This is a genomic window from Mycolicibacterium madagascariense, from assembly GCF_010729665.1.
Taxonomy (GTDB): domain Bacteria; phylum Actinomycetota; class Actinomycetes; order Mycobacteriales; family Mycobacteriaceae; genus Mycobacterium; species Mycobacterium madagascariense.
In genome coordinates this window covers 4,283,845-4,740,856 of the sequence record NZ_AP022610.1, presented here as the reverse complement: position 1 = coordinate 4,740,856, position 457,012 = coordinate 4,283,845, and the positions used below count along the sequence as shown (strand labels likewise).

426 protein-coding genes, 3 tRNA genes and 5 pseudogenes (1 of these 434 cut by a window edge) are annotated in these 457,012 nt (G+C 69.5%); 232 read left to right on the top strand and 202 right to left on the bottom strand.

The features are described from left to right. Positions 1-46: 46 nt before the first annotated feature. On the top strand, positions 47-1,582 hold the full coding sequence (locus tag G6N60_RS22365) for an acetyl-CoA acetyltransferase (RefSeq protein ID WP_163741365.1): 1,536 nt from the start codon (positions 47-49) through the stop codon (positions 1,580-1,582). Positions 1,583-1,601: 19 nt separating this feature from the next. Here the strand turns inward: G6N60_RS22365 and G6N60_RS22360 are convergent, their stop codons facing one another. Continuing rightward, positions 1,602-2,450 (bottom strand): LLM class F420-dependent oxidoreductase, encoded by an 849-nt coding sequence (locus tag G6N60_RS22360; RefSeq protein ID WP_163741363.1) that lies wholly within the window; start codon positions 2,448-2,450, stop codon positions 1,602-1,604. A 104-nt stretch (positions 2,451-2,554) separates the two neighbouring features. On the opposite strand from G6N60_RS22360, the gene sfnG reads away from it, so the two are divergent. The 5 genes from sfnG (at position 2,555) to purH (ending at position 8,414) form a co-directional block, all read left to right on the top strand. Beyond that, positions 2,555-3,685 carry a dimethylsulfone monooxygenase SfnG gene (sfnG, locus tag G6N60_RS22355; protein ID WP_163741360.1) on the top strand — a complete coding sequence of 377 codons (1,131 nt, stop codon included), beginning with the start codon at positions 2,555-2,557 and terminating at the stop codon, positions 3,683-3,685. A gap of 102 nt (positions 3,686-3,787) precedes the next feature. Further along, positions 3,788-4,654, top strand: a complete 867-nt coding sequence (locus tag G6N60_RS22350) for a DUF5336 domain-containing protein (RefSeq protein ID WP_163741358.1) — start codon at positions 3,788-3,790, stop codon at positions 4,652-4,654. Positions 4,655-4,715: 61 nt separating this feature from the next. Further along, complete coding sequence (locus G6N60_RS22345; protein ID WP_163741356.1) at positions 4,716-6,188, top strand: cell division protein PerM; 1,473 nt, start codon at positions 4,716-4,718, stop codon at positions 6,186-6,188. Between the two features lie 10 nt (positions 6,189-6,198). Next, positions 6,199-6,834 (top strand): phosphoribosylglycinamide formyltransferase, encoded by a 636-nt coding sequence (gene purN, locus G6N60_RS22340; protein ID WP_163741354.1) that lies wholly within the window; start codon positions 6,199-6,201, stop codon positions 6,832-6,834. Beyond that, a complete protein-coding gene (gene purH, locus G6N60_RS22335; RefSeq protein WP_163741352.1) occupies positions 6,831-8,414 on the top strand; it encodes a bifunctional phosphoribosylaminoimidazolecarboxamide formyltransferase/IMP cyclohydrolase in 1,584 nt (527 codons plus the stop codon). Before purN ends, purH begins: the two co-directional genes overlap by 4 nt. A 31-nt stretch (positions 8,415-8,445) precedes the next feature. Here purH and G6N60_RS22330 read toward each other — a convergent pair whose 3' ends face one another. Next, on the bottom strand, positions 8,446-9,015 hold the full coding sequence (locus tag G6N60_RS22330) for a hypothetical protein (RefSeq protein WP_163741350.1): 570 nt from the start codon (positions 9,013-9,015) through the stop codon (positions 8,446-8,448). A gap of 86 nt (positions 9,016-9,101) precedes the next feature. Between G6N60_RS22330 and modA the strand changes: the two genes are divergently transcribed. The 3 genes from modA to G6N60_RS22315 all read left to right on the top strand — a co-directional run bounded on the left by modA (position 9,102) and on the right by G6N60_RS22315 (position 13,323). Continuing rightward, positions 9,102-9,863, top strand: a complete 762-nt coding sequence (modA, locus tag G6N60_RS22325; protein WP_246240939.1) for a molybdate ABC transporter substrate-binding protein — start codon at positions 9,102-9,104, stop codon at positions 9,861-9,863. Between the two features lie 87 nt (positions 9,864-9,950). Then, complete coding sequence (locus G6N60_RS22320) at positions 9,951-11,354, top strand: sigma 54-interacting transcriptional regulator (RefSeq protein ID WP_163741346.1); 1,404 nt, start codon at positions 9,951-9,953, stop codon at positions 11,352-11,354. Beyond that, the gene (locus G6N60_RS22315; RefSeq protein ID WP_163741344.1) at positions 11,347-13,323 is read left to right on the top strand and encodes a VWA domain-containing protein; all 1,977 of its coding nucleotides are present in this window, start codon (positions 11,347-11,349) and stop codon (positions 13,321-13,323) included. Before G6N60_RS22320 ends, G6N60_RS22315 begins: the two co-directional genes overlap by 8 nt. A 9-nt stretch (positions 13,324-13,332) precedes the next feature. Here G6N60_RS22315 and G6N60_RS22310 read toward each other — a convergent pair whose 3' ends face one another. Further along, complete coding sequence (locus G6N60_RS22310; protein WP_163741341.1) at positions 13,333-13,914, bottom strand: DUF1707 SHOCT-like domain-containing protein; 582 nt, start codon at positions 13,912-13,914, stop codon at positions 13,333-13,335. Positions 13,915-14,085: 171 nt separating this feature from the next. On the opposite strand from G6N60_RS22310, the gene G6N60_RS22305 reads away from it, so the two are divergent. Together G6N60_RS22305 and G6N60_RS22300 are read left to right on the top strand one after the other, a co-directional pair. Beyond that, the gene (locus tag G6N60_RS22305) at positions 14,086-14,667 is read left to right on the top strand and encodes a hypothetical protein (RefSeq protein ID WP_163741339.1); all 582 of its coding nucleotides are present in this window, start codon (positions 14,086-14,088) and stop codon (positions 14,665-14,667) included. After that, positions 14,664-15,587 (top strand): HTTM domain-containing protein, encoded by a 924-nt coding sequence (locus G6N60_RS22300; RefSeq protein ID WP_163741337.1) that lies wholly within the window; start codon positions 14,664-14,666, stop codon positions 15,585-15,587. Before G6N60_RS22305 ends, G6N60_RS22300 begins: the two co-directional genes overlap by 4 nt. A gap of 1 nt (position 15,588) precedes the next feature. Here G6N60_RS22300 and G6N60_RS22295 read toward each other — a convergent pair whose 3' ends face one another. The 6 genes from G6N60_RS22295 to G6N60_RS22270 all read right to left on the bottom strand — a co-directional run bounded on the left by G6N60_RS22295 (position 15,589) and on the right by G6N60_RS22270 (position 24,014). Next, entirely contained in the window at positions 15,589-16,362 is a 774-nt protein-coding gene (locus G6N60_RS22295; RefSeq protein ID WP_163741335.1) for an enoyl-CoA hydratase family protein, read from the bottom strand. A 1-nt stretch (position 16,363) separates the two neighbouring features. Next, positions 16,364-17,521, bottom strand: a complete 1,158-nt coding sequence (locus G6N60_RS22290) for an acyl-CoA dehydrogenase family protein (protein WP_163741333.1) — start codon at positions 17,519-17,521, stop codon at positions 16,364-16,366. Beyond that, positions 17,518-19,497 carry an acetyl/propionyl/methylcrotonyl-CoA carboxylase subunit alpha gene (locus G6N60_RS22285; RefSeq protein ID WP_163741331.1) on the bottom strand — a complete coding sequence of 660 codons (1,980 nt, stop codon included), beginning with the start codon at positions 19,495-19,497 and terminating at the stop codon, positions 17,518-17,520. Before G6N60_RS22285 ends, G6N60_RS22290 begins: the two co-directional genes overlap by 4 nt. Positions 19,498-19,570: 73 nt before the next feature. After that, positions 19,571-21,103: an acyl-CoA carboxylase subunit beta gene (locus G6N60_RS22280; protein WP_276027943.1), complete on the bottom strand. Its 1,533-nt coding sequence runs from the start codon at positions 21,101-21,103 to the stop codon at positions 19,571-19,573. Between the two features lie 56 nt (positions 21,104-21,159). Continuing rightward, a complete protein-coding gene (locus G6N60_RS22275) occupies positions 21,160-22,308 on the bottom strand; it encodes an acyl-CoA dehydrogenase family protein (RefSeq protein WP_163741326.1) in 1,149 nt (382 codons plus the stop codon). Further along, a complete protein-coding gene (locus tag G6N60_RS22270; RefSeq protein WP_163741325.1) occupies positions 22,305-24,014 on the bottom strand; it encodes an acyclic terpene utilization AtuA family protein in 1,710 nt (569 codons plus the stop codon). Before G6N60_RS22270 ends, G6N60_RS22275 begins: the two co-directional genes overlap by 4 nt. 198 nt (positions 24,015-24,212) lie before the next feature. On the opposite strand from G6N60_RS22270, the gene rpmF reads away from it, so the two are divergent. The 10 genes from rpmF (at position 24,213) to G6N60_RS22220 (ending at position 32,508) form a co-directional block, all read left to right on the top strand. Next, the gene (gene rpmF / locus G6N60_RS22265; protein WP_163741324.1) at positions 24,213-24,386 is read left to right on the top strand and encodes a 50S ribosomal protein L32; all 174 of its coding nucleotides are present in this window, start codon (positions 24,213-24,215) and stop codon (positions 24,384-24,386) included. Between the two features lie 68 nt (positions 24,387-24,454). Next, positions 24,455-25,141, top strand: coding sequence for a response regulator transcription factor (locus G6N60_RS22260; protein ID WP_163741323.1), 687 nt, complete (start codon positions 24,455-24,457; stop codon positions 25,139-25,141). Between the two features lie 101 nt (positions 25,142-25,242). Beyond that, entirely contained in the window at positions 25,243-26,652 is a 1,410-nt protein-coding gene (locus tag G6N60_RS22255) for a HAMP domain-containing sensor histidine kinase (protein WP_246241300.1), read from the top strand. Between the two features lie 146 nt (positions 26,653-26,798). After that, the gene (locus G6N60_RS22250; RefSeq protein WP_163741321.1) at positions 26,799-28,175 is read left to right on the top strand and encodes a S1C family serine protease; all 1,377 of its coding nucleotides are present in this window, start codon (positions 26,799-26,801) and stop codon (positions 28,173-28,175) included. Positions 28,176-28,204: 29 nt separating this feature from the next. After that, a complete protein-coding gene (locus tag G6N60_RS22245) occupies positions 28,205-28,744 on the top strand; it encodes a MogA/MoaB family molybdenum cofactor biosynthesis protein (protein ID WP_372510980.1) in 540 nt (179 codons plus the stop codon). A gap of 87 nt (positions 28,745-28,831) precedes the next feature. Further along, positions 28,832-28,999 (top strand): hypothetical protein, encoded by a 168-nt coding sequence (locus G6N60_RS22240; protein WP_163730780.1) that lies wholly within the window; start codon positions 28,832-28,834, stop codon positions 28,997-28,999. Positions 29,000-29,267: 268 nt separating this feature from the next. Continuing rightward, entirely contained in the window at positions 29,268-29,891 is a 624-nt protein-coding gene (locus G6N60_RS22235) for a porin MspA (RefSeq protein WP_163741319.1), read from the top strand. Between the two features lie 236 nt (positions 29,892-30,127). Further along, on the top strand, positions 30,128-30,751 hold the full coding sequence (locus tag G6N60_RS22230) for a porin MspA (RefSeq protein ID WP_163741318.1): 624 nt from the start codon (positions 30,128-30,130) through the stop codon (positions 30,749-30,751). 247 nt (positions 30,752-30,998) lie between these two features. Continuing rightward, positions 30,999-31,625 (top strand): porin MspA, encoded by a 627-nt coding sequence (locus G6N60_RS22225; RefSeq protein ID WP_163741317.1) that lies wholly within the window; start codon positions 30,999-31,001, stop codon positions 31,623-31,625. A 256-nt stretch (positions 31,626-31,881) separates the two neighbouring features. Next, positions 31,882-32,508 (top strand): porin MspA, encoded by a 627-nt coding sequence (locus G6N60_RS22220; protein WP_163741316.1) that lies wholly within the window; start codon positions 31,882-31,884, stop codon positions 32,506-32,508. 59 nt (positions 32,509-32,567) lie between these two features. Here the strand turns inward: G6N60_RS22220 and mscL are convergent, their stop codons facing one another. The 4 genes from mscL to G6N60_RS22200 all read right to left on the bottom strand — a co-directional run bounded on the left by mscL (position 32,568) and on the right by G6N60_RS22200 (position 34,895). Next, entirely contained in the window at positions 32,568-33,014 is a 447-nt protein-coding gene (gene mscL, locus G6N60_RS22215; RefSeq protein WP_163741315.1) for a large-conductance mechanosensitive channel protein MscL, read from the bottom strand. A 104-nt stretch (positions 33,015-33,118) separates the two neighbouring features. Continuing rightward, positions 33,119-33,787, bottom strand: a complete 669-nt coding sequence (locus tag G6N60_RS22210) for an SAF domain-containing protein (protein WP_163741314.1) — start codon at positions 33,785-33,787, stop codon at positions 33,119-33,121. Between the two features lie 61 nt (positions 33,788-33,848). Continuing rightward, positions 33,849-34,226, bottom strand: coding sequence for an FmdB family zinc ribbon protein (locus G6N60_RS22205; RefSeq protein WP_163741313.1), 378 nt, complete (start codon positions 34,224-34,226; stop codon positions 33,849-33,851). A 60-nt stretch (positions 34,227-34,286) separates the two neighbouring features. Beyond that, positions 34,287-34,895 carry a 5-formyltetrahydrofolate cyclo-ligase gene (locus G6N60_RS22200; protein WP_163741312.1) on the bottom strand — a complete coding sequence of 203 codons (609 nt, stop codon included), beginning with the start codon at positions 34,893-34,895 and terminating at the stop codon, positions 34,287-34,289. A 73-nt stretch (positions 34,896-34,968) separates the two neighbouring features. Here G6N60_RS22200 and G6N60_RS22195 point away from each other — a divergent pair, with 73 nt between their 5' ends. The 5 genes from G6N60_RS22195 (at position 34,969) to G6N60_RS22175 (ending at position 39,174) form a co-directional block, all read left to right on the top strand. After that, positions 34,969-35,883, top strand: a complete 915-nt coding sequence (locus G6N60_RS22195; RefSeq protein ID WP_163741310.1) for a UTP--glucose-1-phosphate uridylyltransferase — start codon at positions 34,969-34,971, stop codon at positions 35,881-35,883. A 37-nt stretch (positions 35,884-35,920) separates the two neighbouring features. Next, entirely contained in the window at positions 35,921-37,177 is a 1,257-nt protein-coding gene (glp, locus tag G6N60_RS22190; RefSeq protein WP_163741308.1) for a molybdotransferase-like divisome protein Glp, read from the top strand. Between the two features lie 12 nt (positions 37,178-37,189). Further along, positions 37,190-37,843 (top strand): GNAT family N-acetyltransferase, encoded by a 654-nt coding sequence (locus tag G6N60_RS22185; protein WP_163741306.1) that lies wholly within the window; start codon positions 37,190-37,192, stop codon positions 37,841-37,843. A 133-nt stretch (positions 37,844-37,976) separates the two neighbouring features. Beyond that, on the top strand, positions 37,977-39,047 hold the full coding sequence (sepX, locus tag G6N60_RS22180; RefSeq protein WP_163741303.1) for a divisome protein SepX/GlpR: 1,071 nt from the start codon (positions 37,977-37,979) through the stop codon (positions 39,045-39,047). Between the two features lie 51 nt (positions 39,048-39,098). Next, positions 39,099-39,174 (top strand) — tRNA-Ala (locus G6N60_RS22175). Positions 39,175-39,439: 265 nt separating this feature from the next. On the opposite strand, the gene G6N60_RS22170 is transcribed toward G6N60_RS22175, so the two are convergent. Next, positions 39,440-39,994, bottom strand: a complete 555-nt coding sequence (locus G6N60_RS22170; RefSeq protein ID WP_163744374.1) for a TetR/AcrR family transcriptional regulator — start codon at positions 39,992-39,994, stop codon at positions 39,440-39,442. Between the two features lie 185 nt (positions 39,995-40,179). On the opposite strand from G6N60_RS22170, the gene G6N60_RS22165 reads away from it, so the two are divergent. Beyond that, on the top strand, positions 40,180-40,971 hold the full coding sequence (locus G6N60_RS22165) for a spirocyclase AveC family protein (protein WP_246240936.1): 792 nt from the start codon (positions 40,180-40,182) through the stop codon (positions 40,969-40,971). A gap of 92 nt (positions 40,972-41,063) precedes the next feature. Next, the gene (locus G6N60_RS22160) at positions 41,064-42,320 is read left to right on the top strand and encodes a phosphotransferase (RefSeq protein WP_246240932.1); all 1,257 of its coding nucleotides are present in this window, start codon (positions 41,064-41,066) and stop codon (positions 42,318-42,320) included. A 144-nt stretch (positions 42,321-42,464) separates the two neighbouring features. Here the strand turns inward: G6N60_RS22160 and G6N60_RS22155 are convergent, their stop codons facing one another. Continuing rightward, complete coding sequence (locus G6N60_RS22155) at positions 42,465-42,974, bottom strand: DUF4188 domain-containing protein (RefSeq protein WP_246240930.1); 510 nt, start codon at positions 42,972-42,974, stop codon at positions 42,465-42,467. Positions 42,975-43,216: 242 nt separating this feature from the next. On the opposite strand from G6N60_RS22155, the gene add reads away from it, so the two are divergent. After that, complete coding sequence (add, locus tag G6N60_RS28690) at positions 43,217-44,263, top strand: adenosine deaminase (RefSeq protein ID WP_246240928.1); 1,047 nt, start codon at positions 43,217-43,219, stop codon at positions 44,261-44,263. Positions 44,264-44,375: 112 nt separating this feature from the next. Here add and G6N60_RS28685 read toward each other — a convergent pair. Further along, a pseudogene (locus tag G6N60_RS28685) lies at positions 44,376-44,957 on the bottom strand (EamA family transporter); the annotation flags it as partial. 341 nt (positions 44,958-45,298) lie between these two features. On the opposite strand from G6N60_RS28685, the gene G6N60_RS22140 reads away from it, so the two are divergent. Further along, positions 45,299-46,216, top strand: a complete 918-nt coding sequence (locus G6N60_RS22140; protein ID WP_163741301.1) for a LysR family transcriptional regulator — start codon at positions 45,299-45,301, stop codon at positions 46,214-46,216. Between the two features lie 15 nt (positions 46,217-46,231). On the opposite strand, the gene G6N60_RS22135 is transcribed toward G6N60_RS22140, so the two are convergent. Next, complete coding sequence (locus G6N60_RS22135) at positions 46,232-48,286, bottom strand: APC family permease (RefSeq protein WP_372510974.1); 2,055 nt, start codon at positions 48,284-48,286, stop codon at positions 46,232-46,234. Positions 48,287-48,424: 138 nt separating this feature from the next. Between G6N60_RS22135 and G6N60_RS22130 the strand changes: the two genes are divergently transcribed. The 3 genes from G6N60_RS22130 to G6N60_RS22120 all read left to right on the top strand — a co-directional run bounded on the left by G6N60_RS22130 (position 48,425) and on the right by G6N60_RS22120 (position 50,170). Continuing rightward, complete coding sequence (locus G6N60_RS22130) at positions 48,425-48,802, top strand: hypothetical protein (protein WP_163741297.1); 378 nt, start codon at positions 48,425-48,427, stop codon at positions 48,800-48,802. A 128-nt stretch (positions 48,803-48,930) separates the two neighbouring features. Beyond that, a complete protein-coding gene (locus tag G6N60_RS22125) occupies positions 48,931-49,644 on the top strand; it encodes a VIT1/CCC1 transporter family protein (RefSeq protein ID WP_163741295.1) in 714 nt (237 codons plus the stop codon). A gap of 34 nt (positions 49,645-49,678) precedes the next feature. Continuing rightward, positions 49,679-50,170 (top strand): DUF2231 domain-containing protein, encoded by a 492-nt coding sequence (locus tag G6N60_RS22120; RefSeq protein ID WP_163741293.1) that lies wholly within the window; start codon positions 49,679-49,681, stop codon positions 50,168-50,170. Between the two features lie 38 nt (positions 50,171-50,208). On the opposite strand, the gene G6N60_RS22115 is transcribed toward G6N60_RS22120, so the two are convergent. Beyond that, the gene (locus G6N60_RS22115; RefSeq protein WP_163741291.1) at positions 50,209-51,444 is read right to left on the bottom strand and encodes a COG4705 family protein; all 1,236 of its coding nucleotides are present in this window, start codon (positions 51,442-51,444) and stop codon (positions 50,209-50,211) included. 282 nt (positions 51,445-51,726) lie between these two features. Between G6N60_RS22115 and G6N60_RS22110 the strand changes: the two genes are divergently transcribed. After that, positions 51,727-53,124, top strand: a complete 1,398-nt coding sequence (locus G6N60_RS22110; RefSeq protein WP_163741288.1) for a HAMP domain-containing sensor histidine kinase — start codon at positions 51,727-51,729, stop codon at positions 53,122-53,124. A 3-nt stretch (positions 53,125-53,127) separates the two neighbouring features. On the opposite strand, the gene G6N60_RS22105 is transcribed toward G6N60_RS22110, so the two are convergent. Together G6N60_RS22105 and G6N60_RS22100 are read right to left on the bottom strand one after the other, a co-directional pair. After that, entirely contained in the window at positions 53,128-53,805 is a 678-nt protein-coding gene (locus G6N60_RS22105) for a response regulator transcription factor (RefSeq protein ID WP_163741286.1), read from the bottom strand. A 95-nt stretch (positions 53,806-53,900) separates the two neighbouring features. Further along, positions 53,901-54,182, bottom strand: a complete 282-nt coding sequence (locus tag G6N60_RS22100; protein WP_163741284.1) for a hypothetical protein — start codon at positions 54,180-54,182, stop codon at positions 53,901-53,903. A gap of 268 nt (positions 54,183-54,450) precedes the next feature. On the opposite strand from G6N60_RS22100, the gene G6N60_RS22095 reads away from it, so the two are divergent. Continuing rightward, positions 54,451-55,197 carry a response regulator transcription factor gene (locus tag G6N60_RS22095; RefSeq protein ID WP_246240925.1) on the top strand — a complete coding sequence of 249 codons (747 nt, stop codon included), beginning with the start codon at positions 54,451-54,453 and terminating at the stop codon, positions 55,195-55,197. 8 nt (positions 55,198-55,205) lie between these two features. Here G6N60_RS22095 and G6N60_RS22090 read toward each other — a convergent pair whose 3' ends face one another. The 3 genes from G6N60_RS22090 to G6N60_RS22080 form a co-directional block, all read right to left on the bottom strand. Next, the gene (locus tag G6N60_RS22090; RefSeq protein WP_163741278.1) at positions 55,206-55,625 is read right to left on the bottom strand and encodes a hypothetical protein; all 420 of its coding nucleotides are present in this window, start codon (positions 55,623-55,625) and stop codon (positions 55,206-55,208) included. Between the two features lie 186 nt (positions 55,626-55,811). Continuing rightward, the gene (locus tag G6N60_RS22085) at positions 55,812-56,678 is read right to left on the bottom strand and encodes a formylglycine-generating enzyme family protein (protein WP_163744361.1); all 867 of its coding nucleotides are present in this window, start codon (positions 56,676-56,678) and stop codon (positions 55,812-55,814) included. A gap of 154 nt (positions 56,679-56,832) precedes the next feature. Further along, the gene (locus G6N60_RS22080) at positions 56,833-57,513 is read right to left on the bottom strand and encodes a hypothetical protein (RefSeq protein WP_246240923.1); all 681 of its coding nucleotides are present in this window, start codon (positions 57,511-57,513) and stop codon (positions 56,833-56,835) included. Positions 57,514-57,602: 89 nt separating this feature from the next. On the opposite strand from G6N60_RS22080, the pseudogene G6N60_RS22075 reads away from it, so the two are divergent. The 8 genes and pseudogenes from G6N60_RS22075 to G6N60_RS22040 all read left to right on the top strand — a co-directional run. Beyond that, positions 57,603-58,928: pseudogene (locus G6N60_RS22075) on the top strand (arylsulfatase); the annotation flags it as partial. Positions 58,929-59,130: 202 nt separating this feature from the next. Further along, a complete protein-coding gene (locus G6N60_RS28680) occupies positions 59,131-59,286 on the top strand; it encodes a hypothetical protein (RefSeq protein ID WP_246240920.1) in 156 nt (51 codons plus the stop codon). Next, complete coding sequence (gene kdpF / locus G6N60_RS28675) at positions 59,283-59,372, top strand: K(+)-transporting ATPase subunit F (RefSeq protein WP_163741276.1); 90 nt, start codon at positions 59,283-59,285, stop codon at positions 59,370-59,372. The genes G6N60_RS28680 and kdpF overlap by 4 nt, the downstream gene beginning before the upstream one ends. After that, a complete protein-coding gene (gene kdpA, locus G6N60_RS22060; protein WP_163741274.1) occupies positions 59,372-61,042 on the top strand; it encodes a potassium-transporting ATPase subunit KdpA in 1,671 nt (556 codons plus the stop codon). Before kdpF ends, kdpA begins: the two co-directional genes overlap by 1 nt. A 1-nt stretch (position 61,043) precedes the next feature. After that, on the top strand, positions 61,044-63,197 hold the full coding sequence (gene kdpB, locus G6N60_RS22055) for a potassium-transporting ATPase subunit KdpB (protein ID WP_163741271.1): 2,154 nt from the start codon (positions 61,044-61,046) through the stop codon (positions 63,195-63,197). Positions 63,198-63,199: 2 nt separating this feature from the next. After that, positions 63,200-64,108, top strand: a complete 909-nt coding sequence (locus tag G6N60_RS22050; RefSeq protein ID WP_163741269.1) for a potassium-transporting ATPase subunit C — start codon at positions 63,200-63,202, stop codon at positions 64,106-64,108. Positions 64,109-64,116: 8 nt separating this feature from the next. After that, entirely contained in the window at positions 64,117-66,642 is a 2,526-nt protein-coding gene (locus G6N60_RS22045; RefSeq protein WP_163741267.1) for a DUF4118 domain-containing protein, read from the top strand. After that, the gene (locus tag G6N60_RS22040) at positions 66,639-67,358 is read left to right on the top strand and encodes a response regulator (protein WP_163741265.1); all 720 of its coding nucleotides are present in this window, start codon (positions 66,639-66,641) and stop codon (positions 67,356-67,358) included. Before G6N60_RS22045 ends, G6N60_RS22040 begins: the two co-directional genes overlap by 4 nt. Before the next feature lie 135 nt (positions 67,359-67,493). On the opposite strand, the gene G6N60_RS22035 is transcribed toward G6N60_RS22040, so the two are convergent. Further along, positions 67,494-68,087 carry a DUF6611 family protein gene (locus tag G6N60_RS22035; RefSeq protein WP_163741263.1) on the bottom strand — a complete coding sequence of 198 codons (594 nt, stop codon included), beginning with the start codon at positions 68,085-68,087 and terminating at the stop codon, positions 67,494-67,496. A gap of 84 nt (positions 68,088-68,171) precedes the next feature. Then, on the bottom strand, positions 68,172-68,933 hold the full coding sequence (locus G6N60_RS22030) for a type III PLP-dependent enzyme domain-containing protein (RefSeq protein WP_163741261.1): 762 nt from the start codon (positions 68,931-68,933) through the stop codon (positions 68,172-68,174). A 265-nt stretch (positions 68,934-69,198) separates the two neighbouring features. Here G6N60_RS22030 and G6N60_RS22025 point away from each other — a divergent pair, with 265 nt between their 5' ends. Beyond that, positions 69,199-69,897: a type III PLP-dependent enzyme domain-containing protein gene (locus G6N60_RS22025; protein WP_163741259.1), complete on the top strand. Its 699-nt coding sequence runs from the start codon at positions 69,199-69,201 to the stop codon at positions 69,895-69,897. A gap of 7 nt (positions 69,898-69,904) precedes the next feature. Here the strand turns inward: G6N60_RS22025 and nhaA are convergent, their stop codons facing one another. From nhaA to G6N60_RS22005, 4 genes are all read right to left on the bottom strand, one after another. Next, the gene (gene nhaA / locus G6N60_RS22020) at positions 69,905-71,230 is read right to left on the bottom strand and encodes a Na+/H+ antiporter NhaA (protein ID WP_246240918.1); all 1,326 of its coding nucleotides are present in this window, start codon (positions 71,228-71,230) and stop codon (positions 69,905-69,907) included. Positions 71,231-71,360: 130 nt separating this feature from the next. After that, on the bottom strand, positions 71,361-71,891 hold the full coding sequence (locus tag G6N60_RS22015; RefSeq protein WP_163741256.1) for a DUF302 domain-containing protein: 531 nt from the start codon (positions 71,889-71,891) through the stop codon (positions 71,361-71,363). A 113-nt stretch (positions 71,892-72,004) separates the two neighbouring features. Next, positions 72,005-72,976: a zinc-binding alcohol dehydrogenase family protein gene (locus tag G6N60_RS22010; RefSeq protein WP_163741253.1), complete on the bottom strand. Its 972-nt coding sequence runs from the start codon at positions 72,974-72,976 to the stop codon at positions 72,005-72,007. 78 nt (positions 72,977-73,054) lie between these two features. Beyond that, on the bottom strand, positions 73,055-73,654 hold the full coding sequence (locus tag G6N60_RS22005) for a TetR/AcrR family transcriptional regulator (RefSeq protein WP_163741251.1): 600 nt from the start codon (positions 73,652-73,654) through the stop codon (positions 73,055-73,057). Positions 73,655-73,762: 108 nt separating this feature from the next. Here G6N60_RS22005 and G6N60_RS22000 point away from each other — a divergent pair, with 108 nt between their 5' ends. Further along, the gene (locus G6N60_RS22000) at positions 73,763-74,623 is read left to right on the top strand and encodes an alpha/beta fold hydrolase (RefSeq protein WP_163741249.1); all 861 of its coding nucleotides are present in this window, start codon (positions 73,763-73,765) and stop codon (positions 74,621-74,623) included. A gap of 39 nt (positions 74,624-74,662) precedes the next feature. Here the strand turns inward: G6N60_RS22000 and G6N60_RS21995 are convergent, their stop codons facing one another. After that, on the bottom strand, positions 74,663-75,802 hold the full coding sequence (locus G6N60_RS21995) for a GGDEF domain-containing protein (protein ID WP_163741247.1): 1,140 nt from the start codon (positions 75,800-75,802) through the stop codon (positions 74,663-74,665). A gap of 180 nt (positions 75,803-75,982) precedes the next feature. Here G6N60_RS21995 and G6N60_RS21990 point away from each other — a divergent pair, with 180 nt between their 5' ends. Further along, complete coding sequence (locus tag G6N60_RS21990; RefSeq protein ID WP_163741245.1) at positions 75,983-76,456, top strand: ATP-binding protein; 474 nt, start codon at positions 75,983-75,985, stop codon at positions 76,454-76,456. A 4-nt stretch (positions 76,457-76,460) separates the two neighbouring features. Here the strand turns inward: G6N60_RS21990 and G6N60_RS21985 are convergent, their stop codons facing one another. Next, positions 76,461-76,751 carry a hypothetical protein gene (locus G6N60_RS21985; protein ID WP_163741242.1) on the bottom strand — a complete coding sequence of 97 codons (291 nt, stop codon included), beginning with the start codon at positions 76,749-76,751 and terminating at the stop codon, positions 76,461-76,463. 263 nt (positions 76,752-77,014) lie between these two features. Here G6N60_RS21985 and G6N60_RS21980 point away from each other — a divergent pair, with 263 nt between their 5' ends. The 5 genes from G6N60_RS21980 (at position 77,015) to G6N60_RS21960 (ending at position 82,285) form a co-directional block, all read left to right on the top strand. Then, positions 77,015-78,937, top strand: coding sequence for a putative bifunctional diguanylate cyclase/phosphodiesterase (locus tag G6N60_RS21980; RefSeq protein WP_163741240.1), 1,923 nt, complete (start codon positions 77,015-77,017; stop codon positions 78,935-78,937). 80 nt (positions 78,938-79,017) lie between these two features. Next, on the top strand, positions 79,018-79,659 hold the full coding sequence (locus tag G6N60_RS21975) for a TetR/AcrR family transcriptional regulator (RefSeq protein ID WP_163741238.1): 642 nt from the start codon (positions 79,018-79,020) through the stop codon (positions 79,657-79,659). 72 nt (positions 79,660-79,731) lie between these two features. Further along, positions 79,732-80,400, top strand: coding sequence for a LuxR C-terminal-related transcriptional regulator (locus G6N60_RS21970; protein ID WP_197746958.1), 669 nt, complete (start codon positions 79,732-79,734; stop codon positions 80,398-80,400). Between the two features lie 85 nt (positions 80,401-80,485). Further along, positions 80,486-81,520 (top strand): zinc-dependent alcohol dehydrogenase family protein, encoded by a 1,035-nt coding sequence (locus G6N60_RS21965; RefSeq protein ID WP_163741236.1) that lies wholly within the window; start codon positions 80,486-80,488, stop codon positions 81,518-81,520. A gap of 18 nt (positions 81,521-81,538) precedes the next feature. Next, positions 81,539-82,285 (top strand): class II aldolase/adducin family protein, encoded by a 747-nt coding sequence (locus tag G6N60_RS21960; RefSeq protein WP_163741234.1) that lies wholly within the window; start codon positions 81,539-81,541, stop codon positions 82,283-82,285. A gap of 1 nt (position 82,286) precedes the next feature. Here the strand turns inward: G6N60_RS21960 and G6N60_RS21955 are convergent, their stop codons facing one another. Both G6N60_RS21955 and aceA read right to left on the bottom strand, forming a co-directional pair. Further along, positions 82,287-82,559: a hypothetical protein gene (locus tag G6N60_RS21955; protein ID WP_163741232.1), complete on the bottom strand. Its 273-nt coding sequence runs from the start codon at positions 82,557-82,559 to the stop codon at positions 82,287-82,289. A 66-nt stretch (positions 82,560-82,625) separates the two neighbouring features. Then, a complete protein-coding gene (aceA, locus tag G6N60_RS21950; RefSeq protein WP_163741230.1) occupies positions 82,626-84,926 on the bottom strand; it encodes an isocitrate lyase ICL2 in 2,301 nt (766 codons plus the stop codon). Positions 84,927-85,115: 189 nt separating this feature from the next. Here aceA and G6N60_RS21945 point away from each other — a divergent pair, with 189 nt between their 5' ends. Both G6N60_RS21945 and G6N60_RS21940 read left to right on the top strand, forming a co-directional pair. Continuing rightward, on the top strand, positions 85,116-87,038 hold the full coding sequence (locus tag G6N60_RS21945) for an ArnT family glycosyltransferase (RefSeq protein WP_372510972.1): 1,923 nt from the start codon (positions 85,116-85,118) through the stop codon (positions 87,036-87,038). A 60-nt stretch (positions 87,039-87,098) separates the two neighbouring features. Continuing rightward, a complete protein-coding gene (locus G6N60_RS21940; protein WP_163741228.1) occupies positions 87,099-88,430 on the top strand; it encodes a serine/threonine-protein kinase in 1,332 nt (443 codons plus the stop codon). 4 nt (positions 88,431-88,434) lie between these two features. Here the strand turns inward: G6N60_RS21940 and hutH are convergent, their stop codons facing one another. Beyond that, the gene (hutH, locus tag G6N60_RS21935; protein ID WP_163741226.1) at positions 88,435-89,970 is read right to left on the bottom strand and encodes a histidine ammonia-lyase; all 1,536 of its coding nucleotides are present in this window, start codon (positions 89,968-89,970) and stop codon (positions 88,435-88,437) included. A gap of 317 nt (positions 89,971-90,287) precedes the next feature. Here hutH and G6N60_RS21930 point away from each other — a divergent pair, with 317 nt between their 5' ends. The 4 genes from G6N60_RS21930 to G6N60_RS21915 all read left to right on the top strand — a co-directional run bounded on the left by G6N60_RS21930 (position 90,288) and on the right by G6N60_RS21915 (position 92,674). Continuing rightward, positions 90,288-91,127: a glycoside hydrolase family 16 protein gene (locus G6N60_RS21930; protein WP_163744348.1), complete on the top strand. Its 840-nt coding sequence runs from the start codon at positions 90,288-90,290 to the stop codon at positions 91,125-91,127. 119 nt (positions 91,128-91,246) lie between these two features. Further along, positions 91,247-91,486, top strand: a complete 240-nt coding sequence (locus tag G6N60_RS21925; protein WP_163741223.1) for a hypothetical protein — start codon at positions 91,247-91,249, stop codon at positions 91,484-91,486. Between the two features lie 200 nt (positions 91,487-91,686). Next, a complete protein-coding gene (locus tag G6N60_RS21920; RefSeq protein WP_246240915.1) occupies positions 91,687-92,196 on the top strand; it encodes a MarR family winged helix-turn-helix transcriptional regulator in 510 nt (169 codons plus the stop codon). Between the two features lies 1 nt (position 92,197). Then, the gene (locus G6N60_RS21915) at positions 92,198-92,674 is read left to right on the top strand and encodes a DUF5078 domain-containing protein (RefSeq protein WP_246240913.1); all 477 of its coding nucleotides are present in this window, start codon (positions 92,198-92,200) and stop codon (positions 92,672-92,674) included. Positions 92,675-92,681: 7 nt separating this feature from the next. On the opposite strand, the gene G6N60_RS21910 is transcribed toward G6N60_RS21915, so the two are convergent. After that, positions 92,682-92,948 carry a hypothetical protein gene (locus tag G6N60_RS21910; RefSeq protein ID WP_163741221.1) on the bottom strand — a complete coding sequence of 89 codons (267 nt, stop codon included), beginning with the start codon at positions 92,946-92,948 and terminating at the stop codon, positions 92,682-92,684. 241 nt (positions 92,949-93,189) lie between these two features. On the opposite strand from G6N60_RS21910, the gene G6N60_RS21905 reads away from it, so the two are divergent. Beyond that, the gene (locus G6N60_RS21905; RefSeq protein ID WP_163741218.1) at positions 93,190-94,428 is read left to right on the top strand and encodes a KasA/KasB family beta-ketoacyl-ACP synthase; all 1,239 of its coding nucleotides are present in this window, start codon (positions 93,190-93,192) and stop codon (positions 94,426-94,428) included. 9 nt (positions 94,429-94,437) lie between these two features. Here the strand turns inward: G6N60_RS21905 and G6N60_RS21900 are convergent, their stop codons facing one another. Next, positions 94,438-95,802: a WS/DGAT/MGAT family O-acyltransferase gene (locus G6N60_RS21900; protein ID WP_163741216.1), complete on the bottom strand. Its 1,365-nt coding sequence runs from the start codon at positions 95,800-95,802 to the stop codon at positions 94,438-94,440. A gap of 62 nt (positions 95,803-95,864) precedes the next feature. On the opposite strand from G6N60_RS21900, the gene G6N60_RS21895 reads away from it, so the two are divergent. Further along, the gene (locus tag G6N60_RS21895; protein WP_246240910.1) at positions 95,865-96,455 is read left to right on the top strand and encodes a TetR/AcrR family transcriptional regulator; all 591 of its coding nucleotides are present in this window, start codon (positions 95,865-95,867) and stop codon (positions 96,453-96,455) included. Between the two features lie 7 nt (positions 96,456-96,462). Here the strand turns inward: G6N60_RS21895 and G6N60_RS21890 are convergent, their stop codons facing one another. From G6N60_RS21890 to G6N60_RS21875, 4 genes are all read right to left on the bottom strand, one after another. Beyond that, positions 96,463-96,903: a response regulator gene (locus G6N60_RS21890; RefSeq protein ID WP_163741214.1), complete on the bottom strand. Its 441-nt coding sequence runs from the start codon at positions 96,901-96,903 to the stop codon at positions 96,463-96,465. Then, positions 96,900-98,486 (bottom strand): sensor histidine kinase, encoded by a 1,587-nt coding sequence (locus G6N60_RS21885; protein WP_372510971.1) that lies wholly within the window; start codon positions 98,484-98,486, stop codon positions 96,900-96,902. Before G6N60_RS21885 ends, G6N60_RS21890 begins: the two co-directional genes overlap by 4 nt. Continuing rightward, a complete protein-coding gene (locus G6N60_RS21880; protein ID WP_163744337.1) occupies positions 98,483-99,649 on the bottom strand; it encodes a PP2C family protein-serine/threonine phosphatase in 1,167 nt (388 codons plus the stop codon). The genes G6N60_RS21885 and G6N60_RS21880 overlap by 4 nt, the downstream gene beginning before the upstream one ends. A gap of 200 nt (positions 99,650-99,849) precedes the next feature. Continuing rightward, positions 99,850-100,227 carry an STAS domain-containing protein gene (locus G6N60_RS21875; protein WP_163741212.1) on the bottom strand — a complete coding sequence of 126 codons (378 nt, stop codon included), beginning with the start codon at positions 100,225-100,227 and terminating at the stop codon, positions 99,850-99,852. Positions 100,228-100,507: 280 nt separating this feature from the next. Here G6N60_RS21875 and G6N60_RS21870 point away from each other — a divergent pair, with 280 nt between their 5' ends. Together G6N60_RS21870 and G6N60_RS28670 are read left to right on the top strand one after the other, a co-directional pair. Next, positions 100,508-102,673, top strand: a complete 2,166-nt coding sequence (locus G6N60_RS21870; protein ID WP_246240908.1) for a SpoIIE family protein phosphatase — start codon at positions 100,508-100,510, stop codon at positions 102,671-102,673. Between the two features lie 96 nt (positions 102,674-102,769). Next, positions 102,770-104,602 (top strand): HNH endonuclease signature motif containing protein, encoded by a 1,833-nt coding sequence (locus G6N60_RS28670; protein WP_163741210.1) that lies wholly within the window; start codon positions 102,770-102,772, stop codon positions 104,600-104,602. On the opposite strand, the gene G6N60_RS21860 is transcribed toward G6N60_RS28670, so the two are convergent. Continuing rightward, complete coding sequence (locus tag G6N60_RS21860) at positions 104,591-105,769, bottom strand: SpoIIE family protein phosphatase (protein WP_246240905.1); 1,179 nt, start codon at positions 105,767-105,769, stop codon at positions 104,591-104,593. The two genes, G6N60_RS28670 and G6N60_RS21860, sit on opposite strands and share 12 nt — an antisense overlap. Then, positions 105,766-106,566 (bottom strand): alpha/beta fold hydrolase, encoded by an 801-nt coding sequence (locus G6N60_RS21855; RefSeq protein WP_163741207.1) that lies wholly within the window; start codon positions 106,564-106,566, stop codon positions 105,766-105,768. Before G6N60_RS21855 ends, G6N60_RS21860 begins: the two co-directional genes overlap by 4 nt. A 58-nt stretch (positions 106,567-106,624) precedes the next feature. Between G6N60_RS21855 and G6N60_RS21850 the strand changes: the two genes are divergently transcribed. Next, positions 106,625-106,843, top strand: coding sequence for a hypervirulence associated TUDOR domain-containing protein (locus G6N60_RS21850; RefSeq protein ID WP_163741205.1), 219 nt, complete (start codon positions 106,625-106,627; stop codon positions 106,841-106,843). Between the two features lie 23 nt (positions 106,844-106,866). On the opposite strand, the gene G6N60_RS21845 is transcribed toward G6N60_RS21850, so the two are convergent. After that, on the bottom strand, positions 106,867-107,550 hold the full coding sequence (locus G6N60_RS21845) for an HAD family hydrolase (RefSeq protein ID WP_163741203.1): 684 nt from the start codon (positions 107,548-107,550) through the stop codon (positions 106,867-106,869). 258 nt (positions 107,551-107,808) lie between these two features. On the opposite strand from G6N60_RS21845, the gene G6N60_RS21840 reads away from it, so the two are divergent. The 7 genes from G6N60_RS21840 to G6N60_RS21810 all read left to right on the top strand — a co-directional run bounded on the left by G6N60_RS21840 (position 107,809) and on the right by G6N60_RS21810 (position 112,837). After that, the gene (locus G6N60_RS21840) at positions 107,809-108,687 is read left to right on the top strand and encodes a mechanosensitive ion channel family protein (RefSeq protein WP_246240903.1); all 879 of its coding nucleotides are present in this window, start codon (positions 107,809-107,811) and stop codon (positions 108,685-108,687) included. A gap of 37 nt (positions 108,688-108,724) precedes the next feature. Beyond that, positions 108,725-109,276 carry a type 1 glutamine amidotransferase domain-containing protein gene (locus tag G6N60_RS21835; RefSeq protein WP_163741200.1) on the top strand — a complete coding sequence of 184 codons (552 nt, stop codon included), beginning with the start codon at positions 108,725-108,727 and terminating at the stop codon, positions 109,274-109,276. Positions 109,277-109,331: 55 nt separating this feature from the next. Then, complete coding sequence (locus tag G6N60_RS21830) at positions 109,332-109,652, top strand: hypothetical protein (protein ID WP_372510970.1); 321 nt, start codon at positions 109,332-109,334, stop codon at positions 109,650-109,652. 143 nt (positions 109,653-109,795) lie between these two features. After that, positions 109,796-110,506 carry a glycosyltransferase family 2 protein gene (locus G6N60_RS21825; RefSeq protein ID WP_163741198.1) on the top strand — a complete coding sequence of 237 codons (711 nt, stop codon included), beginning with the start codon at positions 109,796-109,798 and terminating at the stop codon, positions 110,504-110,506. Next, complete coding sequence (locus G6N60_RS21820; protein WP_163741196.1) at positions 110,503-111,459, top strand: acyl-CoA dehydrogenase family protein; 957 nt, start codon at positions 110,503-110,505, stop codon at positions 111,457-111,459. The genes G6N60_RS21825 and G6N60_RS21820 overlap by 4 nt, the downstream gene beginning before the upstream one ends. Continuing rightward, positions 111,456-112,214 carry a PIG-L deacetylase family protein gene (locus G6N60_RS21815; protein ID WP_163741194.1) on the top strand — a complete coding sequence of 253 codons (759 nt, stop codon included), beginning with the start codon at positions 111,456-111,458 and terminating at the stop codon, positions 112,212-112,214. The genes G6N60_RS21820 and G6N60_RS21815 overlap by 4 nt, the downstream gene beginning before the upstream one ends. Further along, a complete protein-coding gene (locus tag G6N60_RS21810; RefSeq protein ID WP_308206232.1) occupies positions 112,214-112,837 on the top strand; it encodes an SAM-dependent methyltransferase in 624 nt (207 codons plus the stop codon). The genes G6N60_RS21815 and G6N60_RS21810 overlap by 1 nt, the downstream gene beginning before the upstream one ends. Here the strand turns inward: G6N60_RS21810 and G6N60_RS21805 are convergent. Beyond that, a complete protein-coding gene (locus tag G6N60_RS21805; protein WP_163741192.1) occupies positions 112,834-113,181 on the bottom strand; it encodes an STAS domain-containing protein in 348 nt (115 codons plus the stop codon). The genes G6N60_RS21810 and G6N60_RS21805 overlap by 4 nt on opposite strands. A gap of 363 nt (positions 113,182-113,544) precedes the next feature. Between G6N60_RS21805 and G6N60_RS21800 the strand changes: the two genes are divergently transcribed. From G6N60_RS21800 to G6N60_RS21780, 5 genes are all read left to right on the top strand, one after another. Continuing rightward, positions 113,545-113,802: a DUF7218 family protein gene (locus tag G6N60_RS21800; protein ID WP_163741190.1), complete on the top strand. Its 258-nt coding sequence runs from the start codon at positions 113,545-113,547 to the stop codon at positions 113,800-113,802. A 96-nt stretch (positions 113,803-113,898) separates the two neighbouring features. Beyond that, complete coding sequence (locus G6N60_RS21795) at positions 113,899-114,336, top strand: hypothetical protein (protein WP_163741187.1); 438 nt, start codon at positions 113,899-113,901, stop codon at positions 114,334-114,336. A 41-nt stretch (positions 114,337-114,377) separates the two neighbouring features. Then, on the top strand, positions 114,378-115,379 hold the full coding sequence (locus tag G6N60_RS21790; RefSeq protein ID WP_163741185.1) for an acetyltransferase Pat: 1,002 nt from the start codon (positions 114,378-114,380) through the stop codon (positions 115,377-115,379). Next, the gene (locus G6N60_RS21785; protein WP_163741183.1) at positions 115,376-116,197 is read left to right on the top strand and encodes a shikimate 5-dehydrogenase; all 822 of its coding nucleotides are present in this window, start codon (positions 115,376-115,378) and stop codon (positions 116,195-116,197) included. The genes G6N60_RS21790 and G6N60_RS21785 overlap by 4 nt, the downstream gene beginning before the upstream one ends. 97 nt (positions 116,198-116,294) lie before the next feature. Next, a complete protein-coding gene (locus G6N60_RS21780; protein ID WP_163741181.1) occupies positions 116,295-116,954 on the top strand; it encodes a DUF5642 family protein in 660 nt (219 codons plus the stop codon). On the opposite strand, the gene G6N60_RS21775 is transcribed toward G6N60_RS21780, so the two are convergent. Together G6N60_RS21775 and soxR are read right to left on the bottom strand one after the other, a co-directional pair. Further along, complete coding sequence (locus G6N60_RS21775) at positions 116,951-117,556, bottom strand: alpha-ketoglutarate-dependent dioxygenase AlkB (protein WP_246240900.1); 606 nt, start codon at positions 117,554-117,556, stop codon at positions 116,951-116,953. The two genes, G6N60_RS21780 and G6N60_RS21775, sit on opposite strands and share 4 nt — an antisense overlap. A 31-nt stretch (positions 117,557-117,587) precedes the next feature. Continuing rightward, entirely contained in the window at positions 117,588-118,019 is a 432-nt protein-coding gene (soxR, locus tag G6N60_RS21770; RefSeq protein WP_163741179.1) for a redox-sensitive transcriptional activator SoxR, read from the bottom strand. 46 nt (positions 118,020-118,065) lie between these two features. Here soxR and arcA point away from each other — a divergent pair, with 46 nt between their 5' ends. Next, on the top strand, positions 118,066-119,271 hold the full coding sequence (gene arcA / locus G6N60_RS21765) for an arginine deiminase (RefSeq protein WP_163741176.1): 1,206 nt from the start codon (positions 118,066-118,068) through the stop codon (positions 119,269-119,271). On the opposite strand, the gene G6N60_RS21760 is transcribed toward arcA, so the two are convergent. Together G6N60_RS21760 and G6N60_RS21755 are read right to left on the bottom strand one after the other, a co-directional pair. Next, a complete protein-coding gene (locus tag G6N60_RS21760) occupies positions 119,268-120,107 on the bottom strand; it encodes a type IV toxin-antitoxin system AbiEi family antitoxin (protein ID WP_163741174.1) in 840 nt (279 codons plus the stop codon). The genes arcA and G6N60_RS21760 overlap by 4 nt on opposite strands. A 467-nt stretch (positions 120,108-120,574) precedes the next feature. Then, entirely contained in the window at positions 120,575-122,050 is a 1,476-nt protein-coding gene (locus G6N60_RS21755; protein ID WP_163744327.1) for a dolichyl-phosphate-mannose--protein mannosyltransferase, read from the bottom strand. A 105-nt stretch (positions 122,051-122,155) separates the two neighbouring features. On the opposite strand from G6N60_RS21755, the gene rsmI reads away from it, so the two are divergent. Then, entirely contained in the window at positions 122,156-122,992 is an 837-nt protein-coding gene (gene rsmI, locus G6N60_RS21750) for a 16S rRNA (cytidine(1402)-2'-O)-methyltransferase (RefSeq protein WP_163741172.1), read from the top strand. Here rsmI and G6N60_RS21745 read toward each other — a convergent pair. From G6N60_RS21745 to metG, 4 genes are all read right to left on the bottom strand, one after another. Continuing rightward, a complete protein-coding gene (locus tag G6N60_RS21745; protein WP_163741170.1) occupies positions 122,948-124,204 on the bottom strand; it encodes an aminodeoxychorismate synthase component I in 1,257 nt (418 codons plus the stop codon). The two genes, rsmI and G6N60_RS21745, sit on opposite strands and share 45 nt — an antisense overlap. Before the next feature lie 13 nt (positions 124,205-124,217). Continuing rightward, complete coding sequence (locus G6N60_RS21740) at positions 124,218-125,111, bottom strand: RNA polymerase sigma-70 factor (protein WP_163741168.1); 894 nt, start codon at positions 125,109-125,111, stop codon at positions 124,218-124,220. Then, positions 125,108-126,304, bottom strand: a complete 1,197-nt coding sequence (locus G6N60_RS21735) for an NAD(P)/FAD-dependent oxidoreductase (protein WP_163741166.1) — start codon at positions 126,302-126,304, stop codon at positions 125,108-125,110. Before G6N60_RS21735 ends, G6N60_RS21740 begins: the two co-directional genes overlap by 4 nt. A 61-nt stretch (positions 126,305-126,365) precedes the next feature. Further along, on the bottom strand, positions 126,366-127,913 hold the full coding sequence (gene metG / locus G6N60_RS21730; protein WP_163741164.1) for a methionine--tRNA ligase: 1,548 nt from the start codon (positions 127,911-127,913) through the stop codon (positions 126,366-126,368). Between the two features lie 26 nt (positions 127,914-127,939). On the opposite strand from metG, the gene G6N60_RS21725 reads away from it, so the two are divergent. The 3 genes from G6N60_RS21725 (at position 127,940) to rsmA (ending at position 130,904) form a co-directional block, all read left to right on the top strand. Beyond that, on the top strand, positions 127,940-128,782 hold the full coding sequence (locus G6N60_RS21725) for a TatD family hydrolase (RefSeq protein ID WP_163741162.1): 843 nt from the start codon (positions 127,940-127,942) through the stop codon (positions 128,780-128,782). A gap of 101 nt (positions 128,783-128,883) precedes the next feature. Then, positions 128,884-130,011: a resuscitation-promoting factor gene (locus G6N60_RS21720; protein WP_163741159.1), complete on the top strand. Its 1,128-nt coding sequence runs from the start codon at positions 128,884-128,886 to the stop codon at positions 130,009-130,011. Further along, positions 130,008-130,904: a 16S rRNA (adenine(1518)-N(6)/adenine(1519)-N(6))-dimethyltransferase RsmA gene (rsmA, locus tag G6N60_RS21715; RefSeq protein WP_163744324.1), complete on the top strand. Its 897-nt coding sequence runs from the start codon at positions 130,008-130,010 to the stop codon at positions 130,902-130,904. The genes G6N60_RS21720 and rsmA overlap by 4 nt, the downstream gene beginning before the upstream one ends. Positions 130,905-130,978: 74 nt before the next feature. Here rsmA and G6N60_RS21710 read toward each other — a convergent pair whose 3' ends face one another. Both G6N60_RS21710 and G6N60_RS21705 read right to left on the bottom strand, forming a co-directional pair. Beyond that, positions 130,979-132,493 carry an amino acid permease gene (locus G6N60_RS21710; RefSeq protein WP_163741156.1) on the bottom strand — a complete coding sequence of 505 codons (1,515 nt, stop codon included), beginning with the start codon at positions 132,491-132,493 and terminating at the stop codon, positions 130,979-130,981. A 76-nt stretch (positions 132,494-132,569) separates the two neighbouring features. Continuing rightward, positions 132,570-133,367 (bottom strand): serine/threonine-protein kinase, encoded by a 798-nt coding sequence (locus G6N60_RS21705; RefSeq protein WP_163741154.1) that lies wholly within the window; start codon positions 133,365-133,367, stop codon positions 132,570-132,572. Positions 133,368-133,572: 205 nt separating this feature from the next. On the opposite strand from G6N60_RS21705, the gene G6N60_RS21700 reads away from it, so the two are divergent. From G6N60_RS21700 to G6N60_RS21680, 5 genes are all read left to right on the top strand, one after another. Continuing rightward, positions 133,573-134,535, top strand: a complete 963-nt coding sequence (locus G6N60_RS21700; protein ID WP_163741152.1) for a 4-(cytidine 5'-diphospho)-2-C-methyl-D-erythritol kinase — start codon at positions 133,573-133,575, stop codon at positions 134,533-134,535. Positions 134,536-134,893: 358 nt separating this feature from the next. After that, on the top strand, positions 134,894-136,528 hold the full coding sequence (locus tag G6N60_RS21695; protein WP_163741150.1) for a fatty acyl-AMP ligase: 1,635 nt from the start codon (positions 134,894-134,896) through the stop codon (positions 136,526-136,528). Positions 136,529-136,629: 101 nt separating this feature from the next. Beyond that, positions 136,630-137,610: an efflux ABC transporter ATPase subunit, DrrA-related gene (locus G6N60_RS21690; RefSeq protein WP_163741148.1), complete on the top strand. Its 981-nt coding sequence runs from the start codon at positions 136,630-136,632 to the stop codon at positions 137,608-137,610. Beyond that, positions 137,607-138,425, top strand: a complete 819-nt coding sequence (locus tag G6N60_RS21685) for an ABC transporter permease (protein WP_163741146.1) — start codon at positions 137,607-137,609, stop codon at positions 138,423-138,425. The genes G6N60_RS21690 and G6N60_RS21685 overlap by 4 nt, the downstream gene beginning before the upstream one ends. Positions 138,426-138,469: 44 nt before the next feature. Continuing rightward, positions 138,470-139,504 (top strand): epoxyqueuosine reductase, encoded by a 1,035-nt coding sequence (locus G6N60_RS21680; protein WP_163741144.1) that lies wholly within the window; start codon positions 138,470-138,472, stop codon positions 139,502-139,504. Positions 139,505-139,577: 73 nt separating this feature from the next. On the opposite strand, the gene pth is transcribed toward G6N60_RS21680, so the two are convergent. The 8 genes from pth to G6N60_RS21640 all read right to left on the bottom strand — a co-directional run bounded on the left by pth (position 139,578) and on the right by G6N60_RS21640 (position 145,933). Continuing rightward, entirely contained in the window at positions 139,578-140,156 is a 579-nt protein-coding gene (gene pth / locus G6N60_RS21675; protein WP_163741142.1) for an aminoacyl-tRNA hydrolase, read from the bottom strand. Between the two features lie 9 nt (positions 140,157-140,165). Further along, positions 140,166-140,834: a 50S ribosomal protein L25/general stress protein Ctc gene (locus G6N60_RS21670; protein ID WP_163741140.1), complete on the bottom strand. Its 669-nt coding sequence runs from the start codon at positions 140,832-140,834 to the stop codon at positions 140,166-140,168. 143 nt (positions 140,835-140,977) lie between these two features. Next, positions 140,978-141,844, bottom strand: a complete 867-nt coding sequence (locus tag G6N60_RS21665; RefSeq protein WP_163741137.1) for an oxidoreductase — start codon at positions 141,842-141,844, stop codon at positions 140,978-140,980. Positions 141,845-141,864: 20 nt separating this feature from the next. Continuing rightward, positions 141,865-142,536 (bottom strand): LpqN/LpqT family lipoprotein, encoded by a 672-nt coding sequence (locus tag G6N60_RS21660; protein ID WP_246240898.1) that lies wholly within the window; start codon positions 142,534-142,536, stop codon positions 141,865-141,867. Further along, positions 142,533-143,213 carry an LpqN/LpqT family lipoprotein gene (locus G6N60_RS21655; protein ID WP_163741135.1) on the bottom strand — a complete coding sequence of 227 codons (681 nt, stop codon included), beginning with the start codon at positions 143,211-143,213 and terminating at the stop codon, positions 142,533-142,535. The genes G6N60_RS21660 and G6N60_RS21655 overlap by 4 nt, the downstream gene beginning before the upstream one ends. A 33-nt stretch (positions 143,214-143,246) precedes the next feature. Continuing rightward, on the bottom strand, positions 143,247-144,227 hold the full coding sequence (locus G6N60_RS21650; RefSeq protein ID WP_163741133.1) for a ribose-phosphate diphosphokinase: 981 nt from the start codon (positions 144,225-144,227) through the stop codon (positions 143,247-143,249). Positions 144,228-144,316: 89 nt separating this feature from the next. Further along, a complete protein-coding gene (glmU, locus tag G6N60_RS21645) occupies positions 144,317-145,765 on the bottom strand; it encodes a bifunctional UDP-N-acetylglucosamine diphosphorylase/glucosamine-1-phosphate N-acetyltransferase GlmU (RefSeq protein WP_163741131.1) in 1,449 nt (482 codons plus the stop codon). Positions 145,766-145,861: 96 nt separating this feature from the next. Next, positions 145,862-145,933: transfer RNA gene (locus tag G6N60_RS21640), tRNA-Gln, on the bottom strand. Positions 145,934-146,022: 89 nt separating this feature from the next. Between G6N60_RS21640 and G6N60_RS21635 the strand changes: the two genes are divergently transcribed. From G6N60_RS21635 to G6N60_RS21625, 3 genes are all read left to right on the top strand, one after another. Next, the gene (locus tag G6N60_RS21635) at positions 146,023-146,619 is read left to right on the top strand and encodes a TetR/AcrR family transcriptional regulator (RefSeq protein WP_246241296.1); all 597 of its coding nucleotides are present in this window, start codon (positions 146,023-146,025) and stop codon (positions 146,617-146,619) included. Positions 146,620-146,706: 87 nt separating this feature from the next. Next, positions 146,707-150,339 (top strand): transcription-repair coupling factor, encoded by a 3,633-nt coding sequence (mfd, locus tag G6N60_RS21630; protein ID WP_163741127.1) that lies wholly within the window; start codon positions 146,707-146,709, stop codon positions 150,337-150,339. Further along, positions 150,336-151,316: a nucleoside triphosphate pyrophosphohydrolase gene (locus tag G6N60_RS21625; RefSeq protein WP_163741125.1), complete on the top strand. Its 981-nt coding sequence runs from the start codon at positions 150,336-150,338 to the stop codon at positions 151,314-151,316. The genes mfd and G6N60_RS21625 overlap by 4 nt, the downstream gene beginning before the upstream one ends. On the opposite strand, the pseudogene efeB reads toward G6N60_RS21625, so the two are convergent. The 3 genes and pseudogenes from efeB to efeU form a co-directional block, all read right to left on the bottom strand. Next, positions 151,289-152,546 (bottom strand): annotated as a pseudogene (efeB, locus tag G6N60_RS21620) (iron uptake transporter deferrochelatase/peroxidase subunit). The gene G6N60_RS21625 and the pseudogene efeB sit on opposite strands and share 28 nt — an antisense overlap. A 52-nt stretch (positions 152,547-152,598) precedes the next feature. After that, positions 152,599-153,789, bottom strand: a complete 1,191-nt coding sequence (efeO, locus tag G6N60_RS21615; RefSeq protein WP_163741123.1) for an iron uptake system protein EfeO — start codon at positions 153,787-153,789, stop codon at positions 152,599-152,601. Continuing rightward, positions 153,786-154,712 (bottom strand): iron uptake transporter permease EfeU, encoded by a 927-nt coding sequence (gene efeU / locus G6N60_RS21610; protein WP_163741121.1) that lies wholly within the window; start codon positions 154,710-154,712, stop codon positions 153,786-153,788. Before efeU ends, efeO begins: the two co-directional genes overlap by 4 nt. Before the next feature lie 239 nt (positions 154,713-154,951). Here efeU and G6N60_RS21605 point away from each other — a divergent pair, with 239 nt between their 5' ends. From G6N60_RS21605 to G6N60_RS21580, 6 genes are all read left to right on the top strand, one after another. Further along, positions 154,952-155,683: a lytic transglycosylase domain-containing protein gene (locus G6N60_RS21605; protein WP_163741119.1), complete on the top strand. Its 732-nt coding sequence runs from the start codon at positions 154,952-154,954 to the stop codon at positions 155,681-155,683. A 101-nt stretch (positions 155,684-155,784) separates the two neighbouring features. Then, the gene (gene eno / locus G6N60_RS21600; RefSeq protein WP_163741117.1) at positions 155,785-157,074 is read left to right on the top strand and encodes a phosphopyruvate hydratase; all 1,290 of its coding nucleotides are present in this window, start codon (positions 155,785-155,787) and stop codon (positions 157,072-157,074) included. Positions 157,075-157,091: 17 nt separating this feature from the next. Continuing rightward, complete coding sequence (locus G6N60_RS21595; RefSeq protein ID WP_163741115.1) at positions 157,092-157,820, top strand: FtsB family cell division protein; 729 nt, start codon at positions 157,092-157,094, stop codon at positions 157,818-157,820. Then, positions 157,813-158,304, top strand: a complete 492-nt coding sequence (locus tag G6N60_RS21590) for a DUF501 domain-containing protein (protein ID WP_163741113.1) — start codon at positions 157,813-157,815, stop codon at positions 158,302-158,304. The genes G6N60_RS21595 and G6N60_RS21590 overlap by 8 nt, the downstream gene beginning before the upstream one ends. Continuing rightward, entirely contained in the window at positions 158,301-159,269 is a 969-nt protein-coding gene (locus tag G6N60_RS21585; protein WP_163741111.1) for a Ppx/GppA phosphatase family protein, read from the top strand. Before G6N60_RS21590 ends, G6N60_RS21585 begins: the two co-directional genes overlap by 4 nt. 88 nt (positions 159,270-159,357) lie before the next feature. Next, positions 159,358-159,642: a hypothetical protein gene (locus tag G6N60_RS21580; protein WP_163741109.1), complete on the top strand. Its 285-nt coding sequence runs from the start codon at positions 159,358-159,360 to the stop codon at positions 159,640-159,642. Positions 159,643-159,664: 22 nt separating this feature from the next. Here G6N60_RS21580 and G6N60_RS21575 read toward each other — a convergent pair whose 3' ends face one another. Beyond that, complete coding sequence (locus G6N60_RS21575; RefSeq protein WP_163741106.1) at positions 159,665-161,536, bottom strand: propionyl-CoA synthetase; 1,872 nt, start codon at positions 161,534-161,536, stop codon at positions 159,665-159,667. 43 nt (positions 161,537-161,579) lie between these two features. Here G6N60_RS21575 and G6N60_RS21570 point away from each other — a divergent pair, with 43 nt between their 5' ends. Next, positions 161,580-162,452, top strand: a complete 873-nt coding sequence (locus G6N60_RS21570) for an alpha/beta fold hydrolase (RefSeq protein WP_163741104.1) — start codon at positions 161,580-161,582, stop codon at positions 162,450-162,452. A gap of 152 nt (positions 162,453-162,604) precedes the next feature. Next, on the top strand, positions 162,605-163,228 hold the full coding sequence (locus G6N60_RS21565; RefSeq protein WP_246240895.1) for a TetR/AcrR family transcriptional regulator: 624 nt from the start codon (positions 162,605-162,607) through the stop codon (positions 163,226-163,228). A 5-nt stretch (positions 163,229-163,233) separates the two neighbouring features. Here G6N60_RS21565 and G6N60_RS21560 read toward each other — a convergent pair whose 3' ends face one another. The 3 genes from G6N60_RS21560 to G6N60_RS21550 all read right to left on the bottom strand — a co-directional run bounded on the left by G6N60_RS21560 (position 163,234) and on the right by G6N60_RS21550 (position 166,795). Then, positions 163,234-163,914, bottom strand: coding sequence for a response regulator (locus G6N60_RS21560; protein ID WP_163741102.1), 681 nt, complete (start codon positions 163,912-163,914; stop codon positions 163,234-163,236). Then, positions 163,911-166,421, bottom strand: a complete 2,511-nt coding sequence (locus G6N60_RS21555; protein ID WP_163741099.1) for a DUF4118 domain-containing protein — start codon at positions 166,419-166,421, stop codon at positions 163,911-163,913. The genes G6N60_RS21560 and G6N60_RS21555 overlap by 4 nt, the downstream gene beginning before the upstream one ends. 218 nt (positions 166,422-166,639) lie before the next feature. Beyond that, positions 166,640-166,795 carry a hypothetical protein gene (locus tag G6N60_RS21550; RefSeq protein ID WP_163741097.1) on the bottom strand — a complete coding sequence of 52 codons (156 nt, stop codon included), beginning with the start codon at positions 166,793-166,795 and terminating at the stop codon, positions 166,640-166,642. Between the two features lie 10 nt (positions 166,796-166,805). Here G6N60_RS21550 and G6N60_RS21545 point away from each other — a divergent pair, with 10 nt between their 5' ends. From G6N60_RS21545 to G6N60_RS21520, 6 genes are all read left to right on the top strand, one after another. Then, complete coding sequence (locus G6N60_RS21545) at positions 166,806-168,176, top strand: PE-PPE domain-containing protein (protein ID WP_163741095.1); 1,371 nt, start codon at positions 166,806-166,808, stop codon at positions 168,174-168,176. A 209-nt stretch (positions 168,177-168,385) separates the two neighbouring features. Next, the gene (locus G6N60_RS21540) at positions 168,386-169,720 is read left to right on the top strand and encodes a sensor domain-containing diguanylate cyclase (RefSeq protein WP_263992189.1); all 1,335 of its coding nucleotides are present in this window, start codon (positions 168,386-168,388) and stop codon (positions 169,718-169,720) included. Between the two features lie 158 nt (positions 169,721-169,878). Beyond that, positions 169,879-169,952 (top strand) — tRNA-Leu (locus G6N60_RS21535). A gap of 244 nt (positions 169,953-170,196) precedes the next feature. After that, positions 170,197-170,487: a DUF3761 domain-containing protein gene (locus tag G6N60_RS21530; protein WP_163741083.1), complete on the top strand. Its 291-nt coding sequence runs from the start codon at positions 170,197-170,199 to the stop codon at positions 170,485-170,487. 32 nt (positions 170,488-170,519) lie between these two features. Next, a complete protein-coding gene (locus G6N60_RS21525) occupies positions 170,520-170,873 on the top strand; it encodes a DUF732 domain-containing protein (RefSeq protein WP_163741081.1) in 354 nt (117 codons plus the stop codon). A 324-nt stretch (positions 170,874-171,197) separates the two neighbouring features. After that, a complete protein-coding gene (locus G6N60_RS21520) occupies positions 171,198-171,668 on the top strand; it encodes a hypothetical protein (RefSeq protein ID WP_163741080.1) in 471 nt (156 codons plus the stop codon). Positions 171,669-171,832: 164 nt separating this feature from the next. On the opposite strand, the gene G6N60_RS21515 is transcribed toward G6N60_RS21520, so the two are convergent. Next, entirely contained in the window at positions 171,833-173,227 is a 1,395-nt protein-coding gene (locus G6N60_RS21515) for a fatty acid desaturase family protein (RefSeq protein ID WP_163741078.1), read from the bottom strand. 13 nt (positions 173,228-173,240) lie between these two features. Next, a complete protein-coding gene (locus G6N60_RS21510) occupies positions 173,241-174,338 on the bottom strand; it encodes a ferredoxin reductase (protein WP_163741076.1) in 1,098 nt (365 codons plus the stop codon). Positions 174,339-174,508: 170 nt separating this feature from the next. Between G6N60_RS21510 and G6N60_RS21505 the strand changes: the two genes are divergently transcribed. Continuing rightward, positions 174,509-175,306, top strand: a complete 798-nt coding sequence (locus G6N60_RS21505; protein ID WP_163741074.1) for a TetR/AcrR family transcriptional regulator — start codon at positions 174,509-174,511, stop codon at positions 175,304-175,306. 78 nt (positions 175,307-175,384) lie between these two features. Here G6N60_RS21505 and G6N60_RS21500 read toward each other — a convergent pair whose 3' ends face one another. From G6N60_RS21500 to G6N60_RS21465, 8 genes are all read right to left on the bottom strand, one after another. Further along, the gene (locus G6N60_RS21500) at positions 175,385-176,362 is read right to left on the bottom strand and encodes an SIS domain-containing protein (RefSeq protein WP_163741072.1); all 978 of its coding nucleotides are present in this window, start codon (positions 176,360-176,362) and stop codon (positions 175,385-175,387) included. Further along, entirely contained in the window at positions 176,359-177,543 is a 1,185-nt protein-coding gene (locus tag G6N60_RS21495) for a glucosamine kinase (protein ID WP_163741070.1), read from the bottom strand. The genes G6N60_RS21500 and G6N60_RS21495 overlap by 4 nt, the downstream gene beginning before the upstream one ends. Then, complete coding sequence (locus G6N60_RS21490) at positions 177,536-178,858, bottom strand: nucleotide disphospho-sugar-binding domain-containing protein (RefSeq protein ID WP_163741067.1); 1,323 nt, start codon at positions 178,856-178,858, stop codon at positions 177,536-177,538. The genes G6N60_RS21495 and G6N60_RS21490 overlap by 8 nt, the downstream gene beginning before the upstream one ends. A gap of 19 nt (positions 178,859-178,877) precedes the next feature. Further along, complete coding sequence (locus G6N60_RS21485; RefSeq protein ID WP_163741065.1) at positions 178,878-180,134, bottom strand: MFS transporter; 1,257 nt, start codon at positions 180,132-180,134, stop codon at positions 178,878-178,880. Positions 180,135-180,183: 49 nt separating this feature from the next. Further along, a complete protein-coding gene (locus G6N60_RS21480) occupies positions 180,184-181,980 on the bottom strand; it encodes a penicillin-binding transpeptidase domain-containing protein (protein WP_163741063.1) in 1,797 nt (598 codons plus the stop codon). Next, a complete protein-coding gene (locus G6N60_RS21475) occupies positions 181,977-182,837 on the bottom strand; it encodes an LLM class F420-dependent oxidoreductase (protein ID WP_163741061.1) in 861 nt (286 codons plus the stop codon). Before G6N60_RS21475 ends, G6N60_RS21480 begins: the two co-directional genes overlap by 4 nt. A gap of 80 nt (positions 182,838-182,917) precedes the next feature. Continuing rightward, positions 182,918-183,199, bottom strand: coding sequence for a hypothetical protein (locus G6N60_RS21470; protein WP_163741059.1), 282 nt, complete (start codon positions 183,197-183,199; stop codon positions 182,918-182,920). Positions 183,200-183,255: 56 nt separating this feature from the next. Further along, positions 183,256-184,029 carry a DUF427 domain-containing protein gene (locus G6N60_RS21465; protein WP_163741057.1) on the bottom strand — a complete coding sequence of 258 codons (774 nt, stop codon included), beginning with the start codon at positions 184,027-184,029 and terminating at the stop codon, positions 183,256-183,258. Between the two features lie 57 nt (positions 184,030-184,086). Between G6N60_RS21465 and G6N60_RS21460 the strand changes: the two genes are divergently transcribed. Together G6N60_RS21460 and G6N60_RS21455 are read left to right on the top strand one after the other, a co-directional pair. After that, the gene (locus G6N60_RS21460) at positions 184,087-184,866 is read left to right on the top strand and encodes an SDR family NAD(P)-dependent oxidoreductase (protein ID WP_163741054.1); all 780 of its coding nucleotides are present in this window, start codon (positions 184,087-184,089) and stop codon (positions 184,864-184,866) included. Between the two features lie 400 nt (positions 184,867-185,266). Next, a complete protein-coding gene (locus G6N60_RS21455; RefSeq protein ID WP_163741052.1) occupies positions 185,267-186,292 on the top strand; it encodes an MmpL3/TtfA transport complex stabilizer in 1,026 nt (341 codons plus the stop codon). 7 nt (positions 186,293-186,299) lie between these two features. Here G6N60_RS21455 and G6N60_RS21450 read toward each other — a convergent pair whose 3' ends face one another. Then, on the bottom strand, positions 186,300-186,989 hold the full coding sequence (locus tag G6N60_RS21450) for a response regulator (protein ID WP_179969723.1): 690 nt from the start codon (positions 186,987-186,989) through the stop codon (positions 186,300-186,302). After that, positions 186,986-188,542 (bottom strand): sensor histidine kinase, encoded by a 1,557-nt coding sequence (locus G6N60_RS21445; RefSeq protein ID WP_163741048.1) that lies wholly within the window; start codon positions 188,540-188,542, stop codon positions 186,986-186,988. Before G6N60_RS21445 ends, G6N60_RS21450 begins: the two co-directional genes overlap by 4 nt. Positions 188,543-188,650: 108 nt before the next feature. Between G6N60_RS21445 and G6N60_RS21440 the strand changes: the two genes are divergently transcribed. Then, positions 188,651-190,024: a cation:dicarboxylate symporter family transporter gene (locus G6N60_RS21440; protein WP_163741046.1), complete on the top strand. Its 1,374-nt coding sequence runs from the start codon at positions 188,651-188,653 to the stop codon at positions 190,022-190,024. A gap of 59 nt (positions 190,025-190,083) precedes the next feature. Here G6N60_RS21440 and G6N60_RS21435 read toward each other — a convergent pair whose 3' ends face one another. Then, entirely contained in the window at positions 190,084-190,392 is a 309-nt protein-coding gene (locus G6N60_RS21435) for a hypothetical protein (RefSeq protein ID WP_163741044.1), read from the bottom strand. A gap of 114 nt (positions 190,393-190,506) precedes the next feature. On the opposite strand from G6N60_RS21435, the gene G6N60_RS21430 reads away from it, so the two are divergent. Then, the gene (locus G6N60_RS21430) at positions 190,507-192,150 is read left to right on the top strand and encodes a long-chain fatty acid--CoA ligase (protein WP_163741041.1); all 1,644 of its coding nucleotides are present in this window, start codon (positions 190,507-190,509) and stop codon (positions 192,148-192,150) included. A 49-nt stretch (positions 192,151-192,199) separates the two neighbouring features. On the opposite strand, the gene G6N60_RS21425 is transcribed toward G6N60_RS21430, so the two are convergent. Beyond that, a complete protein-coding gene (locus G6N60_RS21425; protein ID WP_163741039.1) occupies positions 192,200-193,390 on the bottom strand; it encodes a lipid-transfer protein in 1,191 nt (396 codons plus the stop codon). A gap of 109 nt (positions 193,391-193,499) precedes the next feature. On the opposite strand from G6N60_RS21425, the gene G6N60_RS21420 reads away from it, so the two are divergent. Then, positions 193,500-194,555, top strand: coding sequence for an NAD(P)H-dependent amine dehydrogenase family protein (locus G6N60_RS21420; RefSeq protein ID WP_163741037.1), 1,056 nt, complete (start codon positions 193,500-193,502; stop codon positions 194,553-194,555). A gap of 78 nt (positions 194,556-194,633) precedes the next feature. On the opposite strand, the gene G6N60_RS21415 is transcribed toward G6N60_RS21420, so the two are convergent. Continuing rightward, positions 194,634-195,677 (bottom strand): zinc-binding dehydrogenase, encoded by a 1,044-nt coding sequence (locus G6N60_RS21415; protein ID WP_163741035.1) that lies wholly within the window; start codon positions 195,675-195,677, stop codon positions 194,634-194,636. A gap of 98 nt (positions 195,678-195,775) precedes the next feature. On the opposite strand from G6N60_RS21415, the gene G6N60_RS21410 reads away from it, so the two are divergent. Further along, positions 195,776-196,633 carry a patatin-like phospholipase family protein gene (locus tag G6N60_RS21410; protein WP_179969722.1) on the top strand — a complete coding sequence of 286 codons (858 nt, stop codon included), beginning with the start codon at positions 195,776-195,778 and terminating at the stop codon, positions 196,631-196,633. On the opposite strand, the gene G6N60_RS21405 is transcribed toward G6N60_RS21410, so the two are convergent. Continuing rightward, positions 196,630-197,598 carry a patatin-like phospholipase family protein gene (locus G6N60_RS21405; protein ID WP_163741033.1) on the bottom strand — a complete coding sequence of 323 codons (969 nt, stop codon included), beginning with the start codon at positions 197,596-197,598 and terminating at the stop codon, positions 196,630-196,632. The genes G6N60_RS21410 and G6N60_RS21405 overlap by 4 nt on opposite strands. Before the next feature lie 34 nt (positions 197,599-197,632). Here G6N60_RS21405 and G6N60_RS21400 point away from each other — a divergent pair, with 34 nt between their 5' ends. Continuing rightward, positions 197,633-198,016 carry a VOC family protein gene (locus G6N60_RS21400; RefSeq protein WP_372510967.1) on the top strand — a complete coding sequence of 128 codons (384 nt, stop codon included), beginning with the start codon at positions 197,633-197,635 and terminating at the stop codon, positions 198,014-198,016. A gap of 8 nt (positions 198,017-198,024) precedes the next feature. Here the strand turns inward: G6N60_RS21400 and G6N60_RS21395 are convergent, their stop codons facing one another. Together G6N60_RS21395 and G6N60_RS21390 are read right to left on the bottom strand one after the other, a co-directional pair. Next, the gene (locus tag G6N60_RS21395) at positions 198,025-198,237 is read right to left on the bottom strand and encodes a hypothetical protein (protein WP_163730778.1); all 213 of its coding nucleotides are present in this window, start codon (positions 198,235-198,237) and stop codon (positions 198,025-198,027) included. Between the two features lie 137 nt (positions 198,238-198,374). Further along, the gene (locus G6N60_RS21390) at positions 198,375-198,806 is read right to left on the bottom strand and encodes a lipoprotein LpqV (RefSeq protein WP_163741031.1); all 432 of its coding nucleotides are present in this window, start codon (positions 198,804-198,806) and stop codon (positions 198,375-198,377) included. 121 nt (positions 198,807-198,927) lie between these two features. Between G6N60_RS21390 and G6N60_RS21385 the strand changes: the two genes are divergently transcribed. After that, positions 198,928-199,455, top strand: coding sequence for a cysteine dioxygenase (locus G6N60_RS21385; RefSeq protein ID WP_163741029.1), 528 nt, complete (start codon positions 198,928-198,930; stop codon positions 199,453-199,455). A 4-nt stretch (positions 199,456-199,459) separates the two neighbouring features. After that, a complete protein-coding gene (locus tag G6N60_RS21380; RefSeq protein WP_163741027.1) occupies positions 199,460-199,870 on the top strand; it encodes a rhodanese-like domain-containing protein in 411 nt (136 codons plus the stop codon). Here G6N60_RS21380 and G6N60_RS21375 read toward each other — a convergent pair. The 3 genes from G6N60_RS21375 to G6N60_RS21365 are packed head-to-tail and all read right to left on the bottom strand — an operon-like array spanning position 199,841 to position 203,355. Next, positions 199,841-201,532 (bottom strand): alpha/beta hydrolase, encoded by a 1,692-nt coding sequence (locus tag G6N60_RS21375; RefSeq protein WP_163741025.1) that lies wholly within the window; start codon positions 201,530-201,532, stop codon positions 199,841-199,843. The genes G6N60_RS21380 and G6N60_RS21375 overlap by 30 nt on opposite strands. A gap of 9 nt (positions 201,533-201,541) precedes the next feature. Beyond that, positions 201,542-202,315, bottom strand: a complete 774-nt coding sequence (locus tag G6N60_RS21370; protein ID WP_163741023.1) for an enoyl-CoA hydratase — start codon at positions 202,313-202,315, stop codon at positions 201,542-201,544. Further along, positions 202,312-203,355 carry an enoyl-CoA hydratase/isomerase family protein gene (locus tag G6N60_RS21365; RefSeq protein ID WP_163741022.1) on the bottom strand — a complete coding sequence of 348 codons (1,044 nt, stop codon included), beginning with the start codon at positions 203,353-203,355 and terminating at the stop codon, positions 202,312-202,314. Before G6N60_RS21365 ends, G6N60_RS21370 begins: the two co-directional genes overlap by 4 nt. A 161-nt stretch (positions 203,356-203,516) precedes the next feature. Here G6N60_RS21365 and G6N60_RS21360 point away from each other — a divergent pair, with 161 nt between their 5' ends. Then, on the top strand, positions 203,517-204,368 hold the full coding sequence (locus tag G6N60_RS21360; RefSeq protein WP_163741019.1) for a Bax inhibitor-1/YccA family protein: 852 nt from the start codon (positions 203,517-203,519) through the stop codon (positions 204,366-204,368). A 162-nt stretch (positions 204,369-204,530) separates the two neighbouring features. After that, positions 204,531-205,373 (top strand): type IV toxin-antitoxin system AbiEi family antitoxin, encoded by an 843-nt coding sequence (locus G6N60_RS21355; RefSeq protein ID WP_163741017.1) that lies wholly within the window; start codon positions 204,531-204,533, stop codon positions 205,371-205,373. Between the two features lie 55 nt (positions 205,374-205,428). Here the strand turns inward: G6N60_RS21355 and G6N60_RS21350 are convergent, their stop codons facing one another. Beyond that, a complete protein-coding gene (locus G6N60_RS21350) occupies positions 205,429-206,646 on the bottom strand; it encodes an acetyl-CoA C-acetyltransferase (RefSeq protein ID WP_163741015.1) in 1,218 nt (405 codons plus the stop codon). Positions 206,647-206,699: 53 nt separating this feature from the next. After that, positions 206,700-207,665: an SGNH/GDSL hydrolase family protein gene (locus G6N60_RS21345; protein WP_163741013.1), complete on the bottom strand. Its 966-nt coding sequence runs from the start codon at positions 207,663-207,665 to the stop codon at positions 206,700-206,702. 194 nt (positions 207,666-207,859) lie between these two features. Between G6N60_RS21345 and G6N60_RS21340 the strand changes: the two genes are divergently transcribed. The 6 genes from G6N60_RS21340 to G6N60_RS21315 all read left to right on the top strand — a co-directional run bounded on the left by G6N60_RS21340 (position 207,860) and on the right by G6N60_RS21315 (position 213,161). Further along, the gene (locus G6N60_RS21340; protein WP_163741011.1) at positions 207,860-208,912 is read left to right on the top strand and encodes an alpha/beta hydrolase; all 1,053 of its coding nucleotides are present in this window, start codon (positions 207,860-207,862) and stop codon (positions 208,910-208,912) included. Between the two features lie 29 nt (positions 208,913-208,941). Further along, the gene (locus G6N60_RS21335) at positions 208,942-210,336 is read left to right on the top strand and encodes a cystathionine beta-synthase (protein ID WP_163741010.1); all 1,395 of its coding nucleotides are present in this window, start codon (positions 208,942-208,944) and stop codon (positions 210,334-210,336) included. A 145-nt stretch (positions 210,337-210,481) separates the two neighbouring features. Beyond that, positions 210,482-210,880: a CD225/dispanin family protein gene (locus G6N60_RS21330; RefSeq protein WP_163741008.1), complete on the top strand. Its 399-nt coding sequence runs from the start codon at positions 210,482-210,484 to the stop codon at positions 210,878-210,880. Positions 210,881-210,891: 11 nt separating this feature from the next. Further along, positions 210,892-211,320 carry a DUF2752 domain-containing protein gene (locus tag G6N60_RS21325; protein WP_163741006.1) on the top strand — a complete coding sequence of 143 codons (429 nt, stop codon included), beginning with the start codon at positions 210,892-210,894 and terminating at the stop codon, positions 211,318-211,320. Between the two features lie 48 nt (positions 211,321-211,368). Then, complete coding sequence (locus G6N60_RS21320; RefSeq protein ID WP_163741004.1) at positions 211,369-212,487, top strand: DUF7847 domain-containing protein; 1,119 nt, start codon at positions 211,369-211,371, stop codon at positions 212,485-212,487. Positions 212,488-212,642: 155 nt separating this feature from the next. Beyond that, positions 212,643-213,161 (top strand): Rv1078 family RDD domain-containing protein, encoded by a 519-nt coding sequence (locus G6N60_RS21315; RefSeq protein ID WP_163744314.1) that lies wholly within the window; start codon positions 212,643-212,645, stop codon positions 213,159-213,161. Here the strand turns inward: G6N60_RS21315 and G6N60_RS21310 are convergent. Next, positions 213,145-214,311: an acyl-CoA dehydrogenase family protein gene (locus G6N60_RS21310; protein WP_179969721.1), complete on the bottom strand. Its 1,167-nt coding sequence runs from the start codon at positions 214,309-214,311 to the stop codon at positions 213,145-213,147. The genes G6N60_RS21315 and G6N60_RS21310 overlap by 17 nt on opposite strands. 84 nt (positions 214,312-214,395) lie before the next feature. On the opposite strand from G6N60_RS21310, the gene G6N60_RS21305 reads away from it, so the two are divergent. Then, positions 214,396-215,574, top strand: a complete 1,179-nt coding sequence (locus G6N60_RS21305) for a cystathionine gamma-synthase (RefSeq protein ID WP_163741002.1) — start codon at positions 214,396-214,398, stop codon at positions 215,572-215,574. Here the strand turns inward: G6N60_RS21305 and G6N60_RS21300 are convergent. The 3 genes from G6N60_RS21300 to G6N60_RS21290 form a co-directional block, all read right to left on the bottom strand. Next, positions 215,560-216,210 carry a GOLPH3/VPS74 family protein gene (locus G6N60_RS21300; RefSeq protein WP_163741000.1) on the bottom strand — a complete coding sequence of 217 codons (651 nt, stop codon included), beginning with the start codon at positions 216,208-216,210 and terminating at the stop codon, positions 215,560-215,562. The two genes, G6N60_RS21305 and G6N60_RS21300, sit on opposite strands and share 15 nt — an antisense overlap. Positions 216,211-216,241: 31 nt before the next feature. Continuing rightward, positions 216,242-216,730, bottom strand: coding sequence for a transcription elongation factor GreA (gene greA / locus G6N60_RS21295; RefSeq protein ID WP_163740998.1), 489 nt, complete (start codon positions 216,728-216,730; stop codon positions 216,242-216,244). A 199-nt stretch (positions 216,731-216,929) separates the two neighbouring features. Next, positions 216,930-217,352, bottom strand: coding sequence for a DUF4307 domain-containing protein (locus G6N60_RS21290; protein ID WP_163740996.1), 423 nt, complete (start codon positions 217,350-217,352; stop codon positions 216,930-216,932). Between the two features lie 180 nt (positions 217,353-217,532). Here G6N60_RS21290 and mca point away from each other — a divergent pair, with 180 nt between their 5' ends. From mca to G6N60_RS21275, 3 genes are read left to right on the top strand one after another with little or no spacing between them, the layout of a single operon-like run. Continuing rightward, positions 217,533-218,399 (top strand): mycothiol conjugate amidase Mca, encoded by an 867-nt coding sequence (gene mca, locus G6N60_RS21285; protein ID WP_163740994.1) that lies wholly within the window; start codon positions 217,533-217,535, stop codon positions 218,397-218,399. Then, positions 218,396-218,698 carry a hypothetical protein gene (locus G6N60_RS21280; RefSeq protein WP_163740992.1) on the top strand — a complete coding sequence of 101 codons (303 nt, stop codon included), beginning with the start codon at positions 218,396-218,398 and terminating at the stop codon, positions 218,696-218,698. Before mca ends, G6N60_RS21280 begins: the two co-directional genes overlap by 4 nt. A gap of 10 nt (positions 218,699-218,708) precedes the next feature. Beyond that, positions 218,709-219,071 (top strand): nuclear transport factor 2 family protein, encoded by a 363-nt coding sequence (locus G6N60_RS21275; protein WP_163740990.1) that lies wholly within the window; start codon positions 218,709-218,711, stop codon positions 219,069-219,071. On the opposite strand, the gene trhA is transcribed toward G6N60_RS21275, so the two are convergent. Next, positions 219,072-219,818, bottom strand: coding sequence for a PAQR family membrane homeostasis protein TrhA (gene trhA / locus G6N60_RS21270; protein WP_163740988.1), 747 nt, complete (start codon positions 219,816-219,818; stop codon positions 219,072-219,074). A gap of 56 nt (positions 219,819-219,874) precedes the next feature. On the opposite strand from trhA, the gene G6N60_RS21265 reads away from it, so the two are divergent. From G6N60_RS21265 to G6N60_RS21255, 3 genes are all read left to right on the top strand, one after another. Further along, complete coding sequence (locus G6N60_RS21265) at positions 219,875-220,669, top strand: (2Z,6E)-farnesyl diphosphate synthase (protein WP_163740985.1); 795 nt, start codon at positions 219,875-219,877, stop codon at positions 220,667-220,669. A 21-nt stretch (positions 220,670-220,690) separates the two neighbouring features. Then, positions 220,691-222,049 (top strand): hypothetical protein, encoded by a 1,359-nt coding sequence (locus tag G6N60_RS21260; protein ID WP_163740983.1) that lies wholly within the window; start codon positions 220,691-220,693, stop codon positions 222,047-222,049. 236 nt (positions 222,050-222,285) lie between these two features. Beyond that, the gene (locus tag G6N60_RS21255) at positions 222,286-222,693 is read left to right on the top strand and encodes a hypothetical protein (RefSeq protein ID WP_163740981.1); all 408 of its coding nucleotides are present in this window, start codon (positions 222,286-222,288) and stop codon (positions 222,691-222,693) included. A gap of 103 nt (positions 222,694-222,796) precedes the next feature. Here G6N60_RS21255 and coaA read toward each other — a convergent pair whose 3' ends face one another. Continuing rightward, positions 222,797-223,735, bottom strand: a complete 939-nt coding sequence (coaA, locus tag G6N60_RS21250) for a type I pantothenate kinase (RefSeq protein WP_163740979.1) — start codon at positions 223,733-223,735, stop codon at positions 222,797-222,799. A 30-nt stretch (positions 223,736-223,765) separates the two neighbouring features. Between coaA and G6N60_RS21245 the strand changes: the two genes are divergently transcribed. From G6N60_RS21245 to G6N60_RS21220, 6 genes are all read left to right on the top strand, one after another. Continuing rightward, positions 223,766-224,980, top strand: a complete 1,215-nt coding sequence (locus G6N60_RS21245; RefSeq protein ID WP_246240890.1) for a DUF885 domain-containing protein — start codon at positions 223,766-223,768, stop codon at positions 224,978-224,980. An 85-nt stretch (positions 224,981-225,065) separates the two neighbouring features. Then, a complete protein-coding gene (locus G6N60_RS21240) occupies positions 225,066-226,529 on the top strand; it encodes a glycine hydroxymethyltransferase (RefSeq protein WP_163740976.1) in 1,464 nt (487 codons plus the stop codon). 60 nt (positions 226,530-226,589) lie between these two features. Further along, positions 226,590-227,417, top strand: coding sequence for an acyl-ACP desaturase (locus G6N60_RS21235; protein ID WP_163740974.1), 828 nt, complete (start codon positions 226,590-226,592; stop codon positions 227,415-227,417). A gap of 210 nt (positions 227,418-227,627) precedes the next feature. Beyond that, positions 227,628-228,944 carry an RNA 5'-3' helicase PhoH2 gene (locus tag G6N60_RS21230; protein WP_163744308.1) on the top strand — a complete coding sequence of 439 codons (1,317 nt, stop codon included), beginning with the start codon at positions 227,628-227,630 and terminating at the stop codon, positions 228,942-228,944. Positions 228,945-229,048: 104 nt separating this feature from the next. Next, positions 229,049-229,924 carry a polysaccharide deacetylase family protein gene (locus tag G6N60_RS21225; RefSeq protein WP_163740972.1) on the top strand — a complete coding sequence of 292 codons (876 nt, stop codon included), beginning with the start codon at positions 229,049-229,051 and terminating at the stop codon, positions 229,922-229,924. Between the two features lie 9 nt (positions 229,925-229,933). Beyond that, entirely contained in the window at positions 229,934-231,136 is a 1,203-nt protein-coding gene (locus tag G6N60_RS21220) for a cation:proton antiporter domain-containing protein (protein ID WP_163740970.1), read from the top strand. Here the strand turns inward: G6N60_RS21220 and G6N60_RS21215 are convergent. The 4 genes from G6N60_RS21215 to glpX all read right to left on the bottom strand — a co-directional run bounded on the left by G6N60_RS21215 (position 231,133) and on the right by glpX (position 235,168). Further along, positions 231,133-231,918, bottom strand: a complete 786-nt coding sequence (locus tag G6N60_RS21215; protein ID WP_163740969.1) for an alpha/beta fold hydrolase — start codon at positions 231,916-231,918, stop codon at positions 231,133-231,135. The two genes, G6N60_RS21220 and G6N60_RS21215, sit on opposite strands and share 4 nt — an antisense overlap. Positions 231,919-231,958: 40 nt before the next feature. Beyond that, positions 231,959-232,561, bottom strand: coding sequence for a TetR/AcrR family transcriptional regulator (locus tag G6N60_RS21210; protein WP_163740967.1), 603 nt, complete (start codon positions 232,559-232,561; stop codon positions 231,959-231,961). A 92-nt stretch (positions 232,562-232,653) separates the two neighbouring features. Then, entirely contained in the window at positions 232,654-234,072 is a 1,419-nt protein-coding gene (locus G6N60_RS21205; protein WP_163740965.1) for a class II fumarate hydratase, read from the bottom strand. A 34-nt stretch (positions 234,073-234,106) separates the two neighbouring features. Further along, entirely contained in the window at positions 234,107-235,168 is a 1,062-nt protein-coding gene (glpX, locus tag G6N60_RS21200) for a class II fructose-bisphosphatase (protein WP_163740964.1), read from the bottom strand. Between glpX and G6N60_RS21195 the strand changes: the two genes are divergently transcribed. After that, the gene (locus G6N60_RS21195; RefSeq protein ID WP_163740962.1) at positions 235,167-235,859 is read left to right on the top strand and encodes a DUF4245 domain-containing protein; all 693 of its coding nucleotides are present in this window, start codon (positions 235,167-235,169) and stop codon (positions 235,857-235,859) included. The genes glpX and G6N60_RS21195 overlap by 2 nt on opposite strands. A gap of 9 nt (positions 235,860-235,868) precedes the next feature. Then, positions 235,869-236,699: a dienelactone hydrolase family protein gene (locus G6N60_RS21190; protein WP_163740960.1), complete on the top strand. Its 831-nt coding sequence runs from the start codon at positions 235,869-235,871 to the stop codon at positions 236,697-236,699. 23 nt (positions 236,700-236,722) lie between these two features. On the opposite strand, the gene G6N60_RS21185 is transcribed toward G6N60_RS21190, so the two are convergent. From G6N60_RS21185 to G6N60_RS21145, 9 genes are all read right to left on the bottom strand, one after another. Next, positions 236,723-237,472, bottom strand: a complete 750-nt coding sequence (locus G6N60_RS21185; protein ID WP_163740958.1) for an SDR family NAD(P)-dependent oxidoreductase — start codon at positions 237,470-237,472, stop codon at positions 236,723-236,725. After that, positions 237,469-238,536 carry an NAD-dependent epimerase/dehydratase family protein gene (locus G6N60_RS21180; protein WP_163740955.1) on the bottom strand — a complete coding sequence of 356 codons (1,068 nt, stop codon included), beginning with the start codon at positions 238,534-238,536 and terminating at the stop codon, positions 237,469-237,471. The genes G6N60_RS21185 and G6N60_RS21180 overlap by 4 nt, the downstream gene beginning before the upstream one ends. A 112-nt stretch (positions 238,537-238,648) precedes the next feature. Then, positions 238,649-238,810 carry a hypothetical protein gene (locus tag G6N60_RS21175; RefSeq protein ID WP_163730776.1) on the bottom strand — a complete coding sequence of 54 codons (162 nt, stop codon included), beginning with the start codon at positions 238,808-238,810 and terminating at the stop codon, positions 238,649-238,651. 72 nt (positions 238,811-238,882) lie between these two features. Then, a complete protein-coding gene (locus tag G6N60_RS21170; protein ID WP_163740953.1) occupies positions 238,883-239,794 on the bottom strand; it encodes an HAD family hydrolase in 912 nt (303 codons plus the stop codon). Beyond that, positions 239,795-241,336, bottom strand: a complete 1,542-nt coding sequence (locus G6N60_RS21165) for an arylsulfatase (RefSeq protein WP_163740951.1) — start codon at positions 241,334-241,336, stop codon at positions 239,795-239,797. 88 nt (positions 241,337-241,424) lie between these two features. Further along, a complete protein-coding gene (locus G6N60_RS21160; RefSeq protein WP_163740949.1) occupies positions 241,425-242,507 on the bottom strand; it encodes a 3-beta-hydroxysteroid dehydrogenase in 1,083 nt (360 codons plus the stop codon). Positions 242,508-242,568: 61 nt separating this feature from the next. Beyond that, entirely contained in the window at positions 242,569-242,781 is a 213-nt protein-coding gene (locus G6N60_RS21155; RefSeq protein ID WP_163740947.1) for an exodeoxyribonuclease VII small subunit, read from the bottom strand. Then, positions 242,768-244,036 carry an exodeoxyribonuclease VII large subunit gene (xseA, locus tag G6N60_RS21150; RefSeq protein ID WP_163740945.1) on the bottom strand — a complete coding sequence of 423 codons (1,269 nt, stop codon included), beginning with the start codon at positions 244,034-244,036 and terminating at the stop codon, positions 242,768-242,770. The genes G6N60_RS21155 and xseA overlap by 14 nt, the downstream gene beginning before the upstream one ends. A 7-nt stretch (positions 244,037-244,043) precedes the next feature. Beyond that, positions 244,044-244,613 (bottom strand): lipid droplet-associated protein, encoded by a 570-nt coding sequence (locus G6N60_RS21145; RefSeq protein WP_163740943.1) that lies wholly within the window; start codon positions 244,611-244,613, stop codon positions 244,044-244,046. A gap of 77 nt (positions 244,614-244,690) precedes the next feature. Here G6N60_RS21145 and G6N60_RS21140 point away from each other — a divergent pair, with 77 nt between their 5' ends. Then, positions 244,691-245,695 carry a 4-hydroxy-3-methylbut-2-enyl diphosphate reductase gene (locus G6N60_RS21140; RefSeq protein ID WP_163740940.1) on the top strand — a complete coding sequence of 335 codons (1,005 nt, stop codon included), beginning with the start codon at positions 244,691-244,693 and terminating at the stop codon, positions 245,693-245,695. Here G6N60_RS21140 and G6N60_RS21135 read toward each other — a convergent pair whose 3' ends face one another. Continuing rightward, positions 245,696-246,943: a DUF6542 domain-containing protein gene (locus G6N60_RS21135; RefSeq protein ID WP_163740938.1), complete on the bottom strand. Its 1,248-nt coding sequence runs from the start codon at positions 246,941-246,943 to the stop codon at positions 245,696-245,698. A 95-nt stretch (positions 246,944-247,038) separates the two neighbouring features. On the opposite strand from G6N60_RS21135, the gene ychF reads away from it, so the two are divergent. From ychF to G6N60_RS21120, 3 genes are all read left to right on the top strand, one after another. After that, positions 247,039-248,112: a redox-regulated ATPase YchF gene (ychF, locus tag G6N60_RS21130; RefSeq protein WP_163740936.1), complete on the top strand. Its 1,074-nt coding sequence runs from the start codon at positions 247,039-247,041 to the stop codon at positions 248,110-248,112. A gap of 125 nt (positions 248,113-248,237) precedes the next feature. Beyond that, positions 248,238-248,936, top strand: a complete 699-nt coding sequence (locus G6N60_RS21125) for an NAD(P)-dependent oxidoreductase (protein WP_163740934.1) — start codon at positions 248,238-248,240, stop codon at positions 248,934-248,936. Between the two features lie 58 nt (positions 248,937-248,994). Beyond that, positions 248,995-249,300 carry a hypothetical protein gene (locus G6N60_RS21120; protein ID WP_163740932.1) on the top strand — a complete coding sequence of 102 codons (306 nt, stop codon included), beginning with the start codon at positions 248,995-248,997 and terminating at the stop codon, positions 249,298-249,300. Here the strand turns inward: G6N60_RS21120 and G6N60_RS21115 are convergent. The 5 genes from G6N60_RS21115 to G6N60_RS21095 all read right to left on the bottom strand — a co-directional run bounded on the left by G6N60_RS21115 (position 249,274) and on the right by G6N60_RS21095 (position 253,109). Then, positions 249,274-249,750 (bottom strand): hypothetical protein, encoded by a 477-nt coding sequence (locus G6N60_RS21115; RefSeq protein ID WP_163740930.1) that lies wholly within the window; start codon positions 249,748-249,750, stop codon positions 249,274-249,276. The genes G6N60_RS21120 and G6N60_RS21115 overlap by 27 nt on opposite strands. 85 nt (positions 249,751-249,835) lie before the next feature. Then, positions 249,836-250,177, bottom strand: coding sequence for a hypothetical protein (locus tag G6N60_RS21110; RefSeq protein ID WP_163740928.1), 342 nt, complete (start codon positions 250,175-250,177; stop codon positions 249,836-249,838). A 57-nt stretch (positions 250,178-250,234) separates the two neighbouring features. Next, positions 250,235-250,492, bottom strand: a complete 258-nt coding sequence (locus G6N60_RS21105; protein ID WP_163740926.1) for a hypothetical protein — start codon at positions 250,490-250,492, stop codon at positions 250,235-250,237. Between the two features lie 48 nt (positions 250,493-250,540). Then, positions 250,541-251,299 (bottom strand): adenylate/guanylate cyclase domain-containing protein, encoded by a 759-nt coding sequence (locus G6N60_RS21100; protein ID WP_163744306.1) that lies wholly within the window; start codon positions 251,297-251,299, stop codon positions 250,541-250,543. A 379-nt stretch (positions 251,300-251,678) separates the two neighbouring features. Then, entirely contained in the window at positions 251,679-253,109 is a 1,431-nt protein-coding gene (locus G6N60_RS21095) for a purine-cytosine permease family protein (RefSeq protein WP_163740924.1), read from the bottom strand. A gap of 89 nt (positions 253,110-253,198) precedes the next feature. Here G6N60_RS21095 and G6N60_RS21090 point away from each other — a divergent pair, with 89 nt between their 5' ends. Next, positions 253,199-253,828, top strand: a complete 630-nt coding sequence (locus tag G6N60_RS21090; RefSeq protein WP_163740922.1) for a TetR/AcrR family transcriptional regulator — start codon at positions 253,199-253,201, stop codon at positions 253,826-253,828. Here G6N60_RS21090 and G6N60_RS21085 read toward each other — a convergent pair. Both G6N60_RS21085 and G6N60_RS21080 read right to left on the bottom strand, forming a co-directional pair. Beyond that, positions 253,786-256,686: an aminotransferase gene (locus G6N60_RS21085; protein WP_163740920.1), complete on the bottom strand. Its 2,901-nt coding sequence runs from the start codon at positions 256,684-256,686 to the stop codon at positions 253,786-253,788. The two genes, G6N60_RS21090 and G6N60_RS21085, sit on opposite strands and share 43 nt — an antisense overlap. Before the next feature lie 2 nt (positions 256,687-256,688). Next, positions 256,689-257,546 carry an alpha/beta fold hydrolase gene (locus tag G6N60_RS21080; protein WP_163744303.1) on the bottom strand — a complete coding sequence of 286 codons (858 nt, stop codon included), beginning with the start codon at positions 257,544-257,546 and terminating at the stop codon, positions 256,689-256,691. A gap of 99 nt (positions 257,547-257,645) precedes the next feature. Here G6N60_RS21080 and G6N60_RS21075 point away from each other — a divergent pair, with 99 nt between their 5' ends. Further along, on the top strand, positions 257,646-258,554 hold the full coding sequence (locus G6N60_RS21075) for an alpha/beta fold hydrolase (protein WP_163740916.1): 909 nt from the start codon (positions 257,646-257,648) through the stop codon (positions 258,552-258,554). Here G6N60_RS21075 and G6N60_RS21070 read toward each other — a convergent pair. Continuing rightward, the gene (locus G6N60_RS21070; protein WP_163740913.1) at positions 258,551-259,354 is read right to left on the bottom strand and encodes an SDR family NAD(P)-dependent oxidoreductase; all 804 of its coding nucleotides are present in this window, start codon (positions 259,352-259,354) and stop codon (positions 258,551-258,553) included. The two genes, G6N60_RS21075 and G6N60_RS21070, sit on opposite strands and share 4 nt — an antisense overlap. 24 nt (positions 259,355-259,378) lie before the next feature. Here G6N60_RS21070 and G6N60_RS21065 point away from each other — a divergent pair, with 24 nt between their 5' ends. From G6N60_RS21065 to G6N60_RS21055, 3 genes are all read left to right on the top strand, one after another. Then, positions 259,379-260,644, top strand: a complete 1,266-nt coding sequence (locus G6N60_RS21065; protein WP_163740911.1) for a WS/DGAT domain-containing protein — start codon at positions 259,379-259,381, stop codon at positions 260,642-260,644. 32 nt (positions 260,645-260,676) lie between these two features. After that, a complete protein-coding gene (locus tag G6N60_RS21060; RefSeq protein WP_163740909.1) occupies positions 260,677-261,192 on the top strand; it encodes a DoxX family protein in 516 nt (171 codons plus the stop codon). Between the two features lie 108 nt (positions 261,193-261,300). Continuing rightward, positions 261,301-263,031: a DUF3556 domain-containing protein gene (locus tag G6N60_RS21055; protein ID WP_163740907.1), complete on the top strand. Its 1,731-nt coding sequence runs from the start codon at positions 261,301-261,303 to the stop codon at positions 263,029-263,031. Here G6N60_RS21055 and G6N60_RS21050 read toward each other — a convergent pair. After that, positions 263,021-263,821, bottom strand: a complete 801-nt coding sequence (locus tag G6N60_RS21050) for a FadR/GntR family transcriptional regulator (protein ID WP_163744301.1) — start codon at positions 263,819-263,821, stop codon at positions 263,021-263,023. The genes G6N60_RS21055 and G6N60_RS21050 overlap by 11 nt on opposite strands. A gap of 150 nt (positions 263,822-263,971) precedes the next feature. Here G6N60_RS21050 and G6N60_RS21045 point away from each other — a divergent pair, with 150 nt between their 5' ends. From G6N60_RS21045 to G6N60_RS21035, 3 genes are read left to right on the top strand one after another with little or no spacing between them, the layout of a single operon-like run. Next, on the top strand, positions 263,972-265,117 hold the full coding sequence (locus G6N60_RS21045; protein WP_163740905.1) for a thiolase family protein: 1,146 nt from the start codon (positions 263,972-263,974) through the stop codon (positions 265,115-265,117). Beyond that, complete coding sequence (locus G6N60_RS21040) at positions 265,114-265,911, top strand: crotonase/enoyl-CoA hydratase family protein (RefSeq protein ID WP_163740903.1); 798 nt, start codon at positions 265,114-265,116, stop codon at positions 265,909-265,911. The genes G6N60_RS21045 and G6N60_RS21040 overlap by 4 nt, the downstream gene beginning before the upstream one ends. Before the next feature lie 7 nt (positions 265,912-265,918). Further along, positions 265,919-267,061 carry an acyl-CoA dehydrogenase family protein gene (locus G6N60_RS21035; protein ID WP_163740900.1) on the top strand — a complete coding sequence of 381 codons (1,143 nt, stop codon included), beginning with the start codon at positions 265,919-265,921 and terminating at the stop codon, positions 267,059-267,061. 64 nt (positions 267,062-267,125) lie between these two features. Here the strand turns inward: G6N60_RS21035 and G6N60_RS21030 are convergent, their stop codons facing one another. After that, positions 267,126-267,839 carry a fasciclin domain-containing protein gene (locus G6N60_RS21030; protein WP_163740898.1) on the bottom strand — a complete coding sequence of 238 codons (714 nt, stop codon included), beginning with the start codon at positions 267,837-267,839 and terminating at the stop codon, positions 267,126-267,128. A gap of 377 nt (positions 267,840-268,216) precedes the next feature. Here G6N60_RS21030 and G6N60_RS21025 point away from each other — a divergent pair, with 377 nt between their 5' ends. After that, on the top strand, positions 268,217-269,362 hold the full coding sequence (locus G6N60_RS21025) for an NAD(P)H-binding protein (RefSeq protein ID WP_163740897.1): 1,146 nt from the start codon (positions 268,217-268,219) through the stop codon (positions 269,360-269,362). Next, on the top strand, positions 269,356-270,057 hold the full coding sequence (locus G6N60_RS21020; protein ID WP_163744299.1) for a CPBP family intramembrane glutamic endopeptidase: 702 nt from the start codon (positions 269,356-269,358) through the stop codon (positions 270,055-270,057). Before G6N60_RS21025 ends, G6N60_RS21020 begins: the two co-directional genes overlap by 7 nt. 75 nt (positions 270,058-270,132) lie before the next feature. Here G6N60_RS21020 and G6N60_RS21015 read toward each other — a convergent pair whose 3' ends face one another. Further along, positions 270,133-270,933 carry an enoyl-CoA hydratase gene (locus tag G6N60_RS21015; protein ID WP_163740894.1) on the bottom strand — a complete coding sequence of 267 codons (801 nt, stop codon included), beginning with the start codon at positions 270,931-270,933 and terminating at the stop codon, positions 270,133-270,135. A gap of 105 nt (positions 270,934-271,038) precedes the next feature. Here G6N60_RS21015 and G6N60_RS21010 point away from each other — a divergent pair, with 105 nt between their 5' ends. From G6N60_RS21010 to G6N60_RS21000, 3 genes are read left to right on the top strand one after another with little or no spacing between them, the layout of a single operon-like run. After that, positions 271,039-272,127, top strand: a complete 1,089-nt coding sequence (locus tag G6N60_RS21010; protein ID WP_163740892.1) for a CaiB/BaiF CoA transferase family protein — start codon at positions 271,039-271,041, stop codon at positions 272,125-272,127. A gap of 54 nt (positions 272,128-272,181) precedes the next feature. Then, complete coding sequence (locus tag G6N60_RS21005) at positions 272,182-272,946, top strand: 3-hydroxyacyl-CoA dehydrogenase (RefSeq protein ID WP_163740890.1); 765 nt, start codon at positions 272,182-272,184, stop codon at positions 272,944-272,946. Continuing rightward, positions 272,943-273,944 carry an NAD(P)H-dependent flavin oxidoreductase gene (locus G6N60_RS21000; protein WP_163740888.1) on the top strand — a complete coding sequence of 334 codons (1,002 nt, stop codon included), beginning with the start codon at positions 272,943-272,945 and terminating at the stop codon, positions 273,942-273,944. The genes G6N60_RS21005 and G6N60_RS21000 overlap by 4 nt, the downstream gene beginning before the upstream one ends. A 58-nt stretch (positions 273,945-274,002) precedes the next feature. Here G6N60_RS21000 and G6N60_RS28945 read toward each other — a convergent pair whose 3' ends face one another. Both G6N60_RS28945 and G6N60_RS20995 read right to left on the bottom strand, forming a co-directional pair. After that, positions 274,003-274,125, bottom strand: a complete 123-nt coding sequence (locus G6N60_RS28945; RefSeq protein ID WP_263992487.1) for a hypothetical protein — start codon at positions 274,123-274,125, stop codon at positions 274,003-274,005. Between the two features lie 83 nt (positions 274,126-274,208). Beyond that, entirely contained in the window at positions 274,209-274,751 is a 543-nt protein-coding gene (locus G6N60_RS20995; protein ID WP_163740885.1) for a DoxX family protein, read from the bottom strand. Between the two features lie 89 nt (positions 274,752-274,840). On the opposite strand from G6N60_RS20995, the gene G6N60_RS20990 reads away from it, so the two are divergent. The 3 genes from G6N60_RS20990 to G6N60_RS20980 are packed head-to-tail and all read left to right on the top strand — an operon-like array spanning position 274,841 to position 278,433. Beyond that, entirely contained in the window at positions 274,841-277,123 is a 2,283-nt protein-coding gene (locus G6N60_RS20990) for an MMPL family transporter (protein ID WP_163740883.1), read from the top strand. A 16-nt stretch (positions 277,124-277,139) separates the two neighbouring features. Next, positions 277,140-277,811, top strand: coding sequence for a TetR/AcrR family transcriptional regulator (locus G6N60_RS20985; protein ID WP_163744296.1), 672 nt, complete (start codon positions 277,140-277,142; stop codon positions 277,809-277,811). Then, complete coding sequence (locus G6N60_RS20980) at positions 277,804-278,433, top strand: class I SAM-dependent methyltransferase (RefSeq protein WP_163740880.1); 630 nt, start codon at positions 277,804-277,806, stop codon at positions 278,431-278,433. Before G6N60_RS20985 ends, G6N60_RS20980 begins: the two co-directional genes overlap by 8 nt. A gap of 428 nt (positions 278,434-278,861) precedes the next feature. On the opposite strand, the gene G6N60_RS20975 is transcribed toward G6N60_RS20980, so the two are convergent. The 6 genes from G6N60_RS20975 to G6N60_RS20950 all read right to left on the bottom strand — a co-directional run bounded on the left by G6N60_RS20975 (position 278,862) and on the right by G6N60_RS20950 (position 291,901). Continuing rightward, a complete protein-coding gene (locus G6N60_RS20975; RefSeq protein WP_163740877.1) occupies positions 278,862-282,008 on the bottom strand; it encodes a hypothetical protein in 3,147 nt (1,048 codons plus the stop codon). Between the two features lie 640 nt (positions 282,009-282,648). Beyond that, positions 282,649-284,139, bottom strand: a complete 1,491-nt coding sequence (locus G6N60_RS20970) for a hypothetical protein (protein ID WP_163740875.1) — start codon at positions 284,137-284,139, stop codon at positions 282,649-282,651. 477 nt (positions 284,140-284,616) lie between these two features. After that, positions 284,617-289,404, bottom strand: a complete 4,788-nt coding sequence (locus G6N60_RS20965; protein ID WP_163740873.1) for a hypothetical protein — start codon at positions 289,402-289,404, stop codon at positions 284,617-284,619. Next, entirely contained in the window at positions 289,383-289,526 is a 144-nt protein-coding gene (locus tag G6N60_RS20960; protein WP_163740870.1) for a hypothetical protein, read from the bottom strand. The genes G6N60_RS20965 and G6N60_RS20960 overlap by 22 nt, the downstream gene beginning before the upstream one ends. Before the next feature lie 297 nt (positions 289,527-289,823). Continuing rightward, positions 289,824-290,852, bottom strand: a complete 1,029-nt coding sequence (locus G6N60_RS20955) for a hypothetical protein (RefSeq protein ID WP_163740868.1) — start codon at positions 290,850-290,852, stop codon at positions 289,824-289,826. A 335-nt stretch (positions 290,853-291,187) separates the two neighbouring features. After that, a complete protein-coding gene (locus G6N60_RS20950) occupies positions 291,188-291,901 on the bottom strand; it encodes an NAD-dependent deacylase (protein WP_163740866.1) in 714 nt (237 codons plus the stop codon). 36 nt (positions 291,902-291,937) lie between these two features. Between G6N60_RS20950 and G6N60_RS20945 the strand changes: the two genes are divergently transcribed. Then, a complete protein-coding gene (locus G6N60_RS20945; RefSeq protein WP_163740864.1) occupies positions 291,938-292,303 on the top strand; it encodes an Rv1152 family transcriptional regulator in 366 nt (121 codons plus the stop codon). Here G6N60_RS20945 and G6N60_RS20940 read toward each other — a convergent pair. After that, complete coding sequence (locus G6N60_RS20940; protein ID WP_163740862.1) at positions 292,300-293,121, bottom strand: class I SAM-dependent methyltransferase; 822 nt, start codon at positions 293,119-293,121, stop codon at positions 292,300-292,302. The genes G6N60_RS20945 and G6N60_RS20940 overlap by 4 nt on opposite strands. Continuing rightward, on the bottom strand, positions 293,118-293,630 hold the full coding sequence (locus G6N60_RS20935) for a DUF1697 domain-containing protein (RefSeq protein ID WP_163740860.1): 513 nt from the start codon (positions 293,628-293,630) through the stop codon (positions 293,118-293,120). The genes G6N60_RS20940 and G6N60_RS20935 overlap by 4 nt, the downstream gene beginning before the upstream one ends. A gap of 75 nt (positions 293,631-293,705) precedes the next feature. Here G6N60_RS20935 and G6N60_RS20930 point away from each other — a divergent pair, with 75 nt between their 5' ends. Both G6N60_RS20930 and G6N60_RS20925 read left to right on the top strand, forming a co-directional pair. After that, the gene (locus tag G6N60_RS20930; protein WP_163740858.1) at positions 293,706-294,152 is read left to right on the top strand and encodes a PPOX class F420-dependent oxidoreductase; all 447 of its coding nucleotides are present in this window, start codon (positions 293,706-293,708) and stop codon (positions 294,150-294,152) included. Positions 294,153-294,171: 19 nt separating this feature from the next. Beyond that, entirely contained in the window at positions 294,172-294,342 is a 171-nt protein-coding gene (locus G6N60_RS20925) for a DUF5302 domain-containing protein (RefSeq protein ID WP_163740856.1), read from the top strand. Between the two features lie 6 nt (positions 294,343-294,348). Here the strand turns inward: G6N60_RS20925 and G6N60_RS20920 are convergent, their stop codons facing one another. From G6N60_RS20920 to G6N60_RS20880, 10 genes and pseudogenes are all read right to left on the bottom strand, one after another. Beyond that, positions 294,349-295,617 carry a dihydroxy-acid dehydratase gene (locus G6N60_RS20920; RefSeq protein WP_281355751.1) on the bottom strand — a complete coding sequence of 423 codons (1,269 nt, stop codon included), beginning with the start codon at positions 295,615-295,617 and terminating at the stop codon, positions 294,349-294,351. Positions 295,618-295,700: 83 nt separating this feature from the next. Continuing rightward, positions 295,701-295,928 (bottom strand): annotated as a pseudogene (locus tag G6N60_RS28940) (dihydroxy-acid dehydratase domain-containing protein); the annotation flags it as partial. A 173-nt stretch (positions 295,929-296,101) separates the two neighbouring features. Then, complete coding sequence (locus tag G6N60_RS20915; protein WP_163740854.1) at positions 296,102-297,832, bottom strand: phytoene desaturase family protein; 1,731 nt, start codon at positions 297,830-297,832, stop codon at positions 296,102-296,104. A 1-nt stretch (position 297,833) separates the two neighbouring features. Further along, positions 297,834-298,160: a RedY/HapK family protein gene (locus tag G6N60_RS20910; RefSeq protein WP_163740852.1), complete on the bottom strand. Its 327-nt coding sequence runs from the start codon at positions 298,158-298,160 to the stop codon at positions 297,834-297,836. Position 298,161: 1 nt separating this feature from the next. Continuing rightward, positions 298,162-299,598 carry an aminobutyraldehyde dehydrogenase gene (locus G6N60_RS20905; RefSeq protein WP_163740850.1) on the bottom strand — a complete coding sequence of 479 codons (1,437 nt, stop codon included), beginning with the start codon at positions 299,596-299,598 and terminating at the stop codon, positions 298,162-298,164. A 1-nt stretch (position 299,599) separates the two neighbouring features. Beyond that, entirely contained in the window at positions 299,600-300,121 is a 522-nt protein-coding gene (locus G6N60_RS20900; RefSeq protein WP_163740848.1) for a TetR/AcrR family transcriptional regulator, read from the bottom strand. 149 nt (positions 300,122-300,270) lie between these two features. Then, positions 300,271-301,821: an APC family permease gene (locus tag G6N60_RS20895; protein WP_163740846.1), complete on the bottom strand. Its 1,551-nt coding sequence runs from the start codon at positions 301,819-301,821 to the stop codon at positions 300,271-300,273. A gap of 55 nt (positions 301,822-301,876) precedes the next feature. Beyond that, complete coding sequence (gene dmpG / locus G6N60_RS20890) at positions 301,877-302,881, bottom strand: 4-hydroxy-2-oxovalerate aldolase (RefSeq protein ID WP_163740844.1); 1,005 nt, start codon at positions 302,879-302,881, stop codon at positions 301,877-301,879. Then, positions 302,878-303,849: an acetaldehyde dehydrogenase (acetylating) gene (locus G6N60_RS20885; RefSeq protein WP_163740842.1), complete on the bottom strand. Its 972-nt coding sequence runs from the start codon at positions 303,847-303,849 to the stop codon at positions 302,878-302,880. The genes dmpG and G6N60_RS20885 overlap by 4 nt, the downstream gene beginning before the upstream one ends. A 17-nt stretch (positions 303,850-303,866) precedes the next feature. Continuing rightward, positions 303,867-304,829 (bottom strand): hypothetical protein, encoded by a 963-nt coding sequence (locus G6N60_RS20880; protein WP_163740839.1) that lies wholly within the window; start codon positions 304,827-304,829, stop codon positions 303,867-303,869. Positions 304,830-304,951: 122 nt separating this feature from the next. Between G6N60_RS20880 and G6N60_RS20875 the strand changes: the two genes are divergently transcribed. After that, positions 304,952-305,725, top strand: coding sequence for an IclR family transcriptional regulator (locus tag G6N60_RS20875; RefSeq protein WP_163740837.1), 774 nt, complete (start codon positions 304,952-304,954; stop codon positions 305,723-305,725). Positions 305,726-305,730: 5 nt separating this feature from the next. On the opposite strand, the gene G6N60_RS20870 is transcribed toward G6N60_RS20875, so the two are convergent. Then, positions 305,731-306,930, bottom strand: coding sequence for an MFS transporter (locus G6N60_RS20870; protein ID WP_263992098.1), 1,200 nt, complete (start codon positions 306,928-306,930; stop codon positions 305,731-305,733). A gap of 112 nt (positions 306,931-307,042) precedes the next feature. Here G6N60_RS20870 and G6N60_RS20865 point away from each other — a divergent pair, with 112 nt between their 5' ends. Beyond that, positions 307,043-307,612, top strand: coding sequence for an HhH-GPD-type base excision DNA repair protein (locus tag G6N60_RS20865; protein ID WP_163740835.1), 570 nt, complete (start codon positions 307,043-307,045; stop codon positions 307,610-307,612). A 72-nt stretch (positions 307,613-307,684) separates the two neighbouring features. On the opposite strand, the gene G6N60_RS20860 is transcribed toward G6N60_RS20865, so the two are convergent. Continuing rightward, on the bottom strand, positions 307,685-308,344 hold the full coding sequence (locus tag G6N60_RS20860) for a nitroreductase family protein (protein ID WP_163740833.1): 660 nt from the start codon (positions 308,342-308,344) through the stop codon (positions 307,685-307,687). 30 nt (positions 308,345-308,374) lie between these two features. On the opposite strand from G6N60_RS20860, the gene G6N60_RS20855 reads away from it, so the two are divergent. Beyond that, positions 308,375-308,524: a DUF1059 domain-containing protein gene (locus G6N60_RS20855; protein ID WP_163740831.1), complete on the top strand. Its 150-nt coding sequence runs from the start codon at positions 308,375-308,377 to the stop codon at positions 308,522-308,524. Between the two features lie 27 nt (positions 308,525-308,551). Here the strand turns inward: G6N60_RS20855 and G6N60_RS20850 are convergent, their stop codons facing one another. Then, complete coding sequence (locus tag G6N60_RS20850; RefSeq protein ID WP_163740829.1) at positions 308,552-309,679, bottom strand: Rv1157c family protein; 1,128 nt, start codon at positions 309,677-309,679, stop codon at positions 308,552-308,554. A 45-nt stretch (positions 309,680-309,724) separates the two neighbouring features. Beyond that, positions 309,725-310,297, bottom strand: coding sequence for a hypothetical protein (locus G6N60_RS20845; protein ID WP_407665257.1), 573 nt, complete (start codon positions 310,295-310,297; stop codon positions 309,725-309,727). A gap of 277 nt (positions 310,298-310,574) precedes the next feature. Between G6N60_RS20845 and G6N60_RS20840 the strand changes: the two genes are divergently transcribed. Further along, positions 310,575-311,735, top strand: coding sequence for a mannosyltransferase (locus G6N60_RS20840; protein WP_163740824.1), 1,161 nt, complete (start codon positions 310,575-310,577; stop codon positions 311,733-311,735). On the opposite strand, the gene G6N60_RS20835 is transcribed toward G6N60_RS20840, so the two are convergent. Next, positions 311,683-311,964, bottom strand: coding sequence for a 4a-hydroxytetrahydrobiopterin dehydratase (locus G6N60_RS20835; protein WP_163740822.1), 282 nt, complete (start codon positions 311,962-311,964; stop codon positions 311,683-311,685). The genes G6N60_RS20840 and G6N60_RS20835 overlap by 53 nt on opposite strands. 24 nt (positions 311,965-311,988) lie before the next feature. Between G6N60_RS20835 and G6N60_RS20830 the strand changes: the two genes are divergently transcribed. Further along, positions 311,989-312,381: a (deoxy)nucleoside triphosphate pyrophosphohydrolase gene (locus G6N60_RS20830; RefSeq protein ID WP_163740820.1), complete on the top strand. Its 393-nt coding sequence runs from the start codon at positions 311,989-311,991 to the stop codon at positions 312,379-312,381. Between the two features lie 190 nt (positions 312,382-312,571). Here G6N60_RS20830 and G6N60_RS28170 read toward each other — a convergent pair whose 3' ends face one another. Beyond that, positions 312,572-312,739 carry a hypothetical protein gene (locus G6N60_RS28170; RefSeq protein ID WP_170312573.1) on the bottom strand — a complete coding sequence of 56 codons (168 nt, stop codon included), beginning with the start codon at positions 312,737-312,739 and terminating at the stop codon, positions 312,572-312,574. A gap of 53 nt (positions 312,740-312,792) precedes the next feature. Between G6N60_RS28170 and typA the strand changes: the two genes are divergently transcribed. Both typA and G6N60_RS20820 read left to right on the top strand, forming a co-directional pair. Then, positions 312,793-314,694, top strand: a complete 1,902-nt coding sequence (gene typA, locus G6N60_RS20825; protein WP_163740818.1) for a translational GTPase TypA — start codon at positions 312,793-312,795, stop codon at positions 314,692-314,694. Between the two features lie 35 nt (positions 314,695-314,729). Continuing rightward, positions 314,730-316,733: an ABC transporter family substrate-binding protein gene (locus G6N60_RS20820; RefSeq protein WP_163740816.1), complete on the top strand. Its 2,004-nt coding sequence runs from the start codon at positions 314,730-314,732 to the stop codon at positions 316,731-316,733. Here G6N60_RS20820 and G6N60_RS20815 read toward each other — a convergent pair. Further along, positions 316,730-317,968 carry a chloride channel protein gene (locus tag G6N60_RS20815; RefSeq protein ID WP_163740814.1) on the bottom strand — a complete coding sequence of 413 codons (1,239 nt, stop codon included), beginning with the start codon at positions 317,966-317,968 and terminating at the stop codon, positions 316,730-316,732. The two genes, G6N60_RS20820 and G6N60_RS20815, sit on opposite strands and share 4 nt — an antisense overlap. 22 nt (positions 317,969-317,990) lie before the next feature. On the opposite strand from G6N60_RS20815, the gene mshB reads away from it, so the two are divergent. Genes mshB through G6N60_RS20800 form a run of 3 tightly spaced genes read left to right on the top strand, consistent with a single transcriptional unit; the run spans position 317,991 to position 319,418 of the window. Then, complete coding sequence (mshB, locus tag G6N60_RS20810; protein WP_163740812.1) at positions 317,991-318,869, top strand: N-acetyl-1-D-myo-inositol-2-amino-2-deoxy-alpha-D-glucopyranoside deacetylase; 879 nt, start codon at positions 317,991-317,993, stop codon at positions 318,867-318,869. Between the two features lie 7 nt (positions 318,870-318,876). Further along, positions 318,877-319,032 carry a hypothetical protein gene (locus G6N60_RS20805; RefSeq protein WP_163730774.1) on the top strand — a complete coding sequence of 52 codons (156 nt, stop codon included), beginning with the start codon at positions 318,877-318,879 and terminating at the stop codon, positions 319,030-319,032. Then, positions 318,984-319,418, top strand: coding sequence for a hypothetical protein (locus G6N60_RS20800; RefSeq protein ID WP_163740810.1), 435 nt, complete (start codon positions 318,984-318,986; stop codon positions 319,416-319,418). The genes G6N60_RS20805 and G6N60_RS20800 overlap by 49 nt, the downstream gene beginning before the upstream one ends. 11 nt (positions 319,419-319,429) lie before the next feature. On the opposite strand, the gene G6N60_RS28375 is transcribed toward G6N60_RS20800, so the two are convergent. Both G6N60_RS28375 and G6N60_RS20790 read right to left on the bottom strand, forming a co-directional pair. After that, positions 319,430-321,253, bottom strand: a complete 1,824-nt coding sequence (locus G6N60_RS28375) for an HNH endonuclease signature motif containing protein (RefSeq protein ID WP_163740808.1) — start codon at positions 321,251-321,253, stop codon at positions 319,430-319,432. Positions 321,254-321,344: 91 nt separating this feature from the next. Next, positions 321,345-322,442: a hypothetical protein gene (locus G6N60_RS20790; RefSeq protein WP_163740806.1), complete on the bottom strand. Its 1,098-nt coding sequence runs from the start codon at positions 322,440-322,442 to the stop codon at positions 321,345-321,347. A 163-nt stretch (positions 322,443-322,605) separates the two neighbouring features. On the opposite strand from G6N60_RS20790, the gene G6N60_RS20785 reads away from it, so the two are divergent. From G6N60_RS20785 to G6N60_RS20775, 3 genes are all read left to right on the top strand, one after another. Then, positions 322,606-325,206, top strand: coding sequence for a bifunctional FO biosynthesis protein CofGH (locus tag G6N60_RS20785; protein WP_163740804.1), 2,601 nt, complete (start codon positions 322,606-322,608; stop codon positions 325,204-325,206). Positions 325,207-325,332: 126 nt separating this feature from the next. Further along, complete coding sequence (locus tag G6N60_RS20780) at positions 325,333-326,466, top strand: DmpA family aminopeptidase (protein ID WP_163740802.1); 1,134 nt, start codon at positions 325,333-325,335, stop codon at positions 326,464-326,466. An 81-nt stretch (positions 326,467-326,547) separates the two neighbouring features. Beyond that, complete coding sequence (locus G6N60_RS20775) at positions 326,548-327,096, top strand: YceI family protein (protein ID WP_163740800.1); 549 nt, start codon at positions 326,548-326,550, stop codon at positions 327,094-327,096. Between the two features lie 76 nt (positions 327,097-327,172). Here the strand turns inward: G6N60_RS20775 and G6N60_RS20770 are convergent, their stop codons facing one another. Then, positions 327,173-329,185, bottom strand: coding sequence for an NADPH-dependent 2,4-dienoyl-CoA reductase (locus G6N60_RS20770; protein ID WP_163740798.1), 2,013 nt, complete (start codon positions 329,183-329,185; stop codon positions 327,173-327,175). Then, the gene (locus tag G6N60_RS20765) at positions 329,182-329,739 is read right to left on the bottom strand and encodes a PadR family transcriptional regulator (protein WP_163740797.1); all 558 of its coding nucleotides are present in this window, start codon (positions 329,737-329,739) and stop codon (positions 329,182-329,184) included. Before G6N60_RS20765 ends, G6N60_RS20770 begins: the two co-directional genes overlap by 4 nt. Before the next feature lie 294 nt (positions 329,740-330,033). Here G6N60_RS20765 and fdxA point away from each other — a divergent pair, with 294 nt between their 5' ends. Both fdxA and dapC read left to right on the top strand, forming a co-directional pair. After that, positions 330,034-330,357, top strand: a complete 324-nt coding sequence (gene fdxA, locus G6N60_RS20760; protein WP_163740795.1) for a ferredoxin — start codon at positions 330,034-330,036, stop codon at positions 330,355-330,357. Between the two features lie 15 nt (positions 330,358-330,372). Beyond that, the gene (dapC, locus tag G6N60_RS20755; protein ID WP_163744292.1) at positions 330,373-331,464 is read left to right on the top strand and encodes a succinyldiaminopimelate transaminase; all 1,092 of its coding nucleotides are present in this window, start codon (positions 330,373-330,375) and stop codon (positions 331,462-331,464) included. A gap of 21 nt (positions 331,465-331,485) precedes the next feature. Here dapC and G6N60_RS20750 read toward each other — a convergent pair whose 3' ends face one another. Next, a complete protein-coding gene (locus tag G6N60_RS20750) occupies positions 331,486-333,003 on the bottom strand; it encodes a PucR family transcriptional regulator (protein WP_276028376.1) in 1,518 nt (505 codons plus the stop codon). A 136-nt stretch (positions 333,004-333,139) separates the two neighbouring features. Between G6N60_RS20750 and pruA the strand changes: the two genes are divergently transcribed. The 5 genes from pruA (at position 333,140) to G6N60_RS20725 (ending at position 341,357) form a co-directional block, all read left to right on the top strand. Then, on the top strand, positions 333,140-334,783 hold the full coding sequence (gene pruA / locus G6N60_RS20745; RefSeq protein ID WP_163740790.1) for an L-glutamate gamma-semialdehyde dehydrogenase: 1,644 nt from the start codon (positions 333,140-333,142) through the stop codon (positions 334,781-334,783). Continuing rightward, a complete protein-coding gene (locus G6N60_RS20740; RefSeq protein WP_163740788.1) occupies positions 334,780-335,736 on the top strand; it encodes a proline dehydrogenase family protein in 957 nt (318 codons plus the stop codon). The genes pruA and G6N60_RS20740 overlap by 4 nt, the downstream gene beginning before the upstream one ends. Positions 335,737-335,859: 123 nt before the next feature. After that, on the top strand, positions 335,860-338,586 hold the full coding sequence (locus G6N60_RS20735; RefSeq protein WP_197746957.1) for an MGH1-like glycoside hydrolase domain-containing protein: 2,727 nt from the start codon (positions 335,860-335,862) through the stop codon (positions 338,584-338,586). 414 nt (positions 338,587-339,000) lie between these two features. After that, positions 339,001-340,419, top strand: a complete 1,419-nt coding sequence (locus G6N60_RS20730; protein WP_163740786.1) for a glucose-6-phosphate dehydrogenase — start codon at positions 339,001-339,003, stop codon at positions 340,417-340,419. Beyond that, positions 340,407-341,357, top strand: a complete 951-nt coding sequence (locus G6N60_RS20725) for a hypothetical protein (RefSeq protein WP_163740784.1) — start codon at positions 340,407-340,409, stop codon at positions 341,355-341,357. The genes G6N60_RS20730 and G6N60_RS20725 overlap by 13 nt, the downstream gene beginning before the upstream one ends. On the opposite strand, the gene G6N60_RS20720 is transcribed toward G6N60_RS20725, so the two are convergent. After that, a complete protein-coding gene (locus G6N60_RS20720) occupies positions 341,301-341,888 on the bottom strand; it encodes an NUDIX domain-containing protein (RefSeq protein WP_163740782.1) in 588 nt (195 codons plus the stop codon). The genes G6N60_RS20725 and G6N60_RS20720 overlap by 57 nt on opposite strands. A gap of 39 nt (positions 341,889-341,927) precedes the next feature. Between G6N60_RS20720 and G6N60_RS20715 the strand changes: the two genes are divergently transcribed. Together G6N60_RS20715 and G6N60_RS20710 are read left to right on the top strand one after the other, a co-directional pair. Then, positions 341,928-343,328: an acyl-CoA synthetase gene (locus G6N60_RS20715; protein WP_163740780.1), complete on the top strand. Its 1,401-nt coding sequence runs from the start codon at positions 341,928-341,930 to the stop codon at positions 343,326-343,328. A 171-nt stretch (positions 343,329-343,499) separates the two neighbouring features. Continuing rightward, positions 343,500-344,753 carry a glycoside hydrolase family 27 protein gene (locus tag G6N60_RS20710; protein WP_163740778.1) on the top strand — a complete coding sequence of 418 codons (1,254 nt, stop codon included), beginning with the start codon at positions 343,500-343,502 and terminating at the stop codon, positions 344,751-344,753. A 4-nt stretch (positions 344,754-344,757) separates the two neighbouring features. Here the strand turns inward: G6N60_RS20710 and dapD are convergent, their stop codons facing one another. Then, on the bottom strand, positions 344,758-345,714 hold the full coding sequence (gene dapD / locus G6N60_RS20705; protein WP_163740776.1) for a 2,3,4,5-tetrahydropyridine-2,6-dicarboxylate N-succinyltransferase: 957 nt from the start codon (positions 345,712-345,714) through the stop codon (positions 344,758-344,760). A 24-nt stretch (positions 345,715-345,738) separates the two neighbouring features. Here dapD and dapE point away from each other — a divergent pair, with 24 nt between their 5' ends. Next, the gene (gene dapE / locus G6N60_RS20700) at positions 345,739-346,839 is read left to right on the top strand and encodes a succinyl-diaminopimelate desuccinylase (protein WP_163740774.1); all 1,101 of its coding nucleotides are present in this window, start codon (positions 345,739-345,741) and stop codon (positions 346,837-346,839) included. Between the two features lie 19 nt (positions 346,840-346,858). Here dapE and G6N60_RS28935 read toward each other — a convergent pair whose 3' ends face one another. Together G6N60_RS28935 and G6N60_RS20690 are read right to left on the bottom strand one after the other, a co-directional pair. Beyond that, positions 346,859-347,620 carry an ESX-1 secretion-associated protein gene (locus G6N60_RS28935; RefSeq protein ID WP_163740772.1) on the bottom strand — a complete coding sequence of 254 codons (762 nt, stop codon included), beginning with the start codon at positions 347,618-347,620 and terminating at the stop codon, positions 346,859-346,861. An 85-nt stretch (positions 347,621-347,705) separates the two neighbouring features. Beyond that, positions 347,706-348,959, bottom strand: coding sequence for a tetratricopeptide repeat protein (locus tag G6N60_RS20690; protein ID WP_163740770.1), 1,254 nt, complete (start codon positions 348,957-348,959; stop codon positions 347,706-347,708). A 72-nt stretch (positions 348,960-349,031) separates the two neighbouring features. Between G6N60_RS20690 and G6N60_RS20685 the strand changes: the two genes are divergently transcribed. The 7 genes from G6N60_RS20685 to G6N60_RS20655 all read left to right on the top strand — a co-directional run bounded on the left by G6N60_RS20685 (position 349,032) and on the right by G6N60_RS20655 (position 354,720). Next, positions 349,032-349,625, top strand: a complete 594-nt coding sequence (locus G6N60_RS20685) for a cytokinin riboside 5'-monophosphate phosphoribohydrolase (RefSeq protein WP_246240881.1) — start codon at positions 349,032-349,034, stop codon at positions 349,623-349,625. A gap of 13 nt (positions 349,626-349,638) precedes the next feature. Then, the gene (fadD6, locus tag G6N60_RS20680) at positions 349,639-351,450 is read left to right on the top strand and encodes a long-chain-acyl-CoA synthetase FadD6 (protein WP_163740766.1); all 1,812 of its coding nucleotides are present in this window, start codon (positions 349,639-349,641) and stop codon (positions 351,448-351,450) included. A gap of 93 nt (positions 351,451-351,543) precedes the next feature. Continuing rightward, a complete protein-coding gene (gene folP / locus G6N60_RS20675; protein WP_163740764.1) occupies positions 351,544-352,419 on the top strand; it encodes a dihydropteroate synthase in 876 nt (291 codons plus the stop codon). Beyond that, positions 352,416-353,366, top strand: coding sequence for a glucosyl-3-phosphoglycerate synthase (locus tag G6N60_RS20670; RefSeq protein WP_163740762.1), 951 nt, complete (start codon positions 352,416-352,418; stop codon positions 353,364-353,366). The genes folP and G6N60_RS20670 overlap by 4 nt, the downstream gene beginning before the upstream one ends. 35 nt (positions 353,367-353,401) lie before the next feature. Beyond that, positions 353,402-353,797, top strand: coding sequence for a DivIVA domain-containing protein (locus G6N60_RS20665; RefSeq protein WP_163740760.1), 396 nt, complete (start codon positions 353,402-353,404; stop codon positions 353,795-353,797). Next, positions 353,794-354,399, top strand: a complete 606-nt coding sequence (locus tag G6N60_RS20660; protein WP_163740757.1) for a DNA-3-methyladenine glycosylase I — start codon at positions 353,794-353,796, stop codon at positions 354,397-354,399. The genes G6N60_RS20665 and G6N60_RS20660 overlap by 4 nt, the downstream gene beginning before the upstream one ends. A gap of 153 nt (positions 354,400-354,552) precedes the next feature. Beyond that, the gene (locus G6N60_RS20655) at positions 354,553-354,720 is read left to right on the top strand and encodes a DUF3117 domain-containing protein (protein WP_069392118.1); all 168 of its coding nucleotides are present in this window, start codon (positions 354,553-354,555) and stop codon (positions 354,718-354,720) included. 21 nt (positions 354,721-354,741) lie between these two features. Here the strand turns inward: G6N60_RS20655 and glgA are convergent, their stop codons facing one another. Next, positions 354,742-355,914 (bottom strand): glycogen synthase, encoded by a 1,173-nt coding sequence (gene glgA, locus G6N60_RS20650; RefSeq protein ID WP_179969720.1) that lies wholly within the window; start codon positions 355,912-355,914, stop codon positions 354,742-354,744. A 150-nt stretch (positions 355,915-356,064) separates the two neighbouring features. On the opposite strand from glgA, the gene glgC reads away from it, so the two are divergent. Next, positions 356,065-357,279, top strand: coding sequence for a glucose-1-phosphate adenylyltransferase (gene glgC / locus G6N60_RS20645; protein WP_163740755.1), 1,215 nt, complete (start codon positions 356,065-356,067; stop codon positions 357,277-357,279). Here glgC and G6N60_RS20640 read toward each other — a convergent pair. The 5 genes from G6N60_RS20640 to G6N60_RS20620 form a co-directional block, all read right to left on the bottom strand. Then, on the bottom strand, positions 357,276-357,464 hold the full coding sequence (locus G6N60_RS20640; RefSeq protein WP_163740753.1) for a hypothetical protein: 189 nt from the start codon (positions 357,462-357,464) through the stop codon (positions 357,276-357,278). The two genes, glgC and G6N60_RS20640, sit on opposite strands and share 4 nt — an antisense overlap. A gap of 245 nt (positions 357,465-357,709) precedes the next feature. After that, positions 357,710-359,341 carry an ABC transporter permease gene (locus G6N60_RS20635; RefSeq protein ID WP_163740751.1) on the bottom strand — a complete coding sequence of 544 codons (1,632 nt, stop codon included), beginning with the start codon at positions 359,339-359,341 and terminating at the stop codon, positions 357,710-357,712. Further along, positions 359,338-360,252: an ABC transporter ATP-binding protein gene (locus tag G6N60_RS20630; RefSeq protein WP_163740749.1), complete on the bottom strand. Its 915-nt coding sequence runs from the start codon at positions 360,250-360,252 to the stop codon at positions 359,338-359,340. Before G6N60_RS20630 ends, G6N60_RS20635 begins: the two co-directional genes overlap by 4 nt. Next, the gene (locus G6N60_RS20625; protein WP_163740747.1) at positions 360,249-360,908 is read right to left on the bottom strand and encodes a TetR/AcrR family transcriptional regulator; all 660 of its coding nucleotides are present in this window, start codon (positions 360,906-360,908) and stop codon (positions 360,249-360,251) included. Before G6N60_RS20625 ends, G6N60_RS20630 begins: the two co-directional genes overlap by 4 nt. Before the next feature lie 144 nt (positions 360,909-361,052). Beyond that, positions 361,053-361,721 (bottom strand): O-methyltransferase, encoded by a 669-nt coding sequence (locus G6N60_RS20620; RefSeq protein WP_163740745.1) that lies wholly within the window; start codon positions 361,719-361,721, stop codon positions 361,053-361,055. Between the two features lie 178 nt (positions 361,722-361,899). Here G6N60_RS20620 and sigE point away from each other — a divergent pair, with 178 nt between their 5' ends. The 4 genes from sigE (at position 361,900) to tatB (ending at position 365,224) form a co-directional block, all read left to right on the top strand. Next, positions 361,900-362,706 (top strand): RNA polymerase sigma factor SigE, encoded by an 807-nt coding sequence (sigE, locus tag G6N60_RS20615; RefSeq protein WP_163740742.1) that lies wholly within the window; start codon positions 361,900-361,902, stop codon positions 362,704-362,706. 122 nt (positions 362,707-362,828) lie between these two features. After that, positions 362,829-363,224: an anti-sigma E factor RseA gene (gene rseA / locus G6N60_RS20610; RefSeq protein ID WP_163740740.1), complete on the top strand. Its 396-nt coding sequence runs from the start codon at positions 362,829-362,831 to the stop codon at positions 363,222-363,224. A gap of 66 nt (positions 363,225-363,290) precedes the next feature. After that, entirely contained in the window at positions 363,291-364,793 is a 1,503-nt protein-coding gene (gene htrA, locus G6N60_RS20605; protein ID WP_163740738.1) for a serine protease HtrA, read from the top strand. 2 nt (positions 364,794-364,795) lie between these two features. After that, a complete protein-coding gene (tatB, locus tag G6N60_RS20600; RefSeq protein WP_163740736.1) occupies positions 364,796-365,224 on the top strand; it encodes a Sec-independent protein translocase protein TatB in 429 nt (142 codons plus the stop codon). Here tatB and G6N60_RS20595 read toward each other — a convergent pair. From G6N60_RS20595 to G6N60_RS20580, 4 genes are all read right to left on the bottom strand, one after another. Next, on the bottom strand, positions 365,221-366,378 hold the full coding sequence (locus tag G6N60_RS20595; protein WP_163740734.1) for an Mrp/NBP35 family ATP-binding protein: 1,158 nt from the start codon (positions 366,376-366,378) through the stop codon (positions 365,221-365,223). The two genes, tatB and G6N60_RS20595, sit on opposite strands and share 4 nt — an antisense overlap. A gap of 24 nt (positions 366,379-366,402) precedes the next feature. Further along, positions 366,403-367,824, bottom strand: coding sequence for a lytic transglycosylase domain-containing protein (locus G6N60_RS20590; RefSeq protein ID WP_246240878.1), 1,422 nt, complete (start codon positions 367,822-367,824; stop codon positions 366,403-366,405). A 95-nt stretch (positions 367,825-367,919) separates the two neighbouring features. Continuing rightward, positions 367,920-368,456 carry a DUF1003 domain-containing protein gene (locus G6N60_RS20585; protein ID WP_163740732.1) on the bottom strand — a complete coding sequence of 179 codons (537 nt, stop codon included), beginning with the start codon at positions 368,454-368,456 and terminating at the stop codon, positions 367,920-367,922. After that, positions 368,453-369,778 carry a magnesium transporter MgtE N-terminal domain-containing protein gene (locus tag G6N60_RS20580; RefSeq protein WP_163740730.1) on the bottom strand — a complete coding sequence of 442 codons (1,326 nt, stop codon included), beginning with the start codon at positions 369,776-369,778 and terminating at the stop codon, positions 368,453-368,455. Before G6N60_RS20580 ends, G6N60_RS20585 begins: the two co-directional genes overlap by 4 nt. 25 nt (positions 369,779-369,803) lie before the next feature. On the opposite strand from G6N60_RS20580, the gene G6N60_RS20575 reads away from it, so the two are divergent. Next, a complete protein-coding gene (locus G6N60_RS20575) occupies positions 369,804-370,760 on the top strand; it encodes an HpcH/HpaI aldolase/citrate lyase family protein (protein ID WP_163740728.1) in 957 nt (318 codons plus the stop codon). On the opposite strand, the gene G6N60_RS20570 is transcribed toward G6N60_RS20575, so the two are convergent. Next, complete coding sequence (locus G6N60_RS20570) at positions 370,757-371,296, bottom strand: DUF4190 domain-containing protein (RefSeq protein WP_163740726.1); 540 nt, start codon at positions 371,294-371,296, stop codon at positions 370,757-370,759. The genes G6N60_RS20575 and G6N60_RS20570 overlap by 4 nt on opposite strands. 174 nt (positions 371,297-371,470) lie before the next feature. Here G6N60_RS20570 and G6N60_RS20565 point away from each other — a divergent pair, with 174 nt between their 5' ends. From G6N60_RS20565 to G6N60_RS20540, 6 genes are all read left to right on the top strand, one after another. Continuing rightward, a complete protein-coding gene (locus G6N60_RS20565) occupies positions 371,471-371,983 on the top strand; it encodes a general stress protein (protein WP_163740724.1) in 513 nt (170 codons plus the stop codon). Positions 371,984-372,171: 188 nt separating this feature from the next. Beyond that, a complete protein-coding gene (locus tag G6N60_RS20560; RefSeq protein WP_163740722.1) occupies positions 372,172-373,569 on the top strand; it encodes an ABC transporter substrate-binding protein in 1,398 nt (465 codons plus the stop codon). 101 nt (positions 373,570-373,670) lie between these two features. After that, the gene (locus G6N60_RS20555; RefSeq protein WP_246241290.1) at positions 373,671-374,543 is read left to right on the top strand and encodes a carbohydrate ABC transporter permease; all 873 of its coding nucleotides are present in this window, start codon (positions 373,671-373,673) and stop codon (positions 374,541-374,543) included. After that, entirely contained in the window at positions 374,540-375,376 is an 837-nt protein-coding gene (locus G6N60_RS20550; protein ID WP_163740720.1) for a carbohydrate ABC transporter permease, read from the top strand. The genes G6N60_RS20555 and G6N60_RS20550 overlap by 4 nt, the downstream gene beginning before the upstream one ends. Positions 375,377-375,378: 2 nt before the next feature. After that, positions 375,379-376,551 (top strand): ABC transporter ATP-binding protein, encoded by a 1,173-nt coding sequence (locus G6N60_RS20545; RefSeq protein ID WP_163740718.1) that lies wholly within the window; start codon positions 375,379-375,381, stop codon positions 376,549-376,551. Further along, complete coding sequence (locus tag G6N60_RS20540; protein ID WP_163740716.1) at positions 376,548-377,141, top strand: suppressor of fused domain protein; 594 nt, start codon at positions 376,548-376,550, stop codon at positions 377,139-377,141. Before G6N60_RS20545 ends, G6N60_RS20540 begins: the two co-directional genes overlap by 4 nt. Before the next feature lie 61 nt (positions 377,142-377,202). Here the strand turns inward: G6N60_RS20540 and corA are convergent, their stop codons facing one another. Continuing rightward, positions 377,203-378,306 carry a magnesium/cobalt transporter CorA gene (gene corA, locus G6N60_RS20535; protein ID WP_179969718.1) on the bottom strand — a complete coding sequence of 368 codons (1,104 nt, stop codon included), beginning with the start codon at positions 378,304-378,306 and terminating at the stop codon, positions 377,203-377,205. Between the two features lie 123 nt (positions 378,307-378,429). Between corA and G6N60_RS20530 the strand changes: the two genes are divergently transcribed. Then, complete coding sequence (locus tag G6N60_RS20530) at positions 378,430-379,269, top strand: glycine betaine ABC transporter substrate-binding protein (RefSeq protein WP_163740711.1); 840 nt, start codon at positions 378,430-378,432, stop codon at positions 379,267-379,269. Here the strand turns inward: G6N60_RS20530 and G6N60_RS20525 are convergent. The 4 genes from G6N60_RS20525 to G6N60_RS20510 form a co-directional block, all read right to left on the bottom strand. Continuing rightward, a complete protein-coding gene (locus G6N60_RS20525; RefSeq protein WP_163740709.1) occupies positions 379,266-380,096 on the bottom strand; it encodes an SDR family NAD(P)-dependent oxidoreductase in 831 nt (276 codons plus the stop codon). The two genes, G6N60_RS20530 and G6N60_RS20525, sit on opposite strands and share 4 nt — an antisense overlap. Positions 380,097-380,205: 109 nt before the next feature. Beyond that, positions 380,206-380,637, bottom strand: a complete 432-nt coding sequence (locus G6N60_RS20520) for a VOC family protein (RefSeq protein WP_163740707.1) — start codon at positions 380,635-380,637, stop codon at positions 380,206-380,208. A 110-nt stretch (positions 380,638-380,747) separates the two neighbouring features. After that, complete coding sequence (locus G6N60_RS20515; RefSeq protein ID WP_163740705.1) at positions 380,748-384,536, bottom strand: multifunctional oxoglutarate decarboxylase/oxoglutarate dehydrogenase thiamine pyrophosphate-binding subunit/dihydrolipoyllysine-residue succinyltransferase subunit; 3,789 nt, start codon at positions 384,534-384,536, stop codon at positions 380,748-380,750. A 163-nt stretch (positions 384,537-384,699) separates the two neighbouring features. Further along, entirely contained in the window at positions 384,700-385,455 is a 756-nt protein-coding gene (locus tag G6N60_RS20510) for an HMG-box domain-containing protein (RefSeq protein WP_163740704.1), read from the bottom strand. 150 nt (positions 385,456-385,605) lie between these two features. Between G6N60_RS20510 and G6N60_RS20505 the strand changes: the two genes are divergently transcribed. Both G6N60_RS20505 and G6N60_RS20500 read left to right on the top strand, forming a co-directional pair. Next, the gene (locus G6N60_RS20505; protein WP_163740702.1) at positions 385,606-386,889 is read left to right on the top strand and encodes a multidrug effflux MFS transporter; all 1,284 of its coding nucleotides are present in this window, start codon (positions 385,606-385,608) and stop codon (positions 386,887-386,889) included. 201 nt (positions 386,890-387,090) lie between these two features. Then, positions 387,091-389,190 (top strand): MFS transporter, encoded by a 2,100-nt coding sequence (locus G6N60_RS20500; RefSeq protein WP_246240876.1) that lies wholly within the window; start codon positions 387,091-387,093, stop codon positions 389,188-389,190. Here the strand turns inward: G6N60_RS20500 and G6N60_RS20495 are convergent, their stop codons facing one another. Genes G6N60_RS20495 through G6N60_RS20485 form a run of 3 tightly spaced genes read right to left on the bottom strand, consistent with a single transcriptional unit; the run spans position 389,191 to position 394,547 of the window. After that, positions 389,191-390,549 carry an FAD-binding oxidoreductase gene (locus tag G6N60_RS20495; RefSeq protein WP_163740700.1) on the bottom strand — a complete coding sequence of 453 codons (1,359 nt, stop codon included), beginning with the start codon at positions 390,547-390,549 and terminating at the stop codon, positions 389,191-389,193. It lies immediately after the preceding gene. Continuing rightward, a complete protein-coding gene (locus G6N60_RS20490) occupies positions 390,546-393,956 on the bottom strand; it encodes a TM0106 family RecB-like putative nuclease (protein WP_163740697.1) in 3,411 nt (1,136 codons plus the stop codon). Before G6N60_RS20490 ends, G6N60_RS20495 begins: the two co-directional genes overlap by 4 nt. A 36-nt stretch (positions 393,957-393,992) precedes the next feature. Beyond that, positions 393,993-394,547, bottom strand: a complete 555-nt coding sequence (locus G6N60_RS20485) for an LppP/LprE family lipoprotein (RefSeq protein ID WP_163740695.1) — start codon at positions 394,545-394,547, stop codon at positions 393,993-393,995. A gap of 70 nt (positions 394,548-394,617) precedes the next feature. On the opposite strand from G6N60_RS20485, the gene G6N60_RS20480 reads away from it, so the two are divergent. Continuing rightward, on the top strand, positions 394,618-396,300 hold the full coding sequence (locus G6N60_RS20480) for a DEAD/DEAH box helicase (protein WP_163740693.1): 1,683 nt from the start codon (positions 394,618-394,620) through the stop codon (positions 396,298-396,300). After that, positions 396,297-397,427 (top strand): acyltransferase family protein, encoded by a 1,131-nt coding sequence (locus G6N60_RS20475; RefSeq protein WP_163740690.1) that lies wholly within the window; start codon positions 396,297-396,299, stop codon positions 397,425-397,427. Before G6N60_RS20480 ends, G6N60_RS20475 begins: the two co-directional genes overlap by 4 nt. A 65-nt stretch (positions 397,428-397,492) precedes the next feature. On the opposite strand, the gene G6N60_RS20470 is transcribed toward G6N60_RS20475, so the two are convergent. The 3 genes from G6N60_RS20470 to G6N60_RS20460 all read right to left on the bottom strand — a co-directional run bounded on the left by G6N60_RS20470 (position 397,493) and on the right by G6N60_RS20460 (position 400,140). Then, complete coding sequence (locus tag G6N60_RS20470) at positions 397,493-398,050, bottom strand: TetR/AcrR family transcriptional regulator (RefSeq protein WP_163740688.1); 558 nt, start codon at positions 398,048-398,050, stop codon at positions 397,493-397,495. Further along, on the bottom strand, positions 398,050-399,285 hold the full coding sequence (locus G6N60_RS20465; RefSeq protein ID WP_163740686.1) for a cytochrome P450: 1,236 nt from the start codon (positions 399,283-399,285) through the stop codon (positions 398,050-398,052). Before G6N60_RS20465 ends, G6N60_RS20470 begins: the two co-directional genes overlap by 1 nt. Before the next feature lie 195 nt (positions 399,286-399,480). Beyond that, the gene (locus G6N60_RS20460; RefSeq protein WP_246240873.1) at positions 399,481-400,140 is read right to left on the bottom strand and encodes a TetR/AcrR family transcriptional regulator; all 660 of its coding nucleotides are present in this window, start codon (positions 400,138-400,140) and stop codon (positions 399,481-399,483) included. 202 nt (positions 400,141-400,342) lie between these two features. Between G6N60_RS20460 and G6N60_RS20455 the strand changes: the two genes are divergently transcribed. Both G6N60_RS20455 and G6N60_RS20450 read left to right on the top strand, forming a co-directional pair. Continuing rightward, positions 400,343-400,768, top strand: a complete 426-nt coding sequence (locus tag G6N60_RS20455) for an MmpS family transport accessory protein (RefSeq protein ID WP_163740684.1) — start codon at positions 400,343-400,345, stop codon at positions 400,766-400,768. Continuing rightward, positions 400,765-403,665, top strand: coding sequence for an MMPL/RND family transporter (locus G6N60_RS20450; RefSeq protein WP_163740682.1), 2,901 nt, complete (start codon positions 400,765-400,767; stop codon positions 403,663-403,665). The genes G6N60_RS20455 and G6N60_RS20450 overlap by 4 nt, the downstream gene beginning before the upstream one ends. A gap of 73 nt (positions 403,666-403,738) precedes the next feature. Here the strand turns inward: G6N60_RS20450 and G6N60_RS20445 are convergent, their stop codons facing one another. From G6N60_RS20445 to G6N60_RS20435, 3 genes are read right to left on the bottom strand one after another with little or no spacing between them, the layout of a single operon-like run. Continuing rightward, positions 403,739-405,106: an FAD-binding oxidoreductase gene (locus G6N60_RS20445; RefSeq protein ID WP_163740680.1), complete on the bottom strand. Its 1,368-nt coding sequence runs from the start codon at positions 405,104-405,106 to the stop codon at positions 403,739-403,741. 22 nt (positions 405,107-405,128) lie between these two features. Then, positions 405,129-406,766 carry an L-lactate permease gene (locus tag G6N60_RS20440; protein WP_163740678.1) on the bottom strand — a complete coding sequence of 546 codons (1,638 nt, stop codon included), beginning with the start codon at positions 406,764-406,766 and terminating at the stop codon, positions 405,129-405,131. A gap of 39 nt (positions 406,767-406,805) precedes the next feature. Further along, positions 406,806-408,032: a multidrug efflux MFS transporter Tap gene (locus G6N60_RS20435; protein WP_163740676.1), complete on the bottom strand. Its 1,227-nt coding sequence runs from the start codon at positions 408,030-408,032 to the stop codon at positions 406,806-406,808. A 72-nt stretch (positions 408,033-408,104) separates the two neighbouring features. On the opposite strand from G6N60_RS20435, the gene G6N60_RS20430 reads away from it, so the two are divergent. Then, a complete protein-coding gene (locus G6N60_RS20430) occupies positions 408,105-408,914 on the top strand; it encodes a uracil-DNA glycosylase (RefSeq protein ID WP_163740674.1) in 810 nt (269 codons plus the stop codon). A gap of 96 nt (positions 408,915-409,010) precedes the next feature. Next, positions 409,011-410,054, top strand: coding sequence for an LLM class flavin-dependent oxidoreductase (locus G6N60_RS20425; protein WP_163740672.1), 1,044 nt, complete (start codon positions 409,011-409,013; stop codon positions 410,052-410,054). On the opposite strand, the gene G6N60_RS20420 is transcribed toward G6N60_RS20425, so the two are convergent. Genes G6N60_RS20420 through G6N60_RS20410 form a run of 3 tightly spaced genes read right to left on the bottom strand, consistent with a single transcriptional unit; the run spans position 410,051 to position 411,413 of the window. Next, positions 410,051-410,497 (bottom strand): nitroreductase family deazaflavin-dependent oxidoreductase, encoded by a 447-nt coding sequence (locus G6N60_RS20420; RefSeq protein WP_163740669.1) that lies wholly within the window; start codon positions 410,495-410,497, stop codon positions 410,051-410,053. The two genes, G6N60_RS20425 and G6N60_RS20420, sit on opposite strands and share 4 nt — an antisense overlap. A 4-nt stretch (positions 410,498-410,501) precedes the next feature. Beyond that, positions 410,502-410,924 carry an HIT family protein gene (locus G6N60_RS20415; protein ID WP_163740667.1) on the bottom strand — a complete coding sequence of 141 codons (423 nt, stop codon included), beginning with the start codon at positions 410,922-410,924 and terminating at the stop codon, positions 410,502-410,504. Between the two features lie 21 nt (positions 410,925-410,945). After that, positions 410,946-411,413 (bottom strand): VOC family protein, encoded by a 468-nt coding sequence (locus G6N60_RS20410; RefSeq protein ID WP_163740665.1) that lies wholly within the window; start codon positions 411,411-411,413, stop codon positions 410,946-410,948. On the opposite strand from G6N60_RS20410, the gene G6N60_RS20405 reads away from it, so the two are divergent. From G6N60_RS20405 to G6N60_RS20390, 4 genes are all read left to right on the top strand, one after another. Continuing rightward, positions 411,412-411,555 (top strand): hypothetical protein, encoded by a 144-nt coding sequence (locus G6N60_RS20405; protein ID WP_179969717.1) that lies wholly within the window; start codon positions 411,412-411,414, stop codon positions 411,553-411,555. The two genes, G6N60_RS20410 and G6N60_RS20405, sit on opposite strands and share 2 nt — an antisense overlap. A gap of 9 nt (positions 411,556-411,564) precedes the next feature. Next, a complete protein-coding gene (locus G6N60_RS20400; protein ID WP_163740663.1) occupies positions 411,565-412,380 on the top strand; it encodes an AraC family transcriptional regulator in 816 nt (271 codons plus the stop codon). An 18-nt stretch (positions 412,381-412,398) separates the two neighbouring features. Then, positions 412,399-413,778 carry an amidase gene (locus tag G6N60_RS20395; protein WP_163740661.1) on the top strand — a complete coding sequence of 460 codons (1,380 nt, stop codon included), beginning with the start codon at positions 412,399-412,401 and terminating at the stop codon, positions 413,776-413,778. A 128-nt stretch (positions 413,779-413,906) separates the two neighbouring features. Continuing rightward, positions 413,907-415,025 carry an adenylate/guanylate cyclase domain-containing protein gene (locus G6N60_RS20390; protein WP_246240871.1) on the top strand — a complete coding sequence of 373 codons (1,119 nt, stop codon included), beginning with the start codon at positions 413,907-413,909 and terminating at the stop codon, positions 415,023-415,025. Here G6N60_RS20390 and G6N60_RS20385 read toward each other — a convergent pair. Genes G6N60_RS20385 through G6N60_RS20375 form a run of 3 tightly spaced genes read right to left on the bottom strand, consistent with a single transcriptional unit; the run spans position 415,022 to position 418,964 of the window. Next, on the bottom strand, positions 415,022-417,148 hold the full coding sequence (locus G6N60_RS20385) for a heavy metal translocating P-type ATPase (RefSeq protein ID WP_163740658.1): 2,127 nt from the start codon (positions 417,146-417,148) through the stop codon (positions 415,022-415,024). The genes G6N60_RS20390 and G6N60_RS20385 overlap by 4 nt on opposite strands. Further along, positions 417,145-417,348, bottom strand: a complete 204-nt coding sequence (locus G6N60_RS20380) for a cation transporter (protein ID WP_163740656.1) — start codon at positions 417,346-417,348, stop codon at positions 417,145-417,147. The genes G6N60_RS20385 and G6N60_RS20380 overlap by 4 nt, the downstream gene beginning before the upstream one ends. Before the next feature lie 44 nt (positions 417,349-417,392). Continuing rightward, positions 417,393-418,964 carry a class I adenylate-forming enzyme family protein gene (locus G6N60_RS20375; protein WP_163740654.1) on the bottom strand — a complete coding sequence of 524 codons (1,572 nt, stop codon included), beginning with the start codon at positions 418,962-418,964 and terminating at the stop codon, positions 417,393-417,395. 77 nt (positions 418,965-419,041) lie between these two features. On the opposite strand from G6N60_RS20375, the gene G6N60_RS20370 reads away from it, so the two are divergent. Beyond that, positions 419,042-419,599, top strand: coding sequence for an ATP-binding transcription factor AbmR (locus tag G6N60_RS20370; protein ID WP_163740652.1), 558 nt, complete (start codon positions 419,042-419,044; stop codon positions 419,597-419,599). Between the two features lie 4 nt (positions 419,600-419,603). Here the strand turns inward: G6N60_RS20370 and G6N60_RS20365 are convergent, their stop codons facing one another. The 3 genes from G6N60_RS20365 to G6N60_RS20355 form a co-directional block, all read right to left on the bottom strand. Next, positions 419,604-421,757, bottom strand: coding sequence for a molybdopterin-containing oxidoreductase family protein (locus tag G6N60_RS20365; protein ID WP_163740650.1), 2,154 nt, complete (start codon positions 421,755-421,757; stop codon positions 419,604-419,606). Between the two features lie 118 nt (positions 421,758-421,875). Further along, positions 421,876-423,777 (bottom strand): ABC transporter ATP-binding protein, encoded by a 1,902-nt coding sequence (locus G6N60_RS20360; protein ID WP_179969716.1) that lies wholly within the window; start codon positions 423,775-423,777, stop codon positions 421,876-421,878. Next, the gene (locus G6N60_RS20355) at positions 423,774-425,537 is read right to left on the bottom strand and encodes an ABC transporter ATP-binding protein (RefSeq protein ID WP_163740648.1); all 1,764 of its coding nucleotides are present in this window, start codon (positions 425,535-425,537) and stop codon (positions 423,774-423,776) included. Before G6N60_RS20355 ends, G6N60_RS20360 begins: the two co-directional genes overlap by 4 nt. A gap of 118 nt (positions 425,538-425,655) precedes the next feature. Between G6N60_RS20355 and G6N60_RS20350 the strand changes: the two genes are divergently transcribed. Beyond that, positions 425,656-426,231, top strand: a complete 576-nt coding sequence (locus G6N60_RS20350) for a DUF3558 domain-containing protein (protein WP_372511042.1) — start codon at positions 425,656-425,658, stop codon at positions 426,229-426,231. Beyond that, on the top strand, positions 426,228-426,791 hold the full coding sequence (locus G6N60_RS20345) for a DUF3558 domain-containing protein (RefSeq protein WP_179969715.1): 564 nt from the start codon (positions 426,228-426,230) through the stop codon (positions 426,789-426,791). The genes G6N60_RS20350 and G6N60_RS20345 overlap by 4 nt, the downstream gene beginning before the upstream one ends. Here G6N60_RS20345 and G6N60_RS20340 read toward each other — a convergent pair. Beyond that, positions 426,788-427,294 carry a SixA phosphatase family protein gene (locus tag G6N60_RS20340; protein WP_163740644.1) on the bottom strand — a complete coding sequence of 169 codons (507 nt, stop codon included), beginning with the start codon at positions 427,292-427,294 and terminating at the stop codon, positions 426,788-426,790. The two genes, G6N60_RS20345 and G6N60_RS20340, sit on opposite strands and share 4 nt — an antisense overlap. A gap of 81 nt (positions 427,295-427,375) precedes the next feature. Here G6N60_RS20340 and G6N60_RS20335 point away from each other — a divergent pair, with 81 nt between their 5' ends. Both G6N60_RS20335 and G6N60_RS20330 read left to right on the top strand, forming a co-directional pair. Then, positions 427,376-428,527 (top strand): metallophosphoesterase family protein, encoded by a 1,152-nt coding sequence (locus tag G6N60_RS20335; RefSeq protein ID WP_163740642.1) that lies wholly within the window; start codon positions 427,376-427,378, stop codon positions 428,525-428,527. Further along, positions 428,524-431,142, top strand: a complete 2,619-nt coding sequence (locus tag G6N60_RS20330) for an AAA family ATPase (protein ID WP_163740639.1) — start codon at positions 428,524-428,526, stop codon at positions 431,140-431,142. Before G6N60_RS20335 ends, G6N60_RS20330 begins: the two co-directional genes overlap by 4 nt. On the opposite strand, the gene G6N60_RS20325 is transcribed toward G6N60_RS20330, so the two are convergent. Both G6N60_RS20325 and G6N60_RS20320 read right to left on the bottom strand, forming a co-directional pair. Further along, positions 431,139-432,500, bottom strand: a complete 1,362-nt coding sequence (locus tag G6N60_RS20325) for an LLM class flavin-dependent oxidoreductase (RefSeq protein ID WP_163740637.1) — start codon at positions 432,498-432,500, stop codon at positions 431,139-431,141. The genes G6N60_RS20330 and G6N60_RS20325 overlap by 4 nt on opposite strands. Before the next feature lie 68 nt (positions 432,501-432,568). Continuing rightward, positions 432,569-433,846, bottom strand: a complete 1,278-nt coding sequence (locus G6N60_RS20320) for an acyl-CoA dehydrogenase family protein (protein ID WP_163740635.1) — start codon at positions 433,844-433,846, stop codon at positions 432,569-432,571. A gap of 90 nt (positions 433,847-433,936) precedes the next feature. On the opposite strand from G6N60_RS20320, the gene G6N60_RS20315 reads away from it, so the two are divergent. After that, complete coding sequence (locus tag G6N60_RS20315; RefSeq protein WP_163740633.1) at positions 433,937-435,205, top strand: alpha/beta hydrolase; 1,269 nt, start codon at positions 433,937-433,939, stop codon at positions 435,203-435,205. Here the strand turns inward: G6N60_RS20315 and G6N60_RS20310 are convergent. Genes G6N60_RS20310 through G6N60_RS20295 form a run of 4 tightly spaced genes read right to left on the bottom strand, consistent with a single transcriptional unit; the run spans position 435,195 to position 440,606 of the window. Continuing rightward, complete coding sequence (locus tag G6N60_RS20310) at positions 435,195-436,865, bottom strand: oligopeptide ABC transporter substrate-binding protein OppA (protein WP_163740631.1); 1,671 nt, start codon at positions 436,863-436,865, stop codon at positions 435,195-435,197. The two genes, G6N60_RS20315 and G6N60_RS20310, sit on opposite strands and share 11 nt — an antisense overlap. Before the next feature lie 14 nt (positions 436,866-436,879). Further along, positions 436,880-438,703, bottom strand: coding sequence for an oligopeptide ABC transporter ATP-binding protein OppD (locus tag G6N60_RS20305; RefSeq protein ID WP_163740629.1), 1,824 nt, complete (start codon positions 438,701-438,703; stop codon positions 436,880-436,882). Beyond that, on the bottom strand, positions 438,700-439,632 hold the full coding sequence (locus tag G6N60_RS20300) for an oligopeptide ABC transporter permease OppC (protein WP_163740627.1): 933 nt from the start codon (positions 439,630-439,632) through the stop codon (positions 438,700-438,702). The genes G6N60_RS20305 and G6N60_RS20300 overlap by 4 nt, the downstream gene beginning before the upstream one ends. Continuing rightward, a complete protein-coding gene (locus tag G6N60_RS20295) occupies positions 439,629-440,606 on the bottom strand; it encodes an oligopeptide ABC transporter permease OppB (RefSeq protein ID WP_163740625.1) in 978 nt (325 codons plus the stop codon). Before G6N60_RS20295 ends, G6N60_RS20300 begins: the two co-directional genes overlap by 4 nt. A gap of 197 nt (positions 440,607-440,803) precedes the next feature. Here G6N60_RS20295 and G6N60_RS20290 point away from each other — a divergent pair, with 197 nt between their 5' ends. After that, positions 440,804-441,067 (top strand): hypothetical protein, encoded by a 264-nt coding sequence (locus G6N60_RS20290; protein WP_163740623.1) that lies wholly within the window; start codon positions 440,804-440,806, stop codon positions 441,065-441,067. On the opposite strand, the gene G6N60_RS20285 is transcribed toward G6N60_RS20290, so the two are convergent. Then, entirely contained in the window at positions 441,068-441,523 is a 456-nt protein-coding gene (locus G6N60_RS20285; protein ID WP_197746956.1) for a hypothetical protein, read from the bottom strand. It lies immediately after the preceding gene. 175 nt (positions 441,524-441,698) lie between these two features. Here G6N60_RS20285 and G6N60_RS20280 point away from each other — a divergent pair, with 175 nt between their 5' ends. The 10 genes from G6N60_RS20280 to G6N60_RS20235 all read left to right on the top strand — a co-directional run bounded on the left by G6N60_RS20280 (position 441,699) and on the right by G6N60_RS20235 (position 454,288). Continuing rightward, positions 441,699-442,403 carry a response regulator transcription factor gene (locus tag G6N60_RS20280; protein WP_170312600.1) on the top strand — a complete coding sequence of 235 codons (705 nt, stop codon included), beginning with the start codon at positions 441,699-441,701 and terminating at the stop codon, positions 442,401-442,403. After that, a complete protein-coding gene (locus G6N60_RS20275; protein ID WP_163740619.1) occupies positions 442,400-444,061 on the top strand; it encodes a sensor histidine kinase in 1,662 nt (553 codons plus the stop codon). The genes G6N60_RS20280 and G6N60_RS20275 overlap by 4 nt, the downstream gene beginning before the upstream one ends. 65 nt (positions 444,062-444,126) lie before the next feature. Further along, a complete protein-coding gene (locus G6N60_RS20270; RefSeq protein WP_163744270.1) occupies positions 444,127-445,983 on the top strand; it encodes a glycosyltransferase family 39 protein in 1,857 nt (618 codons plus the stop codon). Positions 445,984-446,038: 55 nt separating this feature from the next. Next, the gene (locus G6N60_RS20265) at positions 446,039-447,304 is read left to right on the top strand and encodes a bifunctional glycosyltransferase family 2/GtrA family protein (protein ID WP_163740616.1); all 1,266 of its coding nucleotides are present in this window, start codon (positions 446,039-446,041) and stop codon (positions 447,302-447,304) included. Between the two features lie 35 nt (positions 447,305-447,339). After that, positions 447,340-449,274 (top strand): glycosyltransferase family 39 protein, encoded by a 1,935-nt coding sequence (locus G6N60_RS20260; protein WP_163744268.1) that lies wholly within the window; start codon positions 447,340-447,342, stop codon positions 449,272-449,274. Positions 449,275-449,433: 159 nt separating this feature from the next. Next, a complete protein-coding gene (cysD, locus tag G6N60_RS20255) occupies positions 449,434-450,357 on the top strand; it encodes a sulfate adenylyltransferase subunit CysD (protein WP_163740614.1) in 924 nt (307 codons plus the stop codon). 63 nt (positions 450,358-450,420) lie between these two features. Beyond that, positions 450,421-452,268 (top strand): sulfate adenylyltransferase subunit CysN, encoded by a 1,848-nt coding sequence (gene cysN, locus G6N60_RS20250; RefSeq protein WP_163740612.1) that lies wholly within the window; start codon positions 450,421-450,423, stop codon positions 452,266-452,268. Continuing rightward, positions 452,265-453,011, top strand: a complete 747-nt coding sequence (locus G6N60_RS20245; protein WP_163740610.1) for a 3'(2'),5'-bisphosphate nucleotidase CysQ — start codon at positions 452,265-452,267, stop codon at positions 453,009-453,011. Before cysN ends, G6N60_RS20245 begins: the two co-directional genes overlap by 4 nt. 10 nt (positions 453,012-453,021) lie before the next feature. Then, positions 453,022-453,618: an isochorismatase family protein gene (locus tag G6N60_RS20240; RefSeq protein ID WP_163740608.1), complete on the top strand. Its 597-nt coding sequence runs from the start codon at positions 453,022-453,024 to the stop codon at positions 453,616-453,618. 10 nt (positions 453,619-453,628) lie between these two features. Then, a complete protein-coding gene (locus G6N60_RS20235; RefSeq protein WP_163740606.1) occupies positions 453,629-454,288 on the top strand; it encodes a pyridoxamine 5'-phosphate oxidase family protein in 660 nt (219 codons plus the stop codon). Here G6N60_RS20235 and G6N60_RS20230 read toward each other — a convergent pair. Then, the gene (locus G6N60_RS20230; RefSeq protein WP_163740604.1) at positions 454,261-455,085 is read right to left on the bottom strand and encodes a nitrilase-related carbon-nitrogen hydrolase; all 825 of its coding nucleotides are present in this window, start codon (positions 455,083-455,085) and stop codon (positions 454,261-454,263) included. The two genes, G6N60_RS20235 and G6N60_RS20230, sit on opposite strands and share 28 nt — an antisense overlap. A 60-nt stretch (positions 455,086-455,145) precedes the next feature. Between G6N60_RS20230 and G6N60_RS20225 the strand changes: the two genes are divergently transcribed. From G6N60_RS20225 to G6N60_RS20215, 3 genes and pseudogenes are all read left to right on the top strand, one after another. Continuing rightward, complete coding sequence (locus G6N60_RS20225; RefSeq protein WP_163744266.1) at positions 455,146-455,616, top strand: Rrf2 family transcriptional regulator; 471 nt, start codon at positions 455,146-455,148, stop codon at positions 455,614-455,616. A gap of 54 nt (positions 455,617-455,670) precedes the next feature. After that, on the top strand, positions 455,671-456,684 hold the full coding sequence (locus G6N60_RS20220) for a nitronate monooxygenase (RefSeq protein ID WP_163740602.1): 1,014 nt from the start codon (positions 455,671-455,673) through the stop codon (positions 456,682-456,684). A 57-nt stretch (positions 456,685-456,741) separates the two neighbouring features. Next, a pseudogene (locus G6N60_RS20215) lies at positions 456,742-457,012 on the top strand (LLM class flavin-dependent oxidoreductase); it runs 532 nt beyond the window's last position.

The following is a 457,012-nucleotide window of genomic DNA, read 5'->3' as shown; positions in this document are numbered from 1 at the left end:
AGACCGGATTGGAACACGTTTCAGTTTTCCGTTAGCCTGACGAACTATGCAGGTCGACCCGCGTACGCCCGTCATCGTCGGAGTGGGGCAGTTCACCGAGCGCATCGACGACCCTGGCTACCGCGGCATGTCCGCGGTGGAGTTGGCCACCGAGGCGACGCGGGCGGCGCTAAGCGACACCGGCGCCGACGTCGCCGCGGTGGCCGAGGCCGTCGAGGTGTTCGCGGGGCTGCGGCAGTTCGAGATCTGCACGCCGTTCGCCGACCCGCCGCTGGGCGCCTCGGACAACTACGTCCGCTCGGTCGCGCAGCGGGTGGGTGCCGACCCGGCGCGGGCGATCCTCGAGCCCATCGGTGGCAATGGTCCGCAGAAGCTGGTGACGGAGTTCGCCAAGCAGATCGCCGCGGGTGACGTCGAGGTGGCGCTGATCCTCGGCTCCGAGCCGGGCTCGACGGCCAAGTACTTCGCGACCCGGGAGGACAAGCCCGACTTCACCGAGCACGTGGGCGGCCAGCTCGAAGATCGCGGGTACGGCTTCGAGCACTACATGAGCGAGTACACCGCCAAGCACGGTCTGACCGGTGCGCCGGTGCAGTACGGCCTGCTGGACAACGCCCGGCGAGCCCGGCTGGGCCTCGGCGTGCTGGAATACCGCACGAAGATGGCCGAACTCTTCTCGCCGTTCTCGAAAGTCGCTGCGAAGAACCCGTTTTCGTCGTCGCAGGTGGAGCGGTCGGTCGAGGAGATCGTCACCGTGACCGACGAGAACCGGATGATCTGCGATCCGTACCCCCGCCTGCTGGTGGCCCGCGACACGGTGAACCAGGGTGCCGCCGCCGTGCTGATGTCCGTCGCCGCCGCGCGTCGCCTCGGCGTCCCCGAGGAGAAGTGGGTCTATCTGCGCGGCCACGCCGACCAGACCGAGCAGGACCTGCTCGACCGCGTCGAGCTCGGCACCAGCGTCTCGGCGAAGAACGCCGTGGCAGAAGCACTTCGGGTCGCCGGCATCGGCATCGACGACGTGAGCACCTTCGACCTGTACAGCTGCTTCCCGTTCCCGGTATTCGCGGTGTGCGACGAGTTTGGGCTGGCTCCCGACGATCCCCGCCGTCTGACGCTGACCGGGGGACTGCCGTACTTCGGCGGCCCCGGAAACAGCTACTCGCTACACGCCATTGCCGAGACCGTCGCCGAGATGCGCTGCGCGCCAGGGGCTTTCGGTCTCGTCGGCGCCAACGGCGGCGTGATGAGCAAGTACTCGGTGGGGGTGTACTCGACCGCGCCGGCGGACTGGGCCGACGACCGGAGCGCGGCGCTGCAGGCCGACGTCGCCGCGCTGCCGAAGGTCGCCGTCACCAGGAACGCCAGGGGCACCGGGGTCGTCGAGACCTATTCCGTGCGGTACGACTGGCCCGTCACGACGGGCGTCGTCATCGGCCGCCTCGACGACGGCAGCCGGTTCATGGCCCTGTCCGAGGACGCCGACCTCGTCCACGAGATGACCGACGGCGATCCGCTCGGCGCCCGAATCGCGGTCGAGCCGGGCGAGGACGGCATCAACCGCGCGACGCTCACGGGATAGCGAGCGGGATAGAGAGCGGTCAGACCAGCGCGGCGAGTTTGCCCGCCAACCGCTCGACGTAGGCGGCGACCTCGGCCTCGGACTTGTCGGGCAGGCCGAACAGCACCTCGGTGACGCCGAGGTCGGCCCACCGCGCGAGCTTGTCGGGGTCGGGCTTGAAGTCCAGGGCGACGATCTGCGGCGCGCCGTCGCGGTCGGCGGCCGCCCAGGTGTCCTGCAGCAGCTTGACCGGCGCGTCGATGTCGACGTCGCGCGGCGTGGTGATCCAGCCGTCGGCGGAGCGGGCGATCCACCTGAAGTTCTTCTCCGTGCCCGCCGCGCCGACGAGGACCGGAATGTGGGCCTGCACGGGCTTGGGCCACGCCCAGGACGGCCCGAACTTCACGAACTCGCCGTCGTACTCCGCTTCCTCCTGCGTCCACAGCGCCCGCATCGCCTCCAGGTATTCGCGCAGCATGGTGCGGCGGCGGGCCGGGGGCACGTTGTGATCGGCGAGTTCGTCGGTGTTCCACCCGAATCCGACGCCGAGGCTGACTCGTCCGCCCGAGAGGTGATCGAGGGTGGCGATGGACTTGGCCAGCGTGATGCAGTCGTGCTCGACGGGCAGGGCAACCGCGGTGGACAGGCGCACCCGCGACGTCACCGCCGCCGCACCGCCCAGGGACACCCACGGGTCGAGGGTGCGCATGTAGCGGTCATCGGGCAGCGATTCGTCGCCGGTGGTGGGATGCGCGGCCTGTCGCTTGATCGGGATGTGGGTGTGCTCGGGCACGTAGAAGGTGGTGAAGCCGTGGTCGTCGGCAAGCGTGGCAGCCGCGGCCGGGGTGATGCCGCGGTCGCTGGTGAAGAGAACGAGCCCGTAGTCCATGACGGAATTAGAACGTGTTCTAGTCACCGCGCGCAAGGTGACGTTGGAATCTGACGGATCGTTACCCGTGACGCGCGCGGCGGCGGTTGGCTAGATGGCTCACCATGACGACCGAACGCATCGCCGACCACGTGAAATTCGCCTACTGGGTGCCCAACGTCAGCGGCGGCCTGGTGACCAGCGACATCGAGCAGCGCACCGACTGGAACTATGAGTACAACCGCAAGCTCGCGCAGACCGCGGAGAACAACGGCTTCGAGTACGCGCTGTCGCAGGTGCGCTACGAGGCCAGCTACGGCGCGGAGTACCAGCATGAGTCGACCAGCTTCAGCCTGGCCCTGCTGCTGGCCACCGAGCGGCTCAAGGTCATCGCCGCCGTGCATCCCGGGCTGTGGCAGCCGGCGGTGCTCGCCAAGCTCGGCGCCACCGCGGACCACCTCTCGGGCGGCCGCTTCGCCGTCAACGTCGTCTCCGGCTGGTTCAAGGACGAGTTCACCCACCTCGGCGAACCGTGGCTCGAGCACGACGAGCGCTACCGCAGGAGTGCGGAGTTCCTCCAGGTCCTGCGCAAGATCTGGACCGAGGACGACGTCGACTTCCGCGGCGACTTCTACCGCATCCACGACTTCACCCTCAAGCCCAAGCCGCTCAACACCCCCGAGCGCCCGAACCCCGAGATCTTCCAGGGTGGCAACTCGACCGCCGCGCGCCGTAACGGCGGCCTCTACTCCGACTGGTACTTCTCCAACGGCAAGGACTTCGACGGCATCACCGAACAGGTGGTCGACGTCCGCGACCATGCCCGCACCGTGGGCCGCGAGGTCAAGGTCGGGCTCAACGGCTTCATCATCGCCAGGGACACCGAGAAGGAGGCGAGGGAGACGCTGCGCGAGATCGTCGCAAAGGCCAATCGCCCGGCCGTCGAGGGCTTCCGCGACGCCGTACAGCAGGCGGGCAACGCGACCGGCGACAAGAAGGGCATGTGGGCCGACTCGTCGTTTGAGGATCTGGTCCAGTACAACGACGGCTTCCGCACGCAGCTGATCGGCACGCCGGAGCAGATCGCCGAGCGCATCGCCGCCTACCGCAAGCGCGGGGTCGACCTCATCCTGGGCGGTTTCCTGCACTTCCAGGAGGAGATCGAATACTTCGGCGCCCGCGTCCTGCCGCTGGTGCGCGAAATCGAGGCGTCCGAGCAGGATTCGCACGATCGGCCGACGCTGGTGTCCGCCTGAGTCGGCCTCTCGTGCTCGTCGCCGACTGCGGGGCGATGCCGATCGACCCGGAAGCAACGTGCGCTAGCGTGGGAGATCGAAACGCCCATCACAGGAGGGTTCATGTCGTATCCATCCGGTCCGACCGGTAACTCCGGATACCCGTCCGGACCACCTGCCCACTACAACGCGCCCACGCAGCAGTTCGGCAACGTGCAGGACGCCGCGCCGGCGGGGCCCAGCAAGGTGCCGTTCTATCTGGACATCGCGATCGTGGTGCTCGGACTCGCCGCGTACCTCACGACGTTCGCGCTCGGCACGGGCACGACCATCGGTCCGGTGGCCGCCGTGCTCGCGGGTCTGCTCGCCGGCGTCGGTCTGGTGCCCAAGCAGAAGAGTCACTTCGGCGTCGTCGCGGTGCTCGCCGTCCTCGGCTTCCTGGTGATCCTGTCCGACGTGATCACCGTCGGCGTGGGCAACGTCGGCTGGCCGTGGTACCTGCTACTGCTCTTCACGTTGCTGCAGGCCGCCGCCGCGGTGGCCGGCCTGCTGCTCGACGCCGGTGTCATCACCGCGCCGGCGCCGAAGCCGAAGTACGACCACAACCCCTATGGGCAGTACGGCCCGCCGAGCCCGTACTACGGCCAGCCCCAGGGCCAGCCCCAGCGCGGCGGCTACCCCCAGCAGCCCTACGGCGGCTACCCCAGTGGCCCGAGCACCGGCGGCTTCGCCGGACAGTCCGCGCCGCAGCCGCCGCAGGGCGGTTCCTCGCAGGGCGGGTCCCCCCAGGGCGGGTCTCAGCACGGTGGCCCCCAGCAGGGCGGCGCCCAGCCGGGCGGTGCGCAGCAGAGCGGTCCGCCGACGCCCCCTACGGGCTTCCCGGCATTCGGTGGACCGCAGGGTTCGAACAGTTCGCAGACGACGCAGTCGTTCGAATCGCAGCAACCGCAACAGCAGCCTGCACCGCAATCCACGCCGCCGCCGTCATAATCTCTAGCGGCACGCACGCGGGCGTGGCGCTGACGAGATGGTGCGAGGAGCGACGCAGCTAGTGGACAACCGGCCAGTCGGCACACGCCAGGCGCGCGATCTCCTCAGGGTCGCGTTCGGGCCGTCGGCCGTGGCGCTGGTGATCATCGCGGCCGTGGTGCTGGTCCAGTTGGTCGTCGCCAACAGCGACATGACCGGGGCGTTCGGCGCGATCGCGAGCATGTGGCTCGGGGTCCACGCGGTGCCGGTGTCGATCAGCGGCGCCGAACTCGGGGTCATGCCCCTGCTCCCGCTCCTGGCGATGGTGTGGGGCACCGCGCGCACCACGGCCGCCGCCACGCGGGCGGGCACGTCGTGGTTCGTGATCCGCTGGATCGTCGCCTCGGCGCTCGGCGGGCCGTTGCTGATCGCGGCGATCGCCCTAGCGGTCATCCACGACGCCTCCTCGGTGCTGACCACGCTGCAGACCCCCAGCGCGTCGCGCGCGTTCGGCTGCGTGCTGGCCGTGCACGCGGCGGGCGCCGCCATCGGCGTCGGCACCCGCGTGGGTCGACGGCTGCGAGCCACGCCGCGCGTGCCCTCGTGGCTGCCCGACGCGGTGCGGGCGGCGTCCGCCGGGGTGCTCGCGCTGTGTGGCCTGTCGGGCGTGATCGCCGCGGGGTCGATGGTCGTGCACTGGGGCGCCATGGACACGCTGTTCGGCATCACGGACTCCGCGTTCGGCGAGCTCAGCCTGACGCTGCTGTCGGTGCTGTACGCGCCGAACGTGATCATCGGGACGGCCGCGGTGGCCGTCGGCTCCAGCGCCCACGTGGGGCTGGCCACGTTCAGCGCGTTCACCGTCCTGGGTGGCGACATCCCGGCGCTGCCGGTGCTGGCCGCGGTGCCACGCCCGCCGCTGGGCCCGATCTGGGTGGCGCTGCTGATCGCGGCTGCCGTCGCGGGCGTCGCGCTGGGGCAGCAGTGTGCGCGGCGCGCCGTTCCGCTGCCGGAGGCGGCGGGCAAGCTGATCGTCGCGGCAGCCCTGGCCGCCGCGGAGATGGCGCTGCTCGGCCTGGCCGGCGGCGGGCGGCTGGGCAACTTCGGCGACGTCGGCGTCGACCAGACCACGTTCGGTCCCGCGGTGTTCGTGTGGTTCGCCGGGATCGGTGCGCTGACCGTCGTGATGAGCGGGGGCATCGGCCGTCGGCGCACGCCCCGGCCCGTCCCCGCCGCGGCTCCGGCGACCCCGCCCGCCGACGACACCGCGCCCATCCCCGCGACGCCGGACGCGCCCGTCGAGGAGCCGGAGATCGTCGCCGAGATCGTCGACGACCACTCGATCTTCGGGACGACGCACGACGAGGACGAAGAGCTCGCCTACGAGCCCCCGTTCGAGGAACCGCGGTACGAGCCTGCCTTCGAGGAGCCCCCGGCGTCCGCGTCGGTGCGGTCACCGGCCAGGGACGTCTTCGACCTCGACGACGACCCGGAGGCGCACTACTTCACCGATGACGACGTAGCCAGCGACGACCCGCGGCGATCAGCCGATTAGGCTGCATCGCGTGCCGAACCAGCCCCCACTCCGCGTGCCGGCCAGCGCGCCGGCGCGGTTGGTGGTGCTGGCGTCGGGGACGGGCTCACTGCTGGAGTCGGTGCTCGCCGCCGCCGTCGGCGACTATCCCGCGCGGGTCGTCGCCGTCGGGACCGACCGTGACTGCCGGGCCCTCGACGTCGCGGCCGCGGCAGCGCTGCCGTCCTACACGGTTCGCCTCGGCGACCATGGCGACCGGCCGTCGTGGGACGCCGCCATCACCGCGGCGACGGCAGCGCACGAACCCGATCTGGTCGTCTCGGCCGGGTTCATGAAGATCCTTGGCCCGCAATTCCTTTCGCGGTTCCTGGGCCGCGTGGTCAACACCCATCCCGCGCTGCTGCCCGCGTTCCCCGGCGCGCACGCGGTACCCGACTCGCTGGCCTACGGCGTGCGGGTGACCGGCTGCACGGTGCACCTCGTCGACGCGGGGATGGACACCGGGCCGATCCTCGCGCAGGAGGCGGTGACGGTTCTCGACGACGACGACGAGGCCTCACTGCACGAACGGATCAAGGTCGTCGAGCGGCGACTGCTGGTGGAAGTGCTTGCCGCGATGGCAACTCGCGGCGTGACGTGGACAGGACGAAAGGCAGCGATCGGATGACGCGGGAGCAGAGCGACCAGGACGGCAGGCGGGCCATCCGGCGCGCGTTGATCAGCGTGTACGACAAGTCCGGGCTGGCCGAGCTGGCGCAGGGGCTGCACGCGGCGGGCGTGGCCATCGTGTCGACCGGTTCCACCGCCAAGACCATTGCGGCCAGCGGTGTTCCGGTCACCCCGGTCGAGGACGTCACGGGCTTCCCCGAGGTGCTCGACGGTCGGGTCAAGACGTTGCACCCGCGGGTGCACGCCGGGCTGCTGGCCGACACCCGCAAGCCCGAGCACCTGACGGCGCTCGAGGAACTCGGCGTGGCGGCGTTCGAACTCGTCGTCGTCAACCTCTACCCGTTCAGCGAGACGGTCGAGTCCGGCGCGAGCGAGGACGAATGCGTCGAGCAGATCGACATCGGCGGCCCGTCGATGGTGCGGGCCGCGGCCAAGAACCATCCCAGCGTCGCGGTGGTCGTCGAACCGCGCGGCTACGACGGCGTGCTCGCGGCCGTGCGCGCCGGCGGCTTCACGCTTGCTGAGCGGAATCGGTTGGCGGCGTTGGCATTTCGGCACACCGCCGAGTACGACGTCGCGGTGGCCACCTGGCTGGGCTCGGTCCTGGAGCCCGAGCAGGGCGACGTCACGCCCCCGGAGTGGTTCGGCGGGACGTGGCAGCGCGCCGCGGTGCTGCGCTACGGGGAGAACCCGCACCAGGAGGCCGCGCTGTACCGCGACGACTCGGCGTGGCCGGGGCTCGCGCAGGCCGAGCAGCTGCACGGCAAGGAGATGTCGTACAACAACTACACCGATGCCGATGCGGCGTGGCGGGCGGCGTTCGACTACGAGCAGACGTGCGTCGCCATCATCAAGCACGCCAACCCCTGTGGCATCGCGGTGTCGTCGGTGTCGGTGGCCGACGCCCACCGCAAGGCCCACGAGTGCGATCCGCTCAGCGCGTTCGGCGGGGTCATCGCGGCCAACACGACCGTCAGCGTCGAGATGGCGGAGACGGTCGCCGACATCTTCACCGAGGTGATCATCGCCCCCGCCTACGAACCCGGCGCCGTCGAGATCCTGGCCCGCAAGAAGAACGTTCGCGTCCTGGTGGCGTCCGAACCCCGGGTCGGCGGACTGGAGTTCCGCCAGGTCAGCGGCGGACTGCTGGTGCAGCAGCGCGACGCGCTCGACGCGCCGGGCGACGACCCCGCGGGCTGGACGCTGGCCACGGGGTCACCGGCCGACGCGGACACCATGGCCGACCTGGTGTTCGCCTGGCGGGCGTGCCGCGCGGTGAAGTCCAACGCCATCGTCGTCGCGAAGGACGGGGCAACCGTGGGCGTGGGGATGGGTCAGGTCAACCGCGTCGATGCCGCCAAGCTGGCGGTCGAGCGGGCCGGTGACCGCGTGCGGGGTGCGGTGGCGTCCTCCGACGCGTTCTTCCCGTTCCCCGACGGTCTCGAGGTGCTGGCGGCCGCGGGGGTCACGGCCATCGTGCATCCGGGTGGCTCGATGCGCGACGACGTCGTGACCGCGGCGGCCGAGCAGGCCGGCATCACGCTATACCTCACGGGCGCACGGCACTTCGCGCACTGAGCGGGCTGCCCACCGAGCGCACCGAACGGGCTCACCCCGCGTGGCGACTCCGCCATCTGGCGCGCACGGTGGGCATCACGAGGACGGCCAGCGCCAGGTTGTAGACGGTGAGCACGGCGTAGAGCATCGTGTCGCGGTTGTCGAAGCCGAGCGCGCCGGGGGTGTGGTGGGCGGCCTCGACGGCGGACACCACGGTCAGCACGCCCCATCCCACCACCGCGAGCGCGGTGTAGCCCGCGGTCGTCCACTGGCCGGGGCAGGCGAGCACAGCGAGGGCCCCGCCCACCAGGAGCAGCCCGCCGTGCGCCGGAGTGACCAGCAAACACAGCACCGGAATGCCCTCGGTGCCGAACCGGAGATTGGCCATCGACCACGCGAGCGCGAAACCGCCGAGGATGCCGAGTACCAGGCCTTCGCTCAGCAGCCCGATCCGACCGACCCGAAAGCGCGAGAAACGGACTCGTCGCTGGCGGGAGGGCGCCGGGGGGAGGGCGACCCCACCCTGGGCAGGCGGTCTCGCCTCGCGTGTCGCGTACCCGTGTCCCAGCACGTGCTCCAGTTTGCGTTCTGAGGTCTTACGGTGGTTGCTGTGCAAGCTCATTGCCAGGTGATCTCAGCGCGGCTCACAGCGACCGCGATTCAGGGGATTCGTACGTTTCGGTAAGGTCACAGGGGATGAACAGGCGTATGACGACCGTTGCCGCGGCGGGTGCCGTCGTGCTGGTGGCGGCGACCGGGTGCGCCACGCGCCAGGAGCCTACCGTTCCCCTGACGGTGTACGCCACGTCGTCGCTGATCAAGACCTTCACGACGATCGGCAAGAAGTTCGAGGCCGACCACCCCGGGTTCTCGGTCCAGTTCGTCTTCTCCGGGTCGTCGGACCTGTCGAGTGCGCTGGCACAGGGCGCCGACGCGGACGTGTTCGCCTCGGGCGACGCCGCCAACATGGCCGTCGTCAGCGACGCGGGCGCGATCTCAGGAGCCCCGGTGCCGTTCGCGAGCAACCGCCTCGTCGTGGCGACCGCCCCCGGCAATCCGCGCAGGCTCGCGTCGCTGGCCGACCTCGCCGCTCCCGGTCTGCGCGTCGCGCTGTGCACCGATCAGAGCGCGTGCGGGACGGCCACCGAAGCGCTCGAACGCGCCAACGGCGTGCACCTGACGCCGGAGGCGGCGTCGTCGACGGCGCGCCACGTGCTGAGCGAGGTGACGTCCGGACGGGCCGACGCGGGTGTCGTCTTCATGCCCGACGCGCTCGCGGCGGGGAACAAGGCCTCGTGGTTCCCGCTGCCCGGGGACGGTGCCGCCGTCACGGCCTGGATCGCGGTAGTCAAGGGCACCACCCACGAGCAGGCCGCCGAGCAGTTCGTCCAGGAGGTCACCAGCGCCGAGGGCGGCCAGATCCTGGCCGACGACGGTTTCAGCCAGCCCCCGAAACGGGCCTCGGGGTAGCCAAACGTCGAAGTGACGTCATATTTCCGATTGCGCTGTAAGCAGGTAGCCGCTGCCCCGCGGCGTCAACAGTCGTAGCTTGGAGTGGTGACTTCATCTTCACCACCTTCACCTGAAACCGCAGATCTGCCCCGCACTCTCGGCGAGCTGCGCGCCTCCGGACACCGAGAGCGGGGCGTCAAGACCGAAATCCGGGAGAACCTGCTGGCGGCGCTCGGGGAGGGGCGCGACGTGTGGACCGGCATCCTCGGGTTCGAGGACACCGTGATCCCCCAACTCGAACGAGCCCTGATCGCCGAGCACGACGTCGTGCTGCTCGGTGAACGCGGTCAGGGCAAGACGCGGCTGCTGCGTTCGCTGACGAACCTGCTCGACGAGTGGACGCCCGTCATCGAGGGTTCCGAACTGCACGAGCATCCCTACACGCCGATCACGCCGGAGTCGATCAGGCGGGCGGCCACGTCCGGTGACGACCTGCCCATCACGTGGTTGCACCGCAGCGAGCGCTACACCGAGAAGCTCGCCACGCCGGACACCAGCGTCGCCGACCTCGTCGGTGACATCGACCCGATCAAGGTGGCCGAGGGACGCAGCCTCGGTGACCCGGAGACGATTGCGTTCGGGCTGATCCCGCGGGCGCACCGGGGCGTCGTCGCGATCAACGAGTTGCCCGACCTCGCCGAGCGCATCCAGGTGTCGATGCTCAACGTGATGGAGGAGCGCGACATCCAGGTCCGCGGCTACACGCTGCGACTGCCGCTGGACGTCCTGGTCGTCGCGAGCGCCAACCCCGAGGACTACACCAACCGCGGCCGCATCATCACCCCGCTCAAGGACCGCTTCGGCGCCGAGATCCGCACGCACTACCCGCTGGCGCTGGCCGCCGAGGTGGGCGTCATCACCCAGGAGGCCCACCTGCCGGCGGCCGTGCCGGAGTACCTGCTGCAGATCCTGGCCCGCTTCGCCCGTTCGCTGCGCGAGTCGCAGTCGGTGGATCAGCGCTCCGGCGTCTCGGCGCGGTTCGCGATCGCCGCGGCCGAGACGGTCGCCGCGGCGGCCAGGCACCGCTCGGCGATCCTCGGCGAGCAGGATCCCGTCGCCCGCGTCGTCGACCTCGGCACCATCATCGACGTCCTGCGCGGCAAGCTGGAGTTCGAGTCCGGCGAGGAGGGCCGCGAGCAGGCCGTGCTGGAGCATCTGCTGCGGCGCGCGACGGCCGACACGGCCCAACGCCTGCTGGGCGGTCTCGACGTCGGCACGCTGGTGACAGCAGTCGAGCAGGGCGCCCCGGTGACCACCGGCGAGCGGGTCTCGGCCAAGGACGTGCTGGCGGCGCTGCCGGACCTGCCGGTCGTCGACGCCATCGCCGAACGGCTCGGCGCCCAGTCCGACGGCGAACGCGCCGCGGCCCTGGAATTGGCGCTGGAGGCCTTGTATCTGGCGAAGCGGATCGACAAGGTGACCGGCGAAGGCGAAACCATCTATGGCTAAGAACGTCTCGCGGTATTCGCGATACTCCGGGGGCCCCGACCCCCTGGCGCCCCCGGTCGATCTGCGCGAGGCACTCGAGCAGATCGGCCAGGACGTCATGGAGGGCAGCTCGCCGCGCCGCGCGCTGGCCGAGCTGATGCGCCGCGGCACCGAGAACATGCGCGGCGCCGACCGGCTGGCCGCCGAGGCCAACCGCAAGCGTCGAGAACTGTTGCAGCGCAACAACCTCGACGGCACTCTGCAGGAGATCAAGAAGCTGCTCGACGAGGCGGTGCTCGCCGAACGCAAGGAGCTGGCGCGCGCGCTCGACGACGACGCGAGGTTCAGCGAGCTCCAGCTGGAGGCGCTGCCACCGTCGCCGGCGAAGGCCGTCTCGGAGCTGTCCGAATACGACTGGCGCAGCGACGAAGCGAGGCAGAAGTACGAGCAGATCAAGGACCTGATGGGTCGCGAGATGCTCGAGCAGCGCTTCGCGGGCATGAAGGACGCGCTGGAGAACGCCACCGACGAGGACCGCCAGCGCGTCAACGACATGCTCGACGACCTCAACGAGCTGCTCGACAAGCACGCCCAGGGCACGGACTCACCGGAGGACTTCCAGGAGTTCATGGCCAAGCACGGCGAGTTCTTCCCGGAGAACCCCAAGAACGTCGACGAGCTGCTGGACTCGCTCGCCAAGCGCGCGGCCGCAGCGCAGCGGTTCCGCAACAGCCTGTCCGCCGACCAGCGCGCCGAGCTGGATGCCTTGGCGCAGCAGGCCTTTGGGTCGCCGTCGCTGCAGAATGCGCTCAACAAGCTCGACGCGCATCTGCAGAGCGCCCGGCCCGGTGAGGACTGGCAGGGCTCGGAGCGCTTCAAGGGCGACAACCCGATGGGCATGGGGGAGGGCGCGCAGGCCATGGCCGACATCGGTGAGCTCGAGCAGCTCGCCGAGCAGCTGAGCCAGAGCTACGCGGGCGCGCAGATGGACGACGTCGACCTCGACATGCTGGCCCGTCAGCTCGGGGACCAGGCCGCCGTCGACGCCCGCACGCTGTCCGAACTCGAACGCGCGCTGATGAATCAGGGCTTCCTGGACCGCGACGCCGACGGGCAGTGGCGGCTCTCGCCGAAGGCCATGCGGCAGCTGGGTCAGATGATCCTGCGCGACGTGGCGCGGCAGCTCTCGGGACGGCACGGCGAACGCGACACCCGCCGTGCGGGTTCTGCCGGTGAGCTCACCGGTGCCACGCGGCCGTGGCAGTTCGGCGACACCGAGCCGTGGAACGTCACGCGCACGTTGACGAATGCCGTTCTGCGCCAAGCGGGTACGGGTGTCGCCGAGCTGCCGATGCGGATCACCGTCGAGGACGTCGAGATCTCCGAGACCGAGCAGCGCACCCAGTCGGCGGTGGCACTGCTCGTGGACACGTCGTTCTCGATGGTGATGGAGAACCGCTGGCTGCCCATGAAGCGGACGGCGCTGGCGCTGCACCAGCTCATCAGCACCCGGTTCCGCTCCGACGACCTCCAGATCATCGCGTTCGGTCGCTACGCGCGCACCGTCAGCGCGGCCGAGCTGACCGGGCTCGAGGGCGTCTACGAGCAGGGCACCAACCTGCACCATGCGCTGGCGCTGGCGTCGCGCCATCTGCGTCGCCACCCCAACGCGCAGCCCGTCGTCCTCGTCGTCACCGACGGAGAGCCCACGGCGCACCTCGAGGACTACGGCGACGGTGACGGCACCCAGGTGTACTTCGACTACCCGCCGCACCCGCGGACCATCGCCCACACCGTGAAGGGCTTCGACGAGATCGCCCGACTCGGCGCGCAGGTGACGATCTTCCGGCTGGGCAGCGACCCGGGTCTGGCGCGGTTCATCGACCAGGTCGCCCGACGGGTCGAGGGCCGCGTCGTGGTGCCCGATCTCGACGGGCTGGGCGCCGCCGTCGTCGGGGACTACCTGCGGACGCGGCGGCGACGGGGCTAGCCGTCGGGCCTACTGCTGGGCCTTGCGCTTCTTGCGCTTGATGCCGACGCTGCCCCACAGCGAGAACCCGCGGATGGTGACGCGCGGCGCACCCGGCGAGCCCTCGTCGGCGTCGCGGTCGAAGGCGCCCATCACGCCGACGCCGCGTACGTCGACGTTCAGTTCCGGGGGCAGCAGGATGGTCTGCCCGCCGCAGATCGAGTACGACGTGATCTCGACGTCGGTCGCGGTGAAGTCCGCGTAGCGCAGGTCGATCACGCCACCGCCGAACAACGCGACCGACGTCAATCGCTTCGGCACGTTCCAGCGACCGCGGCGTTCGAAACCGCTCATGATGGCCAGCAGCAGCGTCGACGGCGCGGGCCTGCCGGGTCCGCTCGCGGGGGCGGTGGTGGCGATGCCGGGGAGGTCGGCGCTCAGGCGGTCGAGCTCGTCGATGGTCTGGGCGGCGTACGCCTTCTTGAGACGGTCCTCGTATTCGCTCATTTCGAGGAGTCCCTGCGCGGCGGCGTCGGTGAGCAACTGGGCCATCTGTATGCGGTCGGTGTCGGCAGCCCTCATGGACCCGAACCGCGATGCTCCATTGCTCATTGAGGTCGAGCCTACGACGAACGCTCAGACATGCAAGGTGCGTCGCCGGGAAGTCACCGTTTCACCGCCCTCGACGCCGTCGCGGCGCACCCCGGCGCGCACCTCGGCGCATCGAAGGGGCCGCGAACTATACTTCGGCGAATTCCGACATCCGAGCGTGAGGCGGTCCCGTTGGCAGCGGTCGTGGGCGAGGAGCGGACGGCCCCGCGTCCCGACGACGCCGCCGAGCCGTCGCCGACCCGGCAGCAGCGGTTCGAGAACTCCCGCGCCGGCCGGGTGGTCATCAGCGTCGTCATCGCCGCGATCCTGTTGCTGAACCTGGTGTGGAATCTGCCGCAGAACTCGCCGATCGCCAAGGGCCTGCACGACCTCACCGACCCGTTGTCCGTGCCCCTCGGGCTCGACCAGTGGTGGGGCATGTTCGCGATTCCCGAGAGCCGGGTCACCTCCGTCGACGTCGATGTGACGATGGCCAACGGCGAGACGCGGATCTGGCACATGCAGCCGGGGGCGCCCGGCGTCGGCTGGTGGTCCCGGTGGACGGGTCTGCGCAACCAGGTGGTGACCAACCCGGTGGTGCGGCCGCAGCTGGCGCACTGGGTCGTCGGCCAGGTCACCAAGCCCGGTGAACGCGCGACCGAGGTCGTCGTGCTGCTGCGCTCGGAGAACCTGTCGAAGCCGGGTGAACCCGCCGCCGGACGCTCCCCGGCCAGCAAGGTGCTCTACCAGGAGACGCTGGCGGCGCCCCGATGAGCACGCTGCGCACGACCCTGGCCGGCCACTGGACCACCTTCTGGTTCGGCCCTCAGCCCGCCTATCCGCTCGGCCTGGTGCGGATGGCGTTCGGCCTGCTCGCGGTGATCTGGACCCTGGCCGCGCTCGACGACGTCCGCCGGGTCTTCGGGACCGGAGGCCCCTCGGCCCGCTACGTCCTGCGCGATTACCAGTGGACCGTCTTCCGAATCTGGACGAGTGACACCGCGCTGCTGATCGGATGGGGCGTGCTGTTGCTGGCGGCCATTGCGCTGATGGTCGGCTGGCATGCGCGGGTGGCGGCGCTGCTGGTGTTCGTGCTGCTGTACTCGTTCGACCGCCGCGGCCTCTACCTCTACAACGCCGGGGACGCGCTGATCGTCATCATCGCGCTGGTCCTGGCGCTCTCGTCGTGCGGCGCCGCGCTGTCGCTGGACCAGCGCCGCAGGACCGGTTCGTTCTGGTCGGCGCAGACGGTGGCGCCGTGGTCGGTCCGGCTGCTGCAGGTGCAGCTCTCGCTGATCTACGTCTTCGCTGCGCAGGCCAAGCTGAGCGACAGGACCTGGGTCGACGGTTCGGCGATGTTCTACGCCTGGCACACCGACGGCAAATGGGCGATGCTGACCGCGCCCGACTGGGTGTCCTCCAGCGCGGTGCTCGTCAACGCGATCTCGTGGGGCGCCGTCCTGATCGAGCTGGCCATCGCCGTGCTGGTGTGGAACCGGCGTTGCCGGCCGTGGGTGCTCGCGGTCGGCGTGGTGATGCACCTGCTGATGATGCTGACGCTCAACGTCGGCCTGTTCAGCCTCGCGATGTACGTGCTGTACCTGGCGTTCGTGCCGTGGGACGTCGTGCGGTCCCTGCCGGAGCGGGCGGCCGACCGGTGGCGCACAGCGCGCCGCCGCGGAGCCCGCACCTAGCTCAGCGGGGTGCGGCCCAGCGCGGCGGTCGCTTCTCCAGGAACGCCACGATCCCCTCGCGGGCCTCCTCGGAGACGAACAGCTCGGCGGACTGCGCGGTCAGCTCCTCGGCATGGGCGTCGAACGCCGCGAGGACCGCCCGGGTCGTCAACGCCTTGGAGGCCGCCAGGCCCTGGGGTGACCCCTTCGCGACGTCCGCCGCCAGCGCCGCCACCGTAGCCTGCACGTCGTCGGCAGCCAGCGTGACGAGCCCGCTGGCGGCGGCCTCGGCGGCGCCGAACTTCTCACCGGTGACGAAGTAGCGGCCCGCCGCCCGCGGGGTCATCTTCGGCAGCAGCGTCAGCGAGATGATCGAGGGCGCCACGCCGATGCGGACCTCGGTCAGCGCGAACGTGCTCGCCGGTCCGGCGACGACGACGTCGCACGCCCCGACCAGTCCGAGCCCGCCGGCCCTGACGTGTCCGTCGATGGCGCCGATGACCGGCACCGGCAACTCGACGATCGCCCTCAGCAACTGCGTCATCTCGCGGGCCCTGGCGACGGCGAGTTCGCCGGGATCGCGGCCGGCGGCCTCGCTCAGGTCGGCGCCCGCGCAGAACGTGCCGCCCGCGTGGCCGAGGACGACGCACCGGACGCCGGGGTCGTTCGCGGCGGTGTCGAAGCCGTCGTGCAGCTGCGCGACCAACGCCGTCGACAGCGCGTTGCGGTTGTGCGGTGAGTCCAGCACCAGCCGCGCGACGCCGTCCTCGGCGGCGTAATGGACCAGCTCTGCCATCTCAGTAGGACCGGGGCAGACCCAGCGACGTCTGCGCGATGAAGTTCAGGATCATCTCGCGGCTCACCGGGGCGATGCGCGCCAGGCGCGACGCCGTCAGCACCGAGGCGATGCCGTACTCCTTGGTCAGCCCGTTGCCGCCGAGGGACTGCACGGCCTGGTCGACGGCCTTCACCGACGCCTCGCCCGCGGCGTACTTCGCCATGTTGGCCGCCTCCGCCGCGCCGAAGTCGTCCCCGCCGTCGTACAGCGTCGCGGCCTTCTGCATCATGAGCTTGGCGAGCTCGATCTCGATGTAGTTCTGCGCCAGCGGATGCGACAGCCCCTGGTGCGCACCGATCGGCGTCTTCCACACCTGTCGGGTCTTGACGTAGTCGGTGGCCTTGTCGATCGCGAAGCGGCCCATGCCCACCGCGCTGGCGGCGCCCATGATGCGCTCGGGGTTGAGGCCGGCGAACAGCTGCGCGATGGCCGCATCCTCGGAGCCGACGAGCGCGTCGGCGGGCAGCCGCACATCGTCGAGGAAGAGCTGGAACTGGTTCTCGGGGCTGACGATCTCCATGTCGATCTTGGTCCACGACATGCCGGGGGTGTCGGTGGGGACGACGAACAGCGCGGGCTTCAGGTTGCCCGTCTTGGCCTCCTCGGTGCGGCCCACGACGAGCACCGCCTGAGCCTGGTCGACACCGGAGATGTAGACCTTCGCACCCGAGAGGATCCAGTCGCTGCCGTCGCGGCGGGCCGTGGTGGTGATGCGGTGGGAGTTGGAGCCCGCATCGGGTTCGGTGATGGCGAACGCCATGGTGATCGAGCCGTCGGCGATGCCGGGCAGCCAGCGCTTCTTCTGGTCGTCGGTGCCGAACTTGGCGATGATGGTGCCGTTGATGGCGGGGGAGACGACCATCAGCAGCAACGCACAGCCCGCGGCCGCCATCTCCTCCATGACCATCGACAGCTCGTACATGCCGGCGCCGCCGCCGCCGTACTCCTCGGGCAGGTTGACGCCGATGAAGCCGAGTTTGCCTGCCTCACTCCACAATTCGGTGGTGTGCTCACCCGCGCGGGCCTTCTCCAGGTAGTAGGCGGGTCCGTAGCTGGCGGCCATGGCGGCCACGGCCTTGCGCAGTTCCTGCTGTTCGTCGGTCTCGGTGAAGCTCATTGGGGATCTCCTTGGGTTTCGATGCGGGCAAGGACGAAGCCGACGTCGACCTGCTGGCCGATGCCGACGTTCAGTTCGGCGAGCACACCGTCGGTCGGTGCGGCGATGGTGTGCTCCATCTTCATGGCCTCCAGCCAGATGAGGGCCTGACCCATGGTGACGTGGTCGCCGACCGACGCGGCGAGCTTGGACACCGCGCCGGGCATCGGCGCCAGCAGCGAGCCCTGCGCGAGCGTCGAGTCGGGGTCGGGGAACCGGGATTCGGCGACGAGCCGCACCGGGCCGAGTGGGCCGTCGACGTAGACCTCGTCGCGGTGGCGGGCGACGTCGAACGTCCGCTCGGCGCCGTCGATGGCGAGGACGACGCGCGTCGGCGTCGCGGACACCAGGCGGACGCCGTCCTGATCGGCGAACTCGACACCGCTGCGGGCGAACCGGTAGCGCACCTCGAGTGCGTGGCCCGCCGCGTCGGTGTACCGCTTGGTCTGGTGTCCCGAGCTCAGGTTGCGCCAACCGCTCGGCAGTCCGCCGAGTACCCTTGCCGCACTGCGGTTCTCGGCAGCGTCGGCCAGTGCTGCGGCGACCGCGGAGTGTGCGGCGGCCGACGGGTCGGCCAGGGGCGCCGCCAGCGTGTCCAGGCCGTGGGTGTCGAAGAACGCGGTGTCGGTGGCGCCGTCGCGGAAGGCGCTGTGCCGCAGCACGTTCACCAGGAGGTCGCGATTGGTCCTGATGCCGTGCAGTCGGGTGCGGGCCAGCGCGTCGGCCAGGATGGCGGCCGCCCGTTCGCGGGTCGGGGCGAACGAGATGACCTTCGCGAGCATCGGGTCGTAGAACACCGATACCACCGAGCCGTCGACGACGCCGGAGTCCAGCCGGACACCGGTCCTGCCCAGCACCCTGAATTCGGTCAGCGCGGTCGGCACGGCGAAGCGGTGCAGGGCACCCGCCTGCGGCTGCCAGTCCTTCGCGGGGTCCTCGGCGTACAGCCGGGCCTCGATCGAATGACCCCGTGCGACGGGCGGTTCCGGGTCGAGGCGGCCGCCGTCGGCGACCAGCAGCTGCAGTTCGACGAGATCGAGCCCGGTGGTCTCCTCGGTGACGGGATGCTCGACCTGCAGCCGGGTGTTCATCTCGAGGAAGAAGAACTCGCCTGCCCCATCCTCCGAGCCGGAGGCCATGAACTCGACGGTGCCCGCCCCGGTGTAGTCGATGGCCTTGGCGGCGAGGCGGGCCGCCTCGAACAGCTTGGCGCGCATGCCGGGCGTGCGTTCGACGAGCGGCGAGGGCGCCTCCTCGATGATCTTCTGGTGGCGGCGCTGAATCGAACACTCGCGTTCGCCGACCGCCCAGACCGTGCCGTGCGCGTCGGCCATCACCTGCACCTCGACGTGGTGACCGCTGGCGAGGTAGCGCTCGCAGAAGACGGTCGGGTCGCCGAACGCCGACTGTGCTTCGCGCCGCGCGGCCTCGACCTGCCCAGGCAGCTCGGCGAGGTCGCGCACGACGCGCATGCCTCGACCGCCGCCGCCCGCGGAGGCCTTGATCAGCACGGGCAGCTGTTCGGGCGTGACCGTCTCGGGGTGGAGTTCGTCGAGTACCGGCACGCCCGCCGCGGACATCATCTTCTTGGCCTCGATCTTGCTGCCCATCGCCTGCACCGCGGCGACCGGCGGCCCGATCCACGTCAGCCCGGCGTCCTGCACCGCGGCCGCGAATTCGGCGTTCTCCGAGAGGAATCCGTAACCGGGATGGATGGCGTCGGCGCCCGAGGTCCGTGCCGCCGCGATGAGCTGGCCCACGTCGAGGTAGGCGTTGCGACCGTCGAGGCGGACCCGGACGTCGGCCTCGGCGACGTGCGGTGCGGCGGCGTCGGGCTCGGTGTACACCGCCACGGTGCCCAGGCCGAGGCGGCGGCACGTGGCGAACACGCGACGGGCGATCTCGCCGCGGTTGGCCACCAGAACGCGGGTGATCACTGTTCTCCTCCTACGATTCGTGTCGTTTGAGGAGCGGCCACCGCGACGAATACTCCACGAATCACTGAGCTACTCACATCCGGAAGACGCCGAAGTTCGACGTCCCCTCGATCGGGCCATTGGCGATGGCGGACAGACACATTCCCAGCACCGTGCGGGTGTCGCGAGGATCGATGACGCCGTCGTCGAACATCCGCCCCGACAGGAACATCGGCAGGGACTCGGCGTCGATCTGCGCCTCGATCGCGGCGCGCAGGGCGGCGTCGGCGTCCTCGTCGACCTGCTGCCCGCGGGCTTCGGCGGCCGCGCGGCTGACGATCGAGATGACGCCCGCGAGTTGCGTGCCACCCATGACCGCGGACTTCGCGCTGGGCCAGGCGAACAGGAAGCGCGGGTCGTAGGCGCGCCCGCACATGCCGTAGTGCCCCGCGCCGTAGGACGCGCCCAACAGCAGCGAGAGGTGTGGCACCGTGGAGTTGGACACGGCGTTGATCATCATCGAGCCGTGCTTGATCATCCCGCCCTCCTCGTACGCCTTGCCGACCATGTAGCCAGTCGTGTTGTGCAGGAACAACAGTGGCGTGTTCGCGCGGTTGGCCAGCTGGATGAACTGGGTGGCCTTCTGCGACTCCTCGCTGAACAGCACGCCGCGGGCGTTGGCCAGGATGCCGATGGGGTAGCCGTGCAGCGTGGCCCAGCCCGTCACCAGCGAGCCACCGTAGAGCGGCTTGAACTCGTCGAACTCCGAACCGTCGACGATCCGGGCGATCACGTCGCGCGGGTCGAACGGAACCCGCAGATCGGCGGGCACGATGCCGATCAACTCCTCGGCGTCGTACAGCGGCTCGGTGACCGGGCGCGGCGTGGGACCCGCCTTGCGCCAGTTCAATCGCGCCACGATGCGGCGGCCGAGGCGGATCGCGTCGGGCTCGTCGTGGGCGAGGTAGTCGGCCAGACCCGAAGTGCGGGCGTGCATCTCGGCACCCCCGAGGGATTCGTCGTCGGACTCCTCACCGGTCGCCATCTTCACCAGGGGCGGCCCGGCGAGGAACACCTTCGAACGCTCCCGGATCATCACGACGTGGTCGGACATGCCCGGCACGTACGCTCCACCGGCGGTGGAGTTGCCGAACACCAGCGCGATCGTGGGGATGCCCGCCGCCGACAGCCGCGTGAGGTCGCGGAACATCTGCCCGCCGGGGATGAAGACCTCCTTCTGCGTCGGCAGGTCGGCCCCACCGGACTCGACGAGCGAGATCACCGGCAGCCGGTTCTCCCGCGCAATCTGGTTGGCGCGCAAGATCTTTCGCAGCGTCCACGGATTGCTGGTGCCGCCCTTGACCGTGGGGTCGTTGGCGACGATCAGGCACTCGACGCCCTCGACCACGCCGATGCCCGTCACGACGCTGGCGCCGACGTGGAAGTCGCTGCCCCACGCCGCCAGCGGGCTCAGCTCGAGGAAGGGCGAGTCGGGGTCGACGAGCAGCTCGATGCGCTCGCGCGGGGTGAGCTTGCCGCGGGCGTGGTGGCGCTCGACGGACTTCGCGCTGCCGCCGGCGAGCGCCTTGGCGTGCTCGGCGTCGAGCTCGGCCAGCTTGGTGGTCATCGCCGCGGCCGCATCGACGAAGGCGGGCGACCGGACGTCGAGCGTCGAGCGCAGCGTCACGACTGGTACCCCAGTGTCTTGGCGGCCAGGCTGGCCAGGATCTCGGTGGTGCCCCCGCCGATGCCGAGGATGCGCATGTCCCGGTAATGGCGTTCGACCTCGGACTCCTGCATGTAGCCCATCCCGCCGAACAGCTGGACCGCCGCATTGGCGACCCACTCGCCGGACTCGACGGCGGTGTTCTTGGCGAAGCACACCTCGGTGATCAGATTGGTGTCACCGGCGAGCTGGCGCTCGACGAGATACCGGGTGTACACCCGCGCGACGTCGACCCGGCGCGCCATCTCCGAGAGCGTGTTCTGCACCTGCTGGCGCGAGATCAGCGGCCGCCCGAAGGTCTCCCGGTTGCGGCACCACTCGACGGTCAGGTCCAGGCAGCGCTGCGCGCTCGAATAGGCTTGTGCCGCAAGGCCGACGCGCTCGCTGACGAACGCGCCCGCTATCTGCAGGAAGCCGGTGTTCTCGACGCCGACGAGGTTGGCGGCGGGCACCCGGACGTCGGTGTAGGACAGTTCGGCGGTGTCCGAGGAACGCCAGCCCATCTTCTCCAGCTTGCGGCTGACCTCGAAACCCGGTGTGCCCTTGTCGACGACGATGAGCGAGACCCCGCCGGCGCCCGGTCCACCGGTGCGGGCCGCGGTGACGACGTAGTCGGCCCGCACGCCGGAGGTGATGTAGGTCTTGGCGCCGTTGAGGACGTAGTCGTCCCCGTCGCGGACGGCCTTGGTGGTGAGGTGTCCGACGTCGGAGCCGCCGCCGGGTTCGGTGATCGCCAGGGAGCCGATCTTGTCCCCGCGCAACGTCGGTCGGACGTACTCCTCGATGAGCCGCTCGTCGCCGGAGGCGATCATGTGCGGCACCGCGATGCCGCACGTGAACAGCGACGCGAACACGCCGCCGGGCGCACCCGACTGGTGCATCTCCTCGCAGATCACCACGGCGTCGGCGCCGTCGCCGCCCCCGCCGCCCACCGACTCGGGCATGCCCGCACCGAGCAGCCCAGCGTCACCGGCCTTGCGGTGCAGCTCGCGCGGGATGTCGCCGGTGCGCTCCCACTCGTTGGCGTGGGGGAGGATCTCGCGTTCGGCGAAGTCCCGCACGGTCTTTCGGAGTTGTTCGCGTTCGGGTGTGGTCCAGATGTTCACGAGAGAAAGGCCTCCGGAATGTCGAGGTAACGGGCGCGCAGCCATTCGCCGAGCCCCTTGGCCTGGGGGTCGAAGCGGGCCTGGTGGGCCACCCCCTTGCCGAGGATGCCCTCGATGACGAAGTTCACGGCGCGCAGATTGGGCAGCACTTGGCGGGTCACGGTCAGCTCGCGGGTCTCCGGGAGCAGGTCGCGCAGCACGTCGACGGTGAGCGTCTCGACCAGCCAGGGCCAGTGGTCCTGATGGCGGACCCATACGCCGACGTTGGCGTCACCGCCCTTGTCGCCGCTGCGCGCACCGGCGATGCGCCCTAGGGGCGCCCGTCGAGTTGGGCTGGGAGACAAGGGTTCCGGCACGGCGGGTTCGGCGACCGGTTCGAGCACCAAGGTGTCGGTGGCGACGGGAATGTCGACCCGCGTGCCGTCGGCGTGGACCGCCACGTGGGGGACGAGCGCGGCGTCGACGTAGCCCGCGGTGAACACCCCGTAGACCTGGCCGTCGCCGGGTGGCGCCGTCGTCGTGAAGCCTGGGTAGCTCGCCAATGCCAATTCGACTGCGGCAGAGGAGAAGTGGCGTCCGACGTTCTTCGGGTCGGGGTCGCGGACCACGCAGCGCAGCAGCGCGCTGGCCGCCTCCTCGGTGTCGGCGTCGGGATGGTCGGTGCGCGCCAGCGTCCACTCCAGCTCGGCGGGCTTGACGGTGAGGCCGGCCTCCAGCTGGCTTCGGACGAGGTCGGCCTTGGCCTCGACGTCGAGTCCGGTCAGCACGAACGTCATGGCGTTGCGAAACCCGCCGATGGCGTTGAGCGAGACCTTGAGCGTCGGTGGCGGCGGCTCGCCGCGCACGCCGCGCAGGCGCACCCGATCGGGTCCGTCGTCGGACAGGACGACGCTGTCGAGCCGCAGCGTGACGTCGGGGTTGGCGTAGCGCGCCCCGCCGATCTCGTAGAGCAGCTGCGCCGTGACGGTGTCGACGCTGACGAGTCCGCCGGTGCCGCGATGCTTGGTGATGACCGACGAGCCGTCGGCGTCGATCTCGGCGATGGGGAAGCCGGGGTGTCCGAGATCGGGCACCTCGGTGAAGAACGCGTAGTTGCCGCCGGTCGCCTGGGTGCCGCACTCGATGACGTGGCCCGCGGCGACGGCGCCGGCGAGGGCGTCGTAGTCGGTGCGCCCCCAGCCGAAGTGGGCGGAGGCCGGGCCGACGATGACCGACGCATCGGTCACGCGACCGGTGACCACGACGTGGGCGCCCGCGTTCAGGCAGTCGACGATGCCCCACGCGCCGAGGTAGGCGTTGGCCGCCAGCGGGGTGCCGAAGCCGAGGTCGGCTGCGCGGCCGACCAGGTCGTCGCCCTCGACGTGCGCGACGTCGACGTGCAGGCCCAGGCGTTCGGCCAGCGCGCGGACGGCATCGGCCAGTCCGGCCGGGTTCAGCCCGCCGGCGTTGGCGACGATCTTGACGCCGTTGTCGAGCGCGGTGCCGAGGCTGGTCTCGAGCTGGGTGAGGAAGGTCTTGGCGTAGCCGCGGTCGGGCGACTTGGCGCGGTCGCGGGCGAGGATCAGCATCGTCAGCTCGGCCAGGTAGTCCCCGGTGAGGTAGTCGAGGTCGCCGCCGGTGATCATCTCGTGCATGGCGGCGTGCCGGTCGCCGTAGAAGCCCGAGCAGTTGCCGATCCGAACTGGTGCCAACTCCCGAACTCCCATCGCCGTCGACGCCCCCAACCAACCGGTAGGTTACCCGTTACCGATGGTCCGGAGTCAAGGGTGCGGCGCCGATCGCCCGGGTGTCCGATGCGCCGGTTTTGGAGGCTGCCCAGCTCACCGGCTATCCTGAGCTGCAATTGCCGACGCCCATGTGCGCGTGGCATCCCACATGCATCGATCGTCGAAGAGGAGTCCACCATGGCTGTGCCGAAGCGGAGAATGTCGCGGTCCAACACCCGCAGCCGGCGGTCGCAGTGGAAGGCCGAGGCCACCGGCCTGGTCAACGTCAACGTGGCCGGTCAGCAGCACAAGGTGCCGCGCCGCCTGCTCAAGGCCGCCCGCCTCGGCCTGATCGACCTCGACCGCCGCTAGCCAACTCCTCGCGGCCTGGGCGGCGCGCCTCTCAGGTCAGTCTCAGACGCGGGGTCGACACTGTGGCTGTGCGAATACTTGTCGTTGACGACGACCGCGCTGTGCGCGAATCCCTGCGCCGTTCGCTCGCCTTCAACGGCTACTCGGTCGAGTTGGCGCAGGACGGGCTCGAAGCCCTCGACCTCATTGCCAGCGACCGTCCCGACGCCCTCGTGCTCGACGTGATGATGCCGCGGCTCGACGGGCTCGAGGTCTGCCGGCAGCTGCGCAGCACCGGCGACGACCTGCCCATCCTCGTCCTCACGGCGCGGGACTCGGTGTCCGAACGCGTCGCGGGTCTCGACGCCGGGGCCGACGACTACCTGCCGAAGCCGTTCGCTCTGGAGGAGCTGCTCGCCAGGATGCGCGCGCTGCTGAGGCGGCGCGTCCTGCCCGAGGACCACGACTCGGCGGCGCTGACGTTCTCCGATCTGAGCCTGGATCCCGTCACGCGCGAGGTCACCAGGGGCGAACGTCAGATCAGCCTGACCCGCACCGAGTTCTCGCTGCTGGAGATGTTGATCGCAAACCCGCGCCGGGTGTTGACCCGCAGCCGCATCCTCGAAGAGGTGTGGGGCTTCGACTTCCCGACGTCGGGCAACGCCCTCGAGGTCTACGTCGGCTACCTGCGCCGCAAGACCGAGGCCGAGGGCGAGCCGCGGCTCATTCACACGGTGCGCGGAGTGGGCTACGTATTGCGCGAGACCCCGCCCTGATGGCATCCGCCAGGACGCCGTTCTGGTGGCGCTCCCGCGAGCGGCGCACGGCCGACGTCACGACCCATGCCGCCAGCTCGGTGTCGCTGCGGTGGCGCGTGATGCTGCTCGCCATGTCGATGGTGGCGATGGTCGTGGTGGTGATGGCGCTCGCCGTCTACGCGGTCGTGTCCCGCGCGCTCTACGACGACATCGACAACCAGCTGCAGATTCGCGGCAGGCTGCTGATCGAGAGCGGCCTGCTCGCCGTCGATCCGGGCAAGGCCATCGAGGGCACGGCGTACTCCGACGTCAACGCCATGTTCGTGGATCCGGGGCGGTCGATCTATACCGCCAATCAGGAGGGGCAGACCCTGCCGCTCGGCGACCCGGAGAAGGACGTCATCCAGGGCTCGCTGCAGATGTCGTTGCGCACGGTCAACTTCCAGCGGGTGCTCGCGGTGCACCTGCCCAGCGGTGACTCGCTGCTGATCTCGAAGAGCCTCGGCCCCACCGCGCAGGTCATCAAGCGCCTCGGGACCATCCTGCTCATCATCGGCGGTCTCGGCATGGCGGTCGCGGCGATCGCGGGTGGCACCGTCGCGCGCACCGGGCTGCGGCCGGTGGCACGGTTGACCGACGCCGCGGAGCGCGTCGCGAGGACCGACGACCTACGCCCCATCCCCGTGCACGGCAGCGACGAGCTGGCCCGCCTCACCGAGGCGTTCAACATGATGCTGCGCGCGCTCGCCGAATCGCGGGAGCGCCAGGCCCGCCTCGTCACCGATGCGGGCCACGAACTGCGCACCCCGCTGACCTCGCTGCGCACCAACGTCGAACTCCTCATGGCGTCGATGGCCCCGGGTGCCCCCTCCATCCCGGAGGAGGAGATGGCCGGACTGCGCACCGACGTCATCGCGCAGATCGAGGAGCTGTCGACGCTCGTCGGCGATCTGGTCGACCTCACCAGAGACGATGCCGGCGTGACGATCTCCGAGCCCGTCGACCTCGCCGACGTCGTCGACCGCAGCCTGGAGCGAGTTCGCCGGCGCCGCAACGACATCGAGTTCGACGTGCAGACCATCCGGTGGCAGGTCTTCGGCGACGACGCCGGGCTGTCGAGGGCGGTGCTCAACCTGCTCGACAACGCCGCCAAGTGGAGCCCACCCGGCGGTCGGGTGGACGTGCGGCTGGCCCAGGTCGACCCGTCGTTCGCCGAGTTGGTGGTGCGGGACCACGGCCCCGGCATCCCGCCCAGCGAGCGGGACCTCGTGTTCGAGCGGTTCTACCGGTCCACCTCGGCGCGCGCGATGTCCGGCTCGGGGCTCGGTCTGGCGATCGTCAAGCAGGTGGTCGTGAAACACGGTGGCACGCTTCGCATCGACGAGACCGTGCCGGGTGGTGACCCGCCGGGCGCGTCGATTCACGTGATCCTGCCGGGCCGGCTGGTCTACGCCGACGGCGTGGGCGCGGCCGCGACACGCACCGGCGCTTCGGTGGACGCGGGGGGCGGTAACCCCGAGAATGGATGACGGGTGGGTTCTGCGAGAAGTCTGGGCATGTCCCGAATGATCTCTAAGTGGATTCTCAGCCCCAAGGGGCACGCTCGGGGAGCGCCTTTCGTTACCCATGACAGACCGACGACGCCGAACACCCGAAGGAAGAGCACACAGTCGCAATGACGAATGATCCGAGGTATTCGCCGCCGCCCCCGCACGGGCATCGGCCAGGTGTTCACCAGGGCGCGGCGCCGGGCTACCCCGGTCAGCACCGCGCGGGTGGCTATCCGCAGCAGTCCTATGACTGGCGCTACGCCACGCAGCCACCGCAGGCCTACCGCGGCCCCCACGATCCATATCGTCCCGTCGATCCGACGCGGATGCTGCCCGGGCAGCCGCCCGTTCCCCAAAGGCGTTCCCGCGCAGGACGTTTGACGGTGGGCGCCCTGGCGATCGCCGTGGTCTCCGCGGGCATCGGCGGCGGCGTCGCCGCGCTCATGGAACCCGGCAGGCCCACGCTCAGCTCCTCGGTCTCGGGCGCCACCCCCGGCGAACCCGCCGCGAACCTGCCGGCCGGCTCCGTCGAACAGGTCGCCGCCAAGGTCGTGCCCAGCGTGGTGAAGCTCGAGACGGACATGGGCAGGCAGTCCGAGGAGGGCTCGGGCATCATCTTGTCGACCGACGGCCTCATCCTGACGAACAACCACGTCGTCGCCGCCGCCAACAGCGCGGCAGGCCCGCCCGGTGGCGCGGGTGCGCCCGGCGTGCCCGGGGCGCCTCCCGCCGCCGGCGCCATGCAGACCAAGGTCACGTTCGCCAACGGCGCGACGACGAGCTTCAAGGTCGTCGGCACCGATCCCAGCAGTGACATCGCGGTCGTCCAGGCCGTCGGCGCCACCGGGCTGGCGCCCATCACGCTCGGCTCGTCGGCGAATCTGCGCGTCGGGCAGGAGGTGGTGGCCGTCGGGTCGCCCCTCGGCTTGGAGGGCACCGTCACCACCGGCATCGTGAGCGCGCTGAACCGGCCGGTGGCCGCGGGCGGCGACGCGCAGAACCAGAACACCGTGCTCGACGCCATTCAGACCGACGCGGCGATCAACCCCGGCAACTCCGGTGGCGCGCTGGTCAACATGAACGGCGAGCTGGTGGGCGTGAACTCCGCGATCGCCACCCTGGGCGGAGACTCCGGCGCGACCCAGAGCGGTTCGATCGGTCTCGGGTTCGCGATTCCGGTGGACCAGGCCAAGCGCATCGCCAACGAGCTGATCCAGAGCGGCACCGCGTCGCATGCCTCGCTCGGCGTGCAGGTCGGCAGCGACGCGAGCGTCGACGGCGCGAAGATCGTCGACGTCACCGCAGGTGGGGCGGCCGCGACGGCCGGACTGCCGAGCGGCGTCGTCGTCACCAAGGTCGACGACCGCGTGATCAACAGTGCGGACGCTCTGGTGGCCGCGGTGCGGTCCAGGGCCCCCGGTGACAAGGTGACGCTCACGTACCTCGACGCGAACGGCAAGCCGCAGACCGTGGACGTCACCCTCGGCAAGGCGCAGCAATGACGGTCGCCTCGGGTCGCCCGGAGCTCAGGATGGCTGCGCCGCCGTCGGCAGCGGGATATACGGTGGCGTTCATGGAACAGCCAGGTGAGTTGGTCGGCCGCGCACTGGTCGTCGTCGTCGACGACCGGACGGCGCACGGAGACGAAGAGGACCACAGCGGTCCGCTGGTCACCGAGTTGTTGGGCGAGGCGGGCTTCGTCGTCGACGGCGTCGTCGTCGTCGCGGCAGACGAGGTCGAGATTCGCAACGCGCTCAACACCGCGGTCATCGGCGGGGTGGACCTGGTGATCTCGGTGGGCGGCACGGGCGTATCGCCGCGGGACGTGACCCCCGAGGCCACCACGACGATCCTCGACCGCGAGCTGCTCGGAATCTCGGAGGCGTTGCGGGCGTCGGGTCTGTCGGCGGGCATCGTCGACGCGGGCGTCTCGCGGGGGCTTGCCGGCATCTCGGGCAGCACGCTCGTCGTCAACATCGCCGGTTCGCGCGGCGCAGTGCGCGACGGGATGGCCACCCTCGGCCCGTTGGCGACCCAGATCATCAGTCAGCTGTCCAGCCTCGAGATCTGAGCCCGTGACGGCGGCGACCGCGCTCGACGCAACGGGGGTCGGGCTCTCGGCGTACCTGTGCGGGCGCTGTGATCTTGATCACAGGCAGTGGCGATCGTGACCGGCCAGGATCGATCGAAGCGGCCCTCGGTGCACGACGTCTTCGGCGACTCGCTACCCGAGACCACCAAAGACGAATGGGATGAGCCCGCCGCCCATCGCGAGTCCGACCGCGAGCAGTGGCTGCGCGACAACGTTCCGCCCCATCACGACTGATCTCATTCCCTCGATTTCCCGCGGCCTGACCCGCCCTGTCGGGTGATCGTCATGCGCGGAGGCTGACGCGCGCCCATCCGACCGCGACGTGCAGTGGCCGCGGTTGCACGCGTTGCCCGTGTCGATGTCGCATCGATACGTTCCTGCCCGTCATGCACGGCACGGCGTGCGAGCGGCAGGTGAGTTTCCCAATTCCCTTGTATGTCTTGCTGTTTCGCCTGCAAACGAACGGGCGACCTGTGGGTTCGCCACGACAGCTAGGGAGATCATGAAGGCAATCAGTCGGGCTTTCGTCACGGTAATCGCGTCGGCCGCAACGCTATTGGCGAGCGCGGGCATCTCGCACGCAGGGCTCGACGACGAGCTCAGCCTGGTCGACGGTCAGGGTCGCACCCTGACGGTGCAACAGTGGGACATCTTCCTCGACGGCGTGTCCCCACTCGACCGCAACCGGCTGACCCGTGAGTGGTTCCACTCCGGTCAGGCGAAGTACACCGTCTCCGGTCCTGGCGCGGAGGACTTCGAGGGCACGTTGATCCTGGGCTACGAGGTCGGCTTCCCCTGGTCGTTGGGGGTGGCCATCGGTTTCAGCTACACCACGCCGAACGTCCTGCTGGACGACGTCACACCCGAGCAGCCCCTGCAGGCCGACACCCCCAACCTGCTCCCGGGCGTGAACTTCAGCGCCGATCTGGGCAATGGGCCTGGCGTGCAAGAGATCTCGACGTTCGAGGTCGACGTGTCCGGCTCGGCCGGCGGCGTCGCGGTGTCCAAGGCGCACGGCACGGTCACCGGCGCGGCCGGTGGGGTGCTGCTGCGTCCGTTCGCCCGACTGGTCGCCTCCACCGGCGACCTCGTCACCACGTACGGCGAACCGTGGAACATGAACTGACGACACTGGTAGACGGGCGCGCCGACCGGTGGGTTCGGGGCGCCCAGGCCACCACGTGCAAGGTCTGCATTTGCACGTGTTGCCTGCCGGAACGCCGCGTCGATAGGTTCCTGCCGTCATAGATGAGCGCAGCGTGAGAACGACATGTGGAACCTCTAATTCCCGTTCGTCTCTTCATGTTTCGAGCGCCGACGAAGCAGGCGGACCACGGGTTCGTCACGACAGCTAGGGAGATCATGAAGGCAATCAGTCGGGTGCTCATCGCGCTCATCGCCTCGGCGTCAGCGCTCTTCGCGAGTGCGGGCACCTCACACGCCGAGCTGGACAACGAGCTGAGCCTGGTCGACGGCCAGGGGCGCACGCTGACGGTGCAGCACTGGGACACCTTCCTCAACGGTGTCTTCCCCCTCGACCGCAACCGGCTGACGCGCGAGTGGTTCCACTCCGGTCGGGCGAAGTACACGGTCGCCGGGCCCGACGCCGACGAGTTCACGGGCACGTTGGAGATGGGGTACCAGATCGGCTTCCCGTGGTCCCTGGGCGTGGGCATCAGCTTCAGCTACACCACGCCCAATCTCCTGCTGGACGACATCACTCCTGCGCAGCCCCTTCAGATCATCACGCCGAACCTGTTCCCCGGCGTGTCCTTCAGCGCCGACCTGGGCAACGGGCCCGGCATCCAGGAGGTCGCGACCTTCTCGGTCGACGTGGAGGGTGCTGAGGGCGGGGTCGCGGTCTCCAACGCTCACGGCACGGTGACCGGTGCGGCCGGCGGTGTGCTGCTGCGTCCGTTCGCCCGACTGATCGCCTCCACCGGTGACGCCGTCACCACCTACGGCGAGCCGTGGAACATGAACTGACTCCCCAGTCCGACCAGCGCAGCCCCCGGCCTTTGGCCGGGGGCTGCCTTTTTATTCCCTACGGGTTGCCTACTCGTTGCCCCCCCTATATGTTTCTGCTGTCAACGATGAGTATTGCGTAAGAACAGCATGTGGGAATTCTAATTCTGCTCACATCATGGTCTTGCGAGGTGTCAGGTTTAGCGGTAGAGCCGGGCACTCACAGAAACCGCGGACATCGCGTCCGTCACGACTAGCTAGGGAGATCATGAAGGCAATCAGTCGGGTGCTGGTCGCGTTGGTCGCGGCCGTCGCGGCTCTGTTCGCGAGCACGGGCACCTCTCACGCAGGGCTGGACAACGAGCTGAGCCTGGTCGACGGCCAGGGTCGCACCCTGACGGTGCAGCAGTGGGACACCTTCCTCAACGGTGTCTTCCCCCTTGACCGCAACCGGCTGACCCGTGAGTGGTTCCACTCCGGTCAGGCGAAGTACACCTGCGCCGGCCCGGGCTGCGACGAGTTCGACGGCACGCTGGAGCTGGGCTACCAGATCGGCTTCCCGTGGTCGCTCGGTGTGGGCATCAACTTCAGCTACACCACCCCCAACCTGCTCGTTGACGACGGTAACGCGACCAACGCGTTCGCCCAGTTCATCACCCCGAACCTGTTTCCCGGCGTGTCCTTCAGCGCCGACCTGGGCAACGGCCCCGGCATCCAGGAGGTCGCCACCTTCTCCGTGGACGTCAAGGGTGCTGCCGGCGGCGTCGCGGTCTCCAACGCCCACGGCACGGTGACCGGTGCGGCCGGCGGCGTGCTGCTGCGTCCGTTCGCCCGCCTCATCGCCTCCACCGGTGACAGCGTCACCACCTACGGCGACCCGTGGAACATGAACTGATTCCCTAGTCCGACGAGAGCAGCCCCCGGCCCCGGCCGGGGGCTGTCTTCGTATGCGGGTTTGCCCTGCTGCGGGAGGGAAACGCCGTTCGGGTTGCCGACTCGAACCCCCCCGGCTATGTTCTGCTGACGACGATGAGCTGTACGTAAGAAACGCATGTGAAGATCCTCATCTCGCGGCCGGGCCCACGGCAGCGGCTCGGTGAGGCAGTCAACCAACGATGAGGCGGACCGTCCGCCGTGGCGACAGGGGGATCATGAAGGCAATCAGTCGGGTGCTGGTCGCGGTGTTCGCGGCCGTCGCAGCGCTGTTCGCGAGCACGGGCACCTCTCACGCCGGGCTGGACAACGAGCTGAGCCTGGTCGACGGGCAAGGGCGCACCCTGACGGTGCAGCAGTGGGACACCTTCCTGAACGGTGTCTTCCCCCTGGACCGCAACCGGCTGACCCGTGAGTGGTTCCACTCCGGTCAGGCGAAGTACACCTGCGCCGGCCCGGGCTGCGACGAGTTCGATGGCACGCTGGAGCTGGGCTACCAGATCGGCTTCCCGTGGTCGCTCGGTGTGGGCATCAACTTCAGCTACACCACCCCGAACATCCTGCTCGACGACGCGACGGCCGCGAACGCCTTCGCACAGATCATCACCCCGAACCTGTTCCCCGGCGTGTCCTTCAGCGCCGACCTGGGCAACGGCCCCGGCATCCAGGAGGTCGCCACCTTCTCCGTGGACGTCAAGGGTCCGGCCGGCGGCGTCGCGGTCTCCAACGCGCACGGCACGGTGACCGGTGCGGCCGGCGGCGTGCTGCTGCGTCCGTTCGCCCGCCTCATCGCCTCCACCGGTGACAGCGTCACCACCTACGGCGACCCGTGGAACATGAACTGATTCCCTAGTCTCACGACAACAGCCCCCGGCCTCGGCCGGGGGCTGTTCTCGTCGTGTACCTACTTGTCGCCGCTGGTGTGCGTGGCGGTGTCCGGGCTGGGGCCCGTGCCTGGTCCGGTGACGGTCTCGACGCTGGCGCCGTCCTTGAGCAGGTTGCGGATCTCGGTGAGCAGGCTGAGCTCGGTGTCCTGGGCCTGCTCGACCTCGCCGCGCTTGCGCAGCCGGTTGTAGGGCACCACGACCAGGAAGTAAACGACCGCCGCCACCAGCACGAAGTTGATGGCCGCAGAGATCAGGACGTTGAGGTCGATGGTCTGGCCGCCGCCGATGTTGATCTTCAGGAGTCCGACGTTGGTGCTGCTGGCGCCGATGCGGCTGGTCAACGGGGTGATGATGCTGTCGGTGAACGTCTTGACGAGCGCGGTGAACGCGGTGCCGATGACGACCGCGACGGACAGATCGACGATGTTGCCGCGGGAGAGGAACTCCTTGAAACCCTTCAGCACGTGCAGAGCCCTTTCGTTGGGTGGGGCTGTTCGGGTGGCCGGCCCCAGGGAGTTCAACGCTAACGCTGGAGGACCCCTGAATGCGCGCTTCTGCGCCGCGGCGCTCAGTGAAAGGTCAGGGTGATCTCCTGCGACAGGGAGGCGCCGGCGACGTCGTTGGCCTGTGCCGCGGGCAGTGCGACGAGCACGACGCCGTCGCGCGCGACGTCCTTAGCCTTGGCCGACACCAGGACCACGACGGCGCCGGTCGCCACCACCCGGGGCCGTCCACCGTCGCCCACGTGCGCCGGTCCGCCGGCCTCGGGGTCCGACACGGTGAGCACGTCGACCACGTCCCCGGGGCGCACCAGGTCCAGCAGGGCGGCGTCGGCGGGATGGATCGGCACGATGCGCGCGTCCGGCCCGGCGGTGGCGTCGGCGAGCCGCGAGCTGAGCACCCGGACGTCGGTCACCACCTCACCCCGGCGGGCAGGCCCCGTCAGCGTCGCCCCGATCAGCCGGCCGACGTCGGCCTGCGCACCATCGGGAACCGTTGTGGCCGAACGGGATTCAAGGTTCAGGTCGGTCGCCGCGAGCGCGTGCCCCGGAGCGAGGTCGCGCGCCGCGACCACCACGTCGACGTGCCCCGCCGAGGGGTCCGGACGCAGTGCGACGACGGCGGCCAGTACGACCAGCGCCCCGGCGGTCGTCCGACGGGCCGCGGCGGTGCGCGTCCAGTCGGGCCGCAGGGCCAGCAGCCGTGCCGCTCGCGAGGGATTCAGGGATTGCGCCACACCGCCACGCTAGGCAGCGCGGGCCCGGTGCGACAGGGGTCGGCCGACGGCCTGTGGACAACTAGGAGCTGGCGGCGCTGCTCGACGACGACGCCGAGCTGGAGGCACTGGAACTCGACGAGGAGCCAGAGGACTTGTCTGCGGACTTCTCGCTCGACTTCGGCTTGTCGGCGGGCTTGGACGACGACGCGTCCGAGGACTTCTCCGAGGAGGACGACGAGGACTCGCTGCTGCTGGAGCCGTTGATGGTGCTCTTGGCGGAGTCGCGGCTGTCATTGCGGTAGAAGCCGCTGCCCTTGAAGACGACACCGACCGAACCGAACAGCTTGCGCAGCCGGCCCGAGCACTTCGGGCACGTCGTGAGGGCATCGTCGGTGAAGGCCTGTACGGCGTCGAAACGGTTGTCGCACTCGGTACATGCGTACGAATAGGTCGGCACCAAAACCTCCGAGGAATGACGAACTGTGTTAGCACTCTAACTGCTCAAGTGCTAGAACCGCTACGTGGGTCGGGCCATTCCCGGCGGTTCCGCGAGCGCGAGGAGGCCGCGGCCCGGTGTCAGCGCGTGCGTCATCGGGACGTCGTGCGGTTCGCCGGGCAAGGCGTCGAACACCTCGTCGTCGCGGAGCATCGCCACCAGCCGCGCGCTCGGGTCCGCCAGGGGAAGTGACCGGTCGTAGAAGCCGGCGCCCCGGCCCAACCGGGTGCCGGACCGGTCGACGGCCAGGGCGGGGACCACGACGAGTGCCACCGCGCCGATCGCCTCGGCCGGTCGCCACGGCGGGGACGGCTCGCGCAGTCCGTGGCCCGCAGCGACGAGTCCGCCCTTGCGGTACTCACCCCACAGCAGTGGCAGCGGGGTGCCGGCGGCGTCCTCGCGCGCGACCGGCAGCAACACGATGGCACCCGCGGACACCAACGCATCCAGCATGGTCGGGGCACCGGGTTCGGACCCGACGGGGAAGTAGGCGCACACGGTGTCACCCGGTCGCACCAGGTCGACGAGGCGTGCGCACAGCGCCTCGGCCTCGGCGGTGCGGACCTCCGCGGCGAGCGCGCGGCGGGCGGCGAGGATGCCGGCCCGCAGTTCGGCCTTGGTTTCCTGCACGGGTTCACCATGTCATGTCGAACATCGCGGGCTTGCCGGGTTGCCAGACGTCGATCACGTTAGGGTGTGAACGATGACGACACGGGCTCTGGTGCCGATTCCACGCACCGCGATCGTTCCGGCCGCGGGCTTGGGGACGCGATTCCTCCCCGCTACCAAGACGGTCCCCAAGGAGTTGCTACCCGTCGTCGACACCCCCGGCATCGAACTGGTGGCCGCCGAAGCGGCCGAGGCAGGCGCCGAACGTCTCGTCATCGTCACCTCCGAGGGCAAGGACGGCGTCGTCGCGCACTTCGTCGAAGACCTCATCCTCGAGGGCACGCTCGAGGCCCGCGGCAAGCATCTGATGCTGGAGAAGGTGCGTCGCGCCCCCGCTCTGATCAAGGTCGAGTCCGTCGTGCAGAGCGAACCGCTGGGGCTCGGGCACGCCGTCAGCTGCGTCGAGTCCACCCTGCAGCCGGACGAGGACGCCGTCGCGGTGCTACTGCCCGACGATCTGGTGTTGCCGACGGGCGTGCTCGAGACCATGTCGAAGGTGCGTGCCAAGCGCGGGGGATCGGTGTTGTGCGCCATCGAGGTGCCTGCCGACGAGATCAGCGCCTACGGCGTGTTCGACGTCGAGGTGGTGCCAGATGCCGCGAACCCGAACGTGCTGCGGGTCAGGGGCATGGTCGAGAAGCCCAAGGCCGAGGACGCGCCGTCGCTGTTTGCCGCCGCGGGTCGCTACGTGTTGGACCGGGCGATCTTCGACGCGTTGCGGCGGGTGCCGCGCGGGGTGGGCGGCGAGATTCAGCTGACCGACGCCATCGCGCTGCTGATCGAGGAGGGCCACCCGGTCCACGTCGTCGTGCACCGCGGGCGCCGACACGACCTGGGAAATCCCGGCGGCTACCTCAAGGCTGCGGTTGACTTTGCCTTGGAGCGTGACGACTACGGGCCGGATCTGCGGCGCTGGCTGGTGGAGCGACTGGGCCTGGGCGCCAACTGACTAGCCTGGGGCTCCGCGACTGAAGAAAGGCGCATGAGTGCGTTCGGTGGAGGAGCAGCAAGCAAGGGTGGCTGCCGCCGCGGTGGCGCCGAGGCCCGTGCGGGTCGCGATCGCCGAAGCGCAGGGGCTGATGTGCGCCGAGGAGGTCGTCACCGAACGGCCGCTACCCGGCTTCGACCAGGCGGCGATCGATGGCTACGCGGTGCGCAGCGTCGACGTCCTCGGGGTCGAGTCCGGTGACGGCGACGAGGGCGGCGGTGGCGACGTCAGTCTTCCCGTCATGGGGGTCATCGAGGCGGGCGCCAAGACGCCGAGCCGACTCCAGCCACGCCAGGCGGCCAGGGTGCAGACGGGCGCGCCGATGCCGACCCTCGCCGACGCCGTGCTCCCGCTGCGCTGGACCGACGGCGGTGATTCCCGGGTGCGCGTGCTGCGCGGTGTGCGATCCGGGGCCTATGTCCGCCGCACCGGCGACGACGTGCAGCCCGGTGACGTGGCCGTGCGATCGGGGACCATCATCGGCGCGGCCCAAGTGGGGTTGCTCGCGGCGGTCGGACGCGAACGGGTGCTGGTGCACCCGCGGCCCCGGCTGTCGGTCATGAGCGTCGGCGGCGAACTCGTCGACGTGTCGAGGACGCCGGGCAACGGGCAGGTCTACGACGTCAACTCCTATGCGCTGGCCGCGGCGGGTCGCGACGCCGGCGCCGAGGTCAACCGCGTCGGCATCGTCGACACCGAGTCCAAGGGTCTGCGCGACGTCGTCGAGGGGCAGATCAACCGCGCCGAGGTCCTGGTGATCGCCGGCGCGGTGGGCGGCACGGCCGCCGAGAGCGTGCGGGCGGTGCTCTCCGAGCTGGGGGACATCGAGGTCGCGCGCATCGCGATGCATCCCGGCTCGGTGCAGGGGTTCGGTCAGCTGGGCCGCGACGGTGTGCCGGTGTTCCTGCTGCCCGCGAATCCGGTGAGTGCGCTGGTGGTGTTCGAGGTGATGGTTCGCCCGCTGATCCGCATGTCGCTGGGCAAACGGCAGCCCCTTCGGCGTGTCGTGCAGGCCCGCACGCTGTCGCCGATCACGTCGGTCGCGGGGCGCAAGGGCTACCTCCGCGGGCAGCTGATGCGCGACCAGGACACCGGCGAATATCTGGTGCAGGCACTCGGCGGCGCGCCCGGCGCGTCGTCGCATCTGCTGGCGACGCTGGCAGAAGCCAACTGCCTGGTCGTGATACCCGGCGAGGCGGAGCAGGTCCGCACCGGCGAGATCGTGGACGTCGCCTTCCTGGCGCAACGCGGCTGACGATCGTCGGACATGAACCTCTGGCGCTCGACCACCATGCACCCGGGTTGGCCGAAGCCCGTGGGTCCGCTGCGGGTGCCCGCGGGTCTGGTGCGGCTGCGGCCGGTGCGGCTGCGCGACGGCGCGGCGTGGAGTCGCATCCGGCTGACCGACCAGGCCCACCTGGAGCCGTGGGAGCCGGTGGCCGACGTGAATTGGCAAGTGCGACACGCGATTTCGTCGTGGCCGACGATCTGCTCCGGGCTTCGCAGCGAGGCGCGCAAGGGTCGCATGCTGCCCTACGCCATCGAGCTGGACGGTGAGTTCTGCGGACAGCTGACCATTGGCAACGTGACCCACGGCGCGCTGCGTTCGGCATGGATCGGCTACTGGGTGGCCAAGGAACACAACGGTGGCGGCGTCGCGACCGGCGCGGTCGCGTTGGGTCTCGACCACGGCTTCGGGCCGGTGGGACTGCACCGCATCGAGGCGACGGTGCGTCCGGAGAACGCGCCGAGTCGAGCCGTGCTGGCGAAGGCGCGCTTCCGCGAGGAGGGTCTGCTTCGGCGCTATCTGGAGGTGGACGGGGCGTGGCGGGACCACCTGCTGGTGGCGATCACCATCGAGGAGCTCACCGGCTCGGCGACGTCTGCGCTGGTCCGCGACGGACGGGCGACATGGGCGTGAACCTGTGACAGATGTGACTCAAGGGACAGATGTGCTTGTAAGAGGTGAATCACAGGTGTGTAATTGACCTCGGCGCGTCGACCCCGGGTGCGCTGGTCACGGACCTAGCCTTACGGGGAAAGGAGCCGGCGACATGCCAAGCATCCCCCAATCCCTTCTGTGGATATCCCTCGTCGTGCTGTGGTTGTTCGTGCTCGTTCCCATGTTGGTGAGCAAGCGCGAAACGGTGCGGCGCACCAGCGACGTGGCCCTGGCCACCCGGGTACTGAACACGCGCAGCGGTGAGCGACTGCTTCGGCGACGCAAGCCCGCGGCCGGTCACGACAGCGACCCGCACTGGCGTCCCACCCACGACGACCTCGACGACGACCTCGACGAGGACGAGCCGGTCGCCGCGCCTGCGAAGACCGTCGTGACGATGGCCCCGGCGAAGGCGCAGACCGAACCCGACTATCTGGACGTCGACATCGTCGAGGAGGACTCGGGGGCCCTGCCCATCGGCGCCTCCGCGCAGGTGACGCTGGACCGCGATCCCGAGCTGCCCCTGGAGTTCGACGAGAACACCAAGGCCTTCTCCGTCGACGACCTGCACGAGGTCGACGAGCCCGCCGACGACGACCACGAGGTCGACGCTCGCGCCGACGACGAGATGACCGACGAGTTCGCTGCCGCCTCGGATGAGGGCACCGACCACGACTACGAGTACGTCGAGGACACCTCGGAGTTCGACGCGGTGCCCGACGTCGACCTGCACGTCGCGGGGACCAAGCCGCACGAGCGTCGTCGCACCTACGAGTCCAAGACCGCCGCCGCCGTCAGCGCACGCAAGTTCCGCTTCCGCAAGCGGATGCTGATGGGGATGGCGGTGCTACTGCTGATCTCCGGCATCGCCGCTTACCTCGTCTCGACGGGGTTCTGGTGGCTGTGCGGGACGGTCGGCGCCGTCACGATCCTCTACCTCGGCTACCTGCGCCGCCAGACGCGCATCGAAGAGCAGGTGCGCCGGCGCCGGGCCCAGCGGATGATGCGGTCCCACCTGGGCGTCGAGAACACCAACGACCCCGACTACGACGTCGTGCCCGCGCGGCTGCGACGCCCCGGGTCGGTGGTGTTGGAGATCGACGACGAGGACCCGATCTTCGAACACCTGGAGTACGCCCCGTTCGCGCGCGACTACGACCTGCCCAGAGCGTCCGGGCAGTAGCGCGGTTTTTCCGGGCGGCACCGGCACTGGTAGCCTGTGCTTCCAGCACCAGGGGCTATAGCGCAGTTGGTAGCGCGTCTCGTTCGCATCGAGAAGGTCAGGGGTTCGATTCCCCTTAGCTCCACCAGATTTGGGCAGGTCAGGGCGTTACGGAAGCCAAGGTCTCAGCAGTCGTCCGCAGTAGATTGGATCGCCGTGTGAGGCGGTCCGCTACATCGTGCACGTCCTCGTCGAGCGGGCCGGCGTAGGTACCGAGAGCCATGGGGTTCGGATGCCCGACCATCCGTTGGACCGCCTTCACGTGTGCACCGACGCTTACCGCCAGGCCGACTGCCGACGCATTCTCCACGCGCGACGGCGTGTCCGTTACGGCAGGCCGGGCTAGTCGGTCGCTAAGGAATTCTCCGGCGCGGCGCGAGCGACGGTGCGAGCAACTGACGTATCACGCCTTCTTCGCCCCCGTCTTCGGGTTTGGCGGGTTCGGCCATCAGGCTGAAATTTACGCGAGTTATCCAGCGCGCCAGGGTTTCTGGCGTGAGGTCGTCGCGTAGTTCCCCGGCTGCTGCTGCGGTGGCAAGCTTTTCGCCTAGCGCGTCCGCTAGTGCCGAGCGCCAAATGGCGGATGCCTCCGCCACCTGGTAGGTGTGGGTGGCTTCGTCATTGGCGATGAGCAGGCGAGCGGTAGGGGAGCGTCGGGCGGCGTCGTTGCCGACGAGGCAGGCGTTGACGAGTCGATCCAGAAACGGCTCATCGGTGCGCCAACACGGCTCGGTTGCCCCGAGGATCTCCTCGAGTGCTCGGACGAAGGCTGCTGCCAGGACGGCGTCCTTGTTCGGGAAGTAGTAGTACACCGTCGAGCGGTGCACGCCTGCCTTGATGGCGATGTCGCTCATCTTGGTGTGACTGGGTCCGCGTTCGGCGTAGCAGGCTTCGGCTGCGACGAGCAGACGCTCACGGGCTTCGTCTTCGTTCCGAGGTAGATCAGCACCCCAAGTGCCATGTCGTGGGCGCTCAGCAAGTCCCGACAATTCGCCTCCATGCTCACGGTTGACAACCTCACGATATGGCCGTAAGTGTAGCGAGTCCGACAAAAGATCATTTTTGTCGGAGCACTGCCACAGGAGGCGCAACGATGCCCACACGGACCGACCTGATCGCGGCTGGCCCACTTCCCCCGTCGGTCGCCCCCTGGTCGATGGAGATCGGCGGCTGGGTCGTCTTCGTCGGCGTGGCGGTTTTCCTGCTCTACCGGTGGCGCAGGAACGACCAGCCCGACACTGCGGCACTGCTGTTCATCGGGTGCTTCACCATGTGGTGGCAGGAGTTCTACGCCGACTGGGGTGCCTACCTGTACTACAACCCCGATCTGACCCTGCTGCCGTGGGGTCCGTCCCCTTACACCACCCCCAACAAACCGGTCTACGTGCTAGCCGGGTACGGCTGGTTCTACGCAGGCGGTTTCGCGGCGGTCCTGACCCTGTTCCGGTGGTTCCGTCGCCGCTATCCGTCCATCAACTACCTTCTCGCCCTTCTGGTTACCGTGGTCATCCCCTTCATGCTGTGGAACTTCCTGACCGCTGACGGCGTGTCCTATGTGACGAACTGGTTCCAGTACATGCAATCCATCGGCCCGACCATCCACACCGACAAGGGCGGACTGCAGTTGATCTACCAAGGTGTTCCGCTGGCGCTCTTCGCCGCCGCAGTGGTCACCAGCCTGGACCGACGCGACGCGACCGGACGCACGTGGTTCGAGAGGGCGCTCGGGGTGCGACCCGCCATCGCCAGCTCGGGGCAGCGCCTCCACCAGATCATCGCCTGGATCATCGGCATGAACGTCCTCTATGCGGTGTTCCTGACACTGCCGCTGGTGATCGCCCGCATCCTGTTCTTTCCCAACAATGTCTGGGTGCCCAACCCATGAACGAAGAGGCAGTCATCTACCGCTGGGTCGCCGACCACCTTGGCGCGCACGTGCAGAGGATCACCCGACAGGCACGATGGCGAGCAGCGTGGTTGGTCGATGCCGAACGCGACGGCATGCCGTTACCGCTGATGGTGCGCGGTGAGCGCGGCGAGGACATCCCCATGCAGTTCCCGCTCCGCCACGAGATGACGCTGCAGAAGACCATGGGCGAGCACGGCATCCCCGTCCCAACCGTCTACGGCTGGATAGACCACCTGCCTGCTTATGTCATGGCCCGCGTCGAAGGACGGCCGGGATTCGACGGCCTGTCCACCGACGAGCGCGATGCGGTGATGCGCGACTACATGGGTACCTTGGCGCGCTTGCATCGCCTCCCGATCGAACCCTTCGAAGCCGCCGGGGTCGAGCGCGCTCGGACGCCCGCGGGGTCGGGGCGCTACGGCATCGACCGGTTCGAACAGGTGTGGCGATACGGCAAGAAAGCCCCGAATCCGTTGGTGGAGTTCGTGCTCGGCTGGCTCAAGCGAAATCCAGTGAACACTCGGGGCCGCGAATCGGTGATCGTGTGGGATTCGGGCCAGATGCACCAGCTCGACGGCCACCTGGTCTCGCTTCTCGACGTCGAGATTGGGCACATCGGCGATCCGATGATGGACCTCGCCGCACCCCGAATGCGAGACACCGTCCTGCATTTCGGCGACTTCGGGGTGCTCTATGACGCCTACGAGCGGGCAGGTGGCTTCCTGGTGGACGTGGACGCCGTGCAACTGCATCACATCGCCTTCACCCTCACCAACGAGCTGGCCTTCCGCAACTCGCTGAACCACCCAGCGCCGGAATCGGACTACATGACCAACCTGCATTGGTGCAGCGAGACCAACCTGCACGCCATCGAAGCACTCGCCGAGCGCCTCGGAGTGGACCTCGCACCGCCCACCATTCCCACGGTGGAGCCATCGCGCGCTGCCACAGCCCACCAACAACTCATCGACATGCTCAGGGGCACCGACATCGCCGACGAGTACGCCAAGTACCGGCTAAGGATCGCCTTCCGGCTTGCACGCTACCTACAACGCGAAGACGACATCGGTGTCGCGTCCACGAACGCCGACCTCGACGACCTCAAGCCGCTACTCGGCCACCGTCCCAGCACCTGGCAGCAAGGCGACGCCGAATTGGAAGCGTTCGTCCTCGCCGACCAGGGCGCGCACGACGAACAACTCTGCGAACTCTTCTACCGCCGACAGATCCGCCACAAGAGCGCCCTTGGCCCGCCTGGATCAGCCATGGCCACTCACCACGCCTGCCAACCCTTTCCGGTCATCGGCAACACAGCCACAACGTGATGCACAACCTCTTGATTTGCCGATTGATGACTCAGCCAAAGCGGTCAACGTCCGCAAACGCCACGTCGTCTCGTCCGCATCGAGAAGGTCAGGGCTCCAACAGATTTCAGCAAGTCGGGGTATTGCCCGGTGGTCGTTCGAGTGTCAGTACGGTTCGACCGCAGGCGTGTCGGGAACCGTGGCATCGAGACGGTGCAGGGCGCGGTTGCCCTTCGAGGTGATGGGCTGCATCGTCGTCGCTCCGGCCAGACCGAACGACGCGGGCATGTTGACGTAGATGGTTTCGTGGCTGCCGCCCAGCACGTACGTCTCGTGGAAGACGCCCACGTCGCCGGTGTCCTTGATGCGTCGGTTGAACTCGCGCCATGCCGGCAGGTGGGCGTGATCCCGCGCCGTTGCGTAGGCGTTGAGGAGCTCGGCGCTGGCCCAGTACTGCACGACGAGTGCGGTTCGCCCGCTGAGGTAGGTGGTGGCCGTGAGTAGGCCCAGCTCGGGTCGGTCTCCCAGTTCCTTGAGCATGCGCGGCATCTGGCGGAACACCGGAAACCACTTTTGCGGCTTCAGGGGTCGGTTCACGCGTATGCCGATGAGGAACACGACCGTTCCCTCGGGTGCGTCAGCGGTCGTCCGTCCGGGCATGAAGTCAATCGACACGGTCTCGCCTCTCGGAGTGGGGTGGGCCTCGAACTCGAGGTGCCCTCACATTCCACCATAGACATGTCAGTAGTGGACGGTCAATACCCATTTTTCGACGGTGGGCGGCCTGAGTGTCCAGTCGTCGTAGACGCAGTCTCGGCCTCTACGCTGTCCATTGAGGCCCACGCGTGGCACGGCCATCCATGATCGCGGATCTGAAATACGTTGTGGGAGTTGACTTTGGCTGACGGGGAGAGCTGTTGACCGGCGAAGGCACGAGGACTCAGGAGTCCGGGGTGTGGGCTCAGCTGCCCAAGGCGGAGCTGCACGTCCATCTCGAGGGCACGTTGGAGCCGGCGATGCTGCTGGAGCTTGCCGAGCGCAACCGCGTCCCGGTGCCCTGGAACTCGATCGAGGACCTCGAGGGCGCCTATCACTTCGAGGGTCTGCCGCACTTCCTGACGTTGCTCTTCCAGGGGGCTCGCGTGCTGCGGCAGCGTCGCGACTTCTACGACCTGACCCATGCCTATCTACGTCGCGCCCACCAGGACGGCGTCCGCCTCGTCGAGATGTTCGTCGGACCGCAGACGTTCCTCGATGCCGACATCCCGCTAGACGCCCAGTTGGGGGGTGTCTTCGACGCGATCGAGGACGCCCGTTCGGGATTCGGCATCGACGCAAAGGTACTGCTCACCGCGCAACGGCATCGCACCGAGGCTGCCGCGCTCGAACTGCTGGACATGGCCAGGCCCTGGTATGACCGCCTGCTCGGGTTCGGACTGGGTGGCGCGGAACGTGGCAATCCGCCCGCCGAGTTCGCCAACTACTACGCCCAATGCCGACGATTGGGTCTGCGCACCACCATTCACGCCGGCGAAGACGGTCCCAGCGACTACGTGAGGGAGGCGCTCGACGTCTGCCACCCCGACCGCATCGATCACGGCGTCGCGGCCGCCGACGACCCCGAATTGATTAAACGCCTTGTCGACGAACGCATTCCATTGACGATGTGCCCACTGTCCAACCTCCGGCTCGGGGTCACGCCCGACCTGCGGCAGCACCCCCTGCGTCGCCTACAGCAGGCGGGGGTTCTCGTCACGGTCAACTCCGACGATCCGCCCTACTTCGGCGGCTACCTCAACGACAACTACCGGGCCATCGCGACGGCGCTGGACCTCACCGACCACGACGTGGCCACACTGGTGGGCAACGGCTTCGCGGCCTCGTTCGCCGAACGGGGTGTCGTCGACGCCGCGTTGGCAGACATCGCCGACGGAACGAGGGGTCACGCGCGGGGGACGTCCTAGCCTCGCGGGGGACCGTCTGCCAAAACCGCCGTCGTCCGACACGAGCCGCGAGACGATCAGCGAGACACCATGATTGTGCCGGCTGTACGCAGACCACGTTGGCCGCGACGATGAGGGCGACGGCCAGGTAGTCCAGCATCCCGAGGGTCTGCCCGAGAACGAGCGCGCCGACGATGGCCGCGATCACGGGGTTGATGCTGGCGAGAATTCCGTAGCGCTGGACGGGGATGCGGCGCAGGGCAAGCACATCGGTGATGAACGGCACGACGGAGGCCAGCACCCCGGCGGTCGCGGCGCACCCGAGCGCGGCAAGCGTCGGGGGATGGGTGATGAACGCCGCCACGCCGACCGGAACGTACAGGAGTGCGGATGCCCCGCAGGCCGCCGCCGATCCGTCGACACCACGAAAGTCTTTGCCCACCAGGCGGTTCAGCACGATGTAGCTCGCCCAGCACCCCGCTGCCAGGAGGCCGAGGCCGAGACCGAGGTAGTCGGTCGTCGGGCTGGGCCGGGTCAGTAGGAGCACGCCGGTTCCGGCGAGCAATCCGCCCCCGAACGTGACGGCGCGATGGCCGCGCGGGGAGGCCGCGGTGAGGGATCCGGCCAGCGCCACGGACAGGGGGCCGAGGAACTCCAGGGTCACGGCCAGGCCGAGACCGATCCGGGCGACCGCGAGGTACAACGCGAGATTCATGACCGCGAACACCGCCGCCAGTGCCGCGACCAACGACCATTGCCGTCGGGTGAACGTGCGGACCCGGGGGCGGCCAAGGGCCAGCAGCGCGACCGCGGCGACCCACTGCCGGACCGCGACGACGCCGACGGGACCGATGGCGGCGAAGGCCAACGCACCCACGGCGGCTCCGGACTGGTTCGACAGTGCGCTGCCCAGCACGAGTGCGCTACCCGCGATGGCGTCAGATCTCGCCGCGACGATCGAGCGCCGGACTTCGGGTTCATCGGTCACGACCTCAGCGTGGCCGAACGACGCGCATACATGAAATGCATGTGCCGCATCATCTATACGCTTGACGCATGACTGTTCAGCTGCATCACCTTCGGTGCTTCGTCGCCATCGTCGAGCACGGCGGCTTCACCGACGCCGCGGCGGAATTGGGGACGTCCCAGCCCGCCGTGTCACGGGGACTTGCGGCCCTGGAGAAGGAGCTGGGTTTGCGACTGCTGCGCCGCACCACCCGCGAGGTCGTGCCCACCCCGGCGGGGCAACGGATCCTGCCCCGGGCGCGACGGCTGCTGGCCGACCTCGACGCACTGGTGCACGATGCGCAGGGGGGCGGCGACAGGCTCCGAATCGGACACGCCTGGGCGGCGGTCGGCAGACACACCGTCGAATTCCAACATCGTTGGGCCACTCGACATCCCGACGTCGAGCTGAGCATGGTCCGCACGAATTCACCGACCGGAGGACTGACCGAGGGGGCGTGCGACATCGCCGTGCTGCGCACGCCGGACGCCGCCGGCTTGACCGACGCCCGGTTCGACGACGCGATCGTGGGGCTCGAATCGCGATACGCCGCGGTGGCCGCCGACGATCCGCTGGCGGCGCGCCGGTCCCTGCGGCTGGCCGATCTCGCCGAGCGCGTCGTCGCGATCGATCCCCGTACCGGCACCACCACGGTCGACCTCTGGCCGGCAGGCAGCAGGCCAAAGGTGCACGAGGTGCACGACGTCGACGACTGGCTCGCAGTGATCGCCTCGGGCCGGGCGGTGGGCGTCACGGCCGAGAGCACGATCACGCAGTATCGACGTCACGGGGTCGCTTTTCGCCGTCTCCGCGGTGCGCCGCCGGTGCCGGTTCGGCTCGTCTGGTGGCGCGACGACCCGCACCCAGCGACCGGCGAGGCCGTCGGCATGCTCGCCGAGCTCTACCGCTCCCCGGCCCGGCCTCGTCGCGCCGTCACACCGTCCGCCGCCGACGTGAAACGCGGCTGAGGATCCGCGCGAGAATCATTGCCGCGGAGCGGTTTTGACCGCATAACCATTCTTCTCGGCCGCCAGGCTCTCCGACTCCGACCGGGTGATGCCGCTGCGGACGTCGCCGGGGGAGTGTTCGATGCGGGTGAGGTCGCGGTGCGCCGTGGACCGCAACTGCCACGGCACGCTGGTGACCATCACGCCCGGCTCGAACAGCAGGCGGCCCTTGAGGCGCAGCGAGCTCTGGTTGTGCAGCACGTTCTCCCACCAGTGGCCGACGACGTACTCCGGGATGTACACGTTGACGACGTCACGGGGACCGTTGCTCAGCATCTGCTTGATGTAACTGAGGACGGGCCGGGTGATCTCGCGGTAGGGCGACTCAATGACCTTCAGGGGGACGTCGACGTCGAGCGTCGACCATTCGGCGAGCAGTGCGCGCGTGTCGGATTCGTCGATGTTGACCGTCAGCGCGGTCAACGTGTCGGGCTTGGTCGCGCGGGCGAACAGCAGCGCACGCTGAGTTGCCTTGTGCCAGCTGGAGACCAGCACGATGGCGTGCACCCGGCTCGGGAGTGCCGCGTCGTCGTCGGGCTCGACGCGCAACTCGGCCCTGGCCGCGGCGTAGTGGCGGTGGATGCCGGCCATCAGCACGCACAGGACGGGGATCGCGATCACCACCAGGTACGCACCGTGGGTGAACTTGGTGACCATCACGACCACCAGCACCACGCCGGTCAGTAGTGCGCCGAACGCGTTGATCAGTCGTGCGCGGTGAACCCTGCGCCGCTCGGCCGCGGTCGTCGTGGCGGCCAGTTCGCGGTTCCAATGCCGCACCATGCCGGTCTGGCACAGCGTGAACGAGGTGAACACACCCACGATGTACAGCTGGATCAAGCGGGTCGTGGACCCGTCGAACGCGACGATCAGGCCACCGGCGATGAGGGCGAGCAGGACGACGCCGTTGGAGAAGGCGAGCCGATCGCCACGGGTGTGCAGCTGCCGGGGTAGGTAGCGGTCCTGCGCGAGAATCGAACTGAGCAAGGGGAATCCGTTGAAGGCGGTATTCGCCGCCAGGATCAGGATCAGCGCGGTGGCGGCCTGTAGGTAGAAGAACATGAAGCTGTCGTTGCCGAAGACGGCGGCCGAGACCTGGGCGATGACGGTCCGCTGCGGGTCGCGGGTGCAGTCCCCTCGAAACCCGATGAGGTCACAGGTGTCCTCGACGACGCGGGTGTGGGAGATCATCGCCAGCGCGGTCACCCCGACGAACATCGTGATCGCCAGGGCGCCCATCGCGCTCATTGTCCGAGCGGCGTTGAGCGACTTGGGCTTTCGAAACGCGGGCACTCCGTTGGAGATGGCCTCGACGCCGGTCAGTGCGGTACAGCCGGAGGAGAACGCGCGCAGCATCAGGAACGCCAACGCCAGCGTGCTGAGCCCGACGTTCTCGGCATGGATGCCGTAGTGGGCACTCTCGGCCTGCGGAACGTCACCGAGGACCGCTCTCGTCAGACCCAGGACGACCATCACCATCACCCCGGCGATGAACGCATAGGTGGGCACGGCGAAGGCCCGACCCGATTCCCGCACCCCCCGCAAATTCATCGCCGTCAGCACCACGACGAACCCGACGTTCACTGCCACGCGGTGCGGATTGAGCTCGGGGATGGCCGAGATGATGTTGTCGACGCCGGCGGCCACGGAGACCGCGACCGTCATCACGTAGTCGACCAGCAGTGCCGCGGCGACCACCAAGCCGGCTCTCGGACCGATGTTACGTGCCACCACCTCGTAGGACCCGCCACCGCTGGGGTAGGCGCGCACCACCTGTCGGTAGGACAGCACCACCACCGCGAGCAGCACCACCACGGCTGCCGCGACCCAGGGCGCCAGGTGCAGGTAGGCGACCCCACCGAGGGTGAGGATCAGCAGGATTTCCTGGGTGGCGTACGCGACCGATGACAGCGGGTCGCTGGCGAAGACCGGGAGGGCGATCCACTTCGGCAGGAGGGTATGCCCCATGGCATCGCTGCGGAAGGGGCGCCCGAGGAACACTCGCTTCAGCACCGACGTCGACGAAGACACAACCAGCGAGCCTAGTTTCGATCTGGGCACCCGGTGGGGGCCGCGGGCGTATGGATTTCGTAAAAGTCTCGTGGGTTGGCATATGGATCGCGTCATCGAACGGCCCGTCTGGGCGGCGCCCTTCTACGGTGTGCCGTTATGCGCGAGGGCAACGACGACGGGGACTGGACGTGGCGTGCCGACACCGAGTCGGTGCGACAGCTGCGCGATCTGGTCGGGCATCGGCACGTCGTGGAGGCGCTCGATGCGCTGTCGAACGGGCCCGGCACCGTCGCTGAGCTGGTCCATCGGGTCGGCTGCGGTCGACGCGGGCTCGCCGCGGCACTACGGACGATCGCTGCGCACGGCCTGGTCGGCACGAACCACCCCGGAAGCTGGGATGCTCCCGCGTCGCGCGACGCGCTGTACGCGCTGACAGATCGGGGTCACACCGTCGTCGCGACGCTGTCTCGGCTATCGGTGTGGACGTTGCTCGTCGAGGGCTCCGACCACGAGGACGGCAACTCCGCCGAGTGACGCGTCGGGACGGCGTGGGATCCGGTGGAACCAGGCGACCGGGCGCGCGGCAGAGGCATGCCTAGGCTCGCTTTGGCAAGGCTATGTTGGCTGTCGCACAACGGCTTTCGTGCGATATCTTCTCGGCTGTGTCCACCCCAGATCATCCCCACGAACCGCACGTGGGTTCGGTGTCGTCTCGGTTGAATTGGCTGCGGGCCGGTGTCTTGGGCGCCAACGACGGGATCGTCTCCACCGCGGGGATCGTCGTCGGGGTGGCGGCCGCGACGGTGCAGAGCAACCCCATCCTGACCGCGGGGATCGCCGGCCTGGTAGCGGGTGCGGTCTCGATGGCCCTGGGGGAGTACGTCTCGGTGAGCACGCAGCGCGACACCGAGCGCGCGCTCTTGAAGAAGGAGCGCGACGAGTTGCGCGACGATCCGGTCGCCGAACTCGACGAGCTCGCCGACATGTACGAAGCCAAGGGCCTTTCGACGACCACCGCCCGAACCGTGGCCGAGGAACTCACCGACAACGATGCCTTCGCCGCTCACGTCGAGGTCGAGTTGGGCATCGACCCTCACGAGTTGACCAACCCGTGGCAGGCCGCACTGTCCTCGGCGTGCTCGTTCACCGTCGGCGCACTGCTGCCGTTGATCGCCATCCTTCTACCGCCCACGGGATGGCGCATTCCCGTCACCGTCGCGACCGTGTTGCTCGCGTTGGTGATCACCGGAGCGCTCTCCGCGCGTCTGGGCGGAGCGCCCTGGGGGCGTGCGGTGGTGCGCAACGTCGTCGGCGGTGGACTGGCCTTGACCGTCACCTACGTCGTCGGCCATCTGGTCGGTGCCGCCATCGCATGACCCGCCCACGACCCTCGGCGCCAAGGAGTTCGACGTGACCGTGCTCAATGGACTACCCGCCCACGCCCTGCTGGTGCACTTCCTGGTCGTGCTGGCCCCGTTGACCGCGGTGCTGGAAGTCATCTGCGCGCTGTGGCCGGCGGGGCGCCGGGGCCATCTGCTGTGGCTCACGGTGGTGCTGGCAGTCCTGACGACGGTGTTGACGCCGGTCACCACCGATGCCGGCGAGTGGCTGTATGACCTGCGGAAGGCCCCCAGTCCGATCCTGCGTGCGCATGCCGAGCTCGGCGACACGATGATCTACTTCTCGGTGGCGTTGCTGATCGTGGCCGTCGCGCTGGTCGCGCTGCGGTTCGTCGAGCGCCGAGCGGAGGGCCGCCATGCGGCCGTTCGCGTCCTGGTCGCGGTGATTGCCGTGGGTGTCGGCATCGCGTCGATCGTGCAGATCTACCGCATCGGCGATGCCGGAGCACAGTCGGTGTGGGGCAACGAGATCGCCCACCTCGAGGGCGCGAGCGGCGGTTAGCGGTCGCCGCGACGCCCGAGGGAGGCGCGGCGGTCCTGCTACGCGAGCGCAGACCGTAGGTCGTCGAGGGCCCGCGTCTCGGTGGCGGGGTCGGGATTGGCGTCACGGATCGAGGTCAGCACGGCGTCGATGCGTCCGTCGATGCCGGTCCAGGTGGTGGCGTCGAGCGCCTGCAGCCTGGGTTGGGCATCGTCCCAGAAGGTTTCGATCCGAGTGGCCCCGGCGCGGGCGGCAGCCTGATCGCCGGCGCGTACGTTCGCCGACATGCCCTCGGCGAGGGTCCGCAACGTCGCGACGTCGGCAGCCGGGAAGTGCGCGCTTGCCTGGCCCGCCGCGATGGGCGTGATCACCGCGGGGCCTTCGGCTCCCGGGGGCGCCGCATGGGGCTGAGCATGGGCCCACGCGAGCAACGCGCCGGCGGCGACGGCGACCACGCCGAAGTAGCCGAGCATGGCCCGCTCGCGGACGGGGTGCACCGCTGGTGGCGCATCGGGTTCGTCGATGACGTCGGCGCGGGTCACCGTGAGGTAGACGACCGTCGCGAGGATCGCCCCGAGGAAGATCACGCTGGTGAGGGCAACCCCGAGACCAAGCCCCTGCTGACTCTTCGAAAACCCAAGCCAATCGCCAAGATTGGCTCCGAGCGGACGGGTCAGGACGTAGGCCAGCCAGAAGGACAGCACGGCGTTGGCGCCGAGTCGCCACCCGGCGACGACGGCGATGATCAGACCCGCGGGCAGCAGGACGGCGACACCCGGGCTCCACCCCGTGAGCTCGAGCGTCCAGTCGCCCGCGGCCGTGCCCAGCGCGAAGGTGACGAGAATGGCCAGCCAGTAGAAGGATTCGCGGGGCCTCGTGGTGATGCCGTGGATGGACAGTGTCCGCTCCCTGACCCACCACACCCCGAAGACCGCCGCGAGGGTTGCGGCGAACACACCGGTGCTGAGGCCCAGCGGAACGCCGAGTTCGTCGGTGAGGATGTCGGTGTAGAGCGTGCCCGTGACGCTGACCACCACGACGGTCAGCCAATAGACGAACGGCGTGTAGCGGCTCAGGGACAGCTGCCAGGCGAGGACGATCGCGAGCACCACGGTGAAGATGGCCGCGGTGACGTCGAGTCCGACGCCAAGAGTCATGTTGATCCAGTCGGCGAAGCTCTCGCCGACGGTGGTGCACAGAATCTTGATGACCCAGAACCACACGGTGATTTCGGGGACCTTGCTCAGCATCGTCCGGGGTACCTCGACCGCCGCGGATCGTCCTGCTCTCGTCATGGTTCGGCAACCTACGGAGACCGGGCTGAGGCCGCGCTGAGAGCGTGCGGCCCCGGCTGACCTCGGCCGTCTCAGCGTGATCTCAGTGCCGGTGCCCCAGTGTCGTGCGATGACCCAGATGCGGGTGGGCTGTGGCGCCGTCGTGGACGCCTGCGGACCACGCGTCGAGCCGTTCGGGCCGATGGCCGAGCGAGTGGCATGATCCGCTCTGTCGCGCTGCCGCCCAGCGCGCCTGCCGTCGACGTGGGGAGAGGTGATGCCGATGGCGCCCGGCGCCCGCCCATGCCGCGTGTGAGCCGACCGTCGACGTGGTTGCTGGCCCGGTATTGGGGCATCTCGGCGCGGTCGGCCTTCGTGTCGGCGAGCGTGGTGCTGGTGGCCTTCGTCGTCGCGGGCCTGGGCTTGGCCCTGCTGCTGTACCGGTCGCTGCTCACCGGGGTCGACGACGCCGCGGCGGCACGTGTCGGTGACGTGGCGGCAGCGTTGCAGAACGACACCGCCGCCGAACTCGACGGCACCCTCGTCGGCACCGATCAACGCATCGTCGCGGTTCAGGTCGTCGATCGAAGGGGACTCGTCGTCAGGCGGTCGGCGTCGGCACCCCAGGTTCCGCTCATCGACCCGGCGAGCATCGGCACCGACCGTCGGATCGGCCTGCCCGACCACGCCTCGCCCGACGGGGACATGCGCATCAGCGGCCAGAGCGTCGACACCCGTGGTGGGCGCTACACGATTCTCGTCGGCGCCGGCAGCGAATCGGTCGAGTCGACCGTGAAGACGGTCCTCGTCCTGCTGGGTGGCGCAGCGCCTCTCGTCGCGATCGTCGCGGGGGCGGTCACCTACCTTCTGGTGGCGCGATCGCTGCGATCGGTCGACGCCATCCGCACCCGCGTGGCCGACATCAGCACCTCCGATCTGGCCGAGCGCGTGCCGGTGCCAGCCCACTTCGACGAGATCTCCGCTTTGGCCGTCACGATGAACGAGATGCTCGCCCGGATCGAGGCGGGGCACGACGCGCAACGACGGTTCGTCGGCGACGCCTCTCACGAACTGCGCAGCCCGGTGCAGGCCATCCTGTCCGCGCTCGACGTCGCCGCCGTACATCCGGAGTTGCTCGACGAGGAACTCGCCAGCTCCACGCTGCGCCCGGAGGCTCAGCGCATGGAGTCCCTGGTCGAGGATCTGCTGCTGCTGGCCCGAGCCGACGAGCGCGGAATCGCGTTGCGGCGCCGCGACGTCGACCTCGACGACGTCGCATCGCAGGAGTTGGGCAGGCTGCTGCGTGAGACCACGCTGATCGTCGACGCGGATCTCGTGCCCACCCGTCTGCTCGGTGACCCCGGTGGGCTGTCGCGGATGCTGCGCAACCTGCTGGACAACGCCGCACGCCACGCGGGCACCCGCGTCGAACTACGGGTGCGTCCACAGGGAGACATGGCCGTACTGACCGTCGGCGACGATGGGCCCGGCGTTCCGGAGTCCGACCGGGCTCGCGTGTTCGACAGGTTCGTGCGACTGGACCCCGATCGCTCCCGCCGCGGAGGTGGCAGCGGACTGGGTCTGGCGATCGTCGCGGAAGTCGTTGCCGCCCATCATGGATCCGTCGCCATCGATGAGCGGGCCGGCGGTGGGGCACTCTTCACGGTGCGCATCCCGCTGGGACGCGTGGCTGGGCCCTGACGGTCAGAATTCTCCGGAGTCCAGCCGGTAGCCCGCCCCCCGAACGGTCTGAATCGTGCTGGTGCCAAAGGGCGTGTCGATCTTGCGGCGTACGTAACCGACGTACACCTCGACCACGTTGTCGGGACCGGCGTAGTGGGCGTCCCACACGTGCTGCAGCATGTCGTTCTTCGTGACGACCGTGTCCTTGTGGCGCATGAGGTATTCCAGGACGCCGTACTCCCGCGGGGTCAGCTCGATCGTCGTGGAATCGCGCGCGACGACCCGACGCGCCGGGTCCAGGGTGAGCGTGCCGGCGGTCAGTACCGCCGGACGTTGGGGAGCGCCGCGCCGAACGAGTGCACGCAAGCGGGCCAATAGCACGATGAAGGCTGCCGGCTTCACGAGATAGTCGTCGGCGCCGAGGTCGAAGGCGTCGGTTTGGTCGTAGTCACCGTCCTTCGCGGTGAGCATCAGTACCGGGGTCCACACTTCCTGCCTGCGCAATCTGCGAAGCACCTCATAGCCGTTGAGGCCGGGCAGCATGATGTCGAGAACGATGACGTCGTAATGGTTTTCGGTGGCCTCCCACAGGCCGTCCACGCCATTGTCGGCGTGCACCACGACGAATCCCTCGGCGCGCAGCCCCATGGTGAGGGTTGCCGCGAACCGCGCCTCGTCCTCGACGATCAAGACCTTCACGACTGTCATCCTTCCCGCATCGGGCGGTGTTCGTCGACGGCGGGACGGCCGCGGCGGCCGCATCGACGCGTGATGCGCCCACCGCAGCCGGCGAACTATCGAGCGGGTGGCGCCGACGGAGCCGCGGGCGGGGCGGGGTCCTGCGTGTCACCCGGTTCCGGGAGATCGGGCCGGCCGGGCACGTCGGGTGCGTCGGCGGCATCGGGAGTGTCGCCCGGTTCCGGGAGATCGGGGAGTCCCGGTACGTCGGGACCGTTCGTCTCGATGGGGCCACGGGGTAGGGGCCCTTGAGTGGAGCTGGCGGCGGCGACGGCGCCCGCGCCGCCGATCAGCACGATCGCTACGGCCGCTGCTGCCGCGACGTGTCGACGTTCCATGGTGGATCTCCTTCCAGGTCACCGCGGGGTGCGGCGCCGTTGGAGGCCAATGTGGCAACGGGCCATTGTGAGGATGCTGAGACCGGTCGACGGCGCGTCCGATCGAGGGACCGGTCTTCTCTCTCAGCGCGGTCAAAGGTGCAGCCGCCGATGATGGCCCGCGTCGTCAGCAGCAGCGAGTCGGGATGCGAGGTGACCAATGTCGACGGATACGCCGTCCGACGACCACGGTGGGACGGGGTCGCGGCCCGGGCGCGGTGGCATTCGGGTGCTGGTCGTCAGTGGCGACGCGGTGATGACCCGCTCGTTGAGCGTCGCCCTCGCATTCGAGGGTTACGAGGTCTGCCATGCCGCCGACGGGTCGGAGGCCCTGCCATGGCTGCTGCACTCTCGAGGCGATGCGATTCTGTTCGACACCGATGCCCCGGAAACCGACGGGGTGGCGCTGATGGGCGATCTGCGATCCCGGGGCATCACGGCCCCGGTCTTGCTCGTGACCGAGTGTGCTGCCCTGCGGGACATCGTCTCTGGGCTGGCTGCCGGCGCCGACGACTACATCGTCAAGCCGTTCGACGTGGAGGAGGTGCTGGCTCGCCTGTGGGCCATTCTCCGCAGGAGCCGCCGGGCCACTGGCGAGAGCGGTGAGCGCCAGACCGGGAGGCTGGAATTCCATGGCCTCGTGGTGGATGAGTCGACACGTGAAGTGTGGGCGGCTGACGAGCCAGTCTCGTTGTCGCCCAAGGAGTTCGACTTACTGCGGTACTTCGTGGCGAACGCCGGGATCGTTTTGACCAAGCGTCAGATCCTGGACCGCGTCTGGTCGGACCGGACGGCGGTCAGCGGCAACGCGGTCGAATCGTGCGTCTCTGCGCTGCGTCGCAAGCTGGATTGCCGGGGGCCTTGCGAACTGCGCACGCTGCGTGGTGTGGGTTACGTCCTGCGCGCAGCCGCGCCGTCACGCCCGACGCGGCGTGCTGCGACCGGGGTGACGGTGCAGACGCCGCGTGCGGGGTGAGTCAGGCGTCAGAGGTGATGAACGATCTTGTGAACGTTCTTCAGCGTGCCCTTGGTGATCTTCTGGACGTTCTTCAGCGTGCCCTTGGTGATCTTCTGGACGTTCTTGGCCGTGCCGCCGGTGATGGACTCGACGTTCTGCGCCGTGCCGCCGGTGATCGACTCGACGTTCTGCGCGCCACCGCCGACGATGCTCTGAACGTTGTTTGCGGTTCCACCGGCCGCGCTTTGCAGGTTGTTGCCGATTCCGCCGAGGATGCTCTGCAGGTTGTCGCCGACGTTTGCTGAGGCAACCCCCGCCGGAACCGCGAAGATCAATCCTCCAGCAACCAATCCTGCGCCGACGATCCGACGTACTCCGCCGGTGGTCGCTGCCCGATGTTGAGCCATGATGTACCCCTTTACGTGGATCAGGTCGAACCGCCTCATGCAGTTCTTACGTGCCCCAGGTTATTCCCACACCGGGGTGGGGCAAACACGTGGCCTCTGTGAGGTTCCTGCGCATCCGATGAAGGTCCAGCAAACGCTTGAGCGGGGAACGCACGGTAAGCCGACCTTTGCCTGAGGGGTCGCAGATGGTTGCTAGCAGTTAACTCGCTCAGGTGGGCCAAACCGTCAGCGCACGACGCAGCGAAAGCCGATGTGGCTCATCCCGGTGTCGACCATCTGGGGACGTCGGGCCGCGGGTCGATAGCGCAGACAGTAACTGTCGGCGCACAGGAAGCTGCCGCCCTTGACGACCCGTCGCGGGATCGCGAACTGGGGCTGTTGGGGGTCATGGGACTGCGCGGCGCAGCAGGCGCCGTGGACACGGTCGGGGCCGTACCAGTCACTGGTCCACTCCCAGACGTTTCCGGCCATGTCGTGGAGCCCGTAGTCGTTGGGAGGAAAGCTCCCGACGGCGGTGGTGCGGCCGTATCCGGTGTCTGGCAGATGGGGGAATTCGCCGTGCCAGTAGTTGGCCAGCCGCGTGCCCGGCGGTTCGGGTTGGTCACCCCAGGTGTAGGTCGCCGCCCGCAGACCGCCGCGGGCGGCGACCTCCCACTCTGCCTCCGTCGGCAGGGCGCGGCCCGCCCAGGTGGCGTAGGCGTCGGCGTCGGCTTGGGCGACGTGGACGACGGGGTGGTCCTCGCGACCGGTGAACGACGAGCGGGGGCCGCGGGGATGGCGCCACGACGCGCCGGGCATCCACCTCCACCAGAGGCTCATGTGCCGCAGGTCCACCGGCCCGGCCGGACGGGTGAACACCATGGATCCCGGTTGCAGATTCTCCGGAGGAGCCCCGGGATAGTCGGCCGGGTCGACCGCGCGCTCGGCGACCGTGACGTATCCCGTCGCGTCGACGAACTCGGCGTACTGCGCGTTCGTGACCTGGTGACGGTCGATCCAGAACCCGGCGACGGTCACCTCGTGGGCCGGGGCCTCCTCGGGATAGTGGTCGTCGGAGCCGACGATCGTCGTCTGGGGCGGCACCCACGCCATCGCGTCCGTCGGGCCGTCACCGGTGGCCGCGGTCTCGCGCCGTGGCCGAGATTGCCGATCCGCCAACGACCCGCCCCCCGTTCGCGCGATGCGCCCGTCCCCGGGCGCCATGGGACACGACGGTACGCCGCGGCCCCGACGGGCGGCGTCGTGTTCAGCGGTGGTCGTCGAGAGCTCCGGAGCGCACCAGGATCAGCACGCTGACGACGAGGACCCAGGCCGGGAATGCGAGCGTCAACCACATCGAGACCTCGCCGGCGACCAGCAGGCCGATCGCGACCGCGTAGCTCGTGCCGACCAGCCACCGGGGCATCAGACCCGTCCTGAGCCAGATCGTCGCCAACGACACCATGAACACGGCCGCCATCCGGACGGCGTAGGTCTTGCAGGTCGACGCCACCATGGCGGTGCCGAAACTGCTGACGGCCGCGCGCGCCGCCGCGTCGGACGCGCCACCGGGCATGGCGAGCAGGCCGGCGGCGATGGCGGTGGAGCAGAACGTCATTGCCAGGAAGAGCAGGCCGCTGCCGACCAGGACCGAGGAGAAGAACCGATCCTCGTACTGGCCCAGGTTGTCGCGCACCACGCCGATGAACCACAGGAAGGTGATGCCGGCGAAGGGCATCAGCTTGGCCGCGATCGAGATGCTGCCCGCCCGCGTCGTCGCCCAGGTCGTCGAATCACCCACGCCCTCAGGCATCTTGAGGCGAATGAGGATGATCGTCGCACCGAAGAGGACCGCGAAGAGAACCCCTGCGACGGCCGCGGCGCGGGGAGTCGTCAGCTGGCGCAGGCCCGGTGCGGAAGCGTGCGCGGCAGTCCTGGGGGTGGCCACGCCGCCATCGTCGCAGAGCGCACCGCGAACCGGTCGGTTCTCGACAAAGTCGAGCGTCGTGACGGCGTTGATCTTGGTTTCGCCGAAAGGGTCGGGCCGCCTTCATCACCGGCCAGAACCCCTACCGCACCGGTTTGACCAAGGTCGGCCTGCCCGGTGCGACGCTGGGTCTGCAGCCCGAGGACCCCACGATCGCCACCGCTCTGAAGACCCGGGGGTACGCCACCGGCCAATTCGGCAAGAACCACCTCGGCGACCGCGACGAGCACCTGCCGACCATGCACGGCTTCGACGAGTTCTTCGGCAACCTCTACCACCTCAACGCCCAGGAGGAACCGGAGAACGCCGACTACCCGAAGGATCCCGAGTTCCTGGAGAAGTTCGGGCCGCGCGGCGTGCTGCACACCTGGGCCAACGGCGACGGCACTCAGCGCATCGAGGACACCGGGCCGCTGACGAAGAAGCGGATGGAGACCTGTGACGAGGAATTCCGCGATGCCGCAATCGATTTCATCAGGCGTCAGCACGACGCAGAGGTGCCGTTCTTCGTCTGGTTCAACTCCACCCACATGCACTTCCGCACCCACCCCAAGCCGGAGAGCGTCGGCCGTTCGGGACGCTGGCAGTCCGAATACCACGACACGATGCTCGACCACGACGACATCGTCGGCGACCTGCTGAACACCCTCGACGAACTCGGCATCGCCGAGGACACCATCGTCATGTACTCCACCGACAACGGTCCCCACATGAACTCCTGGCCGGATGCCGGCATGACGCCCTTCCGCAACGAGAAGAACTCCAATTGGGAAGGGGCGTACCGGGTTCCGGCGCTGGTGCGCTGGCCGGGGCGCATCCCGGCCGGCACCGTGCTCAACGGCATCGTCAGCCACAGCGACTGGTTCGTCACCCTGCTGGCGGCCGCAGGCGAACCCGACATCGCCGGAAAGCTACTCGCCGGAACCGACCTCGGCGGCACGACCTACCGCGTGCACCTCGACGGACACGACCAGCTGCCCTACCTCACCGGCGAGACCGATGCGAGCCCGCGCCAGCACTTCTTCTACGTCTCCGACGACGGGGATCTGACCGGGCTGAGGTACGACAACTGGAAGATCGTCTTCATGGAGCAGCGCAGGGCGGGCACGCTGGCGATCTGGCTCGAACCGTACGTCGAACTCCGCGCCCCCAAGCTGTTCAACCTGCGCACCGACCCCTACGAGCGTGCCGACATCACCTCCAACACCTACTTCGACTGGATGATGGACCGCATCTGGGTGTTCACGCCCGCGCAGGCATTCGTCGCCAACGCCCTGCAGTCGTTCGTCGACTTCCCGCAGCGGCAGAGGTCGGCCAGCTTCAGCATGGACCAGGTGTTGGCGAAACTTCGGGAAGCTCCGTCCCGCAGCAGCTGAAAGCGTTGTGCCACAGGCGATTCGAATAGTCTTGCCCACCGCCCGCGACCGTCCTCCTCGGCCGCGTCGGCGGCGTTCCTGGCGCCGTCGCGGGCCCGATGGACCCCGCGGCGCATGGATTCCGTCAAGGTCGACCGCGGAGTCGTAAAGGAACCGTAAAGGACCGCCGGTGGGGCCGAAACCCGGGTCTAGCTTTCTCTGAGTGACCCGCCGCGAGTGCCGCGACGGGATCTGCGAGTCCGGGCGCCCGCCCGCTCGCGTGAACGGAGTGGACATGTCGGTGTTGCTATACGTCGTGCTGACGGTGGCGATCTTCGCGCTGCTCGGCCTGGTGCAGAAGTTGGTCGAGGGACTGTGAGCATTCAAAACGTGGTCGGCCTTGTGCTGGCCGCCGGACTCGCGGTGTTCATGGTGGCGGCCCTGCTCTTCCCGGAGAGGTTCTAGTGAGTTCCACGACCGCGGGGCTGTCGTTCCTCGCTCTCCTGATCGTCGCGCTGGCGGCGGTCCACGTGCCGCTCGGCGACTACATGTTCCGGGTCTACGACTCCGAGAAGGACTCGCGCGTCGAGCGCATCATCTACCGGCTCATCGGCGCCGACCCCAGGGCCGAGCAGAGCTGGGGCGCCTATGCCCGCAGCGTGCTGGCGTTCTCGGCGATCAGCATCCTGGCGCTGTTCGTGTTCCAGCTGGTGCAGGGCAAGCTGCCGCTGCACCTGCATGACCCCGCCACTCCGATGACGCCGTCGCTGGCGTGGAACACCGCCGTCAGCTTCGTCACCAACACCAACTGGCAGGCTTACTCCGGTGAGTCCACCCAGGGCCATCTGGTGCAGATGGCCGGACTGGCGGTGCAGAACTTCGCCTCCGCGGCCGTCGGCATGGCCGTGGCCGTGGCCCTCGTCCGCGGCTTCGCCCGCCGGCGGACCACCGAGCTCGGCAACTTCTGGGTCGACCTCGTCCGCGGCACGATCCGGATCCTGCTGCCGTTCGCGTTCATCGCGGCGCTCATCCTCGTCGCGGGCGGGGTGATCCAGAACTTCCACCTGCACGACCAGATCGTCACCACGCTGAACGGGACGCAGCAGACCATCACCGGCGGCCCGGTGGCCAGTCAGGAGGCCATCAAGGAGCTCGGCACCAACGGCGGTGGCTTCTACAACGCCAACTCCGCGCACCCCTTCGAGAACCCCACCTCGTGGAGCAACTGGATCGAGATCTTCCTGCTGCTGGTGATCAGCTTCTCGCTGCCGCGCACGTTCGGCCGCATGGTCGACAGCCGCAAGCAGGGGTACGCGATCGTCGCCGTCATGGGTGTGATTGCCACGCTGAGCGTTTCGTGCATGCTGCTCTTTCAGCTGCAGGCGCACGGCACGGTGCCGACGGCGATCGGCTCCGCCATGGAGGGCGTCGAACAACGCTTCGGCGTCGCGGACTCCGCCGTCTTCGCCGACGCGACGACGCTGACGTCCACCGGCGCGGTCGACTCCTTCCACGACTCCTACACCAGCCTTGGCGGCCTCATGACGCTGTTCAACATGCAGCTCGGCGAAGTGGCGCCCGGCGGAACGGGTTCGGGGCTCTACGGCATGCTGATCTTGGCCATCATCACCGTCTTCGTCGCCGGCCTGATGGTGGGTCGCACCCCGGAGTACCTCGGCAAGAAGATCACCCCGCGTGAGATCAAGCTCGCCGCAGCCTATTTCCTCGTCACGCCGCTGATCGTGCTGACCGGCACGGCGGTCGCGATGGCGCTGCCCGACCAGCGCGCCGGGATGCTCAACACCGGTCCGCACGGACTCTCGGAAGTGTTGTACGCGTTCACCTCTGCGGCCAACAACAACGGCTCGGCCTTCGCGGGCATCTCCGTCAACACGACGTGGTACAACACCGCACTCGGGTTGGCGATGGCGTTCGGGCGGTTCCTCCCGATCATCCTGGTGCTCGCACTGGCCGGTTCACTGGCCAGACAGGGCAGCACGCCGGAGTCCATCGGGACGCTCCCCACCCATCGGCCGCAGTTCGTCGGCATGGTCGTCGGGGTGACCGTCATCCTCGTTGCGCTCACGTTCCTGCCCGCCCTCGCACTGGGGCCCCTCGCCGAAGGAATTCACTGACATGTCCACTCCCACCATTCATTCCGCTCCCACCGGGCACCCCGCCCCGAACCCCGGCAGGTCGTCGGTCAAGGGCGGCCTGCTGGACCCCAAGATGCTGTGGCGTTCGGTGCCGGACGCCGTACGCAAGCTGGATCCGCGCACCCTGTGGCGCAACCCGGTGATGTTCGTCGTCGAGGTCGGCGCCGTCTGGTCGACCGTCCTCGCCGTGGTCGAACCCAGCTGGTTCGGCTGGCTGACGGTGATCTGGCTCTGGCTCACCGTGGTGTTCGCGAACCTCGCCGAGGCCGTCGCCGAGGGCCGCGGCAAGGCTCAGGCCGACACGTTGCGCAAGGCCAAGACGGACATGGTCGCCCGCCGCCTGAACGGGTGGTCCGCCGGCGCCGGCGGCACGGAGGAGCAGGTGCCCGCGCCACGGCTGCAGCAGGGCGACTTCGTCGTGGTCGAAGCCGGGCAGACCATCCCCGGTGACGGTGACGTCGTGGAAGGCATTGCCTCGGTGGACGAGTCGGCCATCACCGGTGAATCGGCACCCGTCATCCGCGAGTCCGGCGGAGACCGCTCGGCCGTCACCGGCGGCACGACGGTGCTGTCGGACCGGATCGTCGTGAAGATCACCCAGAAGCCCGGCGAGAGCTTCATCGACCGGATGATCGCCCTCGTCGAGGGCGCCAACCGGCAGAAGACGCCCAACGAGATCGCGCTCAACATCCTGCTCGCCGCGCTGACGATCATCTTCGTCTTCGCCGTCGCGACCCTGCAGCCGTTGGCGATCTTCTCCAAGGCCAACAACCCGGGTGTCCCGGACTCGTTGGCGCTCACCGGCGATGGCGTGACCGGAATCGTGATGGTGGCCCTGCTGGTGTGCCTCATCCCGACCACCATCGGCGCGTTGCTCAGCGCCATCGGCATCGCCGGCATGGACCGCCTGGTGCAGCGCAACGTGCTCGCCATGTCGGGCCGCGCGGTGGAAGCCGCCGGTGACGTCAACGTGCTGCTGCTGGACAAGACCGGCACCATCACGCTCGGCAACCGGCAGGCGTCGGACTTCGTGCCGCTACCGGGCGTCACCCCCGAACGACTCGCCGATGCCGCGCAGCTGTCCAGCCTGGCCGACGAGACGCCCGAGGGCCGGTCGATCGTCGTCTACGCCAAGCAGGAGTACGGCCTGCGGGCCCGCACCCCCGGCGAGCTGGCCGGCGCCGAATGGGTCGAGTTCACCGCGATGACGCGGATGTCCGGTGTCGACCTGGAGGACGGCCACCTATTGCGCAAGGGCGCAACGGCTTCCGTCGCGGAGTGGATCCGCGCCCGCGGCGGGGACGTACCCGGCGCGCTGGCCGACGTCGTCGACGAGATCTCGGCCGCCGGCGGCACACCGCTGGCGGTCGGCGAGGTGCGCAACGGCACGGCGTCGGTGCTCGGCGTCATCCACCTCAAGGACGTCGTCAAGCAGGGCATGCGGGAACGGTTCGACGAGATGCGCAAGATGGGCATCCGCACCGTGATGATCACCGGCGACAACCCGTTGACCGCCAAGGCCATCGCCGACGAGGCCGGGGTCGACGACTTCCTCGCCGAGGCCACACCGGAGGACAAGCTGGCCCTGATCAAGCGGGAACAGGAGGGCGGCAAGCTCGTCGCGATGACCGGTGACGGTACCAACGACGCGCCCGCCCTGGCCCAGGCGGACGTCGGCGTCGCGATGAACACCGGCACGTCGGCGGCCAAGGAGGCCGGCAACATGGTCGACCTCGACTCCGATCCGACGAAGCTGATCGAGATCGTCGAGATCGGCAAGCAGCTGTTGATCACCCGCGGAGCCCTGACCACGTTCTCCATCGCCAACGACATCGCGAAGTACTTCGCGATCATCCCGGCGCTGTTCGTGTCGCTGTTCCCCGGGCTCGACCTGCTCAACGTCATGCGGCTGCACAGCCCGCAGTCGGCCATCCTGTCGGCGGTGATCTTCAACGCCGTCGTCATCGTGGCGCTGATCCCGTTGTCGCTCAAGGGTGTTCGATACACGCCGGCCAGCGCCTCGAAGCTGTTGAGCCGCAACCTCCTGGTCTACGGCCTCGGGGGCATCATCGCCCCGTTCGTCGGCATCAAGCTGATCGACCTCGTCATCCAACTCCTCCCAGGGATGTCCTAAACATGAACGTGCAGAGCCTCATTCGTCAACACCTCGCCGCCGTCCGGGCGCTGCTGGTGCTCACCGCCATCACCGGCATCGCGTATCCGTTGGTCGTCTGGCTGGTCGCCATGCTGCCCGGCCTGCACGACAAGGCCCAGGGGTCCATCGTCGAGGTGGCAGGCAAGCCCGTCGGCAGCACGCTGATCGGCCAGTCCTTCACCGACGCCAACGGCGATCCCATCGCCAAGTACTTCCAGAGCAGGCCCTCGGCCGCAGGCAACGGGTATGACCCGCTGTCCACCAGCGCGAGCAATCTGGGGCCCGAGAGCATCGTCGACACCCCCGCCGATCCGTCTGCGCCCAAGGACTCCAACGGTTTCAAGGCGAGCCTGCTGACCCAGGTGTGCACGCGGAGCGCGGCGGTCGCGAAGGCGGAGGGGGTGAACGCGAGCCGCCCGTTCTGCACCGGCGACGGAATCGGCGCCGTGCTCTCGGTCATCGGGCCGCGCGACGCGAGGGGCAACGTCGAGGCGCCGACCAGGGTGGTCAGCGTCAACGAGCCGTGCACGACGACCACGACGCCGTTCCTGGCCACCTACGACGGCGTGCGGGTCGAGTGCGCGAAGTTCGGCGAGGACTACACGATCGGACAGATCGTCCCCATCCGCGGCGCCGCCCCGAGCGCCCCGGCGGTACCCGCCGACGCGGTGACGGCCAGCGGCAGCGGACTGGACCCGCACATCTCGCCCGCCTACGCCGACATCCAGGTCGACCGGGTCGCCAAGGCCCGCGGTGTCAGCCCGGATCAGATTCGTGCCCTCCTCGCCGCGAACACCGACGGTCGCGATCTGGGCTTCATGGGTGAGCCACGGGTCAACGTGCTCGCGCTCAACCTGGCGCTGGACCAGAAGTACCCGGCGGCGAGCTGATCCGATCGATGACGGTCTCCCAGTATCAGACCAAGCGCGGCGAGCTGCGCATCTACCTGGGTGCCGCCCCGGGCGTCGGGAAGACGTTCGCGATGCTCGGGGAGGCGCACCGGCGGCTCGACCGCGGCACCGATCTGGTGGCGGCGGTGGTGGAGACCCACGGCCGCAAGAAGACCGCCGCGGAACTGACGGGGATTCCGGTCGTCCCGCCGCACTACGTGCACTACCGCGGGAGCCGGTTCGCCGAACTCGACGTCGAGGCGGTGATCGCACGTCGGCCCGAGGTGGTCCTGGTCGACGAGTTGGCCCACACCAATGCTCCCGGCAGCCGAAACGCCAAGCGGTGGCAGGACGTTCACGAGATCCTGGCCGCGGGCATCACCGTCATCACCACGGTCAACGTCCAGCACCTCGAGAGCCTCAACGACGTGGTCGCCCAGATCACCGGTATCGAACAGCGGGAAACCGTCCCCGACGAGGTGGTCCGCGCCGCCGATCAGATCGAGCTGGTCGACATCTCGCCAGAGGCGTTGCGGCGCAGAATGTCTCACGGCAACGTCTACGCCCCGGAGAAGGTCGACGCGGCACTGTCGAACTACTTCCGCCAAGGCAATCTGACGGCCCTGCGCGAACTGGCACTGCTGTGGCTGGCCGACCAGGTCGACGCGGCGCTCGCCAAGTATCGCGCCGACCACGAGATCAACGACACCTGGGAGGCCCGGGAACGCGTCGTCGTCGCGGTGACCGGTGGCGAGGAGTCCGAGACGCTGGTGCGCCGAGCCTCGCGCATCGCGTCGCGGTCCAGCGCCGAACTCATGGTCGTCCACGTCGTGCGGGGAGACGGCCTGGCCGGCGTGTCCGCCCCGCAGATGGGCAAGGTGCGCGAACTCGCCACCAGCCTCGGGGCCACCGTGCACGCAGTCGTCGGGGACGACGTGTCGGCGTCCCTGCTGGACTTCGCGCGCGAGATCAACGCCACTCAGCTGGTTCTCGGCACGTCGCGGCGCTCGCGCTGGGCGCGCATCTTCGACGAGGGCATCGCCGCGGCCACGGTGCAGCACTCGGGCAAGATCGACGTGCACATGGTGACCCACGAGGAAGCCAGCCGCGGGTTCTCCCTCAATTCGATTGCGCCGCAACAACGACGGCTGATGTCGTGGCTCGCCGCGCTCTTCGTGCCGTCCATCATCTGCGCCGTCACCTACGTCTTCCTCGACACCTACCTGGGCATCGGCGGTGAGAGTGCGCTGTTCTTCGTCGGCGTCCTCGTCGTCGCGCTGCTCGGTGGCGTCGCCCCGGCGATCCTGTCCGCGCTGCTGTCGGGACTGCTGCTCAACTACTTCCTCACCAACCCGCGCTTCAGCTTCACCATCGCCGAACCCGACGCCGCCGTGACCGAGGTCGTCCTGCTGGCCATGGCGATCGCCGTGGCGGTCCTCGTCGACCGCGCCGCCAGTCGCACCCGCGAGGCCCGCCGCGCCTCGCAGGAGGCCGAACTGCTGACCCTGTTCGCCGGAGCGGTGCTGCGCGGCGCGGATCTGGACATGCTCCTGGAGCGGGTCCGCGAGACGTACTCGCAGCGCGCCGTCAGCATCCTGCGCAGCGGTACCGGGATCGTCGCCTGCGTCGGCCAAAGCCCCTGCGTCGACGTCGATTCCGCGGACACGGCCATCGAGGTGGGCGACGACGAGTTCTGGATGCTGATGGCGGGCAGGCGGCTCGCGGCCCGGGATCGTCGGGTGCTCGGCGTCGTCGCCCGGCAGGCCGTCGGACTGATCAAGCAGCGCGACCTCACCGAGGAGGCGGGCCGGGCCCATGCCATCGCACAGGCCGACGAACTGCGTCGCTCCCTGCTCTCGGCGGTCAGCCACGACCTGCGCACCCCGCTGGCCGGGGCGAAGGCCGCGGTGTCCAGCCTGCGCGCCGAGGACGTCGGGTTCTCCGCCGAGGACACCGCCGAACTACTGGCCACCATCGAGGAATCCATCGACCAACTCACGGGATTGGTGGGCAACCTGCTGGACTCCTCGCGGCTGGCCGCCGGCGTCGTCACTCCCGACCTGACCCGGGTCTACCTGGAGGAGACGGTGCAGCGCGCGCTCGTCGGCGTCGGCAGGGGTGTCACCGGTCTGCACGAGTCCGGGCTCGGCCGGATCAAGGTCGAAGTCGGTGACGCCGTCGCGATGGCCGACAGCGGACTGCTCGAACGCGTGCTGGGCAACCTGATCGACAACGCGCTGCGGTATGCGCCGAACAGCGTCATCCGCATCAACGCCGCCCGGGTGGGCGATCGCGTGCTGCTCAACGTCGCCGACGAGGGGCCGGGCATCGCCCGCGGTACCGAAGACCAGGTGTTCGCGCCCTTTCAGCGCCTCGGCGACTACGACAACACCACCGGTGTCGGTCTCGGCCTCTCCGTCGCACGGGGTTTCGTCGAGGCGATGGGCGGCACCGTGCACGTCACCGACACCCCGGGCGGAGGCCTGACCGTCGTCATCGACCTCGCCGCACCGGCGGACGAGATCGACGCATGACGCCGATCGACCCCGCCAGGTCGGCCCCGGCCAAGACGAAGGTGCTCGTCGTCGACGACGATGCGCAGATCCTGCGCGCCCTGCGCATCAACCTGTCGGTCCGCGGTTACGACGTCATCACCGCCGCCGACGGCGCCTCGGCGTTGCGCGCGGCCGTCGACCGGCGCCCCGACGTCGTGATCCTCGATCTCGGACTGCCCGACATGTCCGGGCTGCGGGTGCTCGAGGGCCTGCGCGGCTGGATGACCGTGCCGGTGATCGTGCTGTCCGCGCGCACCGATCCCACCCAGAAGGTCGAGGCACTCGACGCCGGCGCAGACGATTACGTCACCAAGCCCTTCAGCATGGACGAGTTCCTGGCTCGGCTGCGGGCGGCGGTCCGGCGCGGCGCAGCCTCGGCCACCGGCGCCGCGGAACCGGTGGTGCACACCGCCGCGTTCAGCGTGGACCTGGCCAACAAGAGCGTCACCCGGGCCGGCGTCAACGTCCATCTGACGCCCACGGAGTGGGGGATGCTCGAGATGCTGGTGCGCAATCCGGGCAAGCTGGTCGGTCAGGAGGACCTCCTCAAGGAGGTGTGGGGGCCCAGCCACGCCAACCAATCTCATTATCTGCGTGTCTATCTCGCGCAGTTGCGGCGCAAGTTGGAGGACGACCCGTCCCATCCGCAGCACCTCATCACCGAGGCGGGCATGGGGTACCGCTTCCAGCAGTGACTCGGCGACCGCCCGGTCCGCGCTGCGCGGTGCTCGCGTCCGCGCGCAGATTGAGCTGCCGGCACACCAGGAGGACGGTCGTGGGGATGGTCAACATGCCCAGGAGCTGAACGACGTTCGACATGGGTGCGATCCTCATCCGTGAGTGGAGGGGTGCGCCGACTGGCCGAGTGCCAGCAGGTCGTAGGCGAGACCCCAGGCGAGTTCGTGGCACGCCGCGGAGATCTTCTGTTCTTGGAGTAGACGATCGGCGTGGGTGAGTCGTTCGGCCACGTCCGCCATCAACGCGATCCGCTCGGCGGAGCGCGGATCGTGGTGTCGGTCCATCAGCACGACCGACAGGGTCCGCACGCGGGTCGCCACGTCACCGGCCCGCAGGCGCACCAGGATGCCCGAGCTCAGCCACAGCGCCGTCGACGCCATCAGACCCGTCCACGGCCCCAGGGCCGTGCACAGGATCGAGAGGCAGGCGGTGAAGGCCACCGCTCCCCAGGTGGGCCAGCTGCGAGCCAGCCGGATGCGGCGCCGCTCGGACGCGGTCACGCCCGGCGGGAAGACCACCAGCCGGTAGTGCCGGAATCCCTGCCGGCTGGCTCCGACGTCGAGTGACCCCCACGCGTACCGACCGTCGAGCACCCGGTGCCGGGCCCGGCTCGACCACGAGGCCGAGCCGTTCCCCTCGTCGGGGGCGTCGACATGCCCCCCGGCAGAGCGATGTTCATCCGTCACATCTCGAGACTGGCACCGCGCCCACCGGGCGGCCACGTTCTGGACGTCATCCATACGCCCGCATCGCCAATCTTGACGCGACCCTTACGGGACGTGCCAAAGCTCTTCGCCGCGAGCGGAAATCGGCACGGGTCGTCCGTCGCACCAGGGTGTGAGGATCAATGCCGGTCGCGGAAACCGGAAGCGGGCGCAGGCATCGTCGAAGGCATCCTCCAGTGCCGCGTCGAAGTCCCGCAGCTCGCTCGGCTCCGCGGTGTCGGAGAGCAGGCGGCCACCCCCGAGGCTGACACGGGTCGTGATGAGGCGGTGCCTGCGGCGGATCCACGCCATGTGGGCGACCATCTCGGCGACGACGTCGACGTAGTCGGGCACGCCCGCGGCGGGGGCCAACCGGGCGTGCAGTCCGACGAGTTCGAGTCGCGTGCACGCGAGGACCGCATCGACGGCATCGGCCTTGACGTCCAGCATGATTCGTTGCCGACGCATCGCGCAGCTGGCGAGCACCTTGACCTGCTCCGAGCAGGCCAGCACGATCCGGCCCACGCCGGCATCGACACCGCGCCGGATCGGGGCGGCGGTCGTGCCGTCGTCCTGCAGGACGATCCGCGATGCGGGAATGCCGAGTGACGTCGCGACGGCGAGTTGATCGAGCGAGCGCACCTCGACCCCGTGGCCGTGCGTGCGCACCGCGGCCGCCATGCCGGTTCGCGCCAGGACGTCGGCGGGGCACACGATCGCCGCCTCGCGAAATACCCTGCGGTACAGCGCAAGCCGGTCATTCGAATGCCCCGGCACCCCGAGACGTGAGGGGGCGGCGGTGGAATGGGGGAGATCGAACGTCGTCATGGGGCACGCTCCTGGCTTGGCCGCGCCAGCGGCGGCTCTGATTCAAGCTCTACGCCTCGTCGCGTCGTGCCTACGGATTCCTGACGATCTGTTGACGGCGATCGCGACGACTTTGACGCGCCCTTGACGCCGCTCTCCGCGTGACCCGACTCCCGCTCTGCCCCTGCGCCATCGGAGTCAACGTCGCGCAAATTTCGGGGCCTGCCGCGTTAGGACTCCGTATGGATGCGGGGGTGTGCCCCGTCGTCGGAGTAGATCTGACGGCATGACTCTTGCCATGGACATCACCGATGCAGACCCTCGATTGCGCAGTTCCTTCGAACTGGTGCGGCGCGGCATCTCCGGCGCCGCCTGCGGCGTACCGGCCGCCGCGCTGACCGACCGCGCCGTCGCGGCCTGGGTCCGCGCACACGGGGTCACGGTCACCGCTCGTGACGACGACGAGCTCGACCTGGTGCAGCGCCGCGGCATCCGGCCCACGCAGATCGTCTTCCGGTGCTCGCCGCATACCGAGTGCCTGCGCCGCGCCGTCCATCTGGGGGTGTTTCGGTTCGTCGTCGCCACGGCGCCGCAGATCGCGCGCCTCGGCAAACTGGCGCATCGGACGACGTACCTCTACCTCGACGAGAGCTCGCCGCTGGTGTTCGGAGATCGGCGGCTGAAGATCATCGGACTGCACGGCGACGTCGACGCCGCCGCGGGGGCCGTGGAATGGGCGTCGACGGCCGAACGGCTGCTGTGCCGAACGGCGCTGCTGAAGACGTGCGGCTCGCCGATCCACCGGATCATGCTGAGCGGCGGATCGGCCGACCTGTGGCTCGACGACCGCGCCCCTCAGCTGTCGGCCATCGTGGGCGCCGTCGACGACGCCCTGCGCGAGGGCTGTGAACGGTGGCAGCTGCCGCGCCCGGCGGTGACCCTGGCCCCGCTGATCGTCGACGGCCCGGCGCCCGCGCGGATCTGAATCAGGTTCAGTCCCGGTGCGACTCGTACACGTCGGGGATGCCGTCGTGGTCGTCGTCCTGGGACTCCTCGGCGCAGACGGCGCGGTAATGCCGGTTGCGGAGGCTCAATACGACCGACGCGAGGACGGCGGCGGCCACCGAACCGGTGAGGACCCCGATCTTGACGTGATCGTCTCGCCCGGAGTCCATGCCGTAGGCCAGATCGCCGATCAGCAGGGAGACGGTGAACCCGATTCCGGCGAGCAGGGCGATACCGAAGACGTCGATCCAGCGCAGCGCCGCATCGAGGCTCGCGCGCGTGGCCGCCGCGAGCAGTCTGGTGGTCGCGAAGACGCCGACGGGTTTGCCGACGACCAGGGCGCAGACGATGCCCAGCGCGATCGGGTCCCCGAGTGCGGTGGTCAAACCGGCGAAGCCACCGACGCTCACTCCGGCGGCGAAGAAGGCGAACACCGGCACCGCGACACCGGCCGAGAGCGGGCGAGTGCGGTGCTCGAAGTGCTCGGCCAGCCCCGGTCCGGCATCGGGTCCGCCCGCGGCGGCACTGCGCAGCACGGGGACGGTGAATCCGAGGAGCACCCCGGCGACGGTGGCGTGGATGCCCGACTGGTGCACCGCCACCCAGGCCAGGAACGCCAGCGGCAGCAGCAGCCACCACGATCGGATGCGGCGCTGCACGCACAGCGCGAACAGCGACAGCGGAACGACGGCGGCGGCGAGGGCGACGACGTCGATGTGGTCGGTGTAGAACACCGCGATGACCGTGATCGCGAGCAGGTCGTCGACGACCGCGAGGGTCAGCAGGAACGTCCGCAGCGCCGAGGGCAGGTGGGTGGAGATGACCGCGAGGACCGCGACGGCGAAGGCGATGTCGGTGGCCGTCGGGATGGCCCAGCCGCGCACCGCCCCGTCGCCGACGTGGGCGGTGAGGGCGACGAAGATCGCTGCGGGGACGATCATTCCGCCGACCGCGGCGGCGATGGGAAGGGCCGCGCGGGCCGGGTCGCGCAGGTCGCCTGCGACGAACTCCCGTTTCAGTTCCAGGCCCACGATGAAGAAGAAGATCGCCAGCAGCCCGTCGGCGGCCCACGTGCGCAGACTCAGATCGAGGTGCAGACCGAGGGCGTCGGTGCCGACGCGCAGGTCACCGAGCGCGGTGTAGGACGCCGACCAGGGTGAGTTCGCCCAGACCAGGGCGACGACGGTGGCGAGCAGGAGCAGTGCCCCGCCGACGGTCTCCTTGCGCAGGATCGCCGAGATGCGCGAGGTCTCGGCCCAGGACCCACGGGCGAACAGGGCGCGCGGTGAGCGGGGCAGGTCGTCGTCCGGCAAGGCACACCTCAGTCGTTGGCAGTCACATCATCACGGACGCCGACGCCCGTGAGCCGACCAGACTTCCCGGCACACCATTGGGGGTTGAGGTTACCCGGTCCCGGCCGCCCCTCGCGCGACGGCCGCCGCGTCAGTCGCCGTCGGTGGGGAAGTGGGCCTCGATTCCCATCGCGTGGAGCAGGCCGCGCACCTTCCCGTCGAGTTCGCGGCCCACGGCGGTGATCCGTGGATCCTCCAGGCTCCCGAACAGCGTGCTCGGCTGGTCGAGGCTCAGCACGGCGTTGCCGTCGTCGTCGGCGTGCACGAGCATGCGCAGCGGCGCGTAGAGCAGGGCCAGCGGGTCGTGCCGGAACATCCGCTCGGCGATCGTGTGATTGCCGATGAGATAGCCGGTGGCGCGGGTCGCAATCCCGGCCGTCGCCATGAGGGGCGCGGCCTCGAGGCTGGAGAAGATCATCAGGCCGTGGGGGGCGTTGCGAGCGACCGCGGCCAGCACCTCGTCCCACGAACCCCCGCGTGCGGCGATGTCGTCGATGGGCCCCCGCTGGAATCGTGGCGCTGCCGATTCCAGTGCGTCGCAGAAGGTTTCGAACGGCACCGACGTCGCGATGTCCAGACGGGTGGCGACGTGGCTGGTCGTCGTGGTCACGGCTTCGGTCATGGTGGCTCCTCGGGTCGTGGGCGGGGCTGGCCGCCCCTGCTGGATATATCTGACTATACCCAGTTGCCGATGGCCGGGGAGGCGCCGACCGGCGAGTGCGTCAGCCGGCCCGCCTACGCGGTCGTGACGACGAGCTTGCCGTGCGCCGTCCCCGATTCCATGGCCGTGTGCGCCGCGACGATCTCGTCGAAGCGGTAGACGTGATCGATCGGCACCGTGGCGCGGCCGGCCGAGACGTCGTCGAGGAACTCCTGCAGAACCGGTGCGGGTAGATCGGCTGCGTCGCCCGCGTAGGCGGTGAGCCGGACGCCGCGCGGCAGGTATTCGATGGGGTAGAAGTCGCGCACCGTCCACTGGTTGGACAGCATGCCCGTGAAGCAGACGACGCCGTGCACCCGGGTCGCGCGCAGGGTGTCGGGAAGTGTTGGCGTGCCGATCAATTCGAGGGCGGCGTCCACCCCGGCGGGAACGATCTCGCGGACGGCCGACGCGACGTGGCCGTCGTCGACGACCACGTGGTCCACGCCGATCGCGCGGAGCGCCGCGGCCTTCGCAGGGTTGCGCGTGGTGGACAGGACCGTCAGGCCGAGGCGCTTGGCGAGCACGGCGGTGGCCATCCCGACCGACGACGTACCGCCGCGGACGAGGATCGTCTGGCCGGCCCGCGCGTCGAGCCCGACGGTCAGCGACCCGTAGGAGGTCTGCAACATCTCGGGGACCGCACCCAGCGTCGCCCAGTCCAGGGTGCTCTCGAAGGCGATCACCTGACCGGCCGGCACGCAGGTGTACTCGGCGTAGCCGCCGTCGAAGGTCCGTCCCATGCCGCCCATCATGGCCACGACCTGCTGACCGACGGAGAATTCGCCGCCCGGGCACGCGGCCACGGTGCCGGTGGCCTCGATGCCGAGCACCCGCGGGAAGGTCACCCCGTCGGCCAGGCCCAGCCTGGTGTGCAGCTCGGAGCGGTTGAGGCCGAACGCTTCGACCGCGATGAGGACCCAACCCGCGGCGGGTTCCGGCGTCGGCAGTTCCCTGATGGTCAGCGACGACGGCGGTCCTGGGGCGTCGAGCACGATGGCGCGCATGGTGGATGCCTTCCATGGAATGGTGTTCTCGCAGCGAGAGTGTATTCCATGGAATGTTCATGTGGCCAGCCCGGCCGGCTACTTGGCGAGCGCCCCCCGGACGAACGTCGCGAGCGCACGCGCCGCGAGCGTGGGCTTCAACGACCGGTTGGCGGCGCGCTGCAGCGCCAGCCCGTGGGACAGGGCGATCTGCGCGACGCCGAATTCGTAAGGGCTGAGGCTGGATTCGATGCCAAGACGGTCGAAGTGCGTCGCGATGAGCTGGCCGAGGCGACGCCGGTACGCCTCGTAGATCTCGGCGAATTCGTCGGCCTTCGTGCCGCCCCGCATCGTGTAGAGCTGGAACTCGGTCGTCAGGAGGCACCAGCTGTCGTCCTCGCCGAGGATGCGGTACCGCCGTTCGATCGCCGGGGCGAGCTCGGCCGCCGAGGCGATCCTGTCGAGCGCGCGGCCGAGGGTTTCGACCTCGGCGTCGAGATGGCGCGCGATCAGGGCGACGAACAGCTCGTCCTTGGATCGGAAGTTCGAGTAGAAGGCTCCGCGCGAATAGCCCGCCTCCTCGGCGATGACGTCGATGGGTGCGGCTTCGAACCCCAGCCGGCAGAACACCCGGCCGGCAGCCTCGATGAGGCGTTCCCGGGTGACCTCGCGCTGCTCGGTCCTGGTCAACCGTGCCACGGTCACGTCCCTCCGCCGTCATCAATGGTTGACACCGAGGGTGGCATGCCTGCATTGTGATACACAAGTGTATCTGAGTGTTGATGTGTATTCGAAGGGGGACGTCCCGTGAGCCGACGGCGAGCCCAGGACTGGATGGACGAGAACGAGACGCTGATCAGTCGTCGCGGCCACCGCATCGCCTACCGTCGACGCGGTCGGGGGCCCACCGTGCTGATGCTGCACGGCTTCCCCACGTGGTCCTACGACTACGCCGACGTGGCGCACGACCTCGCCCGTGACCACGACGTCGTCACCGTCGACTTCCTCGGCTACGGCGCCTCGGACAAGCCAAACCCGTACGGCTACACCGTGTTCGAGTCGGCGGACGTCGTCGAGGACCTGGCCGCGCACCTCGGGCTCGACTCGGTGACGCTCGTCGTCCACGACTACGGCGGCATCGTCGGCCAGGAGCTGATCGATCGGACGCTGCGAGGCGCTGCCGGGTTCGCCATCGATCGGCTCGTCGCAATGAACTTCGGCATCGTCTACAGCGCCTACCGCCCGACGCGGCTGCAACGGCTGCTGGCCCTGCCCGTGCTCGGAGGGCTGATCTCCAGCCGGGTGACCGCGAGCCGGATGCGCAGCGGTCTGGACGCCGTGCGTGGGTCGGCGCTCACCGACGACGAATTCGACGGTCTATGGCACGGCATCTCGCGCGCCGGCGGTCACCGCCTGGCCCATCTGCAAATCGGGTACAACGCCGAACGGGCCCGGCACCACCGCAGGTGGGAGGCGGCGCTCAGCAGCTGGCCGGGGCCGGTCCAGTTGGTGTGGGGGCTCGACGATCCCGTGTCGGGACGTCACGTCCTGCAGCCGGCGATCAACCTGCTGCCGGATGCCGCGGTGGTGAGACTGCCCGGCGTGGGCCACTTTCCGCAGTCCGAGGCGCCGCAGGCGGTGGCCGCCGCGATCCGCGGGGCGACCTAGTCTCGTCGGCGAGGGGCGTCGCGCGGCACCGGTTTCGCGCTATGCGGTCAGGTCGTCGTTGTCCCAGCCCGCGGAGCCGAGTCCCTCCAGGGAGGCCAGGCGCGGGTTGGCCGTCGACCGCGTGCGCTGTCCGCCGTCGCGGCGCGCGGTGTACACGTTCGAGGCGGCGATCGTGACGAGCTCCTCGACGACGTCGTGCGGCGGGTGGCCGACGAGGTCGGCCAGCGGCGTCGCCACCACGCCGATGCTCGCCGTGAGTCGGTAGGGCGCGGTGCGCACGGTCTGTTGCAGACGCTCGGTCAGGACGCTGGTGTCGGTCGTGGTGAACGAGTCCGCGATCAGGAACTCCGACTCTCCGACGTGGGCCAGCACGGCGTCGCGTCGCAGCGTCTCGGTGAGGCGGTGCCCGATCGCCACCCGGGCCTCGTTGCCGCCGGCCTCACCGCGCAGGCCCGTCAGCAGCGAGAAGCTGTCGAGACTGACGACGACGATCGCGAGGAAGCGGTCGTCGTTCCTGTCGCGCGCGGCGATCATGGTGGCCACCCGGTCGGTGAAGGCGTCGCGCGTCAGCAGCCCGGTGAGCGGTTCGAGCTCGGTGTAGTGGACGTCGGTGTTGACCAGCCGGATCATGGTGCGGCACGCGAACGCCACGAACGCGTTGATGAGCGCGAACATGAGGATGCCCGCGACGGTCACACCCGGCTCGAAGCCGCCGAGACGAATGGCGATCGCGACCAGCGTGACGGCGCCGACGAGCCAGGTCACCGACATCAGCCGACCGTCGTGGAACAGTGCCGTGAACGCCGACAGCACGACGTAGGCGCTGGTGCCGGTGAGGCCGATCGCCGGGTTCGTCTGGACCAGGCAGGCGACGGCGATGCACCCGCTGCCGAGCAGGACGCACAGCTGGGATTGCACGCGGGTGGGCCAGCCGGCGCGCAGCCACAGGAACGCCATGGCGACGCAGCACGCCGAGACCCCCAGCGTGAGACCGCGGCCAAGGGCTCCCCTCGGACCTGCCTCGCTCGTCATCAGCAGCAGCGGCAGGACGCCGAGCCCCAGCATGCTCGCGGCGACCAGCCGGCACGTGCCGCGCTGCAGTCCCCTGGCCGCGAGGTACGACGTGATCCAGTAGTAGTGGTCTTCGAAACGAAGCCGGTGCTTCACCGTGGTCAGCATGTGAGCGCCTCGGGGACGAGTAGGTGTGGCGCCCGTGGTGGGCAGTTCTGCATATGACGCCAGGTTGCCCAAGAAATCTAACCGACCGGGCTGGTCAACCGTTAGTGACGGTCGCTGCACACCCCGTCGGCCGAGGCCGCACGGCTCGTCGACGACCCGGGGTGGTCATTCTCCAGCAAGTTGGGTAATCATCGACTCACCATGGTGCTGAACAGCTTTCCCTCTTCCGGTGACTGGGCGAAGACGGGTCGGGCAGACCCGTCGACGGTCACGTACTTTCGTGAGCTCATGGCCCTGTGGCTCGCCGAAGCGGTGCTCACCGACCCCCAGCAACACGCCGACATCGTGCTTGCCACCGATGAGGCGCTCGCCAACTGCGCCGATCACGCCTACCGCGGTACCGCCCCCGGCACGATGACCCTGGCGGTCAGCCACGACGCCGCCCTGGCGCGCGTCACGGTGTGCGTCTTCGACCACGGCTCGTGGCTCGACCCCGGTCCCGACGATCCACGCCGCGGCCGGGGCATCTCGCTCATGCGCGCGCTGAGCGACCACTGCACGATCGAGGGCGGGCCGCGCGGCACCACGGTGTGCCTGCACTTCGAGCGGTGCCCCGCGACCGCCGATCGCTTCCGGGTGTCGGTGGACGCATAGCGGGCTACGGGGTTTCCAGCGGCACCTTCGTCACGCTGTGGACCAGGCGATCGGAGTCCAGCGCGTCGGCGACGCCCCAGCCTGCGGCGATCTCGACGAGACGCGCGTCCGCACCCTCCCGCGAGGTGTGCACCGAGGTGTAGCCGTCGCCCTCGAACTCGACGGACAGGACGTACACGGGATCCGGGTCGGCGACGGCGGTCGCCAACTCCTGCTCCACGATCTCGCTGATCTGGGCGTCGTCGATGTCCGCGACCGGACCGACGTCGTCGGATGGGGTGGTGTCCGTGGTCATGGCGCCTCCTGCGGTTCACCCTACGACGGGGGTGGCGCCGCGGGCCCGACGCGCGGGCGGGCGTTCGATTGCGCAAATCTTTTGGCGGCCTCGCCGGGGCGCCGGGAGTTCGCCGTCGGAGGGTCGAGATGAACGCCGCGGAGCCGACTCGCCATCAAACTCCGACCATGGCGTGTCGTTACCGCGACGTGACGCTAGCCGATCGGCCAGTCTGTGACCCTCATTGTATTTGCAAGGACGTCGAATACAGCTAACGTTGAATCATGTCTGGGCGCCTCGACGAGATGGTCACTGCGGTGGCCGCCGAGTTGATGGGCGGAACGGCCGTGAACGCCGCCGCGGTCAGCGAACGCGTACTGGCCGATCTGACCAAGCGCCTGAGCGTCGACGTCTGCTTCCTGCGCTACAACGACCACGACATCCGTGCCACCCGGCTGATCGCGGAATGGCCGCCGCGGGAACCGGTGCAACCCGACCCGATCGGCCTGGTGTACTTCGCCGACGCCGACCCGATCTTCGCGCGCGCCGAGTACCTCAAGGAGCCCGACGTCCTGCGTCCGGAACCGGCGAACGCCGACTACCAGCGCCGCATCGAGGAGGGCACCGCGGTGCCCGAGACGTCGCTGGCGTGCGTGCCCCTGCTCTCGGGCGATCTGACCACCGGCACGCTGGGGTTCGTGAAGTTCGGGGACCGCGAATGGTTGCCCGAGGAGCTCACCGCACTGCAGGCGGTCGCCACGCTGTTCGCCCAGTTGCAGGCACGCATCACCGCCGAGGAGAAACTGCACTACCTGGCCGAACACGACGATCTGACCGGGCTCGTCAACCGCAGCGCACTGATCGGGCATCTCGACGCCCGGCTCGCGGCGGGCCGTCCCGGACCGGTGGCGGTGCTGTTCTTCGACCTCGACCGGCTCAAGGCGGTCAACGACTACCTCGGCCACGGCGCCGGCGACGCGTTCCTGGTCTCGTTCGCGAACCGGCTGGTGGCCCAGGCCGGTCCCGACGCGATCTGCGCGCGGCTCGGCGGCGACGAGTTCGTCGTCGTCCCGGCCGAGCCGATGACGCTGGAGGAGGCCCACGACTTCGGCCGCCGGATGCGCGTCGACCTGCATTCGCCGGAGGTGATCGCGGGCGAGACGCTCATGCGCACGGTCAGCATCGGCGTCGCGGCGGGCGAGCCCGGCAGCGGCGTCAGCTCCTCGGACCTGCTGCGGCGGGCCGATCAGGCGCTCCTCACCGCCAAGAAGGGCGGCGGCAACAACGCCGCCGCCTTCTCCGTCGACCTCGAGCGGGCCTTCGACCTACGCCACGACGTCGAACTGCACCTCGGCGAGGTCATCCAGCACGATCCGGGTGCGCTCGTCGTGCACTACCTCCCCGAGGTCGACATGCGCACCGGTGAGATCGTGGCGACCGAGGCCCTGGTGCGATGGCAGCACCCGACGCGCGGCCTGCTGCTGCCGGGCGCCTTCATCGGGATCGCCGAGTCGATCAACCTGGCGGGCGAGCTCGGCCGCCTGGTGATGCGGGCCGCGTGCCGCGAGTTCAGCGGCTGGCTCGCCGACGGCATGCCGCCCGACGTCGTGCTCAACGTCAACGTCTCGCCGGTGCAACTGGTCACCGACGGATTCGTCGACACCGTCGCCAGCACGCTCGACGAGTTCGGTCTCGACGGCAGCATGATCTGCCTCGAGATCACCGAGTCGGTGGTCGTGCAGGACGGTGACGCCAGCCGGATCACGCTGAACGGGCTCAAGGACGTGGGCGTCCGCATCGCGATCGACGACTTCGGCACCGGCTACAGCGTGCTGTCGCACCTGAAGAACCTGCCGGTGGACATCCTCAAGATCGACAAGGGCTTCGTCCTGGAGCTGGGCGAGAACGACAGCGACTTCGCGATCGTCCGGGCCACCGTCGCGCTGGCCGATTCGTTCGGCCTCGACGTCGTGGCCGAGGGTGTGGAGACCCCCGCGGCGGCCCTCACGCTGTTGGAGTTGGGCTGCCACCGCGCCCAGGGCTACCTGTTCTCCCGCCCCGTCGACGGGCCGGCCATGCGCCGACTGCTGGCCAATGGTCAACTGCCCCTTGACTTCTCGACCCCGGCGGAGCGGCATCGCGCGCAGCTGAAGGGCGGCAGACGGCGCTGGCTGCCGCGGCGTGTGCTGCGCGCTCCGCACTTCTAGTCACACCTCGGAACGTGAGCTGGCTCACACCACAGCGGCTAGGGATGCCCGAGGCGGGCGTGGCCCGTACCTTCGAGGCGATGACGGTGACACCCGGCCCCGCGGCGAACCGCGCGCGTTCGGTGATCGTCGACGTCACGATGCGCCTGGCCAGCACGCACGACTGGGGACGCGTGGACACGCGCCAGATCGCGGCCGCGGCGGGGGTGTCGCCCACCGACGTCCAGGAGCACTTCCACGACAAGGACGACGCGGTGCTCTCGGTACTGGGCGACATGCTCGCGTCGGCGGTCCGGCACCTACGGGTCGACGGTTTCGACGATCTGCGCCACGCGCTGCACGCGGCGAACGCGGCGATGCTTCAGGACGTCATCGACGGTCGGGCCGCCGTCTCGCCGGAACGGCTGACCGGCATGGCGGCGGCCATCACGGCCAGCCCCCCGCTGCAGAAACGGGCGTCGGAGCTGCGTCGGCAGGTTCTCGGCGGCGCCCTGGCCGCCCGGCTCGGCGTGCCGCCCGACGACGCGCGGGTGCGCAGGGCGGTGGTCGCGTGGTCGGCCGTCGTCGCGGCGTCCTATCACGCCGACCTCGGTCGCTCCCGCGCGAGCGTGGCCGCCCGGTCCACCGACGATCTCGCCGCCCCCGAGCGGATGAGCGAACGTCTCGACACCACGTTCCGCCGGATCCTGGGCCACGTGCCCGGCGAGACCACCGCGGTCTGACCGACCCGACAGTCGAGGTAAAGGACCCTTTGGGGGGGTTCGGCGCAGCCCTTGCGGCGGTACCCTTCGACGGTGTCCCCGCCCGAGAACGGTCCCATCACCGTGGCACTCGTCGATGACTACGACGTGGTGGTCATGGGGGTGGCCAACATGTTCGACCGGTATCGGGACCGCGTGGTCGTCGCCGAACTCGACGCCACGATGGGCGTCAAGGACCCGGTCGACATCGTGCTGTACGACTCGTTCGCCCAACCCGAGTCCGACCACCACGAGATCGGCATCCTGGTCGCCAACCCGTGCGCTCGTCGCGTCGTCGTCTACACCTGGAACTTCCACCCCGACCTGATCGCCAGCGCGAAAGAGCGTGGCGCACATGGGTATTTGTCCAAGACGCTGCCCGCGCGGGACCTCGTCGCCGCGCTGGAGGCGGTGCACGCCGGCGAGACGGTCATCAGCGACCCACCCGCCCGCACGCGCAGCGCGGTGGGTCTGGACTGGCCTGGCCGCGGCGAGGGCCTCAGCGACCGCGAGTCGGAGATCCTGGCTCTCATCACGCAGGGCAAGAGCAACGCCGACGTCGCGCGACTGACCTATCTGAGCCCCAACACGGTGAAGTCCTACATCCGCACCATCTACCGCAAGATCGACGTGGGCAGCCGCACCCAGGCCGTCCTCTGGGGCGTCAGACACGGATTCACCCCCGACCACCATCGCATCGAGCACTGGAAGGGTGGCCCCTAAATCGGACCCGCCCCTCTCCCGATCGCGCCGTCGTCGGGTTGACTGGTGGGGTCACCCCACCGCGAGAGAGATGCGAGGACGGCCCATGCGCGCCACGATCATGTACGGAGCCCACGACGTTCGGATCGAAGACGTTCCCGACGCCACGCTGCGCGAGCCGACGGACGCCCTGGTGCGCATCACGCAGTCCTGCATCTGCGGCAGCGACCTGTGGCCGTACGGTTCGATGCCGCACAGCGACAAGGGCCGCCGCATGGGGCACGAGTTCATCGGCACCGTCGAGGACGTCGGGTCCGACGTCGACGGGCTCGCGAAGGGGGACCTCGTCGTCGCGCCGTTCCTGTGGTGTGACAACACGTGCGACCTGTGCGCCGAGGGATTGCAGAGTTCGTGCCGGCACGGCGGCGGGTGGGGGTCACCCGGCGTCGACGGCGGTCAGGGCGAAGCCGTGCGCGTCCCGCAGGCGCGCGGCACGCTGGTGAAGCTGCCCGTCGCCCCCGACTCCGCGCTGCTGCCGTCCCTGCTGACGCTGTCCGACGTGTTCTGCACCGGCCACCACTGTGCGGTCACCGCCAAGGTCGGCCCGCGCACCACGGTGACGGTCATCGGCGACGGCGCGGTCGGGCTCTCAGCCGTGCTGGCCGCCAAACGCCTTGGCGCCGAACGGATCCTGCTGATGGGTCGCCACCAGGAGCGCACCGATCTGGGGCGTGAGTTCGGCGCCACCGACGTCATCGCCGAGCGCGGCGAGGAGGGCATCGAGCGCGTGCGCGAACTCACCGGCGGGGACGGCACCCACGCCGTCCTCGAATGCGTCGGCACCACGTCCTCCCTGGAGATGGCGTTCGGGGTCGCCCGCGACGGTGGCTTCGTCAGCAGGGTCGGCGTACCCCAGGACGACGACGTGCCGTTCGCCCGCAAGTACTTCATGCGCAACATCACCCTCACCGGAGGCGTCGCACCCGCCCGCGCCTACATCGAGGAGCTGATGCCCGACGTCCTCGACGGCGTCGTCGAACCGGGCCGGGTGTTCGACCGCACGATCGGCATCGAGGAGATCCCCGACGGCTACCGCGCGATGGCCGACCGCGAGGCGCTCAAGGTGCTGATCCGCCCCTGAGTGGCTTAGCGTGGAAGGGTGCACACGACGGAGTTCCTCGACCCCGCGGCCTTCGAGCCGGAGTTCGCCGACCTCGACGAGCTGCGGGCGCACCGCAAACGGCGACTTGCCTTGGCGTACAGGGTCTTCGGCGCGATGGGCTGGGGCTCCCTCGGTGACGGGCACATCTCGGCGCGCGACCCGGAACGGCTCGACTGGTTCTGGCTGGGGCGCTACGGCGTGCCGTTCCGCCACATGACGGTCGACGACCTGGTGCTCGTCGGCCCGGACGGCACGGTGGAGGGCGGCGGTCACATCAACGTCGCCGCGTACTACATCCACGCCCCGGTGCACGAGGCCAATCCCGAGATCGTCTCCGCCGCCCACTGCCACACGCCCTACGGCACCCCGTTCTCGGCGACCGTCACCCGGTTGGAGCCCATCTCGCAGGAGGCGTGCGCGTTCTACGGCGACCACGAGATCTTCGACGACGAGGAGGTCAGCATCGGCTCGGTCGACGGCGGCAAGCGCATCGCCGCGGCGATGGGTGCGGCGCGCGGAGTCGTCCTGCGCAACCACGGTCTGCTGACGGTCGGCGCCACCGTCGACTCGGCGGTCGGGTTCTTCCTGATGATGGAGCGCTGCGCCGAGGTGCAGGTGAAGGCCCGCGACGCGCGGCCGATCAGTGGCGCCGCGGCACAACGCGTCCACGACGAGTTCGACGAGGTCGCGGGGTGGCAGGCGTTCCAGTGGGCGCAGCGCACCTACCTGCTCGACGTCGGGTAGCTCAGTCGTCGAGAGCCGTCGACACCAGGCCGGCCGACTTGGCCGTGTCGATCGCGCGGTCCCAGCTCAGCTCGGCGATGATCACGACGCCGAGCGCCGAGCAGGCGGCCACGATCGACCCCACCCAGTGCACCCAGGCGGGCGCGCCGGACACGTCGCTCAGCAGCATCAGCGACGACGACGCGGCCGCCAGCACCAGCATGGCCACCAGTGCGGTCCGCCGTCGATCGGGACGGGCGCGGTGGTGGGCCCGTTCACTCGAGAAGGCATTCATGCCTCCACCATCCCGGCCCCGGTTAATGCCCACCCAAGGCGAGCGTAGGAGCACGCTGAGAGTTGCTCAGTCCTGCTTGCGAATCAACCGCAGCAGCGCCTCGTGGTCTGGGGCGAGCAACTCGTCGATGCGGGGCTGGTTGACGTCGGCGACGACGATCTCGCCGACGTCCTGGTGGACGTTGCTGAAGATGCCGTGCGACTTCATCTTCTCGGTCTGGTAGACGTTGTCCTCCGTCGGCGTGACGTAGTACACCGCCTCGGCCTTGAACCGGTGCACCAGCCAGAGGTGGACCAGCGTCATCAGGCGCTTCTTGCGCAGCTTCTCGGCGAACGTGTTCTGGTCGCGGACCGTGAGGATGCTGCGGCCGTGGCGGTCCTTGATGGGATCGACCAGGACGTTGGCGAGCAACTCCTCCCCACCGTCCTCACGCGCGCCGTAGATGCCGAGTTCGAGGACCTCGCCGCCCGCGCGCCGGGGGCGCAGTTGCACGCGCAGTGTCTCGTCGAGCTGGTAGTGCTCGCTCCACAGCGCCAGCCACTCCTCGAGCAGCTTCTTCGGCACCTCGGTCTGGACCAGGTGCTGATGCTGCGTCGACCCCTTGCCCATCGACTTGGTGGTCGCGGTGCGGCCCGACGAGGCGGCCAGGGCCGCGTCGCTGCGCGGCCCGCCGACCAGCGTCTGCGGCGTGCGGTACGGCGACTCGACGAGGCGCATCTTGCGCTGCAACCGGGCCAGCGCCAGCATGCCGTCCTGGCGGAGTGCGGTGGCGAACTCCTCGGCGGCGACGCCGTCGATTTGGTGACCGCCGTAGGTCATGAAGTTGAAGACGAAGCCCATCTTGCCGATCTCGGCGGGGAAGGCGCGCATCTCGTCGTCGCTCATGCCCGTGGTGTCCCAGTTGAACGACGGCGACAGGTTGTAGGCCAGCATCTTGTCCGGGTAGACCGCGTGAATGGCGTCGGCGAACTCCTTGGCGTCGGCGAGATCGGCCGTCTTGGTCTCCATCCAGAGGATGTCGGCGAACGCCGCGGCGGCCAGTGACTTCGCGATCGCGTACGGGATGCCGCCGCGCACCTGGTAGTAGCCCTCGGGGGTCTTCGCGCGCTCGCAGTCCCACGGCGCGTCGGCGCCCAACTCGCGGGCCTTCTCGCGGGCGGCGTACAGCGACGCGGTCTTGGCGAACTCGCGCCACTCCGCGGGCGTCATGCCCAGGGGTTCGCCCTCGCTCTCGCGGAAGGCGAGCAGTTCGGCGACCGCCTCGCCGTAGGTCTCCAGACCCGCATCGGCCTGCCACGCGTCGACGAACTGCGACTCGACGTCGTCGAAGAGGTCGTCGACCGACGCGTGCGCGCCGTCCTTCCACCTGGCCGCCGCCTGCGTCACGACGGTGGCGATGCCGTTGCGGTCCAGCCACGCGTCGGCGGTCGCGTACTCGCCGTCGGGGATCGCGTAGAGCAGGTGTCCGCGGATGTCGGTGACGCCCTGCTCGTAGAGGCTGCGCATCATGGCCAGGTAGCACGCCTTGTAGGGCGGGACCTTGAGATTGGTCGCGCCGAGCAGGAACGGCTGGTCGCGCTCGTCGGCGCGGCTGTCGATCAGGTTGGCCGCCTCGGCGTCGGTGCGGGCGACGATGATGCCGGGCACGCGCATGATGTCGAGCTGGAAGCGGGCGGTGTTGAGCCGCTTGATTTGCTCGTCGGACGGCACCAGCACCTTGCCGCCCTGGTGTCCGCACTTCTTGGTGCCGGGGCGCTGGTCCTCGATGTGGTAGCCCGGCACGCCGGCCTCGACGAAACGTCGAATCAGGTTGCGCACGTGGGGATCTCCGCCGTGACCGGTGTCCGCGTCGGCGATGATGAACGGGCGGTAGTCGGTGGCCGGCGTCGCCGCGCGTTGTGCGTCGGTCATCTTCAGGCGCAGGTACTGCTGGTTGCGGTCGGCGGTCAGCAGCGCGCGCACCAGCCCGGCGGCTTCGTCGGGCACCTGGCTCAGGGGGTAGCTGGCCAGGTCGGGGCCGGGGTCCTCGCTGATGGAGCCCTTCGCCGAGGTCGCCCAGCCGCCGAGGTAGATGCCCTCGATGCCCATCCGCTTGATGGTCACGGCCTGGCCGGGTGAGTACGGGCCGAAGGTGGTGATGCTCTTCTTCTGCGAGAACAGCTCGCGCAGGCGGGGGTAGAAGGCGGCGGCCGCCTCGCGCGCGACGGTGTAGTCCGTCGCGATGGTGCCGCGCTGCTCGGCGACCTGCCGCGCGGTGTACAGCCGCACGATTCCCTCGAACCGCGGACCGTCGAAGTACTGCTGGGTCGCGGCGACGTCCTCGTCGAAGGGGGTGCCGGCCTGCACGTCGGGTTCGGTCATCGTCATGGATCTGCGCTCCTCGTCGAGCTCGAGTGTCCTGTGGCACCGAGTCTATGGCGCGCGCAGTGCGCTGAGTTTCGAATCGACATCTCGTCGCAGCAACCTCCGCCGACGTGACCGAGACGTCACCTGGATCCCAGCCGGATCACTGCATCCTCACAGGTTCGCCTACGGTGCGGCTGTCTAACTGGCTCTGTGACGACGACCGTTGAATTGCCCGTTCCGGCCAGTGGGGAGGCGGGGGAGGGGACCCCGTCGCACCGCCTGACCGGGCTGACCCCCGACCGCGTCGCCTTCGGAGTCCTGCTCATCGCGACGCTGGTCATGTACCTGTGGAACATCACCGTCAACGGCATGGGGAACGACTTCTACGCGGCCGCCGCACAGGCCGGCTCGAAGAACTGGGAGGCGTTGCTGTTCGGTTCGCTGGACACGCAGAACTTCATGATGGTCGACAAGCCCCCCGTGTCGCAGTGGGTGATGGGCCTGTCGGGTCAGATCTTCGGCTTCAGCAGTGCGAGCATGCTCGTGCCCGAGGCGCTCATGGCCGTAGCGACGGTGGCGCTGCTCTACGGCGCGGTGCGTCGCATCAGCGGTCCCGGTGCGGCGTTGCTGGCGGGATCGGCGCTGGCCCTGACCCCCGTCGCGGCGCTGATGTTCCGCTTCAACAACCCCGATGCGGTCATGGTGCTGCTGATGATGGCCGCCGCGTACTGCACCGTGCGCGCCCTGGAGCGCGCGAGTACGGCGTGGATCGCCATGGCGGGGGTGGCACTGGGCTTCGCGTTCCTGGCCAAGATGCTCGAGGGCATCATGGTGGCGCCCGCCGTCGGCCTGGTCTACCTGGTGGCGGCGCCGACGTCGGTGCGCAGACGGTTGCTGCAACTGGTGGGCTGCCTCGTCGCGGTGCTGGTGTCGGCGGGCTGGTTCGTAGTGCTGACGCTGGTGTGGCCGGCCTCGGGACGGCCCTACATCGCCGGGTCGACGGACGACAACTTCATGAACCTGGTGCTGGGGTACAACGGGTTTGGTCGCGTGCTCGGCAAGAACAGCCATGCCTTCCAGCTCAACCCCGACGTCGGCAACGCCGCGGGGGTGCAGTTCGACATGGACGGCGGCCACCACGGGTGGGGCGGCTTCGGAGACAGCCCGCAGGGGTTGCCACGGTTGTTCAGCGGCGAGTTCGGGTTCGAGATCAGTTGGCTGCTGCCCGCGGCCCTGATCGCCCTGGTGCTGGTGGTCGTCTGGCGCGGCCGCGCCCCGCGCACCGATCTGGTCCGGGCCGGCGCCCTGCTGTTCGGCCTCTGGATGCTGGTCGACGGGCTGCTGCTCAGCTACATGAAGTCAATGGTCCATCCGTACTACAGCTTCTCGTTCGCACCGGCCATCTGCGGCATGGTCGGGATCGGCGTCGCCGAGGCGTGGCGCCGCCGCGAGACCTGGTTCGGCCGTGCCGGCCTCGCCCTGCTGGTGCTCGCCACCGGGGGCTGGAGCTGGTGGCTGCTGGGCCGCAACGCCGGTTGGTTCCCCGCCCTGCGCTGGGTGATCCTGGCCGTGACGGTGCTGGCGGTCGCCGCCCTGCTGTGGTCGCTGACCGCGGAATCGCGCCGACGGTTCGCGCTGGCCGCGCTGTTGGTCGGGTTGATCGGGGGCGCGCTCGGCACGGCCGCCTACTCGTTCGCGACCATTGGACAGCCCCACGAGGGTGGCGGACCGCGGGTCGGACCACCCCAGGCCGACGGTCACCACGGCGGCTGGGGGCAGGACATCGACAACCCTCAGCTCGACGCCATGCTGCGCGCGACCCACACCGACTTCTCCGCTGCCATCGACCGCTCGAGTCCCGCGTCGACCCTCGAATTGTCCACCAACACAGCGGTCATGGCGATCGGCGGCTTCATCGGCAGTGACCCGGTGCCGACGCTCGCGGAGTTCCAGCAGGACGTCGCGAACCACCGGATCACCTACTACATCGGGCCGCAGTCCGACGAGAAGCGCCCCGGCGGCTTCGACGCGAGGACGGCGCACGACGACATCACCACGTGGGTCGCCGCCCACTTCACTCCGATGACCGTCGGCAAGGACACGGTGTACGACCTGACCGCACCGCGGAAGTAGGGCCGCGGGCTTCTCGACAACGGGGCGACCGGGGCGGTCGTCTCACCTAGGATGCCTCGCATGCCACTGGCCTCCGGGGAGACGTTTGCCGGGTACACCATTGTGCGGTTGCTCGGTGCGGGTGCCATGGGCGAGGTCTACCTAGCCCAGCACCCGCGTCTGCCGCGTCGTGACGCCCTGAAGGTGATGGCGGCCCAGGTCTCGACGGACGCCGAGTATCGCGAGCGGTTCAACCGCGAGGCCCAGAACGCCGCTGCCCTATGGCATCAGAACATCGTCGCCGTGCACGATCGGGGCGAGGACGAGGGCCGGCTGTGGATCGCGATGGACTACGTCGAGGGCACCGACGCCGGACAGTTGCTGACCCAGAAGGAGTACCGTCGCGGCCTGCCGCCCGCCGACGTCGTCCGCATCGTCGCGGCGGTCGCCGACGCGCTGGACTACGCCCATCAGCACCAGCTGCTGCACCGCGACGTCAAGCCCGCCAACATCCTGCTCGCCAACTTCGACTCCGGTGGGTGGCGGGCGCTGCTCGCCGACTTCGGCATCGCCCGGCGGGTCGACGACTCCAGCGGGCTCACCGAGACCAACATGGCCGTCGGCACGGTCGCCTATGCCGCGCCGGAACAGCTGATGGGTCAGACCCTCGACGGGCGTGCCGACCAATATTCGCTTGCGGCAACGGCATTCGAGCTGCTGACCGGCACGCACCTGTACCTGGACCGCAATCCGGCGGTGGTCATCAGCCAGCACGTCAGTGCCCCGCCCCCGGCCATCGCCGACCGCAAGCCCGAGCTGTCGGGCCTGGGCCCGGTGCTCGCCAAGGCGCTCGCGAAGCTGCCGGCCGACCGCTACGACACCTGCACCGCCTTCGCCACCGCGCTGGCCCGCCACCTCGACGGCGGTGACGCCTCCGAGCTCGACGCGACGATGGCGGCGGCCCCCGCGGCGGCGGCCGCCGGACCGTCGCGCCACCGCATGCGGTGGCTGGGGTTGGCCGCGGCGGTCGTCGTCGGACTGCTCCTGGTGGGCGGGGTCATCGCGGGCATCGTCATTGCGCGACACCAGAGTTCGGCCGCCGCGCCGGCGCCGCCACCCGGGCCCGCGGTACCGGTCGTCCTCGTCGGCGCCGACTGCGAGGTCCTCGGGTCCGCCGGCGTCACCGAGACCGGACAGAAGGCCTACTGCGCGCGCCTGCCCCCGTCCAACGAGGTGATGTGGTCGCTGGTCTCGGGCGTGGTGCCCGTACCCACCGACACACCAGGGCCGACGGATCAGGTGTACCCCGCGGGCATCGAGGACCAGGTTCGGGTGTGCGTGCAGCAGACCGGCCGGTCGCGGACTGAATGCCGCGACGACGTCCGGCGCGGAAACCTGTACGGCCCACCGTGATTCGCTAACCCAGCGGGCCGATCACGTCCTCGGCGGCGCGTACCAGTGCGCCGGAGCGCGCCAGCCCCACGGCCGCGGCGATCTCGGGGGCCAGGAAGCGATCGGGACCGGGCCCGGCGACGTGCTCGCGGAGCACCTCGACGACCCGACCGGTGGCCGGTGCCGGGGCCAGCGGTCGCCGCAAGTCCACGCCCCGTGCGGCGGTGAGCACTTCGATCGCCAGCACCGTCGCCAGTCCGTCGACCGCGCGGCGGAGCTTGCGCGCCGCGGACCACCCCATCGCGACGTGGTCCTCCTGCATCGCCGAGGACGGGATCGAGTCGACGCTGGCGGGGTGGGCCAGCCGCTTGAGTTCCGACACGATCCCGGCCTGGGTGTACTGCGCGATCATGTGCCCGCTGTCGACGCCGGGGTCCGCGGCGAGGAACGGCGGCAGTCCATGGCTGCGGTGCACGTCGAGGAAGCGGTCGGTACGGCGTTCGCTGATGCTCGCGAGGTCGGCGACGACGATGGCGAGGAAGTCGAGGACGTAGGCGACCGGCGCGCCATGGAAGTTGCCGTTGGACTCGACCCGCCCGTCGAGGGTGACCACGGGATTGTCGATGACACTTGCCAATTCGCGTTCGGCGACCGCGCGGGCATGCGCGGCGGTGTCGCGGGCGGCACCGGCGACCTGGGGTGCGCAGCGCAGCGAGTAGGCGTCCTGCACCCGGGTGCAGTCCGGGGTGCGGTGGCTGGCGACGATGGCCGATCCGTCGAGCAGCCTCGTCATGTTGGCCGCGGCGACGGCCTGGCCGGGGTGCGGACGCAACTGCTGCAGGTCGGCGGCGAAGACGCGGTCGGTGGCGAGCTGGCCCTCGACGCTCATGGCCGCCGCGACGTCGGCCAGCCGCAGGAGGTCGTCGAGGTCGGTCAGCGCGAGGACGAGGTGGCCCAGCATGCCGTCGGTACCGTTGATCAGCGCCAGCCCCTCCTTCTCGGCCAGGGTGACGGGCTGCAACCCGTGGGCGGCGAGGGCGTCCGCCGACGCGACCAGATCCCCCGCCCGCGTGCGCACGTAGCCCTCGCCCAGCGCCGCGAGCGCGACGTGGGCCAGCGGCGCGAGGTCACCGGAGCAGCCCAGGCTGCCGTACTCGTGCACCACCGGGGTCAGCCCGGCGCAGAGCAGCCCGGCGTAGGCCTGCGCAGTTGCGAGCCGGACCCCGGTGCGCCCACTGGCCAGGGTCGACAGCCGCAGCAGCATCATGGCGCGGATCGCGTCGCGCTCGACCTCGGGACCGGCGCCCGCCGCGTGAGAACGAATCAGGCTGCGCTGCAACTGCGTTCGACTCTCGACCGGGATGTGTCTGGTGGCCAGCGCGCCGAAGCCGGTCGACACCCCGTACACCGGAGTGGGATCGTTCGCCAGCGCGTCGATGGTGGTCCGGCTGGCCTCGATGGCCGCCGCGGCCCGTGCGGAGATCGCGACGGGGGCGTCTCGGCGGGCGACCGCGACGACGTCGGCGAAGCCGACCGGTCCGACGTCCACGGTCACGGTCATGCGGGGACCTCCTCGGTCGGGCTGGGGACGGCTCTCGGTCACCAGGGCGGCTTTCGGTCACCGTAGTCCCGGGCCGACGACGGGGCTCGCGCGTCGCCCGCAGGCCGTCGTCGGGCGGCCATGCCGAACGTGCACCGCCCGTGCCGCCATACCTGCTGCGCGACAACGCCTCTGGCCCACCGCGCCGGTCCCGTGCCCCGCTCGCGTCATCACAAAACCGCAGGTGGGGACGGGTGACCGGGCGACGCCCACGTCGAGACCGGTACCCAATCGCGCGGGATCGCAGGTTCGGGATCTAGGGTGTCGCTGTGCCAGAGATGGATCGTCGCAACCTTCTGTTCATGTCGGGACTCGGCCTGCTCGCCGCCGCCATCCCCGCTCCGCTCGCCGGCGCGCAGCCGCTCGGGGCGCCGACGCCACCGCTGGCACCGCCGCAGCCGCAGGCACAGACCCCCGCGTTCCTCTTCCACGACGAGTTCGACGGGCCGGCCGGTTCGGCCCCCGATCCGTCGAAGTGGGCGATCTCGACGCACCGCGAGCTGATCAAGAACCCGGTGTTCTGGGACCGGCCCGAGAACATGGGCCAGTACCGCGACGACCGCAGGAACGTCTTCCTCGACGGCAAGTCGAACCTGGTGATCCGCGCGACCAGGGAGAACGGCAAGTACTTCGGTGGCAAGCTCACCGGGCTCTGGCGCGGCGGCATCGGGCTCACCTGGGAGGCCAGGGTGAAGTTCAACTGCCTGACCAACGGTTGCTGGCCGGCGTGGTGGCTGTTGAACGACAACCCGGACCGCGGTGGCGAGGTCGACCTCGTCGAGTGGTACGGCAACCAGAACTGGCCGTCGGGGACCACCGTGCACGCCCGGTTGGACGGCACGTCCTTCGCGACGCAGCCCTACGACGTCGACGGCGGCTGGCACGTGTGGCGCGTGACGTGGAACGACAGCGGGATGTACTTCTGGCGGGATTACGTCGAGGGCATGGAGCCCTACTTCCAGGTGCCGGCGAACTCGCTCGACGACTGGCCGTTCAACGACCCCGGCTACCAGCTGGCACCCATGCTCAACCTCGCGGTGGGCGGTTCCGGCGGAGGCGACCCCGCCGGCGGCAACTACCCGGCCGACATGCTGGTCGACTGGGTCCGGGTGTGGTGAGGGCCTGACGCACAGCGTCTCGCCACGGGCCCCACAGGAATAAATCAGCTTCGCGGATGGTCGAAGTCGGTGCAGTACTAGTGCACTTGAGAACGACTTGACGCAGAAGGGGCCACCACATGAGGTCACGCACCACGAGAACGTCCGCCATCGTCGCCGGGGGCGCCATGGTCAGCCTGGGGATCATCGCCGCGACGGTCACGCAGTCCGTGCCCGGCGTCGTCGCCGATTCGACGATGTCGACCGGAACCACCAGCACCGTCGGCCCCGCGCCCACGGCGCCGCCGATCCCGATGGCCGTGCCCAGCATCAAGGGCCCCGCGCCCCTGCCGGTCGAAGAGCAGGGTCTACCCGGCTGATTCAGTTCCATAGGTAGACCTATGTAGCTGGCGAGATCTCCCTCGCGACACTGGCCTCGACGCCCACCGGCGCCGAGGCCGGTGTCGTGTCGTGAATGCCTCGTCCCCACGCACTTTCAGCGAGTTGACAGGAACGGTCCGCCGTGTGAGATCGTCCATCAACTAGCACGTCTACATAAGTATTGTGATATATAACCTGAGTGGAATCTCACCGGTCCGCTGACGGACTCGACCCGATCGGCGACGTGCTCGACGAGGCCATGGACTTGACCGTGCGCCACTTGGCCAGTCGATCCGGTCTCAGCGGAAGCGCCGCGATGCTCCTGAACAGGCTGGTGCACGAGGGGCCGGCGCGGCTCACCACGCTGGCCTGCCTGGAGGGCATCTCCCAGCCGGCGATGACGCAGATGATCCAGCGACTCGAGCGGCAGGGGTGGGTGGAGCGCAGCAGCGACCCCGACGACGGCCGGGCGGCCGTCGTCACGCTGGCCGACCACGGCCGGGCCAAACTCGACGAACGCCGCGACGTCCGCCGCGGACGGCTCGCCGATCTGCTCGAGACGCTCTCGTCGGAGGACGAGTTCTCACTGTCACTGGCGGCGCAGGTCGCGTTGCCGATTCTGCGGCGGCTCAACGCGAATGCCGCGATCATCGATACGACCTGCCTGGAGCAGGAGTCGGCACTAGAGCACGTACCGGGGAGGAACTGACATGACATCTCGACACGCACGGCGCACCCTGCGCCACCTGGGCGCGGTGGCCTTCGGGACCGCTGCCGTCGCCACGGCCCTGGCGTCTCCGGCGTCGGCCGATGCCACCGACGACTTCCCGATCCCGCACCGGATGATCATCACCACCTGCGACACCGAGCAGTACATGGCGGCTGCCCGCGACACCAGCCCGGTGTACTTCGAGCGGTACATGATCGACCGCAGCAACCGCCCCGCCGACGTGCAGCAGCAGGCCTTCGACCGCATCCACTGGTTCTTCTCCCTGGACCCCGTCGCGCGCCGGCAGTACTCCGAGGACACCGCCACCAACGTCTACTACGAGAACGTGGCCACCCACTGGGGCAACTGGGCCAAGCTGTTCTTCAACAACAAGGGCGTCGTCGCCAAGGCCACCGACGTCTGCATGAACTACCCCAAGGGCGACATGTCCATCTGGAACTGGGAGGACACGCCCTAACCGGCGATCAGCGGGGCTCGTCGGGCCGCTTGCGGTACCGCTGGTAGGCGTTGCCGCGGGCGATGCCCAGCGCCGTCCCGATCTCACCCCACTCGACGCCGACGTCGCGTGCCGCATCGACGGCGTCGCGCAACTCCCGATTGGCGCGCGCGACGAGCGCGCGTGACTTCGTCCGCTTTGCGGCGGACACCGCTCGCCCCGCCTTGGAGACCGCGTCGAGCGCGGCCGCGGCCCAGGCGAGCGTGGGGTTTGGGTCCGTATCCGTTGTCGCCATATCTCGCTCCCTGATACTCCGCAAACACTAGCGCGACGGCTGGGACCCCGTCGAATGTTTTCCTACTGAAATAACAGCAGGTGAGAACGGGTGGTCACAGGTGAGCAGACCTCCGCTGCTAGCTGCCAGCAAGCAGAATTGCGGTCGCTGTACGCACTGGCGCAGGTGGCAGTCCGTCCCGGTGTGAGCCCGGGCGACGGCGGACGGGAGAATCGGGCTTCAACTCGAAGGGAGCGCGAAGATGCGCAGCGAATTTCCTGACGTCGTCATCACCGGCTTCGCGACGACCAACGCTCTCGCCACGGACGCCGAAGAGACCTGGTCGGCGTTGCTCGCCGGCCGCAGCGGCATCCGGACGCTGTCGGAGGACCTGATCGAGGCGGTCGACCTGCCGGTGAAGATCGGCGGCCAGCTACTCGAGGAGTTCGACGGCGAGCTCAGCCGCATCGAGCTGCGCAGGCTGTCCTATCTGCAGAAGATGGCGGTGGTCCTGAGCCGGCGGGCCTGGCGCCATGCCGGCTCACCCGACGTCGACACCACGCGGTTGGGGGTGTCGGTGGCCGCCGGGATCGGCAACGGCGAGGAGATGATCCTCGGGTACATCGGGATGCGGGACCGCGGCCTGAAGGCCGTGTCGCCGCTGGCCGTGCAGATGTTCATGCCCAACGGGCCCGCGGCCGCCATTGGTCTGGACCTGGCGGCCAGGGCCGGGGTGACGGCGCCGATGATGGCCGACGCGTCGGGTGCGGGCGCCATCGCTCAGGCGTGGCAGCAGATCGTGTTCGGCGACGCCGACGTGGTCGTCTGCGGCGCCGTCGAATCCCCCATCGAGGGCGTTCCCATCGCGGCCTACTCGCAGATCGACGGCGTGATGTCCACCGACAACGCCGATCCGCAGGGGGCCTGCCGACCCTTCGACCGCGACCGCACCGGAATGGTGCTCGGCGAGGGCGGCGCGCTGCTCGTCATGGAGACCGAGGCGCACGCCACGGCACGCGGCGCCCGCGTGCTGGCCAGGATGCTGTCCGCGACCACCAGCTCCGACGGCTACGACGCCCTGTACTCCGACCCCGACGCCGCCCAGGAGACCCACGCCCTCACGCGCACGCTCGAGTTGGCGGGACTGGAACCCGGCGACGTCGACCTCGTCAACGCCCACGCGGCGGGCACCGTGGCCGGTGACCTCGTCGAGGCGACCGCGCTGCGCCAGTTGTTCGGCAGCCACCGCCCCGCGGTCTATGCCTCGAAGGCGGCCCTGGGCAACACCTTTGGCTCGGCGGGTGCCATCGAGGCGGTACAGACGGTGCAGTCGCTGCGCGACGGGGTCGTGCCGCCGACGCTGAACCTGCACCACCTCGACGAGCGGATCGACCTCGACGTCGTCACCGGGTCGGCTCGGCAGCTCGACGCGCGCCACGCGGTGAGCACGACGTTCGCCTTCGGCGGGCACAACGTGGTGCTCGCGTTCGGCCGGGCCTGACCCGTCCGCTCAGATGCCGACGGCCCGTTCGAGGTCGGTGAGCGAGTCCTCCAGGTGCATCAGCAGGCGTTGCAGGTGGGGCACGCTGCGGCGGCAGCCGACGAGGCCGAAGTCGAGGTTGTCGCCGTTGTTGGTCATCGTGATGTTGAGCGCCTGCCCGTCGAGCGCGATCGATAGCGGATAGTTGCCGTCGAGCCGAGCTCCGTTCCAGTACAACGGTTCTCGCGCGCCCGGCACGTTGGAGATCACGATGTTGAACGGGGGCGGTGCCGAGGACACGAAGCCGGGCACCAGACCCAGCGCGATGCCGGAGACGAGGAACGCCGACAGCGCGAGCGCCTGGGTGCGGGGCAGGTCGGCGAACACCTTCTTGTTGTCGGTCATCGAGGTGCTGATGGCGTCGAGTCGCTTGGCGGGATCGTTCACGTCGGTCGCGAGATTGCACAGGATGGTGCCGACCATGTTCCCGCCGGCGTCCTCCTCGCCCTGCTCGCGCAGGCTCACCGGAACCATTGCCACCAGCGGGGTGTCCGGCAGGGCGTCCTGCTCGATGAGGTAGGCCCGCAGCGCACCCGCACACATCGCCAGTACGACGTCGTTGACGGTGACCCCGGAGGCGGCCTCCTTGACGGCCCGGAACCGCGCCAGTGGCCAGGACTGCGCGGCCGCGCGGCGGGCCCCGCCGATCGGCACGTTGAACATCGTCTTCGGCGCGCGGAAGGGCAGCGTCAGCTGCTGTTCCAGCAGGGCGGCCCGCGCGATCGACAGGGTCGACGGCGCCAGCGCGGCCACCGAACCGACTGCGCCGGTGAGGGATTGGAGCGGCGACCGCGAACCGCCGCGATCCCGCCGGGGCTTGGGTCCGAGCGTCCACGGCACCCGCAGCTCGTGGTCGTCGGGGTCGGTGGACATCGACCGGATCGTCAGCCGCTGAGCCGAGACGCCGTCGAGGAGCGAGTGGTGGATCTTCGTGTACACCGCGAAGCGACCGTCGGCGAGCCCCTCGACGAGGCTGGCCTCCCACAGCGGGCGGTGCCGGTCGAGCAGCGTCCCGTGCAGCCGGGAGACCAGCTCCAGCAGATCGCGCACCCGGCCGGGTCGCGGCAGCGCCGACCGCCGCAGGTGGTAGTCGATGTCGACGTCGTCGTCGAACGCCCACGCCACGTTGGAGATACCGCCCAGCAGGCGGGCGGGGTGCTTGCGGAACGTCGGCTGGAAGTCGTCGTTCTTGGAGATCGTCTCGTACATGTCCCTGATGAAGTCGGGACCGGATCCCTCGGGTGGCTCGAACAGCTGCAATCCGGCCACGTGCATCGGATGCTCACGGGATTCGCCGATGAGGAACATCGAGTCCGTCGGCGAGATCAGCTTCATGGGTGTGACGGTACCCACACAGCTCGTGATTCACCCGTTGATGCCCTCGGTAACCTGACGTGGTGGTATCCGAGGGGGAGCGGGCAGAGGGGCCGTTCGGCACCCTGACGCGTAGCCGCCCGCAGCAGCGCATCCTGGCGGCCGCGCTCGACCTCATCGGCAGCCACGGTGTCAGCGGTACGTCCCTGCAGATGATCGCCGACGCGGTCGGGGTGACCAAGGCCGCCGTGTACCACCAGTACCGGTCGAAGAACGACATCGTCATCGCCGTGACCGAGAACGAGCTGGCCATCCTGCAGGACGCGCTGCTCGCCGCCGAGGCCGACGAACGACCGGAGGAGGCGCGCCGGACGTTGCTGATCCAGCTGATCGATCTGGCCGTCACCCGTCGCCAGTGGGTGGGCACCCTGACCAGCGACCCGGTGATCGTGCGCATCCTCGGGGAGCACCCGCCGTTCCTGCAGTTCATGCGCCGGCTCTACGGCGTCCTGCTCGACCAGCGCGATGACACCAAGGCCAGGGTGTCGGCGGCCATCATGTCGGCGGCCATCGCCGGCTCGGTGGTCAACCCCCTGGTGGCCGACGTCGACGACGACGTGTTGCGCGCCACCCTCATCGAGCTCGTCCCACGCCTGATGGGACTGGACGGCTGACGCCGGGCTAGCCCTGGGGGAGCCGCACCACCTGCACGAAGAACTCGTCGATCTGGCGCACCGCGTTCATGAACTGGTCGAGGTCGACCGGCTTGGTGACGTAGGCGTTGGCGTGCAGCTTGTAACTGCGCAGGATGTCCTCCTCGGCCGAGGAGGTCGTCAGCACGACGACCGGAATGTGGTTCAGGTCGGCGTCGGACTTGATCTGCTCCAGCAGCTGCCTGCCGTCGTACTTGGGCAGGTTCAGGTCGAGCAGGATCAGGTCGGGCCGCGGCGCGTCCTCGAAGCCGTTGCGCCGGTAGAGGAAGTCCAGGCCCTCCTCGCCGTCGTGCGCGACGTGCAGGTTGTTCTTGATCTTGTTGTGCTCGAAGGCTTCCCGGGTGATGAGCTCGTCACCGGGGTCGTCCTCCACGAGGAGCACGTCGATCGGTCGGCCGGCTGGGGTCATTGGGTCGTTCCTTCCATGGCGAACTCGGGAGTGGGGGCGGGCACGAGCTGCGGCAGGGTGAAGCGGAACCGCGTCCCCTCGGTGTAGGACGTGTCGATCCAGACGGCGCCGCCGTGATGTTCGACGATCTTCTTGCACAGCGCGAGGCCGATGCCCGTGCCGCCGTAGCTGTCGCGGCCGTGCAACCGCTGGAAGATGACGAACACCTTGTCGACGAACTCCGGTGCGATCCCAATGCCGTTGTCCGACACCGTGATCAGCCACTGACCGTCGTCGTGCGGTGCGCATTCGATCACGATGCGGGGCGCCACGCCCTCGCGCCGGAACTTGATCGCGTTCCCGAGGAGGTTCTGCCACAGCATGGCGAGCAGGGTGGGGTCCCCCGAGACGGTGGGCAGCGGGTCGGTCGGGCGCACGATGTCGGCGTTCGAATCCTCCACGGCCATGGTGAGATTGGCCAGTGCGGCGTCCAGCGCCGCGTCGAGTTCGACGTCGGTCTGCGCCGAGTTGAGTCGCCCGACGCGGGAGAAGGTCAGCAGGTCGTTGATGAGGATCTGCATGCGCTTGGCGCCGTCGACCGCGAACGCGATGTACTCCACGCCGCGCTCGTCGAGCTGGTCGCCGTAGCGCTTCTCGAGGAGTTGGCAGAAGGACGTCACCTTGCGCAGCGGCTCCTGCAGGTCGTGGGACGCCACGTAGGCGAACTGCTCGAGTTCGGCGTTGGAGCGCCGCAATTCGATGGCCTGCTCGTCCAGTTGCGCGCCCGCCAGGCGGGACGCCTCCAACTCGGCGACGATCCGCTGCCGCATGTTCTCGACGTCGACGGCGATGCCGCGAATGTCCTTGGGGCCCTGCGGAACGATCCGTTCGGAGAAGTCGGACTCGGTGATGCGGCGGCATGACGCGGCCAGTGCCTCCAGCGGTCGGACCACCGCGATGCGCATCACGACCGCCAGGGCGATGGCGGTGGCGAGCAGGGCGACGACGATGCCGATCAGCACGCCGTTGCGCCACAGGCGAATGTCGTGCAGGTTGTTCAGGCCTGCGGTGCGAGCCGCCGCGAGGTGGTCGTTCTGCGAGGCGAAAAGCGTTCGGATGCGGTCGAATTCGACCTTGCCGCGGTCGGCGAGCGCCGCGCTGACGAACGCGGGACGGCCGGGGGTGATGCTGGCGATCAGGGGTTCGGCGAACCGCGTGCGCCAGGAGGCGGCCGCCTGCTCGATGGCGTCGAGGTCGGCGACCAGGTCGGCGCGGCCGTCGGAGTGCGATCGGACCTGAGCGGCCGCCGCGGCCTCGGCGTCGCGGCCCTCGAAGTACGGCGCGAGGAACTGGCGGTCCGCGGAGATCGCATACCCGCGGATCGCGGTCTCCTGGTCCCGCAGCGCCGCCTGCAGCTGGTAGGCCGCCGACCGGGCCGGCTGGATCTGGTCGATCAGGCGGTGCGACACCACGTCGGTCTGGTTCAGCAGCAGCGCGCCCGCGACGCCGGCGCCGAGCACCAGCACACCCATGATGCCCAGCACCAGGGTTTGCCAGCCTTGGACGGTCAGCGGTGAGGAACGCCGCGGTGTCGGCGCGGTCACCGTCGCGTCCTCTCCACCCGGACGACGGCGATGTCGTCGGAGAGCCCGCCGTGCTGCGCGGCCCGCTCCTGCGCGCCGTCGATCAGGGCGTCGACGAACGCGGCCCCCGGCAGGTCGGCGCGCTCCTTGGCCAACTCGAGCAGCCCGTCCTCGCCGAGGCGCTGGTTGCCGACGCCGGAGTGGCCCTCGAACAGGCCGTCGGTGAGCAGCAGCAGACCGTGGCCGATGGGCAACTCGAGCTCGTTGATCGGCCATTCGCCGACGCCGAGCCCGAGGGCGGGTCCGGCGGGTGGTTCGAGCCACTCGACCGAATCGGGGCCGTGCACCAGCATGCCGGGGTGCCCGGCGCGCACCGCGGTGAACCGCAGGTCGTCGGTGGAGATGGCGAGGCTGAGCACGGTCGCGAAGATCCCGCTGCCGGGACTCTCGGCGCGCAGGAGGCGCTCGAGCTGGCGCATGCGTTCGCTGCCGCGCAGCCCGGCGAAGGTCAGGGCGCGCCACCCGATGCGCAGCGCGACGCCGAGGGCGGCCTCGTCGGGTCCGTGCCCCGACACGTCGCCGACCATGACGTGGACGGTCCGGTCCGGGGTTTGCACGAAGTCGTAGAAATCGCCGCCGAGCAACGCGTTCTGGCGGCTCGGACGGTAGGTGGCGACGATGTCGACGCCGGGGTCGCCCAGCAACAGGGGCGACGGCAGCAGGCCGCGTTCCAGCCGCGCGTTCTCCGCGGCCCGCAGCTGACTGGCCCGCAGGTCGGCCGAGGTCAGCTCGGCGCGCTTGCGCTCGATCGCATAGAGCAGCGCCCTGCGCAGCATCTCGGCCTCGACGCGGCCTTTGACCAGGTAGTCCTGCGCTCCGGAGGCCAACGCGGATACGCCGAAGTGTTCGTCGGTCAGGCCGGTGAGCACGACGATCGGGATCGTCGGGTCGCACGCCGCGACGCGGGCGAGGGCGGCGATGCCGTTGGCGTCGGGCAGGTTCAGGTCGAGCAGCACGCAGTCGGGCGCCGACAGCGTCAGCTCGCGCTCGGCGTCGGCGATCGACGCGGCCCACACCATGGTGATCTCGATGTTGGCCTCGGCGACGAGTTCCTCGACGAGCAGGGCGTCGCCGCGGTCGTCCTCGACCAACAGCACCGACAGCGGCCGGGTCTGAGCCCCCATGCCGACGCCGGTCGTCGGATCAAGCCCGTGCAGGGGGACCACCGATCACCTTCTTCACGACGTCATGCACGGCCTGGGCACCATCGACCCACTGCGTGGCGCGAAGGTGCGAGTCCCCCGCGCCGGAGGTGCTGCCGCTGCTTGACAGTGCACCGACCCTACCGGGGCGCACCCGCGAGCGGAGCCAGTGCGCGGACTCGCTAGGCACGCAGGGCGGTGAGCGCGTCGTCCAGCGTGGGGTATAGGGCCAGGAACTCGTCGAGTTTGGTGAGCTGGATGGGGCGCGCCGTGACGGGTCCGGTCGCCACCACCGCGAACTTGCCCGTGCCGCCGACTCTTTCGTGGGTCTCGGCGAGGATGCGCAGGCCGACCGACGCGAGGAACGAGACGTCCGTGAGGTCGACGACGAGCGCCGTGGGCTCCTCCTCGATCAGTTCGGCGAGGAGTTCTTCCAGTGGTGGCGACGTCGCGAGATCCACGACTCCATCCACCAACAGCACGGTGATCCCGTCCCGACGGTCCACCGACGTCGAGATTGCATCGGCTGCTGACAACGGCCATCCCTCCCTCGTGCTCATCCCGACGATGCTCGCCAAGCCTAGTGCTCGACGATTCGCTGGACATTAGCGAGTCGGCGGTGAGCACGTCACCGATCAGGCTAATGTCAAGATCAGTCGTGCGCCCGAAGGTGGCGTTGCGCGAGGTGAGCCACCCTGCGCGGCGGAACGACGAGTGAAGTGAGGACGTGGACTCCGGCTCTGACAGCGACGAGGTTGCGGTTGCGCACGATGCTGAGGGAAAACCCCCGCGCGCGCCGCACGACGTCTCTGTCGGGGCCTGCCCCGGGGGTGCGATCTGATGGGTGACGACTGGTTCGCCAGCTACGCCACGGCGCTGCGCAGCTACCTCGCCGAGGGCGGGCCGGAGCACCTCGCTGCGGCACGCGACCTGGGCCGCAGCGCGGCGCGCGAGGGCATCGGCGTGGCCGACCTGGTGGCCGATCACTTCCGGCGGGTCGGCGATCGCCAGGCGGATGCCCAGCCGTTCCTGCTGGAGACGCTGGCCGCGGTCGATGCCGCCGCGCGGGAACCGGCCCTGCGCTACGAGGCCCAGCGGGCCCGGGCGGACCACTTCGAGAACCGCGACGCCTTTCAGACGGCGCTGGTGAATTCGCTGCAGGAGGGCTTCTTCGTCGTCGACCGGTCGGGCACCATCGTCGAGGTCAACGATGCGTTCGGCACCATCACCGGCTACGGCGCCGAGGGGCTGCCCTATGCGTGGCCCTACCCGTGGCTGACCGACGAGGACGACGCCAGGCGGCGGCTGTCGGCCCTGTTCCGACTGGGGAGCCTGCAGTCCGAGACGCCCATCCGCCATCCCGACGGCCACCTCAGCTGTGCCGAGGTCAGCATCAACTCGGTGACGGCGGGTGGCGGCCAGCGCAACGCCTTCGTCGGCACGATCAGGGACGTGACCGCGGCGCGGGCATCAGCGGCCCGCGAGAGCGCCGTGGTCCGGTTGGCCACCGCAGTGGGCATCGCCACCAGCGTCGCCGAGGTGCTGGACATCCTGCTCGACGAACTGCGGAGCACGATCGACCTCCACGGCGTGACGGCGGTGACGTGGGACAGGACGGGTGGCGCGTCCGTCGTCCAGGTGGCGGGGTCACCCGAGGTGACGTCGTGGCGCGAGCTGGATCCGTTCCTGCGCGACAGGTTCGACGAGGCAAGGGTGTGGCCGCCGCTGTCGGTCAGGGCGATCGGCACGGCCGGGCCCGCGGGTCCGTGGCTCGGCATGATGGCGGTGCTGTCCGGTGGCGCGCCCACGGCGCTGTGGCTGCAGCACGGTGAGCCGCGGTACGTCAGCGAGGACGACCGGCTCCTCATCACCGCGCTCGTCGGACACCTCAGCCTGGCCGTGCAGCACGTCCGGCAGTTCGAGACCGCGCGGGAGGCGTCGCTGACCCTGCAGCGCACGATGATGCCCACGACGAAACCGCCCGTGGGATTCGCCGTCCGGTACGAGCCTGCGGTCTCGCCGCTGGAGATCGGCGGAGACTGGTACGACGTGCTGGCGATCGGCGACCATCGGATCGGCATCATCGTCGGCGATTGCGTCGGAAGCGGTTTGGCGTCCGCCGCGGTGATGGGACAGCTGCGGAGCTCGGCGCGCGTCCTGCTGGTCAACGGCACCGCGCCGGGTCGGCTCCTCGACGAGCTCGACTCGGCGGCAGCGCTGATCGCGGGGGCGTTCTGCACCACCGTGTTCGTCGGCATCATCGACACCCGGACGGGGGAGATGGACTACAGCAGTGCCGGGCACGTGCCCGCGCTGCTGGCCGTACCCGGCGTCGAGCCACAGATGCTGACCGAAGCCACCTCGGTGCCGCTCGCGGTGCGCAAGGCGGGGCCGCGTCCGCAGGAGTCGGTGACGCTGGCGCCCAACTCCACCCTCATGCTCTACACCGACGGCTTGGTCGAACGACGAGAAGACGTGATAGACAACGGCATTCGCCGAGCCGGCGAGGTGCTGGCCGAGACGGTCGAGGAACCGGCGGACGTCGTCGCGGACGCCGTCCTCGACAAGCTTGCGCCGCGGGGTGGTTTCGACGACGACGTCGCGATCGTGGTCTATCGCCGGCCGCCCGCTCCGCTGGAGATCGACGTCGTGGCGACGCCTGATCGCCTCGCCGACATCAGGGATCAGCTCACCAGGTGGCTGCGCGCCACCGGGATCCCCGACGAGCTGGCCGGGGACATCGTGCTCGTCGTCAACGAGGCGTGCACCAACAGCATCGAGCACGGCTACCGCGACGCGGAACCGGGACGGCTGCTGGTGTGCGCCGAGGCCCAGGGGCGCGGAATCTGCATCCACGTCTCGGATTTCGGGTCGTGGAAGCGACCCGCCCCCAACCCGCGGACCCGTGGGCGCGGTGTGCCGCTGATGCGTGCGGTCAGTGGGGACGTCACCTTCGACGGCACGGTGTCCGGGACGAGTGTGACGATGACGTTCGATCTGGGATGACCTATTGCCCACCTCTGAGCGAATCGTGTTGTGCAACTGCGGCTTTGGGTGCTTGGTGAGCGGGGTGGTGTCGGTGGTCGAAGGTATGTTCGAAGGGTGGATGGGGACGGTGACCGTGAGATGCTCGAGCGTTATCTCGCGGCCTCTGACGCCGTGGCCGGCTTGAGCCTGGAGTCCTTCGGCGTCACCGAACTGCTGGGGGCGTTGGGGGAATTGGAGGTCGCCGATCGGCGCCGCGCGGCGTTGATCCACCAGATCCTGGCCCGGTTGTCCCGCGAGGCCAACCCCGTCGCCCTGGGCGGCACGTCGTGGAAGGCGCTGCTGGCGGATCGGCTGAAGATCACCGCTGTCGATGCGCAGCGCCGGCTGGATCACGCCCGTGATTTGGGGCCGCGGGTCTCGCTGATCGGTGAGTCTCAGGAGCCGGTGTTGCCGTTGGTGGCGGCGCTGGTCGCCCAGGGGGCGATCGGGGCCGATCACGTGGTCAGGATTCGGGAGTTCTTCGCCAAGGTGCCGGCCTGGGTGTCGGTGGCCGACCGGGAGGGGTGTGAGGCGTCGCTGGCGTTGCAGGCCCCCGGGTTGACGCCGGAGGAGTTGAAGAAGGTCGCCGACAAGTTGTTGACCTACCTCGATCAGGACGGCCCCGAACCCGACGACACCGATCCGGCGCCGCCGAGTGGGTCCCTGGCGTTGGGTCCGCAACGCGCTGATGGGATGAGTGTGCTCAGCGGGGAACTCGATCCCGAGGCCCGGGCGGTGTGGGAGGCGATCTACGCCAAGTTGGCCGCCCCGGGAATGTGCAACCGCGAAGACCCTCATCCGTGTGTGTCCGGTACCCCGAGCCGGGAGCAGATCGAGGGGGATCATCGGTCGCTGGGGCGGCGTCAGCTCGATGCGATGGTCGCCGTGGGGCGGATGGTGCTGCAATCCGGCACGTTGGGTCAGCACAACGGGTTGCCGGTGACGGTGATCATCAGCACCACCCTGCAGGATCTGGAGGCCGCCGCGGGCCTGCCCCGGACGCCGCCCCCGCCGGCGACACTGTTCGACGAGGAAGTGGGGGGCGGGCCTGCCGCTCAGCCCGAGCTGGACGCTGAACCCGAACCCGCCGCGTCGGACGCCGGGACCGCGGCCAACCCCGATCCTGATCCCGAGCCCGAGCCCGAGCCCGAGCCCGTCGCCGACTCACAGCCCGAGCCCGCGGTCACGCCGCAGCGCGACGACGCTGCCGCCACCACCCCACCTGCCGAGCCCGAGCCCGCGGTGGCCGCCTCGGAGGGTGAGCCCGCAGCCGAGCAAGAACCGACCGCCGCACCGCAGAACGACACAGAACCCGCCGAGGCCGAGCTCGGGTCAGACGCCAACAGCACCCCCGCACCGTCCAAGCCCGCCCCCAAGCCCGCGCCGCCCCAGCCCGCACCGTCCGCGCCAACCCCCACCCCCGCACCACGCCCACCCACCTCTAGGACTGCGGTCACCGCCGGGGGCACCGTGCTCCCCATGCGCGACGTCATCCGCATGGCATCCCACGCCTACCACTACCTGACGGTGTTCGATCGCCACACCAACGAAGTGCTCTACTGCGGGCGCACCAAACGCATCGCCCCACCGGCGCACCGCATCGTGCTCTACGCCCGCGACCGCGGCTGCACCAAACCCGGCTGCACCGTCCCGGCCTATGGCACCCAGGTCCATCACGTCAACGGGTGGGCGAAGAACGGCGGCCTAACCAACGTCAACGAAGAAGTCCTGGCCTGCCCACCCGACAACCGCCTCGCCGAGTACGGCTGGACGGTCACCATCACACCCCAAGGGGTGCAATGGATCCCACCCCCAGAACTCGACACCGGCCAACCCCGGCTCAACTACTACCACCACCCCGAACGCCTCCTCGGCAGACCCGGGGCGGGCGACCCGTCATCGGGCTGAGGGGGCGCCCGGTACGCCGAGGGCGAGCACGGCGGCGTCGTCCTCGACGCCCGCGCCGAGGTCGTCGATGAGGCCGCGCATGGCGCGCACGACGTCGGCAGCACCGCACGGGGCTTGGGCGGCGCCGAACTCCAGCAGCGCCCCGTCGTCGTCGAAGCGCTTGCGGCCCTTGCCCGTTCGCGCCTCGGTGAAGCCGTCGCTGTAGAGCACCAGGGTGTCGCCCGCGGTCAGCGTGAACCGTGCCATCGAGAAGTTGGGCTCCGCGAACAGCCCGACGGCCTGTCCGCCTTCGATGGGCACGTAGGCCGCCGTCCCGTCGGCTCCGAGCAGCAGGGGCGGAGGATGCCCGCCGCTGGCGACCTCGACGTCGAAGGCCTCGCCGCGGCTGCCGATGACGCCGAACAGCACGGTGCAGAACCAACCGCGCTTGGCGTACGCATCCTGCTTCAGCACGCTGTCGAGCGTGTGCAGCACCGTGGCGGGATCCTCGTCGCTGACGGCCGCCGCGCGCAACGTGTACCGGGTCAGCGACGTCAGCGAGGCCGCGGCGACGCCCTTGCCACACACGTCGCCGAGGAAGAAGCCGTACCTGTCCCTCGTCAGCGGGAACAAGTCGTAGAAGTCGCCGCCGACCTCGCCGGCGGTCGGGCTGTGATAGTGGGCGGCGGACTCCAAACCCCGCGGCGGCGAAAGCGAGGGCGGCAGAAGCGAATACTGCAGTGTCTCGGCCAGCGCCAGCGCCCGCCTGCGCTCCTCCTCGGCACGTCGCCGTTCGGCCAGGAGCTCCCGCTCGTAGGAGCGGCGGTCCGCGGCGTCGGTCGCGACGATGCGGATCAGGACGGGCTTTCCGTCGTCCCCAGTCTTCGCGTTCGCCGTGACCAGCACCGGGATGCGTCGCCCGTCGGCGGCGACCAGGTCGAGCGAGATACCGGTGAGCCCGCCCGCGGCGAGAAGCATTGGGGCGAAATGGGTTTCGTAGTGGATGCGGCCGCCCGTGGTCAGCAGCTGCCCGAACGACGTGCCGATCAGCGTCGCCCGCTCGCGCCCGAGCCACGACGCCATCGTGGCGTTGGCCGCTCTGATGACCCCGTTGGGGGCGGTGACGAGGTAACCGCAGGGCGCGTCGTCGAAGGCGTCACCCAGATCGGCTACGTCGCCGCCGGTCACGGCGTCCGTGCGAATTCGGCTATGGCCGCGGCGGTTTCGTCGGGCGCGCTGAGTTGAGGGCAGTGGCCGGTCGCCTCGATGGTGACCAGTCGGGCGCCGGGGATGTGGTCGCGGGTGTAGGCGCCCACCGCCCGGGGAGCCAGGGTGTCGTGGGCGCATTCGAGCACCAGCGTCGGCACGGCAACCCGCCTCAGGTCGTCGCGGTTGTCGGAGAGGAACGTCGTGCGAGCGAACACCCGGGCCATGGCCGGGTCGTTGCGACAGAACGCGTCGGTCAGTTCGTCCTCGAGTTCGGGCCGGTCGGGGGTGCCCATCACCACCGGCGCCATGATCCGCGACCAACCGAGGTAGTTGCTCTCCATCGACTCGAGGAGTTCGTCGACGTCGGCCCGGGAGAAACCGCCGGTGTAGTCGTCGTCATCCAGGTAGCAGGGCGACGGCGTCAGCAGGACGAGCTTGGCGAAGCGGTCGGGCTCCGCCGCCACGGCCAGCACCCCCATCATCGCGCCGACGGAGTGCCCGACGAAGACCACGTCGGTCAGGTCGAGTTGGGTGACGACGTCGAGGACGTCCTCGGCGTAGGACTGCATCGACGAATACCGCTCGGCGTTCCACGCCGCCGGGTCGGACCGGCCGGACCCGACGTGGTCGAACAGCACCACCCGGAATTCGTCCTGCAGCCGCGCCTCGACCAGGCGCCAGAGGTTCTGATCGCAGCCGAAACCGTGCGCCAGCAACAGCGTCGGACCCGTCTCGGGGCCGACGACCCGCACGCTGTTTCGCTCGACGACGTCCACCGTCCCATCCTGCCAGCCCGCATGCTTTCGGCGGCGGGAAGCGGGGTAATACGCGTCCATGGCAAACGATGAATTCACGAAGGGCGACCACGTCGAGTGGGACAGCCACGGCGGTAAGGCTGTCGGACGGGTCGAGGAGAAGATCACCGAGGACACGAAGGCGGCAGGACGCACCGTGCGCGCGTCGAAGGACGACCCGCAGTACCGCGTGGTCAGCGACAAGAGTGGCAACGACGCCGTCCACCGCCCAGATTCGCTTCGCAAACACCAGGATTGAGTCGGCTCGCCCGACGGGTCGACTCAGCGCTGGACGTACTTCGCGGCTAGCGCTCCGATCGGCCCGTCGTGCAGCTGGTCGAGCAGGTCCTGGGCGTTGGAGTACACCGCAACGGCACCCTCGGACAGCAGCAGGTGCCGGTCGATGCCGCCGCTCTCCACGCCGATGCACTCCACCCCGGCCCGCTTGGCCGCCCGCACGTCCCACACTGCATCGCCGACGAACACCGCGCGCTCGGCGGGGACGTCGGCCCGCTTCAGGGCCACCTCGACGATGCCCGGCTGAGGCTTCGCCGTGCCCACGTCGTCGGACGACGTCATCGCCGACACCAGGTCGTCGCGCTGCAGAACCTTGCGCAGCGCGTCGAGCTCGTCCTCGGGCGCCGACGTCGCCAACACGGCCTGCATGCCCATCTCGGCAACCACGTCGAGGAGGCGTAGGGCGCCGGGCAGTGGCCTGAGCAACCCGATCAACTCCATGTAGAACCGCGAGTTGAGCTCCTTGAGCCGGTCGGCCGCGTCGTCGGAAGCGTCGGGCACCAGGGTTTCGACGAGTTTGGACCCATCCATGCCGATCAGACGGTGAATACGCCACGCCTCGACGTCGAAGTCCTCCTCGTCGAACGCCCGCTGCCAGGCATGGACGTGCAGGTAATTGGAGTCGATCAGGGTGCCGTCGATGTCGAACAACACAGCGGGTGCAGTCATGCACGGCGGGGTTCCCCGACCCAGGCCGCACAAACAACGACGGGCCGTACGAATGGCGCGCGTCCAGCCGATTGCCAACGCAGCGGCGTTTGTGCCCCGGCGGGGTCGGGAACGCCTACCGGGGCGCCCGATGCGTTCACGAGACGCCGCTGGCATCAAAAGTATTGCGGCGCAAGGTATTCGATGACAATCAGGGAACGGAGGGCCGTAGCAGTCTGCGACTGTGCGACATCGACAATGACCACTACTTACCACGCAATGGAATTGCGGCAGACCTGGAATGCGCTCTGGGGTTCGTCGTTCGGACACTGGCTGCTCACCAAGGGTCTGCACATCGTGCTGCTGATCGTCGCCACCGTGGTGGCGACGCGGCTGATCCGTCAGCTCGCCGCGCGGATCAGCCGGCGGCTCGCCGAGGGTGACGACGCCGATGCCACGGTGCGATCGGAGAGCGTCAAGCACCGCCAGGCCGTCGCGTCGGTGATCTCGTCGGTGGCGATCGCCGTGCTCTACGTGGTGGTGTCGGTCGATGTGCTCAACGAATTCGGACTGCCCATCGGCTCGCTGGTGGCTCCGGCGGCGGTGCTCGGCGCCGCACTCGGCTTCGGCGCCCAGCGCATCGTGCAGGATCTGCTGAGCGGGTTCTTCATCATCACCGAGAAGCAATACGGCTTCGGCGACTTGGTGCAGCTCACGATCGCCGCCAACAACGACGCGGTGGGCACGGTCGAGGACGTCACGCTGCGGGTGACCAAGGTCAGGACGAGCGACGGTGAGATGTTCACCGTCCCCAACGGTCAGATCGTGAAGTCGCTGAACCTGTCGAAGGACTGGGCGCGCGCCGTCGTCGACATCCCGGTGCCCGTCGCCTCCGATCTCAACCGCGTCAACGAGGTGCTCAAGGGCGTGTCCGAGAAGGCGATGAAGGACGAGATGCTGCCCGGCATCCTGCTCGACAAGCCGTCGCTGATGGGCGTGGAGAGCATCGGCGTCGACGAGGTCAAGCTCAGGATGGTGGCGCGCACGTTGCCCGGCAAGCAGTTCGACGCCGGTCGGCGACTGCGCCAGTTGATCGTGGCCGACCTGGGCCGCCAGGGCATCTCCAGCGCCGCCACCACCTCGGTCGACGCGGCGTGAGATAGCTGAGCAATCCACCAACGAAAGGAGTGACGCCATGAGTGATGACGTCCTGCAGGGCAAGCGGGTGGCGATCCTCGCCACCAACGGCGTGGAACGACGGGAACTAGAGGAGCCGCGCGCCGCGGTGACCGAGGCGGGCGCGCAGACCGAGTTGCTCTCACTGGAGAGCGGCTCGATCGACGCCCGCAACCACGACCTGGAGCCGGCTGGCGAGTTCGCCGTCGATCGCGTCGTGGCCGATGCGCGGGTGGACGAATTCGACGGCCTCCTGATTCCCGGCGGCACCGTGAATGCCGACAAGCTTCGGTTGGACTCCGCGGCCGTCGCCTTCGTCCGCGAGTTCGTCGAGTCGGGCAAGCCGGTGGCCGTCATCTGTCACGCTCCGTGGACGCTCATCGAGGCCGGCGTCGCCAGCGGTCGGACGCTGACCTCCTATCCCAGCCTGCGTACGGACCTCGCCAACGCCGGAGCCACCGCGGTGGACGAGGAGGTCGTCGTCGACGGCAACATCGTCTCCAGCCGGTCCCCGGACGACCTGCCCGCGTTCTGCGCCGCCGTCGTCGAGCAGTTCGGAAAGGCCGGATAGGCCCCCAGATTCGGACGTTTCGGGGGCTGGGCGCCTGGGCACAAGGAGGGGGACCATGGCGGTCACAGCGAACGTTCAGGAGGAATTGGCCGTGAAGAGCACGAGGGTGATGACGGGTATTGCGGCTGGCAGCCTGGCACTCGGTGTCCTGTTGAGCGGGTGCGGCGCGAAGGCGGAGGGCGGCGACACCAGCTGCAAGGACTTCCTCGCCGCCAACGACTCCGACCAGCAGACCGCGGTCACGAAGATGCTCAAGGACGAAAAGGGCAGCGATCCGGCCCAACTCGAGGTCACCGGAACCAAGCTGTCGGTCCAGACCTTCTGCCAGACGTCGGGCAAGCAGGACAGCAAGATCAAGGAAGCGCCTCACCTCTGACCGATGGCGGGCGGGTCGGTTTCGGAGCGACGCCGCCGGGTACGTCTCCCACCTCGACATACGCGCACGACCACGGGGTCCGTGCCGACGACTGAGGAGAGGACGATGGTCTTGCGCCGACGAGTGGGACCAAGGCGGTGACTATGCCGGTGACGTTCGACCGCGCGGTCGTGGTCATCCCCGCCCACGACGAAGCCGACAAGTTGCCGCAGTGCCTCAAGGCCATCGTCACCGCGGCAGCGTGCCTCGACATACCGGTGCTGACCGTCGTCGTGCTGGACGCCTGCACCGACGGGAGTGCCGCGCTCGCCGGACGATTCGGTGCCGACGTGCACTTCGTCGAGGTCGACGCCAAGAACGTCGGTGCCGCCCGCGCGGCGGGTTTCACGTACGCGCGACGCGTGCTCGACGACGACGACTCCCGCGTCTGGTACGCCACGACCGATGCCGACAGTCGGGTCGACCCCGACTGGCTGGTGCGCCAGATGGCGGCCGACGTCGACATGGTGCTCGGCGTCGTCCGCATCACCAACTGGCAGAACCTGTCGGCCGCATCGGTGCGGCGCTACCTGGCCGCGTACCGGGCGAAGTCGGAGCGGCGCGGCGGCGGACACGGTCACGTGCACGGCGCGAACATGGGGTTCCGGGCCGACTCCTATTGGGCCATCGGCGGATTCGCGGCCCTGGCCTCGCGCGAGGACGTCGATCTGGTGCGGCGCTTCGAGCGCGACGGTCGGCGCATCCACCGCGACCCCGAACTGTCGGTCGAGACCTCCGCCCGGCGCGAAGGACGGGCGCCGAAGGGTTTCGCCAACTACCTCAGGGGCGTGGCGCGGCGCGGGGACGTGGCATGACGGCCGACCTGGTGCGCCGCTGGCTCGACGCGGGCGAGCTCGACCTGCCCGCGCCCGGGTCCGGCCGCACGGGCTCGCGGTGGTGGAAGTTGGCCGCGCTCACCGAGAACGACGTCGTCGCAGGGCGGTTGGCGGAGGCGCACGCCGACGCCGTGGCCATCCTCGCCGAACTCGACGGTCCGCCGCCGGGCTTCGGGGAGCTGTGGGGCGTGTGGGCGGCCGAGGCGCCGCAGGCCTTGGTCACCGTCACTGACACGGTGACCGAGGACGGCGCCGGGTCGGCGGTGCTCGACGGGACGAAGGCCTGGTGTTCGGGTGCGGGGATCTGCACCCACGCCCTCGTCACGGCGCGCCGCGAGGACAACGTGCGCGGCCTGTACGCCGTCGACCTGCGTCAGCCGGGGGTGCAGCCACTGGCCGACGACTGGCACAACGTCGGCATGCACGCCTCCGACACCCGGTCGGTCCGGTTCACCGAGGCCGTCGCCATCCCCGTCGGCCGACCCGGCGAATACCTGACGCGGCCGGGGTTCTGGCACGGCGCGATGGGGGTCGCGGCGTGCTGGCTCGGGGGCGCCCGCGGCGTGGCGGCGCCGCTGTACCGTGCGGTGGCCGACGAGCACGAGGGCGCGGTGCGCGACGTCCACGCGCACGCCCACCTCGGAGCCGTCGACGCGGCGCTCGCCGCTGCGGAGGCGATGCTGGTGTCCGCGGCGTGCTACGTCGATGCCGAGCCCCATGGCAAACGCACCGAGCTCATCGCCCGCCGGGTGCGCGCCGTCGTCGAACACGCCGTGGACGAGGCCATCACCCGCACCGGCCGCGCACTCGGCCCCGGCCCCCTGGTGCTCGACGGCAAGCATGCCCAGCGCGTCGCCGACCTCACCATCTACGTCCGTCAGAGTCACGCCGAGCGGGATCTGGCCGCGCTCGGCAAGGCCGCAGCGCGGTGACCGGCGGAAACGGCGCCCGGTTGGCTGCGACGCCAATCGCGGGCGGTGGCACGCCCGCCGCGCTGTGGCGCGACTGGCACCGCGGCCTCCCCGTCCTCGATCTCACCGAGTGCCCGGCCCTCGTCGTCGTCGCACCCCACCCCGACGACGAGACACTGGGTTTCGGAGCGACGGCCTCACTGCTGAAGTCGCGCGGGGTGGACGTCACCGTGGTGTGCGTCAGCGACGGCGGGGGGAGCGTCCCGGGGCTGTCCCGGCTGGAGCGTCGATGGCTGGTCGAGGACCGCCGCACCGAACTGAAGAACGCCACCGCGATCCTCGGGCTCGACGACGCGATCTGCCTCGACCTGCCCGACGGCGGCCTCGCCGACCACGAGGCCGAGCTGAGCGAGCGGCTCGCCGACGTGCTCGGCCAGGGACCCAACGGAACGTGGTGCGCGGCGACGTGGCGAGGCGACGGGCATCCCGACCACGAAGCCGTCGGGCGCAGCGCCGCGACGGCCGCCGAGCGCACCGGGGCCCGGTTGCTCGAATACCCGGTGTGGACGTGGCACTGGGCGCGGCCGGGGGACGAGGCGGTGCCCTGGGCGCGTATGGCAGTGGCCCCGCACGACCACGCCGCCACCGCCCGCAAGCGCCGCGCGGCCGCGGCGTTCGACTCGCAGCTCACGCCCTACGAGCCGGCGCTCGACCCCGTGCTGCCGCCGTTCGTGCTGCAGCGAATCTTCGCCGTGGGCGAGGCGGTCATCCTCTGATGGACCGCCTGCCCGACAGCTACTTCGACGACATGTACGCCGCCGCCGGCGATCCCTGGCAGCTGGCCGAGCGGTGGTACGAGGAGCGCAAGTACGCCCTCACCATGGCGATGCTGCCCGACCGCCGATACCGGCACGCCTTCGAGCCGGGCTGTTCGGTTGGCGTGCTGACCGCGCAGCTACTGCAGCGGTGCGACCGCGTCACCTCCCTGGACGTCTCGCAGGCCGCGCTGGACGCCACCCGCGCCCGCGCGGCCGGTGCCGACGGCCTCGACCTGCGCCTCGGATCGCTCGACGCGGCCTGGCCCGCGGAACCCTTCGACCTCGTCGTGATCTCGGAGGTCGCCTACTACCTGGCGGGTCCCACCCTGCGGGGGGTGTTCGACCGCGAATGCGCGCGGTTGGCGACGGGCACGACCCTGGTCGCCGCCCACTGGCGCCACCCCGTCGCGGACTATCCGCTCAGCGGCGACGAGGCCAACGCGCTGATCGGCGCGACCGAGCACCTCGCGCCACTGGCGCGCTACCTGGACGACGACGTCGTCATCGACGTGCTGGTCAAGGGCGCGGTGGTGTCGGTCGCGGCGCGCGGCGACGTGCCGGGCGCCGGGCTGCGACGCTAGTCCGGCACCAGTCGCAGGTGATTGCGCGGCGGCCGGGTGACGGCGGCGATCGCGTCCTCCATGGTGTCCGCCACGGGCAGGCCGCCGTCGGGATCGCAGATGTGCAGCACCCGATCGGCCTCGGTGCCCGCGAGCAGCACCCAGTTCACGGCGAATCGCGAGCACATCACGTTGATGCGGTGCAGGATCGAAAAGCCTTGAGTGCCAAAGAATTCGAGTGATCTGAGGTCCACGATCAGGCGGCTCGTGGTTTCCATCTCGTTTTCTACGTACGAGCTGAGGGTCAGGGCGTTCGCGGCATCGACCTCACCGGTGACGGTGACGAGGATGATCGACGAGCGCACCCGCGACGTGGTGCAACGGACGCGATCGCGGGATCGAGGTTGCGAGGGAGGGGCGCCAGGGGCTAGGGACATCGTGGTCTCCGAGGTGCAAGGTTCTCGAGGGTGAGACTTACGTCAGAGAATGGGCCCTGTTGCCTAAAGCCGCCGCTCGCAATGCGTGCCGGGCGTCGATGACGTGTTCTGCGGCTGTGACTCAACCTGACTCGAAGCGTAACCCGAATGTGCGGGACGGACAATGCCGTTTTGCCACGTCACCGCGTACGTCGGGGGGTCGCGCCGGATTGGCCGCCCGCGGCAGTATCCGATTGGCCGCCCGCGGCAGTGGGAACCCTCGCAGTCCCAGCATTCACGGAGGTGGTGACGATGCCCAACTCGTCGATCAAGAACGAAGACATGTACGAGGAGCTGCGCAAGCAGGGCAACTCGAAGGAGAAGTCCGCCAGGATCTCCAATGCCGCTGCCGCGCAAGGAAAGTCGGCGGTCGGCAAGAAGGGCGGCAAGGCCGGCTCGTATGAGGACTGGACCGTCGCCGAGCTGAAGAAGCGGGCCAAGGAGCTCGGCCTGTCCGGGTATTCCAAGCTCACGAAGGACGACCTGGTCGCCGAGCTCAGGAACCACTGAGGCGTCGCCGACGGCGTCGGGTTTCCTTGCGGTGGCCGTCGGGTAACCCTGCGGCAGTCGAACGGAAGCGAGGCCGACATGTCATCCAGGCACCACATGCCAGCACGCACGCCGTCCCGCACCACGATCATCTTCGCCACCACGTCGCTGATCGTCGCCGTCATCGCGGTCGTGGCCGCCCTGGCCGCGCACGCGCTCTACGGCGGTGGTGCGACCGCCGAACGCAAGGTCGTCCAGCTGACGCCGGCCGTCGCCCAGCCCATCAGCCAGGAGGGCAGGATCGTCGCGGTGTCGGCCAACTCCGTCACGGCCCGCAGCGACGACGGCTTCGCACGGACCTACGTCGTCGACGCGCAGACCAACGCCATCACCGAGCACGGCAGCATCATCGGCAGCGCGGGTTCCGCGTTCGCCGTGAACGACGAGGTGTCGATCGTCGGCGTCGTGCAGAACGGCACCGCGATCGCCACCGCGGTTGCCGACAAGCAGGTCAGCGATCTCAACGGGCCGCCCATGGACGGTGGCGACGCCTGATCCACGCGGTCGGCCCCGCCCGATGACGTAACGTCGGACCCGTGGCGGGATCCTTGGCCGTCAGCGCCGACGAGCTGGCTGCCCTCGAATTCTTCGCCGGCTGTTCGACCACCTCCCTCGAGCCGCTGGCCGCCCTGCTGCGACCGCTGACCGCCGCACCCGGACAGGTGCTGATGCGCCAGGGCGAACACGCCGACTCCTTCCTCCTCATCGGTTCCGGACGAGCCCGCGTCACGCACGTCGGCGCGGACGGCGACGTCATCGACGTCGAGGTCACGCCCGGCCTCATCGTCGGTGAGATCGCCCTGCTGCGCGACGTCCCCAGGACCGCGACGGTCACCGTCACCGAACGCCTGTCGGGCTGGGTCGGCGGGCGCGAGGCGATCGCCGCGATGCTCGAGGTCCCCGCCATGATGGCGAGGCTGGTCAGGACGGCGCGGCAGCGTCTGGCGACCTACGTCGAGCCCATTCCGGTCGTCGTGCGCGACGGCACGCAGCTCTACCTGCGGCCCGTCCTGCCTGGCGACAACGCGCGCGCCGTCCACGGGCCGGTGCAGTTCTCCAGCGAGACCTATTACCGCCGCTTCCAGACCACGCGCAGGCCGTCGGCGGCGCTGATGGCCTACCTGTTCGAGGTGGACTACCTCGACCACTTCGTCTGGGTGCTCACCGCCGACCGCGCGATCGACGCGCCGATCGTCGCCGACGCCAGGTACGTGCGCGAACCCGGCGGCAGCGTCGCCGAGGTGGCGTTCATCGTCGGCGACGACTACCAGGGCCGCGGAATCGGCACCTTTCTCATGGAGGCGCTCGCGGTCGCCGCGCACGGCGAGGGCATCCGTCGCTTCACGGCGCGGGTGCTGGCGGACAATCTTCCGATGCGAGCGATACTCGACCACTTCGGCGCGACGTGGCAGCGCGACGACCTCGGCGTGGTGACCACCGAATTCGACGTCCCCCACCTGCGGGAGCTCAGCCTGCCCGCCGACTTGTGCCGCGACATCCGGTCCGCGGCCCGCCAGGTGATCCGGGCGCTCGGATGACCCGGCCGCCGCTGAGCAAGGACACCCGGCTGTGCATCTCGCTGGCGGCCCGGCCCAGCAACATCGGGACGCGGTTCCACAATGACCTCTACGAGCAGCTCGGCCTCGACTTCCTCTACAAGGCCTTCACGACGACCGACATCGCGGCCGCGATCGGCGGCGTGCGGGCCCTCGGGATCCGGGGGTGCTCGGTGTCGATGCCGTTCAAGGAGGACGTGATCGCCCTCGTCGACGAGGTGGAACCGTCGGCCCAGGTCATCCACTCGGTGAACACCATCGTCAACGACGACGGCCATCTGCGGGCCTCCAACACCGACTACCTCGCCGTCCAGCGACTGATCGACGAGCACGGTCTCGACCCGTCGGGGCGCGTACTGATCCGCGGCAGCGGCGGCATGGCGAGCGCCGTCGGGGCGGCGTTCCGCGACCACGGCTTCGCGTCGGGAATCATCGTGGCGCGCAACGAGGACAGCGGGCGGGCGCTGGCGCAACGGCTGGGCTACGACTACGCGAGCGAGGTCGGCTCCCTCACCGCGGCAGTGATCGTCAACGTGACGCCGATCGGCATGACCGGCGCGCCGGAGGCCTCCGAGCAGGCGTTCTCCGACGCCACCATCGCGAGCGCGAGCACCGTGTTCGACGTGGTGGCGCTGCCGTCGGAGACGCCGTTGATCACGGCGGCACGGCGCGCGGGCGTGCCGGTCGTCACGGGCGCCGAGGTGATCGCCCTGCAGGCCGCCGAGCAGTTCGAGCGCTACACGGGGGTGCGGCCGACCGCCGAGCAGGTCGCGGAGGCGTCCGCGATCTCGAGGGCCTGAACCACCGCGCGGACGTCCGAGCCGACTCCGACCGAACCCGCCGCCTCGGTGGTGTCGCGCAGACCGGACGTGCCCGCGCGCGGGTAGATTGGCGGCGATGCTCAGGACGTCGATCGCCCTCGCGTGCGCGCTCCTCGCGACGGCGTGTTCGCACAGTCCGCCGCCCGCGGACGCCAAGTCCGACATCTCGGGTGTCCTCGACGTCAAGTCCAGTTTCGGTCCCGGGTTCGCGGTGAGCACCGTCGCACCGACGGGAATCGACCCGCGACTGCTTGCGCCGCAAGCTATTCCGCCGGGCGCCGTATTCGATCCGCCGGCGTGCGCCAAGGACGCGACGGGCCTGGTGGTGCCGCCGGGGATCAAGGGCAACATGGCCGCGACGACGGCCGAGGGCAACGGCAACCGCTTCATCGCGATCGCGATCGAGACGTCGCAGTCGTTGCAGTTCCCCGACCCGGGCGACGCCTGCAAGAAGGTCGCCTTCGCCGGCGGCGGGGTCCGCGGGCTCGTCGAGGTCGTCGACTCGCCCGCGATCGACGGCGTGCACACGCTCGGCACCCACCGCGTGGTGCAGACGAAGGTCGCCGACAAACTCGTCAGCGGCGAGCTCTACGACTACGTCGCCACCTTCGCGACGTACACCGTCATCGTGACGGCCAACCCGCTCGTCGACCCCGGCAAGCCGGTCGCGCCCGTCGACACCCAGCGGGCGCGCGATCTGCTGACCGCGGCCGTGAAGGCGGTGCGCGGCAGCTAGCGCACGTCGCGCGGGCGGAACTGCACGCTGATCCGGGGACCCGTCGGCTTGCTGGTCTTGGGCACGCTGTGTTCCCAGGTCCGCTGACACGACCCGCCCATGACGATCAGATCACCGTGACTCTGCGGTAGCCGTAGCGAACGGCCGCCGGAGCGTGGACGCAGCGCGAGGGTCCGGGTCGCGCCGAGGCTGAGGATCGCCACCATCGTGTCCTCGGTGCTGCTACGGCCGATGGTGTCACCGTGCCACGCGACACTGTCGTTGCCGTCGCGGTAGAGGCAGAGGCCGGCGGTGGTGAACGGCTCGCCCAGCTCGCGGGCGTAGATGTCGTTGAGCCGCACGCGCATTCGGGCGAGCGCTGGGTGCGGGGCCGGGTCGGCGAGCAGGTCGTGGAAGCTGACGAGCCGCGGAACGTCGAGCACCCGGTCATACATCTGGCGCCGCTCGGCCCGCCAGGGGACGTCGGTCCGCAGCGCCTCGAACACGTCGTCGGCGCCGGTCAGCCAGCCGGCGCGGACGTCGATCCACGCCCCGTCGCCCAGCTCCCGTCGCTCGTCATGACCGAAGAGCGCTCCCTGAACTGCCAGACCCGTGTCTGCCACGCCGCCGAGTTTATCGCACAGGCGTTCGAAGCTACAGTCTGGCGGCGCCGGGTCCGCGTTCGGCCAGCACGTCGTCGGGATTGGTGAGGACGCACGTCTTGAGGCTGAGGCAGCCGCAGCCGATGCAGCCCGTGAGGTTGTCGCGCAGTCGCTGCAGGTGCAGGATGCGTTCGTCGAGGTCGGCACGCCAGCCCGCCGACAGCCGGGCCCAGTCCCTGCTGGTCGGGATGCGATCCGACGGCAGTGTCGCGAGAGCGTCCCGGATACGGGCCAGGGGGATGCCCAGGCGCTGCGACATCCGGATGAACGCCACCCGCCGCAGCGTCTCCCTGGCGTAGCGACGTTGGTTGCCGGAGGTGCGACGGCTGACGATCAGGCCTTCCCGCTCGTAGAAGTGCAGCGCCGAGACCGCCACGCCGCTGCGCTGGCTGAGCTCGCCGGGGGTCAGCTCGAGCACGTCCATGACCTCAACCGTAGTTGAGGTGGGCGGAGGCGTTACGGTTCTCTTCATGACTGGGACGACGCTCGGCGCGAACTCGGAGGTCGGACCGCTGCGGGTCGTCATCCTGCATCGCCCCGGGCCGGAACTGCAGCGTCTGACCCCGCGCAACAACGATCGGCTGCTGTTCGACGGGATGCCGTGGGTGGCGCGCGCGCAGGAGGAGCACGACGCGTTCGCCGCGCTGCTGCGTTCGCGTGGCGTCGAGGTGCTGTTGCTCGCCGACCTGCTGACCGAAGCTCTGGCCAGCGGCGCGGCGCGAATGCAGGGCATCGCCGCCGCCGTCGACAGCCGCCGCCTGGGTTTGCCTCTGGCGCAAGAGCTTTCGGCCTATCTGCGTACGCTCGGCGTCCAGGAGCTGGCGCGCATCCTGATGGCGGGCATGACCTTCAACGAGTTGCCCTTCATGGGTGGTGAGCTGTCGCTGGTGCAACGCATGCACCACGACGCGGACTTCGTCATCGATCCGCTGCCCAACCTGCTGTTCACCCGGGACTCGTCGTTCTGGATCGGGCCGCGGGTGGCCATCACGTCGCTGGCGCTGCCCGCCCGCATCCGCGAGACCTCGCTGACCGACCTGATCTACGCCCACCACCCCCGCTTCCTGGGCGTGCGGCGCGCGTACGAGTCGCGGTCGGCGCCCGTCGAGGGTGGTGACGTCCTGTTGCTCGCGCCGGGGGTGGTGGCCGTCGGCGTCGGCGAGCGCACGACCCCCGCGGGCGCGGAGGCCCTGGCGCGCAGCCTGTTCGACGACGGACTCGCCCACACCGTGCTGGCCGTGCCGATCGCCCAGGAGCGGGCGCAGATGCACCTCGACACCGTGTGCACGATGGTCGACGTCGACGCCGTCGTCATGTACCCCAACATCGTGGACTCGTTGTCCGCGTTCACGATTCGCCAGAAGAGCCAGGGCGTCTCGATCACCAGCGCCGCCCCGTTCGTCGACGCGGCGGCCGACGCGATGGGCATCTCCAAGCTGCGCGTCATCGACACCGGCCTCGATCCGGTGACCGCCGAGCGGGAGCAGTGGGACGACGGCAACAACACGCTCGCGCTGGCGCCCGGTGTCGTGGTGGCCCACGAGCGCAACACCGAGACCAACGCGCGACTGGCCGATTCGGGCATCGAGGTGTTGCCGATCTCGGCCTCCGAGCTCGGCACCGGCCGCGGCGGCCCCCGGTGCATGTCGTGTCCGGTGGCACGGGACCCGCTCTAGACCCGACGCGCCCTGCGCCGCCACACCTCGCTGCGCACGCGGCGAGCGATGAGACCCGCGTTGGCCATGCCGACGTAGCCGACCTCCGTCCATCCCGTCCGCGCGACGATCTCGTGATGCACGAGGTCCCCAGCGGCCACGCCCACGCCGGCCTCCAGTGGCGCGAAGTAGCTGACTCCCAATTTGATTCCCTCCCAACCCATTCCGATGCGGGCGACGCGACCGCCGTCCTCGACGAGGATGCCGGTGCTCGGGCGCGGCACCCCGTTCGTGTAAAGCAGCAAGCGCATCCGCGTCTCCTCCGGACACCTCGCTCCGCCGTCCATCAGCCGGAGCGCGACCCGGGCCTGTGGAATGCCCCGCACTCCCCGGTAACGCTGGAGCTGCTGCTCGACCTCGTCCCTGGTGAGACACGCGACGCGGCACAGCACGTCCAGGTGCTCGACGGCCAGCCCGGTGGGTAGGCGCCTACCCAGGTCGAGCGCCGTACGCGCCGGGGACGTCACCCGCAGGCCCTGCCACGTCCGGATCTCGTCGTCGGCGATGCGTTCCTCACGAACGATCACGCCGGGATGCGGTCGGGCGTGCGGACCGATCAATTCGATCGGCGTGCCGGCCTCGATCCCGGTGACGCCCCAGATGGCCGCGGCGGCCCGGCCGGCGACGACGCCCCTGCGCCCCGTCCACAGCCACGCCGCGATGGTCCTGTCCTCCAGCGTCGGCGTCTCGTCCCTCGGGAGGTACACGTTGGGGAGCACGGCGCGGTAGTTCCATCGCAGAGCGCCGCGCGTGAGGGCGCCGGAGCTCAGCGCCTCGGTGCCAAGGAACGGTTCCATGCCGACGATGGTGCGCCGTGGCTCCGACGTCCCACGGGTTTCCTGCCGCCGACCGGCCCGCCCTGTGGATGAACGACCGCCTGGGGATGACGCCCAGCGCTCCCGGGACGGCGCTCCTCGGGCCAGCGCTCCCGGCACAGCGCTCCCGGGACAGCGCTCCCGGGACAGCGCTCCCGGGACGATAGGACGTTTTGGGTGCTACACACGCGCCGCACACCACGGTCGTAGAACGACCGGAAAGTGGCGGATCCACGACCCTCGCGTGCGGAATGTTCCCACGATCCGCCGCGAGGACGGCCCGCGGTGCGCCGTGAAACTGAGCGGGCGATGTGGATGCCGACGCCACGGTCGTGATCTGGGCCGTCGAGCGCTCTGCGACGACCGTGGTGTGCGACGCGCGTGTAGCACCTAAAACGGCATGCGCCCCGGGAGCGGCGGCCGGAAACGCAAGCCCGGACCGGGCGCGGCTACCGCCAGCTGGGCAGCCAGATCTGCATGTTCCAGGTGGACTGCGAGATCGGCAGACCGGTCAGGATCGGATAGAGCCAGGCGAAGTTGGTGATCACCACGGCCACGTAGATGCACACCACCAACAGGCCCAGCGTTCGGCGTTCGGCGTTCTGGCGCGGCGCGTAGAGCACGTCGCCGAGGATGAGCGCGATCATCATGATGAGGAACGGCGCCATCGGTGCGGCGTAGAAGAAGTACATCTGGCGGTCGATGTCGGCGAACCACGGCAGGAACCCGGCGCAGTAACCGGTGAGGGCCACCGCGTAGCGCCAGTCCTTCTTGACGAAAGACCGCCACACCGCCCACGCCAGCACCGGCACGGCGAGGAACCACATCGCGGGCGTCCCCACCAGCATCACGGCCTTGACGCAGGACTGGGCGCCGCACCCCGCGACGTGCTCCTGGTCGATCGCGTAGAGCACCGGCCGCAGCGACATCGGCCACGTCCAGGGCTTGGACTCCCAGGGGTGATGGTTGCCCGCCGCGTTGGTCAGCCCCGCGTGGAACGTGAACGCGCCGTAGGTGAAGTGCCACAGCGAGCGCAGCGAATCGGGGATCAGGCCGCCGCCGGCGAACGCCAGACCCTCCTGGTGGCGGTCGATCGCCGTCTCCGACGCGAACCACGGCGCATACGACGCCAGGTACACGCCGAGGGGGATGAGGCCGAACACGTAGGCCAGCGGTCCGACGTCGCGACGCAGCGTTCCCATCCAGGGCCGCGGCACGCGGTACTGGCGGCGCGCCGCCACGTCGAACGCCAACGTCATCAGGCCGAAGAACAGCACGTAGTAGAGCCCGGACCACTTGACCGCGACCGCGAGCCCCAGCAGGACCCCCGCGCCGAAGCGCCACCAGCGCACACCCAGCCGTGGCCCCCACGGCGTCTGCGCGATGCGCCCCTCGAGCAACGCGCGGTGCATCCGCTCGCGCACGTCGTCGCGGTCGACGATCAGCGCTCCGAAGGCCGCCACCACGAACAGGGTCAGGAAGATGTCCAGCAGGGCAGTCCGGGCGATGACGAAGCTCACGCCGTCGACGATGAGCAGGAGCCCGGCGATGCCGCCGATGAGCGTCGAGCGGGTGATCCGCCGGACGATCCGGGCGACGAGCACCACCAGGATGACGCCGCACACGGCTCCGGAGAACCGCCAGCCCAGCCCGTCGTAGCCGAACATCGCCTCACCGATGGCGAGCAGTTCCTTGCCTGCGGGCGGATGCACCACCAGGCCGTAGCCGGGGTTGTCCTCGACGCCGTGGTTGCCGAGCATCTGCCAGGCCTGCGGCGCGTAGTGCTTCTCGTCGAATATCGGCGTGCCGTCGTCGGTGGGCGACCCGAGGTTCAGGAACCGCGTCAGCGTCGCGAGCGCCATGATGACCGACGTCATGGCCCAGCCCTGCATCCGGTCCAGCGGTCCGAACTCGCCGACGGGCATCAAGGGCCCCGGGCTGATCACCGGGACCGCGGCGGCACCGTCGGTGGCGGCCACGTCGGGCTCGATGGGCGGGGCGGTCACGCTAGCGATCGTATTCTGTTTCTCGTGACGACCGGTCGACTGCTCCTGGCCGCGACGCCGTTGGGCCAGGCCGGAGACGCCTCCGCACGACTCGTCGCGGCGCTTCGGAGCGCGGACGTCGTAGCCGCGGAGGACACCCGGCGCATCCGCACGCTGGCGCAGACACTGGACGTGACGCCGTCGGGCAAAGTGGTCAGCTTCTTCGACCAGAACGAGGCCGCGCGGGTGCCGTGGCTCGTCGAGGAGATCGCGGCGGGCGCGACCGTCCTAGTGGTGAGCGACGCGGGGATGCCGCTGGTCAGCGATCCTGGCTACCGGCTGGTGACGGCGTGCGTCGCGGCCGGGCAGCGGGTGGAGTGCCTGCCGGGGCCGTCGGCCGTGACGACCGCGCTCGCGGTCTCGGGCCTGCCGTGCGACCGGTTCTGCTTCGAGGGTTTCGCGCCGCGCAAGCACGCCGCGCGCCTGACGTGGTTCGGCGCGCTCGCCGCCGAGCCGCGGACGTGGGTGTTCTTCGAGTCGCCCCGCCGGCTCGCCGAATGCCTGCGCGACGCGGCGGCGCGCCTCGGCGCAGATCGCCAGGCCGTCGTGTGCCGCGAGCTGACCAAGACCCACGAGGAGGTGAGGCGCGGGACGCTCGGCGAGCTCGCGGAGTGGGCCGCCGACGGCGTCCTCGGCGAGATCACCGTCGTCGTGGCAGGCGCCGTCGCGCGGGTGGACGTCGACGAGCTGGTCGCCGAGGTCGTCGCCAGGGTCGACGCCGGCGCCGGGGTCAAGGACGCGTGCGCCGAGGTGATCGCCGCGAACCCCGGCGCACCGTCACGTCGTGACCTCTACGACGCGGTCCTGCGCGCGCGGCAGTGAGGAACCCGCGAGGATCGGGGCCGCCTTGTGCAGGCACTCCCGCCACTCGGCGTCGGGATCCGAGTCGGCCGTGATGCCGCCGCCGACGCCGAGCACCGCGTTGCCCGCCGCGTCGAACTCCACGGTGCGGATCGCGACGTTGAGTTCGGTGCCCGCCAGTGGTGACGCCAAACCGACTGTGCCGCAATAGATTCCGCGACGATGGGGTTCCCAGGAGGCCAGCAGCCGACGGGCGCGGCCCTTCGGCGTGCCCGTGACCGAGGCCGGCGGGAAGGTCGCGTCGAGCAGGGTCGACATGGGCACGGCGGGATCGACCCGGGCCGCCACCGTCGAGACCAGATGCCACACGCCGGGCGCGCGGTGCACCCGCAGCAGCTCGGGCACGGTGACCGATCCGGTGACGGCGACCCGGCCGAGGTCGTTGCGGACGAGGTCGACGATCATGACGTTCTCAGCGACGTCCTTGGCCGATGCGAGCAACGCCGAGGGCGGCTCGTCGAGCGGCAGCGTGCCCTTGATCGGGCTCGAGGTGACGACGTCCCCGGTGCGGCGGAGGAACGACTCCGGCGACAACGACGCCACCGCACCCCAGTCGGCCGCCACGAACGCGGCGCGCGCGGGGCCGGTCCGGGTCACGGCGTCGGCGAAGAAGTCGACGGGGGAGCCGGTCACCCGACCGCGGAACTGCGTGCACACGCAGGCCTGGTACACCTCGCCCGCGCCGATGGCGTCCAGGCAGGCCAGCACGCCGGCGCGGTGCGTCTCGCGGTCGGCGTCGTCCCAGTCGACGTGACAGGCCGCTGCGGGCGGCTCGGCTGCGAGCGCTCGCGCGATCCAATCGGGAAGCGGTGCACCAGAAAGGCTTTCGTACCACCAGGCACCGTCGTCGGCCAGGCGCAGCACGTGATCGGTCCAGCCGCCGGCCGCGACGGGGATGCGTGCGCCCCCGCCGAGGCTGCCCCCGTCGGGGTAGGACAGGTACCCGATCCACCCTCCGCCGACGACCCGGCCCGGCGTTCCGGGACCCACGTCGAACACCGCGGTGGGGTCGACGGGGGCGATCGCGACGCTCGGCGCGATCACCGCGCGCGAGCCGAACCAGCTGCCGGTGAGGGCGGCGGGCGAGGGCAGCCCCAGCGTCGCCGTGGCGGCCGCGAGGACGCGCAGCACGTCCGGAGCGCTGCGCGACACGCTGATTCGCTCGACCCGCACGGGCCCTAGCCTGTCACGTGCGGGCTATCTCCCTGGCGACCGTCACCCCACCCAGCTTCTCGGGGTTGCGCATGGCATAGAAGTTCGTGATGAGGCCGTCGGTGATCTCGACGAGGACGATCCCCTCCAGCCGGTCGTCGTCGTAGAGCACCAGCGCGGGAGCGCCGTTGTAGAACCCGGGCTCCAGACGGACGCCCTCGCCGACGAGCCGGGTCAGGCCGACGACCAATCGGGCCACCCGGTCCGCGCCGACGATCGGCCTGCGAGCCGCGCTGGCCTTGCCGTCGCTGTCGGCGGTCCACACGACGTCGGGCGCGAGCATCGCCAGCAGCGGCTCGACCTCACCGGTGGCCGCGGCCGCGAAGAACCGGGCGGTGAGCTCGTGGGACCGCACGGGGTCGACGGGCTCGAACCGCCTGCGCCGCGCCTGCACGTGCGCCCGCGCGCGGTGGGCCATCTGACGGACCGCGGCCACGGACTTGCCGAGCGTCGCGGCGATGTCGTCGTGCCCGAAGCCGAACACCTCGCGTAGCACGAACACCGCCCGCTCGTCGGGGCCGAGCGTTTCGAGGACGACCATCATGGCCATCGACACCGACTCCGCGAGCACCACGTCCGAGGACGGGTCGCCGCCGTCGAGCAGGAGCGGCTCGGGCAGCCACGGCCCGACGTAGTCCTCGCGCCTGCGGGCGGCCGACCGCAGGGCGTTGAGCGCCTGGCGGGTGACGAGTTGGGCGAGATAGGCCTTGGTGTCGCGCACGCGGGTCAGGTCGACCTGCGCCCACCGCAGGTAGCTCTCCTGCAGTACGTCGTCGGATTCGGTTGCGCTGCCGAGTATTTCGTAGGCGATGGTGAACAGCAGCGGTCGCAGGGCGGTGAACCGCTCGGCGTGCTCGTCGGTGCTCATCGCGCGGGCGCGCTCTCGACGGCCGCCAGGCTATTGGCCCGCTTGCCGCCCTTGAGCCAGACGTAGGAGCCGGGCGTGCGGGCCTCTCGGGCGAGGAACGCGATCGTGCCCCTGCACACCAGTTCCTTGACCGCCGCGGCGGCGCGCCCGCCGAGGTACACCGGCATGACTCGATCGTCGAGATGCGCCAGCTGGACGACGGCACCCCGGCGGCCCAGGCTGACGCACTGCCCGGTGAACGCCTGCTCGACCGTCGCGGGTGGCGTGCCCGCGATGCGGCTGAGCACCGTGTTGGCCGCCTGTGCGCCGAGGGGCATGGCCGCCTGGCAGCTCATCCGCAGCGGCTGACCCGACGGCGTCGCGGCGTCGCCCGCCGCGACGACGAATGGGCTGTCCACGCTCGTCAGCGTCTCATCCGTCAGCAACCGCCCGACGGCGTCGGTCGTCAGACCGCTGCGGGCCGCGAGGTCGGGCACGTCGAAACCGGCCGTCCAGATGGTGATGGCGCTGGGCAGCAGGCGACCGTCGGCCAGTCGCACCGCGTCCGCGCGCACCTCGACGGCCGTGGTGCCCGGCCCCTCGACGACGGTCACGCCCAACGTGCGCATCCGGCGGGCCACCGCCCGTCGGGCCGGCGCCGCGAAGTACGGGCCGAGCACACCGCCGCACACCAGCGTGACGGCCCGCCCCTGCTCGGCGAGTTCGGCCGCCGTCTCGATGCCCGTCGGGCCCGCGCCGACGACGACGACCGGCGCACCGGGGTCGATCCGGGCCAGCGCCGCCCGCAGCGCCTGCGCCGACTCCCAGTCCGAGACGGAGCGGGCGAACGCCGCGACGCCGGGCACGTCGGCGGCCCCGGTGCTGCCGACGGCGTAGACGAGGTAGTCATATCCGATCGTCGCCCCGGAGCCGAGCGCCACGGTGCGCGTTGACGCGTCGATGCGGTCCGCGGTGTCGACGAGCAGGCGGACGTCGGCGGACAGCACGTGGGCGTAGTCGACGCGCGCGTCGTCGGACCCGGTGAGGAGCTGGTGCAGCCGGATCCGCTCGACGAAGGCGGGCCGCGGGTTGACGAGGGTGACGGCGACGCCGGGGTCGACGCGCAGGCGGTTGGCCGCGACGACGCCGGCATACCCGCCGCCCACGACGACGACGGTGGTGTGTGCGTTGGGATGTTCTTCGGGTGTGGTCATGCCCCTTCAGACACCTCCGGCCGACGAAGTGTGACATCTCGCGCCGCGAGTGCGGCGCGGGTCACTCCACCTGGTGGCGGGGGAACACGCCCTGGGGCGTCGGCAGCGCGGTCCCCGGCGCGATGCGGGTCGCGACGTCGGTGAACTGCCGCGCGTCGGCGGGCTGGCCCAACAGGTCGAGCAGCCGGCTCGCCGAGCCCGGCATCACGGGCTGCACCAGCAGCGCCGCGATCCGTACGACCTCGAGCGTCGTGTACAGCGTCGTCCTAAAGCGGTCCTGGTCGGCGTCGTCGGCGGACTTGCGCAACACCCACGGCTCCTGCGCGGAGAAGTAGCGGTTGGCGGCGCCGAGCATCAGCCAGATCGCCTCCAGCGCGAGGTGCATGGCCTGCCCGTCGAAGTGGGCGCGGACCTTCTCCAACAACCCGTCGGCGAGCGCCAGCAGCGCGGTGTCGTCGGCGGTGAGCGGACCCGGCTGCGGGACGGCGCCGCCGAGGTTCTTGTTCACCATCGACAGCGACCGCTGCGCCAGGTTGCCCAGCTCGTTGGCGAGGTCGGTGTTGATCCGGCTGACGATGCCGTCCTCGCTGTAGCTGCCGTCCTGTCCGAACGGCACCTCGCGCAGCAGGAAGTAGCGCACCTGGTCCAGTCCGAACGCGTCGACCAGCGCGACGGGGTCGACGACGTTGCCGACCGACTTGCTCATCTTCTCGCCGCTGTTGAACAGGAAGCCGTGGGCGAACACCCGCTTGGGCAGCTCGAGCCCCGCCGACATGAGGAACGCCGGCCAGTAGACGGCGTGGAAGCGGATGATGTCCTTGCCGATCATGTGCAGATCGGCGGGCCAGTAGCGGCGGTAGGCCTCCGACGACGTGTCCGGGTAGCCCGCGCCGGTCAGGTAGTTGGTCAGGGCGTCGACCCACACGTACATGACGTGGTCGGGGTGGTCGGGGACCTGCACGCCCCAGTCGAACGTGGTGCGCGAGATCGACAGGTCGCGCAGGCCGCCGGAGACGAAGCTGACGATCTCGTTGCGCCGGACGTCGGGCCCGATGAACTCGGGGTGGGCCTCGTAGTGCGCCAGCAGCCGATCGGCGTAGGCCGACAGACGGAAGAAGTAGGTCTGCTCCTCGGTCCACGTGACCGGGGTGCCCGTCTCGGCGGCCACCCGCGTCCCGTCGGCGAGCACCTCGAGCTCGTCCTCGGCGAAGAACCGCTCGTCGCGCACGGAGTACCAGCCGGAGTAAGAGTCGAGGTAGATGTCGCCGTTGGCGTCCATGGCGCGCCAGATCGCGATCGACGCCTCGACGTGATCGGGGTCGGTCGTGCGGATGAACCGGTCGAAGGAGATGCCGAGCTTCTCCTGCATCGCCTCGAACGCGTCGGAGTTGCGCCGGGCGAGCTCGGCGGTCGGAATGCCCTCGGCGGCCGCGGTCTGCGCCATCTTGAGGCCGTGCTCGTCGGTGCCGGTGAGGTAGCGCACGTCGAATCCGTCGAGGCGCTTGAACCGGGCGATCGCGTCGGTCGCGACGTACTCGTAGGCGTGCCCGATGTGCGGCGCACCGTTGGGGTACGCGATGGCGGTGGTGACGTAGAAGGGCTCACTCATGACCCCGTCACCTTAAGGTGTTGCCGGTGAGTCGTGACCGCAGGCGGGCCGAGCCGCCGCCCCCGCCGGAGCCCGTCGGCCGGCTCATCGACGCCCACACCCATCTCGACGCGTGCGGGGCGGTCGACGCCGACGACGTCCGGGTCATCCTGGACCGGGCCCAGGCCGTCGGCGTCGAGGCGGTCGTCACGATCGCCGACGATCTCGACTCGGCCCGCTGGGCGGCGGCGGCCGCCGACTGGGACCCGCGGGTGTACGCCGCGGTGGCGCTGCACCCCACCCGGGCCAACGCACTCACCGACGACGCCAGGGCGGAGCTGGAACGGCTGGCCGCGGGGGAGCGCGTGGTGGCGATCGGCGAGACCGGGATGGACCTGTACTGGCCCGGCCGCCTCGACGGCTGCGCGACGCCTGCCGAGCAGCGCGACGCGTTCGCCTGGCACATCGACCTGGCCAAGCGCACCGGCAAGCCGCTGATGATCCACAATCGCGACGCCGACGCCGCGGTCCTCGACGTGCTCGCCGCGGAGGGCGCGCCGGAGGTGGTGATCTTCCACTGCTTCTCCTCCGGCGCCGAGATGGCCCGCACCTGCGTCGAGGCCGGCTGGCTGCTGAGCCTGTCGGGCACCGTCAGCTTCCGCAACGCCAGAGAGCTGCGCGAGGCCGCCGCGCTGATCCCCGCGAGCCAGCTCCTCGTCGAGACCGACGCGCCGTTTCTGACGCCGCATCCGTTCCGCGGCGCGCCGAACGAGTCGTACTGTCTGCCCTACACCGTGCGGGCATTGTCCGAGCTCGTGGGCAGGCCCGCCGCCGAGCTGGCGCGGGAGACCTGGGAGAACGCGTCGCGAATCTACGGAATCCGCAGGTGAGCGCAAGTTGCTCGGATCTGGTGACTTCGTTACCGTCCTGGTGTCAATGAGACCAGCCGCAAGCGCGACGACGTCGCTGGTCCGATAGTCGGGATGTTTCTTTGAACTTGTTGCACAGACTCCATGAAGCACGTTCGCCGCATCTGCGGCTGTGGGTGGCGGCCCTGCTGGTCGCTCTGACGTTCGCCGGCGGGTACGCCGTCGTCACGCGCAAGACGGTGACGCTGACGGTCGACGGGTCGTCGGTGACGGTGTCGACGATGAAGTCGCGCGTCATCGACGTCGTTCGGGAGAACGGTTTCGACGTCGGCGATCGTGACGACCTCTATCCCGCGGCGGGCACTCCGGTGCACGACGCGGAGAACATCGTGCTGCGGCGCAGCCGTCCCCTGCAGATCTCGGTCGACGGCAGGAACAGTCGTCAGGTGTGGACCACGGCGGGCACCGTGCAGGAGGCGCTCAAGCAGCTGTCGCTGACCGACACCGCCCCCGCGGCCGCGTCGCGCGGCAGTCGCGTGCCCCTGGAGGGCATGTCGCTGCCGGTCGTGGGCGCGCGGACCGCCCAGATCGACGACGGTGGGGTCATCAGTACCGTCCGGCTGGCGGCGGCCAACGTGGCCGGGTTCCTCGAGGCCGCCGGCGTGCCGCTACAGCAAAGTGACACGGTGGTGCCCGCCGCGAGTTCCCCGGTCACGGACGGGATGCAGATCCAGGTCACCAGGATCCGGGTGGCCAAGGAGACCGACACGGTGCCGCTGGCGCCGGTCGAAAAACAGATCCCCGACGTGACCATGAACATGAGCCGGCAGGTCGTCCTGGACCCCGGAACGCCGGGCACTCAGAACGTCACGTTTGCCGTCGCGACGGTCAATGGTGTGGAGACCGGGAGACTGCCAGTAGCCAATGTCGTGGTCGTTCCGGCGCGTGACGGGGTCGTCCGGGTCGGTGCCAAACCCGGCACGGAGGTGCCTCCGGTATCCCAGGGAGCCGCCTGGGACGCCTTGTCACGCTGCGAAGCTGGAGGTAACTGGGCCACCAACTCAGGTAACGGTTTCTACGGCGGAGTGCAATTTGACCAAAACACGTGGGAGCGGAACGGGGGTTTGCGGTATGCTCAGCGAGCCGATCAAGCTACGAGAGAAGAGCAGATCGCGATTGCTGAGGTCACTCGGGCCCGCCAAGGTTGGGGGGCATGGCCCGTGTGTAGTGGAAGGGTTGGTGTGCGCTGACGATTCGGCTACTCGGGCGGACCGAGATAAGACACTTGGCGAAGGAACTCGAGTTCCGGCCACGTAAGGCGTTTGGGCAGAACTTCGTCCACGACGCCAACACCGTGCGCCGCATCGTGTCGGCTTCCGGAGTCAACCGGAACGACGTGGTGCTCGAGGTGGGCCCTGGCCTGGGCTCCCTGACGTTGGCGCTGCTCGATCGCGGTTCCAAGGTGACGGCCGTCGAGATCGACCCCGTGTTGGCGCGCCAACTCCCCAAGACGGTTGCTGACCACTCCCACAGCGAAATCGGCAGGCTCACGGTCCTCAACAGTGACGTGTTGGACCTGATGCCGTCCGACCTCGACGAGCAGCCCACCGCGCTCGTCGCGAACCTGCCGTACAACGTCGCGGTGCCCGCGCTGCTGCACCTGCTCGCCTCGTTCCCGACGATCCGCACCGTCATGGTGATGGTGCAGGCCGAGGTCGCCGAGCGGCTCGCGGCCGAACCGGGCGGCAAGGACTACGGCGTCCCCAGCGCCAAGATCCGCTTCTACGGAAACGTGCGGCGGCACGGCATGGTCTCCCCGACGGTGTTCTGGCCGATTCCCCGGGTGTACTCCGGGCTGGTCCGCATCGACCGGTACGAGACCTCGCCATGGCCGACGGACGACGCCTTCCGCAACCAGGTCTTCGAGCTCATCGACATCGCCTTCGCGCAGCGCCGCAAGACCTCGCGCAACGCGTTCGCCGAATGGGCCGGGTCGGGCAACGAGTCCGCCGAGCGCCTGCTGTCGGCGAGCATCGATCCCGCCCGCCGCGGGGAGACGCTCGGCATCGCCGACTTCGTCCGACTGCTGCAGCGTTCCGGCCAGATCGACGCCCCCCAGGCGCCGAACGTCCGCGTGTACTGAGTACACGCGGACGTCGGTAGGCCGGGCGGCCCCGTCAGCTGTCGGGCGGGGCCCGTCATGTGGGCGGGGGCCCGTCAGCCCTCGTCGTGCGGGGCCTTGTCCTGCCGGTCCCTGGCCAGGTATTCGGCCTGCAGCGGCGTCTCGGCGTACACCGGGTAGTTGCCGGTGATCCCGACGCGTTCCTGAGCCGCGGACAGGACGCGGCCACGCACCAGGTACCAGCCGCCGACGAGCGCGGGGACGATCACGACCAGCGCGACCGCGTTCCAGTAGTTCTCGATGCACATCAGCACGGTCACGGCGAGTAGGAACAGCAGCGTGGCGTAGCTGGTGTAGGGCGTGGCGAAGAGCCGGAAGCTGGGCCGCTCCAGGATGCCCTTCTGCGACCAGCGGTACAGCTGGATCTGGCAGATCACGATGGTCGCCCACGAGGCGATGATGCCGAGCGCCGACAGGTCCAGCGCGATGTTGAACGCCTCCGCGGGCACCACCAGGTTCAGGAACACGCCGACGACGGTGAAGCAGGCGGTCAGTGCGATGCCCGCCCACGGCACCCCGCGGCTGGACATCTTCGCGGTGAACTTCGGGGCGCTGCCGTTCATCGACATCGACCGCAGGATGCGACCCGTCGAGTACAGCCCGGCATTGAGGCTCGACAGGGCCGCCGTCAGCACCACGAAGTTCATGATGTCGCCCGCGGCGGGCACGCCGATGCTGGAGAAGAACGTCACGAAGGGACTGGTGCCCGCCTTGTAGGAGGTGAACGGCAGCAGCAGGGCCAGCAGGACCAGGGAGCCCACGTAGAAGATCGCGATGCGCAGGATCACCGAGTTGATGGCACGCGGCATGATCTTGGCCGGATTCTCCGTCTCGCCCGCCGCGGTGCCGACGAGTTCGACTGCGGCATAGGCGAAGATGACGCCCGAGGTGATGACGACCAGGGCCAGCACGCCGTTGGGCAGGATGCCCCCGTGGTCGGTGATGACCGACGGGCCGGTGGGGGCGCCATCGACCTTGAAGCGACCGGCGAGGTAGACGATGCCGACGACGAGGAACGTCACCAGCGCAACGACTTTGATCAACGCGGCCCAGAACTCCATCTCACCGAACCACTTGACCGAGATCATGTTGATGGTCAGCACGATGACGAGGGCGATCAGCGCGATCAACCACTGCGGGATGGCCTTGAAGGTCCCCCAGTAGTGCATGTACAGCGCGATGGCCGTGACGTCGACGATCGACGTGCACGCCCAGTTGAAGAAGTACATCCAGCCGGCCACGTAAGCGGCCTTCTCACCGAGGAATTCGCGCGCGTAGGAGACGAACGACCCCGACGACGGGCGGTGCAGGACCAGCTCGCCGAGGGCCCGCAGGATGAAGAACACGAACACGCCGCAGATGGCGTAGACGATGAACAGGCCGGGCCCCGCGGAGGCGAGTCGCCCGCCGGCCCCCATGAACAGGCCGGTGCCGATGGCTCCGCCGATCGCGATCATCTGCACCTGACGGGGCTTGAGGCCCTTGTCGTAACCCTCCTCCTCGTGGGCCAGTGCTGAATTGTCATATGCGCTCGGCGATTCCGTCGTCATTGGTCGACGCTAGCTGGAAAGTTGCCGTGTCGTCGCTGTGCGCGGTAAATCTTGAGTTACGTCGTTGGGGCCCAGGTCAACGGATGGCGCGGGCCACCAAAGCCAGGAATTCCGAACAGGACTGGTAGCGCAGCTCGGGCGTCTTGGCCATCGCCTTGGCGAGGATCGAGTCGAAGGCCCGCGGTATCCACTCGATGCGGTGCGAGTACTGCGGCACCCGGCGGTTGAGGTGGGCCGAGACCAACGCCATCGACGTGGTCGCCGTGAACGGCGGCGCGCCGGTCAGGAGTTCGACGACGGTGCACGCCAGGGCGTACTCGTCGGACGCCGGTGAGGGGGGCTGGCCCCGCAGCACCTCGGGTGCGACGTAGGGCAGCGACGCCTCGACGTGCGCGGGCCGGTGGTCGGTCTGATCGGTGACGGCGCGGGCGATGCCGAAGTCGGTGAGGACCGCCCCGCCGTCCCAGAAGTCCTCGCAGACGAGGATGTTCGTCGGCTTGACGTCGCAGTGCACGATCCCCAGCGCGTGGGCGCGGTCCAGGGCGCCCGCGATCTGCGCGAGTGCCAGCAGCCGATCGGTGCGCGACGTCAGGACCGTCACCGTCCCGCCCGCGACGTACTGCATGGCGAGCCAGTCCGGCCCGCACTCGTACATCGTGACGACGTGGGGTCCGGCGGCCCGTCTGGCGAAGTCGAATTCGCGCCGCAGCCGGGTCAGGTGGGCGGGGTCGCGGTGGTGGTCGTCGAGCACCTTGAGCGCCACGGGACGGTCCGGCGTCGAGAGGTGGTGCGCGCGGTAGACCGTCGCGGATCCGCCGCGGCCGGCGACGCTCTCGACCGCGTAGTCCCCGAAGTACCGCTCGCCCGTGTCCATCGTCCGACAGCATCCTCGCAGTCACGTTCGAGCGCGCCGACGGTGTGCCGGCGGCGGCTCCCGAGTGATTCTTGACACAGCTTGCGAGCAAACACTAGCGTGAGCCCCTACGGTATCCGGCCAGTGGTTGCCGAGCGGCGGGATCAACGAGGGGTATCTCACCACTTTCGTACCCGCTGTGGCGCGGCGACGTTACTGTCGTGTCGTGCCTCAGTCCGACACCGCTGCCGAATGGGTGTCCACCGGGTCGATCACGGTGCGCGTTCCCGGCAAGGTCAATCTGTACCTCGCGGTCGGAGACCTGCGCGACGACGCCTATCACGAACTGACGACGGTGTTCCACGCCGTCTCGCTGTTCGACGAGATCACCGTGCGCGACGCCGACGTGCTGTCCCTGGAGATGACCGGTGAGGGCAGCGAGGGCCTGCCCACGGATGCGCGCAACCTGGCGTGGCAGGCGGCGGAGCTGATGGCCGAGCACGTCGGACGGGCGCCCGACGTCGCCATCTCCATCGAGAAGTGCATCCCGGTCGCGGGGGGCATGGCCGGTGGCAGCGCCGACGCCGCGGCCGTGCTCGTCGCGATGAACGCGCTGTGGGAGCTCGGCGTCCCGCGGCGCGACCTGCACGCGCTGGCCGCGCGGCTGGGCAGTGACGTGCCGTTCGCGCTGCACGGCGGGACCGCGTTGGGCACCGGGCGCGGCGAGCAGCTCGCGACGGTGTTGGCGCGCAACACCTTCCACTGGGTGCTGGCGTTCGCCGACAGCGGTCTCTCGACGCCGAGGGTGTTCGGCGAGATCGACCGGCTGCGGGTGGATCCGACGCGGGATCAGCCCACCAGGCTGACCGATCCCGAGCCGTTGCTGGCAGCGCTCGCCTCGGGGGATCCCCACCAGCTGGCACCCCTGCTTGGCAACGACTTGCAACCGGCGGCGCTGAGCCTGGACGCCACCTTGCGCCGGACGCTGCGGGCCGGCGTCGACGCCGGGGCACTGGCCGGCATCGTCTCCGGGTCGGGGCCGACGTGTGCGTTCCTCTGCCCGACGGCGTCGGCCGCGATCGACGTCGGGGTGCAGTTGTCCGGTGCCGGCGTGTGTCGCACGGTCCGCGCGGCGAGCGGCCCGGTCCACGGTGCGCGGGTGGTTCCCTCGCCGTCGCGCACGGTGTGACACACGCCTCATTCGGCGAAACGGTTTGGCAGTTACTTAAGAGTCTCTTAAGATAAGCGGCGGTGACAGCCAGCGGCAGCGAGTGCGACATGACGACTTCCCCCACCAGGGCCTTCGGGGGCGGAGCACGCAGCGGCTGCACCGGTTCGAGAAGATGTGCCGCAGCACCATCGAAGCGTCGGACGGCCAACCGTCGGCCGACACCCGTTTCGAGACGAAACCGCACCCCAATCGTGTGCGCGTCCCTCGTGGAACGCACGCCCGAACGGGGGGAGCATGGAATGCGCGTCGGCACGTGGGCTGATCCAGTGGCCAGCGCAGGAGTCGACGCCGGGCTCCTCAGACCCAGGAGGTTGTCGTGAGCAGGTTTACCGAGAAGATGTACCGCAACGCGGCGACGGTCACGACCGGCATGGTCACCGGTGAACCGTACGAGCCGGTGCGGCACACCTGGGGTGAGGTCCACGAGCGCGCCCGGCGCATCGCCGGCGGTCTGGCCGCGGCGGGCGTCGGTCCCGGGGATGCGATCGGCGTGCTGGCCGGCTACCCCGTCGAGATCGCCCCGACGGCCCAGGCGCTGTGGATGCGCGGCGCCAGCCTGACGATGCTGCACCAGCCGACGCCGCGCACCGACCTGGTCGTATGGGCCGAGGACACCATGAACGTGATCGGGATGATCGAGGCGACGGCCGTCGTCATCTCCGAGCCGTTCCTCGTCGCGATCCCCGTGCTGGAGGAGAAGGGCATCAAGGTCCTCAAGATCGGCGACCTGCTGCAGGCCGACCCGATCGATCCCGTCGAGACCGACGAGGACGACCTCGCGCTGATGCAGCTGACGTCCGGTTCCACCGGTTCGCCGAAGGCCGTGCAGATCACGCACCGCAACATCTACTCCAACGCCGAGGCCATGTTCATCGGCGCGCAGTACGACGTCAACAAGGACGTCATGGTCAGCTGGCTGCCCTGCTTCCACGACATGGGCATGGTCGGCTTCCTCACCATCCCGATGTACTTCGGCGCCGAGCTGGTCAAGGTCACGCCGATGGACTTCCTGCGCGACACCCTGCTGTGGGCCAAGCTCATCGACAAGTACAAGGGCACGATGACCGCGGCGCCCAACTTCGCCTACGCGCTGTTCGCCAAGCGGTTGCGCAACCAGGCCGAGCCCGGTCAGTTCGACCTGTCGACGCTGCGGTTCGCGCTGTCGGGCGCCGAGCCCGTCGAGCCCGCCGACGTCGAGGACCTCCTCGACGCGGGCAAGCCGTTCGGGCTGTCGCCCAAGGCGATCCTGCCCGCCTACGGCATGGCCGAGACGACGCTCGCGGTGTCCTTCTCCGAGTGTGGGGCGGGCCTGGTGGTCGACGAGGTCGACGCCGACCTGCTGGCCGCGCTGCGCCGGGCCGTGCCGTCGACCAAGGGCAACACGCGGCGGCTCGCGTCGCTCGGACCGCTGCTGCGCGACCTCGAAGCGCGCGTCGTCGACGAGCACGGCGAGATCATGCCCGCCCGCGGCGTCGGCGTCATCGAGCTGCGCGGCGAGTCGCTGACCCCGGGCTACATCACGATGGGTGGCTTCCTGCCCGCGCAGGACCAGCACGGCTGGTATGACACCGGCGACCTCGGCTACCAGATGGAGAACGGCCACATCGTGGTGTGCGGCCGCGTCAAGGACGTCATCATCATGGCGGGCCGCAACATCTACCCGACCGACATCGAACGCGCCGCGGGTCGCGTCAAGGGCGTGCGCCCCGGCTGCGCCGTCGCCGTCCGGCTCGACGCGGGCCACTCGCGGGAGACGTTCGCCGTCGCCGTGGAGTCCAACGCGTGGGAGGACCCGGTCGAGGTGCGCCGCATCGAGCACCAGGTCGCCCACGAGGTCGTCACCGAGGTCGACGTGCGGCCCCGCAACGTCGTCGTGCTCGGCCCGGGCACCATCCCCAAGACCCCGTCGGGCAAGCTGCGCCGCGCCAACTCGGTGTCGCTGGTCACGTAACAACCCCCGCGAGCAGACGCAAAGGGCCCTCAATTGGGCCATTTCAGGGCCGTTTGCGTCTGCTCGGCGGGGATGTCGCCGCGGCCGGATAACGTGAGCCCATGACCCCGCCGACTTCGCAGGGCCCAGCCATCGAGGCGATCGATCTCGTCAAGCGCTTCGGCGATCACCTCGCCGTCGACGGAGTGAGCTTCGCCGTGCCGCAGGGAACGGTGCTCGGGCTGCTCGGCCCCAACGGCGCGGGCAAGACCACCACCGTCCGCATGATGACGACGCTGTCGGAGCCGACGAGTGGCACCGCCAGGGTCGCCGGCTACGACGTGCGCAACCAACCGGCCCTGGTGCGGGCCAACATGGGTCTCACCGGTCAGGCCGCCACGGTCGACGAACTGCTCACCGGCCGGGAGAACATCCGGATGATCGGCGCGCTGTACGGCATCGGCCGCCGTGACGTCGCCCGGCTGGGAGACGAACTGCTGGAACGCTTCTCGATCGCCGATGCCGCCGACCGGCCCGTCAAGTCCTACTCGGGTGGCATGAGACGGCGCATCGACCTGGCGGTCAGTCTGATCGCGGCGCCGCCGGTGCTGTTCCTCGACGAGCCGACCACGGGTCTGGATCCACGCAGTCGCATCGATCTGTGGGACGTGTTGCGCGAGTTGGTGTCTGGCGGCACCACGCTACTGCTCACCACCCAGTACCTCGAGGAGGCCGACCAGCTGGCCGACGACATCGTCGTCATGGACCGCGGCCGCATCATCGCCAAGGGGACGCCGTGGCAGCTCAAGCAGCAGGCGGGTCGGGCCAGCCTCGTCGTCACCGTCTCGCACGCGGAGGATCTGTCGCCCGCCCGCGAGCTGATGGCCAAGGCGGGCGCCGAGGTGCACGTCGACGCCGGCGCGCGCCAGCTCACCGCGGCGGCCGAGGGCATTGCGGACATGACGCGCGTCGCGGGCTGGCTGCAGGACGCCGGCATCGAGGTCGACGACATCGGATTGTCCAGGCCCAGTCTGGACGACGTGTTCCTCTCGCTGACCGGCCACCGCGCCGAGGACGACCAGTCGAAGGAGAGCCGGACATGACCGCCCGTCCCGTCACCCACCAGACCTCCATCGCCCGCCAGTCCTGGATCATGGTCAAGCGCAACATGATTCACACCAAGCGCATGCCCGAGATGCTCAGTGACGTGACCGTGCAGCCGATCATGTTCGTGCTGCTGTTCGCGTTCGTGTTCGGGGCGTCGATCGCCAACACCGGCGGGGCGTCCTATCGCGAATTCCTGCTGCCGGGCATCCAGGCGCAGACCATCGTGTTCACGGCGTTCGTCGTCGCCTCGGGCATCACCGCCGACGTGGAGAAGGGGATCATCGACCGGTTCCGGTCGCTGCCCATCCGGCGGTCGTCGATGCTCATCGGTCGCAGCGTGGCCAGCCTGCTGCACTCGTCGATCGGGGTCGTCGTCATGGCGGTCACCGGGTTGTGCATCGGGTGGCGCATCCGCGGCGGTCTGCTCGACGCGGTACTGGCGTTCGCGCTCATCCTGGTGTTCGGGTTCGGCATCATCTGGTTCGGCATCCTCGTCGGGTCGCTGATGCGCTCGGTGGAGGCGGTCAACGGGGTGATGTTCACCGTGTTGTTCCCGATCACGTTCCTGGCCAACACGTTCGCCCCCACCGAGCCGATGCCGCGGTGGCTGCGGGTGATCGCCGAGTGGAACCCGGTGTCGTCCCTGGCGCAGGCGATGCGGGAGCTGTGGGGCAACGGTCCGGCGGCGCCGGCGGCGGCTCAGCTACCGCTGCACCATCCGGTGATCGCGACCATCCTGTGGTCGCTGGTGATGACGGCCGTGCTGGCGCCCTTCGCGTTGCGCGCCTACGCCCGTCGTACGTCGGACTGATCTCACGCCTTGCACGGAGCTAGGTTCTATGTACTATACCTAGCATGACGGACCGCATCTCCGGACGACTCGCCGACCACCCGACCGTTCGGAAGATGCGGGGTCGCAAGACGGATCCGCCGGGCGTCATCGACGCCGACTGGCTGCGGGAGCTCTGCCTGGCGGCCGGTGCCGACGACGTCGCCTTCGCCAGCGTCGACAACCCCAATCTCGCGTCCGAGCGTGAACACGTCGAAGGGGCCCTGCCGGGGGCGAAGAGCTTCATCTCGCTGGTGGTGCGGATGAACCGCGACAACGTCCGCTCACCCGCCCGCAGCGTCGCCAACCAGGAGTTTCACCGCACCGGCGAGATCATCAACGAGGCCGCGCACCGCATCACCCGCGCGCTGCAGGACGCCGGGCACCGCGCCCTCAACCCGTCGGCGACCTTCCCCATGGAGATGGATCGGTTCCCCGGCCGCATCTGGGTCGTGGCGCACAAGCCCGTGGCGGTGGCGTCCGGGCTGGGCGTCATGGGCATCCACCGCAACGTGATCCACCCGAAGTTCGGCAACTTCATCCTGCTCGCGACGATCCTCGTCGACGCACCCGTGTCGAGTTACGGTGAGCCGCTGGACTATTCGCCCTGTCTGGAGTGCAAGCTCTGTGTGGCGGCCTGCCCGGTGGGCGCGATCGGCAAGGACGGTGAGTTCGACTTCGTCGCCTGCTCGGTGCACAACTACCGCGAGTTCATGGGCGGCTTCACCGACTACGTCCAGACCATCGCCGACAGCACCGATGCCGCCGACTTCCGTTCGCGCGTCACGGATTCGGAGAACGCGTCGATGTGGCAGAGCCTGTCGTTCAAGGCGAACTACAAGGCCGCCTACTGCCTCGCGGTCTGCCCGGCGGGGGAGGACGTCATCGAGCCGTTCCTCGACGACCGCAAGGGTTTCATGGACCTGGTGCTCAAACCGCTGCAGGCCAAGCGCGAGACGCTCTACGTGCTGCCGAACTCGGCGGCCAAGGCGCACGCCGAGAAGCGTTACCCGCACAAGCCGACGAAGGTGGTCGACAGCGGGATCTCCGGCCGCACCTAAGCCCCGCGAGCAGACGTAAAGGGCCCTGACACACCGCAATTGAGGGCCCTTTGCGTCTGCTCGCGGGAGGAACTCAGCCCCAGGCGTGGACGGTGTTCTGCGCGGCCTCCAGACCCACCTGAATCAACAGCTCGGTGGCGTCGGCGGCGTGCTCGACCAGCAGGCCGAGCTCGGGGCGTTCGGCGGCGGTGAAGTTCTCCAGCACGAACGTCGCGGGGTCCTTGCGGCCGGGCGGGCGGCCGATGCCGACCCGCACGCGCTGAAAGTCCCTGGTGCCCAACGCCGATGCCACCGACCGCAGGCCGTTGTGACCGCCTTCGCCGCCGCCCAGTTTGAGCCGGATACGACCGAAGTCGATGTCGAGCTCGTCGTGGATGGTGATGACGTCGGCGGGCGCCACGGAGTGGAACTTGGCCAGCGGGCCGACCTGGCGTCCCGATTCGTTCATGAACACCCGCGGCTTGGCCAGCACCACCGACCGGCCGCCGAGACGACCCGTGGTCAGTAGGGCACCAGACTTCTTGTGCACCTTGAAGTCCGAGCCGAGACGGTCGGCCAGGACGTCGGCGACGAGGAAGCCCACGTTGTGGCGGGTCGTCTCATACCGCGGTCCGGGATTGCCAAGGCCGACCACCAGAAGCGGCTCGGCCACCTCAGAACCCTATTCGGACTCGGAGTCCGCGGACCCCTCGTCCTCGGCCGCGCTCTCCTCGGCGGCGGCGGGCTCGTCGACGGCCTCGCCGGCACCCTCGGCCTCGAGGTCCGCGGCGGTCGGCGCCGGGATCACGTTGACGACCAGCAGTTCGGGGTCGGAGACCAGCGTGACGCCGTCGGGCAGCGGCACCTGCGAGGCGAGGAACTGCGTGCCGGCGGGGATGCCCTCGACCGAGAGGGTCAGGCTCTCGGGGATCGACATGGCGTCGGACTCGATCTCGATGGTGTTGGACTCCTGGTTGACCAGGGTGTCGGGGCCCGCGTCGCCCTCGACGACGACGTTGACCTCGACGGTCACCTTCTCACCGCGGCGCACGATGATGAGGTCGACGTGCTGGATGTTGCGACGGATCGGGTGGATCTCGATCTGCTTGGGCAACGCGAGGGCTTCCTTGCCGTCGATGTCCAGGGTGAGGACGGCGTTGGTGCCGAAATTGCGCAGCACGGCGGCGAATTCGCGGGCCGGCAGCGTCAGGTGCTGCGGATCGGAGCCGTGGCCGTAGAGCACCGCGGGCACCTTGCCGTCACGGCGGGCCTGGCGCGAGGCGCCCTTGCCGGTCTTCGTCCGGACCTCGGCGGTCAGATTGTTCGTGGCGTGGGCCGCTGTCTTGGCCATGTGCATCGCTCCCTGTCATACCGTTAATGGCACGGTGAGGGGCGTTGAGAAGCAGCCGGGCTGCGAATCGGTTCCCGTCGATAACGGTGCACCCGCGGGTCCACCCTCGCCGTGATCGAGAGCCAGGTTAGCGCAGAACCGTCTCAGAGCGGAAATTCGGTGCCGGTGAGCTGCTCGGACAGCTCCCACAGCTTCGTCGCCGTCGTCGCGTTGCGGGCCAGCGGGCTGCGCGCGGTCAGCCCGGTGGGCCCGGCCATGCCGAACTTCGGACCGATGAAGCTGTCGCCGGGCAGCTCCTGCGACGCCGCGAAGAGCGTCTGCCTGGCGCCGAAGTCGGCGTCGGTCGCCACCTTGTTGCCCAGAGCCATCATCGCGGCGCTGAACCTGCCCGCGGCGTGGCCCTGCAGGTTGGTCGCCGAGTAGCCGGGGTGGGCGGACTGGGCGGTCACGACGGAGTCCGCGGCGTCGAGCCTGCGCTGTAACTCCTTGCTGAACAACAGGTTCGCCAGCTTGGCCTGTCCGTAGGCCAGCCACGCGGAGTAGGGCCGCGACGTCCAGTTGAGGTCCTTGAGGCTGATCTTGCCGAGCAGGTGCAGCATCGAGGACACCGTGACGACCCGGTCGCCGATCTTGGGCAGCAGCAGGTTGGTCAGGGCGAAGTGGCCGAGGTGGTTGGTGCCGATCTGACTCTCGAAGCCGTCGACGGTCCTCGCGTACGGCACGGCCATGATGCCCGCGTTGTTGATCAGCACGTCCACCTGCTCGACGCCGTCGGCGAAGGCGCGCACCGAGGCCAGGTTCTGCAGGTCGAGCGGGCGCACCTCGACGTCACCGGTCATGCCCGCCGCGGCGGCCCTGCCCTTGTCGAGATTGCGCACCGCCACGATGACCTTGGCGCCGACCCTGGCCAACTCCCGCGCGGTCACCTCGCCGAGTCCACTGTTCGCACCGGTCACGATGACCGTGCGCCCCTCGAACGACGGCAGGTTCGACGCTGTCCAGTCACTCATGCGCCCAGCCTAGAGAACGTCTACTTCGCGGTGACGGTGAAGCCCTTGATGATGGCCTCGACGTCCGGCCCGTCGGCCTTGGCTTGGTCGGCGAAGGAGGTCACCGTGAGCTGGACGAGGTAGGTCAGGCCGGGCACGTTGGGCCGCGGGGGAGTGCCGGTCGCGAAGACGATGCGGTTGTAGCTCTGCATGCGCTGGCCGTTGAGGTCGTAGGTGCCCTCGATCATCGACGACGGGAAACCCCTGAAGTCGGCGGTGGAGGCGTTGAGTTGGGTGAAGTCCTTCGACAGCAGGGCGTCGCCGTTGGCGTGCTTGAGGGCGTCCTTCACGTCGAAGGGGCCGTCGAGCCGGAAGACCAGCAGCATCGCGGTCGGGTAGGTGTCGCCCTTGGCGATGGTGCGGGTCCCCGGCGACAGCTTCGGGCTGAAGTAGGGCGCCCATCCCGGCGGCTGCGGTACTGACACGACCAGGTCGGTCAGTTTGTCCGGTGCGATGGGCACGCCGTTGACGCCGGCATTCTCGAGGTACGTCGACAGCGAGATCGGCTTCTCCGCCGCGGCGCTGCTGGTGGGAGCGGCCGACGTCGGCGTCGTCCAGATCGACCGGTAGTCCGGTTCCGAGGTGCCGCACCCGACCAGCCCCACCGCGACGGCGAGCCCGGCTCCGGCCAGTCGCAGTCGGGCCGGTCTCACGACACGGCCACCTTGAATCCCGAGACGATCTCGCTCAGTGGGGGCGACTGCGCGATCGGCTGGTCGGACTTCGTGGTCACCGTCATCTGCACCAGGTAGCGGGCGGACGCCGACGGCACGTCGGCCAGCACGATCCGGCTGTAGTGCTCGGCGTTGGCGAGCGTGCCCTGCGCGGCGGCGGACGGGAACCCGTCGTAGTCGTCGAAGGACTCGGTGACGTCGGTGCAGCCGGGGGGTAGCGCGTCGAGGTTGGCGTGCTTGATCGCCTCCCGGGGGTCGAAGTCGCCGATCAGCCGGATCGCCATCAGGGTGACCGACGGCAGCGAGCCGGCGGAGCCCGTCGGCTGCACGTATTCGATGCCGGTGGAGAACATCGGATCGCCGGTGCGCGCCCACCCGTCGGGCACGGGCACGGTGACCGACAACCCGGTGGCCTTGTCGAAGGGCGTGGGTTGGCCGGTGACGTTGATCGAGGCCAGGTAGTCGCGGAACGTGGCGGGCTGGCCGGCCGGTGGCGGCGCGGGTGGCGCCGGGGTCAGCGCGGGCAGGGACGCCGTGCTCGACGTGGGCGTGGTGGACGACGAGGACGAGGCCTCGGAACCGCCGGCACCGGCGTGGCAGCCGGCGACGGCGAGCACCATCGCGAGTGCAGCGGCGCCGCGGCGAACCGGTGTCACGACACCACGCGGGCGTCGGCGTGCGAGGACATCTCAGGCATCCCCGTCGAACAGCCCCGTCACCGAACCGTTCTCGAAGACCGCGCGGATGGTGCTGGCCAGCAGCGGTGCGATCGACAGCACCGTGAGCTGAGGGAACATCTTGTCGTCACCGATCGGCAGCGTGTTGGTGACGACGACCTCGCGCGCGCCGCTCTCGGCCAGCCGGTCGCGCGCCGGGTCGGACAGCACGCCGTGCGTCGCGGCGATGATGACGTCGGCGGCGCCGTCCTGCTTGAGCAGCTTGACCGCGCCGGCGATGGTCCCGCCGGTGTCGATCATGTCGTCGGTGAGGATGCACGTCTTGCCGCGCACGTCGCCGACGACGCGGTTGGACTTGACCTGGTTGGGCACCAGGGGATCGCGGGTCTTGTGGATGAAGGCCAGTGGAACGCCGCCGAGGGAGTCCGCCCACTTCTCCGCCACGCGGACGCGGCCCGAGTCGGGCGAGACGACCACCAGGTCGTGGTCGCGGTAGTTGTCGCCGATGTACCCGCACAGCAGCGCCTGTCCGCGCATGTGGTCGACGGGGCCGTCGAAGAAGCCCTGGATCTGGTCGGTGTGCAGGTCGACGGAGACGATGCGATCGGCGCCGGCGGTCTTGAGCAGGTCGGCGACGAGCCGGGCCGAGATGGGCTCGCGGCCGCGGTGCTTCTTGTCCTGTCGCGCATAGGGATAGAACGGCAGGATGGCCGTGATGCGCTTGGCGCTGCCGCGCTTGAGCGCGTCGATCATCAGCAGCTGCTCCATCAACCACTTGTTCAGCGGTGCCGGATGGGACTGCAGGACGAACGCGTCGCAGCCGCGGACCGACTCGTCGAAGCGGACGAAGATCTCGCCGTTGGCGAAGTCACGCGCGGTCTGCGCGGTGACGGCGACGTCGAGTTCCTTGGCGACCTGCTCGGCCAGCTCGGGGTGCGCGCGGCCCGAGAAGAGCATCAGGTTCTTGCGGTTGTCGGTCCAGTCCGTGGCCACGTGAGCTGCCTTTGCCGTCGGGGATCGATACGGGTAGATCGTACGTACGGGATCTGAGCGCCGGTGGCCGGGTTACCGCAAAGCCAACGTCAGGTGTCGGCGTGGTCGGCGTTCCCGGCCGCGACGGCCGACGCGCTGCCGGGCCGCTTGCGCGTCACCCAGCCCTCGATGTTGCGCTGCGGACCCGCCGAGACGGCCAGCGCGCCGGGTGGGACGTCCTCGCGCACGACGGTCCCCGCGCCGGTGTAGGCGCCGTCGCCGATGGTGACGGGGGCGACGAACATGGTGTCCGATCCGGTGCGGACGTGCGAGCCAATCGTGGTGCGGCGCTTGGTCTCTCCGTCGTAGTTCACGAACACACTCGACGCGCCGATGTTGCTGTGCTCGCCGATGTCGGCATCCCCGACGTAGGTCAGGTGCGGCACCTTGGTGCCCGCGCCGATGGTCGCGTTCTTCGTCTCGACGAAGGTGCCGATCTTGCCCTCGGCGCCCAGCACGGTGCCCGGCCGCAGGAACGCGAACGGGCCGACGACGGCGCCGTCGCCGATCACCGACGACGACCCCTGGGTGCGGATCACGGTGGCGCCTTCACCGACGACGACGCCCGTCAGCGTCGTGTCGGGGCCGATCTGACAGCGCGCGCCGACGCGCGTCGTGCCCAGCAGCTGGGTGCCGGGGGCGACGACGGTGTCGCGGCCGACCGTGACGTCGACGTCGATCCACGTCGTGGCCGGGTCGACGATGCTGACGCCGCTGCGCTGCAGCCGGGCGACGAGGCGCCGGTTGAGCTCGCGGTGCAGGTCGGCGAGCTGTACGCGATCGTTGACGCCGGCCACCAGTGCGCTGTCGTCGACGTGGCGGCCCAGCACGCGCAGGCCGTCGCGGCGGAAGATCTCGATGGCGTCGGTCAGGTACAGCTCGCCCTGGGCGTTGTCGGCGCTGAGCTTGGTCAGCGCCGATCGCAGCGCGGCCGCGTCGAACGCGTAGACGGCGGCGTTCACCTCGTGGATCGCCAGCTGCGACGGCGACGCGTCGGCCTGCTCGACGATGCTGGTGACCTCGCCGTCCTGGGTGCGCATGATGCGGCCGTAGCCGGTGGGGTCGGGCAGCGTCGTGGTCAGCAGCGTCGCGGCGGCGGACTGCGCGGCGTGGGCGTCGACGAGCCCGGCCAGCGTCTCGGCGTCCAGCAGCGGGACGTCACCGGCGGTCACCACGACCGTGCCGGTGAAGTCCTCGGGCAGCGCGGCCAGCCCGCAGCCGACCGCGTGCCCGGTGCCGAGCTGGCGGTCCTGTACGGCGACGTCGATGGGGCGGCCGAGGTCGTCGGCGAGGCTGGCGACGGCCGCGGCGACGCGTTCGCGTTCGGTGCCGACGACGACGACCAGGTGCTGCGGGGAGACCTTCGCGACGGCGTGCAGGGCGTGCGCGAGCATGCTGCGCCCGGCCAGGGTGTGCAGGACCTTGGGCACGTCGGACTGCATCCGCGTGCCCGCGCCCGCCGCCAGGACGATGACCGCGGTGTCGCCTCGTGTCGTCATGTGGCCTCCTTCGTGGATGTCGGCGCGCTCAGCGGCGCTGCCGACGCTCAGTGCGCCGAGACCGGGAAATGCGGGAGCCCCGTCGTGCCCCGTGTGCTCCGTCGCCAGGACTCGAACCTGAACTATCTGAACCAAAATCAGAGGTGCTGCCGATTACACCACGACGGACTGCGGGGATGACTTTAGTCGACGGGCCGGCAGCTAGGCTCGCAGTCGTGGCGGCACCGGAGAAGGAAGCGCGGCCCCCACGCGCGCGCATGACCGGTAGCGAACGCCGCCAGCAGCTGATCGAGATCGCCAAGTCGCTGTTCGCCGAGCGCGGATACGACGCGACGTCGATCGAGGAGATCGCGCAGCGGGCCAACGTGTCCAAGCCCGTCGTCTACGAGCACTTCGGCGGCAAGGAGGGCCTCTACGCAGTGGTCGTCGACCGCGAGATGTCGGCGCTGCTGGACGGCATCACCTCGTCGCTGACCAACAACAGGTCGCGGGTGCGGGTCGAGAGGGTGGCGCTCGCGCTGCTGACCTACGTCGAGGAACGCACCGACGGTTTCCGCATCCTCATCAGAGACTCCCCGGCCAGCATCGCGTCGGGCACGTACTCGAGCCTGCTGAACGACGCCGTGAGCCAGGTCTCCTCGATCCTGGCCGGTGACTTCGCCCGCCGCGGTCTCGATCCTCAACTGGCGCCGCTCTACGCCCAGGCCCTGGTCGGATCGGTCTCGATGACGGCGCAGTGGTGGCTCGACACCCGGGAACCGAAGAAGGAAGTCGTCGCCGCGCACCTGGTGAACCTGATGTGGAACGGGTTGACGCATCTGGAGGCCGACCCGGAGCTGCACGACCAACAGTGACTCTCGAATGGCCAGTCGTCGCACGCATTTTCGACGACTCCGGCGGGTACGTGGCCACTCGATGGCAGTGACTAGGATGGATGGACGATGACCACCTCGGGGCACCCCCATGTCCAGACCCCGATGGCGGGCCTGGTCCGTCTCGCGCTGTCCGATCCCGGTCTGGCCGAGCTGACCCGGCGGGCAGCCGACGGCGTCGCCGAGATGGCGCTCGTCGGGCCTGCGCCCGCCCGCCTGTTCGTCGCCGCCGCGCTCGCCGACGCGGGCCCGCTGCTCGTCGTCACCGCGACCGGTCGGGAGGCCGACGACCTGACCGCCGAACTGCGCGCGGTGCTCGGCGACGCGGTCGCGATGTTCCCGTCGTGGGAGACGCTGCCGCACGAACGCCTGTCGCCGGGGGTCGAGACCGTCGGTGCGCGGATGATGGTGCTGCGGCGGTTGAACAACCCCGACGACGCGCGGTTCGGCGGGCCGCTGCGGGTGGTCGTGACGACGGCGCGGTCGCTGCTGCAGCCGATGGCGCCGGATCTCGCCGACATCGAGCCGGTCATCCTGACCGTCGGCGAGGAGACCGACTTCGACGGCCTCCTGACGCGCCTGGTCGAGCTGGCCTACACGCGGGTCGACATGGTGGGCAAGCGCGGTGAGTTCGCGGTCCGCGGCGGCATCCTCGACGTGTTCGCGCCGACGGCCGAGCATCCCGTGCGCATCGAGTTCTGGGGTGACGAGGTCAGCGAGATGCGGATGTTCGCCGTCGCCGATCAGCGCTCGCTGCCCGACGCCGCGGTGCAGACCCTGATCGCCGTGCCGTGCCGCGAGCTGCTGCTCACCGAGGAGGTCCGTCGGCGGGCGGCGGCGCTGTCGGTCGACCAACCCCACGACGTCGACCGCGTCACCGGGACGGTCGGGGACATGCTGGCCAAGCTCGGCGAGGGCATCCCGGTCGACGGCATGGAGGCGCTGCTGCCCGTGCTGCGCCCGACCGAGCTGTCGCTGCTGACCGATCACCTGCCCGCGGCGGCCCCGGTGTTGATCTGCGACCCCGAGAAGGTGCGCACCCGCGCGGCCGACCTGATCAAGACGGGCCAGGAGTTCCTCGAGGCGTCGTGGTCGGTGGCGGCGATGGGTGCCGACGCCCCCATCGACGTCGGACAGCTGGGCGGGTCGGGCTTCCGCGAGCTCGCCGACGTGCGCGCCGGTGCCGAGGCCGGCGGCCACCCGTGGTGGACGCTGAGTCAGCTGGGCAACCCCGATGCCCTCGAACTCGACGTCAAGGCGGCGCCGTCGGCGCGCGGGCAGCAGAACGGTCTGGACGAGATGTTCGCGATGCTGCGGGCCCACGTGCTGACCGGCGGGCTGGCCGCGGTCGTCACCCCCGGCACGGGCACCGCCAACCGGGTCGTCGAGCAGCTCGGCGAATCCGACACGGCCGCAGCCATTCTCGCGCCCGGGGACGTGCCCAAGCCCGGCGTCGTCGGCGTGCTGAAGGGCCCGCTGCACGACGGCGTGATCCTGCCCGGCGCCAACCTCGTCGTCATCACCGAGACCGATCTGACCGGCAACCGGGCCACCGCGCCGGAGGGCAAGCGCCTGGCGGCCAAGCGCCGCAACGTCGTCGACCCGCTGGCGCTGACCGCAGGCGACCTCGTCGTGCACGATCAGCACGGCATCGGCCGCTTCGTCGAGATGGTGGAGCGCACCATCGGGGGCGCGCGCCGCGAGTACCTGGTGCTGGAGTACGCCTCGGCCAAGCGGGGCGGCGGGTCGGACAAGCTGTTCGTGCCGATGGACTCACTCGACCAGCTGTCGCGCTACGTCGGCGGCACCGAACCGACGCTGAGCAAGCTCGGCGGCAGCGACTGGACCAACACGAAGACCAAGGCGCGCAAGGCCGTTCGCGAGATCGCCGGCGAACTGGTCACGCTGTACGCCAAGCGCCAGGCCGCGCCCGGCTACGCCTACGGGCCCGACACCCCGTGGCAGGCCGAGATGGAGGATGCGTTCGGGTTCACCGAGACCATGGATCAGCTGACCGCCATCACCGAGGTCAAGGCCGACATGGAGAAGCCCGTCCCGATGGACCGCGTCATCTGCGGTGACGTCGGTTACGGCAAGACGGAGATCGCGGTGCGGGCGGCGTTCAAGGCCGTGCAGGCCGGCAAGCAGGTCGCGGTGCTGGTGCCGACGACGCTGCTGGCCGACCAGCACCTGCAGACGTTCACGTCCCGGATGGCGGGTTTTCCGGTGACGGTGAAGGGGCTCTCGCGGTTCACCGACAACGCCGAGTCGCGAAAGGTGTTGGCGGGCATGAAGGATGGCTCGGTCGACATCGTCATCGGCACGCACCGGCTGCTGCAGACCGGCGTCACGTGGAAGGACCTCGGTCTGGTCGTGGTCGACGAGGAACAGCGCTTCGGCGTCGAGCACAAGGAGCACATCAAGTCGATGCGCACCCACGTCGACGTGCTGACGATGAGCGCCACGCCGATCCCGCGCACGCTCGAGATGAGTCTCGCGGGCATCCGGGAGATGTCGACGATCCTCACCCCGCCCGAGGAGCGCTTCCCGGTGCTGACCTACGTCGGTCCCCATGACGACAAGCAGGTGGCCGCCGCGCTGCGCCGCGAACTGCTGCGCGACGGGCAGGCGTTCTACATCCACAACCGGGTGCGCTCGATCGACGCGGCCGCGGCGAAGGTGCGCCAGCTGGTGCCCGAGGCCCGGGTCGTGGTGGCGCACGGGCAGATGCCCGAGGAGGCGCTCGAGCGCACGGTCGAGGGGTTCTGGAACCGGGAGTACGACATCCTGGTCTGCACGACGATCGTCGAGACGGGCCTGGACATCTCGAATGCCAACACCCTCATCGTCGAACGGGCCGACACGTTCGGGTTGTCCCAGCTGCACCAGCTGCGCGGCCGCGTCGGACGTAGCCGCGAGCGGGGTTACGCGTACTTCCTGTACCCGCCCGAGGTGCCGCTGACCGAGACGGCCTACGACCGGCTTGCGACCATCGCCCAGAACAACGAGTTGGGGGCGGGTATGGCGGTCGCGATGAAGGACCTCGAGATCCGCGGTGCGGGAAACGTTCTCGGCGCCGAGCAGTCCGGTCACGTCGCCGGCGTCGGCTTCGACCTGTACGTCCGGCTGGTGGGCGAGGCGGTCGAGGCCTACCGTGCCGTGGTCGACGGGAATCCCGTTGCCGCCGTTGAGGAACCGAAGGAGGTCCGCATCGATCTGCCCGTCGACGCGCATCTGCCGCCGGACTACATCGGCAGCGATCGGCTGCGGCTGGAGGGCTACCGCAGGCTCGCGGCCGCGCAGGACGACGCCGCGATCGCCGGCGTCGTCGAAGAGCTCATCGACCGGTACGGTCCGCTGCCGGAGGCCGCCGAACTCCTCGTCGCGGTGGCCCGGTTGCGGCTGCTGTGCAAGAAGTACGGCGTGACCGAGGTCGGGGCGCCCTCGGCGTCGACGATCCGCATCACGCCGCTGACCCTGCTGGATTCCCAGCAGATGCGGCTCAAGCGGATGTACCCGTCGGCGACGTACCGCGCGACGACGTCGACGATCACGGTGCCCATCCCGCGCGCCGGTGACGGCGTGGGGGCGCCGCGCGTCCGGGACGCCGAATTGTTGCGCGTGGTCGCCGGATTGCTGCTGGCGCTGGACGGTCGGGCGCAGAACGAGGTCGACGTCGTCGGCGGAGGTGTCGCGCGATGACCGTCGTGCTGGTCGATCCCCGCCGCCCGTCGATGGTGCCGGTGGAGGCGATCGTGCTGCTCGCCGGCGACGTGCAATACACCGAGGAGATGCCGATCAGGGTGCCGTGGTCGCTGCCGGCGTCGCGGCCCGCCTACACCGGGGAGGACGCGCCCGTGCTGCTGTCGTCGGACCCCGAGCACCCGATGGTGCGGGCCCGGCTGGCCGCGGGCGCCCAGCTCATCTCGGCGCCGGCGCCCAAGCCGGGGGAGCGGCTCGTCGACGCGGTCGCGATCATGGACCGGTTGCGCACGTCGGGCCCGTGGGAGAGCGAGCAGACCCACGATTCGCTGCGCCGGTACCTGCTGGAGGAGACCTACGAGCTCTTCGACGCCGTCCGCAGCGGCGACCCCGCCGAGTTGCGCGAGGAACTCGGCGACGTGCTGCTGCAGGTGCTGTTCCACGCGCGCATCGCCGAGGATGCGCTGGAGGTGCCCTTCGGCATCGACGACGTCGCGGACTCGCTGGTCCGCAAGCTCGGCAACCGGGCGCCGGCAGTGCTTGCGGGAGAACCGATCTCGCTCGGAGAGCAGATCGCCCAGTGGGAGGAGCGCAAGGCGACCGAGAGTGCGGTCAAGGCGCGCCGGTCCTGCGTGGACGACGTGCCGACCGGCCAGCCCGCGCTGGCGTTGACGCAGAAGGTGCTCGAGCGCGTCGAGGCGGCCGGGCTGCCGTCCGACCTCATCCCCGAGGGGCTCCGCACGATCACGCTGGTGCCGGGCGAGGATGCCGAGAACGCCTTGCGCACACGGACGTTGGAGTTCATGGACACGGTGCGCACGGTCGAGCAGGACGTCATCGCGAGCAGGCGGGGTTCCGACGTGGCCGGGGAACTCGACGACGACCGCCTCGGCACGGTCACCGAGCAGGAGTGGCGGGCGCACTGGCCGGGCGCCGAGCAGCCCGTGCTTCAGGAGAACAGCGTCGAGCCCCAGTAGGCCGACGCGTCGCCCTCGCGCAGCCCCGGCGGGCAGGCGAACAGCGCGGTGCCCGTGTGGGTGATGTATTCGTTGAGCGCGTCGCTGCGGGACAGTGCGGTCTGCATCGGGACGAAGGACGTCCGCGGGTCGCGCACGAACGCGATGAAGAACAGGCCGGCGTCGAGATGGCCGAAACCGTCGGTGCCGTCGGTGAAGTTGTATCCGCGGCGGAGGATCTCGATGCCACCGAGGTTTTCCTTGGACGCCAGGCGGACGTGGGCGTCGGTGTCGATGAGCGGGGTGCCCTTCGAACTCTTGGTGGTCAGGTCCAGCGCCGCGAACTCGTCGGCGTGACCGATCGGCGCACCGCTGCCCTTCAACCGGCCGATCACCCGCTCCTGTTCGAGCAGGGTCGTGCGGTCCCAACTCTCGATGCGCATCCGGATGCGGCGGGTCACGAGGTACGTGCCGCCCGTCATCCACGCCGGCCCGTCGCCATCGGCGACCCAGACGTGCCGGTCGAGCGCGGCGGTGTCCTCGGCCTTCAGGTTCGCCGTTCCGTCCTTGAAGCCGAACAGGTTTCGCGGCGTGGCCTGGTCCCTGGTGGTCGACGAGGTGCGCCCGAAGCCCAGCTGCGAATAGCGCACCGCCGCGGTCCCGAAGGCGACGCGGGCGAGGTTCCTGATGGCGTGCACGGCGACCTGCGGGTCGTTGGCGCAGGCCTGGACGCAGATGTCGCCGTGGCTCCTGGCGGGGTCCATCGTCTCGTTGGGGAACTTCGGCATGTCGATCAACGCCGCGGGCCGTCGGTCGGCGACGCCGAAGCGGTCCTTGCCGTCCTTGGTGAAGAAGGACGGCCCGAACCCGATCGTCAGCGTCAGCTGTGACGGTGAAAGGCCAAGCGCCTCACCGGTATCGGCGGGGAGCGTACGGGTTGAGGCCGACGGCGCCGTGCTCGACGGCCTCCTCGGCGCGCGTCATCCGCTCGGCCATGGCCGTCCACTGCTGCAGCATCGCGACCACCTCGGAGCGGTCGTCGGTGGTGACGTCGAAAGCGCAGAAGTGCATGCGGTCCTGCGAGGCGGTGACGATGCCGGCCTGGCGTTCGCCGCGGAAGGGCACCTCGGTCTGCACCTCGCCGGTCGCCGGGTTGGACGCCGAGGCCCGCCCGGCCAGCGCGCCCGCACTGGCCGCCCCGACCACCGCCGCGCCAACTCCGGCCGCGCCGAACAGCTTTCGACGCGACAGGGCTCGGTTCGTCGCCTCCGGTGGGTTCGGGGCGGGCGCGTCGCCGGGGGGATTACTGGGGTGCGATGACACCTTGCACCTGGCTCACCTCATTGGACAGCGCGTCGATCGAGCGCGACAGTTCCTGGCGCTGCGGCTCGGTCACGGTGTCGTACAGCACGAAGCCATCGCCCTGGCGGTACTTCGCCAGCAGCGCCTCGGACTCGCTGAAGCGCTGATCGACCTTCTTGCCGAGGTCGGCGTCGCGCTCGTCGAGGATGGGACGCACGGAGGCGACCGCGGTCTGGCTGCCCTGCAGGTTGGCGTTGAAGTCCCAGAGGTCGGTGTGGCTGAAGATGTCCTCCTCGCCACTGATCTTGCTCTTGCTGATCTCGTCGAGCAGACCCTGCGCGCCGCCGGCGATCTTGGTGGAGTCGACCGTGAAGCCGGGTGCCTTGACGCCCGCGTCGAGTTCCTTGACGTCGGCCACCAGCTGGTCGGCGAGCGCGTTGGCGTCGGGCTGCAGACCGGTCACCCAGAGTTGCTTCTCCAAGGCGTGGAAGCCGGTCCACTTCTGGCCGGGCTCCAGGTCGGCCTCGCGGAGGTCGATGCGCGGGTCGAGGTCGTCGGGGAACGACTCGGCGACCGGCTCGATGCGCTCGTAATACGTTCGCGCGACCGGGAATTGGGCCTTGGCGGCGTTGACGTCCCTGGCCTTGACGGCCGCGACGAAGGCGTCGACGGCCGGGACCAGCGCATCGGTCTGGCTGTTGACGTAGCGCTTGTAGTTGTCGGCGGCTTCCTTGAACTTGCCCTCGGTGTCGATCTGGACGGCGTCGCCGGTGACCGTGAAGTCGCCGCGCAGGCCGTCGCCGATCATGCCCGGCTTGCAGGCGGTCTGATAGGTGCCGGGCTCGGGCAGCTGCACGACGAGCTTGCGCTGCAGTCCGGGGGAGATGTTCTCGACCTCGCCCATGACCCGGTCGCCCGCGCCGTAGACGTAGAACTCGGTGACCTTGGTGCCGTTGTTGGTGACGACGAACGTCGCCGGGCCGGTACCGCTCTTGGTACCGGAGAGCTCGCACGTGGTGTCGGTGGCGGCCACGGTGATCTGGTCGCCTGCCGCGCTACCGCTGGAGGTGCTGCCCGAGGGGGTGGACTCCTTGGCCTGGCAGCCGACGAGCGAGAGGCCCGCCAGCAGTGCGGTCGCCGCAGCGATACCTGCCCGCGCGGCGATGGGAGCGACGTTCTCGGAGGGGTTCACCTGGTCGACCTTTCGGATGTGCTCGTTGCGGGGGTGTCCGCGGGCGGGGTGTCCGTCCGCGTGACCGGCGCCGGCGTGGGGCGCAGGAAGACCAACAGGACGAGTACGAGGTACAGCGTCCAGCCGATGAATTGCAGCCAGGTCGGCGTCGGGGTGACGTTGAAGACGCCCTGGACGACCTGCCCGTACCAGCTCGACCAGTCCATCCAGGAGCTGATGTCGAACGGTCGGCTCGCGAGCCCGGGCAGCCACCCGACGGTCTGCAGCGCGCCGATGCCGTAGGAGAGGATGCCCGCGGCGACGACGATGAGGAACGCGCCGGTGTACTTGAAGAACTTCGCCAGGTTGATCCGCAGCGCACCCCGGTACATGGCGTAGGCGATCGCGACGGCGACGAGGACGCCGGCGATGAGGCCCGTCAGCGGCCACAGCGTCTTGGCCTCGGCGAAGCCGACCATGAACAGTGCGGTCTCGACGCCCTCGCGGCCCACGGCGAGGAACGACAGCGCGAGCACGGCGAGCGGGCCCGCCTCCAGCGCGCGCGCCATGTCCCCGCGCAGCTGGCCGGACATGCCTGCGGCGGCCTTGCGCATCCAGAGCACCATCGTCGTGACGATCGCGACGGCCGTCAGCGATGCGACGCCGGCGATGGCCTCAGCGCCCAGGCCCGAGATGGTGTTCTGGCCGATCTGGATCGCGAGGAAGACCGCGACGGTCGCGGCGATCGCGGCGCCGACGCCGAGCCACACCCACTTGCACGCGTCGCGGCGGCCGGACTTGACCAGGAATGCGAACAGAATGGTGACGACGATCGCGGCCTCGAGGCCCTCGCGCACGCCGATGAGGGCGCTGCCGAACAGCTGCGAGGAGACGCTGGGGCCGGCGGCGAGCACGGTGGCGGGAGCGTCCAAGAGGGCCGTCATGGTGTCGTCCTCGCTACTCAGGCTTGGTGAACCAAGCATTGCCTTGCCAATGCTAGGTGTGGCTCACCTTAGCAAGCCCGCCGAGGTAACCAAAGCCGTCTCACCCGACCGCGGGACCGCCGTTCGCGAGGCACGATGCGGACGCATGGGACGATGGCGGGAAGTCGTTGTGCTGCTCGCCTGCGCACACATTCGTCTCGCATCCGCGTGCGCGGAATCTGAACGTGATGAGGAGTCCGGTGTCGCCAGTGCGTTGGCTGCGGGCCGTGACGGTGATCGTGGCAGCGTTCCTGCTGATGGCGTCCTCGTGTTCGTGGCAGGCGGGCATCCCCATCCCCGAGGGCGTGCCGCCCCCGCCGGGGGATCCGGTGCCGCAGGTGGACACCCACGCCAAGGGGCGTCCCGCCGATCAGTTGCACGACTGGGCCGCGCGGCGCGCGCCCGCCCTCGGCATCCCGGTGACGGCGCTCGAGGCCTACGCGTACGCGGCGCGGGTCGCCGAGGTGGAGAACCCGAAGTGCCACGTCGCCTGGACGACGCTCGCGGGCATCGGGATGGTCGAGAGCCACCACGGCACCTACGGCGGGTCGCGGGTGCTGCCCAACGGGGACGTCCGCCCGCCCATCCGCGGCGTCATGCTCGACGGCACGATGGGCAACCTCGCGATCCCGGACACCGACGGCGGCAAGCTCGACGGCGACCCGCTGTTCGACCGCGCGATGGGCCCCATGCAGTTCATCCCCGAGACGTGGCGGCTGTACGGCGTCGACGCCAACAACGACGGCGTCATCAGCCCCGACAACATCGACGACGCGGCGCTGTCGGCGGCCGGATACCTGTGCTGGCGCGGCAAGGACCTCGGCAAGCCGCGCGGCTGGATGGACGCGCTGCGCGCCTACAACCTGTCTGACCAGTACGCCCGCACCGTCCGCGACTGGGCGACCGCCTACGCCGCGGGACACTCCCTCTAACCAGCGCCGCCCGCGACTGCGGCGGCAGCCGCCAAGGCGACGCTCTAGGCTGTGCCCTTGCAAGCAAGTCCGTAACACCCCCCGACACGAGGGAGACGTCAGTGCCCGTCATCGAGCAGATCGCAGCGCGAGAGATCCTCGACTCCCGGGGCAACCCGACCGTCGAGGTCGAAGTGGCTCTCGACGACGGTTCGGCCGCCCGCGCCGCGGTGCCGTCGGGCGCGTCGACCGGTGAGCACGAGGCCGTCGAACTGCGCGACGGGGGAGACCGCTACGGCGGCAAGGGCGTCGAACGGGCCGTCAAGGCCGTCGGCGACGAACTGGCGCCTGCGGTGATCGGCCTCAACGCCGACGACCAGCGGCTCGTCGACCAGGCGCTGCTCGACTGCGACGGGACCGCCGACAAGTCGAGGCTCGGCGCGAACGCGATCCTCGGGGTGTCCCTCGCCGTGGCGAAGGCGGCCGCCGACGCCGCGGCGCTGCCGCTGTTCCGCTACGTCGGCGGGCCCAACGCCCACATCCTGCCCGTGCCGATGATGAACATCGTCAACGGCGGCGCGCACGCCGACACCGGCGTCGACGTGCAGGAGTTCATGGTCGCCCCGATCGGCGCGCCGTCCTTCCGGGAGGCGCTGCGCTGGGGCGCCGAGGTGTATCACTCGCTGAAGTCGGTGCTCAAGAAGCAGGGGCTGGCCACCGGTCTCGGTGACGAGGGCGGCTTCGCGCCCGACATCGCAGGCACCCGCGCCGCACTCGACCTGATCAGTTCGGCCATCGAGGCCACCGGTTTGACGCTGGGGGCCGACGTGGCGCTGGCGCTCGACGTCGCCGCCACCGAGTTCTACACCGAGGGCAAGGGTTACGCCTTCGAGAAGGAGACCAGGACCGCCGAGCAGATGGCCGACTTCTACGCCGACCTGCTCGACGCCTACCCGCTGGTGTCGATCGAGGACCCGCTGTCCGAGGACGATTGGGACGGCTGGGTATCGCTGACCACCGCGATCGGGGACCGCATCCAGATCGTCGGCGACGACCTCTTCGTCACCAATCCCGAACGCCTCGAAGAGGGCATCGACAAGGGTGCCGCCAACGCCCTGCTGGTGAAGGTCAACCAGATCGGCACGCTCACCGAGACTCTGGACGCCGTCGCGCTCGCGCACAACAACGGTTACCGCACCATGATGAGCCACCGCTCCGGGGAGACCGAGGACACCACCATCGCCGACCTCGCCGTCGCCGTGGGCAGCGGGCAGATCAAGACCGGTGCGCCGGCCCGCAGCGAGCGCGTCGCCAAGTACAACCAGCTGCTGCGCATCGAAGAGGAACTGGGTGACGCCGCGCGCTACGCCGGCGACTTGGCCTTCCCCCGATTCTCCGTCGAGACAAGGTAATTCGGAGGCCGAGGGTCATGCCCGACGCGAAGCGACCCGACCCGCGGCGGCGCGCACCTGCGTCCCGTCCGGGCAAGGGTGGCGGTCGCCCGCGTGGGGCATCCCCGATCCGGCGAGAACCGCGGGTGATCGAGCCGCGTCCGGCACCGGAGGCGGGCGCCGACGAGTTCGAGGACGACGACACCCCGACCGGCATCCTCCAGCCGATCCGGCAGTCGATCGCCGAGTCCGCCGAACAGCAGTCCGAACAACGGCTGGGGTCGGCGGCCCGCCGGGCGGCGATCCTCGCCGTCGTCGTGTGCGTGCTGACGCTCACCATCGCGGGGCCGGTGCGGACGTACTTCTCGCAGCGCACCGAGATCAAGCAGCTGGCCGACGCGCAGAGCCAATTGCGTTCGCAGATCGCCGATCTGCAGCAGCAGAAGATCAAGCTCGGCGATCCGGTGTACATCGCGGCGCAGGCGCGCGAGCGCCTCGGTTTCGTGATGCCCGGCGACATTCCCTACCAGGTGCAGCTGCCGCCGAGCGGTGAGGCCCCGGTCGCCGCGCCCGGCGTCGATCCCGCCAAGCCGCCCAGCGGGCAACCCTGGTACACCACGCTGTGGCACACCATTGCCGATGCGCCGCACGGGGTTTCGCAGATCCCGCAGGGTCTCGACGTGGCGCCTGCCCCGCCGGGGCCGCCGGGCCCGCCGCCCGCGCCGGAGTCTCCGCCGCCCCCTCCACCGCCGCCGCCCGGTGGTTGACCCCGCCGATCTCGACGCCGTCGCCCAGCAGCTGGGCCGTGAACCGCGCGGTGTCCTGGAGATCGCCTATCGCTGCCCCAACGGCCAGCCCGGCGTCGTGAAGACGGCGCCGAAACTGCCTGACGGAACGCCCTTTCCGACGTTGTACTACCTGACCCATCCCGCGCTGACCGCGGCTGCCAGCCGGCTGGAGTCCTCGGGCCTGATGCGCGAGATGACCGAGCGGCTGGCCGCAGACGAGGCCCTGGCGGCCGCCTACCGCCGGGCCCACGAGTCCTACCTCGCCGAGCGCGATGCCGTCGAACCGCTCGGCACCACGTTCTCCGGCGGCGGCATGCCCGACCGCGTCAAGTGTCTGCACGTCGTCATCGCGCACGCGTTGGCCAAGGGTCCCGGCGTGAACCCCTTCGGCGACGAGGCGCTCGCGGTGCTGGCCGACGAGCCCGCGATGGCCGGGATCATCGATCGAGAGGTGTGGGCATGACCCGAGTGGCGGCCGTCGACTGCGGGACGAACTCGATCCGGTTGCTGATCGCCGACGTCGAGGACGGGCGCGTGCGCGACGTGCACCGCGAGATGCGCATCGTGCGACTGGGCGAGGGCGTCGACGCCACCGGCCGGTTCGCCGAGGCCGCACTGGAGCGGACCCGCGCCGCGCTGGTCGACTACGCCGCGCTGCTGCGGGAGCACGAGGTGCCGACGGTCCGGATGGTGGCGACGTCGGCGACCCGCGACGCCGGCAACCGCGACGAGTTCTTCGCGATGACCGCCGACGTCCTCGGCGCCGCCGTGCCCGGCGCCGTCGCCGAGGTCATCACCGGCGCCGAGGAGGCCGAGCTGTCCTTCCGCGGCGCCATCGGTGAACTCGATTCCGCGGCAGCGCCTTTCGTGGTCGTCGACCTGGGTGGCGGGTCGACGGAGGTGGTGCTCGGCTCGACCGACGTGGACGGAGCCGCCCCGGCGGCGACCATGGGCTACGCGAGCCACTCGGCGAACATCGGCTGCGTGCGGCTCACCGAGCGGTGCCTGAGGTCCGACCCGCCGACGGCCGCCGAGATCGCCGATGCGCGCGCGGTGGTCCGCGACGCGCTCGCCGCGGCGTTCGCCGACGTGCCGGTGGAGCGGGCCAGGACGTGGGTCGGCGTGGCGGGCACCATGACCACGCTGGCGGCGCTGGCGATGAACCTCGTCGCCTACGACTCGGACGTCATCCATCTGTCGCGGGTCGGCTTCGGCGACCTGACGAGGGTGTGCGACGAGTTGCTGGCCATGACCCGCAGCCAGCGCGCGGCGCTGGGCCCGATGCACGAGGGCCGGGTCGACGTCATCGGCGGAGGCGCCATCGTCGTGCAGGAGCTGGCCCGCGCCCTGGGCGAGCGCGCGGGCATCGCCGAGTTGGTCGTCAGCGAGCACGACATCCTCGACGGCATCGTCCTGTCGATCGCCTGAGCGGGGCCCGACGGGTTTTGCGGGCCTCGGCCCGGGGTAAAGACTGCCTGCCCGAGAAGGCGTGGGCTCGTGAAGGGGAGGCAACACCGTGGCTGATCACAGCAATCGCACTGGCGACGATCCGACGTCGGAGTTCCTGGCCACCAGCGGGCTGCTCACCATGCTGGGGGCCGTCGTCGCCACCGTGATCGGCATCGTGGCCCTGGGCAACGGCGCCATCGCGACCGCGGGCACCCTCGGCGCCGTCGCGCTGCTCAGTTTCGTCGCCAGCCTCGCGTGCTTCGCCGCCGACAGCAACCGGTCCGAGGAAGCCCCGCTGCCGTTTCCGAGCTGGTTGCGCGCCGAGGCCGAACCGGCCGCCGAGGCCAGCTAGCGTCCGACCGCGGCGGGCCCCGTCACGATCGCAGGATCGGCGTCAACGCCTCCAGCACCCCAATGTCCTCGATGGTCGAGGGCACCGGCTCGTCGCGGCCGTCGGCGATCCCGCGCATCGTCTTGCGCAGGATCTTTCCCGATCGCGTCTTCGGTAGTGCCGCAACGACATCCACGCGTTTGAGGGCGGCGACCGCGCCGATGGTGTTGCGCACGGCCGAGACCAACTCGCCCACCAGCCCGTCGGCCGAGGCGCCCGACTTGAGCACGACGAAGCCGCGCGGCACCTGACCCTTGAGGTCGTCGGCGGCCCCGATGACGGCGCACTCCGCGACGGCCGGGTGCGTCGCCAGCACCGCCTCGATCGCGCCCGTCGAAAGTCGGTGTCCTGCAACGTTGATGACGTCGTCGGTGCGACCCATGACGAACAGGTAGCCGTCCTCGTCGAAATGACCCCCGTCACCCGACAGGTAGTAGCCGGGGAAGGCCGACAGGTAGGACGCGACGAAGCGCTCGTCGTCACCCCACAGCGTCGGCAGCGTGCCCGGGGGCAGCGGCAGCTTGACGCAGATCGAGCCCTCTTCCCCTGGCGCGCAATCGGTTCCGTCGGGTCGCAGCACGTGCACGTCGAAGCCGGGCATCGGCACGGTGGCCGAACCCGCCTTCAGCGGCATGGCCTCGACGCCCATCGGCGCGCCCGCGATCGCCCAGCCCGTCTCCGTCTGCCACCAGTGGTCGACGACGGGGATGCCCAGCTTCTCCACGGCCCAGTGGTAGGTGGCGGGGTCGAGCCGTTCGCCCGCCTGGAACAGGTAGCGCAGCCCCGAGAGATCGTGGCGGTCGAGGTGCGTGCCGTCGGGATCGTCCTTCTTGATGGCGCGGATCGCCGTCGGTGCCGAGAACAGCGCCTTGACCCCGTGTTCGGCGACGACGCGCCAGTACGCACCGGCATCGGGGGTGCCGACCGGCTTGCCCTCGTAGAGCAGCGTCGTCGCCCCGGCGAGCAGCGGGCCGTAGACGATGTAGGAGTGCCCGACGACCCAGCCGACGTCCGACGCGGTCCAGAAGACCTCGCCCGGCGCGACGTCGTAGAGGTGTCGCATGGTCCACAGCAGCGCGACCGCGTAGCCGCCGTTGTCGCGGACGATGCCCTTGGGCTTGCCCGTCGTGCCGGAGGTGTAGAGCACGTACAGCGGATCGGTCGCGGCCACGGGCACCGGGTCGACGGGCTGGGCGTCGGCCATCGCGTCGGTCCACGCCACGTCCCTGCCGGCGACGAGCTCGCACGGGGCCTGCTCGCGCTGCAGGACCACGCACGCCGGGGTGTCGTGGTCGGCGAGGTCGAGCGCGGCGTCGACGATGCTCTTGTAGTCGACGATGCGGGTGGGCTCGATGCCGCACGACGCCGTCACGATCGCCGCCGGGCGCGCGTCGTCGATGCGCGCGGCGAGTTCGTGCGCCGCGAACCCGCCGAACACCACTGAGTGCACGGCGCCGAGGCGGGCCGAGGCCAGCATCGCGATGACGGCCTCGGGCACCATCGGCAGGTAGATGACGACGCGGTCGCCCTTGCCGACGCCGAGACCGCGCAGGACGCCGGCGAAGCGCGCGGTCTCGTCGCGGAGTTGCCGGTAGGTGAAGGTGCGCTTGCCGTCCGTCAGGGGTGAGTCGTAGATCAGGGCGGCCTGATCGCCGCGGCCTGCGTCGACGTGGCGGTCGAGGGCGTTGGCGCACGTGTTCAGCTCCCCGTCGGGAAACCAGCGGTAGAACGGGGGGCGGGAGTCGTCGAGGATCGTCTGGGGCGCCCTGGTCCAGGTGACCGCCTGCGCTGCCTGCGCCCAGAACGTCTCGGGGTCGGCGATGCTGGCGTCGAACAGGTCGCGGTACCCGGGCATACCGGGGAGCGTAGCGGTTTCGGCGGTCCCATAGCCTGGACGTATGACTAGTTTTGCTCCCCCGATCGACGGGGTACGGCGGTCGTTCGTGCAGGCGCGTGGTGTGCGGTTCCACGTCACCGAATCCGGCCCGCAGGACGGTCGGCCGGTGCTCGCGCTACACGGCTGGCCGCAGCACCACTGGGTGTATCGGGATCTGCTCGCGAATCCGCCGCAGGGGTTGCGCATCATTGCTCCGGACCTGCCCGGCTACGGCTGGTCGGGACCCGCGCCGCACCGGTGGGCCAAGGACGACGTCGCCGACGACGTGCTGGCGCTGATGGACGCGCTCGGATTGGACCGGGTGCTGCTCGTCGGGCACGACTGGGGCGGGTTCGTCGGGTACCGCATGGTGCTCAAGGCGCCGGAGCGCTTCGACGGCTATCTGGTGATGAACATGGCCCATCCGTGGCAGACGCCCAGGACGATCCTGCCGCACTTCTGGCGGTTCCTGGCCTATCAGCCCTTCGTGGCGTCGATCGGGAGGTTCCTGCAGGAGCGGACGCCGTACCTGGAGCGGGTCGTCTTCGCCTTCGGTCCCAAGGCGCACCGAATCTCACCTGCCGATGCCCGCGTATATGCCGAGCGATTCCGCGACCCGGTGGTGGCCCGCACGGCGACCGACACCTACCGGACCTTCCTGCTGCACGAATTGCGTTCGCAGGCAAGGCAACCCGAGGTAAGACGGACATCCGTGCCGATCCGCGCGGTGTTCGGGATGGCCGACTTCGCGGTGCACCACTCGCTGGCGTCGCCGGCGACCGCGCGGGCCGACGACTACACCTTCGAACCCGTCGAGTCGGGACACTTCGTCATCGACGAACGCCCGGACGTCGTGCGCGCCCGCCTCGTCGCGCTGGCGGCCGAGACGGGTTAGCCCCGCGAGCGCGGTGCCGAGGACCGGGCGGATCCAGTCCCCCCTTCTGGACCCGCCCGTCCTAGCAAATATAGACACCACTGTTCATCGATCGCAATCGCTTTTCTTCCCAGCTGCCTACCTACAATGGATTCGGCCTGGCAAGCATCCAGGTGCGACGCGACGAAGGCATCAAGATCAGCACTCAACTCCGGCCGGGGCGGCAGCGGCTAAGCCGCGACGAGGTCAAGGACCATCAGCGCACGCGCATCCTCGGTGCGCTCGAGACTGCGATGTCAGCAAACGGCTACCACGACACCAGCGTGGCCGACATCATCAAGGCGGCCGGCGTCTCCCGGCAGACGTTCTACGAATTGTTCAGCTCCAAGCAGGACTGCTTCATGGCCGGGTGGGCCCGCAGGCAGCAGACGGTGATCGAGGCCGTCGCGGATACGTCCGCCAGCGCCGCACCCATGGAACGCTTCGCGACGCTGCTGCACGCCTACCTCACCGTGATGGCCACCAACCCCGCCCTGTCGCGGCTGTACCTGCTGGGCGTCTACGCCGCCGGCGCCGACGCGATGGTCGAACGGCTGACGATGCAGCGCCAGTTCGTCGCGGTGGTCGCCCACGTGCTCGACGCCCGCGGCGACGAGGACCGCTTCGCGTGCCGGGCGCTGGTCTCGGCCATCTCGACGCTGGTGACCAACGCCCTCGTCGACGACGATCCGCAGGCCCTGCTGGCGCTGTACGAGCCGCTCCTCGACGTCGCACGCCGCCTGCTGGTGCCGCGGTAGCCGCCTCACTGGGCGAATCGGTACCCCATGCCGGTCTCGGTGAGCAGATGCCTCGGGTGCGACGGGTCGTCCTCCAGCTTGCGACGCAGTTGGGCGAGGTACACCCGCAGGTAGTGGGTCTCCTTGGCGTAGGCGGGTCCCCACACCTCCCTGAGCAGCTCCTCGCGGCCGACGAGCTTGCCGCGGTTGCGGACCAGCACCTCCAACATGCCCCACTCGGTGGGCGTCAGGTGTACCTCGGCGCCCCGGCGGGTCACCTTCTTGCCGGCGAGGTCGACGGTGAACGCCGCGGTCTCCACGACGGGCTCGTCGGTCTCCACCGAGGCCGCGCCGCGACGCACCGCGGCCCGCAGGCGGGCCAGGAACTCGTCCATCCCGAACGGCTTGGTGACGTAGTCGTCGGCGCCGGCGTCGAGGGCCTCCACCTTGTCCGAGGAGTCGGTGCGCGCCGACAGCACGATGACCGGTGCGGTCAGCCACCCGCGCAGCCCCTCGAGCACCTCGATGCCGGACATGTCGGGCAGCCCGAGGTCGAGCACGACGACGTCCGGTTTGTGTTCGGCGGCGACGCGCAGGGCCTTCGCGCCGGTGTCCGCGGTCGTGACCTCGTATCCGCGGACCGAGAGGTTGATGCGCAGTGCGCGCAGGATCTGCGGCTCGTCGTCGATCACCAGTACGCGAGTCATGCTGCGGCCAAGTCGATCTCGACGGTCAGTCCGCCGCCGGGGGTGTCCGTGGCGGAGATGCTCCCCCCCATGGCGTCGACGAAGCCCTTGGCCACCGAGAGGCCGAGGCCGACGCCGGTGGTGTTGTCGTGGTCGCCGAGTCGCTGGAAGGGGGCGAACAGTTCGTCGACCAGATCGCGTCGCACGCCGGGGCCCTCGTCGATGACGCTGATCAGCACGCGGTCACCCACGCGACCGGCCGTCACCCGGACCATGCCGTCGCGCGCGTACCGCGTCGCATTGTCGACGACGTTGACCAGCACGCGTTCCAGCAGCCCGCCGTCGGCCAGCACCGCGGTGTCGCCGACGTCGACCTTGATGCGACCCAATTCCGTCGTCCCCCTTGGCAATCCGACGAGCGCGCGGTGCACGATCTCGTCGAGGTAGACCCGGCGCAATTCCGGGTGCACGACGCCGGCGGCTAGGCGTGAGGAGTCGAGCAGGTTGCCGACGAGCGCGGTCAACTGATCGATCGACTCCTCGACCGTCGCGAGCAGCTCGGCGGTGTCCTCCGGGGAGAATCCGACGTCGTCCGCGCGCAGGCTCGATACCGCTGCCTTCGCCCCGGCCAGCGGCGTGCGCAGGTCGTGGCTGACGGCGGACAGTAGCGAGCGGCGCAGTTCGTCGGCGCGGGCGATCGCCTCGGCGTGCCCGGCCTCGGCCAGCAGTTCGCGCTGGCGCACCAGACCGGCCGCCTGCGTGGCGACGGCCGTGAGCACCCGCCGGTCGCGGGCGGCCAGCTGCCGTCCGCCCATCAGCATCCAGAACTCGTCGTCGCCGACTTCGATTGCCGTGTCGGCGGATTGGACGTCCACGCAGGGATCGGTGCCGACGCTGGCGATGATCCGCCCGGTGCCGTCGCGTTCGCGCAGGATGCTCACTGCGCGTTGAGAATACGTCTCACGGACCCGTTCCAGGAGGGTGTCGAGGTCGGCGCCACGCAATACCGAGCCGGCGAACAGTGCCAGCAGCTCGGCCTCCTGCGACGCGCGCCTGGCCTCCCTGGTGCGCTTGGCCGCCCGGTCGACCAGTGCGGCCACCGCGGTCGCGACGAGCAGCAGCACCAGGACCGTGACGGCGCTGTCGGGATCGGCGATGGTGAAGCTGTGGCGGGGGGCCACCAGGAAGTAGTTCAGCAGCAGGCCCGACAGCATGGCCGAGGCCGCGGCGGGGACGACGCCCCCAAGCAGGGCCACCGCCACGACGCCCACGAAGAACAGCGCGCTCTCCCCGGCGATGCCGAGGAACCCGTCGAGGAACAGGGCCACCACGGCGCACGTCGCCGAGGGCACCGCCACCGCGGCGAGCCACGACGCAACCCGCTGCTCCCGGGCGGTCGGTTGCCACCCGGGCGCGCCCCCGGCCTGTTCGTGGGTGACGAGGTGGACGTCGATCGTGCCGGAGCGCTGCACCGTCGTCGCGCCGATGCCCTCGTCGAGGATGCGGGCCCAGCGGGACCGTCGCGACGTGCCGAGCACGAGCTGGGTGGCGTTCATCTCGCGGGCGAAGTCGAGCAGCGCGCCGGGCACGTCCTCGCCGGCCACGGTGTGCACGGTGGCGCCGAGGCTCGCGGCGAGCTCGCGGATCCTGCCCATCTGCGGAGCCGAGACCCCCGTCAGACCGTCCCCGCGAACGACGTGCACGACCATCAGTTCGGCACTGGATCGCGACGCGATGCGAAACGCCCTGCGCACCAACGTCTCCGACTCCGCGCCGCCGGTGACGGCGACCGCGACGCGCTCGCGGGCCTCCCAGGTGTCGCTGATCTCGTGGTCGGCGCGATACTTCGCGAGCGCGGCGTCGACCTGGTCCGCGAGCCACAGCAGCGCGAGTTCTCGCAGGGCCGTGAGATTGCCCTGGCGGAAGTAGTTGCTCAGCGCGGCGTCGATGCGTTCGGGGGCGTAGACGTTGCCGTGAGAGAGCCTGCGGCGCAACGCCTCCGGCGTGATGTCGATGAGCTCGATCTGATCCGCCCGGCGGACCACCTCGTCGGGCACCGTCTCCTGCTGGACGATGCCGGTGATCTTCGCGACGACGTCGTTGAGACTCTCGAGGTGCTGGACGTTGACGGTCGAGACGACGGTGATGCCGGCGTCGAGGAGCTCGTCGACGTCCTGCCAGCGCTTGGCGTTCTTCGAGCCGGGGGTGTTGGTGTGGGCGAGCTCGTCGACGAGGACCACCTCGGGCCGGCGCCGCAGGACGGCCTCGACGTCGAGCTCGGGGAACTGCGAGCCGCGGTAGGTGACCAGGTGCGGGGCGATCAGCTCGATGCCCTCGAGGAGTTCGGCGGTGCGCTTGCGGCCGTGGGTCTCCACGATCGCGGCGACGAGGTCGGTGCCGCGCTCCAGTCTGCGGTGGGCCTCGCCGAGCATCGCGAAGGTCTTTCCGACGCCCGGCGCCGCGCCGAGGTAGATGCGCAACTCACCCCGCTTGGCGGGTGACCTGGCGGGTGACGGCTGCGAACTCACCTAACCATCATCCACCCCCGCGCTCCCGCAGAGCGCCCTCTTGCCGTACCCCGGCGTGCATGTGGGTGGTGTCACTAGCTGGGACTATTGGTCCTCATTGCATTAGCTACGCCATTTCGACGTGCCTAGCTGTGAGCCTCGGTTTACACTTTTCGACGGGTACATCAATTAGTTAGCTACCTGCTTGAACGTCCTGACGGTGACGACCGTGGGCGGGGTCACATTCCGCATGTTTGCACGTCTTTGGCATTTTCCTGCACTTCTTCGCCGCGATTAGCCGCGTTGCTGCGAAATGGCAGTTCAGCGTGGGGAAGGTATTCAATGAAACGTCGCTGGTTCATTTCTTTGATGGTAGCGGTTGGCATGTCGTTCACGCTGCCGTCGGTGCACCCGGTCGTTGCGATCGCGGAGACCCGCATCGGCATCAACGGGGGTCGTCCGAGTACGTGGCCGTTCCTGCAGGGGGCGCTGGCCGGTCAGGGCCTGACACAGCAGGGGTGGCTGGACTTCGGCGCCCGGGTGGGGGAGAACTGGCTGCCGGGCACGACGGGCGTGGCGCTGGACTACCCGGCGCAGCTGGGGCCCATCTCCGGTCCGGGTGCGCTGTCCGGTGACGCGTCGACCGACATCGGGGCGCAGAAGCTCGACGCGATGATCAAGGACCTCTACGTCAAGGGGCAGCCCCTGGCCGTTGCGGGCCTCAGCGAGGGCACGCTGGTGATCGACCAGGAGTTGGTCGCGCTGCAGAACGACCCGAACGCCCCGGCCCCCGCCGACCTCACGTTCTACGTATTCGGCGACATGGCAAGGGGATTGGGCCACATGTACTTCAGTGGCATGACGGTGCCGTTCTTCGGCAAGACGTTCGGGCCGCTGCCCGACAGCCAGTACGACACGGTGGTGGTCAACGAGCAGTGGGACGGTTGGGCCAATCCGCCGGACCGGCCGTGGAACCTGCTTGCCGACGTGAACGCCGCCATGGGCGCGGTGTACACCTACAAGGGGTCCAACGACCATTCGCAGTCGTCGCTGGACAGCATGGCCGATGCGGTGCTGGTGTCCCAGACGACGAGTTCACGCGGCGGCGTCACCTCCACGTACATCGTTCCGCGCAAACAACTTCCGATCACCAAGCCCCTGCTGCAGCTCGGCGTTCCGCAGGCGACCGTCGATCAGATCGACGACCTGCTGCGGCCGCTGATCGCGACGGGCTACTCCAGCATGACCCCGCACCTGGGGCCCTACGTCGACGCTGGCAAGCTGGTGTGGACGCCCCCCAAGCCGAAGACGTTGCCCGCCAAGACTTCTGACGCCGCGACGGTCAGCGCGGTGCAGGCCTCGGCCGTGAAGTCTGAGGCAGTGAAGTCCGCGGCTGCGAAGTCGGACACCGCGAAGTCGGACGGTACAAAGCCCACCGCCGCCGCCAAGCCGGTCGCGAAGGTCGACGCCGCCAAGCCGTCAACCAAAGATGACGCCGCCAAGCCGACCACGAAGGATGACGACGCCGCCAAGCCGTCAACCAAAGATGACGCCGCCAAGCCGTCAACCAAAGATGACGCCGCCAAGCCGTCCACGAAGGATGACGACGCCGCCAAGCCGGCCAAGAAGCGCCAGACCACGCACGTCAAGGCTGCCGACGGAGCCGACTCCAGTGCCCAGTCCGGTGCCGACCAGGACACGGCCAAGCCGGCCAAGAAGCCCAAAGCGAAGAAGGCGGCCAAGGAGTCCAAGGCCGCGGCCAGCGCCGCTGCGTGACCGCCTGCACAGGCCACGTCCTTACTAGTCTTTGCCCGTCACGGCCGCGCTCATTGCTGGCGATCTGACGTTGCCGTAACTTCGCTGTCGATGACATCGACGGTGCGGCAGGTCGACGTGCTGCAGGCAGCTGTGGGTTCGCGCGCCTGCGGATCGCGCCGTGCTCGCCGCTGGCCCGTCGGCGAGCGCGTCCGTCGCCGGTGTCTGCCATGAACTCGGAGAAGACACCCCGCCGGATCGTGGATCCCCCTCGGGCGGCGCCTCATCCTGACGAGGAGGAGAAGCGTCGACTGAGGCTGCTCTTGAGCCGTCTGCCGGCGCTGATCGGATATTGGGACTGCGACCTCAGGAACGTGCTCGCCAATGATGCCTACGTCGACTACTTCGGTTTCACCCCGCAGCAGGCCCGCGGACGCCACATGCGGGAGGTCATCGGCGAGACGGTCTATGCCCTGAATTTGCCGTACATCCAGGGGGCGTTGTCTGGCGAAGAGCAGCTGTTCGAACGCACCCTCATCGACCGGCATGGCGTCACCCGGTACACCCAGGCGTCGTACCTGCCCGACATCGTCGATGGCGAGGTCAGGGGCTTCTACGTTCAGGTGACCGACGTGAGCGCCCGCGTCGAGGCCGAACGGGCGCGCGACGAGGCCATCCGGCTCTTCGAGATCAGCATGGCCAACGCTCCGTTCGGCAAGGTCGTCATGACCACCTCCGCGCGAATCCTGCAGATCAACCCGGCGCTGTGCACCATGCTCGGGTATGACGCAAAAGACTTGCTGGGCAGAGACTTTCGCGAGTTGATTCATCCCGAGGACCGTCCGTTCGCCGACATCGACCTCCGTCGATTGCAGGACCGTTCGGTGCAGCAGGTGTCCTCCGAACGCCGCTACCTTCGGTGTGATGGCACGACGATGTGGATGCAGCGCAACGCCGTGCTGGTGCCCGGCGCCTATGGCGGCGAGGACGTCGTCGTGGCGCAGTTTCAGGACGCGACGGCCCGCAGACACGCCGAGGCAGAGCTCGCCCGACTGGCGCTGACCGACCCGCTCACCGGGCTGCTGAACCGACACGCCTTCACCGAGCACGTCGATCAGTCACGCGACGCCCACCCCGACGCGCCGGCGGGCGTCGTCTTCATCGATCTCGACGGGTTCAAGTGCGTCAACGACACCCACGGACACGCCGCGGGGGACATGGTGCTCGTGCATGCCGCCAACGTGCTCAGGACGCGCGTCGAGGGCCGCCATTCGGCCTACCGGATGGGCGGTGACGAATTCGTGGTGCTGTGCCTGGACACCTCGGCGGAGGAGGTCGAGGCGCTGGCGGAGGCCATCCGCTACTCGCTGACCGGCACGTACCCGATCCAGGCGGGCCGGGTCGTCCTCAGCGCGTCGGTCGGTTGGACGCGTGGCGCCACCGACGACATCGACGCGCTGCTGCGCACCGCCGACGCCGACATGTACCGCCAGAAGCCCAAGCTGCGTAGAAAGGGCGACCGGGACGCGGTCGCGCCGCCGGAGGACGGGCCATACCGCGGCTGACTGCGTCATCATCTGATGACGGCGTCATCATTAGATGACGCGGCGCAATGTGATTGGTCCTCCGGACTGTCGCGGGCGCCTTCAGTAAGGTCGTCGCAGCCACTGCGGCGAGGAAGATGAGAGCAGCGGACGGGTCCAGCTAGCCGTCTGCGCTGCGAGCCCCCATAGCCCAATTGGCAGAGGCAGCGGACTTAAAATCCGCCAAGTGTCGGTTCGAGTCCGACTGGGGGCACGGGATGGGCACATGCCGGGTGGCAGCGGCGACCGGGCGGCTAGCTAATCCCGAGAGGCCGAGCGGCCACCGCGCGAGTCCCAGGGCATGGGTAGCGCACGAATGACCGTCTGCCTCTGACAGACGCGGTCTCGGCTATCCAATCTCAGATGCGAAAGCCCCTTGTGATCTAGACGACCATCTGGATATCGTCCCACTGCGCTGACGGGGGTGTCAGTTCACGATCAGCAAGGGGTGGAGTTTCATGAGGGTTCGGGCGGGTCTCTTTGCGCTCATTTTCGCTGGCTCGCTTATCGGTCTGGTTCAGGCCGCTAGTGCTCCGGCGACCGTAATCGCCTGCGGCGGCGGCACATACGAGAATTCAGACGGTATCTGCATTCCAGACCCGTCGGCTCCCGGTGGGGGAGGTAGCGATGGCGGTGCCATTCCCGCGGGAGTGACTGCAGTGTGCCGTGACGGCGACTACTCGTACAGCACGCATCATTCCGGGACGTGCTCGGGCCACGGCGGGGTCTCGCAATGGGTCACCAGCTGACCAGGCTGGCTATCAAAGCGACCGTGTGGCTCATGGGGACGGTGATCGTCGTACCGGCGGTGACCGTCGGTTCTCCGGCCGTCGCGAAGGCTTCGCCGGGCAACTGCTATGACGCCGTTACTCCCGATTGTGTGCGGCCTGGGACCGACGTCAACGGCTTCTTCGACTATCTCGAGCGCAACGGCGACAGCGTGGACACCGCCGACCTTCGGAACGCCAGTCTCGACATGGGTTGGGCCATCTGCAATGAGTTCGACGTAGGCATGACCAATCAGCAGGTGGGCCGGGACTTGATGCGCCACAACCACAGCGCCAGCGATGCGGCAGCGTGGGTAGTCGGATCGGTCACGTACATGTGTCCGGAATACAGCGACTCGATCGGTTGACCTTCCGCGTGACGGGACGTCGCACCCCAGCGCCTAGCAACCAACGATGCTCGACGACCTCGCGGCTCGCGTCCAAGGTCCCGCGGCGTCGAGAGCACCCGACCGGCCATCGCCAGTCCGGTTTCGGCACGGTTGGCGCCGTCGCGTCAAGACCCGGTGAACGACGCCGCCGGAACGACGACCGAAGCCCCTCGCGCTAAGCGCCCGACACTGCAGCCTCGTAGGCGTTATCGTGGACAAACGGTCCTGATTCGACCGCGGGGGAGGGGGAAGATCGTGGACGATGGGGCAGGGGTGACGGGGGTTGAAGAAGTTACCAAGCCGGTGGATCGGCGCTGGCTCTACGGCGGCGCCGCGCTGCTGACGCTCGTCGTCATCGTCGTGGCCGGGGTGGTGCTGCTGCCGGTGGTGACGGTGGTGCCCGGCACGGCCACAGCTAACCAAGCGGGCGTCGTCGCAGCCGCCGCCGACCGCAAGGCGGCCGAGGACGCGGCCGCAGCGAAGAAGGCCGCCGACGATGCGGCCGCAGCGCTCGCAGACACTGAGCTGACCACCAAGGACAGTATGCAGAAGTACGTCAGCGATCCAGACAACGGGTTGACGGACTACGGCCCGATCACGGTGTACGACGTCGTCCTGATCCAGGTCGGCCCGAACAGGTACGAGGGCGACGCCGAATGCGCACTCGGAGACGGCCCGCACAGACAGGTCGCGATACACGTCATCGCCGACGACCAGCACGTGCAGTGGTCGACGGACAAGGGCGGCATGGCGGTTCTACTGCCGGGTAGCTGAGCGCCACTCACGCGCAAGGACGATTACCGCGCCGAGAAGTCAGAGAATAACTTCTCGCCGAGGCGGGTCATCGAGGTTGGAGCCGAGGAACGGCGCGGGGGCGTCGAATCACCAACTGCGAGTGGTGATTCGGCGCCCCCGCCCCCGCCCCCGCCCCCGACCCCCTAGTCGTTGCCGCGGGCCGGCGGTTCGACCGCCACGCCACCGGACTCGTGTTCTGGGCCTGCCGCCGGGTGTTCGGCGGGCACGCGGTTGCGGAACCGCTGCGCCTCACTGTCGCCGGCGGGCCCTGCGGCGCGGTCGGGGCTGCGGTAGGGGCCTGGCTTCGAGCGCGGAGTCCCACCCGGGAACGCCAACCGAAAGATGGTGCGGTGCACCGTGAACCACTGCTTGCCGAACCGGCCGGAGTTGTAGGGGAGTTCGTAACGCTCGCAGATGTCCTTGACCTTCGGAGCGATCTCGGCGTAGCGGCTACTGGGCATGTCGGGGAAGAGGTGGTGCTCCACCTGGTATCCGAGGTTGCCGCTGATGACGTGGAACAACGGGCTGCCCTCGATGTTGGCCGCCCCCAACAGCTGACGGACGTACCAGCCGCCGCGGGTCTCGTTCTCCACTTCCTCCTGCGTGAAGGTGTACGCCTGGTCGGGGAAGTGCCCGCAGAAGATGATGGCGTGCGCCCACACGTTGCGAATGACGTTGGCGAGCGCATTGGCCCCGAGCGTCCGCAGGTAGGTGCTCTCGATGCCGGGCAGCAGGCGGTCCATCAGGTCGGCGGTGGCGCCGACGCGTGAGCGGCCCGAGATCCGCCGTAGCCGCTTGCCGATCCGCGACTGCTCCGGTTGGTCCAACCGGCCCCGTAGCGCCAACTGCACCAGCGCGAACGCACCCGCACTGATCAGCGGCCAACCGACGTAGTCCTTGACGATCTGCTGGCGTGCCTTGCCGCCGATCGCCTTGAAGTCCTCCTTGAGGTCGGCGAACGTCTTCTCGCCGCGGAGCAGGCCCTCGACGTCGGTGTCGTGCACCGCGACACCCCACTCGAACAGGATCGTCAGCAGGAAGTTGTAGAACGGCTGCCCGAGGTTGCTGGGACGCCACCGCTGATTGGGATCGATGCGCATGATCTCGTAGCCGAGATCCTTGTCCTTGCCCAGGATGTTCGTATACGTGTGGTGGATGTAGTTGTGAGAGTGCTTCCAGGACTTGGCACTCGAGGCGGTGTCCCAGTCCCACACGGAGGAGTGCACGTCCGGGTCGTTCATCCAGTCCCACTGCCCGTGCAGGATGTTGTGACCGAGCTCCATGTTCTCCAGGATCTTTGCCATGCTGAGGCAGGCGGTCCCGAGCAGCCACGGCGTGCGCCCGCGGGAGGCGAGCAGCAGCACGCGGCCGGCCACGATGATCTGGCGTTGCACCGAGATGACGGTCTTGATGTAGTGGCGATCGCGGTCGCCGAGTTCGGCGAACACCTCGTCGTGGATTGCGTCGAATTCCTTGGCGAGCTTCTCGAATTCCTGCTCGGTGAGTCGGGACAGTGGGCTCGGTGCGGTGATGGTCATGGTCTTCCCTTCGTCATAGTTCGAGTTCCACGTCGCCCTCGGCGGCGTGGATGCAGATGCGGATGTCCTGGCCGGTCGGCTCGGAGACCTCGCCGGAGCGCAGGTCGCGGACCTTGCCCGACTTGAGGACGCCGGTGCAGGTATGGCAGATCCCGATCCGGCAGCCGAAGGCCAGCTGCAGGCCCTCCTTCTCGCCGGCTTCGAGAATCGGTGTGTCACCGCCACATTCGGCGGTGGCGTCGCTGTCGAGGAAGGTGACCGTGCCGCCCTCACCGGCGCCGGCGTTGCCGCCGATCTTGGGCTGGAACCGCTCGTAGTGCAGCCGGTCCGGATCGCCGTCGTGCTTCCAGTGGTCGATGAGTTCGTCGAGCAACTCACCGGGGCCCGAGCAGAACGCCTCCCGCTCACGCCAATCCGGACACGCCTCGTCGAGTTCGGCGGCCGAGAAGCGTCCCCGTTCGGAGGTCAGCCGCACGTCGAGCCGCACCCCGTCGTGACGGCGTTCGAGGTCCTCGAGGGTGGACAGGAACATCACGTGATCGCGCGTGCGGTCGGAGTGCAGCACCACCGCGTCGGCGAGCGCGTCACGACGGTCCAGGCTGCGCAGCATGCTGATGATCGGGGTGATGCCGCTGCCCGCACTGATGAACAGCATCTTGCGGGGCAAGGGGTCGGGAAGGGTGAACTGACCCTCGATCTCCCCGAGCCGCACCACCTCGCCCGGCTGAATCTTCTCCACCAGGTACGGCGACACCACGCCGCTGTCGACCTTCTTCGGCGTGACGCTGATCAGGCCGTCATCGGGTTGCGGATCCGAGGTGAGCGAATAGGCCCGCCAGTGATACCTGCCGTCGATCACCAGCCCGAGCCGCACGTACTGCCCCGGCTGGTGACCGGGCCATTCGTAGCTAGGACGGATCAGCACGCTGGCGGCCTCCGAGCCTCGCGGCTCGACGCGTTCGACCTTGCCGCGCAGCTCCTTGGTCGTCCAGAGCGGGTTGATCATCTCCAGGTAGTCGTCGGGACGCAACGGCTTGAACAGGTTGCTGATTGCGCGGAGAAAGAGTCGACGCCCCCGTGGGACCGGCGGTTGAGCACCGCGTTCCGCCATCTCGTGATCCCTTCGACGTCGCCGGTAGAGTGTGAGCCGCACCACTGCGCCCGATGCGGGTGATTACCGCATTCGATCGGCTTGAAACATCGCTAGGGTCTGGCTCTATCGGTGTGTCAGCGGAAAGGATCGTCGCTATGCCGAGGCGCCGAGTCCGACGATCCAATCCCGTGCCGTCCGAGGTGGTGCACGCCGCGTTGCGCTCGGCGGAACGCCTCGGCCGCGACGTCGCCGACGTGCCGATCGTCGCCGTCGCCCACGCCCTCGGCGTCTCGCGCAGCACGCTGCTGCGGCAACTGGGCGGCTCACGAGCGGCGCTGGACGACGCCGTCCGCGACCTCGGCGTCGATCCCGGCGGTCGGCCGCCGGTCCGGCTGCGTGCCGTCGACGCGGCGGCTGCGCTCATCGGTGCGGGTGGCGTCGCGGCGGCGACGCTGGAAGCCGTTGCGGCGCGGGCGGATTGCTCGATGCCAAGCCTGTACGCCACCTTCGGCAGTCGCGATGCCCTCCTCGAAGCCGTCTACGACCGCTACATACCGCCCCTCGACGTCACGACGCTACTCGGCGATCCGACGGCCACCGGGCTGCGCGAGACGGTGCGTCGGGTCTATCGCGGGCTCGCCGAACTCTGCTCGCGGGAACCGCGCGTGCTCTCGGCCGTGCTGACCGAGACGCTGGCCCGGCCCGCTGGACCCGGCGCCGGGGTCCTCATCGAGCACGGGGCGCTGCGGATGATCGCCATCATCGGCGCATGGCTCGACGACGAGGTGAAGGGCGGTCGCCTGCGCGACCTTCCGGGTCCGGTGTTGATCCAGCAGTTCATCAGCCCCGTGCTGGTGCACACCGTCATGCGGCCGGGCCTATCGAACTTCCCGCACGTGACGCTGTTGGATCTCGATGCCAGCTGCGACCTCTTCGCCGACGCCTTCCTCGGCGGGGCAGCCGTGCCCGAGACGCCTGGGGCGTGAGGCGGCTGGCAGCTGGCCGGTGGCGCGTGACATGCGCCCGGCGGCGTCGTGGTCGATGAGCAGTCGTCGGGTGTCGTGCTACGCCGTGCTGGGCGCCGCCGATCGCCATGCTGCGGCGGCGAGGAGTTCGGGGACCAGCACTTCGGTGAGCAACCGGACGTCGTCGTCGGTGTCGCCGGGGTACCGCAGTACTTCCCGTGCGCCCGCGACGTCGGCCCCGACCCCGACGACGGTGCTGCCGCGCGCCGTGGTCCACTCCGCCAGCTGGGTCTCCCATGGCGAACCTGCGAAGACGAGCAGTCGGTAGTCGGTCGTCTTGGTCAGGTACACGTCGACGTGGCTCCAGTCACCCGTCTCGCAGCCGACCGCAGGCAGGCGTGGGCACTCGCGCAACATGAGCGCCCCCTGCTGGGCCGAGCTGAAACGGTGGGCGGGTGCGGCCAGGTGGGTGCCGGACGGACCCAGGAGGAGTTCGGAAAGTTGTGGCCGCCAATCACTTTCAGTGTCTAGGAGGTAAGCCGATGCCGCTGCTGCCGCGGCGACCGTCTCGGCCAGCGCCGCCGTACTCGACCCCGTGAGGTGGCACTCCAGCGCCAGCAGCATGGCGAGCGTGTGCTGGTAGCTGCGGCACGCGACACCGCCTGCCTCGGGCTTGGCGCCCATGTCCACGACGGCGTCGCACCGCTCGGTGATCGCGGAGGCCGTGGTGTTGGTCAGGGCGACGGTGGGGGTCGTCCCCTCGAGGCGGTCGAGGGCGTCGAGGGTCTCGACGGACCCGCCGCTCGCCGAGGTCGCCACGACGGTGGTGCGTGCGCCCCATCGTGGAAGCAGTTGCGACGAAGCCAGTTCCGAGGTCGCGATCAGCCCGCGGGACCGCATCCGCGCCGCCGCGACACCACCCGCGTAGGCCGAGGAGCCCATGCCGATCAGCACCACGCGCTCGGTGTCGGCCGGGACCGCCTCGGCCCACGGGTTGCCTGCACTCAACGCGGCGGCGAGGCGACGCAGGACCTCGGGCTTGCGGTGCAGGTCGGCGGCGAAGGCGTCGGGATTCACCGGGCCACTCCCTCGTCGAGCACGGCGGGCAGCGCGGCGTCGGCGACGTACCCCCACCGCGGGAGATGCCGAACGGCATAGATGATCTCGCGTAGTACCTGCTGTAGACGGAAGGGGCGCAACAGTTCTGGTCGGTACAGTTCGTCGTGGCCGAGTGCATGGAGCCGCTGCGCGTACGCGCCCAGGAAGGCCGCCCGTCCCGACGCGTCGACGTCGGCGAGCATGGCGGGGTCGAGGTGGGCGTACTTCGCCGCAACGATCGCCGCGTGCGCAAGCGACTGCGCCATGCCTGCGACGTCGAGTGCGGCGGGAACGGGCGACATCCGCTCCTGCGCCGTGAGCACGGGGTTGCCGTCGAAGTCCGTCACTGCGAACCGTCCGCCGCTGAGCAGCACCTGCCCGACGTGCAGATCCCCGTGGCCCTCGAGGACGGGCGTGCCGTCGGCGGCGCCGACGTCGTCGAGGATGGCCGCAATCTCGTCTCGCCGCGCCCGCGCGCACCGAACGCTCGCGACGTCGTCGAGGGCGCAGACGACGTTCAGGGCGTCGAGCGCGTCACCCCGCCATCGCCGGGCGTCGGATGGCGACGCGACGGTGGCGGTGCCGGACAGCGCGCCGTGCAGCTCGGCGATCACCGTGCCGACGGCGGCGGCGGCGTCGAGAAACGGTGTCACGGTGCCGGTCTGCACGGCCGCGGTGATGAGGTCCACGGCCCAGGACCACCCGTCGACCGCTCCGGGCAGATACTCGTCGACGCTGGCCACCATCGTCTGCACGCCGCTCGGGGACCGCCACGTGACGAGACCCCACGGTGTCGGCATCCCGGTGAAGCCGGCGTCGCGCAGGACGGCGATCCGGCGCGGCGCCGGGTGCGGACCCTCCTGCAGGTGGGTTGCCCATTTGACCACGGCGAGTTCGCCCACGACGACCGACTCGTTGGTCTGGTCGACGCCGATCGCCCTCTCGCCGAACGCCTTCCGCGTCACCCACGACGTCACCGTAAAGTTGCCCAACTGTCCCGAACCGCGAGCCAGCACGTCGAGCAGGGCCTCGGCCACACCGTCGCCGGCCAGGGCGCGCCGCCAGCGGCCGTCCGCGTCGCGCACCTCGGGCAGCGCCGCCAGCCCGGCACCGACGATCACGAGGCGCGTGCCGTCGGTGAGATCGAGCGCGTCAGACAACCGAGTCTCGGTGCTGGGCGCCCACCCGCTCGATGACGTCGGCACCGACGCGCAGGCCGTCGCGATCGCGGATGGCGCTCCCGATCTCGTCGAGCGTGGCGCGCAGCTCGGCGTTGGCGAGCAGCCGATCCACGGCGTCGGTCAACTCCGCGTCGGTGAATGCGTAGGTGTCCAACCGCACGCCGAACCCGAGTTCGTCGATGCGCTGGGCATTTTCGTACTGGTCCCAGAACAGCGGCAGTACGATCATCGGCTTGCCGAAGTGCAGGGCCTCGGTGGTGGTGTTGTTGCCGCCGTGGGTGATGACGAGATCGACCTGGGGGATGACCTTTGTCTGCGGCAGCATCTGAGCACCGATCATGTTGTCCGGCAGGGTGATCCGATCCGCTTGCGGCCCCTTGCTCACGATGAAGCGGTGACGGGTCCTGCCCAGCACGTCGACCAGCCTCCGCATGAGCTCCACGTCGGCCCCACCGAGGGAGCCGAGGGACAGGTAGATCAACGCGCTGCCCTCGGGGCGTTCGGCAACCTGGGGCGGCACGACGAAGTCCTCGTCGGTCTCGCGGACGCTGGAGTCCATCCGGGTCCAGGTGTCGTCGAGCGGACGCTCGTCGACGTAGTCGGCCTCGGCCGGATACACGTAGAGATTCGCGGCGTTGGCGCGCGGCATGAACTCCAGCTCGGGCAGACCGTCGGCCCCCTGATCGCGAACCCAGGCGTCGAACTCGGCCCACGTGGCGCGGTGGGTGCGGTCGAACTCCGCACGGTAGGCCGCCCAGTCCGAGCGGTCGGCACTCGGGAGCCCCGAGAAGGGCGGAGGCACACCGGGACCTGGCACCTCGAGCGGACTGCAGGAGACGATCCTGACGAACGGCGCCCCGGAGGTCACCAGCGCGGGAAAGAGCACGACGTTGTCCTCGACGATGACGTCGGGTCGGTGGGTGGCGATGATCTCGCGCAGCCGCGGTTCGCAATACTTCGCGCCGTCGACGAGGGCCTGGTAGGTCGGTTGGACGAACGACGCCAGCTGGTCGATGGTGGGTTTGCGAAACTCCGGCGCCGTCTCGGTGATGAAGTCGGTCCAGAACTTGCCGGCATCCTGCTCTACGTCTGTGGCAGGCGCGGGATCGGCGAGATCGACCAGCTCCTCGACGAATCCGAGGGGGGCGAGCTTGCCCGCCCAGGAGCTCTCGGCCGCGAAGACGATCGTGTGCCCGCGGTCGCGCAGGATCGCCGCGAGCCCGATGCATTGATTGGTCGGGCCGTACGCCGACTCGGGCCAGAACATGATCGTCAGCGGTGTCGGCGTCTGCATGAGGGGACGATACTGCCATTCAGCGCGCGGTCGAGTACACCGTCTCGTCGGTGCCGAACCGCACCCCGGTGGCGTCCCTACCGAAGAACGTCAGCACCGCGACAGCGACGAGCACCGGAACGATGGTGGCGGTCAACGCGAAGGGATAGGAGTGCGTCGCCGCCAGGTGCTCCTGGATGGGAAGGTTGAACGCCGCCAACAGGTTTCCCAGCTGATAGGTGACCCCGGGATAGAAGCCGCGGATCGCGTCGGGCGACATCTCGGTGAGGTGCGCGGGGATCGCGCCCCAGGCGCCCTGCACGGCCACCTGCATCAGGAACGAGCCGAGGCACAGCATCGCGGCCGTATGGGAGAAGGCGAACAGCGGCACGATGGGCAGCCCCAGCAGAGCGCAGAAGACGATCGTGTACCTGCGGCCGAAGCGCTCGGAGAGTCCGCCGAACAGCAGCCCGCCGATGATGGCGCCGACGTTGTAGATGACCGCGATCAATTTGGCCGTCTCGCTGGACAGGCCCGCTCCGCCGCTGTGGTGAGCCTGCAGGAACGTCGGATACACGTCCTGCGTGCCGTGGCTCATCCAGTTGAACGCCGTCATGAGGATCACCAGGTAGACGAACCGCCGCACGACCGCCGGATTCAGCAGGACGTCGCGAATCCTGGTGTGATTCACGCGCATTCGATCCTGCGCAGCCTCCCACACCTCGGACTCCTTGACCCGCGACCGGATGATGAGGCTGATCAGGGCGGGCACGATCGACAGCCCGAACAGCCAGCGCCAGGACAGCCCGAGCCAGTCGATCACCAGGAGCGAGGCCACCGTCGCCAGCAGGTAGCCCATCGAGTAACCCGCCTGCAGCACACCGGAGAAGAAGCCGCGCCGCGCCGCGGGGATCTTCTCCATCGCCAGTGCCGCGCCGAGCCCCCACTCCCCACCCATGCCGATGCCGTACAGCAGTCGCAGCACGATGAGCACCGTGAAGTTCGGCGCGAAGGCGCACAGGAAGCCGACCGTCGAATAGAACAGGACGTCGACGATGAGCGGGATCCGTCGCCCCACCCGGTCGGCCCACAACCCGAACAGCAGTGCGCCGACGGGCCGCATGAACAGCGTGGCGGTGGTGAGGAACGCGACCTCGGTGGTCGACACGTGGAACGTCTTGGCGATGTCGGCGTAGACCAGGACCACGATGAAGTAGTCGAATGCGTCCATGGTCCAACCGAGTTGGGCCGCGACGAACGAGTTTCGCTGGTCTGACGTCAACTTCGTTCGCGGCATCGCTTCAGTTTCCCCGTTGATTTCCCCTTTGATCGCCAAGAGCCGCCTGTCAGTTTCCTGTCAAAGCCGGTCGCAGGAAGTCGCCGCTGACGGTGACGGCGGGGGTGGAGGAGTCGCCGCCGACGACCAGGGTCGCAAAGGCGATGTCACCGTCGATGCCGGCGAACCAGCCGTGGGAGTGGGTGTTGTCGCCGAACTCGGCGGTGCCGGTCTTGCCGCCGAGGCCGGGGACGTCGCTCAGTGCGGTCGCCGTCCCGTCGGACACCGTCAGCAGCATCATCGCGCGCAGGTCGTCGGTGATCGCCTGCGGAATGGGCGCCGACGGTGGGTTGGCGGCCGTGGGCTGACCGACGACGAGCGTCGGCGTGATCGTCCGGCCGCGCCCGAGACTGGCCTCGGCCACGGCCAGCCCGAACGGGCTGACGGTGACGGTGCCCTGGCCGATGCCGTTCTCGACCTTCTGCGCCGGGGTGTCGGCGTTGGGCACGCGGCCGGTGATCGTGGTCAGGCCGGGGATGACGTAGTCGACGCCAATGCCGAACAGACGCGCCATGTTTGGCAGCGCGGCGGCGGGCAGCCGGTCGGCCAGCGCCGCCATCGTGGTGTTGCACGAGTGCGAGAACGCCGTCGACAGCGGCACGGTCCCAAGGTCGAATTCGTCCTCGTTGGGGATGGTCCGGTTCTCGATGGTGACGGTGCCGGGACACGGTTCGGGCGTATCGGGGGTCGCCAGTCCGGCCTGGATGGCGGCCGCGGTCGTGATCGTCTTGAACGTGGAGCCCGGCGGATAGGAGCCGGAGAACGCGATCGGGCCCTGGGCATCGGCCGCCGCGTTCTGCGCGGCAGCCAGGATGCCACCGGTCGATGGCGAAATGGCCACCAGCACCGCGGGTCTCGACTCGGTCGCCACGGCCTGCTGGGCCAGTGACTGCAGTCGGGTGTCGAGCGTGGTGCGGACGGGCGGGGTGTCCCGCGGCGGTGTCGAGGTGAGCTGCTCGGTCGGCGCGCCCTTGTCGCTGCCCTCGGTGGACACCAGCGTCACCGACCACCCCGCGCTCGCGTCGATGGCCTGCTGCCACAGCGCGGGCAGCCCGTCGATGGCGGGGGAGGACAGGTCGCGGTCGGCCGTCAGCAGCGCCCCCTGCTCGACGACCGTGACGCCGGGGAGCTGGGCGAGCTGATCGCGCACGCCGGCGAGATCGTCGGCGCGCAGCTTGACCACCGTGACGGTGTCGTCCTTGGTGCCCGCGAACTGACCGGCGATCGAGTCGGCGGTGATGGTCTGGTCGAAGGGCTGCAGCAGGGCGGCGAGCGGAGCCGCCGAGTCCTGGTGCTCCCGTGCCAGATCGACCACGCCGACCGTCTGCCACGTCATCAATGGTTGCCCGTCCCGATCGGTGACGGGGGTGAGGAAGTTCCTGTCGTCGCTGTACTGAAATGTCATGCCGGGCCGCAACTTCGGGTGCAACACCGTGGGATCCCAGTGCACGCGCCAGTCGTCGCCCGACTGCTGCGCGGTGGCCGTCGCGTCGTAGGTCAGCGTCTTGCCGGCGCCGAACGTCCACGAGTACGCGAGCTTCGCGGTCTTGTCGTCGTCACCGGACTGACTCGACGTGACCGTCACCCACGCGTCCTTGCCCATGCCGTCGAACATCGAGGAGATGGCTGCCGACGCGGCGTCCCGGTCGTCGGTGGCCGCAGCGGCCGCAGCGGGATCCCTGCGGGCCAGCGCTACGGCGAACGCGCTGAACGCATCTCGCGGGCTCGGACTGGAGAACAGCGAGCAGCCCGTCGCGGCCACGAGCAGAACGGTCGCCAGCAGCGACAGCGAGCGGCCTCTCGTCATGACCGGGCGGCAGCGACCTCGGCGAGCACGTCGAGGTGCTCGTCGACCGTCGTCAGCCCCGCGCGCATCGTGTTGACCGACAGGTGGGTCGCGCCCGCCCGTGACCACGCGGCGATCTGCGCGGCGACGGCGTCGACGTCGCCCTGCCAGGACACCCGCGCCTCCATGCCGATCGCGGCGGGATCGCGGCCCGCGTCGCGCGCACCGCGGGCCACCTCGGCGAGTGCCGCGTCGAGGTCCGGTCCCGGTTCCATCATGGGGAACCAGCCGTCGGCCAGGCGTCCCGCCCGCCGGTAGCCGGGCGCCGAGGCGGCCCCGATCCAGATCGGGATGGGCCGCTGGACGGGCAGCGGCGCCAAGCCCGCCCCGGTGACCTTGTCGAAGGTGCCGTCGAACGTCACCGACGGTTCGGTCCAGAGCCGACGCAGCAGCTCGATCTGCTCGGCGGACCGCTTGCCCCTGGTGCCGAAGTCCTCGCCGAGCGCCTCGTATTCGACGGCGTTCCAACCGATTCCGACGCCGAGGCGCAACCGGCCGCCGCTGAGCAGATCCACTTCGGCGGCCTGCTTGGCCACCAGCGCGGTCTGGCGCTGCGGCAGGATGACGACGCCGGTGACCAACTCGAGTGACTGCGTGAGTGCGGCCAGGAAGCCGAACATCACCAACGGTTCGTGAAACGTCGTGTGCACGTCGTAGGGCCCGTTCCACCCGGTGTGGACCGCCGGGTCCGCGCCGACGACGTGGTCGTAGGCCAGCAGGTGGGTGTACCCCAGTTCCTCGACTCGCTGGCCGTAGGCGCGCACCGCGCCGGGGTCACCGCCGAGCTCGGTTTGGGGAAAGACCACTCCGACGCGCATGGGCACCCTTTCGAATGGGAGGTGAACCATCCCATTCAACGCCATCGCCACCGACGGGCGACGGTAGGTGGGTGGGAACGCTAGGACGCGCCGACCGCGCGTCGCGGATGCCCGGTGGCCAGCCGGCGCGACTCCGGCGCGGTTTGCGGGTAACGCCGGTGGAGTCCGTCGATGAGCCGGTGTGCTTCGTAGAGTTCGCGCCGCAGGATGCCGGCGATCGGGTCTCGGCGAGAGTTGCCGCGTGCGCGGGCGCGCCGGTTGCGTTCGTCGGCGGCGGCCAGCTTGTGCGAGATGTCCTCGACGTGTCCGTACAGCTCGCTCAGCAGCGCCTTCGCCTGGGCGTTTCCTGCGTCTTCGACCACGGTGGGAAGTCTCTCATCATTTTCTAATGTGCGCACCTCCGGGGGCCCCGTAGCGACTACCCGAAGTGCGTCTCCGGACGCGGCAACCGCACGCCGTCGACCGTGACGTCGACCTTCTCGTTGAAGAACGCGACCAGGCCGGCGATCGGCGCGACCGCGGGGAGCGGATAGTCGTAGGTCCACGCCAGGTCGGGGTGCACGACACCGCCCGCCCGCACCGACCAGTAGCCCGTCGTCGTGCCCTTGTACGGGCACAGCGTCTCGGTGTCGGTCGGCGTCAGGTGTTCGAAGACCACGTCCGTGCGATCGACGTAATACCTTGTCGGCAAGCCGGTTTCGAAGAGCAGGACCGGACTGTGGGTGTCGGCGAGGAGGACGCCGTCGAGCTCGACGGTGACGTGGCGATGCGAGCGCAGGGCGTCGACGCGGCTGTACGGATTGCGGGGATGACCGACGATCCGCTCGTCCTCCTCGAACCAGTCGAGGCTGGCCCATTCGAACCGCACCAGACCCGCGACGGGCCCGTCGCCGTCGGCGTCGAACACCCGCACGGGCGGCTTGTCGTCGGCGCGACCGTCGATCGAGAACGATCTGGCGTGCCCGAATTGCAGACGCTGAGAATGGTTTTCGTCGACGAGCAGCGTGGAGTCGACGTCGTCGAGCGGTACGTAGTACTGCGGGTAGTAGGGCACCTCCCAGACGTAACGGGCGCGTGTCGTGTCGAACACCAGGCGGCCATCGGAGTAGCCGCGCACCCGCCGCGGAGCGGGTTCCACCCGGCCCCGTGCGGCGGCCATCTGCGGGTAGTCGGGAACGCTGCCATCGCTCATCGGTCCACCATAGGATTGCGGTCGCGGACGTTCACCGCCAACGGCAGGAGTCACCCCATGAAGCTCGAGAACGGCACTGCGCTGATCACCGGTTCCAGCGGCGGGATCGGTGAGGAATTCGCCGTGCAGCTGGCCAATCGGCAGGTCAACCTGGTGCTGGTGGCCCGGCGGGCCGAGAAGCTCGCCGAGTTGCGCGACAGCCTGCTGGCCCGCCACCCCGGTCTGCGCGTGGACGTCGTCGCCGCCGATCTGTCCCAGCCCGGATCGGCGGCCGAACTCGCCTCGGCGGTGCGCGATCTCGGATGCACGATCGACTTCCTCGTCAACAACGCCGGCGTGGGTCTGCACGGTGACTTCGCCGAACAGGACGCCGCCGCGAACGGTGCTCAGGTCCAACTGAATTGCGTGACGCTGGTCGAACTCACGGGGCTGTTCCTGCCGGCGATGGTCAGTGCGGGCCACGGGCTCATCCTCAACGTCGCGTCCACCGCGGCGTTCCAGCCCATCCCGGGGATGGCCGTCTACGGGGCGACGAAGGCGTTCGTGCTGTCGTTCACCGAGGCGCTCTGGCAGGAGACCAAGGGCAGTGGCGTGCGGGTGCTGACGCTGTGCCCCGGCGCCACCGAGACCGAGTTCTTCGCCCGCACCGGCGAGGACTTCCTCACCAGCGGCAGGCAAACGCCCCGGCAGGTCGTCGACACGGCGCTGTCCGCGCTGGACAAGTCGACGCCGACGGTGGTGTCGGGCCTGAAGAACGCGCTGCTCGCCTACGGCTACCGGTTCACGCCGCGCAAGGTGATGCTCGAAGTGTCCCAGCGACTCGTCAAGTCCGAATAGCGCCGCAGCTCACCGCGGTCGGCGCCGAGCCGTACCCGTCACGCAACGGTCTCCGCATTTGCTACGTGTCGCGTTGTGATGTGGCGCTCATTCTGGCTGGCAAATCTAAGAGCGCGTTACACGAGCCGCTGCTCAGGGGTTCTCAGAATGCTTTGCCACGCGCGACCCATCGCAGGCAGCGGGGGTCATCGACCTTGCTGGTGATAGATAACGAACGAATAACGGAAGATTTCCTAAAGATGTCATGAGAGGTTGTCGACGTTGCCGGCCGCGGCGGTCCGGCGATGCCCGGGGGCCCGTTCTTTCGTCGCTACACTCGACGTCGACCACGCCCAAGCGGCGTCGACCGGAACGAATCTATTGCCGGCCCCACGTGAGGCTGGCGGAGGTATCGAAGACCATGCCCAGTGTTTCTGCGCGCTCGCACAGTGTCACCGTCGAGAACAAGGACGTTGCCCTGCTGAAGTCGGCGACGATCGGCCGCGGCGCGATCTCCGACATCGCCGTGGCGGGCGGCACCCTGGCGGTGACCCACTTCGCCGAGGACTCGGTGGCCCTGCTGGACGCCGACACGCTGGCACCGCACCGCAGCACCGCGGTGGGGCAGCCCACGGCCGTTGCCCTCGGCGACGGTCGTGCCCACGTCGCCGTCTCGTCGGCCAGCTATGACGCCATCGCCGTCGTGGACACCGCGAGCGGTGACGTCCTGCGGGAGTACCCGCTGGCGTTCACGGTCACGGCCATCACCGCCAGCGCCGACGGCAAGCGCCTCTATGCCGCGCGGGCCGGCGAGACGGGAGTCGACGTCGCGGTCATCGACCTCACCGCCGAACGCGTCGGCACCATCTACGTCGCCAAGGGCGAGGACGCCGTGATCGACGCCCTGCGCCTGGACGCGTCGGGCCGTCGGCTGTACGTCGCCGTGTCCGACGCCCGCGGCAGCCGGCTCCTCACGGTGGACGTCGAATCCGCCCGCGTCCGGCGCACTTTGGAGATCGGGGCCCCGATTCGCGGTCTCGAACTCGGGATGGACAGCATTGCCTACGTGCTGACCTCCGACATCGCCGAGGGCGGCGTGCTGTACTTCGTGGACCTCGTCAAGAACGAGATCGTCGACCTCGCCCAGGTCGCCCAGACGCCCACCCAGCTCGCCATCGGCCCCGACGGCACCCGGGCCTACGTCGTCGACTACGACCACGTCGCGGTCGTCGACACCGAGGAGCGCGCGGTCGTCGCCGAGGTGTCGGTCGGTGCCCGTCCGTCCGCCGTCGCGACGCACGGCGACCGGCTCTACGTCGCCGACTACGACGGTGGCGTCACCACCTACGCGGTCGCCTCGCCGTCGCCGATGCTGTACTCGCAGTTCGAGAATGCCCCGTCACTCGTCGTGCCCGCCCGCCGCGAGCTGCAGCCGCTAGGCGTCTGAGGCCGGCCTACCGCCACTGGTAGCGCGTCTTCGGCCGACCCGTCCCGCCGTAGTCGGTGTGACGGGTGACGGTGCCGTTCTCGGCCAGCCGCTCCAGGTAGCGCCACGCGGTGACCCGAGACACCCCAACGCTTCTGGCGACCCCGTCGGCGGTCACGCCGTCGGCGGCATCGCGCACCGCCCGGGCGACGTCGTCGATCGTCTGCGGTGCCGCGCCCTTGGGCGTCACCGACTTGTCGGTGGCCGTGCGCATCTCGGCCAGCGCCCGGTCCACTTCGTCCTGACTGGCCGCGTCGACCCCGGCGGGCAGCGCCGAACGGTAGCGCCGGTAGCGTTCGAGCCGGTCGCGAAAGGCCGCGAACGTGAACGGTTTCAGCAGGTATGCCAGGGCGCCGTGGGCGACCGCCGCGCGCACCATCTCCAGGTCCCGCTCGGAGGTGATGGCGATGATGTCCGGCGCCGGACGCAGCCCGGCGAGTGCGGAGGCGAGGTTGATACCGCTCGCATCGGGCAGTCCGAGGTCCAGCAGCACCAGATCGATCGGGGTGTCGGTGGCCGCGGCCGCGGCGGCGGTCTGCATGGCCGCGCGGGCGGTGTGGGCGACCCCGACGGCCGAATATCCTTGCAGGCGAGCCAGATACGTACGGTGTGCCTCGGCGATCAGCGGATCGTCCTCGACGATCAGCACGGTGATCACGGGACTCGCCACGGTACCGTCGCCGTCACGACCGACCCGTAGCTCACGGCGGCGGTGAGCGTGCCGTGGTGCCGTCGCACCACCTGCGCCACCAGCGCGAGGCCGAGGCCGTGCTGGCCCGGCTCGGCGGTCTTGGTCGAATATCCGCGCCGGACGGCACGTTCGAAGGTCTCGGCGTCCATGCCCGCGCCGCTGTCGGCGACCCGCAGCGAGAGGTCGCCCTGCTGCAGTGCCACCGTCACCTCCACCCATGGATCGTCGCGGTCACACGCATCCATCGCGTTGTCGATGAGGTTGCCCAGCACGGTGATCATCTCCTGCGCGGACAGCGGTGGGTCGTCCTGATCGCCGGGCAGATGGGTGTCCTCGGTGACCGACAGCGCGATGCCCCGTTCGTCGGCCTGCGCGATCTTGCCGAGGAGCAGCGCGACCAGTGCGGGCTCACCGACGTCATACGACAGCCGGTCCACCAGGCGCTGCGACAGGGCCAGCTCCTCCGTCGCGAACCGGACGGCGTCCTCCGGTCTGCCCATCTCGACCATGGCGATCACGGTGTGCAGCTTGTTGGCGGCCTCATGGGCCTGCGCGCGCAGCGAGTCCGTCAGCACCTGCAGCGAGCTCAATTCGCCGAGTGCGCCTTGCAATTCGGTGCGATCGCGCACCGTGACGACCTCCGAGTGCTCCGAGTGGGCGACGGGCGCACGGTTCACGACGAGCACCCGGTCGTCGGTCACGTGCACCTCGTCGCGGGCGCCGGGGTCGTTCTCACGGAGGAACTCCGGCAGATCGGCGAGCGTCACGTCGCCCGCGGTGAGTCCGAGGAGGCGGCGCGCCTCGTCGTTGACCAGGACCACCCGATCGCGGTCGAGCACGACGAGCCCCTCGGACACCGAATGCAGGATGGCGTCGTGGTGTTCGTACATCACGCGCAGTTCCTCGGGTGCCAGGCCGTGCGTCTGGCGGAGCAGGCGGCGACGGATCGCCCACACCCCGATCAACGAAAGGGCAAGGGCGCCAAGGCCGACGGCGGCGATCATCGGCCACTGCTCGTGCCATCGCTGCGCCAGCGTCTGCAGCGTGATGCCCGCCGACACCAGCCCGACGACCCGGCCATACGCATCGCGGACCGGCGCCACCGCCCGGATGGACGGCCCCAGCGTCCCGGTATAGACCTCGCTGAACGTCTCGCCGCGTAGCGCGGGTTCGATGGTGCCCAGATAGTGGCCGCCGATCTGGCTGGGATCGGTGTGGGTGAACCGGGTGCCGTCCGGCGACATGATGGTGATGAACGCGATGTCGGTGTTCGTCCGCACCGCCTCGGTGACCGGCTGCAAGACCTGAGTGGCCCGGCCGGACTCGATCGCCTGCGCCGTGGACGGGGCATCCGCCAGCGCGGTGGCGATGCCGACCACCTGCTGGCGCGCGGCGGAGTCGCCGTCGCGACGCGCATCGAGCACGGCCAGCACGCCGCCGACCAGCACCACCACCACGATCACGGCGACCTGGAGCGCGATGGCCTGGCCTGCCAGTGAGCGCGGCCACCACCTGCGCATCGCGCCTCCGTCTGCGGTTGAACGAAATGAACTAAAGCGTGACGGGCATCACTTTTCCTACCAGGATCCTCTCAGACCTCACACCTGGCCCACCGTAGGAGAACCGCCATGACCGACCACGTGGACACGCCCGTCCCACCCACCAAGCAGAAACGCGACCGCACCCACTGGCTCTACCTCGCCGTCATCGTCGCGGTGCTCGCGGGCGTCGCCGTCGGACTGCTGGCACCCGGGGTCGGCAAGAGCGTCGGCGTGCTGGGCACCATGTTCGTCAGCCTGATCAAGATGATGATCGTCCCGGTCATCTTCTGCACCATCGTGCTGGGCATCGGCAAGGTGCGCGCGGCGGCGACCGTCGGCAAGGTCGGCGGGCTCGCCTTCGTGTACTTCATGGCGATGTCGACCGTCGCCCTGGCGATCGGCCTCGTCGTCGGCAACCTCTTGAGCCCCGGCACCGGCCTCAACCTGAGCGCGACGTCGTCGAAGGGCAGTCAGCTGGCCGAACAGGCCCACGAGGCCGGCGGCTTGATGGAGTTCGTCCAGCACATCATCCCGACCTCGCTGCTCTCATCGCTCACCGAGGGAAACGTGTTGCAGGCCTTGTTCATTGCGCTCCTCGTCGGCTTCGCGCTGCTGAGCATGGGCAGCGCGGGCGAGGGCATACTGCGCGGCATCGAGTCGGTCCAGAAGCTGGTGTTCAAGGTGCTGTCGATGATCCTGTGGCTGGCGCCGATCGGGGCGTTCGGGGCGATCGCCAACGTCGTCGGGCAGACCGGCTGGAGCGCCGTCACGCAGCTGCTGACGCTGATGCTCGGGTTCTACGTCACCTGCGTGCTGTTCGTCTTCGGCGTGCTCGGCGTGCTGCTGCGCGCTGTCGCCGGGGTGTCGATCTTCCGCCTGGTGCGCTACCTGGCCCGCGAGTACCTGCTGATCTTCGCCACGTCGTCCTCGGAGTCGGCGCTGCCCCGGTTGATCGCCAAGATGGAACACCTCGGCGTGGAGAAGACGACCGTCGGCGTGGTGGTCCCGACCGGCTACTCGTTCAACCTCGACGGCACGGCGATCTACCTGACGATGGCCTCGCTGTTCGTCGCCGACGCGATGGGCAAACCGCTCGCGCTCGCCGAACAGATCTCGCTGCTGGTGTTCATGATCGTCGCGTCCAAGGGTGCGGCGGGCGTGAGCGGAGCGGGTCTCGCGACGCTGGCGGGCGGCCTGCAGAGCCACCGCCCCGACCTGCTCGACGGCGTCGGCCTCATCGTCGGCATCGACCGCTTCATGTCCGAGGCGCGCGCGGTCACCAACTTCTCCGGCAACGCCGTCGCCACGTTGCTCGTCGGAGCCTGGACGAGGACCGTCGACCGCGATCAGGTCGACCGGGTGCTCGCCGGCGGAGACCCGTTCAACGAGTCGACGATGGTGGACGACCACGGTTCCCGCGCCGAAGAACCCGTGCAGGCGAAGGTCCCTGCGCGGGCGTAGGGCGCGCTGGAGGAGGACCCGGTCGTCTCGCCCCGGCCGGGTCCTTCGGCGTCAGACCGTCAGCCCGTGCAATTCAGCGAGACCGAGATCGTCTGACTCGTCACCTGGGGGATGAGCACGCGATCGCCCCCGTTGCCGGGTCCGACGTAGGGCACCAGTTGCGAATTCGTGTGCGGATTCCGCACGCTGGTCACGTAGCACTGCGAGATGGGTGCGGTACCCACCTTGTCGATGTTGACCGTGTAGCCCTGCGACTGCAGGCGATCGATGGTCTCCTGCGCGGTCTCCGCGGTGGCCACCGCCGTCGGTATCACGGCGGCTCCACATATCCCGATGGCCGCGGCGGCGACCGTCCACCCGATGCGCATGAGCAGCCTCCCGTGACGTCTTTGGCAATCATCCTCCACCCGACGGCGGATGGGAACTCTGCGCGGTGCCCCGAACTGCGAACGTCGATCGCCGCCACGGCTAGCATCGCGGCCATGCAGAGCACCATGCAGGACGTCCCGCTGACCGTCGCGACGATCATGCGCTACGCCTGCGAGGTCAACGGTGAACGCACCGTCAGCACCGCGACGGGTGACGGCGGGCAGCGCACCGCGACCTACCGCGAACTCGGCGAGCAGGCGGGCCGCCTCGCCAACGCGCTGCGGGCACTCGGCGTGACCGGGGACGACCGGGTCGGCACCTTCATGTGGAACAACGCCGAACATCTCGCGGCCTACCTCGCCGTGCCGTCGATGGGTGCGGTGCTGCACACGCTCAACATCCGGCTGTCGGCCGAGCAGATCGCCTACATCGCCAACGAGGCGGCGGACGCGGTGATCATCGCCGACCTGTCGCTGACCGGGCAGCTGGCACCCGTGCTGCCGCTGCTGCAGACCGTGCGCACGGTGCTCGCCGTCGGCGACGGCGACCTCGGTCCGCTGCAGAGCGCCGGGGTGCAGGTGCTGCGCTACGACGAGGTCCTGGCGGCCCAGTCACCGGTATTCGACTGGCCGGAGCTCGTCGAAACCGACGCCGCTGCAATGTGTTACACCAGCGGCACGACGGGCAACCCGAAGGGCGTCGTCTACAGCCACCGCTCCAGCTATCTGCACGCGATGAGCACGTGCACCGCCAACACGCTCGGCATCGGGGCCGCGGACTCGGTGCTGCCGATCGTGCCGATGTTCCACGCCAACGCCTGGGGGCTGCCCTACGCCGCCCTGATGGCCGGCGCCGACCTGGTGCTCACCGACCGCTTCCTCGACGCCGCGTCGATCATCGGCGTCATCGAGACGTGCCGTCCCACGGTCGCCGGTGCCGTGCCGACCATCTGGAACGACGTCATGCACCGTCTGGATGCCGAACCGGGACATGACATCTCGTCACTGCGACTGGTGTCGTGCGGGGGATCGGCGGTGCCCGTGTCGCTGATGCAGGCGTACGAGGAGAAGTTCGACGTCCAGATCCGCCAGCTGTGGGGGATGACGGAGACCTCGCCGGTGGCGACGATGGCCTGGCCGCCGCCCGGGGCCAGCGCCGAGGAGCACTGGGCCCTGCGCGGCACCCAGGGCAGACCGATGTGCGGCGTCGAGGTGCGCATCGTCGACGACGCGGGCGATCCACTGCCCAACGACGGCAAGGCGGTCGGCGAACTGGAGGTGCGCGGGCCGTGGATCACCGGCGCGTACTTCCGCGACCGGGATCCGGAGAAGTTCGCCAGCGGGTGGTTGCGCACCGGGGACGTCGGCCGCGTCGACCCGCTCGGCTACGTGACGCTGACCGACCGCGCCAAGGACGTCATCAAGTCCGGCGGCGAATGGATCTCGTCGGTCGACCTGGAGAACCACCTCATCGCACACCCCGCGGTGGTGGAGGCCGCCGTCGTCGGCGTGCCCGACGAGCGCTGGCAGGAGCGACCTCTCGCGGCCGTGGTGCTCGACGACGACGCCGAGGTCACTCCCGCGGAACTGCGAGAGTTCCTGGCGGACAAGGTCGTTCGCTGGTGGCTACCCGAGCGGTGGACGTTCGTCGACGCCGTCCCGCGCACCAGCGTCGGCAAGTACGACAAGAAGACCATCCGCGCCCGGCATGCCGAGGGCCTCTACGACGTGGTCACCCTCTCCCGCGAGCAGACGTAAACGGCCCTCTTCTGCGGCGTGTCAGGGCCTTTTCCGTCTGCTCGCCGGATCAACGCTCGGCGCGCTGGTAGGCCGTCACGACCGCGGCGCCGCCGAGGCCGATGTTGTGCTGCAGCGCCGCGGTCACGCCGTCGACCTGTCGCTTGTCGGCGGTACCGCGCAACTGCCAGGTCAGCTCCGCGCACTGCGCCAGGCCCGTGGCGCCGAGTGGATGACCCTTCGAGATCAGCCCGCCCGACGGGTTGACCACCCAGCGTCCGCCGTAGGTGGTGTCGCCGTCGTCGATCAGCGCGGGCGCCTCGCCCTCGCCGCAGAGTCCCAGCGCCTCGTAGAGCAGCAGTTCGTTGGCCGAGAAGCAGTCGTGCAGCTCGATCACCTGGAAGTCCGCCGGCCCGAGCCCCGACTGGTCGTAAACCTGTTGGGACGCTTGGACGTTCATGTCGTAGCCGATGATGTTGGCGGCACTGCCGTCGAACGTGCTGGCGAAGTCGGTGGTCATGGCCTGTCCGACGATCTCGACGGCCTGCCCCGCGAGCCCGTGCCGGTCGACGAACGCCTCGCTGACGACGATCGCGGCGCCGGAACCGTCCGACGTCGGCGAGCACTGCAGCTTGGTCAGCGGATCGGAGATCATCCGGGCGCCGAGGACGTCGTCGAGCGAGTACTCCTCCTGGAACTGCGCATACGGGTTGTTGACCGAGTGCTTGTGGTTCTTGTAGCCGATCTTCGCGAAGTGTTCGGCGGTGGTGCCGTACTTCTTCATGTGCTCGCGGCCGGCGGCGCCGAACATCCACGGTGCCACGGGAAAGGCGAACTCGTCGATCTCCGCGAGCGCCTTGACGTGGTTGCCGAGCGGCGACTCGCGATCCTGCGCACCCCCGCCGAGTGAGCCGGGCTGCATCTTCTCGAAGCCGAGCGCGATGACGCAGTCGGCCAGCCCGCCGCGAATGGACTGCGCGGCCAGATACAGCGCCGTCGAGCCGGTGGAGCAATTGTTGTTCACGTTGACGATGGGGATGCCCGTCATGCCTAGCTCGTAGAGCGCCCGCTGGCCCGACGTCGAGTCCCCCGAGCAGTACCCGACGTAGCCCTGCTGCACCTCGTCGTAGCCGATGCCGGCGTCGTCGAGTGCCTTGGTGCCCGACTCCTTGGCCATCTGGGGATAGTCCCAGCCCTCCCGGCGGCCCGGCTTCTCGAACTTGGTCATGCCGACGCCCACCACGAATACCCGGTTCGTCATGCTCATCCCTTCGCTACGTTGCGTTGCTCGAAACGAAACAGCAGGCCCGCCCCGTGGTGTAGATCTGGGTAGAACGTGTTCTAGTTCGGGACGCCGAGGGGAGTGTCGAGTGGCGTTGCGCGTCGTGCAGTGGGCAACCGGCGGAGTGGGCATCGCGGCCATCAGGGGCGTGCTCGAGCATCCCGATCTCGAACTGGCCGGCTGCTGGGTCCATTCGGAGGCCAAGAGCGGCCGCGACGTCGGCGACCTCATCGGCGGCACACCCCTCGGGGTGACGGCCACCCACAGCGTGGACGACGTCCTCGCCCTGGACGCCGACGCCGTGATCTACTCGCCGCTGCTGCCCGACCCCGGCGAGGTCGCCGCGCTGCTGCGCTCCGGCAAGAACGTCGTCACGCCCGTCGGGTGGTTCTACCCCGGCGAGAAGGAGGCGGGCCCGCTGCGGGCGGCCGCGCAGGAGGGCGGTGTCACGCTGCACGGCACGGGCATCGCCCCCGGCGGCATCAGCGACAAGTTCCCCCTGATGATGTCGATCATGTCCACCGGCGTGACATTCGTTCGCGCAGAAGAGTTCTCGGATCTGCGCACCTACGATGCGCCCGATGTGCTGCGCTACGTCATGGGCTTCGGCGACACCCCGGAGAAGGCGTTGACGGGCCCGATGCAGAAGCTGCTCGACGGGGGATTCGTCCAGTCGGTGAGGATGATCGTCGACACGGTGGGCTTCCGCGCCGACCCGCACATCCGCTCCACCCAGGAGATCTCGGTCGCGACGGCCCCCATCGACACCCCGATGGGGGCGATCCAGCCCGGGCAGGTGGCCGGCCGAAAGTTCCACTGGGAGGCCCTCGTCGACGACGAGCCCGTCGTCCGGGTGACGGTCAACTGGTTCATGGGTCAGGAGAACCTCGATCCGCCATGGACGTTCGGCCCCGCCGGGGAGCGCTACGAGATGGAGGCCAAGGGCAATCCGGACTTCACCGTGACCGTCAAGGGCTTTCAGCCCGAGAGCGTCGCGGCGGGGCTGGTGTCCAACAACGGCATCGTCGCGACGGCCGCGCACTGCGTCAACTCGATACCCGCGGTGTGCGCCGCCGCGCCGGGCATCGCCACCTACCTCGACCTGCCGCTCATCAGCGGCAAGGCTGCACCGCACCTGCGCTAGGCCCTCCCCGCGAGCAGACGCAAACGGCCCTCGAATGCCACTCTTCAGGGCCCTTTGCGTCTGCTCGGCGGGAAAACGCTAGGGCTGCACCAGGATTCGGATGGGGTCACCCGCGGCCGTCTCGAGTTTCTCGATACCCTGCGCCACCTGTTCGAGCGGCACGATCTCGCTGATCGACCGCGACAGGTCGAGCCTGCCGAGGGACACCAGCGCGGCCAGGGTGCCGATGTCGGCGTTCTGGTAGCCGAGATGTCCCAGCACCTGACGCTTGAGCAGGTTGAACAGCGCCGTCGGACCGATCGACGGGGCATCGGCGCTCATGCCGACGCCCACCAACCGGCCGCCGACGGTCAGGCTGTTGAGCGCCTGCTCGAACGTCGACCCCAGCCCCACGGCGTCGAAGGCCACGTCGAGGTTGCAGCCGCCCGTCGCGCCGGCGATCTTGGCACCGAGGTCGGGGTCGCGGGCGTCGAAGGCGTGGTCCGCGCCGACCGCGAGCGCCCGCTCCAGGATGGCGGGCTTCACGTCGACCGCGATGATCGGTGCGGCCCCGACGAGGCGCGCCAACTGGACGACGTGCGTGCCGAGACCGCCGACGCCCCACACCCCGACGGATTCGCCGATGCCGACCTGGCCGGTGCGCACGACGGCCCCGTACGGCGTCGACACCGCGTCGGCGAGGATGGCGGCCTGCTCGAGGGGCACGTTGTCCGGAACCCTGGTCAGTCCGACGGCCTGTGCCAAGGTGTACTCCGCCCAGGCGCCGTCGTACGCGAACGCCATCAGGCGCAGGCGCAGACAGTTGGAGACGTCGCCCCGGCGGCAGTTCACGCACTCCAGGCAGGGTTTGCCCGCGGCCACCACGACCCGGTCGCCCTCGGTCCAGCCGGTCACGCCCGGGCCCAGTTTGGCGACCGTGCCCGACGCCTCGTGGCCCTGCGTGACGACGGGTAGCTGCGACGGGAAGGTGCCGTTGATGAGGCTGAGGTCCGAGTGGCAGATGCCGCAGAACGCCACCTTCACCAGCACCTCGCCGGGGCCGGGCTCCGGGATCGGAACGTCCTCCACCGCAACCGTCTTGGAGTCCGCGTAGAACCGTTGCGCCCGCATCGTGTCAGCCATCTGCATCCCTTCGCCCCGCGAAACCACGGTTGTTGCGGGCAATCGGTGGAGAACCCGCCAACAACCGTAGTCCCGGCGCCCTGGCACACTCGGATGCCGTGACGACACGTGGACTGGTGTTGGCCGGCGGCGGGCTCGCGGGCATTGCCTGGGAGACCGGCATCCTGCAGGGCATCGCCGACGAGGCACCCGACGCCGCCACGGCACTGCTCGACGCGGACGTCCTGCTCGGCACGTCGGCGGGGTCGACGGTCGCCGCCCAGCTCGGCGGCGGCGCGACGCTCGCCGACCTGTTCGCCGCGCAGCTGTCGGAGGAGACCCACGAGCTCGACCCCGGCGTCAGCATCGACCGGCTCGTCGAGCAGTTCACGGCCGCGCTGGACGACCCCGCCGCGACCCGGGAGGAGCGTCTGCGGCGGGTGGGCGCGCTGGCGCTGTCCACCGAGACGGTCTCCGAATCCGTGCGACGCGCGGTCATCGCGCACCGGCTACCGGTGCGGGAGTGGCCGCAGCGGGTGCTGCGGGTGACGGCCATCGACGTGGCCACCGGCGAGCTGCTGGTGCTGGACCGCAACTCCGGCATCGCCCTGGTGGATGCCGTCGCGGCCAGCTGCGCGGTGCCGGGCGCCTGGCCACCCGTCACCGTCGGCGAGCGTCGCCTCATGGACGGCGGCGTGGGCAGTTCGGTGAACATCGCCGCCGCGTCGGACTGCGACGCCGTCGTGGTGCTGGTGCCCTCCGGGGAGACGACGCCGTCGCCCTTCGGAGATGGTGCGGCGCAAGAGATTTCGAGCTTCCAGGGTCAGACGCTGGCCGTGTTCGCCGACGACGCGTCGCTGGCGGCGTTCGGACCCAATCCCCTCGACCCGGCCTGCCGCATCCCGTCGGCGAACGCCGGTCGCGACCAGGGTCGCCGTGAGGCGCGCCGGGTCGCACGATTCCTAGGGGTGTCCTAGGGGTGTAGCGACCGCGGCACCAGCGCGTCGAGGGCAGCCGCGGCGAGTTCCTGCCCGATGTCGATGACCTCGTCGGCGCGGTGGAACTCCAGACTCCTTGCGGCCGTGCGGGGTACCTCGATCAGCAGGTCGGGCGGATGGGCGGCGAGCGTGTGCCGCATCAGGGCCGCCTGCGCCACGTCGATCGAGCGGTTCATCACCTCGAAGCCGCTCAGCCGCGGGACCGAGGACTCGGTGTGGTCGTCGTGGTCGTCGGTCTCCACGCCGTCGTTGGCGAACCGGCTGAGCACGGTCCTGGCGGCGGGGGTGTCGAGCAGCGTGCGGGCGGTCGCGGTGTCGAGGAGGGCCGTCGTGCTGCGCCACATCCGATTCAGCAACTCGGTCGTCGGCCCGGGTCCGGGCTGGCGCTGGGCATGCGTTGGATCGTCGCCGCCGAGGCTGACGGCGATCCTGAGGTCGGCGTTGACCGCGGCCAGCGGCGCCATCGGTAGCGGGTCGAGGATGCCGCCGTCCGCGAGCAACCGGCCGTCGAGCACGTGCGGCTTGATGACGCCGGGGATGGCGATGGAGGCGCGGATGGCCGCGTCGACCGGACCGCGTTGCAACCACACCGACGTGCCGGCGACGAGGTCCGTCGTGACCGCGGTGAACGGCACCGGGAGGTCCTCGATCACCGTCGCGCCGATGATCTCGCGCACGGCGTCGAGGATCTTCTCCGCCCGCAGCACCCCGGCCGACGTCAGCGACGGGTCGAGCAGGCGGAGCACGGCGCGCTGCGTGAGCGAACTGGCCCACGCGGCGTACTCGTCGAGCTTGCCCGCCGCCTCCAACCCGCCGACCAGCGCTCCCATCGACGACCCGGAGATGCCGACGATCTGGTGGCCGCGCTCGCGCAATTCGTTGATGACGCCGATGTGCGCGTAGCCGCGGGCGCCACCGCTGCCCAGACAGAGCGCCACTCGCATGGGTTTCATCATCCCGGGTTGAATCGGCGCGCGAATGGCAACCCTGCCCTACATGATCGGGACGCTTCGATCGGTCGTCCTGGACACCAGGGACCCGGCCGGCCTCGCCGCGTTCTACGCCGCCGTGCTCGGCGGCGACGTGACGGCGCAGGACGACACGTGGGTGGTCTTGACCGAGCCGGGCGGGCGCAGATTGGCCTTCCAGCAGGCGCCCGATCACGAGCCGCCGGCGTTCCCGGATCCGCGTGGGTCCCAGCAGTTCCACCTCGACATCCTGGTCGACGACGTCGACGAGGCGCAGTCAAAGGTGTTGTCGCTCGGGGCAACTCGAGTGCCCGAGGCCGCCGGCGACGACTTCCGGGTCTACCGCGATCCCGCGGGGCACCCGTTCTGCCTGGTGTGGCGAACGGGGGCCTAAACGGGGGGCTAGCAGCCCACCCGGGTGAAGAACGCGGCCGCCACCAGGCCGATGACGAGCGCGATGGTCGGCTGGCCGCTGGACAGGGCGACGACGACCCCGGTGATGGCGCCGACGGCGATGAGCAGCAGCAGGATGCCCATCAGCACCCGCATTCCATTGATCGAGCCGTTGGCGACCGGACGCGTCGTGTTCAACGGGGTTCGGTGTGGTGCAACCATGTGGGCCATCCCTCTCACAGTGACGAGGAGCACATAGTAGCGAACTTTGTGACGTGTGCCACCTAACGGTAGGCACGCTAAAAGTTAGGGCGCCAAAGGATTCGGTCGCACTTTTGCCCGGCGTGATTCGAAGTGCGTCAGCCGCACTGATCGTCGGCGGCGGCCTCGGCCGCGACGATGACCGCCGACTGACGCGCGGGGGACAGCTTCGACCACGGCGAGCCGAAGGTCCCTGGCCCGGCCGAGTCCGACTTCTGCAGGTCTGCCAGGTAGGGCTCGAACTGATCCTTCTGCACGCCGCCCTTGGCCGTCATCCACACCTTCGCAGCGTGGCAGGCCTGGAAGTACTCGTCCTCGGTCGATTCGGCGGGGGTGCCGACGGCGGTCGTGACGCCGCCGGGGGACACCCCGAGCGCGCCGGGGGCGGCGGTGTGGGTCTGCAGGGACGTCGTCGTCGGGCTCGTCGTCGCGGTCGTAGACGCACCGGAACCGCTTTCCGGTGCTCCCGACGAGCAACCGGTGACGAGGGTCGCGAGGGCCGCCACGGCGAGAATCGGGTAGCTGCGCATGCCGCCAATCTATGCAACACTCGCCACCGTGATGGAGCGGACCACCTGTCGGGAGTGTTGTCGGGCTTGACGCCCGCCCCCGATCTGTCCCCATCCACCGGTCTTTGGAGATCCGTTCACCATGTCCCTTGCCCTGCCCTCCGTCGTCGCGCCCACCCGGCTTCGCGTCCCAGATCTGCTGCGGGCGACCGACGTCGCCGCCGATCACGTGCTCTCGGGCCGCTACGACCACGTACTGCCCGTCGGCGGTCCGCCCACCGATGACCGCTGGTTCACCCGGCTGCACGGCGACGACGAACTCGACGTGTGGCTCATCAGCTGGGTGCCCGAGCGTTCGACCGAACTGCACGACCACGGCGGTTCCCTGGGAGCGCTGACCGTCGTCTCGGGTGCCCTCGCCGAAACCCGCTGGGACGGTGGGGCATTGCGTACCCGTCGCCTCGACGCCGGCGACCAGGCCGGGTTTCCGCTCGGCTGGGTGCACGACGTGGTCTGGGCGCCGTCGCGGCCCGTCGTGGTCGGTGCGCCTACGCTGAGCGTGCACGCGTACTCACCGCCCCTCACGGCGATGTCGTACTACGAAGTCACCGACCACGATTCGCTGCGCCGGCAGCGGACCGAGCTGACCGACCACCCGGAGGGGAACTGACCTCGTGAGCAGCCGCATCGACGCCGTCCTGCAGTCGGCTCGCGCCAGGCTGACGCGCATCGACGCCGCCGACGTGCCCGCCGCGGTGGCGCGAGGCGCGGTGCTCGTCGACATCCGGCCCGCCGCGCAGCGCGCCGTCGAGGGCGAGGTCGGCGCCGCCCTCGTCATCGAACGCAACGTGCTCGAGTGGCGCTGCGACCCCACCAGCGACGCGCACATCCCCGAGGCCACCGGCGACGACGTCGAATGGATCGTGCTGTGCTCGGAGGGCTACACGTCCAGTCTCGCGGCGGCCTCGCTGCAGGAGCTCGGCCTGCGCGCCACCGACGTCATCGGCGGCTACCACGCCCTCGTCGCAACGGGCGCGCTACAGCAGCTCGACGCGTCACTCGTCGGAACGCAGCAGCGGCCGTAGCTTGTCGGTCTTGGCCTGAGTCCAACCCGGCGGCTGCATGATCGCCGCCCACGCGTTCGCCACGTCGTGCACGTAGACGTGGCCGTGCCCGTCGGGAACGTCGACGGCGACCGCCATGTCGGCCGACACCTGCAGGAACGTGACGATCGGGATCCACTCCATCCGCGGTGACACGTCATAGCCGCGCGGTTCCCGCAGCCAGTCCGGTTTGGCGAACAGCAGGTCGGGGTTCCACCACGCGATCGGGTCAGAGGCGTGCTGCAGGTACACCACCCGCGGCTCGCCCCACGGCTCGCGCGGGCGGTCCAGATTGGCGGCCTCCGCGGCGAATCGGACGTTCTGGCCCTGGTCGTAGATCGGCAGCCACTGCGGCGATCCCGGATCGCGGTTGCGCGTCAGGTCGGTCCAGATGGTGTTGTTGAACGTCGGCCCGGAGAACAGTGCGCCGTCGGTGCGCGCGATGAGGTTGTTCAGCGACAGGAACGGCGCCTCGCCGCCGAAGGACCCCAGGCTCTCCCCGAACACGACGAGCTTGGGCCGGCGCGCCTCCGGCATCGTGCGCACCAGCGCGTCGACCGCCTCGAAGAGTGCCTGACTGGCCTGCCGGGCGTTCTCCTTGTCGACGAGGAACGACAGCCAGCTCGGCAGGAACGAGTACTGCATCGACACGATGGCCGTGTTGCCGTTGTACATGTACTCCAGGGCCGACGCCTCGGCCTCGTTGATCCACCCCGTGCCCGTGGTGTTGGCGACGGCGACCACGGCGCGATTCAGGCCGCCCATCCGCTGCAGTTCGCGGGCGGCGAGCGTGGCGGCCGCCTGAAAGCCCTTGACGGAGTTGAGCCCCGTGTAGGCGCGGATCGGTTCCATCGCGCCGGGGCCGTTGAACGCCGTCAGGTCCGCCACGGTGGGACCGTTCCCCACGAACACCCGGCCCTGGTGACCCAGCGACGACCACGTCACCAGCGAACCGGGCCCACCGGACCGCAGCGGCGTGCTCGGCGCCGGATTGCTGGGATCCTGCTCGTCGTTGACCGACTCGAAGGTGTGGTTCAGCGTGCTCATGGCGAAGCGCACCACGATGCCGTTGAGCACGGCGACGCTCAGCACCAGCAGCAGCGTCACCACGACGACCGCTGAAACCCGCGGCGGCGCAACACGATCCAGCTGCCGTACCAGGAACCGCACCAATCTCCTGACGAGCTGGCCGATCTCGACGAACACGAAGAGGAACACGATCGAGAGCACCGCCGTCAGGGGGTGGTCCCAGAAGGTCAGCCGCGGCACGCCCATCAGGTCGCGGACGTCGTCCTGCCAGACGTGGAACCAGATGACCGCCAGGGTCTGACCGACGACACCCACCACGACGAGCACGACCCACGCCCGCCGCGGCGCGGGCGGACTGCTGTCCTTCGAGCGCAGATAGCGAACCAGCCAGACGCCGAAGACGCCCAGGCCGTAGCCGATCGCCCCCGCCGCGCCGCTCACCAGGCCCTGGAAGAGGGGACCGCGCGGCAGTAGGGACGGCGTCAGCGAGAACCACACGAACACCAGCCCGACGGCCGTGCCGAAGAACGTGTAGTGCCGCACCCACCAGTCCGGTTTCGGGCGAGCCTCGACCTCCGGGGCGGTCACGTCCTGCGCGGTGTCCGTATCGGTCACCCGAGCACTTTAACGGTGCGTGAAGTTGGGTGTGCGCTTCTCGGTGAAGGCCGCCATGCCCTCGGTCTGATCGTCGGTCGCGAACGCCGAGTGGAACAGCCGCTGCTCGTAGAGAAGGCCTTCGGCCAGCGACGATTCGAAGGCGCGGTTGACGGCCTCCTTGGCCATCCGCGACGCCGACAGCGACATCCCCGCGATGGTCGCGGCGACGGCGTTGGCCTCGTCGAGCAGCGCATCGGCGGGGACGACGCGCGACACCAGCCCGCTGCGCTCGGCCTCGGCGGCGTCGATGGTGCGGCCCGTGAGGATCAGGTCCATGGCCTTCGCCTTGCCGATGGCGCGGGTCAACCGCTGCGAGCCACCCATGCCCGGCAGCACGCCGAGCTTGATCTCGGGCTGGCCGAACTTCGCGCTGTCCGCGGCGATCAGCACGTCGCACATCATCGCCAGCTCGCAGCCGCCGCCGAGGGCGTACCCCGCGACGGCCGCGATGGTGGGCGTGCGGGTCGCGGCGAACCGGGCCCAGGTCGCGAAGAAGTCACTCGCGTAGACGTCTGCGAACGACAGGTCGGCCATCTCCTTGATGTCCGCACCCGCCGCGAAGGCCTTCTCGTTGCCGGTCACGACGATCGCGCCGATGCCCTGGTCGGCGTCGAATTCAGCTGCCGCCGTGGTCAATTCGACCATCACCTGGCTGTTGAGGGCGTTGAGCGCCTTTGGCCTATTCAGGGTGATGGTGCCGACGCGGCCCTCGCGCGTCACCAGAATGGTCTCGTAACTCATGACTCCTCCTCCTCCGGGAACGTCAGGTCGGGATCCGCCGGCGCGAAGTACTCGTCGACGAGGTCCTTCGAACACGATGCCAGGTCCCGCGGTGACCACTGCGGGTTGCGGTCCTTGTCGATGAGTTGGGCCCGGATGCCCTCCACCAGGTCGTGTGACCGCAATGCCGCGCAAGACGTCCGAAACTCCTGGCGCAGAACGTCTTTGAGCGTGTCCAGGCTCCCGGCCCGTCTGACCGCCTCGAGCGTGACCGCCAGGGCGATGGGCGAGCGGCCCTCGATCTGGTCGGCGGCGGCGTCCTGGCCGTGCTCGCGCAGGGCGGCCAGCACGTCGGGCACCGTCGCACCGGTGTAGCACTCGTCAATCCAATCCCGTTGGGCGAGAAGGGGACTGGCGGGGGTCTCCACGGCATGTCGGGACAGCGCAGCATCGACGCCGTCGGCGACGAGCGTGTCGGTGAACGCCGCCAGGTCGTCGTGCGGCACGAAGTGGTCGGCAAAGCCCATGGCGATGGCGTCGGCCCCCGAGAACGGCGCGCCGGTCAGCGCGGCATGCAGGCCGAGCAGCCCCGGAGTGCGCGCCAGCAGATAGGTGCCGCCGACGTCGGGGATGAAGCCGATCCCAACCTCGGGCATCCCCATCTTGGTGGTGTCGGTGACGACGCGGACGCTGCCGTGCGCGCCGACGCCGACGCCACCGCCCATCACGATGCCGTCCATGATCGCGACGTAGGGCTTGGGATAGTCGGCGATGTAGGCGTTCAGGACGTACTCGTCGTGCCAGAACGTGCGCGCCTCGCTGCCGTCGCCCTTGGCGCTGTGATGGATCGCGACGACGTCGCCACCCGCGCAGAGTCCGCGCTCGCCGGCGCCGGTCAGGAGGACCGTGTGCACCGCGTCGTCTTGCTCCCACGCGTGCAGCGCCTGCGCGAGGCCGGTGGCCATGACGTGGTTCAGCGAATTGATGGCCTTGGGCCGGTTCAGCGTGACGTGACCGACGCCGTTCTCGACATTTACTAGGATGTCCTCGTTTTCCGGCACGGCAGTCAATCTAGAGCGTGCGGCCGCAACGGCGCCCAACGGGTAGCCTCTCCCAAGAAGTTCACAGTTTCATCGATCCGGTCGGGAACCGCTCCGGGTCGTCGCACGTTAGACCAGTGTTCGTCGCTCGGCGAACGCCATGCACACGAGAGGATCCGACGGTGCGCGAGAGCAGCAACCCGGTGTTCCGTTCCCTGCCCAAGCAGCAGGGCGGCTACGCCACATTCGGGACCGGAGCCGCCGGCTACGGGGCAGCGGTACAGGCTGATCCCTACGCGGCCCAGCCGTACACCGACCAGGGGACCAACGTCTCCCGTCCCTTGACCATCGACGACGTCGTCACGAAGACCGGCATCACGCTGGCCGTGCTGACGGCCGTCGCCGCAGTCTCCTACTTCCTGGTCGCCCAGAACCTCGCCCTGGCCATGCCGTTCACCATGGTCGGTGCGCTCGGCGGCCTGGTGCTCGTGCTGATCGCGACGTTCGCCCGCAAGCAGGACAACCCCGCGATCGTGCTGGCCTACGCCGCGCTCGAGGGCCTGTTCCTGGGCGCCTTCTCGTTCGTCATCGCCAACCTGTACGTGTCCGGCGTCAGCGCCGGCGCGCTCATCGGTCAGGCGGTGCTCGGCACCATCGGCGTCTTCGTCGGCATGCTGATCGTCTACAAGACCGGCGCCATCCGCGTCACGCCCAAGTTCACCAGGATGCTGGTCGCGGCCATGTTCGGCGTGCTGGCCCTGGCGCTGGGCAACCTGGTGCTCGGGATGTTCGGCGTCGGCGGCGGTGAAGGCCTCGGCCTGCGCAGCGGTGGCCCCATGGCCATCATCTTCTCGCTGGTCTGCATCGGCATCGCGGCGTTCAGCTTCCTGATCGACTTCGACGCGGCCGACCAGATGATCCGCGCCGGCGCGCCGTCAAAGGCGGGCTGGGGCATCGCCCTTGGCCTGACTGTGACGCTGGTCTGGCTCTACATCGAGATCCTGCAGCTACTGAGCTACTTCCAAAGGGATTAGCAGCTGCTCCCCCCGAGAGCCCGGCACCACGGTGCCGGGCTTTCGCTCGTTGTGGGGGGCGTTGACGCCGAGACTGCTAACAGATCGCGATTCATCCACAGATCGCGATCAGCCAGCAGTTTCGACGCGGACATGGTCTGAGGGCTCCTGCATTGTCTGCTCGTGGACCATGCACCGTTCGTCGGCAGTGAGGCGCTCGAAGCCGGCGTCGTGACGAAGTATCAGCTGCGTCATGACTTCCATTGCGTGTTTCCCGGCGTCTACATCGACCGGCGCGCGTCTCCGACCTTGCATCAGAAGGCCAGGGCAGCGTGGCTGTGGTCGCATCGGCAGGGGGTCACTGCCGGACTCACCGCGGCGGGCCTACATGGCTCCAAGTGGATCGACGACGAGCAACCGGTCGAGCTGATATGGCCGAACGCGCGGCGTCCCTGCGGCTTGAAGACCTTCGACTTCCGCCTGGTTGCCGACGAGTTCGACGAGCTCCACGGAATGCGTGTCACGACTCCTGCCCGAACGGCGTTCGATCTGGGCAGGCGCGGCGGCCAGGGCAGAGCCGTGGCGCGGCTGGATGCCTTGGGGAACGCGACCCGATTTTCGGTCGACGACGTCCTCGCGATCGCGGACAGGCACCGTGGCGCACGGGGGCTGCGCCATCTCACCGGTGCACTCGACCTCTACGATCCCGGGGCGGAGTCGCCAAGGGAAACGTGGTTGCGCCTCGTGTTGATTCGCGCCGGGTTTCCTCGACCGCGTACGCAAATCTCGGCTATTGGCCCCAGCGGCCGGCAGTACTACCTCGACATGGGGTGGGAAGACATCAGGGTTGCGGTCGAATACGACGGCGATCAACACCGGATGAGTCGGCCCCAGTTCGTCAAGGACGTTTACCGGCTCGAGGAGTTGCGTGAGATCGAGTGGATCGTCGTAAGGGTGGTCGCCGAGAACTCCGAACGCGACATCGTCGATCGCGTGCGTCGAGCACGCCAATCGAGACTGCTGTGAGATCGCAAAACCTCGCAAATGTGCGATCTCCCAGCAGTCTCGAGACGCAACGCAGTTAGGACAGGCGCTCGATGATCATCGCCATGCCCTGCCCGCCGCCGACGCACATGGTCTCGAGCCCGAACGTCTTGTCGTGGGTGGTCAGGTTGTTCAGCAGCGTGGCGGTGATGCGGGCGCCCGTCATGCCGAACGGGTGACCCAGCGCGATCGCGCCACCGGACACGTTGAGCTTGTCCTCGTCCATGCCGAGCGCCCGCGCCGAGCCCAACACCTGGACCGCGAACGCCTCGTTGATCTCGTACAGGTCGATGTCGTCGATCGTCTTGCCCGCCCGCGCCAGCGCCTGCTTGGACGCCTCGATGGGGCCGAGGCCCATGATCTCCGGCGAGAGCCCCGACACACCGGTCGACACGATGCGCGCGAGCGGCGTCAGGCCCAGCTCCTTGGCCTTCACGTCGCTCATGATGACCACGGCCGCGGCACCGTCGTTCAGCGGGCAGGCGTTGCCCGCGGTGATGGTGCCGTTGGGCCGGAACACCGGCTTGAGCTGGCTGATCTTCTCGTAGGTCGTGCCGGCGCGCGGACCGTCGTCCTTCGTCACGGTCGAGCCGTCGGGCAACGTCACCGGGGAGATCTCGCGCTCGAAGAAGCCGCTGTTGATGGCCTCCTCCGCGCGGTTCTGCGAGCGCACGCCCCAGTGGTCCTGGTCCTCGCGGCTGATGCCGGTGAACAGGGCGACGTTCTCGGCGGTCTGACCCATGGCGATGTAGACGTCGGGCAGCAGGCCGTCCTCGCGCGGGTCGTGCCATTCCTCGGCGCCGAGGGCCGCCTGCTCGGAACGTGCTTGCGCGTCGGCGAATTCGGCGTTCTTGCCGTTGGGCCACCCGTCGGCGCTGCCGTTCATGAACCGCGACACCGTCTCCACACCCGCGGAGATGAAGGCGTCGCCCTCGCCGGCCTTGATCGCGTGGAACGCCATCCGCGTCGTCTGCAGCGACGAGGAGCAGTAGCGGTTGACGGTCGTGCCGGGCAGGAAGTCGTAGCCAAGCTCGACGGCGACGGCGCGCCCGATGTTGTAGCCCGCCTCGCCCGCGGGCTGCCCGCAACCCATGATCAGATCGTCGATGTCGTGGGGATCCAGCGACGGCACCTTGTCGAGGGCGGCGCGCACCATCTGGGCGGCGAGGTCGTCGGGGCGCATGTCGACCAGCGAGCCCTTGCCCGCGCGGCCGATGGGTGAGCGGGCGGTCGAGACGATGACGGCTTCGGGCATGACGGCCTCCTAGGTAGGAACGTGAAGGTAGGAATGTGAAAGCTAGAGCGAACCTAACCGGTCGCGGATGCGACGATCGGCGCGGGGACCCCCGTCGTGCGGCGCCACAACCTGGTGATCCCGCCGATCCGCGCAAACACGGACGCCTCGTCGACCCGGGCGGACAGCGCGGGCTCCAGCTCGGCGTCGGTCGTCGACTCGCCGAGCTCGTGGCACAGCGCGGGCAGTAGCTGCTGGGCGGCGAGCGCGTAGCCCGCGGCCGATGGGTGAAACATGTCGTCGGAGAACAGCACCTCGGGCGCGCGGTGGAACTCCGGTGCCAGCAGGTCCGAGAACGGGACGGCCACCCCGCCCGCGGCATGGACGGCGGCCGCTTGCGCGCGAGCCAGCCGCAAACCGATCGTGCGGGCCACCAGGCGCAGTGGCTGGGGAATGGCGGTGATGACGCCGAAGTCGGGGCACGTGCCCACGACGACGACGGCGCCGCTGCCGCGCAAACGGCGGACCGCCGCGCCGAGGCGTCGGGCGGACGGGCCGATGCCGTTGACGGCCGTCACGTCGTTGGCGCCGATCATGACGACCGCCGCGTCGGGCGGGGGACCCGCGACGTACATCGCGTCGATCTGACCGGACAGGCCCTTGGAGGTGGCTCCGACGATGGCCTTCGTGCTCAGCCGGATCCGCTTGCCCGACTGCTCGGCCAGCCCGCGCGCGATCAGCACCCCGGGGACCTCGTCGGAGACCGCGCAGCCGTATCCGGTCGCGGTCGAGTCGCCGAAGATCATCAGGTGGACGTCGAACGGCACGCCGCGCGTCCACTTCTGCACGGGTCCGCCGCCGGGGACGTACACGCCGTCGGCGCGCGGCGGGATGGCCCATGCCTTGGGGATGACCTGACGGGCCTGGTCGGCCTGGACGTGCAGCAGGTTCCTGGCTCCGACGAACGCGGAGCCGGTCGAGGCGAGTGTGGCGGCCGCTGCCAGGGCAAGGGTCGACCGACGCGGTGCACGAATGACCACGTCCTCCAGTTTAGAGCGGCACTGGCAAATAACTGCGTGGCAGCCGTGTCTGGACGATCACGGTGGGGTATCAAGTCCGGTACGAAGACGAGTTGCTCGTTCTTCGGACGTATTTGTGATGTCAAGCTAAATTACTTGGAGTTGCTCACTAGTTAACGGCTCCGGGCACTACAACGGCGTAGGAAGTGGTGACGATGACCGCACCCAGCACGATCCCAGGGTCTGTCCCGGCCGGCTCGAGCCCAGCTCGGGCACGCCGAACGCGTCGTTTCCCGGTCAGTGACGGAGCACCCGTCGAGGTGCTGGAAGACGGCCCGAGCATGGCCGGTCGGTTGTTTGCTCTGCTGGCGATGACGACGATCAGACCCGCGCTGTCCATCGGTTGCCGCGCCCCGCAGGTGCCGTGGCCGTTCGGCGCGGTCGACATGGTGTCGCGGCTGATGCGTCCGGCGCCGGGCACGATCCGCGCCACCATCGCGCTGCCGAACTGCACCGCGCAACTCGTCCGGGCCGCGGGCGTGCTGCCCGCCGACGGCACGCGCAGCGTCATCCTCTATCTGCACGGCGGTGCGTTCCTGACGTGCGGGGTGAACTCGCACGGTCGGATGGTGACGGCGCTGTCGCGCTTCGCCGACAGCCCGGCTCTGGTCGTGAACTACCGGATGATTCCCAAGCACTCCGTCGGCCAGGCGGTCGACGACTGCTACGACGCGTATCAGTGGTTGCGCCGCAAGGGGTATGAACCCGACCAGATCGTGCTCGCCGGCGACTCGGCGGGCGGCTACCTGTCCCTGGCGCTCGCCGAGCGGCTGCGCGACGAGGGCGAGTTGCCCGCGGCCGTCGTCACCATGTCGCCGCTGTTCGAGATCGACAACGAGAGCCGGGCCCAGCACCCGAACATCAGCACCGACGCGATGTTCCCGCCCCGGGCGTTCGGGGCGCTGGTGACGCTCATCGAGGCGGCGGCCAAGCGACACGTCGTCGACGGTCGGCCCGAGGAGATCTACGAGCCGCTCGACCACGTCGAGACCGGGTTGCCGCGGACGCTGATCCACGTGTCGGGCTCGGAGGTTCTGCTCAACGACGCGCGAAAGGCCGCGCACATGCTCGCCGCGGCGGGCGTGCCGGTCGAGGTGCACGTCTGGCCCGGTCAGATGCACGTCTTCCAACTCGCCGCGCCGACGGTGAAGGAGGCGACCCGATCGCTGAAGCAGATCGGCGCCTACATCAAAGAGGCCACCTGGTAACCCTGAGTCGCGCCTGACACGATGGACGCATGCGCATCGCAGGCCACGTCAGTGAGCTCATCGGCAATACCCCGCTCGTCCGGTTGAACAACGTCGTCCCCGAGGGCGCGGGCACGGTGGCCGCGAAGGTCGAGTACCTCAACCCCGGCGGCAGCGCCAAGGACCGCATCGCCATCAAGATGATCGACGCCGCCGAAGCCAGCGGCGAGCTCCAGCCCGGCGGCACCATCGTCGAACCGACGTCGGGCAACACCGGGGTGGGATTGGCGCTGGTCGCCCAGCAGCGTGGCTACAAGTGCATCTTCGTCTGCCCGGACAAGGTCAGCGAGGACAAGCGAAACGTGTTGCGCGCGTACGGCGCCGAGGTCGTGGTGTGCCCGACGGCGGTCGCGCCCGAGGATCCCGACAGCTACTACAGCGTCTCGGATCGCCTCGTCCGCGAGGTCGACGGGGCGTGGAAGCCCGACCAGTACTCCAATCCCATGGGCCCCGAGAGTCACTACGAGACGACGGGTCCGGAGATCTGGGCCGACACCGACGGCAAGGTCACGCACTTCGTCACGGGCGTCGGCACCGGCGGCACCATCACCGGCGTGGGCCGCTACCTCAAGGAGGTGTCGGGGGGCCGGGTGAAGATCATCGGCGCCGACCCCGAGGGCTCGGTGTACTCCGGCGGCACGGGTCGGCCCTACCTCGTCGAGGGCGTCGGCGAGGACTTCTGGCCGTCGGCCTACGACCCGTCGGTTCCCGACGAGATCATCGCGGTCTCCGACGCCGACTCGTTCGAGATGACGCGCCGCCTGGCCCGCGAAGAGGCCCTGCTGGTGGGTGGCTCCTGCGGGATGGCCACCGTCGCCGCGCTGCGCGTCGCCGAGCGCGAGGGTCCCGACGCGCTCGTCGTCGTCCTGCTCCCCGACGGCGGAAGGGGTTATCTCTCAAAGATCTTCAGCGACTCGTGGATGTCGTCCTACGGCTTCCTGCGCAGCAGGCTCGACGGGTCGATCGAGCAGTCGACGGTCGGAGACGTGTTGCGACGCAAGTCCGGTGCGCTGCCCGACCTGGTGCACACCCACCCGTCGGAGACGGTGCGCGACGCCATCGGAATCCTGCGCGAGTACGGGGTGTCCCAGATGCCCGTCGTCGGCGCCGAGCCTCCGGTGATGGCGGGCGAGGTGGCGGGCAGCGTGTCCGAACGCGAACTCCTCTCGGCGGTGTTCGAGGGCCGCGCGAAGCTCGCGGACGCGGTGTCGCAACACATGAGTCCGGCGCTGCCGCTGATCGGCGCCGGTGAACTTGTCAATACGGCGGCCAAGACGCTGCGCGAGTGCGACGCCGTGATGGTGGTCGAGGAGGGCAAGCCGGTGGGCGTGCTCACCCGGCACGACCTGTTGGGCTTCCTGTCGGACGGCAATCTGCGCCGCTAGGTTTGCCGAAAGTGGTTAGCGACGGCAAGGATTGCCGCTCGCACGTTGCCCGGAAGAAGTTCGCGCCATGGCCATTTTTGGGGGCGACTTCTCAGGTAGGGTAACAGCGCTTGACTTCAGCGATCAAGATCATCGGAAGGCGCTCATGACCGAGTATCCGCCACCCCCGCCTGGCAACTTTCCGCCGCCGCCTCCCGGTAACTACCCACCGCCGCCGCCCGGCAACTACCCGCCGCCCCCGCCGCCCGGCGCAGGCGGCTACGGGCAGGGCGGATACGGCGGCCCGCCCGAGAGGCAACCGGACAGCAACCTGGTGTGGGCCATCCTGGTCACCGTGCTCTGCTGCCTGCCGCTGGGCATCGTGTCGATCGTCAAGGCCACTCAGGTGTCCGGGCTGTGGGGACAGGGGCGTTACGCCGAGGCGCAGAAGGCCTCCGCCGACGCGAGAAAGTACGCCATCTGGGGTGCCGTCGCCGGCGTGGTCGTGGGGATCATCTACGCGATCGTCGTGTTCTCGACCGGCGGCAGCCCCTCCTACTCGTAGCCGTCGAGTCGATGCTACAGACCCGCCGCACGCCGGCCCTCGCGTCGCTGGGCGCCCCACTGGGTGTCGTGGCGGCCGCTGGATTGGGTTGCGGCGCAATCTGGTTGGGTGATCCGCTGTCGGCGGGCGGGCCGCTGCCGGTGTGCCCGACGAAGGCGCTGCTCGGCATCGACTGCCCCGGCTGCGGAAGCCTACGGATGATCTACTGCCTCCTGCACGGCGACGCGGCGGGCGCGATCCGCTACAACGCGCTCGGTCTGGTGGCGGTGCTGTTCCTGCTGTGGGCCTTCGGCGCGTGGACCTACGGCCGCCTCGTCGGGCGACGGATCGCCAGCTGGCAGCACTACCGCTGGTCGGCGGCCGTCGCGCTGGTGCTGGTGCTCGCCTGGTTCGTCGTCCGCAACCTGCCCTTCGCGCCCTTCACCGTCCTATATGTCTGAGCCCCAACGAGATTCCCTTCCCCGAACCGGCCGAAAGGTGAGACGACCGTGACGAACCCGCCCCCACCGCCCGAGGACGACGAGTCCACGCCCACGACGGGTTCGCCGCCACCCCCGCCGCCGGGGAACTTCCCGCCGCCGGGGAACTACCCGCCGCCGCCGGGGAACTACCCGCCTCCGCCGGGGAGCTACCCGCCGCCGGGTGGGAGCTACCCGCCGCCGGGGAACTACCCGCCTCCGCCCGGGAACTACCCGCCGCCGGGGAACTACCCGCCTCCGCCCGGGAACTACCCGCCGCCAGGCAATTACGGCGCGCCTCCGCCGGGGAACTACCCCCCGCCTCCGCCCGGCAACTACCCCCCGCCTCCGCCCGGCAACTACGGCGGGCAGGGGTACTACCCGCCGCCCGGCGGCTACCCCCAGCAGGGGGGCTATGCGCCGTCGGACGTCTACGGCGGGCGCCGGGTCGACGTGGGGGCCGGGTTCGGGTGGGCCTGGCACGCGTTCACCAGGAACGCCGCCGCGCTCATCGTGCCGACGCTGGTCTACGCCATCGTCGTCGGCGTGGTGTACGGCGTCGTCTACGGCCTGGCCCTCGCGGTGGCACCGGACCGCGTGTCGTCCTACGACTCGTCGGACAGCGGCGTCAGCTACACGATCACGTCCGACCTCGGCGTGGCCAGCATCGTCGTGCTCCTGCTGGGCGGCCTGGTGACGTTCGTCGTCGCGGGGGCGATCGCGTCGGCGTACTACGCCGGACTGCTCGAGATCGCCGACGGGCGACCGGTGACGATCGGGTCGTTCTTCAAGCCCCGCAACGTCGGCAGCGTGCTCGTCGCGAGCCTGATCATCGGGGTGCTGACGACCATCGGGCAGTTCCTGTGCTTCCTCCCCGGTCTGGTGGTGTCGCTGTTCACGATGTTCGCCGTGGTGTCGATCGTCGACCGCAACCTGCCGCCCGTCGACGGCCTCAAGGCCAGCTTCGAGATGGTGAAGTCGCACTTCGGGCAGGTGCTGCTCGCCTGGCTCATCATCATCGTCACCGTGTTGGTGGGTGCGGTGCTGTGCGGCATCGGACTGCTGCTGGCGGCCCCACTGGCGGGGCTCTTCCTGGTGCACACCTACCGCACGCTCGGAGGCGGGACGATCGCCGAACCGGTGGCCTGACCGAATTCACCAGCGCGACAATCGATGTCGTCGCGCCGCTCGACCGCCGTCGGACCACGACCGCCGGCGAGCGCAGCGAGACGGTCTGCCCTGCGCGGTGATCCACGCCGGGTTCGGTAGCGTCGGGTGGTCGAACCTCGAGCACGGGAAGAGAAATCGTGAACCAACCCGAGCGTGCTCCGCGCCTCGCCCGCACCGCGTACACCTCGTGGGTGACGCGCGTGCTGGCCTACCTCATCGACGTCGTACCCGCGGTGATCGTGTTCCTTCTCGGCGTCGCGATCGAGGTCGGCACCCGGCAGCGGCTCTGCGCCGCCACCACCACGCCGTACGACATCGCGCCGTACTGCGCGACCGGCAACAGCTACGTCGGCCTGTCGGTGTTCCTCGGCTCGATGGTCGTCGCGCTCGCGTACCTGGTGTGGAACTACGGCTACCGGCAGGGCACGACCGGCAGCAGCCTCGGCAAGTCGGTGCTCAAGTTTCGGGTCGTCGGCGAACGTACCGGGCAGCCGATCGGCTTCGGGCGCTCGGTGCTGCGCCAACTCGCCCACGCCGTCGACGCGGTCATCTGCTACGTCGGCTTCCTCTTCCCGCTGTGGGACGCCCGCCGGCAGACCCTGGCCGACAAGCTCGTCAAGACCGTCTGCGTGCCGCTCAGCGGAACGCGCTGACCCCCGTCAGGGCCTCGCCGATCACCAGCTGGTGCACCTCCGAGGTGCCCTCGTAGGTCAGCACCGACTCCAGGTTGTTGGCATGTCGGATGACGGGGTACTCGAGCGTAATCCCGTTGGCGCCCAACAGGGTTCGGCATTGACGGGCGATCTTGATGGCCTCGCGGACGTTGTTGAGCTTGCCGACGCTGACCTGCTCGGGCTTGATCGTGCCCTGGTCCTTGAGCCTGCCCAGGTGCAGAGCCAGCAGCTGCGCCTTGGCCAATTCCACGGCCATGTCGGCGATCTTGGCCTGGGTCAACTGATAGCCGGACAGCGGCTTGTCGAATACCTCGCGAGTGCCGACGTAGTCCAGCGTCGCCTCCAGGCAGTCGCGGGCCGCACCGACCGAGCCAAACACGATGCCGAACCGCGCCTCGTTGAGGCAGGCCAGCGGACCCGACAAGCCCCGTGCGCCAGGCAGTTTCGCGTCGTCGGGCACGCGGACGTCGTCGAGGCTGAACTCGGCGGTGACCGATGCCCGCAGCGACATCTTGTGAGTCATCTCCCTGGCGCTGAACCCGGGTGTCGTGGTCGGGACGGCGAATCCGACGACGCCTTCCTCCGCGCGGGCCCAGACGATGGCGACGTCGGCGATGGACGCGTTCGTGATCCACATCTTGGAGCCGTTGAGGATCCAGTCGGAGCCATCGCGGCGGGCCGTCGTCCGCATGCCGCCGGGGTTGGAACCGAAGTCCGGCTCGGTCAGCCCGAAGCAACCGATCACCTCGCCGGCGGCCATCCCCGGCAGCCACTGCTCGCGCTGCTCCTCGCTACCCCAGCGGTGGATGGCGAACATGGCGAGTGACCCTTGGACCGACACCAGGCTGCGCAGCCCGCTGTCGACGGCCTCGAGCTCTTCGCACACCAGGCCGTACGCGGTGGCCGACGAGCCGCTGCAGCCGTAGCCCTCCAGGTGCATGCCGAGCAGGCCGAGTTTGCCGATTTCCACGGCGAGGTCGCGGACCGGCACCTCACCCGCCTCGAACCACTCCGTGACGTTGGGCCGCAGTCGCTGCTCGCCGAACTGGCGGACCATGGTGCGCAGCTCGAGGTCCTCGGGGGTGAGCAGGGAGTCGAGGTCGAGCAGACTTTCGATCGTCGTGGTCATGCTGTTGGTTGTACCCGACGCTCGGTGGCGACGAACACCGTTACGCTGATCGGCGATGAGTGAGCAGCGTTACGCTGATCGGCGATGAGTGAGCAGCGTTCCAAGGCAGACGCCTACCGCGCCTACGGTCCCGCGACGCGGGCGATCCATGCCGGCTTCCGCCCCGACCCCGCGACCGGTGCGGTCAACGCCCCGATCTACGCGTCCTCGACGTTCGCTCAGGACGGGGTCGGCGGTCTTCGCGGTGGCTTCGAGTACGCCCGCACGGGCAACCCGACGCGCGCGGCGCTGGAGGCCAGCCTGGCCGCCGTCGAGGGGGGCGCCTTCGCCAGGGCGTTCGCCTCGGGCATGGCGGCCACGGACTGCACCCTCCGCGCCCTGCTGCGACCCGGTGACCACGTCGTCATCCCCGACGACGCCTACGGGGGCACGTTCCGGCTCATCGACAAGGTGTTCTCGCAGTGGGGAGTCACCCACACGCCCGCCGCGCTGTCCGATCTCGACGCCGTGCGCGCCGCGATCACCGACGCCACCCGGTTGGTGTGGGTCGAGACTCCGACCAATCCGCTGCTGACGATCGCCGACATCGCGGGCATCGTCGAGCTGGCCTCGGGTACGGGCGCAAAGGTGTTGGTGGACAACACGTTTGCCTCACCAGCGTTGCAGCAGCCGTTGGCGCTGGGCGCCGACGTCGTGCTGCACTCCACGACCAAGTACATCGGCGGGCACTCCGACGTCGTCGGCGGCGCCCTGGTGACCGACGACGAGGAGCTCGACGCGGCGTTCGCCTTCCTGCAGAACGGCGCGGGCGCGGTGCCCGGTCCGTTCGACGCCTACCTGACGATGCGCGGGCTCAAGACGTTGTCGTTGCGCATGGAGCGGCACAGCGAGAACGCGGCGCAGGTCGCCGAATTCCTCGTCGAGCACCCGGCGATCGACACCGTGCTCTACCCGGGCCTGCCGAGTCACCCCCATCACGACGTCGCGGCGCGGCAGATGTCCGGCTTCGGGGGGATGGTGTCGGTGCGGCTGCGCGGCGGTGTGGAGGCCGCGCGGCGGATGTGCGCCCGCACCGAAATCTTCATCCTCGCCGAATCGCTCGGCGGCGTGGAGTCGTTGATCGAGCATCCCGGCGCGATGACGCATGCGTCGACTGCGGGCTCGCAGTTGGAGGTGCCCGCCGATCTCGTCCGGCTGTCCGTCGGCATCGAGGACGTCGGGGATCTCCTCGGTGACCTCGATCAGGCCCTACGCCAGGGCTGACCGCAGAGCGGACGCCGTCACGGCCAGGTTGACCTCCGGGAGCGCGGTCGGATACTCGTCAACCCAACTGCCGCTGGCGATTTCGCTCGCCCTGGCGTGGACCCACCGCCATCCACGATCGTTGAGGCTCAGCAGCGCTCCGAGGCCGTCCGCGGCGTGCAGCACGGTGACGATCGCCGCCGTCGGGGGCGTCGGCGGCCGACCGTCGAACAGCGCCGACAGCAGCTGCGCCCTGGCCGCGGCCACCCGGTCGCGGTCGGTCAGCGGCCACGCGTGGTGTCGCCGCCCGAGGGGCACCCGGCGAATCTGGCCCAGCTGCTCCAGGTGGGTGGCGACGCGGTCCTGTACGTCCCTGGCGATCTTCGCGAGAGCTCGCGACGGGTTCAGCGGCCGTTGCTGCAGGAGCGCCCACGCCGGTGCGAGCACCGGATCGATCGGGCCCTCGGCACGTAGCGCGATCAGCGTGCCCGGTTCGACGCCGTCACCCGGTACGGCGGGCCGCACCCGGCAGGCATGCGCGAGGTCGAGCAGCACGCCGGCGGCCAGCACCCGTTCCCGGCGCCGACGGTCCAGCGCGGGCTGGGCCGTCGCGTTGTCCAGCAGCAGTAAGAAGAGATCCTCGGCGATCCGCGCCATGCACGGACCGTAGAGCACCCGGCCGTCGGGCCTAGGAGTGGTAGGGCTCCGCGCTGAGCAGCTCGACCTCGATGGTGCTGCCGTTCGGCACCACGTAGCTGCGCTTCTCGCCGACCTTGGCGTCGATGATCGCGCCGCCGAGCGGGGACTTGGGGGAGTAGACCTCGAGCTTGCCGTCGGTGACGCCCTCCTGGCGCGTGCCGATCAGGAACGTCTCGACGTCGCCGTCTTCGAACTTGACCTTGACCACCGAACCGGGCAGGGCGATGCCGGACTGCTTGGGCGCCTCGCCGACCTTGGCGTTGTTGAGCAGCTCCTGCAGCTGGCGGATACGCGCCTCCTGCTGGCCCTGATCCTCGCGGGCCTGGTGGTAACCGCCGTTCTCGCGGAGGTCGCCCTCCTCGCGGCGGTCGTTGATCTCGGCGGCGATGATGGGCCGGTTGGCGATGAGTTGGTCGAGCTCGGCCTTCAGGCGGTCGAATGCCTCTTCGGTCAGCCAGGTGACCTGGGTGTCGGTCATGGTCGCGCTCCTGTCGTCGTCTCGCGCTGTCAGCGTGGAAAGTATTTGCGGGTGTTGCCGCGATCGCAGGCGCTGAAGAGCGCATAAAAGCAGCAATACACGGCTCCGCGAGGAACCGTGCACACAGTCCATGGTAGCACCGTGGGGACCGGCGCTCTTTACGATTTAGCCGTCCGGCGTTCGCCCGGCCGTCGCCATTTCAGGGCGCGACCAGGTAACTGGGGACGTCGAGCCCGCATCCGTAGACGTCGCCGACGACCGGTGGCCGCGTCGACTCCACCACCGCCGTGACCTGGACCGTGGACTGGGTGGACGGCGGCACCAGGAACTCGCGGCGGCCGGTCTCGGCGCCGTCGAGGGAGCGGGCGCGGATGATGCACACCGCGGGCCGCGACGGGTCGGGCCGGGTGACGCTCGCGGTCACCTCGACAGCGTTGCCGCCGAGCAGGCGGTACCCGCTGAGCTCGCCCTTCACCTCGCCGGTGCCGAGGCGTTGGTAGGCGACGAGCGCCAGCGCGACGCCCGCCGCGACGATGACCACCGACAGGGCGATCAGCCAGGTCCGGCGCGAGCGCCGGGTCAGGCGCGGCTGGCCGTAGCGGGCCGTCGGGCGCTCGATCACGAGGGGTCGGCCCTCCTAGCGGGGGTACGAGTGTGCGATCAGTGTGGGTCCGGGTTCAGCCGAGGGGACGGGTCTGGGTTCGGACGATTGGACTAGGACTGGAACTATAGGGGCAGCACTCGTGGTTGAACCGTGACGACCACGGCTGAAGCGACCAGGTACCGACCAAGTTAGGCACACGTGAGCGAACTGCGTTTGATGGCGGTCCACGCCCACCCGGACGACGAGTCCAGCAAGGGCGCCGCCACCATGGCCAAGTACGTCGACGAGGGCGCCCGCGTCATGGTGGTGTCGCTGACCGGCGGCGAGCGGGGCGACATCCTCAACCCGGCGATGGACCTGCCCGAGGTGCACGGACGGATCTCCGAGATCCGGCGCGACGAGATGGCCAAGGCCGCCGCCATCCTCGGCGTCGAGCATCACTGGCTCGGGTTCATCGACTCGGGGTTGCCGGAGGGCGACCCGCTGCCGCCGCTGCCCGAGGGGTGCTTCGCCCTGGTCCCGCTGGCCGAGTCCGTCGAGCGCCTGGTGCGCGTCATCCGTGAGTTCAAGCCGCACGTACTGACGACTTACGACGAGAACGGTGGCTACCCGCACCCCGATCACATTCGCTGCCACCAGGTGTCGGTCGCCGCCTACGAGGCCGCCGGGGACTACTGCCTGTACCCCGACGCCGGCACGCCGTGGAACGTCTCGAAGCTCTACTACAACCACGGTTTCCTGCGTAAGCGCATGCAGCTGATCCAGGACGAGTTCACCAAGAACGGCCAGGAGGGCCCGTTCGGGAAGTGGCTCAAGGATTGGGATCCCGAGCTAGACGTGCTCGCCGACCGGATCACGACCCGCGTCGAGTGCGCGAAGTACTTCGCCCAGCGCGACGAGGCGCTGCTTGCGCACGCCACGCAGATCGACCCGAAGGGCGCGTTCTTCAGGACGCCCATCGAGTGGCAGCAGCGGTTGTGGCCGACCGAGGAGTACGAGCTGGCGCGCTCGCGCATCCCGGTGCGGCTGCCCGAGGACGACCTGTTCGCCGGGATCGACCCGTGACCGATCAGGTGGTGTTGATCGCCGGTCTGCTGGCCGATCAGACTCCCCGCGACACCGGGCCGGACTTCGGCAAGGCCAGCCCGTTCGGGCTCGTCGTCGTCGTGATCCTGCTGCTCGCCACCTTCCTGCTGGTGTGGTCGATGAACAAGCAGCTCAAGAAGCTGCCCGAGTCGTTCGATCCCGAGAGCCCCGAACCCGACCAGGCCGCCGACGAGGGCACGGTCGGCCAACCGATCGACCCCGGCGTCGCCGGAGGCGAGCGTCCGGAACCCGGCGACCAACCCTCTGCCGCCGTGTAGCGTGCGGCTCATGTCGAGCCAGGAAGCCAACGCCGCCACCGTCGCCACGTACCTCGATCTGGTCGCGAAGGGGCAGGCCGACGACATCGCCGAGCTGTACGCCGACGACGCCACGGTCGAGGATCCGGTCGGCGGCGAGGTCCACATCGGGCGGCACGCCATCCACGGCTTCTATCAGGGCCTCGCCGGCACCGACGGCACGGCGGAGATCATCACGCTGCGCGCACTCGGACACGAGGTGGCGTTCTTCTGGGCGCTGACGATCGGCGGGGCGATGCGCATCGAGATCATCAGCGTCATGACGTTCGACGACGCGGCCAAGATCACCTCGATGAAGGCCTACTGGAGCCCGGAGAACATCACCCAGCTCTAGTCAGCCGTGGAACACCGCGAACCACATGGCGACGTAGTGGCAGATCGCGGCCACCGCGGTGCAGGCGTGGAAGAACTCGTGGTGTCCGAACGTCGTCGGCCAGGGGTTGGGCCACTTCAGCCCGTAGAGCACCCCGCCGATGCTGTACAGCGCGCCGCCGACGACCAGCAACACCAACGCGGCGACGCCCGCGCCGTGCATGATCGGCACGATGAAGAACGCGGCGACCCAGCCGAGCAGCAAGTAGAGCGGCACGCCGACCCAGGCGGGCGCCGACGGCCAGCACATCTTGAGCAGCACCCCCGCGACGGCTCCGCCCCAGACGATCCAGAACAGCACCATGCCTTGGCCCGACGGTAGGGCCAGTAGCGCGAACGGGGTGTAGCTGCCGGCGATGAACACGAAGATCATCGAGTGGTCGAGGCGCTTCATCCACCTGCGCTTGGTGGGCGACACCCACGTCACCCGGTGGTAGGTCGCGCTGACGGCGAACATCGCCACGATCGTGAAGGTGTAGAGCAACGTCGCCAGCCCGGCCCTGGTGCCCTCCAGCGCCCACGACACCGACACCAACGCGGCGCCGGCGAACGTCGCGACGACCGCTGAGTAGAGGTGGATCCAGCCGCGGGCCCGCGGCTTGCCCAGGATGTGGGCGACGCCGTCGGCGAGCGACTCCGGAAGATCCTGCTCGTCGCGACGGGTGTCGCGCTGCGGATCCGGGCCCGCCGTGTCGAGGGAAGTGGGCATGTCGCCTCCGCTATCTGGCACGGTTGTCGCCACCGGTCACAGTAGTCTGGATCCTCGTGGAGATCATTCCCCCGCGACTCAAGGAACCGGCCTACCGGGTCTATGAGGCGCGGCTGCGCCATCAGCTGGCGCGGTCGAAATCCCAACTGCCCAGGCACATCGCGGTGTTGTGCGACGGCAACCGCCGCTGGGCGCGTGACGAGGGCCACGCCGACGTCAGTTACGGGTACCGCATGGGTGCGGCGAAGATCGCCGAGATGCTGCGGTGGTGTCAGGAAGCCGGCGTCGAGATGGCGACGGTGTACCTGCTCTCGACGGAGAACCTGCAGCGCGACCCGGCCGAGCTGACGCCGCTCATCGGCATCATCACCGACGTCGTCGAGGAGATCTGCGCGCCGGTCAACCACTGGAGCGTCCGCACGGTCGGCGATCTCGAGCTGCTCGGTCAGGAGTTCGCCAGGCGCCTGCGCGACGCCGTCGACGGGACGGCGGAGACGGCGTCGGGCGCGTTCCACGTCAACGTCGCCGTCGGCTACGGCGGCAGGCAGGAGATCGCCGACGCCGTGCGCGCGCTGCTCAGCAAGGAGGTCGCCAACGGCGCGACCGCCGAGCGGCTCGTCGAGTCGGTGACGGTCGACGCGATCTCCGAGAACCTCTACACCTCGGGTCAGCCCGATCCCGACCTCGTCATCAGAACCTCTGGCGAGCAACGACTTTCGGGTTTCCTGCTGTGGCAGAGCGCGTATTCGGAGATGTGGTTCACCGAGGCGCACTGGCCGGCGTTCCGCCACGTCGACTTCCTGCGGGCGCTACGCGACTACACGTTGCGCGAACGGCGCTACGGGCACTAGGGCGCATGCGAGACTGAGCGCGTGGCCGCGATGTCCGCTCTGGTCTTCGGCCTGAGCTGGTGGCTTGGGCTCTATCTGTTGGCGCGCGGCCCTGGCAAACCCGTCCTCCTGCTGGCCGCCGTCGGGCTCGCCAGCTTCGCCGTCGTGGTCGCCCTCGATGCGATCCGTCACCTCGACCGTGCGCACGCCGCGGCGCTGAGCCACGTCGAGGTGTACCTCGTGGTCGTGCCGGGCATCGCCTGGGTGGCGGTGCTGCTGGAGCTGTCGCGGCCCGGTGACACGTGGCGGACCAGGGCGGGCGAGGTCGCCGCGGTCGTCGTCGTCGCGGCGCTGGCCGTCGTCGGCGCGACCCTCGCCGGTTCGGTCGACGGGCCGCTGCGCGCCGGGCACTGGGTGATGTTCGCGGTGGTCTCGGTCTCCACCCTCGGCGCGATGGCCGTAGCCGTACGGCGGCAGGGCAGACCGCGTCGCGTCATCGGCGTCGCCGTCGTGGCGACGATGTTCTTCTCCCTCGGCAACGCGATCCTGGTCATCCCGCTCGGGCTGGTGCCCAGCTGGCTGGCACTGGCGTCCACCGGTTGCGACGTCCTGCTGCTCGGGGTGGCCGTCGCTATCTGGGACGCCTTCGACGAGGGGCAGGCGTTGCGCGCGGACATGCTGCGGTCCTTCGTCGGCAGCGTCGTCGTCGCCGCGCTGTTCGGCGGACAGGTGCTCGTCGGCATGGCGGTCACCGGCGAGCGCGGCGCGCTGTCGGTGTTGCTGTTCACCAGCCTGGCGATCGCCATCGGCATCAACGTCATGGCCGACCCGCTGGCCGGGGTGCTGGACCGGCTCGCGTTCTCGTCCTCCCCGGCGCTGCGGGAGGAGCGCGCGACGCTGCGCCGCACCGAGGCGGCCCTGCCGCTGCGCTCCGACAGCCCACTGGACGGGGTCGACGACGAGACGTTCGTCCGGCTCACCCGACGCGCGCTCGGGCACTACGGCGATCTGTCGAAGCTCGTCGCCAGCCCGCTCACCGCGTTGCCGATCGTGACCGAGCGGCTGAGCCGTCGCGGGGCGCCGGACCAACCGCTGGAGCGCGCCAACGAGTTGCGGGCCGTGCTGGCCGATCGGATCGCAGCACTCAAGCCGCGTGACGGCGGTGAGTTCGGCATCAGTGAGCAGTGGCGGCACTACAACTCGCTGTACTTCCCCTACGTCGTCGGGGTGCGCGCCTACGCGCAGAACGCGACGGCCGTCGGCCTCGATCCCGTCGCCAAGCAGGCCTGGCAGTGGCTCGTCACCGAGGTGCCGCAGCGTTCGCTGCACAACTGGCAGAACGCGGCAGCGCGCGTCATCGCCGCGGATCTGCGGGGAACGCCGGTGTCCTCAGCGCGCTGACCTGCGGCTGGCAGTGATTGGCAGCGTTCGGCGTCGATCTGGCAGCGGTCGGTGAGCATCGTCGGTGGTGTCCAGTTGGCCGCCGCACCACCGACGCGCCATTCGATGCCACGGAGTGCGCCACTCGGCGTGACTCCCAGCGAACCGGTGCGCGGCCGCACGCCGCAAGAGGTTACGTCGTGCGGCCCGCACCGGCCCACCGAGTGTTCGAGAAGTCCACCGAGAAGGGAAGTTTCATGACCGCCACCACCGTTGCCGCCACCGCCACCCGGGATGGGTTCCTGCGCTTCGCGATGCGATTGGACGCCGTCATCACCGGCGTCATGGGCGTCGCGGGTCTCGCCGCGGCCCCGCGCATCGCCGAGCTCTCCGGCACCACGCCCGCACTCGAGTACGCGGTGGGCGCCTTCTTCGTCGTCTACGGCATCGCCGTGTACGCGCTGTCGCGGCTGGCGCACGTGCGCGTTCCCGGCGTCGCGGTCGTCGTCGGCAACGTCGTCTTCACGATCGGGTCGGTTGCCGTCGTCCTGGCCGGGACGTGGCCGCTGACCACGACGGGCCTCGTGCTGACGCTCGGCGGCGGCGTCTACACGCTGGTGATGGCCGACCTGCAGTACGTCGGTCTGCGCCGTCTGCGTTCCTAGGTGCGCTCCATTCCTAGGCCGAGCAGACGCAAATGTGCGCGACACGCCGTGTGCACGGGCGCATTTGCGGCTGCTCGCCGGGGGAACTGGCGCGGGGGAGGTCCTACAGCTTGCGCAGGCGCAGCCGGTTGATCGCGTGGTCGGCGTCCTTGCGCAGCACCAGCGTCGCGCGCGGTCGCGTCGGCAGGATGTTCTCGATGAGGTTGGGCCGGTTGATCGAATGCCAGATGTCGCGGGCGGCGAACACGGCCTGCTCGTCGGTCAGCGTCGAGTAGTGGTGAAAGTGCGACTGCGGGTCGGCGAACGCGCCGGCCCGCATCGCCAGGAACCGCGAGACGTACCAGCCCTCGATGTCCTCGATGCGGGCGTCGACGTAGACCGAGAAGTCGAACAGGTCCGACACCATCAGCGCCGGGCCGGTCTGCAGCACGTTGAGACCCTCGAGGATCAGGATGTCGGGGTGCTTGATGGTCATCTGTTCGCCAGGGACGATGTCGTAGATCAGATGCGAGTACACCGGCGCGGACACCAGATCCGATCCCGACTTCACCGCCGTGACGAACCGCATCAGCGCGCGTCGGTCATAGCTCTCGGGAAAACCCTTGCGGTGCATCAGGTTTCGCCGTAGCAGCTCGGCGTTGGGGTAGAGGAAGCCGTCCGTGGTGACGAGGTCGACGCGCGGGTGGTGCTCCCAGCGCGCCAGCAGTGCCTGCAGCACGCGGGCGGTCGTCGACTTGCCCACCGCGACGCTGCCGGCGACACCGATGACGAACGGCACCGGACGGTCGGGGTTCTGGTGCGGCTCGCCGAGGAATTCCGCCGTCGTGGCGAACAGCCGTTGGCGCGCGGCGACCTGCAGGTGGATGAGCCGGGCGAGCGGGAGGTAGACCTCCTCGACCTCGAGCAGGTCGAGCTGCTCGCCGAGCCCGCGCAGTCCCAGGACTTCGCTCTCGGTCAGCTTCAGGGGAGTCGACATACGGAGTGATCGCCACTGACTGCGATCGAACTCGACGTACGGACTCGGCTCGCTCGCCCGCGGCATGCGCCCAGTGTTGCATTTACGGTTGAGGGCATGGCAAAGGGGATGGACTCACACGGCGCGATTCGCGAGTATCTGCTCATCGGCCTCCGGTTCGATCGCGTGGAGGAGGGCTACGTCGACTCGTTCACCGGCGACCCGGCGTTGCGGGCGGTCGTCGGCGCCGAGCCCGCGCCGGACCCCGCCGACCTCGCGCGGCAGGCACAGCGGTTGCTCGACGAGCTCCCCGGCGTCGAGGACCTCGAGCCGCAGCGCGCGGACTACCTCGCGGCGCACCTGCGGGCCCTGGCGTGCGCCGGGCGCAAGTTCGCCGGCGAGGACGTCGGCTTCGTGCAGGAGGTGCACGACTACTTCGACGTCGACATCGTCAAGGGCAACCCCGACGCCTACCGCGAGGCGCACCGCAAGCTCGACGAGGCACTCGGCGGAACCGGTCCGCTCGCCGAGCGGATGCAGGCCTACCGCAGCGGTGAGGAGATTCCCCCGGAGCGCCTCGAGGAGTGCATCCACGCGTTCTCCAGCGCTCTGCGCGACCGCGTGCGGGCCGACTTCCCGCTGCCGGACACCGAGACCATCGATTACGAGATCGTCACCGACAAGCCGTGGTCGGGCTTCAACTACTACGAGGGCGACTACCGGTCGACCGTCGCCGTCAATGCCGACCTCAAGCAGCAGATGTCGGGTCTGCCGCGGTTGGTCGCGCACGAGTCCTACCCGGGACATCACACCGAGCACTGCCGGAAGGAGGCCGGGCTCGTCGCGCGCGAGGGTCAGACCGAGCAGACGATCTTCCTGGTCAACACCCCGCAGTGCCTGATGGCCGAGGGTCTCGCCGACCTGGCGCTCTACGCCGCGATCGGGCCCGAGTGGGGCGCGTGGGCGACGGAGATCTACGCCGACCTGGGGCTGCGCTTCGATGGGGAGCGGGCCGTGGCGATCTCGCAGGCGTCCGCCGAGCTCGCCGACGTCCGGCAGGACGCCGCGCTGATGCTGCACGACGAGCGTCGCGACGTCGACGAGGTCGTCGCCTTCCTGCAGCGGTGGCAGTTGACGAGCGACGCGCGGGCCCGGCAGTCGCTGCGCTTCCTGTCCTCGCCGCTGTGGCGCGCGTACACCAGCACCTACGTCGAGGGCTACCGGTTGCTGCGCGCGTGGCTCGACGCGCGCCCGGCCGAGGTGAGCCTGACCGAGCGCTTCGGCAGGCTGCTCGACGAGCCGCTCGTTCCGTCGGCGTTGCGCGCGGCCTAGACCGGTTCGCCCCCGACGGGAGCACCCCGGGGAACCGGTCCGGGCTGGTCGCTGCGGCGACGGCGCGGGGATTACCCTTGACGCCATGACCGCTGAGTCCGTCACCACGCCTTCGCCCGCGCTCGGCGCCGAGTACGCCGAGACCGCGAGCGCCGCCTACGCCGCCGCGCTGAAGGTCATCGAGTCCGTCGAACCGCGCATCGCCGACGCCACCCGGCAGGAGCTGGCGGACCAGCGCGACTCGCTCAAGCTCATCGCCAGTGAGAACTATGCGTCCCCGGCCGTGCTGCTGACCATGGGCACCTGGTTCTCCGACAAGTACGCCGAGGGCACGATCGGGCACCGGTTCTACGCCGCGTGCCAGAACGTCGACACGGTCGAGGCGCTCGCCGCCGAACACGCGCGCGAACTGTTCGGTGCGCCGTACGCCTACGCGCAGCCGCACTCCGGCATCGACGCCAACCTCGTCGCCTACTGGGCGATCCTCAACACGCGCATCGAAGCGCCGGGGCTGGCCGAGCTCGGCGTCAAGAACGTCAACGACCTCTCCGAGGCCGACTGGGAGCAGCTGCGCACCAAGATGGGCAACCAGCGACTGATGGGCATGTCGCTGGACACCGGCGGTCACCTGACCCACGGCTTCCGGCCCAACATCTCGGGCAAGATGTTCCACCAGCGCAGCTACGGCACCGACCCGGAGACCGGGCTGCTCGACTACGCCAAGATCGCCGAGGCCGCCCGCGAGTTCAAGCCGCTGATCCTGGTTGCCGGCTACTCGGCCTATCCGCGTCGGGTGAACTTCGCCAAGATGCGCGAGATCGCCGACGAGGTCGGCGCGACGTTCATGGTCGACATGGCCCACTTCGCCGGTCTGGTCGCGGGCAAGGTGTTCACCGGCGACGAGGACCCGGTGCCGCACGCCCACGTCACCACGACGACGACGCACAAGTCGCTGCGCGGCCCGCGCGGTGGCCTGGTGCTGGCGACCGAGGAGTACTCCGGCGCCGTCGACAAGGGCTGCCCCATGGTGCTCGGCGGTCCGCTCTCGCACGTGATGGCGGCCAAGGCCGTCGCGCTCGCCGAGGCGCGGCAGCCGTCGTTCCGGGAGTACGCGCAGCGCATCGCCGACAACGCCAAGGCGCTCGCCGACGGGTTCCTGTCGCGCGGCGCCCGGCTCGTCACCGGCGGCACCGACAACCACATCGTGCTGCTCGACGTGACGTCGTTCGGGCTGACGGGCCGTCAGGCCGAGTCGGCGCTCCTGGACGCCGGCGTCGTGACCAACCGCAACTCGATCCCCGCCGACCCGAACGGCGCCTGGTACACCAGCGGCATCAGGTTCGGCACGCCCGCGCTGACCACGCGCGGTTTCGGGGCCGACGACTTCGACCGCGTGGCCGAGTTGGTCGTCGAGGTGCTGAAGAACACCCAGCCCGACGGCACGTCGAAGGCGAAGTACACGGTGGCCGACGGCACGGCCGAGCGGGTGCACGCCGCGTCGGCCGAGCTGCTCTCCGCGAACCCGCTGTACCCGGGGCTGATGCTCTAGCGGGGACACGCCCGGCGCCCGATTTCGGAGAACGTGTGTCCACGGGTTACAGTTAGTTTCATGGCAGAGAAGCCCGTAGCCAACGCGCTGACCCTGGAACTCGAACCCGTGGTCATGGAGAACCTGGCTCGCCACATCGCGACCGAGGAACTCTGGTACGCCCACGACTACGTGCCGTTCGACCAGGGCGAGAACTTCGCCTTCCTCGGCGGCAGGGATTGGGATCCGTCGTCGGTCACGCTGCCGAAGGCGGTCACCGACGCCCTCGAGATCCTGCTCATCACCAAGGACAACCTGGCCGGTTTCCACCGCGAACTCGTCGAGCACTTCATCCTCGACGCCAAGTGGGGCCGCTGGATCGGGCGCTGGACGGCCGAGGAGCACCTGCACGCGGTCGCGCTGCGCAACTACCTGGTGGTGACGCGCGAGATCGATCCGACGGCCAACGAGGACGTCCGCGTGCAGCACGTCATGAAGGGCTACCGCGCCGACTCCTACAGCCAGGTCGAGACGCTGGCGTTCATGGCGCTCAACGAGCGCGCGCACGCGGTGTTCACCCGCAACCTGCAGGCCCAGATCACCGAGCCCGTGCTCGAGAAGATGGTCGGGCGCATCGCCAGGGACGAGGAGCGCCACGAGGAGTTCTTCGCCAACCTCGTCGCCCACCTGCTGACCACTCAGCGCGAGGAGACGATCGCCGCGATCGCCACCCGGGCGGCGGGTCTCGAGCCGCTCGGTAGCGACATCGACGCCTACGGCGACAAGGTCCGGGTGGTTGCCGACGCCGGCATCTTCGACGCCGCCGCGCTGCGCAAGGTCGTCGCCGACCGCATTGCCGACTGGGGTGTCGCCGACGCCCCGGAGCTGGCGCAGTTCGTCGCCGATTAGTTAACGCGCCGGTCACGTTCGAGGTGCGGCGCGCCTGCGCGGCGCGAAGCTCGCCGCGGGGGTAGCGTCGGCGTCGATGGCCGACATGCTCTGCTGTCCGGGCGGTACCCGTCGTTTCGACGAAGGGACCGGCCCCGGTCCTGGTACCGCGGTATCCGCCGAGGGAGTTCGTGCGGTGCCGCACGGGCCTAGGAGCGCCACGTGACTGATATGGCCGTCGGGACCTCGAAGAGGACCTATGTGCTCGACACCTCCGTGCTGCTGTCCGATCCGTGGGCATGCAACCGGTTCGCCGAACACGAAGTCGTCGTCCCCCTCATGGTCATCAGCGAGTTGGAGGCCAAACGCCACCATCACGAGCTGGGCTGGTTCGCCAGGCAAGCGCTGCGGATGTTCGACGATCTGCGGCTCGAGTACGGGCGCCTCGATCAACCGATTCCCATTGGCACACAGGGCGGTACGCTCCAGATCGAGCTGAACCACAGCGACCCGACGGTGCTGCCCGCGGGCTTTCGCACCGGCACCAACGACGCCCGCATCCTGACGTGTGCGGCCAACCTCGCCGCCGAGGGCAAGCTCGTCACCCTCGTCAGCAAGGACATTCCGTTGCGCGTCAAGGCGGGTGCGGTCGGCCTGCCCGCCGACGAATACCACGCGCAGGACGTCGTGACGTCCGGGTGGACGGGCATGGCCGAGGTCGACGTCACCGGCGAGGAGATCAACGCGCTCTTCGACGAGGGGGAGGTCGACCTCCAGGCGGCGCGAGACCTGCCCTGCCACACCGGGGTTCGGCTGCTCGGCGGTACCTCGTCGGCACTGGGCCGGGTGACGGCCGACAAGCGGGTGCAGCTCGTCCGTGGCGATCGCGAAGTGTTCGGCCTCCGGGGAAGGTCAGCCGAACAACGCGTCGCCCTCGATCTGCTGCTCGACGAGTCGGTCGGCATCGTCTCCCTCGGCGGCAAGGCGGGCACCGGCAAGTCGGCGCTGGCGCTGTGTGCCGGTCTCGAGGCGGTGCTCGAGCGTCGGACCCAGCGCAAGGTCGTCGTGTTCCGTCCGCTGTACGCCGTCGGCGGTCAGGATCTCGGCTACCTGCCCGGCAGCGAGAGCGAGAAGATGGGCCCGTGGGCGCAGGCCGTCTTCGACACGCTCGAAGGCCTCGCCAGCCCGGCCGTGCTCGAGGAGGTGCACGCGCGCGGCATGCTCGAGGTGCTGCCGCTCACGCACATCCGCGGCCGTTCGCTGCACGACTCGTTCGTCATCGTCGACGAGGCGCAGTCGCTGGAGCGCAACGTGTTGCTGACCGTGCTGTCCCGGCTGGGTGCCGGCTCGCGGGTGGTGCTCACCCACGACGTCGCGCAGCGCGACAACCTGCGCGTCGGCCGCCACGACGGCGTCGCCGCGGTCATCGAGAAGCTGAAGGGGCACCCGCTGTTCGCGCACATCACGCTGCTGCGCAGCGAGCGCTCGCCGATCGCGGCGCTGGTCACCGAGATGTTGGAGGAATTCAGCCCCGGCGCCCTGCCCTGACACCCGTCCCTGACGCCCAGACTGCGGTGAGATCGGGATCCCTCGCGAATACTCGATCTCACCGCAGGATCGATGTGGACAGGCGGGGTCGGTAGGCTGCCACCGTGCGCAAGCGCCCCGACACTCCAGCCTGGTCCTACTGGCGGACCGTCCTCGGCGTGTGCGCCGGGGTGGCCATCGTGGTGATCGGCAGCATGACGGGTCACGTCGCCAAGGCCGACGAGGTCGACTGCTCGCAGTACAAATGCATCGCCCTGACCTTCGACGACGGCCCCAGCCCCTTCACCGACCGCCTGCTCAAGATCCTGCAGGACAACGACGCGAAGGCGACGTTCTTCGAGATCGGCAACAAGGTGGCCGCCAACCCCGAGGGCGCCAAGCACGTCGTCGAGGCCGGCATGGAACTCGGCAGCCACACGTGGGAACACCCCAACATGACGACGATCCCGCCCGAGGACATTCCGGCGCAGCTCAGCAAGGCGAGCGACGCGATCGAGGCCGCGACGGGCCAGCGTCCCAAGCTCCTGCGCACCGCGGGCGGCCTCATCAACGACGCGGTGCTCGCCGAGGCCAAGAAGCAGGGCCTGGCCGACATCAACTGGGACGTCATCCCGTTCGACTGGGCCAATGACTCCAACACCGCGGCCACCCGCTACATGCTGATGAGTCAGATCAAGCCGAATTCGGTGGTGCTCTTCCACGACGCGTACTCCTCGACCGTCGACCTGGTCCAGCAGTTCCTCCCCGTGCTGAAGGCCAACGGCTACCACATGGTGACGGTCACCCAGATGCTCGGACCGCGCGAGCCGGGTTCGACCTACGGCAGTCGTGACAACGGGCCGCCCGCCAATCAACTCGTCGACATCCCGCCCGCGGAGATCCCGACGCTGCCGAACACCCCGTCGCCGGCGCCCATGCCGAACTTCCCGATCACCGACATTCCCGGGCAGAACTCCGGCGGCCCGAACAACGGCGCCTGACGGGCGTCGATGCACTCGTCGACGGCGCTGGTCCTCACCGCCCTGGTGCTGTGCTACGCGGTGGTGTCGGGCCTCGTCAAGCGCTGGTACGTCGCGCCCGCGCTGGTGTTCGTCGGATTCGGAATCCTGTTGGGGCCGTTCGTGTTCGACGTGATCGACGTCGGAACCGACGCGGCGAGCTTCACCGTCGTCGCGCAGCTGGCGCTCACCGTCATCCTGTTCAACCAGGCCGCCGAGGTCGACTCGTCCGCGATGGTCCGCCGCCGGGATCTGACGTTCCGGCTGCTGGTCGTCGGCATCCCGGTGGCGCTGGCGCTCGGCACGCTCACCGCGGTGCTGGTGCTGCCGGTGATGCCGCTGTGGGAGGCCGTGTGTCTGGCGGCGATCGTCGCGCCGACGGAGGTGGCGCTCATCGAGGCGCTGCTGGAGGACCACCGGATTCCCGCGGCAATCCGGCACGCGCTGTCGACCGAGAGCGGTTTCTACGACGGGTTCGCGCTGGCGGCCACGCTCGCCGCGCTGGCCCTGGCGTCGGAGCACACCGACCCCGACGCGGGACGCTGGAGCATGTTCCTGGTGCGCACCGAGCTGGTGTCGGTGGGCGTCGGGGTCGTCATCGGCGGGCTCGGCGGGCTGGTCATCGCGCGGTCGCGGCAGCGGCAGTGGATGAGCGACACCTGGGCGCAGCTGGCCACCCTCGCCGTCGCGCTGGTGTGCTTCCAGATCGGGGAGGGCGTGCACGGCAGCGGCTTCGTCGCGGCGTTCGCCGGCGGGCTGGCGTTCGCGTTCGTCGCCAAGCGCACGGGCATACCGCCGGACACCCAGGTCTCCGACGCGGCCGGTCAGCTGCTGGAGCTGATGGTGTTCGCCATGTTCGGGAGCTACGCGGTGATCGTGGGATGGCGCGACGCCAGTTGGCGGGTGGTCGTGTTCGCCGTCGTGGCGCTGCTGGCCGTCCGACTGATCGCGGTGTCGCTCGCGTTGCTCCGCAGTGACATGCCGTGGAGGGACCGGCTCTTCATCGGATGGTTCGGTCCACGCGGCATCGGCACCCTGGTGCTGGGGCTGATCGTCGTGGAACGCGGTGAGATCCGACAGGAGTCGTTGATCATCCAGGTGGCCGCGGTGACGGTGACGCTGAGCCTGGTGCTGCACAGCGTCACCTCCTGGCCGGGCATCCGGTGGCTCGTCACCACCCCCGACACGGTCTAGCCGAGGCTCGCCCAGAAGTCCCTCATGGCGCGCGCGGCCTCCGCCGGACCCTCGACCGGCCACCAGTGCCCCGAGTCGTCCAGCGGCGCGATCCGAGCACCAGCCAGGGTCGCGGCGCGCCGATGCTGTTCCGTTGTGCCACTGGCATTTTCGAGGTCCTGCATGGCGATCAGGGCGAGACCGGGTCGCTCGGCCGCCCGCGGCAGGGCCCGGCCCGCGTCGGCCATCACCGGTTGCGCGGCCGAGCGCAGCAGCGACAGCACCGCCCGGCCCATCGTGGCGTCCATCCCGGCCGCCACCCGCACCGCGGTGTCGCCGCTCATTCCGAGCTGCGCCACCACCTCGAGCTGCTCGGACAACGGGCGACCGAACAGCTGCCCGATCGACTCCTCGCCCGCGCCCTCCTGCTGCCACACCCGAGCCATGGCGTGCCAGACGTAGTCGTCGGCGTAGACGCCCAGCGCGTCGGACACCCAGCTCCTGATCAGGTCGGGTCGGGCCATCGCGATGCCGACGACGTGGACGCCGCCCCAATCGTGTCCGACGAGGTCGACGGGTTCTCCGAAGGACTCGAGTCGTTCGACGAGCCAACGGTGGTACCCGTCGACGGTCGCCGGGAACGAGCGTGGCAGCGGCACTCCGAAACCGGGCGGGGACAGCGCGATCGCGTCGGTCCGGTCGAGCACCTCCAGCAGTGGTCCCCAGACGGCGGCATTCTCGGGATTGCCGTGGACGAGGACGAGGGGGGCGGGACCGTGGGCCCTGATGTTGTGTGTACGCATGCAAGTAAATGTAGACGGGGGTACCGACACGTCGACACCGTCAGACGCCGAAGGCGGCTCGCGTGGCCCGCTGCGCCTCGGCGATCACCCTGGTCGGATTGCGTACCGGCGGCGTCGAGATCAGCTGCAGGGCCAGGCCCCGCATGACGGCCAACAGGTAGGCCGCGGCCGCGCCGGGGTCGACGTCGGCCCGCATCGAGCCGTCCGCGACGCCGACCCGCACCCTCTCGGCGAGCAGCGTGCGGAACGCGGCGTCCCTGGCCGCGAAGATGGGCGTCAGCATGGGATCGGCCGCGATCGCCTCACCCCACAGCCGCAGGAAGGCGCGGGCGGCGGAGTTGCGCTTGACGACGTTGCGCACGTAGGTGTCGAGGATCGCGACGAGATGGTCGAGGCCGTTGCCGTCGTACTCGGGCAGCGGAAAGTCCGCGGCGTCCTCGATGACCGCCTCGAGCAGGCGCTCGCGGCTGCCGAACTGATGGTGCACGATGCCGCGGCTGTAGCCGGCGGCCTCACCGACCTGCGCCAGGGTGATGCCGTGTGAACCGTGGGTGGCGATCAGCGCCGTGGCCGCGTCGATCACCCGTCGTTCGGTGTCGGCACGGCGCTGCTCCTGAGTCCTGCGCGACTGCTCGGCGACCATGCCCGCCGCCTACGATCCCGCCGGCGGTAATTCCGGCGCACGGCCCTCGGTGACCACCCGCCGGTGACGTCTGCCCTCGACGAGCATCGGCGTTAGTCGCCGTCCTTGACCTTGGCCATCTTCAGGACGTCGAGGCGCTTGTCGAGCTCCTCCTCGGAGAGCTTGTCGCCGATGAGGCCGCGGTCGATGACCGTCTGCCGAATCGTCTTGCGCTCCTTGAGGGCTTCCTTGGCGACCTTCGCGGCCTCCTCGTAGCCGATGGCCGAGTTGAGCGGCGTCACGATCGACGGCGAGGACTCGGCGAGTTCGCGCAGGTGCGCCTCGTTGGCGACGAGGCCGTCGATGCACCGCTCGGCGAACAGCTTCGACACGTTGGACAGCAGCGTGAAGGACTCCAGCACGTTGCGCGCCATCATCGGGATGTAGACGTTGAGCTCGAAGGCCCCCGACAGCCCGCCGACGGTGATGGCCGCGTCGTTGCCGATCACCTGGGCCGCCACCTGCGTAACCGCTTCGGGCAGTACGGGATTCACCTTGCCGGGCATGATCGAGCTGCCCGGCTGCAGGTCGGGCAGCTGTAGCTCGCCGAGCCCGGTCAGCGGGCCGGAGCCCATCCAGCGGACGTCGTTGGCGATCTTGGTCAGTGATGCGGCAATGGTCTTCAGCGCGCCGGAGGCCTCGACGAGACCGTCGCGGGCGGCCTGGGCCTCGAATGAGTCTGCGGCCGTGCGCAATTCGGCAATGCCCGTCTGGTCGATCAGGACCTCGACGACCTTCGCGCCGAACCCGTCGGGGGCGTTGAGGCCGGTGCCGACGGCCGTGCCGCCGATGGCGAGCTCGCCGAGTCGGGGGAGCGTCGCCTTGACGCGCTCGATGCCCGCCTCGACCTGCCGGGCGTAGCCACCGAATTCCTGGCCGAGCGTCACCGGCACGGCGTCCATCAGGTGCGTGCGGCCGGACTTGACGACGGTCCGCCACTGCCGGGCCTTGGCCGCCAGCGACTCGTGCAGGATCTCCAGTGCCGGAATCAGGTGGCGCACAGCGGCTTCGGTGGCCGCGATGTGGGTGGCCGTCGGGAAGGTGTCGTTGGAGCTCTGCGACATGTTGACGTCGTCGTTGGGGTGCACGGTCACGCCGTGGGCCGCCGCGATCGACGCGATGACCTCGTTGGCGTTCATGTTGGAGCTGGTGCCCGAACCGGTCTGGAAGACGTCGATGGGGAACTGGTCGTCGTGCTGGCCGTCGGCGATCTCACCGGCCGCGGCGATGATGGCGTCGGCCTTCTCGGGGGCCAGCAGGCCGAGGTCCTTGTTGACCTGTGCGCACGCGCCCTTCAGCAGGCCCAGTGCGCGGATCTGGGTGCGCTCCAGCGGACGGAACGAGATCGGGAAGTTCTCCACCGCACGTTGCGTCTGCGCGCGCCACAGCGCGCTCTTGGGCACCCGGACCTCGCCCATGGTGTCGTGCTCGATGCGGTACTCGGTGTCGCTAGCGACGGCGCTGTCGGCCATGGGCTCCCTATTCGTCTCTCTGTGGTCGGGTTGTCTAGGGCAGGGGGTAGGCGGCGGTCTTGTCGCCGGTGAAGTCGACCGCGGAGTACTCGTTCAACTTCGACAGTCGGTGGTAGGCCTCGATCATGCGGACGGTGCCGGACTTGGAGCGCATCACGATCGACTGGGTGGTGGCGCCCCCGCCGGAGTAGCGGACGCCCTGCAGCAGGTCGCCGTCGGTGACGCCGGTGGCGGAGAAGAAGACGTTCTCCCCGGACACCAGATCCTCGGTGTGCAGCACGCGGTCCAGGTCGTGGCCCGCGTCGATGGCCTTCTGCCGCTCGGCGTCGTCGGTCGGAGCCAGCACCGCCTGGATCGCGCCGCCCATGCAGCGGATGGCCGCGGCGGTGATGATGCCCTCGGGCGTGCCGCCGATGCCGGCCAGCATGTCGGTGCCCGAACCTGGCCGGCACGCCGCGATGGCGCCCGCGACATCGCCGTCGGAGATGAGCCGGATGCGGGCGCCGGCCTCGCGCACCTCGCGCATGAGGTCGGCGTGGCGCGGCCGGTCGAGCACGCAGACGGTGAGATCGGCCACGCTGGACTTCTTGACCTTGGCCACGCGGCGGATGTTCTCCCCGATCGGGACGGTGATGTCGATGACGTCCACCGCGTCGGGACCCACGGCGATCTTGTTCATGTAGAACACCGCCGACGGGTCGAACATGGCACCCCGTTCGGCGACCGCGAGCACCGAGATGGCGTTGGGCATGCCCTTGCTCATCAGCGTGGTGCCGTCGACGGGGTCGACGGCGAAGTCGCACTCGGGTCCGTCGCCGTTGCCGACCTCTTCGCCGTTGTAGAGCATGGGGGCGTTGTCCTTCTCGCCCTCGCCGATGACGACCACGCCGCGCATCGACACCGAGTTCACCAGTTCGCGCATGGCGTCGACGGCGGCGCCGTCGCCACCCTCCTTGTCGCCGCGGCCGACCCAGCGTCCGGCGGCCATCGCGCCCGCCTCGGTGACGCGCACCAGCTCCAGGGCGAGGTTGCGATCCGGGGCCTCCCGTCGCGATTTCGCGGGGCCGGCGGCGTCGGGGGCATCAGAAGATGTCATGGCTGCTGATTCTCCCATTAGCGGATCTGGCTGTGGGAGCTGGGATACTGGGCTGGTGACCACACCTCAGCCGGTTCCGGCGCCCAAGCCGCAGAAGTCCCGGCTGTTGCACGACGGCCGGGACATGTTCTGGTCGATGGCACCGCTGGTGCTGGCGTGCATCGTGCTCGCCGGATTGCTGGGGATGTGTTCGTTCGCCCCGAGCGGCCCTGGTCAGGGGCCCCTTCCGAACTACGACCTGCCTGCGGCGATGAAGGCCGACGCCGAGGCGCTCAAGATTCCGATCCGGATGCCGGCGTTGCCCGCCGGTTGGCACGCCAACTCGGGATCGCGGGCCAGCATCGACGGCGGCCGCACCGATGCGGCGGGTCGGCCCGCGCGTGCGGTGATCTCGCGGACGGGTTTCCTGGCGCCCACCGGAATGTTCATCAGCCTGACTCAGAGCGACGCCGACGAGCAGAACCTGATCCGCTGGATCGGCAATGATCTGGCGCCGACGGGCACCCAGGACGTCGACGGTGTGCGGTGGATCGTCTACGAGGGTGGTGACGACGTGCGACCGGTGTGGACGGCGCGGCTGAGCGGTCCGACCGGGCCGGCCCAGATCGCGGTGACCGGGCCCGCGGGTACCGCCGAGTACCGTACGCTGGCGGCGGCTACCCAGTCGCAGTCGCCACTGCCCGTCAGCTAGGAGCGCCCGATGTCAGGACAGAAGCCCGCTGCCGCCGGGGCGGCTCCGAGAGCCGACCTGACGGGCTGGACCGTCGCCCCCTTCACCGCAGCCGGTTTCACCCACGACGTCTACCGACGGGGGGAGGGCCCTGGCGTCGTCCTCATCCCCGAGATGCCCGGTCTGCACCCCGGGGTGCTGGCGCTGGGAAATCACTTGGTGGACAACGGGTTCACGGTCGCCTCGCCCTCGCTGTTCGGCACGCCGGGTGCGCCCGCCGTCGGTCCAGGGGCCGTGCCGGTGCTCCTGAAGGGTTGTGTCAGCAAGGAATTCGCCGCGTTCGCGACGAATGCCGACCGACCCGTCGCCCACTACCTGCGCGCGCTGGCCCGCGACCTGAACTCGACGACGCCCGGACCGGGAGTCGGCGTCATCGGCCAGTGCTTCACCGGTGGGTTCGCACTCGCCGCCGCCGTCGACGACAGCGTGCTCGCGCCGATCATGAGCCAACCGTCGCTGCCGCTCGCCCTGACGCGCAAGCACAAGCGCGATCCGGGGCTGTCGGAGGGCGAGTTGCAGGTCATCGAGCGACGCGCGAGCGAGGAAGGCCTGTGCGCCATGGGACTTCGCTTCAGCGAGGACTCGATGGCGCCGCGCGACCGGTTCACGACGCTCAAGGCCCGCCTCGGCGACGCGTTCGAGGTCATCGAGATCGACTCGTCGAAGGGCAATCCCGACGGCATCGGCAGGATGGCGCACTCGGTGCTGACCGACCAGGTCCGCGAGGTCGACGGCCACCCCGCCTACGAGGCGCGCAAGCGGGTCGTGGCGTTCCTCAAGGAGCGGCTCTCGCCGGCCTAGCCACGGCCGTCACGGCCACCCGCCTAGGACGACGCCAGTTTCGTGACGTGGCCGATGATGTCGGGGTAGCGCTTCATGTGGGCGCCGCCGTTGAGGTCGAGCACCTCGCCGGTCAGCCACGCGGCCTTGGTCAGGAACAGCACGGCCTCGGCGACGTCCTCCGGGGTGCCCGCCCGGCCGAGCGGGGTGTTCTCGACGTACTCCTCGACGACGCCGGGCACCAGCGCCGCGCCCTCGGTCAGCGGCGTGTGCACGAACCCCGGCGCGACGGCGTTGACCCGGATGCCGTGCGGGGCCCACTCCAGCGCGGCGACCTGGGTCAGCATCGACAACCCCGCCTTGGCCGAACAGTAGGCGGCCATGCCCACCGCGGGCTGGCGGGCGTTCAGCGACGAGATCGACACCAGCGAGCCCCCCGCGACGAGGTGGCGTCCCGCATGCTTGGCGACGAGGAAGGCGCCGGTCAGGCAGACGTCGATCACCGCGCGGAACTGGTCGACGGGCAGGTCGACGACGAGCCCGAGCGTGGAGAAGCCCGCGCAGCTGACCACCGCCTCGACCGGGCCGGTCTGCGTGAAGAGCGCCGCGACGGAGTCCTCGTCGGCGACGTCGACGAACTCCCCGCGGTGCGGTTCGCCCAGTTCAGCGGCACGGTTGCGCGCACCCTCGAGGTTCACGTCGGCGACGACGACGTGGTAGCCGTCGGCGGCCAACGCCTGCGCCGACGCCCACCCGATGCCCGAGGCGCCGCCGACGACGATCGCGGTGCTCACTGCGACGCCTCCTCGGGCCGCGGGTCGGCCCACTTCGCCGCGATGGCGCCCCACGGGTCGGCGTACGGTTCGGTGCGGCCGAAGTAGGCGGCGCGACGGGTGAAGATGGCCTTGGTGAGCGGAGCGGCCACGCGCAGCAGGTGCCGCCGGGCGCCCGCCTTGTTCGCGGTCTCGATGAGCATCTCGGGCCACGAATGATGTTGGTGGCGAAGCACTTCCTGCGCCCGCGACGTGTCCATCCAGTCGGTGTTGAACCATGCCGCGTCGTCGTTCGGGTCGCCCTTCAGCCCGGTGGGCAGCCCGCCCACGAGACCCATCGCCGCCGCCATCGCGGGGGCGACGTCACCCTGGATCAGGCGGTGGGTGTCGTCGCCGCCGATGAGCAGGGTCTCGCCGACGGCGTCGGCGGTGGTGGCCGCGGCGAAGGCCCGTGCCACGTCACGCACGTCGACGGTCTGGAGTCTGCCGTCGACGGGCAGCAGGCCCTCGAAGTACAGGTTGTCGAGCTTCATGTAGGCGGCGGGGTCCACGGTCAGTACGCCGCCGAGGCGCAGGATCACCCAGTCCAACGGCGATGCGCGGACCAGCTTCTCGGCCGCGGCCTTGTGCGCGCCGTACACGTCGGCGGGGTTGAGCGGGGTGTCGGCCGTCAGCGGGTCGGGGTGGGTGTGCGGGTTGCGCGCGCCGTACACCGCGATGCTCGATGCCTGCACGAAACGCGGTGGCTTCGGCAGCTTCTCGGCGGCCGCCAGCAGTGATGCCGTCGCGCCGACGTTGACCTTCTCGGCCAACGACTTGCGGGAGTAGATGAATGGCGGGATGACCGCGGCCAAGTGGATGATCGCCGCCGGGGCGATGCCCTGGATGAGCGCGTCGACCTCGATCGGATCGGTGAGGTCGGCGTAGCGCACCTCGACGCCGGGCGGCAGCTGCTGGGCAGCCTTGCGGTGCGCCGGCACGTCGAGGTCGGTCGCGACGACCTGACGTCCGTCGGCCGAGAGCCGTTTGACGGTCGAGGACCCCACCAGTCCGAAGGCCCCCGTCACGAGAACGGCGTCGGTCATGTCACTCCCTGGTCGAAAACTGGAACCCGTTTCAGCATCATGGCGTATGCGCTTGCCCTACACCAGAGTTGCCGTCATCGCGGGGTAGTCGACGCCGACGCGGGCCGACGGGTCAGTCCTCCCCGTCGTCACCCTCGGCCAGTTCGGGGGCGTTCTCCCTGGTGGCCATGCCGCCGTGGCGACCGTGGTCGGCGGGTCCCGGAGGGGCGGCCTCCTGCACCTTCGGCCGCTCCACGGCGTGCTCGACCGTGGATTCGTAATCGTCGTGTGCCATGGAAGCGAGGTACCCACCGTCGCCGATTCCAATCGATCCGGCGGCGGCGACGGGGGCGAGCGCTGGCGTGGCTCAGCTGGGGAAGACGGTCGTCCAGTCGTCGGTGATGCTGACGACCGTCCACCCGTTGGTCCTGGCCAGGTCGAGTGCCCGCTCCGCGCCGAGGACGTAGTCGAACTCGCGCTCGGCGTCGTCGTGCAGGACCAGCATCTGCAGTGACGGGCCCGCACCGTTGGCCGTGAACTGCAGCATCTCGATGTCGCCGTTGGAGTTACCCGCGGCGAAGATGGGCCGCCGGCCGATGCGGCTCCACAGCCGCGCCGGCTTGACCGGACCGTCGTCGAGGAACTCTGGAGTGGACGTCGTGTAGAGATGGCCGTCCCGATACGTCAGGCCGACCGAGCTGCCGACGACCCGCTCGGGCGGGATCCCGTACAGCGCCGCCGTGACGGGTCGCATGAAGTCCCGTCCACCGCCGGAGACGATGTAGGTGGTGAAGTCGTTGGCCTCCAGGTACCGCAACAACTCGACCATGGGGACGTAACCGCACGCGGTGTACGGACGGTCCAGTGTCGGGTGCAGCGCGCTCTCGAAGAACTCGGCGATGAGGGTCGCATGATCCTCGACGCCGACGTCCTCGTAGGCGGTCAGGATCGCCGCGACGAGCGGTTCGAGATCGGTGTCGTCGCCGTCGTAGTGCTTCGCCACCGCGTCCCCCAGCCACGTCAGGTCACCCGAGTAGGCCGCCTGGTAGGGCTGTCGCTCCCGCAGCGAGGGGTCCGCCTCGGCCTGTTCCTTGAAGCGGCGCAGCAGGAAGTCGAGTTGCACGTACATCGGCTTCTCGCACCACAGGGTGCCGTCGTTGTCGAAGACCGCGATGCGGGCTTCTGGCGCAACGTATTTCGGCCCGTCCTCGTTCGTGACGCTGCGCACGAAGTCGACGATCTGCGCCTTCGCGGGTCCCTCCGACCACGACTCCAGCATCTAGTCCGCCGCCAGGAATGCCTCGAGCTTCTGCACGATCTGGTCGATGCTGAAACTGGCCGGCGGATGCCGCGGCGGGAATTCGCGGAAGGTGTCGAGGAATGCCGACGCCATCGCAGTCGCATAGAAGGCGAAGAAGTCGCGCCGCAAGAACCATTCGTAGTACGTGTTCGAGGTGATGTCGGCGTACTCGAACGGGTCGGTGCGCAGATTGAACAGCTTCGGGACCCGCAGCTCGGTGAACGGCTCGGCCCAAATCCGAAGCGTCCCTTGGCAACGTTGTTCGGCGAAGACGACCTTCCAGTTCTCGAACCGCATCGCGACGAGCTGCGCGTCGTCGTTGAAGTAGAAGAACCCGCGGCGGGGACTGTTCTCGACCTCGCCGAGCAGATACGGCATCAGGTTGAAACCGTCGATGTGGACCGTGAATTCGACGTCACCGATCTGGTACCCCTTCTTCAGCTTGTCGCTGACGTCGGGGTCGCCCGCGGCCGCGAGAAGCGTGGGCAGCCAATCGTGGTGCTGGATGATGTCGTTGGAGACGCTGCCCGCCTCGATCCGTCCCGGCCAGCGGATCATCTCCGGCACGCGGTAGGCACCCTCCCAGTTGGTGTTCTTCTCGCTGCGGAACGGCGTGGTGCCACCGTCGGGCCACGTATTGCGGTGCGGGCCATTGTCGGTGGAGTAGATGACGATGGTGTCCTCGGCGATGCCGAGGTCGTCGAGCGCGTCGAGCACCGTGCCCACGTTGCGGTCGTGGTCGATCATCGCGTCGTGGTACTCGGACTGCCACATGCCGGCCTGCCCCTTGCTCTGTGGCTTCACGTGTGTGTAGACGTGCATGTGGGTGAAGTTGCACCAGACGAAGAACGGTGTGTCCGCGGCGTGCTGGCGGGTGATGTACTCGACGGTGCGCTCGGCGATGTCGTCATCGATGGTCTCCATCCGCGTGGCCGTCAGCGGACCGGTGTCGGTGATGGTCTGCTTGCCCACGGGTCCGAACTTGGGGTCGTCGGGCTCGGTCGACACCTCGTCGGTGGCCTTGCAGTCCAGCACGCCGCGCGGCAGGGCCAACTCGTAGAGCCTGGGGAACTGGTCCTTGTGGGGATAGTCGAACTGCTCGGGCTCCTCCTCGGCGTTGAGGTGGTAGAGGTTGCCGTAGAACTCGTCGAAGCCGTGCACGGTCGGTAGGTACTTGTTCAGGTCGCCGAAGTGGTTCTTGCCGAACTGGCCGGTGGCGTAGCCGAGCGGCTTGAGCAGTTCGGCGATGGTGGGATCCTCGGCCGCCCAGCCAATGTCGACTCCGGGCACTCCGACCTTGCTCATTCCGGTGCGGTAGACGCTTTGGCCACTGATGAACGCCGCACGGCCCGCAGTGCAGCTTTGCTCGCCGTAGGAATCGGTGAACAGCATGCCCTCGTGGGCAATGCGATCGATGTTGGGCGTCCGGTAGCCCATCATGCCGCGGCTGTAGCAGCTGAGATTGGTGATGCCGATGTCGTCGCCCCAGATGACCAGGATGTTGGGCTTGCCGTTGGGCATGATGAGCTCCCTCGCCGGAGTGTCTCGAACCGCGCGAGAGCAACGTTAGGCGTCGGCATACCCCGCTGTCAGGGCTTGCGCTAAAGCTCTACGCCGGGGCGGGGACCGGTGCGCTCGCGCCCTTCATCTGGGTGTACAGGTCGATGTAGTACGGCAGGCAGTGCGCCATCGCCGCCTCGGTCGTGTACAGCGGCCGGTACCCCAGATCGCGTTCGGCCTTCGCGGTGGAGAAGTAGTTGTCGAGGTAAACACGTTCCACCGCAAGGGGTTCGAGCAGCGGCTTGGGCAGACCGAACCGGAAGTGCAGCCACTGCCAGACCTTCATCACCAGGTGGACGGGACGGCCCGGTACCCGCACGGTCGGCCAGCGCTCGCCGCACGCGACGACCACCGGCCGGGAGAAGTCGAACATGTTGATGGGTTCGCCGTCGTTGACGAAGTAGGCCTGCCCCGGCGCCGAACCCCCGGGCACCAGGTGCTCGGCTGCCAGCAGGAAACCGTGAATCAGGTTGTGAACGTAGGAGTTGTCGAGTTTGACGTCCTTGCTGCCGACCAGCACCTTGACGTGGCCGGCGAGGACGCTCTCGAACAGCTTGCGGAACATGGTCTGGTCGCCACGGCCCCAGATGCCGCTGGGTCGGATGCTGCAGGTGAGCATGCCGCCAATGCCGTTCTGCGACAGCACGAACTTCTCCGCCACCACCTTGGTCTCGGTGTAGAGGTCCGCGAAACGCGTGGTGTAGGGCAGACTTTCGTCACCGTTGACGATCCGCTGACCGCCCATCACCACGCTGTTGGACGCGGTGTAGACGAATCGCTGAACACCGGCCGCCTGTGCGGCGTGCACCAGATTGCGGGTGCCCGCGACGTTGACGGCGAAGCTGCGTTCGCGAGCGGATGCCGAGCCGCCGCCCATGAGGTCGATGATGGCCGCGGTGTGGATGATGGTGTCGATGCCCGCGACGGCGTGGGCGACGTCGTCGGTGTCGGTGATGTCGCCGACGATCGTCTCGAGTCCCTCGCGGGGCGGCAGCGGCGACGGCGCCCGGTCGAACGACCGCACCTCGTGCCCACGGTCGAGGAGTTCGCTGACGAGGTTGGTGCCGACGAAGCCGGAGCCACCGGTGACGAGGACTCGGCCGAGGTCGGTACGCAGGTGTGGATCGCCCATGCGGTCAGGCTAACTGAAACGTGTTCCAGTTTCGACCAGCGGCGGCTACGCGAGGCGGCCGTCAGGCGTCGTCGTCCTCGCGGGACGCGAGCGCCTTCTCGACCTTCTCGCGCGCGCCGGCAAGGTGCTCCTCGCACCGTTTGGCCAGCTCCTCGCCCCGCTCCCACAGCTTGAGGGACGCGTCGAGGTCCAGCCCGCCCTGTTCCAGCTGGCGGACGACCTCGATCAACTCGTCCCGGGATTCTTCGTATCCCAGCTTGCTAATGGGCTTCATTCGACCCCTCGCTATCCGACCCCGCGCTATCCGACCCCTCGCTGACCGTCGTGACGGCGCCGTCTGCGACGCGGATGCGCAGCCGCGTCCCCGCGGGAGCATCCGCGGTCGACCTCAGCACCGGCATCGTCCCCGACGCAACCTGAACCACGGCGTAGCCCCGCGCGAGCGTGGCGGCCGGACCCAGTGTGGCGAGTCGGGCCGACAGATGTTCGACGCCCTTGGTCTCGGCGTCGATCAGGCGCGTGATGTCGCGCCGCGCGGTGGCCCTGGCGCGTTCGACCTCGGCGCTGCGGGCCGCCAGCGCCGCCAGCGGTTGGGCCAGCACGGGCCTGCTGCGGAGCTGACTCAGCGTGTGCTGCTCGCGGTGCACCCAGTTGCGCAGGGCGCGCGCGCTGCGGTGGCGCAGCTCGGTCACCAGCGCCTGCTCGGCCTCCGCGTCGGGCACCACTCGCTTGGCGGCATCGGTCGGGGTGGCGGCGCGGACGTCGGCCACCAGGTCGCACAGCGGGTTGTCGGGCTCGTGGCCGATGGCGCTGACGACCGGCGTCGAGCACTTCGCGATCTCGCGGCACAGCGTCTCGTCGGAGAACGGCAGGAGGTCCTCGACACTGCCGCCGCCGCGGGCCAGCACGATGACGTCCACGGCCGCGTCGTCGTCGAGCTGGCGCAGGGCCGCGACGATCTGTGCGACGGCGGTCGGGCCCTGCACCGTCGTGTTGCGCACCGCGAATCGCACTGCGGGCCAACGTGCTTCGGCCACCGAGACGACGTCGCGTTCGGCGGCCGAGGCCCGACCCGTGATCAGGCCAATGGTGTTGGGCAGGAACGGAATCGGACGCTTGAGGCGCGGATCGAACAGACCCTCCGCGTCGAGCAGCTTGCGCAACCGGTCGATCCTGGCCAGTAGCTCACCGATGCCCACGGCACGAATCTGGTTGACGCGCAACGAGAACGACCCGCGTCCGACGAAGAAGCTGGGCCTGCCGTGCATGATGACCTGCGTGCCCTCGGCGAGCTTGACCGGAGCGTTGTGCACCAGGTCGCGCGGACACGTGATCTGCAGCGACATGTCGGCGGCGGGATCGCGCAGCGTGATGTAGGCGGTGCTGGAGTTCGGACGGACGTTGAGCTGGGCGATCTGCCCTTCGACCCACACCGTGCCGAGCCTGTCGATCCAGTCCTTGACCATCATCGCCACCGAACGCACCGGCCACGGATTGTCGGGGGACTTGCCCTGGGCGGCGTCCGTCACGGCAGGGTCACTTGGCGGTCGCGCGGGTGATCCTGTTGGCCAGCAGCGTCTGGAACGGGGCGCGTGCCCTGGTCGACTCCTCGTAGGCCAGCAGCGCCTCGAGTTCGGGGACCTTGAGCTGGGGCAGTCGCGCCCGCAACTGCGCCAGCGTGAGCGACTCGTAGCCGAGGTCGGCGACGACGCCGGGGGTGGCCGTGGTGGTCGCGGTCGGCGCCGGCTCGTCCTCGTACCCGGCGGGCTCGCCCGTGCTGTAGAGCGCGAACCTGCCCTCGGTCAGGCGCTCGCCGTCGTGCGGTGCCCCGGCGTCCATCGAATCGCCGTCACCGTCGTCGAGGTCCTCGTCGAACGTCGCCCACTCCGGTTGCTCGTCCTTGGAGGGGAACAGCTGGTCCAGCGTCTCGTCGCCCTTGTTGACCAGGTCTGCGACGTCCTGCTGGACCTTCATCACCAGCTGCGCGACCTGGCTGGCCACGGTCATGGGGTACATGACGATGGTCTGGGGCAGCTTGCGCGTTTCCTCCAGCGCGGTGGCTGCGGCGCCCACCAGCAGACGAACTCCGTAAGGGACAGTTGCCATGCGTGCCAGAGTACGGCGGGTGCGCCCAGCCGGTTCTCCAGTGGTGTCCCAAGGCCACGGGTAAGTACCCTGGGACCATGCCGCAGACGATCAACATGGGGATGCCGGGTGCCACCCGCTCGGTCGTCGCGCCCCCCGAGGGCAAGCGAGTGTTGCTGGCCGAGCCGCGTGGGTACTGCGCCGGCGTGGACCGCGCCGTCGAGACCGTCGAGCGCACGCTGGAACAGCACGGCGCACCGGTGTACGTCCGCCACGAGATCGTGCACAACCGGCACGTGGTCGAGACCCTCGCGAAGGCGGGCGCGATCTTCGTCGAGGAGACCAGCGAAGTGCCCGAGGGCTCGATCGTCGTGTTCTCCGCCCACGGCGTGGCCCCGACCGTGCACGTCGAGGCCGCCGAGCGGAACCTGACCACGATCGACGCGACCTGCCCGCTGGTGACGAAGGTGCACAACGAGGCCAAGCGGTTCGCGCGCGACGACTACGACATCCTGCTCGTCGGCCACGAGGGACACGAAGAGGTCGTCGGCACCGCGGGGGAGGCGCCCGACCACGTGCAGCTGGTCGACGGCCCCGAGTCGGTCGACGCGGTCACCGTGCGCGACGAGAACAAGGTCATCTGGCTGTCGCAGACCACCCTCAGCGTCGACGAGACCATGGAGACCGTGAAGCGGCTGCGCGAGCGGTTCCCGAACCTGCAGGATCCGCCCAGCGACGACATCTGCTACGCCACCCAGAACCGCCAGGTCGCGGTCAAGGCCATGGCGCCGGAGTGCGAACTGGTGATCGTGGTGGGTTCGCGCAACTCGTCGAACTCGGTACGGCTGGTCGAGGTGGCGCTCGGCGCCGGCTCGAAGGCGGCCTACCTCGTCGACTATGCCGAGGACATCGACCCCGCCTGGCTGGACGGCGTCACGACGGTCGGCGTCACCTCCGGTGCGTCGGTGCCCGAGGTGCTGGTCCGCGGCGTGCTCGAACGGCTGGCGGAGCACGGCTACGGCACGGTGCAGCCCGTCACGACGGCCAACGAGACGCTGGTGTTCACGCTGCCGCGGGCGATCCGGCCCAAGCGCAACGGCTAGCTAGACGTCGTACTCCCAGGAGTCCGGCGCCGAATGACGCGGCCGTCGGCTCCGGTTCTCCGTCCGCGACTCGCCGTCGTCGGCCCCGCGATACCGCACCCGTGACACCGGGTGGTGCGTGCTGCTGCCATTGGTGCGGGTCGGCGGAGGCTCGTACCGCTCGTAGTCCGCGGGCCGCGGCCGACGGGGACGTTCGGGCCGTTCGTAGCCCTCGGGGCGCTCGCGGCGCGGCGAACGCTCGTAGCGGTCCTGGCCCGTGCGGGTGTCCAGGGGTGGCTGCGGCCGGCGTTCCCGGGGTGCCCGCTCGCGGGGTTCGCGATCGCGCGGCAGGCGCTCGCGGGGTTCGCGATCCCTGGGTTCGCGGCCCCGCGGGTCGCGCGCCCGCGGTTCGCGTGTGCGGGGTTCGCGGGGTTCGCGCTCGCGCGGCTCGCCGGTTCGAGGACGACGACGCGGTTCGGCGGAGGCGTCGGCCGCGGGTGCCGGGCGCTTGCGGGGCCGCACCGGCTCGATGATCTCGGTCTCCGGCGGTCGGGCATGTCGCGAGCGCCGCGACGTCGACCCCGTGGCGTCCGCGGACGACCGCGCGGAACCGGCTCTGGCGGCGCGGCGGGCGGCGCGGGCCGTCTCGTCGTCGACCGGGTCGGCCAGCGCGGCCGCCTCTGCGGTGCGGGCGGTCCTGCTGCGGGTGCTGCGGGGCGTGCGCCCGTCGGCTCGGCGGCCCGACGCGGAGGACACGTCGGCCTCCGCGGCATCCGGCACGTCCTCCGGGGCGTCGACGACCGACTCGTCGTCCGGGGCCGTGCCCGCTCGGCGGGCGGCGACACCCAGGTACCAGCGGACCAGACCGATGACGAGGACGGTGGCCGAGGTGAAGAACATCAGCGGGAACCGCTCGATCAACGGGTAGCCGTAGTTGATCAGGGTGTCCTTGATCCCGGTGAAGGTGCTGCCGTGAAAGATGAAGTAGGCGAAGGGCACGGCCACGAAGAGGATCAGCGGGGGCTGGATCACCGCGGTGAACACGCCGGACCGGCGAACCGCCAGGACGGCCGCCACGCACCCGAGCACGTAGCAGACCGCGAAGACCGCGCCGAGGGCGTTGTCGCCGCTGCCCGCGTCGTAGGCGACCCCGATCGCGGTGAGGACGACGGCCACGAGCGCAGCGCCCCACCAGGGGATTCCCGGGACGCGGGGCAGCGCCGATCGATGGTCGGCGGGCACCGCAGACGGTCCGCGCAGTCCTGACACACGTCGACCGTACCGGCAATCGCGCAAAGAGCGCTGACCGCGCTCGCTGGCGTGCCGGTGGGTCGGGTCCCGCCGGCGCCTAGACTGTTCGATCCGTGGGCCTCAACCTCGGAATCGTCGGATTACCCAACGTCGGCAAGTCAACGCTGTTCAATGCCTTGACGCGCAATGACGTTCTCGCCGCCAACTACCCGTTCGCCACCATCGAGCCGAACGAGGGCGTGGTCGCGCTGCCGGATCCGCGGTTGGACAAGCTGGCCGAGATGTTCGCCTCGGAGAAGACGGTGCCTGCCCCGGTGACGTTCGTCGACATCGCGGGAATCGTGAAGGGCGCGTCGGAGGGCGCGGGCCTTGGCAACAAATTCTTGGCAAACATCCGCGAGTGCGACGCCATCTGTCAGGTGGTCCGGGTGTTCGCCGACGACGACGTCGTCCACGTCGACGGCAAGGTGGACCCGAAGTCGGACATCGAGGTGATCGAGACCGAGCTGATCCTCGCCGACATGCAGACGCTGGAGAAGGCGGTGCCGCGGTTGGAGAAGGAGGCCCGCAACAACAAGGACCGCAAGCCGGTGCACGAGGCGGCGGTGGCCGCGCAGACCACGCTCGACGGGGGCACCACGCTCTTCGCGGCGGGCACGGACACCTCCGCGCTGCGCGAGCTGAACCTGATGACCACCAAGCCCTTCCTCTACGTGTTCAACGCCGACGAGTCGGTGCTGACCGACGAGGCCCGCAAGGCCGAACTGCGCGCGTTGGTCGCTCCGGCGGATGCGGTGTTCCTCGACGCCAAGATCGAGGCCGAGCTGCAGGAGCTCGACGACGAGTCGGCCGCCGAGCTGCTCGAGTCGATCGGCCAGACCGAGAAGGGGCTCGATGCGTTGGCGCGCGCGGGCTTCCACACCCTGCAGCTGCAGACGTATCTGACCGCGGGGCCCAAGGAGTCGCGGGCGTGGACCATCCACCGCGGCGACACCGCGCCCAAGGCCGCCGGTGTGATCCACACCGACTTCGAGAAGGGCTTCATCAAGGCCGAGATCGTCTCCTACGACGACTTGGTCGCGGCGGGCTCGATGGCCGCGGCGAAGGCGGCGGGCAAGGTCCGCATGGAGGGCAAGGACTACGTGATGGCCGACGGCGACGTGGTCGAGTTCCGGTTCAACGTCTGACGCGCGGCGAGGCCGCCCTCTGTCTGGGCGACGTCGCGCTGGGAAGCGTCAACACATGATGACGGCGGCACGTCTCGGACGGCCCATTAGTGGTCGAGTTCGGATCAACCGGGTACACGGCCGGGGTGAGCGCACTCGTCGTCTTCGGAGCCAACGGCCCCACCGGCCGCCGGGTCGTCGGTCAGGCGCTGGCCGCCGATCACCGCGTCGTCGCCGTGACTCGCAAGCCGGCTGAGTTTCCGCTCAGCTCACCGAATCTCGAGATCGTCTCCGCCGACGTGACCGATCCCTCGGGCGTCGACCGAGCGATCGACGGGGCGGATGCGGTCATCTCGACCTACGGCGTGCCGTACGGCAGGGCCGAGATCACGGTCTACTCCCACGGCATCGCCAACATCACGCAGGCGATGACCGCGCGGGGCGTCAGCCGATTGGTCTGCGTCAGCTCCACCACCGTGGCGACCGACGACGCCCCCGGCGAGTCGCTCCTCTGGCGCAAGGTCATCGGCCCATTCTTGCGAAACAACCTGGGACGCACGCTCTATGACGACATGGAACGCATGGAGCACATCGTCGTCAACAGCGGCCTCGACTGGACGATCGTCCGGCCGGGCGGTCTCTTCGATGCCGAGGTGCCCACCGACGACTACTACGTCGGCCCGCCGCGCCTGTCCGGTCGCGTCACCTCCCGCGCCGACCTCGCCGACCTACTCGTCAAGGAGGCGACCGAGCCGCGGTACTCCCGGGCGATCGTCGACGTCATCACCCGGTCGGCTCGCCCGTCGCCGCTGAACTTCCTCAAGGAGGCCTTCGGCGTGGGCTGACCCTCGCCGACCGGCGTGCCGCCGAAGACGTCCTTAGTCGCCCAGGTGTGGCTCTCCCGTGACCAGGTTGGGACCGGAACCAGGCAGGCTCGTCGGCATGGACCTGGCCGAGGCGATCTACCTCATCGCCGCCCTGCTGTGGATCGGCGCGGCACTCGGCGGGCTGGCCGTGGTGGTGATCGTCGCGCTCAAGGTGCGTGCCCGGCGCCGACGGTTGAACCGCCTGCTGGACGTGGTGCGAGTGCCCGCCAGGCTCTACGCGGGCTCGGTGCGGACGCAAATGCGTTGGGACCCTTGGCCTTCGGCTCCAGCGCGCAACCGTAGGCGGCGGGCGGGCTCAGGCCCGCGAGGGCGTCAGCGTTAGCGCCTGAGACAGGTCGACGGAGGCGTCACCGCAGCGCAGCGTGACCGTCCGGACACCGGTCAACGAGCCGCCGCCCTGCGGCACGAGGCGCATCGCGGACGAGGTGGCGGGGACGGCCGCGCCCCGGCATAGCCCGGTGTCCCCGGTGGCCAGCCGCGTCCACGACGTGCCCTGGTACAGCATGGTGAAGCTGGTCAGGGAATCGCTCACGACGTCGGCGAGGCAGCCCAGGAATGCGCAACTCGAGCTGACGATCCACGTGCTCGGCTGATCGGACAACCCCGCACCGGTCGCCGGATCGGTCGGCGCGGTCTTCTTCGTGACGGTGTAGGACCCGTCGAACAGTGGCGTGGCGTCCGCACCGGCAATCCAGCTCGGCGTTGCGGCGCACGTCGCCACGACGGTCGCGGCGATCGCCACCATCGCCATTCCGTACCGAGGTTGATTCATCGTTGCCCTCCCGGTGAGCGCCTCCGGTGGCGCACCTACGACTGTGCGGCACCGGAGTGCCCCGAGAGGGCGAAACGCGCGAAGCTCACAGGCCGTCGTCGGGCGGGGATCCGGGTCCGGCTGGTCGGGGGTCGATGAACGAGATGGCGAAGATCATCGCGAGCAACGTGAAGATCGCGAGCGCGGACAGCAGGTCACCCCACTGGAACGGGTAGAGCACCCCGTCGATCGACAGGACCAGCACGGTCTCGATGACGCCGAACAGGAAGAAGAAGACGCCGAACACCAGGCGGGAGAACCTGCGGTGCAGGGCGGTACGTCGCAACTCGACCATCAGGGTGAGCAGCAGCAGGGGCAGAATCTGCGAGAGCGTGGAGGCGGTCGGGCCGTCCATCACGACGATGGTCACGGCGCTCTGGTTGGCCATCGCGCGCACGTTAGCAGTCGTTCCTGCCGACGACCCGTCGGGCTGACTGCGGCGTAGCTAGGTGGCGTCCCCGACGGTCTTGTCCTGGTTGCCGTTGGTCGAGCAGAACCTCAGCGCCGTCGCCACGGCGGCCTCGACGTCCGAGGTCGAGGCGTTGCGGCCGTTGCGCGCCTTCAGCTCGTTGGCCATCGTGGCGCTGCGGGTGGTCTGGTTCATGCCGGTGAAGTCCCGACAGGTGGTCGACGCGTCGCCGATCCCGGCGCATCCCGCCAGGGCAACCCCCAGGGCGGCCATCACCGCGGCTCTTCGGTACACGGGGTATGACGCTACGGGAGGCGCCAGGGGCCGCCGAGATCCCGTCGGCTAGAGCTCCACCGCATACAGCCGGTGGGTTCCGCTGAAACCCTTCAGTTCGACGTCTCGGCCGTCGTCGAAGGACACGTCGGCGCCCACGTCGTCGCGCACCGACTCGCTGACGAGGATCTCGCCGCCGTCGGCCGCGGACGCCACCCGCGCCGCCATGGCGACGTTGCGGCCGAACAGGTCGTCACCGCGCCGCACGGACTTGCCCGCATGGATGCCGATGCGGACGCGAATTCCGCTGGGCCGCCTGGCCAAGTGCTTCTGGATGGCGATGCTGCACTGGACGGCCTCACTGGGCTTGGCGAACGCGACCATGAACCCGTCGCCCTGGCTCTTGACGACGTGGCCCGAGTGTCGCTTCACCTCGCGGCTGACCATCCTGGCGTGCCGGTCGATCAGGCGGACCCACGCGCGGTCGCCGATGCGCTCGTTGAGCGCGGTCGACTCCTCGATGTCGGAGAACATGATGGTGACCCGCCCGTTGAGCGTCATGCGGGCGAGATCCGGGCGTTCGACAGTCGCCCAGTCGGCGAGGTCCTCGATGTTGGAGCGAACCGCGGCGCCGAGTCCCTCCTTGCGGAGAATGTTCGCCGTCTGCCAGACGGTCTTGACGGCCTCGCGCCCGCCCGAGATGAGGTTGTTGCGGGTGTCGAGTTTGCGCTGCAGGTCGGCGAGTTCCTCGTCGCGGGTTGCTACCCGCCGCCACAGGACGGCAATGGCAACCGCCTCGGCGACGGCGACGGCGAGCAGCGCATACATCGCGATCAACGTTGACGACACCGGTTGATTATCGAGGGTGCCCCCGGCCGCACCCCGCCGCCCTGCCCGCCACGCCGGCCCTACCTCGCCGCGCCGCCCTACCCGCCGCGCCGCGCTAACTCATCGCCCCGCCCCGCCACGCTCCGACCACCCACCTCATTGCCCACCTTTGAGCGAATCCGGGACGGGGTCCGCGCCCCAATTCGCTCAGAGGTGGGCAGAGGCATGTACGCCTGAGAACCGATCACCCACCTCGAGCAAATCCGGGACGGGGTCCGCGTGCCGATTCGCTCAGAGGTGGGCAGAGGCATGTATGCCTGGGAACCGGCGAACCGAACCGAACCCCGACGGGGACGGCGGGCACCCAGAACGGAGCGCGTCAGGCCTCGACGAATCGCAGCGACACCACGTAGACCACAGCGGCGATAGCCGCGGACCCGACGGTGCTGAGGTCCACGCCGCCCGCGATGCCGGAGAGGGGGCCGACGTACAGCGTGGTGTTCACGGCCAGGAGGCCGAAGGTGCCGCCGAGCACCCAGGCGACGACGGCCCCGACGTGCCACCCGCCGGCGAACCAGTACCGTCCGCCGCGGCGCCCCTCGGCGAACGCCTGCAGGTCGACGGGGTCGTAGCTGCGGGTGCGCACCGCACCGATCGCCAGGATCGCGATCCACGGCGTGATGAGCGCGTTGAGCGCGATCGTCATCGAGGTGACCGATTCGACCGCGTCGAAGACGAACACCCCGACATACAGCAGCACGATCGCCACCGCGGCGGTGATGACGGTGGTCTGGGTCCTGCGCAGTCGCGGGGTCAGGCCCTCGAGGTCCAGGCCGCTGGCGTAGATGCACAGCACGCCCTGGCTCAGTCCGCCGAGCAACGAGATCGCGACGATCGGCAGCACGTACCACGCGGGGGAGTTGGTGACGAGGTCGTCGAGGTAGGAAGCGGTCGGGTTGGAAAACGCCAGCGCCGTGAAGGCACCGAACAGGCTGGGCACCATGACGCCGATGAACATGCCGGCACCGAGAGCGACGCCAATCTTCCTGTCGCTGAACCGAACCGACGAGATCCGCCGGGTGTAGTCGCCGATCGTGGGCCCGTAGGAGATCGGTGCCGCCGCGAAGAGCACTGCCGACAACGCCCAGGTCGGCAAGTACCCGCCGAGTGAATAGTTGCCACCCGGCGCGGACACGTCGACGTGGCCGGCGAATGCGAAGAATCCCGCCACCATCAGCGTGCCGACGACGGGTACGACGACCTTCTGCATCGCGACGATCGTCGCGTGGCCGTACAGCGCGACGGTCACCATGAGGGCGGCGACGACGGCGTAGGCGACGGCGTGTGCCACGCGGGTGTCCGGCGCGTGCAGCAATCGGTGCGCGGCGGCGACGAGCGCGTCCCCGCTCGTCCAGACCGTCACCGCAGCGAACGCCAGGGCGATGGCCAGCGCCAGGCCGGACCCGATGAATCGGCCGCGGATGCCGAAGAACGCGCCGCTCGATACCGTCATGTTGGTGCCGGTACGCGGCCCGATCGTCGCCGTCGGGAGCACCGCTAGGGTGCCGACCGCGGTGCCGACGACCATCGAGGTCACGGTCTGCCAGAACGACAGCCCGAACAGGATCGCGAAGGCGCCGAACACGACGTTCGTCCAGGTGAGATTGGCGCCGAGGAACACGGCGCCGACGTTGCGGGGGCTCGAATCGCGGGCCTCCTCCGGCAGGTACTCCACACCTGCGGTCTCGATGCCGCCGACGTGGTCGGCCGGCGCGGCGTGCAGATCCTGGGATGGCGTGGTGGCGGTCATGGGTTCTCGATCCAGCTGTTGACGGGTGGCTCAATAGTGTTGATGTAGTGTTCAATAACAAACCTCATGCGTCAAGGGGAAAGGTCGAGATGCGCGACGCCAAGCGAAAGCTGCCGTCCGAACGCCGCGAGGAGCTACTCGCCAGGGCCGTCGAGATCAGCCACGCCGACGGCCTCGCGGCGGTCACGCTGCGGCGCGTGGGAGCCGACCTCGGCGTCACCCCAGGCCTGGTCAGCCACTACTTCTCGTCGGCGGATCAGCTGATCGCCGCGGCCTTTCGCACAGCGGCCCTGGCGGATTTGGACGCGGCCCGCACACACGTCGGCACGGCGTCGAGGCCCACCGCGCGTCTCGAGGCGCTACTGGACTACGTGCTCGGTGACGTCAGCGAGATCGCCAGTGCGCTGTGGCTCGACGCGTGGAGCCTCGGCCGCCGCAACCCCACGCTGGCCGCCGAGGTCCCCGCACTGACCGACGCGTGGCTGACTTTGATCGGCGAGATCCTGCGGGCCGGTCGCGACGCGGGGGAGTTCGAGGTGAGCGACGTCGAGGCGTCGGCCCGACGGCTGCTGATCCTCATCGACGGCCTCGGCGCGCAGAAGGTGACGCGCGACGCCACCGGCAACGAGATCGCCCACATCGCGCGGTCCTACGTCGCGTCCGAACTGCCCTCGGCTCACCAACCCTCGGTGAGCACCCGGTCCAGCGCCGCGACGTAGAAGTCCGCGCCCGCGACGTCGAGGCACAGCGGCGGCTTGGTCTTCAGGATGTTCTGGCGCTCGCCGGTCGGCTGGATGACGACGCCGAGTTCGAGCATGCGATCACAGATCGCGGCGGTCTCCTCGGTGGCGGGCTCGAGGGTGTCGCGGTCGCGGACCATCTCGACGCCGAGGTAGAGCCCCATGCCGTGCACGGTGCCGATGATGGGGTGCTTCGCGGCGAGCGCGGTCAGTTCGGCCTTGAGGTGGCCGCCGACGCGTTTCGCGTTGCCCTGCAGGTCTTCCTCGCGCAGCACGTCGAGCACCGTGAGCCCGATCGCGCACGACAGCGGGCTGCCGCCGGTCGAGGAGAAGAAGTATCCCTGCGAGCTGAACGCGTCGGCGATCGCGCGGCTGGTGATGACGGCGCCCAGCGGGTAGCCATTGCCCGTCGACTTGGCGATCGACACGATGTCGGGCACCACGCCCTGCTGCTCGAAGCCCCAGAACCATTCCCCGAGCCGGCCATAACCGACCTGAACCTCGTCGGCGATCGCGTAACCACCCGCCGCACGGACGGCGGCGTACACCTGGCGCAGGTAGCCGTCGGGCAGGGCCATGCCACCGGCGTTGCCGTACACCGACTCGCAGATGAACCCCGCGGGCGGCCGCCCCGCCGCGACGAGGTCGGCCACCGTGGCCACCGCGTCCGTCGCGTACCGCGCGGCGTCGGCGCCGCGATGGGTCCCCCGAAAGCTGTTGGGGGACTCCACCGCATGGATCCAGTCCGGTCGGGTGGTGAGGGCCTGGGGATTGTCGGCGGTCGACGTCGACACCGCGTCGGTGGCGTACGTCCACCCGTGGTAGGCCTCGCCGACCGCGATGACGTCGCGATGCCCGGACACCGCCAGTGCCAGCCGCAACGCGAGATCGCTTGCCTCAGAACCGGAATTGACCAGGAACACGGTGTCCAGCGGGTCGGGCAGCATCGCGGCAAGCCGTTCGCTGAACTCGACGACGGCCTCGTAGTTGAACCGGGAGTTGGTGTTCAGCCGTCGCAGTTGGCGGTTCGCGGTGTCGGCCACGCGGGGGTGGGCGTGGCCGAGCATCGTGACGTTGTTGACCATGTCGAGGTAGGCCCGCCCGGCGGTCGACATCAGGTAGTGCCGCCGCCCGCGTTCGATCTGCGGTGGGTCGGCGTAGTAATGCTCCTGCACCCGCGCGAAGCTCTCGTCGCGGCGCGCCAACAGGTTTGACGTCGTTTCGCTCGACGACTCGGGGAGGCCGAGCAGCGGACTCGGATCACGCGAGAGGGCCAGCCACCCCGGGGCCAGTTCGGCCGTGACGTACGCCGGTGCGACGGGCGCACCCACGGGACGCACCGCGACGTGGGTCCACCCGCCCGCACCCACGGTCGCCAGCGGCTCACCGGTGGTGACCGTGTCCGCGGGCGTGGGCTCGGCCCCGGTGAGGGTCAGCTCGAATTCCGTTCCGCGCAGGTTGAATTCGCCGTCGCGGCGCACGATCTCCCCCGGCCACGGCGCGACCAGCGTCAGCGGGGCGGCCGGCCACATCGACACGCCGGTGGCGACGACGGCGGGGGAGTCCTGGCTCAGCAGCGGCGCCCTCGTCAGGTCCGCCTCGCCGAAGCGGGTGACGACGAGCGTCGCGCCGGCCTCGATCGCGGCCACGGCCACACCGTTCCGAAAGTGTTCTCCCAGAACGCCTTCCGGAGCCTTATCGAAGAGCTCCGAGGTGGTCGAGAGGTCCAGCTCGTGAACCGACGCGACGTCCAACTCGGGGATCAGCGACCCGGTGAGCGCGGCGGGCGGCTCGGCGAGGCCGAGTTCGGCGCGGACGACGGCGGTCATCACGTCCATCGGCACCGACGTCGCCTGTTCGAACATCCGCGACTCGGCATGGGACTGGTCGGTGAGGTAGGCGTTGTCGGGGTCGAGTGACACCTGTTGGGCCCCGCTGACGATGAGCACCGCGGTGCGCAGCACCAGTAGCGGCCAGAGCGCGTCGACCTCGGCTCCGCTCAACGGGCGGGTCGCGTGAAAGGCCTTGACTCCCGGCAGGATCGACGTCGGGGCGGCACCGCAATGGCCGAGCACCGACGACAGCGTGATGGCGAGTTCCGACACGGCCCAGGTGTCGGAGAGGTCGCCGAAGTCGATGATGCCGTCGGGTCGTCGGGCCGCCCCGGCGACGACGTTGGCGTCGGTCAGGTCCAGATGCACTGCCTGCCGCGGGAGTTGGTGGGCCACCGGGGCGATCCGCGCCCATGCGTCGGCCGCGGCCGTGCAAAGACGTTCGCGCAGAGTCGGATCGGCGACGTGGGATGCCAGCATCTGCACGACGTCGTGGCCGAATCGCAGATCCCACTGCAGGGCGCGATCCAACCCGGGATGCCGAAAGTCGGCGAGGGCGCAGCTGACGCGGGCCGCCAGGTCGCCCATTCCCGCGACGACGGCGGGCGCCAGGTATCCCATGTCGACGAGCGTCCCGCCCGACAAGAACGGTAGCAACCGAACGTGGGCGGTGCCGTCGAGCAGACCCGTGACCTCGGTGGCGACCTCACCGTCGAGGTTGCGCTGCGGAACGGCCACGCGCAGTGACGGTTCCGCGTGGGCGATGGCTTCGGCGGCGGCGTCCTGCGCGGCGAGTTCGACCGCGGTGAAGGCCGGGTTGGCGATCTTCAGGACGCCGACCGTGCGGTCCCCGGCGGCGATGACGAGGAAGTTCTCGTCCTGGTTGCTGCCCAGCGACTCCAGCCGGGCCTCGATGCCGTAGTGCGTCGCCAGTAGCCGCGTGGCTTGCGCCTCGCCGACCCGGGGTGCGGGCAGTTCCGGCTCTCGGAGGAAGTCGAACCCCATGCTCAGCGGGACACGAAGTCGACGACGACCTCGCTGAACGCGTCGTTGTCGTCACCGGCTGCCGTGTGGCCCGCACCCGACAGTTCGACGAATTCGGCACTGGGCACCTTGGACAGGAAGTCGCGCACACCGGCCTCGCTGACCACGTCGGAGAGCTTGCCGCGGATGAGCAGCGTGGGAACCTGCAGATTGATCGCGGCCTGCTCGAGCATGTCCATGCGGGTGTAGGGATCGTCCTCGGGCTTGGTGAGGAACGCCGGGTCCCAGTGCCAGTACCAGCGGCCGTCGCGCAGCCGCAGGTTCTTCGTCAGCCCCTCGGGACTGCGCGGGCGTGTGCGGTGCGGCAGGTACGCGGCGACGGCGTCGGCGGCCTCGTCGAGGGAGGCGAAACCGTCGACCCCGCTGAACATGAAGTCGCGGATGCGCGCGCTGCCGTTCTTCTCGAACCGCGGCACGACGTCGACGAGCACCAGCTTGGTGACCAGTTCGGGGCCCGCCTCGTGCGCGGCGAGGATGCCGGTGAGACCACCCATGCTGGCGCCGATCAGCACGGTCGGCCCGCCGATCTGGTAGAGCACGTGCAGGATGTCCGAGCACAGCGTCTCGACGCGGTAGTCGGCGGTGGGGGAGCGGTCGCTGTCCCCGTGGCCGCGGCTGTCGAGCGCGATCACGTGGAACCCGCGATCGGCGAGGATCTGGCCGGTGTTCTTCCAGGAGTGTCGGTTCTGTCCGCCGCCGTGCAGCATCAGGATCGACGGGTGATCGGTCGTGGCGTCGCGGTTCCACTCGTCGGCGACGAGGGTGAGGTCGTCGACTCCGCGGAACTCGACGGTGCTCGACGTGCTGCTGGCTTTGCTCATTGACATCGCGGACAACCTTTCACACAGACCGGGACCTCACGTTACCCAGAGGGCATGGGCCCGCTAGTGGCGGCTGCCGTCGACTCCTAGGCTGTAGCGGTGACGGAACCACGCTGGCTCGACGTCTCCACTCCCGACGTCACGCTGAAGGCACTGTCCTGGGGACCCGACGACGCCCCGATTGCACTGTGCCTGCATGGTTTTCCCGATACCGCGCACGGTTGGCGCAAGGTCGCGCCGCGTCTGGTGGACGCGGGCTGGCGGGTCGTCGCGCCGTTCCTGCGGGGCTACGCACCGTCGACGACGTCGACCGATGACAGCTACCACGTCGGCGCACTGATGGACGACGCGCTGCGGGTGCTGGAGACCGCGGGTGCCACCGGCCGCGACGTGGTGATCGGCCACGATTGGGGGGCGATCGCGGGCGCGGGCCTCGCGGCCATGCCCGAGAGCCCGTTCACGAAGGCCGTCATCATGTCGGTACCGCCCGCGGGCACGTTCCGACCCCTACGCGGGCTGCCCGACCCGGCGCGGCTGGCGGCACGGCTGCCCCGCCAGCTGCTGCGCAGTTGGTACATCACGTACTTCCAATTGCCCTGGCTGCCAGCGCGATCCGCGTCCTGGGTGGTGCCACGGCTGTGGCGGCAGTGGTCGCCGTCGTACGACGCGAGCGAGGACGTGGCACTAGTGATGGACGCCATCGGGGCGCCCGAGAACTGGCGCGCGGCGCTCGGGTACTACCGCGCCACGATGCGGGGCAGTGCGCCGCCACCGCGGTACGCCGATCTGCACCGGTACTGGTTGGCCCGACTGCGCGTGCCGACGCTCTACCTGCACGGCGCCGACGACGGGTGCGCCTCGGCGGAGTACACCCACTGGGTGAAGCCCGCGCTGCCCGAGGGGAGCGCGGCCCAGATCGTCTCTGGCGCAGGGCATTTCATGCAGCTGGATCAGCCGGATCGGGTCGCGCGGTCGATCGTCGAGTTCCTCGGCGATCCCGCAGGCTAGGCGTTCTTCAGGGCGGGGTGGGTGCGCGCCAGGATCGGCAGCAGCACCCGGCGCGGCAGCACCTTGTAGGCCGCGGCGCCGACCCGGTTGAGTGCGCCGGGGATGACGATGGTCTTGCCCGCCGCCAGGCCGTCGACCGCCGCCTTCGCGACGTCGGCGGCGCTGACCCACATGGCCTTGGGCAGGGCGGCTTCGGCGTCCGCGTCCGGGATCCCGGCCGCCGCACCGAATCCCGTCTTCACCGGCCCGGGGCAGAGCGCCGACGCGATGACGCCGGTGCCCTGCAGCTCCTGACTGAGCGACTGGGTGTAGGACAGCACGAACGCCTTAGCCCCGCCGTAGGCGGCCTGACCGGGCACCGGGCCGAACCCGGCGACCGATGCGACGTTCAGCACCGCACCCCTGCCGCGGGCCACCATGCCGGGCACGAAGCGGCTGCACAGGTCGGCCACGGCGGCGACGTCGACCTCGATGAGGTTGAGTTCGGCGGCCGGATCCGAGGTGGCGACCGGGCCGGACGTGCTCAGACCGGCGTTGTTGACCAGGACGTCGACGACGCGGCCGAGGTCGCCGACCCTGGCGGGGAGCGCCGCGCGGTCCTCGGCCCGGGACAGGTCGGCGGGCAGCACCTCGGCCGAGGCGCCCAGCGACGTCGCGAGCGCCCGCAGCTTGTCCGCCCGGCGCGCGACCAGGACGACGTGACGGCCGCGTCGGGCGAACTCCCGCGCCAGCTCCTCCCCGATACCCGAGGAGGCGCCGGTGACCAGGACCGAGCCGTTGTCACTTGCCGGTGGCAGCATGCCCGCAGCCTAGCCTTGGGGCCCATGACCCCACGGCGACTCGCGCCGATCGACGCGCAGACACTCTGGCTGGCGCCCAAGATCCCGAACGACACGTTCCTGCTGTTCGGGTTCGACGGCGTCCCGACAGATCTGCAGCGCACGCTCGACGACGTCGAGGCGCGGGCCCGCAGCTGTCCGGAACTCTCCTCGTGCGTGGTCGACCACGGCTCGCTGCACTACCCGGCGCTGGTGGGCGCCGACGTCGAGCGTTCGCAGCTGGTGGCGCACGACCTGCGGGACCGCACCTGGGCGGGCTGTCTGGCCGCGGTGTCCGCGTCGATCGGCCATCAGCTGGACGCCGGCGTCGAACTGTGGCGGTTGCACGTGTTCGCCGACGTCATCGGCATGCCGGGCGTGAATGGCCCGGGAACCGTTGCGGTGCTCCAGATTTCGCACGCGCTCGGTGGGGGCGGTCGGACCTCGGCGCACGCCGCGCTGCTGTTCGGCCGCGCCGGCGTCGTCCTACCCGAGATCCACCCGGGCCCATCGCGTCGGCTGGCGGGTCTGCGCGCCGCGCGGGCGCACCGGGGACTGCTCGCCGACGAGGCGGCCGGGGTCGTCCCCGCGCCGGCGCCGGTTCGCCCGCTGCTGCGCACCAATGCGCTGCCGTCGGGGCCGCGCAGTGTGCGGACCGTCGTGTGCAGCCGGGCGGAACTGGGCGGCCCCACGGTGACGGTCGCGGCGCTGTCGGCCGTGTCGACGGCGCTGGCCGGCCACCTGCGCGCCCTCGGCGACGATCCGTCGACACTCGGTGCCGAGGTGCCCATGGCCAAGCCGCCACCGCGCCAGGCGTACAACCACTTCGGCAACGTCGGCGTGGGGTTGTACCCCGACGAGACGCAGTCGGACCGACTCGGCAGGATCGCTGACGACCTCGCGGCGAGGCGGCGGCGCGCCGATCACCCCGCGATGCGGGCATCGGATCTGGCGTTCGCCGCGACGCCCGCCCCGCTGTTGCGTTGGGGCATGGCACGATTCGACCCGAACGTGCGAGCGCCCGCCGTCACGGGCAACACCGTCGTCTCGAGCGTGAACTGCGGCGCGGCCGACTTCGCCTTCGGCGGCGCACCCGTGGTGCTCGCGGCGGCGTTCGCGGGGCTGTCGCCGATGATGGGTCTGACGCACGTCGTCGTCGGCATCGGCGACACCGTCGCGATCGGCGTGCACGCCGCCGAGTCGGCGCTCGGGGGGCCCGGTGGCATCGACGAGTATGCGGAGCGACTCGGGGCGGCGCTGCCCTTGGCCTGACTGCTCTTTACACGTGCCCTAGATTCTGTTGCGTGACTGCCTACGATTTCTCGTTGCTCCTCGTCCGCGTCGTACTCGGCCTAACGATGGCCGCCCACGGCTACAACAAGTTCTTCGGCAAGGGCGGCATCGGAGGCACGGCGGGCTGGTTCGACAGCATGGGCATGAAGCCCGGCAGCTTCCACGCCCGCGTCGCCGCCTCGACCGAGATGGCGGCCGGCCTCGGGCTGGCGGTCGGTCTACTGACCCCGATCCCCGCGGCGGGCTTCGTCGCGCTGATGCTGGTGGCGGCGTGGACCGTGCACCGCCACAACGGCTTCTTCATCGTCAAGGAGGGGTGGGAGTACAACCTCATCCTCGCGGTCGCGGCGGTCGCGCTGGCCGGTACGGGCGCCGGCCGGGTGAGCCTGGACTGGGCGCTCTTCCGCAACAGTGCGGTGTGGGACTACGTGCAGGGCTGGGGCGGTTTGGCCGTCGCGGTCGTACTCGGCCTGGCCGGCGGCATCGGTCAGTTGGCGATCTTCTACCGTCCGCCCGCCAAGACCTAGCCCAGTTCCCGGGCGAGCAGCCGCAAACATGCCCTGACACGCCGGGTTGGCGACATTTTTGCGTCTGTTCGCGGTGAGAAAGCTAGAACACGTTCTAGTCTTGCCCGCATGGGATTTCTCAAGCCCGAACTACCGGTCGTCGACTTCGCAGAATGGAGCAGGGGCACGCGCGCCGAGCGCATCCGACCGCTGACGCGTCACTGGGCCGAGGTGGGGTTCGGCACCCCGGTCGTGCTGCACCTGTTCTACGTCGTCAAGATCCTGCTCTACGTCCTGGGCGGCATGCTGTTCGCGCTCACCACCACCGGGATCGACGGGTTCACCCACGTCACCAGCTGGTATGCCGAACCGATCGTCTTCGAGAAGGTCGTGCTCTACACGATGCTGTTCGAGGTCGTCGGGCTCGGCTGCGGCTTCGGCCCGCTCAACAACCGCTTCTTCCCCCCGATGGGCTCGATCCTGTACTGGCTGCGGCCCGGCACCATCCGTCTGCCGCCGTGGCCTGATCGCGTCCCGCTGACCCGCGGTGACGGGCGCACGCCGGTGGACGTGGCGCTCTACGGCGCGCTCCTGGTGATGCTGCTGGTCGCCCTCCTGTCGGATGGCACCGGTCCCGCCCCCGCCGTCGGCGTGCTGCCGACGTGGCAGATCGCGACCATCCTCGGCCTGCTCGCGGTAGCCGGACTGCGGGACAAGGTGATCTTCCTGGCGGCCCGCGGCGAGGTGTACGCGTCGTTCACGGTGGCGTTCCTCTTCGGTGGGGTCGAGACGATCCTCGCCGCGAAGCTGGTGTGCCTGGTGATCTGGATGGGGGCGGCCACCTCCAAGCTCAACAAGCACTTCCCGTTCGTCATCTCCACGATGATGTCCAACAGCCCGCTGGTCCGCACGAAGGCGTTCAAGCGCGCGTTCTTCGAGCACTTCCCGGACGATCTGCGGCCGGGCCGGGTGTCGCGCGTCGTCGCGCACTTCAGCACTGCGGTCGAGGGTTTGGTGCCGCTGGTGCTGTTCTTCACCCACGGCGGCTGGCCGACGATCATCGCGGCGACGGTCATGCTGATCTTCCACTTCGGCATCCTGTCCGCGATCCCGATGGGCGTGCCGTTGGAGTGGAACGTCTTCATGATGTTCAGCGTGCTGGCGTTGTTCATCGGGCATGCGGGTGTCGGCCTTGGCGACCTCACCAGCCCGTGGCCCGTCGTGCTCGTCGTCGTCCTCGCGGGCACCGTCGCGACCGGAAACCTGTTCCCGCGCAAGGTGTCCTTCCTGCCCGGCATGCGCTACTACGCGGGCAACTGGGACACCACGCAGTGGTGCATGAAACCCTCCGCAGAGGCCAAGATCACCAAGGGTCTGGTGGCGATTGCGAGCATGCCGCAGTCACAGGTCGAGCGGATCTACGGCAGCCCGGAGCAGGCACTGGTGATGCTGCACTCGGGCTACGCGTTCCGCGCGATGAACACCCATGGCCGTGCGCTGTTCACGCTGGTGCACCGCGCGATAGCCGACGGCGTCGAGGCCGACTACGTCGTCACCGAGGGAGAACGCTTGTGCAGCACCGCGATTGGCTGGAACTTCGGTGACGGGCACATGCACGACGAGCAGTTGATCGCCGCCATGCAGAAGCGGTGTCACTTCGAACCGGGCGAGGTCAGGGTGGTGCTGCTCGACGCCCAGCCGATCCACCGGCAGCGCCAGGAGTACCGCCTGGTGGACGCCGCGACCGGTGAGTTCGAGCGCGGCTACGTGAACGTGGCCGACATGGTGACGCGCCAGCCGTGGGCCGACGACGTGCCCGTGCACGTCACGTGGTCGGCGGCCGACGCGTCTACTGCATGACGTCGCGGACCTTGACCGTCTCCATGCCCGCGAGCAGCAGGTCGCGGGCGGTGTCGAGGTGCTTGCGCCAGTGGGCTTCCGCCCCCGCGCCGTCGCCCGCGCGCAGCAGCTTCATGAGCCGCCGGTAGGACCGGATCAGCGTGTCGTACTCCGCCTTGGTGACCTGGCGGTGCTCGGCGATCGCGAATGCCGTGTGCCGCACCGTGATCTCGTGCAGCATGCCGGCGATGATGGTCAGCGTCGCATTGCCCGACATCTCGACGATGCGGCGGTGGAATTCCCCCGTCGTCTCGGCCAGCCGGCCGGCCTCCCAGCCGGCGGGCACGTCCTCGGCCAGCATCCGCTCCAACTCGTCGAGCTGTTCGGCGGTGGCCGTCTCGGCGAGCACGCGCACGGCGATCGGTTCCACGCCCGAACGCGCGACCAGGACGTCGGCGATCGTCGCGCCGGACAGTTCGAGCAGCAGCCCCGCGGGCCGCGCCACGATCTCCGGACCCGGCACGCGCACCCGCGCGCCCGTCCGCGATCCGCGGCGCACCTCCACGAGCCGTTCGGACTCCAGTACCCGCACCGCCTCGCGCAGCGTCGGCCGACTGACCCCGAAGTGGGCCATCAACTCGGCCTCGTTCGGCAGGAAGTCGCCCTCCTTGAGCTGGCCGTCGACGACCATCCGCCGTAGGGTTCCCGCGACGAGCTCGGCCGTCTTGGGGGAGCGGATGGTCGTGCCGTTGCCCCGTCGCGCGACGGCGTCCGGCCCCATCATGGGTGCCAGCGGCGTGTTGCGGGTCAACGTGGCTCCTGCGGTGGTGGGTCTGGTTGTCATACTCAGTAAACCATGTGGACCTCAGGCCGCCCGCCCTACCAACCAGTAGGTTGACCTAGTAAACCTTCTGATCTACCTTCGGTGGTACCCCGTTAGCTCACCTCGAAGGAGAAGTCCATGGCTGAAGCCGTCATCGTAGAGGCGGTTCGCTCGCCCGTCGGCAAGCGCAACGGCGGCCTGTCCGGAGTTCATCCCGGCGACCTGTCGGCGCAGGTCCTCAACGGCCTGGTCGAGCGAGCGGGCATCGACCCGGAACTGGTCGACGACGTCATCTGGGGCTGCGTGATGCAGGCCGGTGAGCAGGCCCTCGACATCGCGCGCACGGCCGTGCTGGCCGCGGGCTGGCCGGAGAGCGTGCCCGGCGTGACGGTCGACCGCCAGTGCGGGTCCAGCCAGCAGTCGGTGCACTTCGCCGCGGCCGGCGTGGTGGCCGGTCACTACGACGTCGTCGTCGCCGGCGGCGTGGAGTCGATGTCGCGCACCCCGATGGGCGCCTCGCTGGCCAACGGCGGCCACCCCTACCCCGAGGCGTTCCGCGCCCGCTACAGCCAGACCCCCAACCAGGGCACCGGCGCCGAGATGATCGCCGAGCAGTGGGGCTTCGATCGCACCGCGCTCGACCAGTTCTCGCTGGGCTCGCACGAAAAGGCCGCCGCCGCACAGGATTCCGGTGCCTTCGACGATCAGATCGTCGCGATCAAGGATCAGGACGGCAACCACGTCCTGAAGGACGAGGGCATCCGCCGCGGTGGCACGGTCGAGAAGATGGCCACCATCAAGCCGGCGTTCAAGGAGGACGGCGTCATCCACGCCGGCAATGCCTCGCAGATCTCGGACGGCTCGGCCGCACTGCTGTTCATGTCCGCGGAGAAGGCGAAGTCCTTGGGGCTCAAGCCCATTGCGAAGGTGCACACCGCCGTGCTGGCCGGGTCCGATCCCGTCATCATGCTCACCGCACCCATCCCGGCGACGCAGAAGGCGCTCAAGCGCTCGGGCCTGTCGCTGGACGAGATCGGCGTCTTCGAGGTCAACGAGGCCTTCGCCCCGGTGCCGCTGGCGTGGCTCAAGGACATCGGCGCCGACGAGAAGAAGCTGAACCCCAACGGGGGCGCGATCGCCCTCGGCCATCCGCTCGGTGGCTCCGGTGCCCGCATCATGACCACGATGCTGTACCACATGCGGGACAAGGGAATTCAGTACGGTCTGCAGACCATGTGCGAGGGCGGCGGGCAGGCCAACGCCACCATCCTCGAACTCCTGTGACGGCGGACGTCACCGCCCCCGGCGCTCTCACCGAGCGCCGGGGCAACGTCCTGCTCATCACGCTGAACCGGCCGGAGGCACGCAACGCCGTCAACGCCGCGGTGAGCACGGCGCTCGGCGATGCCCTGCACGAGGCCCAGCACGATCCGGAGGTGCGGGCCGTCGTCGTCACCGGAGCCGGTCAATCCTTCTGCGCGGGAGCCGACTTGAAGGCGATCTCGCGACGGGAGAACATCTACCACCCCGAGCACGCCGAGTGGGGGTTCGCCGGGTACGTGCAGCACGTCATCGACAAGCCCACCATCGCCGCCGTCAACGGCACCGCGCTGGGCGGTGGCACCGAACTGGCGTTGGCGAGCGACCTGGTCGTCGCCGAAGAGCGCACGACGTTCGGTCTGCCCGAGGTCAAGCGCGGTCTGATTGCCGCGGCCGGCGGCGTGTTCCGCATCGTCGACCAGCTGCCGCGCAAGGTCGCCATGGAGCTGATCTTCACCGGTGAGCCCATGTCGGCCGCCGACGCGCTCAGGTGGGGTCTGGTCAATCAGGTGGTGCCCGACGGCACGGTGGTCGACGCCGCACTCGCTCTGGCACAACGCATCACGGTCAACGCGCCGCTGGCCGTATGGGCCAGCAAGCGGGTGGCCGCCGGCATCGACGACGGTGTCGTCACCGGTGACGAGGCCGGGTGGACGAGGACCATGCGCGAGATGGGCGCAGTGTTGCGCTCGGCGGACGCGAAGGAAGGACCGCGGGCCTTCGCCGAGAAGCGTGAGCCCGTCTGGCAGGCAAGGTAGGAGTGACGTGAAGAGAGTCGTCTTCGACGAAGAGCACGAGTCGCTGCGCGAGAGCGCGCGTCAGTTCATCGAACGCGAGCTGGCGCCGAACGCCGAGAAGTGGGAGGCCGATCGCCTCGTCGACCGGTCGGCGTTCCTGGCGGCGGGCAAGTACGGGCTGATCGGGTTCAACATGCCCGAGGAGTACGGCGGCGGCGGGTCCGACGACTTCCGGTTCAACGCCGTCATCGCCGAGGAGTTGGCCCGCTACGGCGGGCCCGCCCCGTCGCTGAGTCTCCAAAACGACGTCGTGGGGCCATATTTCAAGCATCTGGCCAACGAGGAGCAGCTGCAGCGCTGGATGCCGGGGATCGCCAGCGGTGACCTCATCCTCGCCGTCGCGATGACCGAACCCGGTGCGGGCAGCGACCTCGCCGGCATCAAGACCTCGGCGGTCCGCGACGGTGACGACTGGATCGTCAACGGCTCCAAGACGTTCATCTCCTCGGGACTCAACAGCGATCTCGTCGTCGTGGTCTGCCGCACCGACCCCGACGCCGGCCACCGCGGCTTCACGCTGCTGGTCGTCGAACGCGACATGCCGGGCTTCACCCGCGGCCGCAAGCTCGACAAGATGGGCCTGCACGCACAGGACACCGCCGAACTGCACTTCGAGGACGTCCGCGTGCCCGCGGCCAACGTGCTCGGCAAGGAGGGCCGCGGCTTCTACCACCTGATGGAGAACCTGCCGTCGGAGCGGCTGTCCATCGCGATCTCGGCCCTCGCCGGCGCCCGCGAAACATGGCGTCAGACACTGCAATACGCCAAGGACCGCAAGGCGTTCGGCCAGTCGATCGGCAGCTTCCAGCACAACCGCTTCCTGCTCGCCGAGATGGACACCGAACTCGACATCGGCGAGCAGTACATCGATCGCTGCCTGCAGGCCGTCGTCGACGACGAGCTGACCGCGGTCGAGGCCGCCAAGGCCAAGTGGTGGTGCACCGAAACGGCCAAGAAGGTCATCGACGGCTGCGTCCAACTGCACGGCGGATACGGCTACATGATGGAATACCGCGTCGCGCGTGACTACGTGGACACCCGCATCCAGACCATCTTCGGTGGCACGACCGAGATCATGAAGGACATCATCGGCCGCGATCTGGGCCTCTGACAGACGAATTCGGCGCGCCTACCGCCCGTGATGGGTGGTAAGCGCGCCGAAATCGGTCGTAGCGCTAGCTGGCCGGCGTGGGAGAGGTGGTCGTGACCGCCGGGGTGGCCGGGCTACCGGTGTTGCTGAACGACGTCTGCGGCGTGATCGGCGCGGGTGGCGAGTTCGGGTCGAGCACCGTGTCGATGATGTAGATCCTGGCGTTGGCCGCCTGGATGCCGCCGCAGATCACCTTGGCGGTGTCGTTGACCTTGATGTCGCCGTCCTTGCCCGTGACCTTGATGTCGGCGCCCTGCTGGGTGGGGCGCTGGCCGGCGACGTCGCCGGGGCCGAGCAGGCCGAGGAACACGTGGTAGTAGTCGAGCTTCGTCAGCGCGGCCGGGTCGCTCTTCAGCGCGCTGAGCTCGCTCGGATCGAGCTTGGCGAACGCGTCGTTGTTGGGGGCGAAGATGACGTAGGGGCCGTTCTCGAGCACCGGCACGATGTTGACGGCCGGGTTCAGTCCACCGTTGATGGCGGAGGTGAACGTGCTCAGCGACGGGATCTTGGCCAGCGCCTGGCCGACGGGCAGCGTGTCGAGGGTCGCCAGCGTGCTGCCGGTCGTCGCCAGTTCGCTGCGCACCGGATCGCAGTTGCCCTGCGGGTCTGGTGGCGGCTTGACGTCGACGGTGGTCGTGGCTGGCGGGTCCGCCTGTGCGGTGATCGCCAGCGGCAACGACACGGCGATCGCGGCGATCGCGGCGGTAACTCCTATGGCTCGGCTGGTGCGAGTCTTCACTTTTCGGCTCCTCAACGGTTCTGATCGCGACGCTTCGAGCCCGACTCTCGTGGCGACGCCCCAGGCAGCGTAAAGGCTGTGCTCGTGAAACGGCAAAGTCGGGCTCGAGCGCTAGGCGTCGCCAAGCGGTGCTGACCTGCGCTTTCCGCACCCTCAGGCGCAGTGGCACACCGCCCCGCGGCCAGGCGGCACGCTGAGCCGTCACCGCCCCGGCGGTCCCGCAGCCATCCGGCGCCCGGGGAGTGGCGCGTCTCACGGGCCACACTGGGGGCGCCGCACCACCTCCCACCTGCGGCGGAACGCCGACGCGCCGCCGGCGGCCCCAACCGGGCGGGTGACTAGCTATCGAATGGCCCCGGCGTGGGTAAGTCCCTACGGTGAAACCCATGCGCACACTCGTCACGGGTGCGACCGGATACGTCGGGTCGCGCCTGGTCTCCGCTCTACTCGCGGCGGGACACCAGGTGACGGTGGCCAGCCGCAACCCCGAGCGTCTCGGTGACTTCGGCTGGATCGACGACGTGACCCCGGTGCTGTTCGACGCCGCCGATCCCGAGTCGGTGTCGAGCGCGCTCACCGTCGCGGGACCCGTCGACGTCATCTACTACCTGGTGCACGGCATCGGCCAGCCGGGCTTCCGCGATGCGGACAACGCCGCCGCGGCGAACGTGGCGCAGGCCGCCAAGGCGGCCGGCGTCGCGCGCATCGTCTACCTCGGCGGCTTCGTTCCCGACGCCGACCAGCTGTCCGAGCACCTGGCCGGCCGGGCGGAGGTCGCCGAGGCGCTCACCATCGACGGCGGTCCCGACGTGGTGTGGCTGGGTGCGGCCATCATCATCGGCGCCGGGTCGACGTCGTTCGAGCTGTTGCGCTACGTCGGGGACCGTTTCCTGCTGATTCCGATGCCGCCGTGGGCGCAGAACCCACTCGATCCGATCTCCATCAGCGACGTCCTCTACTACCTGATCGCCGCCGCCGACGCCGAGCGCGTGCCGCCGGGCCAGTACGACATCAGGGGCCCGGAGCGCACGACCTACGGCGACCTGTTGCTCACCTACGCGCGACTGTCGGGCAAGTGGCGTCAGGGGGTGCCGGCACCCGACGTCGACATGTGGCTGGTGTCGCGTGTTGCGGCGCTCTTCGTGCCGGTGCCCAGCGGTTTGACGACCGATCTCGTCGAATCGCTGGATTATCCGATGACGGCGTCGAGCCACGGGCTGAGCGAGCTGATTCCCGACCCGCCGGGCGGCCTGGTCGGCAACGAGGATGCCATTCGCCTGTCGCTCTCGGGTCGCAAGCAACTGCCGGTGGACCGGTTGGCCGACCCGCATCACCTCGCCGACACCGACCCCGACTGGGCGGGCGGTGACGTCCTGCGGCTGCGCAAGCTCGTCGCGATGGTGACGCCGCCGCAGACCCATGCGGCGCTGGGACTGCTCGGCGCGGTGCCGGGACCGGTCGCCGGCTGGTGGCGCGCCGGGTTGGACACGTTGATCGGGCTGGCCCCGAGGGGAGCATCGTGACCGGATTGCTGGGGGAGATCGGCGCCATCGTCGGCAAATCGCCCGTGCACTACGACGAGGCGCCGACGCTGGTGCGTCGTCGCCGCGTCGTGGTCGTCGTCGTCCTGCTGCTCGGGGCGACGTTGCTGGGAATCTCGCTGACCCGCGAGCCGGGCAGCACGTCGTTCTACCTGCTGACGGCGGCCCTCGCCGCGGTGTGGGCCATCGGCGCCCGCCTGTCCGGGCCCCTGCACATCGGGCACGTCACGTTCCGCGGTCGCAGGCGCCGCCCGGTCATCACGGGCACCGTAATCGGCGTGCTCCTCGGGGGCGTGTTCATCGTCGGCGGCTTGCTGGCGCGTCAGATCGGCCCGGTGCGCGACTACATCGTGCAGGTGCTGGAGTACGCGAATCAGGGTGCGCTGTGGCTCATCGTGCTGATCACGGTCGTCAACGGGCTCGCCGAGGAGATGTTCTTCCGCGGCGCGCTTTTCTCGGCGCTGGGCAGGTACCACCCCGAGATCGTGTCGACGATCATCTATGCGATCGCGGTGTCGGCCGCGGGCAACCCGATGCTCGGATTCGCCGGCATGATCCTCGGTGCGGTGTGCGCGTACGAGCGGCGCATCACCGGCGGTGTGCTGGCGCCCATGCTGACCCACTTCTTCTGGGGTCTGGTCATGGTGCTCGCCCTGCCGCCGATGTTCGGCGTCTGACGTCGAGTGAGCGGCCACGGTCGCCGCGGGCACGGAAAACGACTGTCAGTGCTCGCTCGACGCGCGGGGCGAGCCTCACTCGTCGGTGAACGTCGCCTGCCGTCGCTGCTGGAACGCCCTGGTGCCCTCGCGGAAGTCGTGTGACTCCAGCAGGGACAGCTGCCCCTGCGTCTCGCGCGCGAGCGCACCCTCGAGTTCGGTCAGCGTCGCCTCGTTGATCGCCTGCTTGGTCCTGCGCAGTGCCGCAGCGGGTCCCGACCGCAGGGTCTCGATGACGGCGTTCGCCTCGGCCTCGAGGTCGTCGGCGGGGAACACCGCGCTCACCAGTCCGGCGACGAGCGCGTCGGCGGCCGACAACCGCTCGGCGAGCAGTGCCATCTTCATCGCCCTGGTGCGTCCGACCGAGGCCGCGACCAACGCCGTCGCGCCGCCGTCGGGCATGAGCCCGATCTTGGTGAACGCCAACAGGAAATAGGCCTTCTCCGACGCCAGTACGACGTCGGCGGCGATCGCCAACGACACCCCGACGCCCGCGGCCGGACCCTGCACGACCGACACCACCGGCTTGGGTAGCGCCACGATCGACCGCACTGCCCGGTTCGCGGCGGTCAGGGTGTCCTCGGTCGCGTTCGGGTTGGCGTGGTCGGCTTCGCTGATGCCGGCCCCCGAGCTGAAGCCCCGGCCCGCCCCGTCGAGGCGGACGACCCGGACGGCCGGATTGGTGGCGGCGCTCTCGAGGGCGGTGCTGATGCCGTCGAGCATCGGGGCGGTCAGCGAGTTGAGGCTGTCGGGGCGGTTCAGCGTCACGCGGAGCACGCCGTCGCCGAGCCGGACGGTGAGATCGTCGGTGTCGAGCTGGGTCTCGCTGTCGGTCATGGCCGCCTCGGGTTTGGGCGAGCCGAGGCCCGCGAATCATCGACTTGGTTATACAAGTAAGCTTTGTCGGCGGTCAACTGGGACGAACGTGGAGGACGGGCAACGATGGCTGGACCACTGCAGGGATTGAGGGTCGTCGAGCTGGCAGGCATCGGTCCCGGGCCGCATGCCGCCATGATCCTCGGCGACCTCGGCGCCGACGTCGTCCGCATCGAACGGCCCGGCAAGGGCGGCTCGCGGGATGCGATGCTGCGCAACCGTCGCCTGGTGTCGGCCGACCTCAAGAGCGACGAGGGGCGCGAGCTCGTGCTGGGGTTGATCGCGAAGGCCGACGTCCTCATCGAGGGCTACCGGCCCGGGGTCACCGAACGGCTCGGCCTCGGACCCGAGGATTGCGCAAAGGTCAACGAACGCCTCGTCTATGCGCGGATGACGGGCTGGGGCCAGACCGGGCCGCGGGCGCAGCAGGCCGGGCACGACATCAACTACATCTCGCTCAACGGCGTGCTGCACGCCGTCGGGCGCCAAGGCCAGAAGCCCGTGCCTCCGCTGAACCTCGCCGGCGACTTCGGCGGCGGATCGATGTTCCTGATCGTCGGCATCCTCTCCGCACTGTGGGAGCGGCAGACGTCGGGCCGGGGGCAGGTCGTCGACGCCGCGATGGTCGACGGATCCAGCGTGCTGATCCAGATGATGTGGAGCTTCCGCGCGACCGGCATGTGGACCGACGAGCGGGGAACCAACATGCTCGACACCGGCGCTCCGTACTACGACACCTATGAGACCGCCGACGGGAAGTACGTCGCGGTCGGTGCGATCGAGCCGCAGTTCTACGCCCAGCTGCTCGACGGGCTCGGCCTGGACCCCGCGACCCTGCCCGGTCAGCACGACGCGAGCCGCGCGGAGGAGCTGCGCGCGATCTTCACCGAGGCCTTCGCCGCCCACGATCGCGATCACTGGGCCAAGGTGTTCAACGGCACCGACGCCTGCGTCACGCCCGTGCTGAGCTTCGGCGAGGTCGAGACCGAACCGCACATCACCGAGCGGGGCACCTTCTACGAGGACGTCACCGGTAGCGGTGCGCATCTGCAACCCGCTCCCGCGCCGCGGTTCTCGCGCAGCGTGCCCCCGACGCCGACGCCGCCGGGCGAGCCGCTCGCCGATCCCGGGGCGGTGCTCCGCGACTGGGCGTGAGCCCACATCAGCCGGTCGGCCGGCGCAGGGCCGGTCACCAGAGAGGAATGATCAGTGCAGATCCAAGATGCCGTGGCAGTGGTCACCGGCGGCGCGTCGGGGTTGGGCCTGGCCACCACCAAGCGACTGCTGGACGCCGGTGCGAGCGTGGTCGTCATCGACCTCAAGGGTGAGGAAGCCGTCGCCGCGCTGGGGGAGCGGGCCAGGTTCGTCGAGGCGAACGTCACCGACGAGGCAGCCGTCACCAAGGCGCTCGACGTCGCGGAATCCCTTGGGCCCGTTCGCATCAACGTCAACTGCGCGGGCATCGGCAATGCCATCAAGACCCTCGGCAAGGACGGTGCGTTCCCGCTCGAGCAGTTCCGCAAGGTCGTCGAGGTCAACCTGATCGGCACGTTCAACGTGCTGCGGTTGACCGCCGAGCGGATCGCCAAGACCGATCCCGTCGGGCCCGAATCCAGCCCCGAGCGCGGCGTCATCGTCAATACGGCGTCGGTGGCCGCATTCGACGGGCAGATCGGGCAGGCCGCGTACTCGGCGTCGAAGGGCGGCGTGGTGGGCATGACGCTGCCGATCGCACGTGACTTGTCGCGCAATCTGATTCGCGTGGTGACCATCGCGCCGGGTCTGTTCAAGACGCCGCTGCTGGGCTCGCTGCCCGAGGAGGCGCAGCGCTCGCTGGGGCAGCAGGTGCCGCACCCGGCCCGCCTCGGCGATCCCGACGAGTACGGCGCGCTCGCCGTGCACATCGTCGAGAACCCGATGCTCAACGGTGAAGTGATTCGGTTGGACGGCGCGATCCGGATGGCACCCCGATGAGCCTGACGACGAAGTTCACCGAGGTCTTCGGGGTCGAGCACCCCATCGCCCAGGGCGGCATGCAGTGGGTCGGTCGCGCGGAACTCGTTGCGGCCGTTGCCAATGCGGGTGGGCTGGGCTTCATCACCGCGCTGACGCAGCCGACCCCCGCCGACCTGGCCCGCGAGATCGCCAAGACCCGCGAGCTGACGGACAAGCCGTTCGGGGTCAACCTGACCATCCTGCCGTCGATCAACCCGCCGCCGTACGACGAGTACCGCCGGGTCATCGTCGAGGAGGGCATCACGATCGTCGAGACCGCGGGCGCCAACCCCGCGCCGCACCTGCCGATGTTCCACGACCACGGCATCAAGGTGCTGCACAAGTGCACGTCGGTCCGACATGCGGTCAAGGCGCAGAGCCTCGGCGTCGACGGCATCAGCATCGACGGGTTCGAGTGCGCCGGTCACCCCGGTGAGGACGACGTACCGGGGTTGGTGTTGATCCCGGCCGCGGCCAAGCAGATCGAGATCCCGATGATCGCCTCGGGTGGCTTCGCCGACGCGCGGGGGCTGGTGGCGGCGCTCGCACTCGGCGCCGACGGCATCAACATGGGCACGCGGTTCATGTGCACGGTCGAATCCTGCATTCACCAGAACGTCAAGGACGCGATCGTGGCGGGTGACGAGCGGGGCACCGAACTGATCTTCCGCAGCCTGCGCAACACGTCGCGGGTGGCGAGCAACGTCGTCTCGCGCGAAGTGGTCGACATCCTCAACAGGGGCGGTCAGTTCGAGGACATCAGCGATCTGGTGGCGGGGGTTCGCGGGCGCCGGGTCTTCGACGAGGGCGACCTCGACGCGGGGATCTGGACGGTCGGCACGGTCATGGGACTGATCGACGACGTCCCGACGTGCGCGGAATTGATCTCTCGAATCACGAGCGAGGCGGAGCAACTCATCAGCGGACGCCTCGGCGGCATGGTCACACCGTCGGAATCCGCAGCCGTATCCGCCTAGGTACTACGCGGTACTGCTGGTCATGCTGTCGGGCCGCACGCATCACGCGTGCGTGCGGTCAGACGGCTTGAGCGAGCTCGGGGAACTGCTCGGAGCAATCACCCTCGACCAGCAAGTCCCCGTGGTACAGGGCTTCGAAATCAACCTTGATGACATCTGCACTGGTGTCGTCGATCCACATGTACTGAACAGTAACCACGGGTCTTAAGAGATCTTTGAGTCGCCTTTCGCAAAACCCTGGCAATTATTACCTGCCAGTAGGGTCTAGCCGGGCGGCGTGCCGAGGTGCAGTGGGTTGGTGCCGTTGAGCAGCACCCACGTGGCGACGGCGGCGGCGACGCCGACCAGCACCGACGTGATCGTGACCGCGGCGGGCCACCGGGGTCGGTCGAACACCCGCGCGTCGACGGAGTAGCTGCCGGCGCCGGTGAGGAGCAGTGCGGCCGCGGCAAACGCCAGGTGGAACGGGACGTTGAAGGGCTCCGACCAGAACGCCCTACCCGACACCGTGACCGCCCAGGCGTCGAGCATCGCCGCGAGGATGCCGCAGGCCGCCAACGGGGTGAGCAGGCCCAGCAGGACGGCGGCGCCGCCCGCGATCTCGGTGGCCGTGATGAGGTATGCGGCGAAGGTCGGCGTCTGCCATCCGCCGCTCGCCATGAACTGCGTCGTCGCCGCGAATTGGACGGCCTTGGTCAGCCCGGCCTGCAGCACCGTCGCGGCCACGGCGACGCGCAGGACGAGCAGACCCAGGTCGGGCAGTGACGTCGATGCGCGTGCAGTCCGGCGTCGGAAACCCGAAGTCATGGAGACACCCTAGGCGGTGGCCAAGACGCGTTGACGCCGCTGACTTATCGCTGCTAAGTTACCGCCGCTCACTTGGGGGAGGATTCGACATGCTGCACCGGATCGCGCTACTCGCCATGGCCATGCCCCGCCGCATCCTGGCCGTCGCTGCTCTGCTGCTGGTGGCCGCGGCGGTGTTCGGCGTCCCGGTCGCCAAGAGTCTGTCGGCGGGCGGTTTCCAGGACCCCGGGTCGGAGTCCGCCCGCTCGGCGCGGCTGCTGACCGAGAAGTTCGGGCAGGGCGACATGCAGATGCTGGTCACCATCAGCTCACCGCGCGGCGCCACCAGCCCGGACGCCTCCTCCGTCGCCAAGGACGTCGTCACCCGGCTTGCGCATGCGCCCCACATCGACGACGTCACGTCGGCCTGGACGTCACCCGCGTCGGCGTCGGCGGCGCTGATCAGTAGGGACGGCACCACCGGCCTCATCGTCGCCGGCGTCACCGGCGGGGAGAACGACGCGCAGAAGTACGCGCAAGCGCTGTCGGAGGAGATCCTCCGGGACCACCCCGCAACCCCGGACGGCGTCGTCGTTCGCACCGGCGGCATGGCCATGGTCTACGCCCAGATCAACGCGCAGAGCCAGCACGATCTGCTCCTCATGGAGTCCATCGCCATCCCGCTGAGCTTCGTGGTGCTGGTGTGGGTGTTCGGCGGTCTGGTTGCGGCAGCCCTGCCCATGGTGGTCGGCGGGCTCGCCATCGTCGGAGCGATGTCGGTGCTGCGCATCATCACCTTCAGCACCGACGTGTCGATCTTCGCGCTCAACCTGTCCACCGCACTGGGGCTGGCGCTGGCCATCGACTACACGCTGCTCATCATCAGCCGCTACCGCGACGAGCTCGCCGATGGCGTGCCGCGCGATCGGGCGCTCGTCCGCACGATGACCACGGCGGGGCGCACCGTGCTGTTCTCCGCCACGACCGTCGCACTGTCGATGGCGGTCATGCTGCTGTTCCCCATGTACTTCCTGAAGTCGTTCGCCTACGCGGGCGTCGCGACGGTCGCCTTCGCCGCCGCGGCCGCGGTCATCGTGACGCCCGCGGCGATCTGGCTCCTCGCCGACCGGCTCGACGGGCTGGACGTCAGACGGCTGCTGCGTCGCCTCTTTCGACGGGCCGAGCCCGCGGGCAAGCCCGTCGACCGGGTCTTCTGGTACCGGTCGACGAAAGCCGTCATGCGACATGCCATTCCGGTCGGCCTTGCGGTGGTGGTGCTCCTGCTCGTCCTTGGTGCCCCGTTCCTCGGGGTGAAGTGGGGCTTTCCCGACGACCGGGTGCTGCCGAGCACGGCCTCGGCGCATCAGGTGGGCGACGAACTGCGCCAGGACTTCGCCGGCGATTCCTCGACCGCGGTCACGGTCGTCGTGCCCGACGCCACCGGCCTGTCGCCGGACGCGCTGGGGCGTTACGCAGCCGACCTGTCGAAGGTGCCCGACGTGACGTCCGTGTCGGCGCCCACGGGAACGTTCGTCGGGGGGCGTCCGGTCGGGCCGCCGTCGGCCGCGACGGGCGTGGCGGACGGCAGCGCCTTCCTGACGGTCGCGAGCGCCGCTCCGCTGTTCTCCCAGGCGTCCGACACGCAGCTGGCCCGTCTGCACGACGTGGCGGGTCCGGGTGGTCGCGCCATCGAGCTGACCGGCGTCGCGCAGAACAACCGCGACAGCGTCGATGCCATCACCAGCCGACTGCCCCTCGTGCTGGGCCTGATCGCGGTGATCGCGTTCGTCCTGCTGTACCTGCTCACCGGCAGCGTGGTGCTTCCCCTCAAGGCCGTCGTGCTGAACGTCCTGTCGCTGACTGCGGCCTTCGGCGCGCTGGTGTGGATCTTCCAGGACGGCCACCTCGGCGCGCTGGGCACCACGCCGACCGGAACGTTGGTCGCCAACATGCCGGTTCTATTGTTCTGCATCGCGTTTGGCCTCGCGATGGACTACGAGGTGTTCCTCGTCGCCCGCGTGCGCGAGTACTGGCTCAGTCTCGGGGAGCAAGGGAACGGATCGGCCCGATCCCGCAACGACGAGGCCGTCGCGCTCGGTCTGGCGCGCACCGGCCGGGTGATTACGGCTGCGGCGCTGGTGATGTCGATATCATTCGCGGCGTTGATCGCCGCACAGGTCTCGTTCATGCGAATGTTCGGCGTCGGCCTCACGCTGGCGGTGCTGGTGGACGCTACGCTGGTGCGCATGGTCCTGGTGCCGTCGGTGATGCACGTCCTCGGCGGCTGGAACTGGTGGGCCCCTGCGCCGCTCGTTCGGCTGCACGCGCGGATCGGCATCAGTGAATCGCCCACGACCGACGAGCCTGCGCTGGCCCCGAGCGACGGACGATGACGTGACGGTCGAGCCCATGAAGCGGCGCCGTGCCGCACGCGGGTGCGGGGACCACTTGCGCGACGAGATTCTGGACGCCACAACGGATCTGCTGCTGACGACCGGGCACGCCAAGGCGGTCTCGATTCGTGCGGTGGCCCAACGCGTCGGCGTTACCCCGCCGTCGATCTACCTGCACTTCGCCGACAAGGACGCGCTGCTGGATGCGGTGTGCGCCAGGTACTTCGAGGCGCTCGACGCGGTGATGCAGCAGATGGTGCGCGATCAGCCGACGACGATGGACCGGCTGCGGGCGCAAGGCTTGGCCTACATACGGTTCGCGCGGCAGAACCCGGAGCTGTACCGCATCGCGACGATGGGGGAGGGCAGGCCGGGCAGCGACATCGAGAAGACCTTGAACACATCGGCATTCGTCCACCTCCAGAGCACGGTCGAGACGCTGATGGCCGAAGCCGTCTACCCGCCGGGGGATGCCACGGCGGTGGCGTTGGAACTGTGGACCGTCGCGCACGGCATCGCGGCGTTCGTCGTGTCACGGCCCTACCTCCCGTTCGGGGACGTGGAAGACTTTGCCGACCGGGTGATGCGGTCGGCCTGCTGCGGGCAGATCATCACCGGCGCGATTCCGCTCGACCTGCCCCCGCAGCAGGTGGTCGAGCTGATCACCGGGAGGTCCACCGATGGCTGAGGTCGACAACCCGTTCTTCGCTCGACTGTGGTCGCGGATGGCGACCCGTGAACCCGAGGCCGTGCTCCGGCTGCGTCGGGAGAACCTGGCGGGGTTGTCCGGGCGGGTGCTCGAGGTGGGGGCGGGCACCGGCACGAACTTCGCGTTCTATCCGTCGATGGTCACCGAGGTGGTAGCGCTCGAGCCCGAACGGCGGCTTGCGACCATTGCCCGGGAGTCCGCCGGCGCGGCGGCCGTACCGGTCCGGGTGACCACCGAGACCGCGGAGGATCATCGGGTCGACGAGCCGTTCGACGCCGTCGTGTGCTCGCTGGTGCTGTGCTCGATCGATGACCCCGATTCGGTTCTGCGCCAACTGTTCTCGACGCTGCGGCCCGGTGGTGAGCTCCGGTACCTCGAGCACGTCGCCAGTGGCGGGGTGCGGGCATCGATTCAGCGATTCGCCGACGCGACGGTGTGGCCGCGGCTGCTCGGCAACTGTCATACCCACCGCGACACCGAACGTTCGATCAGCAACGCAGGCTTCGAGATTCGAGAGTCGCGGCGCGAATTCATGATGCCCGCCTGGGTGCCGCTGCCGGTCTCGGAGACCGCGATCGGGCGGGCGGTCAGACCGGCCTGACGTCCGAATGCCGCGCCCCGGCTTCATGTTTTGGGGGCGATGGCCGCCCAGAAGAAGGCGGAAGGAGACGCACTTTGTTCTGAGGCATCGGGGGCCGTGAGGTCGACATTGCTATTCAACATGTTTCACCCGATGTTCCACGTTCTAGGAACCGTTGCGAGTCTCGGCAACGAACCAGTTGCAAAGATTGAACACTGTCATGCACGTCTTGGGTCGCTCGTCGAGGTTGCCGGCGCTTGCGCAGCCGTCCGCATTTCCGTCACGATCAATGCTGGAAATAACACGATCCTGCGTCGAGCGCCTGTCCGATGCGTAGTCCTGTTCGAGTCGTCACGCTTTGTTGACGGCGCGTAAACCTGTCCTGCAACGGTTTCCATGAGACGTCGCTGCCTTGGTCCCGCGACGTTGCGGGGACCAAGGCAGCCATGTTAGGCGGCGTCCCCGCCAGAGGACTTCTCCGGCGCGCTTTCGGAGTCGCTGGTGCCCTTGGTCTTAATGGGGTCATCCGACGTCGCGGACTCGTCCATCTTGGCCGGTGTCTCGCCGCCCTGAGCTTTCCCGTCCGCGCCAGACGCCTTGGTGCTGCCAGACGGCTTGTCGTCTGTCTGCGGCGCGGTCTCGGTGGAGATCGATGCATGCGAATCGCCGGATGCGGCGCCCGGATCTTGGGCGTCAGGGAGACGCTGGCTCACAATGGTTCGCGGGTCACCAGGGGTATCCCGTCGGGCGAGGCGCTCCGGACTCGGGTGGCTCGAACTGTCCGAGGGATCCGTGATTTTCAACGGATCCTCGGATTCGGTACCCGCCGAGGGTACGTCGCCGGCAGGCAGTTTCTCACGTACAAGAGTCTCTTGCGTATAGGCTTGAGCTTTGCTGTCGACAGCCGTGGCCTGCGGGGCGGGGGCTTGCAACCCCTGTGGAGTTTCCTCGGCCTTCGCCAAGTTCTTCTTGGCAGCCTCCACCCTTAGACTAGCTTCCCATGTGAGCTCGTGCGCCTTATAGTATTTCGCGATTGCCTCCTTCAACTCGGGGTTAGTGAAGTCTTCGCGCGCTGCCTTTCTCGCGAGCTGGTACACCTGATATGAGGCGTACTCTGCGTTCTGCAACCTTTCCAAGTCGGCGGACTCCCGTGCCAGATCTTCCTTCGCCTTCTCCACCGAAACGGCGTCGGCTTTGGACTTTGCGGCGGCGTCTTGGTCGGCTTTGGACTTGGCGGCGTCGGCGTCGGTCTTGGCCTTGGCGGCGGCGTCTTGGTCGGCTTTGAATTTGGCGGCGTCCTCGTCGAGTTTCTTCTTCGCCGCCTCCAAATCGGCTTTCTGCTTGGCCAGGTCGTCGTCGGCCTGTTTCTTGCTGGCGGCGGCGTCGGCATCGGCCTTGGACTTGGCGGCGTCGGCGTCCGTCTTGGCCTTGGCCGCGGCGTCCTGGTCGGCCTTGAGTTTGGCGGCGTCCTCGTCGAGCTTCTTCTTGGCCGCCTCCAAATCGGCTTTCTGCTTGGCCAGGTCGTCGTCCGCCTGCTTCTTGCTGGCGTCGGCATCGGCCTTGGACTTGGCGGCGTCGGCGTCCGTCTTGGCCTTGGCCGCGGCGTCCTGGTCGGCCTTGAGTTTGGCGGCGTCCTCGTCGAGCTTCTTCTGGGCGGCGTCGAGGTCGGACTTCTGCTTGTCGAGTTCGGCTTTCTGCTTTGCCAGGTCGTCGTTGGTCTGTTTGTTGCCCTTGGCGGCGTCGGCGTCGATTTTTGCCTTGGCGGCGGCGTCTTGGTCGGCCTTGAGTTTGGCGGCGTCCTCGTCGAGTTTGTTCTTCGCCGCGTCGAGGTCGGCCTTCTGCTTGGCCAGGTCGTCGTCGGCCTGCTTCTTGGCTGCCGCGGCCTCGGCGTCGGCCTTGGACTTGGCGGCGTCGGCGTCTGTTTTTGCCTTGGCGGCGGCGTCTTGGTCGGCTTTGAGTTTGGCGGCGTCTTCGTCGAGTTTCTTCTTGGCCGCGTCGAGGTCGGACTTTTGCTTGTCGAGGTCGGCTTTTTGCTTGGTCAGGTCGTCGTCGGTCTGTTTCTTGGTGGCAGCGTCCTCGGTCTGTTTCTTGGTCGCGGCGGCGTCTTGGTCGGCCTTGAGTTTGGCGGCGTCCTCGTCGAGCTTCTTCTTGGCCGCGTCGAGGTCGGACTTTTGCTTGTCGAGGTCGGCTTTCTGCTTGGCCAGGTCGTCGTCGGCCTGCTTCTTGCTGGCGGCGGCGTCGGCGTCGGCTTTGGACTTGGCGGCGTCGGCGTCTGTTTTTGCCTTGGCGGCGGCGTCTTGGTCGGCCTTGAGTTTGGCGGCGTCCTCGTCGAGCTTCTTCTTCGCGGCGTCGAGGTCGGCTTTCTGCTTGGCCAGGTCGTCGTCGGCCTGCTTCTTGCTGGCGGCGGCGTCTTGGTCGGCTTTGGACTTGGCGGCGTCGGCGTCGGTCTTGGCCTTGGCGGCGGCGTCTTGGTCGGCCTTGAGTTTGGCGGCGTCCTCGTCGAGCTTCTTCTTCGCCGCGTCGAGGTCGGACTTTTGCTTGTCGAGGTCGGCTTTCTGCTTGGCCAGGTCGTCATCGGCCTGCTTCTTGCTGGCCGCGGCGTCGGCATCGGCCTTGGACTTGGCGGCGTCGGCGTCGGCCTTCGCCTTGGCCGCGGCGTCCTGGTCGGCCTTGAGTTTGGCCGCGTCCTCGTCGAGCTTCTTCTTCGCCGCGTCGAGGTCGGCCTTCTGCTTGGCCAAATCGTCGTCGGCCTGCTTCTTGGCTGCCGCGGCCTCCGCGTCGGCCTTGGACCTGGCGGCGTCGGCGTCGGCTCTTTCCTTGTTGGCGGCGTCGGCGTCGGCCTTGAGTCGGGCGGCGTCGTCGACCAGTTTCTTCTTGGCCGCGTCCAGTTCGGCCTTCTGCTTGGCCAACTCGTCAGCGGTCAGCTTCTTACCCGCGGCGGCGGCGGCGTCGCGGTCGGCCTGGAGTGTGGCGGCGTCGGCGTCGAGCTTCTTCTTCGCCGCGTCCAGATCGGACTTCTGCTTGTCCAGTTCGGTCTGGCGTTTGGCCAGCTCGTCATCGAGCGCCTTCTTCGCCGCAGCGTCCTGATTGGGGTTCTTGGCCGCCGCGTCCTGGTCGGCCTTGAGCTTGGCGGCGTCGGCGTCGAGCTTCTTCTGCGCGGCGTCCAGATCGGACTTGCGCTGGTCCAGTTCGGTCTGGCGCTTGGCCAGTTCCTCATCGAGCTTCTTCTTGGCCGCCGCATCGCCGGTGGTGGGGTGCGCGCCGGGCAGCAAGCCGGCGAACGCATCGCGGACCGCCCTGACGAAATCGCCGATGGGATCCTGACCGCGGCCCTTGCCGGAGGACCCGGACGAGAACGCCAGGCTCAACGGGTAATGCGCGGTCGCCGTGGCCGTGCGACCCAGCCCGATCGCCACGCTGAACGGCGCGCTCTTGCACCCGGTTCCCAACGTCAACCCCGAGATCGACAGGCACGATGCCTGGGCCTGGGCGGCCTGACCCACCGCGCCGGAGAGCAGTACCCCCGAGGTCAGCGTTCCCGCCACCAACGCCTGAGTCCGCTTGACGGTCTTGCTCGCACCACGATGCTTGGCCACGATTCTCCTTCTCCACTACGACGCACGCGCACACCCGTGCACAGTCCGGCGGAAAGCTAACAGTTTGGGAGAAGTAGGCCTGCTGGCAAACGATCAGGGCGGCAGTTGTATTCGACTTCCGAACTAGCGCGAACGAGCGAATGTTGCTGGGGCGGGTAGTAGCTACGAACCCATCAGCTTTCGCAGCAGTGCGTTTCGGAAAGCATCAAAACCACTCGAGCCTTGGGGACCGAGCGTTGCTGTCTGCTCGGTTCCCTTTGCGATCTGGCTATCGGTGCGTGTTCAACCGTAACAGCGCTCAGCAACGCCGCATTTGCACGCGTCCAGAATTCGGAATCCGAATATCCTACGTCCGCTCGACCGCGGTCGACATCATTGAAACCAGGGCGAAGTCGACGAACTGGCGACAGCATAGACGCGCGAGAGCCAGTCGCTTCATCCCGCAATCCATGTGCATGTGTCGTCAGAGCCATTGGACCTGGTGATCGTCGAGAGCCAGCCGACAAAAGTGCGGCGCGAAAACTCGATGTCCGGATGGGTGCCGCTGCCGGTCTCGGAGACCGCGATCGGGCGGGCGGTCAGACCGGCCTGACGACCGAATGCCGCGCCCCGGCTTCATCTTCCGAGGCATGGCGTCCCGTCAGGCGGCGTCGGAGCTGGGTGTGGGCGACTCCTTCGTCATGCCGGCCGTGTCGTCGTGGCCAGGCTTGGTGATTCCGTCGGCGTCGGTGCGCGTTTCCGGCTTGGCCGACGGCCCGCCGTCCGAACCGATCCCGGACGTCACGGTCGCTGAATCATGGGTGGCGGCGCGTGGGGAGTCGATCGCCGTCGCGCCGTGGGTTCGTTTTGCGTCCGTCTTGGCGTCGTCCGTGTCGGCCGGAGCCTGCCTTGCCGATGGCTCAGGCTGGGCGGACCCGTCCACCCGGTCGGAAGCGCCTGGGTCTGATTCTGTTGTCTCCGAGTGTCTTTGGGCCTGAAGAGGGACGTGGACCGTTGGTTCGCCTTGCGATCGTGCAGTCTCATCGACACCGGTTGCGGCGTGCGAACCGCCTGCCGGACTCTCGGCTTTCGCGTTGGTCGTCGAGTTCTTGGCGGCCGTGCTGCCGTCGATTTTCTGCGTGGTTGCGGCAAGGTCGTCGTCGATCTTCTTCGTGGCGGCGGCTGCGTCTCCCTCGGCCTTCTTCTTGGCGGCCATCGCGTCGATGGCCTTCTGTTCGGCAACCTTGAGCAGTGTCTTGGTCTTCTCTGCCTTGTCGTTCGCCTCCGACAGCGCGGCCGCGGCGGCATCCCGTTCGTCGACGAGCTTGCGTCCCTTGTCATATGCCGCCGCGAGGTCGGTCGACACCTTCGTGAAGTCGACGTCGTCCTGGGCAGTCCGGCGATCGCCGAGGCGGTCCAGCCTCGTGTATTCGTCTTGCAGCTTGTCCCTGTGCTCGATTTGCGCACTGGCCTGGGCCGCGGCATCGTCGTGGCGGGTCTTGGCCTCGGCGGCCCATTGAGCGGCGTCGTCCGCTGCGGCCTTGGCTTCAGCGGCCTCTCCGATAGCTCGTTGTTCTGAGGCATCGGCAGCCGCGAGGTCGTCTTCGATCTTCTTCTTGGCGGCTGCTGCTTTTTGGTCGGCCTTCTTCTTGGCGGCGGCGTCCTGGTCGGCCTTGAGCTTGGCGGCGGCCGCGTCGTCGTCCTGCTTCTTGCGCGCTGCGTCGAGATCAGCTTTCTGCTTGGCGAGTTCGGATTTGTGCCTGGCCATTTCGTCGACGAGTTTCTTCTTGGCCGCCGCGTCCCTGGTGGGGTGCGCGCCGGGCACTATGCTGGCGATCGCGTTGCGGACCGCCTTGACGAAGTCCCCGATGGGGTCATGGCCGCAGCCCATGCCAGGGAAGTCGCACACGAACGCCAGGCTCAGCGGGGTGTGCGCACTGGCCTTCGCCGTGGGACCAAGGCCGATCGCCACGCTGAACGGCGCACTCGTGCAGCCTGTTCCGAAGTCAAGCCCGGAGATCGACAGGCATGACGCCTGCGCCTGGGAGACCTCACCCACCGCGCCGGAGAGCAGCATCCCCGAGGTCAGCGTTCCCGCCACCAATGCGTGAGCCCGCTTGGTGGTTTTGCTCGAAGCATGATGTCCGGCCACGATTCTCCTTCTCCACCACGACGCACGCGCGCACCTCGCGCAGCCGGGCGGCAAGCCAACAGTTGACGATCCACGGACGAGCCGACAGACGTTTCACGCCTTGATGCGATCCCGCCTGCGTGAACGCGGGAAGTCGTCGGCGCCAGCGTGCCGGGTAGCGACTCCAAACTCGTCAGTATCCGCGGCAGTTCTGCGACTGCGGCGGGAACAGCGCTAGAGCATGAAATCAGAGATGTTGCTAGGCAACATGTTTCAGACCAATGTTCCGCGCTTTGGGAACGTAGAACGGTCGTCATCCTCGGCAACGACTTCAGCGCCGATCCTGCCGCAGGATCCTGTGTTCGAGCGCCTGTCCGATGCGTTGTCCTGTTCGCAGTCGTCACATTTTGTTGACGGCGTGTAAACCTGTCCTGCAACGGTTTCCATGAGACGTCTCTGCCTTGGCCCCGCGACGTTGCGGGGACCAAGGCAGCCATATTACGCGGCGTCCCGGCCAGAGGACTTCTCCGGCGCGCTTTCGGACTCCCTGGTGCCCTTGGTCTTTGCGGACTCATCGGACGTCGCGGACTCGTTCATCTTGGCCGGTGTCTCGCCGCCCTGAGCTTTCCCGTCCGCGCCAGACGCCTTGGTGCTGCCAGACGGCTTGTCGTCTGTCTGCGGCGTGATCTCGGTGGAGATCGATGCATGCGAGGTGCTGGATGGCGCCGCGTCCGGGTCCTGGACGTCAGGGACATGCTGGCTCAGAACGGTTCGCGGGTCACCAGGGGTATCCCGTCGGGCCGGGCGCTCCGGACTCGCGTCCGAGGGATCGGTGATCTTCAGCGGATCCTCGGATTTGTCGGATTCAGTTGTAGCCGAGGGGGTCTCTGCGGCAGTCAATTCCTCATGTGCCCGAGTGTCTGGCGTCTCGGCTGATGCTTTGTTCTCGGTGGACGCGTCCCGCTGGGTGGGGGCCTGCTGTCCGTGTGGAGCATCAGCCTCTTCTTTGGGCGCTGCGTCGTGATCGGCGATGCCCTCGTCGGCAACGATGGCGGCGTTGGTCTTCGTGCTTGCCGCCACTTCGCCTTCGGCCTTCTTCTTGGCTGCCGCCGCAGCCTCCTGGGCCTTCTTCTCCGCCTCGTCCGCCTGACTCTTTAGTACAGCGGCTTGGCCTTGTACGTCCGCGAGACTCGCCTTTGCGGCATCGAGGGCTTTCGCCGCGTCTTCTGCGGCAGCCTTGGCGGCCTGCCAATCAGCCTTGGCGATAGCCGTTTTGGGGACGTAGCCCCCGCCATACGGCTCCCAGTGCACTCGAAGATCTTCGTATTTGTCGAACTTGGCCTTTTCATCAGCCGCTTTCTTGGCCGCGTCATCCTCGGCAGCCTTCAGCTGAGTTGTCTTCTCAGTGAGAGTTGCTTGAATATCGTCCGCCTTCTTCTTGGCTGCTGCGGCATCCAAGGCCGCCTTGGCGCTGTCAGCTTCGGCTTTTGCCTTTGCCGAATCTGCCTCAGCTTTCGCCTTGGCGGCGTCCGCTTCGGCTTTGGACTTGGCGGCGGCGTCTTGGTCGGCTTTTGCCTTGGCGGCGGCGTCCGCGTCGGCCTTGGCTTTTGCAGCGGCGTCGGCGTCAGCTTTGGCCTTTGCAGCGGCGTCGGCGTCAGCTTTGGCCTTGGCGGCGGCGTCGGCGTCGGCTTTGGCCTTGGCGGCGGCGTCTTGGTCGGCCTTGAGTTTGGCGGCGTCGGCGTCAGCTTTCGCCTTGGCGGCGGCGTCCGCTTCGGCTTTTGCCTTGGCCGCGGCGTCCTGGTCGGCCTTGAGTTTGGCGGCGTCCTCGTCGAGTTTCTTCTTGGCTGCGTCGAGGTCGGCCTTCTGCTTGTCGAGGTCGGCTTTCTGCTTGGCGAGGTCGTCGTTGGTTTGCTTGTTGCCCGCGGCGGCGTCTTGGTCGGCCTTGAGTTTGGCGGCGTCTTCGTCGAGTTTCTTCTTGGCTGCGTCGAGGTCGGCCTTCTGCTTGTCGAGGTCGGCTTTCTGCTTGACGAGGTCGTCGTTGGTTTGCTTGTTGCCCGCGGCGGCGTCTTGGTCGGCCTTGAGTTTGGCGGCGTCTTCGTCGAGTTTCTTCTTGGCTGCGTCGAGGTCGGACTTCTGCTTGTCGAGGTCGGCCTTCTGCTTGTCGAGTTCGGCCTTCTGCTTGGCGAGGTCGTCGTTGGGCTGCTTGTTGCCCGCGGCGGCGTCTTGGTCGGCCTTGAGTTTGGCGGCGTCCTCGTCGAGTTTCTTCTGGGCGGCGTCGAGTTCGGACCTCCGCCTGTCGAGTTCCGCCTGCTGCTTGGCTAGGTCGTCGTCGGCCTTCTTCTTGGCCGCGGCGTTGGCCTCCTGGAAGGCCTTCTGTTTAGCCAGCTCGTCGTCGAATCTCCTCTTGGCCTCGGCGTCTGCGTCGGCCTGGATTTTGGCGGCATCGGCGTCGAGTTTCTTCTGGGCGGCGTCGAGGTCGGCCTTCTGCTTGTCCAATTCGGCTTTTTGCTTCGCCAAATTGTCGAGGGTCTGCTGATTGCCGCCGGCGGCGTCTTGGTCGGCCTTGAGTTTGGCCAGCTCGTCATCGAGTTTCTTCTTGGCGGCGTCGAGGTCAGACCTCTGCTTGTCCAGGTCGGCGTTAAGTTTGGCCAGCTCGTCGTCGGCCTTCTTCTTGGCCGCGGCATTGGCCTCCTGGTCGGCCTTTTGCTTCGCCAACTCGTCGTCGAATCTCTTCTTCGCCTCGGCGTCTGCGTCGGCCTGGATCTTGGCGGCGTCGGCGTCAAGCTTCTTCTTGGCTGCGTCCAGGTCGGCCCTTTGCTTGTCGAGATTGGCCTTCTGCTCGGCGAGGTCGTCGTTGGGCTGCTTGTTGCCCGCGGCGGCGTCTTGGTCCGCCTTCAGTTTGGCGGCGTCCTCGTCGAGTTTCTTCTTGGCTGCGTCGAGGTCGGACTTCTGCTTGTCGAGATCGGACTTCTGCTTGTCGAGGTCCGACTTTTGCTTGTCGAGGTCGGCTTTCTGCTTGGCCAGGTCGTCGTTGGTCTGCTTGTTGCCCGCGGCGGCGTCGGCGTCTGTTTTTGCCTTGGCGGCGGCGTCTTGGTCGGCTTTGAGTTTGGCGGCGTCTTCGTCGAGTTTCTTCTTGGCCGCGTCGATGTCGGACTTTTGCTTGTCGAGGTCGGCTTTCTGCTTGGCCAGGTCGTCGTCGGTCTGCTTGTTGCCCGCGGCGGCGTCGGCGTCTGTTTTTGCCTTGGCGGCGGCGTCTTGGTCGGCTTTGAGTTTGGCGGCGTCTTCGTCGAGTTTCTTCTTGGCCGCGTCGATGTCGGACTTCTGCTTGTCGAGATCCGACTTCTGCTTGTCGAGGTCGGCTTTCTGCTTGGCCAGGTCGTCGTTGGTCTGCTTGTTGCCCGCGGCGTCGGCGTCGGTCTTGGCCTTGGCGGCGGCGTCTTGGTCGGCTTTGAGTTTGGCGGCGTCTTCGTCGAGTTTCTTCTTGGCCGCGTCGAGGTCGGACTTTTGCTTGTCGAGGTCGGCTTTCTGCTTGGCCAGGTCGTCGTCGGCCTGCTTCTTGGATGCCGCGGCGTCGGCGTCGGCTTTGGACTTGGCGGCGTCGGCGTCGGTCTTCGCCTTGGCCGCGGCGTCTTGGTCGGCCTTGAGTTTGGCGGCGTCCTCGTCGAGTTTCTTCTTGGCCGCGTCCAAATCGGCTTTCTGCTTGGCTAGGTCGTCGTCGGCCTGCTTCTTGCTGGCGGCGGCGTCTTGGTCGGCTTTGGACTTGGCGGCGTCGGCGTCGGTTTTGGCCTTGGCGGCGGCGTCTTGGTCGGCTTTGAGTTTGGCGGCGTCCTCGTCGAGTTTCTTCTTGGCCGCGTCCAAATCGGCTTTCTGCTTGGCCAGGTCGTCGTCCGCCTGCTTCTTGCTGGCGTCGGCATCGGTCTTCGCCTTGGCCGCGGCGTCCTGGTCGGCCTTGAGTTTGGCGGCGTCCTCGTCGAGCTTCTTCTTGGCCGCCTCCAAATCGGCTTTCTGCTTGGCTAGGTCGTCGTCGGCCTGCTTCTTGGACGCCGCGGCGTCGGCGTCTGCCTTGGACTTGGCGGCGTCGGCGTCGGTTTTGGCCTTGGCGGCGGCGTCTTGGTCGGCCTTGAGCTTGGCGGCGTCCTCGTCGAGTTTCTTCTTCGCCGCCTCCAAATCAGCCTTTTGCTTGGCTAGGTCGTCGTCGGCCTGCTTCTTGCTAGCGGCGGCGTCGGCGTCGGCCTTGGATTTGGCGGCGTCGGCGTCGGTCTTGGCCTTGGCGGCGGCGTCTTGGTCGGCTTTGAGTTTGGCGGCGTCCTCGTCGAGTTTCTTCTTGGCCGCCTCCAAATCAGCCTTTTGCTTGGCTAGGTCGTCGTCGGCCTGCTTCTTGCTAGCGGCGGCGTCGGCGTCGGCCTTGGATTTGGCGGCGTCGGCGTCGGTTTTGGCCTTGGCGGCGGCGTCTTGGTCGGCTTTGAGTTTGGCGGCGTCCTCGTCGAGCTTCTTCTTCGCTGCGTCGATGTCGGACTTTTGCTTGTCGAGGTCGGCTTTCTGCTTGGCCAAATCGTCGTCGGCCTGCTTCTTGGCTGCCGCGGCCTCGGCGTCGGCCTTGGACCTGGCGGCGTCGGCGTCGGCTCTTTCCTTGTTGGCGGCGTCGGCGTCGGCCTTGAGTCGGGCGGCGTCGTCGACCAGTTTCTTCTTGGCCGCGTCCAGTTCGGCCTTCTGCTTGGCCAACTCGTCAGCGGTCAGCTTCTTACCCGCGGCGGCGGCGGCGTCGCGGTCGGCCTGGAGTGTGGCGGCGTCGGCGTCGAGCTTCTTCTTCGCCGCGTCCAGATCGGACTTCTGCTTGTCCAGTTCAGTCTGGCGTTTGGCCAGCTCGTCATCGAGTGCCTTCTTCGCCGCAGCGTCCTGATTGGGGTTCTTGGCCGCTGCGTCCTGGTCGGCCTTGAGCTTGGCGGCGTCGGCGTCGAGCTTCTTCTGCGCGGCGTCCAGATCGGACTTGCGCTGGTCCAGTTCGGTCTGGCGCTTGGCCAGTTCCTCATCGAGCTTCTTCTTGGCCGCCGCATCGCCGGTGGTGGGGTGCGCGCCGGGCAGCAAGCCGGCGAACGCATCGCGGACCGCCCTGACGAAATCGCCGATGGGATCCTGACCGCGGCCCTTGCCGGAGGACCCGGACGAGAACGCCAGGCTCAACGGGTAATGCGCGGTCGCCGTGGCCGTGGGACCCAGCCCGATCGCCACGCTGAACGGCGCGCTCTTGCACCCGGTTCCCAACGTCAACCCGAGATCGACAGGCACGATGCCTGGGCCTGGGCGGCCTGACCCACCGCGCCGGAGAGCAGTACCCCCGAGGTCAGCGTTCCCGCCACCAACGCCTGAGTCCGCTTGACGGTCTTGCTCGCACCACGATGCTTGGCCACGATTCTCCTTCTCCACTACGACGCACGCGCATACCCGTGCACAGTCCGGCGGAAAGCTAACAGCCGACGGCGCGCGAGTGGGCGGGCAACGGCGGCAACACCACCGTGGATGACGTCAAGAGACTGGTGGACACGCGGTCGGAGCCCATCGAAGCGGTAGCCGCATTACCGAATTAGCGTTGCAGCGCAGAGAAGCAACGAAACGATCAACGTTGCCGACAGACGGCTCGACAGCCTCCGCTGCATGAGCAGGTGTGCAAGGGAAGTCAGCAGTCAGCAATGCCCCAGTTGCACGCGTCAGGAGTCGCCAGATGCGTCCGGTGCAGGGTCGGATACGGCGCCGGCGCCTAGGTCGGCAGTGGCATCTCCGGCGGTGTCAGCGTCGTCGACGTCCCGTCCGAGGGTCGGATCATCTTTGCGTGCTGAGGCATCCTCCGGGACTTCGGGTTCCGCGCCGGGCGTCTCGTCCAACGACGGCGCCCTGATCGCCGGTTTCAGTGTGCGGGTGGTCGGTTCATCCGAATCCGGCTGCGCTGCAGTCGAAGTAGTCTTCGAACCCGTCTCCGCTTCGTCGGCGAGCTTGCGCTTGGCGGCAGCGTCGTCTTCGGCCAGCTTGGCGGCTGCAGCAGCGTCCTCTGCCTTCTTCTTCGCTTGGGTGGCGTCATATCGAACCAGGGCCGCATTGGCTCTCTTCGCGAGTGCCGCCTGCCTGAGGGCCTTGTCGCTCGACGCGTTCGCCGCCGCGGTGGCGTCGTCGGCCTCCTTCTGCTTGGCGGCGAGGTCGTCGGCAAGCCTCTTGGCCGTCGCAGCGGCCTCGTCGGCCCGCTGTCGGGCCCGTGTGGCGGCGGCCGCGGCAGACTCTGCCGCCGCTCTCCGCTCGCGCGCAGTCTGCTCCGGTGTGGCCTGATCTCCTGTCTTGGCGTCACTGTCCTCGTTCTTGACTACGTTGTCCTGCGGCGCATTTCGCGTGGGATCGCTGACTGGATCCTTGGTCGCCACCTTTCGCCTGGTGGAGTGTGCGCCGGGTAGCAGGCCGGAGATCGCGTCGCGTACCGCCTTGACGAAGTCGCCGATCGGGTCATGGCCGAAGGATTTTCCGCCCGGGGCGGGTACGACGACGATGGTCAGTGGCTGACGCGCAGTAGCCTTCGCCGTGGGGCCCAGTGCGATGGCCACGCTGAATGGCACGCTCTTGCAACCGTTCCCGAGGTCGAATCCCGAGATCGACAGGCATGTCGCGCGCGCCTGGGCGACCTCACCGACCGCGCCGGAGAGCAGCACTCCGGAGGTCAGCGTTCCGGCGACCAATGCCTTCGTGCGCGTCACGGTGCGTCGCGAAACACGATGCGTGGGCACGACTCTTCCTCCTCGCTTCCGGTGCGCGCATCTGCGCGTCGAATGGCACGTGATCGGTGAACTGGGCACATCGAAGCGGCGAAGTTGGCGCAGGACAAGCGTTCTGCCCGAAGAGTCACGTCGCGAGGTCGTCGAAGCCCGTCTTCCGAGATTAACCGACTGGACAGGATGATTCGGTCAACGCGTCGTCAAAAGCATTCCGCACGTTCGCCATTGGTTTGCCTTGGAGGCGGAAGCAGCTGGCGGCCCGTGTTCAATCGGCCGCTCGACGCCGGCGACATCTCACTTGAACGCGGCGTGGATTATCACCCGAGGAGGGCGGGCAGGCGCTGGAGCAGGCCGGGCAGCGTGGTCGCTGCGGTCTCGCGCAACGAGAGGGTCACCCGGTCGGTGAGCGGAGTCCGCTCCGGGTTGACCTCGATGACGGGAATGCCCTGCGCGAGGGCCAGCTCGGGAAGGCCGGCGGCCGGGTAGACGATCGAGGACGTGCCGACGACGATCGCGACGTCGGCCTGGGTCACCGCCTCGACCGAGCGATCCCATGCCTCCGTGGGCAATTGCTCACCGAACCACACCACGTTGGGCCGAATGAGGCCGCCGCACGAGCACACGGGTGGGTCGACGCTCTCGACCGGCTGGGGCATCTCGGGCAGTGGACCGTCATACGCGACATTGCAACGGTCACAACGGAAGTGGAAGAGACTGCCGTGCAGGTGATACACCTCGGTGCTGCCGGCCCGCTCGTGTAGGTCGTCGACGTTCTGGGTGACGACGCGTACCTGCGCGCCGTCCTCCCACGCGGCGACCGCGCGGTGGCCATCGTTGGGCGCGACCGCCTTCATCATGTAATGACGCCACAGGTACCACGCCCACACCTTGTCCGGATGGCGCCGCCACCCGTCGGAGCTGGAGATCTCATACGGGTCGACCTTGGCCCACAAACCCGTCTCGACGTCGCGAAACGTCGGTACGCCGCTCTCCGCGGACATCCCCGCTCCGCTCAGTACCGTCACCTGCACGCCACCAAACTAGCCGCTTTTTGTGATACTGGGCACGTGGCCGATTTGGGGGAGTGGGTTCGCGTCGATTCCGAGGGCGCCAGGCCGTTGTTCGATCAATTGCGAACGCAGATCATCGAGGGGGTGCGCGACGGCAGGCTGCCGCCGGGCACGCGACTGCCGACCGTCCGCGAGCTGGCTCATCAGCTGGGCATGGCGGTCAACACCGTCGCGCGGGCCTACCGCGAGCTCGAAGCGGCCGGAATGCTCGAAACACGGGGCAGGTTCGGCACTTTCGTGGCGCGGGTCGACCCCGCGGACGTGGCGATGGCGACCGCCGCGAACGCCTACGCGATGACGGCCAAGTCACTCGGCGTCGGGAAGGCCGACGCGCTCAGGTACGTCGAGACGGCCTTCGACTAGTCGAATTCGAGCAGGGTCAGCGACGGCCGAACGGGGTCCAGCGCCGGCAGTCGCTGAACCGTACTGAGCACGGAGTGCAGGACGCGTCCCCGCCCGCGCGGGTAGGGCAGGTCGTGGACGACGCGGACGCCGGGAACGACGTCGACGAGTTCGGCGGCCTCGGCGGCCGACAGCCCGAACGGCATCGGCGGAATGCGGTACCGCCGCGACGTCCACAACCCGCCGAGGCGCGCGAGTCGGGCGAACCACGACGGCGGCAGGTCGAACATCATCCGACCGCCGGGGAAGCGACGGGCGCACTCGGTGATCAGCCCCATGGCCTCGGTGGGTTGCAGGTACATCAGCAGGCCCTCGGCGGTGATGAACACGCCGTCATCGGCGTCGACCCGGTCCATCCAGGCGTAGTCCAGCGCGGACTGTGCGCACACCGTCACCCGGTCCGAGGCGGGCAGCAGCTGCTCGCGCAGGGCCGTGACGGGCGGGAGATCGACTGTCAACCAACGAAATTGGTCCCCGACACCGGCGGCGTCGAGGCGGTAGAAGCTGGTCTGCAGACCCTCGGCGAGCGCGACCACCGTCGCCGACGGACGGTCGACGAGGTATCTGCGCGTCGCCGCGTCGAACGCCAGCGCCCGCAACGCCATGTCCTGACGGCGGGTATGCCCGAACTTGGCGAAGTCGAACTCGATGGCATCGACGAGGTGCACCGCCATCGGATCGTCGATGATGGCGTCGGGCCTGCGGGCCTCCTGAGCCCGCACCTGCAACGTCAGCAGCGCGGTCTCCGAGACCCCGGTCAGCCGGGCGTCGACCTTCACTTGGCCAGCACCTTCTCGAGCGTGCGCAGGTTGCGCGTGGTGGTCGATGACTTGTACCTCTTCGTGCCCATGGTCTTGCCGATGGCGCTGTCGAGGGTGCCGTTCTTCGGCACCTGCCAGTAGACGACGCCGTCGCCACGTTCGACTCTCTCCTCGGCGCTCAGGCCGGTGAGCTCGTCGAGAACGTCGGCATCGGTGACGAACGTGACGTAGGAGTGGTGCCCGTCGACCTCGCGTTCGAAGGGATACGCCGCCGAGATCGCGGCCAGCGCGTCCCGGTCGTAGGCCAGGACCCAGGCGTCGTAGCCGAACGCGTCGCGCAGTGCGCTCTCGGCGGCGACCCGGACGGCCGTCACCGGCGAGTCGCTGGTCAGCAGGACGTTGCCGCTGGCGAGGACGGTCGTGACGTCGGTGAAGCCGGCGCCGGTCAGCGCCGTGGCGACGTCGGCCATCCTGAGGTTGACCCCGCCGACGTTGACACCGCGCAGGAACGCGGCGTAGCGCGTCACCCGAACTCCCTCGTCGGCGCCGAGATCGCGATCATCTGGCCATGGTAGGTCTCGTCCGGCCGTACGCTGACGGACATGACCCGCCAGGTGTTCGACGACAAGTTGTTGGCCTTGATCGGTGGAAATTCGTTGGGGGTGCTCGCGACCCTCAAGCAGGACGGCAGACCGCAGCTGTCGAACGTGTCCTACCACTTCGATGCCCGCGAGGTCGTCGTGCGGGTGTCGATCACCGAACCGCGGGCCAAGACCCGCAATCTGCGGCGCGACCCGCGGGCGTCGATCCACGTGAGCTCCGACGACGGCTGGTCCTATGCGGTCGCCGAGGGCACCGCGATCCTCACCCCGCCGGCGAGCAACCCGCACGACGACACCGTCGAGGGCCTGATCGCGCTTTATCGCAACATCTCCGGCAAGGAGCATCCGGACTGGGACGACTACCGCAGGGCCATGGTCGACGATCGGCGGGTGCTGATGACGATGCCCATCTCGCACCTGTACGGCATGCCGCCTGGCGTGCGCTGATCCGCGTTAGTCTGACGCCATGGCCGAACGACCCGAAGACGAGACCAAGCGCAAGTTCCGCGAGGCGCTGGAGCGCAAGAAGGCCAACGCCGGTGGCGGCACGAAGCACCAGGACGGCGGGCGAAAGCACGGGCCCCGGGCGTCCGGACCCGCTGAATCGCACCGGGAGTTCCGCCGCAAGAGCGGCTAGGCCCGCTCACCAACCGCCGATCCAGCCCTCGAAGATCGCGTCGGGCTCGTCCTGGGGCCGTTCCGAGCGGCCCACCAGGAAGTCGAAGTCGCAGCCGCGGTCCGCCTGCAGCACGCGATCGACGTACAGCGCGGTGTAGCCACGGGTGTGTCGGCGCGGTGGGGGTGCCAATTCGGCTCGGCGCGAAGCCAACTCGTCGTCCGACACGTGCATGTCGAGTGTTCCCGCGTGGGCGTCGAGCGCGATGACGTCCCCGTCCCGGACCAGGGCGAGCGGTCCGCCGACCGCCGACTCCGGGCTCACGTGCAGCACGCACGTGCCGTAGGCGGTGCCGCTCATCCTGGCATCGGAGATGCGCACCATGTCGGTGACGCCGTCTTTGAGCAACTTGCTGGGGATGGGTAGCTGGCCCCACTCGGGCATGCCCGGTGCGCCGCGCGGGCCGGCGGACCGCAGGATCAGCACCGAATCGCGGGTGACCGGCAGGTCGGGATCGTCGAAGCGCCGCATCAGGTCGGCCATGTCCTCGAACACCACGGCGGGTCCCTGGTGGACGAGCAGCTCGGGGCTGGCCGCGGCGCACTTGAGCACCGCGCCGTCCGGAGCGAGATTGCCCCGCACGACGGCGAGGCCGCCGGGCGGTTGGTAGGGAGCGTCCAATGGGGCGATGACGGAGGTGTCCGCGGCCGCGGCGGCGGGCAGGTTGGCCGCGACGGTCTTGCCGGTCACCGTGATCGCGTCGGTGTGCAGTAGCGGCTCCAGCGACTTCAGCACCGCGGGAATGCCCCCGGCGTGGAACACGTGCTCGACGAGGTGTTCGCCGGCCGGCCGCACGTTGACCACCAGCGGCGTGCGCGCCGACAGTTCGTGAAAGCGGTTCAGCGACAACGGAACACCGACACGACCGGCGATGGCGAGCAGGTGCACGATCGCGTTCGTGGAGCCGCCGACGGCGAGCATCAGCGTGATGGCGTTGTCGAAGGCCTCGGCCGTCATCACCTGTGACGGCCGCAGCCGTTCCACCGCCAGCCCGACCGCGCGCGCCCCGCACTCCTCGGCCACCTGCATCCGACGCGAGTCCATGGCGGGTATCGCCGCGGTTCCGGGCAGCGTCATGCCGAGGCCTTCCACGATGGTCGCCATCGTGGAGGCCGTGCCCATCTCGGGGCAGTGCCCCCGCGAGGGTCCGGCAGCGGCCTCCAGCCGCTCGTAGTCGGCCATCGACATGCGGCCGGCGCGGACGTCGTCGATGTACTCCCACAGGTCGGTGCCCACCCCGAGCTGTTTGCCGTCGAATACGGCGGAGCGGCGGGCCCGCCGGTCAGCGCGATGGCGGGCACGTCGGCGCTGGCCGCGCCCATCAACTGCGCGGGCACCGTCTTGTCGCAACCGCCGAGCAGGACGACGGCGTCGAACGGATAGGCGCGGATGGACTCTTCGACGTCCATCGCCATGAGGTTGCGGAACAGCATGGTGGTCGGCTTCATCAGCTGCTCGCCCAACGACATCGTCGGGAACTCCAGCGGGAACCCACCCGCGGCCAGTACCCCGCGGCGCACCGAGTCCGCCAGGCCGCGAAAGTGCATGTTGCAGTTGACGACTTCGGACCACGAGTTGCAGATGCCGACGATCGGACGGCCCTCGAACGCCATCCGCGAGAACCCGGACGCCCGCATCGCCGAGCGGTGCACGAAACCGGGAACGTCCTTGCCCGCGAACCACTTCGCGCTGCGCAGGCCCGACTGTGGGGTCGTCACGGTCAGCGGACGCGGGCGGCGTAGGCGGTGATCTTGCGCAGCGCCGGCTGCCGGGCGGCCCGGTAGCCCACCCAGCGACCGGGTCTGGTGGACATCAGGCTGCCGACGACGCGCTGCTGCCACGGCGCCCGGTGGCCACCGGTGCGCAGCCTGGGCGCGTCGGCCAGTCCGGTGAGGCCCGCGGCGTCGGCCAGGGCGACCTTGGCCGCGTTGTGCCCGTTGGCCCCCATCACCCCTCCGCCCGGGTGGGTGCCCGAACCGCAGAGGTAGTAATTGCGCACGGGGGTGCGGTAATTGGCCAGCTCCGGGATGGGGCGCGCCCCGAACAGCTGATCGAGCATCATGCTGCCGTGGAAGATGTTTCCATCGGTGATGAGGTACTCGTCGTTCAGGTCGTCGGGGGTGATGATCACGCGGTCCAGGATGTGGTCACGCAGGTTGGGGGCGTAGGTGAACAGATCCTCCAGCACCAGGTCGGCCCACTTCTCCTTCTCGGCCGCCCAGGTGGTTCCGGTCAGCTCGGACGGCAACTGCTGGATGCCCAGCGTCATCGTGTGCAGGCCCGCGGGCGCCAGCGAGTCGTCGGTGACGGACTGCGTGACGGCCTCGATGACGAAGGTGCTCGGGAACGTCCCGCGGCGCTGCGCCTCGTAGGCCTCCTCGAACGCCTCGCGGCTGGGGCCGAGCAGCTGATGCCCGTGGTGCTGCGGGCGCTCGCTCGCGTCGGGGAACGGAAGGTATTGCGGCAGTTCGTCGATGAGGAGGTGGATCCGGGCCATCGAGCCGCGGGTGTCGATGTTCTCGACGTCGCGGACGAGCTTGGCCGGCAGCACGCCCGACGGGATCAGACCGAGCAGGGACCGCTTGGGGTCGGCGTTGGAGAAGACCTGCCCGGCGGTGATGACGGAGCCGTCGGTGAGGCGGACGCCCGTGGCGACGCCGCGTTCCACGACGACCTCCCGAACGGGAGTCGAGGTGCGGATCGTCGCGCCGTGATGGCGGGCGCCGGTGGCCAACGCCTCGCTGATGGCGCCCATGCCACCGCGCGCGAGCCCGAATTGCCCGAAGCTGCCGTTGAATTCACCCCAGGAGTGGTGCCCGTAGGTGTAGGCGGTGCCCGGGGTCGACGGGCCGCCGAAGATCGACACCATCCCGAAGAACGTCAGCATGCTCTTGAGTCGCTCGTCGTCGAAGTACCGGTCCAGCAGGTCCCGCACCGAGAGCAGGGTGAACTCGTCGAAGAGCGTCTGCTCGCCCGCGGCCTCGAAGGCGGCGAACACCTCGGAGCGCTGCGGCGGCGGCTTCAGCAGGTAGGGCGTGACGAGCCCGGCGAAGCGCTGCAGCCGCACGCCGAAGTCGAGGAACGCCGCCGCGTCCTTCCTGTTGAGCTTCTCCAGTTCGCGGAGCGTGCGGTCAGTCTCCTTCCACATCGTGAACGAGGTGCCGTCGCGAAACAGGCTGAAGGACAGCGCATCTCCCTGGTAGAGGTCGAGGCCGAACCTGGCCAGCTCGAGCTCGGCGATGATCTCCGGGCGCAGTAGGCCCGCGATGAACGCGCACGAGGACCACTTGCTCCCCGGGATCAGCTCCTCGGTGACGCACGCGCCACCGACCACCTTGCGGGCTTCGAGCACCAGGACGCGCTGTCCTGCGCGGGCGAGGTAGTTGGCGGTGACGAGGCCGTTGTGGCCGGCGCCGATGATGACGGCGTCGTAGTCGGGTGCGGTGGGCATGTCAGATCTCCTGGGGCAGCGGTGTCTTGCGGGTGAGTAGCGTCGTGACGCTGTCGGGGTCGACGAGTTCGTCGAATCGGTCGACCACGGGCTTGAGTTCGGGGGCGGTGTCGCGCACGCGCTCCCAGTCCGGCCACGAGGCGACGGTCATGACCTCGACGACGTCGACCCCCGAGTCGTCGGCCGGATCGACGACGTAGACGTCGAAGGCGAGGACGACGTCGAAGGCCAGGCACGTCGGGCGGTCCAGCTCGGCGGAGAACGCCTCGAACTCCGCGACGCTGACGCCGGGGCGCAGCCGAAAGGTGTTGACGGCGTGGGTGGGCACGTCAGGCGCTCTCGCGATTGATCATGACGTGCTTGATCTCGGTGTACTCCTCGAGGGCGTAGACCGACATGTCCTTGCCGTTTCCGGACTGCTTGAACCCGCCGTGGGGCATCTCGGGCGTGACGGGCAGGTGGTCGTTGATCCAGACGGTGCCGAACTGCAGATCGCTCGACGCGGTCATCGCGCGCGACAGATCGTTGGTGAACACCGATGCGGCCAAGCCGTATTCGGTGTCGTTGGCCCAGGCGATCACGTCGTCGCGGTCACTGAACCGGGTCACCGAGGTGACCGGACCGAACACCTCGGTGCTGACGATCTCGTCGCCCTGCCGGGCCCCGACGACGACGGTCGGGGCGGTGTAGAAGCCGGTGCCGGGGTTGTCGCCCTGGATGAGTTCGACGTGACCGGTGGCCTTGGCGCGGTGGACGAAGCCCTCGACGCGGTCGCGGTGGGCGGCCGTGATGACCGGGCCCATCGTCGTCGTCTCCTGAGCGGTATCACCGAGATCGAGTGCCTTGACCGCCTTTTCGAGCCCGGCGACCAGATCGTCGTGCACGGACTCGTGGACGTAGAGCCGCGAGGCGGCCATGCAGTCCTGGCCGGAGTTGCAGAACGCGCCCTCGGTGATCTTGGCGACCGCCAGCTCGACGTCGGCGTCGGAGTAGACCAGCACCGGTGCCTTGCCGCCCAGTTCGAGGTGCAGCCGCTTGAGGTTGGAGTCGGCGGACGCCCGCATCAGGGCCCGGCCGGTCGCGACCGATCCGGTCAGCGAGGACATCCGCACCCGTGGGTGGGCGACCAGTCGGGCGCCGACGTCGTGGCCGTCACCGGTCACGACGTTGAACACCCCGGCGGGGAAGAGGTCCTCGGCGAGTTCGGCGAGCCGCAGGACCGAGAACGGCGTGTGCTCGGACGGCTTGAGCACCAACGTGTTTCCGGTCAGCAGAGCGGGGGAGATCTTCCAGATGGCCATGAGCAGCGGATAGTTCCACGGGGCGACGGAGCCGACGACGCCGAGCGGGTCGCGCCGGATGATGCTCGTCTTGCCGCGCACGAACTCACTCGCGGCGCGACCCTCCATGGTGCGGGCGCCCCCGGCGAAGAACCGCAGGTGGTCGGCGATCATCTCCATCTCCTCGAGAGCGAGGCCGATGGGTTTGCCGACGTTGCGCGACTCGATCTCGGCGAGCGTGCGCAGGTCGCCCTCGACGCGGTCGGCGAGGGTCAGGAACGCCTTGGCGCGCTCACCCACCGGCGTCCTGGCCCACTCGGGGAAGGCGGCCTCGGCGGCGGCCACCGCGCGGTCGACGTCGGCCACCCCGCCGTGGGCGATGTCGGCGAACGGTTCGCCGGTGGTCGGCGCGGGCACGTGATCGACGGCGCCGTCCGCGGCGTCGGTCCAGGCGCCGTCGATGAACATCTTGCGGTGAAAGGTCATGTCACTCCTTGGTCGGTGGTGTCGGACTGCCGGCCGCCATGGTCAGCAGGGCGCGTACTTCGTCTCTCGAAAGGGGTTGTTGCGCAATGGACATGTGCACCATCAGGCCCTCGACCACGACGTCGATCAGCCGTGCGGTGGCACGGTCGAAGTGCTCGGCGAGCGCGTCCTCGGCACGCTCCATCCAGCGCTGCGTCACACGCCGGGTCTCGGGTCTGCGAACGGCGTCCCCGTAGAGCTCGTAGGTCACGGCGAGCTCGCTGGGGTGGGCGGCGAGATCGTCGGTGATGGCCGCGGCGATGCAGTCGACGAGGTCGACGCCGTCGGTGCAATCCGCCAACCGCGCCTCGAAGCGGCTGGCCAGCTTGTCGACGTGGACCTCGAAGGCCCGTTGGACGATCTCGTCGAGGGTGGCGAAGTGGTAGGTGATCGACCCGAGTGGCACGTCGGCGGCGCTGCCGATGGCCCGGTGCGTGATGCCTGCGACGCCGTCGCGGGCCAGCACCTCGAGTGCGGAGGTCACGATGCGGTCCTTTCTCTCCGGGTCGTGCCGTCGGGTCCGCCGCGCTGCGGTCATGCCCACTCCTTCGTTAGGAACATTCGTACGCATCGATGCGGACAAATGTACTTAACTCCCGTGCCGCGCGCGCGACGAATCGTGGATCGTGCCGGCTACTGCGCCTCGGCGGCCGGCTCGGCCAGCTCCCGCTCGTTGAGGGCCTGCCCGACCAGCGCATAGCGCTCCGGTGCGGCCACCCGCAGGTAGAGGCCGTAGAGCAGGCCCGCCAACAGGGCCAGGAACACCAGCGACACCATGATCGCCGCCGTGACGCCGTGCACGCCGAGCAGCACGTCGAGGCTGTCGAGCGTCAGCACGAAGAACGCGCCGAGCCCGAGAATCGCCAGGATCGGGGCGATCGCCGTGTTCCACAGCCGCTTGTCGACGTCGGACCTGCGGAAGAACGCGAAGATGGCGATGCCCGCGATCAGCTGGGACAGGATGACGCCGATGGTCCCGATGCCCGTCGCCCACGTGAACAGGGTGGCGAAGGGATCCCGACCGGAGATGGCGAACACCGCGATGACGATGCCGACGGTCACGCTCTGCACGATCCCCGAGACCCACGGGGTTTGGCGGCTCGCCAGCGTCCACCCGAGCGGCTTCCACACCAAACCCTGTCTGCCGAGCGAGAATTGGTACCGTGACACGTTGTTGTGGAAGGTCACGATCGCCGCGAACGTCGCCGACACGATGAGCGTCTGGAAGATCACCGAGATGTTGTGCCCGATGATGGCGTCGCTCGCCGCGAAGATGAAGTTGCCGCCCGTGTCGTTGGCCATGCCGACCACGCGGTCGATCCCGAGGGCGTTGATGATGAGCCAGCCCGACACCGCGTACAGAATGCCCATGAACGCGATGGACAGGTACGTCGCGCGGGGGATGGTGCGGGCCGGGTCGCGGGCCTCCTCGCCGTAGATCGCCGAGCCCTCGAAGCCGATGAACGACGCGTGCGCGAACATCAGGGCCACCCCGAGGGCGCCCCCGAGCACGACGCTGGGCGCGAACGGTGCGAAGGAGAAGTGCGACACGGGAACTGACGAGTCACCGAAGATGCTGAACGCGCTGAGGATGGTGATCATCGTGACCTCGAGGGTCATGAAGACCCCGAGCACCTTCGCTCCGGAGTGGACGCCCTGCACGCCCAGGCCCAGACACAGCAGCAGTGCCACGAACGCGTAGGCCCACCACGGGATCGCGATCCCCAGCGCGGGGTTGATCAACTCCGAGGCGTAGTAGCCGAAGCCGCCGTAGAGCCCCGCCTGAATGGCGTTGTAGGCGAAGATCGCCAGGAACGCCGACCCCAGTCCGGGGATGCGGCCGAGTCCCAGTGTCACGTAGGCGTAGAACGCGCCGGCGTTAGTGACGTGCCTGCTCATCGCGACGTAGCCGACCGCGAAGATCATCAGCACCACGGCGGCGATGACGAACGCCCCCGGCATGCCGACCCCGTTGCCCGCACCGATGATGATCGGGTACAGCGCCACCACGACGGTCAACGGTGACGCCGCGGCGATGATGTAGAAGAAGATGCTCGGCACGCCGAGGCTGTTCTCCCTCAGGCCGTGGTTGCGTCGCCCGGCAGGGGGCGACGCGCCGGGCGGAGCGGACGACGGCGTCCCGGCGGGGCGTCGCGGTGGCAGGGATTGCGTGACGTTCTCCATGGTCGTTCATCTCTCGTGTCTGGGGCGGGCGAGCAGGTGCGGGTAGAGCGGTCCGTCACCCCCTCAGGTCGAGGGCGAGACCGACGAGTTGGTCCTCCTGGCCGCCGACCATCGATCGGCGGCCTGCCTCGACGAGCAGGTCACGGGTCTCGACGCCGACCTCGTCGGCGATGCGTTCGGCGTGCAGCAGGAAGCTGGAGTACACCCCGGCGAAGCCGAGCGTCAACGTCTCGCGGTCGACCCGCACGGGTCGCTGCTGCAGCGGCCGGACGATGTCGTCGGCCGCGTCCATCAGCGCGTAGAGATCGCAGCCGTGCCGCCACCCGTTCAGCTCGGCGACGGCGACGAAGGCCTCCAGCGGGCAATTGCCCGCGCCCGCACCGAGACCCGTCAGTGAGGCGTCCACGCGGTGGGCTCCCTCCTCGACGGCGACGAGTGAATTGGCCACGCCCAGAGCGAGATTGTGGTGGGCGTGCACGCCCACGGTGGTCGTGGGCGCGAGGACGTCACGGTAGGCGCGCACGCGGTCGCGCACGCCGGTCATGGTCAGGCGGCCGCCGGAGTCGGTGACGTAAACGCACTCGGCGCCGGCGTCCTCCATGATCTTCGCCTGCCCGGCCAGCCGGTCGGGCGGACTCAGGTGCGACATCATCAGGAACCCGGCGACGTCGAGACCGAGGGATCGCGCGGTGCCGATGTGCTGACGCGCGATGTCGGCCTCGGTGCAGTGGGTGGCGACGCGCACCGAGGTCACGCCGAGGTCGGCTGCGGCCCGCAGATCGTCCACGGTGCCGATGCCGGGAATGAGAAGCGTTGTCAGCCGGGCGTTCTCGATGACGTCGGCGGCGGCGGCGATCCACTCTCCGTCGGCGTGAGCGCCCGCGCCGTAGGTGAGGCTGGCGCCGGCGAGTCCGTCGCCGTGGGCGACCTCGATGGCCGCCACGCCCGCGGCGTCGAGCGCACCGGCGATGCGCCTGACGTCGGCCAGGCCGAAGGAGTGCCCGACGGCGTGCATGCCGTCGCGCAGCGTGACGTCCTGGACGTACACGTCGGCGGTCACCGGGCCGGCTCCGGGGTGCGCGCCACCAGGCGTTCGGCGACGCGCACGGCGGCGGCCGTCATGATGTCCAGGTTGCCGGCATAGGCGGGAAGATAGTCGGCCGCGCCCTCGACCTCGAGCAGGACCGTCACGTGCACCAGCTCGGCCTGCCGGGCCGCCGGGGCGACGAGACGCCGCCGGGGATCGTCCCCGGGCACCGGTGACGTCCGAATCGCTTGGGCCAGGCGATAACCCGGCACGTAGCGGGACACGTCGGCGACCATGTCGGTGACCGCCGCGGTGAGCACCGCCTCGTCGGTCGCGGACACCAACGCGGCGACGGTGTCGCGCATGAGCATCGGCGGCTCGGCCGGGTTGAGGATGATGATCGCCTTGCCCCTGGCCGCACCGCCGACGGACTCGATCGCGCGGGCCGTCGTCACGGTGAACTCGTCGATGTTGGCCCTGGTGCCCGGTCCCGCCGAGAGCGACGCGATGGACGCGACGATCTCGGCGTAGTGCACCTCGGCCACCGCGGCGAGCGCCGCCACCACCGGAATGGTGGCCTGGCCGCCGCACGTCACCATGTTGAGGTTGCGGTGTCCCGCGAGCCGCGACATGTTCACCGCGGGGACGACGAAGGGCCCGAGTGCGGCGGGGGTCAGGTCGACGACCGGGACCCCGGACCGCGCGAGGACGGCGTCGTTGACGCGGTGGGCGCCTGCGCTGGTGGCGTCGAACACGACCTCGACGCCGTCGAAGGCGTCCAGCGCGACCAGCCCGTCGACGCCGTCTGCGGTGACCGCGACGTCGAGCGCGGCCGCGCGAGCGAGACCGTCACTGCCACGGTCGATTCCGGCCATGGCGACCACGTCGAGCACCTCGGAGCGGCGCAGCTTCATCATCAGATCGGTGCCGATGTTGCCCGACCCGATGATCGCCGCCCGGTGACGCTGTGTCACGTCGTGTTCCCTTCGTCTTTCGGTCATGCAGTCGTGCCGTCGTGTCAGTTGGTGAGCGCGGACTGGGCGACGCGAGGCCGCGGCGACACCGTCACGTCGGGGGCGCTCGTCGCGACGAGCTCGTTGAGGATCGCGGCATGGCGAACCTTGTGGCGGACGAGGTCGGCGTGGAATTCGGGCTGGATCCACCCGTTGTACATGACCGCCTCGGACTCGCCGGGCTCGATCTTGAAGTACACCGGTCCCGCGACGCGGGCGATGTCGCCGGCCTCCCAGAGCCGGTTCATCCCGCCGAAGGACTCGAAGGTCTCGGCCCAGACGTCCAGGGGGATGTCGACCGCCTGGCGGATCGCCGCGAGCATCGGGCGGCTGAGGTCGCCGACGGGGTTGACGCTGTCGGCGCCGAGGTCCTGCAGGATCCGGATGGAGGCGGGGTTCGCGTGCCCGGCGTAGACCGAGATCTTGAACGTCGCGTCGGCGGGGACGTGGCCGGCGTCGCGGGCCTTGTTGAGGATGTCGAGAACGCCTTCGTCCCAGACCAATACGCCCCGGATGCCCGTCGAGAAGATGCGCAGGTAGTCGTCGAGCAGGTAGCGAACGTTGTCCAGACCGCGGACGCGGCGGCCCCCGGCCTGACCCTCGGTGCTCAGCGCCTGGCGTCCGAGGTCCCACCCGGTCCGCGGCCCCGGCACGGCGACGAGGTCGATGCCGTGCTCGGTCGCCAGCGCGGAGACGTCACTCAGTTCGGAGGTGCTCAGCAGCGTCGTGCCGCCGCCGAAGGCGATCACGCGGTGGATGAAGACGTCGTGGCGCTCGGCCTCCTCGAGCATGGCCTCCAGTGTCGAAAGGCGTTCCACGCCAGAGATTTCCAAGCGGTACTTGCCACCATCAACGAAGGCCTTGCCCGAGGGGGTGAGGGCGTAGTCGTCGGCCGCGAGGAGGTCTTGGGCGGCCAGGATGCTGGCTCCGTCGACCGTGGCGATGCGGCTGTCGGCTGCGGGGGGCATGACGTTCTCCTTTGGTAATTTCACTCAGTGATATTCAACTGCGCTGAATGAAAACCTACGAGACGTCGCGGGAGCTGTCAACAGGAACCGACCCTGCACTGGCTACTGGTAACCTTCACTCAGTGAAAGCAGCAGTGGATACCGAGAAGTCGTCCGGCATGATCGGCGTCGAACGCACCGCCAAGATCCTGTCGGCGGTGGGGGACTCCGACATCGGTAATCTGACCGAAATCGCAAGGCGCACAGGGCTGAACGAGGCCACCGTGCTGCGCTACCTCAACAGCCTCTGCGCGCTCGGATACGTCGAGCGCTTCAACGCCAACCAGTACCGACTGGGATGGGAGATCTTCCGCCTCGGGCAGCGCGCCTTCGCGAATCAGGTGCCGTCGGACGCGGTGCTCCCCACCATGGAGCGCCTGGTGAACGAATTCAACGAGACCGTGAACTTCGCCGTCCATCGCGACCACGGCGTCGTCATCCTCGACGTCGTCGAGGGCAGGCGCGCGGTCAAGAAGGTGAGCGACGTCGGACAGACCGACCCCTGGCACGCGTCCGCGCTGGGCAAGGCGCTGCTGGCCACCATGCCCGACAGCGTCTGGCGTGACGTCGTCGCCACGGCCGGGCTGCCGGAGTTGACGACGCACACGATCACGTCGATGAAGAAGATGGCCGCCGAGATCAAGGACATTCGCGATCGCGGCTTCGCCGTCGACCGCGAGGAGGCCGCCGAGGAACTCACCTGCGTGGCGGCGGCGGTGCCGTCCTCCCGCGGCGGGCCGTCCCGTTACGCGCTGAGCATCAGCTTCCTGACGCACCGGCTCGATCCCGAGACCCTGGAGCACGCGGGCACCCGGGTCATCGCCGCGGCCCGCGAGATCGCCGCCAAGCTGCCGTAGGAGCGTCAGGCCGTGGCGGGTTGGCGTCGCTCCTGCACGATGACCGCGGCCAGGCAGACTGCCGACAGCACTGCGATGGCGACGGCGAAACTGACTCCCGCCGTACGCAATCCGAGGTGCTGGGCGGCCAGGCCCTCGCCGAGCACCGGCAGCGAGATCGCGACGTACGCCACCACGAAGTAGGTCGAGCTGACCTCGGCGCGGCGGTCGGCCGGGGTGAGTTCGGCGACGGCGGCCAGACCGCGGCTGAAGCTGATGCCCTGTCCGACACCGGCGATGGCCGCGGCGACGATCAGCCCCGGCAGCGACGCGACGTACAGGGCGCCGGCCAGCACCAGCATGCCGACGACCAGGATGGCGCAGCCGATGGCAACCGCGCGCTGGGCGGGCAGCCGTCCGGCGACGAGCTGAGCCAGCGCCGACGCCAGGAAGATCGACCCCGCGACCGCCCCCGCCACGGCGTGATCGCCGATGCCGATCACGCCGGAGACGAACGACGGCGCCACCGAGGTGAACAGACCCATGACGGCGAAACCCGCGAAGGCCGCCGTGGCGGCGGTCGCGAAGACCTGGCGCACCTCGCGGGGAACCCTGAGGCGCTGCACGACGATTCGGCCGGTGCGTCCCGAGGTCTCCGGCGACAACAGGATGGTGCCGACGGCCAGCAGGACCAGCACGGCGTGCACGGCGAAGGACAGCTGCAGCGGCCGCGGCGCGTACTGCACCAGCACGCCCGCGAGCACGGGCCCCAGGCCGAGGCCGCCGACGTTGGCGATCGTGGCGGCGACCGACGCGCGTTGCCGGTGCGATTCCGGTGCAGCCTCCACGACCGCGGCCGTCGCAGTGCCGGTGAAGACGCCCGCGGACAGACCGGATAGCAGGCGGCCGACGAGCAGCAGGCCGATGTCGTCGGCGAACAGGAACACGATGCTGCTGACCAGGGCGAACCCGGCGCCGGCCAGCAGCACGGGCCGCCGGCCGATCGCGTCCGACCACCGACCGAACAGCAGCAGCGCGGCCAACACGCCGACGGCGTAGGTCGCGAAGATCACCGTCGTGGTGAACACGGCGAAGTGCATCTGGCTGGAGTACAGCGCGTACATGGGCGTCGGCAGCGTCGTGCCCAGCATGATGGCGCTGAAGGCGAAGGCGAGCAGGGCGAAGCCGTACCGCCCGCGGGCGGACGCGGGCGGTGGCGCGGTCACTCGGACAACTCTAGCCAGGCGCCCAGACTGCGGATTTCGCCTGGATCTCGTCACGTTCCGCAGGGTCGGCCGGGCGCCGGGCGCGGCCGGGCGATTCGCCTAGACTGGCCCGATGGCGAAGCTGCAATTGGTTCAGGACCCCGCGGCCGACGAGTTGCTGGAGTCCAACCCCTTCGCGCTGCTGGTGGGGATGATGCTCGACCAGCAGATCCCGATGGAAGTCGCCTTCGCGGGTCCGCGCAAGCTCGCCGATCGCATGGGTGGGCTGGACGCGCAGGCCGTCGCCGACTACGAGCCCGAGGCATTCGCCGCACTGTTCTCGGAAAAGCCTGCGGTGCACCGGTTTCCGGGCTCGATGGCCAAACGGCTGCAGACGTTGGCGCAGACCATCGTCGACGAGTACGGCGGCGACGTCGTCGCGCTGTGGACGGCCGATGACCCCGACGGGCCCGAGGTGCTGCGGCGGCTCAAGGCGCTACCCGGGTTCGGCGAGCAGAAGGCCAAGATCTTCCTGGCGTTGCTAGGCAAGCAGTACGGCGTGACGCCGCAGGGCTGGCGCGAGGCTGCCGGCGCGTACGGCGAGGCCGGCACGCACATGTCGATCGCCGACGTCGTCGACGCGGGCTCACTGGAGAAGGTGCGTTCCTACAAGAAGGCCGCGAAGGCCAAGGCGAAGGCCTAGCTCGACTCTGCCCTGACGGCGGGGTCCGCGCCCGAGCACTCGCACATCCGCGCCAAGACCGCAGAGTCGACGCTAGAACGCGTCGCCGTCGAAGCGCTCGCGGGTGACGAACTCCTCGACGGCCTTGCGCTTGAGCTTGCTGACCTGGTGCACCGGCTTGCCGAGCGGGACGACCGCGGCGACGGCGTAACCGTCGGGAATGCTGAGCAACTCCCGTACGCGGGGCTCCTCGGCGATCGACATCGTGTTCGTGACCCCGCCGAATCCCTCGTTGCGCGCGGCCAACAGCACGTTCCAGACGAACGGATAGACCGACGCGCCGCTGATCACGCCGATGCGGTCGAGGTGCTGATCGGTGGCGGCGACCACGCCGAGGTCGACGCACATCACCAGCACGACCGGCGCCTCGGTCAGCGGTGCGATCATCGCGTCGGGCGGCTCGGTCGCCGCGACGGTGGCATCGTCGACGCCGCACGGCCGCAATGGATTCCACGGTGACTCGCCGTGAGCCAACTGGGCGACGTACCGCCTGGCCGCCGGGCGGGACAGCTCGGCGAGGCGCTCGCGGGTCGGGCCGTCACGGACCACGATGACGCGCACGCCCTGGCGGTTGCCGCCGCTCGGGGCGAAGCGGGCGTTGTCCAGGATGCGCTCGAGCACGTCGTCGGGCAGCGGGTCGTCGGTGAACCGTCGAACGGCTCCGGTCGTGCGCATTACGTCGTACAGCTCCATGCCCCCATCATCCTCGTGGGATCGTGAGGCATGGCGAAAACACACTTGAGCTGTCCCTGCGGGGAGGCCATCACCGGTTCGGACGAAGACGACCTCGTCGAGAAGGCTCAGACGCATCTCGCGGAGGCGCACCCCGGCCGGGAGTACGACCGCGAGATGATCCTCTTCATGGCCTACTGACCCCTTCGTCGCGGGGGAGGAGCAGCGTCACGGAACGACGGTCGAACCGATCGTCGGCATGAACTGGCACTGCTTGTCGGTCGTGGTGACCTGGCCGAAGATCGTGGACATGACGCTGCCCGAGCCGGTGTCGGCGATGACGGTCAGGGTGGTCGGACCCGCCGGGTTGATGTCGGCCTGCGGCTTGAGGGTCGCGGTGCCGGACTTGCCGGTCGTCAGGTTGACCCACGTGACGTTCAGCGGCAACTTTTGCTCGGCGGCGGGTCCGGGCGTGCCCATCGCGGTGAACACGTAGGCCGTCTGGCCCGGCCCGGGGCCCGGCTTCGGGATGGATGCGGGGCCCGCCACCGAGATGGCCGACGCGAGGACGTTTCCGCCATCGGCGAGGCATCCGTTGCTGATCGACGGATACATGAAGTCCTGCGTCGTCGGCGCGTCGGGTCCGAAGCCGGGCGCGGGGGCAGGGGCGGGCGCCGATGCGGCGTCGGGTCCCGGCACGGCGGCCGCGGCGGGGGTGGCGTCGGGCGCGGGTGCGGGGTCCGGTGCGGGAGCCGGATCGGGTGCGGGGGCAGGCGCGGGGGCGGCTTCGGGGGCCGGCGCGGGCGCGGCTTCGGGTGCGGGGGCGGGCGCGGCCTGGGGTGCGGGCGCGACGACGGGCGCGGCTTGCGGTGCGGGGGCGGGTGCGGCCTGCGGGGCCGGCGCGGGTGCGGCGGCCGGTGGTGCGGGTGCCGGAGCCGGCGCGGCGAGCGGTGCGGCGTCTGGCGCCGGCCCTGCCGCGTGGGCAGGGTCCACGCCCTGCGGGAGGTGCGCCTCGGTTCCGGGGACCGCACCTACCGCAGGGACGTGTGCTACCTGTGGGTCGGCGACGAACTGGTTGACCGCCGCCGCCATGTTCTTCGAATCCGACGGCGCCGCAGTGTTACCCGCGAACGCCGCCGCTGCTGCCATCAACATCGACACCGCGTTCGACGGGTCGCTCGCCGCCTGCTGGATGGCAGGCGCCAAGCTCTGCATCGCGGGAAGGCCGGGAGCCTGAAGGCCACTGATCGGGATCGGCAGCGGCGACCCGGGCTCCGCATGCACGACCGGTTGGCCGCACAGCGTCAGCGCGGCCGACGCACCGAGTGCGATCAGAAGCGTTCTCTTCGATGGCATGACTCTCCCGTGCTCGGTGTGGTTTCAGGCGTGGTTGGCGAAGGATCAGGGCAGTCCGGAGACCGGGAAGAACAGCGGGGCCAGACCGTCGGTCGCAGCCGTCAACCCGTTGGACGCCGCGGGTGCCGCGGCGGCGACCGCGGGTGCCGCAGCGGCAGCGGGCACGGCGGCCGCGGCCGGAACCGCCGCGGGCGCCTTCGGCAGGAGACCGGCGAGCGGGCTACCGGCGGGCATCAGCGACGCCAGGTCCGCGGGGAAGCTGAGCTGCTTGGGCAGCGGCAGCGGATTTCCGGGGACCTGCGGGATCTGCACGTCGGCCGACGGGATCATCCCGGCGGGTGCGGCGGCGGGCGCGGCGGCCGGTGCTGCGGCCGGCGCGGCGGGTGCCTGGGGCAGGGTGACCGATGCGGTCGCCGCGGGTGCCGGTGCGGCGGCGGGTGCGGCGGCGGGCGCCGTACCGCCTCCGGTCAACACCGACGCGATGGTCTGCAGCATGGCCGGGTTGAGTTGGCTGAGGAACGGAATCGCCGGCGCGGGGGCGGGCGCAGGCGCGGGGTCGGCAGCGGCGGTGGCGCTGCACAGCAGCGCTCCCGGGACCGCGCACGCGGCCGCAATCACGCTGGTAGCTAACAGTTTTCTGGTGAGGCGCATGGTTCTCCCAATCGGTGGACGGCTCGTCTGAACCGAAGCTACGGCGTTACTGGAGTTACTCAAGTGACACGTGTGGCATTTATGCAACCGTTACTGACACGACGGACGATGGTGACCCGGGCCGTCCGCCCGACGCCCGACGACGAGCCCGTGGGCGCTGGAAAACTAGAGTCGACGGATCACCAGACAGTCAGAGGTACACACCGGCTCCACCGGCGCGCCGCCGCGGAGCCGACTCGCGGCGATGGCGCCGTATCTGCTCGCGCTCAGCCTGGCCGCGCGGTTCGCCGTGACCTACCTCGTGCCGAACGGCACCAACTTCATCGATCTCCACGTCTACGTCGACGGCGCGGCGGCCATGGCCCACGGCGGTCTCTACGACTTCGTGTATCACCCCGCGACGCCGCCGCTACCGCTGCAGTTCACCTATCCGCCCTTCGCCGCGCTGATGTTCTTCCCGCTGCACCTGCTGCCGTTCTGGTTCGTGGGCCTTGGCTGGCAACTGGGCATCGTGGCAGCGCTCTACGGATCGGCCGACCTGACGCTGCGGTTGCTGGGCCGCCCCGACGTGCGGCTCGCGATGGCCTGGACCGCGCTCGCGGTGTGGTTCGAGCCGGTGCGCCACCTATTCGAACTCGGTCAGATCGGGGCGTTGCTGATGTTCGCCGTGCTGCTGGCGGTGAATACCCGGCGCTGGTGGGCGGCGGGCCTGCTGGTGGGGCTGGCAGCGGGGCTGAAGCTGACCCCGGCGGTGGCGGGCCTCTACTTCGCGGGCGCCCGCAGGTGGCGCGCCGTGCTCTGTTCGGCGGTCGTGTTCTGCGCGACGGTCGCGCTGTCGATCGTCGTCGGCGGCGCGCAGGCCCGCTTCTACTTCACGGACCTGCTCGGCAACGCCGACCGCGTCGGCGTCGTGGACACCCCGATGAACCAGTCGCTGCGCGGCGTCCTTGGCTACCTGGCGGGCCACGACGTGCACTCCGGTCCGCCGCTCGTCGCCGCGATCGCCGGCACCGCGGCACTCACTGCGCTGGCGTGGTGGCGCATCGGGGCCGCCGACCCGCTCGGCCGCATCGTCGTCGTCATGACGTTCGGGTTGCTGATCTCGCCGATCAGCTGGACGCACCACTGGGTGTGGATGCTGCCGCTGGCCATGTGGCTGGTGCTCGGGCGGCCGCGCCGGGGTGCGCGGATCGTCGGCTGGGCGTGGGTGGTGCTGGCCTACCTCGGCGCGCCGTGGTTGGTGACGTTCGCCGCCGCGGGCGGGCACCTCACCGGGCGGCCGTGGTACGCGGACGTCGCTGGCTCGCTGTACGTGCTGGCGGCCGTGGCGACCCTGGCCTACCTCGCGTGGGTCAGCCCACGATCCGATCGATGTCGCGCGCCATCGCCACGTCCCTGTCCGTGATACCGCCCTCGGAATGGGTGACGAGCGCGAAAGTGACTGTCCGCCAACGGATGTCGATGTCCGGGTGATGGTCTTCGCGCTCCGCGTGCTCGGCGACGCGACGGACGGCGTCGATGCCGGCGAGGAATTCCGGGAAGTCGATGGACCGCCGCAGTGCCCCGTCGGCACGCTTCCAGCCGTTCAGCCCGGACAGCGCAGCGTCGACCTCGTCGTCGGATAGGACAGCCATGACTCGACGGTATACCGTCGCTGCGTGTCGAACCAGATCGTCGTCGCGGGCGCCCTCATCTGCGACGCGACTCTGCTAGTGGCCCAACGGAACCGGCCACCGGATCTCGCCGGGTTGTGGGAGCTGCCCGGCGGCAAGGTCGCCGCGGGAGAGAGCGAGGCCGACGCCCTGGCCCGCGAACTCGACGAGGAACTCGGCATCACGGTCACCGTCGGCGCGCGACTCGGCGCCGACGTGACGCTGAACGAGCGCACCGTCCTGCGGGCGTACCTGGTGACCCGTACCGCCGGCAGCGTCGAGGCGCACGATCACCGCGCGCTGCGCTGGGTGGGTGCCGACGATCTCGACGATCTCGCGTGGGTGCCCGCCGACCGCGGCTGGGTCCCCGATCTGGTTGCCGCTCTGCGGACGCGGTGACACGTCGAGACGAGTGACGTGACGCACACGGGGCCAGGCCCGGACCCCACCGATCGCGCCCTGGGCCGGACGGCCCCTCGATGCCGCGGGGAGCGAGCGCCGCGTCGCGACGGCCCGGGTGCGTCCCGTGGTGGGCCGTCGTACGGCGGAGCGCTGCCGACCGGGCCGCACTCAGCGAAAGGCCAGCTCGTCAGCTCTTCCTGGCCCGTTTGAAGACCTTCTCCAGCTCCTTGCCACGAAGGCCCAGCAGCTCGGCTTTGCGCACCTTGCTGAGCACGAGGGGGCACCGCTTGCAGCGCGGTTTGCTGCGACAACACTTCTTCTTCGGCTTGACACCGGCCAGCTTGGAGGGGTCCACGCGCACTTCCGTCGTTTTCGCGATCAGGTACCTGCACTGCGACAATAGGAGACGTGGATTTCCCCTCTGACTTTCGGAACGTCGCCATCGTCGCTCACGTCGACCACGGCAAGACGACCCTGGTGGACGCGATGCTGCGGCAGTCCGGTGCCCTGTCGCACCGCGGGGACGACGCCGTCGAACGCCTGATGGACTCCGGTGACCTCGAAAAGGAAAAGGGCATCACGATTCTGGCGAAGAACACCGCCGTGCACCGCCAGCACCCCGACGGCTCGATGACCGTCATCAACGTGATCGACACCCCCGGGCACGCCGACTTCGGTGGCGAGGTGGAGCGCGGGCTGTCGATGGTCGACGGCGTGCTGCTGCTCGTCGACGCCTCCGAGGGCCCGCTGCCTCAGACCCGCTTCGTGCTGCGCAAGGCGCTCGCCGCGCATCTGCCGGTGCTCCTGGTGGTCAACAAGACCGACCGTCCCGACGCCCGCATCGCCGAGGTCGTCTCCGAGAGTCACGACCTATTGCTCGACGTCGCAACGGATTTGGACGACGAGGCGCAGAAGGCCGCCGAGCACGCGCTGGGGTTGCCGACGCTGTACGCCTCGGGTCGCGCCGGCATCGCGAGCCTGACCGAACCCGCCAACGGCGAGAACCCCGACGGGGAGAACCTCGACGCGCTGTTCGACGTGCTGCAGGAGCACATCCCCGCGCCGGCGGGCGACCCCGAGGCGCCGCTGCAGGCCCTGGTCACGAACCTCGACGCATCGGCGTTCCTCGGCCGCCTGGCGCTGGTCCGCATCTACAACGGCAAGATGCGCAAGGGCCAGCAGGTCGCCTGGATGCGCGAGGTCGACGGCCACCCCGTCATCACCAACGCCAAGATCACCGAACTGCTCACCACCGAGGGCGTCGACCGCCGCCCCACCGACGAGGCGGTCGCCGGTGACATCGTCGCCGTCGCCGGGATGCCGGAGATCATGATCGGCGACACCCTCGCCGACCCCGAGCACGCGCACGCGCTCCCGCGGATCCACGTCGACGAGCCGGCGATCTCGGTGACCATCGGCACCAACACCTCCCCGCTGGCGGGCAAGGTGTCCGGCCACAAGCTGACGGCCAGGATGGTCAAGAACCGGCTCGACAGCGAGCTCGTCGGCAACGTCTCGATCAAGGTCGTCGACATCGGCCGGCCGGATGCGTGGGAGGTGCAGGGCCGCGGCGAGTTGGCGCTGGCGGTGCTCGTCGAGCAGATGCGGCGCGAGGGCTTCGAGCTGACGGTCGGCAAGCCCCAGGTCGTTACCAGGACCATCGACGGCAAGCTGCACGAGCCGTTCGAAGCGATGACCATCGACTGTCCCGACGAATTCGTCGGCGCGGTCACCCAGCTCATGGCGGCCCGCAAGGGACGCATGGAGGAGATGGCCAACCACGCCGCCGGGTGGGTGCGGATGGACTTCATCGTCCCCAGCCGCGGGCTCATCGGCTTCCGGACAGACTTCCTCACCCTGACCCGTGGCACGGGCATCGCCAACGCCGTGTTCGAGGGCTACCGCCCGTGGGCGGGGGAGATCCGGGCCAGGCACACCGGATCGCTGGTCTCCGACCGCACCGGCACGGTGACCCCGTTCGCGATGACGCAACTGGCCGACCGCGGACAGTTCTTCGTCGAGCCCGGCGACGACACCTACGAGGGGCAGGTCGTCGGCATCAACCCGCGCGCCGAGGATCTCGACGTCAACGTCACCCGCGAGAAGAAGCTGACCAACATGCGCAGCTCGACGGCCGACGTCTTCGAAACGCTGGCGCGCCCACTGGAACTGGGCCTGGAGCAGGCCATGGAGTTCTGCGCGGAGGACGAGTGCGTCGAGGTCACGCCGGACATCGTGCGCGTCCGCAAGACCGAGTTGGTCGGCAGTTTGCGGGCCAGGGCCAAGGCCAGGGCGAAGGCCCGCGGCTGAGGCTGGCGAGCGTCCGAGGTTTGGCCCGTTAGCCTATGGGCGTGCCGAGGACGTTGCGACGATGCAGTGACGCCGCGATCGCGGTGGCGTCGACGGTGCTTCTGGTCTCGGCCTGCACCGTCAGCCCGCCACCGGCTCCGCAAAGCACGGAGACCACCCAGAACACGCCCCCGCCGCCGCTGAAGGCCACCCAGATCATCATGGCCATCGACTCGGTGGGTCCCGGGTTCAACCCGCATCTGCTGTCGGATCAGTCGCCGGTCAACGCCGCCATCTCGTCGCTGGTGCTGCCGAGCTCGTTCCGGCCGATCCCCGACCCCATGTCGTCGACGGGTTCGCGGTGGGAAATGGACCCCACGTTGCTGGTGTCGGCGGACGTGACGAGCCAGAACCCCTTCACGGTCACCTACAAGATCAAGCCCGAGGCGCAGTGGACGGACAACGCACCCATCGGCGCCGACGACTACTGGTACCTGTGGCGTCAGATGGTCGGGGCGCCGGGCGTCGTCGACCCGGCGGGCTACGACCTCATCACCGGCGTCCAATCCGTGGAGGGCGGCAAGACTGCCGTCGTCACGTTCTCGCAGCCGTATCCGGCGTGGCGGGAGCTGTTCAACGACATCCTGCCCGCGCACATCGTCAAGGACGTACCCGGCGGATTCGCGGCCGGACTGGTGCGAGCGTTGCCGGTCACCGGTGGTCAGTTCCGCGTCGAGAGCATCGACCCCCAGCGCGACGAGATCCTGCTGTCGCGCAACGACCGCTACTGGGGCGAGCCCGCGAAGCCGGATCAGATCCTATTCCGTCGCGGGGGAGCGCCCGCCGTCCTCGCCGACTCGATCCGCAACGGCGATACGCAGGTGGCGCAGGTGCACGGCGGCCAGGCGGCCTACGTGCAGCTCGGCACGATCCCCGACGTCCGCACCGCGCGCATCGTCACGCCGCGGGTGATGCAGGTGACGCTGCGGGCGTCGCAGCCCGATCTGCAGGACGCCCAGGTCCGCAAGGCGCTCCTGGGGTTGCTCGACGTCGACGTGCTGGCCGCCGTCGGAGCGGGCAGCGACAACACCGTGACGCTGGCTCAGGCACAGGTGCGCGCGCCGTCGGACCCGGGCTACGTGCCCACCTCGCCGCCGGCCCTGACCCGCGAGGCGGCACTGGACCTGTTGAAGGCCAGCGGCTACACCGTCGAGCAGGAGGTGTCGACGACCAGCCCGATGCCACCGCCCACCGCCGGGTCTCCGCCGCCGACCAGGGGGCGCATCAGCAAGGACGGGCAGCAGCTGAAGTTCGTCATCGGCGTCGCGGCCAACGACCCGACGTCGGTCGCCGTCGCCAACACCGCGGCCGACCAGTTGCGCAGCGTCGGCGTCGCGGCGTCGGTGCTCGCGCTCGATCCGCCCGTGCTGTACGGAGATGCGTTGAGCCAGAACAGGTTCGACGCGATCGTCGGGTGGCATCAGGCGGGCGGTGACCTCGCCACGGCGTTGGCGTCCCGCTTCGGCTGCCGCGCACTGCAAGCCACCGCGGTGCCCACCACGCCTCCGAGTTCTCCGGCCTCGACTACGTCCGGCTCGAGTACGGCGGCGTCGGGTTCTCCGGGTTCGTCGGCTTCGACCCCGCGGACGACGGCGCGGCCCCCGACCTCCGGCGCTGGGGCGTCGAGCACTGCGCCGTCCAGTACTGCTGGGGCGTCCACGTCTAGTTCTGCGGCGTCGAGCACCACGCCGACGGCGACCGCGGCCCGCACCCCGCCCCCGGAACCGGATCAGCTCGTGCAGGCGCCGAGCAACCTGACCGGCGTGTGCGACGAGAGCATCCAGCCCAACATCGACGCCGCGCTGGACGGTAGCCAACCCATCAGCGACGTCCTGACGGCCGTCGAGCCGCGGCTGTGGAACATGGCGACCGTCCTGCCGATCCTGCAGGACACGACCATCGTCGCCGCGGCGCCCAACGTGCAGAACGTGAGTCTGTCCGGAGCCGTGCCCGTCGGCATCGTGGGCGATGCGGGCAAATGGGTGAAGGTGCCCGGTTAGGGCGGCGCGCCCCGGGCGAGATTGCGCTCGCGCAGCAATCGGATGCCGTGTGCCGTGAACGACGCCGCGGCGAAGACGGCGATCAACCACATCGGCGGGCGGGCCAACTCCCATACGAACAGGGCTGCGAAGGCCGGCGCCCGCAGCGTGATCGCCAGCACGCCCGCCGCGCACGCCAGCGCCGGGGCCGCCACGTCGAACCCGGTCCCTGCCAGCCGATTGAGCGTCAGCACCGCGACCGAACCCGCCGCCGCACCCGTCGCCAAGGCAGGCGTGATCAAGCCGCCCACGGCTCCGGTGCGCAGGTACAGCGCCGTCAGCAACGGTTTCAGGAACAGGATGACGACGGCGCCGCCCAGCGTCAGGCTGGCGTTGACGCTGACGGTCAGGATGCTTCTGCCGTTGCCCGGCAATTCCGGCCACCAGATCGAGCAGATCCCGGTGGCCAGGCCCGCGATGGCGATCGCGGGAATCAGTGGCCACGACCGCCGCTGCGGCACCGGTCGCGCCCACGCCGTCACCTTGTCGAACGCGAATCCGACGGCCACCGCCACCGGGGCGACGGCGCACCCGAAGAAGACGAACAGGTACGAGAGGCTCGCGTTGGGCCACACCACGGAGTGCTCGAGGTGCGTCACGGGCGCGGACACCGCGACGGCGAGGCTCGAGGTGATCAGCGCCGTGCCGATGGCCTTCGGTTGCCAGGAGCCGAGCACGATGCGCGCCGCGTAGAGCGCACCGCCCAGCGGCACGCTGTACACCGCCCCGAGTCCCGCGCCCGCCGCGCACGCGAGCAGAATCTCCCGGTCACTCGGGGTCAGCGCCCACCGCGACGTCCCGAGGTCACCGAGCGTGGCAGCGAGCTGTCGGGGAGCGCCCTCGCGACCCAACGACGCACCTGAGCCGACCAGCAACACCTGCAACCCGGCGTCGATCGACAGGCGCCACCGCGGGATCGGCGCGCGCGTGCGGATCGTCGTCGCCAGCGTCGGGACGTCGGCCCTGCGTCTCAGCCACCACCAGCCGGCTCCGGCGAGGGCGCCGCCGAACATCGGCCCGAGGGCCCGGCGGACCGGGCTGCTGTGGCCGACCCCGGTGAGCAGCGTGCCGTAGGAGTAGTCGTAGACGAGATGTTCTATCCAGTGCAGCAGGAGCGTGGTCGCCGCCCCCGCGACGCCGGCCAGGAGCCCGATGACGATGACGGCGCACCCGTACTCAACCGTGCGGCGGGTCACGGGGTGAATCTATCTTGAGCCCATGGAGACGCCACGGTTGTTGTTCGTCCACGCCCATCCCGACGACGAGTCCCTGACCACCGGCGCCACGATCGCCCACTATGCCGGGCAGGGGGCGCGCGTGCAGGTCGTCACGTGCACGCTCGGTGAGGAGGGTGAGGTGATCGGCGAGCGCTTCGCGCAATTGGCCGTCGACGGTGCCGACCAGCTCGGCGGCTACCGCATCGGCGAATTGACTTCGGCGCTGGCCGAATTGGGGATCGACGAGCCGCGATTCCTCGGGGGCGCGGGCCGCTGGCGCGATTCGGGCATGGTCGGGACGCCGCCACGGCGTCGGCAGCGGTTCGTCGACGCGGACGCCGGGGAGGCCGTCGGTGCGCTCGTCGCGATCATCCGCGAGTTGCGCCCGCACGTCGTCGTCACCTACGACCCCAACGGCGGGTACGGCCACCCCGACCACGTTCATGCCCACGAGGTGACGACGGCGGCCGTGGCCGCCGCGGCCGGACCGGACCACGCGGGCGAGCCCTGGCACGTGCCCAAGTTCTACTGGACGGTCACTGCGCGCAGCGCCCTCGACGCGGGCATGGCCGAACTCGCCGAGATGGACCTGCCCGCCGGGTGGCGGCTCACCGACGAGGAATTCGACTTCGCGTACGCCGATGCGGACATCGACGCCGTCGTCGAGGCGCCGGGCAGCCGCGACGCCAAGGTCGCGGCTCTTCGCGCGCATGCCACCCAAGTGACCGTGGAAGCCACGGGCCGGGCCTGCGCGCTGTCCAACGACATCGCACTGCCGATCTCTGCCAGCGAACACTTCGTGCTCGTTTCGGGGGCCGCGGGCGAGCGGGACCACCGCGGATGGGAAACCGACCTGTTGAGCGGATTGACCCTGGAATAGCAACGGAGTGAGGGAGTACGCTGCCATCAATCGGCGGCCCGAGGAGGCGATGGCGATGGACCCGGATCTGGATCCCAACCTGCAGCACTGGCAGGACCGCTTGGACAATTTCCAGTGGGTCGTCGGCTCGCTGGTGGGGCTGCTCGACAGCGTTCCCACCTGACGACCCCGGCACCACTGGCTTCGGTGCGATTCGTCGTTCTCGCCGTCCTGACCATCGACGGTGTGCTGTCGGCTGTCTCCGGGGCGTTCTTGTTGCCGCTGTACCTCGGGGCCATCCCGTTTCCCATCAGTGGGTTGCTCAGTGGCATCGTCAATGCCTCGCTGGTGTGGGCCGCACTGCAGTGGGGGCACAACCCGCGGCTGGCGGCCCTGCCCTTGTGGGCATGGCTGGCCACCTCCCTTGGGCTGACCTTCGGCGGCCCGGGCGGTGACATCGTCCTCAGCGGCGCCGGAGTGATGCAACTCGCGCCGATCGTGTTCGTCGTACTCGGAGGCGGGCCGCCGGCATACGTGCTGTGGCGGCTGACTCAGCGGGCGGGCGCGTAGCGTTCGGCGGCTCATGGGGGCGCGTCCTTTCCCTCCGCCCCGGGTCTGCCGAGGAGGCGTTCGGGGTGGTGGTAGTAGTTGAGTCGGGGTTGGCCGGTGTCGAGTTCTGGGGGTGGGATCCATTGCACCCCTTGGGGTGTGATGGTGACCGTCCAGCCGTATTCGGCGAGGCGGTTGTCTGGTGGGCAGGCCAGGACTTCTTCGTTGACGTTGGTCTGGCCGCCGTGTTTGGCCCAGCCGTTGACGTGGTTGACCTGGGTGCCGAAGGCCGGGACGGTGCAGCCGGGTTTGGTGCAGCCGCGGTCGCGGGCGTAGAGCACGATGCGGTGCGCCGGTGGGGCGATGCGCTTGGTCCGCCCGCAGTAGAGCACCTCGTTGGTGTGGCGGTCGAAGACCGTGAGGTAGTGGTAGGCGTGGGATGCCATGCGGATGACGTCACGCATGGGCAGCACGGTGCCCCCAGCGGTGACCGCGGTCCTAGAGGTCGCGGGGCGCGGTGCGGGGGGTGGCGCGGGGGTTGGTGCCGGGGATGGTGCGCTGGGCGGCGCGGGCTGGCTGACCGCGGCGGGCTCGACGGGTGCGGGCTCGGACGGTGCGGGGGTGCTGTTGGCGTCTGACTCAAGCTCGGCCCCGGCGGGCTCTGTGTCGTTTTGCGGCGCGGCGGCTGGATCTTGCTCGGCCGCGGCCTCGGGCTTTGAGGTGCCTGCAGCGGGCTCGGGGGCCGCGGGCTTGTGCTGGGTGGCTGGGGTGGTGGCTGCGGGCTCAGTCTCCGAGGCGGCCGCAGCGGGCTCGGGCTCGGTGGCCGCGGGCTCGGCGGCTGGGGTGGTGGCTGCGGGCTCAGGCTCGGTGGCCGCGGGCTCAGGCTCAGCGCCCTCAGGCCCGCCCACTTCCTCCTCGAACAGGGTCGCCGCCGGGGGCGGTGTCTGCGGCAGACCGGCGGCGGCTTCCAGATCTTGCAGGGTGGTGCTGATGATCACCGTCACCGGCAACCCGTTGTGCTGACCCAACGTGCCCGACTGCAGCACCATCCGGCCCACGGCGACCATCGCATCGAGCTGACGCCGCCCCAGCGACCGATGATCTCCCTCGATCTGCTCCCGGCTCGGGGTCCCGGATACACACGGATGAGGGTCGTCGCGGTTGCACATCCCCGGGGCGGCCAACTTGGCGTAGATCGCCTCCCACACCGCCCGCGCCTCGGGATCGAGTTCCCCGCTGAGCACGCTCATCCCATCAGAGCGTTGCGGCCCCAACGCCAAGGACCCGCTCGGCGGTGCCGGATCGGTGTCGTCGGGTTCGGGGCCGTCCTGATCGAGGTAGGTCAACAACTTGTCGGCGACCTTCTTCAACTCCTCCGGGGTCAACCCGGGGGCCTGCAACGCCAACGACGCCTCACACCCCTCCCGGTCGGCCACCGTCACCCAGGACGGCAGCTTGGCGAAGAACTCCCGAATCCTGACCACGTGGTCGGCCCCGATCGCGCCCTGGGCGACCAGGGCGGCCACCAACGGCAGCACCGGCTCCTGGGTTTCGCCGATCAGGGAGACCCGCGGCCCCAGATCGCGGGCGTGATCGAGCCGGCGCTGGGCATCGACGGCCGTGATCTTCAGCAGCGCCTTCCAGGACGTGCCGCCCAGGGTGACGGGGTTGGCTTCGCGGGACAACCGGGCCAGGATCTGGTGGATCAACGCCGCGCGGCGCCGGTCGGCGACCTCCAATTCCCCCAACGCCCCCAACAGTTCGGTGTCGCCGAAGGACTCCAGGCTCAAGGCGGCGACGGCGTCGGAGGCCGCGAGGTAGCGCTCGAGCACCGCGCGGTCACCGTCCCCATCCACCCTTCGAACATACCTTCGACCACCGACATCACCCCGCCCCCCGAGCGTCGAAAGCCGCAGTTGCACAAAGCGATTCGCTCAGAGGTGGGCATTAGTGCCTTCTGACGGACGCCTCTGCCTTGGCTGGCTTGCTATCGGTGGAGGCGTCTGCCGAGCCCTTCCCGGCGCCATGGTCGCGACTCTTCTTGCCAGGGTGCTTCTCGGCATCGCCGGGGCTCGCCGGCTCGTCACTTTTCGTGACGGATGGTGCAGTCGATGTGTGTCCGGAGGCCTTCGTGGGTTTGGGGGCCTTGGTGGAGCCAGTGGTCTTCGTCGAGTCGGCGGCGTCAGTGGGTTTGGGGGCTTTGGTCGAGTCGGCGGCGTCAGTGGAGTCGGCGGCGTCGGTGGAGCCGGTGGGTTCGGTGGCGTCCGCGACGGAGTTGGCGTCGTCCGGCTTCTGGGTTCCGGTCGCCTTGGGGACCTGCGTGACACCGGCTTTCTTCAGACCAGGCGTCGTGCCGACACCGGACACCCCTGTCGTGCCGGCCGCAGCCACGGACTTGACGGCAGCAACGGGTGGCAGCGGCGGGATGAGCCAGCCGAAGAAGTTGTTGAACTCCGCGACTGCGGTGTTGATGGCCGCGTTGACGGTCGTCTGGCCGACGGTGGCGATCCCGTTGACGTACACCGCGGGGTTGAGCGGGTCGTTCACCACCGGATCGATCAACCCATAGACGATGCTGTCGGCGATGGGTAGACCCAGGTTGTAATACAGGATGTTGAGCTGGTCGCTGATCAGGTAGCCGAGCGGGACGAACTGCAGCACGTAGCTCGCGAGTTGCACGCCGTACGTCACCGCACCCCGGGCGGACTGGTAGATCGCGTCGATCGCGTTCGAGGCCGAGTTCTGGGGCACCGCCAGCGCGGCGGAGGCGGCCGCCCGCAACTCGGGTTGGCGAGCGGCTGCGGCGCGGCCGACCGCGGGATCGATGCGGTCGATGGCCGCCGTCGCCGCCACCACGTGCGCAGGATTCGGGGGCGCGGAGGCCATCGTGCGGACGGCGGCGGCGAGGGCGACCCGCGGCGACGCCGTCGCCATCTCGACGTGGCGGGGGTGGGGAACCGTCGGTCCAGACGGCGGAACGCAGAGCACGCTGGCGGAGACGGCGACCGACGCCGTGAGGAGGCGCAGACCGGTGGACGTTCTCATGCGCGACTCTCCCAACGCCAGGGGCCCGATGGTGATGAACCTACAAGGCCAGGGGGCCGCCCGGGTCGCTCTGCGACGACTACTGTGACCACCATGTCAGGGACGAAGGTTTCCGATCGCGGGACGCACGGATGATTATCGACGACCGCGGGGTTACAGAGGAGTGGCTCTGAACCCCCAGCGCGGCGCCGATCTCCCCAGCCCCGTGGTCCCACCCAAGTCCGCACCGTTGGATTCGAGCGCCTCGTCGCCAAGTCCAGCTGCTCTGCGTCGTGTGTTGCGACGGGCGCGGGACGGGGTGGCACTCAACGTCGACGAGGCCGCCATCGCGATGACGGCGCGGGGCGCCGATCTGGACGACCTGATGTCCAGCGCCGCACGGGTCCGCGACGCCGGTCTGCAGGCCGCCGGCCGGTTCGGGCCGACGGGCAAGCTCCCGGTGAGTTACTCCCGCAAGGTCTTCATCCCCGTCACGCATCTGTGTCGCGACACGTGCCACTACTGCACGTTCGTCACGGTGCCCGGCAAGTTGCGCGCGCAGGGCAAGGGCATGTACATGGAGCCCGACGAGATCCTCGACGTCGCCCGCAAGGGTGCCGAATTGGGTTGCAAGGAAGCACTGTTCACGCTCGGGGACCGACCCGAGACGCGATGGGACGAGGCCAAGCAGTGGCTCGACGAGCGCGGTTATGACTCGACGCTCGACTACGTCCGCGCGATGGCGATCCGCGTGCTCGAGGAGACCGGTCTACTGCCGCACCTGAACCCCGGGGTGATGAGCTGGTCGGAGCTCTCGCGCCTCAAGCCCGTCGCGCCGTCGATGGGAATGATGCTGGAGACCACGTCGCGACGGTTGTACGAGACGAAGGGCCTGGCCCACTACGGCAGCCCCGACAAGGACCCGACGGTGCGGCTGCGCACGCTCGACGACGCGGGCCGGCTGTCGGTGCCCTTCACAACGGGCCTGCTGGTTGGCATCGGCGAGAACCTGACCGAGCGCGCCGAGACGATGCATGCAATCCGCCGCTCCCACAAGGAGTTTGGCCACGTGCAGGAAGTCATCGTGCAGAACTTCCGCGCGAAGGACCACACCGCGATGGCGACCGTCCCGGACGCCGGGATCGACGACTTCCTGGCCACCGTCGCCGTCACGCGGTTGGTGCTGGGGCCGAAGATGCGCATTCAGGCCCCGCCGAACCTGGTGTCGCGCGACGAGTGCCTGGCGCTCATCGGCGCAGGCGTCGACGACTGGGGCGGCGTGTCGCCGCTGACGCCGGACCACGTCAACCCCGAACGCCCGTGGCCCGCGCTGGACGAGCTGGCGGCGGTCACCGCGGAGGCGGGTTACGACCTGGTGCAGCGCCTCACCGCCCAGCCGCCGTACGTGCAGGCCGGCGCGGCGTGGATCGATCCGCGGGTGCAGGGTCACGTCGCCGCACTCGCCGACCCGGACACGGGTTTCGCGCTCGACGTCAACCCGGTGGGCCGGCCGTGGCAGGAGCCCGACGAGGCCACCGAGTCCCTGGGCCGCACCGATCTGAACACCGCGATCGACTCCGAGGGCCGGCTCACCGAGACGCGCAGCGACCTCGGCAGCGCGTTCGGCGACTGGGAGTCGATCCGCGCCAAGGTCAGCGAGCTGGCGGCGCGCGCCCCCGAACGCATCGACACCGACGTGCTCGCGGCGCTGCGCTCGGCCGAGCGCAACCCCGCGGGCTGCAGCGACGACGAGTATCACGCACTGGCCACCGCGGACGGTCCGGCGCTGGATGCCGTTGCCGCGCTTGCTGATTCGCTGCGTCGTGACGTGGTCGGTGACGACGTGACGTTCGTGGTGAACCGCAACATCAACTTCACCAACATCTGCTACACCGGCTGCCGGTTCTGCGCGTTCGCTCAGCGCAAGGGCGATGCCGACGCGTTCTCGCTGTCCACCGAGGAGGTCGCGAACCGGGCGTGGGAGGCGCACGTCGCCGGGGCCACCGAGGTCTGCATGCAGGGTGGCATCGACCCCGAACTGCCCGTCACCGGCTACGCGGATCTGGTGCGCGCGGTCAAGGCGCGGGTGCCGTCGATGCACGTGCACGCGTTCTCGCCGATGGAGATCTCCAACGGAGTGACCAAGAGCGGCACCAGCATTCGCGAGTGGTTGACCACCCTGCGCGAGGCGGGTCTCGGCTCGATTCCCGGCACGGCCGCGGAGATCCTCGACGACGAGGTGCGCTGGGTGCTGACCAAGGGCAAGCTGCCGACGTCGGCGTGGATCGAGGTCATCACGACCGCCCACGAGGTGGGCCTGCGGTCCAGCTCGACGATGATGTACGGCCATGTCGACACCCCGCGACACTGGGTCGGACACCTCAACGTGCTGCGCGACATCCAGGACCGCACCGGCGGATTCACGGAGTTCGTGCCGCTGCCGTTCGTGCACCAGTCCTCGCCGCTCTACCTCGCCGGTGGCGCGCGACCCGGCCCGACGCACCGCGACAACCGCGCCGTCCACGCGTTGGCTCGAATCATGTTGCACGGCAGGATCTCCAACATCCAGACCAGCTGGGTCAAGCTCGGCGTCGAGCGCACGCAGGTGATGCTCAACGGAGGAGCCAACGACCTGGGCGGCACGCTGATGGAGGAGACCATCTCGCGGATGGCCGGCTCGGAGAACGGCTCGGCGAAGTCGGTCGAGGAACTGGTGTCGATCGCCGAGGGCATCGGCAGGCCGGCCCGCCAGCGCAGCACCACCTACGAGGCGCTCGCCGCCTGACCCGTTCCGCGCGAGCGTGCGTATTTGCACCGCACACGCCGCCGCGCGGTCGGCGTTGGCGCACGCTCGCCCGCGGCCGCTGCCGTCCGGGGTGACGTCGGCTGAAACGCTGTGCTAGGCAAGGGTGTGACCGCATCCCACACGCACACGACCGACGGACGTCCGCGGGCCCGCGGACTCGGCATCCCGCTGCCCGGCCTACCGGGGCCATTGAACGCCATCACCGACGTCCCCGGTGTCGAGGTCGGAACCGTCACGCTGATCGAGGGTGACGCCGTCCGCACCGGCGTCACCGCGATCCTGCCGCGCGGACGCTCCGGTGTCGGCCGACCCTGCGCGGCGGGATGGCATTCGCTCAACGGCAACGGCGAGATGACCGGGACGACGTGGATCGAGGAGTCCGGCGCGTTCAATCTGCCGATCGTGCTGTCGAATACGCACGCCGTCGGCGCCTGCCACTTGGGTGCGGTGAGCTGGGTGAACCGGGTCCACCCGCAGCTCGCGAAGCAGTGGCTGCTCCCGGTGTGCGCCGAGACGTGGGACGGCTACCTGAACGACATCAACGGCGGACACGTGCGACCGGAACACGCCGAGGCCGCGCTCGACGCCGCGGCGTCCGGCCCCGTGGCCGAGGGTTCGGTCGGCGGGGGCACCGGGATGAACTGCTATGAATTCTCCGGCGGCAACGGAACCGCCTCGCGCAGTGTGGCTTACGGCTCGCACGCCTTCACCGTGGCGGCGTTCGTGCAGGCGAACTTCGGGGCGCGGCACGAGTTGACCGTCGCGGGCCGACATGTCGGCGATGCGTTGGCCGACGACAATCCGTTGGACTCCGACTGGTTCGCCGCCGATCTCGGGGTGCGGCCACCGCCGGGGGCCGGGTCGGTGATCGTGATCGTGGCGACCGACGCGCCGCTGCTGCCGGGCCAGTGCAAGGCGGTGGCACGCCGGGTGCCGCTCGGTCTGGCGCGGACCGGGACGACGGGCAGCCACTTCTCGGGCGACATCTTCCTGGCGTTCTCGACGGCTGATGCCGACGGACTGCTGAGCGCGTTTCCGCTGGGCGCGCCGGCGGACGACGAGTTCGGCACCATGAGCTTCCTGCCGTGGGGGCGCATGGATGCGTTCTACGCCGCGGTCGTGCAGTCGGTCGAGGAGGCGGTGCTGAACGCGCTGGTCGTGAACCAGGACATGACGGGTCGCGACGGGCATCGCTCGCCCCGCCTTCCGCTGGAGCGTCTGCAGCAACTGCTGGGATAGCAGCGGAACAAAATCGGACTGCGGTCCGTTTGCATGGAGCGAGGTGCCGGGAAGGCCGGCCCCGAGCCAAGGAGACGCACCATGACCGCATCCGTAGCGAACGAACTCAGCACCGGAACCTGGGCCATCGACCCCGTCCACTCGTCGATCGGCTTCTCCGTACGCCACCTCGTCGTCAGCAAGGTCCGCGGCACGTTCAAGGCCTTCAGCGGCGCCATCGTCGTCGCCGAGGACGGCACGCCGTCGGTCACCGCCGAGATCGCGGTCGACTCGCTCGACACCGGCAACGAGCAGCGCGACGCCCACGTCAAGTCCGCCGACTTCTTCGACGTCGAGAAGTACCCGACCGCGACGTTCGTCTCGACCGGACTGCGCGCCGATGGTGGGGACTACGTGCTCGACGGTGACTTCACCCTCAAGGGCGTCACCAAGCCGATCGCGCTGAAGCTCGAGTTCAACGGTCGCAACCCCGGCATGGGCCATGGCGAGGTCGCCGGCTTCGAGGCGTCGGTCGTGCTGAACCGCAAGGACTTCGGCATCGACATCGACATGCCGCTGGAGACCGGTGGCGCCGTCGTCGGCGACAAGGTCACCATCACCCTCGAGATCGAGGCGCTCAGGCAGGCCTGATCTCCACGCCGAGCAGCCGCAAAGGTGTCGCGACACGCCGCACGTCGAACACCTTTGCGGCTGTTCGCGCGGGGAACTACAGCCGCGCGGCCAGCTCCGTGCCCTGGCGGATGGCGCGCTTGGCGTCGACCTCCGCGGCGACGTCGGCCCCGCCGATGACGTGCGGCTCGATTCCGTTGCGGCGCAACCCCGTTTCCAGATCGCGGACCGATTCCTGGCCGGCGCAGACGACCACGTTGTCGACGGTGAGCGTGCGTGGCCGGGAGTCGAGCCGGATGTGCAGGCCGTCGTCGTCGACGCGTTCGTACTCGACGCCGGACAGCTGCGTCACGCCCTTGGCCTTCAGCGACGCGCGGTGCACCCAACCCGACGTCTTGCCGAGTCGGCGGCCCTGGGGGCCCTTGGTCCGCTGCAGCAGGTAGACCTCCCGCGCGGGCGGCAGCGGGATCGGTGCCACCAGGGCGCCGGGGGTGTGCGGCGCCTCGGGCGGGTCCAGAGCGCCCCACTCCGCCTGCCACTCCTTGAGGTTGAGTGTCGGGGACTCGTCGGTGACCAGGAACTCGCTCACGTCGAAACCGATTCCGCCCGCGCCGATTACGGCCACGCGCGCACCGATCGGATGCCCGCGGATCGCGTCGGCGTAGGACACCACCATCGGGTGGTCGATGCCGGGGATGTCGGGCATGCGCGGCACCACCCCGGTGGCGAGCACCACGTCGTCGAAGCCCGCGAGCGCGTCGACCGTGGCGCGGACCCCGAGTCGCACGTCGACGGCGTGCTTGGTCAGCATCCGGGTGTAGTACCGAATGGTCTCGTTGAACTCCTCCTTGCCGGGAATCATTCTCGCCAAGTCGAATTGGCCGCCGATCGTCGCGCCGGCCTCGAACAGCGTCACGGCGTGGCCGCGCTGGGCGGCGGTCACCGCCGCCGACAGCCCAGCCGGCCCCGCGCCGACGACGGCGACCCGTCGCATGCGGCGCGTGGGGCGCAGGACGAGCGTCGTCTCGTGGCCGGCCCGCGGATTGAGCAGACACGACACGGTCCGGTGGGCGAACGCATGATCCAGGCACGCCTGATTGCACGCGATGCACGTGTTGATCTCGTCGGCGGCGTCGGTCGCGGCCTTGTTCACCCACTCCGGATCCGACAGCAGGGGTCGGGCCATCGAGATCAACTGCACGTCGCCGTCGGCCAGGATCTGTTCGGCCGACTGCGGCATGTTGATGCGATTGGACGCCATCACCGGAATGGTGACGTGCCGGGCCAGCGCATTGCTGACGTCGACGAACGCACCGCTGGGCACCGACGTGACGATGGTCGGCACCCGCGCCTCGTGCCAGCCGATGCCGGTGTTGATGATCGTGGCCCCGGCCGCCTCGACCTCGGCGCCCAGCGCGACGACGTCGTCCCAGGTCTGCCCGTCGGGGACGTAGTCCGCCAACGACATTCGGTAGCAGACGATGAAGTCGGGTCCGACGGCCGCGCGGGTGCGCCGGACGATCTCGACCGGGAAGCGGCGACGTTTCTCCGGGGTGCCGCCCCAGGCGTCGGTGCGCCTGTTGGTGCGCGGTGCGAGGAACTGGTTCAGCAGATATCCCTCGCTGCCCATGATCTCGACGCCGTCGTACCCGGCCTCGCGCGCCAGCAGCGCGCAGCGCACGAAGTCGTCGATGGTGCCGTCCACGTCGCGCAGGGCACGCGGTCGAAAGGGGTTGATGGGAGCCTTGATCGACGATGCGCTGACCGAAAGGGGATGGTAGGCATAGCGTCCCGCGTGCAGGATCTGCAGCAGGATCTTGCCGTCCGCGTCGTGGACGGCCGAGGTGATGCGGCGGTGCCTGCGGGCGTCCTTCGAGGACAGCAGCTCCGCCGCGAAGGGCAGCAGCCAACCGGTGCGGTTCGGGGCGTAGCCCCCGGTGATGATGAGCCCGACGCCGCCGCGCGCCCGTTCGGCGAAGTACGTGGCCAGCCGGTCGGTGTCGCGCGCTCTGTCCTCGAGCCCGGTGTGCATCGACCCCATGACCACCCGGTTGCGCAGGGTGGTGAAGCCAAGATTCAAGGGCGACAACAGGTTCGGATACGCGGTCATGCCGTTCCTCCTAGCGCGGTGAGTACCTCGTCGAGCCATCGCAGTGAGCCCTCCTCGGCGAGGATGCCGCCGCGCAGCACCAGGTACTGGTGCAGACCGGGGCCGTCGAGCGCGGACGGGTCGGGAAACTGACGCTTCTCGAAGCCGAGGTAGGTGTCGAGCTGTCGGGCCCGCTCGCTGCGCAGCGCCACGACCTGGTCGCGCAGCGCGTCGACGTCGCCGTAGGTGGCGCCGCGGATCTTGACGGCCAGCTCGCGGGTGCGGGCGTCGGTCACCGCACTCCCCTTGCCGGTCAGGGGTTGGGCGATCCAGCGCCGAAGCTCCGCGCGACCGCCATCGGTGACGCCGTACACCTTCTTGTCCGGTCTGCCCTGCTGGACGACGACGTCGACGTGCACCCAGCCGTCGTCCTCCATCGTGCGCAGCGTCTTGTAGATCTGCTGGTGGGTGGCGGCCCAGAAGTATCCGATGGACCGGTCGAACCGGCGGGCCAGCTCATAACCCGAGCCGGCCTGCTCGAGCAGCGACACCAGGATCGCGTGGGGGAGGGCCACGACGGCACCGTAAGCGCAACCGCGGGTCCTATGCAACTAGTTGCAGCGACGTCGCCGCGAACCACGCGTCGACCGGGCCGGAAACCGCAGGAACACACCCCTAAAGACGACTAGGCGAGCTGTATGTGAGACGTCTAGTATCAGTAACCGCGCGGCGCCTTCGCGGGCGGCGCGCGAAGTTAGGACACACTGAGACAGGCGTGCAGGTATCGGCAACGCATACTTGCTTCGGCTTCGCAGGGGTCCGACCCAGGTCCCCACCGACCGGCAGCCCACTGGACAGGAGAGACATCAGTGACGTACACCATTGCCGAACCCTGTGTCGACGTGAAGGACAAGGCATGCATCGAGGAGTGCCCCGTCGACTGCATCTACGAGGGCGCACGCATGCTGTACATCCACCCCGACGAGTGCGTGGACTGCGGTGCGTGCGAGCCGGTCTGCCCGGTGGAGGCCATCTACTACGAGGATGACGTCCCGGATCAGTGGAGCGGCTACACCCAGCACAACGCGGACTTCTTCGCTGAGCTCGGCTCGCCCGGCGGCGCGTCGAAGGTCGGCCAGACCGACAACGATCCGCAGGCCATCAAGGACATGGCCCCCCAGGGCGAGGACTGACCAACGGCCGGGCCACTGTCGGCGGCGCTGCCGGTCTTCCCCTGGGACACCCTCGCCGACGCGACGGCCGCGTCCAGGGCCCACCCCGACGGCATCGTCGACCTGTCCGTCGGGACGCCGGTCGACCCGGTAGCCCCGGTCATCCGCGATGCGCTCGCGGCGGCCAGTTCGGCACCCGGCTACCCGACCACGGCGGGCACCCCCGCGCTGCGGGCAGCGGCGGTGACCGCGCTGCAGCGGCGCTACGGCATCACCGACGTCGCCGAGGCCGCCGTGCTGCCGGTCATCGGGACCAAGGAGGCCATCGCCTGGTTGCCGACGCTGCTCAACCTCGGCCGTGACGACCTCGTCGTCGTCCCCGAACTGGCGTACCCGACCTACGACGTCGGCGCGCGGCTGGCCGGTGCCGAGGTCGTCGCCGCCGATTCGCTGACGCAGCTGGGTCCACGGTCCCCGCGACTCGTCTTCGTCAATTCCCCCAGCAACCCGACGGGCGCGGTGCTCGGCGTGGACCACCTGCGCAAGGTCGTCGCGTGGGCCCGTGAGCGGGGGGCGCTCGTCGCCTCCGACGAGTGCTACCTGGGGCTGGGTTGGGACCCCGACGCGTCGCCGGTCTCGGTGCTGCACCCCTCGGTGTGCGAGGGCGACCACACCGGTCTGCTCGCGATCCACTCGCTGTCGAAGACCTCGTCGCTGGCCGGCTACCGGGCGGGCTTCGTCGCGGGCGATCCCGCCGTGGTGGCCGAGTTGCTCGCCGTGCGCAAGCACGCGGGGATGATGGTGCCGACGCCGATCCAGGCCGCCATGGTGGCCGCCCTCGACGACGACGCGCACGAGAAGGTGCAGCGGGAGCGATACGCCCGCCGCCGCGAGGTGCTGCTGGCGGCGGTGCTCGCCGCGGGCTTCACCGTCGACCACTCCGAGGCGGGCCTGTACCTGTGGGCGACGCGCGACGAGCCCTGCCGCGACACCGTCGCCTCGCTGGCGCAGCTCGGCATCCTGGTCGCGCCCGGCGAGTTCTACGGCCCACGCGGTGCCAGGCACGTGCGGATGGCGCTGACGGCCACCGACGAGCGGATCGACGCGGCGGCCGCCCGCCTCATCTGACAAGCTGCGGCCTGACACGAGCTACAGGGCGCGCAGGCTCAGCGAAAGCACCAGTCTCACATCGGGATCCGCGAGCGAGGTGCCCAGGATCTCCTCGATCCGGCGCACGCGGTAGCGCACCGTGTTGGGGTGTACGTGCAACCACTGGGCCGCCGCGCCCACCTCGCCGAAGCTGTCCAGGTAGGCCCGCAGGGTGTCGGCCAGGACGGGATCGCCCTCGCGCAGCTCGCGCACCCGCGGGTCGACGAGTCGGTCGTCGGCGCCGATCATCGTGACGATCTCGTCGAGCACCACCGTCGTGCGGGACTCGGCCAGCGACGTCACCTGACCGATGGCGCCGGGGCGGCGCTTGGCGCTGTCGAGCACCCGGTCGACCTCTGCCCGCGCGGCCGCCACGCCCGCGAGACCCGTTGGGGGCGTGGCGATCACGGCCCGCAACGTCAGCCCCAGCTCGGATCGCAGCGCGGCGATCGTGCCGCGGATCCATGACGTCACCGCGGCGGGTCGACCGGTGTCGGGGAGCAGGACGTAGACGCGCGACGCATTGGCCGCCACCTGGGCGTCGGACCGAAAGGCACTGGCGCTCAACGCAAGTACCTCGGCCAGCCGCACCGAGGCGTCCGCACCGTCGAAGCCGACGACGGCGACGTGGCCGTCGGTCTCGATGCCGAGTTCGCGTGCGGCGTTCGCCACCGCGGTGCGATCGGCGTCGCGCAGGCCGAGCACCTCCTGCACCCGCATCGCGTGGGTGGACGGCGCCGCGGCCAGGCGCGAGATGATGCGCGCGGCCAGCACCGCCGCGCCGCGCAGGACGTCGTCGGCATCCTCGGCCAGCGGTCGGGCCCCCTCCTGCAGCCAGATGGTGCCCGCGAACGCGGGTCCGCGCCGACGATCGGCGACGGCGTGGTGAATGCCGACCGCGCGGCGCGGGCGCAGACCGAGTTCGGGCCTGGCGTCGATGCGCACCACGTCGCCGGTGACGCGCAGTGCGTCGAAGATGCCTGCCCGCCCGATCCAGGCGAGGTGTTCCGGCGGTCCGGCGCGACCCAGGATCGACAGCCGCCGCAACTCGTCGGCCCCGTCGTTGGAGGCGGAGTACGCCAGCACGTGCGACTGGACGTCCTCGATGCTCACCAGGGCGTGCGTGCGGTCGGCGATCGACTGGGCCAGCCCGAACAGGTCGGTGCTCGAATCGTAGAGCGGGTCCTCCCGATCGCCGTGGTGTTCGAAGACGTGGTCGACGAGGCGGTACAGCCGCTCCCAGCGCGCCCGCGGTTCGACGGCGACGACGGCCGTGCCCGCGGCGACCGCCCGCATCACCACCGCGTCCGACGGCTCCTTGAGGAAGATCGCGGCCGGGGCCCTGGCCTGCTGCGCCAGCCACCCCAGCACGTCACCGTCGTCGACCCCGAGCAGGAAGAACACGTCCGCGGCACCGGTTGCGAGCGACAGCCCGAGCCGGACGTCGTCGGCGTCGATGAGCGCGGCCGACGCGACGGGGAGGTCGAGGCCGCGCGGCGCCTCCACCAGCGTCACCATCGTCGCGTCGAGCGCGAGGAGCAGCTGGCCGAGTCCGACGCCGGCCGCGGTCACTTGGCCGATCCTACGGGAGGAGGGGCTGATGTCTGTCCGATCGGCCAACGGATGCGCGGGTCGCAGGAGAGACCCTGATCACATGACCTTCGCCGCGATCACCGACGTGCCGCCCCCCAGCAACGAGCCCGTGCGCGACTACGCCCCCGGCAGTCCCGAGCGCGCCGGCCTGGTCGCGGCGGTCGCAGCGCTCGACGCCGCCGACCCGATCGACCTGCCCCACGTCATCGCGGGTCGGCACGTGATGGGTGACGGCGCGCGCATCGACGTCGTGCAGCCGCATCGCCACCGCGCGGTGCTCGGCACGCTGACCAACGCGGGCCACGCCGAGGCGACGGCCGCCGTGGACGCCGCGCTCGACGCGAAGCACGCCTGGGCCGCACTGCCCTTCGACGAGCGCGCCGCGGTCTTCCTGCGGGCCGCCGATCTGCTCACCGGGCCGTGGCGGAACCGGCTCGCCGCGGCCACCATGCTCGGGCAGTCGAAGACGGTGTACCAGGCCGAGATCGACTCGTCCTGCGAGCTCGCCGACTTCTGGCGGTTCAACGTCGCCTTCGCCCGGCAGCTGATGGCGCAGCAGCCGACGAGCACGCGCGGGGTGTGGAACCGCACCGATTACCGCCCGCTGGAGGGCTTCGTCTACGCCATCACCCCGTTCAACTTCACCGCCATCGCGGGCAACCTGCCGACCGCCCCCGCGCTGATGGGCAACACCGTCGTGTGGAAACCCTCTGTGACGCAATCGCTCTCGGCCTATCTGACCATGCAGCTGCTCGAGGCGGCGGGACTGCCGCCCGGGGTGATCAACCTCGTCACGGGCGACGGGTACGCGGTGTCCGACGTCGCGCTGACCGACCCGCGGCTGGCGGGCATCCACTTCACCGGCTCGACCGCCACGTTCCAGCACCTGTGGCGCGAGGTCGGCACGAACATCGAGCGCTATCACACCTACCCCCGGCTCGTCGGCGAGACCGGCGGCAAGGACTTCGTCGTCGCACATGCCTCGGCGCGGCCAGACGTGTTGCGCACCGCCTTGATTCGCGGCGCGTTCGACTATCAGGGCCAGAAGTGCTCGGCGGCCTCGCGGGCCTTCGTGCCGCGGTCGGTGTGGCAGCAGATGGGCGACGACTTCCTCGGCGCCACCGCCGAACTCGCCTACGGCGACGTCGCGGACCTGACCCAGTTCGGCGGGGCGCTCATCGACGACCGCGCCTTCGCCAAGAACGTCGCGGCCATCGAACGCGCCAAGGGCGCGCCGGGGGTGACGGTCGCCGTCGGCGGTGAATACGACGATGCGGAAGGGTATTTCGTGCGTCCGACCGTGCTGCTGTCCGACGACCCGGCCGACGAGGCCTTCCGCGAGGAGTACTTCGGTCCGATCCTGGCGCTGCACGTTTATGACGACGACCGCTACGACGACGTGCTCGACGTGATCGACGCGGGGTCGACGTACGCACTGACCGGCGCCGTCATCGCCGACGACCGCGCCGCGGTGCAGACCGCCGCCGACCGGTTGCGCCACGCCGCGGGCAACTTCTACGTCAACGACAAGCCCACCGGCGCCGTGGTCGGGCAGCAGCCCTTCGGCGGCTCGCGCGCGTCGGGGACCAACGACAAGGCGGGCTCGCCGATGAACCTGCTGCGGTGGACGTCGGCTCGGTCCATCAAGGAGACGTTCGTCCCGCCCGTCCACCACGAGTATCCCCACATGGAGGGAACGTCATGAGCATGTTCCAGCGGTTCGCCCGGCCGACCATCCTGGCCGCCGCACGGTCCGACGGCCTGCGCCGCACGGCCGAGCGACTGCCCGTCACCCGCGAGGTGGTCCACCGCTTCGTGCCTGGGGAGACCGTCGAGGACGCGCTGACGTCCGTTGCGGCCCTTCGTGATTCGCGGCGCTACGTCTCGATCGACTACCTCGGCGAGGACGTCGGCGACGCCGAGGCGGCCGAGTCCACCGTGCGGGCCTACCGCGGCCTCCTCGACGCGCTCGGTGAACGGGGCGAGCGCGGCGATGGTCCCCGACCGCTGGAGGTGTCGCTGAAGTTGTCGGCACTCGGCCAGGCGCTGCCGCGCGACGGCGACAAGATCGCCACCGAGAACGCCCACGCCATCTGCTCGCACGCCCGCGACCTCGGCGCGTGGGTGACGATCGACGCCGAGGACCACACGACCACCGACTCGACGCTGTCGATCGTGACCGACCTGCGGGTCGACTTCCCGTGGCTGGGCACGGTTCTGCAGGCCTACCTCAAGCGCACCGAGGGTGACTGCGCGGACCTCGCGGGAGCGCGAATCCGCCTGTGCAAGGGCGCCTATGACGAGCCCGCCTCGGTGGCCTACCGCGACGCCGACGAGGTCACCGCGTCCTACCTGCGCTGCCTGCGCGTGCTGATGGCAGGCGACGGCTACCCGATGGTCGCCTCGCACGATCCGGCCGTCATCGCGGCCGTCCCCGCCATGGCGGCCGAACACCGCAGGAGCGTCGACGATTTCGAGTACCAGATGCTCTACGGCATCCGCGATGGGGAGCAGCGCAGGCTCGCCGACGGGGGCAACCACGTCCGGGTGTACGTGCCCTTCGGCACCCAGTGGTACGGGTACTTCGTGCGCCGCATCGCCGAGCGGCCCGCCAACCTGACCTTCTTCCTGCGCGCGTTGGCCGAGCGCCGGCACTGAGCACGCCCACCCCCGCTGAGGCTGCGGGGAGATCGCGAATCGGGGTCGAATCGCGATCTCCCCGCAGTCTCAGCGGGCGAGTTGTGCGAGCACTAGGCTGGCCGCGTCCCGCAGGAGGTGTGCATGGCGGTCAGCGGCCATGGTGCAGAACGGCAGCGCATCGACGGGTTCGGCAGGCTCGACCTCGGGCTGCGGCGAGCCAGCGACTGGTATCTCTGGGGCCCTTACCTCAGCGAACGCCAGTGGGGCACGGTCCGCGAGGACTACAGCGCCGACGGCGACGCCTGGAACTACCTGCCGCACGACCACGCGCGGTCACGCGCCTACCGCTGGGGTGAGGACGGACTGGCCGGCTGGTGCGACGTCGAGCAGCGGCTGTGCCTGGCCCTGGCGCTGTGGAACGGACGCGATCCGATCCTCAAGGAACGGGCATTTGGCCTGACCGGCCACGAGGGCAACCACGGCGAGGACGTCAAGGAGTACTGGTGGTTCCGCGACGCGGTGCCCAGCCACGCCTGGAACACCTGGCGCTATCACTATCCGCAGCAGGCGTTTCCGTACGAGGACCTGATCGAGGAGAACCGCAACCGCAGCCGGCTCGATCCCGAGTACGAACTGCTCGACACCGGCATCTTCGACGACGACAGGTACTGGGTCGTCGACGTCGCCTACGCCAAGGGCGGGCCGACCGACGTCCTGATGACGATCGAGGTGACGAACGTCGGACCCGACGCCGACGTCCTCCACGTGCTGCCGACGCTGTGGTGGCGCAACACCTGGGCCTGGGACGACCTGAGCGGGCCCCCCGAGGAACTCGTCGCCACGTCCGACGCGACGGTCGGGTTGACGCACCCCTTCCTCGGGCCGCTCGAATTACTCTGCAGCACAAATCATCTCGGTGCCGAACCCACTCTGCTGTTCTGTGACAACGAGACCAACGTCGCACGCCTCTTCGGCGCACCGCCGACGTCGTCGTGGCCCAAGGACGGGATCAACGATCACGTCGTCACAGGCGCCGACACCGTCAACCCGGCCCGGCGGGGCACCAAGTGTGCGGCGTGGTACCGGCTGACCGTGGCGCCGGGGGAGACCGCGCGGTTGCGGCTGCGGTTGCGCCCGACGGGCGCCGAGCCCGAGCCGTCGAGCGCGCTCGCCGACGACTTCACCCGCGTGATCGAGACGAGAAGGGCTGAGGCCGACGAGTTCTACGCCGGCCTGACCCCGGCCGCCGCCTCGCCCGACGAGGCCGCGGTGATGCGGCAGGCGTTCGCGGGACTGCTCTGGTGCAAGCAGTTCTACTACTACGACGTCGCGCGCTGGCTCGACGGGGATCCCGCTCAGCCGCCACCACCACCGAATCGCAAGGACATCCGAAACGGCAAGTGGCGCACCTTCCAAGCCCTCGACGTCATGTCGATGCCCGACACGTGGGAGTACCCGTGGTTCGCGGCGTGGGATCTGGCCTTCCAGTGCGTCGCGCTCACCCACGTCGACCCCGCGTTCGCCAAGTACCAGCTCAGTCTGCTGTGCCGGGAGTGGTTCCAGCATCCCAACGGCGCACTGCCCGCCTACGAGTGGGACTTCGGCGACGTCAACCCGCCCGTCCAGGCGTGGGCCGCCCTGGAGATCTTCGCGATCGACGGGGGCCGCGACATAGACTTCCTCAGCCGCATCTTCGACAAGCTGCTCGTCAACTTCACGTGGTGGGTGAACCGCGAGGACGTCGACGGCTCGAACGTCTTCGAGGGCGGCTTCATGGGGCTGGACAACATCGGCCCGCTGAACCGTTCGCACCTGCCCATCGACGGCGTCCTGGAGCAGTCCGACGCCACCGGATGGATGGCGACCTATGCGCTGTGGATGGCGATGATCGCGACGATCCTGGACCTCTCGGGGCACCGGCCGGCGATCGACCTCGTGCAGAAGTTCCTGGAGCACTTCGCAGGCATCGCCGAAGCCCTCGACACGGTGGGGGTGTGGGACGAGCAGGACGGGCTGTTCTACGACCGCGTGGTGATGCCCGACGGGAGCGCCGTCCCCCTGCGGGTGCGTTCGATCGCCGCGGTGATCCCGCTGCTCGCGGTCGCCGTCGTCGACGACGAGGCTCTGGACCGCACGCTGGTCACCAACAAGCGGTTCGCCGATTACCTTCGCCGACAACAGGACCGACGCGATGGCGGCCTTGCGGCAGGCGGCATCCTGCACGCTCGGGCCGGACGGGGGCAGACGCTGATCGGCGTCACCAGTAGCGACCGGGTCCGACGCGCCTGCGCGAAGTTGTTCGACCCGCAGGAGTTCCTCTCTCCCAACGGCTTGCGCTCGCTGTCGCGGTACCACCGCGACCACCCCTACTCGATCGTGATCGCGGGGGTGCGGGCCGGCATCGACTACGAGCCCGCCGAGTCGACGACGGCGATGTTCGGCGGCAACTCCAATTGGCGTGGGCCCGTGTGGTTTCCGCTGAACTACCTGATCGCGCGGGCGCTCGAGCGGTACCACGAGTTCTTCGGTGCGGACCTCGAGGTCGAATACCCCACCGGCTCGGGATCGTCCGCGTCCCTCGACGTCGTCGCCGCCGACCTGTGGCAGCGTCTGGTCGGCCTCTTCCTCGTCGACGGGAACGGTCGCCGACCCTGCTACGGGCAGGTCGAGAAGCTGCAGAACGACCCGCGCTGGCGCGACGGGGTGCTGTTCCACGAGTACTACGACGGGGATGACGGCAAGGGCCTGGGGGCAAGTCACCAGACGGGCTGGACCGCACTCGTCGCCGACGTCATCCGGCGGCGGCACGGCACCCTGGCGACCCTCGGCCAGGTCATCGCCGACGTCACGCGCAAGCCGACGTCGTGACCTACCGGCCCCGTGACCTACAAGCCCAGGCGGGCCAGTTCCTGAGCGGTCACCAGGCGTTCCTGGCGGGCCGGGAACTCGCGGCTGCGCCGCGGGTGCAGGAGTAGCGAGGCGAGCCGTACGACTCGCGTGTCCCAGGTTCGATTGGTGTACAAGGCGTCTCACTCCTACCCACGGATCGTCTGACGTCGGGCCAGCGCGGGCGGGCCCCACGGCGACCGGTCACCGCAACCGATCACCCTGCACACCTTGAACGACCGCGGTCTCGTTTCGGACACGACATCGTCACGTCTGGAATCCTATGGCGCGCCCTCCCGCTTGCAGCCAGGTCGCTGTGAGAGTGGGCGGGGACCACGGCCGTCCCGGCGTATGTTGTGCACCGGTGTCATCCGACCCAGCAATGGAGGTAGGACCATGTCGCAGGGTGTGGACGTCGCGGCGGGCGGCGCGCAGCAGGAGCAGGACAGCGACGTGCTGGTCATCTTCGGCATCACCGGCGACCTGGCGAAGAAGATGACCTTCCGGGCGCTGTACCGGTTGGAGCGGCGCGGTGAGCTGCACTGCCCCATCGTGGGCGTGGCCGGCGACGACATCACCGTCGACCAACTCGTCGACCGGGCCCGCCAGGCGATCACCGCGTCGGGCGAGGCCATGGACGACGCGGTGTTCCAGCGGCTTGCCGGCCGGCTGACGTACCTGTCCGGCAACGTCACCGACGCGCCCGTCTACGAGGCGCTGACCGCCGCACTGCGGCCCTACCACCGGCCGCTGTTCTACCTCGAGGTGCCGCCCGCGCTGTTCGGGCCCATCGTCGACCAGCTCGGCGAGGCGTCGCTGCTCGACGCCGCGCGCGTCGCGGTGGAGAAGCCGTTCGGGCACGACCTCGCGTCGGCCCGCGAACTCAACGCCCGCCTGCACCGGCACCTGCGCGAGGACCAGATCCTGCGGGTCGACCACTTCCTCGGCAAGGAACCCGTCATCGAGCTGGAGTACCTGCGGTTCGCCAACGTCGCCATCGCCCAGGTGTGGGACCGCCAGAGCGTGTCCTGCATCCAGATCACGATGGCCGAGAACTTCGGCGTCGAGGACCGCGGACGGTTCTACGACGGCGTCGGGGCCCTGCGCGACGTCGTGCAGAACCACCTGATGCAGGTGCTCGCGCTGGTCGCCATGGAGCCCCCGGCCAGCGCCAGCGGCAGCGAGCTGCGCGACAAGAAGGCCGAGGTCCTGCGCGCCATGCCGGCGGCGAATCCCGCCCACTGCGTACGCGGCCAGTACCGCGGATATCGCGACATCGACGGTGTGGCAGCCGATTCCACCACCGAGACGTTCGTCGCCCTGGAGCTCGAGATCGACAACTGGCGGTGGTCGGGGGTGCCCATCTTCCTCCGGGCCGGCAAGTCGCTGACCGAACGCGTCACCGAGGTCAGGCTGATCCTGCGCAGCACGCCGCGGCTGAGCTTCCTGCCCACGCCCGCGCAGGTCGAGCCCAACCAGATCGTGCTGCGCATCGACCCGAACCCCGGTTTCCGCATGCAGCTCATCGCCCGCGACGAGGACGAGACGTGGCGGACCATCCCCCTGCAGACCGTGTTCGGCACCGAACTCGGCGAACCCATGGAACCCTACGAGCGGCTGTTCCTGGCGGCGCTCGGCGGCGACCACCGGCTGTTCGGTCGCGAAGACGCGATCGAGGAGACCTGGCGCATTCTGCAGCCGTTGCTCACCGATCCGCCGCCCGTGCAGGAGTACGACCCCGGCTCCTGGGGGCCGGCCGCGGCCGACGATCTGCTCGGTGACTTGCCGCCATGGCACCAGCCGTGGCTGAACTGAGAGGCGCCGCCGTGTCGACCAAGATCGCCGTCCTCTTCATCCACGGGGTGGAGATCGAGGACCCGCACTACGCGCAGAATGCGATGGCGTTGCTGCGCGACGAATACGCCAAGGTGCCGGGCGCCGACCCCGACGATCTCGTCATCGAGGCCGCCTACTGGATCCCCGTCGTCGCGCGGGGCCTGAACACCATCGTCGAGCGGTCCTTCGGCGACGGTTTCACGCGGTGGGTCCGCTGGCTCGACGGCCTCGTCCACCGCATCGACAACGGGTCCTACCTGGCCATGGTCCCGCTGGTCGTCTCCGGTGTGCTCGGCCGGGTGCCGGGTTTGCCCAAGGCGCACTGGGCGACGCTACGGTGGGCCGTGACGTACTTCCTCGGCGACGTCATCGCCTATCAGACCGCGGAGGGCAGCAACGTCAACTACGACGCGATCCACGCCCGCGTCGACGACGCCCTGGCGAAGCTGGCCGAGCGGGCGCCCGACGCACCGCTGTGCGTCATCTCCCACAGCCTGGGCACCGTCATCGCCTCCGACCACTTCTACGACCTGCAGCACGCGAGCCGGTCCTCGTCGTCGAGTGCGCTCGAACGGGGGGAGACCCTCACGTGGTTCTATACGCTGGGCAGTCCGATCGCGCTCTGGATGGTCCGGTATCCCTCGTTCGACGCGCCGATCTCGCTACCCGGCCGCACCGCGAACGCGGGCGCCGAGCGCGCGGCGGAATGGGTCAACTTCTACGATCCGGACGACATCATCGCCTATCCGCTGCGGGATCTGAACGCCCAGTATCGCCGCGCGGTCGACGCCGACCACGCCGTCCACGTGGGACCGCCCATGCTCGGGCGCACGCCGGTGTCGCACATCGGCTACTTCAACTCACGAAAGGTCATGCGCCCCATCGCCCGTCGTCTCGCGTCGCTGGGGCGCCGCTAGCCGCAGCAGCGTCCACGCCGCGATGGTCTGCGCATCGGTGATGGTTCCGTCGCGGATCATCCGTTCGATCTGCGCGCCGGTGAACCAGTCGCTGCGCATGTCCTGCTCCTCGAGTTCGCGCTCGTGGTCGCCCGCGGTGAGCCCGGTCGCCAGGAACGCCCAGCCCCGCTGACTGGTCATGCCCGGCGCGACGTCGAGCTGGCCGAGAACGACCAGCGACTCGGCCCGCAGCCCGGTCTCCTCCCGCAGCTCCCTGGCCGCCAGCTCGACGGGCGTCGGCTCCTGGCCGTCCAGGGTGTCCGGCGCGGTACCCTGCGGAAACTCCCAGCGGCGCAAGCCAATTGGATAGCGAAACTGCTCGACGAGGTGGTAGCGCTCGCCGTCGTGCGCGATCACCAGGGCGTAGGTCGGCTTGTCGACGACGCCGTAGATCCCCGCACTGCCGTCCTGGCGCCTGACGTCGTCCTCGCGGACGGTCATCCAGGCGTTGCGGTAGACGATGCGGGTGGCGACGCGCGCGACGGGGTCCATCCGTTCATTGTCGCCGGTCGCGCGGGTAGCCTCGCTCACGTGCTGCTGGCCTCTCTGAACCCGTCGATCGTCGCCGGCGGGCACGACGTCGCGGACGCGGTGCGCATCGACGGTGCGACGCTGAGCCGAAGCGATCTCGTCGGTGCGGCCACCGCGGTGGCCGAGCGCATTGCGGGCGCAGGCCGGGTGGCGGTGCTCGCCACCCCCACGGCGGCCACGGTGCTCGCGATCACCGGCTGCCTCATCGCGGGCGTCCCGGTGGTCCCGGTGCCCGCCGACGTCGGGGCGGCCGAACGCCGTCACATCCTGACCGACTCCGGCGCGCGGGCCTGGCTGGGCGAGGTGCCCGCCGAGCCCGAGGGCCTGCCGCACGTGCCGGTGCGGCTGCACGCCCGGTCGTGGCACCGCTATGCCGAGCCGTCACCGGATGCGACGGCCCTGGTGATGTACACCTCCGGCACGACCGGCCCACCCAAGGGCGTGCTCATCAGCAGGCGCGCGATCGCGGCCGACGTCGACGCGCTCGCCGCCGCGTGGGCATGGACGCCCGACGACACGCTGGTGCACGGCCTTCCGCTGTTCCACGTCCACGGGTTGATCCTCGGGCTGCTGGGGTCACTGCGGATCGGAAATCGCTTCGTGCACACCGGAAAGCCGACGCCCGCCGCGTACGCCGAGGCGGCCGGGTCGCTGTACTTCGGCGTCCCGACGGTGTGGTCGCGCGTCGCCGGTGACGTGGACGCGGCCCTGGCGCTGTCCTCGGCGCGGCTGCTGGTCTCGGGCAGCGCCGCGCTTCCGGTGCCGGTGTTCGACGAGCTGGTCCGGCTCACCGGTCACGCGCCCGTGGAGCGGTACGGAAGCACCGAATCCCTCATCACGCTCAGCACGCTCGTCGACGGCGAACGACGTCCCGGCTGGGTCGGCCTTCCGCTCGACGGCGTGCGGACCCGGTTGACCGACGACGACGGCGCGGCGGTCCCACACGACGGGGAAACCATTGGGCGCCTTGAGGTTCAGGGTCCCATGCTGTTCGACGGCTACCTGAATCGGCCCGACGCCACCGCCGAGGTCCTCGGCGCCGACGGGTGGTACCGCACCGGCGACGTCGCGGTGATCGACGGCGACGGCATGCATCGCATCGTCGGTCGCGAATCGGTCGACCTGATCAAGTCCGGCGGATACCGGATCGGGGCGGGGGAGATCGAGACCGTGCTGCTGGGGCACCCCGGTGTCGACGAGGTCGCGGTGGTCGGAGTCCCCGACACCGACCTCGGCCAGCGGATCGTGGCGTTCGTCGTGGGCTCTGGATCGCCCCAGGAGCTCATCGACCATGTGGCACAGCAGCTTTCGGCGCACAAGCGCCCGCGCGAGGTGCGCATCGTGGACGCCCTGCCCCGCAACGCCATGGGCAAGGTCATGAAGCGGGAACTGGCCACCTGACGTCGCGGTGCGGCGCGGGCCCTCGCGCCCCCGGCGCTCACCACCAGGACGGCGGTGGTGGCTCCCCGAAGGCCGACCCCGTGTGGGTTGCCACCGGGGGAACGTCGCGCGGCCCGCAGATTCGTGGACGCCTTACCGCCAACTCACAGACACCGGTGTCAGGATGACCGCGTGCGCAGACTGGCTGGCTTGGCGATCTGCGTCGGCCTGCTGGCGGCGTGCGGCGCCCCGGTCCGCGACACCGTCCACCCCCTGCAGACGCCCCCGATGGGCTGGAATTCGTGGAACTCCGGCATCCCGCTCACCGAGCAGACCGTCGAGGAGACCATCGACGCCATGGTGGCCTCGGGGATGCGCGCCGCCGGCTATCGGTACGTGAACCTCGACGCCGGATGGGCGGCCCCGACCCGCGACGCGGACGGCAACCTGCGCGCCGATCCGCAGCGGTTCCCGCACGGCATTGCGCCCGTCGCCGCCTACGCCCACGACCACGGCATGCTGCTCGGCATCTACCACAGCCCGTTCAATCAGGGCTGCGGTCAAGACCCCCGCATCGGCGGCGCCGGCCACGAGCAGGCCGACGCGCGCACGTTCGCCAACTGGGGCGTCGACTATCTGAAGTACGACTGGTGTCGGCTCGACGGCGGCCACACCGAACAGGTGAAGTACTTCGCGGCGATGCGAGATGCGTTGCGCGCCACCGGACGTCACATCGTCTACAGCATCAACCCCAACAGTTCCGGTGACCCCGAGGCGGGCGAGGAATACGACTGGTCGCACCTCGCCGACGTCAGTCGCGACGCGATGGACCTGGTGCCGGCATGGGGCGACGAGGGGCTGTGGTCGGAGGGCGTGGCGGGGGTGAGCCAGGCCTTCGACGCCGCCGGGCCGGTCGCCCCGCACGACGGCCCGAGGCACGTCAACGACCCCGACATGCTGGTCGTCGGCGTCGGCTGGACGGAGTTCGTCCAGCGTCACCCCACGATGTCACTGGGGGCGCAGCGACCCGATCTGACCGACGTCGAACAACGTGCGCACTTCTCGCTGTGGGCGATGCTGGCCGCGCCCCTGCTGGCCGGCAACGACGTGCGGACGATGAGCGAGCAGACCCGCGACATCCTGACGAACCGCGAGGTCATCGCCGTCGACCAGGATCCGCTGGTGCTGCAGGGCCTGCCGCTGCTCGACGACGCGCGGGTCATCGTCAAGCCGCTGGCCAACGGGTCGGTCGCGGTGGCGCTGTTCAACACCGGCGCGACGCCGGTCGACATCCGCACCGACGCGCACGCGGTCGGACTCACGGGCAGCGACTGCTTCACCGTGCGCGATCTGTGGGCGCACACCGACGCCAGGACGACCGGCGGAATCGGACGGACGGTGCCCGCCCACGGCGTCGCCATGATGACGGTGTCGCGCTGCCCGTAGGCCTTCAGTTGGCGTGCAGCGCCTCGTTGAGAGTGATGCCGCTGCCGTCGCGCGCGACGACCTCGACCGCACCGGACACCGAATTGCGGCGGAACAGAAGGTTGTTCGCGCCCGAGAGCTCCCGCGCCTTGACGGTCTGACCGTCGGCCGTGGTGACCTTCGTGCCACCGGTCACGTAGAGACCCGCTTCGACGACGCAGTCGTCACCGAGGGAGATGCCGACCCCGGCATTGGCGCCAAGCAGGCAGCGCTTGCCGATCGAGATGATCTCCTTGCCGCCGCCCGACAGCGTGCCCATGATCGACGCACCGCCGCCGACGTCGGAACCGTCGCCGACCACGACGCCCGCCGAGATCCGGCCCTCGACCATGGAGGTGCCCAGCGTCCCGGCGTTGAAGTTCACGAAGCCCTCGTGCATGACGGTCGTGCCCGCCGCCAGGTGCGCGCCGAGGCGCACCCTGTCCGCGTCGGCGATCCGCACGCCGGTCGGGACGACGTAGTCGACCATCCGCGGGAACTTGTCGACGCCGTACACCGTGACGGGTCCGCGTCGGCGCAGCCGTGCCCGCACGAGCTCGAAGCCCTCGACGGCACACGGCCCATAGTTGGTCCACACGACGTTGGCCAGCACGCCGAACACGCCGTCCATGTTGGCGCCGTGGGGTGCGATCAGGCGGTGCGACAGCAGGTGCAGGCGCAGATAGGCGTCGAAGGCGTCGGCTGGCTTGTCGTCGAGCGAGGCGATCGTCGTGCGCACGATGACGGTGTCGACGTCGCGTTCGTCGTCGCGTCCGGTCAGGGCGCCGAGTTCCTCGGTGACCTCGGCCACCGAGAGCCGGTTCGTGCCTGCGGGGCCGACGTCATCCGCGTCGCCGCCGAGCTCCGGCTCGGGAAACCACGTGTCGAGAACTGTTCCGTCGGCTGAGATGGTGGCCACGCCGACGCCTGATGCGGAAGTCACGCCGCCCAGACTAACGTCAGGACCGTGGCTTCCTCCCCGGCTCCTCGCGTCCGCGACACGGCGCTCGACCTGCGGGCCGATCCGATCGAGCTGACCGCCGTCCTGGTGGACATCCCCAGCGAATCCCGCCACGAGCAGCGGATCACCGACGAGATCGAGGCTGCACTGCGCGCCCAGGCCCCGGCCTACGAGGTCGTCCGCAGCGGCAACGCCGTGCTGGCCCGCACGAACCTCGGCAGGCCCTCGCGCGTGCTGCTGGCCGGTCACGTCGACACCGTGCCCGCCGCCGACAACGTGCCGAGCCGGCTGGTCGACGGACAGCTGTGGGGCTGCGGGACGTCGGACATGAAGGCGGGGGACGCGGTGTTCCTGCACCTGGTCGCGACCGTCCCCGCACCGTCGCACGACGTCACGCTGGTGATGTACGACTGCGAGGAGATCGAGTCCAGCGCCAACGGCCTCGGGCGCATCGAGCGCGAGCTGCCCGACTGGCTGCAGGCCGACGTCGCCATCCTCGGCGAGCCGTCCGGCGGCTTCATCGAGGCGGGCTGTCAGGGCACCATCCGGCTCGTCGTCCGGACGTCGGGCACCCGTGCCCACTCGGCCCGATCCTGGTTGGGCGACAACGCGATTCACAAACTCGGCGCCGTCCTGGACCGGCTGTCGGCGTACCGGCCCCGCAGCGTCGACATCGACGGCTGCACCTATCGCGAGGGGTTGTCCGCCGTGCGCATCGAGGGCGGCATCGCGGGCAACGTCATTCCCGACGCCGCGTCGGTGACGGTGAACTTCCGCTTCGCGCCCGACCGCAGCGTCGACGAGGCGACCGCGCACGTGCACGAGGTGCTCGACGGGCTCGACGTCGACGTCGAACGCACCGACGCCGCCCCCGGCGCTCTCCCCGGATTGGCGAAACCCGCTGCCGCGGCACTGGTTCGGGCCGCGGGGGGTCAGGTGCGGGCGAAGTACGGCTGGACCGACGTCGCGCGTTTCGCCGCGTTGGGGATTCCCGCCGTCAACTACGGCCCCGGGGATCCGAACATGGCGCACCGGGTCGACGAGCGGGTCGACGTCGCCCAGATCACCGCGGTCACCGACATGCTGCGCTCCTACCTGGTCGACTGACCCCGCGGTCGGGACCGCCCTACTGCGGACGCGTCTGCGCGGGTTGCGGCCGTGCGACGGGAGGTGGCGGCACCGGGGCCCTCCCGTCGCCACCGCTGCCCGGGTGGGCACCCTCGCCATGGACCGACGGCGCACGTCGCCGGTCGTCGCGCGTATCGTGCTCCCGGGGTTCGTCGCGGGCGCGGTCCTCGTCGTCGTCATCCCGGTCGACCTCGAACTCTTTGCGGTGCACCGTCTTTCGCGTCGAACCGGACCCCTGGTGCTCGGCGGTCGACTGCAGCGTGCCCTGCACGCCCTGCATGATCTGCGCGGGGAGTTGGCTGAGCCCCTGCGCGAGGCCCTGCACCGACTGCGCGACACCCTGGACGATCTGGCCGACCTGCTGGCCGACCTGTTGACCCACTTGCGCCGCCTGAGCCGCCTGCGCGGCCTGAGCCGCCTGCGCCGCCTGGCCCGCCGGCTCGGGTGGGGCACCGCCCGCCGCCGCCCCGAGGTTCTCGGCGCCCTGCCGATCGCCCTGCTCGTACCTGCGGGCGGCCTCGCGCAGCATGTCCCCGATGTCCCTGGAGGAGGCCCCGGTGGCCCGTAGCGACTTCTCACGCTCCGGCAGCGCCTCGCCCATGGCGGCGACGAAGGCCGCCGAGATCGTTCCGTAGGCCCGCTCGAGGGCGCCGACGTCGGGCGTCGATCCCGCCAGCTGAGACATGGCGCCCGCCACCCGTTCGTGGACCTCGGACAGGGACCGCACGCCGCGGGGGTCGACGTGGAGGGGTTCGTTCACGGTGATCTCCGTCGGTCGGGGCTGGGCACTGCGTCGATCCTATGACCGGTGAAGGCAAGGCCCGGACGGCAATTCGCGTGCGGGCTCAGCGCCGCGCGGCGCCGGCCTGCCTCGCGGCGTCCGCGGCCACGCCGTGCATGCCGATGCCGTCGAACGCCTCCGCGGCGGCGTCGAGCGCGTCGGCGTCGCCGGCGGCCAGGGCCCGCGCGTAGTCGACCGCCAACGGGGAGACGGCGCAGTCGACGGTCGACCGCTCGATGGCGTCGACCGCGCGGGTGTCCCCGAAGCGCACCGCGTCGACCAATGCCCGCAACGCCACCGCCGCCTGTCCTCCGCGCTCGGCGGCCCTGGCGGCCTCGTGGGCGGCGCCGACCGACTCGGGGCCGTCACCGCGCGCGGCCGCCGCCCACCCGCGGGCCAGACACAGCTCGGGTGCGAACAGCATCGACTTGAGGCCGTGCCGCGACTCGGCGCGGGCCAGCGTGCGCCCCGCGTCGGCGACCAGGCCGGCCTGCCCGAGCGCCTGCGCCAGCAGCATCCACGCCAGCGGACCCCACGAATATCCGGTCGGCGCAAGCACATTGGCGGCGGGCTCCAGCAGCGCCGCCGCACCGGCCGGGTCGCCGCGGGCGATCATCACCTCGGCGACCAGGAGCTGACCGATCGCGTGGGCGGGCGGTGACGAACGGCTCGCGTCGGCCAACTCCTCGGCCAGCGCCTGCGCCCGGTCGAGCCGGCCCGACATCACCAGGGCAGTGGTCTGGCCGAAGGCGCTGGTGAAGCGCAGCAGACCGGGGTGTCCGGCGGCGCTGGCCCTGGCCGCCAACTCGTCGACGCCGGCGAACGTGCCCATCCGCGCGTGGCACAGAGCCGCCGCGGCCGCCGCCCACCCGATGGCCTGCTGGTCGGCGTCCGGCGACGACAGCACCCCTCGCGAGATCTCGATCGCGCGTTCGGGGCTGCCCGCGTTCATCGTGAACGTCCCGAGCAGGGCGTCGAGCGTCGCGCCCGGCCCGTCCGACGACACGCGCCGGCGGACGGTCCGCAGGAAGGCGGTGGCGCGCTCGGGTTGGTCCAGCATCCAGAACTGATTGGCCGCCCGCGGGAGGGCCCACGCAATCAGGTCGGATTCGTCGAGCGCCGTTTCGTCCACCTCGGCCAGCACGGCGTCGGCGTCGCGACCGCGGCCCTGCCACGCCAACGCCTGCGCCACGATCAGCCGGGCCGCCAGGGACTCCCCGTCGCGCAGCGCCGCACGGCCCAACTCCTCGGCGGCGCCGAGATCGCCGCGACCGAGGGCCGCCTCGGCGGCGGCGCATCCCTGCGGTCCGTCCGGCACCGCCGCAGTGTAGGTCGACCGGCGCACGGCCACCGGCGAATGGGCCCGACCCTCGCCGGGTACCTTGCACGGGTGCCCGCCGAACCGCCAGAGGATTCCGTACCGCGCGGCCCGTGGGCAGTGTGCGTGTACTGCGCGTCCGGCCCGACGCACCGGGACCTGCTGCAGCTGGCGACCGACGTCGGTGAGGCGATCGCCGACCGCGGGTGGACCTTGGTCTCCGGCGGCGGCAACGTGTCGGCGATGGGTGCGGTGGCCAACGGCGCGCGATCCCACAGCGGCCACACCATCGGCGTCATCCCCAAGTCGCTGGTGCACCGCGAGCTCGCCGACGTCGACGCGGACGAACTCTTCGTCACCGACACCATGCGCGAGCGCAAACAGGTGATGGAGGACAGGGCCGACGCCTTCGTCGTCCTGCCCGGCGGCATCGGCACGCTCGAGGAGTTCTTCGAGGCGTGGACGGCGGGCTACCTCGGCATGCACGACAAGCCGCTCGTCATGCTCGACCCGTTCGGGCACTACGACGGCCTGCTGGCATGGCTGCGGAGTTTGGTGGGTACTGGCTACGTCGGTGCGGGCGCGATGGACCGGCTGATCGTGGTCTCCGAGGTGGAAGCGGCGTTGGCCGCGTGCGCACCGAGTAATGATGGCGAACACACCTAGATAGGGTTGGCCCGTGAGCGACGAGAAATCTGGTACCCGCAGCAGCGTTGGCGTTCTGGACATCGTCCCGCGATTGCCCGGTCTGTTGAAGGACGCCCCCATCATCGCGCGCGGCGTGGTCACCGGATTCCTGGCCCGGCCGACGGCGAAGACCTCGATCGGCAAGGTGTTTCAGGAGCGGGCCGCCCGCTACGGCGACAAGCCGTTCATCCGGTTCGGTGACGAGGAACTGACCTACCGCGAGGCCAACGAGACGGTCAACCGCTACGCCGCGGTGCTCGCGTCCCGCGGGGTCGGACACGGCGACGTCGTCGGCGTCATGCTGCGCAACTCCCCGCACTCGGTGCTGCTGATGCTCGCGGTCGTCAAGTGCGGCGCCGTCGCCGGGATGCTGAACTACCACCAGCGCGGCAAGGTGCTCGCACACAGTCTCGGGTTGCTCGGCGCCAAGGCCGTCGTCGCCGAGACCGACTTCATCGAGCCCATCACCGAATGCGAGACCGACGTCGACGGGCTCATGACCCTCGACGAGCTGATCCAGGCGGCGGCCTCCGCGCCCGCGACCAACCCCGCGACCACCGCGGCCGTCCTGGCCAAGGACAAGGCGTTCTACATCTTCACCTCGGGAACCACGGGGATGCCGAAGGCCAGCGTCATGACCCACTACCGATGGCTGCGGGCGCTGGCCGGCTTCGGCGGGCTCGGCATGCGGTTGACGACCGACGACACCCTGTACTGCTGCCTTCCGCTCTACCACAACAACGCGCTCACGGTCGCGCTGTCCTCGGTGCTGAACTCGGGATCGACTCTGGCCCTTGGCAAGTCGTTCTCAGCGTCGAAGTTCTGGGACGACGTCATCCGCTACGAAGCGACGGCGTTCGTGTACATCGGCGAGATCTGCGCCTATCTGTTGAACCAGCCGAAGAAGGACACCGATCGCCGGCACCACGTCCGCGTCATCGCGGGAAACGGTCTGCGGCCGGCGATCTGGGACGAGTTCACCAAGCGGTTCGGCATCTCACGGGTGTGCGAGTTCTATGCCGCCAGCGAGGGAAACACCGCCTTCCTCAACGTCTTCAACGTCGACAAGACGACGGGCATCTGCCCGTCGCCGATCGCGTTCGTCGAATACGACGACGAGAGCGGCGGACCCAAGCGCGGCGAGGACGGCCGCGTGCGCAAGGTCAAGAACGGCCAGCCGGGCCTGTTGCTGAGCAAAGTCAGCAGTTTTCAGCCCTTCGATGGGTACACCGACAAGGACGCCACCGAGAAGAAGTTGGTGCGCGACGCGTTCAAGGACGGCGACGTCTGGTTCAACACCGGTGATCTGATGCGGTCGCAGGGCTTCGGGCACGCCGCGTTCACCGACCGTCTCGGCGACACCTTCCGGTGGAAGGGCGAGAACGTCGCCACCACGGAGGTCGAGGCCGCCCTGTCCACCGACCCGCAGGTGGAGGAGTCCACGGTGTTCGGCGTCGAGGTCGAGGGTGCGGGTGGCAAGGCCGGCATGGCCGCCATCCAGCTCAAGGACGACGCGAAGTTCGACGGCAAGGCGCTGGCCAAGGCCGCGTTCGAGCACCTGCCCGGGTACGCGGTGCCGCTGTTCGTCAGGATCGTCACCGAGCTGGCGCACACCTCGACGTTCAAGAGCCAGAAGGTCGACCTCCGCAAGGAGGGTTACGGCGGCAACACCGGCGAGGGTGACGAGGACGCCGGCCAGATCGACGATCCGATCTACGTGCTGGCAGGCCGCGACGAGGGCTACGTCGAGTTCTACGACGAGTACCCGGCCGAGGTGGCCGACGGCAAGCGTCCCAAGTCCTGACGAATCGCGTGGATTCGTGTCGTTCTAGGAGCGCCGACCGCGACCACGACGACACGAATCGCGCCGCGGCGGAGCGGCCGTAGCCTGGATGGCATGCAGGCGACGTTTCTCGGCCGTCCCGTAGCCGGTGATCGCGCCATGATCATGGCGATCGTCAACCGGACGCCGGACTCGTTCTACGACCGCGGAGCCACCTTCACCGACGAGGCGGCCAAGGCCGCCGTGCACCGGGTGGTCGCCGAGGGGGCCGACGTGGTCGACGTCGGCGGGGTCAAGGCCGGCCCGGGGGACGTCGTCGACGCCGACGAGGAGATCGCGCGGGTCGTCCCGTTCATCGAGTGGTTGCGGGCCGCCTATCCCGACCAACTGATCAGCGTCGACACGTGGCGGGCGACGGTGGCCAAGCAGGCGTGTGCCGCGGGCGCCGACCTCATCAACGACACCTGGGGTGGCTCGGATCCGGGGCTGCCCGAAGTGGCCGCCGAATTCGGCGCCGGGCTGGTGTGCTCGCACACCGGTGGCGCGGTGCCACGCACCCGGCCGTTCCGCGTGAACTACGGCCTGACCGAGCGCGGCGTGGTCGACGACGTCGTCGCCGAAGTGACCGCCGCCGCCGAGCGGGCGGTCGCCGCGGGCGTCGCGAGGGACGCCGTTCTGATCGATCCGACGCACGACTTTGGCAAGAACACTCACCACGGTCTTACTTTGTTGCGCCACGTAAACGACCTTGTAAACACTGGATGGCCCGTCCTGATGGCCCTGAGCAACAAGGATTTCGTCGGGGAGACTCTGGGAGTGGGCTTGACCGAACGCCTCGAGGGAACGCTGGCCGCGACCGCACTCGCCGCGCACGCCGGTGCGGCGATGTTCCGCGTCCACGAGGTGGGGCCCACCCGACGCGTGCTGGAGATGGTCGCGTCGATCCAGGGCGTGCGCCCACCGGCGCGGACCGTGAGGGGACTGTCATGAGCCTCGTACCCGAACTCGACTCGGCGCAGGCCGTGGACCGTCATCCGTGGCTGACCGACCGCACGTGGCGCAGGCCGAGCTGGACGGTCGCCGAGCTGGAGGCCGCCAAGGCGGGCCGGACCGTCTCGGTGGTGCTGCCCGCGCTCAACGAGGAGGAGACCGTCGCCTCGGTCGTCGACACCATCACGCCGCTGCTCGGCGGCCTGGTCGACGAGATCGTCGTGCTGGACTCCGGCTCGACCGACGACACCGAGATCCGCGCCGTGGCCGCCGGCGCCAGGGTGGTCAGCCGGGAGGCCGCGCTGCCCGAGGTCGCCCCGCAGCCGGGCAAGGGCGAGGTGCTGTGGCGTTCGCTCGCCGCCACGACCGGGGACCTGGTGGCGTTCGTCGACTCCGACCTCATCGATCCCGATCCGATGTTCGTGCCCAAGTTGCTGGGACCCCTGCTGACGACCGACGGCGTCCACCTGGTGAAGGGGTTCTACCGGCGCCCGCTCAAGGTCAGCGGCAGCGAGGACGCCAACGGTGGCGGCCGGGTCACCGAGCTGGTCGCCCGCCCGCTGCTGGCGGCCCTGCGCCCCGAGCTGACGTGCCTGTTGCAGCCCCTCGGAGGCGAGTACGCGGGCACCCGTGAGCTGCTGACGGCGCTGCCGTTCGCGCCGGCCTACGGGGTGGAGATCGGCCTGCTGATCGACACCTACGACCGGCTTGGCCTCGATGCCATCGCCCAGGTCAACCTCGGGGTGCGGACGCACCGCAACCGTCCGCTGACCGAGCTGGCGGCGATGAGCCGCCAGGTGATCGCGACCCTGCTGTCGCGCTGCGGCGTGCCGGACTCCGGCGTCGGGCTGACGCAGTTCTACGCCGACGGCGAGGACTACACCGCGCGCACCTCGACGGTCTCGCTGGCCGACCGGCCGCCGATGGTCACGCTGCGCCCTCGCTGAGCGCGCTGTCGGACCGTTCCGGCAGTATCGACGTCGTGACGTTGATCCTTCTGTACCTGGTCGTGCTGATCCTGGTGGCGATCGTGCTCTTCGGCGTCGGCAGCGTGCTCTTCGGGCGCGGTGAACGGCTGCCACCGCTGCCGCGCGCCACCACCGCCACCGCGCTGCCCGCCTCCGAGGTGACCGGCGCCGACGTGGAGGCGCTCAAGTTCACCCAGACCCTGCGCGGCTACAAAGTGTCCGAGGTGGATTGGGTGCTCGACCGGCTGGGCCAGGAACTCGACCAGCTGCACGGCCAGGTCGCCGCGCTGCGGGCCGCCTACGGCGTGGACGACTTCGTGCCCGACTCCGACGCCGCGGCCGAGCCCGAGGGCGTCGACGAGCAGGAGGGCGCGCTGACCGGACGCGCCGAGCGACGCGACGAGTCATGACCGCGGTGCTCGACGGCGACGGCCGAATCCGTTGCGCCTGGGCCGATTTCACGGGGGAGCGCTGGGCGACGGCCGACTCGGTGCTGTACCGCGATTACCACGATCAGGAGTGGGGTAGGCCGCTGCGCGGCGCCCGCGAACTGTTCGAGCGGGTCACCCTCGAGGCGTTCCAGAGTGGCCTGTCGTGGCTCATCATCCTGCGCAAGCGGGACAACTTCCGGCGCGCATTCGCGGACTTCGACGCGGCCAAGGTCGCGCGCTTCGGCGACGACGACGTGGAGCGTTTGATGGCCGACGCGGGGATCGTCCGCAACCGCGCGAAGATCGAGGCGACCATCGCCAACGCGCGGGCCGTCGATGCCCTCGACGTCGATCTGAGCGAACTGTTGTGGTCCTTCGCGCCCGCTCCGCGCCCGCGCCCGCACGCGATGTCCGACGTCCCCGCCGTCACCCCGGAATCGACGGCGATGGCGAAGGACCTCAAACGGCGCGGCTTCAAATTCGTGGGCCCGACGACGGCATACGCACTGATGCAGGCCACGGGGATGGTGGACGACCATCTCGAGTCCTGCTGGGTTCCCAGCGTGGCACGCAGCGTCTAAGTCGGGTCTTTGCACACCGAAGCGTCCGGATAGGGAACAATGGGGCGAAGATCAGTTCAACGCCGTGTGCTGTCGCCGAGTGGGCAGTCCGGCCCAACCCGATCCGCCCGGTTCATCCCCGGCGGGCCGGAGCACTGCGGAAGGGAGCACTCGATGGCGGCGATGAAGCCCCGGACCGGAGACGGTCCTCTGGAAGCAACCAAGGAGGGGCGGGGCATCGTGATGCGAGTACCACTGGAGGGCGGTGGGCGCCTCGTCGTCGAACTCACCCCCGACGAAGCCGCCGCACTCGGCGACGAACTGAAGAACGTCACGGCCTGACGGCCACGCGCCGCGTCGCTCCTAACTGGACACCAGTCGGTAGATCTCCAGGGTCTGCTCGGCGATCCGGGCCCAGGAGAACTCGTCGATGCAGCGCTGGCGGCCCGTGCGGCCGTAGCGATCGGCTCGCTCGGGATCGGCGACCAGCTCGTTGACGGCCTCGGCCAGGCGGCTCTCGAAGCCCGCCGCATCGGCGGGGTCGTAGTGGACCAGCAGACCGGTCTCGCCGTCGGCGACGACCTCGGGGATGCCGCCGACGTCGGAGGCGACCACCGCCGTCGCACACGCCATCGCCTCGAGGTTGACGATGCCCAGCGGCTCGTATACCGAAGGGCACACGAAAACCGTTGCCGCTGACAGTATTTCGCGAATCTGATCACCCGGCAGCATCTCCTGCACCCAGAAGATGCCGCTGCGCGCGGCGGCCAGCTCCTCCACGGCGCCACCGACCTCGGCCGCGATCTCCGGGGTGTCCGGGGCGCCTGCGCACAGCACGAGCTGCACCTCCGGGGCGAACTGATGCGCCGCCGCCACCAGGTGCGCGACACCCTTCTGCCGCGTGATCCGTCCGACGAAGGCCACGATGGGCCGCGACGGGTCGACGCCGATGCGCGCCAACGTCTCACCGCCCGCGCCCGACGCGACGGGATACCACTTCTCGGTGTCGATGCCGTTGCGCACCACGTGCACTCGATCCGGGTCCAGCGCGGGGTAGGTGGCCAGGACGTCCTCGCGCATGCCGGAGCTCACGGCGATGACGGCGTCCGCCGCCTCGACCGCGGTGCGCTCGACCCACGACGACACCCGGTAGCCGCCGCCGAGCTGTTCGGCCTTCCACGGCCGCATCGGCTCCAGCGAATGCGCCGTCAGCACGTGGGGAATGCCGTACAGCAGCGCGGCGAGGTGACCCGCCAGGCCGGCGTACCAGGTGTGCGAGTGCGCGACGGTGGCGCCCGCGGCGGCATTGACCATCACCAGATCCGCGGACAGCGTCGTCAGCGCCGGATTGGCGCCGTCGAGGGCGGGATCGGGTGCGGCGACGTGCACGTCGGGTTGATCGGGCCGCGGCTTGCCCATGCAGTGGACGTTGACGTCGCACATGTGCTGCAGCTGGGCGACGAGTTCGGTGACGTGGACCCCCGCTCCGCCGTAGACCTCAGGTGGGTATTCGCGCGTCATCATCGCCACTCGCATGGACACGACCGTAGTTCACCGTGGGCAGGCCAGTGGGCGTGTCACCCCCAATTGTCTTGACCGGCAAACCGACATCTCGCCACGCCCCATTCCAGGGCCAATAGCGTCAATGCCTAGCCTCGGCCCCTGGTGGCCGATAGGTTTGACCCCATGAAGGAACTGCCACAAGTCCTGGGCATCGTCCTGGCCGGCGGTGAGGGCAAGCGGTTGTACCCGTTGACGGCGGACCGCGCCAAACCCGCGGTTCCCTTCGGTGGGGCCTATCGACTCATCGACTTCGTGCTGTCGAACCTGGTGAATGCGCGCTACCTGAAGATCTGCGTTCTCACCCAATACAAGTCGCATTCGCTGGACCGTCACATCTCCCAGAACTGGCGGCTTTCTGGGCTTGCTGGGGAGTACATCACCCCGGTGCCCGCGCAACAGCGGCTCGGGCCTCGCTGGTACACCGGATCCGGTGATGCGATCCTGCAGTCGCTCAACCTGATCTACGACGAAGATCCCGACTACGTCGTGGTGTTCGGCGCCGATCACATCTACCGCATGGATCCCGAGCAAATGCTCCAGTTCCACATCGAGAGCGGCGCCGGCGCGACGGTGGCGGGGATCCGCGTGCCGCGGGCCGAGGCCACGGCCTTCGGCTGCATCGACGCCGACGACTCGGGGCTGATCCGGGAGTTCATCGAGAAGCCGGCCGACCCCCCGGGCACGCCCGACGATCCCGAGCAGACCTACGCGTCGATGGGCAACTACATCTTCACGACCAAGGTGCTCGTCGACGCGATCAAGGCCGACGCCGAGGACGACCACTCCGACCACGACATGGGCGGCGACATCATTCCGCGGCTGGTGCGCGACGGGATGGCTGCGGTCTACGACTTCAACGACAACGAGGTCCCCGGCTCCACCGAGCGCGATCACGGCTACTGGCGCGACGTCGGGACACTCGACGCGTTCTACGACGCCCACATGGATCTGGTGTCCGTGCACCCGGTGTTCAACCTGTACAACCGGCGCTGGCCGATCCGCGGAGAACCGGAGAACCTCGCCCCCGCCAAGTTCGTCAACGGCGGCTCTGCCCAGGAGTCGGTCGTCGGAGCGGGCAGCATCGTCTCGGCGGCGTCCGTCCGCAATTCCGTGCTGTCGTCGAACGTCGTCATCGACGACGGTGCGATCGTCGAGGGCAGTGTGCTGATGCCCGGCGTGCGGATCGGCCGCGGCGCCGTGGTGCGCCACGCGATCCTCGACAAGAACGTCGTCGTCGGGCCGGGCGAACACGTCGGCGTGGACCTGGAGCGCGATCGCGAGCGGTTCGCCATCAGCGCCGGTGGCGTCGTCGCCGTCGGCAAGGGCATCTGGATCTAGCGAGTCGGGGCGCGGCGCTGACCGCGCCCCGGTCGCTCGTGCGCAGGCACCCGCGGAGTGTTCTGCACCGTCTTGCCCTTGCCCGCCACGGTACTGAGCGCGCGGCGGCAGCGCGGGCAGATCGGTTTGCCCGCGATGTCGACGGTCCACGGCTTGCCGCCGCCGGGGCACGGCCGCTCGATCACGAGCTGAGCGTACCGACGTCGGAACGTCCGGCGGCCGCGAGCCGGCGGGCCGGCACGTCCTCGCTCGAGGTCCGTCGCGTGTCTCGGGCGATGGCCTGCGTCTGGGGTTGCCGTTCATCGGGGAGGTCGATGGTGGTGCGCACGACTCAGGTTAGCGTCAGTGCCTCACGATGCATGATGCCGACACCTCGTGCCGGGGATGACGACCCGCTGCACCGGACGGATGGTCGTTCGCGGCCGTCTCGTCAGCGGAGGTCGCGGCGCCGAAATGCCATGGCGCCCAGGATGATCAGGACGCCGTCGATGGCCGACAGCCACAGCAGCGGCGCGGGCCGGAAGTCGCCGAGGCCGACGTGGGGGAGGTGGGCGAAGGGCTCGAGGTCGAGCAGCCAGTGTGGTGAATCAGCCAGCGAGCCCAGCAGATACAGCGCGACGAACGCGACGAGGACGGCCCATGCCGCGGGCGTGACGCGCGGCGCCGCGCCGAACAGGACGACGGTCACGGCTGCCAACAGCCAGACCGCGGGCAGTTGCACCGCGGCCATGCCCACCACGACCGGGAGCCTGCCCTCGACGTCGCCCGTCGAGGCGCCGTACGTCAACCCGGCGAGCACCCCGGCTGTCAGGAGCGCGAACGCCGGACCGCCCAGGGCGCACGCCAGATGGCTTGCCAGCCAACGGTTTCGGCTGACCGCGCCGGCCAGCAGGGTCTCGGCGCGCTGGCCGGCCTCCTCCTGATGCAGTCGCAGCGCCACCGAGATGGCGAATGCCGCGGCCACCATCCCGAGCAGGCCGAAGGCCACGGTGAGGAACGCCTGTTCCGTGCGGTCGGAGCCGCCGAGCCGGGCGATGACCTCGCGGGCGCCGCCGATCTCGTCGCCCACGCCGTGGGCGACGCTTCCGATCAGCAGGCCGTAGCAGCTCAGTCCGATGGTCCACAGCACCAGCGAGCCGCGGTGCAGTCGCCACGCCAGGGTCGACGCACCGCGCAGCGTCCGGCCGGCCCGCGGCGCTCCCGGCCGGTCGGCGAGCAGGCCCGCACCGACGTCGCGGTGCGCCAACAACCGGTAGGCGACGACGACGAGCAGCACCGTGGACGCGACGTGCAGCAGCAGCACCCAGAACCGGTCGCCGGTGTACGGCCGCACCTGAAGCGACCAGCCCAGGGGCGACAGCCAGGACAGGAAGGTAGCCCGCGAGCCGGCGTCGCCGATCGCCCGCAGCGTGAAAGCCGTTGCCAGCATGGCGAATGCGATGCTGCGGGCGGTGCGCGCGCTCGGTGAGAGCTGGGCGGTCACCGCGGCGACGCCGGTGAAGACCAGACCCGTCCCGGCCAGCGCCAGCCCAAAGGCGAGCGATCCCGCCGCGGGCACGTCGGCGCTCAGCAGGCCGAGCACCGCGATCAGCCCGGTCGCGAGCGACGCCCCGCACGAGAACAGCAGCGCCGCAGTGAGACCGGCGTAGCGACCGATGGCCGTCGAGTCGACGAGCTCGGTGCGGCCGGACTCCTCGTCGGCACGCGTGTGCCGGACGACGGTCAGGATCACCGCCACGGCGAGCAGCACGTGCAGCATGCCCGCCTTCCAGATGCCCGTGGCACCAAGACTGTCACCGCCGACCACGCCGTACAGCGCGCGCTGGGCGGGACTGGCCATGATGGTGGCGGCGAAGGCGGCCCGGTCGGCCTGCGTCGGATAGACGGCCGCGATGCTCGTCACGTAGACCGCGCCCGGCGGGATCGACAGCACGGCCACCCACAGCGGCGCCACGATGCGGTCCCGACGGGCCAGAAGGCGAAGCAGGACAGCGGTTCCCGAGAGGTTCGGCCCGTGGCGCGGCGCGGCGTGGGCGGGGTGCGGCCGGTCCAGCACGGTCACGAGGTCACCGCCCCGGCGGACGCACCGACGCCGTAGTGGCGTAGGAACAGGTCCTCGAGCGTCGGGGGACGGCTGACGAGGCTGCGGACGCCCGCGTCGCCGAGTGCCTTGACGACCTCGGCCAGGCTCGCGTCGTCCACGTTCGCGTGCAGCGTCCGACCGTCGACGCGGACGTCGGTGACCCCGGCGATCCGGCTGAGATCAATTGGCGCACCGATCATCTCGGCCGTGATCGACGTGCGGGACAAATGCCGCATGTCGGCCAGCGTGCCGCTCTCGATGGTGGTGCCCGCCCTGATGATCGTGACGCGTTGGCACAGCGCCTCGGTCTCGGCGAGCACGTGACTGGACAGCAGGACCGTGGCGCCGCCGGCACGGGCCTCGACGACGCACTGCCGAAAGACGTTCTCCATCAACGGGTCTAGGCCGGTGCTCGGCTCGTCGAGCAGCAGCAGCCTGGCCCGGGAGGCGAACGCCGAGACGAGGGAGACCTTCTGGCGGTTGCCCTTGGAGTAGGTGCGGGCCTTCTTCGACGGATCGAGTTCGAACCGCTCGACGAGTTCCGCGCGCCGGCGTTCGTCGATGCCGCCGCGCATGCGGGCCAGTAGGTCGATGGTCTCACCGCCGGTCAGCGACGGCCACAGGGTGACGTCGCCGGGCACGTAGGCGATCTGGCGGTGCAGGGCGACGGCGTCGTGCCACGGGTCGCCGCCCAGCAGCGTGACGTGGCCGCCGTCGGCACGCACCAGGCCGAGCAGGATGCGGATGGTCGTCGACTTGCCCGCACCATTCGGGCCGAGGAAGCCGTGCACGTCGCCTGCCTGCACGACGAGGTCGAGGCCGTCGAGTGCGCGCGTGCGACCGAACCGCTTGGTCAGGCCGCGGGCGTCGATGGCAGGTGCGTCGCTCATCGGTCCTCCTGCGTCGTGGTGGCGATCGGGATGCCGGCGGCCTGCTGGGCCGCGAAGGCCTCGTACATGGTCGGGTCGGCGAGCAGTCCGTGCGTGTAGACCTCGAGCGCGGGCAGGACCATGTCCTGGGCGTAGTCGTGCAGCACGGCGCGGATGTCGGTGGGTCGGTCGTGCATCTGCAGGTAGAGCAGAAAGCCGCCGCCGCCGGTCATGGCCAGGAATCTCGAGCGCGCCCGAGGGTCCGGGCTTGGCCTGATGGTGCCTGCGGCCACACCGTCGGCGAGGTAGCGATCGGCATCGTCGATCATGGTGCGCCACAACGATTTCGACAAGTCGCCGCCGGACTGCAGGCTGCGCACCAGGTAGGCCATCAGCGGCGCGAACGACTCGATCTCGGCCAGTTGCGCGAACCACGCGGCGGGGTCGGCCGACTGCAGGGACTCGCTCTTGGCGGTGCGAATGGACTCGGTGACGACGTCGTCGCACGCCTGGCGCAGGCCTTCCTTCGAGCCGAAGTGGTGGATCACCAGCGCCGCGCTGACGCCCGCGGCCTTGGCGATCACCCGCAGTCCGACGTCGAACCCGTGCTCGCCGAACTGCTCGATCGCCGCGTCGCGGATGCGGGCGGTGGTCGTCAGGTCGTCGGCTGAACGCACGTTCAATAGGCTAAACGCACGTTCAGCCAGCTGTCAATGCCTCCCGCGAGCAGCCGCAAACGTGCGCGACACGCCGAGGATTTGCCCACATTTGCGGCTGCTCGGCGGAGAAAGAGGGCGGGCGCCGGGGGGAGGGAGGAGAAGTCAGTCGCGGGCGGCGGCGAGCAGGCCGTCGCCGAGGGGCACCAGCACCGGCGTCAGCCGTTCGTCCTCGGCGATGAGGCGTGCCGCCTCGCGCACCGCGGTGACGTCGCGATCGTGGGCCGCGGCGTCACCGGCGCGGCCGCCCAGCGCGGCGCGGTGGACCACGATGGCGCCGCCCGAGCGCAGCAGCCGCACGCCCTCGGCAACGAATTGCGGCTGGTCGACGGGATCGGCGTCGATGAACACCAGGTCGTAGGACTCGTCGGCCAGCCTGGTCAGCACCTCTTGGGCGCGCCCGCTGATCAGCCGGGTGCGCGAGGGTCCGATGCCGGCTTGGGCGAAGGCCTGCTTGGCGAGGCGCTGATGTTCGGGCTCGACGTCGATGGTGGTGAGCACGCCGTCCTCGCGCATCCCCGACAGCAACCACAGCCCGCTGACGCCGACCCCGGTGCCGACCTCGACGACGGCCTTGGCGCCGGCGATCTTGGCCAGCACGCTGAGCAGCGCACCGACCGCGGGCGTGACGGCGCCGGCGCCACTGTCCACCGCGCGCTCCCGGGCGGCCGCGGTCAGGGCGTCCTCGGTGATGGAGTTCTCGGCATGCGCGACGATGGCGTCGGCGCGGCTCGCCCTGGCGTCCGGACCGGCGGAGTCGTCGCTGCTGGCCATGGGCGAAGCGTAGAGCGAATCCTCAGCGGCGGGCGCCCCGACACGCCCGCGTCCCACCCGCGACATTGCGTCCCGCATCGAGGGGTTTCCGCAGTTCCCGCGGTGGGAAAGACACTTTCTCAGGAAAAGTTCAGTTTGCTCATATGCGGACCTCACGAGGGCAGGAGAGCGTTGGCGCATGGAACGTGGCGACAGCTGGGCACCCGGGAATATCCATGGCGACGATGCAGTTGCCGCGGGTGTCGCGCCGACGTCGAACGACGTGGCCGACGCCACCGGGCCAGCCGCCTCGCGCGAGTTGGCCCACCCGATCGATCTGGAGGATCCGACGACCACCACGAGCACGTCCCCGGTTTTCATGTCGCACTTCGCCCAGCAGGGTGACGCCGACTGGGTCGAACCGGCCGAGGAGTTGTCCGGCACCGCCGTCTTCGACGCCACCGGCGACAAGGCCACGATGCCGTCCTGGGACGAACTGGTCCGTCAGCACGCCGACCGCGTCTACCGCCTGGCCTACCGCCTCTCCGGCAACCAGCACGACGCCGAGGACCTGACGCAGGAGACGTTCATTCGCGTGTTCCGCTCGGTGCAGAACTACCAGCCGGGCACGTTCGAGGGCTGGCTGCACCGCATCACGACGAACCTGTTCCTCGACATGGTCCGCCGCCGCAGCCGCATCCGCATGGAGGCGCTGCCCGAGGACTACGACCGCGTGCCTGCCGACGAGCCGAATCCCGAACAGATCTACCATGATTCGCGCCTCGGCCCCGATCTGCAGGCGGCGCTGGACTCGCTGCCGCCGGAGTTCCGTGCGGCCGTCGTCCTGTGTGACATCGAGGGTCTGTCCTACGAGGAGATCGGCGCGACCCTGGGGGTCAAGCTCGGCACCGTGCGCAGCCGCATCCACCGTGGGCGCCAAGCGCTGCGGGAGTACCTGGCAAAGCATCCCGAGGCCTTCGCGGACGCGACCGCCGCCTCGTTCTGATTCGCCCGCGTCAATTCCCGGGGTGTCCGTGGCGACCAGCCGCGCTAGATTCGAATCAGCACGCGCTGGAGTGTGGTGAACTGAACCGAACAGACCATGTCACGGGCGAGAGGAGCTGGTCGATGGCCGACCCGGCACACGTCTTCCGCCGCGCATTCAGTTGGCTGCCGACCCAGTTCGCGTCGCAGAGCGACCAGCCGGTCGGCCCGCGCCGGTTCGGCTCCACCGAGCACCTGTCCACCGAGGCCATCGCGGCGTTCGTCGACGGCGAACTGCGCATGAGCGCGCATCTGCGCGCGGCGCACCACATGTCGCTCTGCCCGCAGTGCTCGGCCGAGGTCGACGCCCAGGGGCAAGCGCGCGCCGCATTGCGGGACTCGAATCCGATCGCCATCCCGACGTCGTTGCTCGGCGCGTTGTCCCAGATCCCGCACCACGCCCCGCCGGAGCCTCCCGCCGACGACCTGGGCACACCGCTCGCCGACGACGCACAGCGTGCCCGTCGCAAGCGCCGGTAGGGTGTGGGGCCACAGGCAGTGGCGTGCGTCGACAGGGTCGCGCGCCTTTACGGAGAGTGAACACGGGTGACCAACCAGGACCAGTCCGGCAATCGTCCTCGTATGGAGCCGCGGCCCGTCTCGCGGCCGCCCGTCGACCCCGCGCAGACGCGCGCATTCGGACGGCCCGACGGCGTCACCGGATCGTTCCTGAACGCCGCCGAGCATCAGGACCAGGGCGAGTACACCCCGCGCGACCAGGCCCCCGATCCGGTGCTCGCCGACGCGTTCGGCCGGCCCGCCAGCGCGTCGGACAGCCTGCAGCGCCACCCCGCCGACGCCGGCGCCCTGCAGGCCGAGCACGAGCGTGGGCTGCCCGACGAGCCCGCCGACCCGTGGCGCGACCCGTCGGCCGTGCCGTCGCTCGGGCTGCCGGCCCAGCCCCCGCCCGGCCCGTCGGCCCCGGCCTCGGGTCCCGTGGGCAAACTCGGCGTGCGCGACGTGCTGTTCGGCGGCCGGGTGTCGTGGGTGGCGCTGGGGATCATCGTCATCGTCGCGCTGGTGATCGGTGGGATCGGTGGCGTCATCGGCAACAAGACCGCCGAGATCATCCCGGCCTTCACGACGTCCAAGGTGACCCTTCAGACCGGGGCCAGGGACGAGCAGGAGCCGACCAGCCGATTTGCCAAGGTGGCGGCGGACGTCGCCGACTCGGTCGTCACCATCGAGGCCCTCAGCAAGGGTGAGGGATCGCAGGGTTCCGGCGTGGTCATCGACGGCCGCGGCTACATCGTGACCAACAACCACGTCATCTCCGATGCCGCGAAGAGTCCGGCCGACTACCAGATCTCCGTGGTCTTCAACGACGGTCACGAGGTGCCCGCCAACCTCGTCGGCCGCGACCCCAAGACCGACCTCGCGGTGCTGAAGGTCGACAACGTCGACAACCTGGTGGTGGCCCGGTTGGGCGACTCGGAGAAGCTCCGCGTCGGCGAGGAGGTCATCGCGGCGGGCGCGCCACTGGGCCTGCGCAGCACCGTCACCCAGGGCATCATCAGCGCGCTGCACCGGCCCGTCCCGCTGTCGGGCGACGGCTCGGACACCGACACCGTGATCGACGGCGTGCAGACCGACGCGTCCATCAACCACGGCAACTCCGGCGGTCCGCTGATCAACATGAACTCCGAGGTCATCGGGATCAACACCGCCGGAAAGTCCTTGTCGGACAGCGCAAGTGGGCTCGGGTTCGCGATCCCGGTCAACGAGGTCAAGGAAGTCGTCGAGAGCCTCATCAAGGACGGCAAGATGTCGCACCCGACGCTCGGCCTTAACGCCGTGTCGGTGAGCAACGACACCGCATCCGGCGCACTGGTCAAGAACGTCGTCGCCGGCGGGCCCGCCGACCGCGCGGGCATCAAGGAGAACGACGTCGTCGTCAAGGTGGGCGATCGCAAGGTCGCCGACGCCGACGAGATGGTCGTGGCGGTGCGTCAGCTCAAGATCGGCCAGGACGCGCCGATCCAGGTGCTGCGCGACGGGCGACCCGTCACCCTGACCGTGAACCCGACCGCCGACAACCCCGCCGCCTGACGATGTTCGGCAACATCGGCTGGGGCGAGATGCTGGTGCTCGTCGTGGCGGGTCTGGTGATCCTGGGGCCCGAACGGCTACCCGGGGCCATCCGCTGGACGACCACGACCCTCAAACAGGTGCGCGAGTACCTCAGCGGCGCCACCAGCCAATTGCGGGAAGACCTCGGGCCGGAGTTCGAAGATCTCCGTCAGCCGCTGAGCGAACTCCAGAAGCTCAGGGGCATGACGCCGCGGGCGGCGATCACCAAGCACCTGCTCGACGGCGACGACTCGTTCCTGACCGGCAACTTCGACAAGCCCGTGACGCAACCCATGCCCCCGACGAACGGCGCGGGGTCCCTCAACGGCGCGGGCTCGTCAAACGGCATGCCGGCTCCCGCCGAACCCCGCACGCCCGGCGTCACGCCCTTCGACAGCGACGCGACCTAGCGGCCAACGGGGTTGAGGCCCAACGACATTCCCGCCAGGCTGCGCTTGCGGGTCGTCAGGGCGTCGGCGATCGAGCGCAGTTCCTTGCCCGCCGCGGAGTCCGGCGCGCTGATGACCAGCGGCACGCCGGAGTCACCCGCACCCACCAGCGCGGGGTCGAGCGGCACCTGGCCGAGCAGTGGGACGTCGGCGCCGATCGACCGCGTGAGGCTCTCGGCCACCTTCTTGCCGCCGCCCTCGCCGAACAGGTTCATGACCGTGCCGTCGGGCAGCGTCAGACCGGACATGTTCTCCACGACGCCGACGATGCGCTGGCGCGTCTGCAGGGCGATCGCCCCCGCCCGTTCGGCGACCTCGGCCGCCGCGAGCTGAGGCGTCGTCACGACGAGGATCTCGGCGCCGGGAATCAGCTGGGACACCGAGATGGCGATGTCGCCGGTGCCGGGGGGCAGGTCGAGGAGCAGCACGTCGAGGTCGCCCCAGTAGACGTCGGCGAGGAACTGCTGCAGGGCCCGGTGCAGCATCGGACCGCGCCACACCACGGGCGTGTTGCCCTGGGTGAACATCGCGATCGAGATGACCTTCACGTCATGGGCGACGGGCGGCAGGATCATCGAATCGACCTGGGTGGGACGGTCGTTCGTGCCCATCATGCGTGGGACCGAGTGCCCGTAGATGTCCGCGTCGAGCACGCCCACCGACAGCCCGCGGGCCGCCAGCGCCGCCGCGATGTTGACCGTGACGCTGGACTTCCCGACGCCGCCCTTGCCGGAGGCCACGGCGTACACGCGCGTCAGGGAGCCGGGTTGGGCGAAGGGAATGACCGGTTCGCGCGAGTCGCCGCGCAGCTGCTTGCGGAGTTCGGCCCGCTGCTCGTCGTTCATGACGTCGAGGGTGACCGTGACCGCGCCGGTGCCGGGGACGTCGACGACGGCCTGCTTGACGCGGTCGGTGATCTCGGTCTTCTTCGGGCACGCCGACGTCGTCAGGTAGATCTCGACGTGTACGGCTCCGGTGGCCGCGTCGGCCGACACGTCCTTGACCATGCCGACCTCGGTGATCGGCTTGCGCAGCTCGGGGTCGACGACCTTCGACAGGGCCGACCGAACGGCCGATTCGAGACCGTCGGCGGCGGTGGGGGTGTGCGGTGACATCATCGCCGAGTGTAGGCGCAGCCCTCAGTTGGACGGACCGGGCACCGGGCCCGTGGGCGACGGCAGCGCGGGGGACACCGGGGCGGTCGGCGACGCGGGCACGGGTGACTCCGCAACCGGCGGGGCGGCCGGCGGGGCGAACGGCGGCGGGGCGGCCGGCGGAGCGAACGGCGGCGGGGCGGCCGGCGGGGCGAACGGCGGCGGGGCGGCCGGCGGGGCGAACGGCGGCGGCGGGGCGGCCGGCGGTGCGCCAAAGGCCGGCGGCGCGCCGAACGGTGGCGGCGGGAGCTGTCCCACCGGCGCCGCCTCGGGCGCCGACCCGGCCGGCGGGGTCAGGCAGAACACCTGGCAGTTCTGCTGCGGCGGCGCGACGACGGCCGGGGGCGTCAGGCAGAAGACCTGGCAGTTCTGCTGCGGTGCCGGAGGTACGCCGGCGCCCGGCCCGGGCGGGATGCCCAACTGGCTGGCGCCGTTGACGTCGGACAGCGCCAGCGCGGCGAGCGGATCGTTGGCGGGCAGCCCGATGCCGGGTCCGAGGCCCTCGGGGTTGGACACCAGGTGCGCGTCCCCGATCGGGGGAGCGACGCCGATCGGCGGCAGGTCGACGGGCGCCACGCCCGTCGCGTAGGCCGCGGCCCAGCCAATCACGTTGGCGGCGTAGGCCATCGAGTTGTTGTAGCGCAGGATCGCCGTCAGCACCTGAGACCGGTCGCGGAGGTTGAGACCGCCGCTGCACAGGTACCGCGCGGTGCCCAGCGAGGCGTCGAAGACGTTCTGGATGTCGGCCTTGCCGTCGCCGTTGCCGTCCGACGCGTACCGCGCCCAGGTGCCGGGGAGGAACTGCATGGGGCCCATGGCTCTGGCGTAGGTGACCCGCCCGGCCTGCACGGCCTGCACGATCACCTCGTTGCCCGCCAGCGAGCCGTCGAGCACGGGTCCGAGGATGGGCTGCAGCGCCGTGCCGTTCGCATCGGTGGCGCCGTTGTTGGCATGCCCGGACTCGATGCGGCCGATGCCGGCGAGCAGGTTCCAGCTGACGCCGCAGCCCGGGTAGGCCTGCGCCATCATGCGCTCGGCGTTGCGGTAGGCGGCCAGCGCGATCGACGGGATGTGCAGGTTGCCGGTCGACGTCACGACGGCGGTCGGCGGGGGAGCCGACAGGGTCGCCATGGCGAAGCGGAACGGCGTCGGCAGCCGGGGCGAGGCCACGACGACGACGCCCGAGTCGTCACCCGTGCGGGCCACGGCCGCCAGCGGTGTGATGCCGTCGTCGGCCACGGCGTGGCGCGGGGTGGGCGCCGAGGCGCCGACGGCCATCAGCAACACGAGGGGGATGATGACGGCGACGCCGAAGGCGGGTGTGCGGGTCACGCCACGTGCGCGACGGCGTAGCGCCGCCAGCGCTTCAGTGGCCTCAGGCCTGCTGAAGCGTCCTCCGATGTGCACCCAACCGTCCTAGATCCGCGATGAGCCGAGACGCCGGCAAACGATGTGAACCAGGCCACCATACCCATTCGTGTGGCGCGTGTTGCAGCATTGCGCTAGACGGACTCATCCCAATCGCGGGGCGTCTTGGCCGCCGCACTCTTCTTGGGCTTCTTGGCCTTCAGCTCGTCGAGCAGTTCGCGGAGGTCCTCCAGTTCGCGGCGCAGATAGTCGCGCGTGACGACCTCGCCGACGGCGATCCGCAACGCGGCGATCTCGCGCGCGAGGTACTCGGTGTCCGCCTTCGTCTGCTCGGCGCGACGGCGGTCCTCCTCGAGCGAGACGCGGTCCCGGTTCTCCTGCCGGTTCTGCGCCAGCAGGATCAGCGGCGCGGCGTACGCCGCCTGCGTCGAGAACGCGAGGTTCAGCAGGATGAAGGGGTAGGGGTCGAAGCGCAGGCTGACCGCCATCAGGTTGAACGCGATCCACACGACCACCAGGACGGTCTGCAGGGCGAGGTAGCGGCCCGTGCCCAGGAACCGGGCGATCGACTCGCTGAACTTACCGACGGCCTCGATGTCGACCCTCGGGACGAACCGCCGCCGCGAGGTGCGAGGGGTGTCGAGGCGCTGCCGCGACGACAGATCGCTCACGACGGACCCCCCGGCCCCGGCGTGGCGTCGGCGAGCTCACCGGCGTCGGGTAGGTCGGGATCCTCCGGCCGGGCGCGCCAATCGTGCGGGAGCAGGTGGTCGAGCACGTCGTCCACGGTGACCGCGCCCAGCAGGTGCTTCTCGTCGTCGACCACCGGACCGCAGACGAGGTTGTAGGCGGCGAAGTAGCGCGTCACCGAGGCCAGCGAGGTCTCGGGGTCCAGGCTCGGCAGGTCGGAGTCGATGATGCCGCTGACGAGGGCCGCGGGCGGCTCCCGCAGGAGGCGTTGCAGATGCACGCAGCCGAGGTAGCGGCCCGTCGGCGTCGCGGTCGGCGGCCGCACGACGAACACCAGCGACGCCAGCGCCGGGGTGAGTTCGGGATCGCGGACCCGCGCCAGCGCTTCAGCGACGGTGGTGCCGGGCCCCAGGACGACGGGTTCTGAGGTCATGAGTCCGCCCGCGGTGTCGGGCGAATGCTTCAGCAGCCGTCGCACCGGCTCGGAGTCCTCGGGGTCCATGCGGGCCAGCAGCGCTTCGGCCTGGGAGGCGCCGAGCTCGCCGAGCAGGTCGGCGGCGTCGTCGGGATCCATGGCCTCCAGCACGTCGGCGGCGCGTTCGGCGTCCAGCCGACCCAGCAGATCGGCCTGCTCGCTCTCCGGCAGCTCCTGCAGGACGTCGGCGAGGCGTTCGTCGTCGAGTGCGTTGACGACCTCGTAGCGCCGCTTGGCGGGCAGATCGCGGATGGCGTCGGCGACCACGATGGGACGCTGCCCCTCGAACTGGGCGAGCAGGTACGCCACGCCCTGGCCCGGCAACGACATCGCCGACTGCGTCAGGCCCGACACGTTCTGCCAGTCGACGATGTGCACGGCGGTGCGCCTGCCCAGCCTGCGGTGGCTGCGGACCGCGACCCGGGTGACGACCCAGTCCCTGGTGCGGATCTGTTCGAGGGCCAGGTCGACGACGACGAGGTCGACCCCGGCGAGCTGTTCGAGCTCGGGATCGTGCACGCGGACGCGGCTGTCCAGCACCTGCCCGAAGACGAGGACCTCACCGGGACGCTGAGCGAACCGGCGCAGCGACACGTTGGCCGTCGTGAGCGTGACGGCGTCGGGCTCGATGGCCGTGACCCGCAGCAGGCCGACGAAAATCCTTCTGCGCGTGAGCAATTCGACGACCAACCCCAGCACGCGCGGCTGCTGGCGGCCGATGCCGATGCTGATCACCACGTCGCGGACGCGGCCGATCGATTCGCCGTCGGGGCCGAGTACCAGCATCCCCGACAGGCGGGCCGCATAGACCCTGTTCACCGCCACCATGTCACAAAGAGTAGAGAGTAAGGCCGTGGAGAACCGATATCGCCCCCGTAGAACATGCCTTTCGGTTCCTGGCAGCAACGCCAAGATGATCGAGAAGGCCAAGGGCCTGGCCGCCGATCTGGTGTTCGTCGATCTCGAGGATTCGGTCGCGCCGGATGCCAAGGCGCAGGCGCGCACTCGGGCGGCGGCTGCCCTGGCCTCCGACGGCTGGGCGGGACAGCTGCGCGGCGTGCGGGTCAACGACTGGACGACGCCGTGGACGCACGCCGACGTCATCGAGGTGGTCGCGGCCGCGGGCGCCCATCTCGACGTCGTGCTGCTGCCCAAGGTCACCGACGTCGCCCACGTGCAGGCACTCGACCTCCTGCTGACCCAGCTGGAGCTGACCCACGGCCTGCCGCTGGGGCGCATCGGCATCGAGGCGCAGATCGAGAACGCGCGGGGCCTGACCAACGTCGACGCGATCGCGGCAGGCCCCCGGGTGCAGGCGCTGGTCCTGGGTCCGGCGGACATGATGGCCAGCCTCAACATGCGCACGCTGGTCGTCGGCGAGCAACCGGAGGGATACGACGTCGGCGACGCCCACCACCACGTCCTGATGACGATCCTCGTCGCGGCGCGGGCCGCCGGGATCAGCGCGATCGACGGGCCGTTTCTGAAGATCCGCGACCTCGACGCGTTCCGCCGGGTGGCGGGCCGGGCCGCCGCGCTCGGGTACGACGGCAAGTGGGTGCTGCACCCCGACCAGATCGCGGCGGGCAACGAGATCTTCAGTCCGCGCCAGGACGACTACGACCACGCCGAGCTGATCCTCGAAGCCTACGAGTGGCACACGTCGGGCGCCGGTGGCGCCAGGGGAGCGGTCATGCTCGGTGACGAGATGATCGACGAGGCGAGCCGCAAGATGGCGCTGGTGATCGCGGGCAAGGGCCGGGCCGCGGGGATGGCCAGGACGTCGGCGCGGTTCGCACCGCCGACTTAGAACCCGCGGGCGTAGTGCGGGTTGGTGCCCAGCAGGAGGGCGACGAAGAGGCCCACGAACACGACCACCAGCACGACCGACCCGATGGCTCCGATGATGGTGCCCGCCAACGCCATGCCGTGGCCCTCCTGACCGGTCCGCTTCGTCTCGCGCATCGCGAGGATGCCGAGGATCAGACCCGCGGGTGAGGTCAAGAAGCACAGGGCCACGGGGCCGATCAGCGCGCAGACCAGCGCGGCGATCGCCTTGCCGTTGGTGCCGACGGGCGGCGCCTGGTGGTACGGGTCGTAGCCGTAGTAGTACGGGCCGGCGTACGGCGCCGGCTGGCCACTGGGCGGCACGTAACCGGGCGGGGGCGGCGGCGGTGGCGGGTAGCCGCCGGAGCCGTAGCCGGGGGGCGGTCCGAAGGTGGGCGCCGGGGTCCTCCCCGGGTCGGTCGGGTAGTCCACGGGTTCCGGCGCACCGCTCTGCGCCGGGGCGTTCTCCAGGGGCGGGTATTCGCGACCGTGGGTCGACTCGTCGGGGCCGGAGGTCATCTCGAGCTCGCGCTCGGCGCGACTGCGGTCATGGCGTACAACTTAGCGCCGCCGACGGGGCCCGTTCGCGGGACGGCACTCATCGCGGACCCCGAACGTTGACAATGGACGGGGTGCGAAGACGCCGCTCCGCACGCCAGGGACACCCCGACGACGAGACGATAGGGACAGCTCATGACGAACCCACTCCAGAACCCAGGACGGGGAGGCCAGAATCCGGGACGCGGTGGGTTCGCGGCGCTCCCGACGCCGCCCAAGGGGTGGCCCATCGGCTCGTACCCCACCTACGCCGAGGCGCAGCGCGCCGTCGATCATCTCTCCGACCAGCAGTTCCCCGTTCAGCACGTCACGATCGTCGGCGTCGACCTGATGCAGGTCGAGCGCGTGACCGGGCGGCTCACCTGGCCGCGGGTGCTCGGCGGCGGAGCCGCGACGGGCGCCTGGCTCGGGCTGTTCATCGGGATCGTGCTCGGGTTCTTCGGCCCGAGCCCGTGGGGGTCGTTGGCCGCGGGTCTGCTCGCGGGCGTGTTCTTCGGCCTCATCACCTCGGGCCTGCAGTACGCGATGGCGCGGGGCACAAGAGATTTCAGCTCCACCATGCAGCTGGTGGCCGGTCGCTACGACGTGCTCTGTGACCCGCAGAGCGCCGAGCAGGGACGAGACATCTTGGCGCGCTTGACGATCTGAGGTGGTGTCGGCCCGCCGAGCGCGGGCCGTGGGCCCTGCCACCTGAAGGTTGCTGGCGCATCACGATTGCGACGCGCCAGTGTGAAAGTGTTGCGCATCACGCATAACTCGCTCTACGGTTTGCGCGCGGGACGGACTCGCCCGGAGCCGCTCCGGCTGCGGCACCGGACCCCGGACGGGAGGCGACGGTGCGCGTTGCACGGCTGTGCGCTGCGGCGCTGGCTGGGCTGACGGCGGCGTCGACGGTGTCGGCCTGCGGCGCCCAGAGCGGCGGAACCGTCATCGACTTCTACACCCCGGCCAGCGAGATGGCGACCTTCACCGCGGTGGCCAAGCGGTGCAACGACCAACTCGGCGGCCGGTTCACCATCAAGCAGGTCACGTTGCCCAAGGCGGCCGACGATCAGCGCCTGCAGCTGGCGCGCCGACTCACCGGCAACGACAAGACCCTCGACGTGATGGCCCTCGACGTGGTGTGGACCGCCGAATTCGCCGAGGCGGGCTGGGCGCTGCCGCTGTCCGACGACCCGGCCGGTCAGGCCGAGGCCGACGCGCGGTCGGACACCCTGCCCGGTCCGCTGAAGACCGCCGAGTGGCAGGACCGGCTCTATGCCGCACCGGTCACGACCAATACCCAATTGCTCTGGTATCGGGCCGATCTGGTGCCCGATCCACCCACCACGTGGGACGCCATGGTGGCCGAGGCGATCCGCCTGCACGACGAGGGCAAGTCCAGTTGGATTGCGCTGCAGGCAAAGCAATACGAGGGCCTGGTGGTGTGGTTCAACACGCTGCTGGAAAGCGCTGGGGGACAAGTACTCTCCGACGACGGCAAGACCGTCACCCTGACCGACACCCCCGAACACAAGGCCGCGACCGTGAAGGCCCTCCAGGTCATCAAGGCGGTCGCCACCGCGCCGGGCGCCGACCCGTCGATCACCCAGACCGACGAGGGCACCGCCCGCCTCGCACTCGAGCAGGGCAAGGCCGCACTCGAGGTCAACTGGCCGTTCGTCCTGCCATCGATGCTGGAGAACGCGGTCAAGGGCGGCGTCGGCTTCCTGCCGCTGAACACCCGCCCCGACCTCGACGGCTCGATCAACGCCGCGGGCACGTTCTCGCCCACCGACGAACAGTTCACCGCGGCCTACGACGCGAGCAAGGACGTGTTCGGCTTCGCCAATTACCCGTCCGTGGTGCCCGGCCAACCGGCCAGGGTCACCCTTGGCGGGCTCAACCTCGCCGTCGGCAAGAACACCCAGCACCGCGCCGAGGCGTTCGAGGCCATCCGGTGCCTGCGCAACGTCGACAACCAGCGCTACACCTCCGTCGAGGGCGGCCTGCCCGCCGTGCGCGCCTCGCTGTACGACGACCCCGCCTTCCAGCAGAAGTACCCGCAGTACGCGATCATCCGCGACCAGCTCACCAACGCCGCGGTGCGCCCCGCGACCCCGGTGTACCAGGCCGTGTCGACCCGGATCTCCGCGACGCTGGCCCCGATCACCGCGATCGACCCCGAACGCACCGCCGACGTCCTCGCCGAGCAGGTGCAGAAGGCCATCGACGGCAAGGGGCTGATCCCGTGACCGCGGTGACGCCCGACTCCTCGCGCGAGCGCTCGTCGGAAGCCCCCGGCTCCTCGCGCGACCGCTCGTCGGTAGCCCCCGCGGCGAACCGCACCGACGACGTGAGATCCGAGCGCCGCCTCGCGTTCTGGCTCGTCGCCCCCGCGGTGGTGCTGATGCTGGCCGTGACCGCCTACCCGATCGTCTACGCGGTGTGGCTGAGCCTGCAACGCTCCAACCTCGCCGCCCCCGACGACACCACGTTCATATGGTTCGACAACTATGCGACCATCCTCTCCGACAGGTACTGGTGGACGGCATTCGTGGTGACCCTCGCGGTCACCGTCGTGTCGGTGGCCATCGAGTTCGCCCTCGGCATGGCGCTGGCTCTGGTCATGCACCGCACCATCTTCGGCAAGGGCGTGGTGCGGACCGCGGTGCTCATCCCGTACGGCATCGTCACCGTCGCCGCGTCCTACAGCTGGTACTACGCCTGGACCCCCGGCACCGGATACCTGGCCAACCTGTTGCCGACGGGCTCGGCGCCGCTGACCGCGCAGCTGCCGTCCCTGGCCATCGTGGTGCTGGCCGAGGTGTGGAAGACCACGCCGTTCATGGCGCTGCTGCTGCTGGCCGGGCTGGCGCTGGTGCCGCAGGACCTGCTCAACGCCGCCCAGGTCGACGGCGCCGGGCCGTGGCGGCGGCTGACGAAGGTCATCCTGCCGCTCATCAAGCCGGCGATCCTGGTGGCCCTGCTGTTCCGCACGCTCGACGCGTTCCGCATCTTCGACAACATCTACGTGCTGACCGGCGGCGCGAACGACACCGGATCGGTCTCGATCCTGGGGTACGACAACCTGTTCAAGGCCTTCAACCTCGGGCTCGGGTCGGCCATCAGCGTGCTGATCTTCCTGACCGTGGCCGTCATCGCGTTCATCTACATCAAGGTCTTCGGCGCCTCGGCGCCGGGCGCGAACGAGCAGGGGCCGGCATGAGCGAGCGCGTGGGCCCCGGCCGCGTCGCGGGCTGGACCGTCGTCAACCTGCTGGTCGTGCTCTACGCGCTGATCCCGGTGCTGTGGATCCTGTCGCTGTCGTTGAAGCCGACGTCGACGGTCAAGGACGGCAGGATCATCCCGTCGCAGGTGACGTTCGACAACTACCGAGCGGTGTTCGCGGGCAACGTGTTCAGCTCTGCATTGGTCAATTCGATCGGCATCGGGCTGATCACCACCGTCATCGCGGTCGGCGTCGGCGGCATGGCCGCGTATGCCATTGCGCGACTGACCTTTCCGGGCAAGCGCGCCCTGGTCGGCGTCGCCCTGCTCATCGCGATGTTCCCGCAGATCTCGCTCGTCACACCGATCTTCGACATCGAGCGCACGCTCGGGCTGTTCGACACCTGGCCCGGCCTCATCATCCCGTACATCACGTTCGCGCTGCCGCTGGCGATCTACACCATGTCGGCGTTCTTCCGGGAGATCCCGTGGGATCTGGAGAAGGCCGCCAAGATGGACGGCGCGACGCCCTGGCAGGCGTTCCGCAGGGTGATCGCGCCGCTGGCCGCTCCCGGCATCGTGACCGCGGCGATCCTGGTGTTCATCTTCGCCTGGAACGACCTGCTCCTGGCGCTGTCGCTGACCGCGACGCAGCGGGCGATCACGGCGCCGGTGGCGATCGCGAACTTCACGGGCAGTTCGCAATTCGAGGAACCGACGGGTTCGATCGCGGCCGGCGCCATCGTCATCACGGTGCCGATCGTCGTGTTCGTGCTCATCTTCCAACGACGGATCGTCGCCGGTCTGACGTCCGGTGCGGTGAAGGGATAGTCATGGCCGAGATCGTGTTGGACCACGTGACGAAGAGTTACGCGGGCGGTGCCGACGCCGTGAAGGACCTGTCGATCACGATCGCCGACGGCGAGTTCATCATCCTGGTGGGGCCGTCGGGCTGCGGGAAGTCGACGACGCTCAACATGATCGCCGGGCTCGAGGACATCACCTCCGGTGAGCTGCGCATCGGCGGTGACCGGGTCAACGACAAGGCGCCCAAGGATCGCGACATCGCCATGGTGTTCCAGTCCTACGCGCTCTACCCGCACATGACCGTCCGGCAGAACATGGCCTTCCCGCTCACGCTGGCGAAGATGAGCAAGCCCGACATCGCCACCAAGGTCGAGGAGACGGCCAAGATCCTCGATCTCACCGAGCTGCTCGACCGCAAGCCGGGGCAGCTGTCAGGCGGCCAGCGTCAGCGAGTGGCCATGGGACGCGCCATCGTTCGCAATCCCAAGGCCTTCCTGATGGACGAGCCGCTGAGCAACCTCGACGCCAAGCTGCGGGTGCAGATGCGGGCCGAGATCGCCCGGTTGCAGGACCGGTTGGGCACCACCACCGTCTACGTCACCCACGATCAGACCGAGGCGATGACGCTCGGCGACCGCGTCGTGGTCATGCTCGGCGGGGTGGCCCAGCAGATCGGCACGCCCGACGAGCTCTACCACCAGCCGGCCAATCTGTTCGTCGCCGGCTTCATCGGGTCGCCGTCGATGAACTTCTTCCCTGCGTCGCTGACCGACGTCGGGGTGCGGCTGCCGTTCGGCGACGTCACGCTGACGCCCGAGGTGCACGAGATGCTGGCGCGACATCCCAAGCCCGCCAACCTGATCGTCGGCATCCGGCCCGAGCACATCGACGACGCGGCGCTGATCGACACCTACGCCCGGATCCGGGGCTTGACCTTCGAGGTGGCCGTCGACCTGGTCGAGTCGCTCGGCTCCGACAAAAACGTGCACTTCCACACCGACGGTGAGGGCGCCCACGCGGCGCTGCTGGCGGAGCTGGCGCCGGACTCCGGGGTCGGCGAGAACCAGTTCGTGGCAAGGGTTTCCGCCGAGACCAAGATCGTGGCGGGGCAGACCGCGGAGTTGGCCTTCGACACGTCGCGGCTGACCCTGTTCGACGCGGACACCGGAGCCAACCTGTCGATACCGCCGCACCCGTGACCGACGTCCTGGCCGAGGTCCGCGCCCGACTGCGCCGGCACTTCGGCCGCGCGGGCGTCGCCGCCGAACCGGTGGCCGCGAGCGTGACGTTCCTCGGTGCCGACCCCATCGAGGTGCTGCGCTTCGGGCCTGACGCCGACGGCACGTATCACCATGTGTCCCTTGGATGTTCGCGCTATCCGATGCTCGACCCGACCGCGATGGTGGTCGACGCGTCGAGCGGCCCGCGGGCCGAGGTCGTGGTGTCGCTGCGGGGTCCGACGCCGACGGGGCTGGCCCGGTCGATCGCGGTGGTGGCCGCGACGCCCGCGGTCGAGGGTCTGGTGCTCGTCCCCGACGCCCTCGTCGACCTCGAGACACCGCTGTGGGACGGGGCGCCGTTCACCGCGATGCTGTTGGGGCCCAGCGACATCGACGACGTCGAGCTGCCCGCGCCCAGCGATCCGGTGGCCGTCCTATCGGCCACGCCGATCACCCCGACCGAGGCGGCCTGGGTGCGGCTCAAGGGTGCCGACGCGATGCGCGAGGCGTGGGTCACCGACGGGGTCGACACCCGGGATGCGCGCCGCAAGGCCAGCTCGCCCAGCTAGCCGGTGCCCGAGACTGATTCCCACGACGCATCTCGCGGGTGGAGCGTCGCGAGATCCAGTCTCACAGCCAGTGATTGCGCCGAAAGTTGGTGTACAGCACGATGCACGTCGTCAGCATGATCAGCAGGACCGCCGGATAACCCCACACCTGGTGCAGTTCGGGCATGTGGTCGAAGTTCATGCCGTAGATGCCGGCCAGCGCGGTGGGTACGGCGGCGATGGCCACCCACGCCGAGATCTTGCGCATGTCGACGTTCTGCTCCATCGACACCTTGGCCACCGCCGCCTGCACCAGGGAGCTCAGCACCTCGTCATAGCTGGCGATGCGGTCCGACGCCTGGGTGTTGTGGTCCACGACGTCGCGGATGTAGCGCCGGACCTCCTTGGAGATCAGGTCGTTGTGGTCCGAGCCGAGGCGCTGCAGCGCCAGGTTCAGCGGGCTGACCGCGCGACGCATCTCGACGACCTCCCGCTTGAGCAGGTAGATGTGCTCGACGTTGGTGGTGCTGTTGGGGGAGAACACGTTCTCCTCCATGGCGTCGATGTCGTTCTCGAGCAGGTCGGTGACCTCGAGGTAGTGGTCGACGACGTGGTCGGCGATGGCATGCAGGACGGCGTAGGGGCCCAGCGCGCAGCTGGCCGGCGTCGTGTCCATCTGCTTGCGGACCGCGGCCAGACCGCCGTGGTCGCCGTGGCGGACCGTCACCACGAAGTCGGGGCCGACGAAGATCATGATCTCGCCGGTCTCGACGATCTCGCGGGCCATGGCCACCGAGTCGTGCTCGACGTACATGATGGTCTTGAGCACCAGGAACAGGGTGTTGTCGTAGCGCTCCAACTTGGGTCGCTGGTGGGCGTGCACCGCGTCCTCGACCGCCAACTCGTGCAGACCGAAGACGTCGGCGACCGACTGCATCTGATGCTCGTCGGGCTCGTGCAGGCCCACCCAGACGAAGCTGCGGCAGCCGTCCATCTCCATGTCGCGGACCTTAGCCAGCGCCGCGGCGTGAGTGTACTTGCCCGGCAGGCGTTTTCCGTCGGCGTAGACCCCGCAGTCGACCATCGCCCTGGCGACGGGGACGCGGATCGAATCGGGATCGGGCTCGCCTCCCCGACGATTCGTCGGCTTGAGCATCGATGGTTGCAAGGCGCGGAACGACGGCACGAACGATCTCCCCTCGACCGGCGGAGCGACACCGTTGAGCCCCGAATTGGACGCTGCGATGGTACGCCCACTGCCTGGCAGCGTGCTCCACGTCAGGCGTGGAGGGTGCAGTACCGTGGCGGGGTGTTCACGCGCGGGCGGCTAGCGGTCGTCGGTGCCGCACTCCTGGTCGCCGGTTGCGGCAGTGCGCCCGCGCCGCCGTCGCTGGCCGTCGGCGCCGCGTCGGACCCCGAGTCGGTGCTGCTGGCCAACGTCTACGCCGCGGCGCTGCGGTCCTACGGCAGCCCGGCGCACGTCGAGGTGGGCCCCGACCCGATCGCCGGGCTCGACACCGGTGGCGTCGAGGTGGCGCCCGGCCTCACCGGCCAACTGCTGGCGCGCTTCGATCCCGGTTCGCCGGCACGCGCGGCCGAGCAGGTCTACCGGACGATGATCTCGGCGCTGCCCGAGGGGATCGGCGCGGGCGACTACGCCCAGTCCGCGCAGGACGAGCCGGCGCTCGCCGTCCTGGACGCGACCGCGCAGAAGTGGGGCACGCACGACGTCACCGGCGTGATCGGGCACTGCGTCGGGGTGCGGGTCGGCAAGGTCGCCGGCGCGCAGGCGCCCACCGCGATCGGAACGTGCCGGCTGCCCGCGGCGATCGAATACCCGGACGCCGCAACGCTCGTCGGCGCGCTGCGCTCGGGGCGCGTCGACGCGGCGTGGACCTCGACCGCGCGGCCGGGCACCCCGGACGGCGTCGTCGTGCTCAGTGACCGAACCGCCGTCATCCGCGCCGAGAACGTCGTGCCGCTGTATCGGCGCAACGAGCTCGACGAGCGACAAGTGTTGGCGCTCAACGAGATTGCCGGTGAGCTCGACACCGGGTCGCTGGCCGACATGCTGTCCCAGATCGGCAACGGCGCCGACCCTGGTGCGGTGGCCGACGCGTGGCTGGCCGCCCACCCCCTCGGGCACTAGTGCGCGTTGGGCAGCGCCCTGGCGATCACCGACGAGAACAGCCGCTGGTAGCCCGAACCGGTGATGCGGACGATGACGTCGAGCACCTTCGCGTCCGCGCCAACGAGGACGCGGGCCTTGTCCTTGCGTACGGCGTCGAGGATGATCTTCGCGGCGCGCTCCGGGGTGGTGTTCGCCAGCTTCTTGTCGAAGACGTTCGCCAGTTCCTGGGCATCGACGCCCTCGGCGGCACCGGCATTGCGCGCGATGGCGGTCTTGATCCCGCCGGGATGCACCGTGGTGACCTTCACCGGCCGCTTGGCCGCGATCATCTCCTGGCGCAGTGCCTCGGTGAACCCGCGGACGGCGAACTTGGCGGCGTTGTAGGCGGCCTGTCCCGGCACCGAGAAGATGCCGAAGAGGCTCGAGACGTTCACGACGTGCCCGTCACCGGACTCGATGAGGTGGGGGAGGAAGGCCTTGGTGCCGTTGACGACGCCCCAGAAGTCGACGTCCATCACCCGCTCGATGTCCTTGTAGGCGCTGATCTCGATGTCGCCGGTGAAGGCGATGCCCGCGTTGTTGTAGATCTGGTTGACCTTGCCGAAGTGCGCCTTGACGGCGTCGGCGTACAGCTCGAAGGCCTCGCGCTCGGTGACGTCGAGGCGGTCGGCCTTTACCGGTGCGCCGATGGCCTTGAGCCGGGCCTCGGTGACGGCCAGCCCCTCGGTGTCGACGTCGCTGATGGCGACCTTCGCGCCCGATCGCCCCAGCTCGACCGCGAGGGCCTGCCCGATGCCCGAGCCGGCTCCGGTGACGACGGCGACTTTCCCCGCGAAGCCCTCCATGGGCACACTCCTGTTGTTCGACGCGTGTTGAGTTGACAGCCAGGGTAGACGATACCGCCGGTAGCGGTTGGGGAGGGTTGCCGTCGGCGGGCGTCGCGAGCGGCCGTGGCTAGATCGGTGCCGTGAGCTCCAGGTGCACGCCGTCGGGATCGCTGAACGACAGGATCGCGATGCCGAAGTCACCGAGCTCCTTGATCTCGCCGTGCTCGACGCCCGCGCCCTCGAGTCTGGTTGCCACCGAACGCAAGTCGTCGATGGAGGCCACGCCGAAGCTGACGTGGTCCAGGCCGACGCGGGTGGAGTCGAACCGGTCGGACGCCTCGGCGACGGGGCGCAGTCCGAACAGGATGCCGTTGGTCTGGAACACCACCCCGCCGTACAGCTGCGTCGGGTCGGCCCGCACCTCGGGATCGTCGACGTCGCCGGACGACGCCGCGGCGACCTCGAAGCCCAGGACGTCCTGGTAGAACTTCCGCGAGCGGTCGATGTCGGTGACGGTGATGCGGAGGTGGTGCAGACCTGTCGTCTCGATGAGTGCCATGGATGGTCGATACCCGCGACCGTGGCGCGTAAACGACCCCGCGACCGGGCGCGAACGTCGACGGCGGGGCGGTGTGTCGCCCGCCGACGCGCACGGTCGCGGGGTGGGGGTTAGGACGCGAACGCCTCGTCGATGATCTCCTGCTGCTCGACTGCGTGCACCTTCGACGAACCCGACGACGGTGCCGACATCGCGCGCCGGGAGATGCGCTTGATGCCGGTCAGCTTGTCCGGCAGCTGTTCTGGCATCGCGAGACCGAAGGTCGGCCAGGCGCCCTGGTTCGCCGGCTCCTCCTGCACCCAGAAGAACTGTTCGGCGTTCGGGTACTCGTCGAGCGTGTTGCCGAGCCGTCGCTTGGGCAGTGGGTAGAGCTGCTCGACGCGGACGATCGCCACGTCGTCGCGGCCGTCCTTGGCCTTGCGCGCCGCCAGGTCGTAGTAGATCTTGCCGCTGGTCAACAGGATCCGCTTCACCTTCGAGCGGTCGCCGTCACCGTCGGTGTACGTCGGCTCCTCCATGATCGAGCGAAACTTCTGCTCGGTGAAGTCGCGAATGTCGCTGACGGCGGCCTTGTTTCGCAGCATCGACTTCGGCGTGAAGACGATGAGCGGCCGGTGGATCCCATCCTTGGCGTGGCGGCGCAGCAGGTGGAAGTAGTTCGCCGGCGTCGACGGCATCGCGACGGTCATCGACCCCTCGGCGCACACCTGCAGGAACCGCTCGATGCGGCCCGAGGTGTGGTCGGGACCCTGGCCCTCGTGACCGTGCGGCAGCAGCAGCACGACGTCGGACAGCTGGCCCCACTTGGCCTCACCGGAGCTGATGAACTCGTCGATGATGGACTGGGCGCCGTTGACGAAGTCGCCGAACTGGGCCTCCCACAACACCATTGCGTCGGGATTGCCCACTGAGTAGCCGTATTCGAAGCCCACCGCGGCGTACTCCGAGAGCGCCGAGTCATAGACCATGAGACGCCCGCCGGTCGGCGTGCCGTCCTCGTTGAGCGTCAGCAATTCCAGCGGCGTGAACTCGGCACCGGTCGACCGGTCGATGATGACGGCGTGGCGCTGGGTGAACGTGCCGCGGCGGGTGTCCTGACCCGACAGCCGCACCAACTTGCCCTCGGCCACCAGGCTGCCGAGCGCCAGCAGTTCGCCGAACGCCCAGTCCACCTTGCCCTCGTAGGCCATCTCGCGGCGCTTTTCCAGCACCGGCTTGACCCGCGGGTGCACGGTGAAGCCCTCCGGCACCGCCAGGTGCGCGTCACCGATGCGGGCGAGCAGCGACTTGTCCACGGCCGTGGTGAGTTTCGCGGGCAGCTGCTGATCGGCCTCGACCGACTCGCTGGGCTCGATCTCGTGCTTCTCCAGGTCCCGGACCTCGTTGAAGACTCGCTCCAGCTGACCCTGGTAGTCGCGCAGCGCGTCCTCGGCCTCCTTGATGGAGATGTCGCCGCGGCCGATCAGCGCCTCGGTGTAGGTCTTGCGGACCCCACGCTTGGTGTCGATCACGTCGTACATGCCGGGCTGCGTCATCGACGGGTCGTCGCCCTCGTTGTGCCCGCGACGGCGGTAGCACAGCATGTCGATGATGACGTCCTTCTTGAACTTCTGCCGGAAGTCCACGGCCAGGCGGGCCACCCAGGAGCCTGCCTCGGGATCGTCGCCGTTGACGTGGAAGATGGGCGCTCCCACCATCTTTGCGACGTCGGTGCAGTACTCGCTGGAGCGCGAGTCCTGCGGCGAGGTGGTGAAGCCGATCTGGTTGTTGACGATGATGTGGATCGTGCCGCCGGTGCGGTACCCGCGCAGCAGTGCGAGGTTCAGCGTCTCGGCGACGATGCCCTGGCCCGCGAACGCCGCGTCGCCGTGCAGCATGAGCGGGACGACGGTGAAGTTCTGCGGGCCGTCGGCGCCTGCGTCGAAGTCGACGAGGTCCTGCTTGGCGCGCACCAGACCCTCGAGCACCGGGTCGACGGCCTCCAGGTGCGAGGGGTTGGCGACGAGCGACACGTCGATGTCGTTGTCCCCGAACATCTGCAGGTAATTGCCGGTGGCGCCGAGGTGGTACTTCACGTCACCGGAGCCGTGCGCCTGGCTGGGGTTCAGGTTGCCCTCGAACTCGGAGAAGATCTGCGACGCGGGCTTGCCGACGATGTTGGCCAGCACGTTGAGCCGACCGCGGTGCGGCATGCCGATGACGACCTCGTCGAGACCGTGCTCGGCGGCCTGGTCGAGCACGGCGTCCATCATCGGGATGACGCTCTCCGCGCCCTCCAGCGAAAAGCGCTTCTGCCCAACGTATTTGGTCTGCAGGAAGGTCTCGAACGCCTCGGCGGCGTTGAGCTTGCTCAGGATGTACTTCTGCTCGGCGACGGTGGGCTTGTCGTGCTTGACCTCCACCCGCTCCTGAATCCACTTCTGCTGCTCGGGTTCCAGGATGTGGGTGTACTCGACGCCGACGTGGCGGCAGTACGCGTCGCGCAGCACCGACAGCACGTCGCGCAGCTTCTTGTACTCCGCGCCGGCGAACCCGTCGACCTTGAACACCCGGTCGAGGTCCCACAGCGTCAGGCCGTGGGTGAGCACGTCGAGGTCGGGGTGGCTGCGGAACCGGCTCTTGTCCAGGCGCAGCGGGTCGATGTCCGCCATCAGGTGACCCCGATTGCGGTACGCCGCAATGAGTTCGATGATGCGGGCGTTCTTGTCGAAGATCGAGTCCGGGTTGTCGGTGCGCCACCGCACCGGCTCGTAGGGGATGCCGAGCTCGCGGAAGATCTCGTCCCAGAAGTCGTCGGACAGCAGCGACTGGTGAATGGTGCGCAGGAAGTCACCGGACTCCGCACCCTGGATGATGCGGTGGTCGTAGGTCGACGTCAGCGTGATGAGCTTGCCGATGCCGATCTCGGCGATGCGCTCCTCGCTGGCCCCCTGGAACTCGGCGGGGTACTCCATCGCGCCCGCGCCGATGATCGTGCCCTGCCCGGACATCAGGCGCGGCACCGAGTGCACGGTGCCAATCGTGCCGGGGTTGGTCAGCGAGATGGTCACGCCCGCGAAGTCCTCCGCGGTGAGCTTGCCGTCGCGAGCGCGGCGCACGATGTCCTCGTAGGCCGCCACGAACTGGCCGAACTGCATGGTCTCGCACCGCTTGATGGCCGCGACGACGAGCTGACGCTTGCCGTCCTTGCCCTGCAGGTCGATCGCGAGGCCCAGGTTGGTGTGGGCGGGGGTGACGACGTTGGGCTTCCCGTCGACCTCGGCGAAGTGCCGGTTCATGTTGGGGAAGCTCTTGATGGCCTGCACGATCGCGTAGCCCAGCAGGTGCGTGAAGCTGATCTTGCCGCCGCGGGTGCGCTTGAGGTGGTTGTTGATGACGACGCGGTTGTCGATCATCAGCTTGGCCGGGATCGCGCGGACGCTGGTGGCCGTCGGGACCTCGAGCGAGGCGTTCATGTTCTTCACCACGGCGGCCGACGCGCCACGGATGACGGAGGTCTCGTCGCCGTCCGCGGCGGTGGACGCGGCTGGGGCGGGCTTGGGCTTGGGCTCGGGCTTGGCGGCGGGCTTCGGGTCGGCGGCCTTCGGCTGCGGCGTGGGCTCGGGCTTGGCGGCGGGCTTGGCGGGCGTGGACGCGGCTGGGGCGGGCTTGGGCTCGGGCTTGGACTCGGTGGGCGCGGGCTTGGGCTTGGGTTCGGCAGCCTTCGGCTGCGGCTTGGCCTCGGGCTTCGGGTCGCTCTTGGCCGCACCGTGACCGTTGGTGTCGGTGCCCTCAGGGGAGTAGTCGACGAGGAACTCGTGCCAGCTCGGGTCGACCGACGAGGGGTCGTCGCGGAACTTGCGGTACATCTCGTCGACAAGCCACTCGTTCTGTCCGAATGGGGAAGGTGAACTGCTCACGGCAGCTACTCGCCTCGATTCCTTCTAACGCTGCGGACGCGCCGTCTGCCGCCCGCTCTTTCGCCGCATAAAGGCTAACGCCTTCCGGTTGCCCCGCGACGGCCAACGCCATGCGCGACGTCGGGCCGACGGCGGCGGCGCGATGCCTGCCCCGGTGACGTCGTCACGACTGGTCCAATGCCGGCAGTACGTGCAGCGTGGCAGGCCAGCGCAGCGGCGGGGACCCGAACGCGGTGCGCGCGTTGCCGATGATGCGCTTGCCCATCGCCCGGTTGCCGACGCCGCCGATGACCGCGCCGATGCCGACCGGCAGCATCTTGCCGAAGGCGATGGCTCCGCGCTTGAGCGCGTACTTCTTCACGAAGAACTTCAGCAGGCGTCCGTTGAGCTGGGACACCGCGGGCAGGGGCAACGACGCCGCGCCGTCGGACAGCCAGGCGCCGCTGGTGCGACCGGAACCGATCAGGTCGGCGACCGCACGTCGACCGTCGTCGCCGACCAGGACCGCCAGGACCAGCGCACGGCGGCGCTCGCGGTTCTCGGCGGGGATGCCGTGCACCTCGGCCACCGCCAGTACGAAGACCGCCGTCGCCTCCAGGAACACCACGGTCTCACCGGCGACGGCGGACATCGCGATGAGCGTGCCCACCCCGGGGAACGCCGCCGTGGAGCCCACGGCCGCACCGCTGGCCATCACGGCACTGAGGTAGTGCTTCTCCAACTTCTCGACGATCTCGGCCGGGGTCGCATCGGGATGCTGCTCCCGCATCCGCTCCACGTAGGCCTTGACCGCGGGCGCCTGGACGCGGGCGCCGCGCTCGATGATCTGGGAGAGGGCGCGTGCGGCGACGCTGGGGTCATCGACGGAGTGCTTGCCGGTGCCTGACAGCTGCTTCTTGGCGCTGGAACGAGCGCTCATGGGTACGGCCTCCATGGATGGACGGGCATTTCAGGGTATCTCCTGGCAATACCCGTACAACGCCCGGCGACACGAGGGCGTGCCCGCCGGTGACATCGGTCACCGTTCGCTTCGGGAAGAAATCCCTCGTTCCTCTCGCTAACGACTTTCATGGCAGCATCAGGATCCGTGGACCTCTCGAGCGCTGCACCCACCGACGAGGCGGAGGGCACGTCGAAGGCACCCGGTCAGGTCCGCATGGTCATCGTCCTTGGCCTGCTCGTCGCGCTGGGCCCGCTGACGATCGACATGTACCTACCGTCCCTGCCGAAGATCGCCTCGGACTACTCCGTGTCGTCGTCGGTAGTGCAACTGACGCTGACGGGGACGTTGGCCGGACTGGCCCTCGGTCAGCTCATCCTCGGCCCGCTGTCGGACTCGCTCGGCCGCCGCCGTCCGCTCATGGGCGGGATCGTGCTGCACATGATCGCGTCGCTGGTGTGCCTGGTGTCCCCGAACGTCGTCGTGCTCGGCATCGCGCGCGGACTGCAGGGGGTGGGCGCGGCGGCCACGATGGTGGTGGCGCTCGCCATCGTCGGGGACCTGTTCTCCGAGTCCAGGGCCGCGACGGTCATGTCGCGGCTGATGCTGGTGCTGGGCGTCGCGCCGGTCATCGCGCCGTCGCTGGGGGCGGCGGTGCTGCTGCGGTTCTCCTGGCACTGGGTGTTCGCGGTGCTGGTGGTGCTCGCCGGGCTGCTGCTCCTGCTCGCGGCGCTCGCCCTGCCGGAGACGCTGCCGGTGTCGCACCGCAGACCGCTGAACGTGCGCGGGATCTTCTCGACCTATGCCGGGCTGTTCCGCGACAAGCGGTTCGTGATCCTCGTCGTGGTCGCCGCACTCGGCATGTCGGGGTTGTTCGCCTACATCGCCGCCGCCTCCTTCGTGCTGCAGGGCAGGCACGGTCTCGACCAGCAGACCTTCGCGCTGGTCTTCGGCGCGGGCGCGGTGGCCCTGATCGGTGCGACGCAGTTCAACGTCGTCCTGCTGCGCCGGGTGACGCCCGCGACCATCACGGTCTGGGCGCTCGCGGCGTCGGCGGTGGCCGGCGTGGTCTTCGTGGGGCTCGCGGTGACCGACGTCGGCGGGATCTACGGCTTCGTGCTCCCGGTGTGGGCGATCCTGGCCGCAATGGGTCTGGTGATCCCCAACGCGCCGGCGCTCGCGCTGTCGCGTCACCCCGACGCGGCGGGCACCGCGGCCGCCCTGCTGGGGGCGGCGCAGTTCGGGCTCGGCGCGGCGGTCGCCCCCCTGGTCGGCGTGCTCGGCAACGACGAGCTGGCGCTGGCCGCGGTGATGACGGCGGGTTCGGTGGTGGCGCTCGCGGCGCTCCTCGCCGTGGGGGTCTCGGGCACCGATCGCGCCGGGACCGCGGGTGCGGTGCCCGAGGCGGCGTAGCCGCGATCTCTGCCAGCTACGACGGCGGGCCGACTTGTCCGCACCGGGGCCGGTCCGTAGGTTCTGCTGGACAGCCGCGCAACGCATGATCGAGTGAATGCCGCAGACGACGAAGAGTTCCCTGACGCCCCAGGCCACGGCTCGGGCCGCGATGACGCTCGTCGCGCGACGGGCCGCGCACCGGGCGGGCGAGGCGCGACCGTGACGGCCGCCCTCCGGGTGCTGCGGCCCCGCACCGGCAACCCGTGGTACGCGCTGTGGGCGTTGATCGTCGGGTTCTTCATGATCCTGCTCGACGCGACGATCGTGGCCGTCGCCAATCCGTCCATCATGGACGCCCTCGGCGTCGACTACGACGCGGTGCTCTGGGTGACCAGCGCGTATCTGCTGGCCTACGCCGTGCCGTTGCTGCTCGCGGGCAGGCTCGGCGACCGCTACGGGCCGCGCAACCTCTACCTCGTCGGGCTGGCCGTGTTCACCGTCGCATCGCTGTGGTGCGGACTGGCGTCGAACGTCGAGATGCTGATCGCCGCCCGCGCGGTGCAGGGGATCGGCGCGGCCTTGCTGACCCCGCAGACGCTGTCGACGATCACCAGGATCTTCCCGGCGGCGCGCCGCGGCGTGGCGCTGAGCATCTGGGGCGCGACGGCCGGCGTCGCCACCCTGGTCGGTCCGCTGGCCGGGGGCGTCCTGGTCGACGGTCTCGGCTGGCAGTGGATCTTCATCGTCAACGTGCCGATCGGCGTCGTCGGCCTGGTGCTGGCCTACGTGTTCGTCCCCGCCCTGCCCACCGAGGACACCGGCTTCGACGTGCTTGGCGTCGCGCTGTCCGGGGTCGGCATGTTCCTCGTCGTTTTCGCCCTGCAGGAGGGGCAACCGCACCACTGGGCGGCCTGGATCTGGGGTCTGCTCGCCGCGGGCGTCGCCGCGTTCGCGGGGTTCCTCTACTGGCAGTCGGTGCACCCCGGCCGGCCGCTGATCCCCCTGAGCATCTTCCGCGACGCCGACTTCAGCCTGTCCAACCTGGGCATCGCCGTCATCGGCTTCACCGTGACCGCGATGATCGTGCCGGTGATGTTCTACGCCCAGGCGGTCTGCGGACTGTCCCCGACGCGCTCGGCGCTGCTCACCGCGCCGATGGCCATCGCGACCGGCGTGCTCGCACCCATCGTCGGCAAACTGGTCGACCGGACGCACCCGCGGCCCATCGTCGGGTTCGGCTTCTCCGCGGTGGCGATCGCCCTCACCTGGTTGTCCATCGAGATGACGCCGACGACGCCGATCTGGCGACTGCTGATGCCGTTCGTCCTGATGGGCATCGGCATGGCGTTCATCTGGTCACCGCTCGCCGCGACCGCGACCCGCAATCTGCCGCCGGAACTGGCCGGGGCCGGTTCCGGCGTCTACAACACGACGCGTCAGGTCGGCGGCGTCCTGGGCAGCGCGAGCATGGCGGCGCTCATGACGTCGCAGATCAGCGCGGTCATCCCCGCCGCGCAGGACCCCGGGGCGGGCCAGGGCGCGGTGACGCGGCTGCCCGGCTTCCTCCACGAACCGTTCTCGTTCGCGCTGTCGCAGTCGCTGCTGTTGCCCGCGTTCATCGCGCTGCTCGGGGTCGTCGCCGCACTGTTCCTGCGCGGGTTCGCCGACCCTGTGGCCCGGCCGGCCAGACCCCAGGCCGCGCCGCCCGTCGAGCCGGACTACTTCGCCGACGACGACGACTACGTCGAGTACACCGTCGAGCGCGACCACACCGAGTGGGACGAGCCCGTGCGCCGTGCCCAGCGGCGGCGCGCCGCCGAGGTCATGGTCGATCACCTGACGAGCCGGGACATCCTCGCCGCCGACGACACCGTCACGACGCCGTTCGCCGCACCCGTCGAGCACCCGCTGCACGCCCCGGCCGAGACATGGCACGGCGGACGGGTCGAGACGTGGGAGAGCCTGATGGACGCCCACGCCGAGGACCTGCCGGCCCGGGCCGACGACCCCGACGACGACCCCATCACCGAGCCCGTCCTCGTCACGATCGCCGACCCGTCGGCGCCGCAGGAGCCGATTCCCGCGCGCAACGGCCAGGCCCCCTGGCGCAGCATGCTCGACGAACTGCTCGACGTCCGGGTGGCGCCACCGGAAGACTTCGCGCACAACGGCTTTCACGTCGAGCCGCCTGCGCCGGCGCGCCGCGGCAGGCATGCCCGCGCGGATCCGGTCGACCCCGTCGAGACCGTCGCACCCGCGGTCGCCGAGGCCGTCGACGCGGGTACCTACGGCAGGCACTCGATGCGCTTTCGCGACTAGTCAGTCGAAGAGGACGGCGGGGTTGAGATAGCCGTCGGGATCGAACGCCGTCTTGACTACCCGCATCGCCGCGACGTCGGCGTCGGTCCGCGACATCGTCAGGTAGTCGCGCTTGCGCGTCCCGACGCCGTGCTCGGAGCTCACGTTGCCGTGGCACCGCGCGATCAACGCCATCATCGCCGCGTAGAGCGCCCGCTCGCGATCCTCGTCGAGCCGGCACCGCACCAGGTTGAGGTGCAGGTTGCCCTCGCCGACGTGACCGAACAGCACGGGGATGGCCTCCGGTGCGTGCTCGGCCACCAGTTCGGTTGCCGCACTGGCGAATTCGACGATCGTCGACAGTGGCAGCGACACGTCGAACTTGAGCGGGGGGCCGTAGACGCCCAGGACGTCGGCGATGGCCTCGCGCACCTGCCAGAGCCGCAGCTGGGTCGCACCGTCCACGCCGACGGCGGGTTCACCGGCCAGGTCGGCGTGCTCGAGGGCCTCGGCCAGCGGGTCGGTGTGGTCGACGTCGCCGGCCAACTCGATCAGCAGTTGCCACGCGCCGTCGACCGCCGGGCCGACACCGACGTGCTCGGCGGTCAGCGCGCTGGCCCGCGCGTCGATCAACTCGAGTGCGGCGATGCCGTCCGCGTCGCGGAACTCCCGGCCGACGGCGAGCAGCGCGTCCAGGTCGTCGAACCCCGCAATGGCCGTGATGCGGTGAGCGGGCGTGGGATGCAGCCGCAGGTCGAGTGCGGTGATGACGCCGAGCGTGCCCTCCGCACCGACGAACAGCGCGGCCAGGTCGTAACCGGTGTTGTCGCTGCGCACCTCGCTGTGCCTGCGGACCACCGAGCCGTCGGGCAGCGCCACCTCGAGGCCCAGCACCTGCTCGCCCATGTTGCCGTAGCGGACCGTGCGCAGGCCGCCCGCGTTGGTGGAGGCCATGCCGCCGACCGTCGCGGAGTCGCGCGCGGCGAGGTCGACTCCGAACACCAGCCCGGCCTCGGTGGCGGCGCGCTGCACGGCGGCCAGCGTCGCACCGGCGCCGACGCGCACCCGCCGCTCGACGACGTCGACCTCGCCGACGGCGCACAGCCGCTCGGTGGACAGCAGCACGTCGTCGTGCTCGGGCACCGTGCCGGCGACCAGCGACGTCCGGCCGCCCTGAACCGTCACGCAGACACCGGCGTCGCGGCAGGCCCGCAGCACGGCCGCGACCTCGTCGTCGGAGCCGGGGCGGACCAGTGCCGCGGCGTGCCCCCGGTAGCGGCCGGTGTAGTCGACGCAGCGACCGGCCAGCACGTCGGGATCGGTGCTGACGTGGCGGTCGCCGACGATCGCGGCGAGTCGCTTCGCCAGGGCGTCGTTCACCGGACCCCCGTCAGCGAGAGGAACGCGCCGAGTTCGATCAGGCCGTCGGGCGTCGTCGGGAGGTAGTCGGTCAGCAGGGGTGACCTGACGACGATCGCGGCGTACTTGGCCCGGCTCACGGCCACGTTGAGCCGATTTCGATTGAGCAGGAACGAGATTCCGCGCGGGACGTCGGCGGCGGAGGACGCGGTCATCGAGACGAACACGACCGGCGCCTGCCTGCCCTGGAACTTGTCGACCGTGCCCACCTGCACGTCGGGCAGATGCGCCGCGTCGAGGCGCTGCCGCAGCAGCACGACCTGCGCGTTGTAGGGCGTGACGACCAGGACGTGCTCCTGCCCCAGCGGCACCGTGCCGTGCTCGTCGGTCCACGCGGTGCCGAGCAGCCCGGCGATCTCGGTGACGATCGCGTCGGCCTCCTCGGGGCTGTCGGTCGAGTTGCCGTCGTGGTCGACCTCGAGCACCCGCACGCCGGGCGCGACGCCGTCGAGTGTCCGGGCGGCGCTGACCCTCTCCTGCGAGCGCAGGCGGCCGTCGTAGGACAGCCGCGACACCGGACCGCACACCGCCGGGTGCATGCGCCAGGAGAGTTCGAGGAAGTAGCCGCGCTCGGGAGGCAGCGTGTGCTGGCCGTCGACCAGCCAACTGAGGGCGGAGTGGTCGACGGGCTCGGGGTGGGTGCCCTGGCTGACCTGCGGCAGCTGCTGCGGATCACCAAGCAGCAGCAGATTGCGCGCCGCGCTGGCAACGGCGACGGTGTTGGCCAGGCTGTACTGGCCGGCCTCCTCGATCACCAGGAGGTCGAGGGCGCGCCGGGGGACGCGGCCGGCGTTGGCAAAGTCCCAGGCGGTGCCCCCGATGACGCATCCCGTGCCGTCGGCGATGAACGCCGCATAGTCCTTCTCGTCCACGACCCGCCACGGCCCGTCGCCGCCCTTCTTCTTGCCGACCCGATCGGGGTCGACGCCGGCCTCGACGACGCCGGCCAGCAGGTGCTCGACGACGGCGTGCGACTGGGCGACCACCCCCACCCGCCAGCCATGTCCGGTGACCAGCCGGGCGATCACCGCCGCCGAGGTGTGGGTCTTGCCGGTGCCCGGCGGTCCGTGCACGGCCAGGTAGGAGGAATCGAGCGCGAGCAGCGCGGCGGTGATGTCGTCGGCGATCACCCCGGTGCGGGGGAGCGGTCGGTCGGCGACGGTGCGCGGCGGACGCCGCAGCAGGAGGTCGGTCACCGCGTCGGCGGGCAGCGCGGGCAGACCGGCTCCCACCTGCGCCGCGGTCGCCGCGATGGACTCCCGCAACGGCTTGGTGTTGATGGGCGGTCCCGGGGTCAGGGCGAACGGCAGCTCGGCGAAGCACTCGCCCGCCTTCGGCTGACGCTCCCTGATCAGCACCTGGGTCGGCGCGGACGGATCGTCGCAGTCCAGGGGCGTCGCCGAACCCCACGCGCGACGGTCGGGATCGCCGCTCAGCCCGGCCGGACCCGGGGGGTCGTACAGCGCATAGACGTCGCCCCTGCCGAGCTCGCCCGCGGCCAGTTCGCCGGTGAGCAGCACCTGCCGCTGCGGCTTCTTCGCCTTGGGTGGGGTGTGCCAGTCGACGACGACCTCGGCGCGCTCGGCGACGAAGACGCCGCCGTCGTCGGCCCACTCGTCGACGGGGTTGTTGATGCGGTCGAAGTGCGCCCACCAGAACGGCTTCTCCTCGCGCTCGTGAAACCCCCGCGCCGCGGCCACCATGGCGACGGCGGTCTGCTCGGGCGTGCGGGCCTCGACGCCATCGCCGGCGAACGCCATCAGCGTGCGCCCCAGATCGTCGGCGACGTCGACGGTGGCCGTGGCCGCCGCGTCGCGGACCTGCTGCGGGCCGCGCGGCGGGACCTCCGACTCGATGGCCCTGGCCATCAGCCAGTCGCGCAACCGCCGCGTCGAGCGGCAGTCGTAGCGGTTGTACTCGTCGATCTCCTTGAGCACGACGTGCGCCTCGTCGGTGCGGCCGTCGTCGCGCAGCTCGCAGTAGCGGGCGTACTGCGTGATGGAGTCGGTCGCCGTGGTGACCTCACCGCCGCGCAACTCGTTGCCCATGTAGAGCGGTTCGAGGTACTTGATCGAATAGCTCTCGGTCCCGACGCGAATGCTCTTGCGCACCAACGGATATAGATCGACCAGGATGCCCCTGCGCAGCAGGTCGTCGACGTCGTCCTCGCCGACGCCGTAGCGTCCGGCCAGGCGCAGCAGCGTGCTCTTCTCGTACGCGGCGTAGTGGTAGACGTGCATGCCGGGGTAGCGCTTGAGTCGCTTGCGCACCATGGCCAGGAAGTCGACGAGCGCCTGACGTTCGCTGGCCCGGTCGTGGGCCCACAGGGGCGTGAACTCGTCGGCGACGGTCAGCACCCCCCACAGGTACTCCAGCCCCCAGTCCCGGCCGTCGACCGTCCACAGCGGGTCGCCCTCGAAGTCGAAGAACAGGTCGCCCCTGTCGGCGTCGGGCAGGGCCATCAGCGGCTGCGCATCGATCAGCTCGTACGGCGGTTTGCCGTCCACCCTGTCGGCGACCTGCAGCCGGGCCTGCGCCGTCAGGTTGGTCACCGTCCGCGCCGACAGCTCGGGCACCGCGCCCGTGTGGGCGGCGAGATCGTGCACGGTGGTGATGCCGGCGTCGAGTAGGCGGGCGCGCTGGCTGATCCGCATGCCCGCGACGAGTAGCAGGTCATCGCCCTCGCGGACGTGGACCTCGCACTCCGGGCAGCGGAAGCACGCGCGGACGTGCTCGTCGGCCCAGCTCACCGGCCGCTCGGTGGCCAGATGCTCGTCGAGCAGCCGCTGCAGGGCCTGGCGACGCGGGGCGTAGACCGGCAGCAGTTCGTCGACCCGGTAGGAGGCGATGGCGCCGTCGCCGAGGACCAGTTCGACCTCGTCGGCCACCGGCACGCCGCTGCGAGCCAGCGTGTCGGCGTAGGCCGCCAACTGCAGCAGTGCCTCGACCTTGACCGAGCGGGCGAGCTTCGTGTCGCGCAGCCGGTACCGGTCGCCGTCCAGCACCAGGAAGTCGGCGAACCCGACGAACCGCCCGTCGAACATCGCCGCCTGGTAGACGACCGGTGCGCGCCGATCGACCGCGGCGCGCGTGGCCTCGGCGGCCGCCGACAACCCGGCCACCGTGTAGGCGGGCTTGCCGATGACCACGATGTCACCGGTGTCGCGCAGCTGGTCGAGGTGACGGCGTTCGTGGTCGCCGCCGAGCGACGCGGTGCGGGCGAGCAGCTCGTCGTCGCCGGACACCGCCGGGCCGCGCCCGAGCAGCGCGTCGAACGACCGCAGCAGCGCAAACTCGCAGCGTGCGGCGGCGGCGAGATCCGAAGCGCTGTAGACGACGTGGCGTTCGGGTCCCTCGGTCAGGAACACCTCGCCACTGTAGGACAGGGTCCCGACAGCGGGCGTCTAGCGCGTGTTGCCGATGAGCTCCACGCCGTTGCCGTTCCAGTGCAGGCGGACGACGCTCTTCAGTCCGCCGGGCGCGTTCTGATACATCAGCGCGACGGTGTCACCCGTGGTGGCGGTCTCGTCGAGCCCGTTGAAGCCGTAGGTGTCGGGGACGCCGGTCGGGATGACCTTGCCGAGGTGGAACAGCACGGCCCTGGTGTTGGGGTTGTCGGCATTGGTGTTGGCCTTGATGACGACGGCCGACAGCGGCGCGCACTCGTTGAAGTTGCCCGCGATCGGCTCCGAACTCCAGGGCTGGCCGCTGCGCGGATCGCGGGGCAACTCCGAGACGGCCTTGGCGATCTCCGGCGCTGCGAGATCGACCGCGCACGGGTCGGCGGTCGCAGACGTCGGCACCGGGCCGGCGGCCACCGTGGGAGCGGGCGCGGGTGGGCTGCTCTGCACCGGCGCGACGGTGGGTGTCGGGGTCTTGGACACCGTCGAGTCGCTCGCCCCGCAGCCGGCGAGCGCCGCCGCGACGGTCAGCACCGCGAACCACGAGAGGCACCTCACGAGGGGCCACCGTACCGCTCCGGCTCGTGGTGGCCGCGCGAGCTGGCGCTACCCGTAGACTGCAACCTCGATGACGTCTGAAGAACCCGACGCGACGAGCGCGGAACTGACCTTTGCTGACCTGCAGATTCACCCCTCGGTGCTGCAGGCCCTCGCCGACGTCGGTTACGAGTCGCCGTCCGCCATCCAGGCCGCCACGATCCCGCCCATGATGGCGGGCTCGGACGTGGTCGGCCTCGCGCAGACCGGAACGGGCAAGACCGCGGCCTTCGCCATCCCGATCCTGTCGCGCATCGACACCTCGAGCCGCACCACGCAGGCCCTCGTCCTGGCGCCGACCCGCGAACTGGCCCTCCAGGTCGCCGAGGCCTTCGGGCGCTACGGCGCCCACCTGTCGGTGAACGTGCTGCCGGTCTACGGCGGCTCCTCCTACGGCCCGCAGCTGGCCGGCCTCAAGCGCGGCGCGCAGGTCGTGGTCGGCACGCCCGGCCGAGTGATCGACCACCTGGAGAAGGGGAGCCTCGACGTCTCGCACCTGGACTACATGGTGCTCGACGAGGCCGACGAGATGCTGCAGATGGGCTTCGCCGAAGACGTCGAACGCATCCTGTCCGAGACGCCCGAGTACAAGCAGGTGGCGCTGTTCTCGGCCACCATGCCGCCCGCCATCCGCAAGATCACCTCGAAGTACCTGCACGACCCCGTCCAGGTGACGGTGAAGTCGAAGACCGCGACGGCCGAGAACATCTCGCAGCGCTACATCCAGGTCGCCGGGCCCCGCAAGATGGACGCCCTGACCCGGCTGCTCGAGGTCGAGCCGTTCGAGGCGATGATCGTGTTCGTCCGCACCAAGCAGGCCACCGAGGAGGTCGCGGAAAAGCTTCGCGCGCGCGGCTTCTCGGCCGCGGCGATCAACGGCGACATCGCCCAGGCCGTCCGCGAACGCACCATCTCCCAGCTCAAGGACGGGACGATCGACATCCTGATCGCCACCGACGTGGCGGCGCGCGGGCTCGACGTCGACCGCATCTCGCACGTGCTGAACTACGACATCCCGCACGACCCCGAGTCCTACGTGCACCGCATCGGCCGCACCGGACGGGCCGGGCGCTCCGGCGCCGCGGTGCTGTTCGTCACCCCGCGCGAGAAGCACCTGCTGAACTCGATCGAACGGGTGTCGCGGCAGAAGCTCGTCGAGGCGCAGTTGCCGTCGGTCGACGACGTCAACGACAAGCGCGTGGAGAAGTTCAGGGAGTCGATCACCGAGGCGCTCAACGCGCCCGGAATCGAGTTGTTCCGCAGGTTGATCGAGGGTTACGAGCGCGACTTCAACGTGCCCACGGCGGAGATCGCCGCGGCGCTGGCCGTGCAGAGCCGCGGCGGTGGCGAGTTCCTGATGACCGAACCGCCGCCGGAGAAGCGCCGGGAGCGTCCCGATCGCGACGCGGGCGGGGACGGCCCGCCGCGCCGGCAGCGCGACCGCAACCGCACCGATCTGGCGACCTACCGCATCGCCGTCGGCAAGCGCCACAAGGTCGGTCCGGGTTCCATCGTGGGCGCGATCGCCAACGAAGGTGGGTTGCACCGCAGCGACTTCGGGCACATCACCATCAAGATGGACCACTCGCTCGTCGAACTGCCGGCGAAGATGTCCAGGGAGACCCTGAAGAAACTCGAGCACACCCGCATCTCGGGCGTGCTGATCGACCTCAAGCAGGATCGTGGACCGAGTCACCATCACAAGCCGAAGTGACGTCGACTGACTCGTCTGGGCGCATCGACTCACTGACGGGCATCCGCGCGGTCGCGGCGATGCTGGTGATGCTCACGCACGCCGCGTACACCACGGGCAACTACACGCACGGGTACCTCGGATTGATGTACTCGCGCATGGAGATTGGCGTGCCGATCTTCTTCGTCCTGTCGGGTTTCCTGCTGTTCTCGCCGTGGGTGCGGTCGGCGGTCTCGGAGCAGGCCCCACCCTCGGTGCGTCGCTACGCGCGGCACCGGGTGCGCCGCATCATGCCCGCCTACGTCGTCACGGTGCTGGCGGCGTATCTGCTCTACCACTTTCGCACGGCGGGCCCCAACCCCGGCCACACGTGGATTGGCCTGGTCCGCAACCTCACGCTGACGCAGATCTACACCGACGACTACCTGTTCTCCTACCTGCACCAGGGTCTGACCCAAATGTGGAGTCTGGCAGTCGAAGTCGCGTTCTACGTCGCGCTGCCGGTGCTGGCCTGGCTGCTGCTGGTGGTGCTGTGCCGGCGACGGTGGCGGCCCGCGCGGCTGGTTCTCGGACTCGCGGTGCTCGCGCTGGTGTCGCCCGCGTGGTTGGTCCTCGTGCACACCACGCACGTCCTGCCCGACGGGGCACCGCTGTGGTTGCCGACGTACCTGATGTGGTTCCTCGGCGGCATGCTGTTGGCGACGCTGCGGCCGCTGGGGGTCCGCGCGTACGGCCTGGTGTGCATTCCGCTGGCGCTCGCCTGCTACTTCATCGTGTCGACCCCGATCGCCGGCGCACCGACGACCTCGCCCGCCGAACTGCGGGAGGGATTGGCGAAATGCGTGTTCTACGCGGTCATCTCGACACTGCTCGTCGCCCCGCTGGCACTGCCCGGCGGCGACGGCGCGCGCAGCTGGTACGCCAGGGCGATGGCGAGCAGGCCCATGGTGTTCCTCGGCGAGATCTCCTATGAGATCTTCCTCGTCCACCTCATCACCATGGAATTGGTGATGGTGGAGATCCTGCGCGCACCGGTCTACACCGGTTCGATGCTCGCGCTGTTCGTGGTGACGCTGGTGGTCACGGTGCCGGTGGCGTGGGGGCTGCACCGGGTCACCCGGGTACCGCCCACCGCCTCGGTGCGATAGCGCCGACCGTGCGGCGCGTCGTCGACGCCGCCGTCCCATCTCGACGACAACCGGCACGCTCGACGCTAGGCCGACCGCACCATCGGGAGGACGAAGTCCTCCAGCATCGCCCGCTCGTCGGCGTCGTCGTCGCCGGGGAAGGTCAGCAGCGAGATCATGACGCGCACCAGCCAGCGGGCCCGACGGGGCGCATCGGGGATGCCGAGGGACCGCAGGAAGGCCTCCGTCAGCCCCGTCACGACGTCGGAGCGCTGCGCCAGCTCGCCACCGATCGGCCGGCGTTGGGGGGCGAACCACGATGCCAGCGGCGGACTTTCGCGAACCCGGCGCAACGCGGTCAGGATGCCCTCGAGCAACCGCTCGCCCGGATCGTCGATGCCGGCGAGCGCCTCGCCCAGCCCGCCGAACACCCGGAAGGCCTCGCGATGCACGTAGGCGGTGTACAGCACGTCCCGGTTCTCGTAGTACCGGTAGAGCGTCGCGCGGGAACACCCCGCCACCCTGGCGATCTCGTTCATGCCCACCGTGGCGGCGTCGCGGCGAGTGAACAGCTCCTCGGCGGCGTCGAGGATGCGATCGGCGGCTGCCTCGGTGCGGCGCTCGGACAGCCAGTCGCCGGCCACTAGGCGGGCGTGAACGGCACCGACAGCGGACGGCGCACGTAACTGCCGTCGGCCCAGACGATTCCGTCCTCGTCGACCTCGAACTCTGGGATCCGGGCCAGCAGCTCGGTCAGTGCGACGCGCGATTGCATCCTGGCGGCCGCCGCGCCGAGGCAGTGGTGGGCGCCGTGGCTGAACGTCAGGATGTTCCTCGGCCTGCGGGTGACGTCCAATTCGCCCGCGTCGGAACCGTATTGACGTTCGTCGCGATTGGCCGAACCGTACAGCAGCATGACGCGGCGGCCCTGGGGGATCGTCACGTCGCCGATCGTCACGTCGCGGGTGACGGTGCGGCCCAGCATCTGCACCGGGGACGTGAGGCGGAGGAACTCGTCGACGGAGTCGGCGATGAGGTCGGGGTTTGTGGTCAGCAGCTGCCGCTGCTGCGGGTAGCGGTGCAGGAGTTGCACTGTGCCCCCGAGCATTCCGGTGGTCGTGTCGTTGCCGCCGGTGACCATCGTGAAGGTGAACGCCAGGATCGACAGCACGCCGGCGACGTCACCGTCGGCCCCCATTCCCGCGGCCACCAGGTGCGAGACGGTGTCGTCACCCGGCTCGGCGCGGCGGCGTTCGATGAGGGCGGTGAAGTACGCCATCATCTCGCCCAGGGCGTCGCCGAGGGTGTCGAGCGCGCCGGCGAGCCCGCCCTCGGCGGTGTTCGCGGCGACGATGGCCTCGGTCCAGCCGTCGAATTGGTCGCGGTCGCTCTCGGGCACCCCGAGGTAGTGCGCGACGACCATCGACGGTAGCGGTTTGAACAGTTCGGCCACGATGTCGCCGCCGCCGTTGGCGCGCAGGCGCTCGATCCGTTCGACGACGAACTCGCGCACCTTCGGCTCGACCGACTCGACCTGGCGCGGGGTGAACCCGCGCGACACCAGCTTGCGGAACTCGGTGTGCACCGGCGGGTCCTGCATGACCATCGGCGGGTTGTCGGCCATGCCGATGAGATCCAGCTCGCCGTAGTTGACCGTCAGGCCCTGCGCCGAGGAGTACGTCTCGTGGTCGCGGGCCGCGGCGAAGACGTCCGCATGTCGGGACAGCACGTAGTAGTCGTGCTCGGGATTCGCCGGGATGACGTGGTGGACGGGGTCGTGGTCGCGCAGAGCCCGGTACATCGGCCAGGGGTCGACCCAGGTCTGTGCGGTCGCGAGGGTGAAGCGGGCTGCCGAGTCATGAGACATCGTCGCTGTCATGTCTCATGGATACGACAACGGGGTGGGTATGTCAACCGGGTGGGCTTTGGCGCGGCCTGGCGTGGCTTTGGCGCGGCTTTGGTGCCGTGCCCGGCCTCCGACGCCGAGCAGCCGCGAATATGCCCTTTTCAGCGGCGTGTCGCGCAGGTTTGCGTCTGCTCGCGCAGAGGAAGTTGCGGCAGGGGGCAGGGGGAGTCAGCCCGCCGGGTGCCAACCCTGCATCGCCGCGTCCATCTGCTCGTCGGCCAACGCATCGACGGCCAGCCGGTCCTGCCGTTCGCGGTACCGCATCCCGTCGAGCAGCAGGGTGACGTACCGCCGCCACAGTTCGGGCTCGACGTGTCCGGCCCATTCGCCCACGGTGCCGGCCAGCAGGCCGACGATCGGCATGTCGGAGGGTGCCACCTCGGGCCGCAGGTGGCCGTCTTCCCGGGCCCGTTCGACGAGCGTCGAGACGAGCGGGTCCAGCCGCAGGCGGGCGCATTCGACGCGGTAACCGCCGTAGGCCTTGCTATACATCATCTCGCGCAGGCCGCGGTCGGTGGCGGTCAGTTCGCAGACGTGCTCGACGAACCAGACGAACCCACTCCACGAATCCTCTTGTCGCAGAGCGGTTTCGGCCAGGGTGGCGATCTGTTCGATACCGTCTTCGAAGATGGCCTCGAGCAGTGCCTCCTTGGTGGCGAACCGGCGGTACACGGTGCCGACGCCCACGTTCGCGTGATGGGCGACGTCGTTGAGCGTGGCCTCGAGGCCCTTGGCCGCGAAGAGCTCGCGCGCCGCGGTGAGCACGCGCTCGCGATTGCGCGCAGCGTCTCTGCGCAGCGCTCGTTCGGCTCGGTCGGCGTCGGTCACGTTTCGCAGTGTAAGTGACGGCGGTCATAAGCGGATTGACCTTATCCACTTATTCACTTAGGTTGACTACCCAGATCGGCGGGCCTCGACCGGTCGCCGGGTTCCCGTGGAAAGGCTCGACCGTGAAAGCCACCCCTGCGCGCTGCGCCCAACGCGTCGAACCCGTTCTCCGGCAGACTCTTTCGACGTCCGGGCGCCTGCGGTGATCGCGGCCGTCAAGCGGGTGTGGCTGCCCGTGCTCATCGTCGTGGCCGTCACCATCGGCGGGTTCAGCGTCGCCCACCTGCGATCGGTCTTCGGGTCCGACGGGGCCGTCGTGACACCCGTCGGCGCGGACACCGCGCAGAAGTTCAATCCCAAGGTCGTGGTGTACGAGGTGTTCGGCTCGGCCGACACCGCGACCGTCAACTACACCGACCTCGCGGGGATACCGCAGCGCGCTCCTGACGTGAGCCTGCCGTGGACGCTGCGACTGGAGACGACGGTCCCGTCGGTCCAGCCCAACCTCGTCGTGCAGGGCGACGGCCAATCCATCGGCTGCCGCGTGACGGTCGACGACCAGGTCAAGGACGAAAGGACGGCGCAGGGCGTGAATGCCGCGACGTATTGTTTGGTGAAGGCGGCATGAGCACCCCGACCGACGACGCCACCACCGACGCCATCCCGACGTCGCGCCACGCCGCCCGGCCCCGGCTGCCGCGCTTCCTGCGCGTGTTCGCGGTGCCGATCGTCCTGGCGTGGGTCGCCATCGTCGCGATCCTCAACACGACGGTGCCCCAGCTCGAAGAGGTGGGCAAGCTGCGCGCGGTGTCGATGAGCCCCAACGACGCGCCCGCGCTGATCGCCACCAAGCGCGTCGGTCAGGTGTTCCACGAGTACGACACCAACAGCAACGTGATGATCGTGCTCGAGGGCGACGACCCGCTCGGCGCCGACGCGCACGCGTTCTACGACCAGATGATCCGGGAGCTGCGCGCCGACACCAAACACGTTCAGCACGTTCAGGATTACTGGGGTGACACGTTGACCGCCGCCGGTGCGCAGAGCATCGACGGCAAGGCCGCCTACGTCCAGGTGTACATCGCCGGCGATCAAGGTGAGGCCCTGGCGAACGAGTCGGTCGACGCCGTGCGCAGCATCGTCGACGGGGTCAAGGCGCCGCCGGGCGTCAAGGCCTACGTGACGGGCCCGGCGGCGACGACCACCGACCAGAACGCCGTCGGCGACGCCAGCATGAAGACCATCGAGATGCTGACGTTCGCGGTCATCATCGTGATGTTGCTGCTCGTCTACCGCTCGGTCGTCACGGTGGTCATCACGATGGGCATGGTGGTGGTCGGCCTGCTGTCGGCCCGCGGCATCGTGGCGTTCCTCGGCTATCACCACGTCTTCGGGCTGACGACGTTCTCGACCAACATGGTGGTGACGCTCGCGATCGCCGCGGCGACCGACTACGCCATCTTCCTGATCGGCCGCTACCAGGAGGCGCGTCGGCTCGGCGAGGACCGAGAGTCGGCCTACTACACCATGTTTCACGGCACCGCCCACGTCGTGCTGGCCTCGGGCATGACCATCGCCGGGGCGACGCTGTGCCTGCACTTCACCCGGCTGCCGTACTTCCAGACCATGGGCATCCCGCTGTCGGTCGGCATGACGATCGTCGTCGCCGCGGCGCTGACGCTCGGACCCGCGCTCATCTCGCTGCTCACCCGGTTCGGCAGAGTGCTCGAGCCGCGGCGGTGGGGGCGCTCGCGCGGTTGGCGTCGCATCGGTGCGGCCACCGTGCGCTGGCCAGGCGCCGTCCTGGTGATGGCCGTCGTGCTGGCCCTCGTCGGGCTGCTGACGTTGCCCGGTTACCACACCACCTACAACGACCGCATCTTCCAGCCCGCCGGCGTCCCGGCCAACGTCGGTTATGCCGCTGCGACCCGGCACTTCTCGGAGGCGAAGATGAACCCCGAGCTGGTGATGGTCGAGACCGACCGCGATCTGCGCAACCCCGCCGACTTCCTCGTCATCGACAAGATCGCCAAGGCGATGGTCCGGGTGCACGGCATCGCACAGGTGCAGACCATCACCCGGCCCGACGGCAAGCCCGTCGAGCATGCGTCGCTGGCCTATTCGATGAGCCAGAGCGGCACGGGGCAGCTGCTGAACAACGACTACCAGCAGACGGTGCTCGCGAACACCCTCAAGCAGGCCGACGAGATGCAGACGACCATCGACTCGATGACGAAGATGCAGTCCATCACGCTGCAGATGGCCGACGTCACGCGGCGCATGTCCGACAAGTTCCAGAACACCTCGGCCGACACCAACGAGATCCGCGACCACCTCGCCGACTTCGACGACTTCTTCCGGCCGCTGCGGGCGTACTTCTATTGGGAGCCACACTGTTTCGACATCCCGGTGTGCTGGTCGCTGCGGTCGATCTTCGACACGCTCGACGGCATCAACACCCTGTCCGATGACTTTCAGGACCTGGTGCCCGACATCGAGCAGCTGGCGACGCTGACGCCGCAGCTGGCCGCCCTGATGCCGGCGATGATCCAGACGCTGAAGAACCAGAAGCAGATGATGCTCAACCAGTATCAGGCGCAGAAGGCGCAGCAGGATCAGAACATGGCGTTGCAGGAGAACGCGACCGCGATGGGCCAGGCGTTCGACGCCAGCCTCAACGACGACAACTTCTACCTGCCACCGGAGGCCTTCAAGACCGCCGACTTCCAGCGCGGCATCAAGCTGTTCCTCTCACCCGACGGACATGCGGTGCGGTTCACCGTCTTTCACCAGGGCGACCCGCTGACCGAGGAGGGGACCTCGCACATCGAGCCGCTGCGCATCGCGGCCGCCGACGCCATCAAGGGCACCCCGCTGGAGGGAGCGACCGTCTACGTCGGCGGCAGTGCGGCGATGTTCAAGGACATGCAGCAGGGCGCGGACTACGACCTGCTGATCGCCGCGACCGCCGCGCTCATCCTGATCTTCCTCATCATGGTGGTGCTGACGAGGGCGATCGTGGCGGCGGCCGTCATCGTCGGGACCGTCGTGCTGAGTCTTGGTGCGTCCTTTGGTCTTTCGGTGCTGCTGTGGCAACACCTCATCGGGATCCCGCTGCACTGGATGGTGCTGCCGATGTCGGTCATCGTCCTGCTCGCGGTCGGCGCGGACTACAACCTGCTGCTGGTGTCGCGCATGAAGGAGGAGCTCTACGCCGGGCTGCACACGGGCATCATCCGGTCGATGGCGGGCACCGGTTCGGTGGTCACCTCGGCAGGGTTGGTGTTCGCCTTCACGATGATGTCGATGGCGAGCAGTCAGCTCATCGTCATCGGGCAGGTCGGCACCACCATCGGCATGGGTCTGCTGTTCGACACGCTGGTCGTGCGCTCGCTGATGACGCCGTCGCTGGCGGCTCTGCTGGGACGCTGGTTCTGGTGGCCGCTGCGCGTGCGCCAGCGGCCCCTCCCGCAGCCCTGGCCGCAGCGCCAGACCGTCGGCGAGACCGTCTCCGCGACACCGTAAGTCCCCGCGAGCAGACGCCTATGTGCGCGACACGCCGACGGTGGCGGCAGGTTTGCGGCTGCTCGCGGGAGACTTACAGCGCCGCGCCGGGGTTGAGGATGTCGTCGGGGTCGAGCGCACGCTTGATGCGGCGGTTCAGCTCCATCGCCTCCGGGCCGAGGTAACCCTCCAGCCACGGCCGCTTGAGCCGCCCGACGCCGTGTTCGCCCGTGATGGTGCCGCCGAGACCGACGGCCAGATCCATGATCTCGCCGAACGCCTGCTGCGCCCGCTCGGCCTCGGCGTGGTCGGACGGGTCGAAGACGATCAGCGGATGGGTGTTGCCATCACCGGCGTGCGCGATCACCGAGATCATCAGTCCGTGCTGCTCGGCGATCTTCTCGACACCGGAGACCAGGTCCGCCAGCGCGGGCAGCGGCACGCCGACGTCCTCGAGGAGTAGCGAGCCCTTCGCCTCGACCGCGGGGATCGCGAACCGACGCGCGGCGACGAACGCGTCGCCCTCGTCGGGGTCGGACGTCGAAAAGACCTCCGTCGCACCGGCTTCGGTGAACACCTTGGCCATGAACTCGGCGTCCTGCGACCCCGCCGGGCCGCGATCGTCGGTGGCGGCCACCATCATCGCGGCGGCGTCGCGGTCCAGACCCATCTTGAGCTTGTCCTCGACGGCGTTGATGGCGACGGAGTCCATGAACTCCAGCATCGACGGCCGGATCTTGCCGGTGATCGTCACGACCGCGTCCGCGGCGGCCGTCACGTCGGCGAACGAGGCGACGACGGTGCAGCCGCGATGTTGGGCGGGAAGGAGTTTCAGCGTCACCTCGGTGACGATGCCGAGCGTGCCCTCGCTGCCGACGAACAGCTTCGTCAGGCTCAGTCCCGCAACGTCCTTCAACCGCGGGCCGCCGAGGCGCACCGCGGTGCCGTCGGCCAGCACGACCTGCACCCCGAGCACGTAGTCGCTCGTCACGCCGTACTTCACGCAGCACAGCCCACCCGCGTTGGTCGCAATGTTGCCGCCGATGCTGCAGATCTCGTAGGACGACGGGTCGGGCGGATACCACAGCCCGTACTCGCCGACGGCCTTCTTCACCTCGGCGTTGAGCAGGCCGGGCTGCGTGACGGCGGTGCGGGTCACGGGGTCGACGTTGATGTCGCGCATGCGCTCGGTCGACAGCACGATGCCCCCGTCGAGTGCGCTCGCCCCGCCCGACAGTCCGGTGCCCGCGCCACGCGGCACGACCGGCACGCGGTGCGCGCTGGCCCAGCGCATGACGGTCTGCACCTCCTCGGTGCGCCGCGGCCGGACCACGGCGAGCGCCGTCCCTGCGTTCGGGTCGAAGGCGCGGTCGTGCCGGTAGGACGCGACGATGTCGGGATCGGTGACGACGGTGCCCTCGGGCAGCTCGGCGATGAGGTCTGCCACCATGTTTGCGCTCATCCGTCGATGCTACGAGCTGTCGTCACGGCACCATCCACGACAGCACCGCCGACGCCTGCAGCGCCGAGATCGCACACATCGCGGCGAGGAACACCAGACTCCACACGACGACGCGCCGGAAGATGTCGCCCTCCCTGCCGTTCAGGCCGACCGCGGCGGCCGCGATCGCGAGGTTCTGCGGCGAGATCATCTTGCCGAGCACGCCGCCCGAGCTGTTCGACGCCGCCATCAGGAGTTCGGAGAGCCCGGCCTGGTGCGCCGCGGTCACCTGCAGTGCACCGAACAGCGAGTTCGCCGAGGTGTCCGATCCGGTCACCGCGGTGCCCAGCCAACCGAGGATGGGCGACAGCAGCGCAAACGCCGCGCCGGCGCCAGCCATCCACGTGCCGAGGGTGATCGTCTGGCCCGACACGTTCATGACGAAGGCCAGCGCCAGCACGGCCATGACCGTGACGATGGCCCAGCGCAACTGGTGCAGCGTCGCACCGAACGCTCGCAGCGCTCGCGGGACCGACAGTCGCAGCACGATCATCGTCAAGACGCCCGCGACGAGCATCTGCGTGCCCGGCGTGGTGAGCAGGTTGAGCGTGAACGCGGTCAGGCTCAGCGGGTGACCGTTGGCGGCGGCGACGTGCAGGCCGGGCCACCCGAACACGACGGTCGCCGCGTCGAGCAGCGTCTTCACCGCCCCGATCTGGCACACGACGAAGACGGCGATGACGATGCCGTACGGGGCATAGGCCTTGGCTATGTCAGCCCGGGAGTCGGCCCGGGAGTCCGGCGAGTCGGGCGGGTCGAGGTCCGCCTCGCCCACGCCGCCGGAGGCCAGGCTCGGCACCAGCGCCCTGGCGGGCGGCCGGAGTCGGACCATGCCGACGATCGCGGCCGCAGATAGCAGCGAGGCCACGACGTCGGCCAGCGGCACGGACACGAAGTTCGACGTCACGTACTGCGCGATGGCGAACACCACGCCGCACACCGCCGCGACCGGCCACGCCTCGCGGATGCCGCGCCTCCCGTCGACGATCAGGACGAGCACCAGCGGAACGAACACCGCCAGCAACGGAGTCTGGCGGCCGATCATCGCGCCCAGCGTGTCGGGGGACAGCCCGGTCACCTTGCCGAGGGTGATGATCGGCGTGGCCATGGCGCCGAACGCGACGGGTGCGGTGTTCGCGGTCAGCGACAGGGCCGCCGCCTTCAGCGGCGTGAACCCGAGCGCCATCAGCATCACCGAGGTGACGGCGACGGGCGTGCCGAATCCGGCGAGCGCCTCCAGCAGTGCGCCGAAGGAGAACGCGATGATGATGGCCTGGATGCGCTGGTCGTCGCTGACGCTGGCGAAGGAACGCCGCAGGACGTCGAAATGTCCTGTCGCCACGGTCATTTGGTACACCCAGATGGCGTTGATGACGATCCACAGGATGGGGAAGAAGCCGAACGCCGCGCCCTCGGTGCCCGCCAGCAGTGCCTGCCCGACCGGCATGCCGTAAACCGCGACGGCGACGGCGAGGGAGACGGCCAGCGACACCAGGGACGCCAGCCACGCCGTGACCTTGAAGACCCCGAGCAGCACGAAGAGCAACAGCAATGGCACGGCCGCGACCAGCGCGCTCCACGCCAGCGACCCGGCGACGGGATCAAGAACCTGCTGGTACACGGTGACCTCGAAGTGTGGCGTACATCACGTTCTGTGACGCTACTCCACCGGCCCCCGATCGAGGTGCCGGAGCGCGGGCAGGAAGATCGCTACCGCGCCGAGCACCAGCATCGGTAGCGACAGCGCCAGGAACGTCGCGTGCAGGCCCGCCGCGTCGGCCAGCGGACCCGCGACCACCAGCCCGATCGGCCCGGCCGCATACGCCAGCGACCCCATCACCCCGACCACACGCCCGCGCAGATGTGCCGGCGCCCTGGTCTGCATGACGTAGTTGTAGATCGGCGCGATCGGCCCGTAGACGAGACCGACGATGGCGCACAGCACCAGGATGATCGGCAGCGGCGGCAGGAATGCGATCACCGTCATGCTGACGCCGAGGACGAGCACCGCGGTCAGCATGACCGTGCGGCGGTTCGCCAGCCTGGACAGCGCCGCATAGCCGAGCGCCCCGAGCAGCCCACCGACGCTGAGCGCCACCAGCACCCAGCCGAGCTCGGCGGGCTCGTTGCGGTCGGTGAAGTACTTGGGGAACAGCACGCTCTCCATCGGCATGTACAGCCCGGTGGCGGTGAGGTCGACGAACGCCAGCGCACGCAGCACGGGGGTGCGCCACACGAACTTCAGGCCCTCGACGATGCCCGCCCACACGCGCGGCATCTCCGCGCGATCCGGCGTGCCTGCCCCCTCCAGTCGCAGGACGGCGACGGCCAGCAGCGACAGCACGAAGCTGGCGGCCGTCACCCACATCGTGTCGATGCCGCCGAGCGTGCTGATCAGCAGGCCGCCGACGCCGGGGCCGACGATGTAGGCGAGGTTGAACACCGCCTCGTACCCGCCGTTGGCGCGGTCGAGCGTCCACCCGGCGCGCTGCGCGGCTTCCGGCAGCATCGTCTGGCGGGCGGTGATGCCCGCCGGGTCGAAGAACGCACCGAGTGCCGCCAGCGCGGCGAGCACCGCCACATTGATCGCCTGCGCGCCGAACGCCCACGCGATCACCGGGACCGCCGCCACCGACAGCGCGGACAGCGAATCGGAGATCATCGCGACGCGGCGGCGGCCGAGGTAGTCGACGGCGGTACCCGCCAGCAGCGTGGCCGCCAGCAGTGGCAGGGTCCCCGCCATCGCCACGATCGAGGCGTCCAGCGCAGAGCCGTTGTGCTGCAACGCCAACCACGGATAGGCGACGAGGGAGATCCCGTTGCCGGCGCCCGCCGCGAGCGCCGCGAACAGGATGGTGAACAGCGGTGCGCGCGTCGTCTCGGTCATGGGTATCGCGGGTGATCCAATCACGGGCGGCCCCGCACCGCGAACGAATTCTCGGCGGTGCACAGTGGGAGGGTGACGCTGCCCCACCCGCGCACGGGTGACCCGTATCCCTCACCGGTGCCCGCGGGCGCCGGGTGGCCCGGCGACCCGGCGGACCCCGACACCCCGGTCGCCGCGACGGCGGCGCGCGTGCGCCGCCTGGCCACCAAGACCGACGCGGTCGAGGAGCTCGACGCGCTGGTCAGCGTGTGCCGGGCGTGCCCGCGGCTGGTGGCGTGGCGCGAGCAGGTCGCCGTCGAGAAGCGACGGTCCTTCGCCGGGGAGCCCTACTGGGGTCGCCCCATCGCCGGCTTCGGATCGGCGTCGCCGCGCCTCCTGATCGTCGGCTTGGCGCCCGCGGCCAACGGCGCCAACCGGACCGGCCGCGTGTTCACCGGTGACCGCAGCGGCGACGTCCTCTTCGCCGCACTGCACCGCGCCGGGCTGGCGAGCTCACCGCACAGCATCGACGCCGCAGATGGCTTGACGCTCAACGACACTCGCGTGGTCGCGGCCGTGAGGTGCGCGCCGCCGGACAATGCGCCGACGCCGCAGGAGCGGGCGACGTGCGCGCCGTGGCTGGACGCGGAGTGGCGGCTCGTCCGGCCGACCGTGCGGGTGATCGTCGCGCTCGGTGGCTTCGCGTGGCGCGTGGCGATCGACATGGTCCGCGCCGGCGGCGGTGTCGTCGGCCGACCCCTGCCGAAGTTCGGCCACCTCGCGACCGCCGCGCTGGGCGACGTCACGCTCATCGGCTGCTACCACCCCAGCCAGCAGAACACGTTCACGGGCCGACTGACGCCCGCGATGCTCGACGAGGTCTTCCAACTCGCCATTTCCTAGGCGATTCGTGTCGTCTTCGTCGCGCGCACCGCTCCTGAAACGACGCAAATCGCGGCCGTGGGGAACGTTCGCGGCGGCTCGTCGGTTGAATCTCACGTGCGACTCTCGGTTCTCGACCTCGTCCCCGTCCGCAGCGACCAAACCACCTCGGACGCCCTCGCCTCGACGGTGCGCCTCGCGCAGACCGCCGACGAACTCGGCTACACCCGCTACTGGGTGGCCGAGCACCACAACATGCCCGCGGTCGCGGCGACCAGCCCTCCCGTCGTGCTGGCCTACCTCGCGGCGCAGACCGCGCAGATCCGGCTCGGCTCCGGCGGAGTCATGTTGCCCAACCACGCGCCGCTGGCGGTGGCCGAGCAGTTCGCCCTACTGGAGGCGGCGGCGCCCGGCCGCATCGACATGGGCATCGGCCGCGCGCCGGGCTCGGACCCGGTGACCTCGATGGCGCTGCGGGGCGCTGCGGGCCGCGACGACAGCGACATCGAGAACTTCCCCCAGTACCTCGACGACGTCGCCGCGCTCATGAGCACCACCGGCGTGGAGGTTGCGCTCCGCGGCCGCCCCGAGCGCTACGTCCTCAAGGCCACGCCCCACGCCTCCGGCGAGCCGCGGGTGTGGTTGCTGGGCTCGTCGCTGTACTCGGCGCACCTCGCCGCCGCGAAGGGGTTGCCCTACGTGTTCGCCCACCACTTCTCCGGGCAGGGGACCGAGGAGGCGCTGGCCACCTACCGTTCGGAGTTCCGGCCGAGTGACCTCGCCGCCGAACCCGTCACGTTCATGACGGTCAACGCCTCGGTCGCGCCCACCCGCGAGGAGGCGCTGGACCTGATGCTGCCCAACCTGCACATGATGGCGTTCCTGCGGACCGGTCAGCCGCTGCGGGCGCTCGACCTCGTCGAGGACGCCAAGCTCCTGGACCTCACCCCCCAGCAGCAGGCCGTCGTGGCCTCGGGGCTGGAGCGGGCGATCGTCGGGACGCCGACCGAGGCCGCCGATCAGGTGCGCGCACTCGCGCGACGCTTCGACGTCGACGAGGTCATGGTCAACGCCGTCGGGTCGGCCGTCCGCGGCGTCGATCCCCGCACCGCACCGGCCCGCGAGCAGACGCTGCAACTGCTGGCCAAGGAGCTGTTCTAGGGGACCAGCGCGACGATGGGGATCGGTCGCGTCGTGCGCTTCTGGTAGGCCTCGTAGCGGTGAGAGTTGTTGTCGTTCACCACTTTCCACAGCCGGAGGTAGTCAGGGTCGTCGGGCCCGATGATCCTGGCGGTGGCGGGCATCCGCTTCGGGCCGACGTTGATCTCGACCTTCGGGTTGGCCTTGACGTTGTGGTACCAGCCCGGCGCCTTCCTGTCCCCGCCGTTGGAGGCGACGACGAGGTAGGCGCCCGCGTCGCGGGCGTAGCTCAGCGTGTTGGTGCGCGGCAGCCCGGTCTTGGCGCCGACGGTGTGCAGCAGCAGGCTGGGCGGCGCACCGGGGATGCGGTGTCCGATGCGGCCGTTGGTCTTCCGGTAGATCGTGTCGTGCACACCCAGCAGGGGGATGCCGATGTACTTCTCCCACACGGGTACGCCGCTCATGGCGTCAGTCTGTCACGGCCAGGGCGTCGCGCAGGATGCGCGCGGTCGCCTCGCGGTCGGGGTCGCGCCGCACCACCAGGCCCTTGGCGAACGACAGCTTGTCGCCGGACTTGCGCGGCGCCACGTGCAGGTGGATGTGGAAGACGCTCTGGAACGCCGCCTCGCCGTCGTTCACGACGACGTTGTTCCCGTCGGCGTGCAGTTCCGAGGCCCGAGCGGCCCGGGCGACGCGTTGCCCGATCCGCATCATGGTCGCGACGGTGTCCGGCGGGGTGTCCGTCAGATCGACGGTGTGCGCCTTGGGTATGACGAGGACGTGGCCGCGGACGATGGGCCGGATGTCGAGGATCGCGAGGTAGCCGTCGTCCTCGTAGACGGTGATCGCCGGCGCGTCACCGGCGACGATGGCGCAGAAGACACAGGACATGCGGTCACCGTAGCGGCCGCGTCAGACGTTGCTCTCGGCCCACTCGGCGAGCCGGCGCTCGCGCTCCGCGGCGTCGACGTCCTCGACCCTGGTCATCACCGCCCAGCGCTGGCCGAAGGGGTCGACGATCGAGGCGTACCGGTCGCCGGTCACGAACGTCGTGACGGGCTCTCTGATGGTGGCGCCCGCCTGCTCGGCGCGGGCTGCCACGGCGTCGGTGTCGGTGCAGTACAACACCATCGAATGGGTGACGGACTCGCTTCGCTGGACGGCTCCGAGCCCGTAGTCGGGATTGGGGTCCGACAGCTGCAGCCGACCCGTCCCGAAGTCAAGCTCGGCGTGGGCGATCGTGCCGTCGGAACCGGCCATCCGTTCGACGACGGTCGCGCCGAACACCGAGGTGTAGAAGTCGATCGCCGCGGCAGCGCCATCGACGACGAGGAACGGGGTCAGGCTGGTGTAGCCCGGTGGGATTGCGTTCACGGTCATGCCACCCACCCTGCTCGGCTGCGAGGTGGCGGGGCTTGGAAGAACGCGCCACGTCAGGTCGTCACTCGACTCCTACGACACCGACAAGGCACTCGACCTCTGGACGACCAGCGAACGGCTGGTCCACTACGCGGCGACGTAGGCTCCACGGGTGGATGCGAAGGACCGCCCACAGCTGGGTGTCGTCGGTAGAGCCAACACCGCCGAGGTGTTCGATCTGGACCGGTGGGCGCCTTCCGACGACGCCGCACCGTGGGTCGAGCACTTCTGGTCGGTGAGCTGGAACCGATGCGGTCGCGAGCCGTTCACCACCGCGGTCCTCACCTTCCCGGCGCTGCACCTCACCCACGAGTGGGGCGAGGACACCCACCGTCACGGTCATGCGCTGCCGGCCACGCTGCTGCACGGGGTGGTCGAGCGGGTCTTCACCACCACGCTGACCCAACGGGGCACGGTGGTGGGAGCGCGGTTTCGTCCCGGTGGCTTCACCGCCAGGTTCGGTCGCGATGCCAGCTCGCTGACCGGCCGGGTCGTCCGGGTGGACGACGAATTATCGTGCGACCCAATCGTTCTCGATGATGATCGGGAGGGGGCGGCGACGCAGCTGGATCGCGCCATCGCCGCGCCCGCCGGTGCCGTCGACCCCACCTACGTGGAGCTGACCGCGCTGCTGGACCGCATGCGTGCCGATGCGACGCTGCACCGCGTCGCCCAGGTGATGGCCCACTCGCCGTGGAGTGGCAGGACCACGCAGCGAGTGTTCCGCCACTACGCCGGGGTCCCGGTCAAGTGGGTGCTGTGCCGCTACCGGCTCCAGCACGCCGCGCTGGAGATCGAGAGCGACCGCTCGGTCGACTTCGCCGATCTCGCCGTCCGGTTCGGCTGGTATGACCAAGCGCACTTCAGCAACGACTTTCGCGCGATGCTCGGGTGTACCCCCGGGGAATACGCCACGCGCCACGGCTGACTCACTAACCTGGCCCAGATGGACCCTCGCGAACTCGCCTTCACCGGAGCGGCCGAACAGGCCCGCCTGCTGGCCGCCGGCGCCATCACCGCACCCGCTCTGCTCGACGTCTACCTCGATCGGATCGCCCGGTTCGACCGCGAATTACGTTCCTACCGCGTCGTTCTCGTCGATTCGGCCCGCCGGGAGGCAGCGGCCGCGCAGGACCGGCTCGACGCGGGGGAGCGGTCGCCGCTGCTCGGCGTCCCCGTGGCGGTCAAGGACGACGTCGACGTCGCCGGCGAGGTCACGACGTTCGGCAGCAGCGCCTACGGTCCCGCGCCGACCCAGGACTCCGAGGTCGTGCGGCGGCTGCGCGATGCGGGTGCGGTGATCCTCGGCAAGACGTGCGTGCCCGAGCTGATGGTCTGGCCGTTCACCGAGACCCTGACCTTCGGAGCCACCCGCAACCCGTGGAACCCCGACCTCACCCCGGGTGGCAGCAGCGGCGGCAGTGCGGCGGCGCTGGCCGCGGGGCTGGCGGCGCTCGCGCTGGGCTCCGACGGCATGGGCTCGATCCGCATCCCGGCGACGTGGAGCGGGCTGTTCGGTCTCAAGCCGCAGCGCGACCGGGTGCCATTGGCGCCGCACGACGGCGCCTGGGGTGGGTTGAGCGTGTATGGCCCGCTAGCCAGGACCGTCGAGGACGCCGCGCTGTTCCTCGACGTCACGGCGAGCGAGGGCGGGTTCGTCGAGGCGGCGCGGCGCGAGCCCGGCCGACTGCGCATTGCGTTGAGCACCGCGGTGCCGCCGCTGCTGACGGCACGGGTGGGCCGCGCGCAGCGGGCGGCGGTCGCCGAGGCGGGCGCGCTGCTGCGGGAACTGGGGCACGAGGTGGTCGAGCGCGATCCGGACTATCCGGCGAATGCCGTCTTCGCACAAGCACTTCCGCGTTACTTCCGCGGTGTGCACGACGCGGCTGCGGCACTCCCGCGGCCCGAGCGCCTCGACCGACGGACGCGGACGTTCGCCAGGATCGGCGGTCTCGTCTCCGAGCGACGGTCGGCCGCGATCCGCGCCGCGGAGGCCGACGTGACCGCCCGCGTCACCGAGATCTTCGACGACGTCGACGTCGTCGTCACCCCGGGGACGGCCACCGGACCGTCGCGCATCGGGGCGTATCAGCGCCGCGGTGCGGTGTCGACGCTGGCCCTGGTCGCGGCCAGGGTGCCGTTCCAGGCGATGTTCAACGTGACGGGTCAGCCCGCCGCGGTGGTGCCGTGGGGTCTCGACGGGGCCGGCGTGCCGACGTCGATTCAGTTGGTGGGCAGGCCGTTCGACGAGGCGACGCTGCTGTCCCTCGGGACGCAGCTGGAGACGGCGCGGCCCTGGGCCGGGCGCAGGCCCCCGCTGAGCTGACGTCCATCCCGCCAGCAGCCGCAAAGGTGCTCGCAGCGTCGGCGTGTCGGGCAGGTGTGCGGCTGCTCGCGCGACCTGGGTCGGGCATCGCGGGCCCCTCCTCCTCGACCGTCGGTTACCTTGACCCGGTGGGAGACGTGGACATCGAGGCGACGGGTCTGCTCGACGGACTCGAGGGCGAGGCCAGGGCGCAACGCGCCGAACTGATTCCGTGGTTGATGGAGCGGGGCTTCACCGTCGACGACATCAGGAACTCGGTGCAGCCGATGCTGCTGGCGTCGCGCCGCTTCTTCGGCGAGGACGGGGAGTACCTGTCGGCCCGGCAGATCAGCGAGCAGACCGGGCTCGAACTCGACGTCCTGGAGCGGGTGCAACGCGCCAGCGGGCTTCCGCGGGTGGACGATCCGGACGCCAAGGTCTACCTCAAGACCGACGGCGAGGCCGCGGCCTATGCCAAGAAGTTCCTCGATCTCGGCTTCACGCCCGACCAGATCGTGCTCGTCGTCCAGGTGCTCGCCGAGGGGCTGACCAGGGCCACCGAGGTCATGCGCTACACGGCACTGGCCGCGACGATGGAGCCGGGGTCGACCGAACTGGACATCGCCCAGCGCACGGAGACGCTGCTCGGTTCGGCTGCACCCCTGCTCGGCCCGATGATCACCGACCTGCTGCGCGTGCAGCTGCTGCACCAGATGGAGACCGAGGCGGTCACCGCCACCGAGCGCGCCGAGGGCCTGTCGCTGCCCGGTGCCCGCGAGGTGACGATTGCGTTCGCCGACCTCGTCGGGTTCACCAGACTCGGCGAGGCGGTCCCGCCCGAGGATCTCGAGAAGCTGGCGCACCAGCTCACGGATCTGGCCCACCGGGTGGCGAGCCCGCCGGTGCGCTACGTCAAGAGCATCGGCGACGAGGTGATGCTCGTCAGCACCGATCCCGTCGCGATGCTGGAGGCGATGCTCGAGCTGGTCGAGGCGACCGAGGGCATCGAGGGCTTCCCGCGGCTGCGCACGGGCATCGCCTCGGGGCTCGCGGTCAGCCGGGCTGGGGACTGGTTCGGCAACCCGGTGAATCTCGCCAGCCGGGTGACGGGCTCCGCGCGGCCCGGCGCGATCCTGGTGGCCGAGGCGACGCATGACGCCATCGGCGACGACGAGCGCTTCGCGTGGTCGTTCGCGGGGGCCAAGCGGCTCAAGGGCATCAAGGACGAGGTCAAGCTGTTCCGGGCCCGCCGCGCGGAGCCCACCTAGCGCGAGGGCGCGAAACGGCGCAGGCGCAGGCTGTTGCTCACCACGAACACCGAGCTGAAAGCCATTGCGGCACCGGCGATCATCGGGTTCAGCAGGCCGAGTGCGGCCAGTGGGATCGCCGCGACGTTGTAGGCGAACGCCCAGAACAGGTTGCCCCTGATGGTTCGCAGCGTGGCCCGGGACAGCCGGATCGCGTCACCCGCGGCGCGCAGATCGCCGGTGACCAGCGTGAGGTCGGACGCCTCGATCGCGACGTCGGTGCCCGTGCCCATCGCCAACCCCAGGTCGGCCTGGGCCAGGGCGGCCGCGTCGTTCACGCCGTCGCCGACCATGGCCACCACCCTGCCCTCGGACTGCAAGCGCCTGACGTGGTCGACCTTGTCGGCGGGGAGCACCCCGGCGATGACCGTCTCGATCCCGACGCGCTGAGCGACCGAGCGGGCGGCCCGCTCGTTGTCACCGGTCAGCAGGATCGGCGCGAGCCCGAGGCCCCGCATCTCGGTGATCGCCTGTGCCGCAGTGTCCTTCACGGTGTCGGCGACGACGATGACCGCGCGGGTCACGCCGTCGACCGACACCCAGACCGGTGTCTGGCCGCGGGCTTCGGCATGTTCGGCAGTGGTGCGCAGCTCCGCCGACGGTGGCGCCCCGGGCAGCCACGCCAGGCGCCCGACCGCCACCGCGCGGCCGTCGACGGTGCCCCGCACGCCGTTGCCGCCGTCGTTGACGAACCCGGTGACGGGCGGCAGCGGGCCGCAGGCGCCGGCGTGCGCCGCGATGGCCCGCGCGATCGGATGTTCGGACTCGGTCTCGAGAGCGCCTGCGAGACCGAGCGTTTCGTCATCGCCGTGAACGGCGACCACGCTGGCGCGACCGGTGGTGACGGTGCCGGTCTTGTCGAGCACGATGGTGTCGACGCGTCTGGTCGACTCGAGCACCTGCGGGCCCTTGATGAGGATGCCCAGCTGCGCGCCGCGACCGGTGCCCACCAGGAGCGCGGTCGGCGTCGCGAGACCCAGCGCGCAGGGGCAGGCGATGATGAGCACGGCGACGGCGGCGACGAGTGCCCTGGCGACCGAGCCGTCGGCCACCCACCAGCCGACGAACGTCAGCGCGGCGAGCCCGATCACCACCGGCACGAACACCGCCGACACCCGGTCGGCGAGTCGCTGGACGTCGGCCTTGCCGCTCTGCGCGGTCTCGACGAGCCGCGCGATCTGCGCGAGTTGGGTGTCGGCGCCCACGCGCGTGGCCCGAATGCGCAGCACGCCACCGGCATTCACCGTCGCACCGGCCACCTCGTCGCCCTCGCCGACGTCGACCGGGACCGACTCGCCGGTCAGCAGCGAGGCGTCCACCGCCGATGCGCCGGCGACCACGACGCCGTCGGTGGCGATCTTCTCACCGGGTCGCACGACGAAGACGTCGCCGACCGCGAGTTCGGCGATCGGGATGCGCACCTCGACGCCGTCGCGCACGACCGCGACGTCCTTGGCGCCCAGATCGAGCAGGGCCCGCAGCGCGGCGCCGGAGCGCCGCTTGGCCCGCGCCTCGAAGTAGCGACCCGCGAGGATGAAGGTCGTGACGACCGCGGCCACCTCGAGGTACAGCTCGTGGGCCGACCCGCCGGCGATCACGCGGTAGGCCGAGAACAGGTAGGCGGCCAGCACGCCGACCGACACCAGCGTGTCCATGGTCGCGGCGCCGTGGCGCAGATTCGCGACCGCCGCACGGTGGAACGGCCAGGCGCCCCAGGCCACGACGGGCGTCGTCAGCGCCAGGGCCAGCCACTGCCAGCCGGTGAACTGCCAGGCCGGCACCATCGACAGGGCGAGCACCGGCACGCCGAGCACGACGCTCGTCACCAGCCGGCGCAGGTAGCGGTCGGTGGGTTCGGGGCGGCTCTCGTGGGCGGGGGTCTGCACGGTTGCGGCGTAGCCGGTGGCCTCGACGGCCGCGACCAGCTGGTCGGCCGTGACGCCGTCGGGACAGTCGACCGACGCCTGTTCGGTCGCGAAGTTGACCGTGGCGTGCACGCCGTCGATCCGGTTGAGCCGCTTCTCGATGCGCGCCGCGCACGACGCGCACGTCATCCCGTCGAGGTCGAGGGTGACGGTGCTCATGCCGGGGGCGTGACGTCGTACCCCGCGTCCTCGATCGCCGCGGCGACGGCAGTCGCGTCGGGCGTGCCGTCGACGCGGACCGTGCCCGCCTCCAGCGCCACGTCGACGCCCGTCACGCCGGGCAGCGGCGACACGGCGGACGTGATCGCCGCGACGCAGTGTGCGCAGCTCATGCCACGAACTTCCAGCACCATGCTCATGACACCACTATATACCCATAGGGGGTATGGGTAGGTCGGCTTTCTCAGACGACCGGGAACCGCGCGGCCAGCGACTTCTTGTCGACCTTCTCACCGGCCAGCGTCGGCAGCGGCTGCGGGCGAATCTCCCACCGGGTGGGGATCGCGAAGTAGGACAGCGTGCCCGTCACGTGCTCGGTCAGCTGATCGGGTGTCGGCGGCGCGGCGTCGGCCCGGTGGACCACGACGGCCACCAGTTCCTCGCCGAGGTCGGGGTGCGGGAGGCCCAGCGCGGCCACCTCGACGACCGCCGGATGCGTGGCGATCGCCGCCTCCACGTGCGGGCAGGCGATGTTCTCCCCGCCGCGGATCACGACGTCCTTGCTGCGGCCGTCGATGAACAGGTAGCCGTCCTCGGTGAGGTGGCCGAGATCCCCGGAGTGCAGCCACCCGTCGGCGTCGACGGTCTCGGCGTTGACCGCGGGATCGACGCCCACGTAGCCGTTCATCACCGTCGGCGAGCGGGCCAGCACCTCGCCGATGCCGTCGGCGTCCGGATCGGCGATGCGGATCTCGACCACGGGGTAGGGCCTGCCGACGCTGCCGGGGTGCCGGGCCAGGTCGCCGGCGTCGGCGACGGTGAGGAACCCGCCGGCCTCGGTCATGCCCCAGGTGTTGCTGAGGCCGCGCTCGCGCAGCCGGGGCAGCTTCGCCCTGATGCGGTCGAGCAACGCCGAGGTGACGGGCGCGCCGCCCAGCGGCCAGGACTTCAGGCTGGACAGGTCGTAGGCGTCGAAGTCGGGGTGCTCGAGGATGCGGATCGCCATCGTGGGCACGGCACCCCAGATCTGGATGCGCTCGCGTTCGATGATCGAAAGGATCTGGCCCGCGTCGAAGCGTCCCTCGGTCAGCACGATCTTCCCGCCGGTGAGGAAGTGCGTGAGCAGGCTGGAGAGCCCGCCGACGTGGAACATCGGGGTCGTCGCGAGGCTGACCACTTGCGCCGAGTCGTCGTCGAGCAGATGGGGGAACCGCCCGGTGCGGCCCATGATGTCGTGCTGGTTGCAGATCACCGAACGCCGGGACAGCTCGACGGCCTTCGGCATGCCCGAACTGCCGGAGGTGAACAGGATCAGGGCCCCGGCGTCGGGGTCGGTGGCGACGGCGGGCGACGGCTCCGTGGCGGGACCCTCGAACGCCGCGCGCAGGTCGCCGAGTGGGCTGGTCGGCACCGCGGTGGCGAGGTCGACGTCGGTCAGCACGTGCCGGGGCGCGAGGAGTTCGACGGCGTGGTCGAGTTCGGCACCGCTCCACCAGCGGTTGGCCAGTACGGGCACCGCGCCCGCGAGCCACAGCGCCCACAGCGCCACCACCCACTCGGGGGAGTTGTATCCGTTGACGATCACCCGGTCGCCGGGCTCGATGCCGAGGGCGCCCAGCCGTGCCCGGGCCGCGTGCGCGGCGATGCGGAAGGCGGCGAAGGAGATGCGCCGGTCGCCGTGGACGAGGAACGTGCGGTCGGTCCACACCTCGGTGCCCGCCATCAGGTCCTCGAACGTCGACGGACCGCGGTCGTAGACGAGTCCGGCATGGCCGCCATAGCTGCCCTCGCGGACCTCGGTTCCCCACGTGCTCATCAGGCTGCACACTAGGCGCACGTTCGCCCGTGGTGAACGTCGCCCCACCGCCGGTGTTACAACGTAATCATGTAATCATGAAACAACACCATCACCACGGCCGCTCCGGCGGCTGGCACCAGTCCCAGCAACCCGACGCGAGCGACGCCCCCGACTGGATCGCAGGACGCCTGCCCGACGGTTGGTTCGCCGGTGATCCCACGGTCGTCGTCGACCGCGAGGAGATCACCGTCATCGGCCGCCTGCCCGAACCCGAGGGCGAACAGAGCGACGCCCGCGCCTCCGGCCGCGCCGCCCGCTTCCGCGAGGAGACGCGCTCGGAGCGGATGCGCATCGCCGACGAGGCCGAGCGCCGCTACGGCCGCAAGGTCGCCTGGGGCGTCGAGGTCGGACCCACCGAAGACCCCGAACGAATCCTGTTCACGCACATCGCCGTTCCCGTCATGACGCGGCTGCGTCAGCCCGAGCGTCAGGTGCTCGACACGCTCGTCGACGCCGGCGTGGCGCGGTCGCGCTCGGATGCGCTGGTGTGGTCGGTCCGCCTCGTCGGGCAGCACACCGACGAGTGGCTCGCCAAGCTGCGCGAGGCCATGGCGAAGGTCGACGACGTGCGCGCCGAGGGCCCCGGCGTCTAGGGATTCACACCCGTTGCACCCCAACGTAAGTGGAGCTCAGGGTCGAGGTCTGCGACAGCGGGTCGATCTCGTCCCCGGCGAGGAGGTTGCGGTTGACGCCGTAGGACTGCGGTTCCGCACCGCGCCGTGGGTCGAAGATCCGCGAACCCCAACCGTGGTCGACCACCACCAGGCCGCGTCGCACGCCGGAGGCCACGGAGGCGTCGAGTTCGACGGCGCCGACGGGGGAGAACACTCGCACCCGGTCGCCGTCGTCGATGCCGAGTGCCGCGGCGTCGGCCGGGTTGAGCAACGCCTCGTTGACCTTGCCCGCGGGGTGCAGACCGGGTAGTTCGTTCAGCCACGAATTCATGGAGTGCCGATGCCGCCGGCTGCCCAGGATGAAGGGATAGCCCTCCGGTGCAACGGGATTCGCCGCGAGCAGCTCGCGGGTCCGTGCGAGGAATTCCGGGGGCGCGGCGTGCACCCTGCCGTCCCCGGTGCGCAGCGCCGCCCTGAAGTGGCCGAACTCCCGCGGGCCGAGCACCAAGCCGTGGGGATTGTCGACGACGTCCCGCCATCGCAGCTTGCGGCCGTTCACCTTCCGGGACGTCGCGATCAGGAGGCGGTCGATCCAGTGCGGGCTGAACTCGAGACTGGGCCGCCGCGCGAGACGCGCCAGCCGCCGGGTAGCCGACACGAAGGCGTTGACGCCCCTGGCGCCGAACAGCGGCCTCCCCATGGCGAGTGCAAGGTCGATCCAGATGCGCCACTCCTCACGGGCGCCCGGCGGGGGTGCGACGGCCCTGACGCCGTACTGCACGAACGGCTCGTCGTGCATGCTGCTGGTGAACGCGGGCAGGTCGTTGCGTTCCAGCCAGTGCACGGCGGGTAGCAGCCAGTGCGCGTGGCGATGGCTCTCGCGCTGCACGAGGTCGATGGCCACCAGCAGGTCCAGGTCGGCAAGGGCCGCATCGAGTTTCGCTCCGTCTGGCCCCGAGACCACCGGGTTGCCCGAGTTGATCACCATTGCGCGGATCTGACCGGGGCCCGGCGTGGTGATCTCGTCGGGCAACTCGGCCAGCCCGTGGGCGCCGGCGATCATTCCGCGACGCCGCAGCCGGCTGAGGTGGACGGGTCGCTTGGCGAGATCGAACAGACGCAGCGCGTCGACGTAACCTCGCTCGAACCGGCGGCCACCGGGCCGGTCCATCCGTCCGGTCACGACGTTGAGGACGTGTCCGAGCCACTCCGCGATGGTGCCCGCGGCATGTAGCGAGACCCCGGTGCGGGTGACGACCATCGCCCCCCTCGCGCGGGCGAAGTCGCGTGCGATCGTTTCGATCTGGGCGCGGGGAAGCTCACACCGGCGGGCGAGGTCGTCGAGGTCGGCCTCGGCGACGAGTGCGCGCAGATCGTCGACGCCGGTGGCGAGGTCCCGACAGTCCTCGGCGTGCTCGAGCCCCTCGTCGAGGACGACCTTCACCATCGCCAGCAGCAGCGCCCAGTCGTGGCCGGGGCGTATGGGCAGGTGGACGTCGGCCTGCTTCGCGGACTCGGTGAGCACGGGATCGACCACGACCAGCGTGGCCCCGTCCCGCTGCCGCGCGAGCGCGCGCCGCCATCCGCCGGGTACCGTCTCGAGCCAATTCCACGCGCTCACCGCAGGATTGGTGCCGACGAGGAGGAAGTAGTCGCACCGATCGACGTCGGACACCGGCGACATCAGCTCGGACCCGTACATCGCCTCGGACACGACGTGCATGGCGTTCTGGTCGACCGAGCCGACGAAGTAGCGGCTATGCGTACCGATGGCATCCAGCCAGCCGTTCATGAAGACGATGTTCGACGACGAGAACCCGGCGGGGTTGCCGTAGTACACGCCGACGGCGTCGGGCCCGTCGGCGTCGATCAGCGCGTTCATTCGGGTCGCGATGTCGTCAATGGCCTCCTCCCACGTCGCCTCGACGTACCCCTGGCCCACCCGGCGCATCGGGGCGAGGATGCGCCGGGGGTGCTCGACGAGTTGATTCGCGGTGCGGCCCTTGGCGCAGAAGTCCTGCCAGCTGTGGGGGTTGCGCTTGTCCGGCGCGATCTTGGTGACCCGGTCGTCTTCGACGGTGACCTCGATGCCGCACGACGCGAGGCAGTACCGACAGAAGGTGTGCACGGTGGTCATGAGGGCATCTTCCCGGAGCGGACCCGGTTGGTCTGTCGAATCGAATTGAGCAGACCGCTCACCGTCGAGGTAGCGCTGACAGTCGAAACTGGCGCAGGACGCGACTGTCACCGCTATCTCAACGCGCCACCATCGACCAGTACTCGCCGCGGCGGTCCAGCAGTTCGTCGTGGGTGCCGCGCTCGACGATCCGGCCTGCCTCCATCACCAGGATGAGGTCGGCATCGCGGATCGTCGAAAGCCGGTGTGCGATGAGGAAACTGGTCCGATCGCGACGCAGTTCGGCGGTCGCCTGCTGCACGAGCAGCTCGGTGCGGGTGTCCACCGAGCTGGTCGCCTCGTCGAGGATCAGCAGGCTCGGCTGCGCGAGGATGGCCCGCGCGATGGTGATCAGCTGCTTCTCCCCGGCGCTGACGTTGCCGCCGTCGTCGGTGATGCGGGTCTGGTAGCCGTCGGGCAGCGAATGCACGAAGCGGTCGACGTGGGCGGCGCTGGCGGCCTCGACCACCTCCGCCTCGGTGGCGTCGGGCCTGCCGTAGGCGATGTTGTCGTAGATGGTGCCGCCGAAGAGCCAGGTGTCCTGCAGCACCATGCCGATGCTGGAACGCAATTCGTGCCGCGTCATCGCGGTGATGTCGACCCCGTCGATCGAGATATGGCCGCCGTCCACCTCGTAGAACCGCATCAGCAGGTTCACCAGCGTCGTCTTGCCCGCGCCGGTCGGACCGACGATCGCGACGGTGCTGCCGGGCTCGGCGACCAGCGACAAGTCCTCGATGATGGGCGTCCCCGGGCGGTAGGCGAAGTCGACGTGGTCGAACTCCACCCGGCCGGGCCCACGCCGCCGCGGGCCGGTCACGGGCGGATCGGGGGTCTGCTCGTCGGTGTCGAGGAGGTCGAATACCCGCTCCGCACTTGCCATTCCGGACTGCAGCGTGTTGTACATCGCCGCCACCTGCGTCAGCGGTTGGTTGAACTGGCGCACGTACTGGATGAAGGCCTGGATGTGGCCGAGGGTGATCTGGCCCGTCGCCACCTGCAACCCGCCGGCCACCGCGACCGCGACGTAGCTCAGGTTGCCGATGAACGTCGTCGCGGGTGACACCAGGCCCGAGAGGAACTGGGCGCCGAAACTGGCCGTGTAGACGTCACCGTTCAGCTCGCGGAAGCGCTCCTGTGCCGCGGCGCGGTGGCCGAACGTCTTCACCACCGTGAACCCGCTGTAGGTCTCCTCGACGTGGGCGTTCAACCGCCCGGTGTTGCGCCACTGCGCGACGAACTGGTCGCGGCTGCGGCGCGCGATCGTGCGGGTGGCCAGCAGCGACAGCGGCACCGTCAGGACGGTGATCAATGCCAGCAGCGGGGAGAGCACCAGCATCACCACCAGCACCGCGAGCACGGTCAGCACCGAGGTGATGAGCTGGCTGATGGTCATGGACAGCGACGTCTGGACGTTGTCGACATCGTTGGTGACGCGGCTGAGCACCTCCCCGCGCTGCCGGGAGTCGAAGTAGGACAGCGGAAGTCGGTGAACCTTGTCCTCGACGTCGGCCCGCAGCGCGGCCATGGTCCGCTGGATGATGACGTTGAGCAGCCGGGCCTGTATCCAACCCATCAGTGCCGCAAGCAGATACAGCGTCAGCGCCAGGGCCAGCGTGCGCCCGACGGCGGCGAAGTCGACACCCTGCCCCGGCACCACGTGCATGCCGGACAGCAGGTCGGCGAACGTGCCGTCGCCGCGGGCCCGCGCGGCCGCCACCGCCTGCTCCTTGGTGATGCCCGCGGGCAACCCCCTGCCGATGACACCGCTGAACAGCAGGTCGGTCGCGTGCCCGAGGACGAGCGGGCCCACCACGCCGATCGCGATGCCGACGACCCCGAGCAGCAGGACGACGATCGTGGCCAGCCGCTGTGGCAACAGGCGTCGTGCCAGCCGCACCGCCGTCGCGGTGAAGTCCCTCGACCGCGCGGTGGGGGCGGCCAGGCCGCCGTCGATGCGACCGCTGACCGAGCGCGTCACTGCGGACCCGCGGGTCGCGACGTCACCGCCGGGGCGGCCCCGGCCAGCGTCTGGGAGTCGACGAACTCGGCGTACACCGGGCAGTCGGCGAGCAGCGCGGAGTGCGACCCCACGCCGACGACGGCGCCGTCGTCGATCACGACGATCTGATCGGCCGCCGCGACCGTCGAAATCCGTTGCGAGACGATCACGACCGTCGCGGCGGCGGCGACCTCGCGCAGCGCGGCGCGCACGTGGGCGTCGGTGTGGACGTCGAGTGCGGAGAACGCGTCGTCGAACAGGTAGATCGCGGGTCGGCGGATGACCGCCCTGGCGATCGCCAACCGTTGCCGCTGCCCGCCCGAGAAGTTGATGCCGCCCTGCGCGACACGCATGTCCAGTCCATCGGGGTGGGCGGAGACGAATGCGTCGGCCGACGCGACGCGCAACGCCTCCCACATCTCGTCGTCGGTCGCGTCGGCCTTGCCGTAGCGTAGGTTCGCCGCGACCGTGCCCGAGAAGAGGAAGCCGCGCTGGGGCACGAGCCCGATCGTCGACCACAGCTCCTCGACGTCGTAATCGCGAACGTCGATGCCGTCCACGGCAATCGAGCCCGCGGTGACGTCGAACAGCCGGCAGATCAGCGAGACGAGCGTCGACTTGCCCGAGCCCGTCGACCCCACCACCGCGGTCGTCGTCCCGGGGCGGGCGGTGAACGAAACCCCCTGCAGCACGGGACGATCCGCACCGGGATAGCTGAACGCCGCGTGTGCGACCTCGAGCAGCCCCGTCACCGCCGCGGGTCGGGCGGGTTCCGGCGGGCTCGTGATGGCCGGTGTCGTGGTCAGCACCTCGGTGATGCGTTCGGCGCACACCGTGGCACGCGGCAGCATCACCAGCAGGATCGTGGCCATCAGCACGGCCATCAGGATCTGCATGAAGTAGGACAGGAATGCGATCAGCGACCCGACCTGCATCTCACCGGAGTCGATGCGCAGACCGCCGAACCAGATGAGCGCCACGCTGGACACGTTGATGACCAGGGTGGTGACCGGCAGCAGCAGCGCCTGCAGTCGACCCACCGACAGCGCGGTGTCGGCCAGCGCGTCGTTGGCCTCGCCGAAGCGGGTCCGCTCGAACGGCTCCCTGGCGAAGGCGCGGATGACGCGGATGCCCGAAAGCTGTTCGCGCAACACGCGATTGATGCCGTCGATGAGGCCCTGCATGGTGCGGTAGATCGGCAGCAGCCGCGACACGATCCTGTAGTTGGACAACCCCAGCACCGGCACGCTGATCACCAGCAGCCAGGACAACCCGGCGTTCTGGTGCAGCGCCATCGCGATGCCCCCGACGCACATGATGGGGGCGGTGATCAGCATGGTGCACGTCATCTGCAGCAGCACCTGGATCTGCTGGACGTCGTTGGTGGTGCGGGTCAGCAGCGTGGGCGCGCCGAAGCGGGCGGTCTCCTCGGCCGACAGCCCGGTGACGTGATGGAACATGGCCGCCCGCAGATCCCGGCCGAAGCCCATGCCCACGCGGGAGCCGAAGTACACCGCGCCGACGGCGCACAGCACCTGCAGCGCGGTGACGCCGAGCATGATGGCGCCGAGTTCGACGATGGCGTGGGTGTCACCCCTGGCTACCCCGTCGTCGATGATCTTCGCGTTGACGGTCGGCAGGAACAGCGAGGCCAGCGAGCTGACGACCTGGAAGGATGCCACGACGATGATGGCCGTGCGGTAGGGCCCGGCATACCGGCGCAGCAGGCGCATGAGCATTCCGCAACTGTTGCACACTGCGGCGTCGGGCGTCTGGCGCTTACTCTCCCGTGGGTTTGCTTAGAAAACTCCTGGTCAGTCGGCATGTCAGTGGTTGTGCCCCGACGCTGCCGCTACAGTGTCGGGCGTGACGGGAAGACGCAGCACACGCAACGCGAGGGCGCTGGGCGTGTTGGCCGCCGCTGTGATCCCGATTCTCGCGTCCTGCTCGAGTGGCTCGGATCAGTCGAGCGGCTCCGGCGGCTCCTCGACCCCCGCGGCCCCCGCCGCGGCCAAGCACGGACCCATGTTTCCCGAGTGCGGCGGCATCAGCGATCAGACGATGGCGCAGCTGACCCAGGTCACCGGCTTGGTCAACACGGCCAAGACGTCGGTGGGCTGCCAGTGGCTGCTCGGCGGCGGCATCCTCGGGCCGCACTTCTCGTTCAACTGGTACCGCGGCAGCCCGATCGGCCGCGAACGCAAGACCGAGGAGCTGTCGCGTACCAGCGTGGAGGACGTCAACATCGAAGGACACGGGGGCTTCATCGCCCTCAACGAGGATCCCCAGCTGGGGCCGAGCCTGTGCGAGATCGGCATCCAGTTCGACGATGACTTCATCGAGTGGTCGATCAGCTTCGCGGAGAAGCCCTATCCCGACGCGTGCGGCGTCGCCAAGGAATTGGCCCGTCAGACGATCGTGAACTCCAAGTGAGCACCACCGGTCGCGGCCGCCGCGCACTCCTGAGCCTGTTCGCCGTATTGGCGACCCTGTCGCTGCTGGTCGCCTGTTCGCGCGACGTGACCGGGCAGGCCGTCAAGGCGGGCGCCGGAGGCAGCACGGCGCGCAACGACAACTCGGCCAAGACCTACCCCAACCTCCTCAAGGAGTGCGACGTCCTCACCACCGACGTCCTCGCCAAGACGGTGGGCGCCGACCCGCTGGACATTCAGAGCACATTCGTCGGCGCGCTGTGCCGGTGGCAGGCCCTCAACCCGAGCGGCCTCATCGACATCACCCGGTTCTGGTTCGAGCAGGGCAGCCTGGACAACGAGAAGAACGTCGCGAACTACCTGAAGTATCAGGTGGACAGCCGGTCCATCGCGGGCGTGCAGTCGATCGTCATGAAGCCCAACGACAACAGCGGTTCGTGCGGCGTCGCCAGCGACGCGGCGGGCGTGGTCGGCTGGTGGGTCAACCCGCAGACGCCGGGCATCGACGCGTGCGCAATGGCGACCAAGCTGATGGAACTGACGCTCAACACCAACAACTAGCGGGCCACGTGGAACGCGACGAGCTCCGCGGAGTTCGGTTCGAGTCGGTGCCACGGCTGCGCGGTCTGCAGGACGGCGATCGCCGACGTCGGGTACTTCGCCGAGATCCGTTCGGCCGCTGAGAAGTCGCCGCGGTCGGGGTCGGCGAGCCCGAGCGCGGTCATCGACATCGTCGGCTCGTGGCCGACGACGAGCACGGTCGCGACGTCGTCGGGGACGGCGTTGACGAGCCGGATCACGGTGCCGGGCGAGCTGTCGTAGAGCGCGTCGTCGAAGCGGGTGCCGGCGTCGATGCCGGTGCGCGCCAGCGTCTGCCGCGTCCTCGTCGCCGTCGAGCAGAGCACCAGGTCCACGGTGGGGGCGTTGGCCCTGATCCAGTCGCCGGCCAGGGCGGCTTCGGCGATGCCGCGCGGCGCGAGCGGCCGGTCGTGGTCGGCGACGCCGTCGGGATAGTCGGACTTGGCGTGCCGGAGCAGCAGCAGGGTGCGGTCTGACGAGCTCATCTGCACACGGTAACCGGGTCGTGCGCCAACCTGCCGGTCGAGGTCCGCGGACTTGTCGGGCCCCGGATCTACACTCGCCGAATGCGTTTCCTGCACACCGCCGACTGGCAGCTCGGCATGACCCGCCACTTCCTGAACGGCGAGGCGCAGCCGCGGTATTCGGCCGCCCGCCGCGACGCCGTCGCCGGTCTGGGCGCCGTCGCCGAGGAGACCGGTGCCGAGTTCGTGGTCGTCGCGGGTGACGTGTTCGAGAGCAATCAGCTCGCCCCGCGCGAGGTGAGCCAGTCGCTGGAGGCCATGCGCGCGATCGGGGTGCCGGTGTATCTCCTTCCCGGCAACCACGATCCGCTCGACGCGGCCTCGGTCTACACCAGTGCGCTGTTCCTCGCCGAGAAGCCCGCGAACGTCACCGTGCTCGACCGGGCGGGCGTGCACCGCGTCCACGAGGGCCTCGAGATCGTCGCTGCCCCTTGGCGTTCCAAGAAGCCGACCACCGACCTGCTCGGCGAGGTGCTCGACGGTCTCGCCGCCGACGACGTCACCCGCATCGTCGTCGCCCACGGCGGGATGGACCTTTTCGAGCCGGACCGCGACAAGCCCGCACTGATTCGGTTGGCCGGCGTCGAGGCCGCGCTGGCCCGCGGGGCCGTGCACTACGTCGCGCTGGGGGACAAGCACTCGCGCACCAGGGTCGGTGCGACGGGCCGCATCTGGTACTCGGGGGCCCCGGAGGTCACGAACTACGACCACGTGGAACCCGACCCCGGCCACGTGCTGGTGGTCGAGGTGGACGAGCGCGATCCGGCCAGGGCCGTGCACGTCGACGCCCGCCGCGTCGGGCGCTGGCGCTTCGTGACGCTGCGCCGCACGGTCGACGACGCCCGCGACGTCGTCGACCTCGACATCAACCTCGACCAGCTGCCCGACAAGAACCGCACGGTCGTGCAGATCGCCCTCACCGGCACGCTGACCGTGACGGACAAGGCGGCACTGGACGCATGCCTCGACAAGTACGTCCGGCTGTTCGCCGCGCTCGGCACCTGGGACCGGGAGACCGACGTCGCGGTGATGCCCGCCGACGGAGAGTTCGACGACCTCGGCGTCGGCGGGTTCGCCGCCGCGGCCGTCGACGAGCTGGTGGCCACCGCCCGCGCCGACGGCGGGCAGGCCGACGAGGCGCGGGCGGCTCTCGCGCTGCTGCTGCGGCTGACCGAGCGGGGGAACGCCGCATGAAGCTACACCGCCTGATACTGCGCAACTACCGAGGAATCGCGTTCCGCGACATCGAGTTTCCCGATCACGGCGTCGTCGTGGTGTCCGGCGCCAACGAGATCGGCAAGTCGTCGATGATCGAGGCGCTCGACCTGCTGCTGAGGGCCAAGGACCGCTCGACCAAGAAGGAGGTCAAGCAGGTCAAGCCCACCCACGTCGACGAGGGCGCCGAGATCACCGCGATCATCTCCACGGGGCCCTACCGGTTCGAGTACTACAAGCGGTTCCACAAGCGACCCGAGACGCGGTTGACGGTATCGACCCCCGCTCGCGAGCAGCTGACGGGCGACGAGGCGCACGACCGCGTCGAGGGCATCCTGGCCGAGACCGTGGACACCGAGCTGTGGCAGGCCCAACGCGTCCTGCAGTCCGCGTCGACGGCCTCGGTCGACCTCTCGAGCTGTGACGCCCTCGCGCGGGCGCTCGACGTCGCCGCGGGACAGGCCTCCACGCTGTCGGGCGCCGAGCCGCTGCTGATCGACCGGATCGAATCCGAGTTCCGGCAGTACTTCACGGCGACGGGCAGGCCGTCGGGTCAGTGGGCGACGGCCATCGCCCGGCTGCGCGACGCGACGCAGAGGGTCGAGGACTGCCGAGCCGCGGTGGACGAGGTCGACGACGCCGTCCTGCGGCACGCGGCACTCGCCGACGGGCTCGAGCAGCTCACATCGCGACGGGCCACGGCCGCCGCCCGACGCGACGCGGCCATGCAGGCTGCCGCCGTCGTGGCCCGCCTTGAGGAGCGGCTGTCCGCGGCGCGCGCCCTCGCCGAGCCGGCCGAGAGGACGCGCGAAGCCGCCGAGGCCGCCGTCAACGAACGCCGCAGACTTCGTGCCGATCTCACCGAGCGCAGCGCGACGATCGAGAGCCTCGACGTGTCCGCCCGCGCGGCGGCCGAGGAGCTGTCCGATGCCGAGGAGGCCGCCGCCAGCGCCGCGGCGGTGGCCGAGACCGCACGGGTCGCCGTGGAGGGGTGCCAGCTCCGCGTCGACACGGCCCGCGTCACCGGCGAGCGGATCGCGCGTCGGGCCGAGGCGCGCCGGGTGCGCGCCCGGCTGGTCAAGGTCGACGCCGTGAGCGCTGAATTGGCCACCGTCACCGACGAACTCGCCACGATCACCCTGACGGATGCGGTGCTGGTCGACCTCGAACGTGCCGCGCTGGCCGTCGAGAAGGCCGCTGCGAAGGCCGAGTTGGCCTCGGCGCGAATCGAACTCGCGGTTCCCAGGCAGCTGGAGGTGCTGGTCGACGGTCGGCCGGTGCGGCTGCTGAAGGGCGAGTCGTGGTCGCACCAGGTGACGACGGCGGCCGCGGTCGAGTTGCCCGGCATGCTGACGGTGCGCGTCGTGCCGGGTACGCCTGCCGCGGACTCGCAGGACGTCCTGGACCGGGCGCGCCGGGTGCTGACCCTGCTGCTCGACGAGGCCGGGGCGGCCGACCTCGACGCAGCGCGGGCACTCGACGTCCGGCGCCGCGAGCTGGTGGCGTCGCGCGAGCGGTTGCGGGCCACGCTGGATGCCCACCTCGGTGACGAGTCGCTCGAGACGCTGCGTGCCCGCGCCGCCGCGCTGGACGCGTCGCTGGCGGACGAGGCCGACGACGACATCGACGCCGCGGCCGCCGCTGCCGCGCTCGAGGCCGCCCTGCAGGCCCAGCGGTCCGCGCGCGCCGCGCACGAGTCGGCGAGCACCGCGGCGACGGCCGCCGCGTCGCGCGCGGCGGCGGAGGCGAGCGCGGCCGCGGTGCTGCAGGCACGGTTGGCCACCGCGAGGGACGAGGTCGCCGCGGCGACCGAACGCCTTGCCCGCCAACGGGATTCGATTTCCGACGATGACCTGGCGATCACGGCCGAGGCGGAGGCGGAGCGGGCCAAGGGGGTCCTGGCCCAAGTGCTGGCCATCGAGGCCGAGCTGGCCGCCGCCGCGCCTGCCGCGGTGGCGACCGAGCTGCGCGAGGCCACCCGCCACGCCGCAGAGCTCGACGACCGTCACGTCGAGGTGAGCGGTCAGCTGCGCGAGGTCGCGGCGCAGCTGCAGGTGTACGGCACCGAGGGCCGCAAGGGCAGGCTCGACGCGGCGCAGACCGAGTACGAGCATGCCGCCGCCGAACACGACCGCATGCGGCGCCGGGCCGGGGCGGTGCACCTGCTGCAGTCGGTCATGACGCGTCACCGCGAGGAATCCCGGCTGCGCTACGTCGACCCGTTCCGCGCCGAGGTCGAACGCCTCGGGCGCATCGTGTTCGGCGACGACTTCGCCGTCGAGATCGACGGCGATCTGCGGATCCTCAACCGCACCCTCGATGGCAGGACCGTGCCGTTCGACTCGCTGTCGGGTGGCGCCAAGGAGCAGCTGGGCATCGTGGCGCGGCTCGCCAGTGCGGCGCTGGTCGCCAAGGACGACGGCGTGCCCGTGGTCATCGACGATGCGCTGGGCTTCAGCGACTGCAACCGGCTCGCCAGGATGGGCGAGGTGTTCGACGCCGTGGGCGGTGACGGTCAGGTCATCGTGCTGACGTGCAGTCCGGAGAGGTACGCCGGCATCGTCGGCGCGAAGCGCCTCGAGTTGACGGCCTAGCTGGCGACCGAGACGGTGCGTCGCTGCGGTGGTGCGAAGGTCGCCGCGGGCAGCCCGAGGTGGTCCCGCAGGGTGTCCCCGGTGTACTCGGTGCGAAACAGCCTGCGGCGCTGCAACTCTGGCACCACCGCGTCGACGAAGTCGTTGAACGTGCCCGGCGATTGCGCCGCGGACACCATGAACCCGTCGGCTTCCCCTGCGGTGAACGACGCCTCGATCTGATCGGCAACCTGGGCGGCGGTCCCGACGAATTGCGGTAGCAGGACGCCCTGGGCGTACCACCTGCCGACGTCGCGCAGCGTGAGATTGTCGCGGTTCGCCACCCGGCGGGCGGTGTCGAAGAGGCCCTGGGTGCCGGTGACCGTGACGTCCTCGACGGGTGCGTCGAGGTCGTACTGGGAGAAGTCGTGATCGGTGTGCACCGAGAGCGTGATCAACCCGGAGATCGGGTCGGCCAGCTCGTTGTGGAACGCCTGCTTCTCCCGCGCGATCGACTCCGTCTCCCCGATGAACGGGATGAACGCCGGGAAGATCAGGACCTCGTCGGGGTTGCGGCCGTAGTCCGATGCGCGGCTCTTGACGTCGTCGTAGTACGCGAGCCGGCCCTCGGGCGTCGGGTCGATCTCGAAGATGGCCTCGGCCCACCGGGCGGCGAAGTCCCTACCGGTGCTCGACGAGCCCGCCTGGATCAGCACCGGTCGACCCTGCGGTGAGCGCGGCACGTTGAGCGGTCCACGGCTGCGGAAGTAGGTGCCGTCGTGCGCGATCTGCCGGATCTTGTCCGGGTCGGCGAACACCCCGTTGGACTTGTCGAGCACCAGCGCGTCGGGGTCCCAGCTGGACCACAGTTCCAGCGCGGTCCGGACGAATTCCTCGGCGCGCTCGTAGCGGTCCTCGTGGCCGAGGTGGTCGTCGTGCCCGAAGTTCTGCGCCTCGCTCTGCGTCAGCGAGGTCACGATGTTCCACGCCACCCGGCCGTGGGTGACGTGGTCGAGGCTGGCGAAGATGCGGGCCAGCTCGTAGGGGTGAAAGTACGTGGCGGACTTGGTGATCGCCACGCCCAGCTTCGAGGTCACCGCCCCGATGCTGGCCGCGACGATCGACGGATCGAGGGTCGCGGTGGCCTGCGTCCCGCGGCGCAGCGGTTCGGCGATGTCGGCGCCGTAGCGGGCGGGCGCCGCCAGCAGGTCGGCGAAGAACACGAAGTCGAACTTGCCGCGTTCGAGGATCCGCCCGAGCCGGTGGTAGTACTCCGGCGTGGTGAAGCCGGTGTCACTGGCCGGGTGGCGCCATGCGGCGTGCGAGTGGGTGACCTGCGAGGCGATCTGGAAGCCCCCGAGGTGGAGTTGACGCGTCATGTGGTCTCGTTTCCCGCGATTCGTGTCGTTTGGGGAGCGCTCACCACTCCCCAAACGACACGAATCGCTCAGAAGTAGGCGTTGGAGGGGACGGGAGTGTCGTGCAGCAGGTTCTTGCCGATCGCGACCGCCTTGTAGGCCACCGGGTTGTGCAGCGTGATGGTGCGAATGTTGCGCCAGTGCCGGTCCAGGCCCTTCTGCCGACTCGCCGCACTGGCGCCGCCGAGCTCCAACAGCCGGGTCGCGGCCTCCGGCGCGATGGCGTCCAGGTGCACCTTGACCTTGGCCACCTTCAGCTGAGCCGCCTCGGCCAGCCGCGCATCGGGGTTGTGGTCGGCCGACGATGCGGCCGAGTCGGTGGCGTCGCCGATCGCCCGTGCGGCATCGAGCACTGCCGCCTTCGCGACGTACGCCGTACTGGCGAGCTCACCGAGCAGCCGCTGCAGGAGCGGATCGTCGGTGGGGCGTTCGGTGGGCGCGTGACTGAAGCTGCGGTCGCGCGAGCGCAGCAGCGCCACGCCATCGTCGACGATGCCGGCCAGTACGCCCGCGACCACCGCGTGGATGTAGAGCTGCAGCGAGGCGAACTGCACCGTCGGCACCGGGTCGGCGTCGTAGGGCGCGTCGACCAGGATCTCGTCGGGCGCGACCGCGACGTCGTCGAATGTCGTGGTCCCCGTGCCGGTGCGGCGCTGGCCGAACCCGTCCCAGTCGTCGACGAGCGTCACCCCGGCGCGGTCCGCGGGCACCACCACGGTGGCGACGGAGTCGTGGTCGGTGGTGGCGGTCACCGTGAGGTAGTCGGAGAACAGCGTTCCGGTGCTGTAGAACTTCTCCCCGTTGAGGCGGTATCCCCCGCTCGCGTCGGGGAGCAACCGGGTGTTGAACACCAGGCTGCCGACGGCGTTGGCACCCTTCTCGCTGAACGCGTTGCCGAAGAGCTCGCCGTCGGCGACCTTTCGCAGCCATCGTCCAGCCACCGAATCGTCCCCGACCCCCTGCCCGCCCGACCCGAATCCCCGGTCGCTACGCTCCTGCCCGCCGAAGGTCCGCAACCGCTCCTCGGTGAACCAGAAGTGCGTCCGGAAGATGTGCGCCACAATGGGATCCGCCCGAGCCACGTCGATGACGGCCGAGAACAGTTGCGGCACGGTCAATCCCGCGCCACCCAGTTCGGGCGGCAGCCGCAGGGTGCCGAAACCGGCCCGCTTGAGCGCGGCCACTTCGTCGAAGGGGTTCTCGTCGTTGCGGTCTCGGTCCTTGGCGCCGGCAGCGATGCGGGTCAGCAGGTCGTCCCACTGCGGTGACCCGGGCAGGATGCGGCTCTCGTTCTCGACGGTCGTCATGGCACCGTTTCTACGGACCGCGCCCCCCGGAGACACTGCTTTGACTCAGCCCGAACCTAAGAGTCAGCGAACGAGGGCACAATGGATCCGATGACCATGACCGCCGACCGTCGACGGGTCCACGACAGGCTCGCCGCGCTGCCGGGCGTCCGATCGGTGCGCCGACCCGTCGTGGCGGACCGGTCCGAGCGGTTCGACCTGTTCTACGTCCGCGCGGGGGAGCCGTCGGAGCATCCGCTGGTGATCGTCCCCGGCGGCCCGGGAGCGGCCTCGATCGCGCTCTACCGCGGCCTGCGCAAGCGGGCGGTAGCCGACGGGCGGGACGTCATCATGGTCGAACACCGGGGCGTGGGACTGTCGCGGCACGACGACGACGGCGCCGATCTGCCCCCGGAGGCGTTGACCATCGGCGCCGTGGTCGACGACCTCGCCGCGGTCCTCGACGACGCGGGCGTCGCCTCGGCGGTGCTGTACGGCACGTCGTACGGCACCTATCTGACGGCGGGCCTCGGCGTGCGCCGCCCCGACCTGGTGCACGCTATGGTCCTGGACTCCCCACTGCTGTGCGCCGACGACATCGACGCGATGCGGACCGCCGTCCGACGCGCGCTGTGGGACGGTGACGGGGAGACCGTCGACCTGGCCGCGAAGATCCGCGACCTCGTCGAGCACGGCGTGCTCGACGCGGCGGGGGCGAGCCGCGCGGCGGCGATGTACGGACTCGGCGGGCCGGAACTGCTCGGCCGCCAGCTCGATCTGCTCTGCCACGGTCACGACTGGGTGTGGGGCGCAGTCGGATTCGGCGCCAGGATGTTCTTCGAACGCTCGACGCCGTTCCACAACGAGCCCGATCTGGTCGGCCGCATCGGCTACCGCGAACTGAACTACGGGGCCGTGCCCGACGGTCTGCCCCTCGACCCCGCCGTGGCGTATCGGCAGGCGGCCAGGGGCGAGGTCGAGTTCATCGCCGAACCCTTCGATCTGGTCGCGGCGATGCCACGGTTCTCCTGGCCGACCGCGGTGGTGTCGGGCGGGCGTGACCTGACCACGCCGCGCGCGGTGGCCCACCGCATCGTCGACCTCATCCCCGACGCGGTGCTGGTGGACCTGCCGACCGCCGGACACGGCATCCTCGACACCAGGGAGCGTGCGGCCCTGGACGTCGCGGCGGCGGTCTACGCCGGCGCCATCGATGAATTGCCCAGTCGCACAACGGATCTCGATGCCACGCCGAGCCCGCTGGGCGTTCGCTTGGTGACGAAGGCGATCGCCGCCGCGGGCGCCGCGGAGTCGGTGGTGCCGTCGGCGGTGCGGCGGGTGGTCCGACACGTCACGGCGCCCGGCTCCGCTACTTCGTGAAGCCGATCGTGCTGTAGTTCACGTCGCCAAGGCCGGGGGCGCCGAAGTTCGCGAGGTTCGACCTGACGGCCACGTTCCCCGGGGTCTGGAACAGCGGCAGGCTGAAGCCCTCGGCCCAGATCATCGTGTCGAGTTCGTTGGCCAGCGCGCTGGCCTTGCCGGGGTCGAGTTCCTCCAGCGTCTGCTCGATCTTGGCGTCGATCGCCGGACTGCCGATCTTGCCGAAGTTGCTGTCTCCGTTGGACAGATAGATCTGGGTGAGACCCGAGAGCGGGAATGCGTCGCCACCCCAGGAGAACTGGGCGATGTCGAAGTTCCCGACGGTGATGTACTGCGTGAAGAATCCCGTGCCGCCCTTGGCCTGCAGGTCGAGCTTGACCCCGATCTGTGCCAGGCTGCTCTGCGCGATCTGGCCCACCTGACGCGTGGTCTGAGCGTCGTAGAAGACGTCCCGCAGGACGAGTTGCCTACCGTCCTTCTCGCGGAACTGGCCGTTCATCTTCCAACCGAGGTCGTCGAGCTCCTTCTTGGCGGCGTCGGGGTCATAGGCCGCCGATGCGCTGTTGTCCTGGTAGCCCTTCTGTCCCGCGACGTAGATGTGATTGTTCAGCGGCGCCGGCTGGTCGACGAGGCCACGCTGGGTCACGTTGGCGATGGTTTGGCGGTCGATGCCCTTGCTGATGGCGTTGCGCAGGGCGGGGTCGGCGAGGATCGCACCGGGCGCGCCGTTGAAGGTGAAGTGGTACCACTGCGGGCTCGGCGCGCGTCTGACGACGAGGCCGGGCGTGCGCCGCACGATCGTCAGCTCGTCGAGGCTGGCGATGCCGCTGGCGTCGATGGCGTTGTTCTGCAGTGCGGGGATGCGGGCGGAGTCGTCGAGCACCGAGAACACCATGCCGTCCAGCAGCGGCGGGGTGCCCCACCACTTCGGGTTGCGGCTCAACGTGATTCGTTGTGCGCCGCGATCGATGTTCGAGACCAGGAACGGGCCCGCCGACGGGCCGGGGCCGTTGAGGAAGCCCTTGTTGAAGGCATCCGGCGTGGCGGTCATCGACTTGGGCAGCAGGAATCCGTTGCCCGCGAACATGCCCTTCCACTCCGCGTACGGCTTGGCGAACGTCATGACCGCCTGCCGGTCGTCGACGCCCCTGGTCACCGACGCGACCCGGTCGCTGCCGTTCGGCCCGGCGATGAGGAAGGCCTTGTCGACGCCCTTCGTCGCGTTGACCTCCGACGCGATGTCCTCCCACGTCATCGGGGTGCCGTCACTCCAGGTGGCCTTCGGATTGATCGTGTAGGTCACCACCTGGGGGGAGGTGCTCGTGAGCGTGACGTCGGTGAAGTAGTCGTGGTTGACCGTCGTCGAGCCGTCGGGCGCGATGACGAACGCGCGCGGCATCGTCGGGCGCATGAGGGGGAAGACGGAGTCACCGTCGTTGCCATCGATGTTGAGCACGTTGAAGTTCTGCGGAAAGCCGGCCATCGCCAACCGCAGCGTCCCACCCTGGCGCAGGGTCGCCGGATCCTGCGGATTCATGTCGCTGGTGCTGCCGAGCTGGGCGTTGCCGCCCGCGGACGGGACCTGCTGACTACCGCCGGAGCACGCGGTCAGCACGAGTCCGGCAACGAGTAGGGCGCAGGTGAGACGGCGGAACTCCATGGAACGTCGACCTTTCACGGCTGTGGCACGGCGGCCAGCAATTGACGGGTGTAGTCGTGCTTGGGGTGGGCGAAGACGTCGTCGGCGGCGCCTGCCTCGACCACGATGCCCCGGTGCATCACGACCAGGTGGTCGGCGAGGTGCTTGACCACCGACAGATCGTGCGAGACGAACAGGTAGGACAGTCCGAATCGGTCCTGCAGGTCCAGCAGCAGGTTGATGATGCCGGCCTGGATCGACACGTCCAGGGCCGACACCGGCTCGTCGAGCGCCAGGATCTTGGGCTGCAGCGCCAGCGCCCTGGCGATGCCGATGCGCTGTTTCTGGCCGCCGGAGAACTCGGCGGGGAATCGGCCGGCATCCTCGCGGCGCAGCCCGACGATGCTCAGCAGTTCGGCCACCCGTTCGTCGACGTGACGCTTGTCGAAGCCGTTGGCGCTCAACGGTTCCGCCAGCGCGTCGAACACCGGCAACCGGGGATCCAGGGACGCGACGGGATCCTGGAAGACGACCTGCAGATCCCCGCGGAGCGCGCGCCGCGACCGGCGGTCGAGGGTCGCGACGTCGTGACCGAGGACCTCGATCGAACCGCCTTGCGGCGCAGCCAGTTCCAGGACCTCGTGCAGCGTGGTGGACTTGCCGGAGCCGGATTCGCCGACGATGCCCAGCGTCTGACCGCGGCGCAGGTCGAAACTGACGCCGTCGACGGCCCGCACCTCGCCGATCTTGCGTCGCAGCACCGCACCCTTGGTGAGCGGGAAGGTCCTGACGAGGTCGACCACCCGCAGCACGACGGGCGCGTCGGGGTCCGGCGCGGCGTCCACGGGTGCGGTCGACACGCCGTACACCTCGGGGGCTGAGCGTCCCGCGACGTCGGCGGTGCGGATGCACGCGGCGGTGTGACCCGGTGCCACCGTCTCCAGATCCGGTTCGGCAGAGTGGCAGTCGTCGATGGCCAGCGGGCAGCGCGGGGCGAACGGGCACCCGGGGGGTAGTGCCGCCATCGACGGCGGGGCGCCGGGAATGGGGACTAGACGCGAGCCCTGGGCGGCGTCCAGCCGCGGCACCGAGCCGAGTAGTCCCACGGTGTAGGGCATCACGCGGCTGCGGGTCAGTTCGGCCACCGGCGCCGCCTCGACGGTACGGCCGGCGTACATGACCAGCGCCCGGTCGGCGAACTCGGACACCACGCCGAGGTCGTGGGTGATGATGAGCACGCCCGCGCCCGTGACGTCGCGCGCGGTGCGCAGCACGTCGAGGATCTGCGCCTGCACCGTGACGTCGAGCGCGGTCGTCGGCTCGTCGCAGATGAGCAGGTCCGGATCGTTGGCGATCGCGATCGCGATCACCACGCGTTGGCGCTCGCCCCCGGACAGTTCGTGCGGAAAGGACTTCGCGCGCCGGTCCGGTTGCGAAATACCGACCAGCTCAAGCAGTTCGACCGCACGCGTCCGCGCGGCGCCGCGGCTCAGGTCGCGCTGGTGGACGCGCAGCGCCTCGGCGATCTGGTCGCCCACCGTGTACACGGGGGTGAGTGCGGACATCGGATCCTGGAACACCGTGCCGATGTCGCGGCCGCGGATGCGCGACATCCGCTGGTCGTCGAGGCCGATGAGCTCGTCGCCGTGCAGCCGTACCGATCCCGACACCTCGGCGTAGGCCGGTAGCAGACCGGCGACCGCCATGGCCGTCGCCGACTTGCCCGCCCCGGATTCGCCCACCAGCGCCACGACCTCGCGGGGCTGCACGTCGAAGGTCATGCCGCGGACGGCGGCGACGTCCTCGGCGTCGGTGGTGAAGCCCACCCGGAGGTCTCTCACCTGGAGCAGTTCGGTCACCTGCGGCGCCTTCGTCGCGGTTTCGCGGCGGGATCGATGGCATCTCGCAGCCCGTCGCCGATCACGTTGGCGCACACCACGATCAGCACCACCACGACGGCGGGGAACAGGAACACCCAGGGGAAGGTCGTCACCGAGGGGGTGCCGTCGGCGATCAGCGTGCCCAGCGAGACGTCCGGCGGCTGGATGCCGAACCCGAGGAACGACAGGCCCGTCTCGGCGAGGATCGCGGCGCCGACGTTCAGCGCGGTGTCGATGATGAGGAACGACGCCACGTTCGGCAGCACGTGACGCACGATGATCCGCCGGTTGGACACCCCCATGTACCGTGCGGCCGTGACGAACTCGCGTTCGCGCAGGCTCATGGTGAGGCCCCGCACGACGCGCGCGCTGATCATCCAGCTGAAGGCCGCCAGGAGCAGGATCAGCCACAGCACCCGCCCGTTCGGACCGAGACGGGGCGTGACGATCGCGATGAGGATGAAGCTGGGCACGACGAGCAGCAGGTCGACCAGCCACATGGCGACGCGGTCGCGCGCGCCCCCGAAGTACCCGGCCACGGCGCCGACGGTCGCGGCCACGATCGTGGACAGGAACGCGACGCCCACGCCGATCAGCAGCGACTTCTGCATGCCCCGCAGGGTCTGCGCGAGGAGGTCCTGGCCGAGGGCGTTGGTGCCGAACGGGTGGCTCGCACTCGGCGGCTGCTGCAGCGACAGGAAGTCCAGGTCGGTGTACTTCCACGGCAGCAGCCCCGGCAGCGCCCAGCAGGCGACGAACATCAGGGCCAGCACCGCCAGCGCCGCCACCGCCAGCCGGTTGCGCAGGAATCGGCGCACGGTCAGCGTGCGGCGCGACGCGAACGTGGTTGGCGCGACGCCCGATTGGGCGGTCGAGGACGTCTGGGTCGTCGCTGGGTCGGTGCTCACGCGACCCTCACCCGTGGGTCGAGCGCGGCGTACACGACGTCGGAGAGGAGCCCGGAGAGCAGGATCGTCGTCCCGACGAAGACGGTGATCGCGGCGACGATGTTGGTGTCCTGCGTCGCGATGCCCTGCACCACCCATTCGCCCATGCCGTGCCAGCCGAAGATCTTCTCCACGAAGATGGCCCCGGTCACCAATCCGCCGACGCCATAGGCGAATAGCGTCGCCATGGGTATGAGCGCGGTGCGCAGTCCGTGCTTGATCAGCGCCTGCCGCCGCGTCAGTCCCTTGGCCCGGGCGGTCCGAATGAAGTCCTGCCCCAACACGTCCAGCATCGCGTTGCGCTGATAGCGGCTGAACCCGGCGATCGACAACAGGGCCAGGGTGGCCGTCGGCAGGACGAGATGCTGGAGGTGGTCGACGAATTGGGCCCAGCCGTCGCCCACGGGCGTCGAGGACGTCTCCCCGGTGTACTCGAACAGATTGAACCCCAACGCCGTATTGATCGGAAGCGCGCCCAGGATCAGCAGATTGGCGACCACGATCGTCGGCGTACTGATCACCAGCAGCGACAGCACCGTCACGATCCGGTCGGACAGGCGGTACTGGCGCACGGCGCCCCACGCCCCCACCACGACGCCGACGAACGTGCCGAACACCGACCCGATCACGACGAGCCGCAGACTGATGCCGATGCGCCGCCACAGTTCGTCGGACACCGGTTGGCCCGCCACGGTGGTGCCGAAGTCACCGTGTACGGCGTGTGCCACCCAGTGGCCGTAGCGGAGCAGGATCGGCTCGTCGAGGTTCAGTTCGGCTGCCTTGGCGTCGATCACGGACTGCGGTGGACGGGGGTTGCGGCCCTCGAGGCTGTCGAGCGGTTTGAACGTCAGGGACGCCAGCGCAAACGTGAGGAACGACGCCAGGACGAGCAGCACGAGGTAGTTGAGTGCCCGACGGGCCAAGAAACGCGTCACGCCGCTCCCGCCAAGTTCCGCACTTGCACAGGGTAGGAGATGAACCGCGCAACGTCGCGAAACGGGCGGCGGGCGAACGTCCTCGCCGGCAGGCTCGAAGAACCCTGGGAAGAAGCTCAACGTTTGATGGAGCGCCGCCGTGGCTACAAGCAACCTCACAGCTACATCCGGGCGAATCGAACGAGGGGGATCCAACGATGACACGCAGAACGGTGCGCACACTGGCCGCGGCAGTGGGCGGCGGCGCGCTCGTCGCCATGGGCGGGATCGGCGTCGCGAGCACGAGTTGGGCCGCGCCCGAACCGGCGCCGCCCGGCCCCGTCACCGTCACCGAGGAGGCCACGACGGGTGCGACCACGGTGGAAACCACGGCGCCCAGCGAGCCGACCACGTCGTCGGCCGCCCCGGAGATCACCGGACCCGCCCCGCTGCCCCCGGAGGAAGAGGGTTTGCCGGGCTAGTCAGTGCCCCGGCGTCAGCGGCGGATGGATCGACGTCACGGTGGCGGTCTGACCCTCGAGGGTGGCGTCGATGACCACTTGCTGGTTGACGGCGAAGGGCGGGGCGGAGTCGCCGCCGGCCTCGTGGATGACGTAGCTCTGCACGAAGCCGTCCTGGCTGCGCGCGGTCACGCCGGTCGGCGAGATGGCGGTGATCTGCCCGATCTGGGAGATCACGGTCGAGTAGCCGCCATGCCCGTCGGACACCACGTACTGGCCGTGCAGCGCGTCGGGCTGGGCGTCGGCGTGGCGTGCCGGCGGGGGTCCGCCGAACCCGCCGGGCGGGCCGTGCATCCCGCCGGGCATGCCGTGCGGTCCCGCGTCGGTGGCCGCGGCGATGGCGGCACCACCCACCCCGGCGACGGCGGCGGCCACCACGATGGCGCCGATCGTCTTGCGCATGTCCCAGGTCTGCATGGCTCGAGTGTGCACGGTGAACGTGAGGGCCCGCTGTGAGTTGGCTATGGCATCGAAGTTCACAGTCGTCGCATAGATTCGGCACAGGCAATGCCCATGGCAACGGTCGACAATGGTAGCGATGACCACCGCCAATGGTTCCGACCGCGAACACGCCGATCCCGCGCGCCTCGTCATGCGCCGCTCGGACGGCAAACCGATCAACGTGCTGGTCGTGGACGACGAGCCGGTGCTGGCCGAACTGGTGTCGATGGCGCTGCGGTACGAGGGCTGGGACATCGCGACCGCCGGTGACGGCGAGACGGCCATTGCGCTGGCCAAGGAGAACCCGCCCGACGTCGTCGTGCTTGACGTCATGCTGCCGGACATGAGCGGGTTGGACGTGCTGCACGAGCTGCGCGCCCAGATTCCCGGTCTCCCACTGCTGCTGCTGACGGCGAAGGACTCCGTCGAAGACCGCATCGCCGGGCTGACGGCCGGTGGCGACGACTACGTCACCAAGCCCTTCAGCCTCGAGGAGGTCGTGCTGCGACTGCGCGCGCTGCTGCGGCGCACCGGCGTGGCCGACGAGACCGGAGGCGCTCAGATCGTCGTCGGCGACCTCGTGCTCGACGAGGACAGCCACGAGGTGACGCGGGCGGGGGAGCCCATCACGCTGACGGCGACCGAATTCGAGCTGCTGCGGTTCATGATGCGCAACGCCAAGCGGGTGTTGAGCAAGGCGCAGATCCTCGACCGCGTGTGGAGCTACGACTTCGGGGGCCGGTCCAACATCGTCGAGCTGTACGTGTCGTACCTGCGCAAGAAGATCGACAGCGGTCGGGAACCGATGATCCATACGTTGCGCGGCGCCGGATACGTGCTCAAGCCACCGCGATGAGCGGGGCGGTCCGCGACGCGGCGTCCGGGTCGCACTCCCGGATCCTGGCGCCGAGGACGTGGTCGCTGCGGGCGAGGCTGCTCGTCACGCAGGTCGTGCTGCTCGCGGTGGTGTGCGCCAGCATCGGCGTCGCCACGGAGTTCGCGCTGCAGCGGTTCCTCATGCGCCAGCTCGACCAGCAGCTGGTCGAGGCGGGCAAGCGGTCGACCGCGATCTTCGACCTGCCCCCACCCAGCGTGCTGTTCCCCGGCCTGGTGGACCGACGCCCCCAGGAGGGACCGCCGGGCCACGACCCCGACCCCAACTTCCCGTCCCGGCAGCGCGGCCGCATCCTCGACCCCGAGTACGGGCCGGGACCGGGTTTCCTGAATGCGCCGGGGCAAGCGACGAGGACCGTCGGCGCCGTCGTCTCACCGTCCGGCGCGATCGACGCGGGCGTGATCACCTCCGACGGCGGGCGCGCGGAGATCAGCCGCGACGCCGCTGCTGCCCTGGCGCGGGTGCCTCCCACGCGGACCCCGCAGACCGTCGACCTCGCCGGACTCGGCACCTACCGGGTCATCGCCCTGCACGCGCGCCACGGCGACCAGAAGATCGTCACGGGCCTGCCGACCGCGGTGGTCGACGACACGCTCCTGTGGGTGCTCGGGATGTTCTGCGTCCTGGCCGTCATCGCGCTCCTGGCCGCGGGCATCGCGGGCGTCCTGGTCATCCGGCGCCAGCTGGCGCCGCTGTCGCGGGTGACCGCCGCGGCGAGCAGCGTCGCCGGCCTGGAACTCGACAAGGGCGAGGTGCACCTGCCGAGCCGGATCGTCGCAGTGGATCCCGAAGCCGCGCACACCGAGATCGGCCGGCTCGGCACGGCGCTCAACCGCATGCTGGACCGGGTCGCGTACGCGCTGTCCGCGCGGCACGCGAGCGAGACGCGCGTGCGGCAGTTCGTCGCCGACGCCAGCCACGAGCTGCGCACGCCGCTGGCCGCCATCCGCGGCTATACCGAACTGGCACAACGCAAACGGGGCGAGCTGCCCGACGACGTCGCCCACGCCATGAGCCGCGTCGAGTCCGAGACCGTGCGCATGACGCACCTCGTCGAGGACATGCTGCTGCTCGCCCGGTTGGACGCGGGCCGGCCGCTGGTGCAAGAGCCCGTCGACGTGTCAATGCTCGTCGTCGATGCGGTCAGCGACGCGCACGTCGCCGGGCTCGACCACGACTGGGCGCTCGACCTTCCCGAGGAGCCGGTCACGGTCCTCGGCGACGAGGCCCGGTTGCAGCAGGTGTTGGTGAACCTGTTGGCCAACGCCAGGATTCACACGCCCGCGGGCACGTCGGTGACGACGTCGCTGGCCCAGGACGGTGACACCGCCGTGCTGACGGTGGCCGACGACGGCCCCGGCATCCCGGCCGATCTGCTGCCCGAGGTCTTCGAGCGATTCGCCCGCGGCGACCAGTCGCGGGCGCGCCGCGGGGCGGCGCCCACCGCGGCGTCGAGCCCGAGCGGGAGCACCGGGCTCGGTCTGTCGATCGTCGCCGCCGTCGTCAAGGCGCACGACGGGACGATCGCCGTGCGCAGCGAGCCCGGCCGCACCGAATTCGAGGTGCGCCTCCCGGGTTATTCACAGTCAGCCCATAGCGACCACTCACCAGCCGCCTAGCGGACGTGCCGAAACTCGACGGAGTGACTGCAGTTCTCACCCATCCCGCACCCACCGCCGACGACGTGGTCGACCCCGTCGTGCAGCGCCGCCAGCCCGTCACGCGCATCGAGCGCCTGACGGTCGGCGTACTCCTCGTCGCCACCGCGGTGCTGTACCTGTGGAACCTGGCCGCCAGCGGATGGGCGAACGGATTCTATTCCGCCGCAGTGCAAGCGGGCGCGAGCAACTGGACGGCGATGCTGTTCGGCTCGAGCGACGCGGCCAACGGGATCACCGTCGACAAGACCCCCGGCGCCCTGTGGGTGATGGACCTGTCGGTGCGGCTGTTCGGGCTGAACTCGTGGAGCGTGCTGGCACCGCAGGCGCTGGAGGGGGTCGCGGCCGTCGCGCTGCTGTATGCCGCCGTGCGCCGTGCGGCCGGGCCCGCGGCAGCGCTGCTCGCCGGCGTCGTCTTCGCGCTGACGCCCGTGGCTGCACTGATGTTCCGCTTCAACAACCCCGACGCCCTGCTGGTGCTCGCCCTCGTCGCCGGTGCCTACTGCGTGCAACGGGCCTGCGAGCGCGACAGCGGCCGCTGGTGGCTGGCCGGCGCGGGAGCCGCGGTCGGCGTCGGGTTCCTCGCCAAGATGCTGCAGGCCTTCCTGGTGCTGCCCGCCTTCGGCATCGCCTACCTGGTGGCCGCCGCAATACCGTTGCGGGCGCGGTTGTTTCGGCTCGCCGGGGCGCTGCTCGCCCTGCTCGTCAGCGGCGGGTGGTACCTGCTGCTGGTCGAGCTGTGGCCCGCGTCGAAGCGCCCCTACATCGGCGGTTCGCAGCACGACAGCATCATCGAACTGGCCCTTGGGTACAACGGGCTGGGCCGGCTGACCGGTGACGAGACCGGCGGGCTGGGCAACATGAACTTCGACGTCGGGTGGGGCAGGCTCTTCGGCAGCTCGATGGGCACCTACGTCGCGTGGCTGCTGCCCGCCGCGGTGGTGTGCCTCGCCGCCGGGCTGGTCATCACCCGTCGGGCTCCGCGCACCGATCCGGCGCGGGCCGGGCTGATCCTGTGGGGCGGTTGGCTCCTGGTCACCGCGGTGGTGTTCAGCTACGCCAACGGAATCCTGCACCAGTACTACACGGTGGCGCTCGCCCCCGCGATCGGCGCCACGATCGGCATTGGTTCAGTCCTGTTGTGGCGCAACAGGTTCGACGTGCGAGCCACCGTTGCGATGGCGGGCACCGTGCTCGTCACGGTCATACTGGCCGCCGTGCTGCTGGCCCGGCGCGACGACTTGCTGCCGTGGCTGGGCACGACGCTGGCCGTGGTGGGCGTCGGCGCCGCGGTGCTGCTGCTGGTGGCCGGCAAGCTACCGACTCCGGTCGCGACGGCCGCGGCCGCGCTGGCCATCGCGGCCTGCCTCGGCGCACCGGCCGCATACACGGTCGCGACGGCGGCCACCCCGCACTCCGGCGCGATCCCGACGGTGGGTCCGGCGCGGTCGCACGGCTCCTTCGCCTTCCCCGGCGGTGGCGGTCCCGGCGCCAGCTTCGGTGGTTTCCTCGACATTCCCGACGCGGGTCCCGGCCTGACGGCCATGCTGACCGACGGAGCCGGCCATTACCGCTGGGCCGCCGCGGTCATCGGGTCGAGCAACGCGGCCGGCTATCAGCTGGCCAGTGACCAGCCGGTTCTCGCACTCGGCGGGTTCAACGGTACCGATCCGGCGCCGACGCTCGTTGAATTCCAGCGGTACGTCGCCGACGGCGCCATCCACTACTACATCAAGGGGCACGAGATGTTCGGCATGCCGGGACGAGGCAACGGAGGCAGCCGCGACGCCGCGGACATCGACTCCTGGGTCGAGGCCCACTACACCCCGACGAAGGTCGACGGCGTCGTCGTCTACGACCTGACGGAGCAGCCACATGCATAGCCGACGCATAGTCAACTCTGGTGGCCACCACAACCAACGAAGCGATGATGGAGACATGACGGACATTCAGGATGCGACGGTCGGAGCTCCCGAGGAGCTGTCCTTCGGATCGCGGCCCAACGCCGCGGTGGAGGCGCAGAAGCGCGGAGTCCCCGTCCTCGACGTGGTGATCCCGGTGTACAACGAGCAGGTCGCGCTCGCCGAATCGGTGCACCGGCTGCACGGTTATCTCGCCGACAACTTCCCCTACCCGGTGCGGATCACGATCGCCGACAACGCCAGCGTGGACGACACCCCCGTGATCGCCGCGAGGCTCGCCGACGAACTCGATGGCGTCCGCACGGTACGGCTCGAGCAGAAGGGTCGCGGGCGCGCGCTGCACCACGTGTGGTCGGAGTCCGACGCCATGGTGCTGGCCTACATGGACGTCGACCTGTCCACTGACCTGGCCGCGCTCGCGCCGCTCGTCGCGCCGCTGATCTCGGGTCACTCCGACCTGTCGATCGGGACCCGGCTGAGCCGGGATTCGCGCGTCGTGCGCGGGCCCAAGCGTGAATTCATCTCGCGCTGCTACAACCTGATCCTGAAGTCGACGCTCGCGGCCCGGTTCTCCGATGCTCAGTGCGGGTTCAAGGCCATCCGCGCCGACGTCGCCCACCGGCTGCTGCCGCACGTGTCCGACACCGGGTGGTTCTTCGACACCGAGCTGCTGGTGCTGGCCGAGCGCAGTGGGCTGCGCATCCACGAGGTTCCCGTCGACTGGGTCGACGACCCCGACAGCCGCGTCGACATCGTGGCCACCGCGACCGCCGACCTCAAGGGCGTCGGACGGCTGCTGCGCGGTTTCGCCAACGGCTCCATTCCCGTCCACACCATCGCGGCGCAGCTGGCGCCCTCCACGCCCTCGGTCACGCCGAACGCGCTGCTGCTGCGCCAGGCCGTGCGCTTCGCCGCCGTCGGCATCGCCTCGACCATTGCGTACCTGGTGCTGTTCCTGCTGCTGCACCACGTGATCGGCGCTCAGGCCGCGAACCTGGTGGCCCTGCTGACCACCGCGATCGCCAACACGGCGGCCAACCGGCGCTTCACGTTCGGTGTGGTCGGCATCGCCAAGGCGGGTCGCCATCACGTCGAGGGCCTGATCGTCTTCTGCGTCGCGCTGGCGATCACCAGTGGCTCGCTGGCCTGCCTGCACGCCTTCGACCACCAGCCGCACCGGTTGCTCGAACTGTCGGTGCTGGTGCTGGCGAACCTCTTCGCCACCGCCGCCCGCTTCGTCCTGCTGCGCGGCTGGGTGTTCCACCCGCGCCGCGCGCGCTGAAATCCCCTGTCTACGAGAGAGATACGACTGTGACACTGGCTGCCGAACACGTCAGGAAGGACGCCGTCGTCGACGAGACGACGCCCGCGGATCCCCGGTGGACCCGCCCCGCGTTCTGGGCGCTCCTCGCCGGCACGGCCGTGCTCTACCTGTGGGGGCTCGGCTCCTCGGGCTGGGCCAACAACTATTACGCCGCGGCCGCCAAGGCGGGCACCCAGAACTGGAAGGCTCTGTTCTTCGGTTCACTGGACGCCGGCAACGCCATCACCGTCGACAAGCCGCCCGCCGCGATGTGGGTAATGGGGTTGTCCGGCAGGCTCTTTGGCTTCACCGAGTTCACCATGCTGCTGCCGGAGGCGCTCATGGGCGTCGCGTCGGTCGCGGTGCTCTACCTGACGGTGAAGCGCATCAGCGGTCCGTCGGCCGGCCTCGTCGCGGGTCTGGTGCTGGCCGTGACGCCCGTCGCGACGCTGATGTTCCGCTTCAACAACCCGGACGCCCTGCTGGTGCTGCTCCTCGTGGTGGCGGCCTACTGCACGGTGCGCGCCATCGAGGCCGACACGGCACGGCGGATGACGGTGTGGATGGCGGTGACGGGCTGCGTCGTCGGGTTCGCGTTCCTCACCAAGATGCTGCAGGCGTTCCTGCCGCTGCCCGGTCTCGCACTGGCGTTCCTCGTCGCCGCGCCCTTCGGTGTGTGGAAGCGGGTGGGCGCACTGCTCGTCGCCGGCGCGACGATGATCGTCTCGGCTGGCTGGTACATCGCCCTGGTGAGCCTGTGGCCGGCCAACTCGCGGCCCTACATCGCCGGTTCGACGGACAACAGCCTGCTTCAGCTTGCATTGGGCTACAACGGAATCGAGCGCATTGCCGGCAACGAGGGCGGTGGCCCCGGCGGCGGGGGACCGTTCGGCGGAGGTGGCGGTAGGCCGCTGTTCTTCGGCGGCGAAGCGGGCATCGGCCGGCTGTTCGGGCCGTCGATGGGCGCCGAGGCGTCGTGGCTGCTGCCCGCCGCGCTGATCGGATTGGTGGTGGGGCTGTGGCTGACGCTGCGCGCCCCGCGGACCGACCGTGTCCGCGCAGGGCTGATCCTCTGGGGCGGTTGGGTTCTCGTCACCGGCGCGGTGTTTAGCTTCATGCAGGGCACCGTGCACCCGTACTACAACGTGGCGCTCGCGCCCGGCGTCGCCGCGCTGGTCGGCATCGCCGTCGCCCAGCTGGTCGCCCGCCGGGAGTCCCCGTGGGCGCGGGTGGTGCTGGCCGTGATGCTGGCCGCCACCGGGGTGTGGGCCTTCGCGCTGCTGGATCGCAACCCCGACTGGTGGCCCGCGATCCGCTGGGTCGTGCTGATCGGCTCGATCCTGGTGGCCGTCGTGCTGGCCCTTCGCGGCCACCGGCTCGGCAGGGCCACCGTGGTCGTCGTCGCCGCGGCCGCGATCGTCGGACTCGGTGGTGCGACGTCGTACTCGATCTACAACGCCGCCAGTGCCCACAACGGCCCCGGCACGATGTCCGGGCCGCAGAAGCCGGGTGGCATGTTCGGTCCCGGCGGTCCCGGCGGTCCTGGCGGTCCCGGCAAGGGTGGCCCCGGTGGCCCCGGCAAGGGCGGGCCCTTCGGTCACGACGACAGCCCGCAGCTGGAGGCCTTGCTCGAAGGCACCCACACCCGTTGGGCCGCAGCGGGTATCGGCTCCATGTCGGTCAGTGATCTCGAGCTCAAGACCGGCAGCTCCCTGATGGCCATCGGTGGCTTCACCGGCGGCGACCCGTCCCCGACGCTCGCGCAGTTCCAGCAATACGTCGCCAGCGGCCAGGTGCGGTACTTCCTGGGCGACTCGGGTCACGGTGGCGGTCCCTTCGGCCATCGCACCGGATCGGCGGCCGACATCACGGCCTGGGTCGAGAAGACCTTCACCAAGTCCGACGTCGGCGGCACGACCGTGTACGACCTGCAGTCACCGGCATCCTGAACCGCGGGCGCCGAGTGCACGCTTGTTGACGGGCCCTCTCGGGCGATGCGTCCAACAAGCGTGCGCTCGGCGCATTCATTGACACATTCCAGCTCGGCCGGTTACATTCCTGGCTATGACTGCAATTCTGGCTAACTCTACCAACTTAAAGAGGAAGGCATGAGCGTCGACCTCGACCAGCCGGCAGGCAAGTACGAGCTCAGCCATCTGCGTTCACTGGAGGCCGAGGCGATCCACATCATCCGCGAGGTCGCCGCCGAATTCGAGAAACCTGTGCTGCTGTTCTCCGGTGGCAAGGACTCCATCGTCATGCTGCATCTGGCGCTCAAGGCGTTCGCGCCCGGACGCCTGCCGTTCCCCGTCATGCACGTCGACACCGGACACAACTTCGACGAGGTGCTGCAGGCGCGCGACGAGCTCGTCGCCGAGTCCGGCGTGCGGCTCGTCGTGGCCAAGGTGCAGGACGACATCGATGCCGGCCGCTTGGTCGAGACCATCCCGTCGCGCAATCCGATGCAGACGTTCACGCTGCTGCGCGCCATCCGGGAGAACAAGTTCGACGCCGCCTTCGGTGGGGCGCGACGCGACGAGGAGAAGGCCCGAGCCAAGGAGCGGGTGTTCAGCTTTCGCGATGAGTTCGGCCAGTGGGACCCGAAGGTGCAGCGTCCGGAACTGTGGAACATCTACAACGGCAGGCATCGCAAGGGCGAACACATCCGGGTGTTCCCCCTGTCGAATTGGACAGAGTTCGACATCTGGTCCTACATCGGCGCCGAGAAGATCAAGCTCCCATCGATCTACTACGCGCACCAGCGCCAGGTGTTCCTGCGCGACGGCATGCTGCTGGCCGTGCACAAGTATCTGCAGCCGCGCAAGGACGAGCCGGTTCTCGAGAAGACCGTCCGCTTCCGCACCGTCGGCGACGTCACGTGTACCGGTTGCGTCGAGTCGCTCGCGGGCACGGTGTCCGAGGTGATCGCCGAGACCGCGGTGTCGCGGCTGACCGAACGCGGGGCGACCCGCGCCGACGATCGGATTTCCGAGGCGGGGATGGAAGATCGCAAGCGGGAGGGCTACTTCTGACATGGGGCGAGCGAAGCGACGGGGGATGGACATGGGGCGAGCGAAGCGACGGGGGAAATAGGCATGGCGACGCTGCTACGCATCGCGACCGCAGGGTCGGTCGACGACGGCAAGTCCACGCTCATCGGCCGGCTGCTCTATGACTCCAAGGCCGTCATGGAGGACCAGCTGGCCGCCGTCGAGCGCACCTCCAAGGAACGGGGCAACGACTACACCGACCTGGCCCTAGTGACCGACGGCCTGCGCGCCGAGCGCGAGCAGGGCATCACGATCGACGTCGCCTATCGCTACTTCGCCACGGCCAAGCGGAAATTCATCATCGCCGACACCCCGGGCCACACCCAGTACACCCGCAACATGGTGACGGGCACCTCGACGGCGCAGCTGGCCATCGTCCTCGTCGACGCGCGGCACGGCTTGCTCGAGCAGTCGCGTCGGCACGCGTTCCTGGCCTCGCTGCTCGGCATCCAGCACCTCGTGCTCGCCGTCAACAAGATGGACCTGGTGGGCTGGGATCGCGAGCGGTTCGAGAAGATTCGCGACGACTTCCACGAATTCGCCGCCCGACTCGACGTCCACGACGTGACGAGCATCCCGCTCTCCGCGCTCAACGGCGACAACGTGGTGACCAAGTCGGACATGACTCCCTGGTATGACGGCCCGGCGCTGCTGAGCCATCTGGAGGAGGTGTACATCGCCGGTGACCGCAACCTGATCGACGTGCGGTTCCCCGTGCAGTACGTGATCCGTCCGCAGACCCACCAGCACGCCGACCACCGCAGCTACGCGGGTACCGTCTCCAGCGGCGTGATGCGGCCCGACGACGAAATCGTCGTTCTCCCAACGGGTAAGACCAGTCGCATCACCGCGATCGAGGGGCCGAGCGGGCCCGTCGCCGAAGCCTTCCCGCCCATGGCGGTGTCGATCAGCCTGGCCGACGACATCGACATCTCCCGCGGCGACATGATCACCCGGGCCAACAACCGGCCGCACGTCGTCCAGGACTTCGACGCCACGGTCTGTTGGATGGCCGACGAGACGGCCCTGGAACCGGGCCGCGAGTACGTCATCAAGCACACCACCAGGACCACCAGGGCCAAGGTGACGGCGCTGGACTACCGGCTCGACGTCAACACCCTGCATCGGGACAAGAGCGCAACGGCTTTGAAGCTCAACGAACTTGGCCGGGTGACGCTGCGTACGCAGGTGCCGCTGCTGCTCGACGAGTACTCGCGCAACGCCGCCACGGGCTCGTTCATCCTGATCGATCCCGACACCAACGGCACCGTCGCGGCGGGCATGGTCCGCGATACCACCCCGGCGGCGAAGCGGACGGCGAGCCCGCACGCCGTCAAGCACCAGAACCTGGTGAGTGCCGAGGACCGGCTTTCGCGTGGATGCACGGTGTGGTTCACCGGTCTGTCGGGGTCCGGCAAGTCGTCGGTGGCGATGCTCGTCGAGCAGAAGCTGCTCGAACGAGGCCGTCCCGCTTACGTTCTCGACGGTGACAACCTGCGCCACGGGCTCAATGCCGACCTCGGTTTCTCGATGGCCGATCGCGCCGAGAACCTGCGCAGGCTGGCTCACGTGGCGACGCTGCTCGCCGATTCCGGGCAGATCGTGCTGGTACCCGCCATCAGCCCGCTCGAGGAGCATCGCGCCCTGGCCCGACAGGTGCACGTGGATCAGGGATACGACTTCTTCGAGGTCTTCTGCGACACCCCGCTCGACGACTGCGAACGCCGAGATCCCAAGGGCCTCTACGCCAAGGCGCGGCGCGGTGAGATCACCCACTTCACCGGCATCGACAGCCCGTATCAGCGGCCCAAGAACCCCGACCTGCGGCTCACCCCGGACCAGTCGGTCGACCACCTGGCCCAACGGGTCATCGACATGATCTGCGCTCGATGACCGATCACGAACTCGCCGCCCGCCTCGCCACCGAGGCCGGCGAGCTGCTGCTCGGCGTGCGCCGCGAGCTTGCCGACGCCACCGTCGCCGAACGCAAGGACGCCGGAGACCAGCGCGCCCACGCGTTTCTGATGCAGGCACTCGCCGCCGAGCGACCCGGCGACGCGGTGCTGTCGGAGGAGGCCACCGCAGAGGAGCGCGCCAACTCGAAACGCCTGAGCGCGCAACGCGTGTGGATCGTCGACCCGCTCGACGGCACGCGGGAGTTCGGCGAGCTGGATCGCGACGACTGGGCCGTCCACGTTGCGCTGTGGCAGTCCGGTGACCTGGTGGCGGGGGCGGTCGCGCTGCCGGCGCAGGGCTCGACGCTGGCGACCCCCGACGTCGCCTCGCCGCCACCGGCACCCGTCCAACCACGAATCGTGGTGTCGCGCACCAGGCCTCCCGCGGTGGCCCTGGCGGTCCGCGACGCGCTCGGCGGCGTCCTCGTCGAGATGGGTTCGGCGGGCGCCAAGGTGGCCTCGGTGGTGCAGGGCGTCGCCGACGTCTACGTGCACGCCGGCGGCCAGTACGAGTGGGACTCGGCCGCCCCGGTCGCCGTGGCCCGTGCCGCAGGCCTGCACACCTCGCGCATCGACGGCTCCCCGCTGCGCTACAACCAGGCCGACGTCTTCGTGCCCGACCTCGTCGTCTGCCGGCCGGAACTGGCCGATGCCGTGTTGGCGGTGACGACGGCCCACTAGCGTGGACCCCATGGCCAACCCCACGCTGCGCGCGCTCGCCGACCTTCCGCTCGAGCCCGCGGGTCTCTCGACCTCCACGCTCGTCATGATCGACTGCCAGAACACCTACACCTACGGCGTGATGGAGCTCGAGGGCGTGCAGGCGGCGCTCGACGAGGCCGCGGCACTGCTCGACCGGGCGCGTTCGGCGGGCATCCCGATCATCCACGTGCAGCACTCCGACGGGCCGGGCTCGCTCTACGACGTCGAGGGGGACAGCGGTGCCATCGTCGCGCGCGTCGCGCCGCGCGACGGCGAGCCTGTGGTGGTCAAGCAGTATCCAAATGCGTTCGTGGACACCGATTTCGACCATAAGTTGAAGGCCGTCGGCGCCTCGAATCTGGTGATCGCCGGCTTCATGACCCACATGTGCGTGAACTCGACCGCACGCGCCGCGTTCAACGCCGGTTACGCGCCGACGGTCGTGGCCGCCGCCACGGCGACCCGCTCGCTACCCGGGGTGGACGGCGCCCCCGTGCCCGCAGCCACGATGCAATCGGCGAGCCTCGCGGCGCTGGCCGACATGTTCGCGGTCGTCGTGCCTGGCGCACAGGCCATCCCGGACTGAGAATGAGCGCATGACGCAGCCCTCGACCCGGATCACCCGGCTCAGCGAGAAGCAGGACCCGTCGCGCGCCGCCCTCGACGCCCTTCTCGACGCCACGCCGCTGGCCACCGTCGCCCTGGTGCGCGACGGCCATCCGGTCGTGTTCCCCACCGGTTTCGCCAGGGTGGACGACGACGTAGTGATCCACGGCTCGACCGGTTCGCCCTGGCTGCGGGCGCTGGCGGCAGGTGTTCCCGCCGCGGTGTCGGTGACGGCACTGGACGGAGTGGTGGTGGCGCGCAGCGCGTTCGAGTCGTCCTTCCGCTATCGCAGCGCGGCGCTCTTCGGCGTCTTCGAGCGGGTCGCCGACGACGACAAGGTCGGTCTGCTCGACGCGCTGACCGACAGGTTCATCCCCGGTCGCGTCGCCGAGTTGCGGGACAGCAGTCGCAAGGAGCTGGCTGCCACCTTGGCCCTGAAACTGCCCATCGCACAGGACAATTGGTCGGTCAAGGTCAGCGCGGGCTGGCCCGAGGATCCCGAGGAGGACGTCGCGACGGACACCTGGGCGGGCGTCGTACCGATGTCGGTGACCTACGGCGCTGCGCTGCCGGCCCCCGATCTGAGACCCGGCATCGCACCGCCGCAGTCGGTGCGCGCACTTCAGTCGAGCAGCGGGGTGCGACGGTAGAGATCGGTCCGCCGGTCGCCGTGCACGTCGTTGTTGTCGTTGAACCGCTTGACGCGTGACAGTGCGAGATCGAGGTCGGCGGTGATGCGGTCCGGGGTGCCGTACTCGGCCAGCACCACCGGGTAGCCGTCGGCATCGGTGATGACGCTGCCCCCGACCCAGTCGACGCCACGCTCGACCCCGGCGCGGTCGCACACCGCGATCGGCATCCGGTTCATGCCCGCGCCGGCCAGCACGCGCACCATCTCGGTCGGACGTTCGCCGTCCGGACGGGGGAGCAGCGGCCAATTCACCGGCGCGCACAGCAGATCCGCGCCCGCGAGCGCGACCGCCCGCACCCACTCGGGGAATTCGAGGTCGTAGCAGACCATCACGCCGATCCGGCCGTGCGCGGTGTCGACGAGCAGCGGCAGGTCGTCGGCCCGGTCGAAGACGTTGTGCTCGGTGTCCCACAGGTGCGCCTTGCGGTAGACGCCGCGTACGCCGGTCGGGTCGACCACGACGGCGCTGTTGTAGACCGCGTCACCGGCGGCCTCGGGGAATCCGGCGACGATGGTCAGGTCGAACGCCTCGGCGAGGTTGGCCCACGCGGTGATCGCGGGCCCGTCGCGCGTCTCGGCCAGCGATTCGAGCTCGGCGCGATCGGCGAACACGTATCCCGAGGACGCCAGTTCCGGCAGTACGACGATCTGCGCGCCGTCGCGGGCCGCGTCCTCGATGGCCGCTCGCGACGTGGTCTGGTTGCCCGCGGTATCGCCGATCGCCAACGGGATCTGACAGCAGGTGACACGGGTCATGTGTCGATGGTGGACCATCTCCGCGGGGTTCGCAGCGATGTCGGTGGCATGATTCGCGTCATGCGGATGTCGGCCAAGGCGGAGTATGCCGTCCGGGCCATGGTGCAGCTGGCCACGGTCGCCGAGGGCGAGCTGGTCAAGACCGACGATCTGGCGAAGGCGCAGGGCATCCCGCCGCAGTTCCTCGTCGACATCCTGTCCGATCTGCGGACCGACCGGCTGGTTCGCAGTCACCGGGGTCGCGACGGCGGATACGCGCTGGCCCGGACGGCCGCGGAGATCAGCATCGCCGACGTGCTGCGCTGCATCGACGGTCCGCTGGCCAGCGTGCGCGACATCGGCCTCGGCGACCTGCCCTACTCGGGCCCGACGGCGGCGCTGACCGACGTCTGGCGGGCGCTGCGCGCCAGCATGCGATCCGTGCTGGAGGAGACCACCCTCGACGACGTGGCACGCGGCGAGTTACCGGGTCACGTCGCCACGCTGGCGCACGACTACGTCGGGCAGGAAGAGGAACGCGGCCACGGCTAGCGGGCTCGGCGAACCTCCTTGTCCGTACCGATGCAGGCATTGCAGGATGCAGCAGTGAGTTTCGACATGCGTTCGCTCGACACGCCGGTCATCGTCGCTCCGATGGCGGGCGGCCCGACGACGCCCGAGCTCGCCGCGGCGGGGTCCAATGCGGGCGGGCTCGGTTTCCTGGCCGGTGGCTATCTGACGGCCGAGGTGTTCGCCGAACGGATCACCGCAGCACGCGCGCTCACGACGGGTCCCCTCGGTGCGAACGTCTTCGTCGTGCGCTCGAGCGTGGCCCGGCCCGACGCCGTCCACCGCTACGCCCAGGCGCTGGCCGACGAGTCCGAGCGCTACGGCGTCGGTCTTGGCGAGCCACGCTTCGACGACGACCAGTGGAAGGCGAAGCTCGACGTCGTGCTCGACCTGAAGCCCGAGGTCGTGTCCTTCACGTTCGGGCTCCCCGACGCCGACGATTGCGCGCGCCTCAACGGTGCCGGCATCGCCACCGTGGCTACCGTGACGACGTTGGCCGAGGCCGAGGCGGCCGTCGCAGTGGGCGTTGCTGCCGTCGCCGTTCAGGGACCGGCCGCGGGCGGTCACCGCGGCACGCTCGATCCCGCCGCCCAACCGCCGACCCAGCCGCTGGGCCAGTTGCTGCGGGCGACCACCATTGCCCTGGACGTGCCCGTGATCGCCGCGGGCGGGCTGATGACGGCGGCCGACGTCTCCGACGTACTGGTCTCCGGTGCCGTCGCCGCTCAGCTCGGAACCGCGTTCCTGCTTGCCGACGAGGCGGGTAGCACGCCGGTGCACCGCGCGGCGCTGACCAGTCCGGAATTCACCGAAACCGTTGTGACACGGTGCTTCTCGGGCCGCTACGCCCGCGGCCTGCGCAACCGCTTCGTCGACGAGCACGATGGTCAGGCCCCGCTGGGCTATCCCGAGCTGCACTACCTGACCAGTCCGCTGCGCGCGGCCTCGGTGCGGGCGGGCGATCCGCAGGGCGTGAACGTCTGGGCGGGCACGGGTTTCCGCCAGGCGCAGACCGGTTCGGTCGCGCAGATCATGGCGGCGCTCGTCTGACGCCGTTCGGGCCGCCGTGCCCGAAGCGCATGCCACAATCCGGTCGTGCGAATCGGGATGACGCTGCCGGTGATGGAACCCGACCTCGACGCGGGTGTGCTGAGGACGTGGGCGCGGACCGTCGACGAGGGACCGTTCAGCTCGCTGTGCTGGGGTGAGCGGATCGCCTTCGACAACCCGGATTCGCTGACGCTGCTGGGTGCGCTGTCGGCGTGGACCGACCGGGTGCGCCTGGTGACGACGGTCATCGTCCCGCAGCTGCACGATCCCGTCCTGCTCGCGAAGGCGCTGGCCACCGGCGACATGCTGAGCGGGGGGCGATTGACCG

Excerpts from the sequence above, each read along its gene's own strand:
- G6N60_RS20520 (WP_163740707.1), bottom strand. The coding sequence starts at position 380,637 with ATGGCACTCATCGAGACGACAGGTCTGCACCACCTCCGCATCACCGTC.
- G6N60_RS20995 (WP_163740885.1), bottom strand. The coding sequence starts at position 274,751 with ATGACTTCGGGTTTCCGACGCCGGACTGCACGCGCATCGACGTCACTG.
- aceA (WP_163741230.1), bottom strand. The coding sequence starts at position 84,926 with ATGACGATGACCGAACCCGACGTGCAGGCCGGCACCCCCTTCGACGAG.
- G6N60_RS20405 (WP_179969717.1), top strand. The coding sequence starts at position 411,412 with ATGCCACCCACCCTGCTCGGCTGCGAGGTGGCGGGGCTTGGAAGAACG.
- G6N60_RS21595 (WP_163741115.1), top strand. The coding sequence starts at position 157,092 with ATGCCCGACGCGAAGCGACCCGACCCGCGGCGGCGCGCACCTGCGTCC.
- rseA (WP_163740740.1), top strand. The coding sequence starts at position 362,829 with ATGGCCGACCCGGCACACGTCTTCCGCCGCGCATTCAGTTGGCTGCCG.
- G6N60_RS21095 (WP_163740924.1), bottom strand. The coding sequence starts at position 253,109 with ATGACCGCCACCACGCCATCCCAGGATCTGCACGCCGCGCCGGCCGAC.
- G6N60_RS21370 (WP_163741023.1), bottom strand. The coding sequence starts at position 202,315 with ATGAGTTACGAGACCATTCTGGTGACGCGCGAGGGCCGCGTCGGCACC.
- G6N60_RS21680 (WP_163741144.1), top strand. The coding sequence starts at position 138,470 with ATGACGGACCGCATCTCCGGACGACTCGCCGACCACCCGACCGTTCGG.
- G6N60_RS20335 (WP_163740642.1), top strand. The coding sequence starts at position 427,376 with ATGCGTTTCCTGCACACCGCCGACTGGCAGCTCGGCATGACCCGCCAC.
- G6N60_RS21760 (WP_163741174.1), bottom strand. The coding sequence starts at position 120,107 with ATGGAACCGTTCCTTGGCACCGAGGCGCTGAGCTCCGGCGCCCTCACG.
- G6N60_RS21780 (WP_163741181.1), top strand. The coding sequence starts at position 116,295 with ATGCTCAGGACGTCGATCGCCCTCGCGTGCGCGCTCCTCGCGACGGCG.
- G6N60_RS22110 (WP_163741288.1), top strand. The coding sequence starts at position 51,727 with ATGCCGCGTGTGAGCCGACCGTCGACGTGGTTGCTGGCCCGGTATTGG.
- G6N60_RS21510 (WP_163741076.1), bottom strand. The coding sequence starts at position 174,338 with ATGGCGGAACGCGGTGCTCAACCGCCGGTCCCACGGGGGCGTCGACTC.
- G6N60_RS21705 (WP_163741154.1), bottom strand. The coding sequence starts at position 133,367 with ATGGACACGGGCGAGCGGTACTTCGGGGACTACGCGGTCGAGAGCGTC.
- G6N60_RS20480 (WP_163740693.1), top strand. The coding sequence starts at position 394,618 with ATGACGTCTGAAGAACCCGACGCGACGAGCGCGGAACTGACCTTTGCT.
- G6N60_RS20355 (WP_163740648.1), bottom strand. The coding sequence starts at position 425,537 with ATGCTCATGCGCCTGCTGCGCCGGTATGCCGGGCCCTACCGCACGGCC.
- G6N60_RS20525 (WP_163740709.1), bottom strand. The coding sequence starts at position 380,096 with ATGGAGGGCTTCGCGGGGAAAGTCGCCGTCGTCACCGGAGCCGGCTCG.
- mshB (WP_163740812.1), top strand. The coding sequence starts at position 317,991 with ATGGAGACGCCACGGTTGTTGTTCGTCCACGCCCATCCCGACGACGAG.
- G6N60_RS20325 (WP_163740637.1), bottom strand. The coding sequence starts at position 432,500 with ATGACGCGTCAACTCCACCTCGGGGGCTTCCAGATCGCCTCGCAGGTC.
- G6N60_RS21575 (WP_163741106.1), bottom strand. The coding sequence starts at position 161,536 with ATGCCCGGGTACCGCGACCTGTTCGACGCCAGCATCGCCGACCCCGAG.
- G6N60_RS21755 (WP_163744327.1), bottom strand. The coding sequence starts at position 122,050 with ATGCCCGTCGGCGAGTTCGGACCGCTGGACCGGATGCAGGGCTGGGCC.
- G6N60_RS21245 (WP_246240890.1), top strand. The coding sequence starts at position 223,766 with ATGGCAAAGGGGATGGACTCACACGGCGCGATTCGCGAGTATCTGCTC.
- G6N60_RS22130 (WP_163741297.1), top strand. The coding sequence starts at position 48,425 with ATGCGCGAGGGCAACGACGACGGGGACTGGACGTGGCGTGCCGACACC.
- G6N60_RS21445 (WP_163741048.1), bottom strand. The coding sequence starts at position 188,542 with ATGCGCAGGTGGTGGCCGCGCTCACTGGCAGGCCAGGCCATCGCGCTC.
- G6N60_RS21230 (WP_163744308.1), top strand. The coding sequence starts at position 227,628 with ATGGCCGTCGGGACCTCGAAGAGGACCTATGTGCTCGACACCTCCGTG.
- trhA (WP_163740988.1), bottom strand. The coding sequence starts at position 219,818 with ATGCCCACTTCCCTCGACACGGCGGGCCCGGATCCGCAGCGCGACACC.
- coaA (WP_163740979.1), bottom strand. The coding sequence starts at position 223,735 with ATGCCGCGGGCGAGCGAGCCGAGTCCGTACGTCGAGTTCGATCGCAGT.
- G6N60_RS20595 (WP_163740734.1), bottom strand. The coding sequence starts at position 366,378 with ATGTCACCGCACACCCCCACCGCCGCCGACGGTCTCGAATCGGCCGTT.
- G6N60_RS21115 (WP_163740930.1), bottom strand. The coding sequence starts at position 249,750 with ATGAATCAACCTCGGTACGGAATGGCGATGGTGGCGATCGCCGCGACC.
- G6N60_RS22255 (WP_246241300.1), top strand. The coding sequence starts at position 25,243 with ATGCTGCTCGCCATGTCGATGGTGGCGATGGTCGTGGTGGTGATGGCG.
- G6N60_RS20505 (WP_163740702.1), top strand. The coding sequence starts at position 385,606 with ATGGCAGCATCAGGATCCGTGGACCTCTCGAGCGCTGCACCCACCGAC.
- G6N60_RS20990 (WP_163740883.1), top strand. The coding sequence starts at position 274,841 with ATGCTGCACCGGATCGCGCTACTCGCCATGGCCATGCCCCGCCGCATC.
- G6N60_RS20275 (WP_163740619.1), top strand. The coding sequence starts at position 442,400 with ATGAGCGGGGCGGTCCGCGACGCGGCGTCCGGGTCGCACTCCCGGATC.
- G6N60_RS20775 (WP_163740800.1), top strand. The coding sequence starts at position 326,548 with ATGACCGCATCCGTAGCGAACGAACTCAGCACCGGAACCTGGGCCATC.
- G6N60_RS20450 (WP_163740682.1), top strand. The coding sequence starts at position 400,765 with ATGAGCACCCCGACCGACGACGCCACCACCGACGCCATCCCGACGTCG.
- G6N60_RS20395 (WP_163740661.1), top strand. The coding sequence starts at position 412,399 with ATGGACCCTCGCGAACTCGCCTTCACCGGAGCGGCCGAACAGGCCCGC.
- G6N60_RS21980 (WP_163741240.1), top strand. The coding sequence starts at position 77,015 with ATGTCTGGGCGCCTCGACGAGATGGTCACTGCGGTGGCCGCCGAGTTG.
- G6N60_RS20545 (WP_163740718.1), top strand. The coding sequence starts at position 375,379 with ATGGCCGAGATCGTGTTGGACCACGTGACGAAGAGTTACGCGGGCGGT.
- G6N60_RS21415 (WP_163741035.1), bottom strand. The coding sequence starts at position 195,677 with ATGGCTGACACGATGCGGGCGCAACGGTTCTACGCGGACTCCAAGACG.
- G6N60_RS20660 (WP_163740757.1), top strand. The coding sequence starts at position 353,794 with ATGACCGCGGTGCTCGACGGCGACGGCCGAATCCGTTGCGCCTGGGCC.
- G6N60_RS20835 (WP_163740822.1), bottom strand. The coding sequence starts at position 311,964 with ATGGCTGTCCTATCCGACGACGAGGTCGACGCTGCGCTGTCCGGGCTG.
- greA (WP_163740998.1), bottom strand. The coding sequence starts at position 216,730 with ATGACCGACACCCAGGTCACCTGGCTGACCGAAGAGGCATTCGACCGC.
- glgA (WP_179969720.1), bottom strand. The coding sequence starts at position 355,914 with ATGCGAGTGGCGATGATGACGCGCGAATACCCACCTGAGGTCTACGGC.
- G6N60_RS21585 (WP_163741111.1), top strand. The coding sequence starts at position 158,301 with ATGACCCGAGTGGCGGCCGTCGACTGCGGGACGAACTCGATCCGGTTG.
- G6N60_RS22185 (WP_163741306.1), top strand. The coding sequence starts at position 37,190 with ATGAACCTCTGGCGCTCGACCACCATGCACCCGGGTTGGCCGAAGCCC.
- G6N60_RS20310 (WP_163740631.1), bottom strand. The coding sequence starts at position 436,865 with ATGGAGTTCCGCCGTCTCACCTGCGCCCTACTCGTTGCCGGACTCGTG.
- metG (WP_163741164.1), bottom strand. The coding sequence starts at position 127,913 with ATGAGTGAGCCCTTCTACGTCACCACCGCCATCGCGTACCCCAACGGT.
- G6N60_RS21875 (WP_163741212.1), bottom strand. The coding sequence starts at position 100,227 with ATGAGCACGAGGGAGGGATGGCCGTTGTCAGCAGCCGATGCAATCTCG.
- G6N60_RS20630 (WP_163740749.1), bottom strand. The coding sequence starts at position 360,252 with ATGAGCGACGCACCTGCCATCGACGCCCGCGGCCTGACCAAGCGGTTC.
- rpmF (WP_163741324.1), top strand. The coding sequence starts at position 24,213 with ATGGCTGTGCCGAAGCGGAGAATGTCGCGGTCCAACACCCGCAGCCGG.
- G6N60_RS20245 (WP_163740610.1), top strand. The coding sequence starts at position 452,265 with ATGACCGATCACGAACTCGCCGCCCGCCTCGCCACCGAGGCCGGCGAG.
- G6N60_RS22025 (WP_163741259.1), top strand. The coding sequence starts at position 69,199 with ATGACTCTTGCCATGGACATCACCGATGCAGACCCTCGATTGCGCAGT.
- G6N60_RS21670 (WP_163741140.1), bottom strand. The coding sequence starts at position 140,834 with ATGGCCAAGACAGCGGCCCACGCCACGAACAATCTGACCGCCGAGGTC.
- G6N60_RS20740 (WP_163740788.1), top strand. The coding sequence starts at position 334,780 with ATGAGCATGTTCCAGCGGTTCGCCCGGCCGACCATCCTGGCCGCCGCA.
- G6N60_RS21940 (WP_163741228.1), top strand. The coding sequence starts at position 87,099 with ATGCCACTGGCCTCCGGGGAGACGTTTGCCGGGTACACCATTGTGCGG.
- G6N60_RS21180 (WP_163740955.1), bottom strand. The coding sequence starts at position 238,536 with ATGACCGACGCCGTTCTCGTGACGGGGGCCTTCGGACTGGTGGGGTCC.
- G6N60_RS21735 (WP_163741166.1), bottom strand. The coding sequence starts at position 126,304 with ATGACCACACCCGAAGAACATCCCAACGCACACACCACCGTCGTCGTC.
- glgC (WP_163740755.1), top strand. The coding sequence starts at position 356,065 with ATGAAGGAACTGCCACAAGTCCTGGGCATCGTCCTGGCCGGCGGTGAG.
- G6N60_RS22235 (WP_163741319.1), top strand. The coding sequence starts at position 29,268 with ATGAAGGCAATCAGTCGGGCTTTCGTCACGGTAATCGCGTCGGCCGCA.
- G6N60_RS21330 (WP_163741008.1), top strand. The coding sequence starts at position 210,482 with ATGACCGAGTATCCGCCACCCCCGCCTGGCAACTTTCCGCCGCCGCCT.
- G6N60_RS21275 (WP_163740990.1), top strand. The coding sequence starts at position 218,709 with ATGTCGAGCCAGGAAGCCAACGCCGCCACCGTCGCCACGTACCTCGAT.
- G6N60_RS21015 (WP_163740894.1), bottom strand. The coding sequence starts at position 270,933 with ATGACCGACAGCGAGACCCAGCTCGACACCGACGATCTCACCGTCCGG.
- G6N60_RS20510 (WP_163740704.1), bottom strand. The coding sequence starts at position 385,455 with ATGAGCGCTCGTTCCAGCGCCAAGAAGCAGCTGTCAGGCACCGGCAAG.
- G6N60_RS21995 (WP_163741247.1), bottom strand. The coding sequence starts at position 75,802 with ATGCTGACCACGGTGAAGCACCGGCTTCGTTTCGAAGACCACTACTAC.
- G6N60_RS20415 (WP_163740667.1), bottom strand. The coding sequence starts at position 410,924 with ATGTCCTGTGTCTTCTGCGCCATCGTCGCCGGTGACGCGCCGGCGATC.
- G6N60_RS21100 (WP_163744306.1), bottom strand. The coding sequence starts at position 251,299 with ATGTATGCGCTGCTCGCCGTCGCCGTCGCCGAGGCGGTTGCCATTGCC.
- G6N60_RS21350 (WP_163741015.1), bottom strand. The coding sequence starts at position 206,646 with ATGCCCGAAGCCGTCATCGTCTCGACCGCCCGCTCACCCATCGGCCGC.
- G6N60_RS22030 (WP_163741261.1), bottom strand. The coding sequence starts at position 68,933 with ATGACGACGTTCGATCTCCCCCATTCCACCGCCGCCCCCTCACGTCTC.
- G6N60_RS21210 (WP_163740967.1), bottom strand. The coding sequence starts at position 232,561 with ATGGTCGCCGAGCAGTCGCGCAGGACTCAGGAGCAGCGCCGTGCCGAC.
- tatB (WP_163740736.1), top strand. The coding sequence starts at position 364,796 with ATGTTCGGCAACATCGGCTGGGGCGAGATGCTGGTGCTCGTCGTGGCG.
- G6N60_RS20565 (WP_163740724.1), top strand. The coding sequence starts at position 371,471 with ATGACGAACCCACTCCAGAACCCAGGACGGGGAGGCCAGAATCCGGGA.
- G6N60_RS20895 (WP_163740846.1), bottom strand. The coding sequence starts at position 301,821 with ATGGAGAACGTCACGCAATCCCTGCCACCGCGACGCCCCGCCGGGACG.
- G6N60_RS20230 (WP_163740604.1), bottom strand. The coding sequence starts at position 455,085 with ATGACCCGTGTCACCTGCTGTCAGATCCCGTTGGCGATCGGCGATACC.
- G6N60_RS21985 (WP_163741242.1), bottom strand. The coding sequence starts at position 76,751 with ATGACCACGGACACCACCCCATCCGACGACGTCGGTCCGGTCGCGGAC.
- G6N60_RS20620 (WP_163740745.1), bottom strand. The coding sequence starts at position 361,721 with ATGGCCAGCAGCGACGACTCCGCCGGTCCGGACGCCAGGGCGAGCCGC.
- G6N60_RS20985 (WP_163744296.1), top strand. The coding sequence starts at position 277,140 with ATGAAGCGGCGCCGTGCCGCACGCGGGTGCGGGGACCACTTGCGCGAC.
- G6N60_RS21305 (WP_163741002.1), top strand. The coding sequence starts at position 214,396 with ATGAGTGAGCAGCGTTCCAAGGCAGACGCCTACCGCGCCTACGGTCCC.
- G6N60_RS21845 (WP_163741203.1), bottom strand. The coding sequence starts at position 107,550 with ATGACTGCACCCGCTGTGTTGTTCGACATCGACGGCACCCTGATCGAC.
- sigE (WP_163740742.1), top strand. The coding sequence starts at position 361,900 with ATGGAACGTGGCGACAGCTGGGCACCCGGGAATATCCATGGCGACGAT.
- G6N60_RS21235 (WP_163740974.1), top strand. The coding sequence starts at position 226,590 with ATGGCAGAGAAGCCCGTAGCCAACGCGCTGACCCTGGAACTCGAACCC.
- G6N60_RS20750 (WP_276028376.1), bottom strand. The coding sequence starts at position 333,003 with ATGGTGACGCTGGTGGAGGCGCCGCGCGGCCTCGACCTCCCCGTCGCG.
- G6N60_RS20280 (WP_170312600.1), top strand. The coding sequence starts at position 441,699 with ATGCGCCGCTCGGACGGCAAACCGATCAACGTGCTGGTCGTGGACGAC.
- G6N60_RS20445 (WP_163740680.1), bottom strand. The coding sequence starts at position 405,106 with ATGAGCGCAAACATGGTGGCAGACCTCATCGCCGAGCTGCCCGAGGGC.
- G6N60_RS21065 (WP_163740911.1), top strand. The coding sequence starts at position 259,379 with ATGACCCCACGGCGACTCGCGCCGATCGACGCGCAGACACTCTGGCTG.
- G6N60_RS21800 (WP_163741190.1), top strand. The coding sequence starts at position 113,545 with ATGCCCAACTCGTCGATCAAGAACGAAGACATGTACGAGGAGCTGCGC.
- G6N60_RS22040 (WP_163741265.1), top strand. The coding sequence starts at position 66,639 with ATGACGCCGATCGACCCCGCCAGGTCGGCCCCGGCCAAGACGAAGGTG.
- G6N60_RS21390 (WP_163741031.1), bottom strand. The coding sequence starts at position 198,806 with ATGCGCAGCTACCCGATTCTCGCCGTGGCGGCCCTCGCGACCCTCGTC.
- G6N60_RS21870 (WP_246240908.1), top strand. The coding sequence starts at position 100,508 with ATGGGTGACGACTGGTTCGCCAGCTACGCCACGGCGCTGCGCAGCTAC.
- G6N60_RS22230 (WP_163741318.1), top strand. The coding sequence starts at position 30,128 with ATGAAGGCAATCAGTCGGGTGCTCATCGCGCTCATCGCCTCGGCGTCA.
- G6N60_RS20735 (WP_197746957.1), top strand. The coding sequence starts at position 335,860 with ATGGCGGTCAGCGGCCATGGTGCAGAACGGCAGCGCATCGACGGGTTC.
- sepX (WP_163741303.1), top strand. The coding sequence starts at position 37,977 with ATGCCAAGCATCCCCCAATCCCTTCTGTGGATATCCCTCGTCGTGCTG.
- G6N60_RS21140 (WP_163740940.1), top strand. The coding sequence starts at position 244,691 with ATGCCGCAGACGATCAACATGGGGATGCCGGGTGCCACCCGCTCGGTC.
- G6N60_RS20285 (WP_197746956.1), bottom strand. The coding sequence starts at position 441,523 with ATGCAGACCTGGGACATGCGCAAGACGATCGGCGCCATCGTGGTGGCC.
- G6N60_RS21170 (WP_163740953.1), bottom strand. The coding sequence starts at position 239,794 with ATGCTGGAGTCGTGGTCGGAGGGACCCGCGAAGGCGCAGATCGTCGAC.
- G6N60_RS22245 (WP_372510980.1), top strand. The coding sequence starts at position 28,205 with ATGGCTGCGCCGCCGTCGGCAGCGGGATATACGGTGGCGTTCATGGAA.
- G6N60_RS21205 (WP_163740965.1), bottom strand. The coding sequence starts at position 234,072 with ATGGCCGACAGCGCCGTCGCTAGCGACACCGAGTACCGCATCGAGCAC.
- glpX (WP_163740964.1), bottom strand. The coding sequence starts at position 235,168 with ATGACATCTTCTGATGCCCCCGACGCCGCCGGCCCCGCGAAATCGCGA.
- G6N60_RS21690 (WP_163741148.1), top strand. The coding sequence starts at position 136,630 with ATGACCCCGCCGACTTCGCAGGGCCCAGCCATCGAGGCGATCGATCTC.
- G6N60_RS20905 (WP_163740850.1), bottom strand. The coding sequence starts at position 299,598 with ATGACCTTTCACCGCAAGATGTTCATCGACGGCGCCTGGACCGACGCC.
- G6N60_RS22315 (WP_163741344.1), top strand. The coding sequence starts at position 11,347 with ATGGCTAAGAACGTCTCGCGGTATTCGCGATACTCCGGGGGCCCCGAC.
- G6N60_RS20670 (WP_163740762.1), top strand. The coding sequence starts at position 352,416 with ATGAGCCTCGTACCCGAACTCGACTCGGCGCAGGCCGTGGACCGTCAT.
- G6N60_RS21430 (WP_163741041.1), top strand. The coding sequence starts at position 190,507 with ATGCAGAGCACCATGCAGGACGTCCCGCTGACCGTCGCGACGATCATG.
- pruA (WP_163740790.1), top strand. The coding sequence starts at position 333,140 with ATGACCTTCGCCGCGATCACCGACGTGCCGCCCCCCAGCAACGAGCCC.
- G6N60_RS20880 (WP_163740839.1), bottom strand. The coding sequence starts at position 304,829 with ATGCCCCCCGCAGCCGACAGCCGCATCGCCACGGTCGACGGAGCCAGC.
- G6N60_RS21165 (WP_163740951.1), bottom strand. The coding sequence starts at position 241,336 with ATGCCCAACGGCAAGCCCAACATCCTGGTCATCTGGGGCGACGACATC.
- G6N60_RS21480 (WP_163741063.1), bottom strand. The coding sequence starts at position 181,980 with ATGACGAGAGGCCGCTCGCTGTCGCTGCTGGCGACCGTTCTGCTCGTG.
- G6N60_RS20820 (WP_163740816.1), top strand. The coding sequence starts at position 314,730 with ATGGGCGTGCCGAGGACGTTGCGACGATGCAGTGACGCCGCGATCGCG.
- G6N60_RS20315 (WP_163740633.1), top strand. The coding sequence starts at position 433,937 with ATGACCATGACCGCCGACCGTCGACGGGTCCACGACAGGCTCGCCGCG.
- G6N60_RS20885 (WP_163740842.1), bottom strand. The coding sequence starts at position 303,849 with ATGACCGAAAGACGAAGGGAACACGACGTGACACAGCGTCACCGGGCG.
- G6N60_RS20730 (WP_163740786.1), top strand. The coding sequence starts at position 339,001 with ATGTCGCAGGGTGTGGACGTCGCGGCGGGCGGCGCGCAGCAGGAGCAG.
- G6N60_RS21905 (WP_163741218.1), top strand. The coding sequence starts at position 93,190 with ATGCGCAGCGAATTTCCTGACGTCGTCATCACCGGCTTCGCGACGACC.
- G6N60_RS21625 (WP_163741125.1), top strand. The coding sequence starts at position 150,336 with ATGACCGTCGTGCTGGTCGATCCCCGCCGCCCGTCGATGGTGCCGGTG.
- G6N60_RS22300 (WP_163741337.1), top strand. The coding sequence starts at position 14,664 with ATGAGCACGCTGCGCACGACCCTGGCCGGCCACTGGACCACCTTCTGG.
- G6N60_RS20655 (WP_069392118.1), top strand. The coding sequence starts at position 354,553 with ATGGCGGCGATGAAGCCCCGGACCGGAGACGGTCCTCTGGAAGCAACC.
- G6N60_RS21560 (WP_163741102.1), bottom strand. The coding sequence starts at position 163,914 with ATGACTCGCGTACTGGTGATCGACGACGAGCCGCAGATCCTGCGCGCA.
- G6N60_RS21145 (WP_163740943.1), bottom strand. The coding sequence starts at position 244,613 with ATGGCAACTGTCCCTTACGGAGTTCGTCTGCTGGTGGGCGCCGCAGCC.
- G6N60_RS21085 (WP_163740920.1), bottom strand. The coding sequence starts at position 256,686 with ATGGGGTTCGACTTCCTCCGAGAGCCGGAACTGCCCGCACCCCGGGTC.
- G6N60_RS21820 (WP_163741196.1), top strand. The coding sequence starts at position 110,503 with ATGACGGCCGACCTGGTGCGCCGCTGGCTCGACGCGGGCGAGCTCGAC.
- G6N60_RS20290 (WP_163740623.1), top strand. The coding sequence starts at position 440,804 with ATGACACGCAGAACGGTGCGCACACTGGCCGCGGCAGTGGGCGGCGGC.
- G6N60_RS20265 (WP_163740616.1), top strand. The coding sequence starts at position 446,039 with ATGACGGACATTCAGGATGCGACGGTCGGAGCTCCCGAGGAGCTGTCC.
- G6N60_RS21425 (WP_163741039.1), bottom strand. The coding sequence starts at position 193,390 with ATGACGAACCGGGTATTCGTGGTGGGCGTCGGCATGACCAAGTTCGAG.
- G6N60_RS21485 (WP_163741065.1), bottom strand. The coding sequence starts at position 180,134 with ATGCCGCGAACGAAGTTGACGTCAGACCAGCGAAACTCGTTCGTCGCG.
- G6N60_RS21925 (WP_163741223.1), top strand. The coding sequence starts at position 91,247 with ATGAGGTCACGCACCACGAGAACGTCCGCCATCGTCGCCGGGGGCGCC.
- G6N60_RS20570 (WP_163740726.1), bottom strand. The coding sequence starts at position 371,296 with ATGACCTCCGGCCCCGACGAGTCGACCCACGGTCGCGAATACCCGCCC.
- mfd (WP_163741127.1), top strand. The coding sequence starts at position 146,707 with ATGACCACCTCGGGGCACCCCCATGTCCAGACCCCGATGGCGGGCCTG.
- G6N60_RS20855 (WP_163740831.1), top strand. The coding sequence starts at position 308,375 with ATGGCGAAAACACACTTGAGCTGTCCCTGCGGGGAGGCCATCACCGGT.
- G6N60_RS21335 (WP_163741010.1), top strand. The coding sequence starts at position 208,942 with ATGCGCATCGCAGGCCACGTCAGTGAGCTCATCGGCAATACCCCGCTC.
- G6N60_RS21435 (WP_163741044.1), bottom strand. The coding sequence starts at position 190,392 with ATGCGCATCGGGTGGACGGTCGCCGCCGCGGCCATCGGGATATGTGGA.
- G6N60_RS22290 (WP_163741333.1), bottom strand. The coding sequence starts at position 17,521 with ATGAGCTTCACCGAGACCGACGAACAGCAGGAACTGCGCAAGGCCGTG.
- G6N60_RS21385 (WP_163741029.1), top strand. The coding sequence starts at position 198,928 with ATGTCCCTTGCCCTGCCCTCCGTCGTCGCGCCCACCCGGCTTCGCGTC.
- G6N60_RS21300 (WP_163741000.1), bottom strand. The coding sequence starts at position 216,210 with ATGGCGCGGATCGCCGAGGATCTCTTCTTACTGCTGCTGGACAACGCG.
- G6N60_RS21045 (WP_163740905.1), top strand. The coding sequence starts at position 263,972 with ATGGCTGAAGCCGTCATCGTAGAGGCGGTTCGCTCGCCCGTCGGCAAG.
- G6N60_RS21900 (WP_163741216.1), bottom strand. The coding sequence starts at position 95,802 with ATGAAGCTGATCTCGCCGACGGACTCGATGTTCCTCATCGGCGAATCC.
- G6N60_RS20580 (WP_163740730.1), bottom strand. The coding sequence starts at position 369,778 with ATGGTGGCGGTGAACAGGGTCTATGCGGCCCGCCTGTCGGGGATGCTG.
- G6N60_RS21195 (WP_163740962.1), top strand. The coding sequence starts at position 235,167 with ATGGCTGCTGATTCTCCCATTAGCGGATCTGGCTGTGGGAGCTGGGAT.
- G6N60_RS21215 (WP_163740969.1), bottom strand. The coding sequence starts at position 231,918 with ATGCGTACACACAACATCAGGGCCCACGGTCCCGCCCCCCTCGTCCTC.
- G6N60_RS21540 (WP_263992189.1), top strand. The coding sequence starts at position 168,386 with ATGAACTCGGAGAAGACACCCCGCCGGATCGTGGATCCCCCTCGGGCG.
- G6N60_RS20930 (WP_163740858.1), top strand. The coding sequence starts at position 293,706 with ATGACCCGCCAGGTGTTCGACGACAAGTTGTTGGCCTTGATCGGTGGA.
- G6N60_RS21110 (WP_163740928.1), bottom strand. The coding sequence starts at position 250,177 with ATGGCCAACCAGAGCGCCGTGACCATCGTCGTGATGGACGGCCCGACC.
- G6N60_RS22250 (WP_163741321.1), top strand. The coding sequence starts at position 26,799 with ATGACGAATGATCCGAGGTATTCGCCGCCGCCCCCGCACGGGCATCGG.
- G6N60_RS21220 (WP_163740970.1), top strand. The coding sequence starts at position 229,934 with ATGCACTCGTCGACGGCGCTGGTCCTCACCGCCCTGGTGCTGTGCTAC.
- G6N60_RS21455 (WP_163741052.1), top strand. The coding sequence starts at position 185,267 with ATGCCCAGTGTTTCTGCGCGCTCGCACAGTGTCACCGTCGAGAACAAG.
- G6N60_RS21090 (WP_163740922.1), top strand. The coding sequence starts at position 253,199 with ATGCGCGACGCCAAGCGAAAGCTGCCGTCCGAACGCCGCGAGGAGCTA.
- G6N60_RS22295 (WP_163741335.1), bottom strand. The coding sequence starts at position 16,362 with ATGGCAGAGCTGGTCCATTACGCCGCCGAGGACGGCGTCGCGCGGCTG.
- G6N60_RS20790 (WP_163740806.1), bottom strand. The coding sequence starts at position 322,442 with ATGAGAACGTCCACCGGTCTGCGCCTCCTCACGGCGTCGGTCGCCGTC.
- G6N60_RS22165 (WP_246240936.1), top strand. The coding sequence starts at position 40,180 with ATGCCCACACGGACCGACCTGATCGCGGCTGGCCCACTTCCCCCGTCG.
- G6N60_RS22350 (WP_163741358.1), top strand. The coding sequence starts at position 3,788 with ATGTCGTATCCATCCGGTCCGACCGGTAACTCCGGATACCCGTCCGGA.
- G6N60_RS21740 (WP_163741168.1), bottom strand. The coding sequence starts at position 125,111 with ATGAGCACCGACGAGCACGCCGAGCGGTTCACCGCCCTGCGACCGCTG.
- G6N60_RS20320 (WP_163740635.1), bottom strand. The coding sequence starts at position 433,846 with ATGACGACCGTCGAGAACGAGAGCCGCATCCTGCCCGGGTCACCGCAG.
- G6N60_RS22220 (WP_163741316.1), top strand. The coding sequence starts at position 31,882 with ATGAAGGCAATCAGTCGGGTGCTGGTCGCGGTGTTCGCGGCCGTCGCA.
- G6N60_RS21570 (WP_163741104.1), top strand. The coding sequence starts at position 161,580 with ATGACTAGTTTTGCTCCCCCGATCGACGGGGTACGGCGGTCGTTCGTG.
- G6N60_RS21405 (WP_163741033.1), bottom strand. The coding sequence starts at position 197,598 with ATGCGAGTGGCGCTCTGTCTGGGCAGCGGTGGCGCCCGCGGCTACGCG.
- G6N60_RS20235 (WP_163740606.1), top strand. The coding sequence starts at position 453,629 with ATGACGCAGCCCTCGACCCGGATCACCCGGCTCAGCGAGAAGCAGGAC.
- G6N60_RS21710 (WP_163741156.1), bottom strand. The coding sequence starts at position 132,493 with ATGACGACGGAATCGCCGAGCGCATATGACAATTCAGCACTGGCCCAC.
- G6N60_RS21795 (WP_163741187.1), top strand. The coding sequence starts at position 113,899 with ATGCCAGCACGCACGCCGTCCCGCACCACGATCATCTTCGCCACCACG.
- G6N60_RS21830 (WP_372510970.1), top strand. The coding sequence starts at position 109,332 with ATGGCGGTCACAGCGAACGTTCAGGAGGAATTGGCCGTGAAGAGCACG.
- G6N60_RS21440 (WP_163741046.1), top strand. The coding sequence starts at position 188,651 with ATGACCGACCACGTGGACACGCCCGTCCCACCCACCAAGCAGAAACGC.
- G6N60_RS20420 (WP_163740669.1), bottom strand. The coding sequence starts at position 410,497 with ATGAGCGGCGTACCCGTGTGGGAGAAGTACATCGGCATCCCCCTGCTG.
- G6N60_RS21840 (WP_246240903.1), top strand. The coding sequence starts at position 107,809 with ATGGAATTGCGGCAGACCTGGAATGCGCTCTGGGGTTCGTCGTTCGGA.
- G6N60_RS21000 (WP_163740888.1), top strand. The coding sequence starts at position 272,943 with ATGAGCCTGACGACGAAGTTCACCGAGGTCTTCGGGGTCGAGCACCCC.
- G6N60_RS20550 (WP_163740720.1), top strand. The coding sequence starts at position 374,540 with ATGAGCGAGCGCGTGGGCCCCGGCCGCGTCGCGGGCTGGACCGTCGTC.
- G6N60_RS22050 (WP_163741269.1), top strand. The coding sequence starts at position 63,200 with ATGAACGTGCAGAGCCTCATTCGTCAACACCTCGCCGCCGTCCGGGCG.
- G6N60_RS21810 (WP_308206232.1), top strand. The coding sequence starts at position 112,214 with ATGGACCGCCTGCCCGACAGCTACTTCGACGACATGTACGCCGCCGCC.
- efeU (WP_163741121.1), bottom strand. The coding sequence starts at position 154,712 with ATGACGGCCCTCTTGGACGCTCCCGCCACCGTGCTCGCCGCCGGCCCC.
- G6N60_RS20340 (WP_163740644.1), bottom strand. The coding sequence starts at position 427,294 with ATGAGCTCGTCAGACCGCACCCTGCTGCTGCTCCGGCACGCCAAGTCC.
- G6N60_RS20380 (WP_163740656.1), bottom strand. The coding sequence starts at position 417,348 with ATGAGCATGGTGCTGGAAGTTCGTGGCATGAGCTGCGCACACTGCGTC.
- G6N60_RS22195 (WP_163741310.1), top strand. The coding sequence starts at position 34,969 with ATGACGACACGGGCTCTGGTGCCGATTCCACGCACCGCGATCGTTCCG.
- G6N60_RS21400 (WP_372510967.1), top strand. The coding sequence starts at position 197,633 with ATGGCAACCCTGCCCTACATGATCGGGACGCTTCGATCGGTCGTCCTG.
- G6N60_RS22225 (WP_163741317.1), top strand. The coding sequence starts at position 30,999 with ATGAAGGCAATCAGTCGGGTGCTGGTCGCGTTGGTCGCGGCCGTCGCG.
- G6N60_RS21785 (WP_163741183.1), top strand. The coding sequence starts at position 115,376 with ATGACCCGGCCGCCGCTGAGCAAGGACACCCGGCTGTGCATCTCGCTG.
- G6N60_RS20435 (WP_163740676.1), bottom strand. The coding sequence starts at position 408,032 with ATGACCGAGACGACGCGCGCACCGCTGTTCACCATCCTGTTCGCGGCG.
- G6N60_RS20375 (WP_163740654.1), bottom strand. The coding sequence starts at position 418,964 with ATGAGCACGTGGGGAACCGAGGTCCGCGAGGGCAGCTATGGCGGCCAT.
- G6N60_RS22280 (WP_276027943.1), bottom strand. The coding sequence starts at position 21,103 with ATGACCACCAAGCTGGCCGAGCTCGACGCCGAGCACGCCAAGGCGCTC.
- G6N60_RS21080 (WP_163744303.1), bottom strand. The coding sequence starts at position 257,546 with ATGAGCAAAGCCAGCAGCACGTCGAGCACCGTCGAGTTCCGCGGAGTC.
- modA (WP_246240939.1), top strand. The coding sequence starts at position 9,102 with ATGACGACCGTTGCCGCGGCGGGTGCCGTCGTGCTGGTGGCGGCGACC.
- G6N60_RS22090 (WP_163741278.1), bottom strand. The coding sequence starts at position 55,625 with ATGAGGCGGTTCGACCTGATCCACGTAAAGGGGTACATCATGGCTCAA.
- G6N60_RS21155 (WP_163740947.1), bottom strand. The coding sequence starts at position 242,781 with ATGAAGCCCATTAGCAAGCTGGGATACGAAGAATCCCGGGACGAGTTG.
- G6N60_RS22015 (WP_163741256.1), bottom strand. The coding sequence starts at position 71,891 with ATGACCGAAGCCGTGACCACGACGACCAGCCACGTCGCCACCCGTCTG.
- G6N60_RS21490 (WP_163741067.1), bottom strand. The coding sequence starts at position 178,858 with ATGCAGACGCCGACACCGCTGACGATCATGTTCTGGCCCGAGTCGGCG.
- G6N60_RS22085 (WP_163744361.1), bottom strand. The coding sequence starts at position 56,678 with ATGGCGTGGGTGCCGCCCCAGACGACGATCGTCGGCTCCGACGACCAC.
- G6N60_RS22100 (WP_163741284.1), bottom strand. The coding sequence starts at position 54,182 with ATGGAACGTCGACACGTCGCGGCAGCAGCGGCCGTAGCGATCGTGCTG.
- G6N60_RS21325 (WP_163741006.1), top strand. The coding sequence starts at position 210,892 with ATGCTACAGACCCGCCGCACGCCGGCCCTCGCGTCGCTGGGCGCCCCA.
- G6N60_RS20860 (WP_163740833.1), bottom strand. The coding sequence starts at position 308,344 with ATGGAGCTGTACGACGTAATGCGCACGACCGGAGCCGTTCGACGGTTC.
- G6N60_RS21975 (WP_163741238.1), top strand. The coding sequence starts at position 79,018 with ATGACGGTGACACCCGGCCCCGCGGCGAACCGCGCGCGTTCGGTGATC.
- G6N60_RS21635 (WP_246241296.1), top strand. The coding sequence starts at position 146,023 with ATGACCGGTAGCGAACGCCGCCAGCAGCTGATCGAGATCGCCAAGTCG.
- G6N60_RS20465 (WP_163740686.1), bottom strand. The coding sequence starts at position 399,285 with ATGACAGCGACGATGTCTCATGACTCGGCAGCCCGCTTCACCCTCGCG.
- cysD (WP_163740614.1), top strand. The coding sequence starts at position 449,434 with ATGAGCGTCGACCTCGACCAGCCGGCAGGCAAGTACGAGCTCAGCCAT.
- arcA (WP_163741176.1), top strand. The coding sequence starts at position 118,066 with ATGACTGGGACGACGCTCGGCGCGAACTCGGAGGTCGGACCGCTGCGG.
- G6N60_RS21255 (WP_163740981.1), top strand. The coding sequence starts at position 222,286 with ATGACCGCCACCACCGTTGCCGCCACCGCCACCCGGGATGGGTTCCTG.
- sfnG (WP_163741360.1), top strand. The coding sequence starts at position 2,555 with ATGACGACCGAACGCATCGCCGACCACGTGAAATTCGCCTACTGGGTG.
- G6N60_RS21525 (WP_163741081.1), top strand. The coding sequence starts at position 170,520 with ATGGGGACGGTGATCGTCGTACCGGCGGTGACCGTCGGTTCTCCGGCC.
- G6N60_RS21665 (WP_163741137.1), bottom strand. The coding sequence starts at position 141,844 with ATGAGTGACTGGACAGCGTCGAACCTGCCGTCGTTCGAGGGGCGCACG.
- G6N60_RS21465 (WP_163741057.1), bottom strand. The coding sequence starts at position 184,029 with ATGAGCGATGGCAGCGTTCCCGACTACCCGCAGATGGCCGCCGCACGG.
- G6N60_RS20840 (WP_163740824.1), top strand. The coding sequence starts at position 310,575 with ATGGCGCCGTATCTGCTCGCGCTCAGCCTGGCCGCGCGGTTCGCCGTG.
- G6N60_RS20980 (WP_163740880.1), top strand. The coding sequence starts at position 277,804 with ATGGCTGAGGTCGACAACCCGTTCTTCGCTCGACTGTGGTCGCGGATG.
- soxR (WP_163741179.1), bottom strand. The coding sequence starts at position 118,019 with ATGGACGTGCTCGAGCTGACCCCCGGCGAGCTCAGCCAGCGCAGCGGC.
- G6N60_RS22115 (WP_163741291.1), bottom strand. The coding sequence starts at position 51,444 with ATGACGAGAGCAGGACGATCCGCGGCGGTCGAGGTACCCCGGACGATG.
- G6N60_RS20365 (WP_163740650.1), bottom strand. The coding sequence starts at position 421,757 with ATGACCACCGTGCACACCTTCTGTCGGTACTGCCTCGCGTCGTGCGGC.
- G6N60_RS28945 (WP_263992487.1), bottom strand. The coding sequence starts at position 274,125 with ATGTGGATCGACGACACCAGTGCAGATGTCATCAAGGTTGATTTCGAA.
- G6N60_RS21515 (WP_163741078.1), bottom strand. The coding sequence starts at position 173,227 with ATGACCATCACCGCACCGAGCCCACTGTCCCGACTCACCGAGCAGGAA.
- G6N60_RS22270 (WP_163741325.1), bottom strand. The coding sequence starts at position 24,014 with ATGGGAGTTCGGGAGTTGGCACCAGTTCGGATCGGCAACTGCTCGGGC.
- G6N60_RS22330 (WP_163741350.1), bottom strand. The coding sequence starts at position 9,015 with ATGAGCTTGCACAGCAACCACCGTAAGACCTCAGAACGCAAACTGGAG.
- G6N60_RS21835 (WP_163741200.1), top strand. The coding sequence starts at position 108,725 with ATGAGTGATGACGTCCTGCAGGGCAAGCGGGTGGCGATCCTCGCCACC.
- G6N60_RS21190 (WP_163740960.1), top strand. The coding sequence starts at position 235,869 with ATGTCAGGACAGAAGCCCGCTGCCGCCGGGGCGGCTCCGAGAGCCGAC.
- G6N60_RS20850 (WP_163740829.1), bottom strand. The coding sequence starts at position 309,679 with ATGCCATCGAAGAGAACGCTTCTGATCGCACTCGGTGCGTCGGCCGCG.
- G6N60_RS21395 (WP_163730778.1), bottom strand. The coding sequence starts at position 198,237 with ATGGTTGCACCACACCGAACCCCGTTGAACACGACGCGTCCGGTCGCC.
- G6N60_RS22010 (WP_163741253.1), bottom strand. The coding sequence starts at position 72,976 with ATGCGCGCCATCGTGCTCGACGCCCCAGGACCGCCGTCGTCGCTGACC.
- G6N60_RS21310 (WP_179969721.1), bottom strand. The coding sequence starts at position 214,311 with ATGACCACGACGATCGAAAGTCTGCTCGACCTCGACTCCCTGCTCACC.
- G6N60_RS21070 (WP_163740913.1), bottom strand. The coding sequence starts at position 259,354 with ATGCTGCCACCGGCAAGTGACAACGGCTCGGTCCTGGTCACCGGCGCC.
- G6N60_RS20370 (WP_163740652.1), top strand. The coding sequence starts at position 419,042 with ATGAAACAACACCATCACCACGGCCGCTCCGGCGGCTGGCACCAGTCC.
- G6N60_RS21685 (WP_163741146.1), top strand. The coding sequence starts at position 137,607 with ATGACCGCCCGTCCCGTCACCCACCAGACCTCCATCGCCCGCCAGTCC.
- G6N60_RS20720 (WP_163740782.1), bottom strand. The coding sequence starts at position 341,888 with ATGGACCCCGTCGCGCGCGTCGCCACCCGCATCGTCTACCGCAACGCC.
- G6N60_RS21475 (WP_163741061.1), bottom strand. The coding sequence starts at position 182,837 with ATGCGCGTCGGAGTGGTCTTTCCCCAAACCGAGCTCGGCGGTGACCCC.
- G6N60_RS22310 (WP_163741341.1), bottom strand. The coding sequence starts at position 13,914 with ATGAGCAATGGAGCATCGCGGTTCGGGTCCATGAGGGCTGCCGACACC.
- G6N60_RS21825 (WP_163741198.1), top strand. The coding sequence starts at position 109,796 with ATGCCGGTGACGTTCGACCGCGCGGTCGTGGTCATCCCCGCCCACGAC.
- G6N60_RS20770 (WP_163740798.1), bottom strand. The coding sequence starts at position 329,185 with ATGACCGCGTATCCGAACCTGTTGTCGCCCTTGAATCTTGGCTTCACC.
- G6N60_RS21880 (WP_163744337.1), bottom strand. The coding sequence starts at position 99,649 with ATGGGGGCTCAGACCCGGCCGCTGTCGGTGCTGTTGGTCGAGGACGAC.
- G6N60_RS21010 (WP_163740892.1), top strand. The coding sequence starts at position 271,039 with ATGGCTGGACCACTGCAGGGATTGAGGGTCGTCGAGCTGGCAGGCATC.
- G6N60_RS20240 (WP_163740608.1), top strand. The coding sequence starts at position 453,022 with ATGGCCAACCCCACGCTGCGCGCGCTCGCCGACCTTCCGCTCGAGCCC.
- G6N60_RS21340 (WP_163741011.1), top strand. The coding sequence starts at position 207,860 with ATGACCGCACCCAGCACGATCCCAGGGTCTGTCCCGGCCGGCTCGAGC.
- G6N60_RS21240 (WP_163740976.1), top strand. The coding sequence starts at position 225,066 with ATGACCGCTGAGTCCGTCACCACGCCTTCGCCCGCGCTCGGCGCCGAG.
- G6N60_RS21530 (WP_163741083.1), top strand. The coding sequence starts at position 170,197 with ATGAGGGTTCGGGCGGGTCTCTTTGCGCTCATTTTCGCTGGCTCGCTT.
- G6N60_RS21850 (WP_163741205.1), top strand. The coding sequence starts at position 106,625 with ATGGCAAACGATGAATTCACGAAGGGCGACCACGTCGAGTGGGACAGC.
- G6N60_RS22365 (WP_163741365.1), top strand. The coding sequence starts at position 47 with ATGCAGGTCGACCCGCGTACGCCCGTCATCGTCGGAGTGGGGCAGTTC.
- G6N60_RS21460 (WP_163741054.1), top strand. The coding sequence starts at position 184,087 with ATGAAGCTCGAGAACGGCACTGCGCTGATCACCGGTTCCAGCGGCGGG.
- G6N60_RS21890 (WP_163741214.1), bottom strand. The coding sequence starts at position 96,903 with ATGACCCCAGCCGGCCGACCGATCGACGTGCTCCTCGTGGAGGACGAC.
- hutH (WP_163741226.1), bottom strand. The coding sequence starts at position 89,970 with ATGACCGTGACCGTGGACGTCGGACCGGTCGGCTTCGCCGACGTCGTC.
- G6N60_RS22360 (WP_163741363.1), bottom strand. The coding sequence starts at position 2,450 with ATGGACTACGGGCTCGTTCTCTTCACCAGCGACCGCGGCATCACCCCG.
- G6N60_RS20410 (WP_163740665.1), bottom strand. The coding sequence starts at position 411,413 with ATGACCGTGAACGCAATCCCACCGGGCTACACCAGCCTGACCCCGTTC.
- G6N60_RS20385 (WP_163740658.1), bottom strand. The coding sequence starts at position 417,148 with ATGAGCACCGTCACCCTCGACCTCGACGGGATGACGTGCGCGTCGTGC.
- G6N60_RS21930 (WP_163744348.1), top strand. The coding sequence starts at position 90,288 with ATGGATCGTCGCAACCTTCTGTTCATGTCGGGACTCGGCCTGCTCGCC.
- G6N60_RS21055 (WP_163740907.1), top strand. The coding sequence starts at position 261,301 with ATGGGATTTCTCAAGCCCGAACTACCGGTCGTCGACTTCGCAGAATGG.
- G6N60_RS20925 (WP_163740856.1), top strand. The coding sequence starts at position 294,172 with ATGGCCGAACGACCCGAAGACGAGACCAAGCGCAAGTTCCGCGAGGCG.
- purH (WP_163741352.1), top strand. The coding sequence starts at position 6,831 with ATGACGCGGGAGCAGAGCGACCAGGACGGCAGGCGGGCCATCCGGCGC.
- glmU (WP_163741131.1), bottom strand. The coding sequence starts at position 145,765 with ATGACGACACGAGGCGACACCGCGGTCATCGTCCTGGCGGCGGGCGCG.
- G6N60_RS20225 (WP_163744266.1), top strand. The coding sequence starts at position 455,146 with ATGCGGATGTCGGCCAAGGCGGAGTATGCCGTCCGGGCCATGGTGCAG.
- G6N60_RS21910 (WP_163741221.1), bottom strand. The coding sequence starts at position 92,948 with ATGGCGACAACGGATACGGACCCAAACCCCACGCTCGCCTGGGCCGCG.
- G6N60_RS21160 (WP_163740949.1), bottom strand. The coding sequence starts at position 242,507 with ATGGGCGATCCACACCTGCGTACCGACCTCGGCCGAGTCCTCGTCACC.
- folP (WP_163740764.1), top strand. The coding sequence starts at position 351,544 with ATGCAGGCGACGTTTCTCGGCCGTCCCGTAGCCGGTGATCGCGCCATG.
- cysN (WP_163740612.1), top strand. The coding sequence starts at position 450,421 with ATGGCGACGCTGCTACGCATCGCGACCGCAGGGTCGGTCGACGACGGC.
- G6N60_RS20330 (WP_163740639.1), top strand. The coding sequence starts at position 428,524 with ATGAAGCTACACCGCCTGATACTGCGCAACTACCGAGGAATCGCGTTC.
- G6N60_RS21915 (WP_246240913.1), top strand. The coding sequence starts at position 92,198 with ATGACATCTCGACACGCACGGCGCACCCTGCGCCACCTGGGCGCGGTG.
- G6N60_RS22140 (WP_163741301.1), top strand. The coding sequence starts at position 45,299 with ATGACTGTTCAGCTGCATCACCTTCGGTGCTTCGTCGCCATCGTCGAG.
- G6N60_RS20865 (WP_163740835.1), top strand. The coding sequence starts at position 307,043 with ATGGCGAAGCTGCAATTGGTTCAGGACCCCGCGGCCGACGAGTTGCTG.
- G6N60_RS21175 (WP_163730776.1), bottom strand. The coding sequence starts at position 238,810 with ATGGCACACGACGATTACGAATCCACGGTCGAGCACGCCGTGGAGCGG.
- G6N60_RS21965 (WP_163741236.1), top strand. The coding sequence starts at position 80,486 with ATGCGCGCCACGATCATGTACGGAGCCCACGACGTTCGGATCGAAGAC.
- G6N60_RS21955 (WP_163741232.1), bottom strand. The coding sequence starts at position 82,559 with ATGAATGCCTTCTCGAGTGAACGGGCCCACCACCGCGCCCGTCCCGAT.
- G6N60_RS20915 (WP_163740854.1), bottom strand. The coding sequence starts at position 297,832 with ATGCCCACCGCACCCGACTACGACGCCGTCATCATCGGCGCCGGCCAC.
- kdpB (WP_163741271.1), top strand. The coding sequence starts at position 61,044 with ATGTCCACTCCCACCATTCATTCCGCTCCCACCGGGCACCCCGCCCCG.
- G6N60_RS22045 (WP_163741267.1), top strand. The coding sequence starts at position 64,117 with ATGACGGTCTCCCAGTATCAGACCAAGCGCGGCGAGCTGCGCATCTAC.